Source organism: Aeromonas molluscorum (assembly GCF_051376105.1).
Lineage (GTDB): Bacteria > Pseudomonadota > Gammaproteobacteria > Enterobacterales > Aeromonadaceae > Aeromonas > Aeromonas molluscorum.
Genome location: NZ_JBPQCY010000002.1, coordinates 225001 through 565000, shown reverse-complemented (window position 1 = coordinate 565000; position 340000 = coordinate 225001). Strand labels below are relative to the sequence as shown.

At 60.6% G+C, this 340000-nt stretch carries 306 protein-coding genes, 1 tRNA gene, 2 rRNA genes, 3 pseudogenes and 1 riboswitch (2 of these 313 running past the window's edge); of the genes and pseudogenes, 113 read left to right on the top strand and 199 right to left on the bottom strand.

Features of this window, described 5'->3' with window-relative positions:
- Positions 1–44 carry the 5' portion of a ribonuclease T2 family protein gene (locus tag ACSMDR_RS13235; RefSeq protein WP_436468561.1) on the bottom strand. Its footprint begins 604 nt before the window's first position, so 44 of the gene's 648 nt are visible here — the first part of the coding sequence; it begins with the start codon at positions 42–44; its stop codon lies off the left edge, out of view.
- 247 nt (positions 45–291) lie between these two features.
- Between ACSMDR_RS13235 and ACSMDR_RS13230 the strand changes: the two genes are divergently transcribed.
- Positions 292–852: a gamma carbonic anhydrase family protein gene (locus ACSMDR_RS13230; protein ID WP_005908359.1), complete on the top strand. Its 561-nt coding sequence runs from the start codon at positions 292–294 to the stop codon at positions 850–852.
- Between the two features lie 83 nt (positions 853–935).
- Here the strand turns inward: ACSMDR_RS13230 and ACSMDR_RS13225 are convergent, their stop codons facing one another.
- The gene (locus tag ACSMDR_RS13225) at positions 936–2831 is read right to left on the bottom strand and encodes a PhoX family protein (protein ID WP_436468560.1); all 1896 of its coding nucleotides are present in this window, start codon (positions 2829–2831) and stop codon (positions 936–938) included.
- 194 nt (positions 2832–3025) lie between these two features.
- On the opposite strand from ACSMDR_RS13225, the gene ACSMDR_RS13220 reads away from it, so the two are divergent.
- Positions 3026–3514 (top strand): hypothetical protein, encoded by a 489-nt coding sequence (locus ACSMDR_RS13220; protein ID WP_436468559.1) that lies wholly within the window; start codon positions 3026–3028, stop codon positions 3512–3514.
- On the opposite strand, the gene ACSMDR_RS13215 is transcribed toward ACSMDR_RS13220, so the two are convergent.
- A complete protein-coding gene (locus ACSMDR_RS13215) occupies positions 3505–4722 on the bottom strand; it encodes an MFS transporter (RefSeq protein WP_436468558.1) in 1218 nt (405 codons plus the stop codon). The genes ACSMDR_RS13220 and ACSMDR_RS13215 overlap by 10 nt on opposite strands.
- Before the next feature lie 284 nt (positions 4723–5006).
- Between ACSMDR_RS13215 and ACSMDR_RS13210 the strand changes: the two genes are divergently transcribed.
- From ACSMDR_RS13210 to ACSMDR_RS13200, 3 genes are all read left to right on the top strand, one after another.
- Positions 5007–5870, top strand: a complete 864-nt coding sequence (locus tag ACSMDR_RS13210; RefSeq protein WP_436468557.1) for a LysR family transcriptional regulator — start codon at positions 5007–5009, stop codon at positions 5868–5870.
- 246 nt (positions 5871–6116) lie between these two features.
- Positions 6117–7373: a DEAD/DEAH box helicase gene (locus ACSMDR_RS13205; RefSeq protein ID WP_436468556.1), complete on the top strand. Its 1257-nt coding sequence runs from the start codon at positions 6117–6119 to the stop codon at positions 7371–7373.
- Between the two features lie 317 nt (positions 7374–7690).
- On the top strand, positions 7691–8998 hold the full coding sequence (locus ACSMDR_RS13200) for a ferredoxin reductase family protein (protein WP_436468555.1): 1308 nt from the start codon (positions 7691–7693) through the stop codon (positions 8996–8998).
- Positions 8999–9140: 142 nt separating this feature from the next.
- Here the strand turns inward: ACSMDR_RS13200 and ACSMDR_RS13195 are convergent, their stop codons facing one another.
- Positions 9141–10433: a lipopolysaccharide biosynthesis protein gene (locus tag ACSMDR_RS13195; protein WP_436468554.1), complete on the bottom strand. Its 1293-nt coding sequence runs from the start codon at positions 10431–10433 to the stop codon at positions 9141–9143.
- 163 nt (positions 10434–10596) lie between these two features.
- Positions 10597–11361, bottom strand: coding sequence for a CphA family subclass B2 metallo-beta-lactamase (cphA, locus tag ACSMDR_RS13190; RefSeq protein ID WP_436468553.1), 765 nt, complete (start codon positions 11359–11361; stop codon positions 10597–10599).
- 528 nt (positions 11362–11889) lie between these two features.
- Here cphA and ACSMDR_RS13185 point away from each other — a divergent pair.
- Positions 11890–12399: pseudogene (locus ACSMDR_RS13185) on the top strand (reverse transcriptase domain-containing protein); the annotation flags it as partial.
- A gap of 182 nt (positions 12400–12581) precedes the next feature.
- Here ACSMDR_RS13185 and ACSMDR_RS13180 read toward each other — a convergent pair.
- A pseudogene (locus tag ACSMDR_RS13180) lies at positions 12582–13548 on the bottom strand (IS30-like element ISAeca1 family transposase).
- A 233-nt stretch (positions 13549–13781) separates the two neighbouring features.
- Entirely contained in the window at positions 13782–15050 is a 1269-nt protein-coding gene (locus ACSMDR_RS13175) for an IS4 family transposase (protein WP_436468552.1), read from the bottom strand.
- Between ACSMDR_RS13175 and ACSMDR_RS13170 the strand changes: the two genes are divergently transcribed.
- The gene (locus ACSMDR_RS13170; RefSeq protein WP_436468551.1) at positions 15049–15657 is read left to right on the top strand and encodes a toll/interleukin-1 receptor domain-containing protein; all 609 of its coding nucleotides are present in this window, start codon (positions 15049–15051) and stop codon (positions 15655–15657) included. The genes ACSMDR_RS13175 and ACSMDR_RS13170 overlap by 2 nt on opposite strands.
- Before the next feature lie 65 nt (positions 15658–15722).
- A complete protein-coding gene (locus ACSMDR_RS13165; protein WP_012564931.1) occupies positions 15723–16670 on the top strand; it encodes an IS30-like element ISAeca1 family transposase in 948 nt (315 codons plus the stop codon).
- 221 nt (positions 16671–16891) lie between these two features.
- Here the strand turns inward: ACSMDR_RS13165 and ACSMDR_RS13160 are convergent, their stop codons facing one another.
- The gene (locus ACSMDR_RS13160) at positions 16892–18595 is read right to left on the bottom strand and encodes an amidase (protein ID WP_436468550.1); all 1704 of its coding nucleotides are present in this window, start codon (positions 18593–18595) and stop codon (positions 16892–16894) included.
- Between the two features lie 127 nt (positions 18596–18722).
- On the bottom strand, positions 18723–19820 hold the full coding sequence (gene aguA / locus ACSMDR_RS13155) for an agmatine deiminase (protein WP_436468549.1): 1098 nt from the start codon (positions 19818–19820) through the stop codon (positions 18723–18725).
- 355 nt (positions 19821–20175) lie between these two features.
- On the opposite strand from aguA, the gene ACSMDR_RS13150 reads away from it, so the two are divergent.
- Positions 20176–21093 carry a LysR family transcriptional regulator gene (locus tag ACSMDR_RS13150; protein ID WP_436468548.1) on the top strand — a complete coding sequence of 306 codons (918 nt, stop codon included), beginning with the start codon at positions 20176–20178 and terminating at the stop codon, positions 21091–21093.
- 221 nt (positions 21094–21314) lie between these two features.
- Here ACSMDR_RS13150 and ACSMDR_RS13145 read toward each other — a convergent pair whose 3' ends face one another.
- Positions 21315–21881 (bottom strand): TetR/AcrR family transcriptional regulator, encoded by a 567-nt coding sequence (locus tag ACSMDR_RS13145; protein WP_436468547.1) that lies wholly within the window; start codon positions 21879–21881, stop codon positions 21315–21317.
- Between the two features lie 159 nt (positions 21882–22040).
- Between ACSMDR_RS13145 and ACSMDR_RS13140 the strand changes: the two genes are divergently transcribed.
- Positions 22041–23078 (top strand): alkene reductase, encoded by a 1038-nt coding sequence (locus tag ACSMDR_RS13140; protein ID WP_436468546.1) that lies wholly within the window; start codon positions 22041–22043, stop codon positions 23076–23078.
- A 237-nt stretch (positions 23079–23315) separates the two neighbouring features.
- Positions 23316–24227, top strand: coding sequence for a bifunctional helix-turn-helix transcriptional regulator/GNAT family N-acetyltransferase (locus ACSMDR_RS13135; RefSeq protein ID WP_436468545.1), 912 nt, complete (start codon positions 23316–23318; stop codon positions 24225–24227).
- Between the two features lie 84 nt (positions 24228–24311).
- On the opposite strand, the gene ACSMDR_RS13130 is transcribed toward ACSMDR_RS13135, so the two are convergent.
- The 3 genes from ACSMDR_RS13130 to ACSMDR_RS13120 form a co-directional block, all read right to left on the bottom strand.
- Positions 24312–25265 (bottom strand): bile acid:sodium symporter family protein, encoded by a 954-nt coding sequence (locus tag ACSMDR_RS13130; protein ID WP_005903058.1) that lies wholly within the window; start codon positions 25263–25265, stop codon positions 24312–24314.
- 96 nt (positions 25266–25361) lie between these two features.
- Positions 25362–26948: a peptide chain release factor 3 gene (prfC, locus tag ACSMDR_RS13125; RefSeq protein WP_005903056.1), complete on the bottom strand. Its 1587-nt coding sequence runs from the start codon at positions 26946–26948 to the stop codon at positions 25362–25364.
- Positions 26949–27183: 235 nt separating this feature from the next.
- Positions 27184–29076, bottom strand: a complete 1893-nt coding sequence (locus ACSMDR_RS13120; RefSeq protein WP_436468544.1) for a GGDEF domain-containing protein — start codon at positions 29074–29076, stop codon at positions 27184–27186.
- 203 nt (positions 29077–29279) lie between these two features.
- Here ACSMDR_RS13120 and ACSMDR_RS13115 point away from each other — a divergent pair, with 203 nt between their 5' ends.
- Positions 29280–30302: a diguanylate cyclase domain-containing protein gene (locus tag ACSMDR_RS13115; protein WP_436468543.1), complete on the top strand. Its 1023-nt coding sequence runs from the start codon at positions 29280–29282 to the stop codon at positions 30300–30302.
- A 22-nt stretch (positions 30303–30324) separates the two neighbouring features.
- Here the strand turns inward: ACSMDR_RS13115 and ACSMDR_RS13110 are convergent, their stop codons facing one another.
- Positions 30325–30792, bottom strand: a complete 468-nt coding sequence (locus ACSMDR_RS13110) for an Lrp/AsnC family transcriptional regulator (protein ID WP_436468542.1) — start codon at positions 30790–30792, stop codon at positions 30325–30327.
- A gap of 133 nt (positions 30793–30925) precedes the next feature.
- Here ACSMDR_RS13110 and ACSMDR_RS13105 point away from each other — a divergent pair, with 133 nt between their 5' ends.
- Positions 30926–31843 (top strand): DMT family transporter, encoded by a 918-nt coding sequence (locus tag ACSMDR_RS13105; protein ID WP_436468541.1) that lies wholly within the window; start codon positions 30926–30928, stop codon positions 31841–31843.
- Here ACSMDR_RS13105 and viaA read toward each other — a convergent pair.
- A complete protein-coding gene (gene viaA, locus ACSMDR_RS13100; protein ID WP_436468540.1) occupies positions 31790–33247 on the bottom strand; it encodes an ATPase RavA stimulator ViaA in 1458 nt (485 codons plus the stop codon). The two genes, ACSMDR_RS13105 and viaA, sit on opposite strands and share 54 nt — an antisense overlap.
- Before the next feature lie 104 nt (positions 33248–33351).
- Positions 33352–34965, bottom strand: a complete 1614-nt coding sequence (locus ACSMDR_RS13095) for an ATPase RavA domain-containing protein (RefSeq protein WP_436468539.1) — start codon at positions 34963–34965, stop codon at positions 33352–33354.
- Positions 34966–35126: 161 nt separating this feature from the next.
- Between ACSMDR_RS13095 and ACSMDR_RS13090 the strand changes: the two genes are divergently transcribed.
- Both ACSMDR_RS13090 and rimI read left to right on the top strand, forming a co-directional pair.
- Complete coding sequence (locus ACSMDR_RS13090) at positions 35127–35579, top strand: hypothetical protein (RefSeq protein WP_436468538.1); 453 nt, start codon at positions 35127–35129, stop codon at positions 35577–35579.
- 75 nt (positions 35580–35654) lie between these two features.
- Positions 35655–36116 (top strand): ribosomal protein S18-alanine N-acetyltransferase, encoded by a 462-nt coding sequence (rimI, locus tag ACSMDR_RS13085; protein WP_005895339.1) that lies wholly within the window; start codon positions 35655–35657, stop codon positions 36114–36116.
- Between the two features lie 19 nt (positions 36117–36135).
- On the opposite strand, the gene ACSMDR_RS13080 is transcribed toward rimI, so the two are convergent.
- Positions 36136–36678: a thioredoxin domain-containing protein gene (locus ACSMDR_RS13080; RefSeq protein ID WP_436468537.1), complete on the bottom strand. Its 543-nt coding sequence runs from the start codon at positions 36676–36678 to the stop codon at positions 36136–36138.
- 184 nt (positions 36679–36862) lie between these two features.
- Between ACSMDR_RS13080 and ACSMDR_RS13075 the strand changes: the two genes are divergently transcribed.
- A complete protein-coding gene (locus ACSMDR_RS13075; protein ID WP_436468536.1) occupies positions 36863–38653 on the top strand; it encodes an AMP-dependent synthetase/ligase in 1791 nt (596 codons plus the stop codon).
- Between the two features lie 191 nt (positions 38654–38844).
- Positions 38845–39558 (top strand): lipopolysaccharide kinase InaA family protein, encoded by a 714-nt coding sequence (locus tag ACSMDR_RS13070; protein ID WP_436468535.1) that lies wholly within the window; start codon positions 38845–38847, stop codon positions 39556–39558.
- Between the two features lie 63 nt (positions 39559–39621).
- On the opposite strand, the gene ACSMDR_RS13065 is transcribed toward ACSMDR_RS13070, so the two are convergent.
- The 5 genes from ACSMDR_RS13065 to ACSMDR_RS13045 form a co-directional block, all read right to left on the bottom strand.
- Complete coding sequence (locus tag ACSMDR_RS13065; protein ID WP_436468534.1) at positions 39622–40836, bottom strand: aldose 1-epimerase family protein; 1215 nt, start codon at positions 40834–40836, stop codon at positions 39622–39624.
- Positions 40837–41104: 268 nt separating this feature from the next.
- Complete coding sequence (gene gshA / locus ACSMDR_RS13060; RefSeq protein WP_005895351.1) at positions 41105–42703, bottom strand: glutamate--cysteine ligase; 1599 nt, start codon at positions 42701–42703, stop codon at positions 41105–41107.
- Between the two features lie 60 nt (positions 42704–42763).
- Positions 42764–45577 carry a M16 family metallopeptidase gene (locus ACSMDR_RS13055; protein ID WP_436468533.1) on the bottom strand — a complete coding sequence of 938 codons (2814 nt, stop codon included), beginning with the start codon at positions 45575–45577 and terminating at the stop codon, positions 42764–42766.
- A gap of 27 nt (positions 45578–45604) precedes the next feature.
- A complete protein-coding gene (locus ACSMDR_RS13050) occupies positions 45605–46030 on the bottom strand; it encodes a YqaA family protein (RefSeq protein WP_005895359.1) in 426 nt (141 codons plus the stop codon).
- A 63-nt stretch (positions 46031–46093) separates the two neighbouring features.
- Positions 46094–47056 carry an NADP-dependent oxidoreductase gene (locus ACSMDR_RS13045; RefSeq protein ID WP_436468532.1) on the bottom strand — a complete coding sequence of 321 codons (963 nt, stop codon included), beginning with the start codon at positions 47054–47056 and terminating at the stop codon, positions 46094–46096.
- A 56-nt stretch (positions 47057–47112) separates the two neighbouring features.
- Here ACSMDR_RS13045 and ACSMDR_RS13040 point away from each other — a divergent pair, with 56 nt between their 5' ends.
- Complete coding sequence (locus tag ACSMDR_RS13040) at positions 47113–47280, top strand: hypothetical protein (protein ID WP_169510549.1); 168 nt, start codon at positions 47113–47115, stop codon at positions 47278–47280.
- Between the two features lie 116 nt (positions 47281–47396).
- Here ACSMDR_RS13040 and ACSMDR_RS13035 read toward each other — a convergent pair whose 3' ends face one another.
- Positions 47397–48452 (bottom strand): Preprotein translocase subunit SecY, encoded by a 1056-nt coding sequence (locus ACSMDR_RS13035; protein ID WP_436468531.1) that lies wholly within the window; start codon positions 48450–48452, stop codon positions 47397–47399.
- A gap of 225 nt (positions 48453–48677) precedes the next feature.
- Here ACSMDR_RS13035 and ACSMDR_RS13030 point away from each other — a divergent pair, with 225 nt between their 5' ends.
- Positions 48678–48992: a hypothetical protein gene (locus ACSMDR_RS13030; protein WP_005895369.1), complete on the top strand. Its 315-nt coding sequence runs from the start codon at positions 48678–48680 to the stop codon at positions 48990–48992.
- A gap of 21 nt (positions 48993–49013) precedes the next feature.
- Here the strand turns inward: ACSMDR_RS13030 and ACSMDR_RS13025 are convergent, their stop codons facing one another.
- The 4 genes from ACSMDR_RS13025 to rpsF all read right to left on the bottom strand — a co-directional run bounded on the left by ACSMDR_RS13025 (position 49014) and on the right by rpsF (position 51005).
- Positions 49014–49757, bottom strand: coding sequence for a ferredoxin--NADP reductase (locus ACSMDR_RS13025; RefSeq protein WP_436468530.1), 744 nt, complete (start codon positions 49755–49757; stop codon positions 49014–49016).
- A gap of 102 nt (positions 49758–49859) precedes the next feature.
- Complete coding sequence (gene rplI, locus ACSMDR_RS13020; protein ID WP_005895375.1) at positions 49860–50306, bottom strand: 50S ribosomal protein L9; 447 nt, start codon at positions 50304–50306, stop codon at positions 49860–49862.
- A gap of 49 nt (positions 50307–50355) precedes the next feature.
- The gene (gene rpsR / locus ACSMDR_RS13015; RefSeq protein WP_005313392.1) at positions 50356–50586 is read right to left on the bottom strand and encodes a 30S ribosomal protein S18; all 231 of its coding nucleotides are present in this window, start codon (positions 50584–50586) and stop codon (positions 50356–50358) included.
- A gap of 32 nt (positions 50587–50618) precedes the next feature.
- Positions 50619–51005: a 30S ribosomal protein S6 gene (rpsF, locus tag ACSMDR_RS13010; RefSeq protein WP_005895384.1), complete on the bottom strand. Its 387-nt coding sequence runs from the start codon at positions 51003–51005 to the stop codon at positions 50619–50621.
- A gap of 299 nt (positions 51006–51304) precedes the next feature.
- Here rpsF and ACSMDR_RS13005 point away from each other — a divergent pair, with 299 nt between their 5' ends.
- Positions 51305–52543 (top strand): Nramp family divalent metal transporter, encoded by a 1239-nt coding sequence (locus ACSMDR_RS13005; RefSeq protein ID WP_436468529.1) that lies wholly within the window; start codon positions 51305–51307, stop codon positions 52541–52543.
- Between the two features lie 86 nt (positions 52544–52629).
- Positions 52630–53478, top strand: coding sequence for an alanyl-tRNA editing protein (locus tag ACSMDR_RS13000; RefSeq protein WP_436468528.1), 849 nt, complete (start codon positions 52630–52632; stop codon positions 53476–53478).
- Positions 53479–53528: 50 nt separating this feature from the next.
- On the opposite strand, the gene ACSMDR_RS12995 is transcribed toward ACSMDR_RS13000, so the two are convergent.
- The 6 genes from ACSMDR_RS12995 to rnr form a co-directional block, all read right to left on the bottom strand.
- A complete protein-coding gene (locus ACSMDR_RS12995) occupies positions 53529–54365 on the bottom strand; it encodes an EamA family transporter (protein WP_436468527.1) in 837 nt (278 codons plus the stop codon).
- Positions 54366–54498: 133 nt separating this feature from the next.
- The gene (locus ACSMDR_RS12990; protein WP_436468526.1) at positions 54499–55359 is read right to left on the bottom strand and encodes a DMT family transporter; all 861 of its coding nucleotides are present in this window, start codon (positions 55357–55359) and stop codon (positions 54499–54501) included.
- 254 nt (positions 55360–55613) lie between these two features.
- Positions 55614–56063: a GNAT family N-acetyltransferase gene (locus ACSMDR_RS12985; protein WP_436468525.1), complete on the bottom strand. Its 450-nt coding sequence runs from the start codon at positions 56061–56063 to the stop codon at positions 55614–55616.
- A 109-nt stretch (positions 56064–56172) separates the two neighbouring features.
- Positions 56173–56730 (bottom strand): Crp/Fnr family transcriptional regulator, encoded by a 558-nt coding sequence (locus tag ACSMDR_RS12980; protein ID WP_436468524.1) that lies wholly within the window; start codon positions 56728–56730, stop codon positions 56173–56175.
- A 9-nt stretch (positions 56731–56739) separates the two neighbouring features.
- On the bottom strand, positions 56740–57489 hold the full coding sequence (rlmB, locus tag ACSMDR_RS12975; RefSeq protein WP_005895405.1) for a 23S rRNA (guanosine(2251)-2'-O)-methyltransferase RlmB: 750 nt from the start codon (positions 57487–57489) through the stop codon (positions 56740–56742).
- Positions 57486–59864, bottom strand: a complete 2379-nt coding sequence (rnr, locus tag ACSMDR_RS12970; RefSeq protein ID WP_005895407.1) for a ribonuclease R — start codon at positions 59862–59864, stop codon at positions 57486–57488. Before rnr ends, rlmB begins: the two co-directional genes overlap by 4 nt.
- A gap of 134 nt (positions 59865–59998) precedes the next feature.
- Here rnr and ACSMDR_RS12965 point away from each other — a divergent pair, with 134 nt between their 5' ends.
- A complete protein-coding gene (locus ACSMDR_RS12965; protein WP_436468523.1) occupies positions 59999–61021 on the top strand; it encodes a GGDEF domain-containing protein in 1023 nt (340 codons plus the stop codon).
- 76 nt (positions 61022–61097) lie between these two features.
- Here the strand turns inward: ACSMDR_RS12965 and luxS are convergent, their stop codons facing one another.
- The 4 genes from luxS to ACSMDR_RS12945 are packed head-to-tail and all read right to left on the bottom strand — an operon-like array spanning position 61098 to position 64192.
- Positions 61098–61607, bottom strand: coding sequence for an S-ribosylhomocysteine lyase (gene luxS / locus ACSMDR_RS12960; RefSeq protein ID WP_005895411.1), 510 nt, complete (start codon positions 61605–61607; stop codon positions 61098–61100).
- A gap of 18 nt (positions 61608–61625) precedes the next feature.
- Positions 61626–62222, bottom strand: coding sequence for a transglycosylase SLT domain-containing protein (locus ACSMDR_RS12955; RefSeq protein WP_005895414.1), 597 nt, complete (start codon positions 62220–62222; stop codon positions 61626–61628).
- Positions 62222–62560, bottom strand: coding sequence for a nitrogen regulatory protein P-II (gene glnB, locus ACSMDR_RS12950; protein WP_005895417.1), 339 nt, complete (start codon positions 62558–62560; stop codon positions 62222–62224). Before glnB ends, ACSMDR_RS12955 begins: the two co-directional genes overlap by 1 nt.
- 9 nt (positions 62561–62569) lie before the next feature.
- Positions 62570–64192 carry an NAD+ synthase gene (locus tag ACSMDR_RS12945; protein ID WP_436468522.1) on the bottom strand — a complete coding sequence of 541 codons (1623 nt, stop codon included), beginning with the start codon at positions 64190–64192 and terminating at the stop codon, positions 62570–62572.
- Between ACSMDR_RS12945 and ACSMDR_RS12940 the strand changes: the two genes are divergently transcribed.
- Positions 64191–64832, top strand: a complete 642-nt coding sequence (locus ACSMDR_RS12940; protein ID WP_436468521.1) for a GspH/FimT family pseudopilin — start codon at positions 64191–64193, stop codon at positions 64830–64832. The genes ACSMDR_RS12945 and ACSMDR_RS12940 overlap by 2 nt on opposite strands.
- 3 nt (positions 64833–64835) lie before the next feature.
- On the opposite strand, the gene ACSMDR_RS12935 is transcribed toward ACSMDR_RS12940, so the two are convergent.
- From ACSMDR_RS12935 to murJ, 13 genes are all read right to left on the bottom strand, one after another.
- A complete protein-coding gene (locus ACSMDR_RS12935) occupies positions 64836–65117 on the bottom strand; it encodes a TapY2 family type IVa secretion system protein (RefSeq protein ID WP_436468520.1) in 282 nt (93 codons plus the stop codon).
- A complete protein-coding gene (locus ACSMDR_RS12930; protein ID WP_436468519.1) occupies positions 65114–66994 on the bottom strand; it encodes a pilus assembly protein in 1881 nt (626 codons plus the stop codon). The genes ACSMDR_RS12935 and ACSMDR_RS12930 overlap by 4 nt, the downstream gene beginning before the upstream one ends.
- Positions 66951–68717 (bottom strand): hypothetical protein, encoded by a 1767-nt coding sequence (locus ACSMDR_RS12925; protein WP_436468518.1) that lies wholly within the window; start codon positions 68715–68717, stop codon positions 66951–66953. Before ACSMDR_RS12925 ends, ACSMDR_RS12930 begins: the two co-directional genes overlap by 44 nt.
- A gap of 10 nt (positions 68718–68727) precedes the next feature.
- Complete coding sequence (gene tppD, locus ACSMDR_RS12920) at positions 68728–69159, bottom strand: type IVa pilus pseudopilin TppD (RefSeq protein ID WP_436468517.1); 432 nt, start codon at positions 69157–69159, stop codon at positions 68728–68730.
- The gene (locus ACSMDR_RS12915) at positions 69156–70139 is read right to left on the bottom strand and encodes a PilW family protein (RefSeq protein ID WP_436468516.1); all 984 of its coding nucleotides are present in this window, start codon (positions 70137–70139) and stop codon (positions 69156–69158) included. The genes tppD and ACSMDR_RS12915 overlap by 4 nt, the downstream gene beginning before the upstream one ends.
- Positions 70140–70156: 17 nt before the next feature.
- Entirely contained in the window at positions 70157–70732 is a 576-nt protein-coding gene (pilV, locus tag ACSMDR_RS12910; protein WP_436468515.1) for a type IV pilus modification protein PilV, read from the bottom strand.
- 6 nt (positions 70733–70738) lie between these two features.
- The gene (gene tppA, locus ACSMDR_RS12905; RefSeq protein WP_436468514.1) at positions 70739–71143 is read right to left on the bottom strand and encodes a type IVa pilus pseudopilin TppA; all 405 of its coding nucleotides are present in this window, start codon (positions 71141–71143) and stop codon (positions 70739–70741) included.
- Between the two features lie 109 nt (positions 71144–71252).
- A complete protein-coding gene (ispH, locus tag ACSMDR_RS12900; protein ID WP_436468513.1) occupies positions 71253–72188 on the bottom strand; it encodes a 4-hydroxy-3-methylbut-2-enyl diphosphate reductase in 936 nt (311 codons plus the stop codon).
- Positions 72189–72190: 2 nt separating this feature from the next.
- Positions 72191–72643 (bottom strand): FKBP-type peptidyl-prolyl cis-trans isomerase, encoded by a 453-nt coding sequence (gene fkpB / locus ACSMDR_RS12895; RefSeq protein ID WP_436468512.1) that lies wholly within the window; start codon positions 72641–72643, stop codon positions 72191–72193.
- The gene (gene lspA, locus ACSMDR_RS12890) at positions 72640–73155 is read right to left on the bottom strand and encodes a signal peptidase II (RefSeq protein WP_436468511.1); all 516 of its coding nucleotides are present in this window, start codon (positions 73153–73155) and stop codon (positions 72640–72642) included. Before lspA ends, fkpB begins: the two co-directional genes overlap by 4 nt.
- Positions 73155–76016, bottom strand: coding sequence for an isoleucine--tRNA ligase (gene ileS / locus ACSMDR_RS12885; RefSeq protein WP_436468510.1), 2862 nt, complete (start codon positions 76014–76016; stop codon positions 73155–73157). Before ileS ends, lspA begins: the two co-directional genes overlap by 1 nt.
- Complete coding sequence (ribF, locus tag ACSMDR_RS12880) at positions 76016–76990, bottom strand: bifunctional riboflavin kinase/FAD synthetase (RefSeq protein ID WP_436468509.1); 975 nt, start codon at positions 76988–76990, stop codon at positions 76016–76018. Before ribF ends, ileS begins: the two co-directional genes overlap by 1 nt.
- A 61-nt stretch (positions 76991–77051) precedes the next feature.
- Positions 77052–78617, bottom strand: coding sequence for a murein biosynthesis integral membrane protein MurJ (gene murJ, locus ACSMDR_RS12875; RefSeq protein ID WP_436468508.1), 1566 nt, complete (start codon positions 78615–78617; stop codon positions 77052–77054).
- Between the two features lie 191 nt (positions 78618–78808).
- On the opposite strand from murJ, the gene rpsT reads away from it, so the two are divergent.
- Positions 78809–79072 (top strand): 30S ribosomal protein S20, encoded by a 264-nt coding sequence (gene rpsT / locus ACSMDR_RS12870; protein ID WP_005892298.1) that lies wholly within the window; start codon positions 78809–78811, stop codon positions 79070–79072.
- A 49-nt stretch (positions 79073–79121) separates the two neighbouring features.
- Here the strand turns inward: rpsT and ACSMDR_RS12865 are convergent, their stop codons facing one another.
- The 8 genes from ACSMDR_RS12865 to rppH form a co-directional block, all read right to left on the bottom strand.
- Positions 79122–79424 (bottom strand): ArsR/SmtB family transcription factor, encoded by a 303-nt coding sequence (locus ACSMDR_RS12865; RefSeq protein WP_005892300.1) that lies wholly within the window; start codon positions 79422–79424, stop codon positions 79122–79124.
- 50 nt (positions 79425–79474) lie between these two features.
- The gene (nhaR, locus tag ACSMDR_RS12860; RefSeq protein WP_005892303.1) at positions 79475–80407 is read right to left on the bottom strand and encodes a transcriptional activator NhaR; all 933 of its coding nucleotides are present in this window, start codon (positions 80405–80407) and stop codon (positions 79475–79477) included.
- Complete coding sequence (locus ACSMDR_RS12855; RefSeq protein ID WP_436468507.1) at positions 80394–80801, bottom strand: hypothetical protein; 408 nt, start codon at positions 80799–80801, stop codon at positions 80394–80396. Before ACSMDR_RS12855 ends, nhaR begins: the two co-directional genes overlap by 14 nt.
- Entirely contained in the window at positions 80798–81988 is a 1191-nt protein-coding gene (gene nhaA / locus ACSMDR_RS12850) for a Na+/H+ antiporter NhaA (protein ID WP_005892402.1), read from the bottom strand. The genes ACSMDR_RS12855 and nhaA overlap by 4 nt, the downstream gene beginning before the upstream one ends.
- Before the next feature lie 238 nt (positions 81989–82226).
- Entirely contained in the window at positions 82227–83021 is a 795-nt protein-coding gene (gene thyA / locus ACSMDR_RS12845) for a thymidylate synthase (protein WP_436468506.1), read from the bottom strand.
- Complete coding sequence (gene lgt, locus ACSMDR_RS12840; RefSeq protein ID WP_436468505.1) at positions 83018–83842, bottom strand: prolipoprotein diacylglyceryl transferase; 825 nt, start codon at positions 83840–83842, stop codon at positions 83018–83020. Before lgt ends, thyA begins: the two co-directional genes overlap by 4 nt.
- A 73-nt stretch (positions 83843–83915) precedes the next feature.
- Positions 83916–86183, bottom strand: coding sequence for a phosphoenolpyruvate--protein phosphotransferase (ptsP, locus tag ACSMDR_RS12835; protein WP_436468504.1), 2268 nt, complete (start codon positions 86181–86183; stop codon positions 83916–83918).
- 12 nt (positions 86184–86195) lie between these two features.
- Positions 86196–86723, bottom strand: a complete 528-nt coding sequence (rppH, locus tag ACSMDR_RS12830) for an RNA pyrophosphohydrolase (protein ID WP_005892412.1) — start codon at positions 86721–86723, stop codon at positions 86196–86198.
- 726 nt (positions 86724–87449) lie between these two features.
- On the opposite strand from rppH, the gene mutH reads away from it, so the two are divergent.
- Together mutH and ACSMDR_RS12820 are read left to right on the top strand one after the other, a co-directional pair.
- Complete coding sequence (gene mutH, locus ACSMDR_RS12825; protein ID WP_436468503.1) at positions 87450–88130, top strand: DNA mismatch repair endonuclease MutH; 681 nt, start codon at positions 87450–87452, stop codon at positions 88128–88130.
- Positions 88131–88210: 80 nt separating this feature from the next.
- The gene (locus ACSMDR_RS12820; RefSeq protein WP_436468502.1) at positions 88211–88534 is read left to right on the top strand and encodes an isoamylase early set domain-containing protein; all 324 of its coding nucleotides are present in this window, start codon (positions 88211–88213) and stop codon (positions 88532–88534) included.
- Positions 88535–88625: 91 nt separating this feature from the next.
- On the opposite strand, the gene rplS is transcribed toward ACSMDR_RS12820, so the two are convergent.
- The 5 genes from rplS to ffh all read right to left on the bottom strand — a co-directional run bounded on the left by rplS (position 88626) and on the right by ffh (position 92145).
- Positions 88626–88973, bottom strand: a complete 348-nt coding sequence (gene rplS / locus ACSMDR_RS12815; protein ID WP_005892418.1) for a 50S ribosomal protein L19 — start codon at positions 88971–88973, stop codon at positions 88626–88628.
- A 32-nt stretch (positions 88974–89005) separates the two neighbouring features.
- A complete protein-coding gene (trmD, locus tag ACSMDR_RS12810) occupies positions 89006–89755 on the bottom strand; it encodes a tRNA (guanosine(37)-N1)-methyltransferase TrmD (RefSeq protein ID WP_005892420.1) in 750 nt (249 codons plus the stop codon).
- A gap of 33 nt (positions 89756–89788) precedes the next feature.
- A complete protein-coding gene (gene rimM, locus ACSMDR_RS12805) occupies positions 89789–90310 on the bottom strand; it encodes a ribosome maturation factor RimM (RefSeq protein WP_436468501.1) in 522 nt (173 codons plus the stop codon).
- Between the two features lie 24 nt (positions 90311–90334).
- Positions 90335–90583 carry a 30S ribosomal protein S16 gene (rpsP, locus tag ACSMDR_RS12800; RefSeq protein ID WP_005892422.1) on the bottom strand — a complete coding sequence of 83 codons (249 nt, stop codon included), beginning with the start codon at positions 90581–90583 and terminating at the stop codon, positions 90335–90337.
- A 182-nt stretch (positions 90584–90765) separates the two neighbouring features.
- Positions 90766–92145 carry a signal recognition particle protein gene (gene ffh, locus ACSMDR_RS12795; protein ID WP_436468500.1) on the bottom strand — a complete coding sequence of 460 codons (1380 nt, stop codon included), beginning with the start codon at positions 92143–92145 and terminating at the stop codon, positions 90766–90768.
- Positions 92146–92346: 201 nt separating this feature from the next.
- Here ffh and ACSMDR_RS12790 point away from each other — a divergent pair, with 201 nt between their 5' ends.
- Together ACSMDR_RS12790 and ACSMDR_RS12785 are read left to right on the top strand one after the other, a co-directional pair.
- Entirely contained in the window at positions 92347–93138 is a 792-nt protein-coding gene (locus tag ACSMDR_RS12790) for a cytochrome C assembly family protein (protein WP_005892424.1), read from the top strand.
- 34 nt (positions 93139–93172) lie between these two features.
- Entirely contained in the window at positions 93173–94462 is a 1290-nt protein-coding gene (locus tag ACSMDR_RS12785; protein ID WP_005892425.1) for an HlyC/CorC family transporter, read from the top strand.
- A 74-nt stretch (positions 94463–94536) separates the two neighbouring features.
- Here the strand turns inward: ACSMDR_RS12785 and ACSMDR_RS12780 are convergent, their stop codons facing one another.
- Positions 94537–95004, bottom strand: coding sequence for an Rrf2 family transcriptional regulator (locus tag ACSMDR_RS12780; protein WP_040318830.1), 468 nt, complete (start codon positions 95002–95004; stop codon positions 94537–94539).
- A gap of 107 nt (positions 95005–95111) precedes the next feature.
- Here ACSMDR_RS12780 and hmpA point away from each other — a divergent pair, with 107 nt between their 5' ends.
- Complete coding sequence (gene hmpA, locus ACSMDR_RS12775) at positions 95112–96305, top strand: NO-inducible flavohemoprotein (RefSeq protein ID WP_436468499.1); 1194 nt, start codon at positions 95112–95114, stop codon at positions 96303–96305.
- Positions 96306–96425: 120 nt separating this feature from the next.
- Here the strand turns inward: hmpA and ACSMDR_RS12770 are convergent, their stop codons facing one another.
- From ACSMDR_RS12770 to ACSMDR_RS12745, 6 genes are all read right to left on the bottom strand, one after another.
- Complete coding sequence (locus ACSMDR_RS12770; protein WP_436469318.1) at positions 96426–97016, bottom strand: tetratricopeptide repeat protein; 591 nt, start codon at positions 97014–97016, stop codon at positions 96426–96428.
- Positions 97017–97439: 423 nt separating this feature from the next.
- Entirely contained in the window at positions 97440–98375 is a 936-nt protein-coding gene (gene mdh, locus ACSMDR_RS12765) for a malate dehydrogenase (RefSeq protein ID WP_436468498.1), read from the bottom strand.
- Between the two features lie 218 nt (positions 98376–98593).
- Positions 98594–99256 carry an arginine ABC transporter permease ArtM gene (gene artM / locus ACSMDR_RS12760; protein WP_436468497.1) on the bottom strand — a complete coding sequence of 221 codons (663 nt, stop codon included), beginning with the start codon at positions 99254–99256 and terminating at the stop codon, positions 98594–98596.
- Between the two features lie 2 nt (positions 99257–99258).
- The gene (gene artQ / locus ACSMDR_RS12755; protein ID WP_005904836.1) at positions 99259–99909 is read right to left on the bottom strand and encodes an arginine ABC transporter permease ArtQ; all 651 of its coding nucleotides are present in this window, start codon (positions 99907–99909) and stop codon (positions 99259–99261) included.
- Positions 99910–99912: 3 nt separating this feature from the next.
- On the bottom strand, positions 99913–100650 hold the full coding sequence (locus tag ACSMDR_RS12750) for a transporter substrate-binding domain-containing protein (RefSeq protein ID WP_436468496.1): 738 nt from the start codon (positions 100648–100650) through the stop codon (positions 99913–99915).
- A 28-nt stretch (positions 100651–100678) separates the two neighbouring features.
- Complete coding sequence (locus ACSMDR_RS12745; RefSeq protein ID WP_005904833.1) at positions 100679–101419, bottom strand: ATP-binding cassette domain-containing protein; 741 nt, start codon at positions 101417–101419, stop codon at positions 100679–100681.
- Positions 101420–101620: 201 nt separating this feature from the next.
- On the opposite strand from ACSMDR_RS12745, the gene argR reads away from it, so the two are divergent.
- Positions 101621–102091 (top strand): transcriptional regulator ArgR, encoded by a 471-nt coding sequence (gene argR / locus ACSMDR_RS12740; protein ID WP_005308670.1) that lies wholly within the window; start codon positions 101621–101623, stop codon positions 102089–102091.
- Between the two features lie 84 nt (positions 102092–102175).
- On the opposite strand, the gene ACSMDR_RS12735 is transcribed toward argR, so the two are convergent.
- From ACSMDR_RS12735 to glnK, 6 genes are all read right to left on the bottom strand, one after another.
- Positions 102176–103081, bottom strand: a complete 906-nt coding sequence (locus tag ACSMDR_RS12735; RefSeq protein ID WP_436468495.1) for a Dyp-type peroxidase — start codon at positions 103079–103081, stop codon at positions 102176–102178.
- A gap of 98 nt (positions 103082–103179) precedes the next feature.
- The gene (locus ACSMDR_RS12730; protein WP_005904823.1) at positions 103180–104208 is read right to left on the bottom strand and encodes an ABC transporter ATP-binding protein; all 1029 of its coding nucleotides are present in this window, start codon (positions 104206–104208) and stop codon (positions 103180–103182) included.
- Positions 104209–104275: 67 nt separating this feature from the next.
- Complete coding sequence (locus tag ACSMDR_RS12725; RefSeq protein WP_436468494.1) at positions 104276–105901, bottom strand: ABC transporter permease; 1626 nt, start codon at positions 105899–105901, stop codon at positions 104276–104278.
- A 39-nt stretch (positions 105902–105940) separates the two neighbouring features.
- Complete coding sequence (locus tag ACSMDR_RS12720; RefSeq protein ID WP_040319239.1) at positions 105941–106948, bottom strand: Fe(3+) ABC transporter substrate-binding protein; 1008 nt, start codon at positions 106946–106948, stop codon at positions 105941–105943.
- Between the two features lie 178 nt (positions 106949–107126).
- On the bottom strand, positions 107127–108368 hold the full coding sequence (locus ACSMDR_RS12715) for an ammonium transporter (protein ID WP_005904815.1): 1242 nt from the start codon (positions 108366–108368) through the stop codon (positions 107127–107129).
- Positions 108369–108402: 34 nt separating this feature from the next.
- Positions 108403–108741: a P-II family nitrogen regulator gene (glnK, locus tag ACSMDR_RS12710; protein ID WP_005904813.1), complete on the bottom strand. Its 339-nt coding sequence runs from the start codon at positions 108739–108741 to the stop codon at positions 108403–108405.
- Between the two features lie 202 nt (positions 108742–108943).
- Here glnK and arfB point away from each other — a divergent pair, with 202 nt between their 5' ends.
- Positions 108944–109360, top strand: coding sequence for an alternative ribosome rescue aminoacyl-tRNA hydrolase ArfB (gene arfB / locus ACSMDR_RS12705; protein ID WP_005904810.1), 417 nt, complete (start codon positions 108944–108946; stop codon positions 109358–109360).
- Between the two features lie 299 nt (positions 109361–109659).
- Here the strand turns inward: arfB and ACSMDR_RS12700 are convergent, their stop codons facing one another.
- The 7 genes from ACSMDR_RS12700 to ACSMDR_RS12670 all read right to left on the bottom strand — a co-directional run bounded on the left by ACSMDR_RS12700 (position 109660) and on the right by ACSMDR_RS12670 (position 117067).
- Positions 109660–110856, bottom strand: a complete 1197-nt coding sequence (locus tag ACSMDR_RS12700; protein ID WP_436468493.1) for a NupC/NupG family nucleoside CNT transporter — start codon at positions 110854–110856, stop codon at positions 109660–109662.
- 180 nt (positions 110857–111036) lie between these two features.
- Positions 111037–111972: a LysR family transcriptional regulator gene (locus ACSMDR_RS12695; RefSeq protein ID WP_436468492.1), complete on the bottom strand. Its 936-nt coding sequence runs from the start codon at positions 111970–111972 to the stop codon at positions 111037–111039.
- A gap of 70 nt (positions 111973–112042) precedes the next feature.
- Positions 112043–112582, bottom strand: coding sequence for a glutathione peroxidase (locus tag ACSMDR_RS12690; RefSeq protein ID WP_005911852.1), 540 nt, complete (start codon positions 112580–112582; stop codon positions 112043–112045).
- A 106-nt stretch (positions 112583–112688) separates the two neighbouring features.
- Positions 112689–113252 (bottom strand): NnrU family protein, encoded by a 564-nt coding sequence (locus ACSMDR_RS12685; RefSeq protein WP_436468491.1) that lies wholly within the window; start codon positions 113250–113252, stop codon positions 112689–112691.
- A 165-nt stretch (positions 113253–113417) separates the two neighbouring features.
- Positions 113418–114551 carry a glycerate kinase gene (locus ACSMDR_RS12680; protein ID WP_005905691.1) on the bottom strand — a complete coding sequence of 378 codons (1134 nt, stop codon included), beginning with the start codon at positions 114549–114551 and terminating at the stop codon, positions 113418–113420.
- Between the two features lie 9 nt (positions 114552–114560).
- On the bottom strand, positions 114561–115823 hold the full coding sequence (locus ACSMDR_RS12675; RefSeq protein WP_436468490.1) for a GntP family permease: 1263 nt from the start codon (positions 115821–115823) through the stop codon (positions 114561–114563).
- 128 nt (positions 115824–115951) lie between these two features.
- Positions 115952–117067, bottom strand: coding sequence for a sugar diacid recognition domain-containing protein (locus ACSMDR_RS12670; RefSeq protein ID WP_005905688.1), 1116 nt, complete (start codon positions 117065–117067; stop codon positions 115952–115954).
- Between the two features lie 185 nt (positions 117068–117252).
- Between ACSMDR_RS12670 and ACSMDR_RS12665 the strand changes: the two genes are divergently transcribed.
- The 5 genes from ACSMDR_RS12665 to ACSMDR_RS12645 all read left to right on the top strand — a co-directional run bounded on the left by ACSMDR_RS12665 (position 117253) and on the right by ACSMDR_RS12645 (position 121566).
- Complete coding sequence (locus tag ACSMDR_RS12665) at positions 117253–117627, top strand: YacL family protein (protein WP_005905687.1); 375 nt, start codon at positions 117253–117255, stop codon at positions 117625–117627.
- Positions 117628–117676: 49 nt separating this feature from the next.
- On the top strand, positions 117677–117976 hold the full coding sequence (locus tag ACSMDR_RS12660; protein ID WP_005905686.1) for a hypothetical protein: 300 nt from the start codon (positions 117677–117679) through the stop codon (positions 117974–117976).
- Between the two features lie 174 nt (positions 117977–118150).
- The gene (locus tag ACSMDR_RS12655) at positions 118151–118798 is read left to right on the top strand and encodes a DUF3047 domain-containing protein (RefSeq protein WP_436468489.1); all 648 of its coding nucleotides are present in this window, start codon (positions 118151–118153) and stop codon (positions 118796–118798) included.
- Positions 118799–118907: 109 nt separating this feature from the next.
- Positions 118908–119774 (top strand): CPBP family intramembrane glutamic endopeptidase, encoded by an 867-nt coding sequence (locus ACSMDR_RS12650; protein WP_436468488.1) that lies wholly within the window; start codon positions 118908–118910, stop codon positions 119772–119774.
- A gap of 232 nt (positions 119775–120006) precedes the next feature.
- Positions 120007–121566 (top strand): methyl-accepting chemotaxis protein, encoded by a 1560-nt coding sequence (locus tag ACSMDR_RS12645; RefSeq protein WP_436468487.1) that lies wholly within the window; start codon positions 120007–120009, stop codon positions 121564–121566.
- 402 nt (positions 121567–121968) lie between these two features.
- Here ACSMDR_RS12645 and ACSMDR_RS12640 read toward each other — a convergent pair whose 3' ends face one another.
- Together ACSMDR_RS12640 and ACSMDR_RS12635 are read right to left on the bottom strand one after the other, a co-directional pair.
- The gene (locus ACSMDR_RS12640; protein ID WP_005905682.1) at positions 121969–123462 is read right to left on the bottom strand and encodes an alkaline phosphatase D family protein; all 1494 of its coding nucleotides are present in this window, start codon (positions 123460–123462) and stop codon (positions 121969–121971) included.
- A 198-nt stretch (positions 123463–123660) separates the two neighbouring features.
- The gene (locus ACSMDR_RS12635; RefSeq protein WP_436468486.1) at positions 123661–124881 is read right to left on the bottom strand and encodes a DEAD/DEAH box helicase; all 1221 of its coding nucleotides are present in this window, start codon (positions 124879–124881) and stop codon (positions 123661–123663) included.
- Between the two features lie 181 nt (positions 124882–125062).
- On the opposite strand from ACSMDR_RS12635, the gene ACSMDR_RS12630 reads away from it, so the two are divergent.
- On the top strand, positions 125063–127045 hold the full coding sequence (locus ACSMDR_RS12630) for an alkyl/aryl-sulfatase (RefSeq protein WP_436468485.1): 1983 nt from the start codon (positions 125063–125065) through the stop codon (positions 127043–127045).
- Positions 127042–127572 carry a hypothetical protein gene (locus ACSMDR_RS12625; RefSeq protein ID WP_005901004.1) on the top strand — a complete coding sequence of 177 codons (531 nt, stop codon included), beginning with the start codon at positions 127042–127044 and terminating at the stop codon, positions 127570–127572. Before ACSMDR_RS12630 ends, ACSMDR_RS12625 begins: the two co-directional genes overlap by 4 nt.
- Positions 127573–127678: 106 nt before the next feature.
- Here the strand turns inward: ACSMDR_RS12625 and tpx are convergent, their stop codons facing one another.
- A complete protein-coding gene (tpx, locus tag ACSMDR_RS12620; RefSeq protein ID WP_436468484.1) occupies positions 127679–128182 on the bottom strand; it encodes a thiol peroxidase in 504 nt (167 codons plus the stop codon).
- 222 nt (positions 128183–128404) lie between these two features.
- Here tpx and ACSMDR_RS12615 point away from each other — a divergent pair, with 222 nt between their 5' ends.
- A complete protein-coding gene (locus tag ACSMDR_RS12615; RefSeq protein WP_436468483.1) occupies positions 128405–130831 on the top strand; it encodes a zinc/cadmium/mercury/lead-transporting ATPase in 2427 nt (808 codons plus the stop codon).
- Positions 130832–130966: 135 nt separating this feature from the next.
- Here ACSMDR_RS12615 and pulA read toward each other — a convergent pair.
- Positions 130967–134242: pseudogene (pulA, locus tag ACSMDR_RS12610) on the bottom strand (pullulanase-type alpha-1,6-glucosidase); the annotation flags it as partial.
- A 273-nt stretch (positions 134243–134515) separates the two neighbouring features.
- Here pulA and ACSMDR_RS12605 point away from each other — a divergent pair.
- Positions 134516–134923, top strand: a complete 408-nt coding sequence (locus tag ACSMDR_RS12605) for a hypothetical protein (protein WP_436468482.1) — start codon at positions 134516–134518, stop codon at positions 134921–134923.
- A 160-nt stretch (positions 134924–135083) separates the two neighbouring features.
- On the opposite strand, the gene bcsC is transcribed toward ACSMDR_RS12605, so the two are convergent.
- From bcsC to bcsG, 7 genes are read right to left on the bottom strand one after another with little or no spacing between them, the layout of a single operon-like run.
- On the bottom strand, positions 135084–138527 hold the full coding sequence (gene bcsC / locus ACSMDR_RS12600) for a cellulose synthase complex outer membrane protein BcsC (RefSeq protein WP_436468481.1): 3444 nt from the start codon (positions 138525–138527) through the stop codon (positions 135084–135086).
- Complete coding sequence (gene bcsZ, locus ACSMDR_RS12595) at positions 138512–139621, bottom strand: cellulose synthase complex periplasmic endoglucanase BcsZ (RefSeq protein WP_436468480.1); 1110 nt, start codon at positions 139619–139621, stop codon at positions 138512–138514. The genes bcsC and bcsZ overlap by 16 nt, the downstream gene beginning before the upstream one ends.
- Positions 139622–139624: 3 nt before the next feature.
- Positions 139625–139831, bottom strand: coding sequence for a hypothetical protein (locus ACSMDR_RS12590; protein WP_436468479.1), 207 nt, complete (start codon positions 139829–139831; stop codon positions 139625–139627).
- On the bottom strand, positions 139828–142395 hold the full coding sequence (gene bcsA, locus ACSMDR_RS12585; RefSeq protein WP_436468478.1) for a UDP-forming cellulose synthase catalytic subunit: 2568 nt from the start codon (positions 142393–142395) through the stop codon (positions 139828–139830). The genes ACSMDR_RS12590 and bcsA overlap by 4 nt, the downstream gene beginning before the upstream one ends.
- A complete protein-coding gene (bcsQ, locus tag ACSMDR_RS12580; RefSeq protein WP_436468477.1) occupies positions 142389–143057 on the bottom strand; it encodes a cellulose biosynthesis protein BcsQ in 669 nt (222 codons plus the stop codon). The genes bcsA and bcsQ overlap by 7 nt, the downstream gene beginning before the upstream one ends.
- Positions 143054–143254: a cellulose biosynthesis protein BcsR gene (gene bcsR / locus ACSMDR_RS12575; RefSeq protein ID WP_041998134.1), complete on the bottom strand. Its 201-nt coding sequence runs from the start codon at positions 143252–143254 to the stop codon at positions 143054–143056. Before bcsR ends, bcsQ begins: the two co-directional genes overlap by 4 nt.
- 14 nt (positions 143255–143268) lie before the next feature.
- On the bottom strand, positions 143269–144921 hold the full coding sequence (gene bcsG, locus ACSMDR_RS12570) for a cellulose biosynthesis protein BcsG (protein WP_436468476.1): 1653 nt from the start codon (positions 144919–144921) through the stop codon (positions 143269–143271).
- A 395-nt stretch (positions 144922–145316) separates the two neighbouring features.
- Here bcsG and ACSMDR_RS12565 point away from each other — a divergent pair, with 395 nt between their 5' ends.
- Positions 145317–146513, top strand: a complete 1197-nt coding sequence (locus ACSMDR_RS12565; protein WP_436468475.1) for an amino acid aminotransferase — start codon at positions 145317–145319, stop codon at positions 146511–146513.
- A gap of 99 nt (positions 146514–146612) precedes the next feature.
- Here ACSMDR_RS12565 and ACSMDR_RS12560 read toward each other — a convergent pair whose 3' ends face one another.
- Complete coding sequence (locus ACSMDR_RS12560; protein WP_005901014.1) at positions 146613–146954, bottom strand: AzlD domain-containing protein; 342 nt, start codon at positions 146952–146954, stop codon at positions 146613–146615.
- Between the two features lie 58 nt (positions 146955–147012).
- The gene (locus tag ACSMDR_RS12555) at positions 147013–147735 is read right to left on the bottom strand and encodes an AzlC family ABC transporter permease (RefSeq protein WP_436468474.1); all 723 of its coding nucleotides are present in this window, start codon (positions 147733–147735) and stop codon (positions 147013–147015) included.
- A gap of 519 nt (positions 147736–148254) precedes the next feature.
- On the opposite strand from ACSMDR_RS12555, the gene ACSMDR_RS12550 reads away from it, so the two are divergent.
- The 5 genes from ACSMDR_RS12550 to ACSMDR_RS12530 are packed head-to-tail and all read left to right on the top strand — an operon-like array spanning position 148255 to position 153579.
- A complete protein-coding gene (locus ACSMDR_RS12550) occupies positions 148255–149385 on the top strand; it encodes an AI-2E family transporter (RefSeq protein ID WP_005901018.1) in 1131 nt (376 codons plus the stop codon).
- A complete protein-coding gene (locus ACSMDR_RS12545) occupies positions 149375–150940 on the top strand; it encodes a TolC family protein (RefSeq protein WP_436468473.1) in 1566 nt (521 codons plus the stop codon). Before ACSMDR_RS12550 ends, ACSMDR_RS12545 begins: the two co-directional genes overlap by 11 nt.
- A complete protein-coding gene (locus ACSMDR_RS12540; RefSeq protein ID WP_436468472.1) occupies positions 150937–152073 on the top strand; it encodes an HlyD family secretion protein in 1137 nt (378 codons plus the stop codon). Before ACSMDR_RS12545 ends, ACSMDR_RS12540 begins: the two co-directional genes overlap by 4 nt.
- A gap of 34 nt (positions 152074–152107) precedes the next feature.
- A complete protein-coding gene (locus ACSMDR_RS12535; RefSeq protein WP_436468471.1) occupies positions 152108–153136 on the top strand; it encodes a DUF2955 domain-containing protein in 1029 nt (342 codons plus the stop codon).
- Positions 153133–153579, top strand: a complete 447-nt coding sequence (locus tag ACSMDR_RS12530; protein ID WP_436468470.1) for an ion channel — start codon at positions 153133–153135, stop codon at positions 153577–153579. The genes ACSMDR_RS12535 and ACSMDR_RS12530 overlap by 4 nt, the downstream gene beginning before the upstream one ends.
- A 63-nt stretch (positions 153580–153642) precedes the next feature.
- Here the strand turns inward: ACSMDR_RS12530 and ACSMDR_RS12525 are convergent, their stop codons facing one another.
- The 3 genes from ACSMDR_RS12525 to ACSMDR_RS12515 form a co-directional block, all read right to left on the bottom strand.
- Complete coding sequence (locus tag ACSMDR_RS12525; RefSeq protein WP_436468469.1) at positions 153643–154122, bottom strand: L,D-transpeptidase family protein; 480 nt, start codon at positions 154120–154122, stop codon at positions 153643–153645.
- A 449-nt stretch (positions 154123–154571) separates the two neighbouring features.
- Positions 154572–155135 (bottom strand): HlyD family secretion protein, encoded by a 564-nt coding sequence (locus tag ACSMDR_RS12520; protein ID WP_436468468.1) that lies wholly within the window; start codon positions 155133–155135, stop codon positions 154572–154574.
- Between the two features lie 150 nt (positions 155136–155285).
- Positions 155286–157118 (bottom strand): M3 family metallopeptidase, encoded by a 1833-nt coding sequence (locus ACSMDR_RS12515; RefSeq protein ID WP_436468467.1) that lies wholly within the window; start codon positions 157116–157118, stop codon positions 155286–155288.
- Between the two features lie 303 nt (positions 157119–157421).
- Positions 157422–157505, top strand: a riboswitch (cyclic di-GMP riboswitch).
- Positions 157506–157563: 58 nt separating this feature from the next.
- Between ACSMDR_RS12515 and gbpA the strand changes: the two genes are divergently transcribed.
- Positions 157564–158985, top strand: coding sequence for an N-acetylglucosamine-binding protein GbpA (gene gbpA, locus ACSMDR_RS12510; RefSeq protein WP_436468466.1), 1422 nt, complete (start codon positions 157564–157566; stop codon positions 158983–158985).
- Between the two features lie 84 nt (positions 158986–159069).
- On the opposite strand, the gene cbl is transcribed toward gbpA, so the two are convergent.
- The 6 genes from cbl to ACSMDR_RS12480 all read right to left on the bottom strand — a co-directional run bounded on the left by cbl (position 159070) and on the right by ACSMDR_RS12480 (position 165395).
- Positions 159070–160017: an HTH-type transcriptional regulator Cbl gene (gene cbl, locus ACSMDR_RS12505; RefSeq protein ID WP_040319442.1), complete on the bottom strand. Its 948-nt coding sequence runs from the start codon at positions 160015–160017 to the stop codon at positions 159070–159072.
- A gap of 586 nt (positions 160018–160603) precedes the next feature.
- On the bottom strand, positions 160604–161668 hold the full coding sequence (locus ACSMDR_RS12500; RefSeq protein ID WP_436468465.1) for a sulfate/molybdate ABC transporter ATP-binding protein: 1065 nt from the start codon (positions 161666–161668) through the stop codon (positions 160604–160606).
- A gap of 9 nt (positions 161669–161677) precedes the next feature.
- Entirely contained in the window at positions 161678–162577 is a 900-nt protein-coding gene (gene cysW / locus ACSMDR_RS12495) for a sulfate ABC transporter permease subunit CysW (protein WP_436468464.1), read from the bottom strand.
- A 100-nt stretch (positions 162578–162677) separates the two neighbouring features.
- Positions 162678–163517, bottom strand: coding sequence for a sulfate ABC transporter permease subunit CysT (gene cysT, locus ACSMDR_RS12490; protein WP_436468463.1), 840 nt, complete (start codon positions 163515–163517; stop codon positions 162678–162680).
- A 284-nt stretch (positions 163518–163801) separates the two neighbouring features.
- Positions 163802–164338: an RBBP9/YdeN family alpha/beta hydrolase gene (locus ACSMDR_RS12485; protein ID WP_005891752.1), complete on the bottom strand. Its 537-nt coding sequence runs from the start codon at positions 164336–164338 to the stop codon at positions 163802–163804.
- 55 nt (positions 164339–164393) lie between these two features.
- Positions 164394–165395: a sulfate ABC transporter substrate-binding protein gene (locus tag ACSMDR_RS12480; RefSeq protein ID WP_436468462.1), complete on the bottom strand. Its 1002-nt coding sequence runs from the start codon at positions 165393–165395 to the stop codon at positions 164394–164396.
- A gap of 224 nt (positions 165396–165619) precedes the next feature.
- Here ACSMDR_RS12480 and ACSMDR_RS12475 point away from each other — a divergent pair, with 224 nt between their 5' ends.
- The 3 genes from ACSMDR_RS12475 (at position 165620) to ACSMDR_RS12465 (ending at position 167942) form a co-directional block, all read left to right on the top strand.
- Positions 165620–166870: an MgtC/SapB family protein gene (locus ACSMDR_RS12475; protein ID WP_436469317.1), complete on the top strand. Its 1251-nt coding sequence runs from the start codon at positions 165620–165622 to the stop codon at positions 166868–166870.
- A 149-nt stretch (positions 166871–167019) separates the two neighbouring features.
- Entirely contained in the window at positions 167020–167607 is a 588-nt protein-coding gene (locus tag ACSMDR_RS12470) for a sugar O-acetyltransferase (protein ID WP_436468461.1), read from the top strand.
- Positions 167604–167942 (top strand): DUF1294 domain-containing protein, encoded by a 339-nt coding sequence (locus tag ACSMDR_RS12465; RefSeq protein WP_436468460.1) that lies wholly within the window; start codon positions 167604–167606, stop codon positions 167940–167942. Before ACSMDR_RS12470 ends, ACSMDR_RS12465 begins: the two co-directional genes overlap by 4 nt.
- A 174-nt stretch (positions 167943–168116) precedes the next feature.
- Here the strand turns inward: ACSMDR_RS12465 and ptsG are convergent, their stop codons facing one another.
- The 4 genes from ptsG to ACSMDR_RS12445 form a co-directional block, all read right to left on the bottom strand.
- Positions 168117–169571, bottom strand: a complete 1455-nt coding sequence (gene ptsG, locus ACSMDR_RS12460) for a glucose-specific PTS transporter subunit IIBC (protein WP_436468459.1) — start codon at positions 169569–169571, stop codon at positions 168117–168119.
- A 109-nt stretch (positions 169572–169680) separates the two neighbouring features.
- Positions 169681–170928, bottom strand: coding sequence for an ABC transporter substrate-binding protein (locus ACSMDR_RS12455; RefSeq protein ID WP_436468458.1), 1248 nt, complete (start codon positions 170926–170928; stop codon positions 169681–169683).
- A complete protein-coding gene (locus ACSMDR_RS12450) occupies positions 170921–172363 on the bottom strand; it encodes a sensor histidine kinase (RefSeq protein ID WP_436468457.1) in 1443 nt (480 codons plus the stop codon). The genes ACSMDR_RS12455 and ACSMDR_RS12450 overlap by 8 nt, the downstream gene beginning before the upstream one ends.
- Positions 172353–173057, bottom strand: coding sequence for a response regulator (locus ACSMDR_RS12445; protein ID WP_005891778.1), 705 nt, complete (start codon positions 173055–173057; stop codon positions 172353–172355). The genes ACSMDR_RS12450 and ACSMDR_RS12445 overlap by 11 nt, the downstream gene beginning before the upstream one ends.
- A 197-nt stretch (positions 173058–173254) precedes the next feature.
- Between ACSMDR_RS12445 and ACSMDR_RS12440 the strand changes: the two genes are divergently transcribed.
- Complete coding sequence (locus ACSMDR_RS12440; RefSeq protein WP_392442281.1) at positions 173255–173467, top strand: hypothetical protein; 213 nt, start codon at positions 173255–173257, stop codon at positions 173465–173467.
- A gap of 148 nt (positions 173468–173615) precedes the next feature.
- Here ACSMDR_RS12440 and ACSMDR_RS12435 read toward each other — a convergent pair whose 3' ends face one another.
- From ACSMDR_RS12435 to ACSMDR_RS12420, 4 genes are all read right to left on the bottom strand, one after another.
- A complete protein-coding gene (locus tag ACSMDR_RS12435) occupies positions 173616–174290 on the bottom strand; it encodes an FMN-binding negative transcriptional regulator (protein ID WP_436468456.1) in 675 nt (224 codons plus the stop codon).
- Positions 174291–174431: 141 nt separating this feature from the next.
- Positions 174432–174950 (bottom strand): DUF4865 family protein, encoded by a 519-nt coding sequence (locus tag ACSMDR_RS12430; protein WP_436468455.1) that lies wholly within the window; start codon positions 174948–174950, stop codon positions 174432–174434.
- A gap of 5 nt (positions 174951–174955) precedes the next feature.
- Entirely contained in the window at positions 174956–175348 is a 393-nt protein-coding gene (locus ACSMDR_RS12425; protein ID WP_436468454.1) for a tautomerase family protein, read from the bottom strand.
- Positions 175339–175665 carry a carboxymuconolactone decarboxylase family protein gene (locus tag ACSMDR_RS12420; RefSeq protein WP_436468453.1) on the bottom strand — a complete coding sequence of 109 codons (327 nt, stop codon included), beginning with the start codon at positions 175663–175665 and terminating at the stop codon, positions 175339–175341. The genes ACSMDR_RS12425 and ACSMDR_RS12420 overlap by 10 nt, the downstream gene beginning before the upstream one ends.
- A gap of 96 nt (positions 175666–175761) precedes the next feature.
- On the opposite strand from ACSMDR_RS12420, the gene ACSMDR_RS12415 reads away from it, so the two are divergent.
- Positions 175762–176655 carry a LysR substrate-binding domain-containing protein gene (locus ACSMDR_RS12415; RefSeq protein ID WP_436468452.1) on the top strand — a complete coding sequence of 298 codons (894 nt, stop codon included), beginning with the start codon at positions 175762–175764 and terminating at the stop codon, positions 176653–176655.
- A 130-nt stretch (positions 176656–176785) separates the two neighbouring features.
- Here the strand turns inward: ACSMDR_RS12415 and argH are convergent, their stop codons facing one another.
- From argH to argC, 5 genes are all read right to left on the bottom strand, one after another.
- Positions 176786–178171 carry an argininosuccinate lyase gene (argH, locus tag ACSMDR_RS12410; protein WP_436468451.1) on the bottom strand — a complete coding sequence of 462 codons (1386 nt, stop codon included), beginning with the start codon at positions 178169–178171 and terminating at the stop codon, positions 176786–176788.
- 230 nt (positions 178172–178401) lie between these two features.
- Positions 178402–179637, bottom strand: a complete 1236-nt coding sequence (locus tag ACSMDR_RS12405; protein WP_436468450.1) for an argininosuccinate synthase — start codon at positions 179635–179637, stop codon at positions 178402–178404.
- A 51-nt stretch (positions 179638–179688) separates the two neighbouring features.
- The gene (locus ACSMDR_RS12400) at positions 179689–180600 is read right to left on the bottom strand and encodes an ornithine carbamoyltransferase (protein WP_436468449.1); all 912 of its coding nucleotides are present in this window, start codon (positions 180598–180600) and stop codon (positions 179689–179691) included.
- Between the two features lie 21 nt (positions 180601–180621).
- Positions 180622–181401, bottom strand: coding sequence for an acetylglutamate kinase (gene argB, locus ACSMDR_RS12395; RefSeq protein WP_005891808.1), 780 nt, complete (start codon positions 181399–181401; stop codon positions 180622–180624).
- A gap of 15 nt (positions 181402–181416) precedes the next feature.
- The gene (argC, locus tag ACSMDR_RS12390) at positions 181417–182424 is read right to left on the bottom strand and encodes an N-acetyl-gamma-glutamyl-phosphate reductase (protein WP_436468448.1); all 1008 of its coding nucleotides are present in this window, start codon (positions 182422–182424) and stop codon (positions 181417–181419) included.
- A 289-nt stretch (positions 182425–182713) separates the two neighbouring features.
- Here argC and argE point away from each other — a divergent pair, with 289 nt between their 5' ends.
- From argE to ybaK, 3 genes are all read left to right on the top strand, one after another.
- Positions 182714–183859: an acetylornithine deacetylase gene (argE, locus tag ACSMDR_RS12385; RefSeq protein WP_005891812.1), complete on the top strand. Its 1146-nt coding sequence runs from the start codon at positions 182714–182716 to the stop codon at positions 183857–183859.
- A gap of 454 nt (positions 183860–184313) precedes the next feature.
- On the top strand, positions 184314–186947 hold the full coding sequence (gene ppc / locus ACSMDR_RS12380; RefSeq protein WP_005891814.1) for a phosphoenolpyruvate carboxylase: 2634 nt from the start codon (positions 184314–184316) through the stop codon (positions 186945–186947).
- 683 nt (positions 186948–187630) lie between these two features.
- Positions 187631–188095 (top strand): Cys-tRNA(Pro) deacylase, encoded by a 465-nt coding sequence (gene ybaK / locus ACSMDR_RS12375; RefSeq protein WP_436468447.1) that lies wholly within the window; start codon positions 187631–187633, stop codon positions 188093–188095.
- Positions 188096–188201: 106 nt separating this feature from the next.
- Here the strand turns inward: ybaK and ACSMDR_RS12370 are convergent, their stop codons facing one another.
- Genes ACSMDR_RS12370 through ACSMDR_RS12360 form a run of 3 tightly spaced genes read right to left on the bottom strand, consistent with a single transcriptional unit; the run spans position 188202 to position 189845 of the window.
- Positions 188202–188939, bottom strand: a complete 738-nt coding sequence (locus ACSMDR_RS12370) for a GNAT family N-acetyltransferase (protein ID WP_436468446.1) — start codon at positions 188937–188939, stop codon at positions 188202–188204.
- Positions 188929–189366 (bottom strand): rhodanese-like domain-containing protein, encoded by a 438-nt coding sequence (locus ACSMDR_RS12365; protein WP_436468445.1) that lies wholly within the window; start codon positions 189364–189366, stop codon positions 188929–188931. The genes ACSMDR_RS12370 and ACSMDR_RS12365 overlap by 11 nt, the downstream gene beginning before the upstream one ends.
- Entirely contained in the window at positions 189363–189845 is a 483-nt protein-coding gene (locus ACSMDR_RS12360) for an OsmC family protein (RefSeq protein WP_436468444.1), read from the bottom strand. The genes ACSMDR_RS12365 and ACSMDR_RS12360 overlap by 4 nt, the downstream gene beginning before the upstream one ends.
- A gap of 135 nt (positions 189846–189980) precedes the next feature.
- Between ACSMDR_RS12360 and ACSMDR_RS12355 the strand changes: the two genes are divergently transcribed.
- Together ACSMDR_RS12355 and pdxR are read left to right on the top strand one after the other, a co-directional pair.
- Positions 189981–190112, top strand: a complete 132-nt coding sequence (locus ACSMDR_RS12355) for a hypothetical protein (RefSeq protein ID WP_436468443.1) — start codon at positions 189981–189983, stop codon at positions 190110–190112.
- Positions 190109–191551, top strand: a complete 1443-nt coding sequence (pdxR, locus tag ACSMDR_RS12350) for a MocR-like pyridoxine biosynthesis transcription factor PdxR (protein WP_436468442.1) — start codon at positions 190109–190111, stop codon at positions 191549–191551. Before ACSMDR_RS12355 ends, pdxR begins: the two co-directional genes overlap by 4 nt.
- Positions 191552–191653: 102 nt before the next feature.
- Here the strand turns inward: pdxR and ACSMDR_RS12345 are convergent, their stop codons facing one another.
- Positions 191654–192535 (bottom strand): LysR family transcriptional regulator, encoded by an 882-nt coding sequence (locus ACSMDR_RS12345; RefSeq protein WP_436468441.1) that lies wholly within the window; start codon positions 192533–192535, stop codon positions 191654–191656.
- 127 nt (positions 192536–192662) lie between these two features.
- Between ACSMDR_RS12345 and ACSMDR_RS12340 the strand changes: the two genes are divergently transcribed.
- The 3 genes from ACSMDR_RS12340 to ACSMDR_RS12330 all read left to right on the top strand — a co-directional run bounded on the left by ACSMDR_RS12340 (position 192663) and on the right by ACSMDR_RS12330 (position 194733).
- Positions 192663–193058: a CidA/LrgA family protein gene (locus ACSMDR_RS12340; RefSeq protein WP_005891832.1), complete on the top strand. Its 396-nt coding sequence runs from the start codon at positions 192663–192665 to the stop codon at positions 193056–193058.
- Complete coding sequence (locus tag ACSMDR_RS12335; protein WP_436468440.1) at positions 193051–193740, top strand: LrgB family protein; 690 nt, start codon at positions 193051–193053, stop codon at positions 193738–193740. Before ACSMDR_RS12340 ends, ACSMDR_RS12335 begins: the two co-directional genes overlap by 8 nt.
- A gap of 78 nt (positions 193741–193818) precedes the next feature.
- Positions 193819–194733, top strand: coding sequence for a hypothetical protein (locus tag ACSMDR_RS12330; protein WP_436468439.1), 915 nt, complete (start codon positions 193819–193821; stop codon positions 194731–194733).
- A gap of 46 nt (positions 194734–194779) precedes the next feature.
- Here ACSMDR_RS12330 and ACSMDR_RS12325 read toward each other — a convergent pair whose 3' ends face one another.
- Positions 194780–197227 (bottom strand): bifunctional aspartate kinase/homoserine dehydrogenase II, encoded by a 2448-nt coding sequence (locus ACSMDR_RS12325; RefSeq protein ID WP_436468438.1) that lies wholly within the window; start codon positions 197225–197227, stop codon positions 194780–194782.
- A 56-nt stretch (positions 197228–197283) separates the two neighbouring features.
- The gene (metB, locus tag ACSMDR_RS12320; RefSeq protein ID WP_436468437.1) at positions 197284–198447 is read right to left on the bottom strand and encodes a cystathionine gamma-synthase; all 1164 of its coding nucleotides are present in this window, start codon (positions 198445–198447) and stop codon (positions 197284–197286) included.
- Between the two features lie 172 nt (positions 198448–198619).
- On the opposite strand from metB, the gene metJ reads away from it, so the two are divergent.
- On the top strand, positions 198620–198943 hold the full coding sequence (gene metJ, locus ACSMDR_RS12315; RefSeq protein WP_005891844.1) for a met regulon transcriptional regulator MetJ: 324 nt from the start codon (positions 198620–198622) through the stop codon (positions 198941–198943).
- Between the two features lie 122 nt (positions 198944–199065).
- Here the strand turns inward: metJ and ACSMDR_RS12310 are convergent, their stop codons facing one another.
- Both ACSMDR_RS12310 and ACSMDR_RS12305 read right to left on the bottom strand, forming a co-directional pair.
- Positions 199066–199488: a DUF417 family protein gene (locus ACSMDR_RS12310; RefSeq protein ID WP_040318805.1), complete on the bottom strand. Its 423-nt coding sequence runs from the start codon at positions 199486–199488 to the stop codon at positions 199066–199068.
- Positions 199489–199520: 32 nt separating this feature from the next.
- Positions 199521–200060, bottom strand: a complete 540-nt coding sequence (locus ACSMDR_RS12305) for a carboxymuconolactone decarboxylase family protein (protein ID WP_436468436.1) — start codon at positions 200058–200060, stop codon at positions 199521–199523.
- Between the two features lie 113 nt (positions 200061–200173).
- Between ACSMDR_RS12305 and ACSMDR_RS12300 the strand changes: the two genes are divergently transcribed.
- Positions 200174–201013, top strand: coding sequence for a cupin domain-containing protein (locus tag ACSMDR_RS12300; protein ID WP_436468435.1), 840 nt, complete (start codon positions 200174–200176; stop codon positions 201011–201013).
- 85 nt (positions 201014–201098) lie between these two features.
- Here ACSMDR_RS12300 and cysQ read toward each other — a convergent pair whose 3' ends face one another.
- Positions 201099–201917 carry a 3'(2'),5'-bisphosphate nucleotidase CysQ gene (gene cysQ, locus ACSMDR_RS12295; RefSeq protein ID WP_436468434.1) on the bottom strand — a complete coding sequence of 273 codons (819 nt, stop codon included), beginning with the start codon at positions 201915–201917 and terminating at the stop codon, positions 201099–201101.
- 34 nt (positions 201918–201951) lie between these two features.
- Positions 201952–202536, bottom strand: coding sequence for an ADP compounds hydrolase NudE (gene nudE / locus ACSMDR_RS12290; RefSeq protein WP_436468433.1), 585 nt, complete (start codon positions 202534–202536; stop codon positions 201952–201954).
- A 107-nt stretch (positions 202537–202643) separates the two neighbouring features.
- Between nudE and yrfG the strand changes: the two genes are divergently transcribed.
- Positions 202644–203312: a GMP/IMP nucleotidase gene (gene yrfG / locus ACSMDR_RS12285; protein ID WP_436468432.1), complete on the top strand. Its 669-nt coding sequence runs from the start codon at positions 202644–202646 to the stop codon at positions 203310–203312.
- 41 nt (positions 203313–203353) lie between these two features.
- Here yrfG and ACSMDR_RS12280 read toward each other — a convergent pair whose 3' ends face one another.
- Positions 203354–203965, bottom strand: a complete 612-nt coding sequence (locus tag ACSMDR_RS12280) for a LysE family translocator (RefSeq protein WP_436468431.1) — start codon at positions 203963–203965, stop codon at positions 203354–203356.
- A 9-nt stretch (positions 203966–203974) separates the two neighbouring features.
- A complete protein-coding gene (locus ACSMDR_RS12275) occupies positions 203975–205081 on the bottom strand; it encodes an oxidoreductase (protein ID WP_436468430.1) in 1107 nt (368 codons plus the stop codon).
- Between the two features lie 116 nt (positions 205082–205197).
- Here ACSMDR_RS12275 and ACSMDR_RS12270 point away from each other — a divergent pair, with 116 nt between their 5' ends.
- A complete protein-coding gene (locus tag ACSMDR_RS12270; RefSeq protein WP_436468429.1) occupies positions 205198–206103 on the top strand; it encodes a LysR family transcriptional regulator in 906 nt (301 codons plus the stop codon).
- Here the strand turns inward: ACSMDR_RS12270 and tyrS are convergent.
- On the bottom strand, positions 206098–207363 hold the full coding sequence (gene tyrS, locus ACSMDR_RS12265; protein ID WP_436468428.1) for a tyrosine--tRNA ligase: 1266 nt from the start codon (positions 207361–207363) through the stop codon (positions 206098–206100). The genes ACSMDR_RS12270 and tyrS overlap by 6 nt on opposite strands.
- Before the next feature lie 162 nt (positions 207364–207525).
- Here tyrS and ACSMDR_RS12260 point away from each other — a divergent pair, with 162 nt between their 5' ends.
- Entirely contained in the window at positions 207526–208344 is an 819-nt protein-coding gene (locus ACSMDR_RS12260) for a helix-turn-helix transcriptional regulator (protein WP_436468427.1), read from the top strand.
- A gap of 60 nt (positions 208345–208404) precedes the next feature.
- Here the strand turns inward: ACSMDR_RS12260 and exeN are convergent, their stop codons facing one another.
- From exeN to exeC, 12 genes are all read right to left on the bottom strand, one after another.
- Positions 208405–209160 carry a GspN family type II secretion system protein ExeN gene (gene exeN / locus ACSMDR_RS12255; RefSeq protein ID WP_436468426.1) on the bottom strand — a complete coding sequence of 252 codons (756 nt, stop codon included), beginning with the start codon at positions 209158–209160 and terminating at the stop codon, positions 208405–208407.
- On the bottom strand, positions 209157–209648 hold the full coding sequence (gene exeM, locus ACSMDR_RS12250) for a GspM family type II secretion system protein ExeM (protein ID WP_005891874.1): 492 nt from the start codon (positions 209646–209648) through the stop codon (positions 209157–209159). Before exeM ends, exeN begins: the two co-directional genes overlap by 4 nt.
- Positions 209645–210829, bottom strand: coding sequence for a GspL family type II secretion system protein ExeL (exeL, locus tag ACSMDR_RS12245; RefSeq protein ID WP_436468425.1), 1185 nt, complete (start codon positions 210827–210829; stop codon positions 209645–209647). Before exeL ends, exeM begins: the two co-directional genes overlap by 4 nt.
- 88 nt (positions 210830–210917) lie before the next feature.
- Positions 210918–211931, bottom strand: coding sequence for a GspK family T2SS minor pseudopilin variant ExeK (gene exeK / locus ACSMDR_RS12240; protein WP_436468424.1), 1014 nt, complete (start codon positions 211929–211931; stop codon positions 210918–210920).
- The gene (gene exeJ / locus ACSMDR_RS12235) at positions 211915–212565 is read right to left on the bottom strand and encodes a GspJ family T2SS minor pseudopilin variant ExeJ (RefSeq protein WP_436469316.1); all 651 of its coding nucleotides are present in this window, start codon (positions 212563–212565) and stop codon (positions 211915–211917) included. Before exeJ ends, exeK begins: the two co-directional genes overlap by 17 nt.
- Positions 212566–212617: 52 nt before the next feature.
- Positions 212618–213016 carry a type II secretion system minor pseudopilin GspI gene (gspI, locus tag ACSMDR_RS12230; RefSeq protein ID WP_436468423.1) on the bottom strand — a complete coding sequence of 133 codons (399 nt, stop codon included), beginning with the start codon at positions 213014–213016 and terminating at the stop codon, positions 212618–212620.
- Between the two features lie 79 nt (positions 213017–213095).
- On the bottom strand, positions 213096–213641 hold the full coding sequence (exeH, locus tag ACSMDR_RS12225; RefSeq protein ID WP_005891888.1) for a GspH family T2SS minor pseudopilin variant ExeH: 546 nt from the start codon (positions 213639–213641) through the stop codon (positions 213096–213098).
- Positions 213642–213783: 142 nt separating this feature from the next.
- Positions 213784–214215: a GspG family T2SS major pseudopilin variant ExeG gene (gene exeG / locus ACSMDR_RS12220; protein WP_005891890.1), complete on the bottom strand. Its 432-nt coding sequence runs from the start codon at positions 214213–214215 to the stop codon at positions 213784–213786.
- A 135-nt stretch (positions 214216–214350) separates the two neighbouring features.
- The gene (exeF, locus tag ACSMDR_RS12215) at positions 214351–215571 is read right to left on the bottom strand and encodes a GspF family T2SS innner membrane protein variant ExeF (RefSeq protein ID WP_436468422.1); all 1221 of its coding nucleotides are present in this window, start codon (positions 215569–215571) and stop codon (positions 214351–214353) included.
- A 9-nt stretch (positions 215572–215580) separates the two neighbouring features.
- Positions 215581–217089, bottom strand: a complete 1509-nt coding sequence (gene gspE, locus ACSMDR_RS12210) for a type II secretion system ATPase GspE (RefSeq protein WP_436468421.1) — start codon at positions 217087–217089, stop codon at positions 215581–215583.
- Positions 217089–219122 (bottom strand): GspD family T2SS secretin variant ExeD, encoded by a 2034-nt coding sequence (gene exeD / locus ACSMDR_RS12205; RefSeq protein WP_005891895.1) that lies wholly within the window; start codon positions 219120–219122, stop codon positions 217089–217091. Before exeD ends, gspE begins: the two co-directional genes overlap by 1 nt.
- Positions 219123–219143: 21 nt before the next feature.
- Positions 219144–220010 (bottom strand): GspC family type II secretion system variant ExeC, encoded by an 867-nt coding sequence (gene exeC / locus ACSMDR_RS12200; protein WP_436468420.1) that lies wholly within the window; start codon positions 220008–220010, stop codon positions 219144–219146.
- 186 nt (positions 220011–220196) lie between these two features.
- On the opposite strand from exeC, the gene hslR reads away from it, so the two are divergent.
- From hslR to ACSMDR_RS12165, 7 genes are all read left to right on the top strand, one after another.
- Positions 220197–220595, top strand: a complete 399-nt coding sequence (gene hslR, locus ACSMDR_RS12195; protein ID WP_005891901.1) for a ribosome-associated heat shock protein Hsp15 — start codon at positions 220197–220199, stop codon at positions 220593–220595.
- A 102-nt stretch (positions 220596–220697) separates the two neighbouring features.
- Positions 220698–221582, top strand: a complete 885-nt coding sequence (gene hslO / locus ACSMDR_RS12190) for an Hsp33 family molecular chaperone HslO (protein WP_436468419.1) — start codon at positions 220698–220700, stop codon at positions 221580–221582.
- A 148-nt stretch (positions 221583–221730) separates the two neighbouring features.
- A complete protein-coding gene (gene pckA / locus ACSMDR_RS12185) occupies positions 221731–223356 on the top strand; it encodes a phosphoenolpyruvate carboxykinase (ATP) (RefSeq protein ID WP_436468418.1) in 1626 nt (541 codons plus the stop codon).
- Positions 223357–223519: 163 nt separating this feature from the next.
- Positions 223520–224185, top strand: a complete 666-nt coding sequence (locus tag ACSMDR_RS12180) for a GntR family transcriptional regulator (protein ID WP_005891910.1) — start codon at positions 223520–223522, stop codon at positions 224183–224185.
- Positions 224186–224220: 35 nt separating this feature from the next.
- Complete coding sequence (locus ACSMDR_RS12175; RefSeq protein ID WP_005891913.1) at positions 224221–226023, top strand: aminopeptidase P family protein; 1803 nt, start codon at positions 224221–224223, stop codon at positions 226021–226023.
- Positions 226024–226217: 194 nt separating this feature from the next.
- Positions 226218–226652 carry a GNAT family N-acetyltransferase gene (locus tag ACSMDR_RS12170; protein WP_436469315.1) on the top strand — a complete coding sequence of 145 codons (435 nt, stop codon included), beginning with the start codon at positions 226218–226220 and terminating at the stop codon, positions 226650–226652.
- Between the two features lie 170 nt (positions 226653–226822).
- Positions 226823–227287, top strand: a complete 465-nt coding sequence (locus tag ACSMDR_RS12165; protein WP_005891919.1) for an outer membrane lipoprotein — start codon at positions 226823–226825, stop codon at positions 227285–227287.
- Positions 227288–227350: 63 nt separating this feature from the next.
- Here ACSMDR_RS12165 and lysE read toward each other — a convergent pair whose 3' ends face one another.
- Complete coding sequence (gene lysE, locus ACSMDR_RS12160) at positions 227351–227971, bottom strand: L-lysine exporter (RefSeq protein WP_005891922.1); 621 nt, start codon at positions 227969–227971, stop codon at positions 227351–227353.
- Between the two features lie 243 nt (positions 227972–228214).
- The gene (locus tag ACSMDR_RS12155; protein WP_005891925.1) at positions 228215–228997 is read right to left on the bottom strand and encodes a LuxR family transcriptional regulator; all 783 of its coding nucleotides are present in this window, start codon (positions 228995–228997) and stop codon (positions 228215–228217) included.
- A 59-nt stretch (positions 228998–229056) separates the two neighbouring features.
- Here ACSMDR_RS12155 and ACSMDR_RS12150 point away from each other — a divergent pair, with 59 nt between their 5' ends.
- The 8 genes from ACSMDR_RS12150 to ACSMDR_RS12115 all read left to right on the top strand — a co-directional run bounded on the left by ACSMDR_RS12150 (position 229057) and on the right by ACSMDR_RS12115 (position 239532).
- Complete coding sequence (locus ACSMDR_RS12150; protein WP_436468417.1) at positions 229057–229713, top strand: acyl-homoserine-lactone synthase; 657 nt, start codon at positions 229057–229059, stop codon at positions 229711–229713.
- A gap of 204 nt (positions 229714–229917) precedes the next feature.
- On the top strand, positions 229918–230811 hold the full coding sequence (locus ACSMDR_RS12145) for a LysR family transcriptional regulator ArgP (RefSeq protein WP_005891931.1): 894 nt from the start codon (positions 229918–229920) through the stop codon (positions 230809–230811).
- A 114-nt stretch (positions 230812–230925) separates the two neighbouring features.
- The gene (locus tag ACSMDR_RS12140; RefSeq protein ID WP_436468416.1) at positions 230926–232947 is read left to right on the top strand and encodes an exoribonuclease II; all 2022 of its coding nucleotides are present in this window, start codon (positions 230926–230928) and stop codon (positions 232945–232947) included.
- A 673-nt stretch (positions 232948–233620) separates the two neighbouring features.
- Positions 233621–235549, top strand: a complete 1929-nt coding sequence (locus ACSMDR_RS12135) for a PTS mannitol transporter subunit IICBA (protein ID WP_436468415.1) — start codon at positions 233621–233623, stop codon at positions 235547–235549.
- Between the two features lie 35 nt (positions 235550–235584).
- A complete protein-coding gene (locus ACSMDR_RS12130) occupies positions 235585–236727 on the top strand; it encodes a mannitol-1-phosphate 5-dehydrogenase (RefSeq protein WP_005891937.1) in 1143 nt (380 codons plus the stop codon).
- A 61-nt stretch (positions 236728–236788) separates the two neighbouring features.
- A complete protein-coding gene (locus ACSMDR_RS12125) occupies positions 236789–237310 on the top strand; it encodes an MltR family transcriptional regulator (RefSeq protein ID WP_005891940.1) in 522 nt (173 codons plus the stop codon).
- Between the two features lie 123 nt (positions 237311–237433).
- Positions 237434–239245, top strand: coding sequence for a cation:proton antiporter (locus ACSMDR_RS12120; RefSeq protein ID WP_436468414.1), 1812 nt, complete (start codon positions 237434–237436; stop codon positions 239243–239245).
- Positions 239246–239283: 38 nt separating this feature from the next.
- Positions 239284–239532 carry a hypothetical protein gene (locus tag ACSMDR_RS12115; RefSeq protein ID WP_005891944.1) on the top strand — a complete coding sequence of 83 codons (249 nt, stop codon included), beginning with the start codon at positions 239284–239286 and terminating at the stop codon, positions 239530–239532.
- An 88-nt stretch (positions 239533–239620) separates the two neighbouring features.
- On the opposite strand, the gene ACSMDR_RS12110 is transcribed toward ACSMDR_RS12115, so the two are convergent.
- Together ACSMDR_RS12110 and zntB are read right to left on the bottom strand one after the other, a co-directional pair.
- Positions 239621–240145 (bottom strand): mechanosensitive ion channel domain-containing protein, encoded by a 525-nt coding sequence (locus tag ACSMDR_RS12110; RefSeq protein WP_436468413.1) that lies wholly within the window; start codon positions 240143–240145, stop codon positions 239621–239623.
- A gap of 2 nt (positions 240146–240147) precedes the next feature.
- A complete protein-coding gene (gene zntB / locus ACSMDR_RS12105; protein WP_040318798.1) occupies positions 240148–241128 on the bottom strand; it encodes a zinc transporter ZntB in 981 nt (326 codons plus the stop codon).
- A 134-nt stretch (positions 241129–241262) separates the two neighbouring features.
- On the opposite strand from zntB, the gene ACSMDR_RS12100 reads away from it, so the two are divergent.
- The 7 genes from ACSMDR_RS12100 to ACSMDR_RS12070 all read left to right on the top strand — a co-directional run bounded on the left by ACSMDR_RS12100 (position 241263) and on the right by ACSMDR_RS12070 (position 252245).
- Positions 241263–241715, top strand: coding sequence for a YaiI/YqxD family protein (locus ACSMDR_RS12100; protein WP_005891949.1), 453 nt, complete (start codon positions 241263–241265; stop codon positions 241713–241715).
- A gap of 203 nt (positions 241716–241918) precedes the next feature.
- Complete coding sequence (locus tag ACSMDR_RS12095; protein WP_436469314.1) at positions 241919–242410, top strand: metal-dependent hydrolase; 492 nt, start codon at positions 241919–241921, stop codon at positions 242408–242410.
- Positions 242411–242949: 539 nt separating this feature from the next.
- Positions 242950–246273, top strand: coding sequence for a beta strand repeat-containing protein (locus tag ACSMDR_RS12090; RefSeq protein ID WP_436468412.1), 3324 nt, complete (start codon positions 242950–242952; stop codon positions 246271–246273).
- Positions 246274–246464: 191 nt separating this feature from the next.
- Positions 246465–247844, top strand: coding sequence for an ATP-dependent RNA helicase DbpA (gene dbpA / locus ACSMDR_RS12085; protein ID WP_436468411.1), 1380 nt, complete (start codon positions 246465–246467; stop codon positions 247842–247844).
- Positions 247845–247936: 92 nt separating this feature from the next.
- Positions 247937–248227 (top strand): YkgJ family cysteine cluster protein, encoded by a 291-nt coding sequence (locus ACSMDR_RS12080; protein WP_005909956.1) that lies wholly within the window; start codon positions 247937–247939, stop codon positions 248225–248227.
- A gap of 239 nt (positions 248228–248466) precedes the next feature.
- Positions 248467–249894 carry a PepSY-associated TM helix domain-containing protein gene (locus ACSMDR_RS12075; RefSeq protein WP_040319406.1) on the top strand — a complete coding sequence of 476 codons (1428 nt, stop codon included), beginning with the start codon at positions 248467–248469 and terminating at the stop codon, positions 249892–249894.
- Between the two features lie 380 nt (positions 249895–250274).
- Positions 250275–252245, top strand: coding sequence for an LTA synthase family protein (locus tag ACSMDR_RS12070; protein ID WP_436468410.1), 1971 nt, complete (start codon positions 250275–250277; stop codon positions 252243–252245).
- Between the two features lie 76 nt (positions 252246–252321).
- On the opposite strand, the gene ACSMDR_RS12065 is transcribed toward ACSMDR_RS12070, so the two are convergent.
- Positions 252322–252792: an Lrp/AsnC family transcriptional regulator gene (locus ACSMDR_RS12065; protein ID WP_005902438.1), complete on the bottom strand. Its 471-nt coding sequence runs from the start codon at positions 252790–252792 to the stop codon at positions 252322–252324.
- 528 nt (positions 252793–253320) lie between these two features.
- On the opposite strand from ACSMDR_RS12065, the gene ACSMDR_RS12060 reads away from it, so the two are divergent.
- On the top strand, positions 253321–253491 hold the full coding sequence (locus tag ACSMDR_RS12060) for a hypothetical protein (protein WP_005902436.1): 171 nt from the start codon (positions 253321–253323) through the stop codon (positions 253489–253491).
- Between the two features lie 77 nt (positions 253492–253568).
- On the opposite strand, the gene ACSMDR_RS12055 is transcribed toward ACSMDR_RS12060, so the two are convergent.
- Positions 253569–254072, bottom strand: a complete 504-nt coding sequence (locus ACSMDR_RS12055) for a GNAT family N-acetyltransferase (protein WP_436468409.1) — start codon at positions 254070–254072, stop codon at positions 253569–253571.
- Positions 254073–254301: 229 nt separating this feature from the next.
- On the opposite strand from ACSMDR_RS12055, the gene ACSMDR_RS12050 reads away from it, so the two are divergent.
- Entirely contained in the window at positions 254302–254577 is a 276-nt protein-coding gene (locus ACSMDR_RS12050; RefSeq protein WP_436468408.1) for a hypothetical protein, read from the top strand.
- Between the two features lie 113 nt (positions 254578–254690).
- The gene (gene ypfJ, locus ACSMDR_RS12045) at positions 254691–255554 is read left to right on the top strand and encodes a KPN_02809 family neutral zinc metallopeptidase (protein ID WP_436468407.1); all 864 of its coding nucleotides are present in this window, start codon (positions 254691–254693) and stop codon (positions 255552–255554) included.
- 59 nt (positions 255555–255613) lie between these two features.
- On the opposite strand, the gene ACSMDR_RS12040 is transcribed toward ypfJ, so the two are convergent.
- Entirely contained in the window at positions 255614–256321 is a 708-nt protein-coding gene (locus tag ACSMDR_RS12040) for a Dph6-related ATP pyrophosphatase (RefSeq protein ID WP_436468406.1), read from the bottom strand.
- 152 nt (positions 256322–256473) lie between these two features.
- Here ACSMDR_RS12040 and ACSMDR_RS12035 point away from each other — a divergent pair, with 152 nt between their 5' ends.
- From ACSMDR_RS12035 to ACSMDR_RS12025, 3 genes are all read left to right on the top strand, one after another.
- Positions 256474–257790 carry an MFS transporter gene (locus ACSMDR_RS12035; protein WP_436468405.1) on the top strand — a complete coding sequence of 439 codons (1317 nt, stop codon included), beginning with the start codon at positions 256474–256476 and terminating at the stop codon, positions 257788–257790.
- 138 nt (positions 257791–257928) lie between these two features.
- Entirely contained in the window at positions 257929–258648 is a 720-nt protein-coding gene (locus ACSMDR_RS12030) for a MarC family NAAT transporter (RefSeq protein ID WP_436468404.1), read from the top strand.
- Between the two features lie 121 nt (positions 258649–258769).
- Positions 258770–258973 carry a hypothetical protein gene (locus ACSMDR_RS12025; RefSeq protein ID WP_005902420.1) on the top strand — a complete coding sequence of 68 codons (204 nt, stop codon included), beginning with the start codon at positions 258770–258772 and terminating at the stop codon, positions 258971–258973.
- A 119-nt stretch (positions 258974–259092) separates the two neighbouring features.
- Here ACSMDR_RS12025 and tldD read toward each other — a convergent pair whose 3' ends face one another.
- From tldD to ACSMDR_RS11900, 25 genes are all read right to left on the bottom strand, one after another.
- Entirely contained in the window at positions 259093–260541 is a 1449-nt protein-coding gene (tldD, locus tag ACSMDR_RS12020; RefSeq protein WP_436468403.1) for a metalloprotease TldD, read from the bottom strand.
- 257 nt (positions 260542–260798) lie between these two features.
- Positions 260799–261620 (bottom strand): carbon-nitrogen hydrolase family protein, encoded by an 822-nt coding sequence (locus ACSMDR_RS12015; RefSeq protein WP_436468402.1) that lies wholly within the window; start codon positions 261618–261620, stop codon positions 260799–260801.
- 33 nt (positions 261621–261653) lie between these two features.
- Positions 261654–265550 carry a YhdP family protein gene (locus tag ACSMDR_RS12010; protein WP_436468401.1) on the bottom strand — a complete coding sequence of 1299 codons (3897 nt, stop codon included), beginning with the start codon at positions 265548–265550 and terminating at the stop codon, positions 261654–261656.
- Positions 265550–267019, bottom strand: a complete 1470-nt coding sequence (gene rng / locus ACSMDR_RS12005) for a ribonuclease G (RefSeq protein ID WP_436468400.1) — start codon at positions 267017–267019, stop codon at positions 265550–265552. The genes ACSMDR_RS12010 and rng overlap by 1 nt, the downstream gene beginning before the upstream one ends.
- Positions 267020–267105: 86 nt before the next feature.
- Complete coding sequence (locus ACSMDR_RS12000) at positions 267106–267693, bottom strand: Maf family protein (protein WP_005902410.1); 588 nt, start codon at positions 267691–267693, stop codon at positions 267106–267108.
- Positions 267694–267695: 2 nt separating this feature from the next.
- On the bottom strand, positions 267696–268181 hold the full coding sequence (gene mreD, locus ACSMDR_RS11995) for a rod shape-determining protein MreD (RefSeq protein WP_436468399.1): 486 nt from the start codon (positions 268179–268181) through the stop codon (positions 267696–267698).
- Positions 268181–269065 (bottom strand): rod shape-determining protein MreC, encoded by an 885-nt coding sequence (gene mreC / locus ACSMDR_RS11990; RefSeq protein ID WP_436468398.1) that lies wholly within the window; start codon positions 269063–269065, stop codon positions 268181–268183. Before mreC ends, mreD begins: the two co-directional genes overlap by 1 nt.
- A gap of 41 nt (positions 269066–269106) precedes the next feature.
- Entirely contained in the window at positions 269107–270147 is a 1041-nt protein-coding gene (locus ACSMDR_RS11985; protein ID WP_005340051.1) for a rod shape-determining protein, read from the bottom strand.
- A 216-nt stretch (positions 270148–270363) separates the two neighbouring features.
- Entirely contained in the window at positions 270364–274656 is a 4293-nt protein-coding gene (locus ACSMDR_RS11980; RefSeq protein ID WP_436468397.1) for a DUF6701 domain-containing protein, read from the bottom strand.
- A 25-nt stretch (positions 274657–274681) separates the two neighbouring features.
- Positions 274682–275155: an MSHA biogenesis protein MshP gene (locus tag ACSMDR_RS11975; RefSeq protein WP_436468396.1), complete on the bottom strand. Its 474-nt coding sequence runs from the start codon at positions 275153–275155 to the stop codon at positions 274682–274684.
- On the bottom strand, positions 275145–275918 hold the full coding sequence (locus ACSMDR_RS11970; RefSeq protein ID WP_436468395.1) for a PilW family protein: 774 nt from the start codon (positions 275916–275918) through the stop codon (positions 275145–275147). Before ACSMDR_RS11970 ends, ACSMDR_RS11975 begins: the two co-directional genes overlap by 11 nt.
- Complete coding sequence (locus tag ACSMDR_RS11965) at positions 275918–276499, bottom strand: prepilin-type N-terminal cleavage/methylation domain-containing protein (protein WP_436468394.1); 582 nt, start codon at positions 276497–276499, stop codon at positions 275918–275920. The genes ACSMDR_RS11970 and ACSMDR_RS11965 overlap by 1 nt, the downstream gene beginning before the upstream one ends.
- Positions 276486–276962 (bottom strand): pilus assembly FimT family protein, encoded by a 477-nt coding sequence (locus ACSMDR_RS11960; RefSeq protein ID WP_436468393.1) that lies wholly within the window; start codon positions 276960–276962, stop codon positions 276486–276488. The genes ACSMDR_RS11965 and ACSMDR_RS11960 overlap by 14 nt, the downstream gene beginning before the upstream one ends.
- A gap of 65 nt (positions 276963–277027) precedes the next feature.
- Positions 277028–277465, bottom strand: a complete 438-nt coding sequence (locus ACSMDR_RS11955) for a prepilin-type N-terminal cleavage/methylation domain-containing protein (RefSeq protein ID WP_436468392.1) — start codon at positions 277463–277465, stop codon at positions 277028–277030.
- Between the two features lie 25 nt (positions 277466–277490).
- A complete protein-coding gene (locus ACSMDR_RS11950) occupies positions 277491–278159 on the bottom strand; it encodes a type II secretion system protein (RefSeq protein ID WP_005900215.1) in 669 nt (222 codons plus the stop codon).
- Between the two features lie 67 nt (positions 278160–278226).
- Positions 278227–278709, bottom strand: coding sequence for a hypothetical protein (locus ACSMDR_RS11945; protein ID WP_436468391.1), 483 nt, complete (start codon positions 278707–278709; stop codon positions 278227–278229).
- 437 nt (positions 278710–279146) lie between these two features.
- Positions 279147–280370 (bottom strand): type II secretion system F family protein, encoded by a 1224-nt coding sequence (locus ACSMDR_RS11940; RefSeq protein ID WP_436468390.1) that lies wholly within the window; start codon positions 280368–280370, stop codon positions 279147–279149.
- 3 nt (positions 280371–280373) lie between these two features.
- Positions 280374–282083 (bottom strand): MSHA fimbrial ATPase MshE, encoded by a 1710-nt coding sequence (mshE, locus tag ACSMDR_RS11935; RefSeq protein WP_436468389.1) that lies wholly within the window; start codon positions 282081–282083, stop codon positions 280374–280376.
- A 114-nt stretch (positions 282084–282197) separates the two neighbouring features.
- The gene (locus tag ACSMDR_RS11930; RefSeq protein ID WP_436468388.1) at positions 282198–283325 is read right to left on the bottom strand and encodes a tetratricopeptide repeat protein; all 1128 of its coding nucleotides are present in this window, start codon (positions 283323–283325) and stop codon (positions 282198–282200) included.
- A 52-nt stretch (positions 283326–283377) separates the two neighbouring features.
- Positions 283378–284268, bottom strand: coding sequence for an ExeA family protein (locus ACSMDR_RS11925; protein WP_436468387.1), 891 nt, complete (start codon positions 284266–284268; stop codon positions 283378–283380).
- Positions 284269–284321: 53 nt separating this feature from the next.
- A complete protein-coding gene (gene mshL, locus ACSMDR_RS11920) occupies positions 284322–285998 on the bottom strand; it encodes a pilus (MSHA type) biogenesis protein MshL (RefSeq protein WP_436468386.1) in 1677 nt (558 codons plus the stop codon).
- Between the two features lie 139 nt (positions 285999–286137).
- Complete coding sequence (locus ACSMDR_RS11915; RefSeq protein ID WP_407919103.1) at positions 286138–286434, bottom strand: SctD/MshK family protein; 297 nt, start codon at positions 286432–286434, stop codon at positions 286138–286140.
- A gap of 7 nt (positions 286435–286441) precedes the next feature.
- Entirely contained in the window at positions 286442–287083 is a 642-nt protein-coding gene (locus tag ACSMDR_RS11910) for a type 4a pilus biogenesis protein PilO (RefSeq protein WP_436468385.1), read from the bottom strand.
- A gap of 49 nt (positions 287084–287132) precedes the next feature.
- On the bottom strand, positions 287133–287726 hold the full coding sequence (locus tag ACSMDR_RS11905) for a PilN domain-containing protein (RefSeq protein ID WP_436469313.1): 594 nt from the start codon (positions 287724–287726) through the stop codon (positions 287133–287135).
- Between the two features lie 11 nt (positions 287727–287737).
- A complete protein-coding gene (locus ACSMDR_RS11900) occupies positions 287738–288601 on the bottom strand; it encodes an MSHA biogenesis protein MshI (RefSeq protein ID WP_436468384.1) in 864 nt (287 codons plus the stop codon).
- A gap of 69 nt (positions 288602–288670) precedes the next feature.
- On the opposite strand from ACSMDR_RS11900, the gene ACSMDR_RS11895 reads away from it, so the two are divergent.
- Positions 288671–289573 carry a 1-aminocyclopropane-1-carboxylate deaminase/D-cysteine desulfhydrase gene (locus ACSMDR_RS11895; RefSeq protein ID WP_436468383.1) on the top strand — a complete coding sequence of 301 codons (903 nt, stop codon included), beginning with the start codon at positions 288671–288673 and terminating at the stop codon, positions 289571–289573.
- A gap of 85 nt (positions 289574–289658) precedes the next feature.
- Here ACSMDR_RS11895 and ACSMDR_RS11890 read toward each other — a convergent pair whose 3' ends face one another.
- The gene (locus tag ACSMDR_RS11890) at positions 289659–291581 is read right to left on the bottom strand and encodes an EAL domain-containing protein (protein WP_436468382.1); all 1923 of its coding nucleotides are present in this window, start codon (positions 291579–291581) and stop codon (positions 289659–289661) included.
- A gap of 493 nt (positions 291582–292074) precedes the next feature.
- On the opposite strand from ACSMDR_RS11890, the gene ACSMDR_RS11885 reads away from it, so the two are divergent.
- Positions 292075–293646 (top strand): EAL domain-containing protein, encoded by a 1572-nt coding sequence (locus tag ACSMDR_RS11885; RefSeq protein ID WP_436468381.1) that lies wholly within the window; start codon positions 292075–292077, stop codon positions 293644–293646.
- Positions 293647–293767: 121 nt separating this feature from the next.
- Here ACSMDR_RS11885 and ACSMDR_RS11880 read toward each other — a convergent pair whose 3' ends face one another.
- The 6 genes from ACSMDR_RS11880 to recC form a co-directional block, all read right to left on the bottom strand.
- On the bottom strand, positions 293768–294778 hold the full coding sequence (locus ACSMDR_RS11880; protein ID WP_436468380.1) for a sensor domain-containing diguanylate cyclase: 1011 nt from the start codon (positions 294776–294778) through the stop codon (positions 293768–293770).
- 334 nt (positions 294779–295112) lie between these two features.
- Positions 295113–295826, bottom strand: coding sequence for an SIMPL domain-containing protein (locus tag ACSMDR_RS11875; protein ID WP_042001235.1), 714 nt, complete (start codon positions 295824–295826; stop codon positions 295113–295115).
- A gap of 366 nt (positions 295827–296192) precedes the next feature.
- Complete coding sequence (locus ACSMDR_RS11870; RefSeq protein WP_436468379.1) at positions 296193–297452, bottom strand: reverse transcriptase family protein; 1260 nt, start codon at positions 297450–297452, stop codon at positions 296193–296195.
- A 336-nt stretch (positions 297453–297788) separates the two neighbouring features.
- A complete protein-coding gene (recD, locus tag ACSMDR_RS11865; RefSeq protein WP_436468378.1) occupies positions 297789–299855 on the bottom strand; it encodes an exodeoxyribonuclease V subunit alpha in 2067 nt (688 codons plus the stop codon).
- Entirely contained in the window at positions 299852–303469 is a 3618-nt protein-coding gene (gene recB / locus ACSMDR_RS11860) for an exodeoxyribonuclease V subunit beta (protein WP_436468377.1), read from the bottom strand. Before recB ends, recD begins: the two co-directional genes overlap by 4 nt.
- Positions 303469–306867 carry an exodeoxyribonuclease V subunit gamma gene (gene recC / locus ACSMDR_RS11855; protein WP_436468376.1) on the bottom strand — a complete coding sequence of 1133 codons (3399 nt, stop codon included), beginning with the start codon at positions 306865–306867 and terminating at the stop codon, positions 303469–303471. Before recC ends, recB begins: the two co-directional genes overlap by 1 nt.
- 101 nt (positions 306868–306968) lie before the next feature.
- Between recC and ACSMDR_RS11850 the strand changes: the two genes are divergently transcribed.
- Entirely contained in the window at positions 306969–307091 is a 123-nt protein-coding gene (locus ACSMDR_RS11850) for a hypothetical protein (RefSeq protein WP_269077626.1), read from the top strand.
- 12 nt (positions 307092–307103) lie between these two features.
- On the opposite strand, the gene ACSMDR_RS11845 is transcribed toward ACSMDR_RS11850, so the two are convergent.
- The 3 genes from ACSMDR_RS11845 to ACSMDR_RS11835 form a co-directional block, all read right to left on the bottom strand.
- Positions 307104–307496 carry a DoxX family protein gene (locus tag ACSMDR_RS11845; RefSeq protein WP_436468375.1) on the bottom strand — a complete coding sequence of 131 codons (393 nt, stop codon included), beginning with the start codon at positions 307494–307496 and terminating at the stop codon, positions 307104–307106.
- 85 nt (positions 307497–307581) lie between these two features.
- Entirely contained in the window at positions 307582–308268 is a 687-nt protein-coding gene (locus ACSMDR_RS11840; protein WP_436468374.1) for a pirin family protein, read from the bottom strand.
- Between the two features lie 29 nt (positions 308269–308297).
- A complete protein-coding gene (locus ACSMDR_RS11835; protein WP_005897473.1) occupies positions 308298–308630 on the bottom strand; it encodes a hypothetical protein in 333 nt (110 codons plus the stop codon).
- A 257-nt stretch (positions 308631–308887) separates the two neighbouring features.
- Between ACSMDR_RS11835 and ACSMDR_RS11830 the strand changes: the two genes are divergently transcribed.
- Both ACSMDR_RS11830 and ACSMDR_RS11825 read left to right on the top strand, forming a co-directional pair.
- Positions 308888–309787 (top strand): LysR family transcriptional regulator, encoded by a 900-nt coding sequence (locus tag ACSMDR_RS11830; protein WP_436468373.1) that lies wholly within the window; start codon positions 308888–308890, stop codon positions 309785–309787.
- Positions 309788–310187: 400 nt separating this feature from the next.
- Positions 310188–310952, top strand: a complete 765-nt coding sequence (locus ACSMDR_RS11825) for a helix-turn-helix domain-containing protein (protein WP_005897477.1) — start codon at positions 310188–310190, stop codon at positions 310950–310952.
- A gap of 47 nt (positions 310953–310999) precedes the next feature.
- Here ACSMDR_RS11825 and ACSMDR_RS11820 read toward each other — a convergent pair whose 3' ends face one another.
- Positions 311000–311722, bottom strand: coding sequence for a UTRA domain-containing protein (locus ACSMDR_RS11820; RefSeq protein WP_436468372.1), 723 nt, complete (start codon positions 311720–311722; stop codon positions 311000–311002).
- A gap of 187 nt (positions 311723–311909) precedes the next feature.
- Here ACSMDR_RS11820 and ACSMDR_RS11815 point away from each other — a divergent pair, with 187 nt between their 5' ends.
- From ACSMDR_RS11815 to ACSMDR_RS11790, 6 genes are all read left to right on the top strand, one after another.
- Positions 311910–312971, top strand: a complete 1062-nt coding sequence (locus tag ACSMDR_RS11815; RefSeq protein WP_436468371.1) for an ABC transporter substrate-binding protein — start codon at positions 311910–311912, stop codon at positions 312969–312971.
- A gap of 10 nt (positions 312972–312981) precedes the next feature.
- Positions 312982–313815, top strand: a complete 834-nt coding sequence (locus ACSMDR_RS11810) for an alkaline phosphatase family protein (protein ID WP_436468370.1) — start codon at positions 312982–312984, stop codon at positions 313813–313815.
- Positions 313815–314711: an ABC transporter permease gene (locus ACSMDR_RS11805; RefSeq protein ID WP_436468369.1), complete on the top strand. Its 897-nt coding sequence runs from the start codon at positions 313815–313817 to the stop codon at positions 314709–314711. The genes ACSMDR_RS11810 and ACSMDR_RS11805 overlap by 1 nt, the downstream gene beginning before the upstream one ends.
- A complete protein-coding gene (locus ACSMDR_RS11800; protein ID WP_436468368.1) occupies positions 314704–315480 on the top strand; it encodes an ABC transporter permease in 777 nt (258 codons plus the stop codon). Before ACSMDR_RS11805 ends, ACSMDR_RS11800 begins: the two co-directional genes overlap by 8 nt.
- Before the next feature lie 58 nt (positions 315481–315538).
- Positions 315539–316546, top strand: coding sequence for an ABC transporter ATP-binding protein (locus tag ACSMDR_RS11795; protein ID WP_436468367.1), 1008 nt, complete (start codon positions 315539–315541; stop codon positions 316544–316546).
- 72 nt (positions 316547–316618) lie between these two features.
- Positions 316619–317290 (top strand): HAD family hydrolase, encoded by a 672-nt coding sequence (locus ACSMDR_RS11790; protein ID WP_436468366.1) that lies wholly within the window; start codon positions 316619–316621, stop codon positions 317288–317290.
- Between the two features lie 6 nt (positions 317291–317296).
- Here ACSMDR_RS11790 and ACSMDR_RS11785 read toward each other — a convergent pair whose 3' ends face one another.
- A complete protein-coding gene (locus ACSMDR_RS11785; protein ID WP_436468365.1) occupies positions 317297–318883 on the bottom strand; it encodes a sensor domain-containing diguanylate cyclase in 1587 nt (528 codons plus the stop codon).
- 101 nt (positions 318884–318984) lie between these two features.
- Between ACSMDR_RS11785 and ACSMDR_RS11780 the strand changes: the two genes are divergently transcribed.
- Positions 318985–319425, top strand: a complete 441-nt coding sequence (locus tag ACSMDR_RS11780) for a DUF2214 family protein (protein ID WP_005897506.1) — start codon at positions 318985–318987, stop codon at positions 319423–319425.
- A 102-nt stretch (positions 319426–319527) separates the two neighbouring features.
- Entirely contained in the window at positions 319528–320427 is a 900-nt protein-coding gene (locus ACSMDR_RS11775) for a DMT family transporter (RefSeq protein ID WP_436468364.1), read from the top strand.
- A 199-nt stretch (positions 320428–320626) separates the two neighbouring features.
- On the opposite strand, the gene ACSMDR_RS11770 is transcribed toward ACSMDR_RS11775, so the two are convergent.
- Positions 320627–321502: an AraC family transcriptional regulator gene (locus ACSMDR_RS11770; protein ID WP_436468363.1), complete on the bottom strand. Its 876-nt coding sequence runs from the start codon at positions 321500–321502 to the stop codon at positions 320627–320629.
- Positions 321499–321990, bottom strand: a complete 492-nt coding sequence (locus ACSMDR_RS11765) for a GNAT family N-acetyltransferase (RefSeq protein ID WP_005897514.1) — start codon at positions 321988–321990, stop codon at positions 321499–321501. The genes ACSMDR_RS11770 and ACSMDR_RS11765 overlap by 4 nt, the downstream gene beginning before the upstream one ends.
- Before the next feature lie 163 nt (positions 321991–322153).
- Between ACSMDR_RS11765 and ACSMDR_RS11760 the strand changes: the two genes are divergently transcribed.
- On the top strand, positions 322154–323599 hold the full coding sequence (locus ACSMDR_RS11760; RefSeq protein WP_436468362.1) for a catalase: 1446 nt from the start codon (positions 322154–322156) through the stop codon (positions 323597–323599).
- A gap of 367 nt (positions 323600–323966) precedes the next feature.
- Here the strand turns inward: ACSMDR_RS11760 and ACSMDR_RS11755 are convergent, their stop codons facing one another.
- Entirely contained in the window at positions 323967–324281 is a 315-nt protein-coding gene (locus tag ACSMDR_RS11755; RefSeq protein WP_436468361.1) for a DUF1496 domain-containing protein, read from the bottom strand.
- A gap of 211 nt (positions 324282–324492) precedes the next feature.
- Here ACSMDR_RS11755 and ACSMDR_RS11750 point away from each other — a divergent pair, with 211 nt between their 5' ends.
- Positions 324493–325443, top strand: coding sequence for a hypothetical protein (locus tag ACSMDR_RS11750; protein ID WP_436468360.1), 951 nt, complete (start codon positions 324493–324495; stop codon positions 325441–325443).
- Between the two features lie 70 nt (positions 325444–325513).
- A complete protein-coding gene (locus tag ACSMDR_RS11745) occupies positions 325514–326296 on the top strand; it encodes a substrate-binding periplasmic protein (RefSeq protein ID WP_436468359.1) in 783 nt (260 codons plus the stop codon).
- 63 nt (positions 326297–326359) lie between these two features.
- On the opposite strand, the gene ACSMDR_RS11740 is transcribed toward ACSMDR_RS11745, so the two are convergent.
- Positions 326360–326740, bottom strand: a complete 381-nt coding sequence (locus ACSMDR_RS11740) for a hypothetical protein (protein ID WP_005897529.1) — start codon at positions 326738–326740, stop codon at positions 326360–326362.
- A gap of 184 nt (positions 326741–326924) precedes the next feature.
- On the opposite strand from ACSMDR_RS11740, the gene ACSMDR_RS11735 reads away from it, so the two are divergent.
- The 3 genes from ACSMDR_RS11735 (at position 326925) to dhaR (ending at position 331436) form a co-directional block, all read left to right on the top strand.
- On the top strand, positions 326925–328313 hold the full coding sequence (locus tag ACSMDR_RS11735) for a bifunctional NUDIX hydrolase/phosphatase PAP2 family protein (RefSeq protein WP_436468358.1): 1389 nt from the start codon (positions 326925–326927) through the stop codon (positions 328311–328313).
- Positions 328303–329388 carry an AI-2E family transporter YdiK gene (ydiK, locus tag ACSMDR_RS11730; protein WP_436468357.1) on the top strand — a complete coding sequence of 362 codons (1086 nt, stop codon included), beginning with the start codon at positions 328303–328305 and terminating at the stop codon, positions 329386–329388. The genes ACSMDR_RS11735 and ydiK overlap by 11 nt, the downstream gene beginning before the upstream one ends.
- 182 nt (positions 329389–329570) lie before the next feature.
- Positions 329571–331436 carry a dihydroxyacetone kinase operon transcriptional regulator DhaR gene (gene dhaR / locus ACSMDR_RS11725; protein ID WP_436469312.1) on the top strand — a complete coding sequence of 622 codons (1866 nt, stop codon included), beginning with the start codon at positions 329571–329573 and terminating at the stop codon, positions 331434–331436.
- A 108-nt stretch (positions 331437–331544) separates the two neighbouring features.
- Here dhaR and ACSMDR_RS11720 read toward each other — a convergent pair whose 3' ends face one another.
- From ACSMDR_RS11720 to ACSMDR_RS11700, 5 genes are all read right to left on the bottom strand, one after another.
- Positions 331545–332630, bottom strand: a complete 1086-nt coding sequence (locus ACSMDR_RS11720) for a glycerol dehydrogenase (protein WP_436468356.1) — start codon at positions 332628–332630, stop codon at positions 331545–331547.
- Positions 332631–332766: 136 nt separating this feature from the next.
- Positions 332767–333483, bottom strand: a complete 717-nt coding sequence (gene dhaM, locus ACSMDR_RS11715) for a dihydroxyacetone kinase phosphoryl donor subunit DhaM (RefSeq protein ID WP_436468355.1) — start codon at positions 333481–333483, stop codon at positions 332767–332769.
- 1 nt (position 333484) lies between these two features.
- Positions 333485–334114, bottom strand: a complete 630-nt coding sequence (gene dhaL / locus ACSMDR_RS11710) for a dihydroxyacetone kinase subunit DhaL (RefSeq protein ID WP_436468354.1) — start codon at positions 334112–334114, stop codon at positions 333485–333487.
- A 15-nt stretch (positions 334115–334129) separates the two neighbouring features.
- On the bottom strand, positions 334130–335200 hold the full coding sequence (dhaK, locus tag ACSMDR_RS11705) for a dihydroxyacetone kinase subunit DhaK (RefSeq protein WP_436468353.1): 1071 nt from the start codon (positions 335198–335200) through the stop codon (positions 334130–334132).
- A 228-nt stretch (positions 335201–335428) separates the two neighbouring features.
- Positions 335429–336787, bottom strand: a complete 1359-nt coding sequence (locus tag ACSMDR_RS11700; protein WP_436468352.1) for an NCS2 family permease — start codon at positions 336785–336787, stop codon at positions 335429–335431.
- Between the two features lie 202 nt (positions 336788–336989).
- Here ACSMDR_RS11700 and ACSMDR_RS11695 point away from each other — a divergent pair, with 202 nt between their 5' ends.
- Entirely contained in the window at positions 336990–337322 is a 333-nt protein-coding gene (locus ACSMDR_RS11695; RefSeq protein ID WP_436468351.1) for a cupin domain-containing protein, read from the top strand.
- 259 nt (positions 337323–337581) lie between these two features.
- Here ACSMDR_RS11695 and ACSMDR_RS11690 read toward each other — a convergent pair.
- The 3 genes from ACSMDR_RS11690 to ACSMDR_RS11680 form a co-directional block, all read right to left on the bottom strand.
- Positions 337582–337658, bottom strand: a tRNA-Asp gene (locus tag ACSMDR_RS11690).
- A 97-nt stretch (positions 337659–337755) separates the two neighbouring features.
- Positions 337756–337870, bottom strand: a 5S ribosomal RNA gene (gene rrf / locus ACSMDR_RS11685).
- A 124-nt stretch (positions 337871–337994) separates the two neighbouring features.
- Positions 337995–340000 (bottom strand): 23S ribosomal RNA (locus ACSMDR_RS11680) (it continues 884 nt past the right edge of the window).

Here is a 340000-nt window from a genome sequence, read left to right as displayed (position 1 = left end):
GCGAGCAGACCAATGAGGGCGATCAGGCCCAGTATCCGTGTCATGGCATCTTCCTTATTGCCTTAAAGCGATCTGCCGCCGTCCGATCATGGCGATGAGGCGAACTGGGCATAGGTAGCTCGATAGTCCCACAAACTGCCCCAATTGACAGCCATTTGAAGCCCGACATCCCTGCAGGGTCAGACCAGTGAGGGGTTTCACACTAGCGGTCGCGGGGGTAAGCTCGGGGACACGTTCGCGCCGTGCTGGCGACGCGCCCTTCACTTTCCCACAGCCAAAACAGGATACGACATGATCCGCAAAAATCCCTCCGGCCACCTGCCGGTCATCGACGAATCGGCCTATATCGACAAAACAGCCATCATCTGCGGCAAGGTGATCATCAAGGAGAATGTCTTCGTCGGCCCCTACGCGGTGATCCGTGCCGACGAGGTGGATGAGCATGGCGAGATGGAGCCCATCGTCATTGGCGCCAACTCCAATATTCAAGATGGTGTGGTGATCCACTCCAAGTCCGGCGCCGCCGTCACCATAGGCGAGTTCAGCTCCATCGCTCACAGATCCATCGTCCATGGCCCCTGCGAGGTGGGTAACAAAGTCTTCATCGGCTTCAATACTGTACTGTTCAACTGCCGCATCGGCGAGGGCTGCGTGGTGCGTCACAACTCGGTGGTCGATGGCTGCGATCTGCCACCCGGCTTCTATGTCCCCTCCACCACCCGCATCAACCAGCAGAGCGATCTGGCCGAGATCCCCAGGGTCACGGTAGACGCCACCGAATTCTCCGAAGACGTGGCCCACACCAATATCGATCTGGTCAAAGGCTACAAGGCGCTCTCCAACGAATTCTGACTTCGCCTTATGCCATCGAAAAAGCCGCCCGAGGGCGGCTTTCTCTTTTCTGGCATTATCTCGGCTTATATAAGCACGCCGACTCAGGCTCCTATGATGCCGCCGTCATCGCGGGTAATGCGCAGCACGGCTGAGCGGGGAATATGCTGGCCACCATCCGGGAAGTGGGAGGGAGCCAGCTCTTCACCTGGATGCTGCACCCCGACAAACAGGGTGCGCCAGTCCGGGCTGAAGGTAAGGCCGGTTATCTCGCAGGCGATGGGGCCGGTCAGGAAACGGCGCACCTCACCGCTCACCGGATCCGCACACAGCATCTGGTTGTTGCCCATGCCGGCAAACTTCTTCTCGTTGGAGTAGTCGCCATCGGTCTGGATCCAGAATCGACCCGCCTCATCGAAACCAATACCGTCCGGGCTGTTGAACATGTTGTCCGGATTGATATTGGCGCTGCCCGCCATCAGCCCCTCTTTATTCACCTGGGGATTGCCCGCCAGCAGGAAGAGATCCCATTCGAAGCTGTCGCTGCGGTGATCACCACCCGCCGGACGCCAGCGGATGATCTGGCCGTAAGGGTTCTCGGCGCGCGGGTTGGCGCCATCCAGGGGCTGGTTATCCTTGATGCCCCTGTTTTTGTTATTGGTCAGGGTGCAGTAGACCTCTGCCCTATGGGGGTGTACCGCCACCCACTCGGGTCTATCCATGGTAGTGGCGCCAAGCCGGGTCGCAGCCTCCCGGGCAAAGATGAGCACCTCGCCCTGATCGGCGAAGCCGTTCTCCTTGGTCAACCCATGCAGGCCATGCACCAGCGGCAACCACTGCCCCGTCCCCTTGAGTTCCCCTTGCTTGGCATCGAAGCGCGCCACATAGAGGGTGCCTTCATCCAGCAGATCGCGATTGGCGGCATCATCACCCGGCGCCACCTTGTGCTTGGAGACGAAGCGATAGATATGCTCGCCACGCTCGTCATCGCCCAGATAGACCACTGCATGGCCATCCGTGTTGATGGTGAAGGCGGCATTCTCATGCTTGAAGCGACCCAGCGCAGTGCGCTTCTTCGGGATCGAGGCAGGATCCTTGGGGTCTATCTCCACCACCCAGCCGAAGCGATTGGGCTCCTGGGGGTGCTTGGCAAGGTCGAAGCGTTCGTCGAACCTGTGCCAGCCAAAACCGGCGTCCTCGGCGGCCAGGCCGTAGCGCGCGGCGCGCGAGTCCAGGGCCGGCTTGCCCTCGCTGCCAAAGTAGCCGTTGAAGTTCTCCTCGCAGGTGAGGTAGGTACCCCAGGGAGTCTGGCCGTTGGAGCAGTTGTTGAAGGTGCCAAGTACGCTGCGCCCTTGCGGATCCGCCTCGGTTTTGAGCAGGGCATGACCCGCCGCCGGGCCACTCAGCAGCATGGGAGTGTTGGCGGTGATGCGGCGATTGAGAACGCCCTTGGGATTGGCTTGCCACTTGCCGTCAGCCTGCATCAACTCGACTAACGAGACACCGTGGGCCGCCTGGGCCTTGGCCACGTCGGCGGCGGTCAGCTGCTTGCCGCCATGGGCGAACAGGTACTCATAGTTGGTGTATTCATTGTTGACCGCGAGCAGGGCGCGATCCCTCCCCAGGGGGAAGAAGCTCATGCCGTCATTGTTGTCACCAAACTGACGGGCCTGGGCCTTGCCATCATTGTCCTGGCCAAAGGCGGGGGCATCGGCGAACAGGGCATCTCCCCAGGCGATCAGCACCTCGGCCTTGTAGCCGGGCGGCACCACCACAGTATCCGCAACCGAGGCGGGCACCCCCTGGAAGCCGAGCAAAGGTTGGGTCGCGGCCGCCACGGCGCGGGCAACCGGGTTGGCGGCGAAGAAGGCCACCATGCTGGCGGCGCCAACGCCCTTGATAAAGCCCCTGCGGCTAAGCCCGGCCTCTATCAATTGACTGAATTCGGGCTCTTGTTCACGGGGATGGTTGGCGCTATCAATCTCGTCAAAACGGCTCATCTACTCTTTCCTTGTTATCAGCTCTTACGTCATTGTCCACTCGCGGCGTCCGGCAAAAGGATGGCGACCTTTTATTAAACAATGATGACAAAGAGCGCCGATGTGGTCCGGCCTGCGCGACCCCGTCCTAGGCAGCCTTCATAACTTGTGCCTCAATAGGGGGTTATGAGCCCAATCATCAGGGAGAGTGCAATATGGATCAGTCACAGGCCGGACAAAAGGATACGGGTGAGGAGAGTCTCTGCCTGCTGACCATAGGCGAGCAGGAAAGCTGGCTGGTGCAAGGGCAGCAGACCCCCCTGCGCCTTGTCATGGGTTACCGGGCCCTGGTACCCGGCCAGACGCTGGGCCAATTTCGACGCGAGCCGCCCAGCCCCCTCGAGTTGGAGCAAGCCATCGCCTGGGTTGAAGATATCGTCATGCCGCTGGCCGCCGACCTGGCGCCCTGCTCGGCCTTGCAGCTCGCACCGGGTCCCCTCAGCCCCGTGTTCGGCCAAGTCAGGCTGCCCCTTGCCCGTATCGAGCAGAGTTTTGCCCAGCTTGCCGCCATGGCGGAGGGCGATCCCCTGGCAGCCAGGGATCTGCCTGCCGGAAGGGACGTGGCCGCCACGCTGCTTATCTTGCGCGAGTTCATGCACCATCTCGGCTTTATCGAGGTAAACCTGCGTGCGGATCAGCCGTGATGAAAGGCCCGGGCCTGGATGCGCCAGGCGAGCCAGAGACTGGCAAGGGCTCCCCCCAGACAGAGCAGGTCCATCGCGCGTCCCACACCTGCGTGGTCGCTCACCCAGCCAAGCAGCACAGGTACCCAGTTGGCGAGATAGGCAATCACATAAAAGAGCGAAACAAGCCGGGCGTGGCTGGCTCTGGGGGCGATGCGGTTGACCAGGGTCGCGCTGCCCACAAAAATGGCGCCCTGAGCGTAACCTGCCACCAGAAAGCCGAACAGTGCCAGACCCAGCCTCTGCCAATGGACCGCCATCAGAAACAGCAACAGGCAGAGTGCCAGGGCCAGGCAACCGCTTAGCAGGGTGTGCCGTGCATCCAGACGGCGGCACCAGAGCTGGCAGAGGCCCGAAACCAGCAGATAGGCCGCCACCAAATAGCCAAACAGACCCAGGTCCGTCATGCCCAACAGCTCACGAGCCACATTCGGACCAATGGCGAGCAAGCTGGCCGCCGCCACCCAGGCGGTGAACAGGGCGCCGGCGCACAGGAAGAAGGCCCCTCCGGTCGCGGCCAATCCCTGGCGCAGGGTACCCAGAGGCTGGCCGCTCAGTGTCGGGGCCCCCTCCCGCGCCCTGTCTGGCCAGTAGAGTGTCACCCCCACCATGGCGCACAGCGCCATCAGCATGATCAACATGAATGGCAGCAAGGTTGGGTAGATCCCTAGTTGCAGCGCCAGGGCACTGAAGATGGGGCCCAGTGCCAACCCCAGGGTAAAGGAGAGGGTGGCGCTGAGCGCGGCGCGCTTGCCGCCATCATCCGGCCCAAAGCGCAGCAAGGCCACGTTGGCGGCGCCGGTCAGGGCACCGGTACCTATCCCGGCCAGCACCCGCGCTATCAGCAGCGACCAAAATGAGTTTGCCAGCGCAAACAGCAGGGCGCCGCCCGCCACCGCCATCAAGGCTGGCACTATCATGACGCGCAAATCCCTCACCCGGCCAGCCAGGTTGCCGACCCCCAGCAGAGAGAGGAGTACGCCCCCCGCATAGCCACCATAGATGAGGGTCAGACTGACGCTGCTCAGGGCCAGCGTTTGCTGATAATGGGGATAGAGCGGCGTCGGCGCACTGCTGTTGAGCAAGGCCGACACCAGGGCCAGCGCCAAAAACCAGCGCAGACTGGCCCGGGCAGGATTGGCCTCGCGGGCCGGGCAAGGGGATGACATAAGGACTCCAATCACAAACGGACGACCCCGCAATCGGGAGCGCCATGATAGCGAGCCGCCCTCCCCCTGACTGCGGCAGTTCTGCATCAGACTGATTCAGACTTGCATCAACCCGGCGCCCCCCCCTTCACCGCGACGTGCGATACAAGGCCATCTGTTCGCACGCGGCGGGGCTCCCGCCCCGCCCAACCAGATAGTGCGCCGTGCTGCCCTTGAACTGCGGCGCCCCCTGACATCTAATATCCCGGCGCCAATCGGGCGTCCAGCTCGCGCGAGGAGCAAGAGTGATCAACTGGGATGATGCCCGTTTCTTCCTGGCCCTGGCACGGCGCGGCAGCCTGCGGGGGGCCGGGCTCGATCTGCGGGTCGATCAGGCCACTGTCGGGCGGCGTGTTGCCGCCTTCGAACAGAGCCTCAATGCCAAGCTGTTTATCCGCACCCCCAGACACTATCGGCTCAGCCCCCTGGGCGAAGAGCTGCTTCCCCAGGCAGAGGCCATGGAGCGAGCGATGCAAACGATGGATCGCACCGCCAGCCTGGGCGAGCTGGAGGGGGAGGTGCGCATCGCCACCACAGACACCCTGGCCCAGGGTTTCGTGCTGCCGGCCTTCAGCCTGCTGCGCGAGCGCCATCCCGGCATCCGCCTCACGTTGCAGACCGCGGTCAATGTCAGCGACATTGCCAACCAGGAGGCAGATCTCGCCATTCGCAGCCTGCGTCCCGAGCGCGATGAACTCGTGGTCAAACGCCTCGCCACCATCAAGATGGGGCTCTATGCCTCTCGCGATTATCTGATGCGCCGGGGCACACCCCGGTGCGGCGCGGATCTGCAGCGCCATGACCTGCTGTTGTTTCCCAGAGAACTGGTGGCCCGCCACTGGCTGAGCCTGTGCGGTGAGCCCCTTGATGAACCCAATGTGGTACTACAGAGCAATGCCCAGCTGGTGCTGATGGCCGCGGCGCGCCAGGGGCTTGGCATAGCGCTGCTCTCCACCTTTCTCGCCGAGGACGAGCCCGGCCTGGTGCGGATCCTGCCGGGCCAGCATGACCCCATCGACATCTGGCTGGTGCTGCACCCTGACGTGCAAAAGACCGGCCGGATGCGTGCCGTGGTGGATGCCCTTGAGGAGGTGTTTCAAGGCCATTGAGCAGGCCCCGCCATGTCTGGGAGCCACTCAGTTATCCAATAAGTGCCAGACCGACTCATTTTCATGGGCCGCAGTGCATGAGATAGCGTCATCCCAGCGGCCCTGATCTCTTCATGGAGGCCATGGCCGTCACGGCTTTCCCCCTTGCCCGCCTTCTGCCTATTCCCCTCCTTCTGTTACCATCCCGGCTACGATCATTGTTTCTGTCACGGCCGCTAGTCGTGATAGCCCCAGACTGGTGCTCCTATGTCCTTTGCCTCCTTTGCCGAACTGACCCTCTCTCCTCGCCTGCAACAGACCCTGCGCGAACTGGGTTATGCCCAGCCGACCCCCATTCAGGCGCGCGCCATCCCGACCATTTTGGCCGGGCGGGATCTGATGGCGGGGGCCCAGACCGGCACCGGCAAGACCGCCGCCTTCGTGCTGCCGCTGCTGGAGCTGCTGATGCAGCAGCCGCGAGATGAGTCGCTCCGCCCCATTCGCGCCCTGGTGCTGGTGCCGACCCGCGAGCTGACGGTGCAGGTCTTTGATAGCGTGGCACGCTACGGACAAGGAACCGGTCTCACCAGCGCCCTGGTCTACGGCGGGGTCAGCATTGCAGCCCAGGTCGATGCTCTGAAAGCCGGAGTGGATCTGCTGATCGCCACCCCGGGCCGATTGCTCGATCACCTGCGCCAGGGGGCCCTGAGCCTTGGTAGCCTCCGCCATCTGGTGTTTGACGAAGCCGACAGGATGCTCGACATGGGCTTTATGGACGAGATCACCGCCCTGCTCAGACAGATACCGGCCGATCGCCAGACCCTGCTGTTTTCGGCCACCTGCGATGACAACCTGTTTGCCTTGAGCCGCGTGTTGCTGCGCGACCCCGAGCTGATTGAAGTCGCGCCGCGCAACACCACTGCGGCCGAGATAGAACAACGGGTCTATGCGGTAGATGGCGATCGCAAGCTGGCGCTGATCACCCACCTGCTCAAGGTGAAGGGCTATGTACCGGCGCTTGTCTTCAGCCGCACCCGTCAGGGAGCCGACCAGCTGGCCCAGCAGCTCGGCAAGGCGGGCATCAACGCGCTGGCCTTTCATGGAGATCTCTCCCAAGGGGCGCGGGAGAAGGTATTGCTGGCATTTCGGGCGGGCACTTTGCAGGCCCTGGTCGCCACCGACGTGGCGGCCCGCGGGCTGGATATCAGCGATCTCAACCATGTGATCAATATGGAGTTCCCCTTTGTGGCTGAGGATTACGTCCACCGCATAGGGCGCACCGGCCGCGCCGGCAACAAGGGGCTCGCCATCACATTGTTCAGCCCTGAAGACGCGCCCCTGCTGGAGAAGGTGGAGGCGGTGCTCGACACCCGATTGCCCCAGCAGTGGTTCCCGGGTTTCGAGCCCGACCTCAGCCGCTTTGAACCCCAGCCCCGCCGCAGCAGCAAGGCCGCCCAGAAACAGCGGGCCAGAAAGCAGGCCCTGGGCGGCAACAGTGCCAAGGCCGGTAAAGCAAAGCGTTGAGCCCCTGGCCCGATATCGGGCCACTCCCCCCTTGCTCTGCCTTCCCCGCCCCGCCATGAAAGCGGGGCGGCGGCCCATCTCCCCGAGCAGACAAACAGTGCGTTGGCGGCGCCCTGCAACCGGCAGACTGAATAAGCGGCGCAAGCAAGCATCAGCGCCAATATGGCCCATGGACGACCCTGGCACAGGCCAACATGCCGTTCGCCCCCCCCCCAAATAGTGCCCCTGCCACACACTGCCACACAAAGATTCCCCCTGGGACACACTTTCATCACAGATTGGGCATTCAATAAGAGGTATATAACAAGGAGATCATCATGAAACCCCTATCCCTCACCTGGACCCTGCCACTTGCGCTCACGCTGATCTGGTTGTTCGGCATGGATGCCTGGCCTGCCAATCTCTGGCCCTGGCGCCATGAACTGTTGATCCTGACCGGCCTGCTCGGTCTTGGCGCCATGACCCTCTCTCTGCTGCTGGCCCTGCGCCTGCCCAGGGTGGAAGTCTGGTGCGGCGGGCTGGATCGTATGCTGCGCCTGCACCGCAGCAGCGCCCTCTGGGCCACCGGTACTCTGGCTGCCCACTGGCTGTTGGTAGAGGCCCCCAAGTGGGCGGTCGGCGCCGGTTGGCTGACCCGCCCCGCCCGACGCGGTGCTGGTGCTGGTGCTGGTGCTGGTGCTGGTGCTGGTGCTGGTGCTGGCAATGATGCCTTGTGGCATAACCTTGGCAATACCCTGGGGGAGTGGGGCTTCTATCTGCTGCTCGCCCTGATCGCGGTGAGCCTGCTCGCCCTGGTGCGCTACGAGCGCTTCAAACTGGTTCACAAACTGGCGCCCGTCATCTATCTGATGGGGTGGGTGCACGCCCTTTGCCTGTTGCCGCGCATCGGCCTCTTCACGCCGGTCGGCCTGACCCTGCTGCTCGGAGGCGGACTCGGCGCCCTGGGCGCAGGTTACTCCCTCTGTGGTCAAGTAGGCCGCCGCGCTCGCCACACCGGGGTGGTTAGCACCCTGTCGTCCCTTGACGATCGCACTCTGGAGATCCGGGTCGAGCTCGCCACACCGCTTGCCCATTATCGTCCAGGCCAGTTCGCCTTCTTCGATTTTGCCGAGCGCGGCGAATCCCATCCCTACACCCTGGTCAGCGTCTCACCGGATCGTCGCCGACTGACGTTGGCCGTTCGCGCGCTGGGTGATCATACCCAGTGGTTGCATCAGCACCTCAAGGCCGGGGACTGCGTCACAGTGACCGGCCCTTACGGTGCCTTCGCCCTGCCCCAAACTGGCTCAGGCCTCTGGGTGGGCGCGGGCATCGGCGTCACCCCCTTTGTCGCCTGGCTGGAGGCGCTGGCACGCCGTGGTGAACAGCGCCCCGGCACCACCCTGCTCCAGTGCGCGCCCAGCATAGAGCAGGCGCCTTACCATGAGTCTCTGGCACAGCTGTGCCGCCAAACCGGCGTCGAGTACCGACTGCATCTGGAGTCTGAACGCGGTCGGCTGGACGTCGCGGCCCTCGGCGATCGGCAGCAGACTCCGGTCTGGTTCTGCGGGCCGGAACCCATGGCCCACGCCCTGGACGCGCGCCTCACGTCACCCCTGCATCGGGAGCTGTTCCGTTTCCGCTAATAGACAAAGGCCCATGCGGGCCTTTATTCACGGCTGGCACTCCGTCTCTCTGGCTCAGCGGCAAAGGTTGAACCGCCTTGTTCCCCCAACAAAAAACGCCCGCACGGGCGTTTCTTTGTTGTGCCATGACCATCCGAAACCTCTACGACTGGGCTGCCAGCTCAGGTGGCAGTGAGCGCAGGATCCGCCGCTCCGCCAGGGTGGAGAGAATAAACATCGCCATATAACCGAGACCGAGTGCCACGATAATGGCCACCACATTGGTGGTGAAGCGGGCTACCAGATAGTAGGCCGCCACCAGTGCCACTATGCCCGCCAGCCGGATCAGCAGGCTCTGGGTAAAGTGGCCGTGGGCCTTGATATAGGCGAGCTGATAGCCGTTGAGCATCATGAAGATAAAGAAGATGGAGAAATGGAACAGCACGGGCACGGCGCCCACATAGTCGACGGGGAACAGCAGCAACACCAGCGGCTTGCCCGCCAGCAGCATCAGCATAAAGAACAGCAGGCTGACGATGGCGGAGAGACGGAAGATCCAGCGGCGGATCATCCTGATCTGGCTGTGATCGCCGTTGCGCAGATTGACCGCCAGCTCCGGCAGCACGAAGCGGTAGATGGGGAAGACAAACAGCAGCGTCATATAGGTGAAGATGGGGCGCACCACCACCTGGAAATCCCCCAGCTCGTCGATGCTGAAGTGGCGTATGGTGAGCAGCACTGTAATGTAAATCATCAGGATACTGGCCCCTGCCTCCAAGGATGCGGTAAAGCTCTTCTTCACATAGCTGCGCATCTCGGGGCCGAGCGCTACCTTGGCGAGCGGTCGGGTAGCGATGTCCCGGCGGCGATAAAGATACATATAGAGGGCAATGCCCAGCGACGAGAGCGTCAGCCCGTAGAAGAGCGACGAGAGTGCATCCATCCCCAGCCCGAAATAGCAGGCCATAAACATCAAGGCGTTGGCCAGCGGCTCCAGCCAGGTGACCTTGTTTGAAATGTCATACATGCGGTACATGGCAACCAGATTGGTGAAGTAGACCTTGAGCCCCAGCCCGAAGATGATCCCCACCAGTTGCAGGTACTCCACCCGGATATGGAGCCCGTGCTTGATATAGGGGATCACCAGCCCCCAGGTGAGCAGCACCATACCGATGAGGAAGTAGCGGAAGATATTGATGATGTCTCTGTCGTTTTTGGTCTGGGAGTAGCTCACCACCATGGAGGAGCGAAAGCCGGTCATCAGGATGAGCGACAGGGAGATCAAATCCACCACGCTGTTGAACAGCGCCAGATCCCCCTTGGCCACCCACTGCGCCAGCCACACCTTGAAGGCAAAGCCGATGATGATGCTGGCCAGCGACGCCCACATGCCGGTGATGAAAGCCTGCTTGAGGCGGCCAAGTGAATCGGGTTGTTCGTCTTGAATTGCGTGCATCACGAAAGGCCCGCTAACTGCGTGAAGAGAGGCCCATCTTATGAAAGGGGGCCGCCCTTGAACAGCCCGAAACAGGGGGCAAGGGCGTCCCCCTGTCACAAACGCCCGACTAGGCGCCTTCTTTAGTGCGCCCAGCGCATCCTCCGGCTGCCGCCGCGCCGGCTTATGACTGGGGTACGGCCTTGAGCAGCGCCTGGTAGTGATCAATCAGCTCGGGGCCGTGCAGTGGCGAGTCATGACCGCCAACCACAATCTTGATCGGCAGCTTCATGGCCTTGAGTCGCTCCAGCGTCTGCGGATACGCCTTCACATCGGCAAAGCTCAGGTTGCCCAGCTTCTCCTTGAGGATGCAGTTGCCATAGAGCACCTGCTGGTCGGGGAAGTAGACAAAGATGCCGTCCGGGGTGTGGGCCGGGCCCGCGTAGAAGGCGCGTACCTTGCCCTCTTGCAGGCTGAAGTCGCCGTCGTGCACCACGTTGGGCAGCACCAGCGGCAGATCCGGGTACTCCGGCAACCCCTTGCGGGTAAAGGCAACAATCTCGGCCCAGTCGCTCTTCATCAGATCCCGGGTCTGACGCGTCGCCACCACCTTGGCCCCGATGGACTTCCAGTAGGCGTTACCACCCGCCCGGTCGGTGTGGTAGTTGGTGTTGATCACCTCCAGCACCGGCTTGCTGCTAATCCGTTTGATCAGCTTGTGCAGCTCGCGGGCGGTATCCGGCGTCCAGGTCGCCCCCACCACAGTCACCCCCTTGGCCCCGAAATAGACCATGGAGTTCTCTTTGACGTAGTAGTTGTCCTCCACCACATAGACAGGGCCGCTCACCTGCGTCAGCGACATCCCCGCCGCCCGCACGCTGCCACCCCAGAAACTCGCCATCAGCACCAGGGCACCGGCCAGCCCGCACTTTATCCAACCTTTCATCATCTTGCTCCCTCGAACCAACCGGCCCCTCGCCACCCCTGTGGCAAGCCGGGCCCATTTATCAGTGGGCAGAAAATACGGGGGATTTGTGAGGGGAAAATGGGCTTCTGTGAAGAGAAGGTGAAGTCTGGGAAAGTCCGGAAAAATCGGCTGTAACCTCCTATTCGCGAACGTCCGAATACGCTTCGCTATTCGAACCTACAGCACAGATTGCAGCCCCTCACCCTAACCCTCTCCCGAGGGAGAGGGGATGGCCCGTGCCAATTCCAAGCCACTCATATCCAACCGCACCACAGAGCCAACGCACAATCAGCGGAACGAATTTGCTCCCTTCTCCCCTTGCGGGAGAAGGGTTGGGGATGAGGGGGAGGTAACACAATAAACCCAATGATGTAGGGACGATTAGCGCAGCGTAATCGTCCGTTTCGAGTCATGGCAAGCCACACATCGAGTCATGGCAAAAAAATTGAAATTTTCAAAAAATAAAGCAAGAAGCCGACACAATGTACGTGGAATAATCCTCATTATCGAATTAAAAAGCCTGTTCATGGCTTTGTAGGTGGAGGAAAAGGGATAGTCTCAAATGCAGAGCAACATAAAAAGAAAAACTATGTATTAAATATAGATTTACAAGATTTTTTTCACTCTATTAATTTTGGCAGAGTACAAGGCATATTTAAAAACACTCCATTTAATATGGCGACACCAGCGGCATCAGTATTAGCTCAGTTATGTACATATAATGGTAAATTACCTCAAGGCGCCTGTACATCCCCTGTCATTTCTAATTTAGCATCGACATCATTAGATAAAAGATTAGTCAATATTGCCAAAAAATTCCATCTAACATATACAAGATATGCCGATGACTTAACATTTTCAAGCAATAAACCACTATCTAGTATTTTGGTTGAAAAAGTTCTTGAAGAAGATGGACAATATAAATATAAGGCAGGTCGTGTTATTGAACAGGCTATTATCGAATCTGGATTTAGTATAAATCATAATAAAACTCGCTTGCAGCACAAATCTCAGAGACAAGAGGTAACCGGTTTAGTTGTAAATGAAGGGGTTAATGTTGATCGAAGATTCATTAGAAAAACTAGAGCAATGATCAACGAGTGGAAGAAAAATTTACTTGAAGCAGAAATTCGCTTTATAAAGGCTCGATATAATGTAAGTGACCGCGAATTCAACTTCGAAGTGCAATTCCCGATTAAAAATCAGGCTGCTTTCAGAAGTTCGTCAAAAACCACCTGTGGCTGTTTAAATCCCAAGCATTTGCGCAAATCCCAAGCATTTGCGCGGCCTGAAGTTCAGCCGCTTTTCGACGGCTGACAGTGCCTCTGCTGTCACCACACTCAAATCACTGCCTTTGGGCACATATTGCCGCAGCAGACCATTGCTATTCTCATTCTGTCCCCGTTCCCATGCACTGTATGGATGCGCAAAGTACACCTGCGCTTCCAGCTCTGCTGCAACACGTTCATGTTCGACAAACTCGCTACCATTGTCAGCTGTGATGGTATGGACATGTGCCTGGTAGGGTTTCAGCATGCTGATAATGGTGTCCGCCACCGCGCTGGCTGTTTTGCTGGGAACGTATTGAACCAGGTAGAGCCGGCTCTTACGCTCCAACAGACTCACTATTGCACCGCTGCCTTGCTTACCCAACACGGTATCGACTTCCCAATCTCCCACACGGCTCCGCTCATTGACTATCGCAGGGCGTTCATCAATCGATACCGGATTGGGAATGACACTGCGTTTGCTGTTCTTACCCTTGCGATAGCGTTTGTGACCCTGACGCAGATGCCGGTATAGCGTGCCACCGTTGGCCTTGTCGCGTGCCACATAGCGGTATATCCACTCGTGGCTAACCGGGCAGTTAATCATGTCTCCAACGCCACTGATTTGCTCGGGACTCCAGTCCGCGACCAGCGCCATGCAAACAAAGTCGATGGTATCAGACGGGACAGTACGCTTCTGACTCGTCAGCCGTCGTGCCGTGGCAAGTTGGTGAGCCTGCTGCGGCTGATAGGCCTGCCCAGCACAATTACGACGAAGCTCACGACTGATAGTCGATGGATGAACCCCGAGCTGTTTGGCAATGCGGGCCTGTGACAGGCCATGGTCACGGAGGCAGGCAATCTGGTATCGTAGCCCCTCGGTCAACTGCTGGTATTTCATGGTGTATCGCTTTGTTTCTTTGGCGAGAAGAAGCGTACCCTAACTGGTAGTTGACCGCCTCTCTCCTATGCACCATGGGCATTGCACTTATTATCTGAATTCACGACTCTGAAATGAAAAATATAAAACTCGACGGAAGCACCTATAAAAGAGCGGTTTATGGGAATTTGAGTTTTATAAAAATGATTAAGGGTGAAGAACACTCTCCTTATCTAACACTCATGTACAGGACCTTAAGAAAAAACGTCAATTAAAACACCTTCCAAGGTCCTGTTTTGTATCGATTTTCGTTGCTTTGTCCGGCGAGCGTTTTTTGACAGAAAATCAACGGCCCATTCCAGTCGCTCCCTTATTTCGCTGATGGCTCGGTGCGCTATCGCTTCCAATATCGGCAGCCACCATGTCACACCACTCTTCGCTGCCTTGAGCGTCGATAGACCCTCTTTCATCAGTGTCTGTGCCACTCGTCGTTTCAGCACCAGCGACAGCAGGCTGGCCCACACCAGACCCTCGGCGATCGCTTGCTGTCCCGTCACAAAACCCTTGAGGTTGTTGTGCGATTTCCACTCCTTGAACAGCAACTCGACCTGCCAGCGGCAGCGATACAGACGCATTACGCGCTCTGCTGGCCATGCATCACGTGGCAAGTTGGTCATCCAGATGCAGAATCGCTTCTCCTCGGCGAACCAGCGCCGGAGCAATCGATATTCGTATTGACCCGCTCTCACATTCATATCCAGCACTTCTGCCCGGCAGTGCCGCCGTCCTGCCTCCTTGAGTGACATGCCGGTCAGCTTGGGGACTGTTCGCCCATCATCGCGCCACGCATTGAGGATCTCTGGGTTCAAGTTCTTGCTCCCCCGCACCAGGTAAAAGCCGCCAGCCTTGTTCACCTCGGCAAAATAGGCGTGACTGATGTAACCCGCATCCGCCAGCAGCAGGCTGCCGGTCAGCACTTTGGCATCAGGAAGAAACTGGCGCTCAGACGCGGTGTCGGCAGAGAGCTGCATACAGACCGGTTTTTGCTCCAGCAGTGACATGAGCATGTGGCATTCGATGGCGGCTGGGCTGATGGTCTTGAATCGTCCGGGAAAGACAGTGGCCAAGCGTTTATGAACCGCAAAAGAGGTGCCATCCTGAAGCAACACCTGCTTGAAAGCGCCCTGGGCAACCTCAGTCACCTGCTGACCAATGCGCAGGGCGATGGCTCGCTCAACCAGGGCCTTCATAAACTGGGCAAATGCGGGTTTGCGCAACTGGTTATGAAAGGGTTTGTAGGAGACTTGATGGGCGCCAATGAGCTGCAAGCCATTGAAATGCAGATGCAAACTGGCAATGGCCGCGACTGTGTCCCCACCGAAGGCGCGTAGCAGGGAGGTGACCAGCATCCAGGGGGTAATGGTGCGCAGACGCAGGCAAAACTTGCAGAGGCGTGCAATGCGCTCGAGCTCGGCGGGAGCGAGGAGTTGATTGAGATAGTGATTGGCGTGGATAATAGTCATGGCTTCGGGCGTGGCGGTTTTGTTTGGCGATAAAATCAGATCACAAACGAAGCCTTTTTCATATCTATTTCAATTGGTTGCCGCTAAAGATCCTGTATATGATCTAACACTATGTAAACAAGTTCTAGAGTTAGACAATAACCCTCCAGATTTTGTTAGAAAACTAAAGGGAGTATTTGATATGTATGACATCTTCATCTGTCACGCTAGTGAAGACAAAGATAAAGTCGCCATTCCACTGTATACAGAATTAAAAAAGCGCAATATAAATGTTTTTATTGACTGCTTTGCTATTAACTGGGGTGACTCCCTTGTTTCTAAAATAAATACTGCCTTAAAAAAATCTAAGTTTGTAATAGCAGTGATATCTGATATCTCTGTAAAAAAATCTTGGCCAATGAAGGAGTTAAATGCTGTTCTTTCCTCTGAAATTGGGGCCGAAGACACTAAACTACTACCACTTATGGTTGGTGATGGTGAGGCATTACTTAAAGAGTTACCATTGTTAGCAGACAAGTTATTTGTAGCTTTCGATGATAACATCGAAGAAATTGCAGACAAGGTCGACGTGAATTCAGATAATAAGTGCAATGCCCATGGTGCATAGGAGAGAGGCGGTCAACTACCAGTTAGGGTACGCTTCTTCTCGCCAAAGAAACAAAGCGATACACCATGAAATACCAGCAGTTGACCGAGGGGCTACGATACCAGATTGCCTGCCTCCGTGACCATGGCCTGTCACAGGCCCGCATTGCCAAACAGCTCGGGGTTCATCCATCGACTATCAGTCGTGAGCTTCGTCGTAATTGTGCTGGGCAGGCCTATCAGCCGCAGCAGGCTCACCAACTTGCCACGGCACGACGGCTGACGAGTCAGAAGCGTACTGTCCCGTCTGATACCATCGACTTTGTTTGCATGGCGCTGGTCGCGGACTGGAGTCCCGAGCAAATCAGTGGCGTTGGAGACATGATTAACTGCCCGGTTAGCCACGAGTGGATATACCGCTATGTGGCACGCGACAAGGCCAACGGTGGCACGCTATACCGGCATCTGCGTCAGGGTCACAAACGCTATCGCAAGGGTAAGAACAGCAAACGCAGTGTCATTCCCAATCCGGTATCGATTGATGAACGCCCTGCGATAGTCAATGAGCGGAGCCGTGTGGGAGATTGGGAAGTCGATACCGTGTTGGGTAAGCAAGGCAGCGGTGCAATAGTGAGTCTGTTGGAGCGTAAGAGCCGGCTCTACCTGGTTCAATACGTTCCCAGCAAAACAGCCAGCGCGGTGGCGGACACCATTATCAGCATGCTGAAACCCTACCAGGCACATGTCCATACCATCACAGCTGACAATGGTAGCGAGTTTGTCGAACATGAACGTGTTGCAGCAGAGCTGGAAGCGCAGGTGTACTTTGCGCATCCATACAGTGCATGGGAACGGGGACAGAATGAGAATAGCAATGGTCTGCTGCGGCAATATGTGCCCAAAGGCAGTGATTTGAGTGTGGTGACAGCAGAGGCACTGTCAGCCGTCGAAAAGCGGCTGAACTTCAGGCCACGCAAATGCTTGGGATTTAAACAGCCACAGGTGGTTTTTGACGAACTTCTGAAAGCAGCCTGATTTTTAATCGGGAATTGCACTTCGAAGTTGAATTCGCGGAAAAGCTACTAATCAAGATATAAACTAGATGTGATTTTCACAAGTAAAGAAAAATATACAAAATTATAATTCTTCTATGGTTATCAACCTATTTATAAACCATAAAGTCATATTCCTTCGGCACGAAAAAAACCACCTATTATACAGGTGGTTTTTTTCGCTATTTTAATCTCCAACCGCAATCACCCCAACGGCGGGGTACGCGGCGGCACCCTGCGTTTGCTGCCGGTGGACTCGAAGGCCGAGGCGATGCGCAGCAGGTTATTGTCGTCATAAGCGCGGCCGGCGAAGGTCAGGCCCACCGGCATACCGATATCGGCCATCACCCCCATGGGGACTGTGACGGTCGGCACGCCGAGATGGCGGATGGCGAGGTTGCCGTTGGCGACCCAGATGCCGTTGCTCCAGGCGATATCGGCGGAGGCCGGATTCACATCCGCGTCAGCCGGGCCGACGTCGGCAACTGTGGGGAACAGCACGGCGTCGAGCTTCAGCTCGTCCATCCAGTCTTCCAGATCCAGCTTGCGGGTCTGCTCCAGCCCACGCAGGCCGTCCGGCACAGAGGCAATCTCGTCAAAACGCTTGAGGCCGCGCTTGGCCATCTTGACGTACTCGTCCATGCCCGCCGCCAGATCCCCCTCGCGGTTCGGCAGGGTGCCCGGATCGTGGGGGAAGATCTTCGGCCCATCGACATCCTCAAGCTTGTTCAACTTGGGATCGCCGTTGGCGCGCAGGAAGTCGTCGAACGCCCAGCCGGAGAGCTCCCACAGCTCGTCGTTGAGAAACTCAGGTGACACTATGCCGCGATTGAACACAGTCGGCGCGCCGGGTCTGTCCCCTTCGCAGTTGGAGACCAGGGGGAAGTCCACTTCGATGACTTCGGCGCCAGCGGCTTCCAGCGCCTGACGGGCCTGTTCCCACAAGGCGATCACCGACGGGCGGGTATGGATACGCTGGCCGGTCGGGCCGCCGATGCCGGGGTGCTCGCTGGTGCCAGCCAGTTCATCCTTGTTGATAAACATGCGCGGCACACCGAGGCGCTTGCCCTTGAGGGCATCAGGCTTGGCTGCCAGCTCAAGATAAGAAGCCGGACGCACCTCGGAGGCCTTGGGCAGCTGCACCCAGGGCTGCATGCGCCACAGATCGCCACGGGTGTCGCTATCATCGGCAACCACTACATCGAGCACTTCCAGCAGATCGGCCATGGTGCGGGCGTAGGGCACGACCACGTCCATGGTCGGAGTCAGCGGCCAGTTGCCGCGCACCGAAATCACGCCACGGGATGGTGTGTAGGCACACAGGCCGTTGTTGGAGGCAGGGCCACGGCCGCTCGACCAGGTCTCTTCCGCCAGACCGAAGGCGGAGAAGCTGGCCGCTGTGCCGGTACCGGCACCGTTGGAGGAGCCGGAGGCAAAGGGCGCGGTCAGGTAATCGGCATTGTAGGGACTTTCGGCACGGCCATAGACGCCGCGCTGCATGCCACCATTGGCCATGGGCGGCATATTGGTTTTGCCCAGGCAGATGGCACCGGCGGCCCGCAGCCGCTCAACGGTAAAGGCATCACGCTGAGCCACCAGATCCTTGAAGGCCGGGCTGCCGGAGGCGGCAGTCAGCCCCTTGACCAGATAGCTGTCTTTGGCGGTGTAGGGGATGCCGTCGAGCGGACTCAGGGTTTCACCACGGGCGCGGCGGGCATCAGAATCTTGCGCCTCTTTCAGCGCGTCGGGGTTGTGCACCACCACGGCATTGAGTTTAGTGTCAGTCTCGGGGCCGTTGTAGGCCTCGATACGGGCCAGATAGGCCTTGACCAGTTCGACCGCTGTGGTGCGGCCTGATTCGAGCGCACCGCGCAGCTCGGCAATGGAAACCTCGGTCACTTCGATCATGGGGATCTCCTTTAAAAGGGTGACTGTTTGTCATGATGATCGCCGCATCAGCGCCTGCGACCATCACGTCATCAAGAGATAAAACCCCACGGCGTGGGGTTTTGAATGTCTACACTCTTCGGCCAGCTTATTTGCCGGACGGGATCTGTTGGGTAATGCAGTGAATATTGCCACCGCCCAGCAGGATCTCCCGGGCCGGAACGCCGACCACTGTGTGATCCGGGAAGATCCCCTCCAGAATGCGCTGGGCCTCGCCATCGGTGGCGGCATCCAGCTGCGGGTAGACGATGCGATCGTTGGTGATCAGGAAGTTCACATAGGAACCGGCCAGACGGCCTTGTGCTTCACGCGGCACGCCGCTGCCGCTCTCGACGCCGGCAGACTCTTCGAAGGTCGAGTAGAGCGGGCCCGGCTGGGGCAGCTTCCACACTTTCAGCTTGCGCCCCTTGGCATCCACCGCCGCTTCCAGCACCTTGAGGGCGGCCAGAGAGCGGGCGTACTGGGGATCATTCTGGTCGTCAGTCCAGTGCAGGGCCACTTCACCCGGGCGCACGAAGCAGCAGATGTTGTCGATGTGGCCGTCGGTCTCGTCCAGATAAACGCCCTCATTCAACCAGATGAAACTGGTGACGCCGAGGTAGTCGCGCAAGTGCGCTTCGATCTGCTCCTTGGTCAGGTGCGGATTGCGGTTCTCGTTGAGCAGGCACTCGGCTGTGGTCATGCAAGTACCTTCGCCGTCGACGTGGATGGAGCCCCCTTCCAGAATGAGCGGCGCGTCGTAGCGATCCATGCCATGCTGGGCCAGCATCTGGGCCGCCACCTCTTCATCTTGATTCCAAGGCGCATAGAGACCGCCCTTGAGGCCGCCCCAGGCGTTGAAGCCCCAATCCACACCACGGCACTCGCCAGCAGCATTGGTGACCACAGTCGGGCCGCTGTCGCGGGCCCAGCAGTCATCGCTGGCCATCTCGACCAGGGTGACGTGAGCGGGCATGAGGCCACGGGCCTGCTCCATAAACTGGGCGGGCACACCCATAAAGACAGGGGTGGCCTGCCCTATGGCATCGGCTACCTTGGCGAAGGTGGCTTGCGCGAAGCGACCGGCCTCACGCCAGTTGTCTGGGCGGTATGGCCAGATCATCCAGACGGCCTGCTGATGCGCCCACTCGGCGGGCATGGTGAAGCCATCAACGGCCGGGACTGAAGAGAGAGTCTTGATGCTCATCGTAATATCCTTGCGGGCCTGTGTGGCAATCTGTGCATCACAGGGCCGGTAATAGGGGAAACGGGCGGGCCTTGGCCCACCGGCTTGTCACCGGTTATGCAACCGTATGGCGAACCAGCTGCTCGGCGCGTGCGATCTTGGCTTCGATGTCCCAGGAGCAGGCCATCTGGGTGGCAGCCCTCTTAACCGTTGCCATCACCAGACTCCTTGGAGTGGATTGCGGCCCCCTCCCCGGCAGCGAACCGGACGGGGCATCCTGGAAAAAACAGTGTGGGTTGCAGTGTAAGAAGTTGCGCGCCCATCCATCAAATGAATAGGATTAATTGTCCCATAAACAGCACGAATAATCCTCCCCATGAAATTGCACCAGCTCGACCTCAATCTGCTGCTCGCCTTTGACGCCCTGATGACGCTAGGCAGCGTCACCCGCGCCGCTGACTCGCTCTTTATCAGCCAGCCCGCCATGAGCCACGCCCTCGCTCGGTTGCGCACCTTCTTTGGCGATCCGCTGTTGGTGCGTACCCCGCAAGGGATGTTGCCCACCCCCCGCGCCCAGCGCCTGCATCTGGGGGTGCAGCAGGTGCTGCAACTGCTGGAGCAACAGCTCAGCGAGGAGGAGGTGTTCGAACCGAGCCAGTCCAAACGGCGCTTCGTGCTCTGTACCACTGACTATGTGGAGTGCGTACTGATCCCGCCGCTTATGCAGCGCCTCAAGAAGCTGGCACCCGGAGTCACCATAGAGATCCGCATACTGCGCGATACGCTGCCGGAGGCGGAGCTTGCCAGCGGCGAGATAGACCTGGTGCTGGGGTTTGACGAGTACATGCAGGTGCCGGGATATCTGGGCAAGGAGACCTGGCTGACCGAGCCCCTGGCCGGACTGGTGCGCGCCACCATGGCGCTGCCCGAGGAGCGGATCACGCTACGGCAGCTTGTTGATATGCCTCATGTATTTCATTCGCCGCTCGGCACCTCTGAGGCAAGTCTGGACAGATTCCTGAAAACCCTGGGCTTTAGTCGCACCATCTCGGTCAATAGCCAGAGCTACATGTCCGCCGCCACCATCGTCAGCCAGAGCGATCACCTGCTGGTGCTGCCCAGCATGGTGGCCGAGCTGCTCGCCAACCACTGGCCGCTGAAAAGCCTGCCGCTGCCGGACGCCGTGCCGGATTACCACCTCAACTGCGTCTGGCACCCGGTGCACGCCCAGCAACCCGCTTTGATGTGGTTGAAAGATCTGATGAAGGAGCTGGTGAACTCGGAGCCTGGCTAGCTCCGCGAAGGGGGTCTGGCACGCCCCTGATCCCACGCCCAGCAACTTGTCTTGATGTGGCTGAAAAATCTGATGAAGGAGCTGATGAACTCGGAGCCTGGCTAGCTCCGCGAAGGGGGTCTGGCACGCCCCTGATCCCACGCCCAGCAACTTGCCTTGATGTGGCTGCAAGATCTGATGAAGGTGCTGGGGATCCCGAGGGAAGAGGCCCAGCCGAGGGATCAGGCGCGCAGGGAGGCCATGACCTGACTGACCACGTCGCCGAGCAGCTCGGGTTCGGGGCGACATTGGCCAACGGTGACCAGGCCCTGGATGCTGACCAGCAGAAAAGCGGTCAACGTGGGGGTGGCGACGTCAGCGGCAAGCTCCCCTTTTTCCCTGGCTTGTTCGAGCACGACAGCCAAGTCCTCTTCCAATTCGCCATAGCTCGCCTTGAGGCGCAGGCGCAGCTCCTCGTCCTGCTCGGCAAGCTCCACCAGGGTGCGGGTGATCAGGCAGCAGCCGTCCAGGGTATCGCTCACCACCTGCCGCAGAAAACCCTCTATGGCCGCCAGCGGCTCACCCTGTGCAAACCGGGCCCGTCGACAGGCCCGCTTGCTCTCGATGTAGTGATCCACCGCCGCCAGCAACAGGCCGCGCTTGTTGCCAAACGCCGCGTAGATACTGCCCGGGTGCAACCCGGTTGCAGCCACCAGATCCTGCATGGTGGTCTTGGCATATCCCTTGGATCGAAATGCTTCCATGGCACTTTGCAAGACGGTTTCGCGGTTGAACTCGGCGCTGCGCATCGGGGGTCCTGTGGCTAGGGGTTGATATGGCGGCAAGTCTACCCCAGGGGCAGGGTCGGGCCAACTTATCTTGAACGCACATTCAAAAAAGACTTGCGCACAAAGCAAAAAACATCTTGAATGCACGTTCAAGAATCATCTGCCCCAGGACACATCGCCATGGATACTCTGTTTCAGCCTTACCGTCTCAATGCCAGCCTGACCCTGGCCAACCGTTTCATGATGGCACCGCTGACCCGCTGCATGGCAGGTCCCGGCCTGGTGCCGACCGAGCAGATGGCTGCCTACTATGGCCGCCGCGCCGACATCGGCCTCATCATCTCCGAAGCGACCATCATTCGTCCGGACGGTCAGGGTTATCCGAACACCCCCGGCCTCTATAGCGCCGAGCAGATTGAAGGCTGGAAAAAAGTGACCAGCGCCGTGCATGCCAAGGGCGGCAAGATCTTCGCCCAGCTGTGGCACGTGGGGCGGGTCTCCCACTCCTTCTTCCACGGCCAGCAGCCGGTCGCTCCATCTGCCATCGGTCTGGAAGGCACGCTGCCGCGCATGCGTGATCTGAGCTATCCGGTGCCGCGCGCCCTCGAGGTTGCCGAGATTGCCGAGCTGGTCGAGCAATACGCCCAGGCCGCCGCCAACGCCATGGAAGCCGGTTTTGATGGGGTCGAGATCCACGGCGCCAACGGCTACCTCATCGATCAGTTCCTGCACTACGCCAGCAACCTGCGTGATGACCAATATGGTCAGACTCCGGAGAATATGAGCCGCTTCGCCCTGGACGTGGTGGATGCGGTCAATGCCCGCATCGGCGGCGATCGGGTTGGCCTGCGCCTCTCCCCCGGTGCCTATGCCCACATGGAGGGCGATGCCCGGGATCGCGGCGTCTTCGACCATCTGCTCGGCGAGCTGAACAAGCGCACCCTTGCCTATGTGCATCTGGGCATCTTCGATGACAGCCTCACCTTCGATTACCTGGGTGGCCGCGCCTCGGATTACCTGCGCGAGCAGTACGATGGCCATCTGGTCGGGGTCGGCAACTACAGCGCAGAAACCGCTGCCGAAGCGATCAAGGCTGACCGCTTCGATCTCATCGCCATCGGTCGTCCGCTCATCGCCAACCCGGACTATCTGGCGCGGGTGAAAAAATCCGAGCCCCTGGTGCCCTACTCCGACACTATGCTGGCCGAGCTGGTCTAAACCCAGCAATGCCCCGCTCTGGCCAGTGCCCGGCCATCACACCACTCTTTTTATGACCAAGGATGGGATCCGCGCCCCCCGGCGCGGGTTTCCAATGTTTAGGCCCTTTCAGGGCCTTTTTTTGTGCCCGCATTCCGCCCCTGGTTGTGGCTTCGCCAAGCAGCCCGACAAAAAAGTTGTTGATAGCAACCAAATGGTTATATTGGCTGTAGATGACAACCAAAAGGATAGACAGAGATGGATCCCCGCCCCCTGCGCGCCCTGTCGCGCGATCTGGTTCGTGAACTCGGCATGCTCTCCCAGCAGTGCGGCTCCCTGACGCTCAGCCCCCTGGAAGCCCATCTGCTGATCGAGCTCGAGACCGGGCCCGCCACCAATCAGCAGCTGGCCGACCGCCTGCGCATCGACAAGTCCAACGCCAGCCGACCCCTTGCCCGGCTCGTCGAGCGGGAGCTCATCAGTTGGCAACCCCACCCCTCGGATGGACGCAGCAAGCAGGCCAGACTGACCGCCCATGGCTTGGCGCAATTGCAGGAGTTGCACCAGCAAATGGATGAGGCCATGAGCGATACCCTGGCCCAGCTTGCGCCCGAGGAGAGCGAACAGATCTGGGAGGGACTGCGACGCTATCGCAGCGCCCTGTCCCGCGCCCGCCGCCAGCAGGGGTATCGCATTCGCGCCATCGCCCCCGACGACAACGCCGCCATCGCCGCCGTGGTGCGCCGTGTCTCTGCCGAATATGGCCTCACCGCCGAAAAGGGTTACGGCGTAGCCGATCCCGTACTGGACGAGCTGTTCGAGACCTACGACAAGGCCACGAGTCACTACTGGGTCATTGAAGGGCCGGACGGCGCCATTCTTGGCGGCGGTGGCATAGCGCCACTGCACGGGGAAGAGGGGGTTTGCGAATTGCAGAAGATGTACTTCCTGCCCGACTTGCGCGGCCTGGGATTGGGGCGGCGACTGGTGTTGCAGGCGCTGGCGGAGGCACGCACCCTCGGATACTTGCGCTGCTATCTGGAGACCACGGCCAGCCTGCGCGAGGCCACCGCACTCTATGAATCCCTCGGTTTCGAGCACTTGCCAGGGCCGCTCGGCAGCACAGGTCACGATGCCTGCGAGATCTGCATGGTAAAAAATCTTCGCTAGACCAGCAGGCCAGTGCGGCCACCTATTGCAAGAGCAGAAGTGATGACCCTGGCGCCCCGAGGGACGCCAGGGATGACGGCGCTCTTAGCTCTCTTTGACAACCGTCTGGTCAACGTCCCGAGTGACCGGGCTCAAGGGCCGCTTGGCCCAGAGGCCGGCAAGCAGGGAGCCGGACAGGTTATGCCAGACCGAGAACAGGGTGCCCGCCACGGCGGACGCCGGGGTGAAGAACTTCATCGCCAGCGCCGTCGCCAGGCCGGAGTTTTGCAGCCCCACTTCGAAGGCGACCGTGCGGCAGATCCGCTCATCGAAGCCCAGCAGGCGGCTGACCCAATAGCCTGCGGTGATGCCGATGCCGTTATGCAGGATCACCGCCAGCGCCACTATGGGGCCTATAGTGGCGAACTGGCCAGCATTGAGGGCGACCACTATGGCGATGATCAGCACGATGGCCGCCATGGAGATGAGGGGCAGCACGGGTTCAAGCTTCTCGGTCAGCGCGTGCAGCCAGCTATTGAGCACGACCCCGATGACGACCGGCACCAGCACTATCTTGACCAGACTCAGTAACATGTCCAGCACCGGCACATCGACGCTCTTGCCCGCCAGCAACTGCACCAGCAGCGGGGTGATGATGACCCCCAGCAAGGTGGAAAGCGCCGTCATGGTAATGGAGAGCGCCACATCCCCCTTGGCGAGATAGCACATCACATTGGAGGAGGTGCCGCCTGCGACGCTGCCCACCAGCACCATGCCCACCGTCAGTTCGGCATCGAAACCGAGCAAGAGGCTGATCAGCAGCGCCGCCAGCGGCATGACGCTGAACTGCAACACCAATCCCAGCCCGATGGCCCGCTTGTTGTTCACCACATCGATGAAGTTCCTGGGTCTGAGGGTCAGCCCCATGGCCAGCATGATGATGGTGAGCAACGGCACTATCTGCGTCTTGAGGTCGACGAACAGAGCGGGTTGCCAGTAAGCCAGCAGGGAAAACAGTAAGGCCCAGAGTGGGAAGAGGTTGGTAATGCGTCCAAGCATGGCGATCTCCTGATCCAAAATAGAACGCGGGCAAAAAAAGAAGGCCCGCGAGGGCCTTCTTTTATATCAGCTTTTACCGTCCGGGTGCGCGCGATATCAATGTTCGCGGGTCTGGCGGAACAAGACGTCCGGGTGACGCTCTTGAGACAGACGCAGGTTGACCATGGTCGGTGCGATATAGGTGAGGTTGTCACCGCCATCCAGGGCCAGATTGACCTCGTTCTTGCGCTTGAACTCCTCGAATTTCTTGACGTCCGTCCCCTCCACCCAGCGGGCGGTGGCGACGTTGACCGCCTCGTAGAGGGCCTCGACGTTGTATTCGCTCTTCAGACGCGACACCACCACGTCAAACTGCAGCACACCGACGGCGCCGACGATGAGGTCGTTGCTGATCAGCGGACGGAACACCTGCACCGCGCCCTCTTCGGAGAGCTGCACCAGCCCCTTGAGCAACTGCTTCTGCTTGAGGGGGTCGCGCAGACGGATGCGACGGAACAGCTCGGGGGCGAAGTTGGGGATGCCGGTGAACTTAAGCATCTCGCCCTGGGTGAAGGTGTCGCCTATCTGGATGGTGCCGTGGTTGTGCAGCCCGATGATGTCACCGGCGCAGGCTTCGATAGCCTGCTCGCGGTCACCGGCCATGAAGGTGACGGCGTCGGAGATGTTGACGTCCTTGCCCAGACGCACATGGCGCATCTTCATGCCCTTGGAGTAGGTGCCGGAGACGATGCGCATGAAGGCGATACGGTCACGGTGCTTGGGATCCATGTTCGCCTGGATCTTGAACACGAAACCGGAGAACTTCTCCTCGGTCGCCAGCACTTCACGCTCTTCGGTCTTGCGCGGCATGGGCGGCGGCGCCCAGTCGGTCAGGCCGTCCAGCATGTGATCGACGCCGAAGTTACCGAGCGCGGTACCGAAGAAGACCGGAGTCATCTCACCGGCGATGAAGGCCTCGTGATCGAATTCGGGGGAGGCGCCCTGCACCAGCTCCAGCTCGCCGCGCAGCTGGGCAGCCAGATCTTCGCCGATGGCGGCATCGAGCTCAGGGTTGTGCAACCCCTTCACCACCCGTTTCTCCTGGATGGTGTGACCCTGACCGGTTTGATACAGATAGGTCTCATCCTTGTAGAGGTGATAGACCCCCTTGAAGGACTTGCCGCAGCTGATGGGCCAGGTGATGGGAGCACACATGATGTTGAGCTCGCGCTCCACCTCGTCCATGACCTCCATGGGGTCGCGCACTTCGCGGTCCATCTTGTTCATGAAGGTGAGGATGGGGGTATCACGCAGCCGGGTGACTTCCATCAATTTGCGGGTCCGGTCTTCAACGCCCTTGGCGGCATCGATCACCATCAAACAGCAATCCACCGCCGTCAGGGTACGATAGGTATCTTCGGAGAAGTCCTCGTGACCCGGGGTATCGAGCAGGTTGACCAGGCAGTCACGATAGGGGAACTGCATCACCGAGGTGGTGATGGAGATGCCGCGCTGCTTTTCCATCTCCATCCAGTCGGATTTGGCATGCTGGCCTGAGCCACGGCCCTTGACGGTACCGGCACGCTGGATTGCCTGTCCGAACAACAGGACTTTCTCGGTGATAGTGGTTTTACCCGCATCCGGGTGCGAGATGATCGCAAAAGTGCGTCTCTTGGAGACTTCACTCAGAAATTCAGCTGACATAGTTCGACGTTCTTCTATTGAGCGGCGGCTGTAAACCACCGTGGGAAATAAGAGATTGCGACGCGCGCAACGCGAGCCAACCCGAACAGGGCGGGTCTGATGAAAAGCGAGAAGGCGTTGCGTTACATGGGTGCGAGTGTCCGGCGTCTTAGCAAAATTGCGCCACATTATACCCGCGCGAGTGAAAAATACCCAGCCCGGCATGCGCCGGATCTGCCTCCCTCCGCCATCCCGGTCACTCGGCGCTGCACACCCGATTGCGACCGGCCCGCTTGGCGCTGTACATGGCCTCGTCGGCGCGGTGAATAAGCTCGCTGAGGCTCTCCCCCTCGCGCAGCTGGGCACAGCCGATGCTGACCCGGACCGGATGTTCGGCGGGCAACTCGGTTACCTTGAGTTCCTCGACCTGCTGGCGCACTCGCTCCGCCACCTCGACAGCCTCGGCCAGCAGGGTGTCGGGCAGCAGCGCCAGAAACTCCTCGCCCCCGTTGCGCCCCACCCGGTCCAGGCTGCGTAGCGACCCCGAGATGCTGCTCGCCACCGCGATCAGTACCCTGTCCCCCGCCTGATGACCCCAACCATCGTTGATCTGCTTGAAGTGGTCTATGTCGATGATCAGCAAGGATAAGGGCTGCTCCAGGCTCTTCGCCTGCTGCAGCATGGTCTTCGCCTCGGCCTGGATCTGGCGTCGATTGTGAATGCCGGTCAGCTCGTCCGTCATGGCGAGCCTACGCATCTTGCGACTGCGACTGAGTTGATAGAGCACCACGGCGCCGAGCAGCAGCAGTACCAGTATCGTCACCAGCGTCTGCCAGTAGCGCCGCTCCTGTAGCTGATCCAGCAGTTGGGCCTGCAACGCCTGATGAGTCTTGAGGTTCTCGTTCTCAACCTCCTTACGCGCCAGATCGAACTCGAAACGCATCTGGATAGAGCGCTGGGCGCCGAGATCCCGCTCCAGCTCCTCCCAGATCGCCACATAGCGCTTGAGCGAGGCCAGGGCGGCATTGGCCTGACCCTGTTTTTCCAGGATCCGTGCCTGCACCCGGTAGATGGTGGCGAGAAAACGCTGGTTATGCTCCTGAATGAAGATGGGTTCGGCCACCGCCAGGAAGTAGAGCGCCCGATTCAGTCGGCCATAAGCCTCTTCGGCCAACCCCATGATCAGTCGCCACTGGCCCAGCGTCGCGGTGTCCGTCTCCTGTTTGCGGCTGAGCAGGGTCTCGGCCTGCTGCAAGTTGACCAGCGCCTCATCCACCCGACCCAGTTTGAGCTGGCTGTGGGCCACTTCGGTCAGGGCCCAGGCTTCATCCATGCCCCAGCCGTTGCGCTTGAAATAGTGCGCCGCCTCTTCAAACAACGCCAGCGCCTCGGTGTGGCGTCCCGTGTCCGAGTAAAGAATGCCGAGCTGGGAGCGGATATCGTTCAGGTTTTCCTCATCCCCCTGCTGCTGATAGGCCCTCTCCAGCTCCTTGAAGTATTCGAGCGCGCGATCAAATCCCCCCATGCGGCGATAGGTATTGGCTATCTCCCCCAGTTGGTGCAGCCGCCAGGCTTCGAGCCCGAGTCGTTCATAGATGTCATGGGCAATGAGCTGATCCTTGAGGCCGGCGGCCAACTGGCCCTGATAGGCCTGCATGTTGCCACGATAGCTCAAGGCGTCCGCCATCAGCCGCTGAGCCCCCGCCGCCTCCGCCAACGTGAATGAAGCATCATAGTCGCGACGGGCATGGGTCATCTCGCCCAGCAACTGACTGTGCCAGCCCCGGCAGTTGAGCAGGGCTATCTCAGCCAGCCCATCCTGGCGGGCACGGGCCTGTTGCAACTGCTGGCTTGCGAAGGTGATGGCGGCGCTGTAGTCGCTGGTGTTCTCGGCGGGCAAGGCCCAACACTGCAGGCTCACCAGACGGCCGTAGAGGGGGTTGGCGGCATCTATCTGGCGTGACAACGCCTGCACCCTGGCCTGAAATTCGCCATGGGGCTGGAAGCCGTTCTCTAGCTGAGCCAGCTCCGTCAGCAGGGACTCGCTTTGTGGGCGCGTCCCTGCTGGCGCATCAGGAGCTGCCCAGACCGACCCTGCCAGCAGCGTCAGGCAGAGTAACCAAAGGGATGAATGATTGACGCCGTTCACAGGCCTCCAGCGGCATTTAGTTGATAAATCGGATAATTAGACTTTCTATCATATCCTGCATCAGGCTGACTTATGATGAAATAATCATCCATTATCTCTATAGTCAACGATCTAGCCGGGGCCAGGTGACGACGTATCATTCCAAGCCCTCCCCCCACGTCCTGCGCCATATGCCAGGACATGCAGAGACAAATGGTCCCCACGTGACAGGAAAGGTCCCCCAGGATTACGAGGCGCTGCTGGCCGCCTATCGGAAACTGCAACAGGAAAACGAGCGACTCAAGCGCATCGCCGATGACGCACGGGAGAAGCTGGACGCGGCCATGGATGGCACTGGTCTCTGTATCTGGCAGAACCATGTTCCTACCGGCAAGCTCATCATCTTCAATCGGCGCTGGGGTGCCATGCTCGGCTATCAACCCAAGGCGCTGGAGGCCCACTTCGACGTCTGGCGCGAACACCTGCATCCGGAAGACAGAGAACGGGTGCTCACGGCTTTCCTGGATCATCTGAGCGGCAAGACCCCCTTCTACCAAGCCCTGCACCGCATGCTGGCCAAGGATGGCAAGGTAACCTGGGTGCTGGACCGGGGCCGCGTCGTGGAACGGGATCAGGCTGGCAACCCGCTGCGGGTCATGGGCTCCCACATGGATGTTACCCACGAGAAGGAGTTCGAGCAGCAGCTTGCCCTGCTCGCCCACAGGGATCCCCTCACCCATCTGCTCAACCGCGCCGCCCTGCAGCGCCAGTTCCCAGGTACCCATCAGACGCTCTGCTTCATCGATCTCGATGACTTCAAGCAGGTGAATGACAGTCTGGGCCACAGGGCCGGTGACGAGCTGCTGGTCGAGCTGGCCAGCAGACTCAGGAGCATCTCTCCCCAGGATGCGGTTCTCGGCCGCCTCGGGGGAGACGAATTCATACTGCTGCTCCCCTGGCCAAGCCGCGACTCCCGCACCCTGCAGTTGGCCCAGGCCTGCCAGCAGGCCATCTCGGCCCCCTTTCCCCTCGCCAACGGCGAAGCCTGCATAGGGCTGAGCATGGGGGTTGCCCAGATCAGGCCTCAGGATGACTTCAGCACGGCCCTGGCGCGGGCGGACAAGGCCATGTATCAGGTCAAACATGGGGGAAAACGCGGTTTTCATATCGCCCACCCCAGCGGCCAACCCCTGCTCGATCAGGAGCAGGTCAACGAACGGGCCCTCGACCACCGCTCCCCCTCCTGAGCCCGATCAAATGGCCGCGGCCTCAAATGGGCAGCGGTCCCATCACCTTGACCGCACGAATGGCGAAGTGGCTGTTGATGTCATTGACCATCGCCAGCGACTGCAAGCGCCGTACCCACTGCTCGTAAGCGGGCAAGTCGGGCACCACCACTTCCAGCAGATAGTCGTAAGTCCCGGAGACGGTATGGCAACTGATCAGCTCCCCCATGGCGGACACCGCCTGCTCGAACGCCTCCACCAGTGCCTCCTTGTGCTGACTGAGCCGCACATTGACGAAAACGGTGATCCCCAGCCCCAGTTTCTCCCGCGCCAGTATGGCGCGATAACCCTGGATATGGCCCTCCCCCTCCAGCCGCTTGAGGCGCCGGGCACAGGGGGAAGCGGACAAACCCACGTGTTGAGCCAGTTCGACGGTGCTGAGCCTGCCGTCTTGTTGCAGCAGTCGCAGCAACTGTAAATCTATCCTGTCGAGCATCTTGGTGGTTTCCATCAAAAATAGGCACCTGATTACCTGAAATTACCAATATATACGGGAAATCACCAAGAGTTTGCCCTGAAACGCCCCCCTGTTTCACCTGATAATCAGGTATCACCCTGGAGTCTGACCCACGCAAGGAGCGCCTGTGTCTCACCTTCCTCATTCCCGTCTCGGTGGCTGGGCCGCGGCCCTGGCGACAGTGCTGCTCTGGTCCGGTTTTTTCCTCTCGCTAAAAGCCGGAGCCCAGGCCAGCCTGCCCCTGCTCGGCCTTGCCCTGCTGCGTTACGGGGTGCCCGCCCTGCTGCTGACACCCCGTTACTGGCGGGCAAGAGTCAGGTTCAAGGCTGTGCCAGCCCGCTGGCGGCTCGCCATCATGGCCGGGGCCGGGCTGCCCTTCTTCTGGCTCGGAGCGAGTGGCATGCAGCTCGCCCCCGTCAATCAGGGCAGTGCCCTGATCCCGGGCCTGGTACCACTTTGGGTCGCGCTCTTGCTGTGGGGAATGGGAGAGTGCTGCGGCCCGCAGCGTCGGCTCGGACTGAGCCTGATCGCCTCGGCGCTGCTGGTCATGATATGGCACGCCGCGCCCGGGGTCTGGCTCGGCCAGCTCCATTTCATCGGCGCCGCCCTGCTCTGGGCCCTGTTCACTCTGGGTGTGAAACGCAGCGGGCTGGGCCCCCTGGATTCGGCCGCCCTGGTGGCCGTGCCCTCGACCCTGGTGCTGCTGCCCATAGTGCTCTGGCAAGGCTGGCCAACGGGCGGCACTGGGCAAACCTGGCTATGGCAGGGAGTAGTGCAGGGATTGGGCGCGGGTCTGGGGGCGGCGCTTTGCTACGGTCATGCCATCCGGGTATTGGGAGCCGAGATCACCTCGGCAATCGGCTCGCTCACCCCGTTGGTGGCGAGTGCCCTTGCCTGTCTGCTGCTTGACGAAGTGCTGACCCTGCCCCATTGGCTGACCCTGGCCTTGCTGGCGAGTGGCGTCATGCTGGCCAGCCGGGTGGCTGGCCCCTCAGCTCTGCTGCCAGCGCCGCAGCAACCGGCCACGCAGGCCGCAATCGAGTAGCCAGCTGTTGTCAAACACCCGCAGCAGTGCGGGTTTGGCGTGGCGGGACATGGCCACGGCATGGAAGCGCGTCTGCTGCCTGCGCCGCTCGTTCATCTGATCCAGCAGGGCATGGGGCAGGCTCTGGGCGATGAAGTCGGAGATGACCAGCACATCCGCCTTGGCAAAGGCGGGTTGCTTGAGCTGCTCCAGGGCCTGGGCGAGACAGGGCACCAGATCGGTACCCCCGTGGAAGCTCATGGAGAGGAAACGCTCCGCCTGATCCAGTCCAGTGTCGGCGCGGATCTCCAGGGTGGCCACCTCGGTGGAGAAGAGCATCAGGAAACAGCCCCGCTGCTCATCCATGGCCACCTTGAGCAGGGCAAGGAAAAGTGCCTTGGCACACTCCTCCGGATAGCCCCCCATGGAGCCCGAGGTGTCGATGCAGACGATGAAGGGGCCGCGAGACTGCGGCTCTGTGCCGCCCGCCTGGGGGGTACGCAGCAGCAGACGCTGGCGTGGCAAGGTGCCACGGCACTGATAGCTGAGCAGGCGTCGCTCAAGATAGCGGCGATAAAACTCCAGCTCCAGCTCGGGCAGGCCGAGCATCACGGCCTCGCTGGACAGCATTCGCATCAGATCGTTGCCCGGGTGTATGCCCACCAGATCATCCGGCACATCATCGCTCACCGCCTCGGCCAGCTCCTGCATCGGCACAGGCGGCACGGGGCGCTCGCGAGACTGACGATCCTGCTCGCTACGACCGAGCATGTCTGCGATCTCCCGCAGCAGGGGTTCGCGCTCGAGCATGCGCGCGTACTGCTTGATGAGTTCCAGGCTGCGTTTGTGCCAATGACCCTGGGCGAGATCCCACAGGCCCCCAGCCGAGATCTGGTGCGGATCCAGCGCATCGGCCAGGGTACGGTTTGCCAGCAGTTGATCCTCTATCTCCTGGCGCAGCTTTTCTCGCTCCGCCTCGGCTATCTGGTGCTGCAACTGCAACAAGGCGCCAACCAGGCTACTGCGCCACTTCTCGATAAACAGCTTTTGCAGCCCCTCGCCGGGATGTTCGCTGAGCTGGCGTACCAGACTGCGCGCCTCACCGGCGAAGGGACTGCTCGGCGCCAACTGATCGAGCAGGGCGGGCAACTGGCCAACCAGCTCGGAGAGGGGCAACCCCTTGTGACGTTGATAGAGCTGGTACTCCTGTTCCAGCATCACAGGCACCGGCTTGTGCTTGATCTCCTCATTGAGCCGCTCGCTCCAGCTCATGATGCGCCGCTTGAGCCTTTTCCCCTGACTGCTTGGCGCACGCCGGAGGAACTCGGAGATCTTGGGGGACGCGGCCAGCAAGAGCGCCATCTCCCCGGCTATCTCGCCCTCCTCCATCAGCAGGGCCAGGTCCATCATACCAATCTCGATCATGGGGCCCCCAGGGTGCAGCACGCCGCGCCAGTAACGCTCATGGCCCAGAACCGGGTGCGGTCAGCCGACAGGCCGGTGACGACAAGGTGCGCGGCGGCCACGACTCAGACCCGCTCGCCAAACAGGGCCAAACGCGTGTGCCAGCTGCGGGCATCTCCCTGCAACTGGCCCAGATCCCGGGCCAGGACGAAGAAACTCTCCTCCACCTTCTGCAACCACTCCTGACCGAGGAAGAGGTGGTTCTGCTGACGCTCATACAGGCTGCGTTGCCGACGCAGATCCTGGCTGAGGGTCTCGAGCTGGCCACTCAGCTCCTCGAGCGTCTGACGCCAGGGATCGAGCACCACGGCAGGCAGGGGCTGCTGCCCCACCAGCACCAGCGGCACGCTCTGGCGCTGCACATCCAGCACGCCCAGGCGCAGTTGATCATCGAGCACCAGCTCGTAATGCCCCTCCGCCGGGCTGCCCAGGTGCCAGCCCACCAGCTTCTCGCCGGTGGGGTGCCAATGGGCAAGCCGGTGGCGATCGAACGCCAGGGTCTCGGTGAGCCGGGTCGGATCCTCGGCACCCAGCGCCGCAGGATAGAGCAGATGCAGGTGTACCTGCTTGCCAAAGGGCTGCGCCCCCGTCAGTGGCAGCGCAATGCCGCGGGCGCGACGGCCGAACCACTGCTGACGCTGTCTGGCCTTGTGGGCCAGCCGCTGGGCCATCTCGCCTTGCAGCAGACGGAAACGCTCCTTGAGTTCGAGCAGCTGACGAGTGAGAGCAAGCTGACGGTAACAGTGCAGACGGGCAAACTCCCCCAGCATCTCCTGCAACGCCTCGCGGGAGGCCTCGTCATGCCAGAGGCAATCCTTGAACAGCAGCAGATCCAGGGGGACCACCTCCTCACGGCCATTGAAGAAGGCGCTGGCCTTGATGAGCCGCACCGCCTTCTTCCAGCGCCGATCCGACACATAGCAACTGTGGGCCAGCTGGCTGTCGAGCTGCTGGCGCAGTTGATAAATGAGCTCGAAGCAGCCATCGGGCAGGCGCACTTCGTCTATCTGTCCCTGCCAGGCGAGGTATTCGTCACTGCGGATCTGCACCGAGGCGGGCAGGTTCTGATGAGACTGGCCCTCGCTGGCCAGCATGGCCTGGAAGTTAGCCTTCTCCTGCACCCTGTCCAGCCAGATCCGCACCAGCATGCGATCGTAGAGCGCCTCCAGACCACTGTCCGGTGCCGGCAGTTCATTGGAGGCGGTGACCAGCAGGCGCATCGGGATGGGGTGCTGACTGTCACCGTTGCGAAACTGACGCTCGTTGATGGCGGTGAGCAGGGTGTTGAGGATGGCCGGGCCCGCCTTCCAGATCTCGTCGAGAAACACCACCTCGGCCTCGGGCAGGTAACCTGCGGTGAGACGCAGGTACTTGCCCTCATCCTTCAGCGCCTGAATGGAAAGGGGGCCGAACACCTCTTCCGGGGTGCTGAAACGGGTCATGAGGTATTCGAAGTGACGTGCCTCATGAAAGGCGAGCTTGAGGCGGCGGGCGATCAGACTCTTGGCGATACCGGGCGGTCCGAGCAAGAAGACACTCTCCCCGGAGAGGGCGGCCAGCAGCCCCAGACGCAAGGCATCCTGGCGCTCATACAATCCCTCCCCCAGAGCAGCCAACAGACGTGGCAAGCGCTCAGCGATGGCGTTAGCAGAGTGACTCTTCTGGGACAACAGCGGCATAGGCAAATTCCGGCTCGAGATAGGGATGGGTGTTCCGGTCGGCAGCGTCTGTTCATGGGAAGAGGCGCCGGGTTTGGGGCTGCATAACGGCAAAGGGTGCAGCAAACTCCGTTCGAGTGTACCCTTCCTTGAGTTTTTTTTGCCAATCCAGAGTCAATCAGATGCTAGATCCCTTACGCCAGGGCCTGCTCAGCCGCATGGGCATACAGGAGTGGCAAGTACGCCGCCCAGCCCTGCTGGGAGCCGATCCAGTGCACACCCCCATGCCAGGCACCGCAGAAGCAGCCGCCAGCTCGCAGCCCAGCCCGTATCTGGCCGATCCACTTCCCGCGACCCAACGCAGCCATGCCAAGCACGCCTTGCCTGCGGGTCGACTCTGGATAGTCGCCGATCGCCTGCCAGCCCTCCCCCTGCTGGCGGATGTCTGCCTGTTGCTGGGGTTCAGCCCCCAGGAGGTCAGTCTGGTTCCGAGCCTGGTCCCTGGCATGGTGACGCCCTTGCTCTGGCTCGAGGAGGTCGATCCCGCCTGGCCCCAGGCACTGATCTGCCCGCTGCAACCCAGTGCGGCCCAGAAACGGGCACTCTGGCAACAGCTGCGCCAACGCCTGACCTGAGCCGTTGCCACTTTACCCGGCACCTTTCCATCGCCCAAGTTGCCCAAGTTGCCCATCCCCAGTTTCGGAGTCCAGATGTCTCAACCCCAGCCCGAATTTCGCCCTCTGCTGGAGAGCGATTTTGCCCTCATCTACCCCATAGAGCAGGCCGCACACCAGGAGCCCTGGAGCCAGGCCAATCTGCTCTCCTGCTTCGGGCCCCGCTACCTCAACGGCTTGCTGCTGGTGGCGGGGCGGCCCGCCGGTTTCTACATCTCGGATCTGGTGGCCGGAGACAGCTCGCTGATGAACATCTGCGTCCATCCTGACTTTCAGGGCAAGGGATTGGGGCGGGCACTGCTGAGGGAATATCTGGCCAGCAGCAAGGCGAAAAAAGCCGAGGCCTGGTTCCTTGAGGTGCGGGCTGGCAACAAGGGCGCCATCGCCCTCTACGAGAGTGAAGGCTTCGCCGAGTATTGCCGCCGCGCCGACTACTACGGCACAGGCCCGGATCGGGAAGATGCCGTGCTGATGTCGCGGCTGTTCGACTTCGGCTAGTCGCTGACCCTGGCGCAAATCAGGGCGCGAGGGCGGTGAAAGCGGGATCCTCCAGTGCCAGGGTGGTATGCAGCACGGCCTCGAAGCCGGCGGCCGACAGCGGCATGAAAAAACCACGCCGGTAAGTCACTCCAGGCATCCAGATCTGCTGAATATCCACCACTATCTGCATCGGTTTGAGCGGGCCATCGGCCTGCTGCAAATAGATGCCGGGTGGCGTCGCGACCTTGGGGAAGCGACGCAGCACTTGCTCACTGCCATCTCCCGCATTCGGATTGAGGCGTACCTTGGCCAGCCCGGCCAGGGTGGAGGCCAACGCCGGATCCTGCCACAACCCCTTGTCGAGCAGTTTGCAACGCCGACACTTGTCCGATTCGATCACATAGAGCACCGCCATGCCGGACTCGCGGGCGAGCTGCTGGGCCCGTGCCACTCCCTGCGCTCCCTTGAGCCAGGGGTTGCCACGAACCAGTGCCTGCTGGTTCCACCAATACCAACCAGCGCTCCCGGCCACCAGCAACAAGGCCAATAGCAGCCCCAACCATTTCCCCAGATTTTTCATTGCTCTAGCCTCCGACGACCGCCTTTCCCAGTTATCGCCGATTTTGATTAATTTCGCAGCAAAATCCGATCTTCCTGATCCGGAACAAAACAGCGCACACTTGTAAGCCGTAATCTTAGAGTTTACACTCCAGCCCGATTTTCACGCCCCTGCCGGGCGTCTCTCTGTCATTGAGGATCTACGAATGTCACAGCTGCATTTGGTTCATCTGATTCGCGAACGCATCGCCCGTCTGGGTAATAAAGCCGCCCTGCGGGTGCAACAGGATGGCCAATGGCGTGCCATCGGCTGGCGCACCCTGGGTCAGGCCATGGACTATTGCGCCCAGGCGCTGATCCGGGCCGGTCACCAGGAGTGCGACATGGTCGGCATCTATGCCCGCAACATGCCGGAGTGGACTCAGGCCGACCTCGGCATCCTCGCCGCCCGCGGCGTCAGCGTGCCAATTTACCCCACCAGTACCTTGGATCAGCTGCGCTACATAGTGCGCGACGCCCGTATCCAGATACTGTTTGTCGGCGAGCAACCTCAGTTCGATCAGGCCCTGCAACTGCTCGAGCGCGGCGAGATCCGCCAGATTGTGGCCCTCGATGGCGGCGTCGATCTGCGCGGCTGCAAGCAGGCCAGCCACTTCCAGGCCTTCCTGGTCTCCAGCAACCATCAGGCCAGCGAACAAGCACTGCGGGAGCGCGAACGCCAATACCGCATGGATGACCTGCTGACCCTCATCTACACCTCGGGCACCACGGGTGAACCCAAGGGGGTCATGCTCGATTTTGCCAACATGGCCGCCTGCTTCGAGATGCACAACAGTCGCCTGGATCTCAGCGAGCAGGATGTGTCGCTGTGCATGCTGCCGCTCAGCCATGTATTCGAGCGTGCCTGGACCTACTACGTGCTCTACTGCGGCGCCGAGAACGTCTACATCCGCGATCCCCAGAAGGTGATGGAGGTGATTGGCGAGGTGCAGCCGACGGTGATGTGCGCCGTGCCCCGCCTTTACGAGAAGGCCTACGCCATGATCCAGGCCAAGGTCGCCCAGGCGCCAGCCCTTCGCCGCGCCCTGTTCGGCTGGGCCACCGGCGTCGGCAAGCAGATGGTGGCCACCCGCCAGGCGGGCAAGTCTGCCTCCCCCTGGCTGTATGTCCAGCTCGCCCTGGCCGAGCGCCTGGTGTTTCGCAAGCTGCGAGCCCGTTTCGGCGGTCGTACCCGCTTCCTGCCAGTGGCCGGCGCACGTCTGGCCGACGACGTGAATCTCTTCTTCCAGGCCATGGGGCTCAACCTCAAGTACGGCTACGGCATGACGGAGACCACGGCCACCGTCTGCTGCTACGAAGATCAAGCATTCAAGCTGGGATCCATCGGTACCGCCCTCAATGGCATCGAGGTGAAACTTGGTGAGAACAATGAGCTGCTGGTGCGCTCCCCGACCGTGATGCGCGGCTACTACAACAAGCCGCAAGCCACGGCCGAAGTGATGACCGAGGATGGTTTCCTGCGTACCGGCGATGCCGGGGAGCTCGACAGCCAGGGCAATATCTACTTTACCGAACGCCTCAAGGAGCTGATGAAGACCTCCAACGGCAAATACGTGGCCCCGCAACTGGTGGAAGGCACCCTCGGCAAGGATCGCTTCATCGAGCAGATCGCCATTGTCGCCGACGCCCGCCACTTCGTCTCGGCCCTGATCGTCCCCTGCTTCGAGTCGCTGGAAGAGTACGCCCGCTCCATCAACCTGCAATACCAGTGCAAGACGGAGCTGCTGCGCCACTCCCGGGTGATGGAGTTCTTCGAGGCGCGCATCCAGGGCCTGCAGCAGGAGCTGGCCAAGTTCGAGCAGGTGAAGAAGTTCACCCTGCTACCGATCGCCTTCTCCATGGAGCTCGGAGAGATCACCCCGACCATGAAGCTGCGCCGCAAGATCATCGAGGCCAAGTATCAAGACGAGATCGAGGCGATGTACAGTCACGTCTAAATTCGAAGGCCACGCCATGGACAACGCCGCAGGCCCTCAAGGCCCTGCGGCGTTTTCATATGCACTTCAAGGTATTGAATGACCCATTCAGCTCATGTCAGCTAAGGAGTCGTACCATGACGTCATAACAGACGGGTCATTCTTGTCATCTCGTCAAGCCAGGCTCGCACCACTCTCAGAGCACCTCTTTTATGAAGCTGACCTCACTCGAATTCGATGGCCAAACCCATCACTACCTGCTGTTTCATGATCAACTGCAGCTGCCTCGCTGGTCTCTGGACAAGACTCAGGATACCGCCCACTTCGAACAAGTCGGCAGCAGCCTGTTTCGCCGTCACAACGCAAGCCACTCCCTGTGCAAGCTGGTTGCCGACAAGCATCCCCGCTGGTCTCTGGCCTGGTTGTGCCGGGACCAACTCGGCAAGCGGCTCATTGGCCACATCGACGCCCTGCGTGAATGGCGCAGCAACCGTATCCTGCGCAACGTCGGCCTCAATGTGGTGCCTTGCCAGGCTGCCGGGATCGCCATCAATCCCCTCAATCCCCTCGCCTCTTTCCTGGCGGTGCAGTATCTGCAAGATGCCATTTCGGGGGAGGATTACTTTCTCGGCGCCGACGAGGCACAACGTCTCGCCCTGTTACGTCGGCTCGCCAAGGAGATTGCCATGCTGGCCAGCCACGGTTACTGTCATCGGGATCTCCACTTTGGCAATCTGATGATTGATCCCATGGGGGAGATCATCTGGATTGATACCCATGTCCGTCGCCTGCCCTTTGGCGTCAAGGCCCGCCAGCAGTGCCTGGCAGCCACGCTCAAACCCGGCAAGCTGCATGGGGAGACCTATCGCAACTATCTCTTGCAGCAGCTTGCGCGCCTCGCCCCCCTGGCCCCAGTGCGCCACTGACTCGGCCTTGGCCAGGCCATAAAAAGCCGCTCATGGAGCGGCTTTTTGCTGTCTCCCTGTGACTCAGGGCAGTTTGACCAGGGGCTGCTCACGCAATTCGGTGGGGCGCCCGGCCTGGATCTTCTCCACCTGGGCCAGGGCCTGCTTCACCTCATCCCCATTGCGCAGCAGGCGATAGGTCAGATCGAAGGTCTTGGTCTCCCCAGGCTGGATCTTGGGCACCAGCCCCAGCGGACGCTGGTACTTGGTGCTGTAGGCATAGCTGGTACCGGGCTCGATGCCGGTCACATAGCCCTGGGCCCGGGTGTCTGTGTTCTTCCAGAGCGTCAGCACAGGCAACTGATGCGTGTTGTAACCCACAGCAACACCGGCGCTGCCCGCCCGGTTGTTCAGCACCGCCAGGGTATTGCCCTCGGCGTCGCTGTAGGGCACCAGGTTGAACACCATCTCGTCGAAGCCCTTGGTCGGCCCCAGGTAGGTTTGCCAGCCCTTGAGCCCCGCCTTGGCGTAGTCGTTGAACGGCGAGATCTGTTTCACCGGGGTGCTGACACGCGCCCCCTCTTCCAGGATGGGGGCCCCGAAGTTGCTGTGGTAGATGATCTGGTACTCGTTCTCGTAGTCGGCGTGGTTGGTCAGCTTGTCCTGCAGGGCAAATTCCGCCTGACCCGGCACCACACTGAGCTGGGTCCAGGTGACCAGCTCGCTCATCTTGAAGGTGCGCTCGTCCACCCGGCCCCGCACCTGGATGGCGTAGGGCGGCTCCTCGTCCACCGTCACGCTGACCACGGACGCCGGTATGTTCTGCACCCGGCCGTGCAGGCTCTTGAGGCGGCCGTCGTCATCCACCCCGGGGTGGCCGGTCCACTCATAGCCGCAGCGTACCAGCATCTCGTTGAAGCCATCGAGCCAGCCGAGACCCCCGCGGCTCTCCAGATCGATGAAGGCCGGGTTGACCACCTCCTTGACCGGGGAATCCCAACCGAGGCGCACATCGGCCCCCTTGACCTCCTTGATCCCCATGCCGCGGGTCGGCACCAGGGTGATCTTCATCACCCCGTTGTCGACGATGAGCAGATCCACCCCCTCCTGGCGCCCGCCGTGCAGACGCCTCTTCTCGATGGAGAAGGGCACCGGGCTCTTGATGCCGAGCTTGTCGCTGCTGATCTTCCAGTCCCCCACATCCAGCCCCTGCTGGGAGTCGGTCAGCAAAAATTCGGCGGCCTGGCCCGAGCTGGCGCCCAGGGCGAGCAGCACGGCAATGGAGAGTCTCTTCAACATGGCTTTATCCTCGTGTCTCTTGTTCTTGTGAGTGGTTTTCGTGAAAGCTGAATCGTTTCAGTGATCGAAAACTAGGCGCCTGGCGCACCAGACTCAAGGGACAAAAGGAGGAAATGTGAGCCGTTTGACAATAAAAGCGTCTATCGGCTTGCTGAAGTGAAGGCTGACTCACACTTCTTTTTTTCGGATAACAGAGCGGCCAGGAAGACGACTCTCGGCCATAAAAAAGCCGCTCATTGAGCGGCTCTGTCATGGTAATGCTGACGGATCAGGTCGTGGTCTGGCGGGTGCCGAAGTAGTCCGCCAGGAAGTCGTCGAACGACAGGCTATCCCCCCGTTCACGCTCGCGCTGCTTGAGCAGGGACTCCCGCGCTTCACCGGCGAAGTAAGCCTCATCCCAGTACTGCAACTCACCGGCCAGCAACTGTTCGCGATACTGACTGGCCAGAGCGTCGCCGAAGCAGCCGTTATCCAGATCGCCCTCCTTGAGCATCTTGAGCAGGCGCGCCGAGTAGGTCAGCTCCGGGTCGAGCAGCTTCTCGCGGTGCATGGCCAAGGTCTCGCGATAGCGATTGCGCCCACAGCAGCGATCCAGCAAGGCGGCAACCTCGTCCAGCTCGTCAAACAGGCTGAGTCCGTACTCCTTGAGGGTCCGCTCGGTGCCTTGCTCATCTTCGAGCTGCAAACCGGGACGGCGTCCCTCCAGCACTACCTTGTTCATGTTGCTGCGGTTGCGGGCCATATCCTGCTCCGTCAGCTGAGCGGAAGGACGCAGCAGACACCAGACCAGGAAGACATCGAAGAAGCGCACCTGTTCCACGTCTATCCCGAGCGGCGTGAAGGGGTTCACGTCCACGGTGCGCAGCTCTATGTATTCGATGCCGCGCTGTTCGAGGGCGTCCGACGGCTTCTCGCCGCTGCGCGGGGTACGCTTGGGCCGGATCGGCGCATACAACTCGTTCTCCAGTTGCAACACGTTGTCATTGAGCTGGCGATACTCGCCGTTCACCTTGACCCCTATCTTGGCGAACTCGGGATCATGGGTGTTGATGGCACGGCGCAGGGAGGCCACGTAGGCGGGCAGGTTGTCGTGGCTGATCTCGAGTCGGCTCTGGGCGCTGCTGGTGTAGCCCAGATCGGACAGGCGCAACGACGTGGCATAGGGCAGATAGAGGGTCCCCTTGCCCAGCTTCTCGAACGGCAGCGCACTCTCGCGCCCCTTGAGGAAGGATTGGCAGATGGCGGGGGAAGCGCCAAACAGATAGGGCACCAGCCAGCCGAAGCGGTAGACGTTGCGGATAAGCCCCATGTACTTTTCCGAGATGAAGCGCTGGCTGCAACAGTGCTCCCCCACCAGATCCTGCCACTCGCACCAGAAGCTGTCCGGCATGGAGAAGTTGAAGTGGATGCCGGCGATCACCTGCATCAGGCTGCCGTAGCGGTTCTTGAGACCCTGGCGATAGAGGGTCTTCATCCGGCCTATGTTGGAAGTGCCGTACTGGGCGAGGCGTATGCTCTCCTCGTCACCGACGAAGCAGGGCATGGAGAGGGGCCAGAGCCGCTCTTCGCCGATATGCTGGCTGACATGGTGATGAATGTCGCCAAGCTGCTCCATCAGGCTCTCGATGGAGTCGGTGGCCGGGGTGATGAACTCCAGCAGGCTTTCGGAGTAGTCGGTGGTGATGTTGGCATGGGTCAAGGCCGATCCCAGACTGCGGGGATGATCCCCCTGGGCCAGGCTGCCGTCCGGGCGAATGCGCAGGGTTTCGCGCTCCAGGCCACGACGGATCCCCTTGAGGGCCGACAGTCGCTCCGGGGTACCCAAGGCGGCCAGCAACTCGCGCAGTGACAAGCTAGATATGGTCATATTCAAGGCTCATTTTTGGCCGCCCCAGCCGGGGCGGCACTCAGGCATGCCGCACTTGCCTCAGGGAAGTTGCAGCGGATAGATGGGAAGATGAAGCTCCGCCAGGGGTTTTTCAAGCTTTTGCTTGTCACCGACCACCACTATTACCATCTGGTCGGGATCGAGCCAGTGGGTCGCGCTGCGCTTTAGAGTCTCTTGTGAAACCGTTTTGATCAGCTGGCTCTGGGCCTGCACAAAGTCAGGTTTCAGATCATACATGATCATCTGCAGCAAGAAGCCGGCCTTCTGGTTCAGCGTCTCGTAGGAGAGGGCATCCTGCTGGGAGACGGCGCTGCGCATGTAGGCCAGCTCCACCGGCGTGGGGCCGCTCGCCCGATAACCGTCCAGCTCCTTGAGGAACTGGCGGATGGCATCCACGGTCGCGTCGGCCCGCACATTGGCGCCCGTGCTGAACACCCCCACCTCGCGATTGGCGGCGAAACCCGAGCTGGCACCATAGGTGTAGCCTTTGTCTTCCCGCAGGTTGAGGTTGATGCGGCTGTTGAAGTTGCCCCCGAGGTTGAAGTTCATCAGGCCGGCGGTGAAGTAGTCCCCCGTGGTATCAAACGCCATGGCACGGCGGCCGATGCGGATAACCGACTGAGGCGCCCCCGGTTTGTCCACCAGATAGATACCCGGTTTGGCCTGCGCTCCTGCGGGCTTGAGGCTGCCAAGTTCGGGGGCTGTGCCCTTCCACTCGGTCAGGAAGCCGAGCTGATCCTCCACCTGCTTCTGGGTCACGTCACCCACCACCACCACCTTGGCATTGCTCGGGTTGTAGTAGTTCTGATAGAAGCGCTTCACATCGCTCAGAGTCAGCTTGGCGACATCGGCGGGCACACCGTCAGCGGGTTCCCCCAGACGGCTCTCCTTGCCGTAAATCAGCTCACGGAACGCCTGTCCCGCCAGCCATTCCGGCTGCTGCTCGCTCTGCTTCATGCCTTGCAGCAGCTGGGCCTTGGTACGCTCGAAATCGGCTTCGCGCAGGCCGGGGCGCTGCCACAGCTCCTTCACCAATGTCAGGGTCTGGGGCAGCTTGTCGGTCAGGCTGCTGATGGTGATCAGGTTGTTGTACTGGGCACTGGAGAACTCAATGCTGGCCCCCAGCTTTTGCAACTCATCGCTCAGCTGAGCCTCGGAGAGGCGCACCGAGCCTTGCTCCATCATGGCCGCGGTCAGATTGGCCAGCCCCAGCTCCCCCTTGCTCTCGGCACGGATGCCGCCGGGCAGGGCGATCATGATGGAGACGGCCGGGATCTCGTCGCTCTGGCTGCCGATGATCTCGATGTCTTTGTCGAGCTTGCCATGCCAGATGGCCGGCACCTTGGCGCTGACCGCATCGCTCACCTTGGGCTGCACGCTGCGATCGAAGCGGTCGGTCACCGGGCGCAGCGGCAGGGCGGCATCATGCTTGCTGTAATCGGGCAGCTCGCGCTTGGCCGGGGTGAAGTTGGGTTTGGCTACCTGCCAATCCGTCTTGCCTTTGGGCACCACACTCATCACCACCGCATGCTTGCCTGCAATGAACTTGTCATAGGCGGCCCTGACCTGCTCCGGGGTTACCTTGCCGATGGCATCCAGGCTCTTGAACACATAGCCAGGATCCCCGGCCAGCACCTGCCCCATGGCCAACTGGCTCACCTTGCCCTCGACGCTGTCGAGCCCCCAGATGGTGGAGGCGCGATACTTGCTGATCGCTTTTTCCAGATCGTCGGGCGTGAGGCCCCGCTGGGCGAAGTCGCCGATCACCTTGTCCACCTCGCCCTTGAGGGTCTTGAGGCTGCCATCCACCGCCGGGTTGGGATAGGCGTAGACAGTCAGGGTGCAAGCCAGCTCCTCGCAGTAGTGGGAGGCACCCACTTCCAGTGCCTTGCCGCTCTTGACCAGGGACTGATAGAGCATGGAGCTGGCTGAACCGCCGAGTACATCGGCAAACAGGTCCAGCGCAGGCTCCTGGGGATCCCCCAGCGCGACGGTCGGATAGCTGATGTAGAGCAGCGGCAGATGGACCTTGTCTTCCAGGGTGATGTAGCGTGTTTCGGGCAAACTCACCGGCTCAGGGGTCGGTTCGGCGACATCGGGGCCGCGGGGTATGGTTCCAAAATACTGCTCAATCCAGGCCAGAGCCTGCTTGGTGTCAAAATCACCGCCCAGGGTCAGGGTCGCATTGTTCGGTCCGTACCAGCGCAGGAAGAACTGCTTGAGATCATCCACGCCGACGCGGTCCAGATCCTCCACATAGCCGATCGGCTGCCAGGAGTAGGGATGGGTGCGCGGATAGAGCGCCTCGCCCATCCGCTCGCTCACCAGGCCATAGGGCTGGTTGTCGACCCGCTGGCCACGCTCGTTCTTGACGGTGGCGCGCTGGATCTCGAACTTCTTCTGGCTGACCGCATCGAGCAGGAAGCCCATGCGATCCGCCTCCAGCCAGAGCACTTTCTCCAGCTGGTTGGCAGGCACCGTCTCGTAGTAATTGGTTCTGTCCTTGTTGGTGGTGCCATTCATGTCACCACCGGCCTCGTTGATGATGCGCATGTGCTCCTGATCACCCACATGCTTGGATCCCTGGAACATCATGTGCTCGAAGAAGTGCGCGAAGCCGGACTTGCCCACCGTCTCGCGGGAGGAACCGACGTGATAGGTCACATCCAGGTGAACCAGGGGATCCGAGTGATCCGGCGCCAGGATCACAGTCAGGCCATTATCCAGCTTGTACATCTGGTAGGGGATGGCGAGCTGTCCCGTCGTCTTGGTCTGCTGGGAGACCAGGGTTGGCGCAGCCAGGAGTGGCAGGCTGACGCCGAGCAGTATGCCGAGTGGGATGAGTTTGTTCACTGTTACCTCTTAGATGAAAGGCACCGGCTAGAAGAATTGAATCGCCAGCAACAGGACCAGGCCATAACGGATTAACTTACCGAGGCCGATGAGAATAAGCGAGCGCCAAAATGAGAGCCGCAGCCAGCCGGCCAACAGACAGAGTCCGTCGCCGAGAATGGGGGTCCAGGCGAGCAGCAGACACCAATGACCATGTTGTTTGAGCCACCCGAGTGCCTTTTGTTCCCCACGCCCCTTAAAATCTTCCGGTTTCTTCTTGAAGGTGGCGAGCCAGCCAAGCCACCAGCTGGTCATGGACCCCAAGGTATTGCCGAGGGTGGCCCAGAGCAGCAGGCTGACCGGACTCCACTCCCCCCGGCTCGCCATGGCCCCCAGCAGCAACTCTGAGCCACCGGGCAGGAGCGTCGCCGAGCCAAAGGCGCTCAGAAATAGCCAGCCGAGGCTCATCTCCATGAAAGCAACGCCACCCGGCCCATCAGCTGGACATGCTGGAGTGGATCAATCTGCGGCCAGGGATCACTCATCCATACCCGCCGCCGGCATGCGCAGCAGCAGCTTGCCACGGGTATGACCCGCTTCGATGGCGGCGTGGGCCAGGGCCCCGTCGGCCAGCTCGAACTCGCGATTGATGCAGATTTGCGCCTCATCGATGCGCAGCAGGGTCAGCATCTGGGCCAACTGCTTGGGATTGGGTTGCACCAGCATGCCACGCACCTCGATGCCGAGTTCGCTTCCCGCCTGCTTGATGGCCTCGGCCGTGATGGTCGGCACTGTGATCAGGCGGCCACCGCTGGCCACGCAGCCCAGCGCCGCTTTGCCACTCTCGCCACCGACCAGATCCAATACCAGTTCAACCTGGCCGACCTGATCGACCCAATCGGGATCGTGATAGTCGACCAGTCGCTCGGCCCCGATACCATGCAAGAAGCCATGATTAGCCGGGCTTGCCACCGCAGTGACCTTGGCGCCATAGGCTCGGGCCCACTGCACCGCCAGGTGGCCCACGCCACCCGCCCCAGCCAGGATCAGCACTCTCTGCCCCTGCTTGAGCTCACCATGGTCGAACAGGCCTTGCCAGGCGGTCAACCCGGCCAGGGGCAGGGCCGCGCCCTGCTTGAGGCTCACCTCTTCCAGCGGTACCAGCAACTCGGCCGGGGTCAGGGCAGACTCGGCGTAGGCACCACCTTGCAGCGGAAAACCGATCATGCCGCACACCTTGTCGCCGACCTTGAGACTCTCTACACCTGGGCCAAGCGCCTCCACCACACCGGCCATGTCATAACCAGGCGTCCAGGGCAGCTTGTCTCTGTTTTCTGCTGCAGCCCACCCTAAACCGGCCCGGGTCTTGGCATCGATGGGATTGACCGCGGCGTAACAGATACGCACCCGTACCTCACCCTCGGCGGGCATGCCATCCAGAGAGGGGTTTAGCTTGAGTACCGAGGGGGGGCCGAATGCGGTAATCTGTAGTTGCGTCATTGCAGATTCCATCCTTATGGTTGACGGTGAAGCAACAGGATAACAGTGAGGACACCATGGCTCGAATGTTTCTTATCCCGCTGCTGCTGGCTTTGGCCTGGTGGCTGTTTCTGCTCTACTTTCGCATTCCCATCAAGCAAGGTGCCAAGGGGTTTTACTGGATCATCGGCCTGGGTGGCGGGCTCGCCGCCTTCCTCAGCCTGATGATGATCCTCACTCACTAGCAGGAGCCCCATGTGCAACGGGCTTACCCCCCTCTCACCGGAGCATCGATGCCAGTTGGCACTGCCATTGACGCTACCGGCTTGCCCGTCCAAGAGCCTCTGAACGAGCCCCTCCGTCAGGGCCCTGCCTGGTATTGACCCGGCTCGGATTGCCCGGCCGCTTGCAGCGCGTAGTGGCGATTGCTGCCCTGGGTCAGTACCCCTTCGTTCATCAGTTGCACAAAAATCTTGTCCACCTCCTCAAGGGGCAGGGAGAGAGCCTGAGCGACCGCTCGCTTGCCACACTTGAGCCGCCCGCTTTGCAGCCCCTGACGGACCGTTTCCAGCGGCGTGAGCCGAGGTTCGAGCTCAGACGGCACCTCGTCATTGCGAACAGTGCCCTCTTCCCCTTCCATTGACGATTGGGAGATGGCCGTCACGCGGTGACGTTGCGACTGCCAATAGCGGCGAAAGCGGGTCTCATCACCAATCAGGGAGACGAAAAAGGCCCCGAACACATCAAGCAGCACTGAGAGGAAGCAGACCAGCAGGAACTGCACCTGGCCTATGCTCATCCCCATCCCCTCCGCCAGACTGCTCATCAGCCCCAGCATGGAAGATTGCTCATTGACCGGTTTGGCATCCCGCTCCTGGCGCAGCGCATCCTGCTTCAACCTGAGCTGGGTATTAGCCTGCTGCAAGCCGCTCACGCCACTGGAGATACGGGCCATTTCGATATACTTGCGTGCCGCCTCCTCATTGAGGCGGATCTGCCGCTCTATGCTGTCGATCTGCTCATCGAAACGCGCGATCTCCCGCTCATGTTTGGCCTGGATGCCAAGCACTGTGTTGGTGGCGCTGTTGATGCCCCCTATGCTGCCGCCGATGGAAATGGCCGCCAGCACGGCATAAAACAGCAGCGACCAGAAAGCGCCACCTAACTCCCGCCGCGCCCGGCGTTCGCCATATTCGTACCAGATGTAGAATTTGCCGAGTTCGAAGATGATGGCCAGACCGCCGAACAACCACTTCATCAAGGGGTTATCGTCGATGGAGAGAAACAGCAGCAGAGAGAAGACGATGGAGGCCAAGATGGCCAGTCCGGTAAAAAGATAGACAGTGGTGAGCGCGAACCAGCCCTTGGGATAACGTAACTGGGATGAGGGAGTGGGCAATGAGATGGCTGTCTGCATGATGATACGCTGGCGGTTGAAATATCAGGTCGCCGATTATAGAGCCGCTCAGCCGGGATTGAAGGTTATCAACCTGAAATAACAAGATATTACAGATGCTTGGACAGGTCATGACCAGTTTGGTCAGATTTTCGACCTGGAGCCACTTCCAGCAGGCCCATTAGGCTTGGATCCAGCTCGCTGGCACTATACTGGCACCCGTCATCACCACATCGAGGATTCATTATGCGACATAGTGCACTTCTGCTCATCCTGCTGGCCCTGAGCACCACCACCCAGGCCGCCCCACCCTCCCATAAAGATGGTGGGGCCAGCTTGTCGACCGATCGCATCAATGTCGATTTCGACACCAAAGAGTACGACTGGTGGCAACACAACTGCCTGGATATCCGTATCGGAGACAGCCGCCTCAAGACTGACTGCGGCAGCATGGATGGCAAATACCGAGATCACTACAATCGCAGCATCCACGGTGACAACAATCCGGGCCAGGGCCACAACAAATCCAAAGGCAACAATGGCAAGGGTAAGAACCACTGAGCCCCCTCGCTGCCTGCTTGGTTACCAGTAGTTTTCAGAACTGATCTGCCCCGGGGTACGGCGCAGGTTTTTGGCCAGGCCCTGCTCGATGAGGGAGAGCTGGGTCGCCTTCACCATGTCGGGATTGCCGCAGAGCAATACCTGGCTGTGCTCGGGGCTAAAGCTCAGCCCCACCCTCTCTTGCAGGGCGCCGCTGTCGATGGCGGCCGGGATCCTGCCCGCCATGGCATCCGGCCAGAGCTCGCGGCTGACGAAGGGCACATAGTGCAGCCGCTCCCCGAGCCGGGCTTTCAACTCGCCAATCAGCGGTTGATAACTGAGCTCCTCTCCCTTCCTCACACCATGTACCAGCACCAGATTGTCAAAACGCTGCTCGGCCTGCCCCGCAGCCAGGATGGAGAGGAAGGGGCCAATGGCGGTCCCTGTGGAGAGCAACCAGAGATCCCGGCCAGCCGGGATCTCATCCAGGGTGAGAAAACCGCTCGCCAGGGATTGCACCAGCAATGTATCGCCCACGGTCAGGGAGCCCAGGGAAGGCGTCAGCTCACCATCCGGGATCTCGACCAGATAGAACTCGTGATAGGGGGAGGATGGCGGGTTAACGAAGGAGTAGGCACGCTGGATCCGCTTTTCACCCCGTTCCAGCGCAAGCTTGGTGAATTGTCCCGCCTGATAGGGGAGCAGCTGCGCGTCTACCCTCAGGGAAAACAGGGTATCCGTCCACTGGATACGCTCGATGACACGCCCTTCTACCCAAGCCGCCATGGAAACCTCTCTCGTTGCAACAGTCCCTTACTCTAACTCGGAGGCCAAAAATAAAAAACCCGCGCCAAGGCGCGGGTTTTTTTCTGCAAAAGCGAATCGCTATTACAGAGCAACAACCTGGATCTGTACGGTTGCTTTGACGTCAGCGTGCAGCTGAACAACAACTTCGTACTCGCCGGTGTTACGCAGAACGTTGCCCATACGGACTTCGCTCTTGGCAACAGCAACGCCGGCAGCAGTGATGGCATCAGCCACGTCACGGGTACCGATGGAACCGAACAGCTTGCCTTCGTCGCCAGCTTTGGAGGCGATAACAACAGCAGCCAGTTCACCCAGCTTGGCAGCGCGCTCTTCAGCGGCAGCTTTACCGGCAGCCAGTTTGGCTTCCAGTTCAGCACGGCGAGCATCGAAGGTCTCGATGTTGGCCTTGGTAGCCATAACGGCTTTGCCTTGCGGGATCAGATAGTTACGGGCGTAGCCAGCTTTAACGTTGACTTGATCACCCAGACCGCCCAGTTTGGCGATTTTGTCGAGCAGGATAACTTGCATTACCTTTCCTCTATGAGAGTTGAGTTAGGCTTAAGTGCCGGACCGATTCTTACTTGTTGTGCAGATCGGTGTACGGCAGCAGAGCCAGGTAACGAGCACGCTTGATGGCGCGTGCCAGCTGACGCTGATACTTGGCGCGAGTACCGGTGATACGGCTCGGTACGATCTTGCCAGATTCAGTGACGTAGTTTTTCAGAGTAACGATATCTTTGTAGTCGATCTCGGTAACGTTCTCGGCAGTGAAGCGGCAGAACTTACGACGACGGAAATAACGTGCCATGGCCTTTATCCTCTATGTCAGTGATCTAAGAATTACTCTTCGGAAGAAGCTTCAGTCGCTTCTTCGCGGCGCTCGTCGTCACGACGTGGGAAGCGCTCTTCTTTGGCCTTGGCCATTGGAGAAACTTCAGTCACGGCGTGCTTGGTGCGCATGATCATGTTGCGGATAACGGCATCGTTGAAGCGGAAGTTGGTTTCCAGTTCATCGATAACGGCTTGCTCTGCTTCTACGTTCAGCAGAACGTAGTGGGCTTTGTGCAGCTTGTCGATCGGGTAAGCCAGTTGACGGCGGCCCCAATCTTCCAGGCGGTGAATAGTGCCGCCGGCAGTGGTGATGGCGCCAGTGTAACGCTCGATCATGCCGGGGACTTGCTCGCTCTGGTCCGGATGAACCATGAAGACGATTTCGTAATGACGCATTTTAGCTCCTTACGGATTAATTCAGCCTCCGCCCAGGTGCAGCCAGACCTCAGAGGCAAGGAACGTATGGTGTTTAGACGCTGCTTTCATAGGGCGGCGTATTGTACGAAATCGACACACCGACTGCAACTGGCGGTTGTGATTTTGACAACCGATTCTCTCTGTTCCCGTCTCCCGCTGCCCAAACCACAGGGATGACCCACGCTAGCCAAGCAGATAGCAGCTCTCTCCTATCAATCCCATCCAAAAACCCAATTGATAACAATTATCAATTGCAGCTATGCTAAGGCTATATCCTTATGGAGGGTGCCGTTATGCAACCCGCAGCCAGTGCCATCATGACCTCGCGCAAACTCAAGCTCAGTCTGTTGGGCCCCGCCTTTATCGCCGCCATCGGCTATATAGATCCGGGCAACTTCGCCACCAATATCCAGGCGGGCTCAACCTTTGGTTATCAACTGCTGTGGGTGGTGGTCTGGGCCAACCTGATGGCCATGCTGGTACAAACCCTCTCCGCCAAGCTCGGCATAGTCACCGGCAAGAACCTGGCGCAGCACATCCGCGACAGGCTGCCCAGGCCAGCGGTATGGGCTTATTGGGTGCAGGCCGAGATCATCGCCATGGCGACCGATCTGGCCGAGTTCATCGGGGCGGCAGTTGGCTTCAAGCTGCTGCTCGGCGTGACCCTGATGGAAGGGGCCGGTATGACGGCGGTGATCACCTGGGGCATTCTCATGTTGCAGAGTCGCGGCCAGAAACCCCTGGAATTCGTGATCGGCGGCCTGTTGCTGTTCGTTGCTGCCGCCTATCTGGTCGAACTGATGATCTCCCGCCCCCATCTGCCCAGCCTGCTGGAAGGCGCCCTCTTCCCCGGTCTGCCCAACAGCGAGGCTGTCTACCTGGCAGCCGGCATTCTGGGGGCGACCGTCATGCCCCATGTGATCTATCTGCACTCTGCACTGACCCAGCACGGCGAGGGGCAAGGCTCGATCGAGCAACGCCTGCACAGCACCCGGGTCGATGTGGCCATTGCCATGACGATCGCCGGTTTCGTTAACCTGGCCATGGTGGCCATGGCGGCGGCCGCTTTCCATGCCACGGGTAACCAGCACGTGGCCGAACTGGAGTCCGCCTACCAGACGCTGACCCCCTTGCTGGGTCAAGGAGCGGCAACCCTGTTTGGTCTCTCGCTGGTTGCCTCCGGCATCTCCTCTACTGTGGTGGGGACCCTGGCGGGCCAAGTCGTGATGCAAGGCTTCGTGCGTTTTACTATTCCGCTCTGGCTGCGTCGCCTCATCACCATGACCCCGGCCTTTATCGTGATTGCCATGGGCCTCAACACCACTGAAGTCCTGGTGCTGAGCCAGGTGATCCTGAGTTTTGGCATAGCACTGGCACTGATCCCGCTGTTGATGCTGACCGGGGAGCGGGCCCTGATGGGGGAATATCGCAATCATCCTGTCACCCAGGCGCTGGGGCGGCTCATCGTCACAGTGGTGATCGGCCTCAATGCCTACCTGCTGGTCTCCCTGCTCTGATCTCCCGCAGGCTCACTAACCCAAGTTAATGAGCCTGCGCTCCCTTTGCGTTATCCTGCCCTTCAGTCCCATTGCAGGAGTTCCCCATGCAACATACCCGCGCCAGCTTCATGCTGGATCATCACCACGAGCTTGCTCAGGTGGTCTATTGCCAAGTCGGTGAACCGACCCTGCTGGTGACCGACCTCACCCCCTTTCATCCGCAAAGCCACCTCTGGCCCGATCAACCCGGGGACGTGGGCACTGTGTATTGGGAGGGAGTCGAAGCAGCCGCAGGCCCCTGCCGCATGGGTGCCATCAGTCCTGCGGGCGAACTGTTCGTAGACACCGACATTCCGGTCAAGCGGGGCGCCGAAGGCTGGGCCTTCGTGGTGGTGCATCCTCTGGTGGGCATGCACTCTCTGGCAGTGGGCTCACGGGTTGAGCTGAAGGTGGATGCCGCTGCCCGCCACTCCTTAAGCCTGGGCCACAGCGGCTGCCATCTGGCGGCGCTGGCCCTCAACCGGGTGCTGGTCCCCTACTGGCGCAAAGAGGTAAACGAGCGCGATGCGCTGGATCAGCCCGACTTTGACCGCCTCGCCATCCAGACCTCGCGGGTCGAGCCCAATGGCTCGCGCGAGCAGTACCGGATCGGCAAGAGCCTGCGCAAGAAGGGGGTCAACAGCGAGGTGCTGCTGGCGGAGCTGGCGCAGATAGAAGAGAGGATCAACCGGCAGTTGGCCGACTGGCTGTCGGCTGGCGGCGAGATCCGCCGCAGCCGGGCCGGCGAGGCCATCATAGATTCGCGCTACTGGCACTGCATGCTTGAAGGTAAAGAGGTCACCATCCCCTGCGGTGGCACCCATGTGACCAAGCTGGCCGAACTGGGCCAGGTGCGGGTGCAGCTCGCCCCCTGCGAAGAGGGCTTTACCCTGATCACCCGGGTCACCCCTTAAGCCAAAGCAAAGGTCAGGCCGGTAGCATACCGGCCTGACCTCGTCACCAATCAGCCGAGGCGGATCAACAGGATACCGCAGAGGATCACCAAGGCGGCGCACAGTCGCACCCGCCCCAGTTTCTCCCCCAGCCAGCACCAGGAGAGCAGCACGGCAAACAGCACGCTGCTCTCGCGCAGGGCCGCCACCAGCCCGATAGGCGCCTGGGTCATAGCCCAGATGACGATGCCGTAGGCAAGCAGGGAGAGGGCGCCGCCGAGCGCGCCGGTGCGCCATGCCGCGAGATCGAGCGCGCGCCAGGCGGTGCGACTCTGCCAGCGCATCAGCAGCGGCATCATCAAGGCCGTCAGGGCAAACAGCCAGAGGGTGTAGCGCACTGGCTCTCCGGCCGAGCGGGCACCAGCCCCGTCGGAGAGGCTATAGGTGGCGGTAAACAGTGCCGTGATCAGCACGGCACGCAAGGCCCCGGATGCCAGTCTGACACCACCGCGCCATGCCATCAGCAGCACCCCGCTTACCAGCACCAGAGCCCCCATCACCGCCACCCCACCGGGCACCTCCCCCAGCAGCAGGGCGCCGAGCAAGAGGGTCACCAGAGGCGCACAGCCACGGGCCAGGGGATAGATTTGGCCGAACTCCCCCAGCCGGTAGGCACGACCGAGAAACAGGCAGTAGCCGCAATGCAGCAGGATGGAGAGCGCCAGCCAGGGATATTCGGCAGGCACAGGCAACCCCACCAGCGGCAAGAAGGGGGCGGCAAACAGCCCTGAGCAGAGGGAGACCAGCAAGACGCTGACGCGCCCCTCGGCCTGGCGCTTGGCCAGCGCATTCCAGAGGGCGTGCAGCAGCGCGGCCAGCAAGATGGCCGCAAAGAGGGTGGATGTCACGACGGGGTTCCTGTCACTATGAGCGAGGCAGGCTAGCCTATTTTTGGTGCCACAACCGGGATCGGCTTCATAAGCTGTTCATATGACAAACCGGCCAGCAGCCGGTTTGTCATTGGGAGGAAAACAGAATGCGCTAGCGCAGGCGACGCTGCCAATGGATGGCCAGCAGGATAAAGCCCACCCCGACCCAGAGATTCCAGGCCGGGATTTCGCCAAACAGCCAGACCCCCAGCAGCACCACGAACATCAGCCCGGAATACTCGGTCGTCGCGATGCGGTTGGCCTCTACCTGCCGGTAGGCATAGATGCAACTGGCATGGTAGAGCAGCTGCATCACGCCGCTGCCCCCGATCAGCGCCAGCAGCAGCCAATCCACCGGCTGCCACTGATTCACCGCCAGCCCCGCCGTCAGCGGTAGCGCCAGCAGGTTGGCCCAGAACAGGGTCGCCACCACAGAGATGCCCGCTGGCAGCTTGCGACCGGTGACATTGAACAAGGCCAGGGTAAAAGCCGTGACCAGCGCCCCCAGCCCGGCCAGATGGAAATCCCCCGGTTTGAGTACGAATACCACCCCAAGCAGACCCATGCCCCCCAGCAGCCAGACCCGGGAGTGGATCCTCTCCTTGAGCAGCCAGGCCGCCAGCGGCAGGGTCAACAGCGGAGACACATAGAAGATGGCGTTGGCCGTGGCCAACGGCAGCTGGGTCAGGGCCAGCATCATGCCTCCCCCGCCGATCAGACAGAGGTGGCCGCGCAGCAGGTGCCACTTCCAGGCACCCAGCCCCCAGGCCGCTCTTGGCACCCGCAGCATGAAGGGCAGCAGTACCAGCAGGGTCAGCAGCTGGCGCAGGAACATGTATTGGAAAGGGCTGAAACCGGGGCCAATCAGCTTGACCAGCACATCGGAGAAGGCCTGGGCCAAGTTGCCCAGCACCAGGGTGATAATGGCAAAGGTTTGCAGATCGAGGGCGAAGCGCTTGCGGATCAGCTCCATCGCACCGCCCCATTCAGAAAAGCGGCAGTCATGAATCGGTGAAGCGGCAAAGCTTTCGGATCTTGTTCAGCATTTATCGCAAAATTTGCCACTTCAGGATGCCTCTGCCGAATATTGTCGATTAATCATTCAAAGAATACGGACTAAGTCCGAGAGAGGCATCCGTTTTCTTTACTACCTCAAGACATAATAATTTCATTGTTATGCCTAAAAGGCATTAGGCGCCCGACGGCACCACATGGACACCCCTTCACTCAGGGTCGCACCATACCGATGTGCAGTATGTCATCTTCGAGATAAGTTTCCCCTTCGGGTCGATAGCCGTGACGGCCATAAAAACCCTGCAACCTCGCCTGGGCACCCAGGTAAATGGGCGCCTGGGGCCAGAGCCGCTCACACTCGGCGCTTGCCGTCTCCATCAACTGATGGCCCAGACCGCCACCACGGGCCTCTGGCGCCGTCACCACCCTACCTATCACTGCAAAGTCAGGCTTTACCACATTCGGGGCCAACAGGCGGGCATAGGCGACCAGCTCACCGTTCTGCCATCCCAGCAGGTGCAGTACGTCGCTGTGCTTGTCCAGCCCATCCAGATCGAGGAAGGGGCAGGTCTGCTCCACCACAAACACCCGGGAACGCAGTACCAGCAGATCGTAGAGTTCATGTAACGAGAGGGCGTCGAAGCCCTTGAGGGTCCAATCCATAGCTGACTCCTTGGGAAGAAGCCGCCAGCATAGCGTCCCGCCAGTAGCCCCGCATTAACCTTGGTTAACGGATGGCAGGGATTTTCATGCAGGGAAAGTGCGAGACGCCTTAGCGAGATCGCAGTCTTTTCCGGATCCGGCTCAGGCTGATGGGGGTAATACCGAGATAGGCCGCCACCTGATGATCCGGCAGACGGGCATCCAAGGCGGGGAAATGGGTCAGGAAGTGCTGATAACGCGCCTCCGGGGTACCGGTCAGCAACAGCAGCTCCTTCTCCTCCTTGATGCGCAGCTGGACGGCGATCAGATGCTGGTACCAGATGGGCCAAAGCCTGTGCTGGCGCAGGCTGGTGAGGGGAAACACCAACAGGCGACAGGGCTCCAATGCCTCAACGCTGTACCGAGCCGGCTGGCCACTGAGCTGATGATGAAAATCGAGAAACTCATCCCCCTCCCAGTAGAACTCCTTGATGTATTCGCGGCCATCGTCGAGAGCAACCCGGGCTCGCAGCAGGCCTTGCTCTACCCAAACCAGCAGGTCCGGGCTATCCCCTGCCAGCCACAGACACTCTCGCGGCGCCAGACGCTGCAAACGCGCAAAAGAGAGGAGGCCCTTGGCCTCCTGCTCATCTATATGGGGATCCCAGCTAAACAGGGGTCGTTCCATGGCGTTCACTCAGGCACGGCGCTGGCGCACCACTTCGAACAGGCAGACACCGGTGGCCACCGAGACGTTGAGGCTGGAAACGGCTCCGGCCATAGGGATGCTCACCAGCTCGTCGCAATGCTCACGAGTCAGACGACGCATCCCCTTCCCCTCGGCGCCCATCACCAGCGCCATCGGGCCGGTCAACTTGGCCTGATAGAGATCATGATCCGCCTCGCCGGCGGTGCCGACCAGCCAGACGCCGCGCTGCTGCAATTCACGCAGGCTGCGGGCCAGGTTGGTGACCTGGATGAGCGGCACCACGTCGGCGGCGCCACAGGCGACCTTGCGCACCACCGAGGTCAGGCCGGTGGCCTTGTCCCGTGGCACTATTACCGCATGCACACCAGCCGCATCGGCGCTGCGCAGGCAGGCACCGAGGTTGTGGGGATCCGTCACCCCGTCGAGCACCAGCAGGAAGGGTTGCGTCTTCTGCTGCTCAAGCTGGTCCAGCAGGCTGGCCAGGTCATGCTCGGCCAGCTTGGGCGCCTCGATCACCTTGGCCATGATGCCCTGGTGATTGTTGCCCTCGGCTTTATCATCGAGGGTCTTGCGATTGACGCTCTGCACCTTGAGGCCCAGTGATTCCAGCTCATCCAACAGGGGCTGCAGCCTGTCGTCGTCACGGCCCTTGAGTGCCCACACTTCAATGAAACGCTCTGGCTCACGCTCGAGAAGGGCGGCCACGGCATGAATGCCATAAATCAGTTCACTGCTCATTTCGTGCTCTTGGCCTTGTCACGCGCCTTTTTACTCGGACGGCGGTTGTTGGGTTTGGCGGCCGTGGTCTTCAGGGGTTTGCCCTCCTGACGACGCTCGTGGCGACGGTTGCTTTTGGCCTTCTCGCTCTTGATCTCGGCCTGTTTGCGCGCCATCTCCTTGGCATTCTTGCCGGTCGCCTTGAGCGGCTCCTCCACCATGGTGAAGTCGATCTTGCGATCGTCCAGATTGACGGCCATTACCTTGACCCGAACCCGGTCGCCCAGACGATAGCGACGACGGAAGTTCTCGCCAATCAGCTGCTGATGCATGGGGTCGAACTGGTAGTAGTCATTGTCGAGGGAGCTGATGTGCACCAGACCGTCAATGTGGATCTCCGCCAGACGGACGAAGAAGCCAAAGCCGGTGACGCTGGCGATAACACCGTCGAACTCGTCACCCACGTGATCCAGCATGTACTCGCACTTGAGCCAGTCGGCCACATCGCGGGTGGCATCATCGGCACGGCGCTCGGTCATGGAGCAGTGCTCGCCCATGGGATCCACTTCTGCCAACTGATAGTGGTAACCGCCACTCGGGGTCCACTTGTTACGCTGGGCCGCCTGCTCCTTCGCCGCCTGGAACTTGATGGCGCGGTGCAGGATCAAGTCAGGATAACGACGGATTGGCGAGGTGAAGTGGGCATAGGACTTCAAGGCCAGGCCGAAGTGACCTATGTTGTCGGCCTGATAGACCGCCTGGCGCATGGAGCGCAGCAACATGGTGGAGAGCAGCTCGGCATCCGGACGCCCCTCGAACTGGGCAGCCAGTTCGGCGAAGTCTTTTGGCTCTGGTTCCAGGCCGCCCTTGAGCTCCAGGCCCAGTTCGGCAAGGAAGCCACGGAAATTGGTCAGACGCTCTTCACCTGGACGATCATGTACCCGGAACAGGGCGGCAGCTTCATTCTTCTCGATATAGCGAGCCGCAGCCACGTTCGCCATGATCATGCACTCTTCGATGATCTTGTGAGCATCGTTGCGCACCAGCGGCACTATGCGATCTATCTTGCGCTGGGCGTTGAAGATGAAGCGGGTCTCTTCGCTCTCGAACTCCACGGCACCGCGCTGATGGCGGGCATGCTTGAGTGCCTTGTAGAGGTTGTTGAGCTCCTCGATATGGCCCACCAAGGGGTCATACTGATGACGCAGCTTGGCATCGCCATCCAGCATGGCCGCAACCTTGTTGTAGGTCAGGCGCGCATGGGAGTTCATCACGGCTTCATAGAACTTGTAGCCGGACATACGGCCGCCGGAGGAGATGGTCATCTCGCACACCATGCAGAGCCTGTCCACCTGCGGGTTCAGGGAGCAGAGACCGTTGGAGAGCACCTCAGGCAACATGGGCACCACGTACTCGGGGAAGTAAACGGAGTTGCCACGCTGATAGGCCTCGCCATCCAGCGCTGTTCCCGGGCGTACATAGGAGGATACGTCGGCAATGGCAACCCAGAGGCGCCAGCCGCCACTCTTCTTGGCTTGGCAGAAGACGGCGTCATCGAAGTCGCGGGCATCTTCCCCATCTATGGTCACCAACGGCAGGGCGCGCAGATCGATGCGACCCACTTTGGCCTCTTCCGGTACCTGCTCACCCAGACCTGCAATCTCCTTGGTCACTTCTTCAGGCCAAGTATGAGGGATGCCATGAGTGCGCAGGGCGATGTCGATTTCCATGCCGGGGGCCATGTTCTCACCCAGCACTTCCAGCACGGTGCCGACCGCATTGATGCGGGCAGTGGCGCGCTGGGTGACTCGCACCACGACGACCTGGCTCTGGCGAGCCCCCTTGTTTTCCCCTTCAGGGATAACAATGTCCTGACCGATACGACTGTCGTCCGGCACCACGAAGCCCATGCCGTTCTCGACGAAGTAACGCCCGACGATGTCGGCCTCGCGAGCCTTTAGCAGTCGCACGACGCGCGCCTCCTGGCGGCCCTTGCGATCGATCTCGGTCGGTTGCACCAGCACGTAATCGCCGTGCATCAGCTTTTGCATCTCGCGGTTGTTCAGGAACAGATCCGATCCACCACCTTCAGGGCGCAGAAAACCGAATCCATCTTTATGGCCGAGCACATAGCCTTTCACCAGATTCAGACGATCCGGCAAGGCATAACATTGGTTGCGGGTGAAGACCAGTTGTCCGTCACGCTCCATGGCGCGCAGACGACGGCGAAGGGCTTCCAACGGCTCTTCTTCAGTCAGCTTGAGGACTGTGGCCAGCTCTTCGCGGGACATGGGTTTTTCATGACCGCGAATAAGCTCCAGCAGCATTTCGCGGCTGGCGATGGGATTCTCGTATTTCTCGGCCTCTCGTTGGAGGAAAGGATCTTTTTGAGACATAAGCAGGCCTTAGAATAAGTAATGACTCGGCTAGTATATCGGAGGGGGGAGCTAATGGCATCCACCTGCTGCCTTTTACAACATCTCTCTGTCATACTGGACGCAATTTGCACGCCTGATAAGACATGGAACCCATGAGCAAGGATTCATTCGCCCAGTCCGCCGCCTACCTGAAGCAGGCGGTTCCTCTGATGATCAAGTATCAGATCCCCACCACCCCGGCTAACTATACCCTCTGGTACAGCTATGTGTCGGCTAGCATGCCCGAACTGAATCACGCAATCGATCAGGCCATCAAATTGCAGGGTACCTGCTCGCTGACGACCTGCGAGCGTCTGTTCCACCAGCATCTGGCGGCCCAGGACGAGCAACAGATCGAGACCATGAAGCTAAGCCTGGCGGCCATGGCCAGCGAACTTGGTCATACCATGCAAGACGCCTTGTCGGACACAGGCGCCTTTCAGACCATGCTGGATCGCAGCTTCGAACGACTGAGCCAGATCGATGATGAGGGGCTCAGCCTCGAGGATACCATGGGTATATTACGGGACCTGGTGCGCGAGTCTCGGGATGTCCGTATGTCGACCATGCACTTTCGCAGCCAGCTAAGCAATGCCGAGAAGGAGATCAAGGAGCTGAGGGAGATGCTCAACGAGACCCGAAAGCTCGCCAACGAGGATGCGCTGACTGGCCTGCTCAATCGCCGTGCCTTCGGTCTGGAGCTCGATAGCCTGATCCGCAGTCGCCACCCCTTCTCCTTGATCCTGGCCGACATAGACCGTTTCAAAAGCTTCAACGACGAATACGGCCACCTGCTTGGCGATCAAGTGTTGCGCGCCTTCAGCCAGCGCATGCGCGAATGCTGCCGGGATGGCGTCACCGCTTATCGCCTCGGTGGGGAGGAGTTCGCCCTGCTGCTACCCGGCCGCAATCTTTCCCTCAGCCGCCAGATGGCGGAGAGCCTGCGCCGCGCCATAGAGAAGATGTCGATTCTGGATCGCAAGTCTGGCAAGCGCATCGATCACATCACCTCCTCGTTCGGGGTGAGCGAGTTCAACGGCCAGGAGACGGGTGACACCCTGGTGGAGCGTACCGACAAGCTGCTCTATAAAGCAAAAGAACTGGGTCGCAATCGGGTGATGCCGCTGGCTCTCTGAGTGCATCGCCTGTTTGCCCGCGACAAAAAAGAGGGGCCGCTATTCGCGGCCCCTCTCGTATTCGTGCTCCCGATATTTACAGGGACTTGAGCTGCTCTTCCGGCAAGGCAAGCGCATCGTTGTGGTTCACACCGACGCCACGGGCCAACACGTTGCGAGCAATATCCTGCGCCTCATCCAGAGAGTGCATGGCATAGGTGCCGCACTGATAGAGGTTCAGCTCGGGGATCTGTGACTGATCCTGCACCTTGACCACATCAGCCATGGCTGCCAGCCAGGCCTTGCCAACCCGCGCCTCATCCGGCGCGCCAATGAGGCTCATATAGAAGCCGGTGCGGCAACCCATGGGGGAGATGTCGATGATCTCGACGCCGTCTCCGTTGAGGTGATCACGCATGAAGCCGGCAAAGAGATGTTCGAGCGTATGGATGCCACGCTCGGAGAGGATCTCCTGATTGGGCAGGCAGAAACGCAGATCGAATACGGTAATGGTGTCTTTGCTCGGGGTCTGCATTGTCTTGGCCACCCGCACAGCAGGGGCTTCCATACGGGTATGGTCGACGGTAAAACTGTCCAATAACGGCATGTCTGAACTCCTGATTAGTTACGAAAACCAGCCCCCGCTGGAGAGCTGATCCTTGCATTGTCTATACTGGGCACCGTAGCGCTGGGCACGGGCCTCTACCTTGCGGGAGACCTTCATCAGCCACCCCTTGCTGCGGTAGCTGCCACGGCGATAGCCACCCCAACCTTCGTGATAATTCAGATACTGGCCGTAGGCATCCCACTTGGAGGTGCCATTGAGCTTCTGAGCCTTGTTAGTGTACCAGCCCATAAAATCGATGGCGTCGGCAAAGTCATCGCGATCGCTCCAGCTGTTGCCGGTTTCCCGCTGATAATCATCCCAGGTGTCATCTTTCACCTGAGCATAGCCATAGGCTGAACTGGCCCGCCCCGTGGGGATAAAGAGGAAGTAGCCCATAGGTGGCTGGGCATCATGTACGAAGGAGGACTCCTGATACATCATGGCCATCACCACCTGCACCGGCGTGCCCCAGCGCTTCGACATGTCGAGGGCAGCCTCATGCCAATCGGGCTTCTCACGAAAGATCTGGCACAGATTTTCCGGCTGGGCCGGCGGCGAACTACTGCAGGCGGCGAGCCCCAACGACAGGCTCCCAAGCACGAGGCGCTTCCACATCAGATAGCGTCTTCGTTCTCTTCGCCGGTACGGATGCGGATCACTCGTTCAACCTCACACACGAAGATCTTGCCATCACCTATCTTGCCGGTGCGGGCCGTGTTCTGGATAGCCTCGATGCAGGCGTCCAGCTCCTCGTCTTGCACTATCAGCTCAACCTTGACCTTGGGCAGGAAATCCACCATGTATTCGGCACCGCGATAGAGCTCGGTATGACCTTTCTGGCGTCCGAAGCCTTTGACCTCGGAGACCGTCATGCCGTTGATGCCAATCTCGGCCAGGGCTTCCCGTACATCGTCCAGCTTGAATGGCTTGATGATGGCTTCAATCTTCTTCATGGTGACTCCTTACCAGTTCTGTTTGCCAAACCCCGATGTGATGGGGTAACGGCGATCCTTACCAAAATTACGGGGCGAGATACGTGGCCCCACCGCGGCCTGACGGCGCTTGTATTCGTTGATGTCCACCAACCGGATCACCTTGCGCACTACCGCCTCTTCAAAGCCCTCTGCCACCATGTCGGCGACCGAGGCATCTTGTTCCACATAGCGTTGCAAGATGGCGTCGAGGATCTCATAAGGGGGCAAGCTGTCTTGATCCACTTGATCAGGGGCCAGCTCAGCAGAAGGCGGCCTGTCAATGACCCGCTGCGGGATCACATATTCGACGCTGTTGCGATATTCGCAGAGTTGGAACACCAGCGTCTTGGGTACATCCTTGAGCACATCGAAACCGCCAGCCATGTCACCATACAGGGTGGCATAGCCCACGGCCATCTCGCTCTTGTTGCCCGTGGTCAATACGATGCGACGTCGCTTGTTGGAGAGCGCCATCAAGAGCACCCCACGGCAGCGAGCCTGCAGGTTCTCTTCCGTCGTATCCCGGGCAGTCCCTTCAAACAGGGGGGCGAGCTGAGTCATGAAACCTTCGAACATGGGCTCGATGGAGATGATGTTGAACTCCACACCCATGCGCTCGGCCTGTTCCTTGGCATCTTCCACGCTCATCTGGGCCGTGTAGCGGAACGGCATCATCACCGCCTGCACCTTGTCGTTGCCGATTGCATCGCCAGCGATGGCCAGGGTCAGGGCCGAATCGATACCGCCGGACAGGCCCAGCACCGCGCCCTGGAAGCCATTCTTGGTGACGTAATCACGCACCGCCAGCACTAGGGCCTGATAGACCTCTGCCAGGGGCGCCAGGGGCGCCGCAGGTTCGCGCTCCTTGCGGGGCTGACCATCGTCAAAATGAACCAGCGCCAGTTCCTCGGTAAAGGGGGCCAGCCTGTGGGTCAGCTCTCCCTGGCCATTAAAGACCTTGGAGCAGCCGTCAAATACCAGCTCATCCTGGCCGCATACCTGATTGAGATAGACCAGCGGCAGGCCAGTCTGGCCGCAGCGCTCCGTCATCAGCTCACGGCGGATCCAGGGCTTGTCCTTGTCATAGGGAGAGGCGTTGATGGTGAGCAGCAGTTCAGCCCCTGCCGCCTTGGCCGCCATGGACGGACCAGGTTGCCACAAGTCCTCGCAGATGAGCAGGCCCAATTGATGACCACGCAGCGTCACGACGCAGGTCTCATTGCCGGCGCTGAAGTAACGCTTCTCGTCAAACACGCCGTAATTGGGCAAGTCTTGCTTGAAGTAACGGGCCAGCAGCTCGCCGTTATCGTACAGGGAGGCGGTGTTGTAGAGCTCACCATCCTGGCGCCAGGGGTGGCCCAACAAGATGGCACAGGAGCCCTGCCATGATGCGATCCTGACCAAGGCGGCCTCGACCCGCATCATGAGATCGGCGCGCAACAAGAGATCTTCCGGCGGATAACCGGTCAGCGCCAGCTCGGAGCAGACCAGCAGATCGGCCCCCTCGCGCGAGGCTGCGTTGGCGGCAGCCAGAATTTTGTCACAGTTATCTTCGATGGCGCCTACCGTCAGGTTTAACTGGGCGAGCATCAGTGAGAGAGCTTTTGCCATGGCGATGATTCTTTCAACCGAAATGATGGGGAATGATAAAGAAAAGGCGCTGGCTGTGCCAGCGCAACCCTTGTACTTTGCCTGGCGCTCTGGCACGGAGCAGATAAGCTGTAGTCAATCAGCGGAGATTTCATCCATGGAAAGGCAGATGAAAGGATTTACCTTGCTTGAATTGATGATAGCCGTCAGTTTGGGCGTTATTTTGCTCGGTATCGGGGCACCGGCCCTGTCCAGCCTAGTGAATGAGAACACCCTAAGGTTTGAATCACGTACTTTATTGAAGTATCTGCGCTTTGCTCGTAGTCAAGCCATAGATAATCAGTTTTCAGTCACCGCCTGCTTGGCCGATACAAGCGATCGTTGCGTACTCACCAACCCGACCCAGATGCTGGTCTTCATCGACGATAATGCGAGCAATGCCTTCAATGGAGGAGAGCTGTTACTCGCCAGGAGTCCCCCTTTCCCGGCCACCATGACCGCATCCAATAACAGGCGAACCACTCTTTTCAGCCCAGATGGCACCAGCTTGGGTACAAACGCCACCCTCAATCTCTGCGTTCCAGGCATGGCTCAAATTAATCTGGTCATTGCCCCATCAGGACGCTCCACCCAGGCGACCCAGAACAACATCTGCCCTTAGACGCTATCTCAGTTGATTCGCATCCTGTAGCTTCGCTTCTTTCGACTGAAATACATCCCCCACAGGCCGACACTCCAACACTTTGCTCACAGGTTGAATGACGCCATTGACTTCGTATCCCTTCTCCTTGAATTTTCCTTGTATTGCAATGGGGGAAGCGTCTCCCATCGTGCCCCGTAACACCACGCGCTGACCACTCGCCAACTCGACATAACACTTAATATCGGCGGCTTGTGCCCCTCCAAGCATGCTCAGGCCAAGTGCCATCCAAGAGAGAAGCCTCATGGTGTTTCTCCTTCATACAGATAGATTTTCTTGGGCGACATATCCATCTCAGCCTCTTCCGCCCCCTGGACACACTCGCCAGCCCCGGTGCAACGTTCTGGCTCACCATTGCCGTCATCTTTCAGGATAACTTCAGCACCGGTCCCCCCCCCGATGATCCGGATTTTAGCGTCATCTCCTGCATGTACGACCAGATCATCGGCTACCTTGTTTTGCACTTCGACATACCTTTCTGGCGTTTTATTGCCATCCAGGTCGACCACATATTTAAATGAGGTGCCGTAGTGCATATCGACCATGTACTGGCGAGCCGCCCCTATGGACTGAATGGTGCATTGTTGGAAAGACTGGATCTGTGGCAAGAATGAAGTGAAATAGAGTTTCCCCTGCAGCACCACACCGGCCCCCATGGACTTTTCACCAGGCTCGTTGAGCCAGTTTACCCAGCCCTTGGCACTGGTTATCCCCGCTTTAACCGTCAGTATGCCGTCATCTGTGGCCTGTGCTGACAAGGGATCGTTAGTTACATCATAGAGATTGGAAGCGAGAATCGGAGGAGGTACAGCACTAGCCGAACTTCTTACGGCCACATCATAGTCACGCAACATAAAGTAACCATTTCGCACCGTGGCCTCGGATGCGGGGCGGTTACGATCTCCACTGCCGATCAGCACTGCATCAAAGGGACGCTCTTGGTAGGAGTATCTAGGCTCCCCTCCCACGACGGTGCGAGTGACCTGCTTATTAATTGTTCTCACCACTATAGGTTGTGTAAAGAAGCGACGGTCATCGGCTTGGGCATTGTCGGATCCCAAGCTTGCCAGCTTGATCATACTGATCCGGTTGAGAGTCAACGCCGCTTGTGGGTTATTGGCATCTGTGAATATATCCATGCGCCAGATATTACCTCCGGTATCTCCTGCATAGACTCTATCGACTTTCCCATCACCATCACTATCAAGTGTGGCAACAGAACCGGGCATACTGTCGTCCATGCCTGATACCTGAAGGTTTTTAGTCGAAGTCACGCCGGGTGTGGCACTGAATAGTAACTTGCCATTGACCGAGCTCACTATATAAATTCCGCGCCCCAGACTATCCCCACTTCCCAGGCCCAACTCATCCTTGTTAACGTCATACCCACCCGCAAATATCAGCACGGGATCTGCCACACCTGGAATAAAGGCAACCTCTGGCACCGACCAAGTCAGCCCTAAACTGCCAAAACCTGTTTTTTGCGTATCAATATTCCATTTCAGGCTAGGGATGTCTGGTGAAGATATATCGAATGCATAATAAGCCTTACCACCACTACGAAGTCCGGTGAAGACCCAGACAAAGTCTCCTTCTGATGATTTTAGAACACCATTTCTATTGGTATCTTTTATCAAGGCTACAGGAGATGAATCAACTCCATAAATATGATCTGCCGATTCAGTGTTAAGACGTAGCGCTTGCTGATTTGTCATGAACTCATAAGGAATCGTTGCCCAACTCTCATCTATTGAACTCCCCATATCTTTAAACATATGCAGAAAACCAGCATTTGTCCCAAACAAAATTCTTAAGTCTGGAGCATCAGCTGGATTACCAGATTGGGGGCCATAGTTTAATACCAAAGGACGGGAATGAAGTGGGTCACCCATGATATGGCTGCGGATAAGGGTAGCGGCATCAAAATCCTCATCATCGACATCGACACCTTTAGCCCAGTTTATTAACTTATCTAAATCTGTGATATCACTGACCTTCATGAAGGCCATCAAGGCAGCTTCGCTTCCTGCTTGGGATACCAAGTTGGCCTTACTAAAAGAATCCAACCTGTTTTGTGCATTATTTATGACAAGGAGACTTCGATTGCTCTTCGCCGCCAACATCTCTTGAGCCCCCCCCTTCTGCTACCTTGTTACCATCGCGACCAGATGACCAGAAAGTTTGAGCACTATCGATGATAGTCCCGTCTGGCTTAATAGCTGGTAATCCTCGGCTGTCTACGATATAACCATCAGAAGAAAATTCTAATTTTTTTAGGTTACCACGCCATCTAGGACCATCGTCGGGTTCAAACATAGCATAGTAAATGTTGCTAAGACTCCGGGTTCGGTCAAAGTTATTACTGGCGATAGCCGGCGACACCAAAGACGTATTTATACGAAGGATGGCTAAAAGCGATGATTTAAGTGCATCAGTTAATGCTGACGCATTGGTCGCAGGATAATACTCACCACCGCCTCTTCTCGCTGCCTCTGCCAGTAAATTCCCCGCACCGGTAATCGCCTCATCACCAAACCCCACAGTAAAGGTCGTTACTGTCTGAGTTCCGGGTGACACACTATTAACATCTTTGTGTTTCATATAACCAGCCAAAGCAGCTAAATAACTACTCCTTTTGTTATTCCCAGAACCATAAGAAACAGTAGAGCCATAGGCCGCCTTCTCGTCGGTTGTGAGTGTATTGACCAACCCCTGGACGAAAGTATCTGAAGAGGTATCTTGGGTCGGTTCACCATCGGTGATATAAATGACATAGCCATTATTTGAACAGTTATCATAGGGTGCCTCATATGTTCCCTCTGGATTCTCGGCGGACTTATCTCGAGTTCCGCCTTGCAAGCCATATACGACTGACTTACCACCAAAAAACTGATATGCCTCACGCAACGTTTCACACAAAGGTGTATTGGTACTAGCTGTCAACCCTTCGACTCTATCCAGCAGATCTTGCTCACCCGTTTTACCATTTGCTAGGGTTATCTCATTTCCTAGGATATCCCTTAAAATACGACCACCATTGTTATCAGTATCATCATTTCGATTAAATACCGCCAGACCGAAATCAACTCCTGGCGTGGATGATATCAACCCACTTACCGCATCCTTGGCAATGCGCAACCTCGATTCAATAGAAAAGCCGGTAGGCCCATAATACCAGCGAATATAGTTGGCAGAATATAGTAGCACGCTAGTGTTGCTGGCGTTGTCATAGTTATTTATATTTGTGGTATAAAACCAAGATCCGCTATTATTCCCTGTTTTATCAACTGGATATCCACTCCCAACGGACCAGGTCCCTATATAGGGGTTTCCAGGATTACTGGCGAGAACGTCCTGCTTGCAATCTACCAAATATATACTACTTTCTCGATAATTACTGATTGAATTCCAATCACCTCGACCACGTCCAGGAGGGGTGCCATTGTTGACTTCATAGGTCCAAACTTGCGATTGAAAATAGCCTACGTTAGCCAATGGTGTTTTTGATGTAGCACAAGCATTTATCTTATCGGAAAAACGCTTGGCACTGGTTATTTCTGGCACCGAACCATCTGTCGAAAAATATATATATTTCTTACTACTATTCGTATCTGGATCACTGGCAAGAGGAGGATAGATTGTCGCTGGATTATAAGACTCTTTCACCTGCTCCATGGTTTCGCTCATGCTGCCGGAGTTATCAAATATCAGCAGCACCTTGGGTCTGAAGTCGCCAGCCTTATTGAAGTCATAGATAAACAGTTCGGTATCATCCGCCCTGACGGTCGTTGCACACAGCACCAGACAGCTCCAGCACAATGCCACTCCAGCTTTGCGTAACCACATATCCTTGCTCCTATTTGGTGAGCAGTGGTTGCTCAACCCCGACAGTCCAATCCATTGGTCGAGCATGCTTGCCATAATTCAGCTCCGCTTGCATCTCAGCATATTTGCAGGCGGGTATCACATTCTGGCTGCTGGCATCGAACTTTCGTTTACACACAGTTTCTGAGCGATCTATCAAGGAAACTGATGTCGAGACATTGCTGCTGTTTACACTGACAGCCGCACTGGCGCCCATATTAGCGATCAGAGTCGATAGATTGTTGCTTCGCATGGCCGCCTCAATGACTCCCTCAAGCTGATGTTCAGCCTGACGTAAACTGGCGGCAGAGCCCGCCATCTTGAGATCTTGGCCTGATGACTGCATGACCACCACGGCAATCAGGGTCAACGGCAGCAGGATAAAGAGTGCAACAATCAACGCCACACCACGCTGGGTTTTCATGCCCCTCCCCCCAAGATCATCGCCGGGTTGCGCAGGGAAACGCTACTCTCCAATAGCAGCCGACGAAAGCCATCGCCATTCCCTTGCACGCTGACAGTGCCAACCTGATAGGTATTGTTATTTACATAACTGGTCGAAGCGCGTAGCGATCGCACCAGAATAAAGACTCTGGCGGCAATAACACGCCCCTCACTCCACTCTTGGTCAGTCACATTATTTGTCGCTACATATCGCTCAATAGTTCCGTCCGGTACCAGGCTATCATCAACACCAAACAGCACACTCAGCCTCTCGATCCCTTCAGCCATGGCACCACCAATGAGAAGTGACCCACCATTTGCGGTCAGGTAACGCTTTCTCAGCTCTGGATTACCTGTCGCTGTATTTGGGGAGAGGTAATAGACAAAATGCTGGTATTCCCATAGTTGACGCGCTGGCATGGCAGCATCACTTGGCACAACCTCACCCCCTTTAAACATCTGGGCAGTTTGAGTTGTTGTCGCAAGGTAAAAACGGTTTCCGGTGGCTACCCCATCGGCCAAAGGGCGACCAATCAAGCGTTTTATACTGACAACATCAGTATTAGCCATGCGTGACGCTGCGGGAATACAGGCAAAGGCCCCACCTGCTATTAGCTTGTTATTATCAACACGCACTACCCAAAGCGGACGCATAGAGCCTGTCGCAGACGGCAAGCTACCGCGTCCCAACTCATCAAGGCAATCACTCGCGCTGGCAATGATAGATCCAGCGCTGAGTGCCACTCCCTGCCCTATCGTCATAGGCAGACCAGTATAATCGCCCCAGAAGCCAGCCCATTTCAGATCCTGGGTCAACAAGCGCATTGCCACTCGGCCATTTTCCTGCAGTTCACTCTGGTCAAAGGAGTCTTCGGTAGTGGATCGAGACACCACAAAGATACTCAGTCCGCCGCCCACCAGAAACACGCCAATCACCATGGCGATCAGCCACTCAATCAACGTGAATCCCCCGGACTTCATAGCGTCGTCGTCAGGACAAACTGACGCCTTTGGTTATCTTCCACATCATCCACCCCACAGTCGTCCCGAACATCGGCCACGGCACTGGCTCCATCGGACAGCGCCTCCTTGCCACGCCAGAAGATACCGACAGTGAGACTATTGTTAGCACCCCGTATTACGCAGCCTACAGGGGCCTGCAAGGAAGAGGCTGCCCCCGATACCCCGGCGCCCAATAGCGACTGTTGCCAGTAAAAGAGGTCTAGGTTGCGCAAGTCGCTGCGGCTGCACGCGGCCATGGTGCCATCAGCGTTGGCGCATCCAGGAAGGGCCTGATTAGTGCCTCCGGAGATCAGGTCAACTGTTTGACCCGACCAGCTATCTTTGTTGATCCTCACCCTCTCGACCAGATCGTTGGCGAGCCAGCTGGCAATAGTGCGTTGACGGGATTCGTAACTGGAGAATTTGGCAGTGGCCTGCATGGCCACCAGACCCAGTAACCCAAAAGAGAGGATCACAGCGGCAATCATCACTTCCAGCAGGCTAAAACCACGCTGGGATTGACATCTTCTCGGAGGAGTGGTGGTTAACATTATCTCTTACCAACATTCATCGTTTTGATTCCCGGCCAGATTTTCTGCCTGTGTAGCACCATCTTGATCGAGGGAAAAGATAATGCAGTCACTGTCTCTCCCCTGAGCACCTGATGCCGTTGCAAACAGAATGTAACTATTCGCTGCGGCAGAGATCACCAGATGGTAGTAGCCGGAATCAGAAACGTCAGGAATGTTGAGAGAGCCAGCCGCTGAGGTATAGCGGTTAAAGTCCATAAAATAGGTTTCTTGCCGGTTAGCGGCATCCAACAGCATCTTTTTGGCTTCAACACGGTGGCTAGACAGCACATAGCGCTGATAAGAGGGGTAACCGATTGCACCGAGGATCGCCACTATGGCGACCACGATCATCAGTTCAATGAGAGAAAAACCTCGAAAAGACCCAATCATGACCCATCCTTGGCGATTGAATATTTCTTAGTCTAACGCCAGATTTGTCATTGCAACAAACCTGGCGTCAGTATCTTCACACTTTGTTCTTAAGCCTGATCAGGGCTAACTAAATAATTCTAAGTTCAGGGGGCACTTCGAACACCACGTTCTCTTCGCGCCCCGGGTGTTCCGCAACGATCTTGCCGCCCAGCTCACGCAGGCGGGCTATGACGTTCTTCACCAACACCTCAGGAGCCGAGGCGCCAGCAGTAACGCCTATGGCCTTGACCCCCTCCAGCCAGCCAGGATCTATCATGGAAGCATCATCGATGAGGTAGGCACGGGCCCCCACTTTCTCGGCCAGCTCACGGAGGCGATTGGAGTTGGAGGAGTTGCGCGAACCGACCACCAGCATGGCTTCCACCAGCCCGGCCATCTCCCGCACCGCATCCTGGCGGTTCTGGGTGGCGTAGCAGATGTCGTCCTTGCGCGGCCCCTGGATCTTGGGGAACTGCTTGCGCAGTGCATCGATGACATCCGAGGTCTCATCCACACTCAAGGTGGTCTGGGTGACAAAGCAGAGATCATCCGGGTTCTTCACCTTGAGATTGGCCACGTCCTGCGGCGTCTCCACCAGATACATGCCGCCCTCAGGGTTTTCATACTGTCCCATGGTGCCGATCACCTCAGGATGGCCTGCATGGCCGATGAGCACGGCCTCGGAGCCTTTGCGACTGGCACGGTGGACTTCCATATGCACCTTGGTCACCAGCGGGCAGGTGGCATCGAACACCTTGAGAGCACGGGATTTTGCCATCTCGCGCACTGTCTTGGCCACGCCATGGGCCGAGAAGATGACGATGCTGTCATCCGGCACCTCATCCAACTCCTCGACAAAAACAGCACCCGCGTCCTTGAGCTTGTTCACTACATAGCGGTTGTGTACCACCTCGTGGCGCACGTAGATGGGAGCACCGAATTTTTCCAACGCGCTCTCGACTATGCTGATTGCACGATCGACACCCGCGCAGAAACCACGGGGGTTAGCCAGCAGAATATCCACGATCAGAGCACCTCTTTCACATCATCAACGGCCAGGATTTCCACCTCGAAGGTGACGGTATGTCCCGCCAGTGGATGGTTGAAATCAACCGTCACCGACGCGCCTTCCGCCGCCCGCACTATGCCGGGCAGCTCGCCGCCATTGGGCTGGTCGAAGACGATGATGGCGCCAACCTTGGGCTCCACATCCGCGCCGAACTTGGCCCTGTCCAGATGATAGATGTTGTCCGGGTTGGACAGACCAAATGCCTGCTCCGGCGCCAAGGTGAAGCTCTTGGCCTCCCCTTGCCGCAGGCCCAGCAAGCACTGCTCAAAGGTATCAGTCAGACTGCCATCCCCCATGGTCAGACGGGCCGGTTTGCCGTGCAACTGAGTGCTGTCGGCGACGGAGCCATCTTCCAGCTTGATGGTGAAGTGGAACAGCACAGTACTGTCATGGCTGATGAGCTTGCTCATAACGACTCCTTGCCTTGCTTGTTCGCCGCCTTTTCGCCTCGAAAACCTTCCAGCACTATCATGGTCGCACCGATGAAGATGAAGCTGTCAGCCAAGTTGAACGCAGGCCAGTGGGAACGCTGCCAGTAGAAATCGAGGAAATCGACCACATGACCCAGTACCAGCCGATCAAAGACGTTGCCAAGGGCCCCGCCGATGATCAGGGAATAGGCGATACCGCTCCAGCGCATGGTCACCGGCTGCTTGCGCAGCCAATGCATCAGCAGGCCACAGATAGCAAAGGCCAACAGAGCGAAGAACCAGCGCTGCCAGCCCCCCTGATCGGCCAGGAAGCTAAATGCCGCCCCTTTGTTGTAGACATGCACCAGATTGAAGAAGGGGGCAATCTCCACCCCCGGGTAGCCAAACGGCAGCATCTTGACCACGGCCAACTTAGTCGCCTGGTCAAGCATGAAGGCCACAACCGCCAGCCACAGCCAGCGCAGGCCACTCTTTTCATGAGTCATCTTCATCAGGCAAATTGACGAGCTTCGCCGTCACCCTCAACGTTGCTAACGCAGCGGCCACAGATCTCTTCGTGACCGGCTATGGTGCCCACGTCTTCCACATGGTGCCAGCAGCGATCGCACTTGGCGGCCGCAGACTGGGCCACATTCAGCCACAAATCGTCACGCTCGGTCGCAACGCTGCCTTCCGGCATGCGGTCTGCCAGGACCACGTTGGCCTTGGAGGTGAGCAGCACGAAACGCAGCTCGTCGCTCAGGGCATTGAGACGTTCGGCCAGAGCAGGCTTGGCGAACAGGGTCAGCTCGGCCTGCAAAGAACCACCGATACGCTTCTCACCACGGGCGGCTTCCAGGGCCTTGTTCACCTCACCGCGCACGGTCAGGATTTCGGCCCAGAACTCATCCCCCATCTGCTCACCGGCAGCCAGGCCATAGAGGCCGTCATACCACTCTTCGGTGAACACGAACTCAGTACGCTCACCCGGCAGCAGAGCCCAGATCTCATCGGCGGTGAAGCTCATGATGGGCGCCATCCAGCGAACCATGGCCTCGGCGATGTGGTAGAGGGCACTCTGGCAGGAGCGACGCGCCAGACCATCGGCCTTGGCGGTGTACTGGCGATCCTTGATCACATCCAGATAGAAGGAACCCATCTCGATGGAGCAGAACTGCATCAACTTCTGAGTCACGCCATGGAAGTTGTAGGACTCATAAGCTTCGATGATCTCGGCTTGGACAGCCTGAGCCCGGCCCACGGCCCAGCGATCCACCACGACCATGTCGGCAGGCGCCACCATGTCGGTTGCCGGATTGAAACCGCTGAGGTTGGCCAGCAGGAAGCGGGCGGTATTGCGGATACGGCGATAGGCATCGGCGCTACGCTTGAGGATCTCGTCGGAGACCGTCATCTCGCCGGTGTAGTCGGTGCTGGCTACCCACAAACGCAGTATGTCGGCACCCAGCTTATTCATCACATCCTGAGGACTGACCACATTACCGATGGACTTGGACATCTTGCGACCCTGACCATCGACGGTGAAGCCGTGAGTCAGCACCTGGTTGTAGGGCGCCTTGTTATTCATGGCCACCCCTATCATCAGGGAAGACATGAACCAGCCACGGTGCTGATCCGAACCTTCCAGATAGAGATCGGCGGAGTGGCCGTTGAACTCGGGGCGTGCAGCGACCACAGAGGAGTGGGTCGAGCCCGAATCAAACCAGACATCCAGGGTGTCAGGCACCTTGTCGTAGTTGTCGGCATCGCTGCCCAGCAGATCGGCCTTGTCCAGATCCCACCAGGCCTGGATGCCTTCTTGCTCGACCCGCTTGGCAACTTCGTGCATCAGGTGCACGGATTCCGGGTGCAGCTGCTGGGTCTCTTTGTGAACGAACAGGGAGATGGGCACACCCCAGGTACGCTGACGGGAGATACACCAGTCCGGGCGATTCTCGACCATGGCCTGGATGCGGTTCTTGCCCCAGGCCGGTACCCAGCCGCTCTGACCCTGCTGCGCGATGCCATCTTGCTCGATGCGCTCGATCTCGGCCAGCGCCTGCTTGCGCAGCCCTTGCTGCTCCATGCTGATGAACCACTGGGGGGTGGCACGGAAGATGATCGGGGTCTTGTGACGCCAGCAATGCGGGTAGGAGTGGTTGAACACCTTGTGATGGAGCAAAGCGCCATGACTCTTGAGCACTTCTACCACTGCGGTATTGGCTTTGAAGACATGCTGACCGGCGAACAACGGGGTATCCGGCAGATAAACCCCATTGCTGCCAACGGGGTTAGCCACTTCCAGACCATACTTCTGGCCGACCACGAAGTCTTCCTGACCGTGACCAGGCGCAGTGTGCACCGCGCCGGTACCGGCATCGAGGGTAACGTGCTCACCCAGTACCACAGGGACATCGAAGCTGTAGAAGGGGTGCTTGAAGCGCAGCAGCTCAAGGGCCGTGCCCTTGGCATAACCCAGATTGTGGAAGTGATCGATACCGGCTCGGTCCATCACGTCCTTGACCAGGTCGGCGGCCAGGATCAGGCGCTCCGGGTGCTCACCTTCAACCTGGACCAGGGCATAGTCCAGATCCGCATGCAGCGCGACGGCGCGGTTGGCCGGCAGGGTCCAGGGGGTGGTAGTCCAGATAACGACGGAGAGCGCGCCACGGCCATAATGGCCCTCGGCGCAGTCGAACTTGGCTGCCACGTCAGCCTCGTCGACGGCCTTGAAGCGCACATCGATGGAGGGGGAGTCCTTGTCGTAATATTCCACTTCGGCTTCAGCCAGGGCGGAGCCACAGTCGGTACACCAGTGCACCGGCTTGGAGCCCTTGTGCAGATGGCCGTTGTCGACGATCTTGGCCAGGGAGCGGATGATGTTGGCTTCGGTGCCAAAGTCCATGGTCAGGTAGGGCTTCTCCCAATCCCCCAGCACACCCAGACGGACGAAGTCGGTCTTCTGGGCCTCAATCTGGGTCTTGGCGTACTTGCGACACTCGGCGCGGAATTCGGCAGCGGAAACCTTGACGCCAGGCTTGCCAACCTTGCCTTCCACTTTCAGCTCGATGGGCAGACCATGGCAGTCCCAACCCGGCACATAGGGGGAGTCGAAACCGGACAGCCCCTTGGACTTGATGATGATGTCTTTTAGGATCTTGTTGACCGAGTGACCAATGTGAATGCTGCCGTTCGCATAGGGAGGGCCGTCATGCAGGATGAATGAAGGCTTGCCCGCTTTGGCGCGGCGAATTGCCCCGTAGAGATCCTGATCGTACCAACGCTTGAGCATACCGGGTTCGCGCTTGGCCAGATCGCCACGCATCGGGAACTCGGTTTCCGGAAGATTCAGGGTGTGTTTATAGTCGCTCATCAGTCCTGGGTTCCCTTCTTTTCTAAAAGAGTGCTGGGTAAATTGAATAACGGCAGCCCAAACCAGGCTCGGGCTGCCTGGGCATCTCGTTCGATCTGCTCTTTCAAGGCGGAGAAAGAGGCAAATTTTTGCTCTTCGCGCAGTTTGTGGCGAAGCAGCACCTTGACCTGTTGACCGTAGAGATCGCCAGAAAAATCAAATAAATGTACTTCCAATCTGGCCTGCGAGCCGCTCAATGTCGGCCTCACACCCACATTGGCAACGCCGGGGAATAGATTGCCGGAACATACCACTTCCACCGCAAACACGCCACCGACCGGGCTGACCCGGCGCTTGAGGGCAAGGTTGGCCGTCGGAAAACCTATGGTGCGTCCCAGCTTGTCACCATGAGCCACCCGGCCAGTGATGGCATAGGGACGACCGAGCATCAGTTCCACCTCGGCCAGGCGGCCCGCGCTGAGGGCTTCCCGCACTAGGGTGCTGCTGACCCGCTGGCGGGCAAGCTGGAAGCTCTGGGTGCTGACCACCTCGAAACCGTGACGGCGTCCGGCTTGTTGCAGCAGTTGAAAATCCCCCTCCCGGCCCTTACCGAAGCGGAAATCATCCCCCACCACCAGGTAGCGAACCCCGAGCTTCTCGACCAGCAGCTGCTTGATAAAGATGTCGGCGGACTGGGCGGCAAACTCGCGGCTAAAACGCACGCAAAGCAGGCGGTCTATGTGCAGTGCCGCCAGCGCCTCTACCTTCTCTCGCAGGCGGGAGAGGCGAGCGGGCGCGTCATCCCCTGCAAACAGCTCCAGGGGCTGAGGCTCAAACAGCATGACGCAGGCTGGCAGCCCAAGAGCGGCAGCCTTCTCCTGCAAGCGCGTCAACACCGCCTGGTGACCCTGATGGACCCCATCAAAGTTGCCAATGGTCAACACACAGCCCTCGTGACGGGGCTTGAGATTGTGAATACCGCGGATAAGCTCCATCAGTGCCTTGTGTTCTGCTGCTGTCGAAATCGCCGGATTATATATCAGGCAGCGGTCTGGATCAGCCCTCGCGGCTGGATTTCAGGTGTCGTGGTCGAATTCCGAGCATCAGCAGGCAGATCCCGTAGACGCCGCCTCCCATCAGCAACAACAGCGTCAGCTCCCAACTGGCCTTGGCCATGCTCCAAGCCCCCCATTGGGCAAGATCCGGTGACAGGTAGCCAAGTAGGCCCCCCATCATCAAGGTCGCCGCCAATAACTTGAGGCAGAAGACCCCGGTTTGACGGGATGGACGATAGACACTCTGCTGATAGAGGCCTTTAAACAGCAGGGCTGCGTTCAGGGTGCCGGCACAGGCGGTCGCCAGCGCCAATCCCACATAGCCGAGGGGGTAGATGAAGATGAGGTTGCACACCATATTGGTCACCATGGCCATGATGCCGATCCGCACCGGGGTCTTGGTGTCCTGACGTGCATAGTAGCCGGGGGCCAGCACCTTGATCAGCATCAGGGAGAGCAGGCCAGTGGTCGACGCCAGCAGACTGGCGCTGGACATGGCAACCTCGTGCAGACCGAACTCACCGCGCATGAAGAGCACCCGCAGTATGGGTTCACGCAAGATGGCAATCCCTATCATGGCCGGCAGGCCGAGCAGCATCACCATGCGCACCCCCCAATCCATGGTGCGGGAAAAATCGGCGGGATCTGAATCCACATGCTTCTTGGCCAACGCAGGCAGGATGACTGTGCTGATGGCCACTGCAAACAGGCCTAAGGGGAATTCCAGCAGGCGATCCGAGTAGTAGAGATAGCTGATGGCCCCGGTCGCGAGGAAAGAGGCCAGCATGGTGTTGACCAGCAAGTTGATCTGGCTGACCGATACCCCGAACAGTGCCGGGATCATCAGGGTGCGGATCTTGACCACCCCAGGATGGTGCCAGCCCCACTTGGGCCATACCAGCATGTTGATTTGGCGCAGGAAAGGATACTGGAATAGAAACTGCACCAGGCCGCCCAAAAAGACCCCGATCGCCAGGGAGAGCTCCGGCCTCTCCATCAGCGGCGCTATCCACCAGGCCGACGCTATCATGGTGATGTTGAGAAAGACGGGAGTGAAAGAGGAGACGGCGAAGCGGCCGAAGGTATTGAGGATGGCCCCCGCCATGGCGGTGAAGGTGATAAACCAGAGATAAGGAAAAGTTATTTTGAGCATCAAACTGGCCAGCTCGAACTTCTCGGCCGCCGGGCCACCATGCAACCAATCCCAGAACCAGCCCCAGCCAAACAGGGCAGTCAACACGCCAGAGCCCAGCACCCCAAACAGAGTCACTATGGTCACTATGCCACCAAGGGTCCCCGCCACCGCCGCAAGCAACTCGCGCACCTCCCGCTCATCGCCATTTTTCTTGTACTCGGTCATGACCGGGACGAAGGCTTGGTTGAAGGCACCTTCGGCAAAGAGCCGCCGCAGGAAGTTGGGAATGCGATTGGCAAAGAAGAAGACATCGGCAGCCGCTCCTGCGCCGAGCAGATTGGCGATAACCACATCGCGAACCAAGCCCATCACGCGGGATACCAGTGTCATTGAGGACACTATCATACCGGATTTGATCAATTTCTTACTCAAGACGAGGCCTCTGGAACTGTCAGAATGAAAAGAATGCTGCTAGAATCGGCCGACAGTTTAACCGCCTCCCAACTGACACACCACCGGGGGGCGGTGTTTATTTGCACAAATCATTTGACAATATGTGGTTGAGAAGGCATATTTCCGGGCCTTTTCAATACACTCGCTAAGACAGTTTTAGGAGTTTTACCTTGGCTAATATCAAATCTGCTAAGAAGCGCGCGATTCAGTCAGAGAAACGTCGTCAACACAACGCTAGCCGTCGTTCCATGACCCGTACTTATCTGAAGAAAGTAATTGCTGCAATCGCTTCTGGCGACAAAGCTGCTGCCGTTGCTGCTTTCGCTACCGCTCAGCCGATCATGGATCGCATGGCTACCAAAGGCCTGATCCACAAGAACAAAGCTGCTCGTCACAAGAGCCGCCTGTCTGCCCAGATCAAAGCTATGGCTTAATCAGCTTCGGCTGAATAAAGCAAAAAAAACCGGCCTCAGTGCCGGTTTTTTATTTATCTGTCGTGCAGTAAAGTTTGTGCAACAAACCTATCATCTCGCGCACCTCATGGCTGCGTAGCGAATAATAGACCGTCTGGGCCTCTTTTCGCGTCTCAACTAGCTCATCTCGCCGCAGTACCGCCAGATGTTGTGACAATGCTGACTGGCTCAAGCCAAGGACTTCGTTCAATTCGCCGACCGACAACTCCTTGTCCAGCAGCTGACAGAGAATGAACAGCCTTCTCTCGTTGGCCAGCGCCTTGAGCAAGGCCACCGCCCTCCCCGCATTCGCTTCCATCGCTTCCAGATCCATGCCGTACTCCTCTTGACGCAAGTCGGGATAATACCTTGACTGGCCTCAATTTAAAACGACAGGCTGGCCGGCTGTATGGTGGAAAAATTCTCCTGTCCGGCAAACAGGAAAGAGAAATCACTCTCGCATACCCGCTTGACCGCAGGGTGCTGGATCATGCGTTCCGCGAAGATGACGTAATACTCCTCCATCAGATCCTGGGTCTCGCCGAGCAGCATGACGCCCTCCCCCTCCAGTATTTCTTCCCGGTAGATAGTGGGTGCCATGAAGATGCCCTGATTGAAGAAGCCGAAAGCCTTCATCAGCGCGGCATCATCAAATTCCCCCAAAATACTGGGGGAGATACCTTGTTGCTCAAACCACTGGGTCAGCTGACGTCCCATGGCCGTGCGGCGACCCGGGATGAGCAACTTGCGCTCCTCCAGACAAGCGGGAAAAGGCTTTTCCGGCAGCGGTGCCTTGCAAAAGAAGCTGACCCCGCAGCCACCGAGTCGTTTGGAAAGCAGGCCAGCATGCTGGCTGGAGTCCACTGGGCAGTCAGAGAGGATCATGTCGAGCTTGTGCTCGCTCAATTGTTCGAGCAGCAGCTCGTGGGTCGATTCGAAGCAGCGCAGATGGATGGAGCCATCATTGGGTATGACGGAGAGCAGCACACGGCTAGCCAGGCGCTTGGAGAGTGCATCGGCGATACCGACGTCGAACAGTATCTGGCTCTCCTTGCGGTAATTGACGATATCCAGCATCTCGTAGGAGAGGCTGAACATCTTGTCAGCGTAACGAAACACTAACTGCCCCAACTCGGTGGCCTCAAGAGAGCGCCCCTTGCGCTTGAGCAACTTGCCCCCCAGCCGATGCTCCAGCAACTTGATCTGGCCAGTAACCGTCTGGGGCGTCAGGAAAAGAGCCTCCGCCGCCTGAGTGACGGAGCCCTTCTTCTGAGTCATCCAAAAATAATAGAGGTGATTGTAGTTAAGGTGTGACATCCGATAGGGTTTCCGCGCTGCGCGGACTCCGGTAGCAGCTGAGTTCAACCGCCAGAATGTCATACATGTCACTGACCGAGTCAACCTTGTTTGCCGCGAACTGGTTAATCAAGGTCTGTTTCAACTTGGCGGCATCGGGTCGACGCTGGCCACAGTAGCGTTTGTTGTCATGCTTGAGTCGCTCACCGACCCGGCTGCGCAGCGCCCGCTCCTGGAAGGTTTCCCCAAAACGGGCACGAGCTTGCTGATCTCCCATGCCCAGGGCGCCATCCACTACGCCATCGAGATAAGCGGAGCAGTCAGGCGAAACGGCATCCTGCTTGCATTGTTCCAGCCCGCTGGCCCAGGCCGTGGCAGGCCCGAGCAGCATCAATACCATCAATGTTTTCTTCATAACCCCTCCGTACTCTGGTCGGCGATCCCCTTGGGCAGGGACAAGCGCAAGGCAACATAGCCCACCACGGCAGCCAGGGTGGAACCAACCAGTATGCCCAGGCGCGAGTAGCTGCCATAGTCCATGCCGCCGTGCTCGAATGCCAGGGAGGCAATGAACATCGACATGGTAAACCCGATGCCGCACAGGATGCTGACCGCAAAGATCTGGCGGAAGTTAACCCCGGGTGGCAACTGGGCGAGGCCCAGACGCACCGACAGCCAGCTGATGGTGAATACCCCCAGTGGCTTGCCTACGAACAGACCCAGCATGATGCCCATGGGTACAGGGCTGAGCAGGGTATCCAGCCCAATGCCATCGAGGGAGACCCCCGCATTGGCAAAGGCGAACAGGGGCAATATCAGGTAGGCACTCCAGGGATGGAGCTGGTGTTCCAGATGTTTGAGCGGCGAGAGGTGACGCTCTCCCTTGAGAGGGATCAGGAAACCGACGATCACCCCGGCGAGCGTGGCATGGACGCCGGATTTGAGCACGGCCACCCAGAGCACCAACCCGACCAACATGTAGAGGGAGATGCGATCCACTCCGCGGCGGTTCATCCATACCAGCGTCAGGGTTGCCACCAGTCCCACGGCCAATGCCGCCAACGACAGCTGCTGGGTGTAGAAGAGAGCGATGATGATGATGACGCCCAGATCGTCCATGATGGCCAGCGCCAGCAGGAAGACCTTGAGACTGGTGGGTACCCGCTTGCCTAGCAGAGCCATAACGCCGAGGGCGAAGGCAATGTCGGTGGCCGCCGGTATGGCCCAGCCAGCCCGGGTCACCTCATCCGAATAGTTGAAGAAGGAGTAGAGCAAGGCAGGCACCAGCATGCCCCCCACGGCAGCAATGGCCGGGAAGGTCGCCTGTTCCCTGGAAGAGAGCGCCCCTTCCATCATCTCCCGCTTCACCTCCAGCCCGACCAGCAGGAAGAAAATGGCCATGAAGCCATCGTTGATCCAGAGCAGCAGGGGTTTGTTGATGTCCAGCGCCGAGATGCGCACCTGGACCCGGGTATTGAGGAAGGCCTGATAGGCATCGGCCAGACTGGAGTTGGCAAGCAAGATAGCAACCAGCGCCGCCAGGATCAGAATAATCCCCGAAGCGGACTCCAGTTTCAGAAAGCGTTTAAATACATCACTCATGGTCAAGCTATCCCCCCAAAATTCTATTGGATCCAGTCTAGACAGGGATTAGAACAATGAAAAATCGTTTCTTACAGCCTAAATCAACGGAAAAACCGAAAGCAAAACACCAATAAGCGACTATAAGCATGCACATGCCAGTGAAAAACTCAGGCAGCCACTGACTTACATACTGAATGAATATCTACGTTATTGCATAAATGAAGGGATGAAAAAGGCGCCCGCAGGCGCCTTAATATTAGATGGCGACGGGCGCCTTGATGCCAGGATGTGGATCGTATCCCTGGATCTCGAAATCCTCGAACTGGTAGTCGAACAGGGAGTCCGGTTTACGCTTGATAACCAGTTGCGGCAGCGAGCGCGGTTCCCGGGAGAGTTGCAGCGCCGTCTGCTCCATGTGGTTGGAGTAGAGGTGTACATCACCGCCGGTCCAGACGAAGTCACCTACCTCCAGATCGCACTGCTGGGCCATCATATGGGTCAGCAGGGCATAGCTGGCGATGTTGAAGGGCAACCCCAGGAATACGTCGCAACTGCGCTGGTAGAGCTGGCAGGATAGCTTGCCGTCCGCCACATAGAACTGGAAGAAGGCATGACAGGGGGCCAGTGCCATTTTATCCAGCTCACCCACGTTCCAGGCCGAGACGATGATACGGCGAGAGTCCGGATTCTGCTTGATGTCATCAATGGCCTTCTGGATCTGATCGACAGCGGTACCATCAGCCGCCGGCCAGGAGCGCCATTGGGCGCCATAGACAGGGCCAAGATCGCCGTTCTCATCGGCCCACTCATCCCAGATGCTGACGCCATGTTCCTTGAGATAGGCGGTATTGGTATCGCCATTGAGGAACCAAAGCAGCTCGTGAATGATGGATCTCAGGTGGCACTTCTTGGTGGTGACCAGCGGGAATCCCTCGGCCAGATTGAAGCGCATCTGATGCCCAAACAGAGAAACCGTGCCAGTACCGGTGCGATCGGATTTGACCGTGCCCTCATCCAGGATCTTCTGCATCAAGTCGAGGTAAGCTCTCATTTTGCCTCCTTGGCGGCATTACCGAACAGGCGAGGCTGCTTGTAGGCGGCCCAGACCATGATGGCACCGGCCAATATCATCGGAGTGGAGAGGATCTGCCCCATGCTGATCTCCTGGAAATAAAGACCAAGTTGCGCATCGGGTTGGCGCACGAACTCCACCAGGAAGCGGAACAACCCGTAGCAGAATAGGAAGAGCCCCGAAATGGCGCCCCGGGGCGGCTGCTTACGCCAGAACAGATTGAGGATGATGAAGAGCACCACCCCTTCCAGGGCAAACTGATAGAGCTGGGATGGGTGGCGCGGCTCGGGGCCTGCCTCCGGGAATATGATGGCCCAGGGCACATCGGTGACGCGACCCCAAAGCTCGCCGTTCAAGAAGTTGCCGATACGGCCAACCCCCAGTCCGAACGGGATCAGCGGCGCGACGAAATCTGCAACCGTGAAGAAGTGACGCTGGGTCTTGTGGGCAAACCAGATCATGGCGGTAATGACGCCAATCAGGCCGCCGTGGAACGACATGCCACCAGTCCAGATCTTGAACAGATAGAGAGGGTCGGCCAGGAAGAGATCGAAGTTGTAGAAGAGTACGTAACCGACTCGCCCCCCCAGGATCACCCCGAGGAAGCCGTAGAAGAGCAGATCCGAGACCTCGTTGCGGGTCCAGCCACTGTTGGGTGCATCGGCGCGGCGGCCAGCCAGCCACATGGCAAAGGCGAAGCCGACCAAGTACATGAGGCCATACCAGCGTACCGACAACGGCCCCAGGCTGAATGCGATGGGATCAATCTGTGAGAAAACCCAATATCCATCGTGCTGCATAAGCGTCTCTGTCAAACGAAAAGCCGCATTTTGCGATCAATCTCGCAGGGGGACAAGGTTTGATGTTAATCAGTTAGGGCTTGTGACCTGCTCGCAGCAGGCCACCCAGGCCCTGTTCTTCCAGATAGCGGGCAAACAGGCCACGCAACACATGGGGATTGTCGTGTTTGAGCCCCTCGGCCAGCAGGCTGGTCAGTTCGCTCAACGTCGACTGGCGCAACACATACTTGATGCGGGCTATGTTGTGGGTATTCATGCTGAACCGGCGATAACCCATGGCCAGCAACAGCAGGACACCGACAGGATCGCCAGCCAGCTCGCCGCAGACCGACACCGGTTTTTTGTATTGGTGGGACGCATCAACCAGCAGTTGCAAGGCTCGGATCACCGCCGGATGGAAGGCATCATAGATGTTGGCCACCCGGGCATTGTTGCGATCTACCGCCAGCAGGTACTGGGTCAGATCGTTGCTGCCCACAGACCAGAAGTCGATGAGAGGCGCCATCTCCGGCAAGATGTAGAGGGCGGAAGGCACCTCTATCATGGCGCCAAGGCTGGGGTAATTGATGGCGGCCCCGCGGGTCGCGGCCTCTTCAGAGACTTCCCGCCAGGCCTGATCGAGCAGGCGACGAGAGGCTTTTATCTCTCCCACGCTGCTGATCATCGGCAGCATGATGGTGAGGTTGTCCAAGCCTTCGCTTGCTCGCAGCATCGCCTTGAGCTGGACCAGGAACAGTTCGGGGTGATCCAGGGTGAGCCGGATCCCCCGCCAGCCAAGGAAGGGGTTCTCTTCGACGATAGGGAAGTAAGGCAATGGTTTATCGCCCCCCACATCCAGGGTGCGCATGCAGACGGGACGGTCGCGATAGGTTTCGAGAATACCGCGATAACGCGCAGTCTGCTCCATCTCCGAGGGGAAACTGTCTTGCAGCATGAAGGGGATTTCGGTGCGATAGAGCCCAACCCCGTCGGCCAGTTGATTGAGGGATATCTCGGTGTCGGCACTGAGCCCGGCGTTGAGCAGCAAGGAGACCTTGACGCCATCCGCCGTCTCGGACGGCAGGTTATCGACAGTGCGAACCAGCGTGTCGAGGGCCCGCTCCTCATCAAGCAACTGGCGGTATTCGGTCAGCAGCAGCGCACTGGGTTCGATGAAGAGATCGCCGCTGTAACCATCCAGGATGAGCGGACGGCCGCCTATGTCACCAAGCGGCAGCTCGACCCCCATGATGGCAGTGATGCCCATGGCCCGCGCCAATATGGCGGCGTGGGAGTTGGTTCCCCCCTTGAGCGACACCACACCGCTCAAAAACTCTCGCGGGATCTCGGCCAATATGGTGGCGGTCACCTCATCCGCCACCAGAATGACGGGTTCACCTATGGTGAAATGTTCGGGCTCATTCTGCACCAGACGGCTGATCAGCCGCTGGGCTATGTCCTTCACATCGGTGGAGCGCTCCCGCAGATAGGGATCCTTCATGCCCCGGAACTGATCGATCAGGCGATCGCTGACCAACTTGACCGCGGAGACCGCAGTCCAGTGTTCCTTGCTGACCTTATGACGGATTGGCTTGATATAGCTGGGATCATCGAGCAGATGCAGATAGATATCGAAGATGGCGACCGAATCCTGGCTGTAACTCTCGCGAAAACGCAGCGCCAGACTCTCCAGATCGTGCCGTACCTCTGCGACCGCCTCCTCGAGACGGGCCAACTGAGCCTGGTGATCCTCGTCCTTGCGCGGGTTGATGGTATTGAGCGCCTTGCGCGGGCGCCAGACCCAGGCTTTGGCAATGGCAATACCACTGGCGCCAGCAATGCCGCGCAGTGGCTTGCTCCAGTCGGTTTTCTGCAACCAGCCCTTGGTCTGGGCATGGGCGATCCGGGCCGCCAGCTGGGCGGCCAGCGTCACAAGGAAAGACTCCTCGCTCTCGTCAAAGAGCCGGCTCTCTTTCTGTTGCACCACCAGGATACCCACCACTTGACGCTGATGCATGATGGGGGCGCCGAGGAAAGAGCGAAACGCCTCCTCTGCCACATCGGGTAGAAACTTGAAACTGGGGTGGGAGGGGGCATCGGCCAGGTTGATCAGCTCTTCGCGCTGACCGACCAAACCGACGATACCCTGCTCGAACGGCAGCGTGGTCTTGCCGACGGCCGCTTGCGCGAGGCCGTCAGTGGCTGCCAGCCGGTAGCAGCGAGCCTCGGGTTCGGAGACGTAAACGGAACAGCAGGATACCTGCATGGCGAGCCGGGTCTGGCCCACCAATGCTTCCAGTGACTGCTCGAGGGTGTTGGCCTGAGCCATGCTCTCGACGATACGTCTCAATTCCGTCAGCAAATACTCTGCTCCTTAGCGAGAACGGTGGCGCCGTCCTTCCTTCTTGTTACTGACCTGCTGCGCCACTGGCATCGCCAGCGGGGCAAACTCCTTCATCACCCGGCGATACACTTCCCGCTTGAAGGAGACGACCTGGCGAACCGGATACCAGAAGCTGACCCAGCGCCAGTCATCAAATTCAGGATGACCATAACAGCCAAATTGAATGTGCGACTCACTACCTGAATTCAACTGCAGCAGAAACCATTTCTGTTTTTGGCCAACACAGACCGGTGAACTGTCCCAACGGACAAGACGTTTGGGTAAGCGATATTTGAGCCAGTTACGGCTGATAGCCAGTATGGTCACATCCTCGGGCTTGAGGCCAATCTCCTCATACAATTCCCGAAACATGGCCTGCTCTGGTGTCTCACCCTCATCCACTCCCCCCTGGGGAAACTGCCAGGAGTGCTGTCCATAGCGCTTAGCCCACAGAACTTGTCCTTCGCGGTTACAGATCACGATGCCGACATTGGGACGAAACCCGTCACCATCTATCACGTGATCACCTTATAAAGGCTGAATCTATAAGGAGATTGTTCCACATTCACCCCTTGGCAGCAAACGGCGGTTACATCCCGCGAATCATGAATAACTTTCTATTTCAACCCAAGTTATAAACAAACTCAGGGATCCTCATCCAGGAGTTGCTCACGCTAACTGTGCATAACACTGTGAGCAAACGGGTATACCCACACATACTAACAAACGAGATCCCTGACGAACAGTGATATCCCTCTTGGATGAGATAAGAATAACTTCTTTAAATACATATAAATAACTATAAACAACTGGATCAAGATCCATGGTTTTGCAACCACAGGATCCCGGATCCAGATTGTGAACAAGTCTGGGTGCTCAAAGATCCATCAAGATGGATTTATCCACAAGGCCTGACCTCTATCTCGCCAGGATCCCGGCCAAAAAAGCGGTTGGATCACATTTTTTTTCTCTTAAAGTGGGAAGCGCTCCCCATGGAGATCAGTTATCCAAGTTTTCTGTGGATAACTATGTGTAACAAGCAGGGCAAACCCTTGGACAAGTTCATGACATGAAGATCCTGATAACAACAAAGCCAGATTTCATCATCAAAATCATTTAAAATCATGATGATAAGTAAGCGGCTTCCATTATGCCCCTCTTACTTATTCCGTTCGGCACACTGCTGATAAAATCAGCAGATCCCGATCGGATCACGGATCCCCCCTCTTCACCACAGGAGAACCCATGCCTTCACCCACGCCCCCCCAGTCAGAACAGGAGTTGCTGGCCCGTGCCCATGCCATCGCCGGTTTCACCCTGGCCCAGCTGGCGGCTAAGACTGGCATCAAGGTGCCGCGGGACCTGCGCCGGGACAAGGGCTGGGTTGGTCAGCTCATCGAGTGGCAGTTGGGTGCCAGTGCCGGCAGCAGGCCGGAACAGGATTTCCCTGAGCTGGGCATAGAACTCAAGACAATACCGGTGGATCCAAAAGGTAAGCCGCTGGAGACCACATTCGTCTGCGTGGCGCCGCTGGTTGGTATCAGTGGTCAGCGCTGGGAGGACTCCAATGTGCGCAACAAGCTGTCGCGGGTGCTCTGGATCCCGGTCGAAGGCAGCCGCGATATCCCGATAGGAGAGCGACGGGTCGGCATGCCACTGTTGTGGATCCCCAGCGCCGAGGAGAATGCCCTGCTGCGCCAGGACTGGGAGGAGTTGATGGACATGATAGTGCTGGGTGAGGTGGAACAGATCAGTGCTCGCCATGGTCAAGTCATGCAACTCCGTCCCAAAGCCGCCAACAGCAAGGCGCTGACTCGCGCCATCGGCAGGGCAGGCCAGCCGATCATGACCCTGCCCAGGGGCTTCTATCTCAAGATCCCCTTCACCCATGCCCTGCTGATGCGCCACTTCGCCTTGCCCAAATGAGACTTTATCTGTCACCTTGTCATAAATTGGTATAAAAATAACCAATCTGGTTTCTTCGTAGCCAATGACAAGGAGGCGTCATGCCTATCAATAAGCAGTTCCTCAAGTCCCGTCCGGAAGTCAAAGTCACCTTCGCAGTGGAGAAAGTTGCCGCCGAAGGAGCCGAACAGGTATTGCTGCTGGGAGAGTTCAACCAGTGGCAGCCGATCGAGCTCAAGCGTATGAAAAGTGGCGAGTTCAAGGCAACCCTCAATCTCCCCACCGATGGCCCCAGCCACTTCGAGTACTGCTATCAACTGGTCCACTCCGATGGAGAGAGTCGTTACGATAACGACTGGGCGGCAGATGCGTACGTGCCAGGCCCGTTTGGGCGGGACAACTCAGTGGTGCGAGTCGACGCCTAGCCTTCCAGGTCCAACGCCAGCAACAAAAAAGGCTCGCCATTGGCGAGCCTTTTCACTATCCGTCGATAAATCGACACCAATTCTAATTGAATTAGTTGAGCTTCTCTTTGATACGAGCAGCTTTGCCGGACAGGTTGCGCAGGTAGTACAGTTTGGCGCGGCGAACATCACCACGACGCTTCAGTTCTACACTGTGGATCAGCGGAGAGTGAGTCTGGAATACACGCTCAACACCTTCGCCGTTGGAGATCTTGCGAACGGTGAAAGCAGAGTGCAGACCGCGGTTACGCTTGGCAATGACGATGCCTTCGAAAGCCTGCAGACGCTCTTTACCACCTTCTTTAACGCGCACTTGAACACGTACGGTATCGCCCTGGGCAAAAGCCGGGATGTCGCTACGCAGTTGCTCTTGTTCAAGCTGCTGAATAATCTTGCTCATTGTCTTTCCTTACCTAGGATAAACTGAAAACTCTACTTAACGCTGTCACGCACTTCGCGGACATACTCGGCAAGAAGTGATTCTTGCTCGTCAGTCAGAGCTAGGTTGTTAATAAGTTCCGGCCTACGTTGCCAGGTTCGTCCGAGCGATTGCTTGAGCCGCCAGCGTCGAATCACTTCGTGATTGCCGCTTGTCAGCGCCTCTGGCACCGCCAATCCATCCAACACCTCTGGCCGAGTGTAGTGGGGATGATCCAGCAAGCCATCCGTAAAGGAGTCCTGCTCGGCACTGGCCTGATCCCCCAATACCCCTGGGACCAGACGCGAAACCGCATCGATCAGGGTCATGGCAGGCAACTCGCCACCACTTAGCACGTAATCGCCGATAGACCACTCTTCATCGACTTCGGTTTGTATCACGCGCTCATCGATACCTTCGTATCGACCGGCAATCAGGATCAATTTCTGATCCGTCGCCAACTCGGTTACGCCCGCTTGAGTCAGCTTGCGCCCCTGAGGGGAGAGATAGATGACTTTCGCCCCGTCTCCCGCCGCTTGCTTGGCCGCATGAATTGCATCACGCAGCGGCTGAACCATCATTAACATGCCGGGCCCACCACCATAAGGACGATCGTCGACCGTACGGTGTTTGTCGTGGGTAAAGTCCCGGGGGTTCCAGCACTCAATCTGCAGCAGGCCACTCTTGACGGCCCGACCCGTTACCCCGTATTCGGTAATGGCTCGGAACATTTCCGGGAAGAGGCTAATCACCCCAATCCACATAAGAAACCTCCGATACTCTGTTACCGCGGGAAACTAGAAACCAGGATCCCAATCAACTTCGATTGTGCGAGCAGTCAGATCAATATTCTTGATCACCTGCTCTTCCAGGAACGGAATCAACCGCTCCTTTGCGCCAAAGGCATCTTTTACATTGGCTTCAACCACCAACACATCGTTGGAGCCGGTTTCCATCAATTCGGTCACCTTGCCAAGGTCATATCCCTTGGTGGTCATCACAGAGCAACCTATCAGGTCACGCCAGTAGAACTCACCGTCGGGCAGACCAGGCAACTGATCGGCGGGTACGCCAATCTCGACATTGGTCAATGCCAGGGCATCCTCGCGCACATCGATACCATCGAGCTTGCAGATCAGACCCTTGTTGTGACGCTTCCAGGCCGAAACCTTGAGTTCACGCCACTCCCCGTTCTGATGAATCAGCCAGGGTTTGTAATCGAAAATCGCTTCGGCAACATCGGTGAAGGAGTTCACTTTCAGCCAGCCCTTGATGCCGTATACGGTACCCAGGGTGCCCAGAACTATAGGTTTATCCACCTTAACTCCCTACCGTTTGGCTGATTAAGCAGCTTTAGCAGCGTCTTTGATCAGCTTGGCAACACGGTCAGAAACAGTGGCACCAGTACCAACCCAATGCTCGATGCGAGCCAGGTCCAGGTTCAGCTTGTCAGCGGAACCAGAAGCAACCGGGTTGAAGAAACCAACACGCTCGATGAAACGACCGTCACGGGCGTTACGGCTGTCAGCAACTACTACCTGGTAAAACGGACGCTTTTTCGCGCCACCACGTTGTAAACGAATGGTTACCATATCGTCCTCATTAACATCTAATGAACAGGGCCCGCAAACACGCGAACCCTAGCTTAAAATAAGCCGCGTAATACTACTTGAATTCATGCCAATTGCAACTGAACCAGCCAAATTTTGCGCAGCCTGCAGACAACAGAGGCTCCCTCGGGGGGAGCCTCTTGCATCGGAGGGGATGATACCGATTAGAAGGGGCCGCGACCACCACCACCGAAGCCCGGTGGCAGCATGTTTTTCATCTGGCCCATCATTTTGCGCATGCCGCCCTTGCCGGACATCTTCTTCATCATGCGCTGCATCTCGGTGAACTGCTTGAGCAGCTTGTTCACATCCTGCACCTGCATGCCAGAGCCTGCAGCGATGCGGCGCTTGCGGGATCCCTTGATGAGATCGGGATGAGCTCGCTCCTTCGGGGTCATGGAGCTGATGATGGCCTCCATGCGAATGGTGAGCTTGTCATCCATCTGATCTTTCACATTGTCCGGCAGACCGGACATGCCCGGCAGCTTGTCGAGCATGCCCATCATGCCGCCCATATTGCGCATCTGGGCCAGCTGCTCGCGAAAATCTTCCAGATCGAAGCCCTTGCCGCTCTTGACCTTGTCGGCCAGCTTGGCTGCTTTCTCTTTGTCGACGGTGCGTTCCACCTCCTCGATGAGGGAGAGCACATCGCCCATACCGAGGATGCGCGATGCCAGACGGTCAGGGTGGAAAGGCTCGAGCGCGTCGATCTTCTCACCCATGCCGATGAACTTGACCGGTTTACCGGTGATATGGCGCACGGAGAGCGCGGCACCACCACGGGCATCACCATCGGCTTTGGTGAGGATCACGCCGGTGAGCGGCAGCGCCTCGTTGAACGCCTTGGCAGTGTTGGCGGCATCCTGACCCGTCATGGCGTCCACCACGAACAAGGTCTCGACCGGCTTGATGGTGGCGTGGAGATCGCGGATCTCGTCCATCATGTCGCTGTCGACGTGCAGGCGACCGGCGGTATCCACGATCACTACGTCATAGAACTTCTTGCGCGCGTGATCGATGGCCGCATTGGCGATCGCCACCGGTTTCTGGGTCGCGTCGCTCGGGAAGAAGTCAACGCCGACGTCCCCGGCCAGCGTCTCTAGCTGCTTGATGGCGGCGGGGCGATAGACGTCCGCACTGACCACCAGTACCTTCTTCTTGTTGCGCTCTTTCAAGAACTTGGCGAGCTTGGCAACCGTGGTCGTCTTACCGGCCCCCTGCAGACCGGCCATCAATATGATGGCCGGCGGCTGGGCTGCCAGGTTGAGCTGCTCGTTTGCCTCGCCCATCACGGAGACCAGCTCGCCGTGCACTATCTTGATGAAGGCCTGGCCCGGGCTCAGGGACTTGGCCACTTCCTGGCCGACGGCTCTATCTTTGACCCGCGCCACGAAATCGCGCACCACGGGCAGCGCCACGTCCGCTTCGAGCAGCGCCATGCGCACCTCGCGCAGAGTCTCTTTGATGTTCTCTTCGGTCAGTCGCCCGCGGCCACTGACATTGCGCAGGGTGCGCGAGAGTCGTTCTGTCAAATTCTCAAACATGACGCTTTCCGGTTCTTGGCATAGTAAATGGCGGCATTATACCTCAGCCATTGCCTGAGGACGATTATTCGCCGCATCGACTGCGACGGCCTGCTTCCTATATATGGGCAGATTGCCGATTGCACAACTGGCGAGCACCTCACCCGCAGGGTATACTGCCTCCCTTGTTCACCTAAATGCTTGTTCAACAACGACCTGGTTATGATCGTGATCTCTGTTCTGGCCCTGGCGTTTTACCTGCTGGCCATCATCGCCTCCCTGCATCTGTTGCTGAGCGCCAAGCCGACGGGGCAGCACAAGTTGTTCGCCTGTGTTGCGTTCGCCCTGATCGCCCATGCTATTACCCTGGGTGCCGAGGTGACACAGACCAACTCGGGCCAGAATCTCAGCATGTTGAACGTGGCCTCCCTGGTGAGCCTTATCATCAGCACCTTCATGACCTGCGCAGCTCGCCGTTTCAACGGCTGGATCCTGCTGCCCGTGGTCTACGGTTTTTCGGCCCTGTTGCTCACGGCAAGCGCTCTGATCCCGAGCCGCTACATCACTCATCTGGAAGCCCATCCCCAGCTGTTGCTGCACATAGGTCTGGCGCTGATGGCTTATTCGGTGCTGATGATAGCCTGCCTGTTTGCCTTGCAACTGGCCTGCCTCGACCGCCAGCTCAAGTCCCGCAAGCTCAGTCAGTTGCCCGCAATGCCGCCCCTGATGACGGTGGAGAAACGGCTGTTCCAGCTCATCTCAGCCGGTCTCTTCCTGCTGACGCTCTCCATCGCATCCGGCCTCTTCTTCCTGGAGGACATGTTTGCCCAGGGCAAGTCCCACAAGGCAGTGCTCTCCATTCTGGCCTGGTGCGTCTATGCGTTTTTGCTCTGGGGTCATCATACCCGTGGCTGGCGTGGCCGCCGCGTCATCAGTCTGAGCCTGATAGGTTCAGCAATACTGACCCTCGCCTATTTTGGCAGCCGCTTCGTCAAAGAAGTACTGCTCAACTAAATCACTCATAAACCAGCACCAACAGGAGCCCTTTTTGGACAGCATATCAACGAGCACATTATTGATTGTTCTCGTTATTCTGATCTTACTATCCGCTTTTTTCTCGAGCTCCGAAACCGGCCTGATGTCGATCAACCGTTACAAGTTGCGTCATCTGGCACAGACCAAGCACAAGGCTGCCCGTCGGGTAGAGCGCTTGCTGGCACGTCCGGATCGCCTCATCGGCCTCATCCTCATCGGCAACAACCTGGTCAACATACTGGCATCCGCCATCGCCACCATTGTGTGTATCCGGCTATTTGGTGACTTCGGGGTGGCCGTGGCCACCTTCGGCCTGACCATAGTGGTACTGATCTTCGGTGAAGTAACGCCCAAAACCCTGGCGGCCATGTATCCGGAGAAGATTGCTTATCCGGCCTCCTGGATCCTCAAGGGGCTGATGGTGCCGCTCTACCCCTTCGTCTGGCTGATCAACGGCATCACCAGCAGTCTGCTCAAGCTGCTCAAGATTGCCCCCAAACAGCGTGACTCCCTCAACACAGAGGAACTGCGCACCATAGTCAACGAGGCGGGTAGCATGATCCCCCAGCGTCACCAGGACATGCTGCTCAGCATCCTGGATCTCGACAAGATGACGGTGGAGAACATCATGGTGCCGCGCAGCGAGATCTACGCCATTGATATCAATGACGACTGGAAAACCATACTCCGTCAGCTGGTGCACTGCGCCCACACCAAGATACTGCTCTATCGCGACAACATAGATGACGCCGTCGGCTTCCTCCATGCCCGCGACGCCCTGCGCCTCATCGCCAAGGATCAGTTCAGCAAGTCGAGCCTGCTGCGGGCGGTCAAGGAGATCTACTTCATTCCGGAGGGAACCCCCCTCAATGTCCAGCTCGCCAAGTTCCAGCGCAACAAGGAGCGGATCGGCCTCATCGTCGATGAGTATGGCGACATCCAGGGACTCATCACCCTGGACGACATACTTGAGGAGATTGTCGGTGATTTCACCACCTCCATGACGCCCACGCCGAGTGACGAAGTCCATCCCCAGCCAGATGGTTCCTTCCTGGTCGAGGGCTCGGTCAGCATCCGCGAGCTCAACAAGGAGATGAACTGGCATCTGCCGACCGATGGCCCCCGTACCCTCAACGGCGTTATTCTGGAGTACCTCGAGGAGATCCCCCAGCCCAATATCGGCATACGGCTGGCGGGTTATCCCATAGAGATACTCGAGGTGGAACATAACATGGTCACCATGGCGCGCATCATGCCGCAGTTCTACCGCAGCCCAGCATCCGCCGAGGATGATGACGACTGATGCCGACCGCGCCTTGAGTGCCAAAACGAAGAAGGGCTGCCCATAGGCAGCCCTTCTTCGTACCGGGAACCGACTCAGAAGTCGTTGTCGTCGGCAGCGATGGTGAGGGTCGGGATCAGCTCGCCGAACACTTGAACCAGTTCGTCGCGATTGGCCAGCAAATCCTGCAAGCTATAGCCATCCATCACCCCCAGGAAAGCATTCATGGCATCCTTCAATGCCCCTTTGAGCAGGCAAACCGAGATAATGTGGCAGACGGGAGAGTGGCAATCGATGCCATCCAGGTTCCCTTCCAGCTCGCGGATCACCTGCCCTATGTTGATGGCATCAGGGGCACAGGCCAGCCGAATGCCGCCATGCTTGCCACGCTGGGATTGCAGATAGCCCAGCTTCACCAGCTGATTGACTACCTTCACCATGTGGTTGCGGGAGACGCCATACAAGGCAGAAACCTTGGCGACACTCGACAACTCACCCTCCGGCAGCGTCGCCAGATAGAGCAAGGCTCTTAATCCAAAATCGGTATAACTTGTCAGTCTCATAATGCCTGTTTAGCGCAAAGCGAAAGAGGGAGGATTGATCCTCATCAAATAAACATCTAGGATGCCACTTATTAAGTGACATTTTGAATGCTCAATTAAGAGGTCCTATGTTAGATCAAGCCACCATCGCAGTCATCAAAAGCACCATTCCCCTGCTCGAATCGGCCGGGCCTGCCCTGACCGAGCACTTTTATCAGCGCATGTTTCGCCATAACCCCGAGCTAAAGGATGTATTCAACCTGGCTCATCAACGCAGTGGCGGCCAACCGCTGGCGTTGTTCAACGCCGTCGCAGCCTATGCCAAGAACATCGACAACCTGGGTGCCCTCGCCGGTGCCGTGGAACGCATTGCCCACAAACACACGGGTTTCCTGATCCAGCCAGCACAATATCACATTGTGGGTAGTCATCTGTTGGCCACGCTCAAAGAATTGGGCGGTGAAGCGGTCACCGAACAGGTACTGGCGGCCTGGGGCAAGGCTTACGGGGTGCTGGCCAATATTTTCATCGGCCGGGAGAGCGAGATCTACCAGGAAAAGGCCGAGCAGCCCGGTGGCTGGCAAGGTGGCCGAGCCTTCGTCATCGAGCACAAACAGGCCGAGAGTGAGGTCATCACCTCCTTTGTGCTGGCACCGGTCGATGGGTTGCCTGTCCTCGACTTCCAGCCAGGCCAATATCTCAGCCTCAAGCTGGCGCACCCCGACCTGACATATCAGGAGATCCGCCAATATTCCCTCTCCGATGCACCCAACGGGCGCAATTACCGGATCAGCGTCAAGCGTGAATCCCAGGGACAAGTATCCAACCTGCTCCACGACAAGCTGCAACCAGGGGATGTCGTGGAGGTGATGCCACCGACGGGGGACTTCGTGCTGACGGCCAAATCCGATCAGGCCGTGGTGCTTATCTCGGCCGGTGTGGGCCAGACCCCCATGCTGAGCATGCTCAACCAGCTGTTGGCGATGGGACATGGCGCCAATATCCGCTGGCTCCATGCCTGCGAGCAGGGAGCATTGCATGGCTTCAAGCAGGATATCCACACCAAGTGCCGCCAGCATGCACAATTGCTCAGCCGGGTCTGGTATCGCGTCCCGACAGATCAGGACCAGCCGGGAGAGGATTATGACTTCACCGGCACCATGGCACTGACGCAGGTACGGGACCTGTTGCCCGATGACGCGCACTACTACTGCTGCGGCCCCCTGCCCTTCATGGCCAGCATCAAACAGCAGTTGCTGGAGCTCGGGGTGAATGGCGAGCACCTTCATTACGAAGTATTTGGCCCCCATCAAGATCTATAAGGGTCAGGTATCCATATCAAAAAGGGGAAACAGCCTGCACGGCACGGCGGCTGACTTTCCCATAAAATGAGGGCCCCTGCTGCAAACAGGGGCCCTCTTCTCATCACTGGGCAAAAAGAGTCAACCCATGGCCTTGGCCCGCGCCACTGCATTGGCGGGCATGCGAGCGGCAAGACGCGACAGCAGGCTGGCCGCCCGGCCATGAAGTGCCTTGTCGCCGATCACGGCACCATGCAGCAACTGGTAGGCCTCCTCATAATCCAGAGGGCTGCCGAGCCCCGCCAGCAACATCTCTATCCACTCCAACTGCGCCTTGAGCAAACCCTGGCTCGCCGCCTCCCGCATCAGCGTCTCGGCGCGTAGCAGATCCTTCTGCACCAGTATCCCTTTCCAGTAGTAACGGCCCAGCTGCTCCAATGCGGGAGCCAGTCCTTGATCCGCCGCGGCCCATAGGAACTTGACCCCCTGCTCAGCATCGGGCTTCACACAGACGCCCCAGGCCAGCATGTCTCCCCACAGAAACTGATAGGAAGGGATCTTCATCACATTGGCCCGCGCCTCTATATCCTGGGTCAGCTGACACCTGTCCTGCTTGACCTGCTCGAGGTGGCGGCCTTGCTCGATCCAGTCGAGCAGCTCGTCCTGACGATAGAGGGGCACAACCTGCAACGGTGCCACCGAGACCGGAGGCAACTTGGTCGCAGGATCCACGACCTCGACCAGGGTGGCGGGTGCCGCCGAGGTCTGGTTAATGGGGGCAGGCCACTGGGGCAGACCTGCACCGGGCAAGGCGGATGGCGTGGCGGCCTTGGCCTGGGTGAGCGGCTGACCAGAGTTGGATGTCGCGGTACTCTCGGCAGGCAACACTGTCGCCTTGGCAGGTGCCGGTTCAGATGCAGCCAACAACCTGGTGTCGGCCGAACTGGCGTCACTGGGTACTGCCTGAGCCTGACCGGCCAGCGCACACGTAAAGACAATGAGGGGGAATACGTTCATCATGGGTTCTCCTGCTGCTCTCCTGTATCGGCCGCAGGGAGCCATCCCTTGAGTCAGGATGAAATCCGGATGGCAATTCGCAGCGCCAAGATAACGAAAAGGGGAGCCTGAGCTCCCCTTTTTCAATCATCAGGCGCTTTACTTGACGAAGTCGACACCCAGCTGGATATCGGCTTTCAGGGTGGCCAGCATGTCATCCATCGCTTCCTGCTCGAAGGCGCTCAGCTTGCCGTAGTCCAGTATGGTCTCGACGCCGTGCTTGCCCAGCAGGATAGGTTGCGCGAAGAAGCTGGCGTGCTCGCCATTGCCTTCCACGTAGGCGCACTCGATGACGTTGGCCTCGCCTTGCAGACCCTTGATCAGCGACAGACCGAAGCGGCAAGCCGCCTGACCCATGGACAGGGTCGCCGAGCCGCCACCGGCTTTGGCTTCCACCACTTCGGTACCCGCGTTCTGGATACGCTTGGTCATGGCAGCCACTTCCTCGGCGGAGAAGTTGGCACCCTCAATCTGGGACAACAGCGGCAAGATGGTCACGCCGCTGTGACCGCCAATGACGTTGACTCGCACTTTATCAACGTTCAGGCCCTTGGCCTCGGCCACGAAGGTCTCGGCACGGATCACGTCCAGGGTAGTGATCCCGAACAGGCGGCGCTTGTCATAGACACCGGCTTTCTTCAACACTTCAGCGGCAATGGCGACTGTGGTGTTAACCGGGTTGGTGATGATGCCGATCAGGGCCTGCGGGCAGGATGCGGCACACTTCTCGACCAGATTCTTGACGATACCGGCGTTGATGTTAAACAGATCGGAACGATCCATGCCGGGCTTGCGCGCGACACCGGCAGAGATCAGCACAACATCGGCGCCGACCAGAGCAGGGCTAGGGTCTTCACCACAAAATCCTTTTACTTTCACGTCAGTCGGGATGTGGCTCAGATCGACGGCCACACCCGGGGTGACGGGGGCGATATCATACAGGCTCAATTCGGAGCCAGCAGGCAGGCGATTCTTCAGCAACAGGGCAAGGGCTTGGCCTATCCCACCGGCGGCACCCAGAACGGCAACTTTCATGATCAACTCCATGTTTAAGCAGGTTTAAGGTTGTTTCTTGTTGTGCGCCCAACCTTAAAGGATCCCCCCCTAAAAAACAATCTGATAACAGTTGCGATAACAGGTTCTGTGAGCTACGGAACAGCCAGCGCCGAAAGAGGAAGGTAAATGTGAAAAATTGAAGGAGAAGCACAGATTTTCTGTGTTTCTCCTTCAATCAGAGGGGCAAGATAAGGAGCCTAGCCTTGGAAAGCCAGGGCACGGCGTTCGCACCAGCGAAAGCCAATTGTTAACAAACCATTCATACCGAGGTAGAGGGCCCCTGCCACGGTGAACACCGCCAGGGTGTCATAGGTCTGGGCATTGAGGCGCTGGGCCAGCCCCATGATGTCCATGATGGTGATGGTACTGGCCAGGGAGCTGCCCTTGAGCACCAGTATCACCTCGTTGGAATAAGCGGGGACCAGGCGACGGGCAGCATGGCGCGCCTTCATCCACAGGGTCTGGCCAGGGGTGAACCCCAAGGCGCGGCAGGCTTCCACCTCCCCCGCTGGGATAGCTTCGAGTGCCCCCTTGAACAGCCGCGTCGAGTAGGCCGCCGTATTGAAGCCAAGGGCCAGCACGGCGCAGAACCAGGGCTGTTTGAGCAGCGGCCAGAGCGGCCCGGATTTAAGCCATTCAAACTGGCCGGGCCCGTAATAGATAAGAAAAATCTGGATGAGCAGCGGCGTCCCGGTAAAGATCAGCACCCAAACCTGCACCAGCTGGGTCGCCAACGGGATGCGGCGCTCCAGCACCCAGGTCATCAGGACGGCCATGGCCACCCCGAGCAGCAGGCTCAAGGCGGTCAGCTGCAAGGTGGTACCAAGCCCACCGAGCAGGGTGATCAGATAGTCTTGCATCCCTAACCTCCGTAGCGCCGGCTATAACGTGACGCCTGTTTGAGGCCCGCCTCGCTGACCAGACTGATCCCCAAATAGATGAGGGCTGCCGTGGCATACCAGGTGAAGGGCTGGTAGGTACTGGCCGACGCCATCTGGGCCTGACGCATCATCTCGTTCACCCCGATGAGGGAGACCAGGGCGGTATCCTTGAGCAGTACCAGCCACTGATTGCCCAGCCCGGGCAAGGCGTGACGCCAGGCCTGGGGCAAAACAATGCGAAAGAAGATCCGCCCCCGTCCCAATCCCAACGCCTGCGCCGCCTGGCGCTGACCGGCAGGCACCGCATTGAGGGCACCACGCAGGGTCTGGCAACCATAGCTGGCAAACAGCAGGGAGAGCGCCAGCACACCACAGGCAAAGGGGCTGAACTCCACGTACTCGCCTGTGATGAGGAACAGCACCTGAGTCGAGCCAAAGTAGATGAACAGCACGACCAGCAGCTCGGGCAGACCGCGGATCACCGTGGTCAGCGTGGCAACAGGCCAGCCGAGCCAGGGCTTGCCGCTCAGTTCGGCGGCACTGAATGCCAGCGCCAGCACCATGCCTCCCGCCAGGGAGGCCAGCGCCAGTCCCAGCGTCATCCAGGTTGCATCAAGCAGCAGGCTCAGCATGGCTTACTGCGCGAAGTACTTGTCGAAGATCTGCTGATAGGTGCCGTTGGCCTTGATTTCGGCCAGCCCCTTGTTCAGCTGGGTCAGCAGCTCCTTGTTGCCCTTGGCCACGGCGATGCCAAACCCGGTGCCGAAATATTTGGCGTCGGTGACTGGGGTGCCCATGGCGGCATACTCTTTATGCTGCTTGAGCCAGTCGGCGGCCACAGCAGTATCGGCAAACACGGCGTCGGTACGGCCATTCATCATGTCGAGGAAGGCGCTCTGGTAGCTGGCGTAAGGCACTGTCAGCAGGCCCTTGCTAACCCAGTTATCGACCAGATACGACTGGTGGGAGCTGCCGTTTTGCACGCCTACCGTCTTGTCGACCAACTCTTCCGGCCCCTTGAAGGCGTCCTTCTTGGCCACGAAGACGGCGGAGTTTTCGTAATAGATGTCGGAGAAATCAACCTGGGCGGCCCGCTCTGGCGTCACATCCATGGCGGCGATGGCAGCATCGAAGCGGTGGAACTTGAGGCTGGGGATCAGGCTGTCGAACGCCTGGTTATGGAAGCTGCACTCCAGTTTGGCCTGAGCGCAGATGGCACGAGCCAGGTCGATGTCGAAGCCCTGGAACTCGTTCTTGTCATCCAGATATTCGAACGGGGCATAAGTCGCCTCGGTGACGAACTTGATCTCTTTGGCCACCACTGTGGTGCTCAGCAGTCCCATGGCCACGGCCAGCAATACGCTCTTTTTCATGTGATTGTCCTTGTCAGAATGAAGGGATTCAGTGATTCAGAAATTCGGCAAAACGGCTTGTCTGGGGCGAGCTGAAGATAGCGGCAGAGCCGGATTCGATAATCTGACCCCGCTCCAGATAGATCACCTGACTGGCCACTTTGCGGGCGAAATCGACCTCGTGAGTGACCACCACCTGGGTGATCCCCGTCTCACCCAGGCCTCGGATGATCTGGGCGACCTCCTTGGTTATCTCGGGATCCAGCGCCGCGGTCGGCTCGTCAAACAGCAGTACTTCGGGGTCCATCATCAGGGTCCGGGCGATGGCCACGCGCTGCTGCTGGCCGCCGGAGAGCCGGGCGGGCCAGGCATCGCGCTTGTCGGCGAGTTGCAGTTGTGCCAGCAGATAGCCGGCTTTATCGATGGCGGCCTGCTTGCCCATGCCGAGCACCTTGATGGGCGCCTCGATGAGGTTTTCCAGCACAGTCAGATGAGGCCAGAGATTGTACTGCTGGAACACCATGCCCACCTTGCGGCGCAGCGCCTGGGCTTCTCGGGCGAACTCGCCTTTGGACAGGGTCGAAGGGAAAGAAAATTCACTCTTGCCGATACGCAGGGTACCGGCATCCGGGGTGTCGAGCAGGTTCAGCATGCGCAGCAGCGAGCTCTTGCCCGCACCGCTCGGGCCCAGCAGCACCAAGGTCTCGCCGGGGTTGGTGCAAAAGGATACCTGTTGCAGCACCTGCTGTTTGTGCCAGGACTTGTCGATAGCGTTTAATTCAATACCCATACAACCCGACTGAATAAGTTTTCAAAATTTCGTCCTGATTTTAATCTCAATATGGGTATATGCAAGCTAAACTTGCATCAATATGCAGTACAAACCGCAGTTCCTTGCCAAAAAAGGCATATGAATGCAAAATGGCCGTGCTGAACATAGCTGCCGCCTGCGCACTACAGGCCGCCACCCTCCCTCATTCGTGAGTCCAAGATGAAGCATAACGACAAGCAAGAAAAACTGGCCAAGGCCTTTAAAGCCTTGCTGAAAGAAGAAAGATTTGGCTCCCAGGCAGAGATAGTCACGGCCCTGCAAGAGATGGGTTTTGAAAACATCAACCAGTCCAAGGTATCGCGCATGCTGAGCCGCTTCGGCGCCGTTCGCACCCGCAATGCCAAAATGGAGATGGTCTATTGCCTGCCGGTTGAACTTGGCGTGCCCACCACCTCCAGCCCGCTCAAGAACCTGGTGCTGGATGTCGACCACAACGGCGCTCTGGTGGTGATCCACACCAGCCCGGGCGCCGCCCAGCTGATCGCCCGCCTGCTCGACTCCCTCGGCAAGGCCGAAGGGATCCTCGGCACCATCGCCGGGGATGACACCATCTTCATCACGCCGACCAGCGATACCGACATCGAGGAGCTTTACCTCTCCGCCCTCGAACTGTTCGAGCAGACCCCTTAATCGGTCTGGCGCAGCTACGGCTGGGCTCCTTGAACGAAAAATCCCGGCCAAGGCCGGGATTTTTATTGCTGCCCTGCGGACATCTTACTGTCCCTGACTCTGCAAAAACTCGTCTGAGGGAGCGAAGAAGGCCGCCCCGGTGACAGCGCGGGTGAAACGCAGCAGATGATCGAAGTGATTCCCCTCCCCCCTGTACATGCTGGCCAGCATGGCATTGAAGTGGGCCTGGGTGCGGCAGCAGGAGATGAAGTAGAGCCCTTGCTCGGTCATGGTGCCCCAGGGCATGCTCTGGCGCAGTATCTCCATGGACTCACCCTTGGGAGTCTTGAGATTGACTCGTTTGATGTGAGCGGTCAGCGGCTTGTCGGCGGACTCGTACTCTATGTTGTCCTGCTTGGTGCGGCCAATGATGTCCTCTTGCTCCTTCAGGGCCAGTCGCTCCCAATCACTCATGGCATGCACCCAGCGCTGCACGTGGATGTAGGAGCCGCCCGCGAACTCGCCACCGGCCAGCAGGGCCACTTCCTCCCTGTGTTGATCCTGAGGATTCTCGGTCCCATCGACGAACCCCGTCAGGTCACGGCAATCCAGATTGCGGAAACCACGCACCTCCTCGGCCAGCTCAACCAGACCACCCAGCAGGGCCATCAGTCGGTGACCGGCATGGTGCAGCACGTCGACCCGGTCGGCCCGCAGCTGCACGAACAGATCGAAGGGGGTATGGGGTGCCTGCTGACCGTTGGCCTCCTGGGCCATGAAGGCACGGAACTGGGGCGGGCGCGCCACGCAATAGAGACCATCCCAGGCTTCGGAGCCTACCGCCAGCAGACCGGAGAAGCCGGCGTCCGGAAAATCGGCACTGACCGATTGCCACAGGGTAGGCACCTTGGCTAGGCGGCGGATCAGCTCGGCACTGTCACCGACCCGGTTGAACATCAAATAGAGGGCATGCAGATTAGGCTCTGCGCAGATCCCGGTTTGGGCATTCATTCATCTCTCCCATGTGTGAGCATTGGTCGATCATAAAGTCGCCTGATTATAAAGCAATGGCCGATGGGATCCTTGATGTGACCCGGTACCTGCGCGCATCAGAGATCGAACAGCACCAACGCATGGGGTTCCACCTGCACCCTGGCACGCGCATGGGTCAGGGGCTCATTGATACTGGCCTCCAGCGTCAACTCGCCACAGGCCAGCTGCACCCGGCAGTGATGGCCGAGGAACTGTTGCTCCATCAGGGTGAGCGGCCCCTGATCATCGCCTATCAGCTGCAGCTGCTGGGGTCTGAGCATGAGTTGGCACTGGACTCCCCGAGCCAGACCATGGGGCTCATTGCCACGAATGAGGCCAATGGCGGTCTGCACGCTATCGGTATCCACCACCTCGGCGGCCAGGTAGTTGACCCCTCCAAGGAATTCGGCCACGAAACGATTTTGCGGATGGCGATAGAGCTGCCCCGGCTCCCCCACCTGTTCGATATGACCGGCACGAAACAGCGCCAGTCGATCCGCGAAGGCGAACGCCTCCTCCTTGCTGTGGCTGACGAAGACGGCCCCTATCCCCTGCCCTTTAAGCAGAGCACGGATCTCCAGGATCAACTTCATCCGTACCTGGGTATCAATATTGGAGAAGGGCTCGTCGAGCAGCATCAGACGCGGCTTGCACACCAGGGCACGGGCAATGGCAACCCGCTGCTGCTGACCGCCGGAGAGCTGATGGGGGTAACGCTCACCCAGCCCCTGCAAATTAACCAGCTGGAGCGACTCCTCCACGGTCTGGCGACGCTCGCTGCGCGTCTGCCTCCCCAAGCCAAAGCCGATGTTCTCGGCCACAGTCAAATGGGGGAAGAGCGCATAATCCTGGAAGATCATGCCGATGTTGCGCGCCTCGGGAGGAACGCTCACCCCGGGGCCATCGAGCAGATGCTCACCGAGCCGGATCTCGCCCTGCGCCAAGGGCAGCAGGCCGGCGATGGCCTTGAGCAGTGTGGTCTTGCCGCAGCCACTTGCCCCCAGCAGGCAGATTATCTCGTTGTCAGCCACCGACAGGGACAGCTGATCCAACACGTTGTGACCGTTATAACGGCAGCTCACCTTCTCGATTTGCAAGCAAGACACGGCTTAGATCCTCTCATTCTGTGGTACCGGCCTTGGCCGGAACATAACTATCCAGTCCTGACGGGGCTCAGTGGCCCTGGCTATCCAGGCTGCGGTTGACCCAGATGAGCGGCAGCAAACCCACCAGTACGATGACGATGGCGCCAAGGGCGCCGCGCTCCAGCATCTCGTCCGAAACGAACTGATAGACATGGGTCGCCAGGGTCTCGAAGTTGAACGGCCGCAGCAGCAGCGCGGCGGGCAGCTCCTTCATAGATTCGATAAAGACCAGCATGGCACCGGCAAACAGGCCCCGGCGCACCAGAGGCAGATGTACCCGCCTGAGCATGCCGCCCGCCCCCTGCCCCAAGGTGCGGGCCGCCATGTCGAGACTGGGGGAGATCTTGCCGAGACTGCTCTCCACCGAGCCAATGGCGATGGCGACGAAGCGCACCAGGTAGCCGAAGACAATGGCGGTGAGCGTGCCGGTCAGCAGCAGGCCAGGCCCTTCTAACCCAAACCACTGCGCCACATCGTTGATGCCAAAATCCAGCGCAGTGAGCGGTACCAGTACACCGATGGCGAGTACAGTCCCCGGCATGGCGTAACCCAGGGCGGCGAGACGCAGCGGGATCAGACTCTTGATCCCGCCATCAAGGCGGCGGAAGAACCCGAGCAGCAGCGCCACGCCCATGGCCAGCAGCGCAGTCAGAGTCGAGATCAGCAGGCTGTTACCGGCAAAGCGCACAAACTCCGGTGTCCATGACAGTGCAAAATAGCGCACCCCGTAGTCGAGCAGTATGGCGAATGGCAGGGCAAAACCGACCAACACCAGACCCCAGCACCAGAACCCGGCCAGCCAGCGCAGCCCCCCTTTGAGCGGGTAACGTAGTGGCGGCTCATGGCCCATGGATTTCTGGAATACCTGCTGACGAGTGCGGGAGCGGCGCTCAAACGCGATCAGCAAGACGACCGCCAGCAGCATCAGGCAGGAGAGCTTGGCCGCCGTCGCCAGGCTGCCGTAGCCGAGCCAGGTATCATAGACAGCGGTCGTGAGGGTGTTGATGGCAAAGAAATGCACAGTCGCAAAATCAGCCAGGGTCTCCATGGCCACCAGGGAAACGGCCACCATGATGGCGGGTCTGGCCAGAGGCAGACTGATGCGTCGAAAGCTCTGCCAGGGCGAACTGCCAAGCAGCCGACTGGAGTGGATCAGGCTGACCGACTGCTCAAGGAACGAGGCCCGCGCCAACAGATAGACATAGGGGAATAGCACCAGGGCCAGCACCCAGGCAGCCCCCCCGAGGGAGCGGATCGCCGGGAACCAGTAATCGGCGGGGCTCTGCCAGCCAAACAGGGCGCGCAGCCCGGCCTGCACCGAACCGGAGTAATCAAACAAGTCCGTATAGACGTAGGCCACTATGTAGGAAGGCATGGCCATGGGCAGCATCAGGGCCCACTGCAAGGCCCGGCGACCCGGCACCTGGCACATGGCGACCAGCCAGGCGGTCGGCACCCCGAACAGCAGGCTGAGCAAGACGACGCCCAGCACCAACAGCAGGGTATTGGCAAGGTAGGTGGAGAGAACGGTATCGGCCAGATGGGCGAACAGATCCCCATCCGCCGAGAGCGCAGAAAACAGCAGTGCCAGAACGGGCAAAACCAGCAGCAGGGCACAGGCCCAGCCGCTGGCTATCCAACTAAGTTTTTTCATGAGTCCACAAAAATGGATGGGGCCCCTGGCCCCATCTGATTACAGATCGAACTTGACTTCGTCGAGCAGTTGCAGCGCATCCTTACGATGCTTGGCATAGTCGCTGACCGGCAGGGCATCGACCTTGAAGCTGCCCCAGGATTTGACCATGGCGGACGGCTCAACACCGGGCTTGACCGGATACTCGGCGTTCACTTCGGCATACATGTGCTGCGCCTGATCACCGGCGAGGAACTCCATCAACTTCTGCGCTTGCGCCTTGTTCTTGGCGTACTTGGTCATGGCCACACCGCTCACGTTGACGTGGGCGCCACGATTGGTCTGGTTCGGGAAGTTGATCTCGACGGCCTCAGCCCAGGCCTTCTGCTCCGGGTCCTTGAGCATGGCGCCCAGATAGTAGCTGTTGCCCAGGGAGACATCACAGATGCCATCCTTGATCGCCTTGACCTGATCCCGATCGTTGCCCTGAGGCGTGCGCGCCAGGTTGGCCTTGACCCCTTCCAGCCAGCTCTTGGTATCCGCCATGCCGTGATGAACGATCATGGAGGAAACCAGGGCCACATTGTACTCATGCTTGCCGCTACGGGTACAAATTTTCCCTTTGAATTCAGGCTTGACCAGATCTTCGTAGCTGATGGTGTCGAGCTTGCCCAGACGTTCCTTGCTGGAGTAGATGGCGCGAACCCGGGTGGTCAGGGCAAACCAGCGGTTATCCGGGTCACGATAGGCGGCCGGGATATTCTCCTGCAGCAACTTGCTATCTACCGGTTGCACCAGATCCTTGTCGACTAGGTCGGTCAGGCGGCTGATATCCACGGTCAGCATCAGATCCGCCGGGGAGAGCTTGCCTTCACGCTCCAGTCGCTCGTTGAGCCCCTCTTTGGCAAAGACCACATTGACCTTGATCCCTGACTCTTTTTCGAACTGCTGAATGATGGGCTTGATCAGTTCATCCTGACGGTTCGAATAGACATTCACTTCCTGTGCTGCCATGGCGGCAGGAGCAGAAATGGCCGTCAATGCCAGCGCCAATAGTGTCTTCTTGATCATGGAGTCAATTCCTTGGGACAAATGCAAATAGTGAGAATTATTGTTGTTTGCATTCTGCCCCAGGGTATTGCCATATCGCAAGCCGATTACCGCATCCGGATCACAAATTCATTCAACGATAAATAAAAGGGCCGGATGGAATCCCATCCGGCCCTTTTGCTGAGCTAACCGTCAGTTAATGGCTGCTTTTGACCGTCACAAACTCCGGATAAGCATCCACACCACATTCGTGCAGATCGACGCCCATCATCTCTTCCTCTTCGCCAACCCGGATCCCCAGGGTCGCCTTGAGCAGGAGCCACACCACCAGGGAGGCGAGGAACACCCAACCGAAGATGACGGCGGCACCGAGCAACTGAGCACCAAAGCTAGTCGCCTCGTTGCTGAACGGCACGACCATCAGGCCGAAGAAACCACAGACACCATGCACCGACAGGGCTCCGACCGGGTCATCTATCTTCAACTTGTCGAAGCTGACGATGGCATAGACCACCAAGGCACCGGCCAGGATACCTATCAGGCTGGCAAAAAGCGGGCTCGGCGAGGCAGGGTCGGCCGTGATGGCGACCAGACCGGCCAGGGCGCCGTTCAACACCATGGTCAAATCAGCCTTGCCCCAGGTCAGCTTGGTCACCAGCAGGGCGCCCAGGGCACCGGTTGCGGCGGCGGCGTTGGTATTGACGAACACCTTGCCGATGGCGCTGGCGTTGGCCGCATCGGACAACATCAATTGCGAACCGCCGTTAAAGCCAAACCAGCCCATCCAGAGGATCAGGGTTCCCAGGGTCGCCAACGGCAGATTGGAGCCGGGGATGGGATAGATCTCGCCGTTCTTGCCATATTTGCCACGACGCGCCCCCAGTACCAGCACGGCGGCCAGCGCGGCGGCGGCGCCGGCAAGGTGCACTATGCCGGAACCGGCAAAGTCGGAGAAGCCCGCCTCTTTCAAGAAGCCGCCACCCCAGGTCCAGTAGCCCTCAACCGGGTAGATGACCCCGGTCATCACCACGCAGAACAGCAAGAAAGACCAGAGTTTCATCCGCTCGGCCACGGCGCCGGAGACGATGGAGGTCGCAGTTGCCACGAACACCACCTGGAAGAAGAAATCAGACTCCAGAGAGTGACTCGCCCCCTCGGCCTGAGTACCGAGCAGGGTGCCAACACTTGGCAACCAGCCACCGGCCCCGTTATCGACGTACATGATGTTGTAACCTATCAGTAGGTACATCACGCAGGCGATGGTATAGAGCAGAACGTTCTTGGTCAGTATCTCCGTGGTGTTCTTGGCGCGCACCAGGCCGGCTTCCAGCATGGCGAAACCGGCGGTCATCCACATGACCAAGACGCCGGACATCAACAGATAAAAGGTATCCAGCGCAAACCGCAGCTCACTGACACTCTTGGCTAACTCTTCCATGACAATCTCCTAACAGCTTCCCTATCCCAATGACTTACAGCGCTTCGTCGTCTGTTTCGCCGGTACGGATCCGCACCGCCTGTTGCAGCTCATAGACGAAAATTTTGCCGTCCCCAATCTTGCCGGTGTAGGCCGCCTTGCAGATCGCCTCGATCACGCTCTCCACGTTGTCGCTGATGGTGGCAATCTCCAGCTTGACCTTGGGCAGGAAGTCGACCTGATACTCGGCACCACGGTATAATTCGGTATGCCCCTTCTGCCGACCGAACCCCTTGACCTCGGAGACGGTCAATCCCTCGACGCCGAGATTGGCAATGGCTTCACGCACATCGTCCAACTTGAAGGGCTTGATAATCGCAGTAATCAATTTCATCTGGTTGCTCCCAATCCATGGTGTGTCGATATAGAGCAATCAATTCTTGTGCCAATATTTTTTATTGTTATATTTCAATAGGATATAATAATCAGTATCGAACCTATCTCATCAGACTCTCCAAGGGGGAGCAGAGCGCCCCACAATGAGGCACCATCCTTAAACAAGGTTAAAAAATGCACCAATTTGGTTCAGTGAATCCATGTTAGTCATCTCTGAGAACGTCACCCTGCCCTGGCACGAGCTGCAGTTTCAGGCGATGCGTGCTCAGGGTGCCGGGGGTCAGCACGTCAACAAAACAGACTCGGCGGTCTGGTTGCGCTTCGAGTACCGGGGCTCCCCCAGCCTGCCCGAGCTCTATAAAGAGGGACTGGACAGGCTCAGCGACAGCCGGGTTCACGACGGTTTCATTCTGATCAGGGTCGAGACCCATCGCAGCCAGGACATGAACCGCAAGGAGGCCATGAGCCGACTGGTGGAGTTGCTGACCAAAGCCGCCTGGCGGCCCAAGACCCGCCGGGCCACCAAGCCGACCAAGGGATCCCAGCGCAGACGAGTCGAAGCCAAGAAGCGCAAAGGTGACATCAAATCCGGACGAGGCAAGATCGCCCTGGATTGACCCTTGGCGGATCATATGAGCGGCGCTTTCTCCCCGCAGAAACACGGGGCACCACGGCGAAAATATGAACACAAGATGAAGGTCATTCTCAGAAGATCTTCAGCAGATCGGGGGCATGATGAACGTGTACCTGGATGGACATCCCCCATGCACGTGCACCCATGTGACACTTCCAATCTGTTTTCTCGCGCCTCTTCCCTGGGGCGCTTTTTTTTGTGGCTTCTTCCCGGCCAACATCCAGAGACAAAAAGGCCCGCCGAGGCGGGCCATGACCGGAAGGTGCTAGCTTCGGGGGTCAATCAGATAGCGAGGAACAGACCCGCCAAGGCGGCGCTCATCAGATTGGCGAGCACACCGGCCAGTATGGCGCGCATGCCATAGCGAGAGATGAACGCCTTGCGCTCCGGCACCATGGAGCCTAAGCCGCCGATCAGGATCGCCATGGAAGAGATGTTGGCGAAACCACACAGCGCGAAGGTGACGATGGCCTTGCTTGATTCGTTCAGGGTCTGATCTTGTACCAGGGCGATGAAAGCCACGAATTCGTTGATGACGACCTTGGTACCAATCAGAGCGCCGGCAGCCTGAGCCTGATCCCAAGGCACACCAATCAGCCAAGAGACAGGGGCAAACAACCAACCTAGGATGATCTGGAAGCTCAGTTCCCAGCCAAACAGACCGCCACCCCAGCCGAGCAGGCCGTTGAGCAGGGCGATGACACCGACGAAGGCCAGCAACGTGGCCCCCACGGCAACCGCGATATTCAGGCCTGCCATGGCGCCATCGGCCGCGGCTTCAATCACATTGGTCGCGCGAGGAATTTCCACATCCTGATGATGATCCTGCTCATCCTCGGCGGGCGGCACCAATATCTTGGCCATGGCCAGACCGGCGGGCGCCGACATGAAAGCTGCAGCGATCAGATACTTGAGCTCAACTCCCAGACTGGCATAACCCACCAGGGTGCCACCCGCCACGGAGGCCAGGCCGCAGCTCATCACCGCGAAAAACTGGGAGTCGGACATCTTGGCAAGGTAAGGTTTGACCACCAGAGGAGCCTCGACCATACCGACGAAGATATTGGCGGTGGCGGAGAGGCTTTCGGCCCGACCAGTGCCGAGCAGTTTTTGCAGGCCGCCGCCGAGCAGTGAGATGACCCTTGTCATCAAGCCGATGTGATAGAGGATGGCGATCAGCGCCGAAAAGAAGATGATGACCGGCAGCACGTTGAAGGCGAAAATGAAGCCGAGCTTGAACTTGGCCAGATCCCCAAACAGGAAGGCGATCCCCTCCTGACCGTAGCCGATGACGCTGCTCACGCTGTCACTGACGGCATTCAGCACCCGCTGGCCGGCGGGCAACCAGAGTACCAGCCCGGCAAAGACGATCTGCAGGGTGAGGGCTCCCCCCACTGTTCGCAGTGGGATACGACGGCGGTTATCAGAGCAGAGGGTGGCGAGCGCCAGTATGCAGAGCATGCCGAGCAGGGCTATCATGGGGACTCCATCAGGGGATTCTAGATGGGCGCGGATTCTGCGCGCCTCCCCTGACGACTGCAAGCTGGCAAGGTTATCAGTCTGTTACCAAACGCCTTGGTGCAAGTCGCATAGACCCAAGCTCTTGATTCCCCTCGCCTTATTTTACCCCCACAGCCTACTGTTCACATATGAAAACAATCATTCCTCCAGGCCGGACAATGTGTGTCCTAACCAGGGGGCCAGCCGTTGCTGCCAGTAAGGTGGTGTACCGAATCCCTGTTTGAGGAAGTCGATGAAGAGGCGGATCTTGGGATCCAGATGCTCGCGACGGGCATACACGGCATGGACCGCCATCTTCTGGCTCGGTCGCCACTCGGGCAGCAGCGGGATCAGGGCGCCGGATTGCAGCTCCTTGTCGAGCAGGTAGTTGGCGATATAGGCCACGCCGAGTCCGGCCAGGGCGGCATCGCGTACCGCCTCAGCCAGATCGACCCTGTAGTTGCCCGCCACCTGCACCGTCTGGCGCTCCTTCTCCTTGCGAAAGTGCCACTCGTGATAGCGTCGCTCCCGACTCTGATAGGTGATGCAGTTGTGGCCCAGCAGATCCCGCGGCGTGAGCGGTGTGCCATGGCCAAGCAGGTAATCGGGAGAGGCCGCCAGCACGAAGCCGATGTCGGCCAGCCGCTGGCCAATCAGCCCCTCCGGCTTGTCCTCATAGGTTGTGATCCAGAGATCCAGCCCCTCATCCACCAGATTGGTTCTGTGATCGAACAGGGATACCTCCAGCTCCAGCTCGGGATAGCGCTGCTGGAAGGCCTTGAGGCGAGGTATCACATGCAGCCTGCCAAACGACTGACCCACCCCAAGATGCAGCACGCCGCTCACCTTGCCGCGCCTGTCCGCCACCATGGATTCCGCCTCCTGGGCCTGGGCCACCAAGGCACGGCAGTGGCGGGCATACTCCTGTCCCAGCTCGGTCAACGCGAAGCGGCGGGTGGTGCGCTGCACCAGCTGAGCACCGAGATCGGCTTCAAGCTGGGCCAGCTGCTTGCTGATGTGGGACTTGGAGACGCCAAGGCGCCGGGCGGCGGCCGAGATGCCCTGCTCGCGGACCAGGGCATCGAAGATCAACATTTGTGGGAGTCGGTGCAGCACGGTATGACCTGAACAAGGGAGCGAAGCTCCATTATTCCAGAGCCGCCGCTCAGGGGGTAGCGGCGAGTGCCTGTTGTAGCTGGGCGAGCAGGGGATCCTCATCCGGGCGCTGGCGTGAGCCATAACTCGCCAGCAGTTGACCATCGCGCCCTATCAGATACTTGTGAAAATTCCAGGCTGGCGCCTCTTTGGCCGCCAGCGCCAGTCCCTTGAACAGGGGGATGGCCTGATCACCACGTACCGAGACCCGGTTGAACATAGGGAAAGTGACCCCGTAGTCCCGCTGGCAAACCGCAGCCGTTTCACCCTCCTCCCCCGCCTCTTGCTGGAAATCGTTGGAAGGGAAGCCGAGGATCAGCAGACCCTGGTCACGATAAGTTTCATAGAGTGCCTCCAACCCCTTGAACTGCTTGGTGTAACCGCAATAGGACGCAGTATTGACTACCAGTACCACCTTGCCTTCGGTGAGCTGGCACAGGTTGTGACGCTGAGTGCTGTTGAGCTCCCGCTGTTCGCCAGCTAGATAATCGGGGCAGCCAGCCAGGGCATAGTGACCCCAGAGCAGCAGGATGAGTGCGATTCCTTTCATTATCTTCTCCTTTTTCATCTGACCCCGGGCTAGCGGGCCAGTGGTTATGGTCAGCCTCTGAACTCTCTACGCAGCACAAGGAGTTTTGGCTCAGTCGGCCCATGACTCAGCGCAGCGCTATGCCTGTCAGCCAACCGTGCCCCCAGAAGATCAATACCGCAGTGGCGATGAGGCCCAGACCGAGGCTTGTCAGCGTCCCCTGCCAGTTTGCCTCGGGACGCGCCACCCTGCCCCAATCGCGGATCGATATCCAGACGATGCTGATCAGTGCCCAAAGCCCCAGACCGCCGAACAGGATCAGGGAACGGGCCTCGGCATTGACCAACAGGTGAGCGCCACTCCAGATCAAGACACCGAGCAGCTGGGGATGACGCAGCCAGCGGCGAAAATGGTTTGGGCCCAAGCCCGCGCAAAACAGAATAATCGCCAAAGGCATCATCCCCTGTACGGCTGTCGGCCCCCACTGAGGCGGGAAGTAGAGCGGCATCGGATAGAGGCTGCGCCAGCCGGCGATGATGCAGCCGATGGCGACCAGCAGCAGCAAGGAAAAAATCCCCTTGTAGCGACTCTCCCCCAGCCGCTCCCTGAGCCGGCCCCTGTGGGCCTGGGCAAAACAGGGATAGAGATGCACCAACGCGAACAGCAACACTCCCAGGATCAGCAATATCATGGCGACCTCCTTGAATTCCTGGCAACACTATGACGCAAACGGACCTGATGGCCTATCGAAACAGCCGTCAGCAGGGCGGGGATGGGGGCAGGAAAGGGCAGATAAAAAAATGCCGGCTGGGGGCCGGCATTGAAAAACGCCCTACCAGGAGATACGGCGACGGGATCAGCGCGTCATTTGATAGAGAGCAGCCACATTTCGGGAGGTCAGCGTCAAATTGGTGCTGGCGGTTTGGAGGGCCTCCGGCAGCGACATGGCACGGTTGACCACGGCGAAGACGGCATCTATGCCGTGTTCGTGGACCACGCCACAGTCATCGGTCAGGCAACCGGCGATACCGATCACCGGCTTGCCAAACTGTTTGGCGCAGCGCGCAACTCCCATGGGGGTCTTGCCATGAATGGTCTGGCTATCGATGCGGCCTTCACCGGTGATGACGAGATCCGCATCTTGCAGCACACAGGCCAGGTCCAGCGCCTCTATGACGATCTGGATACCCGGCTTGAGCTCGGCCCCGAGCAGGCCGACCAGGGCGGCACCCATGCCACCGGCGGCGCCCGCCCCCGGCAGTTCCTTCACCTGCTTGCCGAGGGCCTGCTCGATGCAGTCGGCGTAGTGAGCCAGATTGGCGTCCAGCTGCTGCACCATCTCGGGGGTCGCCCCCTTCTGCGGGCCGAACACGGCGGAGGCGCCTTTCGGGCCGCACAACGGGTTGTTCACATCGCAGGCCACCTCGATGACCAGCTCGCTCAGGCGGGGATCCAGCCCGCTCAGATCGATGGTGGCCAGCTCGGCCAGGCCGGCACCACCCAACTCGATGGCAGAGCCATCCGCTTTGAGCAGCTTGCCGCCCAGGGCCTGGATCATGCCCGCGCCGCCATCATTGGTGGCGCTGCCACCTATGCCAAGGATGAGGTGAGTCACCCCCAGATCCAGGGCGGCCAAAATCAGCTCGCCGGTACCGAAGCTGGAGGTCAGCAGGGGATTGCGTTGCTCGGGGGCCACCAGATGTAAGCCGGAGGCCGCGGCCATCTCGATGACGGCACGCTTGCCGTCCCCCAGCAGACCGAGGAATCCCTCGACCCTGTTACCCAGCGGGGCCGTGACCAGGGCGGTCACTATGCGCCCATCGGTAGCATCGACCAGAGAGCGCACCGTGCCTTCACCACCATCGGCCATCGGCAGCTTGACGTAAGTCGCATCGGGAAATACCTGCTTGAAACCCGCCTCTATGGCGTCGGCCACTTCCATGGCACTCAGGCTTTCCTTGAAGGAGTCAGGGGCAATTACAATTTTCATATCCATTCCTTAGGCAACGCCAAATACGCCGAACATCAGGGTAGAGACCACTGCAATGGTCAAACCGACTGCCGTTTCATAGGGAATAAGCTTCAAGCGCTCGCCGACGCCCATGTGGACACTGCCACCTGTGGCATGGAAGAAGGAGCCATGAGGCATGTGGTCGAACACTGTGGCACCGGCGTGGATCATGGCGGCACCCGCCAAGCCACTGATGCCCAGCTCGAGCAAGGTTGAGCTGAAGACATTGGAAGCCACCACAGTCCCGGCCGTGGTCGACGCAGTCGCCAGGGACATCAAGGCGCCCGAGATGGGGGCCAGCAGGTAGGAGGGCAGACCCGAGGCGGTCAGACCGCTGATCAACACATCTTTCAGACCCGAGTTGGCGATGATGCCCGCCAGAGTGCCGGTCCCCAGCAGCATGATGGCGACAGGAGCCATACGAGCCAACCCCGAGACGACAAACTGGTTCACCTTGCTGAATTTACCCATCATGAGGGCTCCCACCAGGCCACCCAGAGGCAGGGCGATGAGCGGATCCACCACTATGCCTGCCACTGGGCGCAAGGCCAGCAGCAGGATGGCAACCAGGGGGGCACTGATGGCGGCGGAAAAACCGGGCAACGAAGCCTTGTCGACGCTGACCACCTCCTCGGCGGTGACCCTGCTGCCTTTGCTGTTCAGACGCTTGGCCAGCCAGTAGGCCATGACCAGGCCGAAGATACCTGGAATGATGCCGGCCGCCATGACGGAGGTGAGGGGCAGATGGAAGGCATCCGCCGCCGCGATGGCATTGGGGTTGGGGGACATGACGTTACCCGCCTTGCCGCCACCTATCATGGCAAGCAGTATGGCTGGCTTGGAGAGATCGGCGCGCTGGGCGATGGCCAGCGCTATGGGCGCCACTGTGATAACGGCTACGTCCACAAAGACGCCAACCGCAGTCAGGATCAGAGTCGCCAGGGCCAGGGCCAGCAGGGCCCGAGTCTCCCCCAGTCTCTTGATGATGGTCTCGGCGATGGTGGTGGCCGCCCCCGATTCAATCAAGACACCAGCCAGCACACCGGCGGCCAGGATGCGCATCACCGCCGTGGTGATGCCCTGAGCACCACCAATCATCAGGGCGACGGTCTGGGTCAGATCGGCGCCACCGATCAGCCCCCCCGCCAGGGCACCGACTATCATGCCGTATGCGGGCGGGACCTTCCTCAGGATGAGAAAGATGGCGATGATCAGCGCCGCTAGGGCGCCGATGGCGGTAACTGGGGTCATGACGGGCACCTTTTTTAGTTGTGTGGGGTTCAGGTGCCGTCATTATCGGGAAATCAACCGGGAATGCTTTGTAATAAATGACAAATAAAGACATTTAAATACCGAGTTATCTGTTGATAATAACAAAGTCACTCACCGAGACTGAAGCCGAGATAGAGTAAGAACTTGTCATCTAACTTATTGATATTTAATCCTGTTATCTGCTCAACCCGGGTCAGCCGATAGCGCAGGGTATTGGGGTGGATGAACAGCAATTCCGCGGTACGATGCAGATCACAATCCTGCAAGAAATATTGACGCAGCGTCTTGTGCAGGACGCCCTTGTTGTCCTGTTTCGCCAGGGTGCGCAGGGGAGCCAGCAGCTGAGTCGCCTGCCAGGAGTCCGCCAGACTGCCGAGCAGCACCGGCAGGCGGTAATCCTCGAAGAAGTAGACCTGTTTTCGCGGAGCCTGGCGGCGACCCCGACGCAAAGTATCCCGGGCGGTCTGGTAAGAGCGTGCCAGACCATCGATGCCAGGGAAGTAATCCCCCACCCCGATGCGCAGCCGAAAATCCGGGATCCGTGCCAGCAACTGCTTGATACGAGTGCGCTCCTGGCTCGATTGCCAGACGCCATCGTTCAGTTGAGCCGGTTTTAGCACCACTATCTCGTCCAGCCCATTGATGGCCACCAGATTGTCCCGCTCCGGATATTCGAGCAGCTGCACCAGCTCCCGCAATCGGGCAGGATCCCCCTCCTCCAGGGCCAGCACGGCCACGACCCTGGGCTGCGCCAAGTCCAGCCCGAGAAAATGGGCCGCCTGTTGCAACTGATCCACCCGCCCTTCCCCCCGGATCAGCTGCAGCACCAGCTCCTCCTTGTGGCGCTTGTCCCACTGCAACTGCTCGGTGAGGGCGGCCTGTTCGAGGATCAGCTCCGCCGTCATCCGCACCAGCTCGGCATAAGCACGAACGATGTCCGGGTCGCCGGAGATGCCGATGACACCGACCAACACCCCTTGATAGGCGATGGGCAGGTTGATGCCGGGCCTCACCCCCTTGAGCTGCTGGGCGGTCGCCTCACTGATCTCCACCACCCTGTTGTCGGTCAGGGCCAGCACGGCCCCTTCATGACGCTGATGCAGACGATCCGGGTTGCCGGAAGCAATGATCAACCCCTGCTCGTCCATGACATTGACGGAAAAGGAGAGGATTTTCATGGCCCGGGTCACGATCTGGCGGGCAAGCTGCTCATTCAACTGCACGATAAGCTCCTGTGGATGACTTCCCCGGGGATGGCCTGAGTGCATCCATTGTCACATCATCAAGACAAGCGAGGGGGGGATCGCTAGAATAGGCCACTTTACTCGATGTGAGCCTCCAGGTGGTGCCCGAATTGGGGTGCCAATGCGGTTCCCATCCTAGCGCCAAGCTAACGAGAACCTCTTTTATGGACTATGAATTTCGACGCGATCCCTTCGGTGGCTATCGCGCCCGCTTCTCCATGGGCCATGAGGCCATAGGCCAGTGGCTTATCGACGAAGTGGGCAAGGATGAGGAGAAGCTCGATGAGCTCTTCGGTGTCATCGACCAGCTCTCCAATCGCACCCTGATGGAGTACAAGATGCTGGGCGGCGACTACTCGCTGCTGCTGACGATGGAAGAGGCAGAGGTCAAGGCCAATGTCCTCAACATAGCGCTGGATGAGGATCTCGACGACCTGGCCTACTACGATGATGAACAGCTAGCCATGTGCGGGCTGGAAGACTTTGCCCAGGTGCTCACCTCCTGGCGCGCCTTTATCCGTAACGAGGATATGGGCTGAAAAACCGACCAAGGGCGAGCGTGCCCTTCGCAACCCAACAGGATTGACTATGTCTATTTACGATTTTGATGACGAATTGCCGGAAGAAGAAGATCAAGAAGAGAGTGGCAAGAAGCCTGCCGCCCCCGCCAAGAAGAAGGGCAAACAGGTAATGAACACCCAAGTGAATCTGAGCCCCCGTGATGCCAGCCGCTTGAATGGCATGCATATCGAAGCCATCTCCACCCTGGACGATGTCAGTCTGCCGAAGAACGTCATCTTCAAGGCTGGCCTCATCGCGCTGGGCGAGCTGGCACCCACCAAGCGGGCCGACATCATTGCCCGTGTGATTGCAGAATCCGGCCGCTAAGCCGCATGCTGCTCTCGCGAATGAAAAAAACCGGCTCTGGCCGGTTTTTTTATGGGTGGCCTCTTTTTGCGGCCATGGGTATCCCCCTCTCCTGAGTCCGTAATCAAACGCCTTCAGCCCCGGTCTCTATAGTTGTCTATATCGCTGTTTGCCCCGCTCACCAGAGGTGTCGCCATGCCCCGCATTTTTCCCTGCTTTGCCCTGATATTGGGTGCCAGCTCGGCCACAACAGGTGCCGCCAGCCTGATCATCGAGAATGGCCTTCCTTCCCCTCTGATCGGTTGGTCCGAGAAATCCTTTCATGGGCACACCCGCTATAGCGAAGTCGAAGATGAAGGGAGCATGGTGCTAAGGGCCGAGGCCGATGGCAGTGCCTCCGGCAAGTTTCTGGAGCGCACCATTGATCTGAACAAGACCCCTATCATGAGCTGGCGCTGGAAGGTGGCGGCCCTCACCAGTGGGCAGACAGATGAACGCAGCAAGGCGGGGGATGACTACCCGGCCCGCCTCTATCTCGTGGTCAAACGCGGTCTGTTCGGCCTCTCCAGCAAAGCCATCAACTACGTATGGTCTGCTCATCAACCGGTCGGCAGCCACTGGCCCAATGCCTTCACCGAGCAAGCCATCATGCTGAGCGTGGAGAGCGGCCCAGCTCATGCGGGGCAATGGATCAGCTACCAACGTGATGTCCGCGCCGACCTCGCCCGCCTGCTGGGAGAGCCGATCGACCAGATAGACTCCATCGCCATCATGACAGACAGCGACAACGGTGGCGGCCGGGCCACGGCCTGGTACGGAGACATTCGCTTCTCGGCCAAATAGGCGAGTCAACCTTGCCAGCCGCTCCCCTGCCGGTTCACGAACTGACCATGACACTTGTCCCTGCGATGAAGGCAGGAGCCATTCTTGTCTTCTCCTCCCATCCCTTGCTATGCTCTGCGCCCTTTTATTGCGCTGGAACCCGGATTTGTCTCTCCCAACCGATATCCTGATCTGGGCCCTGCTGGCAGGCAGCACAGGTCTGGCCCTGGCCCGGCAGTGGCGGGCAGGCGCCCTGCTCCTTGTGCTTTGTCTGTTGGCCGCCCTGCTGATGGAACGCCTCACCCCCTTCGCCCTTAGCCTGGTCGCAGGGGGGCTAGCCCTGGCCTGTGGCCTCCATCGCCTGCCTGAACCTTATCGTCCCGCCGCCCGAGCCCTGGTGCTGATCTGGGCATTGTCACTCATGCTCCACCAGATCCCCGGCTTCGATAATCTAAAGGTACTGGACAAGGTGCTGACCGGCCCGGCAAGCCAGCCCTTCACCCTCTACCTGAATCTGGATAAACCCCTGGCCCTGTTCGGTTTGCTGCTCGCCTGGCGGGATCTGCTGGGATCCGGTGGCAAGATACGCTGGCGCCCGCTGCTCCTGCTTACCCTTCCCCTTGCAGGCTTGCTATTGGCGGCCTGGGGGTTGGGCGCTCTCAAACCCGAGGTGGGCCTGCCCAACTGGTGGTGGCTGTTTGCCCTCAATAACTTGCTGCTCACTTGCGCCTCGGAAGAGGCATTGTTTCGCGGCTGCCTGCAACAGCGGCTGAGCGAGCGCTTCACCCCCTTGACGGGCTTGCTGGTCGCCAGTGGACTCTTTGGTGTCGCTCATCTGGCCGGTGGCCCGTTACTGGTGGGGTTCGCCGCCCTGGCTGGGGTCTGCTACGGCTTGGCGTTTAACTTGAGTGGCCGCCTGAGCGTCGCCATCGCGATCCATTTCCTGTTCAACTTCGCCCATCTGGCCCTGTTTACCTACCCCCTGGCCAGCCGCTGATCCCGGGCGCCCCGCTCGGGGTGCCCCTGTTTGCTCCTTCCCCTGTCAATATGACGCGACCCGCGTTCATCTGCCCTGGACCGCATCCTGTTTGCGCTATTTTGCCAAGCCAGAGTGGTGATTAATTGACCCAAGCCAAGATAGTGTCATCTTTGCCCCATAGAATGAGCCGGTCACCATCATAAAAATAAAAACATAACTATCAGTTACTTGGCTCATTCAGGATGCTCACATGACAACAACCCAACGGGAGGGGGAAATACGCTTCCCCGACCACTTATCGCTGATCTCGACCACGGATCCCGCCAGCCACATCACCTATGCCAACCAGCACTTCTGCGAGGTGGCCGGTTACGACGCCGACGAGATGGAGGGGGCACCCCACAATCTGGTGCGTCACCCCGACATGCCCAAGGCCGCCTTTGCCGACATGTGGCAACGGCTGCGCCAGGGCAAGAGCTGGATGGGGCTGGTGAAAAACCGTGCCAAGAGTGGCAACTTCTACTGGGTCAACGCCTACGTCACCCCCATCCTCAACGAACAGCAGCAGATCATCGAGTACCAGTCGGTGCGTACCCGCCCGAGCGAGCACGACATTGCCTGGGCGGAGCAGCTCTACGCCCGCATCCGGGCGGGCAAGGCGCAGCCCTGGCTCAGTCGGCTTACCCTGGAACCGGGTCAGCTCACTCTGCTCCTCTGCGGCACGGCCCTGCTCACCCTGCTGACGGCCATGGTCAGCGCCAATCCTCTGTGGGGAGTCATAGGCGCAGCGGCACTGCTGGCCCAGATGATCCACGGCTGGCGCCTGCAACAGCGACTCAACCGGCTGGCCACCACGGCGGGCGAGGAGATGGGCACCCCGCTCTGCCAGGTGCTCTACACCAAACGCCGAGATACCCTGGCGGCCCTCGAGCTGGCCCTGCGCATGAAGCGTGCCGAGCTCAAGGCGGTGGTGGGGCGCAGCGCCGACACCAACCAGCAGATCCTGCAGGCCGCCGAGGATGACAGGGGCAATATCCAGACCATAGACACCCACCTGCAACAGCAGCGGGCCCAGAGCGAGCAGCTGGCCGCCGCCATCACGCAAATGAGCCAGTCGATCCGCGACGTGGCCAGCAGTGCCCATCAGGCCAATGCCCTGGTGGGCGAAGTACAGCAAGTGTCGGCCGAGGGATTGCAGGCGCTGGCGACCACGCAATCATCGGTCAATCAGCTTCATGAGGAGCTGAATGCCAACCATCAGGTACTGGCGCAGCTGACCGGCGACAGCCAGAAGATCAGCGGGATCCTGGCGGTGATCAGCCAGATCGCCGATCAGACCAACCTGCTCTCCCTCAATGCGGCCATAGAGGCGGCCCGGGCCGGTGAGCAGGGTCGCGGATTTGCGGTGGTGGCCGACGAGATCCGGGCCCTGGCCCAGAAGACCCGCAGCTCCACCGGCGAAATCAACGAGATGATCCAGGCGCTGCTGCAGACCACCCGCCGGCTGGCCGATGGCATGACCCAGGGGGCCCAGACCTCGGAGCGCTGCCAGCAGCATGTGAGTACCACCGCCGAGGTGCTCAATCAAATCAACCACATGCTGACCCAGGTCACCCACACCAGTGACGAGATAGCCCAGGCCGTCAGTCAGCAGGCGGATGTCACCAGCACCCTGGATCATGGCATCCACCAGATCCACCAGTTGGCCAGCCACACCGCCGACAACAGCAGGCAGGCCCTGGACGGCATCACCCTGCTGGTCGAACGGCTGCATGCCCTCTCCCGCCTGATAAACCAGTTCCGCCACTGATCGATACCCTGGGTGTGCCAGTCGGCTGGCGTGAGATACCCTAGAAGATGAGCCGCGGCTCACCAGCGAGATCAGAGGCGGCGAGAGTCGTTCGCCGAGCGTCTCGCCAATCTGGGTGAACTGGCGTCGCAGTGGATGATTGAGAGGAAGAGCCTGACCCGGTGCCAGGGGGCCCCGGCACCGCTGACCCGTGAGGGTGAACAACGGGCCCGAGCTGGCGCCGCGACTGTTTGCCCGCCAGGGGAGCATGGCTCCCGAGCCCCGCCGTACCGGAAGGCGGCACTTGACCAGTGCCGGCGCGATCTCTTCATCCTTACGCAGGAAAGCCCTGGGCATGAGAGGGCCCTGGGACGTTGCAGTGAAAAAGGGCCCGCTGCGGGCCCTTATTATTGCTCAAGCATGTCAGGCCAGCGGGTAGCTGGCCGCCAAGCCATTTTCACAATGCCAGTTGGCCCACAGTTTGCCATCGCTGCCCATCTGCAAGGTGGCGAAGTTGCGGGTGCGCAGATAGACGGGGGCACCGAACGGCTTGATGAGTTCGGTACGGATCAGCCGGCTCTCGTCGAGATACTCGGGGTCGTCATTGGTCATGGCGAGGATCCCCATCCACTGGAACTGGGTAGGGCAAGGGTGCACTATGCCGGAGGAGACCAGCTGATGCACATTCATCACCCCCTTGCCCACTCGCCTGTCCTGGATGACCCCGAGGCAACCCACGTGCACATCCCCGGAAAGGATCAGCGTCCTGGAAGCCCCCTTGTCGACCTTGCGCCGCTGCTGGGCATTGTCCAGCAGCCGCATGATCAGCCGGGCCCGCTCACCCTCGTGGGCCTTGGCGCGCCAGTGATCCTTAAGATCGTCGGTCAGCTCCTCCTCCCAGGGGGTCGCATCCAGCGCCGCTTCGGTGAAGGAGAAGTCCCGATAGACCACGGGCACCCCCGCCATGATCAGCAGGTGCCCCTGGCTGCAACCAGCCAGTGCCTGATTGACCTGATCCCACTGTCCCCGGCTCATCACCTGGGTCTGAGTGCGGGTCGCCCTGTTGTCCAGGGCCAGGATCTGGTAGCCCCGAAAATTCAACAGCCAGGAGTGATGGGTCAGCTTGGCAGGATCCAGCAAGGTGCCATTGACCCCCGAGCGCAGCTGGAACAGCCGGAAATACTTGGTCGCAGCGGCGTAAATGGCCTGATAGACCTCGCAGCCCTGCAAGTCGGCGGGATAACTGCCCCAGCCATCGAAGATGTCGTGATCGTCCCACATCATGGCGCTGGGCACCCGGGCCAGCATGGTCGCCACCTCGGGGCGGCCCCACTGCTTGCAATAAAGCTCGCAATAGAAGCGATCGAGCTGCTCCACCATGGTGCGGGTCGCCTTGCGTTTGACCTTCTCCACCCTGTCCAGCTCATTCCAGGCTTTCAGGGTCGGCACTGTGGTCCAGAGCGAGTCGGCATAAACTTGATCGCCTCCCATCAGCAGCAGGGAGAAGGGACTTGCGCCGTGCTCGGCGGCCAGCTTGTCCCACATGGCGTAAGGTTGGGGGGTTGAGGTGAGCAGTTTGAAGTCGGAGAAGCCATTGCAGGAGGCATAGCCAATCAGCACCTGATCTTTCAGGCCAGGCAGATGAAACTGCCATTGACTGGCACCGGCAAGATCCTGAACCGGCACGCCATCCAGCAGGATCTCGTAGTCGATGGTGCTGGTCTTGACCTTGGCGGGCGCAGACCAGATGGCTCGCCAGAAGCCGCCTTTCGGAGTATCAGCCTGCTTGCTGGCGGCCAGCAGCTTGCCATTTACCCTGACGCTGGCGCCCTTGCAGTCCGCCCCTGCCAGAAAACAGATGCTGTACTGCGTCTCCGATTCAAGCCCCAGCAAGGGGCCCATTACCAAGGTTGTCATCGCTTATCTCTCCATGAATTTACTCACGCAGCATAGCGAAACAGGCCTCTTTTCATACTGACCAGCTGGGCGCCCCACCTCAGGCGGCGAAGAGGGCGATCACGCCTTGTCCTTGAATTGCGTGACGCTGCGCTTGTTGGCGGTGCGCCGGTCATGACCACACTTGTCACTGGCCGGAGCAACCTGGTTGAAATTGGCTCACACCTTGCCTTTGAACTGCTTGACGCTGCGTTTGTTGGCGGTGCGACGATTCGCCTGCTTGTCGCGAGGCGCGCGCTTTCCCTCGCCGCTGGCAGGCTGGTCGGTTACCGCAAAACCAGCCAGGTCGCTCAGGGGCAGATCACGCCCGGTCAGGGTGCGAATGGCCGCGAGCATCTCGGCTTCACCGTGACAGACCAGCGACATGGCCAGCCCCTTGCGTCCGGCGCGGGCGGTGCGGCCGATACGATGCACATAGACGGGAGCGCTGGCGGGCAAATCCAGATTGATCACCACCGGCAGCGCCTCCACATGGATGCCGCGCGCCATCAGATCCGTAGCCACCAGCACCCGCACCCTGCCTGCCTTGAAATCGGCCAACCCCTGCTCCCGTACTCCCTGATCCTTGTCACCGTGCAGGGCCACCACAGTGATCCCCGCCTTGGCGAGTTTTCGTGCCACCCCGTCGGCATCGTCCCGGGCACTGATAAAGACCAGCACCTGAGGCCAATCCTGCTCTTTCAGCAGGGCAATGAGCGCGGGCACCTTGCTGCTCTTGTTGACCAGATAGAGCCGCTCCTCAATCTCGCTCACCAGGCTGTTGCGCGGGCTCGCCTCGATACGGACCGGCTCATGCAACAATCCGGTCGCCAGACTCTCCAGCTCGACCGGCAAAGTGGCGGAGAAGAGCAGGTTCTGGCGCTGCGCAGGCATTGCATTGATCAACCACTGGATGTCGGGCCAGAAGCCCATCTCCAGCAGGCGATCCGCCTCATCCAGCACCAGGGTGCGCAGGTTGCCGAGGCCCAGCAGCCGCTGGGCCAGCAAGTCCCGCAGTCGCCCCGGGGTCGCCACCAGCAGTTGCGGCCCCTGCGCCAGCTCGGCCTGTTGCAGCTCCTGCGCCACGCCGCCGCACAGGGTCAGAGTGGCGAGCCCCAGGCTGGCGGCCAGGGGAGTCAATGCCTCGGTCACCTGAGCGGCCAGCTCACGAGTCGGCACCAGTATCAACCCCTGTACCCGATCGGAGGTCGAGTCCAGCCGTTGCAGCAGCGGCAAGCCAAACGCCAGCGTCTTGCCGCTGCCGGTCTGGGCCAGCGCCAGCAGATCCTGGCCAGTCAGCGCGGCCGGAATAGCCAGCTGCTGGATGCGGGTCGGGGTGTGCAAGGTGGCCGGCAGGGCAGCCAGCAAGGCAGGATTGAGATCAAGTTCGCGAAAGGTCATGGCGCTACAAGGAAAAAGAGGGGGATGTGAAGTCTAACCAGCGGCGCAGCATAAGTAAAAGCAACCCCCTGTGGCGCCTCAAATAGTCATTAAAAAGCAACGAACGGAGCCAATTAATATTATGCGGCAGTTATCAATTTGTATTAAGTTTTGTGGGTTGTTAACTCAAGGAGCTAGATAAATGATGCCAGCCAAAGTCCCCACTAAACGCCTGTTAACCCTGATAATTGCCACTCTTTGTCTCAACTCCAACGCCGCCTTCGCCCTGGTCGATGCCAAGCCGGCCAGTGCGAGTACCATCAAGGCGAACGAGGCGGTCAAGACTCAGCTTCCCTTCAACGACAAGCAGGATTTTGCCGATGCGGCGCGCGGCTTCATCGCCAAGCCAGAGACCCTGACCATCAAGGATGACAAAGGTAACGTCGTCTGGGATCTGGAGCAGTACAAGACCTATATAGGACTGGATAAAGCCGCCCCTGATACGGTCAACCCCAGCCTGTGGCGTAACGCCCAGCTCACCATGCAGTACGGCCTGTTCAAGGTCACCGACGACATTTTCCAGGTCCGCGGCTTCGATCTGTCCAACATCACTTTCATCAAGGGTGACAAGGGTTGGATCGTCTTCGACCCGCTCATCTCGCCAGACACCGCCAAGGCGGCCCTGGCCTTCATCAACGAGAAGGAAGGCAAGCGCCCCGTGCTCGCGGTGATCTACAGCCACAGTCACGTTGACCACTACGGTGGCGCCGCCGGTCTGTTCAGCACCCCTGAGGAGCGGAAAAATGCCCAGGTCATCGCCCCGGAAGGCTTCACAGAGCATGCGGTCTCCGAGAACGTGATCGCGGGCAATGCCATGGGCCGCCGCGCCGTTTACATGTATGGCGCCCTGCTGCCCCGCAATGCCCAGGGCGGCGTCAACGGCGGGCTGGGCCAGACGGTCTCCACTGGCGTCCCCTCTTTGATCGTGCCCACCAAGCTGATCACCAAGACGGGTGAAGAACTCGACATCGATGGCGTCAAGATGGTCTTCCAGATGACGCCGGGGACAGAAGCCCCTGCCGAGATGAACACCTGGTTCCCGCAGCACAAGGCGCTGTGGATGGCGGAGAACACCACCAACACAATGCACAACATCCTGACCCTGCGCGGTGCCCAGGTACGGGATGCGTTGAAGTGGTCAATCTATCTGAATGAAACCATCGAGACCTGGGGCGACCAGGTAGAGGTCAAGTTCCAGAGCCACCACTGGCCACGCTGGGATAACGCCAACATTGTCGATTACTTCAAGAAGCAGCGTGACCTCTACAAGTACATCCATGATCAGTCGGTGCGCCTGATGAACATGGGCTACACGGGCGAGGAGATCTCGGAGCAGATCAAGCTGCCGCCGGAGCTCGAAAACTTCTGGCCGAACCGTGGCTACTACGGCACCCTGCGCCATAACAGCCGCGCCATCTATCAGCGCTACATGGGCTGGTATTCGGGCAATCCGTCCGATCTGGACAACTTGCCGCCGGAAATGGTGGGCCCCAAATACATCGAGTTCATGGGGGGCGAAGCCGAGGTATTGAAGAAAGCCAAGGCCTCCTTCGATAAAGGGGAGTACCGCTGGGTCGCCGAAGTGCTCAAGCATCTGGTATTTGCCAACCCCAACAACAAAGAAGGCAAGCTGCTGCTGGCCGATACCCTGGAGCAGCTGGGCTATCAGGCCGAGTCAGGTCCCTGGCGTTCCGTCTACCTGCAGGGGGCCTACGAACTGCGCAATGGCGTCCCCACTGCGGGCGGTACCAACACGGCGTCTCCCGATACCATACGCGCCATGCCGCCCAGCATGCTGTTCGACTATCTGGCAGTGCGCCTGAATCCGGAGAAAGCCGCCGGCAAGCAGATGACCATCAACATCGACTTCACCGATATCAATGAGAAACACTCATTGAATATCGAGAATGCGGTGTTGAACCACACCACCCGCTATGCCGACAAGCCGGATACCACTGTGACCCTGACCAAGAAAGTACTGGATGACATCCAGCTGGGGCAAACCACCCTGGAGCAGGAAATCGCCAGCGGCCAGGTCAAGATCACCGGCGACAGCAAGAAGTTCAGCGAGTTCGTCGGCATGCTGGACAAGTTCAACTTCTGGTTCAACATAGTGACCCCATGAGCAAACTAGCCGTCAGACTGCTGTTCTGCGCCATGGCCACGGGGCCCGCCCCCCTGGCCATGGCCTGCGGCTACGATGCCATTTACCCCAACCCCTTCGAGCAGAGCTGGCCGGGTTCGCTCGATATCGCCATCGCCACGGCGACGGCCGTTTCGAGTCAGGATCTCGCACCTGTGGCCAAGATGGTCGGGCCAGATGGCTTCAACCGCAGTTATCAGTGGCTCAATCAGTTGAAAGGAGTCCTGAAGCAGGGTGCCCTGCCAGGCAATGTCTCCATCCTGCTGGTAGATTCGGGGCTCTGGTCCCGGGTCAGGGGCAAGGAGGTCTTGCTGTTGCAGACGCACACCAAAGGGCCTGCCAAACGGGATCGGGTTGTGTTGACCAGCGAGGCTGGCATCCAGGCGTTGCTGTCGGGCCAACTCTCGGTCGCGCAGGCAAAACAGCTCGGGTTACTGGTGATCGAGGATGACCCGGATGATGCTTTTTCGCAGAGTCTGGATCGCGCCCTGAGCCAAGCAACCAGCTAGTTGAACATCGCTATCCGATACATACAAAAAGGGCCCGCTACGTTGCGGGCCCTTTCTATTTCAGTCACTTGGCTTTGTTCAAGCCAATGGCCTCGCTGGCGACCTATCAGGCCAAGGCAGCCAGAGCCGCGGCGTAGTTCGGCTCGTCGGCCACTTCGGCTACCAGTTCGCTGTGCAGCACCTTGTCGTGTTCATCCAGCACCACGATGCCGCGGGCAGCCAGACCGACCAGCGGACCGGAAGAGAAGGCGACACCGTAGTCTTGCAGGAAGGAGACGCCACGCATGGTGGAGAGGCTAACAACCTTGTCCAGCCCTTCGGCGCCGCAGAAGCGGGACTGGGCGAACGGCAGATCGGCGGAGATGCACAGCACCACTGCGTTGTTCAGGGCGCTGGCCTGTTCGTTGAATTTACGCACGGAAGCGGCGCAGGTCGGGGTATCGACGCTCGGGAAGATGTTCAGGATCTTGCGCTGACCGGCGAAGGTCGCCAGGGTCGCATCGGACAGGTCCTTGGCAACCAGGGAGAAGGGCTTGACTTGCTCACCGGCAACGGGGAAGTGACCGGAAACGGAGACTGGGTTGCCTTGCAGGGTGACGGAATTGCTCATTTTTTATGTCCTTGATGATGGGGGGAGGATCCAGGGTCCCAGTATAGGCGCAGCAGCAGGCGACAAACACCCGTCAATCACAGGGATATAAATCCTGGACCACAACGCGCCCCCCAATAGGCAGAAACATAGGGGGCTTGACCTTGGACTTAACACCAAGGTTTACACTGTTGAGGTATTCAGGATCCCGTACGGGCGGGATCCATTCAAGAGGGACTCATCATGAGCAAATCCTGCTGCAACCATCAACACCCTACGCCCCCCATCAAGGGGATCAAACAGGCGACAAGCAATCAGACTCAGCATCGCCACGACAGCCACTGTTGTGACAATGCCGCACCGGTCAGCCGTTGCGCGAGCCAAGTGCCCCATGATCATCAGGATCAGGGGACGAGCGAATCGCTGGCGGATGAAGACCCCCCCAGAGGGCACCGACACAGTCAGGATGGCGGCTCTCTCCATTCATCTCACGATCATCAAGATGCTGCCGACGCCGAGCCCTCAATAGCGCCGGAACAGGGCAGTCGCCGCCATAGCTGGCAGGTGCTGGGGATGGATTGCCCCAGTTGCGCCCGCAAGATAGAAACCGCCGTCAGCCGGGTGGCCGGCGTGCAGCAGGCCCGGGTGCTGTTTGCCACCGAGAAGCTGGTGGTGGACCTGGCTCCTGGCCTCTCCCCCGACCCCATCACCGCCGCCGTGCTGACCGCCGGTTTTCGACTCAAGGGCGAGGCCCAGAACAAAACAGCCAACAGCAAGCCGCGCAGCCCCTGGCTGACACTGCTGGTCAAGTATTGGCAGCCACTCTCCCTGGCGGTGCTGATGGGGGTGGCTGCCCTGCTGCCCTCGTCAATTGGCCAGCCACTCTTTATCCTGGCGACCCTCTGGGGACTCTGGCCCGTCGCCCGCAAGGCGTGGGCCCTGATTCGAAGCGGCTCCCCCTTCGCCATCGAGACCCTGATGACGGTGGCCGCGCTCGGCGCCCTCTTCCTCGGCGAGACCGCCGAGGCGGCCATGGTGCTGCTGCTGTTCATGCTGGGGGAACATCTGGAGGCCTACGCCGCCGGGCGCGCCCGCGCTGGCGTCACCGCCCTGATGGCGCTGGTGCCCGACCAGGCGGTACGCATTCGTAACGGGGCACAAGGCGAAGAGCGGGAAGAGGTCGCAGCCGCAGAGCTGCGCCCCGGCGACATCATAGAGATAGCCCCGGGCGCTCGCCTGCCCGCCGATGCTCGCCTGCTCGACGCCTTGGGTGCCTTTGACGAAAGCGCCCTGACCGGTGAATCCATCCCGGTGGAGCGTCGCCAGGGCGACAAGGTCCCCGCCGGCAGTCTGGCGGCGGACAGGGTGCTGCGCCTCGAAGTCGTCTCCGAGCCCGGCAACAACGCCATCGACCGCATCTTGCACCTCATCGAGGAGGCCGAGACCCAGCGCGCCCCCATAGAGCGTTTCATCGATCGCTTCAGCCGCTGGTATACCCCGGCCATGATGCTGGTCGCCCTGCTGGTGGTGATAGTGCCGCCGCTGGCCTTCGGTCAAAACTGGGATGAGTGGATCTATCGCGGACTGGCGTTGCTGCTCATCGGTTGCCCCTGCGCCCTGGTGATCTCGACCCCGGCGGCGGTTACCTCCGCCCTGGCAGCCGCAACCCGGCAGGGCGCGCTGATCAAGGGCGGCGCTGCGCTGGAGCGACTGGCCCATGTCGATACCATTGCCTTCGACAAGACCGGCACCCTGACCCTGGGCAAGCCGCAGCTGACCGACTTCATCAGTCTGAACCGCCAGCCCGAGGCCAAGCTGCTGGCGCTGGCCGCCGCCATCGAGCAGGGTTCCCACCACCCGCTGGCCCGGGCCGTCGTCGCTGCGGCCAAGGAGCAAGGATTGACCCTGGCCGCAGCCCAGGATCTCCGTGCCCTGCCAGGGATGGGCATCGAGGGTCGCATCGACGGCGCACTCTGGCAACTGCTGGCCCCGAGCAGGATCCCCCACCTGGACGAGGCCATCCACCAGCAAGTGACTCGCCTGGAGGAGCAAGGCAAGACAGTGGTCGTCCTCTGCTCGCTCCTCAATCACGCGGGCAATGAGGCGATCACGCAGGCAACGCCGATGGCGCTGCTGGCGCTGCGCGACCAGATCCGGCCCGAGGCGGCGGCGGCGCTGCAGGAGCTCAGGGCACTGGGGCTGCAAAGCATCATGCTGACCGGGGATAACCCTCGCGCCGCAGAGGCCATCGCCACCGAGCTTGGCATGGGCTGGCGCGCCAGTCTGTTGCCCGAGGGCAAGGTGGAGGAGATTGCCAAGCTGGCCAAACAGCAGAAGGTCGCCATGATAGGAGATGGCATCAACGATGCCCCCGCCATGAAGCGGGCCAGTATCGGCATCGCCATGGGGGGCGGCACCGATGTGGCGCTGGAGACCGCCGACGCCGCTCTGACTCACAACCAGCTCGGCGGCATCGCCGCCATGATCCGCCTGTCGCGGGCCGCGCTGGCCAACATCCACCAGAACATAGCGCTGGCACTGGGGCTCAAAGCCATCTTCCTGGTCACCAGCCTGCTCGGCATCACGGGTTTGTGGATTGCGGTGCTGGCCGATACCGGTGCTACCGCCCTGGTGACGGCCAATGCGCTACGCCTGCTGCGCAAGCGCTGAGTCCCCTGTCCGTCACGCCTCAGTGGCGCTGATGCCAGGAATGAAAAAGCCAGCCCGAGGGGCTGGCTTTTATTTTCTGAGGTGGCGATGTGCGATTGCCACCCAGACTCCTGGTCAGGACAGCTTGGGTTAGCCTTTCTTGCCAACCGGCAGACCCGCGCCCTGGGTACCGACTTGCGGTTTGACGAAGACGGCGGCCGACCAGGCCCCCAGAGTGAGGCTGCTGCCATTGGCCACGGCACCATTGGCGATGCTGTTGCTGCCATGGTGGGCCGGGCTCAGCTGCAGGCTGGTCAGATCGATGGGTTGATCCTTGCCGTCACGAAAATCGCCGATGCTCTGGGGAGCATTGGTGGCATTGATCATCACCACCAGACCCTCGATGGCCGGATCCAGATCCGCACCCGCGCTCGCACCGTCGTCCACGCTCATCACGATGAGACCCGGCACCTGATCCGGCCCGGTATTGCGGAAGTCGACCCGCTTGATCACCTCGCTACCACTGCCAAGACGCAGCAGACGGGAGGATTGACGCAGCTCGGAGAGCTCCTGGTAGAAGCTCACCATCTGCGCCACCTCGGCCGAGCCCGGTTTGGCGTGCTGGTCGAGCACCTGATCGATCAGCGCGTAGTTGGCCTCGTCCTTGTCCTTGCGCGGCAACCCCTTGTCGAAGTTGTTGTCGGCGAGGGTGTAGTCGACGCCGTTGTACCAGTCACCGGAGTCGTAGCTGTCCCGCTCCATGGATTTGGAGCGCAGCAACTCGCTGCCAGCATGGGTGAAAGGAATACCTTGCCCCAACATGGCGGTCGCCAGCGATACCCCCTGCATCCGCACCAAATTGGCACCGGCCGGCGCCTTGTAGACCAGGTTGTCGAACAGGGTCTGGTTGTCGTGCTTGGAGACGTAGTTCTGGATCTCGGTCGGATCCTGGGCGTAACCCGCCGGCTGACCGTTGTAGTCGATCTCCGACCCCTTCTTCGCCGCGCCATCCTTGTCGGTCAGCACGAACGCCTTGAGGTTGCCGGCCATGCCGAGGCGCACCAGATCGGACTGATGCAGGGCGGTGGCAAGCTCAACCCCGTCCAGCTCGTTGGCAGCCACGAAGGCGCCATTGCCGAAGCCCTGGGTCTTGCGAATGGTATCGCCGCCGTCAAACGGGCTGCCGCCACGGACCGCATCCCGCAGCCGGTCGGAGAAGGATCCGATGCCGGTGCCGGCCAGGTGTTTCTGGGTCGCCTGCACGAAGCGCTTGTCATCCTGCACCTCGCCGAAGTTCCAGCCCTCGCCGTAGAAGTACATCTCGGGGTTGACCTGCTTCACTGCGGCCAGCGCCTGCACCATCTGATCTTTCGGGTGGTGACCCATCAGGTCGAAGCGGAAGGCGTCGATCTTGTAGTCGCGGGCCCAGGTCACCAGAGAGTCATCGATCAGCTTGGCGAACATGGCGTGTTCCGGCGCCGTGTTGGAGCAGCAGGTGGAGTTCTCGACCGAGCCGGTCTCCGGATTGAGGCGCTGGTAGTACCAGGGCACTATCTTGTCGAGCACGGATTTCGGGCCCAGGCCCGCCTCGTTGGTGTGGTTGTAGACCACGTCCATCACCACGTTCATGCCGATGTCCTGCTTGATGGCCTGCACCATTTCGCGGAACTCCAGAATGCGCTGGCTGCCCTCGGCGTTGGTGGCGTAGGAGCCTTCCGGGGTGGTGTAATGGTAAGGGTCATAACCCCAGTTGAAGGAGTCGACGCCGCGCAGATAGCCGTAAAGTTCCTGCACCACGGGGTTCTCCTTGCTGTCGGTCGCTTGCAGCTCGCCCAGCACGGCGGCTATGGTCTGACCGCCACCACAATGGCCGGCAAACTTGGAGCTCTTGACCTCGGCATTGACCTCGCACAGCTTGCTGAAGTCATCTTGGAGGTTGGCGACCTTGGTCGGATCCTCGTTGATGGTGGCGATGTCGAACACCGGCAGCAGGTGCAGGTGGCTGACGCCGCTTTTGGCCAGGGCTTGCAGGTGCTTGACCGGTACGCTGTCACTGTCGGTCAGTCCGAGAAACTTGCCTCTGTGCGCAGGGGCAGTGGATTCGTCGTTGCCGGTCAAGTCCCGGATATGGGCCTCATAGATGGTGATGTCGGCGGGATTGGCCTGGCTGTGGGGCGCCTTGAGGCTGTCCCAGCCCGCGGGCTTGAGGGCCGGATCATCCAAATCCACCACCTGACTGAACTCGGAGTTCATCGCCAGGCTCAGGGAGTAGGGGTCGGTCACCTGATAGGATTCCAGCTTGCGGCTGAGCGGGTGATAGACCTGGACGTCATAGCGGTAGAACTTGCCGATCAGATCGCTGCCGCCCTGCAGGCTCCAGCTGCCACTGGCGTCGTCTTGTGTCATGGTACGCTCGCCGAGGGCCTTGTGCTGCTCGTCGAACAACGCCAGCTTGACCGACTTGGCGGTTGGCGCCCACAGCCGGAAGGTGACATTGCCCCCCTCGACGATGGCGCCATAGTTGAGCTTGCTCGCCGCTTCGCTATAGAGGGCATCGAGGGCGCCGGCGCTCTGCACCAGGGTTGCCCCCTGCAAGATACCGTCAGCATCTGTGCCGATGGCCACCAGCTCCCCCTTGAGCAACGGCTTGAGATCCGCAGCCGATGGCAGGGCGAAGACGGCGGCATCTTTAAGGTGCGGATACTTGGCTCGCTGCGCGGCGGAGAGACTGCCCGGGGTCAGCTTGAGATAGGGGAAATCGAATACCCCTTCCGCATTGGCCTTGATGGTGCCCGACTCGGTGTAATAGAGGCGTACATGGGGTTTATCCTTGCCCCCCTGCCAGATCAGGGTGTTGCCATCGATCAGATGGGCACTGGCTCCCGCCACCCCGAAAGCCGCACTGAATGCCTCGGCCCGGCTACCATAAATATCCCCCTTGCCTGCCAGTATGGCGACGGTGCGATCCGGATGATCCTCGAAAATCAACTTCATGTCGCTCCCGGTCAGATTGGCCATCTCGCCGTTACGGGCAATGAAGTTGAGGCAACCTGCCAACCTGTCGAGGGGCACCACCCAGGCCGGACCGAAGCTGTCGGCACTGGCCGGTGTCTTGCTCCCGTCATCCCAGCCCGCGTTCAAGCCGCTGGCGGCGGTGGCATTGCAGGCATCGTTGTTCCACAGATGCAGACTGTAGTTGGCAAAGGGTCCCTCAACCCCGCGCGCCGCTACCGACTGGGTATCCACCAGAGCGATCACCGCCTCATTTGGTCCCGCCACCAGCAACTCCCTGGGAGGGTCTACCTTGGGCAACCGGGCAACCGGATCGGCGCCACTACCATTATCGTTATCGGAGTCGCTGCCATTGCAGCCGGACAATAGGGTCAGCAGTGAGGCTGTTACCAGCGCCACTTTGGTCATCTTCATATCCATGTTTTTTATTATTCCCGCTGTGTGAGTCCCGACGGTCGAGACGTCCAGGCCCGGTCAGTGCCGAGCAGCACCATATTAATCAGCGGCCCAGGATGCGAACGTGAGCGGTTTTGCATAAAAGTCATACACTTTCAATAAGATAACGTTTTCATAACAGAAGTTGGATCGGGCTCACAGACTCGATTTCCGATCAGGGCCATACCGGGGGATGCGCTTAGCGATACTGTATAAAACCAATTAAAAATCAAATGGATGAAATTGGAGACAAGGCATATGAAGTCCATTGAAGAACAGGCCAGTCGGTTGGACAAGGAGTATCTGGCGATAACACAACTGTTTGACCCACTTTGCCAGCAGGCAGGCGTGCTCGCCGAGCAGTACCACTTCTTTTGCTGGCCCGATGATGAGGAAGCCAGGCCCCAATGCCGGGCCTTCACCCTGCAGGGGGAGCCGCGGGAGCTGAGGCTGCGCTGTCAGCCCGGTGAACGGGGAACCCTGGTCGGCATCATCCAGGTGTGTGGCGAGGAAGAGAAGGTCCACGCCAGCCTGGGCTTTCGCGCCGACGGACAGCTGCTGCTGGTGTCCGGCCACTTGCTAGACAACCCGCCCGAACTCTTGCTCTCCTTGCTGCTGGGGGCCATCTGGCAGCAACCATCCCGTGAGGAGGGTAAGCATCCCTGATGGTGCCGCCCCGCTTCATGACGCGGCGTGCCTCTCATCGTCTGTCTCTATGGTGACCTGTACCAGCGTCTCGCAAATACCGAGCCGCTCGCGGATCTGGCGGAACGGATGCTGCGCGCCTATCTGAGATGAGTGCGCCCGATCTCACCGGGCGCACTCATCAGTCGAAGTCCGCATAAGGAGTCAGCGGCCTTGGTGGCAAGTCGAGATCCCCCTGCCAGGGCTTGAAGGTGTAGCGCAGGAAGAGGGTGGCATGGCTGGGGGCATAGTCATCCGCCTGCTGGATGTCGATCCGCCCGCCGATGCGCCAGTGCTCGGTCAGGCGGTGCTCCACCACGGCATTCAGGGTATAGCCGAAGCCGCTGCTGCTGCCCCCCTGCACCGGCTCGTTCCTGTCCGGCAAACCGGCGGGCAGCAGGCCTTCCAGGGGGTAGCGACGGCTGTCGTCGGTGCGGGAGCGGGACCAGGATCCCGAGCCTCCCAGCTCCCATGACCAGTCGGGGGTGCGCTGCCGGTAGCTGACCGGCACTGAGATCGAGAAGTACCCTTGCGGACTGTAATAGCCCCCCTGACCCAGGGTATAGCCGCTCAGATCCTGCTGGTAATGCCACAGCATGCTGCTCAGCCCCACGCTGGCCCGGCGGTTCGTCTCGTTGATGAGCTTGTAGTAGCCCCCTCCCATGAGCCGGGTGCGCCAGTTGTCCGGCACGTTCTTGCCCGTCAGCAGGTGTTGCTGGGCGCTGCCCCAGAAGCCGACGGCGCCCCCCAGATCATGGCTGAGATCGAGGCGAACCCCGTTCGCCCGCACCCCGCCCCAGCTGATGCCGGTCCCCGGATCCACAGTCCCCGCATAGGAGAGCAGCGAGCTGCTGACGGGCCGCCGGGAGAGGGTGAGCCCCCACCCCAGCTCGCGCCAGTCTCCCGTGACCGTCGCGCCGCCGACCCAGTCCACCACCTCGAAGCCGAGGGGCGTGGTGCCGAGATCGAAGGCCCAGGCCCCCTTGCGCCAGCCCGCCGCCAGGGTGGTGCCCCGGCTCTGCTGGTGCTCCCCTCCCCGGCAGTCGCGGGCGGCGCAGGTGCCGAACTCCTCCCGGTAGGGGGAGGCCGGCAGCTGGCCCGCATCCATGTCCACCAGCTCGAGGCGGCCAAAGGCGGTGCCGCCGGCCAGAGGGGTGTCCAGTTGCATCATCTGGGTCAGGGCCCGCAGATCGGAGACGCCGCCGGTGCCGCTGGATCCCCAGTAGTCACTGTCGAAGGAGACAGTGGTCTGGCTCTGCCGATAGTGCTTGGCAAGATCGCTGCGCAGCCCGGAGGCCAGCCACTCCTCGCCGTCGCGGCTGCGGGCGAGCGCGGTCAGGGTGCCCCCATCCAGATCCTCCCCGGGGGCCAGGCCCGCCGCCACCAGTCCCTTGCGATCCCGCGCCAGGGCCCCCTCGGCGTCGCCGTTGGCGAAGCGCTGACGGGCGGCATCCCGCCAGAACAGGGCCGTCTGCTGGGAGGCGGGCTGCGTCGACACCAGGGGCTCGTAGCCGGTGAAGATGGCCTGCGCCGTCTCCCCCTCCCCCAGCGCCTGATAGAGGTTTGCCACCCGGCGGTAGTAGTTGAACTCCTCCGGGGGCAAGGGGCTGACCGGCCAGGCTGGCAGCCAGTGGCGAGCCTCTGCCGGATTGCCCCTGGTCTGCGCCAGTTCGGCCATGCCGAGCCTGGCCTCGGGGTGCTGGGGGGTGTGCGCCAGCACAGCGCGGTAATGGCGCTCGGCCCCGGCGACGTCCCCGCGCTCCGCGGCCCATTCGGCCAGCATCAGGGTCACCTCGTCATCGGGCTGCAACGGCTGCAGCAGGCGCTCGGCGCCCGCCTCATCCCCCTGCTGGTGCAATAACCTGGCGTTGGCCAGCAGCTCACCACGGGCGAGGCGGCGATCCAGCGCCTGCATGTCCGCCGACCAGCGCGTGGCCGGCACCTCGGCCAGCACGGCGCGGGCCTGGGGCGACTGATCCTGCCCCGACAGGTAGAGGGCAGTGGCGTAGCGCAGGCTGTCGTTCTGTGGCTGCGCCGCCAACCGCCCCCGCAACAGCCGCTCCCCGCCTGCAACATCCCCGAGGCGGGCCTGGGTGGTGGCCACCCGGTAGGCCAGCCAGACATCATCCGGCATCAGTCGCAGCGCCTCCTGGCGTTGGGCCAGGGCCTGGGGCAGCTTGCCGGCCTGGTCGAGCTGATCGGCCTGCTCCTGCAACAGCTCTGCCTTGAGCCGCTTGCCCTCGGCCTGCATGGCCGGGGTGCCGTGTTGATCCAGCAGGGCCAGTGCCCGCGCCGGATCCTGCCCCTTGTAGAGATCGAACAGCCGGGCCAGGGCCCGATCACGGGCTCCCGGCATGGCGAAGGCCTTCTGATAGGCAAGCTCGGCCTCGCCGTCGCGATGACGGCCCCGCTCGCTGTCCCCCAATCCGAGCCAGGCTTCAGGCTCCTTGCCATCCAGGGCGATGGCGCTGCGATAGCGGGTCGCCGCCACCTCCCATTGCTGCTGCTCCAGGGCCTGGGAGCCCTGGTTGACCAGCAGCCAGTAGCGGTTGGTGGCCAGCAGGCTGGCCCACTTGTCCTTGTCGGTCACATCGGGATGGCGCAGCACCCGCTCGAACTGGGCGATGGCGAGCGCGCGCTGATCGTTGCGGGAATAGGCCTGACCCAGGGCCCCCATGAGGTCGGGATCCCCGGGATTGGCGGCGAGGGCCCGCTGCAGCTCGGCGATGGAGGCTCCGCCGCTGGCGGTACGGGCCAGTGCCAGCTGTCGGGAGCGATAGGCAGGAGAGGCCCACTGCGCCTCCTGGGTGGCGAGCAGCGCCTCGGCCTTGTCGGCCTCCATCTCGGTACCGAAGAGGGCTATGTATTGCTTCAACTCGTCGATGCTCCGGGGCCCGACCGGCATGGCCTCGATGTCCGCCAGCCAGATCTCCGCCGCCTCCCCGCGGCTGTTGTCATCCTTCGCCATCTCCCGCAGCAGCCCCAGGGCCTGCTGGCGCCGACCGTCGGCCAGGTAGTGGCGGGCCAGCCCGCTGCGCACCCGTGGCTCACCCGGATATTGCCGGTTCAGGCTCTCCAGCGAGGCCATGCCCTTCGTCTTCATGGCGGGCATGCGCATCTGCAGCAGGGCATATTCCACCGCCACGTCGAGATTCGGGGGCAGATCCCCCATAAACAGGGAGCGATAGAGGCGCTCGGCCTCCTCCAGCCGGCCGGCATTGGTCAGCAGCCGCGCCTGTTGCAGTTGCTGGCGCTGGGCCGAATCGCTCAGGGCGAGATTGGCCATGCCCTGGCGGTAAATCGGGGAGTCCGGCGCCAGCTTGCCGAGCCGGGCCAGCAGCGCCTTCGCCTCCCTGATCTTGCCCTGACGCAGGGCCTGGCGCGCCTGGGCCGCCAGCAGCTCCGGGTGATTGGGCTCCACCAGGGAGAGGGAGTAGAGGCTGTTGCTGACGAGATCCTCACGCCCGCTGGCCTCCCCTATCCTGACCTGCTCGAGCAGCCAGTCCACCGGCTGCACGGCCCCCAGCGCCAGGTTGCCGCTCATCAGGCAGGCGAGCAGGCAAGCCAGGGTCAATCTGCCTGGCATGACTCGCTCCAGCCTGGCTGCAGGGTGCCGTCCGCGGCGAAGCGATAGCGGCCCTGATCCCAGCCTGCGCCAAACAGGGTCAGGACGCTGCCGTAATAGGCGTCGGCCTGCTCGCCATGCTGTTTCACCTGCTCACGCAGGCTGGCCAGCATCGGCTGCCCCTGGGAGAGGGGCAGCAGGGCGGCGGCAAAGCCGACCGGTCCCCGTCCCTGGGTCTGGCCACTCTGGGTGTCGACCCGCTCGGGGACGGCGCCAAGGGCCGCCGTGCTCTCCAGCATGGGGGCGAAGTGCGCCACCAGGGGCCCCTTGGCGGGATCCTCGTCGTTCAGCATGCCGAGCCAGAGGTAGACGCGGACGGCGTCGTAGCTGCCCTGGGGCCCCTTGTCGACCGTCACCTGCCACCCCTTCTCCCCCTGCCAGTCCACCCAGTCGGGGGCAAAACCACGGGGGGCGCTCTCCTGCAGCAGCCTCGGCAGTTGTGCGCGCATCTCGCGCCAGGGCCCCTGCAGCGCCGCGAAACGGGCCAGCAGCTGGGGCGGCAGGTAGCTCGGGTTCAGGGTCCAGCGCCCCTCCCCCGCATAGCCGTGGGCGCCGGGCAGCAGCACCGGGCCCAGACCGGGAACGGTGGCGACCTCTTCCCGGGCGATGCGCCGCAGCAGCAGGGTGCCGATGGACTCGTAGCTGTGGTTGTCCCACAGGCGCCCCGCCTCGAGCAGGCTGTAGGCTATCCAGAGATCCGAGTCGGACGCGCTGTTTTCATCCAGCACGCCCCAGCTGCCATCCTCCTGTTGGCCCCAGAGCCAGGATGGCAGGAAGCCGGTCAGATCCCCCCGGGCGAGCCGCCGCTCCGTCCAGTCGAGCAGGCGGGCGAAGGTCTCCCTGTCGTTGTTGACCAGGGCGAAGAAGAGGCCGTAGCTCTGCCCTTCCGAGGTGGTGATCCGCCGACCGTCGGCCGGGTCTATGACCCTCCCCTCCTCGCTGATGTAGTGCTGGCGAAAATGCTGCCACGCCGGCCAGTCACAGGCCGCCAGGGCAGGCAGGGTACACAGGGCCCAGAGCAGCAGGGCACCACAGGCTTTTTTCATCTGGGTCATCTCTTAATCTTCCTTCAGGCGGCTACGGCTGGCACCGGCCAGCAGCACCCGCAGGGAGAGGGTGCCCGGAGACGAGGACATCTGTTCGAAACTCAGGCCCTGGCTGCGCACCGGTGCGGGTACCGGCGGCAAGGGGCCGCCGGTCTCGGCGGCCAACGCACTCTGCGTCATCAGCAGGAGAGGGATAAGGTAGCGTTGTGGTTTCATCATCCTTTCACTGTCTGTGTGGTCGGAGCCCCTGACCGGAAATCCGGCGAGACGCGACGAGGAACGAAAGAGAGCAGCCAGCGAGCCAGCTTCTCAAACAGGATACAAACAAAGCCGATGGGTGAGGTGCGCGCCAGGCGCCAGTAGGCCCCCCAGCCGAGCAGCGTGATGTCGAGCAGACTGTGGAGCGGGCGATCCTTGCCGAGGCGCTGCTGCCACAGGGACCAGGTGTCGGCCCGGGCGAAGGTGCACTGGATGAAGGCGATGTGCTGGGCCTGCGCCATGGGCTCCAACTCCAGCCCCAGCTTGCGGCCGAACACCCGCTGTACCTTGGCGGCGAAGGCCTGTTCCCGCTGGCCGTGGCGCAGCAGTAGCCAGACCCTCTCCTTGTCGGCCAGGGGCAGAGCGTCCTCGAGCAGGACGCCGACCCCGCCATTGGAGTAGTCCTTGAGGGTGCAGGGGTAGAGGTGGCCGTTGGCCAGCTTGATGGCCGCCGGCATCACCATCTCCACCCTGGGGTTGGTGCGCACCTGTCGCGACTCGAACGCCACCGCCAGCGCCCCGCCCAGTATGGTCATGTTGTAGAGGGTCCACAGCATGCTGAGGATCAGGGTCAGCACCTCGTCGGCCGGACCGGTGCAGATGCGCCAGATGCCGAAGCCCAGCCCGCACAGGTTGAGCAGGATCAGGATCAGATAGGGCCTGGAGACCGACAGATCCAGATACAGCTCCTCCGTCATCCCCCCCTTGGCGGTGACGTTGAACTTGCCCTTGTGGGGGGCAAACAACGCCACCGTGGTCGGCCTGGCTATGTACCAGGCCAGCACAGTCTCGTAGACCTCCCCCCAGAAGGAGTGGCGCACCTTGCCCTGCAACCGGGAGTTGGTCAGGGCGCTGTGGAAGATGTGCGGCAACATGTAGAGGGCGATGGCCACCGCCGGGGCGTAGATGATGTAGGCGTGCAGGATCAGGAAGGCGAGCGGCGCCGTCAGGAAGATGAGGCGCGGTATGCCCGACAGGAAGTGCAGCATGGCGTTGAAGTAGCAGAGCCGCTGCCCCAGATTGAGCCCCTTGCCAAACAGGGGGTTGTCCAGGCGCAGGATCTGCACCATGCCGCGCGCCCAGCGGATGCGCTGCCCTATGTGGGCGGAGAGGCTCTCGGTGGCCAGCCCAGCCGCCAGGGGAATGCGGATATAGGCGGAGGTGTAGCCAAGGCGGTGCAGCCGCAACGAGGTGTGGGCATCCTCGGTGACCGTCTCCACCGCGATGCCTCCGATCTCGTCCAGGGCAGAGCGCTTGATGACGGCGCAGGAGCCGCAGAAGAAGCTGGCGTCCCACATGTCATTGCCATCCTGTACCAGGCCGTAGAACAGCGCTCCCTCGTTCGGCATCTTGCGAAACCGCTGCAGGTTGTGCTCGAACGGATCGGCGGAGAAGAAGTGATGGGGAGTCTGCACCACCCCCAGCCTGGGATCCCGGTAGAACCAGCCCACCGTCATCTGCAGGAAGGAGCGGGTCGGCAGGTGATCGCAGTCGAAGATGGCGACCAGATCCCCGCTCGCCTGCCTGAGCGCATGGTTGATGTTGCCGGCCTTGGCGTGCTCGTGGGTCGGCCGCGCCACATAGCGGACCCCCGCCTCTTCGGCGAAGGTGCGAAACGACGCTCTATTCCCGTCATCGAGCAGCCAGACGGTCAGCTTGTCGGCGGGCCAGTCGAGGGCCAGGGCCGCGTAGACTGTACCCTTGACGATGGCGAGATCCTCGTTGTAGGTAGGGATCATCAGATCCACACTGGGCCACTGTGCCGGGTCCGCCGGCAAGGGCGCCGGGGGGCGATTCAGCGGCCAGGCCGTCTGCCAGTAGCCGAGCAGCAGCACTATCCAGGCATAGGTCTCGGCAGCCAGCAGCAAGAGGCCGCAGGTTAGGCTGACGGGATCGAACCAGTCCAGGGTGGAGGTGTAGCGCCACCAGATGTAGCGGCAGGAGACGGTGAGGGAAAGCACCATCATCATCAGCATGGGGTAGCGGCCCGGCACGGCGCGCAGGATAAAGGCCATCCCCATCAGCATGATGACGAACACCAGCTGGGCCTCGAGGGTGAAGGGCTGGGTAATGCAGAGCAGGGAGAGGGTGCCGGCCACCGCGCACAGCAGCACGCTCTTCCAGCGCGCCTCCCTGGGGGTGGCCCTGGCCGCCGCCAGCCCCTTCTCTTCCTGCCGGATCAGGAAGCGGCCGAGGGCCTGGGTGCCCCACTGCCAGGCGCGCTGCCAGGAGGCGGGCCAGCGCAGGGGAATCGGCTTGGGACGGCGCACTATGATCCAGAGACTCTGCAACAGGATGCGCAGGGGATCCCCGACCCGGGGCCGGGTCAGGTGGGGATAGAGCCCCTCTGCATGGCTCAGCACCCACTGCCAGCCATGGCGCTCCAGGGGAAACAGGGTCCAGGCCAGCAGCCACACCAGAGTCAGACCAGCGGATCCCAGCCGGGAGCCGCCCTGGCGGCGCAGCCCCTGGTAACGCTGGGAGCACCAGAGGCTCGCCGTCGGCGTCACCAGCCGGGCTAGCATGGGTCGTCGCCCCCGGCACCCAGACACCAGCTGGCCAGGGAGGCCAGTTCGTGGGCGATCAGGCTGGTGGGGGCGTAGCGGCCCACCGGCTGCTTGGCGGCCATGGCTTCGGCCATCGCCTCGTCCCGGTGCAGCCGCAGGCCGAGCAGGGGCAGGCCGGCCGCCTGCCAGAGATCCAGCAGATCCTGCTGCAGGGCCCGGCGGCTGCTGAACTGGGTCACCAGCAGTCGCTCCCCGGCCGCCCAGGCATGGCGATGGAGCCGCACATGGCAGTTGGCATCGGCATTGACTATGGTCAGCAGTCGGCAAGGGAGCGCGGGAACCGGGCCCAGGGGCAAGTCCAGCAGCACCAGATCATAGCCTTCGAGGGCCTGCAGCCAGTCCCCTGCGGATGCCCCCGGCTGACCGCCATGGGGCAACAGATCCAGCCCCTCCTCATAGTGATAAAGTGCCGAGCGCCACTCCCGCGCCGGATCCGCCAGCCTGCTCCAGCCCCTGGCATCGGCATGGGGCAACCCCAGATGGATGCCAAGCAGGTTGTCATGGCACAGATCCACCGCCAGCACCCTGGCCCCCTGCTCCCGGGCCGCCAGCGCCAGGCCGGCGACGAGGGAGCTGGTGCCCACGCCGCCACGGATCCCTTGCAGGGCAACGCAATTCATTCAGGCCCCCTCATCTCCAGCTCCGCCAGCAGGGGGAAGCGCTCGCGCAAGGCGACGAGCCGCTCCCTGAAGGCGATGTCCTGATAGGAGAGGCTCACGCCGAAGGCCTGCTGCACCATGGCCACATCGCTCATCATGCCGCCTTCGACCGGCACACCGAAGGGGGTGGGCGTCACGGGTCGCCGTTCACTCTGCATCTCATCCTCCGGTGTCATTGGGGATAGGGGACCCAGTCCCCCTCCCCCAGCTTGATGTGGTACTTGCCCTGATATTCGAGCACAACCGAGCCCTGGTTCTCCGAGACCGCTGGCGTCTCGGGCAATCCCTTGAGCAGCCCGTCCCAATCTATGGTGGCACTGCCGAAGGTGTTGCCGCCGACCAGACGCGAGATGAGCTCAGAGATGGCCAGGAAGCTGCTGGGGGTATCTATGGCCTTGGTCGCTTCATGGCCGCCCTTGGCACCGATCAGGGCAACCCCGACCGGCACCTGGGTGATGCTGGGACTGGGGATGTCCCGCAGACCGGCCATCTGCATCTTGTCGCCGGCGATGGCCGCCCCGTGCTCGGGCACCAGGATCACCGCCACCTTGCGACCAGACTGCTCCAGCGAGGTGAGGAACTGATCCAGTTGATCGAGAAGGGTCTGCAGTCGCGCCTTGTAAGGGGCTATCTGGCGGGTGGCCGCGTAGCGGTTGCCGTCATGCAGGGCGATGAGGTTGAAGAAGGTCACATTGCGTTCGGCCTTGCTCTTCTGCCGCTCACTCAGCCAGCGGGCGAACAGGGCATCATCCCGATAAATGGGTTCCCCGTCGAAGGAGGCGAGATCGTGGGGCATCCCCTCCTTGCTCATGAGGGGGACATCCAGGCTGGCATACTGCTGCAGATCCTTGAGGTAGTTGCCGAATGCCCCCGAGTGATCCATGGCGACCTGCTTCTCAAACCCGAGCTGGGCCAGGTTGTCGAACAGCAGGCACTGGCTGGGCGCTGTCGTGTAGAGCCCCTGGTGGCTGGTTTGTCCGCAACTGGCCCGCAGCAGCCGGATCGAGCTCGGGCCGCTGTAGGAGGTTGCTGAGTTGAAGTGCTTGAACATCAGGTCCAGGTGGCGACCTATGGGGTGAGCCATCAGATCGCTGGCCTTCACGTCGCTCCAGGCCAGGGAGCAGATGTTGATGATGAGCACGTCGAAGGGTGCCGCATCCACTGGTAACTGCTGCGGGAAATGCACGGCCCTGTCCCGCTCCTGCGCGTAGAAGCTGTCGAGATAGGCATTGAGATTCTGGTTGGTCGGCGGGGCGCTCTGATCCAGCTGCTCTGCCATGGATACCTGCTTGTCCTCAGGCTCAGCCGCCGGCTCGCTGCCCTTGTCGGTGCTGACGACCCGGGTTGCCTGCGAAGCAAAGGGATCCCCCACCAGGGGCGAGAGCCACAGCCAGAGCAGGGCCAGCAGGATCCAGGGGGTGAAGCGCAGCCACTGGGCGATGAACAGATAGAGGGTCAGCATCACGAAGCCGGCGCCGACCATCTCCCAGTTGATGAAGCGGCCGAGCAGTTCAAGCCAGTAATCCAGGGTAAAGGAGAAGACCTGCGCCCCCTGGGCGCGAATGCTCTCCATGCCCGGCAGCCAGGTGTCGTGATAGAAGATCCCCACCCCGACCGGCAGTGCCAGCCAGTGCCGGATGCGCCGTAACCCCGCCCAAGGCAGTGGAAAGATCAGGAAGGCGGCGAACACCAGATTGATCAGGGGGTGGAAATTGAGGTAACCCGCCCAGAGCAGGGCAAACTTGGCAAGGAAATAGATATTCCAGCCACCCAGGCCGTGCCAGTCCAGCCAGGGAGAAGAGGCATTAGAAACGTGTCGAGTCATCGGCGATGAGTCACCTGTTATCGCGGGGTCCCGCAACGGGACCCAGGCACATTGCAATGTGTTGTCAGAAAATTCTCGGTTTATTATGCAACTAATCGCTTGTCTCAGGTGGCCTTGCATGAGATCCGGGTAGCCGGGTGACCGTCATGATGGAGTACCCTATGCACAACAATGTTATCCAAGTGACACTATAAAGGCACCCTCAACGACCAAAATGGGGGAGATTAATTTTATGACTGCCCTTTTCTACATGGACGACATCTCTCTCTTGTTACGACAATAACTGTCATTCTTGCCGCCATGCCGAACAGCTTGAGGCCACTTCCAGATTACGACATGATAACGACCCCGGCCCCGAGCCGACGAAACTGGACAGCCAACCTCAAGGACCCCCCATGTTTGAACACGTCGATGCCTATGCTGGCGACCCCATACTGACCCTGGTCGAGACCTTCCACAAAGACACCCGCGAGCAGAAGGTGAACCTGGGGATCGGCCTCTATTACGACGAGCAGGGCCGCATTCCGATGCTGCCCTCAGTGCAGCAGGCCGAAGCACAGCGCGCCGCCGCCCCGGCCCCGCGCCCCTACCAGCCGATGGAAGGCGCCGCCAACTACCGTACCGCGGTGCAGCACCTGCTGTTTGGCGCCGATCACGAAGCGGTCAAGGCCGGTCGCATCGCCACCATCCAGACCATAGGCGGCTCCGGCGCCCTGAAGATCGGTGCCGATCTGCTCAAGCGCTACTTCCCGACCTCCGAGGTGTGGGTCAGCAACCCGACCTGGGACAACCACAAGGCGATGTTCGAGGGGGCCGGCATCAAGGTGCACGACTACCCCTACTATGACGAAACCAGTGGCGGTCTGAACTTCAAAGCCATGATCGACTGTCTGAGCGCACTGCCCGCCAAGAGCATAGTGCTGCTGCATCCTTGCTGTCATAACCCGACCGGCGTGGATCTCTCCCGCACCCAATGGGATCAGGTGATTGCCCTGGTGGTCGAGCAGAACCTCATTCCCTTCATGGACATCGCCTATCAGGGTTTCGGTGACGGTCTGGAGGAAGATGCCTACGCCATCCGCGCCATGCTGAACGCTGGTGTCAGCTTCTTTGTCAGCAACTCGTTTTCCAAGAACCTCTCCTTCTACGGCGAGCGCTGCGGCGGCCTGTCCGTCATCTGCAAAGATGCGGAAGAGGCGAGTAGAGTGCTGGGTCAGATGAAGGCGACGGTGCGTCGCAACTACTCCAGCCCGCCCACTCACGGCGGTCAAATCACCGCGGCGGTGATGAACCAGCCCGAGCTGCGCGCCCTCTGGCTCGACGAGGTGACCGAGATGCGCACCCGCATCAAGGCCATGCGCCAGAAGCTGTTTGAGGTGCTCAGCGCCAAGCTGCCTGGCCGGGATGTCAGCTACTTCATCAGCCAGCGGGGCATGTTCAGCTATACCAGCCTGACCCCGAGCCAGGTCGATCGCCTGCGCGAGGAGTTCGCCGTCTATCTGGTGCGCTCGGGCCGCATGTGCGTGGCGGGGCTCAATAGCCGCAATGTGGAATACGTAGCCGACGCCTTCGCGGCCGTGCTCAAGGATTAAGACCCCGCGTATTCCTTGCCGCTGAAAATCCTCACGAAAGAGCCCCGCCATTGCGGGGCTCTTGCTATGGGGGATAGATGATGGCTTACGCCATCGCGCTCAGGGCAGCATGGCCCACAAGGCATGAGCGCCCCCTAGCCAGCGCAGCAGGAAGAAGCCCCCCATGCCAATCACCACCACCGCCAGCGTCGGCAGACGCAGCAAGGTCAGCAGCGTCACCAGCACGGCGGCCAGCAGGTAATCCAGATCCCAGCTCAGACCCGTCGCAGGCTCATAGCTGAAAACGATGGGCAACCAGATGGCCGTCAGCACCGACTGGGCGGAAAAGCTGAGGAAGGTGCCCATCTCCTCCCCCGGCTGATAGCGAGTCAGACGGGAGAAAAAGGCAAAACGGTTGAAGAAGGTGATCATGGCCAGCAGGCCTATCATGAGCCAACTCATCTCAGTATCTCCCCCCATTGCCGCACAGAGACGCACACTTTCATGAAGATCTTCATCGTCAATCCCTCGCCCGTTGCAACAGATAGCCCACCAACATGCCCGCCAGTGAGGAGATGATGATGTACACCTCGGCGAACCACTGCTTGGTGATGACAGCCAGGCCGCCGCTGACCAGCGTGGCGGCCACCATGGGCATGTTCTTCATGGCCGGGATCGTCATGGCGATAAAGGTGGCGGCAATGGCAAAGTCGAGGCCGAGTTGTTCCAACCCCTGAATGTACTGACCAGCGGCGATGCCAACCAGGGTCGCCAGGTTCCAGAACAGGTAGAAGACAACCCCGGCCACCAGGGCATAAGCGGGATTGAATACCCCCTGACGCTCCCTGTCTTTGAGGGCCACCGCAAACATCTCATCGGTGAGGAAGAAGGCAAGCCCGACGCGCCAGCGCAGGGGCAGTCCTATCACCTCGCGCCTGAAGGTGAAACCATAGAGAAAGTGCTGGGAGGTGATGACGAAGGTAGAGCCCAGGATCGGCAGCAGAGGGGTTCCCGCTCCGAGCAAGGTACTGGCAGAGAGCTGGGCCGCCCCCGCAAATACCAGCAGTGACATCAGCTGGGCCTGTAATGGGCTGAGCCCCACCTGCAGCGCCAGAGCGCCGCAGAGGATCCCCCAGGGCACCACAGACACCGAGAGCGGCAATATATCCAGACTGGCCCGCACCAGGAGCGAACGGGAGAAGCGAAGCACCTCGGCAGGCTGCGACGCGGGAGTGATGGCCATATCTGTCATTCCATGACTTAAAGAACCGCAAACTATCACAGCCGGAGGATGGACTCTAACCCGGCAGCGCCGCACTCCAGTCATTGATAGTCCACTCGGCAGCGTCCCCCTGGCGCGCAAGCCCCCAGACTTCTCGAGCGATCCGTTCTCTACCGTGGATTATTCGCAAACACCCCGGACTAATGACAGATAAATATGCCGCTATAAATGACGATATAACCAAAATACATCATCTTTATGCTGCCAATATAAATATCAACGCTCGCCAGATTTCCTCATGCCCGGGCACCTTCAATAAGCGGGACCACGCACCTGGATGCATTGCTACAAACTCTGCAGTGGCAGCTTTCTTAATCTCATGCAAAATAATATATTGATTACTAACAACCTTTTTTAATCGATAACTGAGAAATAGAGATCTGGTTAAGCGTGGGGACAGGTAAATAATTAAAGAATGGCCCCCCTCAAAATAACCAATACTTGATTACCCCAACCTCACTTCCATCGCGAGAGCCTGATATGCAACAAGATACTAACCCCGAACTGGAACGCCGCTTGTTTAACAAGCTGCTGGACGTGCTTATCAAGGCGGGCCTGATCCTGGCTCTGGTTATCACCTGTTACGGTATTTTTTCCCCCTTCCTGACCCTGATGTTGTGGGCCTTGATCCTGGCGGTCACCCTCTACCCCTTCCATCAGAGGCTGGCGGCGCGACTCGGCAACCGCCAAGGCCGGGCAGCCACCTTGCTGGTGCTGTGCGGCATAGTCCTGATCGTGGGGCCCACGGCGATACTGACCAGCTCACTGGCCGACACCGTCACCAGCTTCGTCCATAACATGAAGGCCAACAGCCTGGTGATACCCATGCCTGCTGAATCCGTGGGCACCTGGCCTGTCGTTGGCAAGAAGGTTTACGCCGTCTGGCATCAGGCAGCGACCGATCTGCCCGCTTTCATTCAGAGCATGCAGCCCAAAATAGGCAACATCGCCAAGGCGGCGCTTGGCATGGTGGCCAGCATGGGGACAGGTATGCTCCAGTTCATCCTCTCCTTCGTGGTCGCCGGCATTATCATGGCCTACGGCTTGCCGGGTCAGCAGAGCGCCCGAGCCATCTCGGCCCGCATCATGGGTGAAGGCCGGGGTGACGAGTTTGCCACCCTCTGTACCGCGACCATACGTGCCGTGGCACAAGGGGTCATCGGGGTGGCCTTCATCCAGGCCATCTTGCTCGGCCTCTCGGTCGCCATCGCGGGCATCCCGGCCCCGGGCGTGATTGCGCTGATCGCGCTGATCCTGGGCATTGCCCAAATTCCGGCCGCCGTCATCTTCATTCCTTGCGTCATCTATATCTGGAGCAGCGGTGACTACGCGACTGCCCCAGCCGTCGCCTACACAGCGCTGCTGGTCATCTCCGGCCTGGCCGACAACGTGCTCAAGCCCATGCTGCTTGGTCGTGGCGTCGATGCTCCTATGCCGATCATTCTGCTGGGTGCCCTGGGTGGCATGGTTTCAAGCGGCATACTCGGCATGTTCGTCGGGGCCGCCCTGCTCGCCATCGGCTACCAGATCTTCATGGCCTGGGTAGCAGGGGATCATCTCACTCCCCTGAGTAGCGCCCCCCAGGTGACAGAGCAGCAAGATGCCCCCTGAGCGATTGTCAGCCAGCAGCAACCACATCCGTTACCACAGGGCGCCCATCGGGGTGGCCCTGCTTGGTAGTCTACTGCTGAGTGCCTGCACCACCCTCGGGCCTGACTATGTCAGGCCCGAGGGTGGTGCCGTTACTCACTGGCAAGGTGGCTCAATCAAGCAGACCCAAGCCAGGCAATCAACCGAGCGGCTCGATGAGTGGTGGACCCAGCTTCAGGATCCCGTGCTCAATGCCCTGGTACAGGAAGCCCTGACCAAGAACCCCAGCGTGCGGGTCGCAGGCCTGCGCATTCTGGAGGCGAGGGCCCAACTCGGCATCGCCGACGCCAGCCGCTATCCCCAGTTGCAACAGGTGAGCGGCAGTGCCCTGCAGACCGGTCAGGTACGGGACGGCCCCGACAGCCACTTCATGAGCTATGGACTGGGTGCCAATCTCGGGTGGGAGATCGACTTTTGGGGTAAATTCCAGCGCAGCATAGAGGCGGCGGACGCCAGCTATTTCTCGACGCTCGCGCAATATGATGATGTGCAGGTGTTGATGGCGGCCCAGGTGGCCAGCCTCTATGTCAACATTCGCACCCTGGAGTCGCGCCTGCAGATATCCCGGGAAAACGCCCGGCTGCAAGCACGCAGTCTGGAGATCACCGAGAAGCTGTTTAAAAGCGGCAACAGCGACGAACTGGACGTACAGCAAGCCAAGACCCAATACCTGAGTACGCTATCGGGCATTCCGACCCTGGAAGCCAGTCTGCGTCAGGGGCAGAACGCCCTGAGCACGCTGCTGGCCCGCGCCCCCGGCCCCCTGCCGGAGATGGGCGCAGACACAGGTATCATCCCCCACGCCAAACTTACCTTGGCGGCGGACTTGCCTGCGGATCTCATTCGTCGCAGGCCGGATGTGCGCAGTGCCGAGCGGCTGATGGCGGCACAATCGGCCCTGATCGGCGTGAGTGAAGCAGAACTTTATCCCTCCCTCACCCTGCTCGGCTCGGTCGGTCTGTCGGCCACCTCGCTGTCGGGCAGCAGCTCCACCCTGGACTGGGGCATAGGCCCAAGTCTCAAGTGGAATGTGTTTGACCATGGCCTGCTCAGCAATGCGGTCCTGGTGCAGGATGCCCGCTTCCAGCAGCTCAAAGAGAGCTACCAGAATACCCTGCTCAGCGCCGCTCGCGAGATTGATGATGCCGCCATAGGTTTTGCCAAGAATGAGGAGCAGATCGTCCTGCTGGAACAGACAGAGCAGGCTGCCCGCCGCTCCCTCGACATCGCCAATATCCGTTATCGGGAAGGCATGGCGGACTTCCAGCGAGTGCTCGACTCCCAGCGCGCGCTGTTCAGCCAGCAGGAGCGCCTGGTCAGCAGCCGCGGCAATGTGATGCTCAGCCTGATCTCCCTCTACAAGGCGATGGGGGGTGGCTGGCAGCAAGGACGTAGCCGCCCTCTGCTCGACGAGCAGAGCCAGCAAGAGATGCAGTCGCGCAGTGACTGGGGTCCACTGTTGACCGATCCCCTGCCCAGCGCCGATGCCCCTAATGTGATGACGAGAAGACCATGAGCCAAGATGCACCTATACCCTCAGCCAACCCGCCAGCGCCGCCGGCACCCAGCCCTCAACCGGGCAAGGGGAGCCGTATTGGCACCTTGCTGCTGCTTGCCCTGATCGGCATAAGCCTGTTGTGGTACTTCACCGCCGATCGCCTCACCCCTTACAGCTCCCAGGCCAGGGTGCAGGCCTTCGTGGTGCCCATCGCCGCCCAGGTGTCGGGTCAAGTGCAGAAGGTGCTGGTGAAGAACAACGAGGATGTCACCCTGGGGCAGCCGCTGTTCGAGATAGATCCCAGCCAGTACCAGATAGCCCTGCAAAGGGCCAGATCCGACTATGACTCTGTGCTGCGCTCAGTCAATGCCGCGGGGGCCGGTGTCATTGCCGCCGAAGCCTCCTTGCAGGCCGCCAAGGCCAATCGTCTCAAGGCAGAACAAGACGCCAACCGCCAGGAGCGGCTCTATGCCGAGGATCCCGGTGCCATATCGGTACGTCGGCTCGAAGTGACCAGGGCGACTCGGGTGCAGGCCCAGAGCCAGGTCAAGGCCGCCGAGGCCAGCCTTATCCAGGCCAAGGAAGCCGCAGGCAACCGCGGCGATAACAACTCCCAGCTAATCAGCGCCCGTTCCGCCATCGAAAAGGCTGAACTGGATCTCAGTCACACTCAGGTACTCGCTCCCTCCCGCGGTCTGGTCACCGATCTGCGCACCGATGCCGGTCAGTTCACATCGGCCGGCGCCCCAGCCATGACACTCATCGCCATCCACGACGTCTGGGTAAGCGCCGACATGACGGAGAACAATCTGGGTAATCTGGCCCCCGGCAATGAAGTGGCCATCGTGCTCGACGTCATGCCGGGCCGGGTACTAAAGGGCAAGGTCCGCAGCCTGGGCAACGGGGTCAGCTCCGGCTCGCAGAGTGCGGCAGGCAGTCTGCCCACGGTGCAAAACAACCGTGACTGGCTGCGTCAGGCGCAGCGCTTCCCGGTCGCCATCGAGTTTGAACAAGGCGAGCTCAAGGGCATTCAGGGGATCCGGGTTGGCGGCCAGGCCGAAGTGCTGGTTTACAGCGGCGACAACTGGCTGATGAATGGCTTGGGGACTGGCTTTATCAGGCTGATGAGCCTGCTTTCCTACCTCTATTGAGCGGCAAACGAATGCAATATGGAGCAACCCCCTGATGCACAGGGCTGACAAGGCAGTACTGCGTCTCACCCTGGGACTTGGCCTCAGTGTCCTCATCACTTATGGCCTGGCCCTGCCCCAGCCCCACTTGAGTTGCCTGGTGGTGATACTGCTGCTGTGCAAACCCGGCCCCCCCTTATCCCCGATCAAGGGGCTGCTGATGGGGGGCGTGCTCATGGGACTGATGGCCAGCGGCGTGCTGATGGTCCCCCTGCTCGAGCACTACGGGGCCAGCGCCCTGATGCTGATTGCCCTGATACTGTTTGGCCTCTTCTACCTTGGACTCAAGAGTGGCAACCCCTTGCTGACCCTGCTGGTCATCACCTTCACTCTGGTCCCGGTAGCCGGGGTGGCGGATCAGGCCCTCGCCTTCATGGTGATCCAGGCGCTGGCGACCGGGGTCATGCTGGGGGCCTTCATCGGCACCGTCTCTCACAACCTGTTTCCCGATGAGCCGAGTCAGGGGGCCAAACCTGCCTATCTCAGCCCCGAGAATGCAAGCTGGGTGGCGCTGCGGGCCGTCATCATAGTGCTGCCGATCCTGGTGTTGGCGCTGCAAGATCCCTCCCACTATCTGGCCGCCATCATGAAGACGGTGGCGCTGAGCCAGCAGGCCTGCACCACCAATGCCCGCAATGCAGGCAAGGAGCTGATTGGTTCAACGCTGGTCGGTGCCCTGGTAGCCGCCATCGCCTGGTCCGGACTCGCTCTCTGGCCCAATCTCTGGATGCTGATGTTGTGGGTCATGGCCACCAGCCTCTGGCTCGGAGTACGGCTATTCAGGATAAAGACGAGTCGGGTCGCCCCCTCTTTCTGGGTCAACGCCTTGATGACCATGATGATACTGCTGGGCCCCGCCATTCAGGACAGTGCCAACGGCAAGGATGTACTTCAGGCCTCCCTGTTCAGATTGGGCCTGTTCCTGCTCGTCGCCTGCTACGCATGGGGCGCCGTCTGGGTGCTTGAGCGCTGGCGCGCGGGTCGACGCCCTCCACACACAATCAATCACGAGACAATGTCATGATATTGATGAACATGCTGGTGGGTCTGCCCACTATGCTGATCTGCCTCTCACTGCAAGCCACTGTGACCTTTTGGGCGGTGCGCTTCTATATCAACCAGGTTCATAACAATGCCAATCCGGGTTGGCTGGGACGCGGTGTCGGCCCCCTGCTAGTGGTCATGGTCTTGCTGATGTTGGGCAACTTCGTGCAGATCACGCTCTGGGGGGTACTGTTCCTCACTCTCGGCGAATTCGACCAGCTCTACGAGGCCATCTATCACTCGGGAGTCAACTTCACCTCCCTTGGCTATGGCGACATAGTGATGAGCCCCCACTGGAAGATGCTGGGTCCGCTTGAGGCAGCCAATGGCGTCTTGATGTTTGGGATGACAGGGGCGGCACTCATGGCCGTGCTGCAGGCGCTGATCAAGACCCAGATTGGCGCCAGGGTAAAACCGAACTAAGCCAGACCAGAGCCCAATAAAAACGGCAGGCCAATGGCCTGCCGTTTTTATTCATTTCTCCCCTCAGGGATTGATGATGATGGGGGTGCCGGGTTCGATGGCGCTCCACACCTCATCCATGTCCTTGTTGAGCATGGCGATGCAACCGTTGGTCCAGTTGGACGGTTGCAGGCTGGAGCCATTGCCGTTGCGCTGACCGTGGATCATGATCATGCCACCGGGGCGAACCCCGAGTTCATTGGCTGTCTTGATGTCAGCCAGGCTCGGGTAATTGATGTGGATGGCACGATAGAAGTTGGAGTCACTCTTCTTGTAATCCAGCGTGTAACGCCCCTCGGGGGTGCGCTGATCGCCCTCCCGCTGCTTGTGACCCTTTGGAGCCGGGCCCAGGGCTATCCAGTAGCGTTTCAGCTCCTTGCCATCCTTCATCAGGCTCAGGCTATAGGAGGACTTGTTCACAATGACCATGTCGGCGCTCATGCCGAGACTGGCGAAACTCAACGCGGGCCACAGGCCCAGCACACATAATATTACGGCTCTCATTCCATCCCTCGACGAGCCTCTGTTGCGGGCTCTTGGTAGCACATCATCTGAATACCAGAGCTGGCTGGCGAGCGTCATGATATTGGATCGCCATCAATACTCAATATACCCAGAGAAACATATCAGCCGCCATCATGAGTCTATTTCCCGCGCCAGATTGGAAACCATAATCAAATCAGATGGGTACCCAGAGCACATCGTCAGTTGGTCCGGCGACGTACCCGCAGATGAATTCAAGGCCGACAGGAGGATCAATGGCTCCCGCGCCTGCAGGGCGCTGATAACCGCAATCTCATTCAGTGTGGCGAGAATGAGGAGATGGACAGTGTGGCAGTACGGATACATAAGTCGACCATGTCAAATTAGGAAGCATGAACGGGCCCCTCTTTGGCGACTTGAGAACATCAGATGAAAGCGCTGTACCCTCAATGGAAGCACAGCGCTTTGGCTCAATCAAACAACACTGTGACTGGTAGCCCCTCGACCAATAATCCCGAAGATAGCTTTTCATCCAGTGACAAAGCGACTTTGAGTGTCGCCTTCTCCCCCTCGAACGGGGCGGCCAGTTGAGCTGGCAACTTGTCAGCCAACTCTACCGGTCTGGCAACCCTCGCCGCCAGGCGCTCCCCGCTTGGCAGCTTGACGGTCGCCTTGTGGCCCGTCTCCATCGAGGATAAATATTTGGGCAATACATAAGCAATGACCAAGGGATCCTCATGCTTGGAGATCAGAGCAAGCGGTGCGCCCGAAAAGACCCAGTCGCCTTCTTGCACCAGCACATCAGAGACTCTTCCCGTTGCCGGAGTCCGTGGCTGTTGCTGCTTTGATATGGCCTCCATCTCCGTCAGCTCCTGCGCCAGAGAGTGTCGAGCACTGGCCAGTGGCCCCGTCAGGTGATCTTCTTGGATCTGCAGCTCTTGCAGCGTCTTTTCTGACCTGGCCTTTTGCAGTGAGATACGTGATTGAGTCCAGCTCAGCGGAGAGCTGGACGCCCCAGAGATATTGTTGATCAAGTTCCATTCGCTCAAACCCGATTAGGTTCCAGCTTGCAATCCTTGCTCACCCAGCCGAGCCAAGGTGCTGACCGGGCGCATGCCAAATAATGAGCCCTGCCAAGGACGGGGCTCATTGATGGATGGGAGAACTCAGAGGATGACTGCGGATCAGGGCTGATAACAGCCGCGGATCCAGGCGGCGAAGTCAGCCAGCATCCTGAGTTCGGACTGGCTGTTATCCGCCACCAGCTTGTCACCATGGACCACTCGAATATGGGCATTGAGTGGCGCGCCCTCAGCGGCCGGTGGCCGTTGCTGCGCCGCCGCCATGCAAGCCTGAGCTTGCTGCCAGGCCTGGGCGACATCCAGATTGCAGGCATCGGCCAGCGGCCGGGCACTGAATCCCTCGCCGGTGAGGCTCTGCAGCGTCTGGTCATGGGTCATGCCGTTGCCAGGCCCCCAGTAATGGGCGGCAAGATCCGGGCCTATGCGCGGATTGTCGGTGAGATAGCCGTCGCGTTTGAGGAAGTAGGCCCGGGTCTGCTCCACTGCCATCAGGGCCAGCAGATAACCATGATAGGCGCAGGCCGACTCCTGATTGAGCAGATGAGGAATGGCGAGCAAGGGGCGCGGACTCTCGACTCCCAGGATCTGCCGTTCCCATTGGCGAGCCAGGGCCAGCACGGTCTCCGGGCTGCGCTCCTCATCGCTCATGGCATAGAGATCCCGCTCGAAATAGGCGACCAGGGCTATCTGACGTTCATTGAAGGCCCGAAACGGTTGGCGTGCCGCAATCATCTCTTCAATCAGCACATCCGGAATGGCGGTGCCGTGCTCGTCCTTGGCATAACGTTTCAGCCAGTCCGCATCTTCGAGCAGGCTGTCACAGAACATGGACTGGGTCTCGGCATACGCCATGGAGGTGGGAGGAAACTCCTGAGAGAAGCAGGGCGCATTGCCGGTCACGTTGGCAAAATGAGCGGCATGCCCTCCTTCGTGGAACAGGGTATTGAGCCCGCTCCAGCCGCTGCCGACCTGACCCGGGTTGGCCAGGCTGGTGAAGTTGACCACGGCCGGCACCCACTGCCCCTCCTGCCAGAAGCTCGGCACTGGGCCATGGCAGAAGCCGTTCTCATACTTGCCGGGCCTGTCCAGCAAGTCCAGGGTCAGCACGGCATCCCGGTACTGGATGCCGAGGCGGCGGAAGCTCTGCACCCAATCTTGCAAGGCACGGGAGAAAGGGACATAGGGATCGAGCTGGCGGGTCACGTCGCCACTCACCGAGAAGCGCAGGTTATGGGGCTGCAGCGCCGCCTCCCCCTTGGCCTCTTTAAGTTCGGCCAGGCTCTGGCGGGTACGCGCCTCGGTGCGGGCGATGAAATCATCCAGAATGACAAACAGCTGCTCTGGGCTCATCTGCTCATTCTTGCGCACCTTGTATTCGAAGTAGTCGCGATAACCCATGGTGCGGGCAAAGCGATTGCGCAGCTGAACGATCTCCAGGAAGCCCGAGTCCAGGGCCCACTGCTCCAGAGTATGGAAGAGTGCCACGGCGCTGGCGCGCACGGCTTCAACCGGGCTCGCGACCAGAGAGGCACCGGCGGCGGGCAAACTGCCGGGAACTGTCCGGCCCTGTTCGTCCAGCAGCTCCAGCTTGAGCTCCTTGCGGCGGGCGAAGAGCTTGGCCTCGGCGGCCACCAGTTCGTCCATCAGGGCGGCGGCGGCCGGATCCTCGATGACATTGCACTCGAAGAAGGCCAGCCAGCCCGCAAGCCCCCGCTTGAGATCCGTCTCCTCGGCCTGGGCCAGCATGGCTCTGAGCTCCGGCAACCGGGCCGGATTGGCACAAAACCCCTTGTAGGCCTGCTCGGCCGCGGTGAAGCCAGCCTGATCATCGCTGGTACCCATATAAGTCGACCAGAACAGATCCTCTTTGCGCCTGTGCAGCGCCAGATAGTCCTGATTCAACTGGTTGAAGTAATTCCTGGCAATGGAATTCATAAGTTCCCTCTTGTTGTGATGGGGTCAATCCGGGTTGGCCCTGATGCTATGTACGCTGGGATGCGCTGTTCCACGCTAGCAGAAGCCAAACCATCTGTCTGCGCCCTCCATCACCTCTGAACAATGGCTGTTATTTCAAACCATTAGCAGGTAATAGCACGATTATTTCTTCAGCAGGCAAGCCATCCGCTGTCGCACAAAAGGTGGTCGGCAGCTCCGGTCAGTTCCTTTTTTGCTAATTTATGTTAATTTTTTGTTCAAAATTAGCCATTATTGGTCGTCGAATGAAACCGACACCCAGACACAGTCATTTGGCAAACTGGTCGAGAGGCCAGGACGCAAAGCCTCCGGTCCCCTGACCAGTCAAGGGATAGCGGGGTTGCAGCAGGTGTTCGGGGGTTCCCCGCCAAGCTGACTGCCCAGACAGACTCAATACAAGGAATCTATGGCAGTGAATCAACCACTTCATCGTCTTGCCGTCATCACCGCCCTGCTGGCCAGTGGTGGCGCCCTCGCCCACGGCTACATCAGCAGCCCGGAAGCCCGCAACACTCTGTGCAAGAACGGCGGCAACATTGGCTGCGGCGCCATCCAGTGGGAACCTCAGAGCCTGGAAGCCCCGTCCGGCTTCCCGGACGGCGGTCCTGTTGATGGCGAAATAGCCGCAGCCGGCCATGCCCAGTTCGCCGAGTTGAACGCCCAGACCAGCGATCGCTGGACCAAACGCAGTGTCAGCGCGGGCCCCATCGACATCAGTTGGACTTTTACCGCCAATCATGTCACCCGCAACTGGCGCTACTACCTCACCAGGCAGGATTGGGATCCCAACCAGCCCATAAGCCGAAATAGCTTCGATCTGACCCCCTTCTGTGTCATCGACGGCGGCATGGTGCAGCCACCCAAACAGATGACCCACAGCTGTACCCTGCCAGAGCGCACCGGCTACCAGCTGATCCTGGGAGTCTGGGAAGTCGGGGATACACCCAACAGCTTCTACAACCTGATCGATGCCCGTTTCCAGGAGGGTGATCTGCCGCCGCTGACCTGGAGCCAGAGCGGCACCATCTATCCCTCTCTGGATCTCCGGACAGGAGACAAGGCCATGACCCGGGTGTTCGATGCCAATGGCGAGCGTCCCGATCTGCAGACGGTACTCACCGTCACCAGTGACGAGCAAGGGCTCAAAAACAACTGGGCGCAGGCCCTGGCCAGCCAGATAAACGCCGAGCAGAGCCAGATCCGCGCCGGCCAGCCGGGCAGTGGCGACAGCTTCAACCCCGTCTACGGCCAGAACCCCATCTATCTGAAGGCGGGTAGCGGCCTGGCGCGGGTCGAGATCCAGCTAGAACAGCAGCAACCTCCCCAGACAGACAGCATGGCGGTGAGCGGTCTGAGCGACAGCTACCCCCTCGATGGCGGCAAGCTCAAGCTCGACTTCACCCTGGCGGTGCAGGGAGATCTGGCCGTGACCGCCACCCTCTATGACCATGGCGGCGCAGCCAAAGGGCAGATCCAGGCCGACATCAAGGATGCCAGCCAGAGTCTGAGCCTTGCGCTGACCGACCTCAGCGCCGGTCACCACCAGCTGGTGCTCGCAGGCACTCCCAAAGGGGGCGGATCCATCTTGCAGCAGACCGTCGATCTCATGCTGCAAGATCCGGTCAGCGGCGATTACCAATATGTGTTCCCTGCCTCTCTCTCGGCCTACAAGAGCGGGATCAGGGTGCTGCAACCCAAAGATGGCAAGATCTACCAGTGCAAACCTTTCCCCGCCGAAGGCTGGTGCAGCCAGTGGAGCAGCAACGCCACTCACTATGAGCCAGGAGTTGGCAGCCATTGGCAGGATGCCTGGCAATTGGTGCAGTAAGGCCTGAGGCCGTGACCGACCAGACAACGGGGAGCCTTTGGCTCCCCGTTTTATCAGCTGCTCCCTGTCGACAGGACGAAAGACTCAGATCTGGTAATCGATGAGCGGCTCACCGTGCAGCGCCCGGGCCTGAATGTCGGCCAGCGCCAGTTCGGGGTTGCAGAGCTGGATAAATTGCCAGGCGAAGTTGTGCTGGAACTGCCCCTGCTTGAGGCCAATCCAGGCAGTGTGAGGGGCGAACAACCGACTACCATCGAGCTGATGGAGCCCCAGGTCTCGCTGGGGATCGAACGCCATGTCCGCCAGGATGCCCACGCCCATCTCCAACTCCACGTAGGTCTTGATGACGTCCGAGTCCTGAGCGGTCAGCAGGATCTGGGGTGAAATACCCGCGGCGGCGAAGGCCTCATCAACCCTGATGCGACCCGTGAGCCCGGCCTGATAGGTGATGATGGGCCACTGGGCCAGGGCGGCCAGACTGAGCGGCTCCTCCCCGGCCAGGGGATGGCCCCTAGGCACCACTATGTTGTGGTGCCAGCGGTAGTAGGGAAAGGCCACCACGCCTTCGCTGCGGTCGAGCTGCTCACTGCTGATGCCGATATCCACCTCACCGGTTTGCAGCAGCCGAACTATCTCCTCTGGCCCCCCCTGGCGCAGCTCCAGTTGCACCTCGGGGAAACGCTCACGAAATGCCTTCACCACCCGTGGCAGCGCATAGCGCGCCTGGGTATGGGTCGTCGCCACCAGCAAGCGCCCCGACTCGCGGTTGGCGAAGGCGCTGGCCAGCTTGCGGATGTTGCTGGCGTCATTGAGGATGCGCTCGGCGAGCACCAATAGCTCCTTGCCCGGCTCCGTCATGCCAAGCAGCCGCTTGCCATAGCGCACGAACAGGGCGATGCCGAGCTCCTCTTCCAGCTCGCGGATATGGCGACTGACCCCGGACTGGGAGGTGAACAGCGCGTTCGCCACCTCGGTCAGGTTATAGTCGCGCCGGGCCGCCTCCCTGATGATCCTTAACTGTTGAAAATTCACCCTCGCCTCCTGCATGCCAAGGGTTGCCCCCATTTGATATAACCCCGCCATGCCGGTTGGCATGTCGGTTTCCATTTCTCTGTTCGCATCGCCCTGGGCTGCATCCGCTTTATATCTGGTCGTCAGGGTCGCGCTGAGCCAATCTGGCCACCAATCGCACTGTCTGTCCGGTGCTGAATTGTGCCGCCTCGACGCGGCTCCGTTCGGCTTTGAATGATAACGGTGCCCCTTGGCAATGGGTGCCCCGGTGATGGCGTTATCCCGTCCCCTAAATCTGATAGTCCGGGTAGAGCTGAGCCTGTCTGGCTACCAATCGCACCTTCTGTCCGGTGCTGAATTGTGTCGCCTCGACGCGGCTCCGTTCGGCTTTGAATGATAACGGTGCCCCTTGGCAATGGGTGCCCCGGTGATGGCGTTATCCCGTCCCCTAAATCTGATAGTCCGGGTAGCGCTGAGCCTGTCTGGCCACCAATCGCACTGTCTGTCCGGTGCTGAATTGTGCCGCCTCGACGCGGCTCCGTTCGGCTTTGAATGATAACGGTGCCCCTTGGCAATGGGTGCCCCGGTGATGGCGTTATCCCGTCCCCTAAATCTGATAGTCCGGGTAGAGCTGAGCCTGTCTGGCTACCAATCGCACCTTCTGTCCGGTGCTGAATTGTGTCGCCTCGACGCGGCTCAGTTCGGCTTCAAATAGTGCCCCATTTGTCTCTGCGCTGCCACGCAGTTCGACTCTGATACGCGGCCCCATGGGCAGCAGGCGGCTAATGGTGGCCTCCACGCCGCCGTGGGCTTCGAGAGGATGCAGTTCCAGTTCGTGAGGACGCACATAGGCGATGGCCGCGCTCCCTTGGCTCAGATCGGCGCGCCCGCCAGCGAGCAACCGATCACCGACCCCAAAACCCTGGGCCGCCACCCTGCCATGGAACAGGTTCACGCTGCCGAGGAAGCTGTGCACGAACGCACTGGCTGGCTTGTCATAGACCTCGACCGGCGTTCCTATCTGCTCTACTTTGCCGGCATTCATCAGCACCACCCGATCCGCCACCTCCAGCGCTTCCTCCTGATCGTGAGTGACAAACAGGCTGGTGACATGCAGCTCGTTATGCAGTTCGCGCAGCCAGCGACGCAACTCCTTGCGCACCTGGGCATCGAGGGCACCGAAGGGTTCATCCAGCAGCAGCACCTTGGGTTGCACCGCCAAGGCGCGCGCCAGGGCAACTCGCTGGCGCTGACCACCGGAGAGCTGAGTCGGATGTCTATCCGCCACATGGCTGAGCTGTACCAGATCCAGCAGCTCCCTGACCCGGGCACGGATGACCGGCTCACCGGGGCGCTCGGCTCTGGGCTTCACCCTCAAGCCGAAGGCCACGTTCTCGAACACCGTCATATGGCGAAACAGGGCGTAGTGCTGAAACACAAAACCCACATTGCGCTCACGCACATGGAGGGATCCTGCGTCTTCCCCCCGGATCAAGATGCGGCCCGTATCCGCCTGTTCCAGCCCGGCGATGATGCGCAGCAAGGTGGTCTTGCCGCAGCCGGAAGGGCCAAGCAGGGCGACCAGTTCACCATCCTTGAAGTCGAGGTTGATGTCGCTGAGCGCCGCGTATTGATTGAAATGCTTGTTCAGCTGTTGCACTTGTATGCTCATGACGACCTCTTACGGCTTGCGATGGGATGATGGGGTCCGGCCACGCAGCCGGTTAAGCAGGGTCTCCCCCACCAGAGTGAAGATGCCAAACAGGGCGAGCAGGCTGGCGACTGCAAAGGCAGCGCCGGTCTGATACTCGTTGTAGAGGATCTCGATATGGAGCGGCAGAGTGTTGGTCTGGCCGCGGATGTGACCCGAGACCACGGAGACGGCACCAAACTCCCCCACGGCCCTGGCGGTACAGAGCAGCACGCCATACATCAGGCTCCAGCGAATGCCCGGCAGGGTGACGCGCCAGAACATCTGCAGACCGCTCGCCCCCAGCATGATGGCGGCTTCCTCCTCTTCCGGGCCACGGGCCTCCATCTGCGGCAGCAGCTCGCGCACCACGAAGGGCACTGTGATGAAGGTGGTCGCCAATATGATGCCGGGGGTGGCGAAGATGACCTTGATGTCGTGCTCACTCAACCAGTCACCAAACCAGCCCCGGCTGCCGAACAGCAGCACCAGCATGAGACCGGTGATCACAGGTGACACCGAGAACGGCAAGTCGATCAGGGTGATGAGCCACTGGCGCCCCGGGAAGCGAAAGCGCGCTATGGCCCAGGCCGCGGCCAGGCCGAACAAAACGTTGAGCGGCACTGAGCAGAGGGTCACCAGGGCGGTGAGGCCAAGGGCACTCAGGGCGTCGGGATCGCTGATGGCTTGCCAGAAGAAGGAGAACCCCGGGCGCAGCGCCTGGATAAAGATGGTGGCCAATGGCAGCAACAGCAGAACGGTGAACCAGCCCAATCCCAGGCTGACCAGCAGCCATTTGACCCAGTGCGGATCCCGGGTGGGGGATTGAGGTTTGTCTGCAACGCCCACCACGCTGGGGCTCGCATCCACGGCGATTACGGATGAATTCATACTCGGCTCCCTCCAATGTGAATCCAGTGCCAGAGCGGCAAGCTTGAACGGGACAACCACAGTGTCGCCCCGAACAGCATCAGCTTTATTGTCAATGGGTTCATGCCCGGTTCCCTCCGATGCGGGCCCAGCTCCAAGCTTGCAGCTGGTTAATCAGCAACAGCATGACGAAAGAGATGAGCAGCATGACCAGGGCGATGGCGCTGGCCCCTGCATAGTCGTACTCCTCCAGGTGGCTCATGATCATCAAGGGGGCTATCTCGGAGACCATGGGCAGGTTGCCGGCGATGAAGATCACGGAGCCGTACTCGCCGACCCCGCGGGCAAACGCCAGGGCAAAGCCGGTGATCAGCGCCGGGATCAAGGTCGGCAGCAGCACGCGAGTGAAGGTCTGCCAGCGGTCGGCCCCCAGACTGGCTGCCGCCTCCTCCTGCTCAGCCTCGGTCTCGCGCAGCACGGGTTGCAAAGTACGCACCACGAATGGCAGACCGATAAAGGTAAGGGCTATCACTACCCCAGCCGGGTTGTAGGCGAGGGTGATATCAAGGGGGGCCAGGGCCTGGCCTATCCAGCCGTTGGGGGCGAAGATGGCGCACAGGGCGATGCCGGAGACTGCCGTCGGCATGGCGAAGGGCAGGTCGATCAGGGCATCCACCAGACGGCGACCCGGGAAGCGGTAGCGCACCAGCACCCACGCCAGGATCAGACCAAACAGACTGTTGAGCAGGGCGGCGGCGAAGGCGGCGAAAAAGCTCAACCGAAAGGAGGCGAGTACCCTGGGGGAGCTGATCACCTGCCAGAACTCGGCGGCGCTCATATGGTTGACCGCAAACAGCAACAGTGCGGCGATGGGCAAGAGGACCAGCAAGCCCAGGTAGAGCAGGCTGAACCCGAGAGTGGTGCCAAGACCTGGCAGGACGGAGTAAGAACTAAAACGCATAACGAGTCCGTTTGTTATAAGTCGTTTTCGATAGGGTGATTCTGCGCACTCCAAGCCACACAACAAACTGCCAATAACGGCTTTGCTAAGCACTTTTTTGGCTAAGCGGCGCCCGCCCATAAAAAAGACCCGCACTGTCAGATGCGGGTCAGCAAGGAGCTTGCCAAGCACTATCAAAAATCTCCTGTCCAGGGGGCTATCCATGCCCACCGCTTTATCTCTCCTCTACCGAGAACAACGGTCACACCACGCTCAACGCCCTGCAAAAGGGGGGATCCCGGCACTCAAACCGTGTCGGCGACCAACTCGGCCCGGCGATAGAGCTCGCCGAGCAGTTGCAGACCGCTGGCCCACTCCCCATGCCCGGACTGGGCATTGAGGTGACCCACCTCGCCGGCATCAAACAGCGGCAATTGCCACTGTCGTCGCCAATATTCGGCGCGCTCGAAGCTCATCCAGGGATCGCTTCGACTCGCCACCAGCTGGGCGCAGACCCCGAGGGGCCCGGCCAGCAACTCATCTGCGATACCGAAACGACCGGGATCGGCAGGCGCTACCAGAAAGAGTGAGGCGACCTTGTCCGGCTGCAACTTGCTGGCACGGATAGCCGCCAGGGCACCGAAGGAGTGAGCCACCAGATGCGCCTTGCCACGCCGGCTCCTGAGCTTGCTCGCCAGCTTGGCGCTCCACACCGTCAGATCCGGCTTGTCCCAGGGCAACCCCATCATCCTCTGCCAATGGGGAAAGTCGTGATGCCAGCGGCTCTGCCAGTGATCCGGGCCGCTGTTGTGCAGGCCGGGGACCAGTAGGATCTTGTCCATCATGTCGCTCCTCCGTTTGCTCATCCCTTGCCATCAAGGCCGTACCGGCTGGTGTTCAACGGCCCGGCTGGTAAATCTGGTCGAACAGGCCGCCCTGGGCGAAGTGTTTCTGCTGCGCCTGGTCCCAATCCCCGGCCAGCTCCTTGACGGTAAACAGGGCCAATGTGGGGAACTGGGCCGCCGTTTCCTGCTGAGCCTTCGGCTGGCTAGGACGGTAGTGATACTTGGCGATGATGCGCTGCCCTTCGTCGGAATAGAGGTAATCGAGATATGCCTGGGCCACCGCCGTTGTGTCATGTTTCCTGGCGACCTTGTCAACCACGGCCACCGGCGGTTCGGCCAGGATGGAGACGGAGGGCACGACCAATTCGAACTGGTCGCGGTTACCCGGCTGATCCAGCACCAGCAGCGCCTCGTTCTCCCAGGCAAGCAGCACATCCCCCAGACCCCGCTCGGTAAAGCTGGTGGTAGCACCGCGGGCGCCGGAATCCAGTACCTTGACGTTCTTGAACAGCTCGCCGACAAACTGCTTGGCCCCCTCCTCACTGCCCGTGCTCTTCAGGGCATAGCCCCAGGCGGCGAGGTAGTTCCAGCGCGCCCCACCCGAGGTCTTGGGATTCGGGGTCACTATGCCGACATCGGACCGCACCAGATCGTCCCAGTCCTTGATCCGCTTGGGGTTCCCCTTGCGCACCAGGAAGACGATGGTGGAGGTGTAGGGCGCGGCGTTATTGGCGAGCCGACTCTGCCAGTCGGCGGCAATCAATCCCTCCTTGGCAATGGCATTGACGTCATAGGCCAGGGCCAGGGAGACCACGTCGGCCTCCAGCCCCTCGGTCACGGCGCGGGCCTGCTTGCCCGAGCCCCCATGAGATTGACTCACGACGACCTCATCCCCCGTCTTGGCCAGCCACTGCTTGGCGAAGGCGGCGTTGTATTCATGGAACAACTCCCGGGTTGGGTCGTAGGAGACATTGAGCAGCCGGATTTCGGCGGCCTGGGCCTGACTCAGCGTCAGCAAAGAGAAGAGGGCGAAGGCGGTCTTGGTTAACGTCATGGCGATACTCCTTTATCTGGGAATAAGTGCAGCATGCCCAAGCTTTGTTATGCCAAGAACCAAGAAATTACGATTTGCTTATCTCATTTCCTCATATCAAATCCGCCCCCTCTCCCCCGGACTCTGTGAGCCAGGGCCCACGGCCAGGCATGAGCTTGTGCCATCCTGAACATGGGGAGATGGCACTCGCTGCCATCAGGGTTGCCGATGAGGAGGAGCTCACCATGTGGATCAATGCCCAGCCGGTCAATGCCGCCCTGGTCTCCCTGGCCATCGGCCTCATCATCGGGCTTGAGCGGGGCTGGCAGGTGCGTCAGCTCGGAGACAACCAGCGTATCGCTGGCATGCGAACCTATGGGCTCATCGGCTTGCTCGGCGGGGTCTGCGCCCTGTTGCTGCCCACCTTGGGCCCCTGGCTGGCGCTGCTCGGCCTGCTGGTGGTGCTGATGGGCTGCGCCCTCTCGGTCTGGCTGGCCCAACGCTGGCAGGGGGAGTTCGGTCTGACCAGCTCGGTGGCCATGGTGCTCACCTATCTGCTGGGACTGATGTCGGTGTTGCTGAGTCCGAGCGAGGCGGTGGCCTGCGCCGTGCTGGCGGCGCTGCTGATGGGGCTCAAGGGCAAGATCCAGCAGGGCATGCTGTTTCTGAGTGAGACGGAGTTTCATGCCACCTTGCGCTTCCTGCTCATCTCCCTGGTGCTGCTGCCCGTGCTGCCCAACCAGGAGATGGGCCCCCTCAATGCCTTCAACCCCTTCAAGATCTGGCTCATGGTGGTGGTGATCGCCGGCATCTCGTTTTCGGGTCACTTCGCGGTGCGTCTGCTCGGCACCCGTTCCGGTCTGGTGCTCACCAGCATGCTGGCCGGGCTCGCCTCCTCCACCGCTCTCACCCTGCAATTTGCCCGGCTCAATCGTGAACAAGCAGGGCTGGAACGACTGCTGGCCAGCGGCATACTGCTGGCCGGGGCCACCATGTGGCTGCGACTGCTGGTACTGGTGCTGCTCATTCACCGGGAACTGGCCCTGCACCTCGCGCCGCCCCTGCTGATCCTGGGGGCTGTCGTCTATGGCTTTGCGTTCTGGTACTGGCGCCAGCGGGAGGCGCCCCCGGATGATCCAGTTCAGCCCGAAACCCGCAATCCTCTCGATCTCGCCACCGCCGTCAAGTTCGGCCTGCTGCTGGCGCTGATTGGCTTTCTCGCCACCTTGCTGCAAAGCGAGGTCGGCCGATCCGGTATCTATCTGCTCGCCCTGGTCTCAGGTATCACGGACGTGGATGCCATCACCCTCTCCCTCGCCCAGCTGGCCAACAAGGAGCTGGCGCTGGAAGTCGCCGCCCGCGCCATACTGCTGGCTGGCCTGGTCAACTCCCTGGTCAAGGGCGTGCTGGCTCTGGTGATAGGTGGGCGCCGCCTGGGCCTCATGGTCTTGCTCGCCTATCTGGTCTCTGCCTTGCTGATCCTGCCCCTGCTGTGAGGTGCCCCGCCTCCTCATTCTCCCTCGGCACGCCGGGACGTGGATCCCTGACGCGACCCCACCCCTGGCGTATACTCCCTGCCTTGCAGACTCAAGAGGACTTAGATTATGTGTGGCTGGAGCAAGGCTTTCCCGGGGGAGACAAGAGGATGAGCGATTGGGACAAGGTACTGGCCGGGGGCCCCCTCAATAGCCAGAGCAAGGAGATAGCCGACGATCGCATCCGTGGCCAGGCCCTGCTGGCACGGCTCAATGCCACCCCGGCAGGAGAGAGCGACGCGCGCCAGCGCCTCTGTGGCGAGCTGTTTGGCCACTGCCCGCCCTCTTGCTGGATAAGCTCCCCCTTCATCTGTGAGTTTGGCCGCAACATCCATGTGGGCGAGCAGACCTTCTTCAACTTCAACGTCACCATTCTGGACGTCGGCGAGGTGCACATCGGCAAGCATGTCTTGCTGGCGCCGAATGTGCAGATCTATACTGCCACCCACAGCATGGATCATCTGGAGCGGCGCAACTGGACCGCCTACAACAAGCCGGTGCGCATCGGTGATGACTGCTGGATTGGCGGTGGCGCCATCATCTGCCCCGGGGTCACCATAGGCCCTCGCTCCATCATAGGAGCAGGCGCCGTGGTGACCCGCGACATTCCCGCTGACTCGCTGGCGGTGGGCAATCCGGCCAAGGTGATCCGCAAACTCAACCCGGGTGAAATCCGGGATCCGGACTTGCTGTCATGATGGGGCTGGCCCTGATCCCGCTTGGCTGGACCAGCTGGCTTGGCGTGCAGAGCGGCCTCTGGTGGCCCCTTGGCCTGATAGTGCTGATGAGCCTGCTGACCCTGGCCGCCTACGCCTGGGACAAGCGTCAGGCGGTGCGCGGTGGCTGGCGCATTCCCGAGGCCCGCCTGCATATGCTGGAGCTGTGCGGCGGCTGGCCCGGCGCCCTGCTCGCCCGCCACTGGCTGCGTCACAAGACCCAGAAGGGGAGTTACCGGCTCCGATTCTGGGCCATCGTCTGGGGCCAGTTGCTCTTGCTCGGGCTCTGGCTCAGTCGCCCCTTCTGGCAGGTCTGACCCATCACTTGCACCAAAAAGAGAGGGCCCCACCAGCGGTGGGGCCCTCTCTTTTTGTTGCGGACCTTTCCATGGGGCGGATCACACCGCCAATCCCCGCCATCCCGGCCTTGATATGGCCTGAGCGACGAGCAATCACTGGTCCCGGCGTACATCACTCTGATCCTGAGGCGCTTACACCGCCATTGCCGCCGACATCTCGGTCTTGATGTTGTCGGAACGGGTGCCGAAGATGGCCTGCAGGTTGTTGCCTACCACCAGCACGTCGATGGCACCCAGGGCCTTGATGCGGGCAATATCGGCCAGCTTGATGTCGTGCAGACTGACCCTTAGCCGGGTGATGCAGGCATCCAGGTGCTCTATGTTTGCCGCGCCCCCCATGGCCTCGACCAGATCCAGTGCCAGCTCGTCTTTCTCCTTGGCGTCCACTGCCTGCAAGGCCTCGCTCTCGCGCCCCGGCGTCTTGAGGTTGAACTTCAGGATGAAGAAGCGGAACAGGAAGAAGTAGAGCAGCGCCCAGAGCGGCCCGATGATCAGGAACCACCAGGTGTTGTGGGTCTGGGGCAGATTCAGGTAGAGGAAGAACTGCAGTGCGCCATGGGCAAAGTCGGTGCTGTGCACTATGCCCAGGTAGTTGGTCAGTGCGAAGGCGACCCCGGTCAGCAGGGTGTGAACCACATAGAGCATGGGCGCCACGAACAGGAAGGCGAACTCCACCGGCTCGGTGATCCCGGTCAGCCAGGAGGTGAAGGCCGCCGACAGCATGAGGCCGCCCACCAGCTTGCGTTTCTCGGGCTTGGCGCAGCTATAGATGGCCAGGGCCGCGGCAGGCAGGGCCCACATGGAGTACATGTAGCCACCGGCCAGGCCACCGGCATTGGGATCCCCCTTGAAGAAGCGCACCAGCTCCCCCGTTACCACTTCCCCGGTCTGCGGGTTGGTCCAGCTGCCCAGCTCGTTGAAGAAGAAGGCGTTCCAGATGTGGTGCAAACCGGTCGGGATCAGGGCGCGCTCGACCAGACCATAGATGCCGAAGGTGACCGATTTGTTCAAGGTGCCCAGGTAGGCGGTGAACTCGAAGATGGCGGAGCCAACCACGGGCCAGATGAAGCCAAGCATGACCCCGAGGAAGATACCGCTAAAGCCGGTAATGATGGGCACGAAGCGCTTGCCGGCGAAGAAGCCCAGGTATTCAGGCAGCTTCAAGGTGTGGAAGCGGTTGAAGAAGTAGGCCGCCAGGGATCCCATCAAGATGCTGCCGAGGATCCCCATGTTGAGGGTGGGAATGCTCATCACCTCTGTGTTGGTCTCAAGACCCCGCAACACCACCGTCTTGCCGAGGGCCGCGTTCATGGTGATGAAGCCCACCACGGCGGCCAGGGCGGCCGTGCCGTCATTGTTGCGGGCAAGGCCGATGGCGATGCCGATCAGGAAGAGGATCGGCATGTTGCCGAAGATCCAGTCCCCCGACACCATCAGCACGCTCCAGAAGGACTCCGGCAGGAAGAGGTGCCCCTGGGCACCAAAGTTGCCTATGCCCAGCATCAGGCCGGCGGCGGGCAGGGTCGCCACGGGTAGCATCAGACTGCGGCCGACCCGCTGCGCCTGGGAGAAAAACGATCCGGACATGGCTCAATTCCTTTTTGATGGTTGTCCGGAAGATGTTACCGGGTCGGCGCGGCCCGCGAGTATCAATAGGCTATGGGATTGTAATGAAACGGTTACAAAGCCGACTTGTTCACCCCTTGGCGGAGGCCGTGCGTGCCACAGCGCCGAGGCGGCGGATCACCCCTTCCCGATCAAGATCCGGCTGGTTGAAGAAGCGATAGAGCTCGCTCTCGACCGCCTTCTGATAGAGGGGATGCAACGCCATGGAATCCGCCACGCTCGGCATCAGGTTGCCGGCGGCCTCGGCCCTGTCGTAGTCGATGCGCGACAACTGGGCACAGGGGTTGAAATCGGTCAGGGAGAGATCCCGGCGCACCGGGATCGAGCCCTTGGCGCGGTTGAAGGCGAGCTGGAAATCCGGGCTGGCCAGCGCCCTGGCAATCCCGAGATGGTCTTTGGGCAGGTTGGCGTTGAACATCACGAAGCTGTCCATGTTGTAGACATAGAGCCCCTGGGTGCCAGGCGCCGGCAGGCACTGGATCTGCTCGGGCACGGCCACACCTCGGGCCAGCAGATCCCCCAGCACCCAGTCCCCCATCAACTGGAAGGCGGCCTTGCCCTCGGCAAGATCGGCGGTGGCCTGATCCCAGCTCTGCTGGCTCAGGGTCGGCAACACCAGCTCGCTCAACTCGCGAAACCTGTCGAGGATCTGGCGACTGGTATCACTGCCAAGCGCAGTCGAGTCCAGCTCGACGAAGGCCCGTTGGTAGTACTCCTTGCCCCCCATCCCCAAGGCCAGACTCTCGAACAGCAGGGCCACCTGCCAGGGATCGTTGCCGAGTGCCAGCGGCTTGATGCCCTTGGCCTTGAGGGCCCGCACCGCATCGAGAAAGCCGGGCCAGTCGGTGGGCGGCGCCATGTCGAGCCGGGCCAGCAGGGCGCGGTTGACCCACATCCAGTTGAGGCGATGGACATTGACAGGTATCCCCATGTAGTGGCCCTTTATCTTGTTTACTTGGGGAGCGACCCCCAGCAGTTGCTGATCCCAGTGCTGTTCGACTGCTACCTCATCCTGGGGCTGGATGAAACCGAGCAGGGTCCAGGAGGCGATGGCCTGCCCCTCAAGCTGGGCCAGGGCGGGGGGATTGCCGGCAATGGCCCGGGCCTGGAGCACCTCCATGGCACTGTTGCCCCCGCCCCCCAGGATGGCGGCGTTCTTGAGATCGATCCCGGCCCCTTGCAGTTGCGCGGTCACCACGTCAAACGCGGCCCGCTCCCCGGGGGAGGTCCACCAGTGCAGCATCTCCACCTCGCTGGCCAGGGCACAATGTAGCGGTAGGGCCGTCAACCAGGTCAGGGCACGCAAGGGATTAATCAAGATTGAGCTCCAGCACCAGGGTCAGACCATGGGGTTGATGATTGTGAAGATGAATGTCGCCGCCGTGGATGCGGGCGATGTGGCGGGCTATGGTGAGGCCGAGCCCGCTGCCGGGCAGGGCCTTGGTCGACGCGACCCGAAAGTAGGGGTCAAATACCCGCTCCATCAGCGCCGGACTGATACCCGGCCCTTGGTCGCTGAATGCGATCCTCACCTTGTCCCCCTGACGCGCCACCTGCACCGAGAGGCGCTCTCCGTACTTGATGCCGTTGTCTATGATGTTTTGCAGGCAGCGCTTGATGGCCAGAGGCTTGCCGACCAGCATAAGGCTGGCCGGCCCTTGCAACGTCATCCTGGGCTCGTCATGGTTGTAGAGCTCGCCACAGCGGCGCAGCATGCCCATCAGATCCAGCGCCTCTATCTCCTCGTGGATATGGGTCTCCTTCATGCACTGCAAGGCCCCCTTCACCATCAGCTCCATCTCGTCCAGATGGGCTGCGAACTTGTCCCGCACCTCGGCATCATCCAGCATCTCGGTGCGCAGCTTGAGGCAGGCCAGCGGGGTTTTCAGATCATGGGACATGGCGCTGAACAGCAGATCCCGCTCATGCAGGTGGCTGCTGATGCGCCGCTGCATCTTGTTGAAGGCGTGGATGGCGGCGCGGGTCTCGCTGCTCCCCTCCTCCTGCACCTCGGGCACCTCCCGCTTGCTGTCGAGCAAGGTGGCGGCCCGCGCCAGGTTGCGGATGGGCCTTATCTCCTTGCGTACCACCCACCAGGTGGCAATCAGTATGATGAGCGCCGAGCCCAGCATGAAGCCGAGCTGATTCAGGGTGAAGAAGCGGGGATCCAGGCTGTCATAAGGGGCGGGCAGCGCGGCCGCCAGATAGAACCAGGCGGTGGGCGACACAGCGATCTGTATCACCAGAATGGGCGGATTGAGCTCCCCCAGTGCCAGACTGTAGTGGGCCCAGTTCAGGGGCAAGTCGTCGATGGGGAGCTCGGTGTTGAACACCCGCAGATCGGCACGATTGGTAAACTCGACCCGGGTGGTCACCTCGCTGCCCAGCTCCTGCTGCAGCACGCGCCGCACCTCGGTCACCATGTGCTCGCGGCGGGACGACCCCGAGATGGGGGTCACCGGCAGCGGGTGATTGTTGAGGGAGACGAAGAAGCGGGTGCCCCCCATGTTGCGCAGTTGCTCCAGCACCAGATGGCGGTAATCCTGGGGCAGCTTGCGAAAGAAGGCGATGGTGGAGGAGGCGCTCAGGGCCATGCTGCGCACCGTGCTGATGAGCCCCTGCTCCTGAGCCTGATTGCTGTGGCGATACCAGAAATAACCGGCGCACAGCTCGGCCGCCAGGATGACGCACAGCAGGAACAGGCTGGTGCGGCTGGCCAGGGAGCGGGGCCCCCAGCCACGGCTAGGCCTCATAGACGGTCTCGGTCGCCAGCATGTAGCCCTTGTTGCGCACCGTCATGATCAGGGTACGATCCTTGTCATCCAGGGCCTGGCGCAGCCGGGAGACCTGCACGTCTATGCCCCGCTCGAACGGGTCGCTCTCCCTCCCCCAGATCTCCTGGGAGATGAGATCCCGGCTGAGCAACTCGTTGGGGTGGCGAATGAAGAGGCCGAGCAATGTGTAGTCGGCCCCCGACAGCTGACGCGGCGCCTCCCCCGCACGGGAGAGCTGACGGGTCACGCTGTCCAGGGTCCAGGGGCCGAAGCTGATGCGCCGGGCGGTCGCCGCCTGCTGGGTGAGACGGCTGCGCCGCAGCAGCGCCTTGATCCGGGCCAGCAGCTCCCGGGGATTGAAACTCTTGGTGAGGTAGTCATCCGCCCCTATCTCGAGCCCGGCGATGCGATCCGCATCCTCGGTCACGGCGGTCAGCATCATGATGGGCACGTTGGAGAGGCGGCGCAGCTGGGAGCAGAGGGTGAAGCCGTCATCCCCGGGCAGCATCACGTCCAGGATCACCAGATCCGGCATGCCCTGGCGCACCTGCTGCCACATGGCCTCGCCATCACAGGCGGTGCGTACCTCGAAACCGGCGCGGCCCAGATATTCGGTGAGGGTATCGGTCAGCGCCTGGCTGTCATCGACGATGAGAATGACTTTACTGTCCATGGCATTATCAATCTGGCTACGAAGATCGGCCTAACTTACCAGCACTGGCGCGCCAGGGTCGAGGCAATTGGCAGGCTTTTTGTAACCAAACTCTTACAAATCAGCCAAGATGGGATCCCCCGCTGGGCAAGACGGGGCGGGGCTGTCAAAATGGCCGGACTGACCCCGACCGGGGTCCTGCTGCCAGGGAGGCAAACATGAGTCTGTGGACCGCCATCGTCCTGATCGTCTTTATCAGCGTGCTGTTCGGCTATCTCGGCAAGCGCGCCCGCTACCAGCTGGGGGATGCCCGCATCACGGATCGCCTCGGCAAGCAGGATCTCGTCATCAAGGAGTTGCAGGAGCGGGTCGCCAACCTGGAGGCCATAGTGCTGGAGCAGGAGAAGCGCCGCCCCTTCGACGAGCTATAGAGATGCCGCCGGGCACATGGCAGGAGACCGGCGCCCCGCACAGCCCTCCGACGAAAAGCCAAGGCAGCGGGCGCGGCAACAAAAGAAACGGCAACCAAGGTTGCCGTTTCTTCTGTTCGCTCTCACCCCGGACTCCGGGGCGGCGTGGCTAGTCTGCCGCAGGCGCTGCGGCAGGCGCTGCGGCAGGCGGCATGGCCGCTGGCATGCTCTCTTGCATGGCATTGGCCAGCGCCTCCCCACCCCGCTCACGGGCCCCCTGGATGGCGCCCTCCCTGTCTTCTTTCTCCTTGTTCTGGCTCAGCTTGAACTTGCCGACCAGCCGATCGATCTCGATCTCTATGCCCACCACGGCCTGCACCATGGCTTCGATATAGTCTCTCGGCGCATCCGCCATCTTCCAGGGAGCGGGCTCTTCAGCCTCCTGGGTCCGAGTCAGGGTGGCGAGCAGGCGGCGCACGAAACGGGAATCGTCCCGCACCCGGATGCGGCCGTGGGCATGGACCACGGCATAGTTCCAGGTGGGCACCTGCTTGTGGTGCGCCTGCTTGCTCGGATACCAGCTGGGGGAGATATAGCCCTCGGCGGCCCTGAAGATCACCAGCACCTCCTGCCCCTCCTTCACCTCCTGCCAGAGCGGGTTGTTGCGCGCCACATGGGCCCGCAAGATCCCATGCTCCCCCTCATCGGCATCGAACTCGAACGGCAGGTGGTTGGCATCCAGCCCCTGCTCACCCTGGGTGACCAGGGCTCCCAGGGGATGAGCGCGCATCAGCCGATGCAAAGAGGCGGGATCTATGGCGGCGAAATGGGGTGGCAGGTACATGCAGGCTCCTTTATCCGTGGTGGTGTGTCCGTACTAAACCCGTCGGGATGATCCCGTGGCGGGAGAACATCATCTCGAGTTTGCCTGCCGCGCACCACCGAAGAAAGCCTTGGCCGCCAACGGATAACGGCTGTCACCTGTTCAGGACAAAGGGCTCCCTTTGGCCAGATAGCCGATGTGATAGGCATCGGCTCCTGCCGGCATCACTTGTGGGAGCGATGGCAGGAGATCCACCTCCAGCCATTGCCAGCGGGAAAGATCCCATCCGCTCAGCATGGCCCCGGAGTGCAGCTCGGCCAGGCTGGAATGGGGGGCAATGGGAGAGCGCCGCAAGATGGCCACCCTGGCCTGCTCGAGATCCTCCATCTGCGGGGCTGACAGCAGATGCCAGGTCTCGATATGGGGCCAGCCAAACTGCCTGGTGAGCGCCGCGAAGCCCTCGCTTGCCAGGAATCGGTGCATCGCCTCGGCGCTTTGCCACACATAGAAGGGGGCATAGCGATTCTCCCGGCATGGCAGGGCGGCCTCGTCATGGCGGACATAGAGATAGGCCTTGAACAGCAAGCCGGGGAAGCCGTCGAGTCTGGCCCCATTGCTGGCAATCCGCGCCTCGATGAGCCCCATGTCGTAGTCTGCGGGCAGGGTGAATCTGTAGTGCATGGCGATCATATGGCCGCCCCCAGCTGGAACATCAGACCCCGCCCGAAGCTCCACTCCTCGCTGCCGTTTTGCTGGATCACCACCATGAGGTTGTCGGGATGGATCCCCAGCTCCCCATGCAGGCGCTCGGCGAGCCGCCCATAGAACCGCTCCTTGACCTCAGTGCTGCGGGGCTTTCCCGCCAGGATCTGGAAGAGGATGAAGTCGCCGTCCCGGTGGCCGGTCTGGTAGTGGGGGTGATAGACGAGCGCCTTGGCCGACAGGATCTCCAGGATCTGGAACTTGTCCTCCGGCGGCACCTCGAACACCTCCACCAGGGTCTGGTGATAGATCGCGGAGAGCTGTTGCAGGCGCGCGTCGCTCATCCCCTCGCGCACCGTGATGCGGGTCAGCGGCATGGGGTGGCCTCCTCGCGGGCGGGCAGCAGGCTCACGGCGGTCACAGCGGCGGGCAAGCCGGCGTAGAAGGCGAGATGGGTGAACAGCTCCTCCAGCTGATCCCGTGTCAGGCCGTTTTGCTGGGCGAACGCTATGTGCCACGGCAGCTGTTGCACCCGCCCCAGCGACGCCAGTATGGCCAGGGTGATCAGGCTGCGCTCGCGGGCTGACAGGGCGGGCCGCTGCCAGATATCGCCAAACAGCGTCTCTTCCGCCAGCTGGGACAGTCTCGGCGCCACCAGCGCCAGGTCGTCACGATCAAGAACAGGATGGGTCATGGCAATCTCCTTGGATGGTGAAGCCACTCTCTCCCACTGCTACAATTTAGAAAATCGAAATATAAAAGACCATCAATCCCGATTATCAGGACAATCATGCAACCCCTTCCCCTGAACCTGGATCTCGATGCCCTGCGCAGCTATGTCGTCGGCATGGAGTGCGGCAACTTTGCGCTGGCGGCGCAGCGGCTGTGTCGTTCCACCTCGGCGGTCAGCGCCCAGTTGAAAAAACTCGAGCAGCAATGTGGCACGGCGCTGGTCGCTCGCAGCGGGCGCCACCTGGTCCCTACCCTCCAGGGCGAGCTGCTGCTGGGCTATGGGAAACGGCTGCTGGATCTCAATGACGAAGCCGTGCTTGCCCTGAAAGGGGAACTGCTGCAAGGAGAGATCAGGCTGGGGGTTCAGGAAGACTTTGGCGAGTCTTTGCTGCCGGCTGTGCTGGGGCCCCTCTGTCGCCTGCACCCCGCGCTTCGCATGACGACCCGCATCGATCGCAATGCGCAGCTGATGAAAGGGATCAGGGAGGGAACCCTCGACATGGCCCTGGCCTGGCAGCACCCGGAAGAGAGGATGGACGCCCATCTCATCGACATAGTGTCACTTCAGTGGATTGCTCACCCGAACTGGGATCCGGCCCCCCTGCTGGCACGTGGAGAGCCCTTGCCCCTGGTGCTCTTCGATGCCCCCTGCCTGATGCGATCACGGGCCCTCAAGGCTCTGGACGATGCAGGTATCCCGTGGCGCATCGCCTTCACCAGCCAGAGCCTGGGTGGCATCTGGGCGGCCTTGCAGGCAGGGCTCGGGATCACAGTGCGCTCTGCCATCGGTATGCCGGCCTCTCTCTCCCCGTTGGCCGATGTGCTGCCGTCGCCAGGCACACTGGGGGTTGTACTGCTGGGAGCAGGCAATGGATCCGGTGAGGCCGAACGCCAGTTGCAAAGCCTGCTCACCCAGGCGGTGCAGCGGGCCCATGCCACGCACCAGAGCTGAGGATACGGTCTCTTTTCCCTGGCATCTGGGCAGGCAATCCCCCTCCCCTTCATTCATCATCAGGCAAACAAAAAACGGCAACCTCGGGTTGCCGTTTTGCTTTCATTATTCGAATGACAAGTCGGTGGGGTTAACCCGCCCGCTTGGCCAGCCAGGCTTCGGCGGCGGTGAGGGCCGCATCCACCAGCTCGCGGGCGACGCCGCCTTTGGCGACCCGTTTGGCCAGGGTCGCTTCCAGCTCCAGGTTCGGATAGACATCCTCCCCCACCACCGGGCTGAAGCGCTGGAACTCAGGCAAAGAGAGCTCTTCCAGGGGCTTCTTCACCTGGATCGCGTAGACCACGGTCTCGCCGACGATATGGTGCGCCTCGCGGAACGGAATGCCCTTGGCGACCAGATAGTCCGCCAGCTCGGTGGCGTTGGCGTAGCCGCCCTGGGCCGCCGCCTTGGTGCGCTCGCCGTTCACCTTCAAGTCGATCAGCACCAGGGCCGCCATGTCCAGGCAGTCGTGCCAGGTGTCCAGGGCGTCGAACAGCCCTTCCTTGTCTTCCTGCATGTCCTTGTTGTAGGCCAGCGGCAACGCCTTGAGGCTCATCAGCATGGCCATCTGGGCGCCGACTACCCGCCCTGTCTTGCCGCGAATGAGCTCAAGGGCATCCGGGTTCTTCTTCTGGGGCATCAGGGAGGAGCCCGAGGTGACCGCATCGGAGAGCTCGACAAAGCCCGCCTCGCCGGTGTTGTAGAAGATGAGGTCTTCGGCAAAGCGCGACAGGTGGGTCATTGAGAGGGACGCCACGTGCATCAGCTCCACCACGTGATCCCTGTCCGACACCGAATCCAGGCTGTTGCGGGTCGCGCCACCAAAGCCCATGTCCAGCGCCAGCGCTTCACGGTCGATGGCATAGGCGGTACCCGCCAGGGCGCCGCAGCCGAGCGGGCTGGTGTCGAGGCGCTTCAGGGCATCCTGCAGACGGGAATAGTCGCGATCCAGCATCTCCACATAGGCCAGGGCCCAGTGGGCGAAGGTGACCGGCTGGGCACGCTGCAGGTGGGTGTAGCCCGGCAGCACGGCGGCCTGATTGACACGGGCCGAAGCGACCAGCCCGGATTGCAGGGCCGTGATGGAAGCGGCAAGCAGCTCCCCTTGCGCCTTGCACCAGAGTTTGAGATCGGTGGCGACCTGATCGTTGCGCGAGCGGCCAGTATGCAGCTTCTTGCCAAGATCGCCGACGGCGGCGATAAGCTTGCCCTCGACCCAGGAGTGAATGTCCTCGGCATCGGAACTGAGGATCTGCTGGGGATCCTGCTGCACAGAGGCGAGCAGCACTTCCATCGCCTGTTGCAGCTTGCCTTGCTCATCGCTGGTCAAGACACCGACCGTGACCAGAGCGCGGGCCCAGGCCATGGAGCCTTGAATGTCTTGCTCTGCCAGACGGTAGTCAAAGCGCAAGGAGTCATTGAATTGCTTGAACCGACTATCGGCTCCCTGACTGAAGCGTCCACCCCAAAGTGCCATACTGCTCTCCTTGAATGCGTTGCCGACGGCGCGCTTGGCACCTGCCGCTTGTTTCTCGATGAAGGGTTATCTCATAAAAGAGGGCGCGCTGGCGCGCCTTTCGTCACGCTGAGGCCCGATGGCCTGGCCTCTCACCCCGATGGCTAAGGGCTCCTGACCCTTAGCCATCACGGCGCCTGGATAAATGAGGGGGCCAGGCCCCCTCGCTTATCTGGTCATGAAGGTGACGATCAACCGTGGGTATGGTCGCCGCCCACCGTCAGATTCTGCTCTTTCAGGGCACGAATACGGCTAGCCAGGGTGTAGAGACGGATGAAGCCTTCGGCATGGCTCTGGTCGTACACCTCGTCGGCGCCGAAGGTGGCGAAATCTTCGGAGTAGAGGCTGTTGGCGGAACGCTTCTGGGTCGCGTTTACCTGGCCCTTGTACATCTTCAGCACCACTTCGCCGTCCAGATCCTCGGCGATGGCGTTGGCGGAAGCCAGCACCGCCTTGCACAGCGGAGTGAACCAACGGCCGTCATAGACCAGGTGGGAGAACTCGGCGCCGAGCTTCTCGCGCCAGGCGCGGGTGGGTTTGTCCAGCACCAGCTCTTCGATGGCGCGTAGGGCCGCCATCATGACGGTGCCGCCCGGCGTCTCGTAGCAACCACGGGACTTCATGCCCACCAGACGGTTCTCTGTGATGTCGATACGACCGACGCCATGTTTGCCGGCGCGCTCGTTCAGGGTCACCAGCACCTGATAGGGGCTCAGGGCCTGGTCGTCCACGGCCACGATCTCACCCTGCTTGACGGTCAGCTTGACGTATTCCGGCTCGTTCGGTGCCTGCTCCGGGGAGACGGTCCACTGCCAGACGGCGTCGGACGGCTCGTTCCAGGTGCTCTCCAGCTCGCCACCCTCGGTGGAGATGTGCCAGGCATTGGCATCGCGACTGTAAAGCTTCTTCAGGGTCGCCTTGCAGGGGATGCTGCGCGCTTCCAGATAGGCAAGCAGCTCTTCACGGGAACGCATGTCCCAGATGCGCCAGGGGGCGATCACTTTGAGCTGGGGAGCCAGCGCGGCCACGGCCCCTTCGAAACGCACCTGATCGTTGCCCTTGCCGGTGCAACCGTGGGCGATGGCGTCGGCCCCTTCGGCCTTGGCCACTTCCACCATGGCCTTGGCAATCACCGGACGGGCCATGGAGGTACCCAGCAGGTAAGTGCCTTCGTAGATGGCGCCTGTCTTCAGGGTCGGGTAGACGTACTCTTTGACGAACTCTTCCTTCAGGTCATAGACGATGCACTTGGTAGCACCTGAGGCCAGGGCCTTCTCTTCCACCCCTTCCAGGTCATCTTCACCCTGACCGACATCGGCCACGAAGGCGATGATCTCGGCGTTGTAGTGCTCTTTGAGCCAGGGAATGATGGCCGAGGTATCCAGTCCGCCCGAGTAAGCCAGTACTATCTTGTTGATTCCACTCATTTACTTCTCTCCATGATCAATCTTGAAAACATTAAAAACAGGGTCGGTCGCTCAGCTGTGGCCCATCAGGGTCAGCAAGATGGCGTTCTGGATATGCATCCGGTTTTCTGCCTCGTCCAGGATGAGGGAGGCGGGGCCATCCATCACTTCCGAGGTGATCTCCAGCTCCCGATGGGCCGGTTGGCAGTGCAGCACATGCTGGATGCCGGTCCGGTCCAGCAGGGCCTGGTTGATCTGATAAGGCATGAAGATCTCTTTTACCTGCTCCATTGGGGTGTTGTCACCCATGGAGACCCAGGTATCGGTGTAGACAACATCGAAGCCCTCGATGTCGGCTACGTCGTCACTGATATGAATGGTCGCCCCGGACAGGGCCGCCAGCGCCTCTGCCTGCTTGAATATCTGGGTGTCCGGGCCATGGCCTTTCGGACAGATCAGGGTCACGTCCGTGCCGAGCGTCGCCCCCAGCAGCAGCAGGGAGTGACTGACGTTGTTGCCATCCCCCATGTAGGCAAGCTTGACCTTGGACAAGTCGTCATAGTGCTCGGCGATGGTCATGAAATCGGCCAGCCCCTGACAGGGGTGGTAGAGGTTGCACAGGCTGTTGACCACGGGCACGGTCGCGTACCGCTGCAGATCCACGAGCGTCTGGTGATCGAACACCCGGGCGACGATGGCGTCACACCAACGGGACAGGTTGGCGGCGAAATCCTGCACGGACTCGCGCTTGCCAAGCGCACCGTTTTGCTGATCCAGGTAGACGCTATGGCCACCCAGCTTGGCGATGCCGATGTCGAAGGTGACCCGGGTGCGCAGGGAAGGCTTCTCGAACAGGGTGACCACCGCCTTGCCCGCCAGGGCCTGGCCGTACTTTTTCGGATTTGCCTTGACCTGCTTGCCCAGGGCAATCAGGGCCAGGATCTGGGCCTTGTCGAGGTCGCTGTCTTTAAGCAGGTGTTGCATCGAATCGTCCTTTTATCGCGCTTAGAGGGTTACCTGGGTGCCGATGGCGGCGCCGCCAAGCAGCTTGAGCAGCTGATCCGGGTAGCGCCAGCTGGCGACACAAACCGGCTGGCCCAGGGTTTCTGCTGCGTGCAGCGCGGCCTTCACCTTGACGGCCATGCCATCGGTGATGACACCCTTCTCCATCAGATCTTGAGCGGTGGCCTTGTCCAGCTGGGGAAGCAGTTTGCCCTTGCCATCCAGGATGCCGCTCACGTCCGACAGCATCACCAGATCCGCATCCAGTGTTTCTGCGATGGCGGTGGCGGCCTGATCCGCATTGACGTTCATCAGCTGGCCGTCCGCCGTGATGCCGATGGAGCTGATGACCGGCAGGAACTGCTGGGAGAGAATGCCGTGCACCAGCGCCGGGTTGCCCGGTGAACAGTCACCGACCGCGCCGAGCTCAGGATCCAGCTGCACGACTTGGCACAGACCGCCATCGGCTAGGCAGAGCCCCACCGCCGGGATGCCGCAGGCGATGGCCTTGGCCATCATCTGCTTGTTGGCCGTACCGGCCAGGGCGCCCGCGACAAAGGGGATCTGGTCGAACGGGGTCACCCGCAGGCCATGCTTCTTGGTGGAGGTGAGCCCCAGTCCCTTGAGCAGATCATCGACCAGACAGCCACCGCCATGCACCAGCACCAGAGGTCTGTGCTGCTCGTCCAGGAAGGTCTTCAAGGTCGCGAACAGCGCGGTCAGGGCCTCATCGCTCTCGATCAGGGCACCACCCAACTTGATTACCAATGTCTGTTTGTTCATCTTCTCGATCCTTCCTTAAATCAGGCCGGTGGCCGGTTCAAAACCAAACTTGATGTTCACGCACTGAATAGCCTGAGAGGCCGCACCTTTGAGCAGGTTGTCGATGGCAGAGACCACCACCAGCATGTTGCCCTGCTGCTGCCAGGCCAGATCGCAATAAGGAGTGCTCGCCACACCACGGATGGAGGGCATCTGACCGGTGAGGCGCACCAGGGGCTTGCCTTCGTAGGCGGCGAGATAGGTTCTATCCACCTGCTCCGGGGTCACCCCCTCGGCCAGTTGCACATAGATGGTGGCCAGAATGCCACGCACATAGTTGCCAAGGTGTGGCTGGAACAGCACGCCCTTGCCGAGGTGATAGCTGATCTCCGGCTGATGTCTGTGAGTGAAAGTGCCATAAGGGCTCAGGCTCACTTCGCAGAAGCTGGTGTTGACCGATGCCTTGCGGCCGGCGCCAGAGACACCGGAGACTGCGTTGATGATAGGCTGCCAGTCCGCCTTGATGAGACCCGCCTGTTGCAGCGGCTTGAGGGCGCACAAGGAGGCGGTCGGGTAGCAGCCGGGCACGGCGATGAGCTGGGCGGCCGCAATGGCCTCGCTGTTCCACTCGGCCAGGCCGTAGGCAGCCTGTGCCAGCCACTGCTCATTGGCGTGGGTGAAGCCGTAGTAGTCCTGATAGAACTGTTGATCCTGCACCCGGAAGGCACCGGAGAGATCGAACACCGGCAGCCCCTTGGCCAGGAACTTGGGCGCCAGATCGGCACTCACCTCGTGGGCGGTGGCCAGCAGCACCAGATCGGCCTGGGTCAGGATCCGGGTCATGCCATCCTCATCCAGGGGCAGCAGCGGCTGATCCAGCTCGCCGACCCACTGGGGATGAAGAGAGGAGAAACGCTTGTGGGCGTCCTGGCTGCCAGCGGAGACATAGAGGCCGAACAGCTTGAGTTGGGGGTGGTTCTGCACCAGGGCGGCCAGCTCTGCTCCCGCGTAGCCACTGGCACCGACGATAACGGTGTTAAGCATTGATCAATTCCAAAATCTGAGGAGTGGGTTCACAGCATGATGCTGCATAAGGATTAAGAGGCCGTGAATCGCCTCTCCATTCTTGCGTAGCAAGTGTGCAACGAGCGGGTCAGCTCATGCGGAGGCAATTCAGGCGGGGTTGCGTCGTCGGTGATAGATCAGGTGACAGAACATTGACTTTCCCTTACAACTAGAGCCTTATCGATGAGCGCAAGAACAGAATATTCATTCACTCAGTTTGCATTTGTATTTTCTAACAGAAACCTTCCGAGGGTGCAAGGAGGAGCTAGTGGCCAATCAGGATTTTTTTTCACTTTATAAGAATATTATTGCAATACCCTCTATCAGCAGCACGGACCCCAAGTGGGATCAGAGCAATCAAGGGGTGATCAGGCTGCTGGCCGATTGGTTCGGCCAACTCGGTTTTCAGTGTGACGTGACCGCGTTGCCGGACTTGCCCGGCAAGTACAATCTGGTCGCCACCTATGGCCAGGGTGAGGGGGGGCTGCTGCTGGCAGGTCACACCGATACGGTGCCGTTCGACCAGGGCGCCTGGCGCAAGGATCCCTTCAAGGTGACAGAAGAGGGCAACCGCCTCTATGGCCTTGGTACCATCGACATGAAGGGCTTCTTCGCCTTTATCGTCGAGGCGCTCAAAGGCATCGATCTCAAGACCCTCAACAAGCCCCTGCGCATTCTGGCCACCGCCGATGAGGAGACCACCATGGCGGGGGCTCGCGCCATCGCTGCGGCCGCCGAGCTAAAACCCGACTATGCGGTGATAGGCGAACCCACGGGGCTGGTGCCCGTGGTAGCCCACAAGGGCCACATGTCCGAAGCCATTCGCATCACGGGTCGCAGCGGTCACAGCTCGGATCCCGCCAACGGCATCAACGCCCTGGAGATCATGCATCAGGCCATGGGGCAGGTATTGGCGCTGCAACGCAGCCTCAAGGATAAGTATGCAGATCACCGCTTCGCGGTGCCGCAACCTACCCTGAATCTGGGTTACATCCAGGGGGGGGATAGCCCGAATCGCATCTGCGGTTGCTGCGAGTTGCACATCGACATGCGCCCCACTCCCCAGGTCGGTCCGGATGAGTTGCTGGGCTTGCTCAAGGAGGCGCTCTCCCCCATCGAAATCCACCAACCCGGCTGCCTGCACCTGCAACACCTGCACGAGCCCATCCCCGCCTACGCCTGCGATGACAGCTCCCTGCTGGTGCGTGAAGCCGAACAGGCGAGTGGCAAGCGCGCCGAATCTGTCAACTACTGCACCGAGGCCCCCTTCATCCAGCAGCTCGGCTGCCAGACCATCGTAATGGGTCCTGGCCACATCGCCCAGGCACACCAGCCAGACGAATACCTGGATCTCTCTTTCGTCGAACCGACCAAGGCAGTGCTGCAACATCTGATCCGCCGCTTCTGCGTCTAGCAGATCCGATGATGGGCCCAGTCTGCCCCGTGGTTGCTGCGTCTAACCGAGGCAGCCAGGGAGGAAGGCCCGAGGCAATGAATGGCATCTGACCCATCCCTTATGCGTCTAACCGAGGCAGCCAAGGAGGAAGGCACGAGGTAATGGATGTCATCGGATCCATCCCTTGTACGGCTAGCGATTCATTCGCAACAGGTGCAACCGAGCGCAGGGAGGCGCAACCGGATATGTAGGAAAGTTACATGACAACAAGCGGGGCAAAGGGACTCGGCCAAACCAGGGAACTATCGAAAATACATGTTCTTAATCGGCTTGTTATTTGACCTTGCGCAGACAATCTGGGTAGATTGTCCCCCTAAGATGACGGAGCATATGTTGTAATCGCACAACAATAAGTGGGGCAGCCCCATGCCGAGGAGCGGCGGCCGGGCACCAACAAATATAAGGATGTGGAATGAACGATACTTACGCAGCGCTACGCGCCAATGTGGGCATGTTGGGCCAGTTGCTGGGCAAATCCATCAAGGACCATCAGGGCCAAGCCTTCCTCGACAAGATCGAGACCATTCGCCAACTGGCCAAGTCCTCTCGCAAAGGCAATGAGGCCGACAGAGAGCAACTGCTCGACACCCTGCGCAATCTCTCGGATGACGAACTGTTGCCGGTGGCCCGCGCCTTCAGCCAGTTCCTCAACCTGGCCAACGTGGCCGAACAGTTCCACACCATCTCCCGCCATTGCGAGGAGCATATCTGCACCCCGGATCCCCTGGAGGAGATGTTCGCCAAGCTCAAGGCCTCCAACCTCTCCCAGGAAGCCATCATCCAGGCGGTGCGCGAGCTCGATATCGACCTGGTGCTGACCGCACACCCGACCGAGGTGACCCGTCGCACCCTGATCCACAAGCATGTACAGCTCAACGACTGCCTGGAAGCCCTTGAACTCTCCGATCTGCTGCCCCGCGAGCGGGACAAGATCGAGAGTCGCATCGAACAGCTGGTCAATCAGGCCTGGCACACCAACGAGATCCGGGTGCAGCGTCCGACCCCGGTCGATGAAGCCAAATGGGGCTTCGCCGTGGTGGAAAACAGCCTCTGGCCCGCCATCCCCGAATTTATGCGCAACCTGGACGAGCGTCTGCAGCAGCACCTGGGTGTGCGCCTGCCCCTGGACGCCGCCCCGGTCAAGTTCACCTCCTGGATGGGCGGTGACCGTGACGGCAACCCCTTCGTCACCGCCAAGGTGACCGCCGAGGTGCTGGAGCTGGGCCGCTGGATGGCGGTGAGCCTCTTCTACAAAGACATCAAGGAGCTCACCTCAGAGCTCTCCATGTCCGATTGCACCGATGCCGTGCGCGAACGGGTTGGCGATCACGCCGAGCCTTACCGCGCCCTGGTGCGCGAGTTACGCGAACAACTGCGTGAGACCCAGGATTTTCTCACCGCCAAGGTACAGAACCAGGCGAGCGAGAACCGAGATCTGATCAAGACCACGGCCCAGCTGCGCGAGCCGCTGGAGCTCTGCTATCACTCGCTGCACGCCTGCGGCATGGGCAACATCGCCGACGGCATGCTGCTGGACGTGCTGCGCAAGCTGGCCTGCTTTGGCATCCATCTGGTCAAACTCGATATCCGTCAGGATGGCGAGCGCCACGGTCAGGTCTTCTCCGAGCTGACCCGTTATCTGGGCATGGGCGACTACGCCGAGTGGAGCGAAGATGACAAGCAGGCCTTCCTGCTGAACGAACTCAACTCGCGTCGCCCGCTGCTGCCCGCCGACTGGGAGCCGAGCGCAGAGACCAAGGAGACCATCGACACCTGCAAGGTGATCGCCGCCCATGATCCGGACGCCTTCGGCATCTACATCATCTCCATGGCCGGTGCCCCCTCAGACGTACTGGCGGTGCAACTCTTGCTCAAAGAAGCGGGTTGCAAGTTCCGCATGCCGGTTGCCCCTTTGTTCGAAACCCAGGAAGATCTGATGGCAGGCACTGCGGTCATGGATCGCCTGCTGTCGGTAGATTGGTACCGTGGTTACATCCAGGGCCGCCAATACGTGATGATCGGCTACTCGGATTCTGCCAAGGATGCGGGCATGATGGCCGCCGGCTGGGCCCAGTACGCCGCCATGGAGTCCCTGGTGGCCCTGGCCGAAACCAACAAGGTGCGGCTCACCCTCTTCCATGGCCGTGGCGGCACCGTCGGTCGTGGCGGCGCCCCTGCCCATCAAGCGATCCTCTCTCAACCACCGGGATCCCTGCGCGGCGGCCTGCGGGTCACCGAACAGGGCGAGATGATCCGCTTCAAGTTCGGCCTGCCGAAAGTCGCCATCAACAGCCTGAACCTCTATACCAGCGCCGTGCTGGAGGGCAACCTGCTGCCGCCGCCCAAGCCCAAAGAGAGCTGGCGCACCGTGATCGAGCAGGTGGCCGAGGCCTCTTGCGAACATTACCGCAGCATAGTGCGCGGCCACCCGGACTTCGTGCCCTATTTCCGCGCCGCCACCCCGGAGATGGAGCTCGGCAAGCTGCCGCTCGGCTCCCGTCCCGCCAAGCGCAAGCCCAATGGCGGCGTCGAGAGCCTGCGCGCCATTCCCTGGATCTTCGCCTGGACCCAGAACCGGCTGATGCTGCCGGCCTGGCTCGGTGCCCATGAGGGCCTGAAGCAAGCCATCGACAGTGGTCATCAGTCCGTGCTGGAAGAGATGAGCCGTCAATGGCCCTTCTTCCGCACTCGCCTCGAGATGCTGGAGATGGTGTTCCTCAAGGCCGATACCTGGCTGGCGGAGTACTATGACACCCGTCTGGTACCCGAAAGCCTCTGGCCGCTTGGCAAGCAGCTGCGCGCCGAGCTGGAGGCGGCCGCCGAGCTGGTGCTGGCCCTGCGTCCTCAGGGAGACTTGCTCGACGATCAACCCTGGATCAAGGAGTCCATCAAGCTGCGTAACCCCTACACGGATCCCCTCAACGTGTTGCAAGCCGAGCTGCTCAACCGCTCACGCAGCAATCCGGAATCCCTGCACGAGGAGATAGATCAAGCGCTGATGGTCACCATCGCCGGTATCGCCGCAGGCATGCGTAATACGGGTTGATGGCCGGGCTATCCAGCCCCCCTTCCTGACATAAAAGGGCGCCATATTGGCGCCCTTTTGATTTCCACGAATTGCATCGTCTGACGTCCCCTCGCCGCAGGCTCGATTAGCACAGCGAAATTGAGCATTTCTTTGCCAGAAGGTGTCTGGCTAGAGGTAACCGACACATTTCGTAACGAGAGTCACAAACCCCGTAAGGGCATGCATGACATGTGCAGCATCCACTTTCACCTCTATTTTCAGAGCCATATTCATGGCTTTCGCTCTGACTATGATCCGGGGCCCCAGATGTCATATCTGGCGTGTTGATACTGCCCTAGCCTAGGACAGTCCGTGGTTTACATAACCGGTATGGCAACCACGCTGCGAGACTCTGGAGAGGATTCTTGACCCCTATCGCAAGCCCAGCGCATGACACGCTTGCCCGCAAGGCAGTCTAAGGCACTCTCTTTTGGTCCATCAGAGGCTTCTGCCGAAACCATCGTTGGCTTGCCTGCCGCGCCAGCCACATTCCAGATCTATTCGAAACGTCTCGCCCTCACCGAGTTCAGGAGAGTGATGCAATTCACTGGCTTCATGCTTCCTTACCCATTGTGGTCGGCATGTGTAGGCTTATCTCTATCTTGCATCATCTGGCTGGCAGGAGCAGACTGTTTTACCTTGCCGAGGCTCGAGGAAATCCGATGACACCCGCTATCAACTTGCTGAAAAAGCTCAAGATCCCCCACAAGCTCTACCCCTATGAGTGCGACGCCCACGACGATTTTGGCAAGCATGCCGCGAGCCAGCTCGGCTTGCCGCAGGCCCAGGTGTTCAAGACCCTGCTCGCCCATCACGACAAGCAGGCGGTAGTGGCCATAGTGCCGTCATCGGGCCTGTGCAGCCTCAAGCAGCTCGCCAAGGCGGCGGGCCTCAAGAAGGTGGAGATGATGAAGCCTGCCGAGGCCGAGAAGCTGACCGGCTACAAGGTGGGGGGTATCAGCCCGCTGGCCCAGAAGAAGTTGCTGCCCACCGTGCTCGATGACTCCGCCCTGCAGTTTGACGAGATCCTGGTGAGCGGCGGCAAACGCGGCCTCTCGGTCGGGGTGGCGCCCCGAGACATGCTTCGCCTTCTGAAATGGCTAGCCGCGCCCATCGGTGAACACTAAGGGTCGAGCACCATGACTAAGGCGCAGAGGTGATAGCAAAGAGGCCCCGACATCCGGGGCCTCTTTGGTTTTATCGGGTGTTGCCAGCGAGGGCACCGGCCGACGATCAGGGCATCTGGTCTGCCTGAGCGCGGCAGGCCGCCGTCAAGTCGGAGAGCCGCAGCCGCTGACCCCCGGCCCCATCGAAGTTGTCACCCGCCAACCAGCGCGCAAAGCAGCCTTGCAGGGCGGGCCACTCCCTGTCTATCACCGAGAACCAGGCGGTATCGCGCGAACGACCCTTGTCGACCCTGGCCTGGCGGAAGGTACCCTCGTAACGGAAACCGAGCCGCAGCGCCGCCTGACGGGAAGGCAGGTTGAGATCGTTGCACTTCCACTCGTAGCGACGATAGCCCAGCGCAAAGGCCCGGCCCATCATCAATGCCATGGCGGCGGTCGAGAGGCGGGTGCGCTGCATGGCAGGGGAGAAGTGCAGCCAACCCACCTCAATGCTACCCGCAGCGGGGTCGATGCGCAGATAACTGGCGAGCCCCAGCGCCTTGCCGCTCGGCTCGTCGACAATGACATAAAACTGGGGATCGACCTTGGCGGCGCACTGCTGCAACCAGGCTCGCAGGGCAGACTCGTCCTCGAAGGGGCCGCTGGTGAGATAAGTCCACATGGCGCCATCATCAGCACTGAACGCCTGCCAAAGCGAACCGCCATGCTGCGCGGGATCCAGGGGCTCCAACCGGCAGCCCCAACCACTCATGACCTGATGAGGGGGGAACTCGCCCCCCGTCCAATCCGGCACCACAGCGCCCAGGGGTTGATTGAATTCATTGGTAAAGTGGTTAGCAGCCACAGGCGATCCCTCCCTCTTGCAATACTCCGGCCTGGGCGCCGCTGGCGACCGCGAAGCCATCTTGACGCCACCAGTGCAGGCCACCGATCAGCTCCTTGACCTGAAACCCGAGCGCGGCCAGCTTGTAGGCCCCCTGAGTCGAGCCGTTACAGCCGATGCCGTCGCAGTAACAGACATAGACCTTGTTTCGCGCCAGCCCCTCGGTGGTGGCCGGGCTCATGGTGCTATGGGGAAAGGAGATGGCCCCCGGGATATGTGCCTTCCCATAATGCTCGGGGGAGCGGGTGTCGATGACGACGATGGCGGCTTCCCCGGCCAGCAGATCAGCGGCCAGATCGGCTGGATCGGTGCGATATTTCAGCTGAGCCTCGAAGAAGGTGCTGGCATCCGCCGGGCTGGCTACCCCTGTGCTCAAAATATGACTCATACGGACTCCTGATATAACGAGACGTCAGTGGTGACCTGGGTACTGACCGAGTTGGCGATGAAGCACTCTTCGTGGGCCTGATGATGGAGTTGCTCAAGCTCGGCCAGGCTGGGTTGGCGCTTACCGGCAAACGCCACCTGAGGGCGCAGGGTGACACGGGTAATCGACTGGCGGCCACGCTCGTCGGTCTCCATGATACCGACCGCCTTATCGCTATAGTGTTCAACCAGATAGCGCTGCTTGGCCGCCAGCCAGAGAAACACTAGCATGTGGCAGCTGGACAGCGCCGCGACGAAGGCCTCCTCCGGATCGACATTTTCCGCCACCGAATAGGGCAAGGGCACCACGTGGGGAGATGATGAGGCGGGCACTCTGGCGCCGCCATCAAACGTCCACTCATGGGCCCGACTGTAACGCTGATCGACGAAGGGCTCGCTGGCACCCCGCCGCCAGCTGATGAAGGCACTGAACTCTGACATCCCGACTCCTTGAGGTTGATGAACTCCTTGCTCTGTTCCTCAAATGTAGCGATAAAATGGCCTTGCCACGCCGACCAATTTTGCCAATATGAACAGACCAATTTCGCGAGCGAACTGCCCACCCCGGAGGCCGTCATGAGCGCCCTGCCCACCCTGTTTGCCAACCAGCAGCAGAACGATCTGCCGCTGCACGAGCAGCTGGAACCTACATTGGGCTGCACCATCTCGGCCAGTAACTCTCCCCAGGCCATTCGGAGGCCATCATGAGTGCCCTGCCCACCCTGTTTGCCAACCAGCAGCAGAACGATCTGCCGCTGCACGAGCAGCTGGTACGTACATTGCGCGGCGCTATCCTGGCCGGTCATCTGCCTCAACACAGTCGCCTGCCCGCCAGCCGCATGCTGGCCAAGGATCTTGGCATCTCCCGCAGCACGGTGGAGCTAGCCTATGGCCGCCTGGAGGCAGAGGGCTATCTGGTGCGCAAGGTGGGGGCCGGCAGCTTCGTCGCCCTGGCGGCGGTGCGCCCCGTCCCCCGGCCGCCCCAGTCGGCGGCCGGGCTGTCGCGACGCGGTCAGGAGATGGCCGCTGGCGGCGCCTGTCACGACGCCCCCGAGGTCGGCGTCTCCTTTGCCTCCAGCCAGCCGGATCCACGGATCTTTCCTCAGGCGCTCTGGGGCCGCGTGATGCAGCAGCAGTGGCGCCAAGGTGCCAGTGACTGGATGAACTATGGGGATCCGCAAGGGCTGGCAGAGCTGCGAACCGCCATCAGCAGTTATCTGGTGCAGTCACGCGGGGTGCAGTGCGAGCCGGATCAGATCCTGATCCTCACCAGCTCCCAGCAGGGTATCTTGCTGGCAACCCAGTTGCTCATCGACGCCGGCGACACCGTCTGGGTCGAAGATCCCGGTTATCCGGGAGCCAGAACCGCACTGGAGAGCGCCGCGGCCCGCATCCATCCGGTACCGGTGGACGAGGAGGGGCTCAACCCTGCGGGGGAGCGACCCAGGCCAAGTCTCATCTACTGCACCCCCGCCCACCAGTATCCCCTCGGCGTCCCCATGACTCTGGCGCGGCGGATGGCGCTGCTGCACGAGGCCGAGCGGCACGGGGCCTGGATTCTGGAAGACGATTACGATGGGGAGTATCAGTACGATCAGCGGCCGTTGCCCGCCCTGCAGGGGCTCGACAATCAGGGGCGAGTCATCTATGTGGGCACCTTCAGCAAGGTGTTGTTCGGCTCATTGCGACTCGCCTATCTGGTACTGCCGCGCCCCCTGATGGAGGCCTTCAGCCGGGCCCGCGCCGCCTTCGATGGCCACAGCAATCAGTTGCAACAGGCGGTCACGGCGGACTTTATCCGGGCTGGCCACTTCGCCACCCACCTGCGCCAGAGCCGCCTGCTCTACCAGAGCAGGCGGGATCTGCTGCTGGCCGAGCTGGCCGAACACTGCCCCCAGTTAACCCCCATTCACAGCGGTGCAGGCCTGCAATGCGCCGTGCTGCTGCCCCCGGGTGGCGAGGCCCGCTGGACCCAGGCCGCCAACGCCCTGGGGCTGGGCCTGCGTCCACTTAGCCAGTTCTACCTTGGCGAGCCCAGGCTGGAAGGCTGGTTGCTCGGCTTTGGCAGTCTCGACAACCAGACCCTGCGCCAGCTCTGTCGTCGGCTCGGGGCATTGATGCGCATTGAAGCGCCGATCTCAGGCTGATGGGCAGCAAAACCAAGGTGGCCCCCGACGGCCTTGGTAACACCGAGGACGGGCGGCGGATGACGAGAGTTCGTGCCCTGCCCGCAGCGCTCAAATACCGGCTTACTCTGCCTGCAACTCGCGGCAGAGGGCCAACCAGGCTTCGGCGCTGCGTGACAGATATCGGCCCTGAGGCCAGATCACTCCGAGTTGCCAGCTCAATTCGGGGAACAGCGGCCTGAGCAGCAGCCCTTCCGGGTTCAAACGGCGACAGATAGGTTCGGGCAAAAAGGCGACCCCCATGCCGCTGCGCACCATGGCGGTGAGAAAATCCCACTGGCTGCTCCGGGCCGCCACCAGGGGGCTGAACCCCGCATCCTGACAAGCCTGCTCGATGCGATCGCTCAGGGTAAAGGCCTGGGTGTAGAGCAGCAGCGGCTCGTCACGCAGATCCGGGAAGTTGACGCAGGCCCGCTCGCGCCAGTGCGGTTTTGCCGGCAACACCACCTGGATGGGATAGCTGGCCAGCTCCAGGGCGTTGAGCGCCCCCGACTCCCGCGTCGGCAGCATGGTGATGGCAAGATCCAGCTCTCCCTCCAAGACGGCCTGCTCGATGCGCCGTCCGCCATATTCGACGATGGACAGCTCGATGGCCGGGTAGCGCTGGCGATAAGTGCGGATCAGATCGGCATAGACATGACCCACCATGGGGGGCATCCCCAGGGCCAGGCGGCCGCCCTTGAGGCTCTGGAGATCCGCCAGCTCGGCTTCCAGTTGCAGCATCTGCGTCAATATTTCCTGGGCACGGGTGAAGAGCACCTGACCGCTGTCGGTCAGGGTAAAACGGCGACCCTCCCGGTTGAGCAGAGGCTGACCGAGCTCCTCTTCCAGGCTGCGGATCATCTTGCTGATGGTTGGCTGGGTGACGAACAGACGCTCCGAGGCACGGGTGAAGCTCTGCTCACGCACCAGTTCGACGAAGTAACGCAGGGCACGGATATCCATGGGCTCTCTTCCTGGGGGCTAAGGTCACATCATGCCAATTTGGCATGAATTTGATAATTTAAATTCATTTTTTGCAGGTTTAGCCTGGCGGTAGACTGAAAGCCTTCTTACCGAAAGGCCCTCTCTCATGCCTCTGCCCGTCTGGTTTATCACCCCCTTGCAGGTCGCCCTGCTGGCCGCCATCTGGTGGCTCGCCGATGGCGCCGTGCGCCTGTTCCACCTGCCGCTGCCCGCCAATCTCACCGGCATGCTGGCCCTGCTCGCCCTGATCCTGCTCGGCGTCGTCAAGACTCGCTGGTTTAGCGCAGGGTCTCGCTGGCTGCTGGCCGAGATGCTGCTGTTCTTCGTGCCCGCCGTGGTGGCCCTGGTCAACTATCAGGCGTTGCTGCTCAATCAGGGGCTGCGCATCCTGCTGGTGATAAGCCTCAGCACTGTGCTGGTGCTCGGCACCACAGCCCTGGTGGTGGACAGGGTTTATCGGCTCGAACTCAAACTGGCCCGCCGGGCCCGTCGCCATGACTAGCCAAGCCCTGAGCCTGCTCTGCCTGGCCCTCACCCTGCTGTTCTACTACCTCAGCAAGTGGCTCTATGGTCGGGTGCGCATCCTGCCCCTGATGCCCCTGCTGCTGGCCCCGGCCCTGCTGGTTGCCCTGGTGCTGCTCTGCCACATCCCCTATGAGACCTATATGGCCGACAGCCACTGGCTGCTCTGGCTGCTGGGTCCGGCCACGGTCGCCTTCGCCATCCCCGTCTACGAGAACCGGGCCCTGATGCGCAAGCACTGGCTGTCCCTCTCCCTCGGGGTACTTGCTTCCGTGGTGATGGCGGTGGGCAGCTCCGTGCTGCTGGCACGCTGGTTGGGCCTCTCGGATATGCTGCAGCGCAGCCTGGCCATGCGTTCCATCACTACCCCCTTCGCCGTCGAGGCGAGCAGGAGCATCGGCGGCCAGAGCGACCTGACCGCGCTGTTCGTGGTACTGACCGGGGTGATCGGCATGGCGGTGGGTGATCTGGTTCTGCGCCGTCTCGCCATCCGCAGCAAGCTCGGCAAGGGGGCGGGTTTTGGCGCATCGGCCCACGGGGCGGGCACCGCCAAGGCATATCAGCTGGGCAACGAGGAGGGTGTCGTTGCCAGCATGGTGATGATGATAGCGGGCATGGTGACTGTGCTGCTCGCCCCCCTGCTCGGCCAGCTGTTGTGGTGAACATGCCCTGATCCCGCCAGCTGATCCCGGCTCCCTGTCCGGTTACACTGGGGTCATGCGAGCGGATCAGGAAGCGATATGACCTCAACGAACAGGCGAGCACTGTGCCGGGCACTGCTGTGCGCCCTCTTGCTGGCAGGGCCCCAGGCCGGGGCCGCCACCCTCTTCACCCATGTCAGTCCCGAGAGTCCCCAGGATCAGCGCACCCGCTACGAGCAGGATCTGCTGCGCCTGGCGCTGGAAGAGACCCGGGCAGACTTTGGGGAGTACCAGCTGGCCCAGGCGCCGTCCATGAACCGGACCCGGCTGCTCCAGCAACTGGCACAGAACAGCTACACCAACCTGATCGCCTCTCATGCCTGGCTGAATCCGAGCGAACACCCTCATCTCGGCCACGTTCGCTTCCCCATCACCCTGGGCATACTCAGTTACCGGGTCTGCTTCGTCAACGAGGGGCGCCAGGCCGACTTTGCCCAGGTCCGTACCCTGGCGGCGCTGCGCACCTTTCGTCAGGTACAGGGGCGGAGCTGGCAGGACGCACTAGTGCTCAAGCGCGCCGGCATGCAGGTGCTGGAGGTGGATGGCTACGAGCGTCTGTTCAAACTGGTGGCCAGGGGGCGGGCCGATCTCTTCTGCCGGGGGGCGGGAGAGGTATATCAGGAGTGGCAACGGCGCCACACCATGCCGGGTCTGGCCCTGGATGACCAGATCGTCATCTCGTACCCCAACCCCCACCTCTTCTACAGCCACGAGGCCAATGGCGCCGCCCTGGCCCGAGTACAGACCGGACTGGAGCGCGCCTGGCGCAAGGGCTCCTTGCAGCGTCTCTGGCGTCAGCATTTTCAGCCCGCCCTGGCGCTGGTGCAGCTGAAGCGGCGCCATGCGCTGGTGCTCACCAACCCCTACCTCGAAGGGATCGACTTCGACTATCAAGCCTACTTTCATCAGATGCTCGGGGAGGCGATCACCTCGCCCCCCAGGGGTATGGAATAACGAAAAGGGCGCCATAAGGCGCCCTTTTACTGTTCCTTGCCCGGCCTCACAGCTCGGCGCAGATTTGCCAGAGGTCGTACTGGATGGCGCCGGCGGTCACCTCACGCCCTGCCCCCGGCCCCTGGATGACCAGCGGGTTGGTGCGGTAGCTGTCGCTCTCTATGGCAAAGACATTGTCGCAAGGCAGCAGATTGGCGAAAGGATGGTGCGGCTCAAGGGTCTCCAGTCCGACGCGCGCCTTGCCGCCCTGCTCGAAGCGGGCCACGAAACGCAGCACCTTGCCAACCCGGCGAGCCCCCTCAAAGGCCGTCTGGAGCGGGCCATCCAGCTCGCCCAGTCTGTCCATGAACTCCTCGACCGACAGCTTGCGCAGGGCCGCAGGCACCAGGTTTTCCAGCTCGATATCGGCGGAATCCAGCTCGAAGCCCGCCTCCCGCGCCAGAATGAGCAGCTTGCGGCGCACATCCTGGCCGGAGAGATCCTCGCGAGGATCCGGCTCGGTCAACCCCTGCTGCCAGGCGTCGTCCACCAGCTCGGAGAAGGGGCGACTACCGTCATATTGCTGGAACAGCCAGCTCAGGGTACCGGAGAAGATGCCGGAGACACCCTGGATGCGATCGCCGCTCTGACGCAGCATCTGGATGCTGGACTGGATGGGCAAACCGGCACCGACGGTGGCGTTGTAGCGCCACTGCACCTGATGGTCGCGGCAGCTCTGTTTGATGCGCTGGTAGAACTCGCTCTCGGCGGCACCGGCGAACTTGTTGGCGGCGATGATGTGGCAGCCGAGCTGGGCAAAGTCCGGGTAGTAACGGCTCACCGTCTCGCTGGCGGTGAGATCGAGCGCGATCAGGCTGTCAAAGCCGTGCTGTTCCAGCTGGGTCAGCAACTCTGGCCAGATGAGCGGGCTGGGCTCGAAGTGCTGCTGCACCTTGATGGGATCCAGCCCCTCCTCATCCAGCAGGCCGCCCTGGGAGTTGAAGACCCCGTACAGGGTGAGCGCCACGTTCAGCTCGCGCTCGAGACGAGCCTGCTCGCGGCCATAGAGGTTGAGCCACTGGCTGCCGATGTTGCCCTTGCCAAACAGCACCAGACCGACCCGGGCCGGGCGGCTGAACAGGGCACTGTGCAGGGCTATCATCAAGGGCTCGAGCACCACCTGACGCAGCACAGCTACCAGGCTCAATCCATCCTTGGCGACCTGCACGAACTCCTGGGGCTGATCCGCCAGCAACTGATAGAAGCGGTGGCACTGCTCGGCGTTGTCGGTCACCCCCGCTCCCACCAGGGCCACCAGGCTGTAACCCTCTTTCTGGATAAGACCGGTGAAGCCACCCTGCAGCTGGAAATCGCGCAGCAGATCATAGGCGCCGACCGCCACCTCCAGGGTATAGGCAAGGCGCAACACCCGCCTGTCCGGCTGGCGTTGCAGGGTGAGCGGGCTGAGTCGATATCGTGCCAGGTGGGCCTCTATGGTCTTGACCGCCTGCTCAAAGTCGCCCTGGGGCAACACCTTGAGTTCGATCAGGGCAATCTGATCCACCGAGTTGACGATGCGGGCGCCATTGCTGCGCGGGGCGCGGCGCAAGATGTGGGTACAACCCTCGTCGGGGTTGTAGCTGCATCTCAGGGTGAGACGCTGGCGGCTGTCCGCCACCGGCTGCAGGGTGCGCGAGTGCAGCACAGAGGATCCCAGGCGAGCCAGTTCGTTGGCTTCGGCCAGACTGAGCCGCTCCAGCAGGCGCGCCTCCTTGACCCGGCGCGGATCCGCGCTGTAAACCCCGGCCACATCGCTCCAGATGGTGGTGGAGTCGCCATCCGCCAGCAGGGCCAAGAGGCTGGCACTGTAATCTGAACCATTGCGACCGAGCAGCAGGGAGCGCCCCTCCATGTCGGCGGCGATGAAACCTGTCACCACGACACGACCGCTATGCTCGGCAAGGCGCGCCTTGAGCAGCTCGCTGGAGAGCGCCTCGTCCACCTTGACCAGGGCACCGTCCTCGGCACGCAGGAAGCTGCGGGCATCCAGCCAGATGGCGGGCTCGCCCCGGCTGGTAAGCAGCGCGGCCAGGAGCCGTGCCGACCAGACCTCCCCAAAGGCGAGCAGGCCATTGCGCTCGAAGCGATCGAACTGGCCCTCCAGGATCTGGCCCAGACTGCCGAGGTCACCGTTGAGCTGGGTGGTCAGGCTCTGGTGCAAGTCGCCTTCCAGCAAGCCATCGATCAAGCCCTGCTGATAGGCACGCAGGGCGTTGAGCGCCTCACCGGCCGCCTCGTCCCCCGCCTCGGCCAGCTCAACCAGCTGGATCAGGCGGTTGGTGGTCTTGCCCGCAGCCGACACCACGATCAGCTCGCTGCCATTGCCCTGCTGCTCGACGATGGCCGCGACCCTGCGGTAACAGACGGGATCGGCCAGGCTGCTGCCGCCAAACTTGTGTACTTGCCGATGTTGTACGCTGACCGTCACCTCGGCCTCCTTGACCTCTGCATTCATCTTGATCTCATCCCCAACGGTCAATTCGCTCCCTGATCTTTCTTGATAATGCTGGCTCATGACGCCACCTGACCGGCAATGGCCAGGGCCTGGGCCAAGTCGGCGACCAGATCCTCGCCATGCTCTATGCCGACCGAGATCCGCAAAAGCTGGGGACTGATCCCCGCCGCCTGCTGGGCCTCGTCGCTCATGGCCCTGTGGGTCATGCTGGCCGGATGGGCCACCAGACTCTCTACCCCACCGAGGGACTCGGCCACCGAGAAGTAGTTGAGGGCGCCGAGGAAGGCACGCAGACCCGCCTCGTCGCAGTCGAGCTCGAAGCTCAGCATGGCACCGAAACCGGACTGCTGGCGACGGGCTATCTCATGGCCAGGATGAGTCGGCAAGCTGGGGTGGTAGATGGTCTTCACCAGAGGCTGAGTCTGCAAGAAGGCCAGTATGCTCTGGGTGTTCTCCTGATGGGTGCGCAGACGGGGCCCCAGGGTGCGCAGACCCCGCAGGGTCAAATAGGAATCGAAGGCGCCACTGGTCAACCCCAGACAGTTGGCCCACCACAGCAGACTGTCGGCCAGCGCCTGCTCCTTGGCGATGGCTACGCCCCCTACGACGTCCGAGTGGCCATTGATGTATTTGGTGGTGGAGTGCACCACCAGATCTGCGCCAAGCGCCAGGGGTTGCTGCAACAGCGGAGAGAGGAAGGTGTTGTCTACCGCCACCAGGGCGCCCACGGCGTGGGAAGCCTCGCAGATGGCCGTCACGTCCACGACCCGCAGCAACGGGTTGGAGGGCGTCTCCACCCAGACCAGCTTGGGCCCCTCGGCCAGGGCGGCGGCCAACGCCCGCTCATCGCCCTGATCGACGAACTTGACCCGATAGTTACCCTTGGCGGCCAGAAATTCGAACAGGCGCCAGGTGCCGCCATAACAGTCATGGGGGGCAATCAACAGATCCCCCACCTGCAACAGAGCCTGGGTTATCAGATGGATGGCCCCCATGCCGGTGCCGGTCACCACGGCGCCCGCCCCCCCTTCCAGGGCGGCCAGCGCGTCCGCCAGATTGCCACGGGTCGGGTTGCCGGAACGGGCATAATCATATTGACGGGGTACGCCGAAGTCGGCAAAGGTGTAATTGCTGGAGAGATAGATGGGCGGCACTACGGCACCATGCTGGGTATCTGTCTCTATGCCGGTGCGTACCGTCAAGGTTGCCTTGTGGGTCATCTCTCTCTCCTCATCCTTGTGCGAGTCCATCCTCGCCATTGCACAAGACATTACGCCACCCAAATAAAGCCGTCAACACTTCTAGACGTCTGAATGGCTTTGCTGTTGGATTGCCATTGATTTCCTTAAGGGTTAAAATCCGCGCTCAAGGCCAAATGAGAACAGGTGAATCATGGGTACAGAGTGGAACGGCGACTACGTCAGCCCTTATGCGGAACACGGTAAGAAGAGTGAACAGGTCAAGAAGATTACCGTCTCGATCCCGCTCAAGGTGTTGAAGGTGTTGACCGATGAGCGCACCCGTCGCCAGGTGAACAACCTGCGCCATGCGACAAACAGCGAACTGCTCTGCGAGGCCTTTCTCCATGCGTTCACCGGCCAGCCACTGCCCGGCGACGACGATTTGCGCAAGGATCACCCGGACAGCGTCCCGGCTGAGGCCCGCGCTATCATGGAAGCCCTTGGCAAAGAGATTGAAGATTACGACGCCGAGTGAGTCATCACTCAGGGGCAGTAAAAAACGCGGCTTTAATCAGCCGCGTTTTTTATTGCCTCTGTGCCGATAGCAGACAAAAAAGCGCCCCATCCTGGAGCGCAAACAGTAGGTGAAACATCAAGTCAGGCCGCGCGGCTGCGGCTCATGGCGGTCAGGGACACCCCGAGAAACACCACATCCTTGAACAGGAAAAAATTGATCACGGGGACACCATCCACCCACTTCCAGACCCCGGGCAGGGTGAACAGGAAGCTCAGGGTCACCAGAAAGATAAGGCTGGCGGCGGCGCCCGCATAGAGACCAAGCGGGGGATAACGCAGGGAGAGCACCAGGCCAAGCGCCACCAGCAATTCCGCAATACCGATCAGGTTGGAGACTCCTTGCACCGACCAGATGCCATAGAGCCAGCTCATCAAAGGGTGGCTGGCCACCATGGGACGGATTGCCTGCGCCTCGGTCGGGGTGAACTTGAACACGCCGATCCAGATCAGGGTCGCCACCACACCAAACAGCGCAACCAGATAACCCGCATCCGCCCGGGTCAGCGGGGCGACGCGCGTCAACAAAGCGGCCCGGTTCATGGCCTCACCGCCACGGCGGGGAAGTCTATCTCTGTGCCCGCCACATGATTGCTGTAGTTGGTGAGGGTGTTGAGGGCGACCTGACCCAGCACTTCAATGAGCAGCTCATCATCGACCCCGGCGACTCTGGCCTCTTGCAGCTGGGTATCATCGATGACACCGCGCTGGCGCACCACTAGGATTGCCACGGTGATCAACGCCTGATCCAGCGGATTTTCAGCCTCACCCAGCCGCGCATCGCGGATCTGCTCCGGGGAGAAACCGGCCTTCTTGGCACCCAGCACATGGGCACTCAGGCAATATTGACAGGCATTGACCTGACCTATGGCCAAGGCCAGCAACTCCCGCTGACGGGCATCGAGCCGCCCTTGGCCCAGGGCCTCGGCGAAGGCCAGATAGGCTTTGAACACCGCAGGGGAGTGCGCCAGCGTGGAGAACAGATTGGGCACCATGCCGAGTTTGCCCTTGATGGCAGTGAGCGTGTCGGCGGTGGCTGGCTTGGCCTCGGCGAGGGTCAGGGGATTGATACGTACCATGAAAATGTTCCTCTCGTGTTAATGAACTAGCTGGTCAACGAGAGTGAGTATTTCAAAAAGCATGATACGATTTATTACCAATAGTCCAAAAAAGATCACTCATCGTCTCAATCATGGATTCCTTGTCGGCACTGCTTCATCAATATGCCCCCCGGGCGCAGATCTTCTACGCAGGCAGCCTGTGTGGCCGGGCCGACTATGAGGGCTCGGACGCTGGCGGTCATCTCCACCTGCTGCGGGAGGGCACGCTCAGACTACGCAGTGATGGGGAGGTGCCGCTCATCCTCGTCGAGCCAAGCGTGATCTTGTTTCCCGGGAGCAGCAGCCACCGAATGCAGAGTCGGCTAGACTGCGATCTGGTCTGCGCCAACGTCCGCTTCGGGCGCACCAATGCCAATCCTCTGGTGGCAGCGCTGCCCCGTCGGCTCGTCATTCCTCTGGCCAGCGCCCCCGGCCTGGCTCCGGTGCTGGAACTGCTATTTCAGGAGGCGAGCCAGCCCGGCTATGGCCAGAGCCAGGCCCTGGATCGGCTGTTGGATCTGCTGCTCATTCTGGTACTGCGCCATGTACTCGATGCCGGACTCTATCGCGGAGGTGTCTTGGCGGGACTGGCCGATGTCCGGCTGGGCAAGGCGATCATTGCCATGCAGCAACAACCTGAGCACCCCTGGACGCTGCAAGGGCTGGCTGCGCTGGTGGGCATGTCCCGCGCCCGTTTCGCCGCCCACTTCCATCAGGTAATAGGCAAGACGCCACTGGTTTATCTGACCGAGTGGCGGCTGGCCCTGGCCCAGCAGCGCCTGCTGACGGGGGAGCCCCTCAAGCTGGTTGCCCCCGGGGTAGGTTATGGCAGTACCGCCGCCCTGACCCGAGCCTTCGCCAAGCAGTGCGGATTGACCCCCAGTCAATGGTTGCACCAGCAGAAAACCGCCGCAGAACCGCCCCTTGATTGATGGCAGGCGAACTCCTCCGCGCTGACGATCTCAATAAAAACGGCGACCTGAGGGTCGCCGTTGTTCATGCCGATGCAAGGTGCAGTTAGTCGCGGTGTAGCACTATCTGGGTCCAAGCCAGACGAGGATCCCCCATCACGATAAAGTCGGGATTGCCAAGGGACTCGGTCTCGTTATAGCTCAGCGGCTGCAGTGCCAGACTGAGAATACGCCCCCCAGCCGCCTCGACGATGCATTGAGCCGCTGCGGTGTCCCACTCGCCGGTAGGGCCGAGTCGCACATAACAGTCGGCCGCCCCCTCGGCCACCAGGCAGGATTTGAGGGAACTGGAACCCAGCGGCACCAGATCATAGTGGATGGCGGGGTTGAGACGACGAGTCAGACTCACCTGTTGCTGACGGCGGCTGATGGCGATCACCAGGGAACTGGGGAGATCATGTTCATGATGCTGGGCGCGAATGGGCTTGCTCTCGCCATTTGCCTCCTTGAAGGCACCATGACCACGCACCGCCCAGTAGAGCAAATCCGCCTCGGGGGCATAGATGACGCCGAGCACGGGCACATTATCCCGCACCATGGCTATCAAGGTGGCGAAGTCACCACTGCCGGCGATAAATTCCCCCGTGCCATCCAGAGGATCCACCAGCCAATACTGCCGCCAGTTGGATCGCTGGCTGAAGGGGACATCCGCCGCCTCCTCGGTCAACACGGGGATATGGGGGGTGAGTGCCGCAAGTGCCTGCTTGAGGTAGGCATCCGCGGCGAGATCGGCACTGGTGACCGGGGTCGCATCCTCCTTCAGCTCGCGCTCAAACTGACCGCCTTGATAGATGTCGTGAAGGATACGCCCCGCTTCGCGGGCTATCTCCTTGACCCCGGGAACCCAGCTCAGTAGTTCCTGCATCTTGTCATCCTCTGTGTCACTCGCCGCTCTGGCGTTATTTTTCCTGCTCTGCCAACCACTTGATGGTCAACAGCAGGGCGCTGATGCTACGTGATTCGGTGAAGTCCTCCCGCTCGAGCAGTGCGTCGATGCGATTGAGGGGCCAAGGGATCACCTCCAGGGGCTCAGGCTCGTCACCGACCCGCTGCTCGGGGAAGAGATCCCGGGCCAGCAAGATGTCCATCTTGCTGGCGAAATAGCCGGGTGCCAGGGAGACCTGCTTGAGGGGGATCAGGCTGTTGGCACCAAAGCCCGCCTCCTCCATCAACTCGCGATTCCCCGCGGTCAGGGCATCCTCACCGGGATCGATCAGACCCTTGGGGAAGCCCAGCTCATAACTGTGGGTGCCAGCGGCATATTCGCGGATCAGCAGCAGGGTGTCTGCATCGAGCATGGGCACCACCATGACGGCGCCCCGGTTGCCGCCCCGCATCCGCTCAAAAACTCGCTCCTCGCCGTTGGAAAACTTGAGGTGCAGGGATTCCACCTTGAACAGATGGCTTTCGGCCACGATTTCAGCCTTGATGATGTCGGGTTTGCGCTTGTTGGGATCCATAGCCGGGCCACTGGCGAGAGTCATGACTCAAGAGTAAACGAGTCGCAAGACGAACACCACGGGCCAAGGCCGGGAAAGCGACGCTAAAAATCCGTTATAATGCCGCCCCCTTTTCAGCAGTGAGACAACCCATGCCGACCCAGCTACCCTGGCACCAGATAGATACAGTCCTGCTCGACATGGATGGCACCCTGATCGATCTCCATTTTGACAGTCATCTCTGGCAACAGCTGGTGCCCGAGCGTTACGCCGAGCGGCTCGAACTGTCGCTGGCCGAGGCCAAGGCGCGGATCGATACCTGCTATCACGCCGTCAGCGGCACCCTCGACTGGTACTGTGTGGACTACTGGAGCCAGACCCTGGGGCTGGACATTCGCGCCCTCAAGCAGGAGATCCTGGAGAAGATCCAGTGGCGGCCCAACGCCATCCCCTTCCTGACCGAGTTGCGGGCGGCGGGCAAGCAGCTGGTGCTGTTTACCAATGCCCACCCCGCCAGCCTCTCGGTCAAGGAGGCCCGGCTCGGCCTCGCCAGTCATCTGGATCTGATGGTGAGCACCCACGAACTGGGCTGGTCGAAGGAGAGCCAGCACTGCTGGCAGGCGCTGGCCGAACGGTTGGCATTCGATCCCGCTCGTACCCTGTTTGTCGATGACAGCGAACGTATCTTGCAGGCCGCCGCCGACTTTGGCATCGGCTATCAGCTCGCCATCCAGACCCCGGACAGCCAGCAACGGCCACAGCAGATCATCCGCTTCCCGGCCATACATGACTACGCCGAGCTGCTGCCGCTGAGTCGTTGAGCCGCCCACGACAACGCCCTCTCACGGAGGGCGTTGTCGCATCAGGTCAGCAGCCAGTAGAGGGCGATCCCCATCATTAGCAGAGAGGATATCCGCCCCAGCAGATCCCCCTGCCCCTGGGTCTGCAGCAGCCGATCCGCTCTCTGCCCACCGTAGGCGTAGAGCAGCAGGTTGACGCATTCGATCAGGATAATGAGGGTGACGAACAGCAGGGTCTGCAACCCGGCGGAGAGGGCCGGGCTGATGAAGGGCGGCAGCAGGGTCATCATGAAGAGCCAGGATTTGGGATTGGATATGGCCACGGTAAAACCCCGCAGCAGCAGACTCAGGCGCCCGTTATCCACCTGACGGGTCGCCGCCTTCTGCCCGCCGCCGCGCCAGCCAGTGATCCCCATCCACAGCAGGTAGAGAGCCCCCAGATACTTGAAACCCTGTAGCAGCGCCGGTTGCTCGGCCAGCCCCCGGGTGTAGCCGAGCAGGGCGGTGAGGGCAATCAACCCCACCCCGGCCAGCTCGCCACCGATCACCCAGAGGGTGCGGCGCACTCCCAGGCTGGCGCCGAAGCTCATGGCCAGCATCATGCACAGTCCGGGTGAGACGGAGATGAGAAAGAAAGTGGGGATGAACATCAGCAACAGGGTCCATTCGCTCATGATGCCCCCTTATGCTGCATCATGCGGGGCCAGTACACCCATGCCAGCAAGGTAGCCGAGCGCGCTCGCCGTGAAACCGACCTCCTCGAGCCGTGTCGCCGTAAACGGGGCCTGGAGCAGAGGCAAGCCGCGGCTCACCTTGGTCATCCAGTCCGGGTTACCGAGGGCCGCCGTGCCTACCGCCACCAGGTCGGCGCCGCCGGCCAAAGCCAGCTGGGCTGAGGCGGCATCGCGAATACTGCCTGCCACCATGAGCGGCACTCGTCCCGCCAGCCCGGCCTGCACCGCCCCCAGCAGCGATCCTCCGTCCGGATCCCCATCCACCGCCTTGAAGCTGTCTCCCATGGAGAAGTGCAGGTAGTCGATCTCCTCGTCTGCCAGCAGGTGCGCCACCGCCAGCTGATGGGGCAACTCGATACCCTGAATATGGGCATAGCTCTCGGGGGAGAGACGCACCCCGACCAGGAAGGTACGCGGCAGGCGGGCGCGAATGCCCCTGATAATCTCGATCAGGATCCGCGCCCGGTTGGGCAGAGTGCCTCCCCAGCGATCGGTGCGTTGGTTGTGCAGCGGATTGAGGAAATTGCAGAGCAGAAAGTTGTGGGCCGCGTGCAACTCGACCCCGTGCAGGCCAGCCGCATAGGCCCGCTCGGCGGCGTGCACGAAGGCCTCGACAACGGCCAGGATCCCCTCCTCGCTCAGCCCCTTGACCCCGAGGGGGTAGCGCCCGCCCGGCGCCAGCTCGCACGGGCCGACCGGCGCCCCCTCGTTGAGCTCGGGCAGGGCGCGCACTCCGCCGTGGTGCAGTTGCACCACAGCCAGCGTCCCCGCCTGCGTGACGCGGGTGGCAAGGGTGGTGAAGGCCTGCTGCTGAGCGTCGGTCATCAGGGCCGGTTGTCCGGCCCAGCAACGTCCGCCGGGTTGCACCTGGGTGGCGGCGGCGATGAGCAGGCCGAAGCCGCCGCGGGCGCAGCGCACCAGCCAGTCGAGCTCGGCCTGGCCGGGATCTCCACCGGCGCCACTCATGTTGTGGGTCAGGGGGGCCAGCACGGCGCGGTTCTTGAGCCACAGGCCGGCCCGTTCGAAGTGGAAGCTGTCGTTCAGCGCCTTGTTCATTGCCTTCTCCTAGGATCGCAATCGGATGGCTGCCACTATATCCCACTACCATTGGGATATAATCCAGTTCAAAAGAAAGACATTCATTCCCAACAAGACACAATAAGTGAGCCCCCATGAGCAACCACAAGCTCGACACCCTCTACTTGATGCGCCTGCTGATCGCCATCGTCCGCTGTGGCTCTTTCGCCGCCGCCGCCGCCCACCTTGGTATCACCCCAAGCAAGGCCTCCAAGGATCTTCGCCACCTCGAGCAGCACCTCGGTAGCGAACTGCTGAGCCGCACCACACGCCGGGTGCAACTGACCGACGCAGGCGAGCTCGCCTACCGCCAGGCCGACCAGATGATCGCCCTGCACGAACAGTTGCTCGATGGCCTGCAACGCCGCCGCTCGGCCCTGTGCGGCGAGCTGCGCATCACGGCGCCGGATCTCTGGGGCGAGGTGGTGCTGACCCCGGTGCTACTGCGCTTTCGGGCCAGCCATCCGGAGGTGCGCCTCATCGCCGACTTCAGCAATCACCCCGCCGACCTGCTGCGCGACAACCTGCACGTGGCCTTTCGCAGCACCGAGCTGAACGCCGAACCCTACCTGGCGCGCCCTATCGGTCCGGACGAGCTGGTGCTGTGCGCAAGTGCCGCCTACCTGGACACCCACCCGCCCCTGGCCACCCCTCAGGATCTGCACCAGCACAGCCTCATCACCCGCAGCCAGGAGTACAGCCGCCACGAGCGCTGGACCCTGCTGGATCAGGGGCGCGAGATCCCCCTCGAGGTGGCGGGTGAGCTGGCCTTCAGCAGCAAGAGGGCGATCCACGAGGCGATGCGCCAGGGCCTGGGGATCGCCCGTCTTCCCCGCTACTTGCTGGCAGGCGAGCTGGCCGATGGGACGGTGCGCGAGGTACTGCCCGCCTACCGCCCCAAGGGGTCCCACTTCTACGCCCTCTACACCCAGCGCCGGGCCGAGTCTGCCCTGGTCGGCCACTTCCTCGACTACGTCATCGGCGAGCTGACCGCCTCATGAGCAGATCACCAGCTGGTACTCCTTCTTGCCCCGGCGCAGCAGCAGGTAGCGGCCAAACAGCCGCTCGCCTGCGCTCAGCCGCCCATCTCGTTTGAGCACGCCATTGAGGCTGATGGCCCCCGCCGCCAGCAGCTCGCGGGCGATGCGCCTGGAATTCGCCAGACCGCACTCCACCAGCAGGGTCACCAGATCCTGCTCGCCGCTGACGGCGCTGCTCGGCATGCCATCTTGCGCCAGCTGGGCGAGATCGCTCTCGCCGAGGCGAGCCACGTCGCCGCGAAACAGCAGCTCACCGATGCGTTGCACCACCGCCAGCGCCCCCTTGCCATGCACCAGTTCGGTCAGCTCGTTTGCCAACACCTGCTGGGCCTGCTTGCGCCCCTGCCGCTGGGCATCTTCCGCCTCCAGTGCATCAATCTCGGTCAGCGACATAAAGCTGTAGTAGCGCAGGAAGCGGTAGACATCCTCGTCCGCGGTGCCGAGCCAGAACTGATGGAAGGCGTAGGGCGAGGTGAGCGCAGGATCGAGCCAGATTGCGCCGCCTTCGGTCTTGCCGAACTTGGTGCCGTCCGCCTTGGTGATAAGGGGCAGGGTCATGCCGTGCACCTGGGTCTGATGGAGGCGGCGGGTCAGATCCATGCCACTGGTGATATTGCCCCACTGGTCGTTGCCGCCAATCTGCAGGGTGCAGCCGAGCCGCTGGTTGAGCACCGCAAAGTCCTGGGATTGCAGCAGGGCGTAGGAGAACTCGGTGAAGGAGATGCCCTGATCCGGGCGGGCGAGGCGCTGGCGCACCGATTCACGGGCCAGCATGGCGTTGACCGAGAAGTGCTTGCCGATATCCCGCAAAAAATCGAGGGCGGACATCTGCCCCATCCAGTCGCCATTGTTGACTAGTTGCGGGGCACAAAGGCCGTCGTCGGCGGGCAGCAGGGCGCTTATCTGGGCCGACAGGCTGGCGACCCAAGCCTGCACGGTATCGGCACTGTTGAGGCTGCGCTCGGTTGCCTTGAAGCTGGGATCGCCGATAAGGCCGGTGGCCCCGCCTACCAGTGCCACCGGAGTGTGGCCCGCCAGCTGGAAGCGGCGCAGCATCAAGAGTGGCACCAGATGACCGATATGCAGGCTGCCGGCGGTGGGATCGAACCCGCAGTAGAGGGTGCGCGCCGTGGCGAGGTGGGCGGCCAGGGCCGCCGGATCGGAATGCTGGGCCACCAGGCCGCGCTGGCTCAACTCATCAAGCAGGTGGGGGTTGATCATGGGGGGTCTCCAACAGCAGGGGGAAAAGCTGTCATCCTCGCCGTTCTGGCCGATGGCGAATATGTCCCCTGAGGGACAGTTTTGTCACTCTCGTGCTAGCATCCCGCCATAGTGGGGAGCTGCTCCCCGCCACCGGGAACCCACCACCATGACTCAACGACCATGACCCAGCCATTCCCCACAGATGCCTTGACCCGCAACATGACCGAGGTGGTCGATGCCCTGCACAGCCCGGCCTTTGCGGCGACCCTGGTGCGGCTGATCCAGCAGCAGGTGGCGTTTGATTGCGCCCTGCTGCTCGGGGTGGGGCAGCGGCCCGTCTACCTCTACGACAACCTCAACCATCAGCGGGCCCTGCTGTTTGATCGCTACCTCACCAGCCACTTCAGTCAGGATCCCTTTATGCAGGCGCTGGCCGAAGGGCGGCCTGCCGGCGTCTGGACCCTGGCGCAGGTCTCCCAGGGGCGGCTCGATCCCGAATATCGCCACCACTTCTATCAGGCCACCGGCTGGCAGGAGGAGGTGGGACTGATCCTGCCAGTGCGCGGCGGACTGACGCTGATGCTGTTTCTCGGCCGCCTCGACAAGCGCAGCCCTCTCAGTCGTGACGAGCTGGCCAGGCTGGAGGCGATCTTTCCGCTGGTGCATTCGCTGTGTCGTCAGCAGTGGCGGCAGGAGACGCCGCTGCTGGCCCAGAGCAGCGCGCAGCCGGACAGCGCCAGCCTCAAGAGTGCTGTGGAGCAGGCGATGGCAAGCGTGGGGGGTGACAGGCTCACCCGCCGGGAGCGGCAGGTGGCGGAGCTATTGCTACAAGGGCTGGATACCGAGGCCATCGCCACGGCCCTCGGCATTGGCGGCGGCACTGTGAAGAATCACCGCAAGCACCTCTACGCCAAGCTGCGCCTCGGCTCGCGGGCCGAACTGTTCAGCTTCTTTCTCAATCACCTCATCGCGGCCCCCGGCGGCGAACCGACGGCCTGATCAGCCCCATAACGAAACACCCCGCCGAGGCGGGGTGTTGTCTATCCGTGCGGCCGCGGGTTAGATCCGGCCCTGATAGCGCAGCGGGAAGCGACCCTGACTGTCTGGCTGACCGAGGTAGGGCAACCCCTGTTTCATCTGATCCGGCAACTCAGGGCCCGGCTTGAGGCTGCCCTGGAACAGATACTGGCGATTGGCCTGCAACTCCAGCTTGCCCAGCACCTGCACCGCCTCAGAGCCCTGTTTGAGCTCGGCCACCAGCCGGGAGTCGAGGCAGGTCAGCTTGAGCTCTGGATCCCCCAGTTTCAGCTTGCCTGCCGGGGTTTCGGCCTCGGCATCATACCAATAGAGGTTGCCATAGAGGCTATCGCACCAGGGCTTGCCCTGACTGAATTCATCAAGCTTGAGCTGCAACTGGCCCGTCGCCGTGACCGGGAAGGGCAGGCGCATAGGCAAGCGGCTCAGTAACCAGGGAGCGGGGGCGTTGAGGGTCAGATCGCGGCCAAAGACGGCACCGCCCCAGCCCACCACGCCCTGGCCGTTGAGGCCATCCCGCTCGCCAAAACGCACCGTCAGTTCGGGAGCAAAGCGCAGCAGCGACCAACCATTGAGATCCCAACGCAACCGGGTCACAGACTCGCTGGCATATTGCAGACGAGCCACTTCCCCCTGCCAGAGGGTGCCACTCACCCCTTCCAGTTTGACCATGGGCGGCAACGGCAGATGACGAACCATCAGGCTGGCGGGCACGCTGGTCAGCAAGAAGCCCAGCCAGGCCAGCATGAAGACGACGACTATCCAGATCTTGCGTTTCATTGCGGGCGACTCACCTGTAAGCGTCTCACCTTGACCATGCCTGCGGGCAACTGCTCGCGGGCCACCTCTATCACCTTGACCTGGACGCCATATCGGTCCGACAGTTCAGCCAGCCACATCAAGAGCCCATCGAAGGGAACCGCGTCTATCCATACCTGCAGCTCCTGACCCTGGGGTTGCAGTCGGGTGATCTTGATCTTGTGATTGAAGGCGGTACGGTTGACCACCCCATCCAGCGTCCCCCCCAGCTCGATGTTGCGGCCGCTGCCCGCCTGGGCAGCCAGGACTCGCTCGCCCTTCTCTTTCAGCCAGACCAGGGTCTGCTGCTGGTTCTTCACCTGCCGCTCCCGCTCCGCAATGCGACTGTCGAGGGGCTGCCAAACCAGCCAATAGAAGAGACCTATGGTCAGCAAGGTGCCGCCAATTGCTAGCAGTCGCTGCTCCCGGGCGCTGATGCCGCGCCACCAGAGTTCAAACCTTGCCATCATGATGATTTACCCTTGAGCACCAGTGCCCCCTCGACTCGGCCTTCCGTGCTACGCACCTCGCCCTGTTGCACCTCAAAACGCTTGCCCGCCAACTCCCGGAATCGTTCCATCTCGGTAAAACCGGGAGCCGTGACTTGCAGCCTCAGCTCTCCCCGCTCCACATCAAAGCGCAGCACCTCGGGCTTGAGTCCCGGTACTTCGGCAAAGGTGGGGGCCAGCTCGGTCAAAAACAGCAAGACGCCACTTTGGGACGCCCCCCCCAGCAACCTCAGATGCTGCTCAACCTGGCTGCGTACATTCACGATCCGGGTCTCTCCCGGGAAGATGCGGGTATAGACCTCGCGGATCTCGGCCTTGAGCGCCTTGTCCTGGCTATCGAGTTGATAGAGGGCCAGGCCTCGCTGTCCCAGGGTGACCAGCAACAAGGCCACCGCCACCACCACCACCTTGCGCCACTGCAACCAGTGGCGGCTGTACTCGGTCTGTGGCCGGAAAGCCCCCTGCAACAGGTTTACCTGACCGCGCAGCGCCTCCCGGGCCAGCAGCAGCATGGGCAGCTCGGGATCGGCCTCCAGCCAGTTGGCTCCCGCCAGTGCCGGGGGCGGCGTATGGCTGTGGATGGTGACAGGCTCGGGCTGAGTGCTCAGCAACAGGCCGAGCAAGGCTTCGTCTGCCACCAACCCCTGGTGAGGCCCCTGGCGCAGCAGCCAGACCTTGCCCAGTTGCAGCGCCGACCAGCCATCACTGGCCTGCGGCAAGGCCAGCACGTCCGGCAGCAGTTGCAGGCTCTTGAGCCCTGCCGCCTCGAGCCAACCGAGCCAGCGCAGCATCTGCTGGTTGTCCACCGCCATCAGATCCACCTCCTGACCCTGATGGGCCAGCACGACCAGATGCAGGGACTCCACATCGGAGGCAATCTGCTCTTCGAGCAGATAGGGCAGGGCCGCCGCCGACTGGCGGTTGTACTTGCCCGGCAGCCGCACTCGCCGGAAGATAACGGCGCTGCCCGGCACCAGGGCGACCACGGGACGGCCACCGGCCCGCTCACGCAGTTCATGCAGTTCATGGGCCGAGGCCAGGGTCCCGGAGGCGATGATCTCCTCCTCTCCCTTCGACCAGACCAGCCACTCGACCGGCTCTTCCTGGGTTATCCCCAGACGGATGACCAGACTCTCGTTCAATACAGCTTCTCCTTGGTCAGGGCCGAGTCCTGTCGACGGCTGACCCTTGATATGAACAGCGAGATGCCGTCACGCGTCGAGGCGAGCTTCACTCAGCCCCCCCATTGACCCGCCGCAGCACCACCGCCTTGTTGTCTTTACTGCGCTGGAAGTAGGTCTCCAGCCTGGCCCGGGTGTCAGCCACCTCGGCCAGCAGATAGGCCACAAAGTAATCGCTCTTGACGTCTATCGCCTCATTCAGCCCCTTGATGCCGGAGCCTGCCGCCAGTGCAGGCAGGCTCGTCATCTCCTCTTTGCTTTGCCACCCTTTCTTGGGGCGATCATTGAGCACTCCCTTGGCATCATCCACACCGATCTTTCCCAGGTAGAGTGCCGCCAGCAGTTCGGACTGCTCTGGGGCTATGGTATTGATGTTCACCAGCAACTTGTCGTTTGGCAGGGCGCAGACATAGGGTGCCAGCCTGGCATACAGCTTGCCGCTGACCCCACGCACGGCCCGCAGTTCATCCACCCCCAGCATCTTCTGGTTGGCGGGCAGATAGGGCTGATTCAACCCTTCATAATATGCATCTTCGGCGCCATAGCTGGAGACCAGCACCGTATCGCTGTCGGTCCAGTCACGCACCGCATCCGTCAGCTGGGTCGCCTCGTATTCGTCAACCTCGAGCAGGGTCAACAGGGTGTGGAACACCTTGACGGGATAAGGCTGGTTGGCCAGATCGTCCCCATTGCCCCCCTGTTGCGCCACGCTCAGGCTGTTGAGGTTGAAGCAGCTTTGCAGGTCGCGTACCTCTCCCTTGAGAGTGCCATCCTCGACCGGAAACACCACATCCTTGCGGGCCCAGTACTGGCCAAGGCTGACCACCTTGGGGTCATCCTTGAAGTCCTGGGCCAGGATCTTGCTGACCAGCGCCTCGGTGGAGATGGCATACCACCAGGCCTGTTTGCCGCTGCTGAGGTTGGCCGTGCGCCTGAGCTCAAGCTGCAAGCGACCACTCATGTTGCTGGCGATGATCACCATCACCGAGAGGATCAGCAACACCACCAGCAATGCCATGCCCCGGCCTCTTCCCGGCCCGGCGCCCTTATTGTGTCGGTGCATCTTCGAGCCTCTGGCCGCCGGCCCCAATCAGAAACTGGCGGCGTATGGTGCCGTAATCATCCAGATCCAGCTCAACCGCCAGTCCCTCAGGCAGACGCGCCTCCTGGGTCCACTCCGACTTCCAGCCCCCCTCGCTGTAGAAAAAGAGGCGCAGTCCCGTCACCCGGTCGAGCAGGACCTGCACCCTGGGCTCGGTGCCTATCACGGGATCCGGATAGAGGTAGCTGAGTCGCTCCAACTGGTTATCCTTGAGCCGCCAGCCGACTCGTTGCAGGCCAGATCGCGGCAAGATGCCATCCGGATTGAGCCAGCCGCCCCGAATGAAGGCCATGCCCCAGTCGTCACTCTGCTGGCCAAACTGGCTAGCCGCCAGCAGCACCCGGTTGTTTTCGCCCTGGATGCGACCGGTGCGCGGCACCATCTGGCTCACGTCCCGTTCCAGCAGATCGAAGGCCCGCTGCAATTGGGCCAAGCGCACCTCTTTCTTCTTGGCCACCTCATCGCTGGTGAGCACCCCCTGCAACACCTGATAGGCGCCCAGACTCAGGCCTGCGAAGATGGCGATCGCCACCAGCATCTCGAGCAGGGTGAAGCCCCCCTGCCACCCTCGCGACCTCTGCGGCGCTACTGGCATCCTCGAGGTGCCAGGCAAGGTAAGCCAGGGAGCGGCGCGGCCGGGGGAGCGGTTATCGGCTGACATAGGTTCGCATCATGGTCACGGGACTTTCGGATTTGGGGGCGGTGCGCACTTCCAGATCCAGTGCCTTGAAATTACTGTCGGCGGTGGCGACACCGTGATGACGCCAATACCAGCGCTGCCCCGCCATCTCCTCATCACCCTCGACCCAGCCTTCGCTCGGCCAGGTGCCCTCGAGTCGCTGCTGGACCAGCTGGTTCTGGGCAACCCAGGTCGCCAGGGTTTTCTGCTCCAGATAACTGAGCCCGGCAAGGTGCTCGCTCGCCGCCTTCATCACTGCCAGCCCGGCGATGGCAAAGACCACCAGGGCCACCATCACCTCGAGCAGCGTCATGCCCCTCGCCCGGCGAGGCCCACCATGGCGCAAAGCCACGCGCGGGGCCCTCATTGCTCCTCCTCGGGCCGATCGCTATCCAGGGTAAGGTTGCCAAACTCATCGGCCCACACCACACGGACGTACTGGATCTTCATTGCTCCTCCTCAGGCCGATCGCTATCCAGGGTAAGGTTGCCAAACTCATCGGCCCACACCACACGGAAGTAACGCTCCTCATCGACCAGCTGACTGAAGGTCAGCACGAAGGGGGTCAACTCGTCACCGGGAAAGATAAACACCTGGGGACTGGCCACCTTGTCCCCCTCCCCTCGCTCATCTTCATCCGGCTGCCAGGCCAACCCGCCCAGTTCGACGCCGAGCTGGATATCCTCAGGCAGTTGCACCGGCCCCAGCACCTTGTCATCACTCAAGGCCTTCCAGCTGCGATCTTTCCCTTGGCGCACCATGAATTGCCAGCCGTGATCGTCGAGCCGCAACCCCAGCAGGCGACCATCCATCACCGCCTGCTCCTGGGCCTGTTGTAATACGGCCATGAAGCGACGCGCCTGTTTGTCCAGCTCGCGATCCCCCTTGGCGCCCCCCATGCTGAGGGTGACGGCGGTGGCCACCAATCCCATCAACATGGCGACCAGCAGCACCTCCAACAGGGTGAAGCCTGCCTGACGACGAGCCCTCATTGAGCCCACCCTGTCAGGGGGACAACAATGGACAGCGGCCCCATCAGCGCTGGCAGCTGCTGCCAGATGAAAATGCAGGCATGGCGCCCCAAGAGGTGACTCATGGCTGTCGGTCGAGGCGAGAGACGCGGCGAGTCGGCACTTACTGGAAGTCCTTCAGATTCCAGTTGCCGATGTCGTCGTCGGTACCCGCTTCGCCATCTTGCCCCATGGAGAAGACGTCGAGTTTGCCGAATTGACCCGGGCTGAGCAGCTGATAAGGGTTGCTCCAGGGATCTTGTGGCAGGCGCTTGATATAGCCCCCATCCCGGTAGCTGCGCGGTTCCGGGGCCGAAGTCGGTTTGTTGACCAGGGCATCCAGCCCCTGCTCCGTGGTCGGGTAGCGATTGTTGTCCAGCTTGTACATGTCGAGGGCGTTTTCCAGCGCCACTATGTCGGAAACCGCCTTCTGCTGATCGGCTTTCTCCTTGTTCCCCATCAAGTTGGGCACCACCAGGCTGGCCAGTATCCCCAGGATGACGATGACCACCATGACTTCCAGCAGGGTGAAACCCGATTGACGACGCTTATCCATGACTTACTCCCTCGATAAATAAGATGGCGGCTGCCATCAGAGATTGACCATAGTGAGACCCGGCAGACGGATCCCGTTGCATATTGACCATGTTGTTGAGCGCGAGTGAATGGGCTGCTGGAGTAGCCTGCTTATTCACATATTGACCATGTTGTTCAGTTCCAGGATCGGCTGCAGGATCGACATCACGATAAAGAGCACCACCCCGGCCATGGAGACCACCAGCATGGGTTCGAACACGCCAAGCGCAATATTGACCTGACTTTCGAACTCCCTGTCCTGGTTGTCTGCCGCCCGCTCCAGCATGCTGTCGAGCTCGCCACTCTGCTCGCCAGAAGCGATCATGTGCAACATCATGGGCGGAAATATCTTGGTTTCATTCAATGATTTGCGAAGACTGGTTCCCTCACGTACCCGCTCGGTGGCCTCAAGGATACGGGCCCGGGCGAAGTCGTTGGAGAGCACCTCACCGGAGATTTTCATCCCCTCTATCAACGGCACGGCACTGGCATTCAAGATGCTCAGGGTGCGGGCGAAGCGGGCAGTGTTGAGACCCCGGCTCACCCGGCCAATCACCGGCAGGCGCAGCAGGATGCCGTGCCAATGGCGGCGGCGCAGCTCATTACCAAGCCACCAACGCCAGACGAAACCGCCCAGGAAGATCAGCAGCAGGAACCAGAGGCCGTAATGCTGCATCAGTTCGCTGGTGCCGATCAGGAAGCGAGTGGTGGCCGGCAGCTGCTGCCCCATATGCTCAAACTGGGCAACCACCTTGGGCACCACGGCGGTCAGCAAGATGGAGATGACCCCCACGGCGACCAGGGTCAGCACCATGGGGTAGATCATCGCCTGCATCAGCTTGGTGCGCATATGCTGGCGCTGCTCGGTGTAATCGGCGAGCCGGTTGAGCACCTTCTCCAGATGACCCGACTTCTCCCCTGCCGCCACCATGGAGCGAAACAGTTTATCGAACACGTGGGGAAAGGCGCCCAGGGAATCGGCCAGGCTGTAGCCCTCCACCACCCGACCACGCACAGTGGCTACCAGGCTGCTGAGGTGAGCCTTTTCACACTGCTGGGAGACAGCCCGCAGCGCCTCCTCTATGGTGAGCCCAGCCCCCACAAGCGTGGCAAGCTGGCGGGTGATCAGTGCCAGTTCGGCGGTGCTGGCGCCACGGCGAAACAGTCGGAAACGACCCGCCTCGCGCTTGGCCTTCTCCGTGGTTTCGCTCACCTCCAGCGGAGTCAGCCCCTGCTCACGCAGTTGCTGGCGCACCTGGCGCGCCGAATCTCCCTCGGTCACCCCCTGCTTCTGGCGTCCCTTGTCATCAAGGGCCTTATATTCGAATGCAGCCACGTCCTATCCTCAATCTTCCCGAGTCACACGCAGCACTTCTTCCAGGCTGGTCTGCCCCTGGAGCACCTTGTCGATGCCGTCACGGCGAATGCTGGGGGTATGGGGGCGGATCAGCCGCTCGATGGCGAGTTCACCACTGGCACCATGGACCGCCTCGCGTACCGGTTCATCGACCACCACCAGTTCATGGATGCCGGTCCGGCCACGATAGCCGGTATGGTTGCACTGTTCGCACCCCACCGGATGCCAGATCTGGCTGGCCTTGTCCAACCCCTCGACGCGCATCAATGCCAGCTCTTGTTCCGTGACCGGACGCGCCTCCTTGCAGTCGGGGCAAAGGGTGCGTACCAATCGTTGCGCCAGCACCGCCAGCAGGGACGAGGAGAGCAGGAAGGGTTCTATGCCCATGTCCCGCATCCGGGTGATGGCACCGATGGCCGTGTTGGTGTGCAGGGTCGACATCACCAGGTGACCGGTGAGGGATGCCTGCACGGCTATCTGGGCTGTCTCCAGATCCCGGATCTCCCCCACCATGACCACGTCAGGATCCTGCCGCAAGATGGCCCGCAAGCCACGGGCGAAGGTCATGTCGACCTTGGCATTGACCTGGGTCTGGCCCACCCCCTCCAGGTCATACTCGATGGGATCCTCCACCGTGAGGATGTTGCGATCCCGCGAGTTGATCTCCGACAGCGCCGCATAGAGGGTGGTGGACTTGCCCGAACCGGTCGGCCCCGTCACCAGGATGATGCCGTGGGGTTTGCGGATGAGTTCGCTGATGATGTTGCGATTGGCGAGGGTCATGCCGAGCTGCTTGAGCTCGAGCCGGATATTGTTCTTGTCGAGCAGACGCAATACCACCCGTTCACCGTAGCTGGACGGCATGGTCGAGACCCGCACGTCCACCGCCCGGCCACCGATGCGCAGTGAGATGCGGCCATCCTGAGGCAGTCGCTTCTCGGCGATGTCCATGCGCGACATCACCTTGATGCGCGACACCAGCAAGGAGGCGAGCTTGCGATGGGGGCGCAGGATCTCCCGCAATACCCCATCGATGCGAAAACGGATCACCAGCACCCGCTCGAAGGTCTCGATATGGATGTCGGACGCTTCCTCTTTTATCGCCTCGCTCAACATGGCATTGATGAGACGGATGATGGGCGCGTCATCATCGGCGTCGAGCAAGTCCTCGCTCTGGGGCAGCTCTTCGGCCAGGGCGAAGAAGTCCATTTCGTTGCCCAGATCCTCCATCAGCTGACGCGCCTCGGAAGAGTCGCGCTGGTAGTGGGCCATCAACAGCTGCTCGAACGCCTCACCCTCTATCTGATCGACGGCGAAGGCGGCACCCGCCACCCGCTGCACCTCGAGCAAAGTCTGGGAAGTGAGCCCGGGTCGGCAGATCAGCACGGGCGATCCAGCCTGCTCGGTCAGGATCACCCCGAAGTTGCGGGCAAAGGCGAATGGCAGCTCGGGCAGTGATGCCGACAATTCGCAGCCATCAAGCTGGTAGGCCGCCATCAGGGCTTGCTCTGCACGAAGGGTTGCACGCTCGCCGCCGTGGCCTGCTGCCGGCTCTTCATGGACTGGATCTGTCTTTGGACCTCGGGGGAGACCATGATGTCCTGACCATATTCGGGCAATACCTGACGAGGTGGCGAGGTGAGGTAGCCCTCTTGCGCCGCGCGATCCAGCTGTTCGGCCCTGAACAGGGTGTATTTGCTGCTGGAGATGCCGGAGTACACGTTGGCATCACGCAATATGGTCGGCCGGATGAAGATCATCAGGTTGCGTTTGGCCGTGGTATTGGAGGTGGAGCGGAACAGATAGCCCAGTATGGGGATGTCCCCGAGCAGCGGCACCTTGGAGACCTGCTCTTTGGTCTGCTCATCCATCAAACCACCCAGCACTACGGTTTCGCCACTCTTGACCAGCACGGCGTTCTTGACGGTACGGGTGTCGAAGGTCGGGCCCAGATCTGCCGTACCTGCGGCCTGAGCCTGGGCAACGCTCGACACCTCCTGCTCTATGTTGAGCAGCACAGAGTCCCCTTCGTTGATCTGGGGGGTGACCACCAACTTGGTGCCCACCGTCTTGCGCTCTATGGTGTTGAAGATGTTGTCTCCCGAGGTCGAACTCTGGGAGCCGGTCTGCACCGGCACCTCCTGACCCACGTTGAACGACGCCTCCTTGTTGTCCATGGTGACGATGCTCGGGGTCGAGAGTATGTCGTTCTTGGTATTGGTGGAGAGCGCCGTCATCAACATGGCCCAGTCCCCTTTGTAGAAACCGGCGGCCATGCCGCTAAAGCTGCCCAGCAGGTTTTCCAACCCGTCCGTGTTGCCATTGTCCTGGTAATCTTTGCCCGCGATGATGGCAGGTCCGATCGGCAAGCCAGTATTGGTAAACTGAGTGCCGCCGCCATTGGCATTGCCCCACTGTACCCCGAGATTGAGGCCATCGCCGTCCTGGATCTCGACGATGATGGCTTCCACCAGCACCTGGGCGCGGCGGATGTCGAGTTTGGCGATCACCTGCTCCAGCTCGGCCATGACGTCCGGCTGGGCGGTGATCACCAGGGCATTGGTTGTCTCATCCGCCGAGATAGCAAGCTGACCACCACCTATGCTGGTACCCGCCGCACCACCCGCGGTACTGCCTTTCTTGTCGGATTCGATACTGGAACTGACCCCCTTGAGCACGTCCACCAGATCCTTGGCCTTGCCATATTTCAGGTAGAAGACCCGGGTATTGCCCTGGCTCTGCAGATCCCGATCGAGCTGATGCACCATCTGGATGACGCGGGCCCGCGCCTTGGGCTCACCACTCACCACCACAGAGTTGGTGCGCTCGTCCGCCACCACCTTGGGAGTAAGCTGATAGCCCGCATTGCCCCCCTGAGCTGCACCGTCTTTGTTGAGGTTGCTCACCAGGCGCACCATCTCGCCAGCCGAGGCGTATTTCAGCTTGATGATATCCACATCCTGATCGCCAGCCTTGTCGACCCGGCGCACTACCTCGACCAGACGATTGACCACGGCGGCACGGCCGGTGATCAGCAGCACGTTGGAAGGTTCGTAATGGACCACGTTGCCACCGCCAGCGTTGTCGTTGAGCTGACGCAGCAAGGGGGCCAGCTCGCGCACCGAGACGTTGCGAACCGGCACAACCCGGGTAACCATTTCGTCACCGACGCCGGGGTTGCTGTCGTCCACCACGGGAATGGCCGAGGTCTTGGCATCCTTGGCCCGAACCACCTTGAGCACCCCATTGCTCATGGGCACCACGGCGAAGCCGTACACGTCCAGCACACTCAGGAAGAATTGGTAGTATTGATCCTCGTTGAGCAGATCGTAGCTGCGCACATTGATCTTGCCGCGCACAGATGGCTCTATGATGATGGTTTTATTGAGATTTTTACCAACCGTGTTGATGAACTCTTCGATCTCGGCATTCTTGAAGCTAGCCGAATACTCGGTCGCCCAGACGGACCCCGTCATCAGCAAGGCCGCCGCTACAGAAGCCAGGCGCCAGCCTTTCCCTTTATTTATCATTCTTGGTGCTACTCCAATTCATTATTCTGACAAGCCGACATAGACGTCATACAGCTGTCCTTGCCGTTCGACTGTCACTGTCATTTCGGTGGCGCTCGCCACCTGCTGCATCGCCTGCATCGCCTGGGCATTGTCACGCAGGTCGAGCCCATTGATGCTGACGGCCAGGTCATTGGCGACCAGACCGAGTTGATTAAAGAGTTCAGGATCCCGCCCGGGATTGAGACGATAGCCCGCCATGCGGCCATCGACCCGGACCGGGGAGATATTGAGGTAATCCGTGAGTTTGCCCGGGTTGCTCATCAGCTCGCCGCGCACCTCACCCAGCTTGTCGGTGGCGTTGCCATTGGCTGGCAGCGGTTTGCCGTACTCTTCACCATCGAGCATCAGGGTCTCATCACGACCGTTGCGTTCAATGATGACGCGATCGGCAAAAATCTGTCGCAGCCGGGCCTGGGTACCGTCTATGTAGTCCCCTATGCCGTAGGAGTTCTGGGTACCGTTGTGGGCTATGATGGCGATGGATTTGGCGGCATTGGTGCTGGCCAGCAGGCCATTGAGCTGAGCATTCAACTGGGTCTTGGGCGCATCTGCCGCCACCTGGGTCTGGGCCTGGATTTGTTCGGCGCGGCCAAACAGACCCAGTCGAGTGAGGGGCACCAGGTCTGTCCCCTGACTCACCGTCTCTGCCGCTCCAGTGCTGGGCTGCCAGGTTGCCTGCGGCTCCGGACTCGCCAAAGCGAGCAGTCGCCAGGTCAAACCGGCGCACTGATGAGCCAGCAGCAGCAAGAGTCCCCAGAATAACCAATGGCTAAGACGGGCAAGGGGCAGCCGCTTGCCCTGGGCAAGCAAGGCAGACAGCAAGTCATCCTTGAACGGTAGCGTCATGTTTCTCAAAATAATTTTCTATCCAAATCGGTCAGTCATTGTGTACGGCAATGCCGCCGGAGACAACTGACCTAAAGGGCAATATGGCTAAAAATGCTCGTGCCATCACTCCAATGCAGGCCAGATTCAACCCTGGGGCCCGGCTCTGGTATAATCGGTCACCATGTCACATCGTCGGAATACGTCATGAGCAAAGCCGTTTCGCCCGAATCCTCCCTGCGTCTGGACAAATGGCTGTGGGCCGCCCGCTTCTACAAGAGCCGCAGTCTGGCACGGGAGCAGATCGAAGGGGGCAAGGTGCACTATAACGGCCAGCGCAGCAAACCTGGCAAGGCGGTCGAGCTCGGCGCCCTGGTCCGCTTCTGGCAGGGTCAGGACGAGCGGGAAGTGCGGGTACTCACCCTGAGCGAGCAGCGCAAATCGGCCCCCTTGGCCCAGCTGATGTATGAAGAGACGGCCGAGAGCCTCAAACGTCGGGCAGAAAATGCCGAGGCTCGCCGCTTCAACAGCCAGTTTGCCCCCAGCCCCGAGCGCCGTCCCGACAAGCAGGAGCGGCGCCAGCTGATCCGGGTAAAGCAATACTGACCTGAGTCCATGACCCCTGTATGACGACATGCGCACCAGAAAGTTCACACCCGGCCCAATATGCCGGGTGTCCACGCCATTACCACCCCGAAGGAAGATGAGATGAGTCACCAAGATCTGCTGTATCGCTATCTGTTTGAAGAGTACGAAGTGCGGGGTGAGCTGGTCCAGCTGGATAGCACCTATCGCCACGTGATCGAGGCGCAGAGCTATCCAGTTCAGGTACAACAGCTGCTGGGCGAACTGCTGGTCGCCACCAGCCTGCTCACTGCCACCCTCAAGTTTGAAGGCTCCATCACAGTACAGTTGCAGGGTGATGGTCCGGTACGACTGGCCGTCATCAATGGCGATAACAACCAGCAGCTGCGCGGTGTCGCCCGCCACGAAGGCGAGTTGCCCGACGATGGCAAGCTGCAGAGCCTGATAGGCAATGGCCAGCTGGTCATCACCATCACCCCTGAGCAGGGGGAACGCTATCAAGGCATCGTTGCCCTGGAGGCCGATACCCTGGCTGGCTGCCTGGAGCAGTATTTCGCCCAGTCCGAACAGCTCGCGACCAAACTCTGGATCCGCACCGGACACCATGAAGGTGAGCCCCGCGCCGCGGGCATACTGCTGCAGGAACTGCCATCCCAGAGTGAGGATCACAGCATCGACTTCGACCATCTGACCCAGCTCACCAGCACCATCAAGGATGAAGAGTTGTTTGGCCTCGAAGCGGAAGAGATCCTCTACCGCCTCTATCACCAGGACAAGGTGCGAGTGTTCGATCCCCAGGCCGTCGCCTTCCGCTGCACCTGCTCACGGGAGCGCTGCGAGGGTGCCCTGTTGCAGGTAGAGAAAGCCGAAGTACTGGAGATGCTGCAGGAGCAGGGCAAGATTGAGATGCACTGTGACTATTGCGGTGCCCACTATCCCTTTGATGCGATCGATGTCGAAACCCTGTTCAGTGGGGCTCCCGGTAATGATGCAAACCAGTTACACTAAATAGAGGCGGGGAAACCCGCCTTTAACTTAAATAACAAAAAAATACCCTACTTTATAAAGTTTGATGAAGGTCGCTAAATTCTACTACCTAAGTGGTAGAGTTGATGCCAGATAGAACCCTACACACCTCTGAACCCAGGAGAATACAATGACAATCGTGGCAGAACCCACCCTGGCCCAACAGTTACAACTGGAGCAATACGGTATCCATGATGCCGTAGAAATCCTGCGTAACCCCTCCTATGAGCAGCTTTTCGCAGAAGAGACCCGCCCAGACCTGGAGGGATTCGAACGTGGAATAGTAACTGAGCTGGGCGCCGTCAATGTCAATACCGGCATCTTTACCGGCCGCTCCCCGAAAGATAAATATATCGTCAAAGATGCCACTACCCAGGATACTGTATGGTGGTCTGACCAGGGTAAGAACGATAACAAGGCCATAACCCCCGAAGTCTGGTCAAAACTCAAATCCCTGGTGACCAAGCAGCTCAGCGGCAAGCGACTGTTTGTCATCGATGGCTACTGCGGCGCCAACCCGGACACCCGGCTGGCGGTGCGCGTCATTACCGAGGTGGCCTGGCAGGCACACTTCGTCAAAAACATGTTCATCCGCCCAAGCGACGCTGAGCTGAACACGTTCAAGGCTGACTTCGTAGTGATGAATGGTGCCAAATGCACCAACCCTGACTGGCAGGCCCAGGGGCTCAACTCCGAGAACTTCGTCGCCTTCAACCTCACCGAGAAGATCCAGCTCATCGGCGGCACCTGGTACGGTGGCGAGATGAAGAAGGGTATGTTCTCCATGATGAACTACTTCCTGCCCCTGCGCGGCATTGCCTCCATGCACTGCTCCGCCAACGTGGGTCAGGACGGCGACGTGGCCATCTTCTTCGGCCTCTCCGGCACCGGCAAGACCACCCTCTCCACCGATCCCAAGCGTCAGCTGATTGGCGATGATGAGCACGGCTGGGATGATGATGGCGTGTTCAACTTCGAAGGAGGCTGCTACGCCAAGACCATCAAGCTCTCCAAGGAGGCCGAGCCGGACATCTTCAATGCCATCCGTCGCGACGCCCTGCTGGAGAACGTGACGGTGGCCGAGGACGGCACCATCGACTTCGATGATGGTTCCCGCACCGAGAACACCCGGGTCTCCTACCCCATCTATCACATCGAGAACATAGTCAAGCCGGTCTCCAAGGCGGGTCATGCCAACAAGGTGATCTTCCTGACTGCCGATGCCTTCGGCGTGCTGCCCCCGGTTTCCAAACTGACCAAGGAGCAGACCAAGTACCACTTCCTGTCCGGCTTCACCGCCAAACTGGCCGGTACCGAGCGCGGCATCACAGAACCGACTCCGACCTTCTCCTCCTGCTTCGGTGCGGCCTTCCTCAGCCTGCACCCGACCAAATATGGCCAGGAGCTGGTGAAGCGGATGGAAGCGGCTGGCGCCGAAGCCTATCTGGTCAACACAGGTTGGAACGGCACCGGCAAACGCATCTCCATCAAGGATACCCGCGCCATCATCGACGCCATCCTGGATGGCTCCATCGAGAAGGCGCAGACCAAGGTACTGCCCATCTTCAATCTGGAAGTGCCGACCGCACTGCCCGGCGTGAACCCGACCATCCTTGATCCCCGTGACACTTACGCCGACAAGGCAGAGTGGGATGCCAAGGCTCAGGATCTGGCTCAGCGCTTCATCAAGAACTTCGAACGTTTCACCGATAACGACGAAGGCAAACAGCTGGTAGCCGCAGGTCCGCAGCTGTAACAGCCGCCCCTTACTGCCAACCGGCCAGCTCTGCTGGCCGGTTTTTTTTTGGCCAACATCCGGCAATCGACTCAGTACCGCCTTGCCTTGCCGGCGCGAGCGCGTTAGATTCAGCCAAACTTTATACAATATACAATTTTGCAACCTGCCCCATGACGCAACAATGAGTCCCACCTACAAGACCCGCACCCAGATGGTGATGGATAACCTCAGAGCCAGGATACTGCGCGGAGACTTCCCGGCCGGCGCCCCCTTGCGCCAGGACGCCATCGCCAAGGAGCTGGCGGTCAGTCGCATACCGGTGCGTGAGGCCTTGATGCAGCTGGAGGCTCAGGGGCTGGTCAAGTTCGAACCCCATCGTGGTGCCGTGGTCACCCAACTCGATAGCGGATCGGTGGCCGAGCTCTTTTATTTGCGAGCCCTGCTGGAAGCCGATACCCTGTTTCACGCCGTCGATCTGATGACGGAGGAGACCTTCGTCAACGCCCAGGCCATTCTCGATCAGTTCGATGCCGCACTCGAGTCAGGAACCCGGGTCGAACATTGGGCCCAGCTCAATCACAGCTTCCATGCCACCCTTTATCAGGCCGCCAATCGCCCCCAGGCAATGGAGCTGATCGCCCAAATCAATCTGAGTTGCGACCGTTACGTGCGCTTCGAGCTGCTGTTTGCCCAAGGAGGCATAGACAAGGCGGAGCGCGAACACGCCGAACTGCTGGCCCTGTGCCGGGCGAGGCGCAAACACGAGGCTGCCGTTCTGCTCAAGCAGCACATACAGGCGGCAGGCCTGTCCATCGGACAGATACTCAGCCGTGGTCAGCCCGGCTGAACACTCTCATCGAACAACTATCTGGCAATTACGACATGAACCATTTCGAGATCATTGAAACCCGCGTCGCCCAAATCCGGACCACCCTGGCCCAGCAGGAACTGGACGCTTTCATCGTGCCCCACGATGACGAACATCTGGGCGAATACATTCCGGCCCATGCCGAGCGCCTGGACTGGCTGACCGGCTTCAATGGCTCCGCGGGTCTGGCCATTATCCTGGCCCAGCAAGCGGCGCTCTTCGTCGATGGCCGCTATACGGTGCAGGCCCGCATGCAGACCCCGGCCCACGTATTCAACTTCCTGCACCTCAATGAGGATCCCCATGTCAGCTGGTTGACGGAACAGCTTGAACCGGGCGCCAGAGTCGGCTTCGACCCCCGTCTGCACAGCCTGACCTGGTACCAGCATGCCAATGCCCAGCTCAGCGAACGCGGTATCACACTGGTTGCCGTGACCGACAACCCCATCGATCAGCACTGGCTGGACCGTCCCGCCCCCGGCAAGCACCCCATCATGTTCTACAGCGAAGAGTTGGCCGGGCAGTCCAGCCAGGCCAAGCGCGAGCAGCTGGCGAGCGATCTGCGCAAACGTGGTCTGGACGCCGTGCTGCTGACCCAGGCCGAGCCCATCAACTGGCTGCTCAACCTGCGCGGTCGCGATGTCGAGCGCCTGCCCGTGGTACTGGGGTTTGGCGTGCTCTATGCCAACGCCAGCATGGATTTCTTCGTCGATACCGACAAGCTCGACTGCATCGCCTTCAGCCAACACGTGGGTCAAGATGTCTCCGTCTATCCCACCGACAAGTTGGGCGCCCTGCTCAAGCGCATCGGTGAAGATCAGCAGAAGGTCCTGGCCGATCCCAACACCGCCAACGCCTGGACCCAGCTGACCATGGAAGAGGCGGGTGCCATTCTGGTCGCAGGTCAAGATCCCACTATGCTGCCCAAGGCCTGCAAGAACGAGACTGAGCTGACGGGGATGCGCGCCGCCCACCTGCGCGATGGCGTGGCCGTCTCCCGTTTCCTCGCCTGGCTGGATCGCCTGATCCTCTCAGGTGAGTTCGACGGGGTCGATGAAGCTAGCCTTGCCGATCAGCTGGAAGCGTTTCGCAAAGAACAACAGCACTATGTCGAGCCCAGCTTCGACACCATATCGGCGCTCGGCCCCAACGCCGCCATGTGCCACTACCGCCACACCAACGGGGTGCCGCGTACCTTCGGCCAGGATGCCATCTATCTGGTCGACTCGGGTGCTCAATATCTGGACGGTACCACCGACATCACCCGCACCGTCAAGGTGGGTGAGGTGACCGAAGAGCACAGGGCCATGTTCACCCGCGTACTGCAAGGCCACATCGCCCTGGATCAGGCCCGCTTCCCACGCGGCACCGCGGGCATTCAGCTCGATGTGCTGGCTCGCATGCCGCTCTGGCAGGCCGGTTATAACTACGACCATGGCACTGGCCACGGCGTGGGCCACTTCCTGAGCGTGCATGAAGGTCCCCAGCGCATTGCCCCCAAGGGCAGCCTGGTGCCACTGATGCCGGGCATGGTGCTCTCCAACGAGCCCGGTTACTACCGGGAAGATGCGTTCGGCATTCGGTGCGAGAACCTGGAGATCGTGATCGAACTGCCCCGTCAGGGTGAGCTCGACATGCTGGGCTTCGAACGACTGACCTATGTGCCGTTCGATACTCGTCTCATCGACCGCGACCTGCTGAGCCCGGCCGAGTTTCGCTGGATCAACGAGTATCACGCCGAGGTTTATCGTCGCTTGAGCCCCTTGCTGGAAGGCGAGGATCTCGCCTGGCTGGAGCAGGCCACCGACCTCATTTGATGGAATAAGCATCATCAGAAACAGGGCCTCAAAGCCCTGTTTCGTTTCTGGCCACCCGGCCATCACATAGACAAGCCAAGTCGCCGCCACTTGAATCCCGATCTGACTAGGGCTACCCTTGCCGACCATTTTCCGCCCGCCTATCCCCAGGAGCCCCAGTGACACCGACTCTCAGACTTGCCACCCCGGCCGATATGCATGCCATCTGGCAGATTGAATCCCAGGTATTTGGCGAAGCCATCTACCCCGACTTCTTCTTTCGCCAAGCCGTGGATCTGTGGCCCGACTTGCTGCTGGTCGCAGAACGCGAGGGACAGCTGCTTGGCTACGGCTTGGGAGGCGTCGGACAGCAGCGCACTCAGGGCTGGTTGCTCTCCCTGGCGGTTCTGCCCCAAGCCCGCGGCCTCGGCCTGGCCGAAGCCATCATACGCAAGCTGGAGCTGGCACTGAGGGCACAAGGCTGCCTGCAGGTACGACTGACCGTCGATCCGGTGAATCCGGCCCGGCGCCTCTATGAGCGGCTGGGCTATCGTGAACTGACGCTGGAGCCAGCCTACTTCGGTCCGGGAGAGGACAGATGCCTGCTCGAACATGAGTTGATCGTCCCGCCTCTCCAAGACAGGGAGTAGACGTGATCCGTCAGGGTCTGACCGAGGTATGCAACATAGCCGCTAAGACCTCTGGGTGAGCCAGCTTGGATACAACATACTTGGTTACACTTTGAGGGTGCCATCATGGCGAAGAGAGGGGTAGAGTGACCCCTGGTGCCTAATTTGTAGTCAAGTTCAGGAGAACCATTATGTTGCAACGACTGATCCTCATCGCCCTGCTGGCCGCCGCTGTCACCGGTTGCGCCAACAGCGATGTTTATTCTGGCGATGTCTATACCAAAGACAGAGCCAAGCAGGTGCAGACCGTCAGCTACGGCACCATAGTCTCTACCCGCCCGGTCAAGATCCAGGCCGAAGAGAATTCCATCCTGGGCACCATAGGCGGCGGCGTCGTCGGTGGTCTGCTCGGTAGTACCATAGGCGGCGGTACCGGGCGCAGCCTAGCCGCCGCCGGGGGTGCCATCGCGGGTGCCGCTGCGGGCAAGGCCGCCGGTGACAAGCTCAATCAGGTGGATGGCGTCGAACTGGAGATCAAGCAGGACAACGGCAGCAGCATAGTCGTGGTGCAAAAGGCTGATCCCAGCTTCCAACCTGGTGCCAAGGTGCGACTGACCCAGGGCAATGGCAGCGTCAACGCCGCCGTGGTGCCCTGATCATTTGCCCAACAAAAAGCCCTCCATGAGAGGGCTTTTTTATACGCGCAGCTCCCCTTTGTCTCATGCGCCGTTCAGCGCGCCGCTTGCCAGTTGCAATGCCAGACCCAGCATGATGAGGCCGACCAGCAGATCGATACCCTGCTGTACCTTTCCCCGGGCAAGCCAAGGAGAGAGCGCCGCCGCACCATATGCCAGGCCATAAAACCAGACGAGAGAGGCCAGCATGGCTCCGACCGCAAAGGCGGGCCGCAACGGCTCGGCAAACTGACTGCCGAGGGAGCCGAGCAACATGAGCGTGTCCAGATAGACGTGGGGATTAAGCAAGGTAACACCCAGGGTCATGGTCAATACGCTCTTGACCCCCATCAGCTGGGAGGAGTCCGCCAATGTGGCCCCCTGCCCACGCCAGGCGCTGCGCAGGGAGCGCAGGCCGAACCAGCCAAGAAACAGCACGCCACCCCAGGTCAGTAACGCCAGACCGAGAGGATTGGCCGCCAGCAGGTTGGCGCCACCAAACACCCCTATCCCGATCAAGATGAGATCGCACAGACAGCAGAGTGTCGCCGTCAGCAGGTGATGGTTGCGGTGGATGCCCCGACTCAGCACAAAGGCATTCTGGGCTCCGATTGGAATTATCATGGCAAGGCCTAACACAAAGCCCTGCAAGCTGGTCGCCATCATGGGTTCAACGTCTCTCAGTGAAGATGGCGGCAGTATGCGAGATGGGATGATTTAAGAGAAATTCATTAAATTTCTCATTAATTCGAAAATTTAATGACCGGAACCCTGCCTGAACGTGACGACGATCGGCTTCTGGTTGTCAATTGTTAGATCTGACAATGGTCGAGGAGGAGATCCCTTCCGATAATGCTGCCGCTGGGGCACCAATGAGAAGATGAAGAGATGACGCCTGATGGATGCGGGTTACTGCAGCTGACGCGGAAAATTGGTCACCACCACCTCTTCCAGATTGGGCACCAATATGCCGCTGCTCATGCCCTTGGCGATGGCCTGATAGCGGTTGATGGAACCGGTCTTGCGGGTCACCTGATTGAGATGGTAATTCACGGTTCGCTCGGTGATGCCGAGGATGCTGGCGATTTCGCCGGACGTTTTCCCCTCGCTGGCCCAAGAGAGACACTCGGTCTCGCGTACCGTCAACACTTCCTGTGCGGCCCCTTCCGGCAACCCGAGTCGCACGGTGCGCAACGCCGCATCGAAAATGTAGGTCGACATCCAGGAGAGCACGGGGGAAGACTCCAGCAACAGATCGCTGGAAGCCCGCTCCCGAGTGATGAAAGAGAGAATGCCACTCTCGCCGGTAGGGCCGTGAAGGGGAAAGGAGATGCCGTTGCGCAGACCGAACTCGGCAGCCAGACTCATGACATCGAGGCTACCCGCTTGCAGAAAACGCACCTTCTCGTCGAGCTGGTTCCAGTAGATGGGCAGCGTCTGGTGGCGAGCCAGCTGGATGATGGGATCCCGCGCCAACATATGCTGGGCCGTGTAGGCCTGGATCCAGGAGTCGGGGCAGCGGTTGAACAGCACCACCTTGGGACGCTGCATCGACATCGGCAGGATCAGCGCGAAGCGATAATAGTCATAGCCCATACCGAGCGCGAAACGTCCAATCAGCTCAGACAGTTGATCACCATCCGTGACCCGAGTGAACAGTTCAAGGTATTCCAGCAGCTGAGCCTGTTTCATTTTCGTCCCCTTCCCGAGTCCGTGAGTATAACGCCCTTCCTGGATATGGAGTGAGCAGAATGCGTGTTTTCAAGGGAAAACTGAATCGTCATTGGGATAAAACCGTAGAAAATTCCCTTTATTGCTTTAGAAACCGCGTTTTCCACGAAAGACTCGGTTGGGATGTAGAATCCCACTCCGGCCTGGAGCGAGATAACTTCGATGGTCCGGATACTCATTGGGTTCTGATCGAAGACGAACAGGGGCTATGTGGCTGTATCCGCCTGCTCAGCTGTGCCCAGGATTACATGCTGCCCACCATCTTCCCCACCGCCCTCGCCGGCGAGGCCCCACCTCGCCATCAGGATGTCTGGGAGCTGACCCGGCTCGCCATCGACGCCAACCGGGCTCCGCGTCTCGACAACGGTGTCAGCGAACTCACCTGCGTCATCTTTCGCGAGGTGTATGCCTTCGCCCTCGCCCACCAGATCCGTGAGCTTATCGCCGTGGTCAGTCTGCCGGTCGAGCGCATCTTTCGTCGACTGGGCCTGCCAATTGAGCGACTCGGCCATCGGCAAGCCGTTGATCTGGGGGCGGTGCGCGGTGTCGGCATCCGTTTCCTGCTCGATGAACGGTTCGCCGCCGCCGTCGCGCGCCCGCTACGCGGTCACTACACAGACCATGGCGGAGCTGTCTCCCCTTACCCCATAAAAAATCCCGGGAAGATCCCGGGATAAAGCACTCACGCTAGTCCGATCCCACCCCACGCAGAAACGGACGTGATGGAGTATCGTCCTTTGGATCCCTTGCGGCTACTGTCACTTTTAACAGTGTTTAATGCGGCAGCGATAATGCATGGCCGAACGTCCGGGCCGCCTTGCCTCCCCTTCGGCACCCAGAGTAGAGTGACTTCTGAATAGTCATATTGATAAGGGATATTGATGAAGGCTCTGGATTACAAGTTGCTGCTGGCCCTGGATGCCGTGATGCAGGAACAGAACTTCGATCGTGCCGCCCAGCGCCTGCACTTGACCCAGTCCGCCATCTCCCAGCGCATCAAGCAGCTCGAACAGCAATTTGCCGAGCCCCTCATCATCCGTAGTCAGCCGCTACAGGCGACGCCACTGGGGCAAAAACTGCTGGCCCACTACCGCCAGGTACGCCAGCTCGAGCAGGAACTGAGCAGCGAACTGGCCCCTGCCAGCCCCCAGGCACCGATCCGCATCAGCATTGCGGTCAATGCCGACAGCCTGGCCACCTGGTTTCTACCGGCCCTGGCCCCTCTGCTGGAAAGATTTCCCATCGAACTCAACCTGTTGGTCGATGATGAGAGCCGCACCCTGGACAAGGTGCGCGAGGGTCAGGCATTCGGTGCCGTCAGCCTGCACCCGCAGCCACTGCCTGGCTGCAGCGTCGATGAGCTCGGCCAGATGTGTTACGTCTTGACCGCCAGCCCCGCCTTCATGGCCCGCCACTTTCCAGAGGGCCTCACCCCGCAAGCACTGGCCAAGGCTCCCGGAGTGGCCTTCGATCCCCGGGATGACATGCACATCAGTTTCTTGCGTCGTGAATTTGGTCTTGAGCCCGGTGGCTACCCATGCCACATAGTCCACTCTTCCGAGGCCTTCGTCGCCATGGCGGAGCAGGGGCTGGCCTACTGTCTCATCCCCGAATTGCAGATCCGCGCCCAGCTCCAGTCCGGCCGTTTGCTGGATCTCTGCCCGGACCGTCACCTGATAGAGACCCTCTACTGGCACCGCTGGCTGCTGGAACGAGGCCTGCACAAACAGATCTCCCAGCGTCTGATAAGCCAGGGGCAGGCTGCGCTGAGTTGAGCCCAGCGAACCCTCAGCGGCCGGGGGATCAGCCCAGTCGCCTTGGCTTTGCGGGGTGAAAAACGTATAGTGCTGGGCGATTCTTCATCAGGTTTTCACTCAGGTTCCTCACATATGTTCCAAGACAATCCCTTGCTGGCCCAGCTCAAACAACAGATCCGCGAAAACATCCCCAAGAAAGAAGGGGTGATCCGCGCCTCCGATCGGGGATTTGGCTTCCTGGAGGTGGATGAGAAGACCAGCTACTTCGTGCCGCCCCCCTACATGAAGAAGGTGATGCACGGGGATCGCGTGAGTGCCCTGATCCGCACCGAAAAAGAGAAGGAGGTCGCCGAGCCGGATGCCCTGCTGGAGCAGGCGGTGACCCGCTTCGTCGGCCGCGTCAAGATGTTCCGCGACCGCCTCAATGTGGTACCGGATCACCCCCTCATCAAGGATGCCATCAAGGCTCGTGCCAAGAAGGGACTGGATGAGAAGTCATTCAAGGAAGGGGACTGGGTGGTCGCCACCCTTAAGCGCCATGCCCTGGCCGATGGCAACTTCTCCGCCGAAATTACCGAGCTCATCGCCGACCAGGACGATCACAATGTGCCTTGGTGGGTGGTATTGGCCCGTCACAGCCTGGCCCAGATAGAGCCGGCTGATCTGCCCGAGTGGAAGGTCATTGAAGAGGAAGAGCTGCCGCGTACCGATCTGACTCAGGTACCCTTCTTCACCATCGATGGCGCCAAGACCAAGGACATGGATGACGCCCTGGCCATCCGCAAACTGGACAACGGCTGGGAACTGCTGGTCGCTATCGCCGATCCGACCGCCTATGTGGCCGAAGGCAGCGAGCTGGACCTGGAGGCCGCCAAGCGTGCCTTCACCGTCTACATGCCGGGCCGTAACGTGCCCATGATACCGCGCACCCTCTCCGATGAGCTCTGCTCCCTGAAAGAGGGCGAGGAGCGCAACACCCTGTGCGCACGCCTGCTCATTGCCGAAGATGGCCTGCTGCTGGAAGAGACCGAGTTCTTCGCCGCCCGCATCATCTCCCATGCCCGCCTCAGCTATGACGACGTCTCCGACTGGGCCGAACATGGCAAGGAACTGACCATAGACGCCGGCGTAATGGCCCAGCTGCCGCTGATGAAAGCCATGACCGAAGCCCGTATCGCCTGGCGTACCGAGCACGCCCTGGTGTTCCCGGACCGCCCAGATTACGACTTCGAGCTGGGTGAGAATGGGGCCGTACTGGCCATCCACGTCGAGCCGCGCCGCATCGCCAATCGTATGGTGGAAGAGTCAATGATCGCTGCCAACATCTGCGCCGGTCGCGTGCTGGGCAAGCAGGTTGGCTACGGCATCTTCAACGTCCATACAGGTTTCGATGAAGAGTCCCTCGATGGTGCCATGGAGCTGCTCAAGACTGCCGATGCCCCCTTCGAGAAGGAAGAGATCGCCAGCCTCACCGGTTTCTGCGCCCTGCGCCGCTGGATAGACAACCTGGACACCCGCTGGCTGGATGGCAAGATCCGCCGCTTCCAGAGCTATGCTCTGATGTCCGCCGAACCGGGCGCTCACTACGGCCTGGGTCTGGATGCCTATGCCACCTGGACTTCGCCAATTCGCAAGTACGGCGACATGGTCAACCACCGCCTGCTCAAGGCGGTGATCGCCGGCAAGGCACCGGGTCCGCGTCCCAGTCTGGAACTGACCGAGCACCTGACCGCTTGCCGTCGTCTGCACCGCATGGTGGAGCGCGGTATCGGCGACTGGCTCTATGTCCGCTTCCTGCAGAGCGCCGCTGGCACCGATCAGATCTTCAACGGCGAGATCATCGACGTGATGCGCGCCGGTCTCAAGCTCAGGTTGCAGGAGAATGGCGCCGTGGTCTTCATGCCCGCCCGTCATATCCTCGACAACAAGGAGAGGCTGGAGTGCAGCTGGGACAACAGCCGCGTCTATCTCGACAAGACAGAGGTGGTCTATGAGCTGGGCCAGGTTATCGAGGTCAAGTTGACCGAAGCGGTGGAAGAGACCCGCTCCCTCATTGCCAAACCGGCGGTGGCGTTGGTCCCGGGCCCAGCCCCGCAAGCCCCGGTAGCCGAGAGCACCGAGGCCCCTGCCGAAGCGGCCCCCAAGGCGGAATAAGCCAAAACCCTGCCGCTCGATGCAAAAAGCCCGCAACTTCTGCGGGCTTTTTTTATGGATGAGACAAAGGGGGATCAAGGGTCGGCCACTGTGTGACTAACCCGACACACAGAGTCGAAGGGAGGCCGTCCTCCCGGCGCGCGTGCTCGCTGAGCAGGGCACTGAACGGCCCAAAAAAAGACTCAAGTGGCTTGCCAATACCAGACTGGCTTGACTGACGGTCAGCGATGAGAACCTGAAAGTGGGTTACAAAATAACTGATTCATTGATTATTAATGCCTAATTTCGCTTTATTCATCGGTGAGATCATTATAAATCCCAGCACAGGCATTGCCTCAATTGGATACAAATTACCAAGATGAGACACGCATCACATTGACAAGGGGTTTGCGCAAACCAAATAAAGTGACCCAGATCTCAATTGATGGGCAATTTTGGCAGGAAAGATCGAAATGTCGCCAAGATACGGCGAAAAGATGTGACCTGAATCACTACAAATGGTGGGGGGTAGGCCAGGTATATGTGACAAACATCACAAGACACCCCGTTTCCAGCCCAGTCTGATAATGAAGTGGTAGATTGAAGTTGCTTAGACGACAGGGATGAGGGTTCGGCAAAACCCGTTATCCCGACTACCACTTTTAATCACACAGGCTCAAAACGGGGTGCCGTCATGTTATCACCGGATACCAAAGTCAAGATACAGAATTTTGGACGCTTCCTGTCCAATATGGTCATGCCCAATATAGGCGCTTTCATCGCCTGGGGCTTTATTACCGCCCTCTTCATTCCCACCGGCTGGCTGCCCAGTGAGACACTGGCCAAGCTGGTTGGCCCCATGATCACCTACCTGCTGCCGCTGCTGATTGGCTATACCGGCGGCAAGCTGATGGGCGGTGAGCGGGGCGGCGTAGTCGGCGCCATCACCACCATGGGTGTCATCGTCGGTACCGACATCCCCATGTTCATGGGGGCCATGATGGTCGGCCCGCTCGGTGGCTGGGTCATCAAGCGTTTCGACAAGGCGATGGAAGGCCGCGTCAAGAGCGGTTTCGAGATGTTGGTCAACAACTTCTCCGCCGGCATCATCGGCATGCTGCTCGCCATCCTCGCCTTCTTCGTGATCGGCCCCTTCGTCAAGGTGCTCTCTGGCGTACTGGCCGGTGGGGTGGGTTTCCTGGTGGAAAACCACATGCTGCCGCTCACCTCCATCTTCGTTGAACCGGCCAAGATCCTCTTCCTCAACAACGCCATCAATCACGGTATCTTCTCGCCGCTGGGCATTCAGCAGGCAACCGAGCATGGCCAGTCCATCTTCTTCCTGATCGAAGCAAACCCGGGCCCAGGCATGGGCGTACTGCTCGCTTACATGGTATTTGGCCGTGGCGCGGCCAAGCAGTCTGCCGCCGGTGCCTCCATCATTCACTTCTTCGGCGGTATTCACGAAATCTACTTCCCCTACGTACTGATGAACCCACGCCTCATCCTGGCGGTGATCGCCGGTGGCATGACAGGGGTCTTCACCCTGACCCTGTTCAACGCAGGTCTGGTCTCCCCCGCCTCACCGGGTTCCATCTTCGCCGTGCTGTTGATGACGCCGAAAGCCTCCCTGATCGGGGTCGCCCTCTCCATCATCAGCGCAACCCTGGTCTCCTTCCTGGTTGCCGCCATCTTCGTCCGTGCCCAGCAACCGGAAGCCGACGAGGCCGATGCCCTGGGTGAAGCCACTCGCAAGATGAAAGCCATGAAGGGTGGCAAAAACGACACTGTCGCCGCCAAAAAACCGGGTGGTGAACTGCTGGCAGTACGCAACATCGTGGTTGCTTGCGATGCGGGCATGGGTTCCAGCGCCATGGGTGCCGGCATGCTGCGCAAACGGGTGCAGGCCGCTGGCCTCGACATCAGCGTCACCAATCGTGCCATCGACCAGCTCGACGATCAGGTGGACTGGGTCATTACCCACCAGGACCTGACCGAGCGGGCTCGTCGCCACGCACCGAATGCACGCCATATATCCCTGACCAACTTCCTCGACAACGGCCTCTATCAAGCCATGGTGCAGGAGCTGAGCCTGACCCAGGCTGCCAACGACGATGTGGCTCGCCCCCCCCTGCTGGTTGCGGCCAACGATGACAGCTATGAACAGCAGGATCCCCAGGTGTTCACCTTGAGTCGCCAGGATATCCAGCTCGGCCTCATGGCCGACAGCAAAGAGGCCGCCATCAAGGCCGCCGGAGCCCTGCTGGCCGAACGGGGCTATGTCGAAGCCAGCTATGTGGATGCCATGCTGGAGCGTGAACAGCTGGTCTCCACCTACCTTGGCGAGTCGATTGCCGTGCCCCACGGCACCATAGCCGCCAAGGAGAAGGTGATCCGTACCGGCATCGTCATCTGCCAGTACCCGACCGGCGTCGCCTTCGGCGAGGCGGCCGATGAGGTGGCCCGCCTGGTGATTGGCATCGCGGCCCGCAACGACGAACACATTCAGGTGATAACCCGCCTGACCAATGCGCTGGATGAGCCCGGTCTTATCGACCGACTGGCCAGTACCCAGGATCCTCAGGAGTTTCTGGACTTGCTCGGTGGCGAACAAGCTGCCTGAACCTGCTCACATCATTGGTTAAAGAGGTTAATTTCATGAAAACATTGCATTTTGGTGCCGGTAATATCGGTCGTGGCTTCATCGGTAAACTGCTTGCCGACGCCAACCATCAGGTCACTTTCGCCGACGTCAACGAAACGCTGATAGATCAGCTAAACCACAGCCAGGAGTACAAGGTGCATGTGGTGGGGGCGGATCAGAAGCTGGATGTGGTACGCAATGTAGCGGCGGTCAGCTCCGCAGGCCCCGAGGTGATTGCCCGTATCATCACCGCCGATCTGGTCACCACGGCGGTGGGTCCCAACATACTGGACAAGATCGCCAGCACCCTGGCCAAAGGCTTGCAGGCTCGCTTCGTGGCGGGCAATCTCAACCCCCTCAACGTCATCGCCTGCGAGAACATGGTGCGCGGCACCACTCACCTCAAGCAGGAGGTACTCAAGTACCTGCCGCTCGAGTATCATGCCACCCTCGAATCCTGTGTCGGTTTCGTTGATTCGGCGGTGGATCGCATAGTGCCGCCTGCCGCGGCCAACGATGACCCCCTGGAAGTCACAGTAGAGAGCTTCAGCGAGTGGATTGTCGACCAGACCCAATTCAAGGGTGCCCTGCCCCTGGTGGCGGGCATGGAGACCACGGATAATCTGATGGCCTTCGTCGAACGCAAGCTGTTTACCCTCAACACGGGGCACAGCATCACCGCCTACCTCGGCAAGCTGATGGGCTACCAGACCATACGCGATGCCATAGAGGATCCGGTGATCCGCAGCAAGGTGCGCCGGGCCATGGAGGAGAGCGGCGCCGTACTGGTCAAGCGCTACGGCTTCGATCCCCGACTGCACGCCGCCTACATCGAGAAGATCCTGGCCCGTTTCGCCAATCCCTATCTGGTTGACGAGGTCGACCGGGTCGGGCGCCAGCCACTGCGCAAGCTGGGGGCCCAGGATCGGCTCATCAAACCGCTGCTCGGCACCCTGGAATACGACCTGCCCAATGAGGGATTGCAGGAAGGCATAGCCGCCGCCCTGCATTACCGCAACGCAGAGGATCCCCAGGCGGTCGAGTTGCAGGCCGCCATTGAGACGAATGGGGTGGCGACCACACTGGTACAGGTGACCGGCCTGGACCCGGCCAATCCGCTGGTCGCGGCCATCACGGCCCGCTACCAGGCACTCTAACCGGACTCACAGGGAGGGGATCCCCCCTCCCTGCTCATGACTAGCTGGACCCGACTGATTTATGACCACACACCAGGAAGATGATGTACTGGAACGACTCAACGAGCAGGATGGCCCCCGCGGCTTCTTCCTCGAAGTCGTCACCATCCTGGAAGAGGCCGTGGACTCCCTGATGCGGCGCGCCTTTCGCCAGGAAGAGTATGCCGTCAAATACGCCATCGAGCCCTTGCTCAACCAGAGTGGCCCCTTGGGCCAGATAGAGGTGCGCCTCAAGCTCATTTTCGCCCTCGGCCTGGTCTCTCTCGAGCTCTATCAGGACATAGACGTTTACCTGAAAATCCGCGATTTTCTGGTGCGCGACCCCAAAGACTACCGATTCAGTGACAAACCGGTGCGCGATCTGCTCGATCGACTGCATGGCATCAACCGCGCCGGTCTCATGGAGCTGGAGCCACCCGCCTCGGAAGAGGATTGGACCTTCTATCAGATGCAACTCGCCCGTCAGGACCAGATGGTGCGATCTTCGCTGGTGCTGGCCGTCGCCCACTGCGTCGGCGAGCTCCACAAAGAAAGTCCCATTTAACCCCGATTTCGCTCCCCCGAATGCCCCTCTTGCGGCTAGCCTACTTGTCTCAATCGAGCTAGGGTGTCAGGCTGACAGCAATACATCCAAGCCTGCTCTTTCTACTCCCTTTATGAGGTAGCCATGACCGCACTTTCGTTAGCGGGGATCGCGCTGATCTCCTTGCTGGCCCAATGGCTGGCCTGGGCCCTGCGGGTCCCCGCCATTCTGTTTTTACTGTTGACCGGGCTGCTGCTCGGCCCGGTGACCGGCGTGCTCAATCCGGATCTGCTGCTGGGAGACCTGCTGTTTCCCCTGGTCTCGCTGTCGGTAGCCGTCATCTTGTTTGAAGGGGCACTGACCCTGCATCTTGCCGAGCTCAAGGGCATCGGCAAGGTGGTGCGCAACCTCTGCTCCATCGGCATGCTGACCAGCTTTGCGGTGATAGGCGCCGCCAGCTACTTCCTGCTCGGCCTGGATTGGCGGGTGGCCATGGTGCTCGGCGCCGTGCTGGTGGTGACGGGACCGACTGTGGTGGCCCCCATGCTCAACGTCATCCGCCCGGTCAAGGAGATAGACAAGATACTGCGCTGGGAGGGGATCGTCATCGATCCCATCGGCGCTCTGTTCGCGGTACTGATCTTCGAAGCTGTACTGCTCGGCAGCCAGGAAGAGATGGTGACCCATACCCTCTGGGCCCTGGCCAAAACCGTCGGCATAGGCTCCTTCATCGGGGTCGCCGCAGGCTGGATCACGACCCTCATCATCCGCAAAGACTGGCTGCCGGTCAGCCTGCACAAGTTCGGGGTGCTGGCCCTGGTACTCGCCACCTTTACCCTGTCTGACTGGCTCAGCCATGAGTCTGGCCTGCTGGCGGTGACGGTTTTTGGTATCTGGCTTGCCAACCAGGATGGTCTGGATCTGGAAGAGGTGCTGACCTTCAAGGAGGACCTCGCCGTTATCCTTATCTCTTCCCTGTTCATTTTGCTGGCGGCCCGTCTCGATCTGGCCCAGTTGTGGCAACTGGGTCCCATGGTACTTGTCTTGCTGTGCGTGGTGCAGTTCGTGGCCCGCCCGCTCTGCATCCTGGTCTCGACCCATAACTCCAGCCTGCCTTGGCGAGCCAAGGCCCTGCTCAGCTGGATAGCCCCGCGGGGCATAGTCGCCGCGGCGGTCAGCGCCTCTTTTGCCATTAGCCTCAGTGAAGCCGGGATCCCGGATGCGGGTAAGCTGGTTCCCCTGGTGTTCGCCGTCATCATCTCGACCGTAGTGTTGCAGAGCCTCACCTCAGCGCCGCTGGCCGGCCTGCTCGGCATGCGTCAGCCCACCCCCAATACCTGGCTGCTGATCGGGGCCAACTCGGTGGCGCGCGCCATCGGCAAGGCGCTGGCGGATCAGGGCGTCCCCGTCTATCTGTCGGATCCCGCCTGGGAACACTGCAAGCTGGCTCGCATGAGCAACCTGCCCTGCTACTTCGGCAACCCCCAGTCCGAACATGCCGAGCTGCACCTGCCGCTCACCAGCATCAGCACCGTGTTGGCCCTCTCGCCCAATCGCCACAACAATGCCCTGGGCGTGCTGCACTTCTCCCACCAGTTTGGCGAGGATAAGATCTATTCGCTGCGCTCGAGCGATGTCCATGGCAAGGCCAACCGTGAGAGCGCCACCTTCCGGGCCCGCCAGGTGCTGTTTGGCAGTGACGTCAACTTCGCCCGCCTGAGCGGTCTGCTGGCCCGGGGTGGCCAGATCAAGGCGACCCGCCTCTCCGAAACCTTCGACTGGGTTGCCTATCAGGCCGCCAACCCCGGCGCCATCCCCCTGTTCATCATGGATGCCAGACAGCACACCCAGGTGGTGACGGGCTCGGTAGCACCGGGGCCAGGTGAGCTGATCATTGCGCTGCAACCCCCCAAAGAAAATGTCGCCAAAACCGAGGCCAGCCCTGGCAAGGACTAGACTTGTCATGACACCGCTTCGAGCAGGAGGAGGTCGGTATGACAGTCAATGAACTACGCCAGATCTATCGGCAGCAAGGGATACAGGAGGCAGAAATAGTGCACGATGCCATGCTGCCTGGCTGGATCGTCGAATTTCGCGGGGAGGGAGGACGCCTGTTTGAACTGACCGACAGCTTCGGCTTGCCGCTCAGTTTCGGCACGGTAGACGAAGCACGGGACCATATCCACAAAGTGGCCGATTGCCCTATCCAGGTCGAGCACCTCTATCACTTCTTTGAGCGCTGACCCAAACACTCAACCCCTGATAACAAAGACCCCGCCATGGCGGGGTCTTCTTGTTAGCCTCTCAAGTTATAGCGAAGGGGCACAGCCCCTATTCTGGCTGGCTCGGCACGTCGGGAGGCGCGGAGGATTCCAGTCTGCGCACCGGTCTTTGCAGGAACAGATTGGCCGGATAGGTGACCAGATCGCCATGATCGTCGCGCACCTGCACATAGAAAAGTCCTATCTCGAGGATGACACCGGTGACGGAATCATCCTTGTCGAGAATGCGGATCCTGTCCCCGATCCGGTACGGGAAGGCGAAAAAGATGGTGATGCTGGCGGTGATATTGGAGAGAATCGACCACTGGGCCACCATGGCGACCCCGAGTACTGCGAAGAAGGAGGAGGCAAGTACCACCAACCGGGAAAAATCGAGACCCCAGACTCCGGCCAGTACCAGCAGGGTCGCGCTGCCAAGCAGGAAGTGAAACACATGCTCGACGTAGCCGACCCGGCTCTCGCTAACCTGCTTGGTGCGTCCGAGCACCCGCAGGCTGCGTCTGATGATGCGTCGGATCAGACCATGAGCCAGCAACACCAGCAGAGTCAGCCCGAAAGATTGCCAAAGCGTCATGGTCACCACCAGTGCCGATGCTTGAGCCAGAGGGCGAGCACGACGGCCAGGCTGGTCAGGGAGGCGCAAAACACCCAGAAGGCAAGCGGACTCCCGGCTCCCGGCATACCGCCCAGATTTATGCCGAACAAGCCCGTCAGGAAGCTGGCGGGGAGAAACAGGAGCGCCATCACCGACATCTGATAGGCGCGACGGTTGGTCGCCTCCGCCACCATGTTGTTGATCTCGTCCGCCAGCACACCGGTGCGGGCGACCCCCGCATCCAGATCATCCAGCCAACGCCGCAAGCGGTCGGCGATGTCGAGCAGACGGCGCCTGTCGTCCTCGTCGAACCAACTGATCTTCTCGCTGGCGAGACGCGCAATGAGGTCCCGTTGCGGAGAGAGGTAACGGCGGATCATGATCAGCTGCTTGCGAATGCGGGCAAGCTTTCCATTGGTCGGCAGCTCCCGTTCCAGCACCTGCTCCTCCAGCGCCAGGATCTGATCGTGCAGCTCTTCGACGAACTCACCGGCGCGATCGGTCAGGGCATCGCAGATCTCCACCAGCCAATCGGCCGGGTTATCCGGCCCACCGCCCAGCTGCAGCTGCTCGAATACATCCTTCTCCGACAAAAGAGGACGACGGCGGCTGCTGATGATGAGATCCGGGGTAATGAAGATACGCAGGGCCACCATCTCTTCGGGCTTGTGATTCTGGTTGTGGTTGATGCCGCGCAGGATCAGCAGCACTGTCTCCCCCATCCGCACCAACTTGGGTCTGTTGCTCTGGCCAAGCAGTGCCTCGCGGGCCGCATCTCCCAGCAATGGAGTCTGCAGCAACCAGCGGGCCGCCTCCGGGTTGCCGTAATCCAGGTGCAGCCAGCTCGGTTGCTGGGCCGGCAACTCGGCGCCTGCATCTAACGGATGCTGGCCACCCTTACCGTCCAGGGTCAGACCATAGATGAAATCATTGGGTACCAGATCCACGACACCTCCTCTCATTACGCTGGATGACATTTGTTCGCCTCAGCCACAGCACGGCGACAGTCGCCCAGCTTACACCAAAGCTGGCCCCGACTCAGCTTTGCCCCAAGCCATGATAAGATGGGGCACCTTCATATTCTGGATATCAAACCATGCCCATCTGGGTCGATGCCGACGCCTGCCCCACTCCGGTCAAGGAGATCCTCTACCGCGCCGCCCATCGCGCCAAGATGCTCACCACCCTGGTCGCCAATCAGGGACTGAGGGTCCCCCCCTCTCCCTATATCAAGACCCAGCAAGTGGAGCAGGGTTTTGATGTGGCGGATCACGTCATCGCCCAGCAGGTTGTACCGGGAGATCTGGTGATCACCGGGGATATCCCCTTGGCCTCCTGGGTCATAGATGCCGGTGGCGAGGCGCTCAATCCGCGCGGAGAGATCTATACCAAGGAGACCATCAAGGCCCGTCTCGGCATGCGTAATCTGATGGAAGAACTGCGATCGGCTGGGGTTCAGACCGGTGGTCCTGCACCTTTCAACCAAGCAGACAAACAGAACTTCGCCAATGCCCTCGACCGGTGGTTGCAGAAGGGGCGACTCGGCTGACAGAGTCATGTCAGCCATGGGCAATTCTGCCAACCATATCGGGCTCATCACACCACAGCTGGCGAGGCAAAGCAGAAATCGGCTCGCCATGGGTCATGATTCGAGCATTTGGTGACCTGAAAACCCTCTGGTTTCAAATAGTTGCCGACAAGCACTTCTAAGCTGCTAAGATGCGCCGCCGCTCAACTCGCATCCCGGTTACCATGACAGCCCAAGGGCACCTGATTTTCTCCGTCACCTGCGCCCTGCTCGCCCACAAGCTACCGCTCACGCCAGCCCTGGCCGATGCCAATCTAGCCCAGACGGTGCTTGCCGCCCTGGCCAGTTCGCTGCTGCCTGATCTGGATCACCCCAACTCGCTACTGGGCCAGAGGCTACGCTGGATATCCATCCCCCTCTCCCGCATGACAGGCCATCGAGGCTTCACGCACAGTTTGCTGGCGGTCGCATTATGCATATTGGGACTCAATAGCGATCTCATGGCGGGTAGTGTGCCTCTCGCGGTTAAAGACGCACTCATCATTGGTTATCTGAGCCACTTGCTTGGCGACTGGCTAACCCCAGCAGGCATTCCCCTGTTCTGGCCACTCAAACAGCGCTTTCGCCTTCCTGGTTGGTCGCTCAAGAGTGGAGGTGCCATTGAAACAAGCTTTTGTACTCTGAGCCTGCTGCTCGCCGGTTATTGGGTCTACTGACGCAATCTCTGACATGACGCTATGGTCGATCTGGTCGTTATCTCGACCCGCAACGCTGCCCTTTCTCCGCATCAGCGCAGTAACTGGCTGCCCCTCAGCCATCCTCACTCAAGCATCTGAACCTGCCTCGTTCAGAAGAGAGCAAACCATATTGATATAACAAACATTATTGGTTTTTGAAAAAATACCTTACTTTTTATTCTATCAATAGAGTGTGGCGCTATCGGGTTTTATTGCCTAAACATATAAACAAAATAAATGTCATTAATATCAATAGAGGTTGGCAGTTAAAGGGATAGATACTTTTTGATTAATTAATTGCTCATATTAAACCCTCTTGGAAAATATTATCAATATGATGCCCTATAACCGCATAGAGCATGGTTTTAATAAGCCATTCCATTACCAATCAAAAATAACAAATTTAAAATCAATCTGATAACCACACAATCGATAGATGTAAACGGCTATTCACGCGATACGAAAACCATATCAGCCATTTAATCCATATAAGCGAAGAATGTGTAAGGGGAAATACTATGAGCAGGATGCTGAATATTTTTCTTCCACTGTTGTTTAGTTTGATATTGTTTGCCTGTGGTGGAGGGGGTGGTGGCGGAGACGATAGTAATTCTCCCAGCCCAAGTCCTGCCAAGAAATTAACGAGTCTCCAAATTACCGCCAATCCCATCGGAACTCAGGCCCGAGCTGAGGTTGATCCCCAGATCCCGCTAGGTATCGATACCCAATATCAGGCGGTAGGCGCCTACAGCGATGGCACCACTGAGGATGTCACCACCAAGGTGACCTGGAACAGCTCTGTCCCCTCAGTCGCCACCATAGATGACAGTGGGTTGGCTAAAGCCATGGAATTGGGGCAATCCACCATCACCGCCAGCTATCAAGGCGTGACGAGTAACAGCTCCATGTTTGAAGCTACGAGTGCCATCGTCACCAATATTCAGATCACAGCCCCTGCGTCCAAGTTGGCAAAGGGGCTCAAACTGCAACTAACAGCCATGGCCAGCTTCTCGGACGGAAGCAGCAAAGATATCTCTTCTCAAGCCAGCTGGATCAGCAATCAACCCACCTTGCTGTCTGTCGATGCGAAAGGACAGATCACCGGCAAGGCAAGCGGCACTGCGATTGTCACCGCCAACTTGCAAGAAGCGACAGGCCAGATAACTATCTCTGTCACCAATGCCACCATCAGCCAGATCCAGATAACTCCAGCCAGTCTAACCCTGGCCAAGGGGCTGACGAACAAGCTGACAGCTATTGCAACCCTCAGCGACCAGAGCACTCAGGACGTGTCCAGCCAAGTTGCCTGGTTGAGCAGTAATACCAGCATCGCCACCATCAGCACCCAAGGCCTTGTCAAAGCCATGGCGACCGGCAGTACCACTCTGTCTGCCAGCCTGCTCGGCGTGACAAAGAGCCTCAGTCTCACTGTCACCAATGCCACCCTCAATCAAGGCGGCCTGACCATAGCCAATCCCCCCCTGACCCTTGCCGCGGGCCTGACAGCTCAACTCGCCGCTACCGGCAGCTATAGCGATGGCACCACTGTGGATGTCACTGCCTCCGTCAGCTGGGTCAGCAGTGATCCGGCTGTCGCCACCGTCAGCCTGACTGGCCTGGTCACCGCCGTCGGCGCTGGCACTGCGACCATCACCGGGACTCTTGACGGACAAACAGTCACTCTGATGGTCACAGTCACTAGCGCAACCCTCAACCCGAACGGTCTGTCGATCACGACGCCTCCCTTGACCCTGGCTGCCGGCCTGACAGCTCAGCTCGCAGCTAACGGCAGCTACGACGATGGTAGCAACCTGGATGTTACCTCCAGTGTCAGTTGGATCAGCAGCGCCCCTGCTGTTGCAACCGTCAGCCCCTCTGGTCTGGTTACCGCCGTTGCCCCCGGCAGCGCCACTATCACCGGCACCCTGCATGGAGAAACCGCGACTCTGTCGGTAACTGTTACCAATGCCACCCTCAATACAAATGGCTTGGCTATAACAACCCCGCCCTTGACCCTGGCTGCGGGCCTGACCAGTCAACTCGCGGCAACAGGCAGTTATAGCGATGGCAGCAGCCAAAATGTCACGGCTTCCGTGAACTGGTCCAGCAACAATACCGCTGCCGCCACCGTCAGCCCCTCCGGTCTGGTTACCGCCGTCGCCCCTGGCAGCGCCATCATCACAGGTACCCTGGATGGCGAAACCGCGACTATCACGGTGACTGTCACCAGTGCCGTACTCGTCAACAATGGTCTGGATCTCACCACTGGCGCTCTGCTCAATACCCTGCCGGCAGGTACTACGACCCAACTGACGGTCACAGCTACCTTCACCGATGGCACCAGTAGCAATGTGACCACATCGGCGACACTTGTCAGTGACAGCACAGGAGTTGCTACTGTCTCACCCAGCGGCCTCATCACCGCGGTGGCACCGGGTACGGCAGGCATTACTGCCAGCTACGGCGGCCAGTCGAAGACACTGACCATCACAGTCACCCCGACCCTGCTGGCAGGCATACAGATCACACCACCCGTCATCAGTCTGGTTGAGACGCTGACCCAACCGTTAGTGGCCATAGGCCTGTTCGATAATGGCACCACCTCGGACATCACCGATCTGGTGACCTGGACTGTAACACCCGTTAATGCGGCCGTGGTTGGTGCCGATGGTCTGTTGACCGCCCTGCTACCAACAGCAGGAGGCACAGTCCAGGCCACGCTGACCGGCATCAACAGTAACCTGGCTCAGCTGGATATCAGCTCGCCCACCCTGCTTAACCTCGAGATCCTGGATGTGCCCGTCAACCTGGTTGCCGGACTGCTCTCCCAGCTCAAGGTGAATGCGGTCTATGACAATGGTCTGGTAGTGGATGTCACCAATCAGGCGAATTGGAGCAGCAGCAATCCACTGCTGGCAACCGTGGTCAATGGTCTGGTCACCAGCCTGCTGCCCGGCTCCGTCACCCTGACGGCCGAAGTAGGGGGGATCAGCAACACTGTGACCCTCAACGTCGGCAACCCCACCCTGGACAACCTGACGGTACAGGGGGATCTCAGTGACCTGCCCTTCGGGATCCAGCGCCAGCTGAAAGCCTTTGCCAAGTACTCCAACTCGGCGACGCCGATCGAGGTCACCGGTCAGGCCCAGTGGAGCAGCAGCAACCCGAGCGTGATCGCCGTTGGTAACCTGTCGAACAAGGGTCGGATAGAGGCCAAGGCCAGCAGCGGCACGGCAACCATCAGCGCCAGTCTCAATGGCGTCAACAGTCAGCCGACGGCGCCCATCTCGGCAGCACCCTCCACGGTGAACTCGGTCGTGATTCAAGGAGGCGCCTCCGGTACGCTGGTGACAGGCACCAATGTGCAGCTCTCGGCACAAGCCACCCTGAGCGGAGTGGGCTCGCCACAAGATGTCACCAATCTGACGAGCTGGACCAGTAGCAATACCGCAGTCTTGACCGTGACCCCACAAGGCCTGGTCACCGCCGTCAGCACTGGCTCGGCCACCATCACGGGCACCTACTCGGGCATCAGTGGCAGCCAGGCATTTACTGTCTCTGCAGCTTCCCTGAGCAGCCTGGCGGTGACCTGCAACATAGGGCTGTCGGTCAATCTCTTGGGGATCCCGGTTGCCAATCTGATCACCCTGCGGGCCACGGGCACCTACAACAATGGCTCGACTCAGGATCTCACCAACGTGGCGAGCTGGACCGAGAATGGTGCGCTCATCGGCATCAATCTTGGCTCGACCAGAACAGTGCTGTTGAGCGATAACGTCGTCTATGTCGCCAGTAAAGATGGTCTGACTGGTACTGTTACCGCCCTCAGCGGTTGTAACTAACCGTCGTCCCTCCTCAATCAAAGGGCTCCGTGATGGAGCCCTTTTTTTATCCTCATCGCCTCACTAACATGCCCTTACACATCGCCACTGAATGTTCAAAAACCCGCCACATTTAAGGCTCGCTTCTGGTACAATGCGCGCCCTTAGCGCCACGTGCGCCCCCGTTTTCCTTAAAAGTAGAGCCCTTGCTTGTGAACAACAGCGAATTTAGCAGCCTCAACCTCTCTCCTGCCCTGCTTGAGAACCTCGCCAGCCTGGGTTATCTGCAGATGACCCCGATCCAGGCGCAGAGCCTGCCCTTGGTGCTCGATGGTAAAGACCTGATCGCCAAGGCCAAAACCGGCAGCGGCAAGACTGCCGCCTTCGCCCTCGGCCTGCTCTCCCGGCTTAACCCAAACCGTCTCGACGTGCAGGGGTTGGTGCTCTGCCCGACCCGCGAGCTGGCGGATCAAGTGGCTCAGGAGATCCGTCGACTGGCCCGCACCCTGCCCAATATCAAGCTGGTAACCCTGTGCGGCGGCACCCCGACTGCACCGCAATCCGCCACCCTGGGTTTTGGTGCCCACATCGCCGTCGGCACCCCTGGTCGTATTCTCAAGCACCTGGAACAAGGCACTCTGGAGCTGTCCAGTCTGGAAACGCTGGTGCTGGATGAGGCGGATCGCATGCTGGACATGGGCTTTGGTGAAGACATCAACAAAGTCATCAGCTATGCCCCCGAGCGCCGCCAGACCCTGCTCTTCTCCGCGACCTATCCGGAAGGGATTGCCCAGATGAGCCGTGGCGTGCAGCGCAATCCGGTCGAGGTGAGCGTCGAATCTCTCCACGAAGACAGCGCCATCGAACAGAAGCTCTATGAAGTGCCCGCCGGTCAGCGGCTCGAAGCCCTCAGCTGGCTGCTCAGCCACTATCAGCCGAGTTCCTGCGTGGTGTTCTGCAACACCAAGCGCGCCTGCAACGACGTGGCTGACCATCTGGCTGCCAAGGGGTTCTCGGCACTGGCGCTGAACGGCGATTTGGAGCAGCGCGAACGGGATCAGGTGCTGGTGCGTTTCGCCAACGGCAGTACCTCCATTCTGGTTGCCACCGACGTGGCCGCCCGTGGCTTGGACATCAAGGAGCTGGGTGCCGTCATCAACTTTGAGCTGACCTATGACCCCGAGATCCACGTACACCGCATCGGCCGTACTGGTCGCGCCGGTCAGCAAGGCCTGGCCCTGAGCCTCTATCAGCCGAACGAAGCCCAGCGTGTCAACTTCATCGAAGAGTACCAGCAGGCCCCTATCCCCCATGGCGATCTGGCCAGCATTGGCCGCGAACTCAAGCCGATCGCCCCGTTGATGGCCACCCTCTCCATCGATGCGGGCCGCAAGAGCAAGGTGCGGGCCGGTGACATCCTGGGCGCCCTGACCGGTGAAGGCGGTATAGCCGGTAGCGACGTCGGCAAGATCCAGGTCTCCGAGCAATATTCCTATGTGGCGGTCAAACGTCAGGTAGCGAGCGTCGCCCTCAAGCGGCTGCAAGAAGGCAAAATCAAAGGCCGCACCTACCGCGCCCGCAAGCTGGGCTAAGGTTCAGGTTGTCGCCTGCTCCATAAACCACAGGCGCCCGTTGCAGGCGCCTGTGTCATCTTCCAACCAAGCCAGACCCCATGAGATGACCCATGTCACCACCCAATCCACCCGAAGTTAGCTGTCAGAACTGCGAGGCCTGCTGCTGTCGCCTCGAAGTGATGCTGTTTACCGACACCGGCGTGCCCGACCGCTATGTGGATGAGATAGAAGGACAGGTGCCCGTGATGCACCGGCTGGAAGATGGTTGGTGTGCGGCGCTGGACCGTAACACCATGATGTGCCGCATCTATGAGGTGCGCCCCCTTATCTGCCGCGAATTTGAAATGGGTGAACCCGATTGCGTCGACGAACGGGATAAATGGTTCATCAAGTTAGCCTGACGCTACCAAACCACGGCTCCGCCAGCTATTTCCCCTCTGTTCCTCTGGCAGCCTTTCACTCTTTTTCCGGCATCCTCCATCAATCAGTCCTCCATGCGACGCCTGAGGGCAAGCCTTGGCTCACCACCTGACCCGGCGGCAAGTTACACAGTTGCGGCTGGCAAAATCTTGCTGTTATCATCCGCGCGCCAAACCTTCCACCAGCGATAAGGTTTATGTTTTATGCCGAGGAGTGTCATGTGAACAATAAGGATGTGAGTCATTACCAACGGATCTGGCGCTGGCACTTTTATGCCGGTCTGTTTGTCGCCCCCTTCCTGATCCTGCTCTCCCTGACCGGGATCATTTATCTGTTCCAGCCCCAGCTGGATCGACTCATGTACCCAGAGCAGCTCATTGTCGTGCCGGGTGAGCAGCGTATGGATGCCGACTTCCTGGTCAACCGGGCGCATGACGCCTTGCCTGATAGCCAGATAGTGAAATACATACCAGCCCCGGCGCCTGATCGCAGCGACCAATTAGTGGTGCGCCAGCAGGATCAAGAGCTGACAATCTTCATCGATCCCATTCGTGGCGCCCTGCTCGGCACTCAAGATAATCGCTACAACCTGCAAGCCATTGCCCGCGCTCTCCATGCCGAACTGATGCTGGGTACCATAGGAGATCGACTGATTGAACTGGTTGCGGGTTGGGGTCTGGTGCTGCTCGGCACCGGTCTCTATTTGTGGTGGCCACGCAAGGGGCCCGGCATGCAGGGCCTGCTCTGGCCTAGGCGCGACCAGCGAGGCCGTCTCTGGTGGCGGGATATGCATGCAGTCGCCGGTTTCTGGGGGGCGGGGTTCCTCGTGCTGCTGCTATTGACCGGCATGACCTGGACCGGCTTCTGGGGGGACAAATTCGCCGGGGTATGGAACAGCTTCCCCGCCCAGATGTGGAATCAGGTGCCGAGCTCAGCGCCGCTGGCCCGCAGCCTGAATCATGCTCATGAACAGACTGTCCCCTGGGCAGTGGAAACCCAGCCGATACCGACATCGGTTGCTCACAACCAGGATGCCAGCCAGGCACAGAACGCCGCCATGCAGGAATCCGTCGCCCATGACCATAGCGCCATGAGTCAGGCTGGCGGCCCGGCCGAGCCCGGTCGCATCAGCTGGCAACAGGTGCTGGCAACCGCCGAGGGCCGCCAGGTGCAACCCGGCTATAGCATTACACCACCGTCGGGCTCCAGGGGTGTCTTCACCCTCTCGATCTTTGCCGACGATCCCCGCAACGATGCCACCCTGCACATTGACCAGTACAGCGGCACGGTACTGGCCGATGTACGCTGGCAGGACTACAATCTGGTCGCAAAGGCGGTGGAGACAGGCGTCATGCTGCACATGGGCAAGATGTATGGCTGGCCCCACCAGCTGGCCATGCTGCTCATCTGTCTGATGGTGCTGTTGAGCGCGGTCAGTGGTCTCTGGATCTGGTGGCGTCGCCGCCCGGCTGGCCGACTCGGCGTGCCGCCCCTGCCAAATCCTTTGCCCTCCCTGCGCGGTGCCCTCCTCTTGCTGGTCTTGCTTGGCCTCGCCTTCCCGCTGGTCGGCGCTTCCATGCTGGTCATCTGGCTGCTTGATAGCCTGTTGCTGAGCCGCCTCGGTGCCTCCCTGGCCAAACTGCGATAGTCCTCTGCTGAACAAAGGCCTCTTATGGGGCCTTTTTATCCCTCCAGCGCCAGAATGTGTCCGCTTTCACGCAGTCCCCCAGACAGCTATCTATCAATAGCCGCCCCTCCATCACGAGGATGCGAGCCAGTTATCTCTCCTCTATCACGCAATTCCCCACCATGAACGCTGGGCACACCAGGGATTTTCCCCTATGGTGGCGAGCACGCAGGGACGTGTAACTGCAAGCCTGACCCAGAGGATGGAGTTGGTGAGAATGCGAATACTGCACCGTTTCGCTTCCTCGATTGCAACCTTTTCCCTTCTGCAGTGTCTTACCGACGACAATAAAATAATGCCTGGGGAAACAGGCATATACAGGCTCATATCAGGAATCCTTAATGAAACAGCTCAAACTGTGGCTCGGCCCCTTCTGGCCTTTTGCCTGCTTCTCTTTACTCGCTCTCGCCATGCTAAGCCTCTCTCGAATGGGTCTGGCTCTCTGGCAGGAAGATCGCGTCAGTGCCGTCGCTGGCTGGGGCCCGATGTTGCTGCAGGGGATCCGGGTCGACTTCGCGACCCTCTGCTGGTTGTGGGGTGTCCCCGCCATGTTTACCATGCTGCTGGCAGGCCCCCATGGGATTGGTCGCGCGTGGCTCTGGTTGATGCGTATCTGGTTGACTCTGGGGCTCTGGCTCATGGTCTTCCTCGAAATTTCGACTCCCTCTTTCATTACTGAATATGGAGTGCGCCCCAATCGTCTCTATATCGAGTACCTCATCTATCCCAAAGAGGTGCTCTCCATGCTGTGGACCGGTCGCAAGGGCGAATTGCTCCTGGCGCTGGTGATCAGCGCCCTGACCCTCTGGGGAGGCTGGCGCCTGGCAGGCAATCTGCTCAAAGACCTGTCGCAGCCCCGCTGGTATCTGCGTCCCGCATTCGCCTTGCTGATCCTGGCTATTGGCTTCCTTGGCGCCCGCTCCAGCCTGGGCCACCGCGCCCTCAACCCGGCCATGGTCGCCTTTGCCGACGACCCCCTGGTCAATGCCCTGACGGTAAACTCCTCCTACTCACTGTTCTTTGCCATCAAGCAACTGGGTAACGAGGAAGATGCAGCCAGCATGTATGGGAAACTGCCGGATGAACGGGTCATCGAGCTGATCCGGGCTGAAAGCGCCCGCCCTGCAGCCGCCTTTGACTCGGTCAGCCTGCCAAGCCAGAGCTTCAACCCGGCCAGCCATCAGGGCAAACCGAAGAATCTGGTCATACTGCTGCAAGAGAGTCTGGGCGCCCAGTTTGTCGGTTCCCTTGGCGGCCTGCCACTCACCCCCAACATCGACGCCCTGAGCAAAGAGGGGTGGGCCTTCCACCAGCTCTACGCCACCGGTACCCGCTCGGTGCGCGGCATAGAGGCTGTGGTGACCGGCTTCACCCCTACCCCAGCTCAAGCCGTAGTCAAACTGGGCAAGAGCCAGACCAACTTCTTCACTCTGGCAGATTTGCTCAAGCAACGGGGTTACAGCACCAGCTTCATCTATGGCGGCGAGAGCCATTTCGACAATATGCGCAGCTTCTTCCTCGGCAACGGCTTTAGTCAGATCGTCGAGCAGAAGGATTTCAAGAACCCGGTATTCGAAGGGTCCTGGGGCGCCTCGGATGAAGACTTGATGGCCAAGGCCAACGACACCTTCGCGGCCTTGCACAAGGAGGGAAAACCCTTCTTCAGTCTGGTATTCAGCTCAAGCAACCATGATCCCTTCGAGTTCCCGGACAACCGCATCGAGCTCTATGAACAACCCAAGGCGACTCGCAACAATGCGGCCAAATATGCCGACTACGCCATCGGCGAGTTCTTCAAGCGCGCCAAGCAATCCGACTACTGGCAAGACACCCTGTTCCTGGTCATCGCCGACCATGACAGTCGGGTGGGAGGGGCAAGCCTGGTACCGATTCCCCGCTTCCATATCCCGGGAGTCATCGTCGGCGCCGGGGTGAACGCCAAACAGGATGAACGTATCGTCAGCCAGATAGACATGGCGCCGACCCTGCTCTCCCTCATGGGGGTGAGCGCCAGCTATCCCATGCTCGGCCAGGATCTGACCAAAACCCCGGCCGATTGGCCAGGGCGCGCCATCATGCAGTACGACAAAAACTTCGCACTGATGCGCGGTAAGGATGTGGTGATACTGCAGCCCGAGCAGCCCGCCGCAGGCTTCGTCTATGACGCGACCGCCCAAACCCTGATCCCGGCTCCCCAATCCGAGGCCATGAAGGAGCAGGCACTGGGACTGGCGCTCTGGGGCAGCATGGCCTACCAGAAGGGACTCTATCGCACCGCCCCCGAGGCTGAGGCTGAAACGACGCTCAAGTAATAGCGTTCAGGAGGGCCATGGCCCTCACCAATAAAAAACCCGCCAGTTGGCGGGTTTTTTATTGGTTTAACCTGGCTCAGGTCGTCAGAAAGCAGGGCAAAGAGCGGCTGAATCTGTGCTCGAACACCAGGGATGTCTCGAGGTGGACCACCTCCTCGCGGGAGGTAAAGTGATCAAATACGAAGTTGCGCAGATGTTCGGTGTCAGCCACGCACAGATGCACCAGGAAATCGTCCTTGCCCCCCATGTGGAACAGGCTGATCACCTCGGGCAGCCGCAATATGCTATCGCGAAACTCATCGATGATCTGGCGGCTGTGGCGCGCCAGCTGCAAGGAGACCATGGCCTGTATATGACCGCCGAGAGCCTGATGATCGACCTCGCAGTGGGCCCCCTTGAGCACGCCGTCCTGCTGCAATTTCCGCACCCGCTCCAGACAGGTGGAGGGAGCCACCCCGACCAGGGCTGCCAAGTCCTTGTTGGTCATGCCGGCATCCCGAAACAGGTGCGCCAGGATATCCAGATCCAGCTGATCCAGGTTTCTCATCTCTACTCCTTGAACCGATCAAATTGCTCCAACTCTGCCCGACAACCGCACTAAACACAACGCAGAAGACGCTGGTTCTCCCCCTGCATCATCGTCATAAACACTGCGGCTTGGGCGAAAATAGGCAACGGTAAGTTCAGGCTCGTCGCTAAACGAGCAAATAAATGTTTGCTTTTTACACAAGTTAACGACATAGTGCGCGCTGGCTAGTTAATCAGCCCTGTTTATGTTTACCCTGCAATGCTTCACCTCACGATGAACCCTGTCAGTATCCGCATAACCTTCTTCTGATTTACTCGCCTTGAGAACCGCCAGGCTGTCTGCCTGCGTTGCCCGGCTCTCACGGTGCAGACCCGCTCTGCCCACCTAATTTGATTTATGCATCAGCATATTCCTTGATAGTGCAGACGCCCGTCACTCGGGCTGGGTATTCCTGCGCGCTTGTTAACCCATGAGTTGACCGCGCCCATTAACCTGAAATTTGCCAAACAAGGAGCAACCATTTAATTTATATAGAGAAATTTAATAATGACTACCATACAAATACACAAGCCACTGCGTCGCAGCAAACCCATCAACTTGCCGCCCATGGATCCGAGCCCCGGCTATCTGATCCAGTTCAATACCCGTTTCAGCGGTGGCTTTGCCATCCAGTGCGACGGCTTCCCGGCCGAGTTCTCCATCGAAGACCTCGATTAACCGGGTTCATAATAGCCGCCAGCCGAAACAGACAGGCCACCCCAAGGGGTGGCCTGTTGCATATCCGGACTTGCTCGTTAGCAAACAGGTTCGAGCAGCAGACATTTATCGCTATCCTCTCCCAACCGGATACGCGCAGTTTCCTCCATCCCCAACTTGGCCAGCAGTGCCAGTGAACTCTGATTGCCCGGGCTGACGATGGCGACCACGTAGTCGATACCAAGCCGCTCCAGGCCATCTTTCAGTGCACCACGTACCGCCTCCAGGGCATAGCCCTGACCCCGATAAGCTGGCAGGAAAGCATAACCAATATCCACGTGCGTCAGAGTCTCTCGTTTGACCAGACCGCAGATGCCAAGCTTGGCCCCATCACTCTTTCGCGCCACCAGATAGAGGCCGAAACCATGCCGGCCATAGCTGACCCTGGGGCCCTGCTGGATGTACTGCTCGGCTCCCGCCAGATCGCGCACACCGCGATCGCCGATGAAACGATGAAAGTCGGGGTCATTGAGCAGTTCAAGAATGAAGGGGGCATCACTGGGGTCGAGTTCACGCAGGTGCAGGCGATCGGTGCGGATCATGGGTTTCTCGTGGCTTGAAGAGGGAAATAGAGAGCCTCAAGACTGCACCCGAGGGGGCCCGATGACAAGCGTCACGCCATTAAATCCGGGCCTGGATCGGATTTCCTGCCAACGCAGGCCGCCATCTGATGAGGCTTTCACCACTAAGACCGGACTCGGTATCTCAAGCAGGCTATAATATCCGCCCTTATTTTCTACCCTGTCCACATCGGGCGCCAAGAGCCAGACCATGACCGACCATAACCAAGATACCGCTGAATTTTTTGACGAAAAGACTCTGCTGGAAACAGTGGAAAACCAGCTGACCGAGGGTAATCCGCTCCAGGTCAAGGCGACCCTGATGCGCCTCACCATGAAGGGCATGCCCCGGGAAGAGGCTCTGCAATATATCGCCTGCGCCCTCGGCGCCGAGCTGATGGCGATGGATGCAGATCAGGGCCCCTTCAACCTGGTTCGCTATGGCCAGTTTCTGGACAGCCTGCCCGAGATGCCCTGGGCCGAATAATGCGCGAGCCTGGGCACGGCGGCAGCCATGCCCAGGGCTGAGTCGACCGGCGACTAGGTAGAATTCCTCCGCAGCCATTATCATTACTCCCACCGGATTGAGGAGATGTGAACATGCGCTGGCAAAACCGTCGTGAGAGCAACAATGTCGAGGATCGCCGTCAGCAGAGTGGCGGCAGCGGGGGCCTGCCCATTGGCGGCAAGGGGCGCTTGGTGCTGCTGGTGGTAGTCATGGTTGCCGGCTACTACGGGGTGGATCTCAGCCCGCTGCTCAATGGCACGGATCCCAGTCAATCCGTGTCGCAGCAACCCGGTCCCGGCAAACAGGGCACAATCCCCGCCAACGACGAGCTGGCGCGCTTCACCTCGGTGATGTTGGCTTCGACCGAAGACACCTGGGAACAGATCTTCCAGGCATCCGGCAGCCAATATCAGCCCCCCAAGCTGGTGCTCTATCGCGGCACGACTCGCACCGGTTGCGGCCAGGGGCAATCGGTGATGGGGCCCTTCTACTGCCCGGCCGACAAGTCCGTCTATATCGACCTCTCCTTCTATCAGGACATGAAGACCAAGCTGGGGGCCGATGGCGACTTCGCTCAGGGTTATGTGGTCGCCCATGAAGTGGGTCATCACGTCCAGAATCTGCTTGGCATCTCCACTAAGGTGCGTCAACAGCAGCAGGGGCTGAGCCAGGTTAAACAGAACCTGCTGTCGGTCAAGCTGGAGCTGCAGGCAGACTGTTTCGCCGGGGTCTGGGGACACCGGATGGAACGCGAGCAGATACTCGAACGCGGTGATCTGGAAGAGGCGCTCAATGCCGCCCAGGCCATAGGAGATGATCGCCTGCAACAGCAGAGCCAGGGGCGCGTGGTGCCAGACAGCTTCACCCACGGCAGCTCGGCCCAGCGTCTCGAATGGTTCAAGCGTGGCTTCGACAGCGGCGACCCTGCTCGCTGCAACACCTTCGCCAGCCGCTGATGTGATGTAAAAAGGGGCCGGCTCCTGCCAGGATCCGGCCCCTTTGCCATCCGGAAAGACTAGCCACACTGAGCGTGTGTTGGCTCAACAGGTAGCAGATCGGTGAACACGAAGCCGTCCCGAGTCACCGTTTCTCCTACCTCTATCGCCAAAGGCCGCAGGAACATGGGACCATCGACCGCCAGCGTGTGAAACTCGCCGTTTTCACCGCAGGGGTCCACCCCGGCAGGCAGGGCGGCCAACAGGGTCTGATCGAACTCATGACCTCCCAGGCGGGCATCCAGTTTCTTGGGATCCAGGGTGCTGATGTACGCCTTCAAGCCGGCGGCTATCATCGTCTGTGCCAGCTCGGTCGTGTCGCTGCCCCACAGCGGGAACAGCGGTTGAATACCGGTACCCTGCAGCTGTTGTTCGCGGTAAGCGCGCACATCTTCCAGAAACAGATCCCCGAACGCCATATGCCGGATCCCGCCAGCCACCACCTCGGTCACGAAAGCGGTCATGATGCGGGCGTAATCCTCGTTGCTGCACGGCCAGGGCAGATCCAGGGTGCGCAGCGGCAGACCCAGGCACTCAGCCTGCTGCATCAGCAGTTGTTTACGCACCCCATGGATGGCGACCCGTTCAAACTCCTGATTCAGGGTGCTGAACAACCCCACCACCTCAATCGTCGGATCCTGCTGCAGTCGATGCAGGGCCCAGGCGCTGTCCTTGCCACTGCTCCAGGAGAGCAGGACCTGTGTACGGGGCCTATCCATTTGTTTCATGCGATTCTCTCTTCGTGGGCAATACAGGGTTGCAAGACTGTATTGCAAATTGTGCGATTTACACCTAGGGACACAAAAGCATACTCTCGAGGCTGAGCGTATCCTCGGCATCGGGGAACAATAACTAAAAAATGATGGGGAAACATAAGGATATGACAACAGCCACACATGCGGATGGCCACGCCCGCCCACTGAACCGACAGGATTACAAGACCCTGAGCCTGGCGGCCCTCGGCGGCGCCCTCGAATTCTATGACTTTATCATCTTTGTCTTCTTCGCCGTGGTGATAGGGGAGCTCTTCTTCCCACCCGACATTCCCGAGTGGCTGCGCCAGTTTCAGACCTTCGGCATCTTCGCCGCCGGCTACCTGGCCCGCCCCCTTGGCGGCATCATCATGGCCCACTTTGGTGATCTGATCGGCCGCAAGCGCATGTTTACCCTGAGCATACTGCTGATGGCCTTGCCGACCCTGCTGATCGGCCTGCTGCCCACCTACGCCGTGATCGGCATTGGTGCCCCCCTGGCCTTGCTGGCGCTGCGCATCATGCAGGGCGCCGCCATCGGCGGTGAGGTCCCCGGCGCCTGGGTCTTCGTGGCCGAGCACGTGCCCGCCCGTCGGGTCGGTCTCGCTTGCGGCACCCTCACCGCCGGGCTGACGGCTGGCATACTGCTCGGCTCCCTGGTCGCGACTGCGGTCAACAAGAGCATGAGCCCGAGCGATGTCAGCGACTGGGGCTGGCGCCTGCCTTTCCTGCTCGGTGGCATCTTCGGTATCGTCGCCATGTACCTGCGCCGCTGGCTGCACGAGACACCAGTGTTTGCCGAGATGCAAGCCAACAAGGCCCTGGCCGAAGAGCTGCCCCTCAAGACGGTGCTGCGTGAACACAAGAGCAGCGTGGTGATCTCCATGCTGCTGACCTGGCTGCTCTCCGCCGGCATAGTGGTGGTGATCCTGATGACCCCCTCCTATCTGCAGAAACTGCACGGGGTCAGCCCGGCCGATGCCCTGTCGGCCAACTCCCTGGCCATCGTCGCCCTGACTCTGGGCTGCATCTGCTACGGCCGTCTCATCGACAGCCTGGGCAGCGGCCCTACCTTCATGCTGGGTTCCCTGCTGCTGGCGATTGCCAGCTACAGCTTCTATCACGGCCTGCTGAACGGGACTGAGCAGCTGATCCCCCTCTATATACTGGCCGGTTTCGCGGTGGGTATTGTGGGCGCGGTACCCTATGTCATGGTGAATGCCTTCCCGGCCGTGGTGCGCTTCTCCGGGCTCTCTTTCTCCTACAACGTGGCCTACGCCATCTTCGGCGGCCTGACCCCCATGCTGGTCACCTTGTGGATGAAAAATGACGTGCTGGCTCCTTCCCACTATGTGGTTGCCTTGTCGGCGCTGGGTTTCCTGCTTGGCCTCTTCCTCTGGCTGCGAGATCGCAGCGCGCGTCAGAGTGCCCCTCAGGTCGCCTGACATCCCATGATGAATGAAGCCCCGCCAGACGGGGCTTTTCCATACTGTTTCCAGTCGGCTTAGGCTGCATGATACAAACCCTCCGCCGGGCAGCTCACCCCGTCCTGCGCCCTCATTACCACTCTCACGAGGCTATTTATGTTCTTTCAGGCTGTACTGCTGACCCTGCTGGCCCTGTTGCCCATGGTAAACCCGCCCACCACGGCTACTCTGCTGCTGGGTCTGAGCAAGGGCATGTCCCGGGAACATGTGCGCCGCCAGATCAATCTCGCCGCCATCTATCTGTTCGTGACCCTCTGTGTCAGCTTCTTCATCGGCTCCTCCATCCTGGATCTGTTCGGTATCTCCATACCGGGACTGCGTCTGGCCGGTGGCCTCATCATCGGCTTTATCGGCTTTCGCATGCTGTTCCCGGCCCCGCCCCAGGCCGGAGAAACGGATGCCAACCAGAGCATCGCCTTTGTGCCGCTCACCATGCCCAGCATGTGCGGCCCTGGCACCATGGCTCTGGTGATAAGTGGTGCCGCCCAAATTGCGGATCTACCGGCAGATAGCCCGCGCCTGACTATCTACAGTGGTGTCGTGACCGCCTTCGCCCTGATGAGCCTGCTGAGCTGGGGCGTGCTCAAGCTGGCAGATCCGGTCTGCAAGCTGTTGGGGGAGACGGGCATCGATGCCATGACCCGCATCATGGGCTTCTTGCTGGTCTGTATGGGCATGCAGTTCTGCATCAACGGCATCAAGGAAGTTGCCCAGGATCCCGTGTTCCACAGCCCCCCTGCCGTCCAGGTAGAACACAAGAGTGCAAGTTCAACCAACCAAGCTATCGAGCAGGCGTGGGAAGGCGACGGCTCCTGAGCAAGCCGGATTGAAAGAGAGGAGAGTAGGGCTTTTTGGGTTGTTTTTTGTACATCTGTGATTCAGTTTGCGAGGATTAAGGTGGTATTGCCTCAACCATTTACCCCTCAGGAGATATGCAATGGAAGATATGCTGACTGAGATCCGTAGCTACAGCCTGTTTCATGAATACCTGAACGTGGTTGGTGTCGCCACCCCCTCTCCTGCCCGGTTCGTCCAGGACTGGGAATACAAGGATGCCGACCGGCTGCTGGCCAGGATCAAGACAGATCCTCAGGGCCATACCCGATATTACATCGATGCCAGAGCCATCTCGGTCAACTGATCCCCCTCCCACAGCCCCGGCATGGTCCGGGGCTTTTTGTTGCCTCCCACGTCGATAAAACAAGGACCCCGGCACTGGGCCGGGGTCTTTGTTCAAGCACGGGCAAGCTGGATGACCTGTTACTGGGTGCCGCCCACGGTGAGCTGATCCAGCTTGAGCGTCGGCTGACCTACCCCAACCGGCACGCTCTGCCCCTCCTTGCCACAGACCCCAACGCCGCGATCCAGCGCGAGATCCCGGCCCACCATTGAGACCTGGCTCATGGCTTCCGGGCCGTTGCCGATCAGGGTTGCCCCCTTGATGGGAGTGGTTATTTTGCCATCCTCGATCAGATATGCCTCGGAGGCGGAGAAGACGAATTTGCCGGAAGTGATATCCACCTGACCACCGCCAAAGTTGGGGGCATAGATACCCTTCTTGACCGAGGCGATGATCTCCGCCGGATCATACTCACCCGCCAGCATGTAGGTGTTGGTCATGCGGGGCATCGGCAGGGCGGCGTAGGATTCGCGACGACCATTGCCCGTCGGCGCTACCCCCATCAGGCGGGCATTCTGTTTGTCTTGCAGATAGCCTTTAAGAATGCCGTTCTCGATCAGCATGTTATAGCCGCCGGGAACCCCTTCATCATCTATGGTGACAGAGCCACGGCGCCCCTGCAGGGTACCATCATCGACGATGGTGCAGTGCTTGGAGGCCACCTGCTCACCGATACGTCCGGCGAAGGCGGAAGAGCCCTTGCGGTTGAAATCCCCCTCCAGGCCATGACCGACCGCCTCGTGCAGCAGCACCCCAGGCCAACCTGAGCCGAGCACGACGGGCATGGTGCCGGCCGGAGCGTCTATCGCCTCCAGATTGACCAGCGCCTGGCGTACCGCCTCGCGCACAAAGCCAAAAGCCCGACTCTCAAGACCATCAAGTTCCAGGAACCAGTCATAACCAAAACGGCCACCCCCACCGGCGCTGCCGCGCTCGCGGCGATCGCCCCGCTCGGCCAGCACTGTCACAGAAAGACGAACCAGAGGGCGAATGTCGGCGGCCAGGGTGCCGTCGGTGGCTGCGACCAGGATCTCTTCATAGACCCCATTGATGGAAGCCATCACCTGAGTCACCGCCGGATCCAGGCTGCGGGCAAACTTGTCCATCTGTTCGAGCAGGGCAATCTTCTGATGCTTGTCCAGAGTCTGCAGAGGATCCAGGGCGGGATAGAGCAAATTGGCCGAGGTTCTGGCCCAGGCCTTCACCTTGCCCTCTGCCCCAGCGGCGGCAATGCCACGGGCGGCGGTCACGGATTGCTGCAAGGCGCGCAGGCTCAGCTCGTCCGAGTAGGCGAAACCGGTCTTCTCGCCACTGACGGCACGCACCCCGACCCCCTGGTCGATGTTGTAACTGCCATCTTTGACGATGCCATCTTCCAGCATCCAGGACTCATGCCAGCTGCGCTGGAAATAGAGATCGCCAAACTCCACCTGGTGGCTCATCAGGCTGCCGAGCAGCTGCTGCAAGCGGCCTTCATCCAGACCATTGGGGGCCAACAGTGAGGCACTCACCTGATTCAATAGACTCAACTTCTTCTCCATCCCCGTCCGGGGTCAAAAATAGGGCTCAAGGTGCCCGGCGCTCTTCGGAGGCCAGGCTCGCCATCCGACAAGGCGGCGAGTGCCGCACGAGCGGCAATGTTCGGTTCAGGATCCCATTGCGAACAGGATCATCGGCCTCAAGTTGGCCTGATCTGATATGGAATACGCGTCGCCAGGTCGCCCCACTCGGCGCGGCATGTTGCAGAGGCGTACTCGCGCTGCTGCGGGCGCAGGCGGTGGGCATCTCAACGCAAGCGAGTATGCTGCAACACCGGCATGGCACGCGCCAAGTCGTCAATGAGAGCCGGATCCATTGGGGCCAGCACATTGGCGGGGCCATTGGCCTGCTGGGCCAACACCCGTCCCCAGGGATCGATGATCATGCTGTGGCCCCAGGTCTGGCGGCCCGTCTCGTGGCTGCCGCCCTGATTGGCCGCCACCACATAGCACTGGTTCTCGATGGCGCGGGCCCGCAACAACGGCTCCCAGTGCGCCTCCCCCGTCACCGCGGTAAAGGCAGCAGGCACCAGCAACACCCGGGCACCCTGGCCGCTCAGCCGACGATAGAGCTCGGGAAAGCGCAGATCATAACAGATAGAGAGGCCGAGGGGGCCAAAGGGCGAGTCGATCAGACTGACCTCCTGACCCGGGCTGAAGGTCTCGGATTCCCGGTAACGACCATGGTTGTCCGCCACATCCACGTCGAACAGATGGATCTTGTGATAATGACCTCGGCGAACCCCCGCCGGATCGAACACCAGGGAGCTGGTGTGGATATGGTCCGAGCCGGGAATGGTGGTGGGCATGGCGCCCGCCACCAGCCAGATACCCTGTTCTTGAGCCCACCGGGCCAACTGAGCCTGAATGGGTTCAGCCTCGCTTGGCACGGTCGCCAACGCTTCGGCCCCATCCAGATAACCCTGCCGCTCGCCAAAGAGGGCGAAGTTCTCCGGCAGCAACACCAGCAGGGGGCGCGCCGAGGGAAGCGCTGCCAGCAAACGGGCGATCTGCGCCCTGTTATCGGCCCAGTGTCGCCCCGAGATCAACTGCATAGCACATAGCCACATGACTCACTCCTTGTTCATCATCCGGTTGGAGGTTCAGCGCTGGGACGGGCCATCGTGCTTGGGATTAAGCAGGAAAGGACTCACCTCATTGGGGGGCAGGGTCGGTGCCACCTGCTCCACTGCCTGCTTCTGACCCCGGTTGAGCTTGATCATGGCCCTGTCCCGTCCCGCCTCGATAAGCTTGGGAGCGTCGATGGGGCCAGAGACTCGAAAATCGATGCGAGTGATGACATCCACCACGGGTTCGAGCAGCTTGGAGAGCGCCAGCACATAGAGCCCGGTGATGGGGGTCAGGGAGAAAGCCGCCACCACCGGCAGGGTGCCGCCCAGATTGGGGGAGAAGCTCAACTCATAATCTATCTGCCAACGCACCAGATCCAGCACCCCTTCACCTCTGAGATTACCCGCTGCCCCCTTCATGTAGAAGTCATTGTTTTGCACTGTGCCTTTGTCGATCCTGGCCGTGGCGGACATGGACTCGAAGTAGAAGCCCTTGTCGAACACATCACGAAAATCGAGGCGCAGCTTGCGCACTATGGAGTCCAGACTCAGCAAGGAGAGCAGCCGGGCGCCCTTGTCGTTCACCTCACGCAGGGTCCCGCCTTCCAGTTGGTACTCGGCCGTGCCATTCAGACTCGCCAGATCGAATCTATAGGGTACATCCTGCCAGCTGAGACTCGCCTTGGCCTTGGCTGGGGCATCGCCGATGGGGGAGATGTAACCGAGCCGCTTGAGCAGCAACTCGCTGTTTTTGCTGTTCACGTTCAGCCGGGCCCGGGTTTGCATGCCAGTGGCGCTCGCGGTCCAGTCGGCACTGCCGCTGAGCTGGCTGTTCGCCAGCCGCATATCGAGCCCTTTGAGGCTCACCTTGCCGGGAGTTGGCACCAGCTCTCCCTTGACAGACCCCAGGGGCAAGGCGCCAAAACGGCAATCCAGACAACTGAACTTGAGCCAGGGCATGGCATCCATGATTGCCCTGTCTTGATTGGCATCGGCACCGGGTCGCAGGTCCTTGCTACTGCCGGACCAGTAAATGCGGGCAAACTTGGCATCGACCGGCTGACGGGCTGCCAGGGGGAGACGCACCACCCCCATCACGTCCGGGCTGTCGATCATCACCTCGGTCGCCCCGGCGACGGGACCGACCGTGAAGTGCACCGCTTTGAGCAGGGCACTGCCCAGGCTCGCCTGTACCAGCTGACCGTCCACCCACCAGTCTTGCGGCAAGAAGGCGGGCCCCACCAGGGCCGTGCCCTTGTCTCCGTGCTCCGGCAACCAGCGATTGAGCTTGGCTATCCAGCCTGCCACATCGGCGTTGGGTTGGTTGATGGCGATCAGCATGGGTTTGTCACGCAGCCCTCGGCCACCGGCACCGCCCACATCCAGCCGCAGTCGGCTCAGATAGGGGCTCGCCTCGCCATAGACCAGACTGCTTTGCAGCGCGATATCTGTACCCAGAGTGCCATGAATTTCGGCAACCCCATCCAGACCTCGTACCCTGACCTTGAGCGGTTGGCGCATCCCAGCCGCCTTGTTGAGCGGGGCAGGCAGGGTCAGGGCCATGCCTTGCAGCGTCGAATCGAGACCGAGCTGGAAGTTGAACGGCTTGCCGCTTGGCAGATTCAAAGCCAGCGTGCCGCGCCAGTCACTGCGTCCCTGCAAGATGGCCAGGTCGCCTATCTGCTTCGGCTGGCGGGTACTGTCCCAATTGCCTTTGAAACCAAGCTCGACTTTGTAGGCCCCCGGCTGCTGCTTGCCCTGATAGTCCAGGGTCAGGGGCTGATCCCACAGGCTGGCCTTGAGGCCGCGAAAACGGGTCTGCTCGTTGTCATAATCGAGCCGGCCTTGCACCCGCGTCAGGGGCAGATCCAGAGCAGCCACCCGTACCCGGTTGTTGTTGAAGTCGGCGTGGCCTTCGGCCTTCACCTCCCCCTCGCCATCGAGAGGAATGTCGAGCTTGACGGACCCCTTGAGAGGACCGCGCACTTCCAGCTCACGCAGAGCCTGACCGACCGAATCATTCAGGGGCGAGGCTTGCAGGTAGTCGCTGATGGCCTTGCCTTCTCCTGCTACCTTGGCGTCGATGTAGAGATGGGCTCCGGGGTAGAGATCCGGGATCCAGGCATGGACATCGTCTGATCCCGCCTTGCCGAGCCGGGTTGAGTGGCTGCGCATATCCAGGCTGGCATTCTGGAACAGCAAGTCGATCTGCAAGTCGGTGAGGGGTTGCCAGCCGGGATCAAACTGGAAGCGCGCCCTCTCGAGGGGCACGGCCACCTGGAAAATGCCCTCTCCCTTGGCATAAGGGAAATCTTTGAACTCGCCATACCAGAGCAGATCTGCCCCCTTGGCCTGCCCCCCCTGAATGGCGCCACTCAGGTAATCGACCAGGCTCTTGTCCATCACGGCGAGGGGGAAGTAGCCATCAGCGTGGGCCGCATTCTTGACGTCAACGTGGCCGGTCAGGGCCAGGAAGGGGTGTTCGAACAAGTCGAGTCGAAAACGGCTGCTGAGGCTCAGGTCAGGGTTGTCGAGGCGAATGTCCTGGCCATAGAGCACCCAGCCCTGAGGGGCGTGCCACCAATCGAGACGGGCCGAGAAATCGTCGATGGGAATGACGCGCTTGAAGTGACGAGCCGGATCCAGCTTGTCTTTGCTCATCCCTAGCCGGGCGCTGCCGCCGGTCGGGGTGAGCCAGAACTCGCCGTTGAGATCCTCGACCCCTGGCACATCCTGCCAGGCCTTGAGTGTGAGATGGGCGAGGCGGCCACTCAGGGAGAGTCCCTGCCAGTCACCCGCCGCCTGCAAGGACAACGCCTGCAGCTCCCCTTCTGGCTGGGTCTGCTTGAGGGTCTCGGCCAACTCGGGATAGAGGCCAGAGACCAGCTGGCTCAGGCTGGCCGCCTGCTTGAGATCCACGGCGGGCACATAACCCTGGATCTTGTCGCCGATGCGCTCGAGTTGCAACCTGCTGCGCAACCAGGGTTTGCCGTCGAGCTTGAAGGTCATGTCGTGGCTGGCCAGTTGCCAGTCATCCCCCTCCCGACGCAGTTGTACTTTGCCCCCCTGCAGGCCCAGACGGTGAGTCTCGCCCTGTTTGGGATCTTTCCAGATGAGGTAGTTGTTACCAAAAGCGAGCAGGGAGTCGCCAATCTGGCCACCGGCGAAGCTGCTCCACAGCTGGAAGTCGAGCTGGCCATCGACCTTGGGCTCCCCCTGATGGATCCGGGCCAGCAGCGGGCCCAGATCGAGCTGCTTGGCGCCAAGGTAGAGTTGCCCCTCCAGCCTGTCGAAGCTGCGCGCCGGGCTGGTGACATCCAGGATCAGATCCAGGGTGCGCTCGCCCACGCCATTGACCAGATAAGCCTTGCCCACCCCCTGATGGCGCTTGCCGCTGTTTCGCCAGCGCAGATTGGCCACATCCAGCGCCCGCAACGCGCCAAGGGCAGTGGTGATGCTGACACGGGTGTTGTGCACATCGAAGGTGTCGAGTTGGGTCAGCAAGAAACGCAGCAGGGCCCGCTGCTGGTCATGGGGCTTCTCCTTCTGCGCCTCGGCTGGCTGGCTGAGATCGAGGTGAATATCACCATCGCTCAGTTGCAACTCGCCAAACACGGGCCTGAGCCGCTGCAGAGATTGCCAGAAATCGAGATGAGCCCAGACTTTGCCGAGGCGAATAGCAAAACGCCCCGAATCCGGGGCTATGGTGAAGTTCTCAAGGGCCAACGCAGGGCCGTTCTGGGTCCACCCCAAGCCGACGGCATCGACACTGGCCTCAAGCTGACTCCCCGCGAGCAAATGATCGAGCAGGGCCTGGCGATGTTGGTTGATCAGAGGACCGCCAAGGCGCACCAGGCTGACCAGCAGTGCCAGCAGTACGAAGCAGACTCCGAGGGCCAGCCAGCCCCGACTCAACCAACGGTGGATCACTACATCATCACCACATCAAATTGTTCCTGACCACAGAGCGGCTCGCTGATGAGTCGAACCTGCTTGCCGATAAAGACCTCCAGCTCGGCCAGGCTGTGGGACTCCTCCCCGCGCAGATAATCCGCCACGGCAGGCGCCGAGTAGACGGTGAACTGATCGGCATCGTAGGCACGGTTGACGCGGATGATCTCCCGCAGTATCTCGAAACAGACCGACTCCACCGTCTTGACCCGGCCGCGCCCCTTGCACTCCGGGCACTCGGAGCAGAGCACATGTTCCAGGCTTTCGCGGGTGCGCTTGCGGGTCATCTCCACCAGACCGAGCTGGGAGAAACCGTTGACGTTGGTCTTGGCCCTGTCTTTGGCCAGGGCCTGCTCCAGGCTGTGCAGCACCCTGCGCCTGTGATCCTCGGACTGCATGTCGATGAAATCGATGATGATGATGCCGCCGAGGTTGCGCAGCCGCAGATGACGGGCGATGGCCGCCGTCGCCTCGACGTTGGTGTTGAAGATGGTCTCTTCCAGATTACGGTGACCGACGAAGGCGCCGGTGTTGATATCCACCGTGGTCATCGCCTCGGTCTGATCGATGATGAGGTAGCCGCCGGATTTCAGCTCCACCTTGCGCTCCAGGGCGCGCTGGGTCTCGTTCTCCACATCGTAGAGATCAAAGATGGGCGACTCGCCCGCATAGTACTCCAGCTTGCTGGCAAGCTCGGGCACATACTCCTCGGTGAAGCGCTTGAGTGCCTCGAAGCTCTGTCTGGAATCGACCCGGATCTTGTCGAGCTCGGCGCCGACGAAGTCACGCACCACCCGAAACGCCAGGCTGGGATCTTCATAGAGGATCTTGCAGGGAGGGTATTTGTGCTTGCGTTCCAGGATCTTGCGCCACAGCCGCTTAAGGAAGGCGGCATCTTGTTCAAGTTCCTGCTCCCCCACTCCCTCGGCGGCGGTACGGATGATATAGCCACCGAGATCGTCCACATAACCGGCCACGGTGCGCTTGAGACGTTCACGCTCAGCTTCGGATTCGATCCGCTGGGAGACGCCGACGTGGGCGCTGCCCGGCATGAACACCAGATAGCGGGACGGCAGAGTGATGTCGGTGGTAAGGCGGGCACCTTTGGTACCGAGAGGATCTTTCACCACCTGTACCATGATGTCCTGCCCCTGACGAACCAGCTCGGCGATGTTGCCCGCCTGGAACTGTTCTTTCTCCTTGACCGCCACACACTCGGTATGGGGCACTATGTCGGAGGCGTGCAGGAAGGCGGCCTTGTCCATACCGATGTCGACAAAGGCAGCCTGCATGCCGGGCAGCACCCGGCTGATCTTGCCCTTGTAGATGTTACCCACAATGCCACGCTTGGCCTGGCGCTCTACGTGCACTTCTTGCAGCAGGCCGTTCTCGACCAAGGCGACCCGGGTCTCTGAGGGAGTGACGTTTACCAGCAGTTCTACCGACATAAGTTACCTTGTCTGTTCTAGTTTTGAATTCTGGGCAGCCATCCGGAACAGGGGCGGAGGTAACAGGGTAAAACCCGGGGAAAGACTCAGCCCGCCTGTTCCAGATGTGCCTTGATCAGTAGATCCGTCTCCAGCAAGGGCAGGCCGACCACGGCGCTGTAACTGCCCTCGATGCGGCTGACAAACTTGCCAGCAATCCCTTGGATACCATAAGCCCCGGCCTTGTCGCAGGGCTCGCCGGTGCGCCAATAGGCTTCGATCTCGCTCTCATCCAGCTTGCGAAAGGCCACATTGGTGGTCACCAGTCGCACATCACAGCGATCTTTCGTGGCCAGGGCCACCGCTGTCATCACCTGATGCACGCGACCGGAGAGCGCCTCCAGCATGTCTTTGGCATCGAGCAGATCCGAGGGCTTCTCCAGCACCCGATCACCGAGCACCACTATGGTGTCGGCACCGAGCACGGGAAGCACGCTTGGCGCTGCCGCCACCCCGGCCATCGCCTTGTCACGGGCGAGGCGGCAGACGTAATCCTGGGGCTTCTCACCCTCGAGACGCTGTTCCGGCACATCCAGCTTGAGCACCTCAAAGCGGTAACCGAGTTGGGTCAGCAGTTCGCGGCGACGGGGGGAGCCGGAGGCCAGATAGAGTTGCAGTTCGTTATGTTTGCTCATAATCACTTGATATTAAAGCGGCGGCGCACTTTGCGCAGCACCAGAAACACCCAAGGCCATATTAACATCGTGGAGAGGGTGGACCAGAAATAGGCCAGATTGAGGCTAGCACGACCAAACAGATGCTCGGCCCAGAAGATGGCGACCTTACCCACCAGGGAGAGCAGACCTATGATGAGAGCCTGCTGCCAGAGGGAGAAGTTGCGGATCTTCTGGAACTGGAACGCCGCCAGGTAGGTACTGATGGCCATGGCCATGGCACGCACGCCGAGGGTGCTGCCCAGCAGCACATCCAGCAGCAGACCGGCCACCCAGGCGGTGCCGACATTGGCCCGGTGAGGCAAGGCCAGTGCCCAGTAAATGAGTACCATGGCGAGCCAGTCCGGCCGGAAAGGTTCGAACTGAAAGGGGAGCGGCATGATGGAGAGGCTCAGGGCCAGCATGACCGAGAGCCAGATCCAGACTCGCCCGCTAGCGGGTTCCAGCATCAGCGGGTTGCTCCCGCGGCCGAGGCAGCCGGTACCACGGCCTCTGCGTCATGGACCTCGGGCTTCTTGTCAGTCCACAGCAGCAAGAGGTAACGCAATCTGTCGAGCGCCACCAGCGGCTTGGCCTCTATCTGGGCGAAGGGCTTGCCCTCCACATAGTCGGAGCGGGTCACGGTCGCCACCGGATAGCCTTCCGGGAAGCGGCCGCCCAGGCCCGAGGTGACCAGCAGATCCCCCACCTGCACATCGGTATTGCGCGGCAGGTTGCGCAGCTCCAGCTTGTCCAGCTCGCCACTGCCGGAGGCGATGGCGCGCAGATCGTTGCGCAGCACCCGTACCGGAATGCCGTGGCTGGTGTCGGTGATGAGCAGGACGCGGCTGGTGGTGGATCCCACGTGCAGTACCTGTCCTATCACCCCCTGATCGTTGATCACCGGCTGGCCGTTATAGACGCCATCCAGTGCGCCCTTGTTGATCAGTACCTGATGGCTGAAGGGGTCGGAATCCACCGACAGCAGCTCGGCCACCATCTTTCGGGACTCGTTATGAACTGGGGAGCCGAGCAGTTCTCGCAACCGCTGATTCTCATGCTCCAGATGATCCATCTTGAGCAGGCGCGAGCGCAGGGTGAACAACTGCTGCTCCTGCTGCTTGGTCTGCTCAATCAGGTCGGATCGGGTCTGCACCTGAGTCGACATGGTGTCGAGCAGGGAGCTGGGGGCATTGGCGATATATTGCAGCGGGCTGACGAGGGAGCTCAGATAAACGCGGACGTGACTGAACACACCGAAGCGGGAATCCGCAACGATGGCAGCAACCGAGATGATGACGGCGAGAAACAACCGTAACTGAAGCGAAGGGCCTCTACCAAAAATGGGTTTCATGAGTCGTCAAAAAAGAGCCGGCGCTCGGCCGGCTTTGGGTCTTATTCGTAGTGGAATAGGTCGCCACCGTGCATGTCGATCAGCTCCAGCGCCTTGCCGCCGCCACGGGCCACACAGGTGAGGGGATCTTCAGCCACGACAACCGGAATGCCAGTCTCTTCCATCAGCAGACGGTCGATATCCTTGAGCAGGGCACCACCACCGGTCAGCACCATGCCGCGCTCGGAGATGTCGGACGCCAGTTCCGGCGGAGATTGCTCCAGGGCCACCATCACGGCGGCGACGATCCCGGACAGCGGCTCTTGCAGCGCTTCCAGGATCTCGTTGGAGTTCAGAGTGAAGCTGCGCGGTACACCTTCAGCCAGGTTACGACCACGCACTTCGATCTCGCGCACTTCTTCGCCCGGATAGGCGGAGCCTATCTCGTGCTTGATGCGCTCGGCGGTGGCTTCCCCGATCAGGCTGCCATAGTTGCGGCGCACGTAGCTGATGATGGCTTCGTCAAACTTGTCACCACCGATCCGCACGGACTGGGAGTAAACCACGCCGTTCAGAGAGATGATGGCCACTTCAGTGGTACCACCACCAATATCGACCACCATGGAACCTGTCGCTTCGGAAACCGGCAGGCCGGCACCGATGGCGGCAGCCATGGGTTCATCGATCAGGTAAACCTCACGGGCACCAGCGCCCAGTGCAGATTCCTTGATGGCACGGCGTTCTACTTGGGTAGAACCACACGGCACGCACACCAGCACACGGGGGCTGGGGCGGAAATAGTTGTTGTCGTGAACCTGCTTTATGAAGTGCTGCAGCATCTTCTCGGTCACGTAGAAATCGGCGATAACGCCGTCTTTCATCGGACGGATGGCGGAGATGTTGCCTGGGGTACGGCCCAGCATCTGCTTGGCGGCATGACCGACGGCAGCGACCGATTTGGCGTTCCCGCGCTCTTGGCGAATGGCGACAACTGAGGGTTCGTTAAGGACGATCCCTTGATCTTTTACGTAGATCAGGGTGTTGGCAGTTCCCAAGTCGATCGACAGATCGTTGGAAAAGACGCCTCTGAGCTTTTTGAACATGGCTACGGGAAATCCTAAGAATTTGGAGGTGCGGAAAACCGGCTAACTTTACCAATGCGCACCCCAATCGGCAAGCGCTCAAACTGTCACCAATCAATCAAGCGCGACAAAAATGCGAGTCATCACTCACTGGCACAAGCAGACAAACACTAAGAAACAAGGAGATAAGAGGCGGGCTCAGGCCAAACAGCCCCGATCCTCGTCCAGATATCAGTTTCAGTGCATCACTTCGCGGCGATAAATAATTCTGTCATTACCGCGACCCATGCCGAAAATCGCCATGCCATTCAGGCTCTGGGGGTCCAAAAGCCAGAGCGGCCGCCGTCCTGGTTGCAACGCCGACTCGGGTTGCCTGCTCAGATCGAGCCTAAATGGAATACGCACTGATCGGCCTGGGGCCCCGAACTGCAAAAGGACGACGCCATCCCGTGCGGTTTCAGCCATGGTACCAGGCGCCATCTGACCCAAGCCGAGCCGGATCCGGGTGTTGTCATCCAGCGACAGATTGCCGCTTCCCTCATCGAAACTCTGATTGTCGTCGGTAAACAGGATGCCATCATCGCTTAGGGAGAGACGGGTACATTGATCCGCCAGCATATAGTGCCACTCCCCCGCCTGGTAATATTGCAGTTGCAGGGGCACCGCCAGCGGCGCCGTGGCCACCCCCTGCCGGGTGCCGGCCTGCACTCGGCCAAAGTAAGCCTCCATGGGCACCTCATCGATGAGCCTCGCATTGCAGCTGGCACCGCTGCATGTCCCAACCTGCACGTCATTGAAGTCGGGGTTGGCGATCAGGGTCCGCTCACCATCCTGATCCTGCATATAGAGACCAAACGAGAGGGCGCGGTAGGGGCCGTCCGGCTGGTCATCGGAGCGGCGGGCAAAGTCCGTCGCCCCCTTGAAATCGGCCTCCCCTGCCACCCAGGGCAGCGGCCCCAGACTGCGCAGCCGGGCGGAGAGTGACACCCCGTCTCGGTTGTTGGCCACGCTCAGATAGGCATCCCCCCTGGCAAAATCCCCTCGATAGTTTTGGGTTGTCTCGCCAAACTGATTGCGGGCCTGGATATTCAGCTTCGCCAGGAAGGGTTGCCCCATATAGGAAAACTCGCCGCAGGCGGGCATGATGTCGCCGCTGACCAGATTGAAATCCACCGGAATAAAGCGCCCTACAGGCGTGCTGATAGCGGGAGGAATGGTGTATCCGAAATAACCCGTTGCTGGGGATATCGCCACTGGTGGTGTCGCCGTCATCCGGAACACCCCGACCTCGCCCACCGACTGGCCGACGGAGTTGAGATTGTCGCCGCTCTTCTGGTTGGAGTGGTCGTAGCTGGACGTGCCGACCACTGCCTCCACACCGGGTTTGGGCGCCACCAGCTCGCTGCCCAGCGCAATATTGGCCAGCGCGAAGTTGGGGGTCGCCAGGTTGTCGCGGCACAAGTCTTTGTCATCGTCCGCTTGCCAGGCCACCCCTTTGATATCCAGCTGGAACGCCTCACCGGTCTTCTTGAACACGGCGCAACTGGCATTCCCTGCCGTACAGGAGCCCTCAGCGGGCGTGATGCAGAGCCCGACCGGACGGCTGATGAAGGTATCCGCTCCCGTCATCACCAGGCCGGCCGTGTCACCACTGCCATCGTGGCGGACATTGAGCTGCATCTTGCCCGCATCCGGATAGTTGACCACCAGGGTCACTTCACCTTTGGCATCGAAATTCAGGTTGCTGGTGATGGCCGTCCCCTGGGAAGTGGCGATGGCAGTGCCGTTGACCGTGACCCTGCTGTCAAAGGCATTGCTCGCCGGGCTGACATAGCCGCTCCAGAAGCTGACCGGCTTGCTCACATCGGCAAAACCGGGCACGCACTGCTGGCTCGCATCGTCTTTCTTGACCGCCTTCATCACCACCTGCTGCGGTTTGTTGGCCAGGGTATCCAGCACATCGAACACAAAGCCGCTGTCGGCAAAGTCCAGAGTACAGGCAGAGGCGCTGAGCGCCCCGCCCCCCGCCCGGCACAAGCTGGTACTCAGCGGTTTGGTGGACGGGGTCGAGCCGCTCACCCCCACGACCACGGCCCCCTTGAGGTTGTTGCGCAGCTGCAAGCTGGTGCTGCCGCCGCTGAAGCTCACCATGGCAGTGTTGCCGCTGTAGCTCACCTGATTGCTGGCGATCCAGCCATTGCTGCCGCTCTTTGCCGGTGTCAGCGTGGCGCTCACGGGATCGGTGAACAGCTGGCTGCAACTGGCATTGGCGCAGGCCCGGATGGTCAGGGTCTCCGGATTGCAGGTCAGGGGATGGCCACCATGGTCGAACTCAAAATGGTCAATCTGATTGCCTACGGGGTCGGAGCGCAGGGCGCAGATCCGGACATTGTCTATCTGGTGGGCATTAGTCAGGTCCCCGGTCGAGCCAGTCAGCGACAACAGGAAGTTATCAGGCACGGCGGCCTGGCCGCTCTGACCGGCAGCATTGAAGCTGTCGATCAGGGTGCTGTAACCGCTTCCCGTGTTGCGCTCGATCTTGACCAGGGACTGACCGCCGGTACGCGAATCCACCGTCAGCCGATAGCGATGGGGGCGACTACTGTCCGAGCCGCTGTCCACAGCCGGTGAGAGGCAGTTGCCGCCAGCGTTGTCGGCGCCGTTGTTGCAGGTGCCCTTGAGGTAGTTGTAGCCGCTGGTGCCTGAGCCCGAGCCACGCACCACCACGGACTGCTTGCGCCGCCCCTTGTTGGTCGCCCCGCCTTCGCCGGAGAAGTTGCCATATTCATCTATTCCCACCCCGAGCCAGCCTCCGGCAAAACCGCTGACACCTGGCTTGAAACCATAACCAAGCGGCCCACCGAAAGCCCCCGGCTGGGGGGTCACCCTGGCATCGGACAACACCACCGCCATACCGTCCGCCCCGTTGCCCCCATAGGCATACTGGTCGAATTCGATGGTCACCAGATTGTTGGCGGCGGGGAACAGGCGCTGATAAGTCGCCGAAGTGGACTGGCGGGGACTGGCCTGGGTCATGCCGAGCCGGCCATTGACGATGGCGGGGGTGAAATTGCCGCTGCTGCGGGCCACCACCCAGCTGTTGCCGAGGTTGCTGGCGGAGAAGTCGTCACTGAAGCAGAGCAGATCCTCTTCGCAGATACCGGGCCAGTCACCGGTAAAAGGTTCATGGATGATCTTGCTATTGTTCGCCATGGTGACATTTACCGCCGACACAGCCCCCGTCAGCTGAGCCTGCCCGCTCATGACCAGATCACCCGCATTCACATAGAGGATGGCGTTGAGCATGGCGTTGTCGCTGATGGTCATCCTGCCAAAGTGGTAGAACATCAGATCGTTGGCTTTGCCGCCGGCATTGACCTCCATCTGGTTACTCAGGGTAAGGTCACTCTTGAGGTAGAGCTGGGCGGCATCGCCGGTATCGAAGATCAGCTTGTCGTTGCTGCCAAGCTCCAGCTTGTCGATCCAGTGGCTGCCGCCACGGAAGTAGAGCCGGATATCGGACGAGCTCTGATGCTTGAATGTCCTGACATAGGGGGCCTGCAAGTAGCCATTGATGACGCCGTTGTCGCTCACCTCCAGGGTCTGATGCAACTTGAGGGTCAGATCGCCGCGACTACCCGCCGCCGTGATCCTGCCCTGGTCTTTCATCTTGAGTCCATAGACGCTGAGGGAGCTGTGGCCCTGCAGAGTCATGTCGCTGTTGTCCTCGACCGTCAGGTCCCTGATGGCCCAGTCGCCCGCCGCCATGGGCATCTGACTCTGCCCACTCAAGCTGGCCCTGTCGAGATAGTGGGGTTGGAAACTGGCCGTGACATTGCCAATCGAGCTGGTCGACAGCGCCAGTCTGTCATAAACGGTGACGTTCGCACCGGACAGCTTGCCGTTGCCGGAGACCGTCAGCTGATCCACGTGCAGGTTGCCACTGCCCTTGATGCCATCCGAGTACCCTGTGACCTGTACTGCCTTGGCATAGACGGTCGCGCCATTGAGGTTGAGCACGGCCCCGTCAGAGAGCGACAGGGTGTCGAAGCGATAGGTTTGCCCGGATTGCAGAGTGGCCAGGCAGTTGCCGTTGTTCCAGGAAGCGTTCTTGTAATTACCGGGCGCGGGGGTGAAGGCGCTGGTACATGCCAGGTTGCTCTGTCCGTTGTAGGTGGGGAAATCGCCGGGATCGGCCGGAAACTCATCGGGATCGCTGATAAAAGCCACATCCTTGAGGGGATTGGCCAAGGCCCCGCTGACGTTGCAATTGGCGATCCAGGTTCCCCCGTTCCAATAGCCGCCGTTGTTGCAGTTGGCATTTGGCTGGATGGTTTTGCCAAGGAAGGGGTAGTTGGTATCCACGGTGGCGCTGGTGATCCGGCTCTCCCCACTCATGGTGAGTCGGCCGGGAGCGGCATGACTCTGGACCGGGTAGGTGAAGGCCGCAGTACACTGGCTGGCGGCCTCAACCGAGGCTGAGCACCAGGCCAGCGCCAACCAAAGGGCGGGGTGAAAACGGGACATCATGGATTCTCACTCATCATAGGCGGTCTCACGGCGTCACTCCATCAAAGGCTTCCGCCACCAGGGTGCGGCTCACGGCAAAGTCCGGGCTGGCGCCCATCGGGGCCTCTCCACCACACTGCCCCTGGCTGGTGAGCCGGTAGGTGATGCTGATCTCGCCATCCCGCTGGGTCTGGACCTCATTGCAGCTCACCGCCACCTTACACCCCTTCAGGCCGGGATCATTGGCAAATGCCCGGGACGCCGCCACATTGGCGCAGGCGGCGGGCAGGTCGGCGCCACTGCGGTTGGGAAACAGTTGATAAAGGGCTATTTCCAGGCCGCTCTGGGCCGCCATCAAGGCCCGCACCCCGCGCACCTCCACCGTGTTTTTTTCACTGCTATCGAGCAGGAAACGCCCCATGGCCGCGGCAAGCAACGCCATGATGACGATGACGAAAAGGGCGACCATGATGGCGCTGCCACTCTGGGGCGTCATCATGCGAGGGGGCCTAGGGGACATTGAGCAGCTCCAGCTTGTGATTGAAGACGACACGCTCGCCGCTGCGCTCAAATTCCAGCCGCACTCCCACCTCGCTCTGGCTGAAGGCGGCGGGCTCCCGATAGAAGTAATAGGCCGCCGGGCGGATATGCTCGGCCATCAGGGCCGATGGGCTAACGCTGACGTCAGACCCGATGGCAGCACTGGCCCGGGTCAGGGTAGTGCCCGTCACGCAGTAGCGAACCTGCTGGTTGGCAAAGTAGACACGCTTGCCCGGGGAGTCCGCGGTGACGCTGCCATCCATTGTCAGCGACAGGGCACCCGACACAGGACTCTCTACCGTGGCAACCCCGGCGACGCAGCGGCCATAGACACAGCCCTGATCCAGGGTGAGATCCGGGTTTGCCAGGGGATAGACGATGGCCAGATCCTTATCCTGTTCGGGCAACACATCCGGCGTCACTATGGTGAGCCCAGCACTGACCGCCGAGCCCAGATAACGGCTAGCGGTGGTGATGGGCCAGAAGCGCAGGCAGGCTCCCTGATCCATCCCGTTCTGCGCATCATCTTCGATGCGCACCGAGCCAGGCACGGCGTCGCGCAACTCGCGATTGAGCCGCTCCAGGGCGAAGCGGGCATCGCTCATCAGCTGCTCACGGCGACTGGCATCGCCGTAGATCTGGGTGCCGATCCCGATGAACTGGCTGGAGAAGGTGGCCATGACCCCGAGCAGCAGGATCACCATGACCAGCTCGACCAGGGTAAAGCCCCTGTGCACCCCCATCAGTAATTTCCCCGATAGAGGGTGAAATCCACTTCACTCCCATCCGGCAGTCGCACCGTCAGCGCGACACGCTTGCCGATGGATTGCGCTCCGGCGCCCGGGCTGCCAAACAGCGCATCTGGCGTGACGGCGATCCTGATCTGATAGTGGCGATACTCTTGGTCGCTGACGCCGACAGCCGTCTGGGTAAACAGACTGGCATCCTGCCATTGTCCCGCGGTATCAAAATCGTCCACGTCGTTGTAGACATAGGGGGCGAGCCCCTCTTCATCGGGATCCGGGCCATAGCTGGTCGAGCAGGAGGGTATGGTGACGGGCGGGGTACCGGCCGTCTCGCCACAGCGATAACGGCCACCGTTATGATCCGAGTCTTCATCGAAGGATTTCTGCAAAATCTCGCTCAAGACCCGCTGCGCCAGCTGGGCGGCACGTACCTGTTGCACCGGATCGACCGACTGGGGGGCCTGATTGACAAGCAAACCCAGGATGCCGGTCAGTGCCACCGCAAGCAGCACCATGCCGACGACAAGCTCAATCAGGGTAAAGCCGCGGGCAGAGTTGGCATGGTTAAGGGAGGGCATGGATATACCCCTCGGCCTCGATGCGCAGCTGAACTGACTCCCCCCCTCCGCTCACAGTCAGCTCGCAGCCGGCGGTGCAGGTTCCCAAGGGACGGCCACTGCGTTTATCGAAACTGAGTGATGTCTCGGGGGAGAGGACAATAGTGCCGGAAGCCTGCACCGGGCGGCCCCGAGTCAGTTCGTTCGCACTCCAGTTGGCGATCGGGCTGGCACTGCAGATGCCCACCTGGGTGAGGTGAGCGAAGCGGTTCGCCTCCAGCACCAACTGGGTGCAGCGATCTGCGCCTTCGTTCATGTTCATGGTCTGCACCAGCCGCAGCCGGGCCACCAGCTCGTCGCGCAGGGTATGGATTTCAAAGCCGCCTTTGCCCAGCCATTTGGGCACGGCAAAGGCGGCCAGAATCCCGAGCAGCAGGATCACGATGACCAATTCGACTAAGGTAAAGCCTCTACTCGAAGCCATTGTCACTCTCGCTTGAGTCATCGCAGAAAAGCGGGGCATTGAGCCCCGCGTCATTGCCAGTCGGCTTAGTTACAAGTCGCACCACTCAGCGAGACCGAGAACGTAGCGCCAGCCACAGAGGGAGCTTTATAAACAACTTCACAGCTGTTGGCCTGATCTGTGGTGAATACACCATCATCATTTTTCTGCGACCAACCGCCATCAATGGTGACAGCCTCACCAATGCCAGCATTATCCGCTGTAGGGTAACCATAAACTGTCGTCACAGTACTATTTCCAGCAGAAACTGAAGCGGTTTTCTCTTTCTCTGTACCATCCAAAGCTGAACGGCTATAGACCAATTGAGCGCCACTTTGCAGGGCTGCAGCTACACCTTGGGCGGCAGCTTTGTTAGCATCATCCTGCAGATTCAGGAACTTGGGTGCGGCAGTGACCGCCAGAATGCCCAGGATGATGATGACGATCACCAGTTCTACCAGGGTAAAGCCTGCTTGTTTTTTCATCTCTTGTCCTCTGTCGATAATAAAATCAGTTGATATTGGTGGTCACCTGGCCGGAAGCCGGGCGGTAACTGAAACTCATGAACGCCTCAGTGCTCCCTTGCGGGTCCTGATACTGCCCATCACTACCCTTACTCAAACTATTGACCAGGTAGTAGCGACAAACGGAGTCGAGGCCATTACTGGATACGGTGGCATAGTATTTCAGGTCATTACCACTACTACGCACCTCGGAGAAGCTGGCAGTAGCCTTGGGGGGATTTTGCAGCAATCCATCCCAAATTCGCAAACAGCGCTGGGCTGTCAAGTTGGCCGGATCGACGTCAGCCGCTCCGCCCGCGGTATCCATGGGATAACCGGGAGAGAGCTCGCCATTGGCAATCTGGCTGTCGGTGGGAGTAGTCAGATAGAAGCGAGTGCCATCATAGAGCACGGTATTTTGTGCATCCTGCTTGGCCCGACCTTCGGCTTCCCACTGGGCTCGCACCAGAGAGACGGCGGTGGCATAGCCGCCCGACACCCCTTCCACGCTCGCCTTCTTCGCCTCGTCGGTCACGTCGAGAAACCGTGGCAAGGCGGTGGCCGCCAATATGCCCAGGATGACGATGACAATCACCAGCTCGATCAGCGAAAAGCCCGCAGCCCCACGGGGCAGACTCCCGCCTGTTGTGAACTCTCTGCGCTTGCTATATGCCATGGATCCTCCATCGGACGCGGTATTATTTCATGTAGATATAAAAAAATCATGGGAACGAGGTGAAAAGTTAGCCTCGTTCAGCCCCGCCTGGCGGCGCACGCCAAGGGGAAACCCGACCATCGGCGAAGCGATAGTGCAACCAGTGCGACTCGGCGCCAATGAGGCAGCCCCCCACCATTCCCCGAAATTGCAGCGGCAGATTGCCAAGCGAAGACGACCCCATGACGCTCTGCCACAGTTGCTGGCAATCGCTGGAAGGGGTTATCAATGGCGCCAGCCCCAGTGGCCAACCACGCTCACTAAATTGCCAGACCTGCCCCTGGGTGTGAAACTGTGCAGGTCTGCGCTCCTCGAGCCAGCGGCCATGGAGACGCTGCATCCGCTCGGCAAACTGCTCTCCAAGCAGGGTCAGACTGGTCGCCAACGCCTGATCGCGATGGCGGTGATAGCCGCCGACCAGGGTGGCGATGATCACCAGCAGCACCAGAATGGCCGCCAGCAGCCGATAGCCCGACAGCCAGCGAATGTCTTGCTCCCCCTGGCGACTCATCTTTTTCCCCAGCCCTCAGCCATCATCTTCCGGCCCTGACTGCACTCATCATGCCCCGCTGTGGTGACGTAACGAGGCCCAAACCAATCATCAAGTTCACAGCCATTATCTTCCGCCCCTGACCGCACTCATCATGTCCCGCTGTGGTGACGTAACGATGCCCAAACCAATCATCAAGTTCGCAGCCATTATCTTCCGCCCCTGACCGCGCTCATCATGTCCCGCTGTGGTGACGTAACGATGCCCAAACCAATCATCAAGTTCGCAGCCATTATCTTCCGCCCCTGACCGCGCTCATCATGTCCCGCTGTGGTGACGTAACGATGCCCAAACCAATCATCAAGTTCGCAGCCATCATCTTCCGCCCCTGACCGCGCTCATCATGTCCCGCTGTGGTGAAGTAACGATGCCCAAACCAATCATCAAGTTCGCAGTCATCATCTTCCGCCCCTGACCGCGCTCATCATGTCCCACATGGGAGTAAAGATACCCAGCGCCAGGATCAGCACCATGATGGCCACCAGGCCGATGAGGATGGGCTCGATGCGGGCGGTGAGGCTCTTGAGGTCGTAGTCCACCTCCCGCTCGTAATACTCGGCCGCCTCGTGCAGCAATTCGTCCACCTGGCCGGTCTCCTCTCCCACGGCGATCATCTGCATCACCAGGGGGGTAAACAGGGCACTGGCACCGGCGGTGCGCAGCAGGCTCTCGCCACGCTCTATGCCGCCGCGCATCTCGCGGATCCGATCGGCCATGAAGGCGTTATCCACCGCATCGGCCACCAGCGCCAGCGCCTGGTTCAGGGGCACACCGGCCTTGAGCATCATGGAGAAACTGCGCGCGAAGCGGGCCAACAGGGAGCGCTCGATGATGCTGCCGACTATGGGTAATTTAAGCTGCCATCTGTGCCAGCTCAGCTGGCCTGCCCGGGTGCGCACCCAGTGGCGCCAACCCAATACGCTCGCAATCAACCCCGCCAGCAGCAACCACCAGTAGTGCACGAAGAAGTGGGAGGTGGCGAGCAGGATCCGGGTTGCTAGGGGCAGCTCGACCCCGAACTTGGCGAACATGTTGGCAAAGACCGGGATCACCATGATGTTGAGGATCACCATGGCGATGCCGATGGCGATCATCACGAAGCTGGGGTAACGCATGGCGGCCTTGATCCTTTTGCGGGTCTCCAGCTCCAGATCGAAATAGTTGGCAAGCTGTTGGAAGGCTTCCTCCAGCTGACCCGTGTTCTCCCCCACGTGGATGATGGCGATGAACAGGCTGCTGAACACCTTGGGATGACTCTGCATGGCACTCGACAACGGCCGACCATTGCCCAGATCTTCCCCGAGCTGATGCAGGGCTCGTTTGAGGGGCTTGCTGTGGGCACTCTCTTCCAGGCCCGCGATGGCGCGCAATATGGGAATGCCGGCCCGGGTCAGGGCATACATCTGGCGACTGAACACCACCAGCTCTTCCAGTCGCACCTTGGATTCGAACAGCTGGGAGAGATTGATGTCACCACCGCTGGCACGCAGCTCGCGCAGCTCGGTCGGCAAGATGCCGCGCCGCATCAGGCTGTCGGCGGCGGCCAGTTCGCTGGCCGCCTCCAGGGTGCCGCTGACCGCCTTGCCAAGCTTGTCGCGTCCCTTGTATGCAAAGTTCGCCATGGCTTAACCCAGATCCTCGGCCAGACGCAGCACCTCATCCACCGAGGTAATGCCACTGCGGGCATAGTCGAGGGCAGTCAGGGCCAGAGGGCGATAGTGGGGGTGCTGGCGCGCGGCCCGGGCAAAGCCCTCGGTATCGTCACGGCGCAGGGCATCCATCATGGTCTGATCCAGTTCGAGCAGCTCGTAGACGCCAACCCGACCACGATAGCCGGTGAAGTTGCAACTCTGGCAACCACGACCCTTGTGATAATCGTGCTGGCCCGGCGCCTCCCCAGACAGGGTGGCCAGCCAGCTCTCTTGCCCCTCATCCGGCGCCTTGGGCTCGCTGCAGTGCTCGCACAGCCGACGCACCAAACGCTGGGCCACCACGGCGCGCAGGGCGCTGGCCACCAGATAGCCGGGGGCCCCCATGTCGATGAGGCGCAGGGCACTGCTGATGGCATCGTTGGTGTGCAGCGTGGTCAGTACCAGGTGGCCCGTGATGGCGCCGCGCAGCCCTATCTCCACCGTCTCGTTGTCACGCATCTCACCCACCAGCAGGATGTCTGGATCCTGACGCAGGGTGGATCGCAACACCTGGGAGAACGTCAGCCCTATCTTGGGATTGACCTGCACCTGGTTGACCCGGGGCAGTCGGTACTCCACCGGGTCTTCTACCGTGATGATCTTCTGACTCGGCTGATTGAGCTCGGACAGCGCGCCATAAAGCGTGGTGGTCTTGCCGCTGCCGGTCGGCCCCGTCACCAGTATCATGCCGTGGGGACGCTTGAGCTGGCGGCGAAAGCGCACCAGTATCTCGGGCGGCATCCCCGTCTCATCGAGGGAGAGAATACCGGCGCTCTGATCCAGCAGCCGCATCACCACGGACTCCCCGTGCTGCACCGGCATGGTCGACAGTCGCACATCCACGTCCCGGCCCCGCACCTTCATGGCGAAACGGCCATCCTGGGGCAGCCGCTTCTCGGAGATATCGAGACCCGCCACCAGCTTGAGGCGCAACACCAGCGCCTGGGCGATGCGCACCTCGTTCAATATGTTCTCGTGCAACACACCATCGATACGCTGGCGAATGCGCAGCACCTTCTCGTCCGGCTCGATGTGGATATCCGAGGCGCCCACCTGCACCGCATCCTCGAACAGGGAGCGCAGCAGCTTGGCCACGGTCGCCTCCCCCTCATTGCCCCCTTCCAGATTGCTGGATCCCAGCTCGAAGCCTGCGTCCTGATACTCCTCCTGCAACTGCTCGGCGAAGCTCTCTATCTCGCGAGTACGACGGTAGAGGCGGTCGAAATAGTCGAGCAGCTGACCCTCTCGGGCCACGGCGAGTTTCATCTCCCGCGGACGCAACAGATTGGCAATGGCATCCAGGGCGCTGAGATCGGCGGGATCCGACATGGCTACCGTCACCTCATGCTCGCTCTGATGCACGGCCAGCGCGCGGTAACGGCGGGCCTGCACCTCGGGCAAGAGGGCGACCGCCTTGGCATCGATGGTGAGGTTGTTGAGGTCGAAGAAGGGCACCCCCAGCTGGCGGGCCAGGAACTTAAGCAGCTGCTCCTCGCTGATAAAGCCGAGATCGATGAGGGTAGTCCCCAGCTTGCGGCTGGTCTGGCGCTGCTGTTGCAGGGCAAGTTGCAGCTGATCGTCAGAGACGATCTGCTCTTGAACCAGCAGATCGCCGAGGCGCATCTTCAGTCTCGGTTGTGCCATGAAAACTCCGGTGCTGTGGGCCCGCTTTGCAAGCGACGTCCCTGCTATCTGTCTGGGCACGCCCTAGGCGGGCTGTGCCATCTCACTGTTCAATACCATGGGGCCAAAGTGACCTCAGGGGCCGAGCTGGGCCATGCGCTGGCTGAGCCAGGCTTGGGAGGCTTCCCCCAGATTTCCGTGCAGCAGGGCATTGCGATAGGCGTCTTTGGCGCGCTGGCTGTGGCCCTGACCATCTTCCGCTATCCCCAGCCCCAGCCACCAGCGCCCCTGATCCGGCTGCACCCGCAGCAGCTGGACATAGAGATCCGCCGCCTGGGCATTCTGCCCCAGCTCCTGGCGCAAACCGGCCCAGGTTGCGTAGTAATCGAGGTTGCTGGCCAGGGGCGGATGGGCGCCACCGAGCCAGTCGAGGGCCCGTGGCTTGTCCCCACCGGCCAGGGCCAGACGAGCCAGCAGCAGCCTGAAATCGGCCTGCTCGGGTTGGCGGCGCACGCCGTCCTCGAGCAGGGCGCTGGCCTCGGCGAGCCGCCCCTGGCCATAAAGCAGACCCGCCAGCTGCTGGCGAGCCTCTTCGTTATCCGGGGTTTGGCGCAGCAGGGCGATGAACTGCTCCTCGGCCTCGCGCAGTTGCCCCTTGGCCAGGGCCGCCGTGGCTTTTCGTTCGCTCAGGGAAGCCAGTTCCGTCTGACTCAGCTCCACCGTCTCTATCTTGAGGGAGGCAGGACGGCGCGGCATGGGTACGACCGGCTGGGTATCGGCCTCCTGGGCCGCATCCAGTTCGGCATAGAGATCCGGCTGCAACTGTGCATCGCTCGGCTCCGGCTCGGCCTCGTCGGCATACTCAGACGCCTGTGACGGAGGCACCCCTTGAGCCGAGACGCTCTCCTCAAGGGATGGCGCCGGCTCGGTGCGGGCGAAACCGGGCGGCTGGCGCAACTCGGGCAAGGCGTGGGCCACCGCCTGGGTGCTGGGAGTGGGCAGTGCCACCACCAGATCCACGGGCTCATCCTCGGCCGCCGCGATCGGGGCGACGACCTGGGCGAGCGGCCGGATCGCATCATGACTCTGCTGCCAATAGAGCCAGCTACGCCAGCCCAATATGCCCAGCGCCAGGCCGCAAATCAGGGTGAGCAGCAGCATCCACCAGCCCTGGCCCCGCTGCGGTGCCACATAGACGGCGGCGCCATCGCCACTGCCCTGACGGCGTTCGAGATCGGAGAGCATCTTGTTAATCACGCTCACGACCAGACCCCCGTCGAGGCTGGCCACTGTTTGTCACTGCGGTTGATTCGATTCATGGCCAGACTCCATAGGTCAGGGCGGCGCCCAACACGAGCAGCAGGCACAGCCAGCGCCCCCGCCAGGGACGAGAGGCATCTTCGGTATCCTGAATGGCGAGCCGGACCTGGCAAGGCAAAATGCGAGCGGTGCCCTTGCCATAGCTGACCATCAGGCTCTTTTGGGCCAATACATTGATGAGACGGGGAATACCCCGGGAAGCGCGCCATAACAGGCGCTGCGCCGCCTTCGAGAAGAGGGGGGCACCGCGATAACCCGAGATGTGCAACCTGTGTTCCAGATAGGCGCGAGCCTCGTCCAGCCGCAGAGGGCGCAGGGCATAGGAGAAGCCGATACGCTGCCGCAGCTGGCGCAAATGAGGCTGTGCAAGGCGCACATCCAGTTCCGGCTGACCAAAGAGCACCACTTGCAGCAGCTTGTTCGACTCCGTCTCCAGGTTGCCAAACAGGCGGATCGCCTCCAGTGTCTCGTCCGGCAGGGCCTGGGCCTCGTCGATCAGCACCACCACACGAAAACCCTGCTGGTGCAGCGCGATCAGATGACGATGGATCCGGTCCGTGATGTCCAGCTCGCTGCTGTCCCGCACCGCCAGTCCCAGCTCCAGGGCCAGGGCGATGCGCAGCTCGGCTGGCGTAAGGTGCGGGTTGGGCAGCCAGGCGAGGCGCACCGGTTTCTGTTCCGAGCCAAGTTCGACCAGCAGCTTGCGACAGAGCAGCGTCTTGCCTGTTCCCACCTCACCGGTCACCTTGATGAAACCTTCCCCCTCGGCCAGGGCCCAGTGCAGCACCTGCAGCGCCTCCTCGTGGGGAGGCAGGCCATAGTAAAACCCCGTGTTCGGGGTCAGGGCGAAGGGAGGCTCCTGCAGACCGAAATGGTTCAGGTACATGGCACTGCCTTGCCGGGTGCCGATGGGCACAGGCCGCGAGCGCTCATCGCGACTCACTGATCCCGGGACGGATACCATTTGTCCAGCAGCTCGGAGGAGCGTTGCAGCTCTTTTTGCCAGGTGTCCTTGTCCACGACCGTCGGCTTGAGCAGGATCACCAGCTCCACCTTGCGGGTACTCTCGCTGCGGTTGGTAAAGGCTTCACCAATCCAGGGAATATCGCCCAGCAGGGGCACCTTGCTCACTATCTCCTGCTTCTTGGTTTCCATCAGACCGCCGATGACAATGATGTCGCCGTCATTGGCCTGCACCACGGTATCGGATTCGCGGATCGAGCTCTTGGCCAGGGGCAGCACCAGCGGATTGGCGGTGCCGACACTGATGGTCTTCTGCTGCTCCTGGGTGTCGATGACCGAGGGGTGCACATGCAATAGCACCCGATTCTGTTCGTCTATCTGCGGGGTCACATCCAGGGCGATGCCGGAGAAGAAGGGGGTCAGCTCCACGTTCGGATAGACCTGATCCTGGTTGCTGCTGCTGGTGATGGTGGTGGAGGCATCGGTGACGAAATACTCGTCCGTGCCGACCTTGATCACCGCCTTCTGGTTGTTGGTTGCCGTCACCCTCGGGCTTGACAGGGTGTTCACGTCCCCTTGGGTCTTGAGCAGGTTGACCGCCACGTCGAAGTTGCCGTCCGAGATGGTGAAGCCGGCGCCGCCTCCCAGAGCCTTGAAGATGGTATTGGTGCTGGCGGCGACTGTGTTGCCGACCAGACTGCCGATACCGGTGACGCCCTTGCTACCACCGTCCCAGGTCGCCGACAGACCATTCCAGTCCACTCCCTGTTCATAGCCTTCATTCAAGGCCACTTCCAGGATGCGCGCCTCCAGTACCACCTGGCGCTTGAGGTGCGACTCGGACTGGTTGAGGAATTCCCGCACTGCCTTGAGCTCCTTGGGATAGGCCCGCAGGGTGACCAGCCCAGCTTGCGGGCTGGTGATCACGGCCCGCCCCTCGCCCTTGCCGATCAGGGTCTGCAAGGAGTCCTTGAGATCTGTCCAGTAGTCGGTGTTGGTATCTGTTTCTATCTGGGTGCCATTCTGGCTGTCGCTGTTGCGACTAGAGCCTGATCCGTTGCTGCTATTGCTGTTGTTTCCGCTGTCGAAGTTATTGTTATTGCCGCTGTTATTGGGGTCGTTGGCGGTCACACCCCCGGTGTTGATGGCGGTACGGGACTGGCCACGGCGCGCCATCATCAGGTAGTTGACCGGTATGGTCTCGGTACGCAGCCCGGCCGGATAGATGTGATAGACATAGCCCTTGCGCTGCACGTCATAGCCATACATGTCCGCCGTCACCGCCAGTACCTCGGGCAGGGTCACATCCTTGAGCTCGAGGGAGATGAGCCCGGCCACTCCGGGGTGCACGGCCACGCTGTAGCGCGACCCTTTGAACAGGGAACCGAAGAAATCGACCGCCTCGACGTCGTGGGCGGCGATGCGCAGCCGCTTCTCGGGCAGGGCGGTGGGCAGGGCCGGTCGGGTCAGCGCCAACAGCTCGTTTTGCACCGAACTGGGCACCGCCAGGGCCTGCGCCTGCGCGTTGCGCTGCTGTTCGAGCCGGGCATCGGTGAGCGCCTCTTTGGCCGAGGTCGGCTCGGGGTGACGATAACTGGTGCAGCCTGCGGCCAGCAAGGAGAGGCTGATCAGGCAGAGTTGATGTCTTTTCATGAAATGAGGATGCCCTGACGTGAAATGCGATTCGAATTGGCGCATGGCGCCAGGATGGTGACGGCAAGGTTGAAAGGGACCAAGGCTGCCGTTGCCCTGATCTGGTACCGCAGAAGATGGTCCGGGGCCAGCACCGGGCTCACTGCAGTACCCCAGCGGAAAACAGCGCCAGTCGCAACCGCTTGCCGCCCTTGTCGAGCAGCACGGCATCGGCATCTATGCCAGCCAGTCGGTAGCCGTTGACCTGATCTCCCACCCGGTAGCTCTGGCCGTCCAGCACGGCGCGAGCCGGGCCATTGCCCAGCATGATGCTCTGCAGCCTGGGCAGACCGGCAGCCTGGGGAGCCTTGGCGCTCCCTGTCAGCCCATCCAGGGGCTGGGTCGGATCCCGCAACACCTCAGCCTGGGCAAGTGGTGCCAACAACAATATAAACATCAGCCACTTAGCCACGAATGAACTCCTTGCTGGTGCTCAGGGTGTAGATCTCCATCTCCACCACGGCGGTGGGATGAGCCTGCACCCGGTAGTCAAACAGCCGCCAGTAGAAGTGGCGGGGCAAGGCTTCCAATGCTTTGAGGTATTGATAAACATCGAAATACCCCCCTTCGAGCTTGAGGCGGATGCCGTGCTTGAACAGGTTATCGGCCTGATCTCCAGGCACCAGCGGAGTAGGCGCTATGGTAGTCAAGGCCAGCATGTGCAAGCGGGAGCTGTTGGCCAAGAGGCTCTCCAGCACGGCGGCCATCTCGTCGGCCGGGATCAGGTCCACCGTCTGGGCCTTGAGTTCATCGTCAATGCGCGCCAGCTGCTGCTTGACGCTGGTCAGCTGGTTGCGTACCCCGAGATTGGGATCCCGGTTGAGCTTGGCCTGCTTGCCCTGATTCTCCAGCCCCATGAGCTCGAGATCCCGCTGGGCCGTGACCAGCCCCTGCCGATCCTGATCCAGCCGGGCACCGGCCCCCTCCAGCCAGCCGTAATAAAAGAGCGCGAACACCAGGATCAGACCCGTCAGCAGGATCAGTACCCGCTCCCGCTGACTCAAGGCCGCGACCCGCTCGCAATAATGTTGCCACTGGGCCTTCATGAGTGCTCCTCGAGGTGCCGGATACCATTAGCTTGCCACTGCGCGCTCATCAGGGTTTCTCCCGCGCGATACCGCTCAGCTGGAACTGCAGTCGTCCCGCCTTGTCACGGCTCAGGGTCAGCTCACCAAACTCTTTGCCCGCCAGGGTCGGCATCTGCTTGAAGCGGTTGACCCAGGCCGGGACATCCTGACTGCTGCGCGCCACCCCGGCCAGGTTGATGTGACCTTCGTTGATCTCGATGCGCTCCAGGGCCAGCTTGTCACTACCAAGGCGGGCCAAGTCCGACATGATGCCGGCATAGCCCTGGGATTTTTGCAGGGAGAGGCTGCCAAGCTGGCGCATCAGCCCCTGCTTGGCGCTCAGTTCGTCGCGCTTGTCCGCCAGCTGGCGTTGCAGGGCCTCATCGGCCTGATGACGAGCCAGCGCCGCATCGAGCCGCTTGGCCTCATTGCGCTGCACGTCAAGCGCCACTCGCACCTGCACCAGCTCACGGCTCACCCCTTGCTGTTGCCAGGCATAGAGTGCCCCCATGCCAGCCAGCAGCACGGCGAGCAGACCCCAGGCCAGCAGCATCTGCGGCAGGCTGGCCCACTGGCGGCGGGGACGAAATTCGGCGCCGTAGAGGTTGATCTGGCGCTTCATGGTGCCGGCATTCATGAGCGGGCTCCCAGGGCTGCGCCATAGGCGGAGAGGTACTCGACTCCGGCCAGCACCGCCTTGTTGGCCATGGCCGAGACAGGGAAGCCGAAGGTCTGCTCCATGTGGCGCACCAGGGTGCCGATGAAGGGCGAGGCGATGGCCAGCTGCAGGGCGCTGAGCTCGGGCAGCTTGAGCTGACCGGCCAAATAATCGAGGGAGCGCTGTATCTCCAGCATCAGGCTGTCGAGTTGCATGCCATCGGGCTCCTGCTCTGCGGTCAGGGCGGAGAAACCGCGCAGTTGACGCGAGAAGCACAGCCCCCCCTGATGAAATACCAGCAGTTGCAGATCCTGGCCCTTGGGTTGCAAAAGCAGCATACGTACCTGCTGATCGCTCTCATACAGGGCGGTGAGCACCAGCTCGTCGTTCTGTATCGCCTCCAGCTTTGCCACGGCATTGACGCTGTCGGCCACCAGCTGGATCCGGCTCTTGGGCACACAGATAACATTGATGCGTGGCTGACCCGCGGGCGGAGTGGGCAGGTCCACATAATCCATCGCCAGTTGCATTACCGGCTCATTGACGTAATCCTTGACGGCCCAGGGCAGGGCACCGGCCATCTCGGCCTCGGGCACGGTAGGCTTGTCTATCTGCACCTGCTGGCAGAGGTTGGCGGCCAGGGCCACCCGCACCCGCGACTTGGCGAGGCCGTGACGCTGAAAGAGCTCGGCGATGGCAAGGGGCCACTCCTGCTGGCTGTTGACCTTGCGGGTGGCGAAGAGAGGGGATTCGCTGAGCGCGGCCAGCATGACCCTGTCCTGGGCCAGCAGCAGCCCCACCGGACGCCCTTGGGGCTTTGCGGAAAAAAAGGATGTCATGATCGCCGATACCTGGCCGCGAAAAACGAATCAAACCTTAACATATACAGTGGATTAGCCTCTAGATAAATGACGGACACCCAAGGCAGACTGCCCTCCCCCCTGCAAGCCATCAGCCACCCCTTACTGAACGAGTACGGGGTCAGTCTCTGGTGCAAGCGCGACGATCTCATTCACCCCCAGCTCTCGGGGAACAAGTGGCGCAAGCTCAAGTACCAGCTGGCCCATGCCCGGGAACAGGGAAAGACCCATTTGGTCTCCTTTGGCGGAGCCTACTCCAACCATATCCATGCCCTGGCGGCGGCTGGGTGCCAATTTGGCCTGAAAACTACCGGCATCATACGTGGTGAGCCGAGCGCCGTCAGTAATCCCACTCTGATAGATGCCAGGGGCTGGGGGATGGATCTCATTTTTGTCGACCGGCAGAGTTACCGCCGCCGCCAGGAGCCCGCCTGGCTGGCGCAGTTCGAGACACCAGATACCCTGATTATCCCGGAGGGCGGCAGTGCCCCCCTGGCCCTGCCCGGGGTCGCGGAGCTGGTCGATGAACTGCCCTTCTCACCGGATCTCTGGGTACTGCCCTGCGCCAGCGGCGGCACTCTGGCCGGGCTCGTCTCGGGCAAGCGTGCCGGGGAGCAGATCCTCGCCATCGCCGTGCTCAAGGGGGCCGATTTCATCCGCGAGGAGGTGTGTCGGCTCTATCCGGGCGCCGCAGAGGATCCTCACTGGCGCGTCGCCCTCGACCATCACGATGGCGGCTACGCCAAGTTCAGCCCGGCGCTCTGGCACTGGGTACGAGCCTTCAGCGCCGAAACGGGCCTGCCGCTGGAGCCCATCTACAGCGGCAAGGCGATGTGGGGGCTGTTTCGCGAGCTGGCGGCCGGGCATATTCCCAGGGGCAGTCGCATCGTCTTCATCCATACCGGTGGTCTGCAGGGGCTGGCTGGGTTGCGGGAACAAGGGCGGATCTGAGTCTGGTCAGCGCCACAACAAACAGGGCCACCCTTGGGTGGCCCTGTTTGTTGTTCGTCGATCGACTGGGGGACAGTTCAGTCACCTAGACCTGGGGCAAGGGAAGTCGCTCCGGCTCGGAGAACCAGGGCCCCTGACCGCCATAGACCCCCAAGTGGCGCAACATCTTCCACTCCTCCTGGCTCTCCACCCCGACGGCGATGACCCGCGCCTGGGTGTTGGCACAGCCGCCCACCAGGCTGCGCACCGCCATCTGGTTGACCTGACGGCTCTGGATCTCCCGCACCAGGCTGGGGTGCAGGCGCAGGAAACTTATCTCGAACTCCTTGATGTACTGGGTGCTCACCACATCCTGGCCCGCATGATCGATAGCCAAATGGCAACCTAGCATGCGCAAGGATCGCAGCGGCCGCTTGAGCGCCTCGTAATGACGCGTCACCTGGGCCTCGGAGAACTGCAACACCAGCCGCTCATTGGTGCTGCGCGGCAGTTGGAACAGGGCGAAGAAGAGCCAGCGCTGGAAGTCGCGATTGAGCATGCTCTGGGCGCACAGACTGAGGGTTATCGGCGGGCTCGCCTCGCCCTCGGCGCGCAGCAGCAACAAGGTCTGCTCCGCCACCAGCCGATCCAGGGGCAGCAACAGTCCCGTCTTCTCGGCCATGGGGATGTAGACACCGGCCTGCAATATGCGGCCCTGTTCATCCTGGATCCGGGTCAGTATCTCCTGCTGGAGCACCAGGGCACCGCGATCCTGCTGCACCGATTGGCGATAGAAATCGATGCCCCGCTCTTCCAGTCTGCGACTGAGCAGAGTGCGCCAGCGCACTGTGCCCTTGCTGCTTGGCTCAAGATCCAGCTGCTTCTCGTAGAGGAACCAGCCGCTGTGATCTTGCAGTCTGGCACTCTTGAGGGCCAGCTCGGCCTCTTCCTGAACCTTGAGCAGGGAGTCCGTGGACTGATAGCAGACGGCGCCGATGAAGACGGCAGTCTCCGGATTGACCTGCGCGGGCCAATGCAGTCGCTGCAGGCTCTTGAGCAACTGGCTGGCCCCGTCCACCATCTCGCTCTCGGCCATGTTGGGCAGCAGTACCGCGAACACCTGACCGGCGTAGCGCGCCTGCAAGGCGCCGTTGTGCTTGCGCACGAAGGTAGCGATGGAGCCGCTCGTCTCCTGCAACAACTCCCGCACCTGATGGGCTTCGTCTTCGAGGTCCAGCTCCTCCAGGCAGGCCAGCTCGATAAGCAGCATGCCACCACTCATCACGTTCGCCTCCATGATGGCGCTCTCCAGCCGGTTGTCGAAGAAGAGACGGTTACCTATGCCGACGTCCTTGTCGACGAAGGCATTGCTGCGAATGAAGTTATCAAAGCGGCTGCGTTCCTTGCGAGCATCGGTCAGTTCGGCGAGCAGCTTGTCGAGGGCGCTGCTGGCCGAAATGGGCCACTCCTCGGCAGGGTCATGGGCCAGCTTGGCCAGCTTGCCATCGAGGATCAGTTGGCCCCGCAGGGCCAGCAGCTCGGCGCCCCGCAGTTGCAGGCGCAACCAGCGGATCGAGTACCAGAGCCCGAACACCACTATCAATATGCCAAAGGAGATGCCGGACATGGCCTGCATCGAGTACTCGAACTCCTTGAAGGGGCGTTCCAGCTTGAAATCGGCGACCAGACCCGGCTGACGGTCAAGCTGGCGGTGATAGGGGATCAGCAGGCTCTCGTCTTCCTGAAACTGCACGTCGCGAAACCAGTAGATGCGTTGCTTGCCCTGGCGAACTTCCAGCTCGACCACTCGGGCCGAACGCAGCAGGGTCGGCAGCCAGCGGGTGAGATCCTGATGATCGTCGGCCACCTCCAGCTGCTTGTCGACCACCTCGACCAGGGCATTGATCTTGTTCTCCTGCATCTCGAACCCGAGCTGGCGAAAGCTGAATACCCCGCCAAGCAGCACCATGGCCATGGCCGCGATTACGCACAAGGTGATGAAGGAGACGAGTTGTGTGGTGAGTTTCATGGGCCTTCCGTTGCGCCAACGTCCGTGTTGACTCATGGTAACAGCCGGATCTGCACCCGCCTATGGGCAGGGATCCCACTGCTGAGATTAAGGGCGCGAGCATAATCAATAGCGCCGCCAATACCAAGGTGATTCGGGAAGGTAAAACTGAGGGGGGAGCAGAAAGAAAAGTGGTCCCGCAGAGGGGACCAAAACACTCATATCAAAACTAACACTCTGTGCTACTGACAAAACATACAGATACAGGAGTATTGAACACACGGTGAGTCAAACCGCACGGCTACTCTACCGAGTTCGGATAAGCTGGACAATTGTCATTTCTGACAGGTCACCGATTGAATCTTGTGCTGCCGACAATTAAAAATCAACTATTATCAGCAAGTTACCAACCACTGTTGAATGCGCATACCAAGTCATTCAAATTGATACTGCTAATCGTTATGATGGTTAAAACTCAATCGAGCCTGATGGTTCGACATTAGCAAGGTTGATCATGTCTCGACTCACCTCTTTGTGGATTAGCCTGGGATTGTTCTGCACTCCTCCACTGCTGTTATTGCTGCTCACTCCTCTGCTGACCGGCCCGGTCACCCATCAACTGCTCAAAGCCAAGGAACGCGAGCTGCTCGCCTACCAGGCAGAGCGTAACAAGGTGCTCGAGCACGACATCAAGAGCCAATTGACCCACTTCAAGTTCGACTGTGGGGCAGAGGACATGGCACTGCTGCGCAACCCCGACTATTACAGTCGCCATATCCGCCTCGCGGGGCTCCAGCCCGCACAAGGCAAGGGCTGTTCTACCCTGGGGTTGGGCCTCCCCCAGCTGGCAGACATCGAAGGTACGCCACTCTCCTCCGGCTTCGGGCTCACCGCCACCAAGCGTTCCTTTGGCACAGAGCAAGAATTGATGGTCTATGTCAAACGTTCAGGCAACCTGGCCTATTGGATTCTCAACAACAGCTGGACCCATGAACTGCTACGCACCCCTTGCCAAGGGTGCTTCTATCTGGAATTCACTCATCATGATCCGGCGCTTGAGCACCTCTATTTCCCGCGAGGCAACGCCGCCATCATGGGCCAGCCCCACGCGATAAAGCTCAACCACATGTATGAGCGCCAACGGGTGCAACAGACCCTGTGGGCAGGCACGGCCCTGCGTCAGCATGCCGCCGAGCAAATCCGTCATATAGGTCTGATCATTGCCCTCTCCCTGGGATTGCTGCTGCTCGCGGGTTACTGGTTGCTGCGCAACTACCGCAACTCCCTGGATGGCCTGCTCAAGCTGGGCCTGCAACGGCGGGAATTTCTGCCTTTCTACCAACCGATTGTCGATAGCCGCACCCATGAGGTCGTCGGCCATGAGGCTTTGATCCGCTGGCGACGAGGTGAGAATTTCATTCCTCCCGGGGTATTTATCGACTTCGCCGAGCGTCAGGGGCTGATCATCCCCATGACGGAGCAGCTGGTAAGCCAGGTCGTCGTGGATCTCAAGCTGCTGGCAAGCCCGCAGTGGGTCAGCGTCAATCTGGTCGCCGCCCACGTCGAACAGAGGCACTTGCAAGAGATGTTGCTGCGCTTGCACTGGCCGGATCCCCAGCGCCTCACCTTCGAACTGACCGAACGCACCCCCATCTCGGACATGAAGAGCGCCGCCCGAGAGATGGCGGCCCTGGGCCTGCGCGGTTACCACTTCAAGATTGATGATTTTGGTACCGGCTACGGCGGCTTCGCCTATCTGCAGCAACTGGGCATTAGCCGCATCAAGATCGACAAGATGTTCATCGATACCATAGGCACCCAGGATCTGAAACGTAACGTGCTCGATGCCATCATCACCTTTGGCCATAAATCGGGCATGGAGATGATAGCGGAGGGGGTCGAAAATCAAGAGCAGCTGGATTATCTCGCCGAGCGCGGCGTCTATCTGATCCAGGGTTACGTGTTTGCCAAGCCCATGCCGATTGCCGAGATTGCCAACTGGCATCCCCCCGTCAAGATGATGAAGGTGAACCCGAACCATCCCGGGGGGCACCAAGGCATACCCTCTACGGACAGCAAGCACTGAATGGCGCAAGCTGGCCTGTCCCAACCACCAGGGCGCCAGCCAGCCGCAGCACGGCCAGGGGGTAATAGGTCAAGGGAAAAAGCGACACGCCAGCCGTCGCTCGGCAGAAAAACCGGTCGGGCTACTCGCTGATCAGGTTCTTGCCGAGTCGCTTTGCCCGGTAGAGGGCGCCATCTGCCCGGTTGAGCAATTGATGAGACCCCTCCCCCGGCAAGTATTCCGCCAGGCCGAAACTGAGGGTGATGGGCAGTGGCGTCTGCAGCCCCACCTCGGCAATGTGAGCCCGGATCTTCTCGGCAACCCGGCGCGCATCCTGCAATGGGGTGTTGGGCAATATCAGAATGAATTCATCCCCACCCCAGCGCGCCAGGGTGTCTATCTCCCGCAACTGGTGCTTTACCTGACTCGCCAATTCGACCAGGGTCAGATCCCCGGCGCAATGTCCATACAAGTCATTGATTTGTTTAAATTCGTCGATGTCGAGGGTCACTATGCTCAGGGGCTGGTTGAACCGCTTGGCCCGCTCGCACTCCCGGCGCAGGGTCTGCTCCAGCCGATAGCGATTGGCGACCTGGGTCAAGGCGTCCGTTTCGGCCAGCCGCCGGTTCTCCTCGACCTGACGCTGCAACTCCTCGTTGGCACGGCGCAGCTCCTGGGTACACTCATCCACCAGTAGCGCGAGGGACTTGTTGGTCGATATCAGGGTCTCGAAATTGAGCTTCTTGTCATGAATGTCGCGGTGTGCCCCTATCATGCGGGCGGGGGTCTCATCCTGATGGCGGGCCACGATATGGCCGCTGTCCTCGATCCACAGATAGTCGCCGCCGCGGGTACGGCAGCGATACTCGATGCGGTAATGGGGGCTGCGACCGGCCAGGTAATCGTCGAAGTGGGTCATGACCCGGCCCAGATCTTCCGGGTGGATGAGGGATTCCCAGGTGAGCACGTCATTGTCCAGACTGTGGGGCTCATAGCCCAGCATGCGATACCAACCGGCATTGCGATAGACGTAACCCGAGTCGACATGCCAATCCCAGATACCGTCGCTGACCAGATCTATGATGGTTTGCACCACCTCGTCGCAGAGGTCGGGCAGCAGCGGATCCCTCTGTCGATAGCTCTCCTCATTCATGATGCCATCCTTGCTCACACTCATGGGGCGATTTAGTGGGATCAAGTGTAGGGGCATTAGGGCTAAAAATATCTGCGCTGGCGCCCGTAATAGTCAAAATCACACTTTTTTGGGGTGGTGCGATTCGAACGACACAGCGCGTGGAAAGCGGCTTCCCGGCCATCTGGGCCGGGATGCGAGCAGTGATGACGCAGGACAACCGACAGGCGTCGGGATGACTCCCGGTGCTCACCATGCCCATGCATCCACTGAACGCATCAATTCAAGACTTCAACCCCATGCGGACAGTCGAACATGGGCCAGCCAGGGCAGGCTGACTGGCGCCGGGCAGGGATCAGTCAGAGAGATAGTATTCCACCGTGGAAACCACCCGCACCTTCTTGATATAGGGGGTGCTTGAGTCGCGATTCTCCACCGTGAACTGGCCCTGGTTCGCGGTGCGGATCTTGCCGAGCCGACTGGCGGAATCCTTGGCAAACTTGTCGGCCACCTCCCGCGCCGAGCGGGTCGCCTCCTCCACCATCTGCGGTTTGAGCTCGTTGAGGCGGGTGAAGATGAACTCGGTCTGCTGATAATCCTGGCCGGCGAAGGCGATGCCCTGCTGGCCCAGCTCGGCGATGCCGTTCATCAGCTGGCGCACCCTGTCCACCTGGCCGGAGCGCACCGTGATGGTCTGGGCCGCCGTGTAGCGAAAGGCGCTCGCCTCGGCGCCGCCATAGGGCTGGGCCAGCTTGTCGGTGACGGCGGGAGGCGCTATCAGTATCTCCTCCTCGGCCACGCCGTTGAGCTTGAGATAGGCCAGAATGGCGGCCGCGCTCTTGCCCATCTCGCCATAGAGGCCGGGCAACTCGTTGCTGGCGCCGGAAAAACGAATGGGCCAGACCACGACATCGGCCTGCACCTCCTTCTCAGACAACCCCTTCACCGACACCCGCCGCTCATACTCCTTGGCCTTGAGCAGGCTGTTGCCGCCGATCCAGGCCATGCCCAGCAGCCCTGCCAGCAGCAGGCTGCCGAGGACAAGGGACGATTTCACACTCTGTTCCATAACAAACTCCCCATCAGGTGGTGTCTTGTGACCAGCCGTTCCTTAGTTGTATCAGAAGTTGTACCAGAACCCGGCCCCCCGCCAGCCCGGGCGCCCCCTCCTTGGACAAAGGCGAGGAAAAGTGGCGTCATACGCGACATATTGCGGCGGCAGAAAGGCGGGGAGGAGATAACGCGGCACCGAGGATATGATCGCCAGCCATGCCGATTCGGTTGACGGCAAAAACAGTCAGCCACGTAGGTTCGATTAGCGGAGCGTAATCGGACGGCGTATTTGCTCCCTTCTCCCGTTTATTAAAAAAGCAGGAGAAGGGCTGGGGATAAGGGGCAGGAAAAAAGAGATTACGCGGTAAACGTTGGGTTACGCTCAGCCACAACCTACACAATCGGTAGGTTGGTGCGAAGCCTCACACATTGGTTTTATATCATTTAAGCGCGATCTGAATCTACGCGACGAATGCTCAAAAGTTCTATTCAGAATGTTCAAATCGTAATGAGCCTGATGATAAAACCGACGATACCAATACTCCTCTTTATGGTTAGCATACCAACCTTCAAGTTTATGTATAAATGAATCCAATCTAGTTATATCCATCTTAGATGGTAAAGGAAGAATATTTAACACTCTAGTTTGCAGTGATATATATTGCTTATGTCCAATTCTCTTAAGTTTATTTACTCTACCTAGACACCTATTAAAACTACGCCGATAATCTCTACTAACTCTATAATCTGCAATTTTAGCAAGAGACTCAAGATTTTTAACTGAAGCCCTTATTCTAGACACCTCATCAGATGGTAATCTTGGTTCTTTGAAAGAGACTCTTAGACCATGAATTAAAATGTCTGTTGTCGAAGATCTAATTATAATTGTTTTGGTCTCATTTAAAGGGAGATTTTTTTCATATAACATCTGGCGAACAAGTTCGAGTGAAAATGAAAAGTCATATTCGGGATTGCGACTTGAGATTGTGATATCATCAACTAGTCTTGTGTAACTCAAACCTTTACTTTTTAGCCTTTGAACTATTGCTGGCTCAACATCAAATAGAACCGCACTAGCGATATAACTAGATGTTAATGCACCCTGAATTAACATATTGTTATGACAGCATATATCAACCAGAGCATTTGCAACAGCTCGTGGATATTTTAATAACTTATTGAACACATTGAAAACCAATTCTGGCGTAATATTATCGAAAAAATCTTTAATATCTATTTTTAACACGGATTGACTACCGCAATGCTTACTTGCACAAGCTACGTAGTCTTTAGAAATCATGGTGTTATTATAGTGATCATTTGGAACAGAACCATATATATATTCTGGCCAGATAATCGCGCCACCTTTTTGTCGGTGTTTATTCCATGGATTTCTTTTAGGACTACCGAAGATTCGTCGAACAATTCTTCTTTGTATCTTCCTTACTAACTTATGGGGGGCGTGGACATGCCTTGATGTTCCATCTGCTTTTGGCACAAAAAATTCTTTATACCTATCGCTAGGTGAAAGCGCCTTGAAATCTTCATATTCCGATGGGGGAATATCGAGGCAAGATAACAAATTATCAACAGTGCTAATTGAGTTTTTATATCGCCTTCGATAATTTAAGGTATTTTCCATAACATGCCTTTAAGATATACGCCTAGCCTACCCATACAATAGGATGCGACCCGATGAAGCCAAAAACTAGAATATGCCTGTTTGTTTACCTTCATCGGGGCGCGGCTAGGCGTATCAAGAGCTACGCTCGCTTGCGGGCGTTGCGATGGGGTGCCTTGCACAAGTAATGTGATACCGAGATAGCACACTACGCTCGTTAGGTTAGTAACCAGCATAAAACAAGCAACTTAACATCTAGTTATTTGGGATAGCGATACGCTACCGTCGACTAATAGTGTCATTTTGTTAGGTTTCGATCAACACCATAAATCTACTGGCCAAGATTAATAGACAACATTAACCCACTTTTATGACTCCCAACCTCTCCGCCAATCCGGAATAACGCTCGGTCTTTTTCCGCACAGCCTGTGCCAGCAGGGCGCGATCGCCATAGAGATCGAGGCGGGCCTTGGCGCGGGTGATACCGGTGTAGACCAGCTCGCGGGTCAGCAGGGGGCTGGGGCTGTCCGGCAGCACCAGCACCGTATGGGCAAATTCCGAACCCTGGGACTTGTGGATGGTCATGGCGTAGACGGTCTCGTGGGGCGGCAATCGGCTTGGCAAGAGCGCGCGCAGGGTGCCGTCCGGCTGCTCGAACCATACCTTGAGGCGACCAGTTTCATCGGGCAGACAGAGCCCCATATCGCCGTTGTAGAGGCCAACCCCGTGGTCGTTGCGCACCACCATCACAGGGCGACCGGCATACCAGTCGCCGTCGCGGGCAATCAGCCCGGCCCGTGACAGGGCCAGTTCCAGCCGCTCGTTTAGCCCCAGCACCCCAAACGGGCCATCGCGCAGGGCGCAGAGGATCTGGAAGCTGTTGAATGCCTTGAACACGGCGGCGGGATCTTCCCCCGCGCGGGCCGCCTTCAGATAGCTGCCGTAACCGGCCACTCCCTGGGCAATCAGGGCGTCGTAAGCCTCCCCCGCCCAGGGGTGCAGGCTGATGTCCTTGAATCCCGCACTCCAGACCGCTTCCACCGCCGTGGCATCTCCGCCGTTGCAGGCGCGCGCCAACTGGCCGATGCCGGAATGCTGATCAAAGCGCCAGCTTTTGGCCAGCAAACAGAGGCTGTCACGTACCGGTGCTCCCGCTGGCGTGCCCTGCAAGCGATAACCTGTCTGGCGGGAGAGCCAATGGGCCTGCGCGGGGCTGATGCCCTGTTCGATAAAGCTGCAGATATCGCCGAGCACGGCCCCCGCCTCCACCGAGGCGAGCTGATCCTTGTCGCCGAGCAGGATCAGGCGGGCGTGGCTCGGCAGCGCATCGAGCAGACGTGCCATCATGGGCAGGTCGACCATGGAGGCCTCATCCACCACCAGCAAGTCGAGGTGCAGCGGGTTGCCTGCGTGGTGGCGGAACTGGCTGCGCCCCGGGATCACCCCGAGCAGCCGGTGCAGGGTGCCCGCTTCTGTGGGGATGGCTTCCACGACCTCGGGGGCAAGGTCGAGGGCCAGCAGGGCAGAGCCGATACTCTCGGTCAGGCGTGCCGCCGCCTTGCCGGTGGGGGCCACCAGCCGGATCGCCGGGGCCTTGCCTGCTTGCAGGCCAGTCTCTACCAGAATGGCCAGGAGCTTCGCCACAGTCGTGGTCTTGCCGGTGCCGGGGCCGCCGGAGATCACCGCGAAGGGGCGCGCCGCCGCCGTGGCCGCCGCCAGCTTCTGGCCGTTGCAGCAGAGCGCCTCGGGCACCAATTTATCCAGCGCACTCAGATCGCTCGCCGCCTGGGCGCTCCCCAGCAAAGCCTCGATGGCGGGCCAATCCACCCCGTCAGAGAACACCAGATCCAGATACTTCTCGACGAAATGGCGGGCCGAGAAGTCGGGGGCGAGGCGGGCTTTGAGCAGCGCCGCGAACACCAGACCGTAGTCGCGGGCAAAGAGCCGCGACAGGGCCGGGGCAATCTCCGGCCATTCGGCTCTTTCACTTAAGGCGCGAAGGTGGCGGGCCACCCCTTGCTCATGATCGTGATAACGGGTGAGGTAGAGCCGCCCGCGCCAGAGCCGTAGCGGCCAGCGGGGGGCCTCCCCCTCATGAGCTTCAGAGCCAACCAGCGGACTTGCCGCAAACAGGGCAGGCCAGCTCGCAGGATCCGCCAGATCCGCCAGCAGATCCCGGCTCTGATCCGGATCCAGCCCGAAGGGGCGCAGGGATCCCTTCTCGTTACCGGCATGGGCCAGCATTTCCAGCGGCAGGCAGACGTGGCCGCGTCCAAGCTCGTAGCAGGCGAGCGCCGCCCCCAGCACCAGCTCGGGGCCGCCGCCAAGGTCTGCCACCAGTTTGGCAAATTGCAGATCCAGCTGGCGGATGCGCCCCCCTAGCGCCAGGGCCTTGAGCCGTTCGATCATCATTGCGCTCTTCATGCTTCTACCCCGTTATCCGAAACGTCTGCGGTGGCGGTCGTCGCCCCCTCGCTAAACAACCGATCCAGCCCCAGCACCAGCTCGCGGCTGGGTCGGGTATGAAACACCCCACCCTGGGGCATGCCGCGCAGGAACAGATAAAACACGCCGCCAAAGTGCTGGTCGAAGTCGTAGCCCGGCAGGCGCAGGGCGAGCAGCCGGTGCAGCGCCAGGGAGTAGAGCTGGTATTGCAGGTCGTAACGATGCTCAACCATGGCCCGCTCCAGCGCCGGCCGGCTGTAATCGGCCGGGCTCATGCCGAGGTGGTTGGATTTGTAGTCAAGCAGGTACCAGCGCCCCTGCCACTCGAACACCAGGTCGATAAAGCCCTTGAGCATCCCCTGCACAGTGGCAAAGCCCAGCGGCTTGTTGCCCCGCGACAGGGGGTCATGCTGCTGGCAGAGCGCGGTCAGTGCCGGCGCCGTCACCCGTCCCATGGGCAGGAAGAACTCCAGCTCCACCTGCTTGCGCTCGGGGGCCAGATCCCGCAGCCGCACCGGCTCGCCAAGGCCTGTTTCAAGGGGCGTCTCCAGCACCGCCTCCACCTGCTGTTGCAGCACTTGGGCCCAGCTCTCGTCGAAGCCATCTTGCGCCAGCAGGGTGGCGATATGCTGTGCCAGCGGCTCGCCCGCCGCGCTCTGAAAGTCGATGGTCTCGAACAGGCTGTGCAGCAATGTGCCGGGGCGCGCCCCCTTGGGGAAGGTGAAGATGGAGGGCTGGGGCGCCTCCTCCGGTTGCTCGGAAGCCAATGCAGCCGCCTCGGTGACCACCTCGTCATCGAAGCCGGGATTGGCCAAGACCCCCTTGCCGTGGCCGTTCCCCTGGGCCGCGAGACCTGAGTAGGAGCTGATCCACCAGTCCCGCTCCAGCCGACCGCTAAAGTGGCGCACCTGGGGCTCGCCCAGCTGCTCGTGCTCGGCCACCAGCGGGGCCGGGCGGGTGAGCGAGGGCTCACCGACCGCCACCCCGGGCAGCGCCTGGGCAAGCTCGGTGAGCGCGCTCGCCAGGGTAGCTGCGTCCCCCGCCTCCCCCTTTTGCAGCAGGTAGCCGATGGCGGTGTGGTGCAGATCGGTCTGCTCCGACTTGCCCGCCCCGGCCCGCACCGGGGCCAGCCCGAGCCAGGTGGCGTAGACGCCGCGAGTCAGCGCCACATAGAGCAGCCGCAAGTCTTCGGCAAGGCGCTCCTTGTCGGCTTCGGCCAAGGATCCCTCGGCGCCGGTCAGATCGAGGATGGTACGGTTCTCCCCCTCTCCCGATTCGTGGTAGAGCGGGGTCTCGGCAGTTCTGTGGCTGCAGATGAAGGGCAGGAAGACCAGCGGATACTCCAGCCCCTTGGATTTGTGGATGGTGACGATCTGCACCAATTTGCGCTCCGATTCGAGGCGCAGTACCTGTTCCGCATCCTGGCCATTGGGGCGGCTCACCGCCTCCCCCAGCCAGCGCAGCAGGGCATATTCGCCGTCCAGCTCGCAGCTCACCTGTTGCAGCAGCTCCCCCAGATGGAGGAAGTTGGTCAGCCGCCGCTCTCCATAGGGACTCGCCAGCAGGGAGGAAGCGAGATTGCGCCGGTGCAGCAGGGCTCGCAGCATCGCCAGCACGCCACGGCGGTGCCAGATCGCTCGGTACTCCATAAACTCCTGCACCGCGCTCTCCCACGCCCGCTCGTCGCTGGCCAGAGCGTCGAGCGCCCTGGCATCGAGATCGAACAGGCCGGTGGCGAGCGCCGCCCTAAGGCTCCTCTCCTCGCTCGGGTTCTGGCAGGCGTGCAAAATCAGCAGTATCTCCCGCGCCTCCACCTGCTCCAGCACGCTCTCGCGATTCGACAAATAAACCGAAGCGATGGCAAGGCGCGCCAGCTCCTGCTGCACCAGTCGGCCCTCGGCGCCGGTGCGCACCAGCACGGCAATGTCCCCGGCCTTGACCGGCTTGTCGCCAATCAGCGCCTTGCCCTCGCGGGCCAGGGTCAGCAGTCGGTGAATTTCCGCCGCCGTGGCACGGGCCATTCGGCTCTGGTAATCCCCGCGGTTGAAGGTGGGCTGGCCGGTCAGCTGCCAGCAGTGCAGCACGGGGGCAACTTGCCCGTCGAGTTGCAGTGCCTTGCTCTTGCCCTGCGCCTCCACCGGCAAGAAGGGGATATCCGCTTCATAGATAAAGGGATCTTTCGCCCGTTCGAACAGGCCGTTGACCGCCCCCACCAGCGCGCCGCTGGAGCGCCAGTTGCGCCCCAGGCTGTAGTGGGCGCTCACATTTCGCCGCGCCTGAATGTAGGTAAAGATGTCGGCACCGCGAAAACCGTAGATGGCCTGCTTGGGGTCGCCGATCATCAGGAGCGCCGTGTCCTGGTGGCCGCCGTAGAGGCGATGGAAGATGCGGTACTGCTGGGGGTCGGTATCCTGGAATTCATCGATCATCGCCACTCTATAGCTGGCGCGAATGCGCTCGCAGAGCCGCTCGCCCAGGCTGGAGCCGAGCGCCCCATCGAGATCCTTGAGCAGGTCATCGAACGAGAGCTGATGGGCCTGCCGCTTGCTCGCCTGCATCCGGCTGCGCACCACCTTGGCGGCCCGTTGCAGGATGAGATCCCGAATACCTGGGCGGCTCGCCAGCAGCTCGTCGATCTCGCTGAACAGCGGCAGGGTTGGTAACGCCTTCCCCTTGCTCAGCTTGGCCTCCAATGTTTCCTGGCCGAAGCGATCGAGATCCTTGGGCAGGGTATAACCGCTGGTCGGATCCTGTGCCCAGTCCCCGATCTTGGCGAGCCAGCCTTCGTAGTTCTTGCCGGTATAGAGCTTTATTTGCCCCTCTGTCTGGCGGCGGATCTCGTCCCCTTGCGCCAGCCAGCCATTTTTCACCGCCTCGATACGGGCCATGGCCACCTGATGGCGCTCGGCCAGGGTCTCGTCCCCCAGCGCAGGCAGTATCTCCAGCTCGCTGTTGTCGAGCCAGCTGCTCATCTCTCGCAGCAGGGCGGCGGGGCTCGGCCAGAGCGCGCGCACCGAACTGGCCAGGGTTTTATCCACCGGATAGAACTCGGTGCGCCAGTAGTCACTCACCGCCTGCAACCTGAGCTGGCTGTCATCGGTGAGAAATTCGGTTTCAAACAGGGCGCCCGATTCGAAGGCGTTCTGTTTGAGCATCCGCTGGCAGAAGCCGTGGATGGTAAAGACAGCCGCCTCGTCCATCTGCCGCTCGGCGGCCAGCAGGCGACGGGCCGCCAAGGGGTGATCCTCGACCTCCAGCAGCAGTTGGGTCAGCAGCGGATCTGTGCTCTCCCTGCCCATGAAGGCGAGGCGCGCCTCGTGGATGCGGGCGCGGATCCGGCCACGCAGCTCGGCGGTGGCGGCTTCGGTAAAAGTCACCACCAGGATCTCGGTCACCGAGAGCGGCCGTTCGTGGGCGCTGGGCTGACCCACATCGGCCCCCTCTTCGCCTTCTTGTTCGATAACCGGGCCGTGACCCAGCAGCAGGCGCAGGTAGAGCCCGGCGATGGTGTAGGTCTTGCCGGTACCGGCTGAGGCTTCGATCAGTCGTTCACCATGGAGGGGGAAACGCAGGGTATTGAGCGGGCTAGCCATTATTTCAGCTCCTCCAGGGTTTGATGCAGCGGGGTCAGGTGTTCACGGGCCAGATCCTTCAACTGCCCCAGCACGGCGTCATCCAGTTCGGGGAAGCAGCGGGCAACATAGGGGTCCTCCCCTTCGCCATTGATCATCCAGCCACCATTGAAACGGCTGAGCGCCGCCTTGTCGGCGGCATCCGGTTTGTCCGGGTCCTTTTCCATCGCCTTGAACCAATCCCAGGCGGTATTGGGGAAGAAGGGCAGCGGTCGCTTCATGCCCTGCTGCCAGAGCGCCACCAGCGCCGCCAGCCTGGGGCGCGCCTCGTCGGCAGCCAGGGCCGGGAAGCGCCAGCTCAGCTTGGCATCGAACAGCAGGGTGTCGCCGGGAGCCTCGCTCAGGGAGAGGCAGAGGTGCTGGATCCAGCCCAGCAGCAGATCCTTGCCGTTGAAGCTGCCGGGCTTGATGATCAGCTGACGCCCCTTCTGGGTGTCAATCCAGCCTTGCAGCTGCCCTTGCGCCAGGGAGATATCGATCTCCACCGCCTGTTTCTGTGCCTCGTCACCCGCAACCCAGGGACGCAGCCGCTCGGCCAGGCCACCCATCTGTTTATCGAGGTCGTCCAGCAGCAGACTGCCGAACCAGCCCTGGGGCAATTGCCCCGAGAGGCGCAGCCGCTCGCGCCGCTTGTCCACACTATCGCTCCGCCCCGGGCTGTTCCCCTGTGCCAGATGGGAATCGAGCAGCAGACTCTTGAGCTGATAGTGCTGCAGGCCGTCCAGTTCGAACGGCTCGCTGTCTTCGATGTTGGCTTCGTTCAACTCGAACCACACCTTGAGACGGCGATTGAGGAAATACTTGGCGGGCTGGCGATAGAAACGCAGCAGCTCGGCCAGCTCCAGCCCCTGCTCCTTGCCCCATTCGGGGGGCAGTGGCAGCTCGCCACTCTGGAAATTGGCCGCCCCCGCCACGGGATCCAAGGCGGGCAGCCAGTCGACGGCATAGGTAAAGAGCCGCGAACCCGCCTCCGGATAGAAGTAATTGCGGCTGTAGGGGGTCAGCGGGTGCTCGACCACCAGGTGCTTGAGCAGCCGCTCGCCGGACTGCTCGTCTGGCAGTGTCTCATCTCCCGCCAGTACGAAGCCCTGGCGCACGTAGTCGACAAGCTCCGCCAGCAGCACTGAGGGCACCTTCGCACTGTTGTCCTGGGCGCTGAAGCCCTGATAGCTGATATAGAGCCCCTGCTGGGCGCTGAGCAGCGCCTCCAGGAAGAGATAGCGGTCATCGTCCCGGCGCGAGCGATCCCCGCGCCGACTGGCACTGGCCATCAGATCGAACCCCATGGGGGCCAGGGTGCGCGGGTAGACCCCATCGTTCATGCCAAGCAGACAGACCTGCTTGAAGGGGATGGATCGCATCGGCATCAGGGTACAGAAGTTGACCTGACCGGCGAGGAAACGCTGGCTGGATCGCTGCTCTCCCAGCACGCTGCCAAGGTAGTCCTGCACCAGATCCGCCGTGATGGGGCGCTCGAAGCGCGCCTCGGCCAGCGCCCCCTGCCACTCGACGAGCTGGCTGCGGATAAGTTGCAGCAGTCGCTCCTCCTCCTCGTCCGCCAGGTAGAAGCGCTCGAGCAGCTCATTGAGGCAAGCCGACCATGCGGGCAGGGAGTGTTCCCGTTGCAGACGCGGCAGGAACTCGGCGAGTGAATCGACGAACCAGGCCAGCTTGCCGAGCGCCAAGCCTTGTTGTCCCTCGATATCCGCGTAAGGCAATATGCCCGCCACCGGCTCGCCATCCCCCATGGCGAAGCCGAGCAACATGCGGCGCAGGCCGAACAGCCAGCTGTTGCCGGACAGGCGCGGCAGGTCGAAGCGCTCGGGGTAGGCATCGTCCAGTCCCCAGCGGATACCGGTCTCCTGCACCCAGACCCGCAGCTGGTTGAACTCGTCATCATCAAGCTCGAAGCGGCGCAGCACGGCGGGCACTTCGAGGATGGCGAGCAGCTCGCCGGCCCCCAGCCGGGCGTTGGGCAGCCTGAGCAGGGCGAGGAAGCTTTGCAGCAGCGGGCTCTCCTGACTCGCCGCCCGATCCGACACCGCGAAGGGGATCTGGCCGCGCGCACCAAACACCGCCTGAATATAGGGGCCGTAGCTGTTGACGTCCGGCATCATCACCACCACGTCTTTCGGACTCAAGGTCGAGTCCTGTTCGAACAGCGCCAACAGCTGGTCGTGCAACACCTCCAGCTCGCGCATCGGGCCGTGGCAGGCGTGGATCTGCAAGGATCCATCCTGAGGATCGACTGGGCTCTTGTGGTGGCTGCCATCCAGACTGAACTGGCCCTCGCCCCGCGAGGCCAGATCCAGTACATCTTTCTGGACGGCGCGCAGCAGCCTGGCGTTGCCGTTATCGTCCAGATCGTCTATCTCGACGAAGGCCTCGATTTGCGGCACCTCCAGCTCCATCAGCTGATGCAGATAATCCCGTCCCAGCTTGCCCATGGAGGCGAGCAGCGGGTTGGCGGGCCCTTGCAGGCTCTCTATGTCGGTGCCGGGTTTGAGCTTGCTTTCGAGGCGGGCCAGGGTCTTTCTGTCCAGCAGATCCCCCCAGTAGTAGCGGCAGGGGTTGGTGACGAACAGATGCACCTCCACATCCTCCCGGCTACCCAGGGCCAGCAAGGCTTCCACATAGCGCGGCGGCAACGCCGAGATCCCAAATACAAACACCCGTCGAGGCAGCTTGCCCGGCAGCTGGGCGCTCTTTTGCAGCTCGTGGATGAACTCTTCATAGAGGTTGGCTCTATGGTAGCCACTGGGGCTCAGCGTCAGGGTGCGGGCCACCAGCTCCCGCCACAGTTCGGGCTGCCAATCCTGGCCGCTCACCCCGGCCAGCTCCTGACTCCCCGTTCCGACAAGTCCCTCTCCCTCTTCCCAGCGGGCGATCCAGTCCGGCCGATAAACCAGATATTGATCGAACAGGTCAGCAACCTTCTGGCACAGCTGCCACAGCCGCACCTGCTCGGGCGCCTGCGCGGGATCCTGGCCAGGATCCTCCCCCCCGCCACTGCCCAGGTAGGCGGCCAGGGGCGCGAAGGCGGGGCGTTCCAGCAGGGCGGGCAATATGGTCATCAGCTGCCAGCTCATGGATCCCTTGTTGTAGGGGCTCTGGCGCGGCACATCCGCCAACACTTGGGTAAACATCTCCCAGATGAAACTGGCGGGCAGCGGGAATTCGAGATTGGCGGCGATGCCGAATGCCTTGGCCAGTTCCAGCTTGAGCCACTGGGCCATGCCAGGACTCTGTACCAGGATCTGTTCCTGCTCGAAGGGGTGAGCGAGAGGTGCCTGCCGGATGTGGTTGACCAGCAGCTCCTTGAGCAGATCCAGCTGATTGGAGTGGTAGAGGGTAAACATGGACGACTCCCGCCAATTCAAACGAGGGGGTGAGCACGGAAAAAGATGAGCGATTCCCGTCACTTCACACGAAATGAGATTGTCAGGGATCGGGAGGGAAGATGCAAAAGGCGCTTGTGGTCGTGGCGCAGGTCCCCATCACACTGCCAGCATTCGCTGCGGCAAATGGCGGGCATAAAAAAGCCGGTGCTGCTGCACCGGCTAAAAAGCGTTGGAAAACTTGAACTATCAGGCTGTTACCAGCACTTGCCGAGGCGGGCATCCAGGCTGAAAGCGCCAGGACCGGCCGCCGCCAGGGCCAGGAAACCACCGGCCACCGAGAGGTTCTTCATGAACATCAGCATCTGCATCTGTTCGGCAGGCTGGTAATGGAAGAGGAAGGCCGCCATCAGGGTAAAGCCGGCCATCAGCACGGCGATGCTGCGGGTAAAGAGACCCAGCATGATGGCAAGACCACCGCCAAGCTCCAGCAGGATAACCAGGGGCAGCAGGGCGCCGGGAACCCCCATGGCCTCCATGTAACCTTGGGTACCAGCGTAGCCGCCGATCTTGCCCCAGCCTGCGACCACAAACATCAAGGCCAGCAGAATACGACCAACCAGCAGTGCCACATCTCTCATCTTGTCCATCTTCAGATTCCTTTGATAACCAATCACAGTGTTAATAGTGTAAGACCAAATTTCTAACTAACTCATTTCACCCAATATTTATCTATCAGGGCAGATCAAACAGCAGTGCCTCGCTCGCCGTTGAGACGATCAGTGCCCAGTTCGCTTCGTCACGACTGAGTACTCCGTCGCCCGGCTGGGCGGCCAGACCGTTTGCGGTCAAGCTCCCAGAAATCATATGCAGGTAACCATGACGCCCTTGCAACGCCCATTCGAGGGTCTCCCCTTCGGCAAGTTGCAGGCGCCATACCCGGACCTGCTGCCGGATGCTGAAGGATCCAGCTTCCCCGGAGGGGGAAGCTACCAGCGTCATGCCTGGCTGGTTTTCTATCCGTTTCTGCTGATAACCGGGAGCCGTACCGAACTCGTTCGGCTCGATCCAGATCTGCAGCAGTTGCAGGGGCTCGCTCTGAGAGGGGTTGTATTCGCTGTGGCGAATGCCTGAACCCGCACTCATCAACTGGAAATCCCCGGCCGGGATCTGCTCGGCATGACCCAGGCTGTCCTTGTGCTCTATGGTGCCCTTGAGCACACAGGTCAAGATCTCCATGTTGGCGTGAGGGTGAGTGGCGAAACCGCCACCCGCTGCCACCATGTCGTCGTTGATGACACGCAAGGCTGAGTGCCCCATCCACTCTGGGTCGTAGTAGTGACCAAAGGAAAAACTGTGGTGAGTATCGAGCCAGCCAAAGTTGGCGTGACCTCGATCTGCTGCGGCTCTCAATTGCATCATGGTGTGCTCCTTACGCTATCAAGCAGTGGTTAACGCTGGCGACCGTCACCCAGACCGAAGGGGACACGGTACTGGCTGGACTCGTTGCCCAGGCTGACGGTCAAGGTGCCCTGAGTGCGGCTGGGCAGTTGTACCCGCTGAGTGCCCATCAGGCTGGCATGGACAGAGGTCAGCAGATCGCCGGACTCGTCACGAACCTCCAACATGGGGTTGGATTTGCCATCGATGACGGCGCTGGCTTGCCAGTTGACGAGCAAGGTACCCGGGGTGGCGCTGAAGTCAGCTGGCACGCTGGCCTGGGCCAGACCGGAACTCATCAGGCCTGCAACGGCCAGCACTTTGATTAGGTTTTTCATGTTCAATTCTCTCTTGAATTTTTATGTCATTGATAGGCCGTTCGGCCTGGGCCAATGCATCCATGCAAGAGACTATGTCAAATATTATGTTGTTCTTTTACTGAAAGCTGACCGACTATTCTTGAGGAGGTCACAGCCTGGAACTGCACTTATTTGGCCACTGAGCCATCCTGCTCAAGCGATGATTGAATGTTAAACCTGCATGACTTAAGTTGTTAGCGAGATAATCTGGCGATCATATTCAAAAATTTTGAAGGCTACTCATGAGCAAAGAACGCGCACTGACCCTGGAAGCCATTCGGGTGCTGGATGCCATAGAGAGACGGGGCAGCTTCGCCGCCGCCGCGGAGGAGCTGGGCAAGGTGCCTTCGGCACTGAGCTACACGGTGCAAAAACTGGAAGATGAGCTGGATGCCATGCTGTTTGACCGCAGCGGCCACAGAACCAAGTTCACCCCGGCCGGACGCATGCTGCTCGAGCAGGGTCGCTTGCTGCTGGCGGCAGCCGAGCATCTGGTGGGGGAGACCCGCGCCCTGGCGCGAGGCTGGGAAACCGACATCACCATAGCCGTGGATACTCTAGTGCCGGTGCAGGCGCTCTATCCGCTGGTGGAGCGGTTGAGCGAGCTGACCGATACCCGACTGCGGTTTCGGGCCGAGGTGTTGGCGGGCAGTTGGGAGACACTGGAAGATGGCCGTGCCGATCTGCTTATCTCCTCCTTGACCGGCGATCAGATGCTGACCGGCATCAAGCATCAGTCTCTGTTTGAAGAGGAGATGCTCTATGTGGCGCACCCGGATCACCCCCTGCATCAGGAGCCCGAGCCTCTGGCAGACGAAACCCTGCGCCGCTACCGCGCCATCGCCATCGCCGACACGGCGCGGCGCAAGCCCGCCCTCACCTACCGCCTGCTCGACAAGCAGCCGCGGCTCACCGTCAGCACCATGGCCGAAAAACGCGATGCGCTGCTGGCGGGGATCGGCGTCGGCACCATGCCGCTGGGCTGGGTAGCAGAGGATGTCAGGGCGGGCCGACTCAAGGTGATCAGCCCCGAGTATCGTCACCCCATCACTGTGGTGCTGGCATGGCGACGGGACAGCATGGGCAAGGCCAAGAGCTGGCTGGTGCGGGAGATACCCAAGCTGTTTGTCGCCAAGGCGTAATGCGTCACCGCTTGACGCCGTTGGCAAATTAGGGGAAAAGAAAAAAGCGGAACCCTGACGGGATCCGCTCAATTTGCCAGGAAAGAATAAAAACCTTTCGGTTTAAAAAAACCCTTAAATTGGAAGCAAACAATCGATTTCGCAACCAGGAAAGTCTCGAATTCGATTCGTGTTCGATTATGCGCGAACCAATATTCCTCGCCAGCACAATGTTGCAGAGTTGAAGGATGTGCACCGTCCGGTGTCATTTTCTGCAACCTTTGCCCCAAACTGGCCAGATCATCCCGCTTATTTCGGCCCCTTGCTTTCCCCTGTTTTTTAAAGTGTCAATATCTGAGCCCGAACCATGGAAAAGGTACACTTTTTGGCGGTTCATCAAATGCACATAAAGGAATGACGCATGACCTATAGCCAGACCCTGGCCAACAACATCCTCGACACCCTCAAGAAGACGCTGATCGACAAGGGGATCCGCTATCAGACCCTGGCCGAAGCCATGAACGTCTCCATCGCCACCATCAAGCGCATGATGAACAAGCCGTCCTTGCCATTCGATACCCTGCTGGAGATCTGCCATCTGGTGGGGCTCTCCTTCGAAGAGCTGCTGGAGCGCACCCAGGAGGCCCAGAGTCGCCGCGCCGTCTTCACCCAGGAACAGGACGAGGCATTTCACAACGAGCCGGGGCTCTACGCCTTCCTCGCCAACATCTTCTGGCGCGACAAGACACTGATCGATCTCAAGCGGGAGTATGGCCTGACCGATGCCTCCTGCTACCTCTATCTGCGCAAGCTGGAGAAGCTCGGCATACTCCAGCTCGGCATAGACAACAGCTTCCATTTTCTCATCAGCGAGCGGATCAACTTCGAGCAGCACAGCCGCTTCGCCCGCCAGCAGGCGCGCCAGGCCATGTCGGTGCTGGGTGACTATCTGGTGGAAAACATGCACAAGCAGAACAACTACATGGCGCTGTGCCAGTTGCATCTGGACGAGAGTGAGGCGTTCGCCCTGATCGAGCGGATGAAGGAGTACTGGCACCAGGAGCTCAAGCTCAACCGCCCCGCCATCGGCCAGCGGGAAGACACCAAGACCTATACCATGTCGTTGCAACTGGCCGACTGCGGCTATCAGAGCTTTGACGATCTCATCCCCAACATAGACGGCTAAACCTCAGCACAGGCCTCGTCCCCGGGCGAGGCCTGTCTCCCGCTCAGTCATGGTGGGCCGGGGCGAGTATCCAACGAGATGCATATTGCATCCGGCCGCCAGTGCTCTATATCGCAGTCGATCAATGCCCCGTCCTCATCGTAATTTATCCGCACCAGCCGCAGCACTGAGCTGCCCTGGGCAAGATTGAGCACCCGTGCTATCTCTCCCCGTGCCGCCACCGGCGTCACTTCCAGCCGGGCCCCCCCCTGCCCTATGCCATATTCACGCCAGTAGAGCTCGGTGAGTGACCCCGCCAGAGGCTGGCACTCGATGCCAGGAAAGCGGGTTGCCAACAGATGATGGCTGACGTGCAGCACGGGGCGGCCATCGATCAGCCGCTGGCGACGGATCCCGAACAACGGGGTGAAAGGGGTAATGGCCATCCAGTGACAGAGGTCGCTGCTGGCCAGCTCGCTCCCCTGACCGAGCAAGCGGGTCTCGGCGCTCCGTTGCTGCTCGGTGATCCACTGATGGAAATGGGTGTGACGAGCCGGATCGTAAATCAGCCTTGGCGGCGCCACGAACCAGCCCCGCCGCTCGGCACGGTAGATGATCCCCTCTGCTTCCAGGGTCGAGAGCGCCTCCTTGACCGTGATCCGGGTGGTGGCAAAACGCTCGCTCAGGGCTCGCTCGGCGGGCAGCTGCTGGCCAGCCGTCAACTGGCCGCTGTCGATATAACGGTGCAGCGTCTGGCAGATTTGTTCACTCTTGGTAAGGAGTCTGGTCACGAGCCTGTCCTGGCATAGTCCAACGAATCGAATGCCATGCTTATATCCCGCCCAGATGAAGCTGCCATGACAGGCTACTTGCTACTCGAATGTCATCCAATCGCCACAAAAGCATCCCGGTACCGTCACATTGCCCCCCTAGCATCGTCCTCGAACCTTAACTGACCTAGTCCAGAAGGATGGGATGATGAAAACCTTGATCGCAAGTGCACTGGCCATCGCGGCCATCAGCCAGCCGTTTTTTGCAACGAATAGCTATGCTGCCGACAACATCGCGGATCTTGAAAAAGCCGCTCGCGGCGAAGGCCAGCTCAACAGCATCGGCATGCCCGATAGCTGGGCCAACTGGAAAGATACCTGGCAACAGCTGGGTGGCGTTTATGGCATCAAGCATCAGGACACCGACATGAGCTCGGCCCAGGAGATAGCCAAGTTCGCCGCCGAGAAGGCCAATGCCACCGCCGATATCGGTGACGTGGGTGGCGCCTTCGGCCCGGTCGCGGTCAAGCAGGGCGTCACCCAGCCCTACAAGCCCTCCACCTGGGCAGACATTCCCAACTGGGCCAAGGATGCGGACGGCCACTGGATGCTGGCCTATACCGGCACCATCGCCTTCCTGATCAACAAGGATCTGGTCAAGGCCGCCCCCACCAGCTGGCAATCCCTGCTCGGCGGTGACTACAAGGTGACCCTGGGGGATGTGGGTGTCGCCTCCCAGGCCAACAACGGCGTGCTGGCCGCGGCCTATGCCACCGGCGGCAGCGAGAAGAATCTCAAGCCCGCCTTGGAATTGTTTGGCAAGCTGGCCAAGCAGGGTCGCCTATCTCTCAACGATCCGACCATCGCCAACATCGAGAAGGGCGAGGTGGAAGTGGGGGTGCTGTGGGACTTCAACGCCCTCAACTACCGTGATCAGATAGACCCGAACAAGTTTGCCGTGGTGATCCCGAGTGACGGATCCGTCATCGCCGGTTACACCACCATCATCAACAAGTGGGCCAAGAACCCCAACGCCGCCAAGCTGGCACGGGAATACATCCTCTCCGATGCCGGTCAAATCAACCTGGCCCGGGGCTATGCCCGTCCCATCCGCAGCAATGTGGTGCTGCCCGATGACGTGAAAGCCAAGCTGTTGCCCGCCGAGCAGTATGCCAATGCCAAGCCGGTGCAGGATCACGCCGCCTGGGAGCTGAGCTCCAAGGCCCTGCCGCGCCAGTGGCAAGAAACCGTCATGATCAACATGCAGTAAGGACACGCCAGTGCAACACAAGGTGATAGTGGTACTTGTGGATGGCTTGTCTGCCGAGGTAGCCCACACCATGGGCTACCTCGCGGGCATGGTGGAGGCACAGCGCGGCCTGTATACGACCCTGAGCTGCGCCCTGCCCTCCCTCTCCCGCCCGCTCTACGAGTGCATCCTGACCGGAATTCCACCGGTAACCAGCGGCATCAGCCATAACGGTGTCAGCCGGCTGAGCCGGCATGAATCCATCTTCCATCTCGCCCGAGCCGGCGGCAAACGCACCGCGGCCGCGGCTTATCACTGGGTGAGCGAGCTCTATAATCGCAGCCCCTGGCAAGCGCTGCGGGATCGCTTTACCCATGACGAGCAGCTGCCCATCCAGCACAGCTGCTTCTACTGGGATGACGGCTACCCCGACAGCCATCTGCTGATGGACGGGGAGTGGCTGCGAACCCAGTATGACCCCGACTTTCTGCTGATCCACCCCATGGGGGTGGACGATGCGGGCCACAAGTTTGGCCTGGACTCCCGCCAGTACCGCAATCAGGCGCGGCGCATGGACAGCCTGCTGGCCGATCTGCTGCCCCAGTGGCTGGCCGAGGGGTATCAAGTGGTGATCACCTCGGATCACGGCATGAACGAGGATCTGAGCCACGGCGGCACCTTGCCGGCAGAGCGCACCGTGCCGCTCTGGCTGTTTGGCGATGCCTTCGTGGCCCAGTGGCCAGCTGGTCCCGCCATCCAGCAGACCCAGCTCTGCGGCCTGATGGCCGACCTGCTCGGGGTTGCCCATGACAAGCCGAGCGGCCCGCCACTGCTCAAGGCCGCTTTCTTGCGCGAGGTGCATTGATGATGCCTGCCACCACAGAGATCCTGCCGGATCACGCCACGATCCCGCGCCGTACCCGCCGCCACTGGCTACCCGCCCTGGTGCTGCTGCCATTTTTCCTGTTGCTGATCCTGTTCCAGCTCGCCCCCATGGTGTGGGTGCTGGTGGGCAGTTTTCAGACCCCGGATGGCTGGGGCCTGGGTTATTACCGGGAGATCCTGAACTCCCCCTTCTATCTGCAATCTTTCACCAACTCATTGCGCATCGCCGGCATTGCCAGCCTGGCAGGGCTCGCCATCGGCACCCTGGGGGCGGCGGCGCTGCGCCACAGCGGTGAGCGGGTCAAGCGCATGCTGCTCGCCTTCGTCACCATGACGGGGAATTTCAGCGGCGTCCCCCTGGCGTTCGCCTTCATCATCATTCTCGGTATCAACGGCGCCCTTACCCTGCTGCTCAAGTCCTGGGGCCTCATCGACGGCTTCAACCTCTACTCGGGGGCAGGTCTCATCCTCATCTACACCTATTTCCAGATCCCCCTCGCCCTGTTGCTGCTCTATCCGGCCTTTGATGCACTGCAGGATGACTGGCCCCAGGCCGCCGCGCTGCTCGGCGCGAGCAAGGGGCAATATGTGTGGCAGGTGGCCCTGCCGGTGCTGACGCCGGCACTGCTCGGCACCCTGATCATCCTGTTTGCCAACGCGGTGGGGGCCTATGCCTCCGCCTATGCCCTCACCACGGGCAACTTCAACCTGGTGACCATCCGGGTGGCGAGCCTGGTATCGGGGGACATCTTCCTCGAGCCCAATCTCGCGGCAGCCCTGGCGGTGATCCTGATGGTGCTGCTGGGGGTGGTGACGGCGGCGAATCAGTGGCTGCTCAAGCACAGCTACCTTGCGAAGGGGAATAGCCATGAGTGAACTCCAGCCAAGCTGGCCGCGCTGGGTGCTCGGCGCCCTGGTAACCGTCCTGATATTGCCTCTGCTGGCGACCCTGCTCTATTCACTCTCTACCCGCTGGGGAGCCACCCTGCTGCCGGATGGCTTCACCTTCGACTGGTATCTGCAGCTGTGGGAGGATCCGCGCTTCCTGGCCGCCTTCGGCCGCAGCCTGCTGGTCTGTTTCGCCACCCTGCTATTGGGAACCCTGGTGCTGGTACCGACAGTGCTGGTGGTGGCCTACTACTTCCCCAAGCTGGATCCCTGGATGAACCTGCTGATCCTGCTGCCCTTCGCGGTGCCACCCGTGGTCTCCTCGGTGGGGCTGCTGCAGATCTACTCAAGCGGCCCGTTACCCATCATTGGCACGCCGTGGATCCTGGTGGGCACCTGGTTCACCATAGTGCTCCCCTTCATGTACCGGGCGCTGGCCAACAGCTTGCAGGGCGTACCGCTGAAGGATCTGATGGATGCCGCCCACCTGCTGGGGGCCAGCAGCGCACGCGCCTTCGCCCTGGTGATACTGCCAAATCTGCGCAAGGGACTGCTCTCGGCGCTGTTTTTGTCACTCTCCTTCCTGCTCGGCGAGTTCGTGTTCGCCAACATGCTGGTGGGCACCCGTTACGAGACCCTGCAGGTCTATCTCTACAACATGAGATCCACCTCGGGCCACTTCACCAGTGCCCTGGTGATGAGCTACTTCCTGCTGACCCTGCTGCTCACCTGGGCAGCCAATCGCTTTCATCGGTGACGGCCACATGTTCCGCACCCCTTGCTGCCCGGCAGCCCAACCTGATCGGTGACAAGACATGTTCCATCTAGAAGTGAATCAACTGCACAAATCCTACGGCGACACCAAGGTATTCGAAGGGATAGAGTTCGGCATCCGCAAGGGGGAGCTGGTGACACTGCTCGGCCCCTCCGGCTGCGGCAAATCCACCCTGCTGCGGGCGCTGGCCGGGCTGACCCCGGTCGATGGCGGCCAGGTGCGGGTAGCCGGTGAGGACATCACCTGGCAGGCGCCCCAGAAGCGCGGCATCGGCATGGTGTTCCAGAGCTACGCCCTCTTCCCCAACATGACGGTGTGGGACAACGTCGCCTTCGGCCTCAAAATGAAGCCTCAGCCGGGGCGTGAACTGACGGCCAGCGTACAGGAAGCGCTCAGCCTGGTGGAACTGGATGGCTTCGAGCTGCGCTATCCGAACGAACTCTCCGGCGGCCAGCGCCAGCGGGTTGCCCTGGCCCGGGCCCTGGTAGTGCGGCCACGCATCCTGCTGCTGGACGAACCGCTTTCGGCCCTCGATGCCCGCATCCGCCGCAGCCTGCGCCAGCAGATCCGCGAGATCCAGCAACGTCTGGAGCTCACCACCATCTTCGTCACCCACGATCAGGAAGAAGCGCTCACCATGTCGGATCGGGTGTTTCTGATGAACAAGGGAGAGATAGTACAAAGCGGCACTCCGGAGCAGATCTACACCCAGCCTGCCAATGAATTCGTGGCGAGCTTTATCGGCCACTACAACCTGTTGAGCCCCGAGCAGGCCAACCGGTGGCTGGGCGGATCCCGCAGCGCCAAGCTGGCACTGCGGCCCGAGGCCATCGCATTGCTGCCTCAGGAGGCCAGCCCTCCCGAACCCCATCTACCCGGGGTAATACGCCACCAGCAACTGCTCGGCAATATCATCCGCTATCAGGTGGCGTGCGAGGCGGGGCTCTTGACGGTGGACGTCCTCAACCGCTCGGCCCGTGACCTGCTGCCGGTAGGTCGTGCAGTCACCCTGGCGGTGGCCCGGGATCAGTTGCGTGAGGTAGCATAGCGATGCAGCAGACCCCATTATTACCCGGTGCGCGGTCACAGGCCCGCCCGCTATCCCCAGCAAGGAGCTGACATGGCACTGGCACTGTTTGATTTGGACGAGACCCTGATTGCCGGGGATTCCGCCAGCCTCTGGCTGGAGTACATGGTGGCCGAGGAGCTGGCCCCGGCGGGCATGGTGGCCGAGGAGCAGGCCATGATGTCCCTCTACCATCAGGGCAAGATGGACATGCACCAGTACATGGCATTTACTCTGCAACCCCTGGCGGGCAAGACGCGCCAGTGGCTCGACTCGCTCTGTACCCGCTTCGCCGAGCAGGTGCTGCGCGAGCGCCTCTACCCGCAAGGGCTGGCCCGTATCGATTGGCATCGAAAACAGGGCGATACCCTGGTGCTGATCTCCGCCTCAGGCGAACATCTGGTCGCCCCCATGGCGCGCATGCTGGGGATGGATCACTGCATCGCCATCCTGCTCGATGAGGAAGAGGGTCTACTGACCGGTCAGACCCGGGGCACCCTGAGCTTTAGAGAGGGCAAGGTGGCGCGCATCAACCAGCTGTTTGGCGGGCTTGACGATCCCTGGCAGGGGAGCTTTGGTTACAGCGACTCCCACAACGATCTGCCGTTGCTGCAAGCTGTGGCACTTCCCCATGCGGTCAACCCGGCGCCCCGCCTTCGCCAAGCCGCCGAGCAGGCGGGTTGGCCCTGCCTGCACTGGCAACTCGTCGAGGAAAAGGTGCAATAACGGCGATCAGGGGCCGAGACAGCCTCCATGATCCGGGGTTGGCGCCACCGCTCCCGCTTGATAGCAGCGGTTCTTGCCCGCCCGCTTGGCGCGATAGACCTCGGCATCCGCCGTGACAATCAACTCCTTGGCCTCCCGGGCCTGGCCACTGGCCACCAGGCCGCAGCTCAAGGTGACCCGCAGTCCCGGCTCGCGCCACACCAGCGTCGCAATCTGCTCACGAAACTCGTCGAGCAGGGCGAAGATCATCCCCGGATCCTCCCCCATGAGCAGGGCCACCAGCTCCTCGCCGCCGTAGCGGCAGACCCAGCCCCGCTCGCCCAGCTGTTCCATGGCCAGGGTGGCAACCCGCTTGAGCACCATGTCCCCGGTGTGGTGTCCGAAGGTGTCGTTGACCGCCTTGAAGTCGTCGAGATCAAACATGGCGAGGAAGAAGGGTTCCCTCTCGTCAAGCAATTCTGCCAGCTGATCATCGAAGAAGCGGCGATTGTAGAGGCCGGTCAACTTGTCGAGGTTCGCCAGCTGCCGGACTTCATGAAGATCCTGACTGGTTGCGGCCAGCTCGGCATAGATGTGCTTCAACTCCCGAATGTCTCCCAGCTGAGTCGCCGAGGGATCATCACGGCTGTAGCGGATCATCCGGGCAATCTCGTTGAGCATGCTCTTGAAATAACGGGTCCAGACGATGGCCAGCACCAGATAGAGCACCGACGCCAGCACCACCATCAACTGTACGTTGAGAGAGGCCCGCGCCACCGTCTGGTTAAGACTGGCCGCGGGCTTGATGCTCATCAGCACCCAGCCCTGTTCCGGCAAGTGGCTGTAAGAGACAAACTGACTATTGCTCTCATCGAGGAAGAGCCCCCTGTCATCGGCAAACCGCCTGAGCCAGCCGGGGTGGGGCATCATCTTGAATAGCTGCTGGGGTTCAGGGTGAGCCAGCTGACGACCCGAGGCATTGATGATGCTCTGATAGCCATCTTCCCCCGGGCGGTTGAGCAAGGCCGAGAGCGGCTGCAGCTGGGCATCGACCGCAAACACCCCCAGGGTCTTTCCCTGGGGATCGGTGAGAGTCTTCGCCATGGAGATCAGCAGGTTCCCCGTGGTGTAGTCGTAATAGGGCTCGGTCCAGACCAGTCGCCCCGGGTGAGTCATGGCCAACTGGTACCAGGGTCTGGTACGGGGATCATAGGCGGGATTCTGATCCCAGTCCGGGTAGCTGAGCACCTGACGCCGCTCGGTGCCGAGGTAGATGGCGATAAGATCCGGGGCCAGCCCCTTGTAGAGTCGCCAGTCATGCAGGTAGATGTTGGTGTGGCCAAGTTCACTGCCACTGACATCCTCGGCCTTCACTTGGCCATAGATAAGGGTAAACTGTCGCTCCAGCTCGGCCAGGTAAGGCTCAACCAGGCTCTCGCGCAACTGGTTGTTGTTGGCGATGAGACGCTGCTCCAGTTCCTGTTGCAGGCTGCGGGCCATGTGCAGATAGTAAATGCCCCCCAGCACCAGCACTGGAATAAACAGAACAAGCAGGCCAAGCCTCATGCGGCTCACCAGAGACCAATACTTTTTGGTGGTAGGAGACTTGCTCAAACTGGACTCCAGTGACAGGGGCGTTTGAGTCAGATTAACAGTCCGTCGCGACTGCGTCCAAAGGAAGAAAAGATGCTCACTGACCCACAACCAACGTTGCCATGCTGACCCACGACAACTGGATCACGATTCATTTTTGCGCCCTGATACTGCTCACCGGCGCCCTCACCTCTGAGTACTTTCTGTTCAGGCGCGGCATGTCCATCGAGCAGGTGCGCAAGTTGCTGATCGCCGATGGTCTGGCGGCGCTGGCCCTGTTGCTGCTGTTTGTCAGCGGCTTGATGCAACTCTACGCAGATCCTCAGGGACCGACAGAACTGCTGCAATTGCCAAGTTACCGGCTCAAGCTGGCACTCTTCATGCTGATGGCGCTGAGCTTCGGCTATCCGAGTCGCCTCTTCTATCGCTGGCGGCAATCCCTGCGCCGAGGCAGGGCTCCCATGGTGTCGACTCAACAGCAGCTGTGGGTGATCTGGATATTGCGCATCGACCTGCTGCTGCTGATGCTGATCCCGCTGCTGGCCCACACCTCCAGCTCCTGAACCCGTCGCAGAAGGATCGTCTGAGCCCGACCAAGACAAACACCATGGCAGTCGGTATGGTGATGAAGGAACTTCAACTTTTTGATTTCAGGGATGAAACCTATGCGTTCTAACATGATGTTGCTGATGGCTGCCGCCATCTGGGGGTTGGGCTTTGTCGCCCAGCGTCTGGGGATGGATCACATGGGGCCTTACACCTTCAATGGCCTGCGCTTTCTGCTCGGAGCCCTCTCTCTCCTGCCCCTGCTCTGGTGGCTCAAATCCCGCCAGCCGCTCCAACAGAACGGTGAAGACAACCCGCGCCTGCTGCTGATCGGCGGCAGCCTGGCAGGCGTCGTGCTGTTTTGTGCCGCCTCCCTGCAACAGGTGGGGCTGCTCTACACCACGGCCGCCAAGGCGGGTTTCATCACGGGTCTCTACATCATACTGGTGCCGGTGATCGGTCTGCTGCTGCACCACAAGACGGGGGCCAACACCTGGGTAGGTGCCCTGATCGCCGTGGTCGGGCTCTATGTGTTGAGCGTGACCGAGGATTTCACCATCGGCTATGGCGATCTGCTGCAAGTGATCGGCGCCCTGTTCTGGGCTATCCACCTGCTGGTGCTGGATCACTACTCCAACCGGGTCGCCCCTATCCGCCTGGCCGGGGTGCAATTCGTGGTGTGCGGGCTGCTCAGCCTGGGCACAGCGTTCGCCATCGAGACGCCGACCCTGGACGGCGCCATCGCTGGCTGGCAAGCCTTGCTCTATGCCGGTCTGGTGTCGGTCGGGGTGGGTTATACCTTGCAAGTCGTGGGGCAACGGGGCGCCCATCCGGCCCACGCCGCCATCATCCTCAGCCTGGAAACGGTGTTCGCCGCCATTGGTGGTGTGCTGCTGCTCGGCGAGATCCTCGACGAACGCGCCGTCATCGGCTGCGTGCTGATGCTGACCGGCATGCTTCTCTCCCAGGTAAGACTGCGCTGGTGGTGGAAGTCCCGCCGCAACAAGCTGCCCGGCTAACCTTGAGTGAGCCCCTCCTATTATTTGGCGGCGCCCTGATGCTGCCCACCCATAGGCTGCTATCCCAGACAAGACTGTGCTGGTGGGGGACCTTCCGCAAGGATCGCCTGTCAGAACAGGATTGACCACCCTCGCGAGCCGCCCATGAAAAGAGGAGCCGATATGGCTCCTCTTTTCCTTTCGTCCTGTACCTGCCCCATCAATCCTGAACGCTGGAGCAGAAGCTGACATCGTCACGCAGGGGGTCATTGCTCGTGCTGTGATAAAGCTCGAAGCAGGGGCCATCGCCAAACGCCAGCCCCGCCGCCACCAGATCGCCGATGTGCTCCTGCCACAGCGGTCCGTACTGGCTGCGATCCGTGATGACGTAGCGGGACTGGGCATAACGCCCGGCGGGGATAAGCTGGATCTCCACCTCCCCCGACCCGATCGTCCCCACCGGTGCCGTCACGCCGATGTCGGTGCGACATAACTCGGGCGCCGTGACTTCCGGGTTGTCATGGTAGATAAAGACCCACTCGGCCTCTGCCAGTCCTCGCGCCGAGGCCCATTGATAAAGGCGCTGGCAGACCGGATCATAACCCTCGCCATAGGGGCCGGTGACGCGGATATAGGCCAGGGTTCGGCCACTCATCTGCTCGGTTTTCATCCTGAAACTCCTCTCGTTTGACACCTCTTCATCCTGACCGGGGAGCGGGGAAGATGCGTGTCCATCCTTGCGGTCCCCGTGTCCATTCTTGCTCTCTTGCAACCTGTGGGGATAACGGCGCAACTCCCCGGGCGTCATGGCAAACTGCTTGCGAAAGGCCTTGGCGAAGGCCTGGGAGCTGGCAAAACCGGCCCCCAGAGCGATGCTGGTGACAGGGTCGCTGCCATAGCGCAGCGCCACGGCGGCCCGTTCCAGCCGCAACCTGCGTTGCATCTCCCCCGGGGACTCCCCCGTGACGGCGGTAAAGGCCCGGTGAAAATGGTAGCAGGAGAGGCAGGCCAGGGCCGCCACCTCGGTCAGGCTCAGTTCGGGGTTTTGCTCCAGGGCCCGGATGGCGGGTCTGAGCCTGACCTTGTAGTCGATCATGGCAGCCGTACTCGCCCCATATGCAGGGCATCGACGAAAAGCCCCTGACGAAATGCATAGGCCGGTGAGCAGCCTTCTTGCTCGAAACCGAATTTACGATACAAGGCGATGGCGGCGGCATTGTCGCTGTAGACGGTCAGTTCGAGGCGCTGCAGATTAAGCCAGTTATCCGCCAGGTCGACGGCCGCGCCCAGCAGGGCCGACCCCACCCCGCGCCCGGTCCAATCATCGCGTACCCCCATGCCGATTCCCCCCACATGGCGGCGCCTTGGATTGGGCTCGAGCCAGAGCCCAAGATCCCCGACCAGCAAGCCATCCACGATAGCGACCAAGCCATGGCCGGCGCGCTCGCTGAGCCGCTTCTGCCACATGGCCAGGGTGGGATAGGGCAGTTGCAGCGTCCCTCCTTGAGCGCCGGGCATGGCATAGAGGTCGCGCAGGGCCTGGGCATCGCTTGTTTCCGCCTGACGGATCTGGATCTCATACATGGTTTTACTCCTCCCTGATGAGCCCCCATCTTGCCGAAAAACGGCGTCGGTTGCATCCACCATCATGGTCATTTGCAATGCCTATCAAAGGGTTATAAAAGACCGATTAGCCGCAGTCCGGCGCGTCCCCTAGATTGAGCCCATCATCACAAGGAGATAGCCCATGACCGACAAGACTCTGCACAGCGCCAACGGCGCCCCCGTCGTCGATAACAACAACAGTATGACCGCCGGCCCGCGCGGCCCCGTATTGATGCAAGATATCTGGTTGATGGAGAAACTCGCCCACTTCGACCGCGAGCGCATTCCCGAGCGGGTAGTGCACGCCAAGGGCTCCGGCGCCTATGGCACCTTCACCGTCACCCACGACATCAGCCAATTCAGCAAGGCCGACCTGTTCAACGCCGTCGGCAAGCAGACCCCGGTCTTCCTGCGCTTCTCCACCGTCGCCGGTGAGAAGGGCGCCGCCGATGCCGAACGGGACGTGCGCGGCTTCGCCCTCAAGTTCTATACCGAGCAGGGCAACTGGGATCTGGTGGGCAACAACACCCCGGTCTTCTTCATCCGCGATCCGCTGAAATTCCCCGACTTCATCCATACCCAGAAGCGGGATCCGCGCACCAACCTGCGCAGCGCCACCGCCGCCTGGGACTTCTGGTCACGCCATCCGGAATCCCTGCACCAGGTCACCATCTTGTTCAGCGACCGCGGCATTCCCAAGAGCCTGCGCGAGATGAACGGCTACGGCAGCCACACCTTCAGCTTCATCAATGACGCGGGCGAGCGGCACTGGGTCAAGTTCCACTTCAAGAGCGAGCAGGGCCACAGCTTCTACACCGATGAAGAGGCGGCCAATGTCGTCGGTCAAGATAGAGAGACCAGCCAGGCGGATCTGTTCAATGCCATCGAGCGGGGCGACTTCCCGCGCTGGAAGGTCTATGTGCAGGTGATGCCGGAGGCCGAGGCACAGACCTACGAGATCCACCCGTTCGACCTCACCAAGGTGTGGCCCCACAGTGACTACCCCTTGATCCCGGTCGGCATGCTGGAACTGAACCAGAACCCGGACAATTACTTCGCCCACGTGGAGCAGGCCGCGTTCACCCCGGCCAACGTGGTGCCCGGCATCGGTTTTTCGCCGGATCGCATGTTGCAGGGACGGCTCTTCTCCTATGGTGATGCCCAGCGCTACCGCCTTGGCGTCAACCACGGTCTGCTGCCGGTCAACGCCCCGCGCTGTCCGTTCAGCGGCGCCCATCGCGACGGCGCCATGCGCAGCGACAGCAATGGCGGCGCCAGCCCCAACTATCAGCCGAACCGCTTTGGCACTCAGCAGCCGAGCGAGCGGCACGAACCGGCCTTGAGTCTGGAAGGGGCTGCCCTGCACTACGATTTTCGTGACCATGACAGCGATTACTACAGCCAGCCGGGGGATCTCTTCCGCCTGATGGACGAAGGGCAGCGCGCGCGCCTCGCCGCCAACCTGGCGCGCTCCCTCATCAACGTGGAGGATGACGCCATCGTCGTCGCCCAGCTCAAGCACTTCGAGCAGGCCGACCCCGAGTACGCCAAGCGGGTGGAGCTGGCACTGGCTGCCCTGCAGCGCTAAGCCGCCATGCACCATGGCATGGCATGGCATGCACCATAGCAACGGGGCCTGCTGGCCCCGTTTCAAGCAATGCCCCCAGACAGGCTGGTCAGCCATGCTGGCCCGCCGCGTATCCCCGGGCGGAATGCATAAAAAACGGGAACCCTGGGGTTCCCGTTTCTCATCAATCGGTCTCAATCCCGAACGGACCGCGCTTCGCGCTCTTCCCGTTCCCTGACCAACAGGCGTTTGTACCACCAACTATTGCGACGACGTTGAATATTTGAGGAGCGACGAGCCATAGTCTTGGGTCCCATGCCAATTGTGAGCGAGGGCGCATTATGCGATAGCCATCCGGTCTCTGTCTTTAACTGGATCAAGAAAAGCCTCAGCGGGGAGTCTGAATGCGCTCAATCTGCGCACCGGGCTGCGCCTCGTCACTCGGCTCCTGCGGCAGAGGCCGCCAGGCCAGCGGGCCGTTACTCTCCTGGCTGTTGATGGGGCCGCAGACCAGGCAGGATCCCCCCTGCTGGATGCGGGCACCGAGGGAATATCGCTGATCCGCGAACCAGCAGATCCGCTCTGTCGTGATGCCCAGCGGCAGCAACAGATCCGTGCCCGCCCGGGTTGAATGACGAGCTGGCTCGGCCACCGCCACAGTACTCAGGCCCCACAGGGCCAGCATGATGCCGACTGATTTCATAACGACTCCTTGGTTACCCCTTGCAGACGACCAGAGCGGGGGAAAACTTGATTAATAAGTCGCGGGCCAACTGGCATTCCGGAACCAATATGGTAGCCTGCGAGCGCCGCGCCGCCCTGTACAGGAAGTGGCCGCCACAACTCCTGGAAACCTGGCCCTCACTGGGCCGAGATTACCTTAATTATCAAATCGTTATTTGGATTCTCTCCCAATGCGTATTATGACCTTTCTCAAGGCCGCTTGCCTGAGCCTGATGTTATCCGCCTGTGTCGCCCCCCTGCTGATGATGGGTCCCTCCAGCCAGCTGATGTGGGCCCTGCTCAAACCCCTGGTTGGCTTCGATCCCAATGAGGTCAATCTGTTCGAACAGCCTCTCATCAAGGACAGGATGACGGCCCTGCTCGGTCCCAACTACGACACCACCGTCGCCCTGCTCAAGACCGCTGGCGAGCTGCAACAGGAGGGGCCGCTCTTCTATGTGGTATCCCGCTATACCCCGGTGCCTGACATGGCCCAGAAAGCCGGTCTGGTCTGGAACTCGGACACCAACCAGATGGCGGTCAAGCTGCTCAAGGGAGATGTGGTCGAGGTATTTGGCGAACAGCTGGGGCAGGTGACCCCGAGCTGGCCAAGCGAGATGGATGGCTGGCAACATGCCAGCACGGATGCCCTCAAAGAAGCCATGACCGGCTCCGCCAGTACGGTGCTCAATGGTGCCGTGCAGGGTGCGAGCAAATCGGTGACAGAGACCGCCAACAAGGCCGTCAGCGATCAGACCAAAGCAGTCACCGACAGCGCCAGCAAGGCGCTCAGCGATCAGACCAAAGCGGCCACCGACAGCGCCAGCAAGGCGCTCAGCGCTCCGACCAAAGCGGCCACCGACAGCGCCAGCAAGGCGCTCAGCGCTCAGACCAAAGCGGCCACCGACAGCGCCAGCAAGGCGGTCAGCGCTCAGACCAAAGCGGCCACCGACAGCGCCAGCAAGGCGCTCAGCGCTCCGACCAAAGCGGCCACCGACAGCGCCAGCAAGGCAGTCAGCGCTCAGGCAAAAGCGACCACCGACAGCGCCAGCAAGGCGGTCAGCAATGCAGTGCCGACTCAGGACCCTCAGGCAGCCGCCCGCGCAGCGGCCGAAGCCGAACTGGAAGAGCTGTTGAAATGATTCGCTCTGGCGCTCACCGCCAGAGCATCACTCCCGGGCCTACACTCTTGGACAAGGAACTGATACCGGGATGATGCTCATGGTGCGACTGTTTGTCTCGCTTGGATTGCTGGCCGCCCTGGTCAGTACGCCAGCAACGGCGCTGACCTACTACTCCGAGCAGAATCTGCCCTTCAATGGTGTCGATGAACAAGGACACAGTAGCGGCTTCAGCGTCGAGTTATTGCGCCTGATGTGGCAGGAGTTGGGGCAAGACGAGGCCCAAATCCAGTTCCTGCCATGGTCCCAAGCCTGGTATCTGCTGACCCAGCAGCCCGATGCCGTACTGCTCACCACGGCTCGCACCTTACCCCGTGCGCACCATCTGCAATGGGTCTGCCCCATCAGCCGGTCCCGCATAGTGCTGATGGCCAGGGCCGATCACCTGCCCCAGATCCGCCACAGGGCCGATCTGCTCACGCTCAAGATAGGGGCCATGCAGGCCGATGTGGGCGAACAGTTACTGCTCAATCGTGGTATGCCGCCGACTCAGTTGATGACGGTGCCGCGCATGGATCTGGTCGTACGCCAGTTGCTGCTGTCTCGCACCGATCTGGTCGCCGGCAACGAAACCATGCTGCGCTACCAGATCCGCCAGCTTGGCTATCCCGCCCAGCAGTTCGTCACAGTGGCGGTTCTGGCCGAGCAGGATAACTGCTTCGCCTTCAATCCCGCCGTGGATCCGGCCGAGGTGGCACTGTTGCAGCAGGCCCTCGACAAGGTGCGTCAGGGCCCGGCTTTTCAGGCCTTGCAGACCCGCTACAAAGAGATGCTGAACCAGACCGCCGATGACGCCCTGCCAAACATAGAGTGAGGCAATCATACGCAATGACGAAGAGGCCACCCTGGGGTGGCCTCTTCGTTGCACCGACACCGGTTATTTGTAGAGGTTGTCCTGCTCGTTATCCTTGCCGACCGCAGATTCGCTGTGCTCGATGGCGGTACGGATAAGATCCACCCCGGCGCGGATGATCAGCACCCCCATGTTGACCAGCTTGACGCAGACCCACATGAAGGTGATGAGCAGTATCAGCTTGAGCACCGTCTGGAATGCCTCCAGGAAGTTCTGCTCCAGCTGACCCGTCAGCCCGTTGGCACTGCTCATCAGCCAGGTGTAGACCTCGCGCACGAAGGGGATACGACTCGGCATCTCTAACACATCCAGCGCCGCTGGCAGGGCCTGGCAGATGACGATACTGCCGAACAGTACCAAGATGACGCCGAGACCGATGCCGAGATAGAAGCCGAACTGTTTCATAGGAGATCCCAAGGGTTGCTGCATGGAGAGTGAGGATAGCTGCCAATAGTAGGCACAGCCGCGCGCCAGAGCAATCTCGGTGGGAGAAACCACCCGCATTCAACGCTGGTTACGCAACGGAAATCGTTGCCCAAGTCACTGATTTCTGTGACGCTTATCCTACTGCCCCTGGAAATGGACTCCTATGCTCAGATACGCTTGCTGCCTGCTACTCACCCTGCTCCTCGCCGCGCCGCTTTGGGCCGATCAATCCAAGCCACGGGGCGCCGTGTGCGTCATCAAGCAGCAGGATAGAGTGTTGTTGGTGCAAGACAGAGTCTCGTCCCGCTACGGCCTCACTGGTGGCTATATCGATGCCGGTGAGACCCCGGTCCAGACGGCCCTGCGCGAGTTGTTCGAGGAGACCGGTCTCGAGGGACGGATCATCGCCTCCCTCGGTCGCTGGCAGTCGGCAGAACTCTTTGCCTGCCAGACCCTGACCCCCATAGTGGCGCAGCTAGGCACGGGGGCGGTCTCCCTGCTGCATGCCCCCAATAAAGATGGAGAGGTGCTCAGTGCGCTGCTGGTGCCCCCCAGTGCCCTGCCCCATGTGCTGAGGCGTTTCCCGGATCAACTCGACTGGCTGCTCCCCCGTCTCGCCCAGATCCCCGATAGCGAGGTGCGTTGGCAGACCGACTTCAGTGCTGAAGCCAATGCGCTGCACCGTCAGGAGCTGCCGCTGATCCGCCAGCTGCAAACGGCTCTGGGCCCACACAATCTCTGGCTCCAACTTGCCAATCTGAGCGGTTCGGCCCCCTTCCTGCTGTTACTGGTGCCTCTGTTGCTGCCCCTGCTCGGCTGGCACAGAGTCTTGCAGTTGCTGTTTGCCATGCTGTGGCTAAGCCTGCTGGTGCAGCTCACCAAAATAGGCATTGGCTGGCCACGCCCCTTCAACTTTCAGCCTGAACTCGCCCTGCGCGCCGTATCCGGCTTCGGTATGCCGAGCGGCCACTCCGCCACGGCCATGCTCGGTTGGGGGCTACTGCTGCGCTGGGCCTGGCCCAAACACCGCTGGCTGGCATGGGGGCTGAGCCTGCTGCTGGCGAGCGCCACCGGTCTGGCCCGCGTCTGGCTCGGAGTGCATTTTATCTCGGACGTGGCGGTCGGTCTGCTGCTCGGTCTCTGCCTGCTGCTGCTGCGCCCCTGGCTGCTGCCTATGGCACAGCGCCAGCTGCCCTGGCTACTCCTCGCCAGCCTGGCCGGTGTCGCTGCCGCCGCACTGCAATCCCCTCCCCTCGCCGCCATCGGCATCGTCAGTCTGACGCTGCTGCTTGGCAGCAGGATCCCGGTCAACCGGGCATGCCGCCGCCCCTGGCTCACCGGCTTTGTCGCCCTGGCCGGTTGCCTGCTGCTGGGGCTGCTCAGCGCCAGTCTGCCGTTATTGATCACCAGTTCCCTGTTGATCCTGAGCGGGCAAGGGATACTCTATGGACTCTTGGGACTCTGGTTGAGCCATGGCCTCTGGTGGCTTATCTCCCTCACCGACGACCACAATCGGGGTTCAACCCCACGCAAGGAACACAATGATTATTAAGAAACCGGATCTGGCCAAGCTCACCCTGGGAGTCTTGTTTCTCAGCATCTTGCTCGCGTCCTGCTTCCTGGTGCTGCGCCCCTTCCTACCTGCGCTGGTGTGGGCCACCATGATCACCATCGCCACCTGGCCGCTGATGCTGATGATGCAGCGTCTGCTGTGGGGGAAACGGGCCCTGGCGGCTTTCGTCATGACCCTGGTGCTGCTGCTGATCTTCGTGATCCCGCTGTTCATGACCCTGGCCAATGTGGCCGAGAAGGCGCCCGTGCTGATCGATCTGGCGACCACCATCAGCAAGTCACCGCCACCCGAGCTGCTCTGGCTCAAGCAGATACCACTCGCGGGGGAGAAGCTCTTTGAGCTGTGGCAGCAGATCCTGGCCAGTGGTGGTCAGGTGTTGTTCACCAAATTGACCCCCTATTTCGGCCAGACGGCCCGCTGGCTCGCCTCTCAAGCCGGGAATCTGGGACTCTTGTTTGTCCACTTTCTGCTGACCGTGGGGATCTGCGGCCTGCTCTACCACTCGGGTGAGACTGTCGCACTTGGCATACGCCGCTTCGCCCATCGTCTGGCCGGTGAGCGGGGAGATAACGCCACTGTGCTCGCCTCCCAGGCGATCCGCGCCGTCGCCATGGGGGTGGTGGTGACCGCCCTGGTGCAATCCTCAGTCGCCGGGCTCGGCCTGCTCATCGCCGGCATCCCCTACACCATGGTCCTGGTAGTGGTCATGTTCCTGCTGATCGTGGCCCAGATAGGCCCCTTCCCGGTGCTGTTGGCCTGCATCGGCTATCTCTACTGGAGCGGTGATACCACCTGGGGCACCTTCTTGCTGGTCTGGTCACTGTTTGCAGGAACCCTGGACAACTTCCTGCGCCCCTTCCTCATCAAGCGCGGTGCCGACTTGCCGCTGATCCTGATCCTGGTCGGTGTCATCGGCGGCCTGCTGGCGATGGGGATCATCGGCCTGTTCATCGGCCCTGTGGTGCTGGCGGTGGGTTACACCCTGCTCGATGCCTGGATCAAGGAAGGGGATCAGGAGGAGTCCAAAGCCCCCTCCTCCGTCAAGATGGAGTGAGCCAGCTACAGCTCGATCGCAAATCGCACCGCCCCCCGTGGGCGGTGCGATTTTTGTGGGCCCGGGGTGGATCACCAGCCTCTGAGGCAGGTCACTGAATTGGCGGGGCAGCCGTGGTTAAATGGACAGCCTCCATCTTGCCGGATATCGATGTGACTCTGCCATCCGACCGCACTTCGCTCATGGCCTGGCCTGATTATCTGCAGGCCTCCTGGCGGCGCTGTGCCCATCAGACCAGTACCCGCCTCTGGCATCCGCCCCATAGCGCCAAGGGACAGACCCTGCATAGCCTGCAGCAACGCAAGCGAGACCTGCTGACCACAGGGGAGATGGCCCTCGAAGATCTCTACGAATTCATGGAAGGGCGTCCCTGCGCCCTGTTGCTGACCGATGAGAGCGGTTGCCTGCTGGCCCAGACCGGGCACACCGAGACCCAAGCAGAGCTGGCCCTCCTCGGCTTTGGCCCCGGTGCCTTCTTCAGCGAGGGACGCATCGGCAGCAATGCCATCAATCTGGCGGCACTGGAGGGGGTACCGCTCTGCGTCAGCGGCCCGCAGCACTTCAACCAGACCCTCCACCCCTGGCACTGCTGCGCCAGCCCCGTCTACAACAGCCATGGTCGTCAGGTCGCCATAGTGGCGCTGGCCTGCAAGGTGGAGGACGCGACCGTCGGGGATCTGGCCCTCACCGTCAGTGCCGGGCGCGAGCTCGCCAACCTGCTGCAGATGGAGACCCTGATGCAGGAGTCCCAGCGCCACCTGAGCGAGCTCTACGCCTTGCTCGATGGCATGGATGACGGCGTGCTGGCCTGGGATCCCCAGGGCAAGCTGCGCTATCTCAACGCGCTGGCGGCCCAGCGGTTACGACTCGATCCCGCTCTTTGCCTGGGCCACCCTCTGGAGCAACATCTGCAATTGCCCCAGCGACTGCGTCTCGCCATTGAGCAGCAGACGCCCCTCAGCCATCAGGCTCTCACCCTGGAACAGGGCGGAGACTTCATCCATCTCCTGATCAGCCTCAAGCCGTTGCCAGGGCCGGACGGGGTCAGTTTCATCGCCCTGTTGCACCCGCTGGACCGGCTCAGGGCCCTCGGCCAGTTACGGCAGACGGGGCAGGATCTCGCCACCCTGACCGGGGCGTCCAGCGCCATGGCCAAGCTGCTGCGCTCGGCCCACCAGGCAGCCTCCAGTCAGGGGGCCATATTGATCCGTGGCGAGGAGGAGGTGGGCAAGGCCAGGCTGGCGGAGGCGATCCATTTCGCCAGCGAGCGAGCATCCGCCCCCCTCGTCAGCCTCAACTGCCAGGCACTGCCAAGCGAGCGCATGGCGCTGGAGCTGATGGGCTCTGACGAGGCGGGGCAGGAGCGGGCCGGCAAGTTCGAGCTGGCCCATGGCGGCACCCTGGTGCTGGAGCAGGTGGAATATCTGGCCGCCCCCATGCAGGCGGCGCTCTTGCAGTTGCTCAAGACCGGCCGGATCCAGCGCTTCGATTCGGCGCGCCTCCTGCCACTGCGAGTCAGGATAGTGGCGACCAGCAGCGCCGACCTGGAACAGAGGGTGCAAGAGGGGCGGTTCGGCCGCCAGCTGCTCTATGCCTTGCAGGGTTGCGAGCTTTGGGTTCCTAGCCTGCGCGAGCGCATCGCCGACCTGCCCACCCTCATTGCCCAACAACTTCAGGCTCAGGGCCGGGAACCCGCCCCTCGCTTCAGTCGCGCGGCCCTGGATTGCCTGCTGGCTTACTCCTGGCCCGGCAATCTCGGGGAGCTGCGCAGTGCCCTTGCCCACGCGCTGCTCCATTGTGATGAGGGGGTCATCCCGCCAGAGGCACTTCCCGCCGCCATTTCACAGGGCCACAGATTGCTGGCCGACGAAGTCGTGGGCCAGCCGCTGCTCACCCTGGCGGAGCTGGAGCGCCAGGCCATACTGCGCTGCGCCCACGCCTGCAAGGGGCAGGTCAGCCAGATGGCCCAGCATCTGGGCATCAGCCGCACCACCCTCTGGCGACGGCTCAAGCTCATTGGTATCGACCCCGCCGATTACCACGGCTGACGGCGACCCGGGTTCTGATCCGCCCCGATAAAAACCTGCCCAGTATGAAACAACAAGGCCCCGCAGTTGCGGGGCCTCTTCATATGACAAGGTAACGAGTGGGCGCGGTTATGACAGCCCCAGTTGGTGGGCGGTGACGATGGCCGCCAGCACATCCTCGGCGGTGACCTTGAACGGCATGTTGTGGATGGTCTCCCCCTCGGCGGTAGAGGCTTTGGCCACCTCCAGCAGGCGCGCCATGTCCAGCGCCTTGACCCCCATCATATGCAGGTTGGTGGGCAGGCCAATCGAGCGGCAGAAGGCCAGCACGGTGTCGATCTCCGCCATGGGCGCGTTCTCCAGCACCAGCTGCACCAGGGTACCGAACGCCACTTTCTCACCGTGGTAGAGGTGGTGACACTCATCAAGCTGGGTCAGGCCGTTGTGGATGGCGTGGGCGGCGGCCAGGCCGCTGCTCTCGAAGCCGATGCCGCTCAGGTAGGTGTTGGCCTCGATGATGTTCTCCACCGCCTTGGTGCAAAGCCCCTGCTCCACCGCCAGCTTGGCCTTGTAGCCATCGGCCAGCAGAGTCTGGTAGCAGAGCTCGGCGATGGCTTGGGCCGCCAGGGTCGGAGCACCGCCGGCCATGGTCTTGCCGCCGGAGACCTTGTTGGCGCGCGCCTCGAAATAGGTGGAGAGCGCATCCCCCATGCCGGAGACCAGCAGTCGCACCGGGGCACGGGAGACGACACCGGTATCCATGATGACCATGTTGGGGTTGGTCGGGATCATCAGGTATTCGCTGAACTGCCCCTCCGGGGTGTAGATGACCGCCAGCGCACTGGTTGGCGCATCGGTGGAGGCGATGGTGGGGACTATGACGACCGGCACTTTCAGGTAGAAGGCGACCGACTTGGCGGTATCGAGCGTCTTGCCGCCACCGATGCCGATGATGACGTCAAACGGCGTCTGGTTGCAGCGAGCCAGCAGCCGGTCTATCTCGGGACGTGAACACTCGCCGTTGAAGCAGTCGAACTCGGGCTTGATCTCCACGCAGTGGAAGCTGCTGGCCACTGTGTCGCCAACCAGCTTGGTGACAAAATCGTCGGCCAGGATCAGCGGCTTGGTGCCGAGCGCCTTGACGTAGCTGCCGATGTTGGCGAGGGCCCCGTTGCCTTGCACGTATTTGCTGGGGCTGATGATGATGCGGTCCATTGTTATCCCTCTCTCTTGTTCTTTAAGAATCGGGGCGAAGGGGGCGGCCATACCGAGGAGCCCTTCGTCTTGAGCGGCGCGGCACTGGTACACAGAGCCAATGCAGCGCCTTGCAGTAGGGGGGGGCGAGCGACGCTCAGTCGCCGAAGCGCTCATCCGCCAGCCGTTGGAAGCAGATCAGGGCCCCGTCGGCCTCTTCTCCACGCGCAAGCAGGGTGAGTCTGTCTCCCTGGCGCACGTTGAGCATGGTTAGCCGGGTCAGGCTGCGGGGATTGGCCTCTTTCTCCCCTTTTTGCAGCCTGAGTTCGGCGGCAAAGGGCTTGAGGGCAGCTACCAGTCGGGCTGCGGGGCGCACATGCAGACCGTGGGGGTTATCCACCACCACCTCGCAGCGCAGCCAGCCGTCGTCGGCAACGGGGGCTGTCTCGGTGGAAGCTTGCGCCGCGCTGGCAGGCAGCATCGCCTGTTTCGGGCCCAGCGCGCCGAGTGCCTCGGCGGCTACCTCGTCCAGTGTCAGGCCGGAACCGGCCGCCACCACGGCGGCCAGGGTGCCCTCGACCAGCGGGGCCGGGCAGAGCCGCACCCTCGCGCTCAGCTCCGGGGGCAGCAGTTCGAGGGCGGTTTCGGCGCTCAGCAAGGCGCTGCCAAGATCCATCAGCACCAGCACGCCGCTGCCGTCGTCCGCGTTTTCTATCGCACTCATCACGGCGATGGCATCTGTGCCTATGGGGTGGTCGGGGTCATCGACCCCTGCCGCCAGCAGCAGGCGGGCCGGGCTGCCCAGCTGGTCGGCCAGCGCTTTCAAGCCGGCCGCCAGCTGGGCGCTGTGAGAGACAACTACGATTCCGATCATGTCACAACCTCGCTCTGTCACGCAGGGCGGTCAGCAGCAGCAGGGTCGAGGTGGCCCCGGCATCCTGATGGCCTATGCTGCGCTCGCCAAGATAGCTGGCGCGCCCTTTGCGGGCCTGCATCTGGATGGTGGCCTCGGTACCAGCTGCGGCAGCTGCCACCGCCTTGTCCAACGCATCGTTGAGTGACAGCTCTTGCTGCTGCGCCTGTTGCAGGGCGGCCAGCGCGGGCCACCAGGCGTCGCACATTGTCTTGTCACCGGGTTCGGCGCGGCCCCGGGAGACGACCCCCTCCACCCCATCGGCCAGCATCTTGCCAAGCTGGCTCAGAGTCAGGCTCTGACAGGCGTCAGTACTGACCGCCGCCCGGATGAAGAAGGTGCCGTAAAGCGGGCCGCTGGCGCCACCGACCGAGGAGAGCAAGGTCATGCCGGTGGTTTTCAGCACCTGGCCTATGTCCTTGTCCGCCACCGCAGGCAGCTTCTCGGCCACCTTGGCAAAGCCGCGCTGCATGTTGAGACCATGGTCGCCATCACCGATGTCGGTATCCAGCGCCGTGAGGTAGTCGCGCTCCCGGGTAAACAGCGGCTCGCAATCGAGCAGCCAGTTGACGATTTGATGTTTGCTTAGCATGAGAGTAAGGGATCCTTAGCAGCCGCGACGCAGGGCGGGGGTGTGAACGGGGGCATCCCACAGGGTCATCAGTTCATCATCCACCTTGAGCAGGGTGATGGAGATGCCGGTCATGTCGAGGGCCGTGCAGTAGGGGCCTATCAGGTTGCGTACCAGATGGATGCCAGCCTCCTCGCACAGACTGGCCAGTCGGCCATAGACGCCATACAACTCGGAGAGGGGGGTGCCGCCCAGACTGTTGACTAGGGCGATGACACGATCGCCCTTGTTGAGGGGCTCGATGAAGGTGTGCTCTTCCTGCCAGCTGCCGGAGGCTCTGTCCCAGTGACGCAGGGTGCGGCCATAGGGGGTGTTGTCCGCCAGCTCGCTGAACATGTCACCCACCAGAGTATCGAGATCGGTGAAGGGGCGGCGCGCTATGCCGGGTTCGCCGTGAATGCCCACCCCGAACTCCATCTCGTTGTCCGCCAGGGTGAAGGAGGGCTTGCCGGCGGCAGGCACGGTACAGGCGTGCATGGCGACGCCTATGGTACGACTCTGATTGTTGATGCGATGGGCCAGCGCCTCGCAACGGGCCAGGTCATAGCCGGCTTCGGCGGCGGCCCCCACCAGTTTTTCACCCAGCACTGTGGTAGCGACACCGCGTCGGCCAGCGGTATAGAGACTGTCTTTGACCGCCACGTCATCATCAATGAGGGCAAACCCCACCTCGATGCCATCTGAGTGCAGCAACTCTACCGCCGTCTCGAAGTTGAGCACATCGCCGGTGTAGTTCTTCACCAGAAACAACACCCCCGCCCCGCCATTGACGGCCTGGCCACATTCGTACATCTGATCCGGGGTCGGGGAGGTGAAGATCTCACCGGGACAGGCACCATCCAGCATCCCCATCCCCACCAGACCACCATGCATGGGCTCATGACCACTGCCACCGCCGGAGACCAGCGCCACCTTGCCCTGCACCGGGGAATCTGCACGGGTGATGTAGTGCGGTTCGATGCGGACCTTGAGCTCGGGGTGGGCGGCAGCCATTCCCATCAGTTGTTCACGGACCACGGCATCGACGGCATTGATCAGTTTCTTCATGGCTCACTCCTTGGCATGCCACCCCATGGGTGGACAAATGGTTGATGGAGCCAGTCTAGCGGGATAACGCGGGATAGAAATGACGGCCTGTTCGGTTCGGATTTGAAACAGGAAAAGGGAGGGTACGTTTCAATCTGAAACGTGAGATACCGAAAGGAGCCCGAATTGTTAACCTCCTCACACCGACAAAAAAGGGCTCCCGCAGGAGCCCTTCTCGATAGCAGGGGATCAGATTGCCCAGCCACCGGCATAGAAGACGACCAGCGCCACGGCAATGATGACAGTGCCGATGTTCAACTTCTTCCATTCACCGGCAAACAGCCGACCCACCACCAGAGCCACAAAGCCCAGCATGATGCCGGTGACTATGTTGCAGGTCAGCACGATAAAGACGGCGCACAGCATGCCCGCCAAGGCATCGACCGAATCGCTGAAATCGAGCTTGGTCACGTTGCCCAGCATCAGCAGGCCGACATACATCAGTGCTGGCGCAGTGGCATAAGCCGGTACCAGATAGCTCAGCGGGGAGAGGAAGATCATCAGCAGGAACAGCACGCCAACCAGTGCAGCCGTCAGACCTGTCTTGCCACCGGCCGCAGTGCCTGCCGCGGACTCGATGTAGACGGCGGCAGGGGCACCACCGACCACACCGGCTACCATGCTGCTGACCGAATCTGCAGTCAGTGCCTTGCCGCCGTTGATGATATGACCTCGCTCGTTGATAAGCCCCGCCTGACCCGCTACGGCACGTATGGTTCCGGTCGCATCGAACACAGCCGTCATCACCAACGCCAGTACGGTCGGGATCACAACCGGGTTCAAGGCACCCAGCAGATCCAGGCTGCCTACCAAGGATCCATGCTCACCGGTCAGACTGGGCATGGCGAAGAAGCCCTGCCAGGTTACCGCGGGATCAAAAATAAGTCCCAGCACGGAGATGGCGACTATCACCATCAGTATGCCGCCCGGTACCTTGCGGCGCTCCAGACCGAAGATGGCTGACAGGCCCAGAATGGTCATGATGACGGGAAAGGCAGTGAACTCGCCGAGCTGTACGGGCAGACCGGCGCCTTCATTCTTGATCACCATGCCGACGCTGTTGGTAGCGATCAGCAGCAGGAAAAGACCAATGCCGATACCTGTGCCGTGGGCGATACCGGACGGCAGATTGGCCAAGATCCACTGACGAACACCAGTGACACTGATCAGGGTAAAGAGCACCCCCATCAGGAAGATGGCACCCAGCGCGACAGGAATGCTCAAGCCCTGACCCAGTACCAGACTGAAGGCAGTGAAGGCGGTGAGGGAGATAGCACAACCAATTGCCATCGGCAGGCGCGCCCAGATCCCCATCAGCAAGGAGCCAAACGCCGCGATCAGGCAAGTCGCCACGAAGACGGGGCCTTGATCAAAACCGGCAGCACCCAGCATATTGGGCACCACTATGACGCTGTACACCATGGCGAGGAAGGTGGTCATTCCGGCCAACAGCTCCTGGCGCACACTGCTACCACGTTCGGAGATGGAGAAGTAGGAGTCGAGAAATCCGCTCTTGCCGGTGCGGGCCGTCATTTCTTGCGTTGCCATAACTCATCCTGAAAAGTGTGAAGGAAATCGTTTGCGTAGATGGCGCGCAAAATAGCAAGAATTTAGCGAAATTGCAGCGTGTAAGGCCGTATTTCCCCGATTTTTTCGATTTAGAGTCTCATTGAGGGCCATATTTGATGAATCACCCAGCGTCGTCAGCTTCTACACTTCGAGAGAACCCACCTCAGCCGGAGACAAGCCCATGCACACAGGAAACCTGCTTGCTCACATTCCCTCTCCCCTGCCCACAGAGTTGTTCAGCGACTTGGTCAGTACCAATCACTTCCGGATCGAGCGCATTCTCTCCCAGGGGCAACACACCCCGACCGGTGAATGGTTCGATCAGGATGAGCACGAATGGGTGCTAGTGGTGCAAGGTGAGGCTATCTTGTTGTTTCTCGAGCCGGAAGCCGGGGCCCAGGAGCGTGTCCATCTAGGACCGGGAGACTACATCAATATTCCAGCCCACTGTCAGCATAGGGTTGAGTGGACCCACCCCAGCGAAACTACTGTCTGGCTCTGCATCTATTACTGAGCTACCCGGGCTGGTAGAGAAGGCGGCAGGGGGAGCATTCGATAATTGGCTAAATGGCCATTCAATTAAAAAGTAACATGATGGTTCGCCCCTTGAGTCAGGCCGAGAAGATAGGGTTGTTTGACTCACAGAAAGGAAAGAGAAAGGGACTGACTGGCTTATCGCAGAGTATGTAGAACTGCCCTGATACTGCCCATCGTGGCTTATGAGCGCAAAAAGCAAAAAGGCCTTCCCGAATGGGAAGGCCTTCTCTATTTAGTGGCGGAGCGGACGGGACTCGAACCCGCGACCCCCGGCGTGACAGGCCGGTATTCTAACCAACTGAACTACCGCTCCGCAATTTGGCTAGCGCTATGCTAAATCTTCTGCCGTTTCATCGAGGTGTCATCCTCTCGGCCAATGATGTGAACGACACATCATTGTCTAATTAGGAGCCTGGCAGTGTCCTACTCTCGCATGGCGAATGCCACACTACCATCGGCGCTACCGCGTTTCACTTCTGAGTTCGGCATGGGATCAGGTGGGTCCACGGCGCTATGGCCGCCAGGCAAAAACTTCAATCTCGGAAAGCTGACGTGAATAACGACTTCGCTAGTTGCTTGTCACTATCACTGAATTTGTAAGTAGTTCATGCACTTGCTACAAGCACCAGAAACACTTCTTGGGTGTTGTATGGTTAAGCCTCACGGGTAATTAGTATGGGTTAGCTCAACACGTCGCCGCGCTTACACACCCCACCTATCAACGTTGTGGTCTCCAACGGCCCTTTAGGACCCTCAAGGGGTCAGGGATGACTCATCTCAGGGCTCGCTTCCCGCTTAGATGCTTTCAGCGGTTATCGATTCCGAACTTAGCTACCGGGCAGTGCCACTGGCGTGACAACCCGAACACCAGAGGTTCGTTCACTCCGGTCCTCTCGTACTAGGAGCAACTCCCTTCAATCATCCAACGCCCACGGCAGATAGGGACCGAACTGTCTCACGACGTTCTGAACCCAGCTCGCGTACCACTTTAAATGGCGAACAGCCATACCCTTGGGACCGACTTCAGCCCCAGGATGTGATGAGCCGACATCGAGGTGCCAAACACCGCCGTCGATATGAACTCTTGGGCGGTATCAGCCTGTTATCCCCGGAGTACCTTTTATCCGTTGAGCGATGGCCCTTCCATTCAGAACCACCGGATCACTATGACCTACTTTCGTACCTGCTCGACCTGTCCGTCTCGCAGTTAAGCTGGCTTATGCCATTGCACTAACCTCCTGATGTCCGACCAGGATTAGCCAACCTTCGTGCTCCTCCGTTACTCTTTGGGAGGAGACCGCCCCAGTCAAACTACCCACCAGGCACTGTCCGCGAGCCCGATTCAGGGCCCTGCGTTAGAACATCAAACATACAAGGGTGGTATTTCAAGGACGGCTCCACGACAACTAGCGTCATCGCTTCAAAGCCTCCCACCTATCCTACACATGTAGGTTCAATGTTCAGTGCCAAGCTGTAGTAAAGGTTCACGGGGTCTTTCCGTCTAGCCGCGGGTACACCGCATCTTCACGGCGAATTCGATTTCACTGAGTCTCGGGTGGAGACAGCATGGCCATGGTTACACCATTCGTGCAGGTCGGAACTTACCCGACAAGGAATTTCGCTACCTTAGGACCGTTATAGTTACGGCCGCCGTTTACCGGGGCTTCGATCAAGAGCTTCGCTTGCGCTAACCCCATCAATTAACCTTCCGGCACCGGGCAGGTGTCACACCCTATACGTCCACTTTCGTGTTTGCAGAGTGCTGTGTTTTTGATAAACAGTCCCAGCCATCTGGTCACTGCGACTCCCAACTGCTCCATCCGCAAGGGATTTCACTGTCAAGAGCGAACCTTCTCCCGAAGTTACGGTTCTATTTTGCCTAGTTCCTTCACCCGAGTTCTCTCAAGCGCCTTGGTATTCTCTACCCGACCACCTGTGTCGGTTTGGGGTACGATGACTTGTAATCTGAAGCTTAGAGGCTTTTCCTGGAAGCATGGCATCAATGGCTTCACCACCGTAGTGGCTTCGTCTCGTGTCTCAGCGTTGCATCTCCGGATTTGCCTAGAGATACCGCCTACGCACTTTCACCAGGACAACCGTCGCCTGGCCCACCTAGCCTTCTCCGTCCCCCCATCGCAATTACAAGTCGTGCAGGAATATTAACCTGCTTCCCATCGATTACGCCTTTCGGCCTCACCTTAGGGGTCGACTCACCCTGCCCCGATTAACGTTGGACAGGAACCCTTGGTCTTCCGGCGAGGAGGCTTTTCACCCCCTTTATCGTTACTTACGTCAGCATTCGCACTTCTGATATCTCCAGCATACCTCTCGATACACCTTCGCAGACTTACAGAACGCTCCCCTACCACTCACACATAAGTGTGAATCCGCGGCTTCGGTGCCTGGTTTGAGCCCCGTTACATCTTCCGCGCAGGCCGACTCGACTAGTGAGCTATTACGCTTTCTTTAAATGATGGCTGCTTCTAAGCCAACATCCTAGCTGTCTGAGCCTTCCCACATCGTTTCCCACTTAACCAGAACTTTGGGACCTTAGCCGGCGGTCTGGGTTGTTTCCCTCTTCACGACGGACGTTAGCACCCGCCGTGTGTCTCCCGGATATTACTTACTGGTATTCGGAGTTTGCATGGAGTTGGT

Coding starts and splice junctions, on each gene's coding strand:
- ACSMDR_RS13230 (WP_005908359.1), top strand. CDS start 292: ATGATCCGCAAAAATCCCTCCGGCCACCTGCCGGTCATCGACGAATCG.
- ACSMDR_RS13225 (WP_436468560.1), bottom strand. CDS start 2,831: ATGAGCCGTTTTGACGAGATTGATAGCGCCAACCATCCCCGTGAACAA.
- ACSMDR_RS13220 (WP_436468559.1), top strand. CDS start 3,026: ATGGATCAGTCACAGGCCGGACAAAAGGATACGGGTGAGGAGAGTCTC.
- ACSMDR_RS13215 (WP_436468558.1), bottom strand. CDS start 4,722: ATGTCATCCCCTTGCCCGGCCCGCGAGGCCAATCCTGCCCGGGCCAGT.
- ACSMDR_RS13205 (WP_436468556.1), top strand. CDS start 6,117: ATGTCCTTTGCCTCCTTTGCCGAACTGACCCTCTCTCCTCGCCTGCAA.
- ACSMDR_RS13200 (WP_436468555.1), top strand. CDS start 7,691: ATGAAACCCCTATCCCTCACCTGGACCCTGCCACTTGCGCTCACGCTG.
- ACSMDR_RS13195 (WP_436468554.1), bottom strand. CDS start 10,433: ATGCACGCAATTCAAGACGAACAACCCGATTCACTTGGCCGCCTCAAG.
- cphA (WP_436468553.1), bottom strand. CDS start 11,361: ATGATGAAAGGTTGGATAAAGTGCGGGCTGGCCGGTGCCCTGGTGCTG.
- ACSMDR_RS13170 (WP_436468551.1), top strand. CDS start 15,049: ATGGCTTCGGGCGTGGCGGTTTTGTTTGGCGATAAAATCAGATCACAA.
- ACSMDR_RS13175 (WP_436468552.1), bottom strand. CDS start 15,050: ATGACTATTATCCACGCCAATCACTATCTCAATCAACTCCTCGCTCCC.
- ACSMDR_RS13165 (WP_012564931.1), top strand. CDS start 15,723: ATGAAATACCAGCAGTTGACCGAGGGGCTACGATACCAGATTGCCTGC.
- ACSMDR_RS13160 (WP_436468550.1), bottom strand. CDS start 18,595: ATGATCGAAGTGACCGAGGTTTCCATTGCCGAGCTGCGCGGTGCGCTC.
- aguA (WP_436468549.1), bottom strand. CDS start 19,820: ATGAGCATCAAGACTCTCTCTTCAGTCCCGGCCGTTGATGGCTTCACC.
- ACSMDR_RS13150 (WP_436468548.1), top strand. CDS start 20,176: ATGAAATTGCACCAGCTCGACCTCAATCTGCTGCTCGCCTTTGACGCC.
- ACSMDR_RS13145 (WP_436468547.1), bottom strand. CDS start 21,881: ATGCGCAGCGCCGAGTTCAACCGCGAAACCGTCTTGCAAAGTGCCATG.
- ACSMDR_RS13140 (WP_436468546.1), top strand. CDS start 22,041: ATGGATACTCTGTTTCAGCCTTACCGTCTCAATGCCAGCCTGACCCTG.
- ACSMDR_RS13135 (WP_436468545.1), top strand. CDS start 23,316: ATGGATCCCCGCCCCCTGCGCGCCCTGTCGCGCGATCTGGTTCGTGAA.
- ACSMDR_RS13130 (WP_005903058.1), bottom strand. CDS start 25,265: ATGCTTGGACGCATTACCAACCTCTTCCCACTCTGGGCCTTACTGTTT.
- prfC (WP_005903056.1), bottom strand. CDS start 26,948: ATGTCAGCTGAATTTCTGAGTGAAGTCTCCAAGAGACGCACTTTTGCG.
- ACSMDR_RS13110 (WP_436468542.1), bottom strand. CDS start 30,792: ATGGAAACCACCAAGATGCTCGACAGGATAGATTTACAGTTGCTGCGA.
- viaA (WP_436468540.1), bottom strand. CDS start 33,247: ATGATCGAGATTGGTATGATGGACCTGGCCCTGCTGATGGAGGAGGGC.
- ACSMDR_RS13095 (WP_436468539.1), bottom strand. CDS start 34,965: ATGCCGCTGTTGTCCCAGAAGAGTCACTCTGCTAACGCCATCGCTGAG.
- ACSMDR_RS13090 (WP_436468538.1), top strand. CDS start 35,127: ATGCTAGATCCCTTACGCCAGGGCCTGCTCAGCCGCATGGGCATACAG.
- rimI (WP_005895339.1), top strand. CDS start 35,655: ATGTCTCAACCCCAGCCCGAATTTCGCCCTCTGCTGGAGAGCGATTTT.
- ACSMDR_RS13080 (WP_436468537.1), bottom strand. CDS start 36,678: ATGAAAAATCTGGGGAAATGGTTGGGGCTGCTATTGGCCTTGTTGCTG.
- ACSMDR_RS13075 (WP_436468536.1), top strand. CDS start 36,863: ATGTCACAGCTGCATTTGGTTCATCTGATTCGCGAACGCATCGCCCGT.
- ACSMDR_RS13070 (WP_436468535.1), top strand. CDS start 38,845: ATGAAGCTGACCTCACTCGAATTCGATGGCCAAACCCATCACTACCTG.
- ACSMDR_RS13065 (WP_436468534.1), bottom strand. CDS start 40,836: ATGTTGAAGAGACTCTCCATTGCCGTGCTGCTCGCCCTGGGCGCCAGC.
- gshA (WP_005895351.1), bottom strand. CDS start 42,703: ATGACCATATCTAGCTTGTCACTGCGCGAGTTGCTGGCCGCCTTGGGT.
- ACSMDR_RS13050 (WP_005895359.1), bottom strand. CDS start 46,030: ATGGAGATGAGCCTCGGCTGGCTATTTCTGAGCGCCTTTGGCTCGGCG.
- ACSMDR_RS13045 (WP_436468532.1), bottom strand. CDS start 47,056: ATGACGCAACTACAGATTACCGCATTCGGCCCCCCCTCGGTACTCAAG.
- ACSMDR_RS13040 (WP_169510549.1), top strand. CDS start 47,113: ATGGCTCGAATGTTTCTTATCCCGCTGCTGCTGGCTTTGGCCTGGTGG.
- ACSMDR_RS13035 (WP_436468531.1), bottom strand. CDS start 48,452: ATGCAGACAGCCATCTCATTGCCCACTCCCTCATCCCAGTTACGTTAT.
- ACSMDR_RS13030 (WP_005895369.1), top strand. CDS start 48,678: ATGCGACATAGTGCACTTCTGCTCATCCTGCTGGCCCTGAGCACCACC.
- ACSMDR_RS13025 (WP_436468530.1), bottom strand. CDS start 49,757: ATGGCGGCTTGGGTAGAAGGGCGTGTCATCGAGCGTATCCAGTGGACG.
- rplI (WP_005895375.1), bottom strand. CDS start 50,306: ATGCAAGTTATCCTGCTCGACAAAATCGCCAAACTGGGCGGTCTGGGT.
- rpsR (WP_005313392.1), bottom strand. CDS start 50,586: ATGGCACGTTATTTCCGTCGTCGTAAGTTCTGCCGCTTCACTGCCGAG.
- rpsF (WP_005895384.1), bottom strand. CDS start 51,005: ATGCGTCATTACGAAATCGTCTTCATGGTTCATCCGGACCAGAGCGAG.
- ACSMDR_RS13005 (WP_436468529.1), top strand. CDS start 51,305: ATGGAGGGTGCCGTTATGCAACCCGCAGCCAGTGCCATCATGACCTCG.
- ACSMDR_RS13000 (WP_436468528.1), top strand. CDS start 52,630: ATGCAACATACCCGCGCCAGCTTCATGCTGGATCATCACCACGAGCTT.
- ACSMDR_RS12990 (WP_436468526.1), bottom strand. CDS start 55,359: ATGGAGCTGATCCGCAAGCGCTTCGCCCTCGATCTGCAAACCTTTGCC.
- ACSMDR_RS12985 (WP_436468525.1), bottom strand. CDS start 56,063: ATGGATTGGACCCTCAAGGGCTTCGACGCCCTCTCGTTACATGAACTC.
- ACSMDR_RS12980 (WP_436468524.1), bottom strand. CDS start 56,730: ATGGAACGACCCCTGTTTAGCTGGGATCCCCATATAGATGAGCAGGAG.
- rlmB (WP_005895405.1), bottom strand. CDS start 57,489: ATGAGCAGTGAACTGATTTATGGCATTCATGCCGTGGCCGCCCTTCTC.
- rnr (WP_005895407.1), bottom strand. CDS start 59,864: ATGTCTCAAAAAGATCCTTTCCTCCAACGAGAGGCCGAGAAATACGAG.
- ACSMDR_RS12965 (WP_436468523.1), top strand. CDS start 59,999: ATGAGCAAGGATTCATTCGCCCAGTCCGCCGCCTACCTGAAGCAGGCG.
- luxS (WP_005895411.1), bottom strand. CDS start 61,607: ATGCCGTTATTGGACAGTTTTACCGTCGACCATACCCGTATGGAAGCC.
- ACSMDR_RS12955 (WP_005895414.1), bottom strand. CDS start 62,222: ATGTGGAAGCGCCTCGTGCTTGGGAGCCTGTCGTTGGGGCTCGCCGCC.
- glnB (WP_005895417.1), bottom strand. CDS start 62,560: ATGAAGAAGATTGAAGCCATCATCAAGCCATTCAAGCTGGACGATGTA.
- ACSMDR_RS12940 (WP_436468521.1), top strand. CDS start 64,191: ATGGCGATGATTCTTTCAACCGAAATGATGGGGAATGATAAAGAAAAG.
- ACSMDR_RS12945 (WP_436468522.1), bottom strand. CDS start 64,192: ATGGCAAAAGCTCTCTCACTGATGCTCGCCCAGTTAAACCTGACGGTA.
- ACSMDR_RS12935 (WP_436468520.1), bottom strand. CDS start 65,117: ATGAGGCTTCTCTCTTGGATGGCACTTGGCCTGAGCATGCTTGGAGGG.
- ACSMDR_RS12930 (WP_436468519.1), bottom strand. CDS start 66,994: ATGTTGGCGGCGAAGAGCAATCGAAGTCTCCTTGTCATAAATAATGCA.
- ACSMDR_RS12925 (WP_436468518.1), bottom strand. CDS start 68,717: ATGTGGTTACGCAAAGCTGGAGTGGCATTGTGCTGGAGCTGTCTGGTG.
- tppD (WP_436468517.1), bottom strand. CDS start 69,159: ATGAAAACCCAGCGTGGTGTGGCGTTGATTGTTGCACTCTTTATCCTG.
- pilV (WP_436468515.1), bottom strand. CDS start 70,732: ATGTTAACCACCACTCCTCCGAGAAGATGTCAATCCCAGCGTGGTTTT.
- tppA (WP_436468514.1), bottom strand. CDS start 71,143: ATGATTGGGTCTTTTCGAGGTTTTTCTCTCATTGAACTGATGATCGTG.
- fkpB (WP_436468512.1), bottom strand. CDS start 72,643: ATGAGCAAGCTCATCAGCCATGACAGTACTGTGCTGTTCCACTTCACC.
- lspA (WP_436468511.1), bottom strand. CDS start 73,155: ATGAAGATGACTCATGAAAAGAGTGGCCTGCGCTGGCTGTGGCTGGCG.
- ileS (WP_436468510.1), bottom strand. CDS start 76,016: ATGAGCGACTATAAACACACCCTGAATCTTCCGGAAACCGAGTTCCCG.
- ribF (WP_436468509.1), bottom strand. CDS start 76,990: ATGGAGCTTATCCGCGGTATTCACAATCTCAAGCCCCGTCACGAGGGC.
- ACSMDR_RS12865 (WP_005892300.1), bottom strand. CDS start 79,424: ATGGATCTGGAAGCGATGGAAGCGAATGCGGGGAGGGCGGTGGCCTTG.
- nhaR (WP_005892303.1), bottom strand. CDS start 80,407: ATGTCACACCTTAACTACAATCACCTCTATTATTTTTGGATGACTCAG.
- ACSMDR_RS12855 (WP_436468507.1), bottom strand. CDS start 80,801: ATGAAGAAAACATTGATGGTATTGATGCTGCTCGGGCCTGCCACGGCC.
- nhaA (WP_005892402.1), bottom strand. CDS start 81,988: ATGAGTGATGTATTTAAACGCTTTCTGAAACTGGAGTCCGCTTCGGGG.
- thyA (WP_436468506.1), bottom strand. CDS start 83,021: ATGAGAGCTTACCTCGACTTGATGCAGAAGATCCTGGATGAGGGCACG.
- lgt (WP_436468505.1), bottom strand. CDS start 83,842: ATGCAGCACGATGGATATTGGGTTTTCTCACAGATTGATCCCATCGCA.
- mutH (WP_436468503.1), top strand. CDS start 87,450: ATGCCTTCACCCACGCCCCCCCAGTCAGAACAGGAGTTGCTGGCCCGT.
- ACSMDR_RS12820 (WP_436468502.1), top strand. CDS start 88,211: ATGCCTATCAATAAGCAGTTCCTCAAGTCCCGTCCGGAAGTCAAAGTC.
- rplS (WP_005892418.1), bottom strand. CDS start 88,973: ATGAGCAAGATTATTCAGCAGCTTGAACAAGAGCAACTGCGTAGCGAC.
- trmD (WP_005892420.1), bottom strand. CDS start 89,755: ATGTGGATTGGGGTGATTAGCCTCTTCCCGGAAATGTTCCGAGCCATT.
- rpsP (WP_005892422.1), bottom strand. CDS start 90,583: ATGGTAACCATTCGTTTACAACGTGGTGGCGCGAAAAAGCGTCCGTTT.
- ffh (WP_436468500.1), bottom strand. CDS start 92,145: ATGTTTGAGAATTTGACAGAACGACTCTCGCGCACCCTGCGCAATGTC.
- ACSMDR_RS12790 (WP_005892424.1), top strand. CDS start 92,347: ATGATCGTGATCTCTGTTCTGGCCCTGGCGTTTTACCTGCTGGCCATC.
- ACSMDR_RS12780 (WP_040318830.1), bottom strand. CDS start 95,004: ATGAGACTGACAAGTTATACCGATTTTGGATTAAGAGCCTTGCTCTAT.
- hmpA (WP_436468499.1), top strand. CDS start 95,112: ATGTTAGATCAAGCCACCATCGCAGTCATCAAAAGCACCATTCCCCTG.
- mdh (WP_436468498.1), bottom strand. CDS start 98,375: ATGAAAGTTGCCGTTCTGGGTGCCGCCGGTGGGATAGGCCAAGCCCTT.
- artM (WP_436468497.1), bottom strand. CDS start 99,256: ATGCAAGACTATCTGATCACCCTGCTCGGTGGGCTTGGTACCACCTTG.
- artQ (WP_005904836.1), bottom strand. CDS start 99,909: ATGCTGAGCCTGCTGCTTGATGCAACCTGGATGACGCTGGGACTGGCG.
- ACSMDR_RS12750 (WP_436468496.1), bottom strand. CDS start 100,650: ATGAAAAAGAGCGTATTGCTGGCCGTGGCCATGGGACTGCTGAGCACC.
- ACSMDR_RS12745 (WP_005904833.1), bottom strand. CDS start 101,419: ATGGGTATTGAATTAAACGCTATCGACAAGTCCTGGCACAAACAGCAG.
- argR (WP_005308670.1), top strand. CDS start 101,621: ATGAAGCATAACGACAAGCAAGAAAAACTGGCCAAGGCCTTTAAAGCC.
- ACSMDR_RS12735 (WP_436468495.1), bottom strand. CDS start 103,081: ATGAATGCCCAAACCGGGATCTGCGCAGAGCCTAATCTGCATGCCCTC.
- ACSMDR_RS12725 (WP_436468494.1), bottom strand. CDS start 105,901: ATGAAAAAACTTAGTTGGATAGCCAGCGGCTGGGCCTGTGCCCTGCTG.
- ACSMDR_RS12715 (WP_005904815.1), bottom strand. CDS start 108,368: ATGGAAGAGTTAGCCAAGAGTGTCAGTGAGCTGCGGTTTGCGCTGGAT.
- glnK (WP_005904813.1), bottom strand. CDS start 108,741: ATGAAATTGATTACTGCGATTATCAAGCCCTTCAAGTTGGACGATGTG.
- arfB (WP_005904810.1), top strand. CDS start 108,944: ATGTTAGTCATCTCTGAGAACGTCACCCTGCCCTGGCACGAGCTGCAG.
- ACSMDR_RS12700 (WP_436468493.1), bottom strand. CDS start 110,856: ATGATAGCCCTGCTCGGCATGCTCTGCATACTGGCGCTCGCCACCCTC.
- ACSMDR_RS12695 (WP_436468492.1), bottom strand. CDS start 111,972: ATGTTGATCTTCGATGCCCTGGTCCGCGAGCAGGGCATCTCGGCCGCC.
- ACSMDR_RS12690 (WP_005911852.1), bottom strand. CDS start 112,582: ATGAAAGGAATCGCACTCATCCTGCTGCTCTGGGGTCACTATGCCCTG.
- ACSMDR_RS12685 (WP_436468491.1), bottom strand. CDS start 113,252: ATGATATTGCTGATCCTGGGAGTGTTGCTGTTCGCGTTGGTGCATCTC.
- ACSMDR_RS12680 (WP_005905691.1), bottom strand. CDS start 114,551: ATGAAAATTGTAATTGCCCCTGACTCCTTCAAGGAAAGCCTGAGTGCC.
- ACSMDR_RS12675 (WP_436468490.1), bottom strand. CDS start 115,823: ATGACCCCAGTTACCGCCATCGGCGCCCTAGCGGCGCTGATCATCGCC.
- ACSMDR_RS12665 (WP_005905687.1), top strand. CDS start 117,253: ATGGACTATGAATTTCGACGCGATCCCTTCGGTGGCTATCGCGCCCGC.
- ACSMDR_RS12660 (WP_005905686.1), top strand. CDS start 117,677: ATGTCTATTTACGATTTTGATGACGAATTGCCGGAAGAAGAAGATCAA.
- ACSMDR_RS12655 (WP_436468489.1), top strand. CDS start 118,151: ATGCCCCGCATTTTTCCCTGCTTTGCCCTGATATTGGGTGCCAGCTCG.
- ACSMDR_RS12650 (WP_436468488.1), top strand. CDS start 118,908: ATGCTCTGCGCCCTTTTATTGCGCTGGAACCCGGATTTGTCTCTCCCA.
- ACSMDR_RS12645 (WP_436468487.1), top strand. CDS start 120,007: ATGACAACAACCCAACGGGAGGGGGAAATACGCTTCCCCGACCACTTA.
- ACSMDR_RS12640 (WP_005905682.1), bottom strand. CDS start 123,462: ATGACAACCTTGGTAATGGGCCCCTTGCTGGGGCTTGAATCGGAGACG.
- ACSMDR_RS12635 (WP_436468486.1), bottom strand. CDS start 124,881: ATGACCTTTCGCGAACTTGATCTCAATCCTGCCTTGCTGGCTGCCCTG.
- ACSMDR_RS12630 (WP_436468485.1), top strand. CDS start 125,063: ATGATGCCAGCCAAAGTCCCCACTAAACGCCTGTTAACCCTGATAATT.
- ACSMDR_RS12625 (WP_005901004.1), top strand. CDS start 127,042: ATGAGCAAACTAGCCGTCAGACTGCTGTTCTGCGCCATGGCCACGGGG.
- tpx (WP_436468484.1), bottom strand. CDS start 128,182: ATGAGCAATTCCGTCACCCTGCAAGGCAACCCAGTCTCCGTTTCCGGT.
- ACSMDR_RS12615 (WP_436468483.1), top strand. CDS start 128,405: ATGAGCAAATCCTGCTGCAACCATCAACACCCTACGCCCCCCATCAAG.
- ACSMDR_RS12605 (WP_436468482.1), top strand. CDS start 134,516: ATGAAGTCCATTGAAGAACAGGCCAGTCGGTTGGACAAGGAGTATCTG.
- bcsC (WP_436468481.1), bottom strand. CDS start 138,527: ATGCCAGGCAGATTGACCCTGGCTTGCCTGCTCGCCTGCCTGATGAGC.
- bcsZ (WP_436468480.1), bottom strand. CDS start 139,621: ATGACCCAGATGAAAAAAGCCTGTGGTGCCCTGCTGCTCTGGGCCCTG.
- ACSMDR_RS12590 (WP_436468479.1), bottom strand. CDS start 139,831: ATGATGAAACCACAACGCTACCTTATCCCTCTCCTGCTGATGACGCAG.
- bcsA (WP_436468478.1), bottom strand. CDS start 142,395: ATGCTAGCCCGGCTGGTGACGCCGACGGCGAGCCTCTGGTGCTCCCAG.
- bcsQ (WP_436468477.1), bottom strand. CDS start 143,057: ATGAATTGCGTTGCCCTGCAAGGGATCCGTGGCGGCGTGGGCACCAGC.
- bcsR (WP_041998134.1), bottom strand. CDS start 143,254: ATGCAGAGTGAACGGCGACCCGTGACGCCCACCCCCTTCGGTGTGCCG.
- bcsG (WP_436468476.1), bottom strand. CDS start 144,921: ATGACTCGACACGTTTCTAATGCCTCTTCTCCCTGGCTGGACTGGCAC.
- ACSMDR_RS12565 (WP_436468475.1), top strand. CDS start 145,317: ATGTTTGAACACGTCGATGCCTATGCTGGCGACCCCATACTGACCCTG.
- ACSMDR_RS12560 (WP_005901014.1), bottom strand. CDS start 146,954: ATGAGTTGGCTCATGATAGGCCTGCTGGCCATGATCACCTTCTTCAAC.
- ACSMDR_RS12555 (WP_436468474.1), bottom strand. CDS start 147,735: ATGGCCATCACTCCCGCGTCGCAGCCTGCCGAGGTGCTTCGCTTCTCC.
- ACSMDR_RS12550 (WP_005901018.1), top strand. CDS start 148,255: ATGCAACAAGATACTAACCCCGAACTGGAACGCCGCTTGTTTAACAAG.
- ACSMDR_RS12545 (WP_436468473.1), top strand. CDS start 149,375: ATGCCCCCTGAGCGATTGTCAGCCAGCAGCAACCACATCCGTTACCAC.
- ACSMDR_RS12540 (WP_436468472.1), top strand. CDS start 150,937: ATGAGCCAAGATGCACCTATACCCTCAGCCAACCCGCCAGCGCCGCCG.
- ACSMDR_RS12535 (WP_436468471.1), top strand. CDS start 152,108: ATGCACAGGGCTGACAAGGCAGTACTGCGTCTCACCCTGGGACTTGGC.
- ACSMDR_RS12530 (WP_436468470.1), top strand. CDS start 153,133: ATGATATTGATGAACATGCTGGTGGGTCTGCCCACTATGCTGATCTGC.
- ACSMDR_RS12525 (WP_436468469.1), bottom strand. CDS start 154,122: ATGAGAGCCGTAATATTATGTGTGCTGGGCCTGTGGCCCGCGTTGAGT.
- ACSMDR_RS12515 (WP_436468467.1), bottom strand. CDS start 157,118: ATGAATTCCATTGCCAGGAATTACTTCAACCAGTTGAATCAGGACTAT.
- gbpA (WP_436468466.1), top strand. CDS start 157,564: ATGGCAGTGAATCAACCACTTCATCGTCTTGCCGTCATCACCGCCCTG.
- ACSMDR_RS12500 (WP_436468465.1), bottom strand. CDS start 161,668: ATGAGCATACAAGTGCAACAGCTGAACAAGCATTTCAATCAATACGCG.
- cysW (WP_436468464.1), bottom strand. CDS start 162,577: ATGAATTCATCCGTAATCGCCGTGGATGCGAGCCCCAGCGTGGTGGGC.
- cysT (WP_436468463.1), bottom strand. CDS start 163,517: ATGCGTTTTAGTTCTTACTCCGTCCTGCCAGGTCTTGGCACCACTCTC.
- ACSMDR_RS12485 (WP_005891752.1), bottom strand. CDS start 164,338: ATGGACAAGATCCTACTGGTCCCCGGCCTGCACAACAGCGGCCCGGAT.
- ACSMDR_RS12480 (WP_436468462.1), bottom strand. CDS start 165,395: ATGACGTTAACCAAGACCGCCTTCGCCCTCTTCTCTTTGCTGACGCTG.
- ACSMDR_RS12475 (WP_436469317.1), top strand. CDS start 165,620: ATGTGGATCAATGCCCAGCCGGTCAATGCCGCCCTGGTCTCCCTGGCC.
- ACSMDR_RS12470 (WP_436468461.1), top strand. CDS start 167,020: ATGAGCGATTGGGACAAGGTACTGGCCGGGGGCCCCCTCAATAGCCAG.
- ACSMDR_RS12465 (WP_436468460.1), top strand. CDS start 167,604: ATGATGGGGCTGGCCCTGATCCCGCTTGGCTGGACCAGCTGGCTTGGC.
- ptsG (WP_436468459.1), bottom strand. CDS start 169,571: ATGTCCGGATCGTTTTTCTCCCAGGCGCAGCGGGTCGGCCGCAGTCTG.
- ACSMDR_RS12450 (WP_436468457.1), bottom strand. CDS start 172,363: ATGAGGCCTAGCCGTGGCTGGGGGCCCCGCTCCCTGGCCAGCCGCACC.
- ACSMDR_RS12445 (WP_005891778.1), bottom strand. CDS start 173,057: ATGGACAGTAAAGTCATTCTCATCGTCGATGACAGCCAGGCGCTGACC.
- ACSMDR_RS12440 (WP_392442281.1), top strand. CDS start 173,255: ATGAGTCTGTGGACCGCCATCGTCCTGATCGTCTTTATCAGCGTGCTG.
- ACSMDR_RS12435 (WP_436468456.1), bottom strand. CDS start 174,290: ATGTACCTGCCACCCCATTTCGCCGCCATAGATCCCGCCTCTTTGCAT.
- ACSMDR_RS12430 (WP_436468455.1), bottom strand. CDS start 174,950: ATGCACTACAGATTCACCCTGCCCGCAGACTACGACATGGGGCTCATC.
- ACSMDR_RS12425 (WP_436468454.1), bottom strand. CDS start 175,348: ATGCCGCTGACCCGCATCACGGTGCGCGAGGGGATGAGCGACGCGCGC.
- ACSMDR_RS12420 (WP_436468453.1), bottom strand. CDS start 175,665: ATGACCCATCCTGTTCTTGATCGTGACGACCTGGCGCTGGTGGCGCCG.
- ACSMDR_RS12415 (WP_436468452.1), top strand. CDS start 175,762: ATGCAACCCCTTCCCCTGAACCTGGATCTCGATGCCCTGCGCAGCTAT.
- argH (WP_436468451.1), bottom strand. CDS start 178,171: ATGGCACTTTGGGGTGGACGCTTCAGTCAGGGAGCCGATAGTCGGTTC.
- ACSMDR_RS12405 (WP_436468450.1), bottom strand. CDS start 179,637: ATGAGTGGAATCAACAAGATAGTACTGGCTTACTCGGGCGGACTGGAT.
- ACSMDR_RS12400 (WP_436468449.1), bottom strand. CDS start 180,600: ATGCAACACCTGCTTAAAGACAGCGACCTCGACAAGGCCCAGATCCTG.
- argB (WP_005891808.1), bottom strand. CDS start 181,401: ATGAACAAACAGACATTGGTAATCAAGTTGGGTGGTGCCCTGATCGAG.
- argC (WP_436468448.1), bottom strand. CDS start 182,424: ATGCTTAACACCGTTATCGTCGGTGCCAGTGGCTACGCGGGAGCAGAG.
- ppc (WP_005891814.1), top strand. CDS start 184,314: ATGAACGATACTTACGCAGCGCTACGCGCCAATGTGGGCATGTTGGGC.
- ybaK (WP_436468447.1), top strand. CDS start 187,631: ATGACACCCGCTATCAACTTGCTGAAAAAGCTCAAGATCCCCCACAAG.
- ACSMDR_RS12365 (WP_436468445.1), bottom strand. CDS start 189,366: ATGAGTCATATTTTGAGCACAGGGGTAGCCAGCCCGGCGGATGCCAGC.
- ACSMDR_RS12360 (WP_436468444.1), bottom strand. CDS start 189,845: ATGTCAGAGTTCAGTGCCTTCATCAGCTGGCGGCGGGGTGCCAGCGAG.
- ACSMDR_RS12355 (WP_436468443.1), top strand. CDS start 189,981: ATGAGCGCCCTGCCCACCCTGTTTGCCAACCAGCAGCAGAACGATCTG.
- pdxR (WP_436468442.1), top strand. CDS start 190,109: ATGAGTGCCCTGCCCACCCTGTTTGCCAACCAGCAGCAGAACGATCTG.
- ACSMDR_RS12345 (WP_436468441.1), bottom strand. CDS start 192,535: ATGGATATCCGTGCCCTGCGTTACTTCGTCGAACTGGTGCGTGAGCAG.
- ACSMDR_RS12340 (WP_005891832.1), top strand. CDS start 192,663: ATGCCTCTGCCCGTCTGGTTTATCACCCCCTTGCAGGTCGCCCTGCTG.
- ACSMDR_RS12335 (WP_436468440.1), top strand. CDS start 193,051: ATGACTAGCCAAGCCCTGAGCCTGCTCTGCCTGGCCCTCACCCTGCTG.
- ACSMDR_RS12330 (WP_436468439.1), top strand. CDS start 193,819: ATGACCTCAACGAACAGGCGAGCACTGTGCCGGGCACTGCTGTGCGCC.
- ACSMDR_RS12325 (WP_436468438.1), bottom strand. CDS start 197,227: ATGAATGCAGAGGTCAAGGAGGCCGAGGTGACGGTCAGCGTACAACAT.
- metB (WP_436468437.1), bottom strand. CDS start 198,447: ATGACCCACAAGGCAACCTTGACGGTACGCACCGGCATAGAGACAGAT.
- metJ (WP_005891844.1), top strand. CDS start 198,620: ATGGGTACAGAGTGGAACGGCGACTACGTCAGCCCTTATGCGGAACAC.
- ACSMDR_RS12305 (WP_436468436.1), bottom strand. CDS start 200,060: ATGGTACGTATCAATCCCCTGACCCTCGCCGAGGCCAAGCCAGCCACC.
- ACSMDR_RS12300 (WP_436468435.1), top strand. CDS start 200,174: ATGGATTCCTTGTCGGCACTGCTTCATCAATATGCCCCCCGGGCGCAG.
- cysQ (WP_436468434.1), bottom strand. CDS start 201,917: ATGCAGGAACTACTGAGCTGGGTTCCCGGGGTCAAGGAGATAGCCCGC.
- nudE (WP_436468433.1), bottom strand. CDS start 202,536: ATGACTCTCGCCAGTGGCCCGGCTATGGATCCCAACAAGCGCAAACCC.
- yrfG (WP_436468432.1), top strand. CDS start 202,644: ATGCCGACCCAGCTACCCTGGCACCAGATAGATACAGTCCTGCTCGAC.
- ACSMDR_RS12280 (WP_436468431.1), bottom strand. CDS start 203,965: ATGAGCGAATGGACCCTGTTGCTGATGTTCATCCCCACTTTCTTTCTC.
- ACSMDR_RS12275 (WP_436468430.1), bottom strand. CDS start 205,081: ATGAACAAGGCGCTGAACGACAGCTTCCACTTCGAACGGGCCGGCCTG.
- ACSMDR_RS12270 (WP_436468429.1), top strand. CDS start 205,198: ATGAGCAACCACAAGCTCGACACCCTCTACTTGATGCGCCTGCTGATC.
- tyrS (WP_436468428.1), bottom strand. CDS start 207,363: ATGATCAACCCCCACCTGCTTGATGAGTTGAGCCAGCGCGGCCTGGTG.
- ACSMDR_RS12260 (WP_436468427.1), top strand. CDS start 207,526: ATGACCCAGCCATTCCCCACAGATGCCTTGACCCGCAACATGACCGAG.
- exeN (WP_436468426.1), bottom strand. CDS start 209,160: ATGAAACGCAAGATCTGGATAGTCGTCGTCTTCATGCTGGCCTGGCTG.
- exeM (WP_005891874.1), bottom strand. CDS start 209,648: ATGATGGCAAGGTTTGAACTCTGGTGGCGCGGCATCAGCGCCCGGGAG.
- exeK (WP_436468424.1), bottom strand. CDS start 211,931: ATGCACCGACACAATAAGGGCGCCGGGCCGGGAAGAGGCCGGGGCATG.
- exeJ (WP_436469316.1), bottom strand. CDS start 212,565: ATGCCAGTAGCGCCGCAGAGGTCGCGAGGGTGGCAGGGGGGCTTCACC.
- gspI (WP_436468423.1), bottom strand. CDS start 213,016: ATGAGGGCCCCGCGCGTGGCTTTGCGCCATGGTGGGCCTCGCCGGGCG.
- exeH (WP_005891888.1), bottom strand. CDS start 213,641: ATGAGGGCTCGTCGTCAGGCAGGCTTCACCCTGTTGGAGGTGCTGCTG.
- exeG (WP_005891890.1), bottom strand. CDS start 214,215: ATGGATAAGCGTCGTCAATCGGGTTTCACCCTGCTGGAAGTCATGGTG.
- gspE (WP_436468421.1), bottom strand. CDS start 217,089: ATGGCGGCCTACCAGCTTGATGGCTGCGAATTGTCGGCATCACTGCCC.
- exeD (WP_005891895.1), bottom strand. CDS start 219,122: ATGATAAATAAAGGGAAAGGCTGGCGCCTGGCTTCTGTAGCGGCGGCC.
- exeC (WP_436468420.1), bottom strand. CDS start 220,010: ATGACGCTACCGTTCAAGGATGACTTGCTGTCTGCCTTGCTTGCCCAG.
- hslR (WP_005891901.1), top strand. CDS start 220,197: ATGAGCAAAGCCGTTTCGCCCGAATCCTCCCTGCGTCTGGACAAATGG.
- hslO (WP_436468419.1), top strand. CDS start 220,698: ATGAGTCACCAAGATCTGCTGTATCGCTATCTGTTTGAAGAGTACGAA.
- pckA (WP_436468418.1), top strand. CDS start 221,731: ATGACAATCGTGGCAGAACCCACCCTGGCCCAACAGTTACAACTGGAG.
- ACSMDR_RS12180 (WP_005891910.1), top strand. CDS start 223,520: ATGAGTCCCACCTACAAGACCCGCACCCAGATGGTGATGGATAACCTC.
- ACSMDR_RS12175 (WP_005891913.1), top strand. CDS start 224,221: ATGAACCATTTCGAGATCATTGAAACCCGCGTCGCCCAAATCCGGACC.
- ACSMDR_RS12170 (WP_436469315.1), top strand. CDS start 226,218: ATGCATGCCATCTGGCAGATTGAATCCCAGGTATTTGGCGAAGCCATC.
- ACSMDR_RS12165 (WP_005891919.1), top strand. CDS start 226,823: ATGTTGCAACGACTGATCCTCATCGCCCTGCTGGCCGCCGCTGTCACC.
- lysE (WP_005891922.1), bottom strand. CDS start 227,971: ATGATGGCGACCAGCTTGCAGGGCTTTGTGTTAGGCCTTGCCATGATA.
- ACSMDR_RS12155 (WP_005891925.1), bottom strand. CDS start 228,997: ATGAAACAGGCTCAGCTGCTGGAATACCTTGAACTGTTCACTCGGGTC.
- ACSMDR_RS12150 (WP_436468417.1), top strand. CDS start 229,057: ATGCGTGTTTTCAAGGGAAAACTGAATCGTCATTGGGATAAAACCGTA.
- ACSMDR_RS12145 (WP_005891931.1), top strand. CDS start 229,918: ATGAAGGCTCTGGATTACAAGTTGCTGCTGGCCCTGGATGCCGTGATG.
- ACSMDR_RS12140 (WP_436468416.1), top strand. CDS start 230,926: ATGTTCCAAGACAATCCCTTGCTGGCCCAGCTCAAACAACAGATCCGC.
- ACSMDR_RS12135 (WP_436468415.1), top strand. CDS start 233,621: ATGTTATCACCGGATACCAAAGTCAAGATACAGAATTTTGGACGCTTC.
- ACSMDR_RS12130 (WP_005891937.1), top strand. CDS start 235,585: ATGAAAACATTGCATTTTGGTGCCGGTAATATCGGTCGTGGCTTCATC.
- ACSMDR_RS12125 (WP_005891940.1), top strand. CDS start 236,789: ATGACCACACACCAGGAAGATGATGTACTGGAACGACTCAACGAGCAG.
- ACSMDR_RS12120 (WP_436468414.1), top strand. CDS start 237,434: ATGACCGCACTTTCGTTAGCGGGGATCGCGCTGATCTCCTTGCTGGCC.
- ACSMDR_RS12115 (WP_005891944.1), top strand. CDS start 239,284: ATGACAGTCAATGAACTACGCCAGATCTATCGGCAGCAAGGGATACAG.
- ACSMDR_RS12110 (WP_436468413.1), bottom strand. CDS start 240,145: ATGACGCTTTGGCAATCTTTCGGGCTGACTCTGCTGGTGTTGCTGGCT.
- zntB (WP_040318798.1), bottom strand. CDS start 241,128: ATGAGAGGAGGTGTCGTGGATCTGGTACCCAATGATTTCATCTATGGT.
- ACSMDR_RS12100 (WP_005891949.1), top strand. CDS start 241,263: ATGCCCATCTGGGTCGATGCCGACGCCTGCCCCACTCCGGTCAAGGAG.
- ACSMDR_RS12095 (WP_436469314.1), top strand. CDS start 241,919: ATGACAGCCCAAGGGCACCTGATTTTCTCCGTCACCTGCGCCCTGCTC.
- ACSMDR_RS12090 (WP_436468412.1), top strand. CDS start 242,950: ATGAGCAGGATGCTGAATATTTTTCTTCCACTGTTGTTTAGTTTGATA.
- ACSMDR_RS12080 (WP_005909956.1), top strand. CDS start 247,937: ATGTCACCACCCAATCCACCCGAAGTTAGCTGTCAGAACTGCGAGGCC.
- ACSMDR_RS12070 (WP_436468410.1), top strand. CDS start 250,275: ATGAAACAGCTCAAACTGTGGCTCGGCCCCTTCTGGCCTTTTGCCTGC.
- ACSMDR_RS12065 (WP_005902438.1), bottom strand. CDS start 252,792: ATGAGAAACCTGGATCAGCTGGATCTGGATATCCTGGCGCACCTGTTT.
- ACSMDR_RS12060 (WP_005902436.1), top strand. CDS start 253,321: ATGACTACCATACAAATACACAAGCCACTGCGTCGCAGCAAACCCATC.
- ACSMDR_RS12055 (WP_436468409.1), bottom strand. CDS start 254,072: ATGATCCGCACCGATCGCCTGCACCTGCGTGAACTCGACCCCAGTGAT.
- ACSMDR_RS12050 (WP_436468408.1), top strand. CDS start 254,302: ATGACCGACCATAACCAAGATACCGCTGAATTTTTTGACGAAAAGACT.
- ypfJ (WP_436468407.1), top strand. CDS start 254,691: ATGCGCTGGCAAAACCGTCGTGAGAGCAACAATGTCGAGGATCGCCGT.
- ACSMDR_RS12040 (WP_436468406.1), bottom strand. CDS start 256,321: ATGAAACAAATGGATAGGCCCCGTACACAGGTCCTGCTCTCCTGGAGC.
- ACSMDR_RS12035 (WP_436468405.1), top strand. CDS start 256,474: ATGACAACAGCCACACATGCGGATGGCCACGCCCGCCCACTGAACCGA.
- ACSMDR_RS12030 (WP_436468404.1), top strand. CDS start 257,929: ATGTTCTTTCAGGCTGTACTGCTGACCCTGCTGGCCCTGTTGCCCATG.
- ACSMDR_RS12025 (WP_005902420.1), top strand. CDS start 258,770: ATGGAAGATATGCTGACTGAGATCCGTAGCTACAGCCTGTTTCATGAA.
- ACSMDR_RS12015 (WP_436468402.1), bottom strand. CDS start 261,620: ATGTGGCTATGTGCTATGCAGTTGATCTCGGGGCGACACTGGGCCGAT.
- rng (WP_436468400.1), bottom strand. CDS start 267,019: ATGTCGGTAGAACTGCTGGTAAACGTCACTCCCTCAGAGACCCGGGTC.
- ACSMDR_RS12000 (WP_005902410.1), bottom strand. CDS start 267,693: ATGAGCAAACATAACGAACTGCAACTCTATCTGGCCTCCGGCTCCCCC.
- mreD (WP_436468399.1), bottom strand. CDS start 268,181: ATGCTGGAACCCGCTAGCGGGCGAGTCTGGATCTGGCTCTCGGTCATG.
- mreC (WP_436468398.1), bottom strand. CDS start 269,065: ATGAAACCCATTTTTGGTAGAGGCCCTTCGCTTCAGTTACGGTTGTTT.
- ACSMDR_RS11985 (WP_005340051.1), bottom strand. CDS start 270,147: ATGTTCAAAAAGCTCAGAGGCGTCTTTTCCAACGATCTGTCGATCGAC.
- ACSMDR_RS11980 (WP_436468397.1), bottom strand. CDS start 274,656: ATGATGTCCCGTTTTCACCCCGCCCTTTGGTTGGCGCTGGCCTGGTGC.
- ACSMDR_RS11975 (WP_436468396.1), bottom strand. CDS start 275,155: ATGTCCCCTAGGCCCCCTCGCATGATGACGCCCCAGAGTGGCAGCGCC.
- ACSMDR_RS11970 (WP_436468395.1), bottom strand. CDS start 275,918: ATGGGGGTGCACAGGGGCTTTACCCTGGTCGAGCTGGTCATGGTGATC.
- ACSMDR_RS11965 (WP_436468394.1), bottom strand. CDS start 276,499: ATGCCCTCCCTTAACCATGCCAACTCTGCCCGCGGCTTTACCCTGATT.
- ACSMDR_RS11960 (WP_436468393.1), bottom strand. CDS start 276,962: ATGGCTTCGAGTAGAGGCTTTACCTTAGTCGAATTGGTCATCGTGATC.
- ACSMDR_RS11955 (WP_436468392.1), bottom strand. CDS start 277,465: ATGAAAAAACAAGCAGGCTTTACCCTGGTAGAACTGGTGATCGTCATC.
- ACSMDR_RS11950 (WP_005900215.1), bottom strand. CDS start 278,159: ATGGCATATAGCAAGCGCAGAGAGTTCACAACAGGCGGGAGTCTGCCC.
- ACSMDR_RS11945 (WP_436468391.1), bottom strand. CDS start 278,709: ATGAGTCGCCAGGGGGAGCAAGACATTCGCTGGCTGTCGGGCTATCGG.
- ACSMDR_RS11940 (WP_436468390.1), bottom strand. CDS start 280,370: ATGGCGAACTTTGCATACAAGGGACGCGACAAGCTTGGCAAGGCGGTC.
- mshE (WP_436468389.1), bottom strand. CDS start 282,083: ATGGCACAACCGAGACTGAAGATGCGCCTCGGCGATCTGCTGGTTCAA.
- ACSMDR_RS11925 (WP_436468387.1), bottom strand. CDS start 284,268: ATGTACCTGAACCATTTCGGTCTGCAGGAGCCTCCCTTCGCCCTGACC.
- mshL (WP_436468386.1), bottom strand. CDS start 285,998: ATGAAAAGACATCAACTCTGCCTGATCAGCCTCTCCTTGCTGGCCGCA.
- ACSMDR_RS11915 (WP_407919103.1), bottom strand. CDS start 286,434: ATGTTTATATTGTTGTTGGCACCACTTGCCCAGGCTGAGGTGTTGCGG.
- ACSMDR_RS11910 (WP_436468385.1), bottom strand. CDS start 287,083: ATGAAGGCCCAGTGGCAACATTATTGCGAGCGGGTCGCGGCCTTGAGT.
- ACSMDR_RS11905 (WP_436469313.1), bottom strand. CDS start 287,726: ATGAAGCGCCAGATCAACCTCTACGGCGCCGAATTTCGTCCCCGCCGC.
- ACSMDR_RS11900 (WP_436468384.1), bottom strand. CDS start 288,601: ATGACATCCTTTTTTTCCGCAAAGCCCCAAGGGCGTCCGGTGGGGCTG.
- ACSMDR_RS11895 (WP_436468383.1), top strand. CDS start 288,671: ATGACGGACACCCAAGGCAGACTGCCCTCCCCCCTGCAAGCCATCAGC.
- ACSMDR_RS11890 (WP_436468382.1), bottom strand. CDS start 291,581: ATGAAACTCACCACACAACTCGTCTCCTTCATCACCTTGTGCGTAATC.
- ACSMDR_RS11885 (WP_436468381.1), top strand. CDS start 292,075: ATGTCTCGACTCACCTCTTTGTGGATTAGCCTGGGATTGTTCTGCACT.
- ACSMDR_RS11880 (WP_436468380.1), bottom strand. CDS start 294,778: ATGAATGAGGAGAGCTATCGACAGAGGGATCCGCTGCTGCCCGACCTC.
- ACSMDR_RS11875 (WP_042001235.1), bottom strand. CDS start 295,826: ATGGAACAGAGTGTGAAATCGTCCCTTGTCCTCGGCAGCCTGCTGCTG.
- ACSMDR_RS11870 (WP_436468379.1), bottom strand. CDS start 297,452: ATGGAAAATACCTTAAATTATCGAAGGCGATATAAAAACTCAATTAGC.
- recD (WP_436468378.1), bottom strand. CDS start 299,855: ATGAAGAGCGCAATGATGATCGAACGGCTCAAGGCCCTGGCGCTAGGG.
- recB (WP_436468377.1), bottom strand. CDS start 303,469: ATGGCTAGCCCGCTCAATACCCTGCGTTTCCCCCTCCATGGTGAACGA.
- recC (WP_436468376.1), bottom strand. CDS start 306,867: ATGTTTACCCTCTACCACTCCAATCAGCTGGATCTGCTCAAGGAGCTG.
- ACSMDR_RS11850 (WP_269077626.1), top strand. CDS start 306,969: ATGCAAAAGGCGCTTGTGGTCGTGGCGCAGGTCCCCATCACACTGCCA.
- ACSMDR_RS11845 (WP_436468375.1), bottom strand. CDS start 307,496: ATGGACAAGATGAGAGATGTGGCACTGCTGGTTGGTCGTATTCTGCTG.
- ACSMDR_RS11840 (WP_436468374.1), bottom strand. CDS start 308,268: ATGATGCAATTGAGAGCCGCAGCAGATCGAGGTCACGCCAACTTTGGC.
- ACSMDR_RS11830 (WP_436468373.1), top strand. CDS start 308,888: ATGAGCAAAGAACGCGCACTGACCCTGGAAGCCATTCGGGTGCTGGAT.
- ACSMDR_RS11825 (WP_005897477.1), top strand. CDS start 310,188: ATGACCTATAGCCAGACCCTGGCCAACAACATCCTCGACACCCTCAAG.
- ACSMDR_RS11815 (WP_436468371.1), top strand. CDS start 311,910: ATGAAAACCTTGATCGCAAGTGCACTGGCCATCGCGGCCATCAGCCAG.
- ACSMDR_RS11805 (WP_436468369.1), top strand. CDS start 313,815: ATGATGCCTGCCACCACAGAGATCCTGCCGGATCACGCCACGATCCCG.
- ACSMDR_RS11800 (WP_436468368.1), top strand. CDS start 314,704: ATGAGTGAACTCCAGCCAAGCTGGCCGCGCTGGGTGCTCGGCGCCCTG.
- ACSMDR_RS11795 (WP_436468367.1), top strand. CDS start 315,539: ATGTTCCATCTAGAAGTGAATCAACTGCACAAATCCTACGGCGACACC.
- ACSMDR_RS11790 (WP_436468366.1), top strand. CDS start 316,619: ATGGCACTGGCACTGTTTGATTTGGACGAGACCCTGATTGCCGGGGAT.
- ACSMDR_RS11780 (WP_005897506.1), top strand. CDS start 318,985: ATGCTGACCCACGACAACTGGATCACGATTCATTTTTGCGCCCTGATA.
- ACSMDR_RS11775 (WP_436468364.1), top strand. CDS start 319,528: ATGCGTTCTAACATGATGTTGCTGATGGCTGCCGCCATCTGGGGGTTG.
- ACSMDR_RS11770 (WP_436468363.1), bottom strand. CDS start 321,502: ATGATCGACTACAAGGTCAGGCTCAGACCCGCCATCCGGGCCCTGGAG.
- ACSMDR_RS11765 (WP_005897514.1), bottom strand. CDS start 321,990: ATGTATGAGATCCAGATCCGTCAGGCGGAAACAAGCGATGCCCAGGCC.
- ACSMDR_RS11760 (WP_436468362.1), top strand. CDS start 322,154: ATGACCGACAAGACTCTGCACAGCGCCAACGGCGCCCCCGTCGTCGAT.
- ACSMDR_RS11755 (WP_436468361.1), bottom strand. CDS start 324,281: ATGAAATCAGTCGGCATCATGCTGGCCCTGTGGGGCCTGAGTACTGTG.
- ACSMDR_RS11750 (WP_436468360.1), top strand. CDS start 324,493: ATGCGTATTATGACCTTTCTCAAGGCCGCTTGCCTGAGCCTGATGTTA.
- ACSMDR_RS11745 (WP_436468359.1), top strand. CDS start 325,514: ATGATGCTCATGGTGCGACTGTTTGTCTCGCTTGGATTGCTGGCCGCC.
- ACSMDR_RS11740 (WP_005897529.1), bottom strand. CDS start 326,740: ATGAAACAGTTCGGCTTCTATCTCGGCATCGGTCTCGGCGTCATCTTG.
- ACSMDR_RS11735 (WP_436468358.1), top strand. CDS start 326,925: ATGCTCAGATACGCTTGCTGCCTGCTACTCACCCTGCTCCTCGCCGCG.
- ydiK (WP_436468357.1), top strand. CDS start 328,303: ATGATTATTAAGAAACCGGATCTGGCCAAGCTCACCCTGGGAGTCTTG.
- dhaR (WP_436469312.1), top strand. CDS start 329,571: ATGGCCTGGCCTGATTATCTGCAGGCCTCCTGGCGGCGCTGTGCCCAT.
- ACSMDR_RS11720 (WP_436468356.1), bottom strand. CDS start 332,630: ATGGACCGCATCATCATCAGCCCCAGCAAATACGTGCAAGGCAACGGG.
- dhaM (WP_436468355.1), bottom strand. CDS start 333,483: ATGATCGGAATCGTAGTTGTCTCTCACAGCGCCCAGCTGGCGGCCGGC.
- dhaL (WP_436468354.1), bottom strand. CDS start 334,114: ATGCTAAGCAAACATCAAATCGTCAACTGGCTGCTCGATTGCGAGCCG.
- dhaK (WP_436468353.1), bottom strand. CDS start 335,200: ATGAAGAAACTGATCAATGCCGTCGATGCCGTGGTCCGTGAACAACTG.
- ACSMDR_RS11700 (WP_436468352.1), bottom strand. CDS start 336,787: ATGGCAACGCAAGAAATGACGGCCCGCACCGGCAAGAGCGGATTTCTC.
- ACSMDR_RS11695 (WP_436468351.1), top strand. CDS start 336,990: ATGCACACAGGAAACCTGCTTGCTCACATTCCCTCTCCCCTGCCCACA.